This window comes from Pseudomonas tremae, from assembly GCF_023278125.1.
Classification (GTDB): Bacteria; Pseudomonadota; Gammaproteobacteria; order Pseudomonadales; family Pseudomonadaceae; genus Aquipseudomonas; species Aquipseudomonas tremae.
Map to the genome: position 1 here is coordinate 3,423,119 of NZ_CP066270.1, position 461,373 is coordinate 3,884,491.

The 461,373-nt window shown below is 58.4% G+C and carries 369 protein-coding genes, 11 tRNA genes and 11 pseudogenes (2 of these 391 only partly in view); 156 read left to right on the plus strand and 235 right to left on the minus strand.

Annotated features, from left to right (window positions below; genetic code table 11):
• On the plus strand, positions 1-173 hold the 3' end of the coding sequence (fabA, locus tag I9H09_RS15600) for a 3-hydroxyacyl-[acyl-carrier-protein] dehydratase FabA (protein ID WP_005897017.1). 343 nt of this gene lie to the left of the window's left edge; only the last 173 of its 516 coding nucleotides appear in the window; the start codon falls outside the window, past its left edge; its stop codon occupies positions 171-173.
• A 10-nt stretch (positions 174-183) separates the two neighbouring features.
• Positions 184-1,407: a beta-ketoacyl-ACP synthase I gene (fabB, locus tag I9H09_RS15605; protein ID WP_005897014.1), complete on the plus strand. Its 1,224-nt coding sequence runs from the start codon at positions 184-186 to the stop codon at positions 1,405-1,407.
• 254 nt (positions 1,408-1,661) lie between these two features.
• Here fabB and I9H09_RS15610 read toward each other — a convergent pair whose 3' ends face one another.
• Positions 1,662-2,390: a dienelactone hydrolase family protein gene (locus I9H09_RS15610; protein ID WP_054998420.1), complete on the minus strand. Its 729-nt coding sequence runs from the start codon at positions 2,388-2,390 to the stop codon at positions 1,662-1,664.
• Between the two features lie 89 nt (positions 2,391-2,479).
• Positions 2,480-4,387, minus strand: a complete 1,908-nt coding sequence (gene htpG / locus I9H09_RS15615; RefSeq protein WP_005897009.1) for a molecular chaperone HtpG — start codon at positions 4,385-4,387, stop codon at positions 2,480-2,482.
• A 313-nt stretch (positions 4,388-4,700) separates the two neighbouring features.
• Between htpG and I9H09_RS15620 the strand changes: the two genes are divergently transcribed.
• Entirely contained in the window at positions 4,701-4,961 is a 261-nt protein-coding gene (locus tag I9H09_RS15620) for a lipoprotein (RefSeq protein ID WP_005738079.1), read from the plus strand.
• Between the two features lie 97 nt (positions 4,962-5,058).
• Here I9H09_RS15620 and brnQ read toward each other — a convergent pair whose 3' ends face one another.
• Positions 5,059-6,372, minus strand: coding sequence for a branched-chain amino acid transport system II carrier protein (gene brnQ, locus I9H09_RS15625; protein ID WP_122311826.1), 1,314 nt, complete (start codon positions 6,370-6,372; stop codon positions 5,059-5,061).
• A gap of 301 nt (positions 6,373-6,673) precedes the next feature.
• Between brnQ and I9H09_RS15630 the strand changes: the two genes are divergently transcribed.
• Positions 6,674-7,249 carry a GNAT family N-acetyltransferase gene (locus I9H09_RS15630; RefSeq protein WP_024669579.1) on the plus strand — a complete coding sequence of 192 codons (576 nt, stop codon included), beginning with the start codon at positions 6,674-6,676 and terminating at the stop codon, positions 7,247-7,249.
• Between the two features lie 99 nt (positions 7,250-7,348).
• Here I9H09_RS15630 and sucD read toward each other — a convergent pair whose 3' ends face one another.
• From sucD to sdhC, 9 genes are all read right to left on the minus strand, one after another.
• Positions 7,349-8,230, minus strand: a complete 882-nt coding sequence (gene sucD, locus I9H09_RS15635) for a succinate--CoA ligase subunit alpha (RefSeq protein WP_024669578.1) — start codon at positions 8,228-8,230, stop codon at positions 7,349-7,351.
• The gene (gene sucC, locus I9H09_RS15640; protein WP_002552981.1) at positions 8,230-9,396 is read right to left on the minus strand and encodes an ADP-forming succinate--CoA ligase subunit beta; all 1,167 of its coding nucleotides are present in this window, start codon (positions 9,394-9,396) and stop codon (positions 8,230-8,232) included. Before sucC ends, sucD begins: the two co-directional genes overlap by 1 nt.
• A 208-nt stretch (positions 9,397-9,604) precedes the next feature.
• Positions 9,605-11,041 carry a dihydrolipoyl dehydrogenase gene (gene lpdA, locus I9H09_RS15645; RefSeq protein ID WP_024669577.1) on the minus strand — a complete coding sequence of 479 codons (1,437 nt, stop codon included), beginning with the start codon at positions 11,039-11,041 and terminating at the stop codon, positions 9,605-9,607.
• 172 nt (positions 11,042-11,213) lie between these two features.
• Positions 11,214-12,437 carry a 2-oxoglutarate dehydrogenase complex dihydrolipoyllysine-residue succinyltransferase gene (gene odhB, locus I9H09_RS15650; protein ID WP_055002389.1) on the minus strand — a complete coding sequence of 408 codons (1,224 nt, stop codon included), beginning with the start codon at positions 12,435-12,437 and terminating at the stop codon, positions 11,214-11,216.
• A gap of 41 nt (positions 12,438-12,478) precedes the next feature.
• Positions 12,479-15,310, minus strand: a complete 2,832-nt coding sequence (locus I9H09_RS15655; RefSeq protein WP_005896976.1) for a 2-oxoglutarate dehydrogenase E1 component — start codon at positions 15,308-15,310, stop codon at positions 12,479-12,481.
• Between the two features lie 259 nt (positions 15,311-15,569).
• Positions 15,570-16,274, minus strand: coding sequence for a succinate dehydrogenase iron-sulfur subunit (locus I9H09_RS15660; protein ID WP_003316554.1), 705 nt, complete (start codon positions 16,272-16,274; stop codon positions 15,570-15,572).
• Between the two features lie 12 nt (positions 16,275-16,286).
• Positions 16,287-18,059 carry a succinate dehydrogenase flavoprotein subunit gene (sdhA, locus tag I9H09_RS15665; protein WP_005896972.1) on the minus strand — a complete coding sequence of 591 codons (1,773 nt, stop codon included), beginning with the start codon at positions 18,057-18,059 and terminating at the stop codon, positions 16,287-16,289.
• A 3-nt stretch (positions 18,060-18,062) separates the two neighbouring features.
• Positions 18,063-18,431: a succinate dehydrogenase, hydrophobic membrane anchor protein gene (sdhD, locus tag I9H09_RS15670; RefSeq protein WP_003382006.1), complete on the minus strand. Its 369-nt coding sequence runs from the start codon at positions 18,429-18,431 to the stop codon at positions 18,063-18,065.
• Positions 18,425-18,799, minus strand: a complete 375-nt coding sequence (sdhC, locus tag I9H09_RS15675; RefSeq protein ID WP_024669574.1) for a succinate dehydrogenase, cytochrome b556 subunit — start codon at positions 18,797-18,799, stop codon at positions 18,425-18,427. Before sdhC ends, sdhD begins: the two co-directional genes overlap by 7 nt.
• A gap of 363 nt (positions 18,800-19,162) precedes the next feature.
• Between sdhC and gltA the strand changes: the two genes are divergently transcribed.
• A complete protein-coding gene (gltA, locus tag I9H09_RS15680) occupies positions 19,163-20,452 on the plus strand; it encodes a citrate synthase (RefSeq protein ID WP_005896966.1) in 1,290 nt (429 codons plus the stop codon).
• A 78-nt stretch (positions 20,453-20,530) separates the two neighbouring features.
• On the opposite strand, the gene I9H09_RS15685 is transcribed toward gltA, so the two are convergent.
• From I9H09_RS15685 to I9H09_RS15725, 9 genes are all read right to left on the minus strand, one after another.
• The gene (locus tag I9H09_RS15685) at positions 20,531-21,136 is read right to left on the minus strand and encodes an START domain-containing protein (protein ID WP_005896963.1); all 606 of its coding nucleotides are present in this window, start codon (positions 21,134-21,136) and stop codon (positions 20,531-20,533) included.
• Between the two features lie 56 nt (positions 21,137-21,192).
• Positions 21,193-21,450 (minus strand): YkgJ family cysteine cluster protein, encoded by a 258-nt coding sequence (locus tag I9H09_RS15690; RefSeq protein WP_024669573.1) that lies wholly within the window; start codon positions 21,448-21,450, stop codon positions 21,193-21,195.
• A 95-nt stretch (positions 21,451-21,545) separates the two neighbouring features.
• Positions 21,546-22,205 carry a translation initiation factor 2 gene (locus tag I9H09_RS15695; protein ID WP_122323466.1) on the minus strand — a complete coding sequence of 220 codons (660 nt, stop codon included), beginning with the start codon at positions 22,203-22,205 and terminating at the stop codon, positions 21,546-21,548.
• A gap of 113 nt (positions 22,206-22,318) precedes the next feature.
• Positions 22,319-23,758 carry an aminotransferase-like domain-containing protein gene (locus I9H09_RS15700; RefSeq protein ID WP_122347795.1) on the minus strand — a complete coding sequence of 480 codons (1,440 nt, stop codon included), beginning with the start codon at positions 23,756-23,758 and terminating at the stop codon, positions 22,319-22,321.
• Positions 23,759-23,974: 216 nt separating this feature from the next.
• Positions 23,975-24,790 carry an OmpA family protein gene (locus I9H09_RS15705; protein WP_005896954.1) on the minus strand — a complete coding sequence of 272 codons (816 nt, stop codon included), beginning with the start codon at positions 24,788-24,790 and terminating at the stop codon, positions 23,975-23,977.
• Positions 24,787-25,140, minus strand: a complete 354-nt coding sequence (locus I9H09_RS15710) for a DUF4398 domain-containing protein (RefSeq protein ID WP_005896952.1) — start codon at positions 25,138-25,140, stop codon at positions 24,787-24,789. The genes I9H09_RS15705 and I9H09_RS15710 overlap by 4 nt, the downstream gene beginning before the upstream one ends.
• Positions 25,141-25,150: 10 nt before the next feature.
• The gene (locus tag I9H09_RS15715; RefSeq protein ID WP_122347796.1) at positions 25,151-25,978 is read right to left on the minus strand and encodes a substrate-binding periplasmic protein; all 828 of its coding nucleotides are present in this window, start codon (positions 25,976-25,978) and stop codon (positions 25,151-25,153) included.
• 119 nt (positions 25,979-26,097) lie between these two features.
• Positions 26,098-27,027, minus strand: coding sequence for an electron transfer flavoprotein subunit alpha/FixB family protein (locus tag I9H09_RS15720; protein WP_005896948.1), 930 nt, complete (start codon positions 27,025-27,027; stop codon positions 26,098-26,100).
• The gene (locus I9H09_RS15725) at positions 27,028-27,777 is read right to left on the minus strand and encodes an electron transfer flavoprotein subunit beta/FixA family protein (RefSeq protein ID WP_005896946.1); all 750 of its coding nucleotides are present in this window, start codon (positions 27,775-27,777) and stop codon (positions 27,028-27,030) included.
• A gap of 56 nt (positions 27,778-27,833) precedes the next feature.
• Between I9H09_RS15725 and I9H09_RS15730 the strand changes: the two genes are divergently transcribed.
• The gene (locus I9H09_RS15730) at positions 27,834-28,265 is read left to right on the plus strand and encodes a hypothetical protein (protein WP_122347797.1); all 432 of its coding nucleotides are present in this window, start codon (positions 27,834-27,836) and stop codon (positions 28,263-28,265) included.
• Positions 28,266-28,288: 23 nt separating this feature from the next.
• Complete coding sequence (locus I9H09_RS15735) at positions 28,289-29,944, plus strand: electron transfer flavoprotein-ubiquinone oxidoreductase (RefSeq protein ID WP_122311831.1); 1,656 nt, start codon at positions 28,289-28,291, stop codon at positions 29,942-29,944.
• 49 nt (positions 29,945-29,993) lie between these two features.
• Here the strand turns inward: I9H09_RS15735 and I9H09_RS15740 are convergent, their stop codons facing one another.
• Positions 29,994-30,899 carry an AraC family transcriptional regulator gene (locus I9H09_RS15740; RefSeq protein ID WP_122347798.1) on the minus strand — a complete coding sequence of 302 codons (906 nt, stop codon included), beginning with the start codon at positions 30,897-30,899 and terminating at the stop codon, positions 29,994-29,996.
• A gap of 180 nt (positions 30,900-31,079) precedes the next feature.
• Here I9H09_RS15740 and I9H09_RS15745 point away from each other — a divergent pair, with 180 nt between their 5' ends.
• Positions 31,080-32,132 carry an NAD(P)-dependent alcohol dehydrogenase gene (locus tag I9H09_RS15745; protein ID WP_005896937.1) on the plus strand — a complete coding sequence of 351 codons (1,053 nt, stop codon included), beginning with the start codon at positions 31,080-31,082 and terminating at the stop codon, positions 32,130-32,132.
• Between the two features lie 11 nt (positions 32,133-32,143).
• Here I9H09_RS15745 and I9H09_RS15750 read toward each other — a convergent pair whose 3' ends face one another.
• The 9 genes from I9H09_RS15750 to leuC form a co-directional block, all read right to left on the minus strand.
• Positions 32,144-32,953, minus strand: coding sequence for an IclR family transcriptional regulator (locus I9H09_RS15750; protein ID WP_122347799.1), 810 nt, complete (start codon positions 32,951-32,953; stop codon positions 32,144-32,146).
• A 79-nt stretch (positions 32,954-33,032) separates the two neighbouring features.
• Positions 33,033-34,343 (minus strand): MFS transporter, encoded by a 1,311-nt coding sequence (locus tag I9H09_RS15755; RefSeq protein ID WP_122347800.1) that lies wholly within the window; start codon positions 34,341-34,343, stop codon positions 33,033-33,035.
• A gap of 178 nt (positions 34,344-34,521) precedes the next feature.
• Positions 34,522-35,670 (minus strand): galactonate dehydratase, encoded by a 1,149-nt coding sequence (dgoD, locus tag I9H09_RS15760; protein ID WP_005617237.1) that lies wholly within the window; start codon positions 35,668-35,670, stop codon positions 34,522-34,524.
• A 55-nt stretch (positions 35,671-35,725) separates the two neighbouring features.
• The gene (locus I9H09_RS15765) at positions 35,726-36,361 is read right to left on the minus strand and encodes a 2-dehydro-3-deoxy-6-phosphogalactonate aldolase (RefSeq protein WP_122347801.1); all 636 of its coding nucleotides are present in this window, start codon (positions 36,359-36,361) and stop codon (positions 35,726-35,728) included.
• Between the two features lies 1 nt (position 36,362).
• Positions 36,363-37,367, minus strand: a complete 1,005-nt coding sequence (locus I9H09_RS15770; protein WP_122311834.1) for a 2-dehydro-3-deoxygalactonokinase — start codon at positions 37,365-37,367, stop codon at positions 36,363-36,365.
• A gap of 174 nt (positions 37,368-37,541) precedes the next feature.
• Entirely contained in the window at positions 37,542-38,654 is a 1,113-nt protein-coding gene (asd, locus tag I9H09_RS15775; protein ID WP_005893731.1) for an aspartate-semialdehyde dehydrogenase, read from the minus strand.
• A gap of 70 nt (positions 38,655-38,724) precedes the next feature.
• Positions 38,725-39,807: a 3-isopropylmalate dehydrogenase gene (gene leuB / locus I9H09_RS15780; protein WP_122347809.1), complete on the minus strand. Its 1,083-nt coding sequence runs from the start codon at positions 39,805-39,807 to the stop codon at positions 38,725-38,727.
• Positions 39,808-39,954: 147 nt separating this feature from the next.
• Positions 39,955-40,596: a 3-isopropylmalate dehydratase small subunit gene (gene leuD, locus I9H09_RS15785; RefSeq protein WP_005893728.1), complete on the minus strand. Its 642-nt coding sequence runs from the start codon at positions 40,594-40,596 to the stop codon at positions 39,955-39,957.
• Positions 40,597-40,606: 10 nt separating this feature from the next.
• Positions 40,607-42,031, minus strand: coding sequence for a 3-isopropylmalate dehydratase large subunit (gene leuC / locus I9H09_RS15790; RefSeq protein ID WP_005893727.1), 1,425 nt, complete (start codon positions 42,029-42,031; stop codon positions 40,607-40,609).
• Between the two features lie 146 nt (positions 42,032-42,177).
• Here leuC and I9H09_RS15795 point away from each other — a divergent pair, with 146 nt between their 5' ends.
• Positions 42,178-43,050, plus strand: a complete 873-nt coding sequence (locus tag I9H09_RS15795; RefSeq protein WP_005893725.1) for a LysR family transcriptional regulator — start codon at positions 42,178-42,180, stop codon at positions 43,048-43,050.
• Positions 43,051-43,117: 67 nt separating this feature from the next.
• Positions 43,118-45,277 (plus strand): putative bifunctional diguanylate cyclase/phosphodiesterase, encoded by a 2,160-nt coding sequence (locus tag I9H09_RS15800; protein WP_122311836.1) that lies wholly within the window; start codon positions 43,118-43,120, stop codon positions 45,275-45,277.
• 66 nt (positions 45,278-45,343) lie between these two features.
• Here the strand turns inward: I9H09_RS15800 and I9H09_RS15805 are convergent, their stop codons facing one another.
• From I9H09_RS15805 to uvrB, 9 genes are all read right to left on the minus strand, one after another.
• Entirely contained in the window at positions 45,344-45,787 is a 444-nt protein-coding gene (locus I9H09_RS15805) for an Hsp20 family protein (RefSeq protein ID WP_005893722.1), read from the minus strand.
• A gap of 101 nt (positions 45,788-45,888) precedes the next feature.
• Entirely contained in the window at positions 45,889-46,869 is a 981-nt protein-coding gene (locus tag I9H09_RS15810) for a tRNA dihydrouridine synthase (RefSeq protein WP_122311837.1), read from the minus strand.
• 29 nt (positions 46,870-46,898) lie between these two features.
• Positions 46,899-47,360 (minus strand): acyl-CoA thioesterase, encoded by a 462-nt coding sequence (locus tag I9H09_RS15815; protein WP_005893720.1) that lies wholly within the window; start codon positions 47,358-47,360, stop codon positions 46,899-46,901.
• A 284-nt stretch (positions 47,361-47,644) separates the two neighbouring features.
• Positions 47,645-47,720 (minus strand) — tRNA-Glu (locus I9H09_RS15820).
• Positions 47,721-47,764: 44 nt separating this feature from the next.
• Positions 47,765-47,840 (minus strand) — tRNA-Ala (locus tag I9H09_RS15825).
• A gap of 52 nt (positions 47,841-47,892) precedes the next feature.
• Positions 47,893-47,968: transfer RNA gene (locus I9H09_RS15830), tRNA-Glu, on the minus strand.
• Positions 47,969-48,057: 89 nt separating this feature from the next.
• Positions 48,058-48,133, minus strand: a tRNA-Ala gene (locus I9H09_RS15835).
• 148 nt (positions 48,134-48,281) lie between these two features.
• On the minus strand, positions 48,282-49,763 hold the full coding sequence (gene gltX, locus I9H09_RS15840; protein ID WP_024671147.1) for a glutamate--tRNA ligase: 1,482 nt from the start codon (positions 49,761-49,763) through the stop codon (positions 48,282-48,284).
• Positions 49,764-50,053: 290 nt separating this feature from the next.
• A complete protein-coding gene (gene uvrB / locus I9H09_RS15845) occupies positions 50,054-52,069 on the minus strand; it encodes an excinuclease ABC subunit UvrB (RefSeq protein WP_024671146.1) in 2,016 nt (671 codons plus the stop codon).
• Between the two features lie 388 nt (positions 52,070-52,457).
• Between uvrB and I9H09_RS15850 the strand changes: the two genes are divergently transcribed.
• Entirely contained in the window at positions 52,458-53,654 is a 1,197-nt protein-coding gene (locus I9H09_RS15850; protein ID WP_122347803.1) for an amino acid aminotransferase, read from the plus strand.
• 246 nt (positions 53,655-53,900) lie between these two features.
• The gene (locus I9H09_RS15855; RefSeq protein WP_024690999.1) at positions 53,901-54,215 is read left to right on the plus strand and encodes a hypothetical protein; all 315 of its coding nucleotides are present in this window, start codon (positions 53,901-53,903) and stop codon (positions 54,213-54,215) included.
• A gap of 62 nt (positions 54,216-54,277) precedes the next feature.
• Here I9H09_RS15855 and pvdQ read toward each other — a convergent pair whose 3' ends face one another.
• Positions 54,278-56,599, minus strand: coding sequence for a bifunctional acylase PvdQ (gene pvdQ / locus I9H09_RS15860; protein ID WP_122347804.1), 2,322 nt, complete (start codon positions 56,597-56,599; stop codon positions 54,278-54,280).
• Between the two features lie 203 nt (positions 56,600-56,802).
• Here pvdQ and I9H09_RS15865 point away from each other — a divergent pair, with 203 nt between their 5' ends.
• The 3 genes from I9H09_RS15865 to I9H09_RS15875 are packed head-to-tail and all read left to right on the plus strand — an operon-like array spanning position 56,803 to position 61,342.
• Positions 56,803-57,975, plus strand: a complete 1,173-nt coding sequence (locus tag I9H09_RS15865; protein ID WP_122347805.1) for an efflux RND transporter periplasmic adaptor subunit — start codon at positions 56,803-56,805, stop codon at positions 57,973-57,975.
• Positions 57,976-59,946: a MacB family efflux pump subunit gene (locus I9H09_RS15870; RefSeq protein ID WP_122347806.1), complete on the plus strand. Its 1,971-nt coding sequence runs from the start codon at positions 57,976-57,978 to the stop codon at positions 59,944-59,946.
• Positions 59,947-59,953: 7 nt separating this feature from the next.
• Positions 59,954-61,342 (plus strand): efflux transporter outer membrane subunit, encoded by a 1,389-nt coding sequence (locus I9H09_RS15875; RefSeq protein WP_122347807.1) that lies wholly within the window; start codon positions 59,954-59,956, stop codon positions 61,340-61,342.
• 204 nt (positions 61,343-61,546) lie between these two features.
• On the opposite strand, the gene pvdP is transcribed toward I9H09_RS15875, so the two are convergent.
• Positions 61,547-63,181 (minus strand): pyoverdine maturation tyrosinase PvdP, encoded by a 1,635-nt coding sequence (pvdP, locus tag I9H09_RS15880; protein WP_122347808.1) that lies wholly within the window; start codon positions 63,179-63,181, stop codon positions 61,547-61,549.
• A gap of 182 nt (positions 63,182-63,363) precedes the next feature.
• Here pvdP and pvdM point away from each other — a divergent pair, with 182 nt between their 5' ends.
• From pvdM to I9H09_RS15910, 6 genes are all read left to right on the plus strand, one after another.
• The gene (gene pvdM / locus I9H09_RS15885) at positions 63,364-64,758 is read left to right on the plus strand and encodes a pyoverdine-tailoring dipeptidase-like protein PvdM (RefSeq protein WP_122324176.1); all 1,395 of its coding nucleotides are present in this window, start codon (positions 63,364-63,366) and stop codon (positions 64,756-64,758) included.
• Entirely contained in the window at positions 64,751-66,034 is a 1,284-nt protein-coding gene (pvdN, locus tag I9H09_RS15890; protein ID WP_122324174.1) for a pyoverdine-tailoring periplasmic protein PvdN, read from the plus strand. The genes pvdM and pvdN overlap by 8 nt, the downstream gene beginning before the upstream one ends.
• 48 nt (positions 66,035-66,082) lie before the next feature.
• On the plus strand, positions 66,083-66,949 hold the full coding sequence (pvdO, locus tag I9H09_RS15895; protein WP_122324172.1) for a dihydropyoverdine dehydrogenase: 867 nt from the start codon (positions 66,083-66,085) through the stop codon (positions 66,947-66,949).
• A 68-nt stretch (positions 66,950-67,017) separates the two neighbouring features.
• Positions 67,018-68,682: a cyclic peptide export ABC transporter gene (locus I9H09_RS15900; RefSeq protein ID WP_122324170.1), complete on the plus strand. Its 1,665-nt coding sequence runs from the start codon at positions 67,018-67,020 to the stop codon at positions 68,680-68,682.
• Between the two features lie 305 nt (positions 68,683-68,987).
• Entirely contained in the window at positions 68,988-71,228 is a 2,241-nt protein-coding gene (locus tag I9H09_RS15905; protein WP_236502236.1) for a TonB-dependent siderophore receptor, read from the plus strand.
• 206 nt (positions 71,229-71,434) lie between these two features.
• Positions 71,435-73,846: a TonB-dependent siderophore receptor gene (locus I9H09_RS15910; protein WP_122324166.1), complete on the plus strand. Its 2,412-nt coding sequence runs from the start codon at positions 71,435-71,437 to the stop codon at positions 73,844-73,846.
• Between the two features lie 206 nt (positions 73,847-74,052).
• On the opposite strand, the gene I9H09_RS15915 is transcribed toward I9H09_RS15910, so the two are convergent.
• From I9H09_RS15915 to I9H09_RS15935, 5 genes and pseudogenes are all read right to left on the minus strand, one after another.
• Positions 74,053-82,680, minus strand: a complete 8,628-nt coding sequence (locus I9H09_RS15915; protein WP_236502237.1) for an amino acid adenylation domain-containing protein — start codon at positions 82,678-82,680, stop codon at positions 74,053-74,055.
• 1 nt (position 82,681) lies between these two features.
• Positions 82,682-89,137 (minus strand): non-ribosomal peptide synthetase, encoded by a 6,456-nt coding sequence (locus tag I9H09_RS15920; protein WP_248972578.1) that lies wholly within the window; start codon positions 89,135-89,137, stop codon positions 82,682-82,684.
• A 14-nt stretch (positions 89,138-89,151) separates the two neighbouring features.
• Positions 89,152-97,008, minus strand: coding sequence for a non-ribosomal peptide synthetase (locus I9H09_RS15925; protein ID WP_236502239.1), 7,857 nt, complete (start codon positions 97,006-97,008; stop codon positions 89,152-89,154).
• A pseudogene (locus I9H09_RS15930) lies at positions 97,005-100,416 on the minus strand (amino acid adenylation domain-containing protein). Before I9H09_RS15930 ends, I9H09_RS15925 begins: the two are co-directional and overlap by 4 nt.
• A gap of 377 nt (positions 100,417-100,793) precedes the next feature.
• On the minus strand, positions 100,794-101,771 hold the full coding sequence (locus tag I9H09_RS15935; RefSeq protein WP_122324839.1) for a TauD/TfdA family dioxygenase: 978 nt from the start codon (positions 101,769-101,771) through the stop codon (positions 100,794-100,796).
• Positions 101,772-102,067: 296 nt separating this feature from the next.
• Between I9H09_RS15935 and I9H09_RS15940 the strand changes: the two genes are divergently transcribed.
• Genes I9H09_RS15940 through I9H09_RS15975 form a run of 8 tightly spaced genes read left to right on the plus strand, consistent with a single transcriptional unit; the run spans position 102,068 to position 108,265 of the window.
• Positions 102,068-103,282 carry a PepSY-associated TM helix domain-containing protein gene (locus I9H09_RS15940; RefSeq protein WP_122347305.1) on the plus strand — a complete coding sequence of 405 codons (1,215 nt, stop codon included), beginning with the start codon at positions 102,068-102,070 and terminating at the stop codon, positions 103,280-103,282.
• Complete coding sequence (locus tag I9H09_RS15945; protein ID WP_005887631.1) at positions 103,279-103,821, plus strand: hypothetical protein; 543 nt, start codon at positions 103,279-103,281, stop codon at positions 103,819-103,821. The genes I9H09_RS15940 and I9H09_RS15945 overlap by 4 nt, the downstream gene beginning before the upstream one ends.
• On the plus strand, positions 103,818-104,150 hold the full coding sequence (locus I9H09_RS15950) for a hypothetical protein (protein WP_005887629.1): 333 nt from the start codon (positions 103,818-103,820) through the stop codon (positions 104,148-104,150). Before I9H09_RS15945 ends, I9H09_RS15950 begins: the two co-directional genes overlap by 4 nt.
• Entirely contained in the window at positions 104,147-104,719 is a 573-nt protein-coding gene (locus I9H09_RS15955; RefSeq protein ID WP_122324841.1) for a DUF6162 family protein, read from the plus strand. Before I9H09_RS15950 ends, I9H09_RS15955 begins: the two co-directional genes overlap by 4 nt.
• Before the next feature lie 35 nt (positions 104,720-104,754).
• Positions 104,755-105,687, plus strand: coding sequence for a metal ABC transporter substrate-binding protein (locus tag I9H09_RS15960; RefSeq protein ID WP_024671212.1), 933 nt, complete (start codon positions 104,755-104,757; stop codon positions 105,685-105,687).
• Positions 105,684-106,448 (plus strand): metal ABC transporter ATP-binding protein, encoded by a 765-nt coding sequence (locus tag I9H09_RS15965; RefSeq protein ID WP_122324842.1) that lies wholly within the window; start codon positions 105,684-105,686, stop codon positions 106,446-106,448. Before I9H09_RS15960 ends, I9H09_RS15965 begins: the two co-directional genes overlap by 4 nt.
• Positions 106,448-107,347, plus strand: coding sequence for a metal ABC transporter permease (locus I9H09_RS15970; RefSeq protein ID WP_005887624.1), 900 nt, complete (start codon positions 106,448-106,450; stop codon positions 107,345-107,347). The genes I9H09_RS15965 and I9H09_RS15970 overlap by 1 nt, the downstream gene beginning before the upstream one ends.
• Positions 107,348-108,265: a metal ABC transporter substrate-binding protein gene (locus I9H09_RS15975; protein WP_122313097.1), complete on the plus strand. Its 918-nt coding sequence runs from the start codon at positions 107,348-107,350 to the stop codon at positions 108,263-108,265. It abuts the gene before it with no gap.
• A 154-nt stretch (positions 108,266-108,419) separates the two neighbouring features.
• Here I9H09_RS15975 and I9H09_RS15980 read toward each other — a convergent pair whose 3' ends face one another.
• The 4 genes from I9H09_RS15980 to I9H09_RS15995 all read right to left on the minus strand — a co-directional run bounded on the left by I9H09_RS15980 (position 108,420) and on the right by I9H09_RS15995 (position 124,169).
• A complete protein-coding gene (locus I9H09_RS15980) occupies positions 108,420-108,638 on the minus strand; it encodes an MbtH family protein (protein WP_003304661.1) in 219 nt (72 codons plus the stop codon).
• Between the two features lie 81 nt (positions 108,639-108,719).
• Positions 108,720-110,132, minus strand: a complete 1,413-nt coding sequence (locus I9H09_RS15985) for an aspartate aminotransferase family protein (RefSeq protein WP_122347304.1) — start codon at positions 110,130-110,132, stop codon at positions 108,720-108,722.
• 163 nt (positions 110,133-110,295) lie between these two features.
• Entirely contained in the window at positions 110,296-123,306 is a 13,011-nt protein-coding gene (locus tag I9H09_RS15990; RefSeq protein WP_268948898.1) for a non-ribosomal peptide synthetase, read from the minus strand.
• A gap of 104 nt (positions 123,307-123,410) precedes the next feature.
• Positions 123,411-124,169: a thioesterase II family protein gene (locus tag I9H09_RS15995; RefSeq protein ID WP_122324845.1), complete on the minus strand. Its 759-nt coding sequence runs from the start codon at positions 124,167-124,169 to the stop codon at positions 123,411-123,413.
• Between the two features lie 315 nt (positions 124,170-124,484).
• On the opposite strand from I9H09_RS15995, the gene I9H09_RS16000 reads away from it, so the two are divergent.
• Positions 124,485-125,021, plus strand: a complete 537-nt coding sequence (locus tag I9H09_RS16000; protein ID WP_084920283.1) for an RNA polymerase factor sigma-70 — start codon at positions 124,485-124,487, stop codon at positions 125,019-125,021.
• Between the two features lie 80 nt (positions 125,022-125,101).
• Here I9H09_RS16000 and I9H09_RS16005 read toward each other — a convergent pair whose 3' ends face one another.
• A complete protein-coding gene (locus tag I9H09_RS16005) occupies positions 125,102-125,626 on the minus strand; it encodes an SgcJ/EcaC family oxidoreductase (protein ID WP_005887606.1) in 525 nt (174 codons plus the stop codon).
• 223 nt (positions 125,627-125,849) lie between these two features.
• Here I9H09_RS16005 and I9H09_RS16010 point away from each other — a divergent pair, with 223 nt between their 5' ends.
• From I9H09_RS16010 to I9H09_RS16025, 4 genes are read left to right on the plus strand one after another with little or no spacing between them, the layout of a single operon-like run.
• Positions 125,850-127,034 carry a sensor histidine kinase gene (locus tag I9H09_RS16010; RefSeq protein WP_024670889.1) on the plus strand — a complete coding sequence of 395 codons (1,185 nt, stop codon included), beginning with the start codon at positions 125,850-125,852 and terminating at the stop codon, positions 127,032-127,034.
• Complete coding sequence (locus I9H09_RS16015; RefSeq protein ID WP_122313093.1) at positions 127,031-127,699, plus strand: response regulator; 669 nt, start codon at positions 127,031-127,033, stop codon at positions 127,697-127,699. Before I9H09_RS16010 ends, I9H09_RS16015 begins: the two co-directional genes overlap by 4 nt.
• Complete coding sequence (locus tag I9H09_RS16020) at positions 127,696-130,023, plus strand: ATP-binding protein (protein WP_122313092.1); 2,328 nt, start codon at positions 127,696-127,698, stop codon at positions 130,021-130,023. The genes I9H09_RS16015 and I9H09_RS16020 overlap by 4 nt, the downstream gene beginning before the upstream one ends.
• On the plus strand, positions 130,020-130,484 hold the full coding sequence (locus I9H09_RS16025; protein ID WP_054076447.1) for a response regulator: 465 nt from the start codon (positions 130,020-130,022) through the stop codon (positions 130,482-130,484). Before I9H09_RS16020 ends, I9H09_RS16025 begins: the two co-directional genes overlap by 4 nt.
• A 16-nt stretch (positions 130,485-130,500) precedes the next feature.
• Here the strand turns inward: I9H09_RS16025 and I9H09_RS16030 are convergent, their stop codons facing one another.
• From I9H09_RS16030 to I9H09_RS16060, 6 genes are all read right to left on the minus strand, one after another.
• Complete coding sequence (locus tag I9H09_RS16030; protein ID WP_122313091.1) at positions 130,501-130,932, minus strand: universal stress protein; 432 nt, start codon at positions 130,930-130,932, stop codon at positions 130,501-130,503.
• 125 nt (positions 130,933-131,057) lie between these two features.
• Positions 131,058-132,548 (minus strand): OpgD/OpgG family glucan biosynthesis protein, encoded by a 1,491-nt coding sequence (locus I9H09_RS16035; protein WP_221036039.1) that lies wholly within the window; start codon positions 132,546-132,548, stop codon positions 131,058-131,060.
• A 172-nt stretch (positions 132,549-132,720) separates the two neighbouring features.
• A complete protein-coding gene (dusA, locus tag I9H09_RS16040) occupies positions 132,721-133,740 on the minus strand; it encodes a tRNA dihydrouridine(20/20a) synthase DusA (RefSeq protein ID WP_055002408.1) in 1,020 nt (339 codons plus the stop codon).
• A 774-nt stretch (positions 133,741-134,514) separates the two neighbouring features.
• A complete protein-coding gene (locus I9H09_RS16050; protein ID WP_122325340.1) occupies positions 134,515-135,648 on the minus strand; it encodes an MFS transporter in 1,134 nt (377 codons plus the stop codon).
• 45 nt (positions 135,649-135,693) lie between these two features.
• Positions 135,694-136,332, minus strand: a complete 639-nt coding sequence (locus tag I9H09_RS16055; RefSeq protein WP_005887592.1) for an N-acyl amino acid synthase FeeM domain-containing protein — start codon at positions 136,330-136,332, stop codon at positions 135,694-135,696.
• An 817-nt stretch (positions 136,333-137,149) separates the two neighbouring features.
• Positions 137,150-138,700, minus strand: a complete 1,551-nt coding sequence (locus tag I9H09_RS16060) for a sensor domain-containing diguanylate cyclase (protein WP_055002451.1) — start codon at positions 138,698-138,700, stop codon at positions 137,150-137,152.
• A 206-nt stretch (positions 138,701-138,906) separates the two neighbouring features.
• On the opposite strand from I9H09_RS16060, the gene I9H09_RS16065 reads away from it, so the two are divergent.
• Complete coding sequence (locus I9H09_RS16065) at positions 138,907-139,449, plus strand: GNAT family N-acetyltransferase (RefSeq protein ID WP_055002410.1); 543 nt, start codon at positions 138,907-138,909, stop codon at positions 139,447-139,449.
• A gap of 120 nt (positions 139,450-139,569) precedes the next feature.
• Here I9H09_RS16065 and I9H09_RS16070 read toward each other — a convergent pair whose 3' ends face one another.
• From I9H09_RS16070 to I9H09_RS16105, 8 genes are all read right to left on the minus strand, one after another.
• Positions 139,570-140,493 carry a LysR family transcriptional regulator gene (locus tag I9H09_RS16070; protein WP_055002411.1) on the minus strand — a complete coding sequence of 308 codons (924 nt, stop codon included), beginning with the start codon at positions 140,491-140,493 and terminating at the stop codon, positions 139,570-139,572.
• Between the two features lie 277 nt (positions 140,494-140,770).
• Positions 140,771-141,217: a cupin domain-containing protein gene (locus I9H09_RS16075; protein ID WP_122346934.1), complete on the minus strand. Its 447-nt coding sequence runs from the start codon at positions 141,215-141,217 to the stop codon at positions 140,771-140,773.
• 7 nt (positions 141,218-141,224) lie between these two features.
• Positions 141,225-141,935 (minus strand): iron-containing redox enzyme family protein, encoded by a 711-nt coding sequence (locus I9H09_RS16080; RefSeq protein WP_122346925.1) that lies wholly within the window; start codon positions 141,933-141,935, stop codon positions 141,225-141,227.
• A complete protein-coding gene (gene ectB, locus I9H09_RS16085; protein ID WP_122313087.1) occupies positions 141,935-143,215 on the minus strand; it encodes a diaminobutyrate--2-oxoglutarate transaminase in 1,281 nt (426 codons plus the stop codon). Before ectB ends, I9H09_RS16080 begins: the two co-directional genes overlap by 1 nt.
• A 29-nt stretch (positions 143,216-143,244) precedes the next feature.
• Positions 143,245-143,904 (minus strand): N-acyl amino acid synthase FeeM domain-containing protein, encoded by a 660-nt coding sequence (locus I9H09_RS16090; RefSeq protein ID WP_005887577.1) that lies wholly within the window; start codon positions 143,902-143,904, stop codon positions 143,245-143,247.
• Positions 143,855-145,102, minus strand: coding sequence for an MFS transporter (locus I9H09_RS16095; protein ID WP_081021947.1), 1,248 nt, complete (start codon positions 145,100-145,102; stop codon positions 143,855-143,857). The genes I9H09_RS16090 and I9H09_RS16095 overlap by 50 nt, the downstream gene beginning before the upstream one ends.
• Positions 145,103-145,145: 43 nt before the next feature.
• Positions 145,146-146,075 carry a ThiF family adenylyltransferase gene (locus I9H09_RS16100; protein ID WP_054991537.1) on the minus strand — a complete coding sequence of 310 codons (930 nt, stop codon included), beginning with the start codon at positions 146,073-146,075 and terminating at the stop codon, positions 145,146-145,148.
• Positions 146,076-146,089: 14 nt separating this feature from the next.
• Positions 146,090-147,199, minus strand: coding sequence for an alpha/beta hydrolase (locus tag I9H09_RS16105; protein ID WP_080267882.1), 1,110 nt, complete (start codon positions 147,197-147,199; stop codon positions 146,090-146,092).
• A 143-nt stretch (positions 147,200-147,342) separates the two neighbouring features.
• Here I9H09_RS16105 and I9H09_RS16110 point away from each other — a divergent pair, with 143 nt between their 5' ends.
• Entirely contained in the window at positions 147,343-148,158 is an 816-nt protein-coding gene (locus tag I9H09_RS16110; RefSeq protein ID WP_054997940.1) for an isocitrate lyase/PEP mutase family protein, read from the plus strand.
• An 85-nt stretch (positions 148,159-148,243) separates the two neighbouring features.
• On the opposite strand, the gene I9H09_RS16115 is transcribed toward I9H09_RS16110, so the two are convergent.
• The 4 genes from I9H09_RS16115 to I9H09_RS16130 all read right to left on the minus strand — a co-directional run bounded on the left by I9H09_RS16115 (position 148,244) and on the right by I9H09_RS16130 (position 151,656).
• Entirely contained in the window at positions 148,244-149,371 is a 1,128-nt protein-coding gene (locus I9H09_RS16115) for a sensor histidine kinase (protein WP_122313085.1), read from the minus strand.
• Between the two features lie 137 nt (positions 149,372-149,508).
• A complete protein-coding gene (locus I9H09_RS16120; RefSeq protein WP_005887563.1) occupies positions 149,509-149,748 on the minus strand; it encodes a hypothetical protein in 240 nt (79 codons plus the stop codon).
• 76 nt (positions 149,749-149,824) lie between these two features.
• On the minus strand, positions 149,825-150,265 hold the full coding sequence (locus I9H09_RS16125) for a LexA family protein (RefSeq protein WP_122313084.1): 441 nt from the start codon (positions 150,263-150,265) through the stop codon (positions 149,825-149,827).
• 140 nt (positions 150,266-150,405) lie between these two features.
• A complete protein-coding gene (locus I9H09_RS16130) occupies positions 150,406-151,656 on the minus strand; it encodes a M20/M25/M40 family metallo-hydrolase (RefSeq protein WP_236502240.1) in 1,251 nt (416 codons plus the stop codon).
• Between the two features lie 282 nt (positions 151,657-151,938).
• On the opposite strand from I9H09_RS16130, the gene tal reads away from it, so the two are divergent.
• Positions 151,939-152,865, plus strand: a complete 927-nt coding sequence (gene tal, locus I9H09_RS16135; protein WP_005887557.1) for a transaldolase — start codon at positions 151,939-151,941, stop codon at positions 152,863-152,865.
• 78 nt (positions 152,866-152,943) lie between these two features.
• Here tal and rssC read toward each other — a convergent pair whose 3' ends face one another.
• Positions 152,944-153,429, minus strand: coding sequence for an anti-sigma factor antagonist RssC (rssC, locus tag I9H09_RS16140; RefSeq protein ID WP_005887556.1), 486 nt, complete (start codon positions 153,427-153,429; stop codon positions 152,944-152,946).
• Complete coding sequence (gene rssB, locus I9H09_RS16145) at positions 153,426-154,610, minus strand: two-component system response regulator RssB (RefSeq protein WP_024670676.1); 1,185 nt, start codon at positions 154,608-154,610, stop codon at positions 153,426-153,428. Before rssB ends, rssC begins: the two co-directional genes overlap by 4 nt.
• A 268-nt stretch (positions 154,611-154,878) precedes the next feature.
• Between rssB and I9H09_RS16150 the strand changes: the two genes are divergently transcribed.
• Positions 154,879-155,178 carry a PilZ domain-containing protein gene (locus I9H09_RS16150; RefSeq protein WP_005887554.1) on the plus strand — a complete coding sequence of 100 codons (300 nt, stop codon included), beginning with the start codon at positions 154,879-154,881 and terminating at the stop codon, positions 155,176-155,178.
• 88 nt (positions 155,179-155,266) lie between these two features.
• Here the strand turns inward: I9H09_RS16150 and I9H09_RS16155 are convergent, their stop codons facing one another.
• Positions 155,267-155,968: an MlaA family lipoprotein gene (locus tag I9H09_RS16155; protein WP_005887552.1), complete on the minus strand. Its 702-nt coding sequence runs from the start codon at positions 155,966-155,968 to the stop codon at positions 155,267-155,269.
• 202 nt (positions 155,969-156,170) lie between these two features.
• Between I9H09_RS16155 and pcrP the strand changes: the two genes are divergently transcribed.
• Together pcrP and I9H09_RS16165 are read left to right on the plus strand one after the other, a co-directional pair.
• Complete coding sequence (gene pcrP / locus I9H09_RS16160; RefSeq protein WP_005887550.1) at positions 156,171-156,779, plus strand: HAD superfamily inactivated hydrolase PcrP; 609 nt, start codon at positions 156,171-156,173, stop codon at positions 156,777-156,779.
• Positions 156,780-156,882: 103 nt separating this feature from the next.
• Entirely contained in the window at positions 156,883-157,152 is a 270-nt protein-coding gene (locus I9H09_RS16165; protein WP_005887549.1) for a DUF4404 family protein, read from the plus strand.
• A gap of 257 nt (positions 157,153-157,409) precedes the next feature.
• Here I9H09_RS16165 and queF read toward each other — a convergent pair whose 3' ends face one another.
• The 4 genes from queF to I9H09_RS16185 all read right to left on the minus strand — a co-directional run bounded on the left by queF (position 157,410) and on the right by I9H09_RS16185 (position 161,647).
• Positions 157,410-158,240 carry an NADPH-dependent 7-cyano-7-deazaguanine reductase QueF gene (gene queF / locus I9H09_RS16170; protein WP_122325336.1) on the minus strand — a complete coding sequence of 277 codons (831 nt, stop codon included), beginning with the start codon at positions 158,238-158,240 and terminating at the stop codon, positions 157,410-157,412.
• A 148-nt stretch (positions 158,241-158,388) separates the two neighbouring features.
• Positions 158,389-159,633, minus strand: coding sequence for a lipoprotein-releasing ABC transporter permease subunit (locus tag I9H09_RS16175; RefSeq protein WP_005887547.1), 1,245 nt, complete (start codon positions 159,631-159,633; stop codon positions 158,389-158,391).
• Between the two features lie 72 nt (positions 159,634-159,705).
• Positions 159,706-160,389: a lipoprotein-releasing ABC transporter ATP-binding protein LolD gene (gene lolD, locus I9H09_RS16180; RefSeq protein ID WP_173402282.1), complete on the minus strand. Its 684-nt coding sequence runs from the start codon at positions 160,387-160,389 to the stop codon at positions 159,706-159,708.
• Between the two features lie 7 nt (positions 160,390-160,396).
• The gene (locus I9H09_RS16185) at positions 160,397-161,647 is read right to left on the minus strand and encodes a lipoprotein-releasing ABC transporter permease subunit (protein WP_005887544.1); all 1,251 of its coding nucleotides are present in this window, start codon (positions 161,645-161,647) and stop codon (positions 160,397-160,399) included.
• Positions 161,648-161,749: 102 nt separating this feature from the next.
• On the opposite strand from I9H09_RS16185, the gene I9H09_RS16190 reads away from it, so the two are divergent.
• Both I9H09_RS16190 and I9H09_RS16195 read left to right on the plus strand, forming a co-directional pair.
• A complete protein-coding gene (locus I9H09_RS16190) occupies positions 161,750-162,337 on the plus strand; it encodes a PilZ domain-containing protein (RefSeq protein WP_024670679.1) in 588 nt (195 codons plus the stop codon).
• 57 nt (positions 162,338-162,394) lie between these two features.
• Complete coding sequence (locus I9H09_RS16195; protein WP_024670680.1) at positions 162,395-163,117, plus strand: glycerophosphodiester phosphodiesterase; 723 nt, start codon at positions 162,395-162,397, stop codon at positions 163,115-163,117.
• 42 nt (positions 163,118-163,159) lie between these two features.
• Here the strand turns inward: I9H09_RS16195 and sthA are convergent, their stop codons facing one another.
• The gene (gene sthA, locus I9H09_RS16200; RefSeq protein ID WP_122346927.1) at positions 163,160-164,554 is read right to left on the minus strand and encodes a Si-specific NAD(P)(+) transhydrogenase; all 1,395 of its coding nucleotides are present in this window, start codon (positions 164,552-164,554) and stop codon (positions 163,160-163,162) included.
• A gap of 162 nt (positions 164,555-164,716) precedes the next feature.
• Positions 164,717-165,760 carry an FAD:protein FMN transferase gene (locus tag I9H09_RS16205; RefSeq protein ID WP_183142434.1) on the minus strand — a complete coding sequence of 348 codons (1,044 nt, stop codon included), beginning with the start codon at positions 165,758-165,760 and terminating at the stop codon, positions 164,717-164,719.
• 376 nt (positions 165,761-166,136) lie between these two features.
• On the opposite strand from I9H09_RS16205, the gene tcuC reads away from it, so the two are divergent.
• Positions 166,137-167,429: an MFS transporter gene (tcuC, locus tag I9H09_RS16210; RefSeq protein ID WP_005887534.1), complete on the plus strand. Its 1,293-nt coding sequence runs from the start codon at positions 166,137-166,139 to the stop codon at positions 167,427-167,429.
• A 66-nt stretch (positions 167,430-167,495) separates the two neighbouring features.
• Here tcuC and I9H09_RS16215 read toward each other — a convergent pair whose 3' ends face one another.
• Both I9H09_RS16215 and I9H09_RS16220 read right to left on the minus strand, forming a co-directional pair.
• Positions 167,496-168,758: an MFS transporter gene (locus tag I9H09_RS16215; RefSeq protein ID WP_122325334.1), complete on the minus strand. Its 1,263-nt coding sequence runs from the start codon at positions 168,756-168,758 to the stop codon at positions 167,496-167,498.
• Between the two features lie 146 nt (positions 168,759-168,904).
• Positions 168,905-170,368 carry a glyceraldehyde-3-phosphate dehydrogenase gene (locus I9H09_RS16220; RefSeq protein ID WP_122346928.1) on the minus strand — a complete coding sequence of 488 codons (1,464 nt, stop codon included), beginning with the start codon at positions 170,366-170,368 and terminating at the stop codon, positions 168,905-168,907.
• Between the two features lie 189 nt (positions 170,369-170,557).
• Between I9H09_RS16220 and mfd the strand changes: the two genes are divergently transcribed.
• The 3 genes from mfd (at position 170,558) to I9H09_RS16235 (ending at position 177,378) form a co-directional block, all read left to right on the plus strand.
• Complete coding sequence (mfd, locus tag I9H09_RS16225) at positions 170,558-174,010, plus strand: transcription-repair coupling factor (protein WP_122325332.1); 3,453 nt, start codon at positions 170,558-170,560, stop codon at positions 174,008-174,010.
• 11 nt (positions 174,011-174,021) lie between these two features.
• On the plus strand, positions 174,022-174,546 hold the full coding sequence (locus I9H09_RS16230; protein ID WP_122346929.1) for a CsiV family protein: 525 nt from the start codon (positions 174,022-174,024) through the stop codon (positions 174,544-174,546).
• A 75-nt stretch (positions 174,547-174,621) separates the two neighbouring features.
• Positions 174,622-177,378: a DEAD/DEAH box helicase gene (locus I9H09_RS16235; protein WP_005887524.1), complete on the plus strand. Its 2,757-nt coding sequence runs from the start codon at positions 174,622-174,624 to the stop codon at positions 177,376-177,378.
• 15 nt (positions 177,379-177,393) lie between these two features.
• Here the strand turns inward: I9H09_RS16235 and I9H09_RS16240 are convergent, their stop codons facing one another.
• Complete coding sequence (locus tag I9H09_RS16240) at positions 177,394-177,960, minus strand: cysteine hydrolase family protein (protein WP_005887523.1); 567 nt, start codon at positions 177,958-177,960, stop codon at positions 177,394-177,396.
• Between the two features lie 113 nt (positions 177,961-178,073).
• Between I9H09_RS16240 and I9H09_RS16245 the strand changes: the two genes are divergently transcribed.
• The gene (locus I9H09_RS16245; RefSeq protein ID WP_005887522.1) at positions 178,074-178,823 is read left to right on the plus strand and encodes a 3-oxoacyl-ACP reductase family protein; all 750 of its coding nucleotides are present in this window, start codon (positions 178,074-178,076) and stop codon (positions 178,821-178,823) included.
• A gap of 178 nt (positions 178,824-179,001) precedes the next feature.
• Positions 179,002-179,091, plus strand: a tRNA-Ser gene (locus I9H09_RS16250).
• Between the two features lie 287 nt (positions 179,092-179,378).
• Here the strand turns inward: I9H09_RS16250 and I9H09_RS16255 are convergent.
• Both I9H09_RS16255 and I9H09_RS16260 read right to left on the minus strand, forming a co-directional pair.
• The gene (locus I9H09_RS16255) at positions 179,379-179,843 is read right to left on the minus strand and encodes a DUF3429 domain-containing protein (RefSeq protein WP_122312723.1); all 465 of its coding nucleotides are present in this window, start codon (positions 179,841-179,843) and stop codon (positions 179,379-179,381) included.
• 527 nt (positions 179,844-180,370) lie between these two features.
• Positions 180,371-180,628 (minus strand): DUF1652 domain-containing protein, encoded by a 258-nt coding sequence (locus tag I9H09_RS16260; protein ID WP_005887520.1) that lies wholly within the window; start codon positions 180,626-180,628, stop codon positions 180,371-180,373.
• Positions 180,629-180,806: 178 nt separating this feature from the next.
• Between I9H09_RS16260 and I9H09_RS16265 the strand changes: the two are divergent.
• The 3 genes and pseudogenes from I9H09_RS16265 to I9H09_RS16275 all read left to right on the plus strand — a co-directional run bounded on the left by I9H09_RS16265 (position 180,807) and on the right by I9H09_RS16275 (position 182,547).
• Positions 180,807-181,309 (plus strand): annotated as a pseudogene (locus I9H09_RS16265) (cupin domain-containing protein).
• A gap of 272 nt (positions 181,310-181,581) precedes the next feature.
• The gene (locus I9H09_RS16270) at positions 181,582-182,112 is read left to right on the plus strand and encodes a hypothetical protein (protein WP_053931334.1); all 531 of its coding nucleotides are present in this window, start codon (positions 181,582-181,584) and stop codon (positions 182,110-182,112) included.
• A gap of 66 nt (positions 182,113-182,178) precedes the next feature.
• Positions 182,179-182,547: a c-type cytochrome gene (locus tag I9H09_RS16275; RefSeq protein ID WP_005887516.1), complete on the plus strand. Its 369-nt coding sequence runs from the start codon at positions 182,179-182,181 to the stop codon at positions 182,545-182,547.
• Between the two features lie 52 nt (positions 182,548-182,599).
• On the opposite strand, the gene I9H09_RS16280 is transcribed toward I9H09_RS16275, so the two are convergent.
• On the minus strand, positions 182,600-182,767 hold the full coding sequence (locus I9H09_RS16280) for a DUF6021 family protein (RefSeq protein WP_005887515.1): 168 nt from the start codon (positions 182,765-182,767) through the stop codon (positions 182,600-182,602).
• 150 nt (positions 182,768-182,917) lie between these two features.
• Between I9H09_RS16280 and I9H09_RS16285 the strand changes: the two genes are divergently transcribed.
• Positions 182,918-183,337 carry a DUF4124 domain-containing protein gene (locus tag I9H09_RS16285; RefSeq protein WP_122346930.1) on the plus strand — a complete coding sequence of 140 codons (420 nt, stop codon included), beginning with the start codon at positions 182,918-182,920 and terminating at the stop codon, positions 183,335-183,337.
• 1 nt (position 183,338) lies between these two features.
• On the opposite strand, the gene I9H09_RS16290 is transcribed toward I9H09_RS16285, so the two are convergent.
• Positions 183,339-183,668, minus strand: coding sequence for an EthD family reductase (locus I9H09_RS16290; RefSeq protein WP_005887512.1), 330 nt, complete (start codon positions 183,666-183,668; stop codon positions 183,339-183,341).
• A gap of 158 nt (positions 183,669-183,826) precedes the next feature.
• On the opposite strand from I9H09_RS16290, the gene I9H09_RS16295 reads away from it, so the two are divergent.
• The 3 genes from I9H09_RS16295 to I9H09_RS16305 all read left to right on the plus strand — a co-directional run bounded on the left by I9H09_RS16295 (position 183,827) and on the right by I9H09_RS16305 (position 186,006).
• Positions 183,827-184,120 carry a DUF6388 family protein gene (locus tag I9H09_RS16295; protein ID WP_005887510.1) on the plus strand — a complete coding sequence of 98 codons (294 nt, stop codon included), beginning with the start codon at positions 183,827-183,829 and terminating at the stop codon, positions 184,118-184,120.
• A 100-nt stretch (positions 184,121-184,220) separates the two neighbouring features.
• A complete protein-coding gene (locus tag I9H09_RS16300; protein WP_024690336.1) occupies positions 184,221-184,910 on the plus strand; it encodes a crotonase/enoyl-CoA hydratase family protein in 690 nt (229 codons plus the stop codon).
• A 124-nt stretch (positions 184,911-185,034) separates the two neighbouring features.
• Positions 185,035-186,006, plus strand: coding sequence for a magnesium and cobalt transport protein CorA (locus tag I9H09_RS16305; RefSeq protein ID WP_005887508.1), 972 nt, complete (start codon positions 185,035-185,037; stop codon positions 186,004-186,006).
• A gap of 35 nt (positions 186,007-186,041) precedes the next feature.
• Here I9H09_RS16305 and I9H09_RS16310 read toward each other — a convergent pair.
• A pseudogene (locus I9H09_RS16310) lies at positions 186,042-186,659 on the minus strand (amidotransferase); the annotation flags it as partial.
• Between the two features lie 67 nt (positions 186,660-186,726).
• Between I9H09_RS16310 and I9H09_RS16315 the strand changes: the two are divergent.
• A protein-coding gene (locus tag I9H09_RS16315) for an IS3 family transposase (RefSeq protein ID WP_122346372.1) occupies positions 186,727-187,889 on the plus strand; the annotation gives its coding sequence in 2 pieces (ribosomal slippage) (positions 186,727-186,982 and positions 186,982-187,889; 1,164 coding nt in all).
• A gap of 152 nt (positions 187,890-188,041) precedes the next feature.
• Here I9H09_RS16315 and I9H09_RS16320 read toward each other — a convergent pair.
• Positions 188,042-192,898, minus strand: coding sequence for an NAD-glutamate dehydrogenase (locus tag I9H09_RS16320; protein ID WP_122347598.1), 4,857 nt, complete (start codon positions 192,896-192,898; stop codon positions 188,042-188,044).
• Positions 192,899-193,262: 364 nt separating this feature from the next.
• On the opposite strand from I9H09_RS16320, the gene I9H09_RS16325 reads away from it, so the two are divergent.
• The 14 genes and pseudogenes from I9H09_RS16325 (at position 193,263) to I9H09_RS27235 (ending at position 211,622) form a co-directional block, all read left to right on the plus strand.
• Entirely contained in the window at positions 193,263-193,622 is a 360-nt protein-coding gene (locus tag I9H09_RS16325; RefSeq protein ID WP_122347597.1) for a hypothetical protein, read from the plus strand.
• A 41-nt stretch (positions 193,623-193,663) separates the two neighbouring features.
• Positions 193,664-194,413 (plus strand): amidohydrolase family protein, encoded by a 750-nt coding sequence (locus I9H09_RS16330; RefSeq protein WP_122347596.1) that lies wholly within the window; start codon positions 193,664-193,666, stop codon positions 194,411-194,413.
• 190 nt (positions 194,414-194,603) lie between these two features.
• Complete coding sequence (locus tag I9H09_RS16335) at positions 194,604-195,563, plus strand: AAA family ATPase (RefSeq protein WP_002554476.1); 960 nt, start codon at positions 194,604-194,606, stop codon at positions 195,561-195,563.
• Positions 195,564-195,567: 4 nt separating this feature from the next.
• Positions 195,568-196,512: a DUF58 domain-containing protein gene (locus tag I9H09_RS16340; protein WP_005892391.1), complete on the plus strand. Its 945-nt coding sequence runs from the start codon at positions 195,568-195,570 to the stop codon at positions 196,510-196,512.
• A complete protein-coding gene (locus I9H09_RS16345; protein ID WP_005892389.1) occupies positions 196,509-197,003 on the plus strand; it encodes a DUF4381 domain-containing protein in 495 nt (164 codons plus the stop codon). Before I9H09_RS16340 ends, I9H09_RS16345 begins: the two co-directional genes overlap by 4 nt.
• Positions 196,996-198,054 (plus strand): vWA domain-containing protein, encoded by a 1,059-nt coding sequence (locus tag I9H09_RS16350; RefSeq protein WP_024669746.1) that lies wholly within the window; start codon positions 196,996-196,998, stop codon positions 198,052-198,054. The genes I9H09_RS16345 and I9H09_RS16350 overlap by 8 nt, the downstream gene beginning before the upstream one ends.
• Entirely contained in the window at positions 198,051-199,769 is a 1,719-nt protein-coding gene (locus tag I9H09_RS16355; RefSeq protein ID WP_054997229.1) for a VWA domain-containing protein, read from the plus strand. The genes I9H09_RS16350 and I9H09_RS16355 overlap by 4 nt, the downstream gene beginning before the upstream one ends.
• Complete coding sequence (locus I9H09_RS16360; protein ID WP_024669744.1) at positions 199,766-201,424, plus strand: BatD family protein; 1,659 nt, start codon at positions 199,766-199,768, stop codon at positions 201,422-201,424. Before I9H09_RS16355 ends, I9H09_RS16360 begins: the two co-directional genes overlap by 4 nt.
• Positions 201,425-201,466: 42 nt before the next feature.
• Positions 201,467-202,711, plus strand: a complete 1,245-nt coding sequence (locus tag I9H09_RS16365; RefSeq protein ID WP_054997228.1) for an exonuclease SbcCD subunit D C-terminal domain-containing protein — start codon at positions 201,467-201,469, stop codon at positions 202,709-202,711.
• Positions 202,708-206,355, plus strand: coding sequence for an AAA family ATPase (locus tag I9H09_RS16370; protein ID WP_236502388.1), 3,648 nt, complete (start codon positions 202,708-202,710; stop codon positions 206,353-206,355). Before I9H09_RS16365 ends, I9H09_RS16370 begins: the two co-directional genes overlap by 4 nt.
• A complete protein-coding gene (locus I9H09_RS16375; RefSeq protein ID WP_122312689.1) occupies positions 206,352-206,957 on the plus strand; it encodes a glutathione S-transferase in 606 nt (201 codons plus the stop codon). The genes I9H09_RS16370 and I9H09_RS16375 overlap by 4 nt, the downstream gene beginning before the upstream one ends.
• A gap of 540 nt (positions 206,958-207,497) precedes the next feature.
• A complete protein-coding gene (locus I9H09_RS16380; protein ID WP_122323678.1) occupies positions 207,498-210,425 on the plus strand; it encodes an aldehyde dehydrogenase family protein in 2,928 nt (975 codons plus the stop codon).
• Positions 210,426-210,464: 39 nt separating this feature from the next.
• Positions 210,465-210,995 (plus strand): annotated as a pseudogene (locus I9H09_RS27230) (MFS transporter); the annotation flags it as partial.
• Positions 210,996-211,082: 87 nt separating this feature from the next.
• A complete protein-coding gene (locus I9H09_RS27235; RefSeq protein ID WP_412535492.1) occupies positions 211,083-211,622 on the plus strand; it encodes an MFS transporter in 540 nt (179 codons plus the stop codon).
• A gap of 59 nt (positions 211,623-211,681) precedes the next feature.
• Here I9H09_RS27235 and I9H09_RS16390 read toward each other — a convergent pair whose 3' ends face one another.
• From I9H09_RS16390 to I9H09_RS16410, 5 genes are all read right to left on the minus strand, one after another.
• Complete coding sequence (locus I9H09_RS16390) at positions 211,682-211,864, minus strand: hypothetical protein (protein WP_005892360.1); 183 nt, start codon at positions 211,862-211,864, stop codon at positions 211,682-211,684.
• 178 nt (positions 211,865-212,042) lie between these two features.
• A complete protein-coding gene (locus I9H09_RS16395) occupies positions 212,043-213,215 on the minus strand; it encodes a lactonase family protein (RefSeq protein ID WP_005892358.1) in 1,173 nt (390 codons plus the stop codon).
• Between the two features lie 78 nt (positions 213,216-213,293).
• Positions 213,294-213,578: a DUF5629 family protein gene (locus tag I9H09_RS16400; RefSeq protein WP_024689847.1), complete on the minus strand. Its 285-nt coding sequence runs from the start codon at positions 213,576-213,578 to the stop codon at positions 213,294-213,296.
• Between the two features lie 137 nt (positions 213,579-213,715).
• On the minus strand, positions 213,716-214,708 hold the full coding sequence (gene araD1, locus I9H09_RS16405) for an AraD1 family protein (RefSeq protein WP_122323675.1): 993 nt from the start codon (positions 214,706-214,708) through the stop codon (positions 213,716-213,718).
• A gap of 36 nt (positions 214,709-214,744) precedes the next feature.
• On the minus strand, positions 214,745-216,058 hold the full coding sequence (locus tag I9H09_RS16410) for an MFS transporter (RefSeq protein ID WP_122323674.1): 1,314 nt from the start codon (positions 216,056-216,058) through the stop codon (positions 214,745-214,747).
• 214 nt (positions 216,059-216,272) lie between these two features.
• Here I9H09_RS16410 and I9H09_RS16415 point away from each other — a divergent pair, with 214 nt between their 5' ends.
• The 7 genes and pseudogenes from I9H09_RS16415 to I9H09_RS16445 all read left to right on the plus strand — a co-directional run.
• Positions 216,273-218,015 (plus strand): IlvD/Edd family dehydratase, encoded by a 1,743-nt coding sequence (locus tag I9H09_RS16415; RefSeq protein WP_122312693.1) that lies wholly within the window; start codon positions 216,273-216,275, stop codon positions 218,013-218,015.
• Positions 218,016-218,130: 115 nt separating this feature from the next.
• Complete coding sequence (locus I9H09_RS16420) at positions 218,131-218,844, plus strand: FadR/GntR family transcriptional regulator (RefSeq protein WP_024669733.1); 714 nt, start codon at positions 218,131-218,133, stop codon at positions 218,842-218,844.
• 334 nt (positions 218,845-219,178) lie between these two features.
• The gene (locus tag I9H09_RS16425; protein ID WP_122323673.1) at positions 219,179-219,763 is read left to right on the plus strand and encodes a PAAR domain-containing protein; all 585 of its coding nucleotides are present in this window, start codon (positions 219,179-219,181) and stop codon (positions 219,761-219,763) included.
• Positions 219,764-219,768: 5 nt separating this feature from the next.
• Positions 219,769-220,695: a DUF6402 family protein gene (locus tag I9H09_RS16430; protein ID WP_236502389.1), complete on the plus strand. Its 927-nt coding sequence runs from the start codon at positions 219,769-219,771 to the stop codon at positions 220,693-220,695.
• On the plus strand, positions 220,692-221,138 hold the full coding sequence (locus tag I9H09_RS16435; RefSeq protein WP_122312696.1) for a hypothetical protein: 447 nt from the start codon (positions 220,692-220,694) through the stop codon (positions 221,136-221,138). Before I9H09_RS16430 ends, I9H09_RS16435 begins: the two co-directional genes overlap by 4 nt.
• Before the next feature lie 13 nt (positions 221,139-221,151).
• Positions 221,152-221,577: a hypothetical protein gene (locus I9H09_RS16440; RefSeq protein WP_122312704.1), complete on the plus strand. Its 426-nt coding sequence runs from the start codon at positions 221,152-221,154 to the stop codon at positions 221,575-221,577.
• Positions 221,574-222,015, plus strand: a pseudogene (locus I9H09_RS16445) (hypothetical protein); the annotation flags it as partial. The gene I9H09_RS16440 and the pseudogene I9H09_RS16445, both read left to right, overlap by 4 nt.
• Positions 222,016-222,361: 346 nt before the next feature.
• On the opposite strand, the gene I9H09_RS16450 reads toward I9H09_RS16445, so the two are convergent.
• The 17 genes and pseudogenes from I9H09_RS16450 to I9H09_RS16530 all read right to left on the minus strand — a co-directional run bounded on the left by I9H09_RS16450 (position 222,362) and on the right by I9H09_RS16530 (position 241,168).
• Entirely contained in the window at positions 222,362-224,752 is a 2,391-nt protein-coding gene (locus tag I9H09_RS16450; RefSeq protein WP_122347914.1) for an efflux RND transporter permease subunit, read from the minus strand.
• 26 nt (positions 224,753-224,778) lie between these two features.
• Positions 224,779-225,819, minus strand: coding sequence for a WD40/YVTN/BNR-like repeat-containing protein (locus I9H09_RS16455; protein WP_122347915.1), 1,041 nt, complete (start codon positions 225,817-225,819; stop codon positions 224,779-224,781).
• A gap of 238 nt (positions 225,820-226,057) precedes the next feature.
• Positions 226,058-227,413, minus strand: a pseudogene (locus I9H09_RS16460) (DUF1329 domain-containing protein).
• Positions 227,414-227,941: 528 nt separating this feature from the next.
• Entirely contained in the window at positions 227,942-229,099 is a 1,158-nt protein-coding gene (locus I9H09_RS16465) for a glutathionylspermidine synthase family protein (protein ID WP_122347916.1), read from the minus strand.
• Positions 229,100-229,110: 11 nt separating this feature from the next.
• Positions 229,111-229,851 (minus strand): DUF1190 domain-containing protein, encoded by a 741-nt coding sequence (locus tag I9H09_RS16470; RefSeq protein WP_236502390.1) that lies wholly within the window; start codon positions 229,849-229,851, stop codon positions 229,111-229,113.
• Between the two features lie 27 nt (positions 229,852-229,878).
• A complete protein-coding gene (locus I9H09_RS16475) occupies positions 229,879-230,304 on the minus strand; it encodes a DUF350 domain-containing protein (RefSeq protein ID WP_024669727.1) in 426 nt (141 codons plus the stop codon).
• Positions 230,305-230,317: 13 nt separating this feature from the next.
• Positions 230,318-230,983, minus strand: a complete 666-nt coding sequence (locus tag I9H09_RS16480; RefSeq protein ID WP_005892326.1) for a YjfK family protein — start codon at positions 230,981-230,983, stop codon at positions 230,318-230,320.
• A 79-nt stretch (positions 230,984-231,062) separates the two neighbouring features.
• The gene (locus I9H09_RS16485) at positions 231,063-231,617 is read right to left on the minus strand and encodes a rhomboid family intramembrane serine protease (RefSeq protein ID WP_122347918.1); all 555 of its coding nucleotides are present in this window, start codon (positions 231,615-231,617) and stop codon (positions 231,063-231,065) included.
• Positions 231,618-231,647: 30 nt separating this feature from the next.
• Positions 231,648-232,355, minus strand: a complete 708-nt coding sequence (locus I9H09_RS16490; RefSeq protein WP_024669724.1) for a PspA/IM30 family protein — start codon at positions 232,353-232,355, stop codon at positions 231,648-231,650.
• Between the two features lie 26 nt (positions 232,356-232,381).
• Positions 232,382-233,035, minus strand: a complete 654-nt coding sequence (locus I9H09_RS16495) for a YjfI family protein (protein WP_024689840.1) — start codon at positions 233,033-233,035, stop codon at positions 232,382-232,384.
• Between the two features lie 393 nt (positions 233,036-233,428).
• Positions 233,429-236,095, minus strand: a complete 2,667-nt coding sequence (gene pepN, locus I9H09_RS16500; RefSeq protein ID WP_122347920.1) for an aminopeptidase N — start codon at positions 236,093-236,095, stop codon at positions 233,429-233,431.
• 12 nt (positions 236,096-236,107) lie between these two features.
• Complete coding sequence (locus I9H09_RS16505) at positions 236,108-236,941, minus strand: DUF2797 domain-containing protein (protein WP_183142516.1); 834 nt, start codon at positions 236,939-236,941, stop codon at positions 236,108-236,110.
• The gene (locus tag I9H09_RS16510; RefSeq protein WP_005892310.1) at positions 236,938-237,198 is read right to left on the minus strand and encodes a YeaC family protein; all 261 of its coding nucleotides are present in this window, start codon (positions 237,196-237,198) and stop codon (positions 236,938-236,940) included. Before I9H09_RS16510 ends, I9H09_RS16505 begins: the two co-directional genes overlap by 4 nt.
• A 28-nt stretch (positions 237,199-237,226) precedes the next feature.
• Complete coding sequence (locus I9H09_RS16515; RefSeq protein WP_122312702.1) at positions 237,227-238,099, minus strand: rhomboid family intramembrane serine protease; 873 nt, start codon at positions 238,097-238,099, stop codon at positions 237,227-237,229.
• Entirely contained in the window at positions 238,096-239,067 is a 972-nt protein-coding gene (locus tag I9H09_RS16520) for a metallophosphoesterase (protein WP_005892304.1), read from the minus strand. The genes I9H09_RS16515 and I9H09_RS16520 overlap by 4 nt, the downstream gene beginning before the upstream one ends.
• Entirely contained in the window at positions 239,067-239,957 is an 891-nt protein-coding gene (locus tag I9H09_RS16525) for an NAD(+) kinase (RefSeq protein WP_002554505.1), read from the minus strand. Before I9H09_RS16525 ends, I9H09_RS16520 begins: the two co-directional genes overlap by 1 nt.
• A gap of 143 nt (positions 239,958-240,100) precedes the next feature.
• Positions 240,101-241,168 carry a GGDEF domain-containing protein gene (locus I9H09_RS16530; protein ID WP_122323665.1) on the minus strand — a complete coding sequence of 356 codons (1,068 nt, stop codon included), beginning with the start codon at positions 241,166-241,168 and terminating at the stop codon, positions 240,101-240,103.
• Positions 241,169-241,522: 354 nt separating this feature from the next.
• Between I9H09_RS16530 and I9H09_RS16535 the strand changes: the two genes are divergently transcribed.
• Positions 241,523-242,506: a DUF1853 family protein gene (locus I9H09_RS16535; RefSeq protein WP_122323664.1), complete on the plus strand. Its 984-nt coding sequence runs from the start codon at positions 241,523-241,525 to the stop codon at positions 242,504-242,506.
• On the opposite strand, the gene I9H09_RS16540 is transcribed toward I9H09_RS16535, so the two are convergent.
• From I9H09_RS16540 to I9H09_RS16560, 5 genes are all read right to left on the minus strand, one after another.
• Entirely contained in the window at positions 242,472-243,752 is a 1,281-nt protein-coding gene (locus I9H09_RS16540; RefSeq protein WP_122323663.1) for an arsenic transporter, read from the minus strand. The genes I9H09_RS16535 and I9H09_RS16540 overlap by 35 nt on opposite strands.
• Entirely contained in the window at positions 243,752-244,960 is a 1,209-nt protein-coding gene (locus I9H09_RS16545) for an MFS transporter (RefSeq protein ID WP_053480835.1), read from the minus strand. The genes I9H09_RS16540 and I9H09_RS16545 overlap by 1 nt, the downstream gene beginning before the upstream one ends.
• Positions 244,961-245,240: 280 nt before the next feature.
• Positions 245,241-246,578: an MFS transporter gene (locus I9H09_RS16550; RefSeq protein ID WP_122312399.1), complete on the minus strand. Its 1,338-nt coding sequence runs from the start codon at positions 246,576-246,578 to the stop codon at positions 245,241-245,243.
• Between the two features lie 147 nt (positions 246,579-246,725).
• Entirely contained in the window at positions 246,726-247,670 is a 945-nt protein-coding gene (locus tag I9H09_RS16555; RefSeq protein WP_053932516.1) for a 1-aminocyclopropane-1-carboxylate deaminase/D-cysteine desulfhydrase, read from the minus strand.
• A gap of 25 nt (positions 247,671-247,695) precedes the next feature.
• The gene (locus tag I9H09_RS16560) at positions 247,696-249,735 is read right to left on the minus strand and encodes an NADPH-dependent 2,4-dienoyl-CoA reductase (protein WP_122347921.1); all 2,040 of its coding nucleotides are present in this window, start codon (positions 249,733-249,735) and stop codon (positions 247,696-247,698) included.
• A 206-nt stretch (positions 249,736-249,941) separates the two neighbouring features.
• Here I9H09_RS16560 and I9H09_RS16565 point away from each other — a divergent pair, with 206 nt between their 5' ends.
• The 3 genes from I9H09_RS16565 (at position 249,942) to ilvA (ending at position 254,191) form a co-directional block, all read left to right on the plus strand.
• Positions 249,942-251,072 carry a carbon-nitrogen hydrolase family protein gene (locus tag I9H09_RS16565; protein WP_024689833.1) on the plus strand — a complete coding sequence of 377 codons (1,131 nt, stop codon included), beginning with the start codon at positions 249,942-249,944 and terminating at the stop codon, positions 251,070-251,072.
• A gap of 2 nt (positions 251,073-251,074) precedes the next feature.
• Positions 251,075-252,115 (plus strand): AraC family transcriptional regulator, encoded by a 1,041-nt coding sequence (locus tag I9H09_RS16570; RefSeq protein WP_122323662.1) that lies wholly within the window; start codon positions 251,075-251,077, stop codon positions 252,113-252,115.
• Between the two features lie 540 nt (positions 252,116-252,655).
• Positions 252,656-254,191 (plus strand): threonine ammonia-lyase, biosynthetic, encoded by a 1,536-nt coding sequence (gene ilvA, locus I9H09_RS16575; RefSeq protein WP_191867804.1) that lies wholly within the window; start codon positions 252,656-252,658, stop codon positions 254,189-254,191.
• A gap of 80 nt (positions 254,192-254,271) precedes the next feature.
• On the opposite strand, the gene I9H09_RS16580 is transcribed toward ilvA, so the two are convergent.
• The 32 genes and pseudogenes from I9H09_RS16580 to I9H09_RS16735 all read right to left on the minus strand — a co-directional run bounded on the left by I9H09_RS16580 (position 254,272) and on the right by I9H09_RS16735 (position 282,184).
• Positions 254,272-255,099 (minus strand): DUF2242 domain-containing protein, encoded by an 828-nt coding sequence (locus I9H09_RS16580; protein WP_122347888.1) that lies wholly within the window; start codon positions 255,097-255,099, stop codon positions 254,272-254,274.
• A gap of 222 nt (positions 255,100-255,321) precedes the next feature.
• Positions 255,322-255,398 (minus strand) — tRNA-Asp (locus I9H09_RS16585).
• Positions 255,399-255,513: 115 nt separating this feature from the next.
• Positions 255,514-255,590, minus strand: a tRNA-Asp gene (locus I9H09_RS16590).
• 95 nt (positions 255,591-255,685) lie between these two features.
• A tRNA-Val gene (locus tag I9H09_RS16595) sits at positions 255,686-255,761 on the minus strand.
• Positions 255,762-255,910: 149 nt separating this feature from the next.
• Positions 255,911-256,717, minus strand: coding sequence for an SDR family oxidoreductase (locus I9H09_RS16600; protein ID WP_122323602.1), 807 nt, complete (start codon positions 256,715-256,717; stop codon positions 255,911-255,913).
• The gene (locus tag I9H09_RS16605; RefSeq protein WP_122323603.1) at positions 256,714-257,925 is read right to left on the minus strand and encodes an O-succinylhomoserine sulfhydrylase; all 1,212 of its coding nucleotides are present in this window, start codon (positions 257,923-257,925) and stop codon (positions 256,714-256,716) included. Before I9H09_RS16605 ends, I9H09_RS16600 begins: the two co-directional genes overlap by 4 nt.
• 20 nt (positions 257,926-257,945) lie before the next feature.
• Positions 257,946-259,454 (minus strand): amidophosphoribosyltransferase, encoded by a 1,509-nt coding sequence (gene purF / locus I9H09_RS16610; protein WP_005892270.1) that lies wholly within the window; start codon positions 259,452-259,454, stop codon positions 257,946-257,948.
• A gap of 12 nt (positions 259,455-259,466) precedes the next feature.
• Complete coding sequence (locus I9H09_RS16615) at positions 259,467-260,054, minus strand: CvpA family protein (protein WP_024670215.1); 588 nt, start codon at positions 260,052-260,054, stop codon at positions 259,467-259,469.
• A gap of 118 nt (positions 260,055-260,172) precedes the next feature.
• Positions 260,173-260,832 (minus strand): SPOR domain-containing protein, encoded by a 660-nt coding sequence (locus tag I9H09_RS16620; protein WP_122347889.1) that lies wholly within the window; start codon positions 260,830-260,832, stop codon positions 260,173-260,175.
• Entirely contained in the window at positions 260,816-262,120 is a 1,305-nt protein-coding gene (folC, locus tag I9H09_RS16625) for a bifunctional tetrahydrofolate synthase/dihydrofolate synthase (protein ID WP_122312506.1), read from the minus strand. Before folC ends, I9H09_RS16620 begins: the two co-directional genes overlap by 17 nt.
• Complete coding sequence (accD, locus tag I9H09_RS16630) at positions 262,117-263,037, minus strand: acetyl-CoA carboxylase, carboxyltransferase subunit beta (RefSeq protein ID WP_024670212.1); 921 nt, start codon at positions 263,035-263,037, stop codon at positions 262,117-262,119. The genes folC and accD overlap by 4 nt, the downstream gene beginning before the upstream one ends.
• 246 nt (positions 263,038-263,283) lie before the next feature.
• The gene (locus I9H09_RS16635) at positions 263,284-263,904 is read right to left on the minus strand and encodes a phosphoribosylanthranilate isomerase (RefSeq protein WP_122347890.1); all 621 of its coding nucleotides are present in this window, start codon (positions 263,902-263,904) and stop codon (positions 263,284-263,286) included.
• 60 nt (positions 263,905-263,964) lie between these two features.
• Positions 263,965-264,789 (minus strand): tRNA pseudouridine(38-40) synthase TruA, encoded by an 825-nt coding sequence (gene truA / locus I9H09_RS16640; protein ID WP_032618904.1) that lies wholly within the window; start codon positions 264,787-264,789, stop codon positions 263,965-263,967.
• Positions 264,790-264,948: 159 nt separating this feature from the next.
• Positions 264,949-267,780: a FimV/HubP family polar landmark protein gene (locus I9H09_RS16645; protein ID WP_236502392.1), complete on the minus strand. Its 2,832-nt coding sequence runs from the start codon at positions 267,778-267,780 to the stop codon at positions 264,949-264,951.
• Positions 267,781-267,889: 109 nt separating this feature from the next.
• Positions 267,890-268,904 (minus strand): annotated as a pseudogene (locus tag I9H09_RS16650) (aspartate-semialdehyde dehydrogenase).
• Between the two features lie 84 nt (positions 268,905-268,988).
• Positions 268,989-269,549 carry a DUF1285 domain-containing protein gene (locus I9H09_RS16655; RefSeq protein ID WP_005892255.1) on the minus strand — a complete coding sequence of 187 codons (561 nt, stop codon included), beginning with the start codon at positions 269,547-269,549 and terminating at the stop codon, positions 268,989-268,991.
• A 21-nt stretch (positions 269,550-269,570) separates the two neighbouring features.
• The gene (locus tag I9H09_RS16660) at positions 269,571-270,173 is read right to left on the minus strand and encodes a DUF4823 domain-containing protein (RefSeq protein WP_024670207.1); all 603 of its coding nucleotides are present in this window, start codon (positions 270,171-270,173) and stop codon (positions 269,571-269,573) included.
• A 103-nt stretch (positions 270,174-270,276) separates the two neighbouring features.
• Positions 270,277-270,936 carry a TetR/AcrR family transcriptional regulator gene (locus I9H09_RS16665; protein ID WP_005892252.1) on the minus strand — a complete coding sequence of 220 codons (660 nt, stop codon included), beginning with the start codon at positions 270,934-270,936 and terminating at the stop codon, positions 270,277-270,279.
• Positions 270,937-271,087: 151 nt separating this feature from the next.
• Positions 271,088-271,741, minus strand: coding sequence for a LysE family translocator (locus I9H09_RS16670; RefSeq protein WP_054997422.1), 654 nt, complete (start codon positions 271,739-271,741; stop codon positions 271,088-271,090).
• A 292-nt stretch (positions 271,742-272,033) separates the two neighbouring features.
• A complete protein-coding gene (locus I9H09_RS16675; protein ID WP_005892246.1) occupies positions 272,034-272,819 on the minus strand; it encodes a TatD family hydrolase in 786 nt (261 codons plus the stop codon).
• Positions 272,820-272,834: 15 nt separating this feature from the next.
• Positions 272,835-273,191, minus strand: coding sequence for a PilZ domain-containing protein (locus tag I9H09_RS16680; RefSeq protein ID WP_005892245.1), 357 nt, complete (start codon positions 273,189-273,191; stop codon positions 272,835-272,837).
• 34 nt (positions 273,192-273,225) lie between these two features.
• Positions 273,226-274,212, minus strand: coding sequence for a DNA polymerase III subunit delta' (locus I9H09_RS16685; protein ID WP_005892243.1), 987 nt, complete (start codon positions 274,210-274,212; stop codon positions 273,226-273,228).
• On the minus strand, positions 274,205-274,837 hold the full coding sequence (tmk, locus tag I9H09_RS16690; protein ID WP_024690479.1) for a dTMP kinase: 633 nt from the start codon (positions 274,835-274,837) through the stop codon (positions 274,205-274,207). Before tmk ends, I9H09_RS16685 begins: the two co-directional genes overlap by 8 nt.
• Before the next feature lie 19 nt (positions 274,838-274,856).
• Positions 274,857-276,014, minus strand: coding sequence for an endolytic transglycosylase MltG (gene mltG, locus I9H09_RS16695; RefSeq protein ID WP_122347892.1), 1,158 nt, complete (start codon positions 276,012-276,014; stop codon positions 274,857-274,859).
• Between the two features lie 3 nt (positions 276,015-276,017).
• Entirely contained in the window at positions 276,018-276,833 is an 816-nt protein-coding gene (gene pabC, locus I9H09_RS16700) for an aminodeoxychorismate lyase (RefSeq protein WP_122347893.1), read from the minus strand.
• Positions 276,833-278,077: a beta-ketoacyl-ACP synthase II gene (gene fabF / locus I9H09_RS16705; protein WP_005892239.1), complete on the minus strand. Its 1,245-nt coding sequence runs from the start codon at positions 278,075-278,077 to the stop codon at positions 276,833-276,835. Before fabF ends, pabC begins: the two co-directional genes overlap by 1 nt.
• 114 nt (positions 278,078-278,191) lie before the next feature.
• Positions 278,192-278,428, minus strand: a complete 237-nt coding sequence (gene acpP / locus I9H09_RS16710) for an acyl carrier protein (protein WP_005892238.1) — start codon at positions 278,426-278,428, stop codon at positions 278,192-278,194.
• A 191-nt stretch (positions 278,429-278,619) separates the two neighbouring features.
• Complete coding sequence (gene fabG / locus I9H09_RS16715; RefSeq protein WP_005892237.1) at positions 278,620-279,363, minus strand: 3-oxoacyl-ACP reductase FabG; 744 nt, start codon at positions 279,361-279,363, stop codon at positions 278,620-278,622.
• Positions 279,364-279,378: 15 nt separating this feature from the next.
• Positions 279,379-280,317 carry an ACP S-malonyltransferase gene (gene fabD, locus I9H09_RS16720; protein ID WP_042932400.1) on the minus strand — a complete coding sequence of 313 codons (939 nt, stop codon included), beginning with the start codon at positions 280,315-280,317 and terminating at the stop codon, positions 279,379-279,381.
• A 116-nt stretch (positions 280,318-280,433) separates the two neighbouring features.
• The gene (plsX, locus tag I9H09_RS16725) at positions 280,434-281,456 is read right to left on the minus strand and encodes a phosphate acyltransferase PlsX (protein ID WP_122347894.1); all 1,023 of its coding nucleotides are present in this window, start codon (positions 281,454-281,456) and stop codon (positions 280,434-280,436) included.
• Between the two features lie 4 nt (positions 281,457-281,460).
• Entirely contained in the window at positions 281,461-281,643 is a 183-nt protein-coding gene (rpmF, locus tag I9H09_RS16730; RefSeq protein ID WP_002552688.1) for a 50S ribosomal protein L32, read from the minus strand.
• A gap of 13 nt (positions 281,644-281,656) precedes the next feature.
• Positions 281,657-282,184 (minus strand): YceD family protein, encoded by a 528-nt coding sequence (locus I9H09_RS16735; RefSeq protein WP_236502393.1) that lies wholly within the window; start codon positions 282,182-282,184, stop codon positions 281,657-281,659.
• A 106-nt stretch (positions 282,185-282,290) separates the two neighbouring features.
• On the opposite strand from I9H09_RS16735, the gene I9H09_RS16740 reads away from it, so the two are divergent.
• On the plus strand, positions 282,291-282,869 hold the full coding sequence (locus I9H09_RS16740; protein ID WP_122347895.1) for a Maf family protein: 579 nt from the start codon (positions 282,291-282,293) through the stop codon (positions 282,867-282,869).
• Between the two features lie 78 nt (positions 282,870-282,947).
• On the opposite strand, the gene sppA is transcribed toward I9H09_RS16740, so the two are convergent.
• The 3 genes from sppA to rluC are packed head-to-tail and all read right to left on the minus strand — an operon-like array spanning position 282,948 to position 285,579.
• Positions 282,948-283,946 (minus strand): signal peptide peptidase SppA, encoded by a 999-nt coding sequence (gene sppA, locus I9H09_RS16745; RefSeq protein WP_054990555.1) that lies wholly within the window; start codon positions 283,944-283,946, stop codon positions 282,948-282,950.
• A gap of 24 nt (positions 283,947-283,970) precedes the next feature.
• Positions 283,971-284,633 (minus strand): HAD-IA family hydrolase, encoded by a 663-nt coding sequence (locus I9H09_RS16750; protein ID WP_024670201.1) that lies wholly within the window; start codon positions 284,631-284,633, stop codon positions 283,971-283,973.
• Positions 284,623-285,579: a 23S rRNA pseudouridine(955/2504/2580) synthase RluC gene (rluC, locus tag I9H09_RS16755; protein WP_005892226.1), complete on the minus strand. Its 957-nt coding sequence runs from the start codon at positions 285,577-285,579 to the stop codon at positions 284,623-284,625. The genes I9H09_RS16750 and rluC overlap by 11 nt, the downstream gene beginning before the upstream one ends.
• Positions 285,580-286,303: 724 nt before the next feature.
• Here rluC and rne point away from each other — a divergent pair.
• Positions 286,304-289,567, plus strand: coding sequence for a ribonuclease E (gene rne, locus I9H09_RS16760; RefSeq protein ID WP_183142514.1), 3,264 nt, complete (start codon positions 286,304-286,306; stop codon positions 289,565-289,567).
• A gap of 151 nt (positions 289,568-289,718) precedes the next feature.
• Here rne and murB read toward each other — a convergent pair whose 3' ends face one another.
• The 10 genes and pseudogenes from murB to I9H09_RS16810 form a co-directional block, all read right to left on the minus strand.
• Entirely contained in the window at positions 289,719-290,738 is a 1,020-nt protein-coding gene (gene murB / locus I9H09_RS16765) for a UDP-N-acetylmuramate dehydrogenase (RefSeq protein ID WP_122347898.1), read from the minus strand.
• 34 nt (positions 290,739-290,772) lie between these two features.
• Positions 290,773-291,537 carry a 3-deoxy-manno-octulosonate cytidylyltransferase gene (kdsB, locus tag I9H09_RS16770; protein WP_005892221.1) on the minus strand — a complete coding sequence of 255 codons (765 nt, stop codon included), beginning with the start codon at positions 291,535-291,537 and terminating at the stop codon, positions 290,773-290,775.
• Entirely contained in the window at positions 291,534-291,719 is a 186-nt protein-coding gene (locus I9H09_RS16775; protein ID WP_004884599.1) for a Trm112 family protein, read from the minus strand. Before I9H09_RS16775 ends, kdsB begins: the two co-directional genes overlap by 4 nt.
• A gap of 17 nt (positions 291,720-291,736) precedes the next feature.
• Complete coding sequence (gene lpxK, locus I9H09_RS16780; RefSeq protein WP_122323418.1) at positions 291,737-292,732, minus strand: tetraacyldisaccharide 4'-kinase; 996 nt, start codon at positions 292,730-292,732, stop codon at positions 291,737-291,739.
• Positions 292,732-293,163 carry an ExbD/TolR family protein gene (locus tag I9H09_RS16785; RefSeq protein WP_005892218.1) on the minus strand — a complete coding sequence of 144 codons (432 nt, stop codon included), beginning with the start codon at positions 293,161-293,163 and terminating at the stop codon, positions 292,732-292,734. The genes lpxK and I9H09_RS16785 overlap by 1 nt, the downstream gene beginning before the upstream one ends.
• Positions 293,160-293,876 carry a MotA/TolQ/ExbB proton channel family protein gene (locus I9H09_RS16790; protein ID WP_080267902.1) on the minus strand — a complete coding sequence of 239 codons (717 nt, stop codon included), beginning with the start codon at positions 293,874-293,876 and terminating at the stop codon, positions 293,160-293,162. The genes I9H09_RS16785 and I9H09_RS16790 overlap by 4 nt, the downstream gene beginning before the upstream one ends.
• A gap of 42 nt (positions 293,877-293,918) precedes the next feature.
• A pseudogene (locus tag I9H09_RS16795) lies at positions 293,919-296,134 on the minus strand (DNA internalization-related competence protein ComEC/Rec2).
• Between the two features lie 136 nt (positions 296,135-296,270).
• Positions 296,271-297,059 carry an ABC transporter permease gene (locus tag I9H09_RS16800; protein WP_005892215.1) on the minus strand — a complete coding sequence of 263 codons (789 nt, stop codon included), beginning with the start codon at positions 297,057-297,059 and terminating at the stop codon, positions 296,271-296,273.
• Positions 297,056-297,988 carry an ABC transporter ATP-binding protein gene (locus I9H09_RS16805; protein WP_005892214.1) on the minus strand — a complete coding sequence of 311 codons (933 nt, stop codon included), beginning with the start codon at positions 297,986-297,988 and terminating at the stop codon, positions 297,056-297,058. The genes I9H09_RS16800 and I9H09_RS16805 overlap by 4 nt, the downstream gene beginning before the upstream one ends.
• Positions 297,989-298,167: 179 nt before the next feature.
• Positions 298,168-298,791: a glutathione S-transferase gene (locus tag I9H09_RS16810; RefSeq protein ID WP_024670196.1), complete on the minus strand. Its 624-nt coding sequence runs from the start codon at positions 298,789-298,791 to the stop codon at positions 298,168-298,170.
• Between the two features lie 162 nt (positions 298,792-298,953).
• Between I9H09_RS16810 and I9H09_RS16815 the strand changes: the two genes are divergently transcribed.
• The 3 genes from I9H09_RS16815 (at position 298,954) to I9H09_RS16825 (ending at position 302,875) form a co-directional block, all read left to right on the plus strand.
• Positions 298,954-301,401: an acyl-CoA dehydrogenase gene (locus tag I9H09_RS16815; protein ID WP_122346314.1), complete on the plus strand. Its 2,448-nt coding sequence runs from the start codon at positions 298,954-298,956 to the stop codon at positions 301,399-301,401.
• Between the two features lie 78 nt (positions 301,402-301,479).
• A complete protein-coding gene (locus I9H09_RS16820; RefSeq protein WP_005892209.1) occupies positions 301,480-301,890 on the plus strand; it encodes a PA2817 family protein in 411 nt (136 codons plus the stop codon).
• A 130-nt stretch (positions 301,891-302,020) separates the two neighbouring features.
• The gene (locus tag I9H09_RS16825; RefSeq protein WP_122346315.1) at positions 302,021-302,875 is read left to right on the plus strand and encodes a pirin family protein; all 855 of its coding nucleotides are present in this window, start codon (positions 302,021-302,023) and stop codon (positions 302,873-302,875) included.
• Positions 302,876-302,987: 112 nt separating this feature from the next.
• Here I9H09_RS16825 and I9H09_RS16830 read toward each other — a convergent pair whose 3' ends face one another.
• Both I9H09_RS16830 and I9H09_RS16835 read right to left on the minus strand, forming a co-directional pair.
• Positions 302,988-304,172, minus strand: a complete 1,185-nt coding sequence (locus tag I9H09_RS16830; protein ID WP_122346316.1) for a patatin-like phospholipase family protein — start codon at positions 304,170-304,172, stop codon at positions 302,988-302,990.
• Positions 304,173-304,202: 30 nt separating this feature from the next.
• Positions 304,203-305,135, minus strand: a complete 933-nt coding sequence (locus tag I9H09_RS16835; protein ID WP_005892203.1) for a lipid A biosynthesis lauroyl acyltransferase — start codon at positions 305,133-305,135, stop codon at positions 304,203-304,205.
• Positions 305,136-305,255: 120 nt separating this feature from the next.
• Here I9H09_RS16835 and minC point away from each other — a divergent pair, with 120 nt between their 5' ends.
• The 5 genes from minC to I9H09_RS16860 all read left to right on the plus strand — a co-directional run bounded on the left by minC (position 305,256) and on the right by I9H09_RS16860 (position 309,482).
• On the plus strand, positions 305,256-305,996 hold the full coding sequence (gene minC / locus I9H09_RS16840) for a septum site-determining protein MinC (RefSeq protein WP_005892201.1): 741 nt from the start codon (positions 305,256-305,258) through the stop codon (positions 305,994-305,996).
• Positions 305,997-306,227: 231 nt separating this feature from the next.
• On the plus strand, positions 306,228-307,040 hold the full coding sequence (minD, locus tag I9H09_RS16845) for a septum site-determining protein MinD (RefSeq protein ID WP_005892199.1): 813 nt from the start codon (positions 306,228-306,230) through the stop codon (positions 307,038-307,040).
• The gene (minE, locus tag I9H09_RS16850) at positions 307,040-307,294 is read left to right on the plus strand and encodes a cell division topological specificity factor MinE (protein ID WP_005892197.1); all 255 of its coding nucleotides are present in this window, start codon (positions 307,040-307,042) and stop codon (positions 307,292-307,294) included. Before minD ends, minE begins: the two co-directional genes overlap by 1 nt.
• 90 nt (positions 307,295-307,384) lie before the next feature.
• Positions 307,385-308,020, plus strand: coding sequence for an RluA family pseudouridine synthase (locus I9H09_RS16855; RefSeq protein ID WP_024670193.1), 636 nt, complete (start codon positions 307,385-307,387; stop codon positions 308,018-308,020).
• Positions 308,021-308,192: 172 nt separating this feature from the next.
• Positions 308,193-309,482 carry a M18 family aminopeptidase gene (locus I9H09_RS16860; protein ID WP_024690494.1) on the plus strand — a complete coding sequence of 430 codons (1,290 nt, stop codon included), beginning with the start codon at positions 308,193-308,195 and terminating at the stop codon, positions 309,480-309,482.
• Positions 309,483-309,708: 226 nt separating this feature from the next.
• Here I9H09_RS16860 and I9H09_RS16865 read toward each other — a convergent pair whose 3' ends face one another.
• Positions 309,709-313,278 carry a beta strand repeat-containing protein gene (locus tag I9H09_RS16865; protein ID WP_122346728.1) on the minus strand — a complete coding sequence of 1,190 codons (3,570 nt, stop codon included), beginning with the start codon at positions 313,276-313,278 and terminating at the stop codon, positions 309,709-309,711.
• A gap of 455 nt (positions 313,279-313,733) precedes the next feature.
• Positions 313,734-314,453 (minus strand): UTRA domain-containing protein, encoded by a 720-nt coding sequence (locus tag I9H09_RS16870; RefSeq protein WP_005892185.1) that lies wholly within the window; start codon positions 314,451-314,453, stop codon positions 313,734-313,736.
• Positions 314,454-314,807: 354 nt separating this feature from the next.
• Between I9H09_RS16870 and I9H09_RS16875 the strand changes: the two genes are divergently transcribed.
• The 6 genes from I9H09_RS16875 to I9H09_RS16900 all read left to right on the plus strand — a co-directional run bounded on the left by I9H09_RS16875 (position 314,808) and on the right by I9H09_RS16900 (position 320,113).
• Positions 314,808-315,875: an ABC transporter substrate-binding protein gene (locus tag I9H09_RS16875; protein WP_005892184.1), complete on the plus strand. Its 1,068-nt coding sequence runs from the start codon at positions 314,808-314,810 to the stop codon at positions 315,873-315,875.
• A gap of 82 nt (positions 315,876-315,957) precedes the next feature.
• On the plus strand, positions 315,958-316,764 hold the full coding sequence (locus I9H09_RS16880; protein ID WP_122346727.1) for an alkaline phosphatase family protein: 807 nt from the start codon (positions 315,958-315,960) through the stop codon (positions 316,762-316,764).
• Complete coding sequence (locus tag I9H09_RS16885) at positions 316,761-317,603, plus strand: ABC transporter permease (RefSeq protein WP_054991074.1); 843 nt, start codon at positions 316,761-316,763, stop codon at positions 317,601-317,603. Before I9H09_RS16880 ends, I9H09_RS16885 begins: the two co-directional genes overlap by 4 nt.
• Entirely contained in the window at positions 317,590-318,387 is a 798-nt protein-coding gene (locus I9H09_RS16890; protein ID WP_005892181.1) for an ABC transporter permease, read from the plus strand. The genes I9H09_RS16885 and I9H09_RS16890 overlap by 14 nt, the downstream gene beginning before the upstream one ends.
• A gap of 1 nt (position 318,388) precedes the next feature.
• Entirely contained in the window at positions 318,389-319,378 is a 990-nt protein-coding gene (locus tag I9H09_RS16895) for an ABC transporter ATP-binding protein (RefSeq protein WP_005892180.1), read from the plus strand.
• An 81-nt stretch (positions 319,379-319,459) separates the two neighbouring features.
• Entirely contained in the window at positions 319,460-320,113 is a 654-nt protein-coding gene (locus I9H09_RS16900; protein ID WP_024669507.1) for an HAD family hydrolase, read from the plus strand.
• A 19-nt stretch (positions 320,114-320,132) separates the two neighbouring features.
• Here I9H09_RS16900 and I9H09_RS16905 read toward each other — a convergent pair whose 3' ends face one another.
• On the minus strand, positions 320,133-321,095 hold the full coding sequence (locus I9H09_RS16905; protein ID WP_122325234.1) for an NAD(P)H-quinone oxidoreductase: 963 nt from the start codon (positions 321,093-321,095) through the stop codon (positions 320,133-320,135).
• A gap of 137 nt (positions 321,096-321,232) precedes the next feature.
• Here I9H09_RS16905 and I9H09_RS16910 point away from each other — a divergent pair, with 137 nt between their 5' ends.
• On the plus strand, positions 321,233-323,314 hold the full coding sequence (locus I9H09_RS16910; protein WP_183142472.1) for a carboxy terminal-processing peptidase: 2,082 nt from the start codon (positions 321,233-321,235) through the stop codon (positions 323,312-323,314).
• 132 nt (positions 323,315-323,446) lie between these two features.
• Positions 323,447-325,219, plus strand: coding sequence for a bifunctional diguanylate cyclase/phosphodiesterase (locus tag I9H09_RS16915; RefSeq protein ID WP_122347434.1), 1,773 nt, complete (start codon positions 323,447-323,449; stop codon positions 325,217-325,219).
• A gap of 68 nt (positions 325,220-325,287) precedes the next feature.
• Here I9H09_RS16915 and I9H09_RS16920 read toward each other — a convergent pair whose 3' ends face one another.
• The 8 genes from I9H09_RS16920 to I9H09_RS16955 form a co-directional block, all read right to left on the minus strand.
• Positions 325,288-325,659: a hypothetical protein gene (locus I9H09_RS16920; RefSeq protein WP_005892169.1), complete on the minus strand. Its 372-nt coding sequence runs from the start codon at positions 325,657-325,659 to the stop codon at positions 325,288-325,290.
• On the minus strand, positions 325,656-326,000 hold the full coding sequence (locus tag I9H09_RS16925) for a helix-turn-helix domain-containing protein (RefSeq protein ID WP_055002184.1): 345 nt from the start codon (positions 325,998-326,000) through the stop codon (positions 325,656-325,658). The genes I9H09_RS16920 and I9H09_RS16925 overlap by 4 nt, the downstream gene beginning before the upstream one ends.
• Positions 326,001-326,100: 100 nt before the next feature.
• Positions 326,101-326,550: a YkvA family protein gene (locus I9H09_RS16930; protein WP_005892166.1), complete on the minus strand. Its 450-nt coding sequence runs from the start codon at positions 326,548-326,550 to the stop codon at positions 326,101-326,103.
• A 365-nt stretch (positions 326,551-326,915) separates the two neighbouring features.
• Positions 326,916-327,692, minus strand: coding sequence for a BamJ family beta-barrel-assembly machinery protein (gene bamJ / locus I9H09_RS16935; protein ID WP_122347435.1), 777 nt, complete (start codon positions 327,690-327,692; stop codon positions 326,916-326,918).
• A 206-nt stretch (positions 327,693-327,898) separates the two neighbouring features.
• On the minus strand, positions 327,899-329,311 hold the full coding sequence (locus I9H09_RS16940) for a DUF4329 domain-containing protein (RefSeq protein WP_053932359.1): 1,413 nt from the start codon (positions 329,309-329,311) through the stop codon (positions 327,899-327,901).
• 168 nt (positions 329,312-329,479) lie between these two features.
• Positions 329,480-329,869: a VOC family protein gene (locus I9H09_RS16945; protein ID WP_005892163.1), complete on the minus strand. Its 390-nt coding sequence runs from the start codon at positions 329,867-329,869 to the stop codon at positions 329,480-329,482.
• 57 nt (positions 329,870-329,926) lie between these two features.
• A complete protein-coding gene (locus I9H09_RS16950; RefSeq protein ID WP_122325230.1) occupies positions 329,927-331,117 on the minus strand; it encodes a CaiB/BaiF CoA transferase family protein in 1,191 nt (396 codons plus the stop codon).
• A 281-nt stretch (positions 331,118-331,398) separates the two neighbouring features.
• Positions 331,399-331,794 carry a hypothetical protein gene (locus I9H09_RS16955; RefSeq protein ID WP_005892161.1) on the minus strand — a complete coding sequence of 132 codons (396 nt, stop codon included), beginning with the start codon at positions 331,792-331,794 and terminating at the stop codon, positions 331,399-331,401.
• A 337-nt stretch (positions 331,795-332,131) separates the two neighbouring features.
• On the opposite strand from I9H09_RS16955, the gene I9H09_RS16960 reads away from it, so the two are divergent.
• Complete coding sequence (locus I9H09_RS16960) at positions 332,132-332,941, plus strand: isocitrate lyase/PEP mutase family protein (protein ID WP_122347436.1); 810 nt, start codon at positions 332,132-332,134, stop codon at positions 332,939-332,941.
• Positions 332,942-333,142: 201 nt separating this feature from the next.
• Here the strand turns inward: I9H09_RS16960 and I9H09_RS16965 are convergent.
• Both I9H09_RS16965 and I9H09_RS16970 read right to left on the minus strand, forming a co-directional pair.
• Positions 333,143-333,219 (minus strand) — tRNA-Asp (locus tag I9H09_RS16965).
• Positions 333,220-333,240: 21 nt separating this feature from the next.
• A tRNA-Val gene (locus tag I9H09_RS16970) sits at positions 333,241-333,316 on the minus strand.
• 171 nt (positions 333,317-333,487) lie between these two features.
• Between I9H09_RS16970 and rdgC the strand changes: the two genes are divergently transcribed.
• A complete protein-coding gene (gene rdgC / locus I9H09_RS16975; protein ID WP_236502424.1) occupies positions 333,488-334,408 on the plus strand; it encodes a recombination-associated protein RdgC in 921 nt (306 codons plus the stop codon).
• Between the two features lie 105 nt (positions 334,409-334,513).
• Positions 334,514-335,461, plus strand: a complete 948-nt coding sequence (locus I9H09_RS16980) for a bile acid:sodium symporter family protein (protein ID WP_024669497.1) — start codon at positions 334,514-334,516, stop codon at positions 335,459-335,461.
• Positions 335,462-335,520: 59 nt separating this feature from the next.
• On the opposite strand, the gene I9H09_RS16985 is transcribed toward I9H09_RS16980, so the two are convergent.
• A complete protein-coding gene (locus I9H09_RS16985; protein WP_024689936.1) occupies positions 335,521-337,395 on the minus strand; it encodes an MFS transporter in 1,875 nt (624 codons plus the stop codon).
• Positions 337,396-337,638: 243 nt separating this feature from the next.
• Between I9H09_RS16985 and I9H09_RS16990 the strand changes: the two genes are divergently transcribed.
• On the plus strand, positions 337,639-341,112 hold the full coding sequence (locus I9H09_RS16990; protein ID WP_122347437.1) for a hybrid sensor histidine kinase/response regulator: 3,474 nt from the start codon (positions 337,639-337,641) through the stop codon (positions 341,110-341,112).
• Positions 341,113-341,166: 54 nt separating this feature from the next.
• On the opposite strand, the gene I9H09_RS16995 is transcribed toward I9H09_RS16990, so the two are convergent.
• Together I9H09_RS16995 and cysK are read right to left on the minus strand one after the other, a co-directional pair.
• Positions 341,167-342,105 carry an aspartyl/asparaginyl beta-hydroxylase domain-containing protein gene (locus tag I9H09_RS16995; RefSeq protein WP_054991083.1) on the minus strand — a complete coding sequence of 313 codons (939 nt, stop codon included), beginning with the start codon at positions 342,103-342,105 and terminating at the stop codon, positions 341,167-341,169.
• Between the two features lie 176 nt (positions 342,106-342,281).
• Entirely contained in the window at positions 342,282-343,256 is a 975-nt protein-coding gene (gene cysK, locus I9H09_RS17000) for a cysteine synthase A (protein ID WP_122347438.1), read from the minus strand.
• 127 nt (positions 343,257-343,383) lie between these two features.
• On the opposite strand from cysK, the gene I9H09_RS17005 reads away from it, so the two are divergent.
• The 4 genes from I9H09_RS17005 to I9H09_RS17020 all read left to right on the plus strand — a co-directional run bounded on the left by I9H09_RS17005 (position 343,384) and on the right by I9H09_RS17020 (position 347,609).
• Positions 343,384-344,454 (plus strand): DUF748 domain-containing protein, encoded by a 1,071-nt coding sequence (locus I9H09_RS17005; RefSeq protein WP_236502425.1) that lies wholly within the window; start codon positions 343,384-343,386, stop codon positions 344,452-344,454.
• Between the two features lie 177 nt (positions 344,455-344,631).
• Complete coding sequence (locus tag I9H09_RS17010; RefSeq protein WP_005892136.1) at positions 344,632-345,477, plus strand: AAA family ATPase; 846 nt, start codon at positions 344,632-344,634, stop codon at positions 345,475-345,477.
• 39 nt (positions 345,478-345,516) lie between these two features.
• Positions 345,517-346,695: a vWA domain-containing protein gene (locus I9H09_RS17015; RefSeq protein ID WP_122323793.1), complete on the plus strand. Its 1,179-nt coding sequence runs from the start codon at positions 345,517-345,519 to the stop codon at positions 346,693-346,695.
• A gap of 197 nt (positions 346,696-346,892) precedes the next feature.
• The gene (locus tag I9H09_RS17020; RefSeq protein ID WP_005892133.1) at positions 346,893-347,609 is read left to right on the plus strand and encodes a WbqC family protein; all 717 of its coding nucleotides are present in this window, start codon (positions 346,893-346,895) and stop codon (positions 347,607-347,609) included.
• A gap of 33 nt (positions 347,610-347,642) precedes the next feature.
• On the opposite strand, the gene I9H09_RS17025 is transcribed toward I9H09_RS17020, so the two are convergent.
• From I9H09_RS17025 to I9H09_RS17035, 3 genes are all read right to left on the minus strand, one after another.
• Positions 347,643-348,167 carry a DUF2937 family protein gene (locus I9H09_RS17025; protein ID WP_054991085.1) on the minus strand — a complete coding sequence of 175 codons (525 nt, stop codon included), beginning with the start codon at positions 348,165-348,167 and terminating at the stop codon, positions 347,643-347,645.
• 46 nt (positions 348,168-348,213) lie between these two features.
• Positions 348,214-349,002, minus strand: coding sequence for a class II glutamine amidotransferase (locus tag I9H09_RS17030; protein WP_024669492.1), 789 nt, complete (start codon positions 349,000-349,002; stop codon positions 348,214-348,216).
• Positions 349,003-349,076: 74 nt separating this feature from the next.
• Positions 349,077-349,553: a hypothetical protein gene (locus I9H09_RS17035; RefSeq protein WP_005892128.1), complete on the minus strand. Its 477-nt coding sequence runs from the start codon at positions 349,551-349,553 to the stop codon at positions 349,077-349,079.
• Positions 349,554-349,685: 132 nt separating this feature from the next.
• On the opposite strand from I9H09_RS17035, the gene I9H09_RS17040 reads away from it, so the two are divergent.
• From I9H09_RS17040 to I9H09_RS17070, 7 genes are all read left to right on the plus strand, one after another.
• On the plus strand, positions 349,686-351,746 hold the full coding sequence (locus I9H09_RS17040) for a S9 family peptidase (RefSeq protein ID WP_122346356.1): 2,061 nt from the start codon (positions 349,686-349,688) through the stop codon (positions 351,744-351,746).
• A gap of 76 nt (positions 351,747-351,822) precedes the next feature.
• Positions 351,823-352,299, plus strand: coding sequence for a cyclic nucleotide-binding domain-containing protein (locus I9H09_RS17045; protein WP_005892125.1), 477 nt, complete (start codon positions 351,823-351,825; stop codon positions 352,297-352,299).
• Positions 352,300-352,366: 67 nt separating this feature from the next.
• Positions 352,367-352,741 carry a YajD family HNH nuclease gene (locus I9H09_RS17050; RefSeq protein ID WP_002552611.1) on the plus strand — a complete coding sequence of 125 codons (375 nt, stop codon included), beginning with the start codon at positions 352,367-352,369 and terminating at the stop codon, positions 352,739-352,741.
• Between the two features lie 225 nt (positions 352,742-352,966).
• Positions 352,967-354,688 carry a copper resistance system multicopper oxidase gene (locus I9H09_RS17055; protein WP_122323805.1) on the plus strand — a complete coding sequence of 574 codons (1,722 nt, stop codon included), beginning with the start codon at positions 352,967-352,969 and terminating at the stop codon, positions 354,686-354,688.
• Between the two features lie 11 nt (positions 354,689-354,699).
• Positions 354,700-355,581 carry a copper resistance protein B gene (locus tag I9H09_RS17060; RefSeq protein ID WP_183136855.1) on the plus strand — a complete coding sequence of 294 codons (882 nt, stop codon included), beginning with the start codon at positions 354,700-354,702 and terminating at the stop codon, positions 355,579-355,581.
• A gap of 72 nt (positions 355,582-355,653) precedes the next feature.
• On the plus strand, positions 355,654-356,154 hold the full coding sequence (locus tag I9H09_RS17065; protein ID WP_024689924.1) for an RNA methyltransferase: 501 nt from the start codon (positions 355,654-355,656) through the stop codon (positions 356,152-356,154).
• A gap of 98 nt (positions 356,155-356,252) precedes the next feature.
• Positions 356,253-356,633: a YgaP family membrane protein gene (locus I9H09_RS17070; RefSeq protein WP_122346357.1), complete on the plus strand. Its 381-nt coding sequence runs from the start codon at positions 356,253-356,255 to the stop codon at positions 356,631-356,633.
• 9 nt (positions 356,634-356,642) lie between these two features.
• On the opposite strand, the gene I9H09_RS17075 is transcribed toward I9H09_RS17070, so the two are convergent.
• On the minus strand, positions 356,643-357,092 hold the full coding sequence (locus I9H09_RS17075) for a YcgN family cysteine cluster protein (RefSeq protein WP_122346358.1): 450 nt from the start codon (positions 357,090-357,092) through the stop codon (positions 356,643-356,645).
• 214 nt (positions 357,093-357,306) lie between these two features.
• Here I9H09_RS17075 and I9H09_RS17080 point away from each other — a divergent pair, with 214 nt between their 5' ends.
• The gene (locus tag I9H09_RS17080; protein ID WP_024669486.1) at positions 357,307-357,900 is read left to right on the plus strand and encodes a nitroreductase family protein; all 594 of its coding nucleotides are present in this window, start codon (positions 357,307-357,309) and stop codon (positions 357,898-357,900) included.
• 66 nt (positions 357,901-357,966) lie between these two features.
• Here I9H09_RS17080 and I9H09_RS17085 read toward each other — a convergent pair whose 3' ends face one another.
• The 8 genes from I9H09_RS17085 to I9H09_RS17120 form a co-directional block, all read right to left on the minus strand.
• Positions 357,967-358,899 carry a D-2-hydroxyacid dehydrogenase gene (locus I9H09_RS17085; protein WP_024669485.1) on the minus strand — a complete coding sequence of 311 codons (933 nt, stop codon included), beginning with the start codon at positions 358,897-358,899 and terminating at the stop codon, positions 357,967-357,969.
• A gap of 84 nt (positions 358,900-358,983) precedes the next feature.
• The gene (locus I9H09_RS17090; RefSeq protein WP_005892105.1) at positions 358,984-359,277 is read right to left on the minus strand and encodes a YcgL domain-containing protein; all 294 of its coding nucleotides are present in this window, start codon (positions 359,275-359,277) and stop codon (positions 358,984-358,986) included.
• On the minus strand, positions 359,274-360,407 hold the full coding sequence (rnd, locus tag I9H09_RS17095) for a ribonuclease D (RefSeq protein ID WP_236502426.1): 1,134 nt from the start codon (positions 360,405-360,407) through the stop codon (positions 359,274-359,276). The genes I9H09_RS17090 and rnd overlap by 4 nt, the downstream gene beginning before the upstream one ends.
• Before the next feature lie 150 nt (positions 360,408-360,557).
• A complete protein-coding gene (locus tag I9H09_RS17100) occupies positions 360,558-362,225 on the minus strand; it encodes a phosphoethanolamine transferase (protein ID WP_122346359.1) in 1,668 nt (555 codons plus the stop codon).
• Positions 362,226-362,459: 234 nt separating this feature from the next.
• Entirely contained in the window at positions 362,460-364,151 is a 1,692-nt protein-coding gene (locus tag I9H09_RS17105; protein ID WP_122346360.1) for an NAD-dependent malic enzyme, read from the minus strand.
• Positions 364,152-364,461: 310 nt separating this feature from the next.
• Positions 364,462-364,944, minus strand: a complete 483-nt coding sequence (gene gvpU / locus I9H09_RS17110; protein ID WP_122346361.1) for a gas vesicle accessory protein GvpU — start codon at positions 364,942-364,944, stop codon at positions 364,462-364,464.
• Between the two features lie 288 nt (positions 364,945-365,232).
• Positions 365,233-366,033 (minus strand): indole-3-glycerol phosphate synthase TrpC, encoded by an 801-nt coding sequence (gene trpC / locus I9H09_RS17115; RefSeq protein WP_122313387.1) that lies wholly within the window; start codon positions 366,031-366,033, stop codon positions 365,233-365,235.
• 1,291 nt (positions 366,034-367,324) lie between these two features.
• Positions 367,325-367,531, minus strand: a complete 207-nt coding sequence (locus I9H09_RS17120) for a hypothetical protein (protein WP_122325966.1) — start codon at positions 367,529-367,531, stop codon at positions 367,325-367,327.
• Positions 367,532-367,730: 199 nt separating this feature from the next.
• On the opposite strand from I9H09_RS17120, the gene I9H09_RS17125 reads away from it, so the two are divergent.
• Positions 367,731-368,474, plus strand: a complete 744-nt coding sequence (locus tag I9H09_RS17125; RefSeq protein WP_235662440.1) for a hypothetical protein — start codon at positions 367,731-367,733, stop codon at positions 368,472-368,474.
• A 159-nt stretch (positions 368,475-368,633) separates the two neighbouring features.
• Here I9H09_RS17125 and I9H09_RS17130 read toward each other — a convergent pair whose 3' ends face one another.
• From I9H09_RS17130 to I9H09_RS17190, 13 genes are all read right to left on the minus strand, one after another.
• On the minus strand, positions 368,634-369,011 hold the full coding sequence (locus I9H09_RS17130) for a hypothetical protein (protein ID WP_122325967.1): 378 nt from the start codon (positions 369,009-369,011) through the stop codon (positions 368,634-368,636).
• Positions 369,012-369,538: 527 nt separating this feature from the next.
• Positions 369,539-370,513, minus strand: coding sequence for a hypothetical protein (locus I9H09_RS17135; protein ID WP_122325969.1), 975 nt, complete (start codon positions 370,511-370,513; stop codon positions 369,539-369,541).
• Positions 370,514-370,522: 9 nt separating this feature from the next.
• Positions 370,523-371,011, minus strand: coding sequence for an Hcp family type VI secretion system effector (locus tag I9H09_RS17140; protein WP_024668828.1), 489 nt, complete (start codon positions 371,009-371,011; stop codon positions 370,523-370,525).
• 193 nt (positions 371,012-371,204) lie between these two features.
• On the minus strand, positions 371,205-372,449 hold the full coding sequence (locus I9H09_RS17145; RefSeq protein ID WP_236502620.1) for an SGNH/GDSL hydrolase family protein: 1,245 nt from the start codon (positions 372,447-372,449) through the stop codon (positions 371,205-371,207).
• On the minus strand, positions 372,446-372,664 hold the full coding sequence (locus I9H09_RS17150) for a hypothetical protein (protein ID WP_191892656.1): 219 nt from the start codon (positions 372,662-372,664) through the stop codon (positions 372,446-372,448). Before I9H09_RS17150 ends, I9H09_RS17145 begins: the two co-directional genes overlap by 4 nt.
• Positions 372,665-372,700: 36 nt before the next feature.
• Positions 372,701-373,495 carry a DNA adenine methylase gene (locus I9H09_RS17155; RefSeq protein WP_236502621.1) on the minus strand — a complete coding sequence of 265 codons (795 nt, stop codon included), beginning with the start codon at positions 373,493-373,495 and terminating at the stop codon, positions 372,701-372,703.
• A gap of 185 nt (positions 373,496-373,680) precedes the next feature.
• Positions 373,681-374,214, minus strand: a complete 534-nt coding sequence (locus I9H09_RS17160; protein ID WP_191892658.1) for a glycoside hydrolase family 19 protein — start codon at positions 374,212-374,214, stop codon at positions 373,681-373,683.
• Positions 374,215-374,278: 64 nt separating this feature from the next.
• Entirely contained in the window at positions 374,279-375,688 is a 1,410-nt protein-coding gene (locus tag I9H09_RS17165) for a tail fiber domain-containing protein (RefSeq protein WP_191892659.1), read from the minus strand.
• Positions 375,689-375,710: 22 nt separating this feature from the next.
• Positions 375,711-376,439, minus strand: a complete 729-nt coding sequence (locus I9H09_RS17170) for a hypothetical protein (protein WP_236502577.1) — start codon at positions 376,437-376,439, stop codon at positions 375,711-375,713.
• Positions 376,440-376,862: 423 nt separating this feature from the next.
• The gene (locus I9H09_RS17175) at positions 376,863-380,699 is read right to left on the minus strand and encodes a TipJ family phage tail tip protein (RefSeq protein ID WP_236502578.1); all 3,837 of its coding nucleotides are present in this window, start codon (positions 380,697-380,699) and stop codon (positions 376,863-376,865) included.
• Between the two features lie 54 nt (positions 380,700-380,753).
• Positions 380,754-381,341 carry a tail assembly protein gene (locus I9H09_RS17180; RefSeq protein ID WP_054989980.1) on the minus strand — a complete coding sequence of 196 codons (588 nt, stop codon included), beginning with the start codon at positions 381,339-381,341 and terminating at the stop codon, positions 380,754-380,756.
• Positions 381,338-382,120: a C40 family peptidase gene (locus I9H09_RS17185; RefSeq protein WP_236502579.1), complete on the minus strand. Its 783-nt coding sequence runs from the start codon at positions 382,118-382,120 to the stop codon at positions 381,338-381,340. The genes I9H09_RS17180 and I9H09_RS17185 overlap by 4 nt, the downstream gene beginning before the upstream one ends.
• Before the next feature lie 2 nt (positions 382,121-382,122).
• Complete coding sequence (locus tag I9H09_RS17190) at positions 382,123-382,821, minus strand: phage minor tail protein L (protein WP_236502580.1); 699 nt, start codon at positions 382,819-382,821, stop codon at positions 382,123-382,125.
• Positions 382,822-382,969: 148 nt separating this feature from the next.
• Here I9H09_RS17190 and I9H09_RS17195 point away from each other — a divergent pair, with 148 nt between their 5' ends.
• On the plus strand, positions 382,970-383,230 hold the full coding sequence (locus I9H09_RS17195) for a protein L (RefSeq protein WP_236502581.1): 261 nt from the start codon (positions 382,970-382,972) through the stop codon (positions 383,228-383,230).
• 63 nt (positions 383,231-383,293) lie between these two features.
• On the plus strand, positions 383,294-383,548 hold the full coding sequence (locus I9H09_RS17200) for a hypothetical protein (RefSeq protein WP_236502582.1): 255 nt from the start codon (positions 383,294-383,296) through the stop codon (positions 383,546-383,548).
• Between the two features lie 157 nt (positions 383,549-383,705).
• Here the strand turns inward: I9H09_RS17200 and I9H09_RS17205 are convergent, their stop codons facing one another.
• The 3 genes from I9H09_RS17205 to I9H09_RS17215 all read right to left on the minus strand — a co-directional run bounded on the left by I9H09_RS17205 (position 383,706) and on the right by I9H09_RS17215 (position 388,069).
• Positions 383,706-384,050, minus strand: a complete 345-nt coding sequence (locus I9H09_RS17205) for a phage tail protein (protein ID WP_057405749.1) — start codon at positions 384,048-384,050, stop codon at positions 383,706-383,708.
• Positions 384,050-386,620 (minus strand): phage tail tape measure protein, encoded by a 2,571-nt coding sequence (locus I9H09_RS17210; protein ID WP_236502583.1) that lies wholly within the window; start codon positions 386,618-386,620, stop codon positions 384,050-384,052. Before I9H09_RS17210 ends, I9H09_RS17205 begins: the two co-directional genes overlap by 1 nt.
• 286 nt (positions 386,621-386,906) lie before the next feature.
• Positions 386,907-388,069, minus strand: a protein-coding gene (locus tag I9H09_RS17215; protein ID WP_122346372.1) for an IS3 family transposase whose coding sequence is annotated in 2 segments (ribosomal slippage) — positions 386,907-387,814 and positions 387,814-388,069 — 1,164 coding nt in all. Because the reading frame shifts where the segments join, the coding sequence is not laid out codon by codon here.
• Positions 388,070-388,108: 39 nt separating this feature from the next.
• On the opposite strand from I9H09_RS17215, the gene I9H09_RS17220 reads away from it, so the two are divergent.
• A complete protein-coding gene (locus I9H09_RS17220) occupies positions 388,109-388,672 on the plus strand; it encodes a hypothetical protein (protein WP_413469784.1) in 564 nt (187 codons plus the stop codon).
• A gap of 2 nt (positions 388,673-388,674) precedes the next feature.
• On the opposite strand, the gene I9H09_RS17225 is transcribed toward I9H09_RS17220, so the two are convergent.
• The gene (locus tag I9H09_RS17225) at positions 388,675-388,887 is read right to left on the minus strand and encodes a hypothetical protein (protein WP_236502520.1); all 213 of its coding nucleotides are present in this window, start codon (positions 388,885-388,887) and stop codon (positions 388,675-388,677) included.
• A gap of 166 nt (positions 388,888-389,053) precedes the next feature.
• Here I9H09_RS17225 and I9H09_RS17230 point away from each other — a divergent pair, with 166 nt between their 5' ends.
• Positions 389,054-389,551, plus strand: coding sequence for a hypothetical protein (locus I9H09_RS17230; RefSeq protein WP_191892697.1), 498 nt, complete (start codon positions 389,054-389,056; stop codon positions 389,549-389,551).
• 34 nt (positions 389,552-389,585) lie between these two features.
• Positions 389,586-389,834, plus strand: coding sequence for a hypothetical protein (locus I9H09_RS17235; RefSeq protein WP_122325990.1), 249 nt, complete (start codon positions 389,586-389,588; stop codon positions 389,832-389,834).
• A gap of 13 nt (positions 389,835-389,847) precedes the next feature.
• Here I9H09_RS17235 and I9H09_RS17240 read toward each other — a convergent pair whose 3' ends face one another.
• From I9H09_RS17240 to dapA, 8 genes are all read right to left on the minus strand, one after another.
• The gene (locus I9H09_RS17240; RefSeq protein WP_191892698.1) at positions 389,848-390,786 is read right to left on the minus strand and encodes a DUF6414 family protein; all 939 of its coding nucleotides are present in this window, start codon (positions 390,784-390,786) and stop codon (positions 389,848-389,850) included.
• 138 nt (positions 390,787-390,924) lie between these two features.
• Positions 390,925-391,350: a hypothetical protein gene (locus I9H09_RS17245; protein WP_147467251.1), complete on the minus strand. Its 426-nt coding sequence runs from the start codon at positions 391,348-391,350 to the stop codon at positions 390,925-390,927.
• Between the two features lie 53 nt (positions 391,351-391,403).
• Complete coding sequence (locus tag I9H09_RS17250) at positions 391,404-392,381, minus strand: tyrosine-type recombinase/integrase (RefSeq protein WP_191892699.1); 978 nt, start codon at positions 392,379-392,381, stop codon at positions 391,404-391,406.
• 110 nt (positions 392,382-392,491) lie between these two features.
• Positions 392,492-392,581: transfer RNA gene (locus I9H09_RS17255), tRNA-Ser, on the minus strand.
• A 91-nt stretch (positions 392,582-392,672) separates the two neighbouring features.
• On the minus strand, positions 392,673-393,383 hold the full coding sequence (gene purC, locus I9H09_RS17260) for a phosphoribosylaminoimidazolesuccinocarboxamide synthase (protein WP_024669480.1): 711 nt from the start codon (positions 393,381-393,383) through the stop codon (positions 392,673-392,675).
• 28 nt (positions 393,384-393,411) lie between these two features.
• On the minus strand, positions 393,412-394,170 hold the full coding sequence (locus I9H09_RS17265) for an MBL fold metallo-hydrolase (RefSeq protein WP_122313386.1): 759 nt from the start codon (positions 394,168-394,170) through the stop codon (positions 393,412-393,414).
• The gene (gene bamC, locus I9H09_RS17270; protein ID WP_005892080.1) at positions 394,171-395,289 is read right to left on the minus strand and encodes an NlpB/DapX family lipoprotein; all 1,119 of its coding nucleotides are present in this window, start codon (positions 395,287-395,289) and stop codon (positions 394,171-394,173) included. It lies immediately after the preceding gene.
• 18 nt (positions 395,290-395,307) lie between these two features.
• Positions 395,308-396,186: a 4-hydroxy-tetrahydrodipicolinate synthase gene (gene dapA, locus I9H09_RS17275; RefSeq protein WP_005892078.1), complete on the minus strand. Its 879-nt coding sequence runs from the start codon at positions 396,184-396,186 to the stop codon at positions 395,308-395,310.
• Positions 396,187-396,511: 325 nt separating this feature from the next.
• Between dapA and I9H09_RS17280 the strand changes: the two genes are divergently transcribed.
• Complete coding sequence (locus I9H09_RS17280; RefSeq protein WP_005892076.1) at positions 396,512-397,075, plus strand: glycine cleavage system transcriptional repressor; 564 nt, start codon at positions 396,512-396,514, stop codon at positions 397,073-397,075.
• Between the two features lie 10 nt (positions 397,076-397,085).
• Positions 397,086-397,559, plus strand: coding sequence for a peroxiredoxin (locus I9H09_RS17285; protein ID WP_122346362.1), 474 nt, complete (start codon positions 397,086-397,088; stop codon positions 397,557-397,559).
• Positions 397,560-397,619: 60 nt separating this feature from the next.
• On the opposite strand, the gene I9H09_RS17290 is transcribed toward I9H09_RS17285, so the two are convergent.
• Both I9H09_RS17290 and I9H09_RS17295 read right to left on the minus strand, forming a co-directional pair.
• Positions 397,620-398,690 (minus strand): AI-2E family transporter, encoded by a 1,071-nt coding sequence (locus tag I9H09_RS17290; RefSeq protein ID WP_024669477.1) that lies wholly within the window; start codon positions 398,688-398,690, stop codon positions 397,620-397,622.
• Between the two features lie 33 nt (positions 398,691-398,723).
• Positions 398,724-398,975 (minus strand): sulfurtransferase TusA family protein, encoded by a 252-nt coding sequence (locus tag I9H09_RS17295; RefSeq protein WP_053932369.1) that lies wholly within the window; start codon positions 398,973-398,975, stop codon positions 398,724-398,726.
• Between the two features lie 140 nt (positions 398,976-399,115).
• Here I9H09_RS17295 and I9H09_RS17300 point away from each other — a divergent pair, with 140 nt between their 5' ends.
• Positions 399,116-400,549 carry a M48 family metalloprotease gene (locus I9H09_RS17300; RefSeq protein ID WP_053479556.1) on the plus strand — a complete coding sequence of 478 codons (1,434 nt, stop codon included), beginning with the start codon at positions 399,116-399,118 and terminating at the stop codon, positions 400,547-400,549.
• Positions 400,550-400,629: 80 nt separating this feature from the next.
• Here the strand turns inward: I9H09_RS17300 and nadA are convergent, their stop codons facing one another.
• Together nadA and I9H09_RS17310 are read right to left on the minus strand one after the other, a co-directional pair.
• Entirely contained in the window at positions 400,630-401,688 is a 1,059-nt protein-coding gene (gene nadA / locus I9H09_RS17305; RefSeq protein WP_122346363.1) for a quinolinate synthase NadA, read from the minus strand.
• 338 nt (positions 401,689-402,026) lie between these two features.
• Complete coding sequence (locus I9H09_RS17310; RefSeq protein ID WP_024669474.1) at positions 402,027-402,482, minus strand: winged helix-turn-helix transcriptional regulator; 456 nt, start codon at positions 402,480-402,482, stop codon at positions 402,027-402,029.
• Between the two features lie 149 nt (positions 402,483-402,631).
• Between I9H09_RS17310 and I9H09_RS17315 the strand changes: the two genes are divergently transcribed.
• From I9H09_RS17315 to I9H09_RS17370, 13 genes and pseudogenes are all read left to right on the plus strand, one after another.
• The gene (locus I9H09_RS17315; RefSeq protein WP_053479557.1) at positions 402,632-403,888 is read left to right on the plus strand and encodes an MFS transporter; all 1,257 of its coding nucleotides are present in this window, start codon (positions 402,632-402,634) and stop codon (positions 403,886-403,888) included.
• 98 nt (positions 403,889-403,986) lie between these two features.
• Complete coding sequence (locus tag I9H09_RS17320) at positions 403,987-404,289, plus strand: 2Fe-2S iron-sulfur cluster-binding protein (protein WP_122346364.1); 303 nt, start codon at positions 403,987-403,989, stop codon at positions 404,287-404,289.
• A gap of 63 nt (positions 404,290-404,352) precedes the next feature.
• Positions 404,353-405,105, plus strand: coding sequence for a hypothetical protein (locus I9H09_RS17325; RefSeq protein WP_122324906.1), 753 nt, complete (start codon positions 404,353-404,355; stop codon positions 405,103-405,105).
• Positions 405,106-405,120: 15 nt separating this feature from the next.
• Entirely contained in the window at positions 405,121-406,461 is a 1,341-nt protein-coding gene (locus I9H09_RS17330) for an ATP-grasp domain-containing protein (protein ID WP_122366967.1), read from the plus strand.
• A gap of 68 nt (positions 406,462-406,529) precedes the next feature.
• Positions 406,530-407,861: an ATP-grasp domain-containing protein gene (locus tag I9H09_RS17335; protein WP_122324905.1), complete on the plus strand. Its 1,332-nt coding sequence runs from the start codon at positions 406,530-406,532 to the stop codon at positions 407,859-407,861.
• Between the two features lie 31 nt (positions 407,862-407,892).
• Entirely contained in the window at positions 407,893-409,122 is a 1,230-nt protein-coding gene (locus I9H09_RS17340; protein WP_122346367.1) for an ATP-grasp domain-containing protein, read from the plus strand.
• Positions 409,123-409,147: 25 nt separating this feature from the next.
• A complete protein-coding gene (locus tag I9H09_RS17345; protein ID WP_122324903.1) occupies positions 409,148-410,044 on the plus strand; it encodes an EamA family transporter in 897 nt (298 codons plus the stop codon).
• Positions 410,045-410,083: 39 nt separating this feature from the next.
• Positions 410,084-411,409 (plus strand): aminotransferase class V-fold PLP-dependent enzyme, encoded by a 1,326-nt coding sequence (locus I9H09_RS17350; RefSeq protein WP_005892036.1) that lies wholly within the window; start codon positions 410,084-410,086, stop codon positions 411,407-411,409.
• 321 nt (positions 411,410-411,730) lie between these two features.
• Positions 411,731-411,961: pseudogene (locus tag I9H09_RS17355) on the plus strand (hypothetical protein); the annotation flags it as partial.
• Positions 411,962-412,077: 116 nt separating this feature from the next.
• Positions 412,078-413,580, plus strand: a complete 1,503-nt coding sequence (gene proP / locus I9H09_RS17360; protein ID WP_024668762.1) for a glycine betaine/L-proline transporter ProP — start codon at positions 412,078-412,080, stop codon at positions 413,578-413,580.
• 85 nt (positions 413,581-413,665) lie between these two features.
• Positions 413,666-414,362, plus strand: a pseudogene (locus tag I9H09_RS17365) (SNF2-related protein); the annotation flags it as partial.
• Positions 414,348-414,494 (plus strand): hypothetical protein, encoded by a 147-nt coding sequence (locus I9H09_RS27240; RefSeq protein WP_428847137.1) that lies wholly within the window; start codon positions 414,348-414,350, stop codon positions 414,492-414,494. The pseudogene I9H09_RS17365 and the gene I9H09_RS27240, both read left to right, overlap by 15 nt.
• Positions 414,495-414,593: 99 nt before the next feature.
• On the plus strand, positions 414,594-414,842 hold the full coding sequence (locus tag I9H09_RS17370; RefSeq protein WP_122346368.1) for a hypothetical protein: 249 nt from the start codon (positions 414,594-414,596) through the stop codon (positions 414,840-414,842).
• Between the two features lie 197 nt (positions 414,843-415,039).
• Here the strand turns inward: I9H09_RS17370 and I9H09_RS17375 are convergent.
• Positions 415,040-416,202 (minus strand): IS3 family transposase gene (locus I9H09_RS17375; protein WP_122346372.1). Its coding sequence is split into 2 segments (ribosomal slippage): positions 415,040-415,947 and positions 415,947-416,202, totalling 1,164 coding nucleotides; the frame shifts between segments, so codons are not numbered across the junction.
• A gap of 222 nt (positions 416,203-416,424) precedes the next feature.
• Between I9H09_RS17375 and I9H09_RS17380 the strand changes: the two genes are divergently transcribed.
• The 8 genes and pseudogenes from I9H09_RS17380 (at position 416,425) to I9H09_RS17415 (ending at position 426,259) form a co-directional block, all read left to right on the plus strand.
• Entirely contained in the window at positions 416,425-416,622 is a 198-nt protein-coding gene (locus tag I9H09_RS17380; protein WP_057415013.1) for a hypothetical protein, read from the plus strand.
• A gap of 30 nt (positions 416,623-416,652) precedes the next feature.
• Complete coding sequence (gene gmtY / locus I9H09_RS17385) at positions 416,653-418,050, plus strand: gamma-mobile-trio recombinase GmtY (protein WP_122347757.1); 1,398 nt, start codon at positions 416,653-416,655, stop codon at positions 418,048-418,050.
• A gap of 9 nt (positions 418,051-418,059) precedes the next feature.
• The gene (gmtZ, locus tag I9H09_RS17390; protein WP_122347756.1) at positions 418,060-420,648 is read left to right on the plus strand and encodes a gamma-mobile-trio integrase GmtZ; all 2,589 of its coding nucleotides are present in this window, start codon (positions 418,060-418,062) and stop codon (positions 420,646-420,648) included.
• Between the two features lie 3 nt (positions 420,649-420,651).
• Entirely contained in the window at positions 420,652-421,314 is a 663-nt protein-coding gene (gene gmtX, locus I9H09_RS17395) for a gamma-mobile-trio protein GmtX (RefSeq protein ID WP_057415015.1), read from the plus strand.
• Positions 421,315-421,614: 300 nt separating this feature from the next.
• On the plus strand, positions 421,615-421,968 hold the full coding sequence (locus I9H09_RS17400; protein WP_227443816.1) for a recombinase family protein: 354 nt from the start codon (positions 421,615-421,617) through the stop codon (positions 421,966-421,968).
• Positions 421,969-422,143: 175 nt separating this feature from the next.
• Positions 422,144-424,414 carry a type III effector gene (locus tag I9H09_RS17405; RefSeq protein WP_122347755.1) on the plus strand — a complete coding sequence of 757 codons (2,271 nt, stop codon included), beginning with the start codon at positions 422,144-422,146 and terminating at the stop codon, positions 424,412-424,414.
• Between the two features lie 81 nt (positions 424,415-424,495).
• Positions 424,496-425,657, plus strand: a protein-coding gene (locus I9H09_RS17410; protein WP_248943741.1) for an IS3 family transposase whose coding sequence is annotated in 2 segments (ribosomal slippage) — positions 424,496-424,755 and positions 424,754-425,657 — 1,164 coding nt in all. Because the reading frame shifts where the segments join, the coding sequence is not laid out codon by codon here.
• A 116-nt stretch (positions 425,658-425,773) separates the two neighbouring features.
• Positions 425,774-426,259 (plus strand): annotated as a pseudogene (locus I9H09_RS17415) (BRO-N domain-containing protein).
• 51 nt (positions 426,260-426,310) lie between these two features.
• Here I9H09_RS17415 and I9H09_RS17420 read toward each other — a convergent pair.
• From I9H09_RS17420 to eprS, 7 genes are all read right to left on the minus strand, one after another.
• Positions 426,311-426,601 carry a hypothetical protein gene (locus tag I9H09_RS17420; protein WP_122346757.1) on the minus strand — a complete coding sequence of 97 codons (291 nt, stop codon included), beginning with the start codon at positions 426,599-426,601 and terminating at the stop codon, positions 426,311-426,313.
• Positions 426,602-427,370: 769 nt separating this feature from the next.
• Complete coding sequence (locus tag I9H09_RS17425) at positions 427,371-427,727, minus strand: hypothetical protein (protein ID WP_236502373.1); 357 nt, start codon at positions 427,725-427,727, stop codon at positions 427,371-427,373.
• 160 nt (positions 427,728-427,887) lie between these two features.
• Entirely contained in the window at positions 427,888-428,496 is a 609-nt protein-coding gene (locus I9H09_RS17430) for a GAD-like domain-containing protein (protein ID WP_024690195.1), read from the minus strand.
• A 26-nt stretch (positions 428,497-428,522) separates the two neighbouring features.
• Positions 428,523-428,828: a hypothetical protein gene (locus tag I9H09_RS17435; protein WP_024690194.1), complete on the minus strand. Its 306-nt coding sequence runs from the start codon at positions 428,826-428,828 to the stop codon at positions 428,523-428,525.
• On the minus strand, positions 428,825-430,000 hold the full coding sequence (locus I9H09_RS17440) for a DUF6861 domain-containing protein (protein WP_122346755.1): 1,176 nt from the start codon (positions 429,998-430,000) through the stop codon (positions 428,825-428,827). The genes I9H09_RS17435 and I9H09_RS17440 overlap by 4 nt, the downstream gene beginning before the upstream one ends.
• Before the next feature lie 566 nt (positions 430,001-430,566).
• Positions 430,567-433,683 (minus strand): autotransporter serine protease, encoded by a 3,117-nt coding sequence (locus I9H09_RS17445; RefSeq protein ID WP_122346754.1) that lies wholly within the window; start codon positions 433,681-433,683, stop codon positions 430,567-430,569.
• Positions 433,684-433,774: 91 nt separating this feature from the next.
• A complete protein-coding gene (eprS, locus tag I9H09_RS17450; protein WP_122346753.1) occupies positions 433,775-436,780 on the minus strand; it encodes an autotransporter serine peptidase EprS in 3,006 nt (1,001 codons plus the stop codon).
• 455 nt (positions 436,781-437,235) lie between these two features.
• On the opposite strand from eprS, the gene I9H09_RS17455 reads away from it, so the two are divergent.
• Entirely contained in the window at positions 437,236-437,577 is a 342-nt protein-coding gene (locus I9H09_RS17455; RefSeq protein ID WP_122311571.1) for a topoisomerase DNA-binding C4 zinc finger domain-containing protein, read from the plus strand.
• A 37-nt stretch (positions 437,578-437,614) separates the two neighbouring features.
• Here I9H09_RS17455 and I9H09_RS17460 read toward each other — a convergent pair whose 3' ends face one another.
• From I9H09_RS17460 to recQ, 3 genes are all read right to left on the minus strand, one after another.
• On the minus strand, positions 437,615-439,813 hold the full coding sequence (locus I9H09_RS17460; RefSeq protein WP_236502374.1) for a motility hub landmark protein FimV: 2,199 nt from the start codon (positions 439,811-439,813) through the stop codon (positions 437,615-437,617).
• Positions 439,814-439,908: 95 nt separating this feature from the next.
• Positions 439,909-440,343: a MarR family transcriptional regulator gene (locus tag I9H09_RS17465; protein WP_005889599.1), complete on the minus strand. Its 435-nt coding sequence runs from the start codon at positions 440,341-440,343 to the stop codon at positions 439,909-439,911.
• 93 nt (positions 440,344-440,436) lie between these two features.
• Positions 440,437-442,566 (minus strand): DNA helicase RecQ, encoded by a 2,130-nt coding sequence (gene recQ, locus I9H09_RS17470; protein ID WP_005889596.1) that lies wholly within the window; start codon positions 442,564-442,566, stop codon positions 440,437-440,439.
• A 176-nt stretch (positions 442,567-442,742) separates the two neighbouring features.
• On the opposite strand from recQ, the gene I9H09_RS17475 reads away from it, so the two are divergent.
• A complete protein-coding gene (locus I9H09_RS17475) occupies positions 442,743-443,330 on the plus strand; it encodes a UPF0149 family protein (protein ID WP_024690187.1) in 588 nt (195 codons plus the stop codon).
• Between the two features lie 10 nt (positions 443,331-443,340).
• Positions 443,341-443,742 (plus strand): YbaN family protein, encoded by a 402-nt coding sequence (locus tag I9H09_RS17480; protein ID WP_024690186.1) that lies wholly within the window; start codon positions 443,341-443,343, stop codon positions 443,740-443,742.
• 477 nt (positions 443,743-444,219) lie between these two features.
• On the opposite strand, the gene pap is transcribed toward I9H09_RS17480, so the two are convergent.
• Complete coding sequence (gene pap / locus I9H09_RS17485; RefSeq protein ID WP_005889586.1) at positions 444,220-445,716, minus strand: polyphosphate:AMP phosphotransferase; 1,497 nt, start codon at positions 445,714-445,716, stop codon at positions 444,220-444,222.
• Positions 445,717-445,865: 149 nt separating this feature from the next.
• On the opposite strand from pap, the gene mnmC reads away from it, so the two are divergent.
• The 4 genes from mnmC (at position 445,866) to I9H09_RS17505 (ending at position 452,342) form a co-directional block, all read left to right on the plus strand.
• Positions 445,866-447,848, plus strand: a complete 1,983-nt coding sequence (gene mnmC, locus I9H09_RS17490; RefSeq protein ID WP_122346751.1) for a bifunctional tRNA (5-methylaminomethyl-2-thiouridine)(34)-methyltransferase MnmC2/FAD-dependent 5-carboxymethylaminomethyl-2-thiouridine(34) oxidoreductase MnmC1 — start codon at positions 445,866-445,868, stop codon at positions 447,846-447,848.
• 274 nt (positions 447,849-448,122) lie between these two features.
• Entirely contained in the window at positions 448,123-448,791 is a 669-nt protein-coding gene (locus I9H09_RS17495; protein WP_122325130.1) for an ABC transporter ATP-binding protein, read from the plus strand.
• A gap of 1 nt (position 448,792) precedes the next feature.
• Positions 448,793-451,273 carry an ABC transporter permease gene (locus tag I9H09_RS17500; protein ID WP_122346758.1) on the plus strand — a complete coding sequence of 827 codons (2,481 nt, stop codon included), beginning with the start codon at positions 448,793-448,795 and terminating at the stop codon, positions 451,271-451,273.
• Entirely contained in the window at positions 451,263-452,342 is a 1,080-nt protein-coding gene (locus I9H09_RS17505) for a lipocalin-like domain-containing protein (RefSeq protein ID WP_122346750.1), read from the plus strand. Before I9H09_RS17500 ends, I9H09_RS17505 begins: the two co-directional genes overlap by 11 nt.
• A gap of 29 nt (positions 452,343-452,371) precedes the next feature.
• Here the strand turns inward: I9H09_RS17505 and I9H09_RS17510 are convergent, their stop codons facing one another.
• A complete protein-coding gene (locus I9H09_RS17510; RefSeq protein WP_183142418.1) occupies positions 452,372-455,140 on the minus strand; it encodes a polysaccharide lyase family 8 super-sandwich domain-containing protein in 2,769 nt (922 codons plus the stop codon).
• Between the two features lie 236 nt (positions 455,141-455,376).
• Between I9H09_RS17510 and I9H09_RS17515 the strand changes: the two genes are divergently transcribed.
• The 4 genes from I9H09_RS17515 to I9H09_RS17530 all read left to right on the plus strand — a co-directional run bounded on the left by I9H09_RS17515 (position 455,377) and on the right by I9H09_RS17530 (position 460,480).
• Positions 455,377-457,149 carry an N-acetylglutaminylglutamine amidotransferase gene (locus I9H09_RS17515; RefSeq protein ID WP_122346749.1) on the plus strand — a complete coding sequence of 591 codons (1,773 nt, stop codon included), beginning with the start codon at positions 455,377-455,379 and terminating at the stop codon, positions 457,147-457,149.
• 3 nt (positions 457,150-457,152) lie between these two features.
• A complete protein-coding gene (ngg, locus tag I9H09_RS17520; RefSeq protein ID WP_054997404.1) occupies positions 457,153-458,901 on the plus strand; it encodes an N-acetylglutaminylglutamine synthetase in 1,749 nt (582 codons plus the stop codon).
• 82 nt (positions 458,902-458,983) lie between these two features.
• A complete protein-coding gene (locus tag I9H09_RS17525) occupies positions 458,984-460,180 on the plus strand; it encodes an osmoprotectant NAGGN system M42 family peptidase (protein ID WP_005889575.1) in 1,197 nt (398 codons plus the stop codon).
• 72 nt (positions 460,181-460,252) lie between these two features.
• Positions 460,253-460,480 carry a YheU family protein gene (locus tag I9H09_RS17530; RefSeq protein WP_003314533.1) on the plus strand — a complete coding sequence of 76 codons (228 nt, stop codon included), beginning with the start codon at positions 460,253-460,255 and terminating at the stop codon, positions 460,478-460,480.
• Positions 460,481-460,495: 15 nt separating this feature from the next.
• Here I9H09_RS17530 and csrA read toward each other — a convergent pair whose 3' ends face one another.
• The 3 genes from csrA to I9H09_RS17545 all read right to left on the minus strand — a co-directional run.
• Positions 460,496-460,690 (minus strand): carbon storage regulator CsrA, encoded by a 195-nt coding sequence (gene csrA, locus I9H09_RS17535; protein WP_024669951.1) that lies wholly within the window; start codon positions 460,688-460,690, stop codon positions 460,496-460,498.
• Between the two features lie 168 nt (positions 460,691-460,858).
• Positions 460,859-461,191, minus strand: a complete 333-nt coding sequence (locus tag I9H09_RS17540; RefSeq protein ID WP_054989023.1) for a YnfA family protein — start codon at positions 461,189-461,191, stop codon at positions 460,859-460,861.
• Positions 461,192-461,299: 108 nt separating this feature from the next.
• Positions 461,300-461,373, minus strand: partial view of an SDR family oxidoreductase gene (locus I9H09_RS17545; protein ID WP_024669952.1) — the 3' end only. Its footprint extends 742 nt past the window's final position; only the last 74 of its 816 coding nucleotides appear in the window; its start codon lies off the right edge, out of view; it ends in the stop codon at positions 461,300-461,302.

A 461,373-nucleotide genomic window follows, 5' to 3' on the forward strand; every position in this document is an offset into this window, starting at 1 on the left:
GTCAGGTGCTGCCTACCGCCAAAAAAGTCACTTACAACATTCATATCAAGCGCGTCCTGAAAGGCAAACTGAACCTGGCCATTGCCGACGGTTCAGTAAGTGTCGACGGTCGTGAAATCTATACCGCCGAAGGCCTTCGGGTCGGCGTGTTTACTTCCACTGAAAATTTCTAAGGGTACTCGCATGCGCCGCGTCGTTATCACTGGTCTGGGTATTGTTTCCTGCTTGGGCAATGACAAAGAGACCGTCACCGCTAACCTGCGTGCTAACCGCCCTGGCATCCGCTTCAACCCGGAATATGCCGAAATGGGTCTGCGCAGCCAGGTTTCCGGCTCCATCGACCTGAATCTGGAAGAGCTGATCGATCGCAAGATCTATCGCTTCGTCGGCCATGCGGCTGCCTACGCCTACCTGGCGATGAAAGACGCGATTGTCGACTCTGGCTTGAGTGATGATCAGGTGTCCAACGTTCGCACCGGCCTGATTGCCGGCAGCGGCGGCGCCTCGACGCTGAACCAGATGGAAGCGCTGGACACCCTGCGTGAGAAAGGCGTCAAGCGCGTGGGCCCATATCGCGTAACGCGGACCATGGGTAGCACCGTTTCGGCCTGCCTGGCCACGCCATTCAAGATCAAGGGCGTCAACTATTCCATCTCGTCCGCCTGCGCCACCAGCGCTCACTGCATCGGCAACGCTGTCGAGCAGATCCAGCTGGGCAAGCAGGACATCGTCTTTGCTGGCGGTGGTGAAGAAGAGCACTGGAGCCAGTCGTTCCTGTTCGACGCGATGGGCGCGCTGTCCACCCAGTACAACGAAACACCGGAAAAAGCCTCCCGCGCCTACGACGCCAAGCGTGACGGTTTCGTGATTGCCGGCGGTGGCGGCATGGTCGTCGTCGAAGAGCTCGAGCATGCACTGGCTCGTGGCGCAAAAATCTACGCAGAAATCGTGGGTTACGGCGCTACATCCGACGGCTACGACATGGTTGCGCCGAGCGGTGAAGGTGCAATTCGCTGCATGCAGATGGCGCTGGCCGACGTCGACAAGAACGACATCGACTACCTCAACACCCACGGCACTTCGACGCCAGTCGGTGACGCCAAGGAAATGGAAGGTGTGCGCGAAGTTTTCGGCGCCAACGCTCCTGCCATCAGCTCCACTAAAAGTCTGTCAGGCCACTCATTGGGCGCCGCCGGCGTTCACGAAGCGATCTACTGCCTGCTGATGATGGAGAACAACTTCATCGCCGGCTCCGCAAACATCGACGAGCTGGACCCTGCAATTGCCGACATGCCTATCCTGCTCAAAACCCGTGAAGATGCAAAAATCGACCTGGTCATGAGCAACAGCTTCGGTTTTGGCGGCACCAACGCCACGCTGGTATTGAAGCGCTGGCAGGGCAAGTAACACGGCCCTCGCAACACAAAAAAAGGCGCCTTTCAAAGGCGCCTTTTTTTATGCCTGAAGGGTTGGGAGATTGGGCCTCGGCCCGAAGGGCGTGGGAGCGAACGTGTTCGCGATCTGCCGGGAGCCGGCAGCAAAACCGGTAGATACGGCAAATCAGGCACAAGTCTTCAACCAGCTCTGGGGCCGCGCCCTTCAGGTAGAGGCCACGTTTCCGAGGGCCTCAAGACATAGGTATAACGCCGAGCGAAAGCACCTTAACCGAACACTTCACCCAGCAGGTCATGCATCGATTTGAAGGCGCGTCCAGCCACTTTGGCGTCGTACATCATCATGCCCGGCACGTTGGCGTGCGGGTCGGTGAATGAGTGGAAGGCACCGCCGTAGCTATGCAATTGCCAGTCAACACCGGCAGCGTTCATTTCATCTTCAAAAGCAGGCAACTGCTCTTTCGGCACCAGTGGGTCGGAAGCACCATGCAGGACCAGCACCGAACCCTTGATATTGTTGGCGTCAGCAGGGTTGGGCGTGTCCAGCGTGCCATGAAACGAAATGGCAGCTTTCAGATCGGCACCGGTGCGCGCCAGTTCCAGTGAACAGCAGCCACCGAAGCAGAAACCGAAGGTCGCAATCTGCTTGGTATCCAGCGACACATCAGCCTGACTCAGCAGCTGATCAAGACCTGCCTGCATGCGCTTGCGCAACAAGGCGCGGTCGTTCTTGAGAGGCGTCATGGCAGCGCCCGCCTCGTCATTGTTACCAGGGCGCACCTGCTGACCATAAAGGTCAGCCAGCAGAACCACATAGCCTTTCGCGGCGACCGCCCTGGCAATCTCCTCGGCACCCTGACTGACGCCCATCCAGTTGGGCGCCATCAGCAGGCCCGGTTGTGGCGCAACAGCGTCAACGTCATACACCAGACGACTTTCATAAGGCTGGCCATCAATCTGATAGACCACAGAACGTACATTGATATTGCTGCTCATTGCTGACTCCTGATCACTGGAAACACAAAAGACGTGTTAAGGGACTGAAACAAAAAACCCGCCGAAGCGGGTTTCTTGTCAATCGGCTATCAAACCGACAGTTCTACCAACAGCTTGTTCAAACGGCGTACATAAGCGGCCGGATCTTTCAGGCTGTCGCCAGCAGCCAGAGCCGCCTGATCGAACAGGATGTGCGACAGATCGCCAAAACGCTCTTCACTCTGCTCGGCATCAAGCTTGTCGATCAGCGGGTGAGCCGGGTTGAACTCGAAGATCGGCTTGGAATCCGGAACCTTCTGCCCACTGGCTTCCAGAATCTGACGCATCTGCAGACCCATATCCTGCTCGCCGATGGCCAGAATTGCCGGGGAATCAGTCAGGCGGTGGGAGACACGAACTTCACTCACCGACTCACCAAGCGCAGCCTTCAGACGCTCGATCAGGCCTTCCTTGTCCTTGGCGCTCTCTTCCTGGGCTTTCTTGTCCTCTTCGGAATCGAGGTTGCCCAGATCAAGGTCGCCACGCGCAACATCAACGAAGCTCTTGCCATCGAACTCGTTCAGGTAGCTCATCAGCCACTCGTCGATACGATCGGTCAGCAGAAGGACTTCAATGCCCTTCTTGCGGAACACTTCGAGGTGCGGGCTGTTCTTGACCTGCGCGTAGGATTCACCAGTGAGGTAGTAGATCTTGTCCTGACCTTCCTTGGCGCGCGCCAGGTATTCGGCCAGACCTACGCTCTGCTCGCCACCGTCGACAGACGTCGAGGCGAAACGCAGCAGACCGGCGATCTTCTCTTTGTTGGCGAAGTCTTCCGCCGGGCCTTCCTTGAGGACCTGACCGAAATTCTTCCAGAAACCCTTGTACTGCTCGGGCTCGTTCTTCGCCAGCTTCTCCAGCATATCCAGCACGCGCTTGGTCAGCGCAGACTTCATCGAATCGATGATCGGGTCTTTTTGCAGGATTTCGCGGGAAACGTTCAGCGACAGGTCGTTGGAGTCGACCACACCCTTGACGAAGCGCATGTACAGGGGCAGGAACGACTCGGCCTGATCCATGACGAATACGCGCTGTACATAAAGCTTAAGGCCACGCGGCGCTTCACGCTGATACAGATCAAACGGGGCACGTGCCGGCACGTACAGCAGCGAGGTGTATTCCAGCTTGCCTTCGACCTTGTTGTGGCTCCAGCTCAGCGGGTTCTCGAAATCATGGGCAACGTGCTTGTAGAATTCCTGATACTCCTCGTCCTTAACCTCGGCGCGAGGGCGGGTCCAGAGTGCGCTGGCGCGGTTGACGGTCTCCCACTCCAGCGCTGGTGTCTCTTCGCCTTCGGCTGCCGGAGCCTGCTCTTTGGGCAGCTCGATTGGCAGAGCAATGTGGTCGGAGTATTTCTTGATGATATTGCGCAAACGGTAACCGTCTGCGAACTCATCTTCGCCGTTTTTCAGGTGCAGCACGATACGCGTACCACGTTCGGCCTTCTCGACGTTGGCAACTTCAAACTCGCCCTCGCCTTTGGAGGACCAGTGAACGCCTTCGCTGGATGGTGTACCGGCGCGACGGCTGAACACTTCTACCTGATCGGCAACGATGAATGCCGAGTAGAAACCCACACCGAACTGACCGATCAGGTGCGAATCCTTCTTCTGGTCGCCCGACAGGTTTTTCATGAAATCGGCGGTACCGGACTTCGCGATGGTGCCCAGATGGGTAATCACATCTTCACGGCTCATACCGATGCCGTTGTCTTCAAGGGTAACGGTCTTCGCGTCCTTGTCGAAACTCACGCGAATCTTGAGCTCGGCACCGCCTTCCAGCAGCTCGGGCTTCGACAACGCTTCAAAACGCAATTTGTCGACCGCGTCAGACGCGTTCGAGATCAATTCGCGAAGGAAAATTTCCTTGTTGGAATACAGCGAATGGATCATGAGGTGCAGCAGTTGCTTTACCTCGGTCTGGAAGCCCAGGGTTTCCTTTTGAGTTTCCACACTCATAATCATCAAACTCCGATCTGGATGGTATAAGCCGTCACAATCAGGCGTAAGCCCCGTGACAGCGGGTAGTCTTCAAGGTGGGGGCTGGCGTGGGGATTTCAAGAGCAGGAAATGTCAGAGCTCTGTTCAATGCGCCCGAATGCGACGCAAAACGAGTGGCTGAGTGGCGCCTCGCAACCTTCCCGATCCTGTCCACCTCACGGCGCTGTAACGCCCGCGGAACAACCGCTTCGGATATTCTGCTCGCGTCTGGAACTTAAAGGGTTGGTGCACGCTCTTAGCCACGTGAATAATCAATAAGGAGAAACACCCCATGCGTAAATCTTTAGCCTATGCCCTGATGCTTTCTGCCACCCTGGGCCTTGCTGCCTGTGACAAAAAGTCCGAAAACACCCAGCAAGATGCCAACAAGGCAGCTCAGCAGTCCCAGGAGTCGATGGAAAAGGCTCAGGACAAAGTGAATGACGCCGCCAAGGAAAGCCAGGAAGCTGCTCAGAAAAACGCAGAAGCCGCACAGCAGCGCGCCGCAGAAAACGCCAACAAGGCGCCGGAAGCAGCACCAGCCACCAAGTAAGGCTGGCATGCTCGCAAAACAAGAAAGGCCCGCTTTGAGCGGGCCTTTTCATTGAGCACGATTTAGCCGGTAATCCTTTACCGCAACGCCTGAGCGTTCAGGCTAGCGCCTCGCTGCGCTTGCCCATGACCCGGTCGACAACCACAGCACCCGCCAGGGTGATGACCGAAGGCACCAGCCACGCCAGCCCCTGATCACTCAGCGGCATGCTGGTCAGCGCGCTCGGCAGGTATTCACCGAATCCTGCGCCCTTCAGCGCGTCGATGAGGCCGAAAACGAAAGAAACCAGCATGACAGGCGCAACCACCCTGCCCTGACTCTGCCAGAGCCCTTTGCAGAAGCTCAGCGCGACCAGCACGATGCACGGTGGATAAATAGCCGTCAGCACCGGAATCGAAAACTGGATCAGCCTGGTCAGCCCCAGATTGGAGACCAGCAGAGAGAACACCGCCAGAATGATCACCAGCGTTCGGTAGGACAACGGCAACACTTTGGCAAAGTATTCGGCGCAAGCGCAGGTCAGGCCCACTGCCGTGACCAGACAAGCCAGTGAAATCAGCACGGCAAGAAACCCACTGCCCAGCGAACCGAAGGTGTGCTGCACGTAAGCATGCAGGACCGCGGCGCCGTTGCTGGCGCCAGACGCAACCGCATGACTGCCGGAGCCCAGACGAAACAGGCTGACATACACCAGCGCCAGCCCGACCCCGGCAATCAGCCCCGCGATGATCGCGTAGCGGGTGATCAGACGCGGCGACTCGACACCGCGCGAGCGGATGGCATTGACGATGACGATCCCGAAAACCAGCGCACCCAAAGTGTCCATCGTCAAGTAGCCATTGATGAAGCCCTGAGAAAACGGTGCAGCGGCATAAGCCGGCTCAGCCTCCCCGGTTACACCCGCAGGCAAGGCAAATGCCGCGATGCCCAGCACCGCCAGCGCAATGATCTTGAGCGGGGCCAGAAAGCGTCCGACCGTGTCCAGCAACCGGCCCGGATACAGAGAAACCCAGAACACCACCAGAAAATACACCAGGCTGTAGAGGAACAGCGCCAATGGGCTGTCGCCCGTCAACGGCGCAAGACCGACTTCAAACGACACGGTCGCCGTGCGTGGGGTCGCAAACAAAGGACCGACCGCCAGATAGCAGACCGCCGCGAGCGCACCACCTGCAATCTTGCCGATCGGGCTGCTCAACGCATCCATCGCGCCGCCGACCTTGGCCAGAGCGATCACCGTGATGACCGGCAAGCCGACCGCCGTGACCAGAAAACCCAACGCTGCTATCCATACGTGCGGCCCGGCCTGCAGGCCCACGATGGGCGGAAAGATAATGTTGCCTGCCCCGACAAACAGGGCAAATGTCATGAAACCGAGTGCCAGGATGTCCTGACCTTTCAAAACTTTCATTACGAGGGACCACACGAAGTCGAAATAAGGGATGGGACGTCACCCATGGATGGGGCAGACGCAGCCCGTCGGCGTAAGACGTGGCAGTACCTTGCGAAACGCCCCTCGTGAGGGCCCCGCAAAAACGTCGCACAGGGTAGCCAACTTCGACCGAAAATGCACTGTCTCAGGGCGCATCGCCCGACGACGCACCCTTAAACGGCAGTCGAACAAACTGCTGGTTATTCGGAAATGTCCGACAGACCAAGCGTTGATAGGTCGGTAGATTGACTGGCATCTCTGCTGTCGATGAATCATCTCCATGCCCGAAGCGAAAACCCGGCCTGCGGTTCTCACCCCTGCCCTGTATACGCCACGCCTTGCACTGCTGCCGTTGCAGATCGAAGACGCACCTGCCATGCAGATCCTGTTCAATCACTGGGAGGTCGTGCGCTATCTGACTCATCACGTGCCCTGGCCCTACCCTGAGGGCGAAGCTCTGCGCTATCTGCGCGAGGACGCCCTGCCTGCGATGCAGGAGGGGGAAGAATGGCACTGGTCGATTCGACTGCGCAGTAATCAGCAGCAGCTGATCGGCAGCGCATGCATGATGGACGAAGAGGATAACAACCGGGGCTTCTGGCTTTCGCCGGCCTATCAGGGGCTAGGCCTTATGTCTGAAGTCTGCGTTGCGATTGACCGCTTCTGGTTTGAAACATTGAGCCGCCCGGTTCTGCGCGTGGCCAAATCAGCCTTGAATGAGGCTTCATGTCGCCTGTCGCAGCGCGAGGGCATGCGCCTTGTAACCGTTCAGGAATCGCAATTTGTCTGCGGCATGACGAAAGAGCAAATATGGGAACTGACGCAGGACGAATGGCTGGAAAAAAACAGCGGGTAGCCAGGCTGGCCTGAACACCCCCGATGAGGCTTATCACACGCCCAAACAAAAGCCACCCGAAGGTGGCTTTTGTCGATTGCTCGAATCAGTAAGCGAAGCTTACTTGGTCGGCCAACCAGTCAGCTCGGCCAGGGCCTTGCCGATGTCTGCCAGGGAGCGCACGGTTTTCACACCAGCGTCCTGCAGTGCAGCGAATTTCTCGTCTGCAGTACCTTTGCCACCGGAGATGATTGCACCGGCATGGCCCATGCGCTTGCCCGGAGGAGCAGTCACACCAGCGATGTAGGAAACAACCGGCTTGGTCACGTGAGCCTTGATGTAGGCAGCCGCTTCTTCTTCAGCCGAACCGCCGATCTCGCCGATCATGACGATCGCTTCGGTCTGCGGGTCTTCCTGGAACAGCTTCAGGATGTCGATGAAGTTCGAACCCGGGATCGGGTCACCACCGATACCGACGCAGGTGGACTGACCGAAACCGGCGTCAGTGGTCTGCTTCACAGCTTCGTAAGTCAGGGTGCCGGAACGCGACACGATGCCTACTTTGCCTGGCAAGTGGATGTGACCTGGCATTATGCCAATCTTGCACTCGCCTGGAGTGATGACGCCTGGGCAGTTTGGACCGATCAGGACCACACCCAGTTCGTCACACTTGACCTTGGCTTCGAGCATGTCGATGGTCGGGATGCCTTCGGTGATGCAGACGATCAGCTTGATGCCGCCGAACGCTGCTTCAAGGATGGAATCCTTGCAGAAAGGAGCTGGAACGTAGATAACGCTGGCAGTTGCGCCAGTGGTGTCTACCGCTTCTTTCACAGTGTTGAACACTGGCAGGTTCAGGTGCGTGGTGCCGCCTTTGCCTGGAGTCACGCCGCCGACCATTTTGGTGCCGTAGGCAATGGCTTGTTCGGAGTGGAAAGTACCTTGCGAACCAGTGAAGCCCTGGCAGATAACCTTGGTGTCTTTATTGATCAGGACGCTCATTACTTGCCCTCCGCGGCTTTGACAACTTGTTGAGCAGCGTCGGTCAGGCTGGTAGCAGCGATGATGTTCAAACCGCTTTCTGCCAGTACTTTAGCGCCCAGTTCAGCGTTGTTGCCTTCAAGGCGAACAACAACCGGGATTTTCACGCCGACTTCTTTCACTGCACCGATGATGCCTTCGGCAATCATGTCGCAACGAACGATGCCGCCGAAGATGTTGACCAGTACTGCGGCGACATTGGTGTCGGACAGGATGATCTTGAACGCTTCGGTAACGCGTTCCTTGGTGGCGCCGCCGCCAACGTCAAGGAAGTTCGCAGGCTTGCCGCCATGCAGGTTGACGATGTCCATGGTACCCATGGCCAGGCCAGCACCGTTGACCATGCAACCGATGTTGCCTTCCAACGCTACGTAGTTCAGTTCGAACTTGGCAGCGTGAGCTTCGCGAGGATCGTCCTGCGAAGGATCGTGGAAGCCCTTCAGCTTTGGCTGACGGTACATGGCGTTGGCATCGATGTTGATCTTGGCGTCAAGGCAGTGCAGATCGCCGTCAGCCTTGATCACCAGCGGGTTCACTTCCAGCAGAGCCAGATCGTGGTCCTGGAACAGCTTGGCCAGACCGGTGAAGATCTTGGCGAACTGAGTGACCTGCTTGCCTTCCAGGCCAAGCTGGAAAGCCAGATCGCGGCCCTGGAATGGCTGTGCGCCAACCAGTGGATCGATAGTAGCCTTGAGAATCTTTTCAGGAGTGTCGTGAGCGATCTTCTCGATGTCCACGCCACCTTCGGTGGAGGCCATGAACACGATACGACGGCTGGAACGGTCGACTACTGCGCCCAGATACAGCTCTTTGGCGATATCGGTGCAGGACTCGACCAGGATCTTGGTCACTGGCTGACCATTGGCGTCAGTCTGGTAAGTCACCAGACGCTTGCCCAGCCACTGTTGAGCGAAGGCTGCTGCATCTTCCTTGCTGCGAACCAGCTTTACGCCGCCCGCTTTACCACGACCACCCGCGTGAACCTGGGCTTTGACAACCCATTCGGTCCCGCCGATCTTGTCGCAGGCTTCCGCTGCTGCTTCCGGGGTGTCTACCGCGTAACCTTTGGATACTGGCAGGCCGTACTCAGCGAACAGCTGCTTACCCTGATACTCGTGAAGATTCATGCTTATTACCGTCTTCGTTTAGGTACTGCGCATTCGGTGCTGCACGTCAGCGTGCCGCACCACCTGTGACCGCTACTCCGGGTGGACTCCACAAGTGCCACTGGACACTCGATGAGCCGCCTGAGAGGTCGAGTCCGGCGCAGATTCCGCGGTAAGCCCTGCTGGCAAGGCTCACGACGGGCACTGCGTCGTGGTTTCTCTTGTTGTCTTAGCGTTTCTTGCGATTCTGAATATGGATGGCACCGCCATTCACAGCCAGTGCAGCTTCGTGCAGCGCTTCGGACAACGTCGGGTGCGAGAAGACCATCATGCCGATATCTTCTGCACTGGTGCCGAACTCCATAGCGATTGCGCCTTGCTGTACCAGCTCTGCAGCACTCGGGCCAATAACGTGAACACCCAATACGCGATCGGTCTTGGCGTCGGCAATGATCTTGACGAAGCCACCGGTGTCGTTGGCAGCCATGGCACGGCCACTGGCTGCGAACGGGAACGTACCGACATTGACTTCAACGCCTTCGGCCTTGAGAGTCTGTTCGGTCTTGCCGACCCAGGCGATTTCCGGGTGGGTGTAGATAACCGATGGGACCAGGTTGTAGTTCATCTGAGCCTTGTGGCCCTTGATGCGCTCGACAACCATGATGCCTTCTTCCGAAGCCTTGTGGGCCAGCATCAGGCCACGTACCACGTCACCGATGGCGTAAACGCCGGGAACGCTGGTGGTGCAGTAGTCATCGACGTAGATGAAACCGCGTTCGTCCAGATCGACGCCGCTGTCCGAAGCCAGCAAGTCGGTGGTAACAGGGCGACGGCCTACCGCTACGATCAGACGATCAAAGGTGATCGACTGCTCGCCTGCGGCGTCGGTGTAGCTGACAACCACTTCTTCGCCATTGACCTTGGAGCCGGTCACGCGAGCGCCCAGCTTGATATCCAGACCCTGCTTGGTGAAGGTTTTCAGTGCTTCCTTGGAAACAGCTTCGTCGGCGGCAGGGATGAACTTGTCCAGTGCTTCCAAGACAGTGACCTGAGCGCCGAGGCGAGCCCAGACCGAACCCAGTTCCAGACCGATCACGCCCGCGCCGATAACGCCCAGACGCTGCGGAACCTGTTGAAACTCCAGTGCGCCGGTCGAATCGACGATGACTTTCTGGTCAACCGGAGCTGGCGGAATGTCGATAGGACGCGAGCCCGAAGCGAGGATCACGTGGTCCGCTTCGATGATTTCAACAGTGCCGTCGGCAGCTGTCAGTTCGACTTTCTTGCCGGCCAGCAATTTGCCATGACCTTGCAGGGTGGTCACACCGTTGGCTTTGAACAGGCTGGCAACGCCGCCGGTCAGGCCTTTTACGATGGTCGACTTGCGACCGATCATGGCCGGCACGTCGATGGCCACTTCGGATGTGGAAATGCCGTGTACCGCGAAGCCATTCTTGGCTTCGTAGAATTTCCAGGAGCTGTCGAGCAGCGCCTTGGATGGAATGCAACCAACGTTCAGGCAGGTACCACCGAGGGCCAGTTTGCCCTCCTTGTCCTGATATTTCTCGATGCAGGCAGTCTTGAGACCAAGTTGCGCTGCCTTGATGGCGGCAACATAGCCGCCAGGGCCTGCGCCAATCACTACCACGTCGAATTTCTGGGACATAACAAAGAGTTCCTCTTTAGCTGCAAGCTTTTAGCTGCAAGCTGCAAGTCAGTCCGCGTTTTAACGCGAGGCCGACTTGCGACCTATTGATTAGGTAAAACACATCGGCCCCGAGTGCACGTCCTTTTGCTTCTGGCTTGAAGCATAAAACCTGCGACTCGAGGCTGCCTCATCAGATATCCAGCAACAGACGAGCTGGATCTTCCAGCAGGTTCTTGATGGTAACGAGGAAAGTTACTGCTTCTTTACCATCGATCAAACGGTGATCGTAAGACAGCGCCAGATACATCATCGGGCGAATCACAACCTGACCATTGACTGCCATCGGGCGCTGAAGGATGTTGTGCATACCCAGAATGGCGGCCTGTGGCGGGTTGACAATCGGCGTCGACATCATCGAACCGAAAGTACCACCGTTGGTGATCGTGAAGGTACCGCCGGTCATCTCGTCGATGGAAAGCTTACCGTCACGGGCTTTTTTACCGAAGGTAGCGATGCCGCCTTCGATTTCAGCCAGGCTCATGTGCTCTGCGTTACGCAGAACCGGCACGACCAGACCGCGATCGCTGGAAACCGCTACGCCGACGTCGGCATAACCGTGGTAGACGATGTCGGAACCGTCGATCGAAGCGTTGACAGCCGGGAAGCGTTTCAGCGCTTCGGTAGCCGCCTTGACGAAGAAGGACATAAAGCCCAGACGTACGCCATTGTGCGACTTCTCGAACAGGTCCTTGTACTTCGAGCGCAGTGCCATGACTTCTGTCATGTCGACTTCGTTGAAGGTAGTCAGCATTGCCATGTTCGACTGGGCTTCGACCAGACGCTTGGCAACCGTTGCACGCACGCGAGTCATCGGCACGCGCTTCTCGGTGCGATCGCCAGCGGCGACGACAGGAGCAGCAGCTGCAGCAGGCTTGGCGGCTGGAGCAGCGGCTGGAGCGGATTTCTTCGCTTCAACGGCAGCAACGACGTCTTCCTTGGTGATACGACCGTCTTTACCGGTGCCTTTGACGCTGGCCAGGTTGATGCCGTTTTCTTCAGCCAGTTGACGCGCAGCAGGCGCAGCAATCGGGTCTTCTTCGCCAGCAGATGCAGCCGGTGCAGCGGCTGGTGCCGAAGCAGGCGCAGCAGCAGGTGCCGGAGCAGCAGATGCTGTAGCGCCGTCATTCAATGTCCCGAGCACTTCGTTGGACAGTACGATGGCACCCTCTTCCTTGGTGATCGCGCCCATCACGCCGTCAGCTTCGGCCAGCACTTCGAGGACAACCTTGTCAGTCTCGATATCGACCAGCATCTCGTCGCGCTTTACCGCATCACCCTCTTTTTTGTACCACTTGGAAATGGTGCCGTCGGCAACTGATTCCGGGAAAGAGGGGGCTTTGATCTCGATAGCCATTATCTGTAATTCCTTAATTCGGTTTCTAATGCTCGAAGGCGTTAAACAGTGAAGGCATCGCGCAGGAGTTTTTCCTGCTGCTCGGCGTGCATCGAAGCGTAGCCACAGGCTGGCGCAGCGGAGGCATCACGACCGGCGTACTCGAGAACGAGCTCGCGTTTGTGATTGCCCATGCTGCGACGCAGATGATGCTGGCTGCTGTACCAGGCGCCCTGGTTCATCGGTTCTTCCTGACACCAGACCACGTGCTGCAGATTGGTGTAAGGCGCGATGGTTTCCATCAGGTCATCTTCAGGGAACGGATACAGCTGCTCGAGGCGAACGATAGCGATGTCTTCACGACCTTCGGCACGGCGTTTTTCCAGCAGGTCGTAGTAGACCTTGCCGCTGCACAGCACCAGACGTGTGACCTTCGCAGGATCGAGGGTATCGATTTCCGGAATGACGGTCTGGAACGAGCCTTCGGCCAGATCCTCGAGGGTCGAGACAGCAAGCTTGTGACGCAGCAGCGATTTCGGTGTCAGCACGATCAGCGGCTTGCGCAGCGGACGGATGACCTGACGACGCAGCAGGTGGTAGATCTGCGCCGGAGTCGTCGGTACGCATACCTGAATGTTGTGCTCGGCACACAATTGCAGGTAACGCTCGAGACGTGCCGAAGAGTGCTCTGGCCCCTGCCCTTCATAGCCATGAGGCAAGAGCATGGTCAGGCCGCACAGACGGCCCCACTTGTGCTCGCCGCTGGTAATGAACTGATCGACAACCACCTGGGCACCGTTGGCGAAGTCGCCGAACTGGGCTTCCCAGATAACCAGCGCATCAGGCTGGGTGGTCGAATAACCGTATTCGAATGCCAGCACAGCCTCTTCCGAAAGGAACGAGTCGTACAGGTCGAAGCGCGGCTGGCCGACATACAGATTCTGCAGCGGAATGTACGTCCCGGCGTCTTTCTGGTTGTGCAGCACAGCGTGACGGTGCGAGAACGTACCGCGACCGATATCCTGACCCGTCATGCGGATCGGGTGACCTTCAAACGCCAGCGTGGCGTATGCCATGGTCTCCGCGTAGCCCCAGTTGATCGGCAAGCCACCGGCCTGCATCTTCTGGCGATCTTCGTAGATCTTCTGTACCTGACGCTGCACGACGAAGCCTTCCGGAAGCTCCATCAGCTTGGCCGACAGTTCCTGCAAAGTCTTCAGATCGAAGCGGGTGTCGTGACGCGCAGTCCAGGCGTGGCCCAGATACGGACGCCAGTCGACGAACAATTCCTTGTTCGGCTCCTTGACCAGGCTTTTCACCACGTGCAGGCCGTTGTCCAGAGCGCTGCGGTAGTCATCGACCTTGGCTTGGACACGGGCCTCGTCGAGAACGCCGGTCTTGATCAGATGCTCGGCATACAGCTCACGGGTGGTGCGCTGCTTGGTGATCTGCTGATACATCAGAGGCTGGGTGCCGCTAGGCTCGTCAGCTTCGTTGTGACCGCGACGGCGGTAGCAGACCAGATCGATGACGATGTCCCGCTTGAACTGCATGCGGTAGTCGATCGCCAACTGGGTGACGAACATCACGGCTTCCGGATCATCACCATTTACATGGAGGATCGGCGCCTGAATCATCTTGGCAACGTCGGTGGCGTACTCGGTGGAACGCGAGTCCAGCGGGTTGCTGATGGTGAAACCCACCTGGTTGTTGATAACGATGTGGATCGTGCCGCCCGTCTTGAAGCCGCGAGTCTGCGACATCTGGAAGGTTTCCATGACCACGCCCTGACCGGCAAAAGCCGCGTCGCCGTGGAGGGAAATCGGCAGCACCTTGTCGCCATTCGGATCGTTACGACGATCCTGACGCGCACGCACTGACCCTTCGACCACCGGAGAAACGATCTCCAGGTGAGACGGGTTGAATGCCATCGCAAGGTGAACTTCACCGCCTGCGGTCATGACATTGGAAGAAAAGCCTTGGTGATATTTGACGTCACCGGAACCCAGCTCCACTTTCTTTTTGCCTTCGAACTCGTCGAACAGGTCGCGCGGGTTCTTGCCGAAGGTGTTGACCAGCACGTTGAGACGACCACGGTGGGCCATGCCGATGACAACTTCCTTGGTACCGTAGGACCCGGAACGCTGGATAAGCTCGTCGAGCATCGGAATCAGGCTTTCACCGCCTTCCAGACCGAAGCGCTTGGTGCCTGGGTATTTGGTGCCCAGATACTTCTCGAGACCTTCCGCCGCGGTAACGCGCTCAAGCAGATGGCTCTGGATATCGGCCGAGAAAGCCGGACGGCCACGAACACTCTCGAGTCGCTGCATGAACCAGTTGCGCTGCTCGGAATCCACGATGTGCGTGAACTCGGAGCCGATGGTGCGACAATATGTCTGCTGCAACGCTTCGTGAATTTCGCGTAGGCTCGCTTCCTCTTTGCCAATGAACAAGTCACCGGCACGGAAAGTCGTGTCCAGATCGGCATTGGTCAAGCCGTAATGATTGATCGACAGGTCAGCAGGCGCAGGACGCTGCCACAGGCCCAGCGGATCGAGCTGAGCAGCCTGATGGCCACGCATCCGATAAGCCTGGATCAGTCGCAGCACTTCAACCTGCTTCTTCTCGTGCTCGCTGCTCACACTACCGGCGGAGACCGGCTGAGCGCGGCGCTGGTTTTTGGCCAGCAACACGAAATGATCGCGAATAGTCGAATGCGATACATCGGTGGCAGAGCTGCCGTCTGCTGGCAACTTCTGAAAGTAGGTGCGCCATTCTTCTGGCACAGCGTTAGGGTCGTGCAGGTAGAGCTCATAGAGCTCTTCCACATAGGCAGCGTTACCACCGGATAGGTGGGCACTGTTCCACATGCGCTGCATCACGCTTTCTTGCATGCTTGGTCACCCTCGGTAAGGGGACACCACCGGCGAAGACACCAGAGCAATCCTGAAATAGTCGTGTGCAGCGACCGTATCAAGTCACCAGGGATCACGCAGATAGTCCGGGTACCAGCCCGGATGCCCCTGCTGGTCTCATTTCTTCAAAATAAGAGCCGCAGCTTTGCGAGCTACTGCTCAGGTTAAAACCACGGCGCCGGTTGAAGCCTGCGCCGCGGCCATTTCAGTGCAACGGTGTAACAGATAATGCGATGAATCAGACGCCGTTTTGCAACAACATGTTGCGCACGTGACCGATAGCCTTGGTTGGGTTAAGGCCTTTCGGGCAGACGTTGACGCAGTTCATGATGCCGCGGCAGCGGAATACGCTGAACGGGTCATCAAGCGAAGCCAGACGTTCACTGGTGCGTGTGTCACGGCTGTCAGCCAGAAAACGATAGGCTTGCAGCAGTGCAGCAGGGCCCAGGAACTTGTCGGGGTTCCACCAGAAGGACGGGCACGAAGTCGAGCAGCAAGCGCACAGAATACACTCGTACAGACCGTCGAGCTTCTCGCGCTCTTCCGGAGTTTGCAGACGTTCGATGGCCGGAGCCGGCGTGTCGTTCTGCAGGAACGGCTTCACCTTCTCGTACTGCTTGTAGAAGATGCTCATATCGACGACCAGGTCACGAATGACCGGCAAACCAGGCAGCGGACGTACGATCAGCTTGTTCTTGGCGACAACCGCAGACAGCGGCGTGATGCACGCCAGGCCGTTCTTGCCGTTGATGTTCATGCCATCCGAACCACACACGCCTTCACGGCATGAACGACGGTAAGAAAAGCCTTCGTCCTGTTCCTTGACCAGCGCCAGCACGTCCAGAACCATCAGGTCCTTGCCACCGGTATCGACCTGAAACTCCTGCATGAAGGGTGCAGCGTCCTGATCAGGGTTGTAACGATAAACACTGACTTGCAACATATCGGTCACCCCTTAATAAGTCCGAATCTTGGGCTCAAAAGTCGGAACAGTCTTCGGCGAGAAGTTCACGGCACGCTTGGTTACACGCTTGTCACCCGGGAAATACAGGGTGTGGCACAACCAGTTCTCGTCGTCGCGATCTTCAAAGTCTTCACGGGCGTGAGCGCCGCGGGACTCTTTACGATTCTCTGCGGCAATCGCCGTAGCTTCGGCAACTTCCAGCAGGTTTTGCAGTTCAAGCGCTTCGATACGGGCGGTGTTGAATGCCTGGCTCTTGTCGTTGATCTTGACGTTGGCGATGCGCACGCGCAGGTCAGCCAGCTGAGCAATACCCTTCTGCATGTATTCGCCGGTACGGAACACACCGAAGTAGTTCTGCATGCAGCTCTGCAGCTCTTTACGCAGGGTGGCAACGTCTTCGCCAGTGGTACGCTCGTTCAGGCCGGCAAGACGCGCGAGAGCAGCATCGATGTCGGACTGCGAAGCACGTGCGTATTCAACGCCTTCACGCAATGCCTGCTCCAGGTGGATACCTGCAGCGCGACCGAACACCACCAGGTCGAGCAGCGAGTTGCCGCCCAGGCGGTTTGCGCCGTGTACGGATACGCAAGCCACTTCACCTACGGCGAACAGGCCCGGGATGATCTGGTCGACGCCAGCCGCATCCTGAGTGATTGCCTGACCATGAATGTTGGTAGCAACACCACCCATCATGTAATGGCAGGTTGGAACCACGGGAATCGGAGCAGTTGCAGGGTCGACGTGGGCAAAGGTCTTGGACAGCTCCATGATGCCTGGCAGACGGCTGTGCAGCACTTCCTCGCCCAGGTGATCGAGCTTGAGCATCACGTGGTCGCCATCAGGACCACAGCCGTTACCGGCGATGATTTCCTTGACCATGGAACGCGCGACCACGTCACGACCTGCAAGGTCCTTGGCGTTCGGCGCATAACGCTCCATGAAACGCTCGCCGTGCTTGTTGATCAGGTAACCGCCTTCACCGCGGCAACCTTCTGTGACCAGTACACCTGCGCCGGCGATGCCGGTTGGGTGGAACTGCCACATTTCGATGTCCTGTACCGGCACGCCAGCGCGAAGCGCCATGCCGATACCGTCACCGGTGTTGATCAGGGCATTAGTGGTGGACGAGTAGATGCGACCTGCACCGCCAGTTGCCAGCACGGTAGCGTGAGCACGGATGTAAGAGGTCTCGCCTGTCTCGATGCAGATGGCGATGATGCCGACAAAGTCGCCATTCTGGTTTTTCACCAGATCCACTGCGTAGTATTCATTGAGGAATACTGTGCCAGCCTTGAGGTTGGCCTGATACAGGGTGTGCAGCAGGGCGTGACCGGTACGGTCGGCCGCAGCACAGGTACGGGCAGCCTGACCGCCTTTGCCGAAGTCCTTGGACTGACCGCCGAACGGGCGCTGATAGATGCGGCCCTGCTCGGTACGGGAGAACGGCAGGCCCATGTGCTCGAGCTCGAAGACCGCTTCCGGACCTACGGAACACATGTACTCGATAGCGTCCTGGTCACCGATGTAGTCGGAGCCTTTGACGGTATCGTACATGTGCCAGCGCCAGTCATCGTTCGGATCGGCCGAAGCGATTGCGCAGGTGATGCCACCCTGGGCGGAAACAGTGTGCGAACGGGTCGGGAAGACCTTGGTGACTACGGCAGTCTTGTGACCACCCTGAGCCAGTTGCAGTGCAGCGCGCATGCCTGCACCGCCGCCACCGATGATGATGGCGTCGAACGAAAGCGCATTAATGTTAGCCATGGATCAGATACCCCAAAGAATCTGCACGCCCCAGACGAAGTAAGCGAACATCAGAACGCCGCATACAGCCTGGAACAGGAAACGTACGGCAGTCGCGGACTTGCCCAGCGCCATCGGCGTCAGGTAGTCGGTCGCGATGGTCCACATGCCGACCCAGGCGTGAGCGCCAAGGGCAACAAGCGCCAGCAGACTGAAGATACGCATTCCGTTGTGTGCGAACAGATCATGCCATTGGGCGTAACTCAGACCCGGATGAAAGACCATGTAGCCGATCAGGAATATGAAATAAGCCGCGAGCACGACGGCGGAGACGCGTTGCGCCATCCAGTCGTAGAGACCCGAACGCGACAGGTTCGTGACGTTGGTTACCATATCCATACTCCCGCCAGAAGAATCAGCACCACGGAAACCGCGATGACGATTTTGGAGCCCAGCTTGCCGCCCTCGAGCGTCTCGCCTACCCCGGAGTCCATGATCAGGTGACGAATACCGGCCACCATGTGGTACAGCAGGGCAGAAAGAAGTCCCCAGATGACCAGCTTGGCCAGCGGACTGGTCATATACGCCTTGACTTCACCGAACCCTTCTTCGGACGCCAGCGACTTGTCCATTGCATACAGCATGATTGCAATACCGACAAAGAGGATGACACCGGAGATGCGGTGAAGGATGGACGTGTAAGCGGTGACTGGGAGCTTGATGGTCCTTAGGTCTAGATTTACAGGTCGTTGGCTATTCACGGCTTTTTTTCACACTGAAGAGCCCCTAACAATCAGGGCAAGTTGTTGGGAAGTGCACTGGTCAGGTACCCACCACCCAGGAAGTGACGACCCCCTTGAAACAGGCCAAAAAGCCTCTGGCGGTCGGACGCCGAGTATAGACAGTTAGGGCGCTAATGACAACGCGCAGACTTACCGCGAATGGCGCATTGCGTTAGCGGGACAAAAGGCGTAAACGGCAGTAAACAGCCGTGAAAAATCCCCGGCCGGGGCCTTGCGGAACATGACTTTAGGCAAATTGACTTTAGAATTTATCTCACTATAGTGATGCGGGCCCTGCGTGGGGGGCCTGTCTGATGATTTGAAGCATAAATAGGAGGCCACATGGCTGACAAAAAAGCGCAGTTGATCATCGAGGGCGCAGCCCCCGTCGAGCTGCCAATTCTGACCGGTACAGTGGGTCCGGACGTGATCGACGTACGCGGACTGACCGCCACCGGCCGCTTCACATTTGACCCTGGCTTCATGTCCACGGCATCTTGCGAGTCGAAGATCACCTACATCGATGGTGACAATGGAATCCTGCTTCACCGCGGCTACCCTATCGAACAACTGGCCGAGCAGTCCGATTACCTCGAAACCTGTTACCTGCTGCTCAACGGCGAATTGCCGACCGCCGAACAGAAAGCCCAGTTTGTGGCCGTGGTCAAGAACCACACGATGGTTCACGAGCAACTCAAGACATTTTTCAACGGTTTCCGCCGCGATGCCCACCCGATGGCCGTCATGTGCGGCGTAGTCGGCGCCCTTTCTGCGTTCTATCACGACTCGCTGGACATCAATAACCCGCAGCACCGCGAAATTTCGGCAGTGCGCCTGGTAGCCAAGATGCCGACCCTGGCAGCGATGGTCTACAAGTACTCCATGGGGCAACCCATGATGTACCCGCGTAACGACCTCAGCTACGCCGAGAATTTCCTGCACATGATGTTCAACACCCCGTGCGAGATCAAACCGATCAGCCCGGTACTGGCCAAGGCGATGGACAAGATCTTCATCCTCCACGCCGATCACGAGCAGAATGCCTCCACCTCCACCGTGCGCATGGCCGGCTCCTCTGGCGCCAACCCGTTCGCTTGCATCGCGGCCGGCATTGCCGCGCTCTGGGGCCCGGCTCACGGCGGCGCCAACGAGGCGGTACTGACCATGCTTGATGAAATTGGCGATGTATCCAACATCGACAAGTTCATTGCCAAGGCCAAGGACAAGAACGACCCGTTCAAGCTCATGGGTTTCGGCCATCGCGTCTACAAGAACCGCGACCCTCGTGCCACCGTGATGAAGCAGACCTGCGACGAAGTCCTGAAGGAACTGGGCATCAAAAACGATCCTCAGCTCGAGCTCGCCATGCGCCTCGAAGAGATCGCCCTCACCGACCCATACTTCATCGAGCGCTCGCTGTACCCGAACGTCGACTTCTACTCGGGCATCATCCTCAAGGCCATCGGCATTCCGACCAGCATGTTCACCGTGATCTTCGCTCTGGCGCGGACCGTCGGCTGGATCTCGCACTGGAAGGAAATGCTCTCCAGCCCTTACAAGATCGGTCGTCCACGCCAGCTTTATACCGGCGACGTGCAACGCGATATCGTCCCGCTGCAAGACCGCAAGTAGGCGTTACCTGCAAAAAACAAGGGGCTGCCAGTGGGCAGCCCTTTTTTTGTATGTATTCTTTTCGTACCGGGCTTTGAATTACTGCGCAGCCCTGTCTCTGAGCGCCTTGAGGGTATTGAACGGCGCATCGACAACGAACTTGTTGGCCAGCATAGATGGCACACTGCCGCCTGGCTCTGTATGCACCTGATAGGTCACTTCAGTCTGCTGAGGGCCTTTAGGGACCATCCTCCAGAAGCCCTTGACCTCCGCGACGCGAACAAAGCCTTTTTCTTCCGGAATGTATTTCGGTTGCTCTTCAAGCGTCCGCGTGACACTGCCGTCAGCGCCCTCCAGCGTCGTAACCAGCAAAACCGAATCGCGGGGCGTTACCGGCCAAGGCGTATTGAACTGGCTGTAAGTCCAGGTCTTGTCGCCTTCATGCTTGAGTATCTTCTGCAATTTGCACTCATGAATCCACGCGCAGGCACCCACCACATCCTCCTGAAGTGCACGCAACTTGCCCACACTGGCGTTGATCACCGCAACACCCCGGTAAGCCTTGTAATCAGACCCGGGCACATCACTCAGAGATATCTTGATACCGTCCTCGTCCTTGACGACCTTCCAGTCCTCAGCCTGCGCTACACCGACAAGCATTACAGTCAGACCACAAGCAACAGCCATGCGATACAGCGGACTCATTGTTTTATTCCTTGTTTTAACGTTCCGACAAAGCGCTAGCGCTCACAAAAAACTTTTCAAGCCACGGCAGTCGCTTTTTCCCACCAGCCAATAAGGCGAATGGCGTCCGCCTGATCGATACCGCAGACGTCTTCCGCCGCCTTGAACTGACTGCAGACGGCAGGACGCTCAGGCATCCCGAACAAGGCGCATAACAGCTCCACCGACAGGTGCAGACACCGCTCGCCGGCAGGCTTCCCCTGGGGCATACCCGGTATGGGTGACGTGATGGAAGGCGCGATGCAACACGCACCACAATCAGAACGGCAGTCCATGACCCGAAACCCTTATTGGAAATATGAAAAAACAGGAAGGATAGTAACCGCCGAAATGCCGGTTTGAAAACGCCGTATCGGACGATACGCAGGGCTTACTGCTTGAATTTGAAATCCAGTGCTGCGCCTTCAACGTCACGACGGTTGTCGTTACGCATCTGCAGCTGCATCTCATTGGTCAGCAACCGGCCTTCCAGTTCGAAAGGACTGGCGCCAGGAGAGTCACCGAACATCTGCGGCAACAAGGGCTTGGGCTTGCGCTTGCCGGTGATGACATTGGCTGGCGGCTCAAGCTCTTTGACCAGCTCGGGGGGCAGGCTCAGGTCAAGCCTGGGCGATTTGATTCGCACGTCCTTGGCCTTGGGCTGCTTGCTGGCCTTGCGATTACTGACGGAAGCCTCTCGTTTGGCCACCGCAGCCTTGGCAACGGCAGCTTTCGACGACGACTTGTCAGCCCCGGAGACAGGCGCTTTGTGGATCTGAGCAGCAGATGGTGCACTGGACTCTTTGCCGACCACCACTGGGACCACAGGGACGCCCGGCATAAGTTCATGCATGGAGTCCGGCACTTTAGGCAATATGGTCTCAGTCACCGACGCAGCAGGCTCAGTATCTTTTTTACTTGCGATCGCTTTGGATGCAGCAGGTGCCGGAGCGGCTGCTTCGGTCTTTGGCTTGGGCACGGGTGGGTCCTGAGCATCGCAACCGCTCAGCAGAACCAGAATGAACAACCCGATACAACGAAACGCATTCATAGGCAGAAATCAGACAAGAAGTGGCAACGCCAAAAAGAAACATATGCTGTCCTTTTGAGGCCACGGTGACAAGACAAGAGTTCCGAAGAATTGCCAAAAAAAGCGTCTGTCACTCAATAGACTGGAACAGTCTCGTGACACAACTGTTTGGCCAGCAGCCCCAACGTCATCAGCGCCCGCTCCGCTTCCTTGTTCCAAGGCATGCCGCAATTGAGGCGTATGCAGTGATTGAACTGTTCAGTGTTACTGAAGATCAGGCCGGGCGCGATGCTGATGCCCTGCTCCAGCGCCCGCACATGTAGCTCCTGAGTATTGACCCTGCCCGGCAGGCTGACCCACAGAATAAAGCCACCAGCCGGACGACTCATCTGCGTCCCTTCCGGAAAAAACTGCTGTACGGCGAGCTGGTAGGCGCTCAGGTTCTTCCGATACTCGAGACGAATGAAACGCAGGTGCCGGTCATAACCACCGTTCTCGAGGTAGGCGGCAATACCCATCTGTGTGACGCTGCACGCCGAATGGGTACTGAAGGTCTGCAGGCGTTGAATTTCTGCCTGATACTTGCCAGCAATCATCCAGCCGACGCGCACGCCTGGCGACAGTGTCTTGGAAAAGCTGCAGCAGTAGACCACCCTGCCCAGCCGATCAAACGCCTTGAGCGCCTTGGTTCGACCGACCTCGAACATCAGCTCGCCATACACATCGTCCTCGACCACCTGTATATCGAAGTCCGAGGCCAGACGCAGGAGGTTTTTCTGCCGCTCTTCGGGCATGGTGCCGCCCAAGGGGTTACTCAGGCGCGAGGTCAGCACCAGCGCCTTGATCGACCACTGATTGGCCGCCAGCTGCAAGGCCTCAAGGCTGATGCCGGTAGCCGGATCGCTGGGAATTTCGATGACTTTGAGACCCAGCAGATCGGCGAGCTGCAACAAACCGTAATACGCAGGCGATTCGGCGGCGATCAGGTCGCCGGGCCGGGTAAGTACCCGCAAAGCCATTTGCAATGCATCGACACAGCCATGAGTAATGACCACCTCGGAAGGATCAACCACCACGCCCGCGTCGCGCATGCGGATAGCCACTTGCCTGCGCAATGGCTCGAACCCTGGGCTGAACATGTAACTGAACGCGCGCGGGCTGTGAAACCGCGTGACCTTGGCCAACTGCTGGTGCAACGCACGAACCGGTAAATAGTCAACATGCGGCACCGCCGCTCCCAACGCGAAAACGCCCTCGCGGCGCGACTCTTCAAGGACCTGCTGAATGATACTGCTGCGGGTGACCAGCCCCGGCCGCTCGACACGCGCGATGTCAGGCGTCGAAGCGGTCAGCGCCGGAGTCTGGTGAACGTAGTAACCGGACTGCGGACGCGCACGTATCAAGCCTTGATCTTCAAGGTTCGCATACGCCTGCAAAACCGTCGCATGGCTGACATTGAGCTGCGAACTCATCTTGCGAACCGAAGGCACGCGCTCGCCAGGCTGGTACACGCCGCGGCGGATGTCTTCAGCCAATTGCTGAGCGATACGCTGATAGAGCAAAAGATTGGTCATACGCAGCCTCGAAAAGACCGGTGATTTATTATTTTAAAGATACAGATTGGTAAAAACCGGCACTGCCCCGAAGTGTACGGGAACAGTTTGCGATTCGGCCAGTGATCGCTTTGGCTGCGTGAAAATAAACGCGGTCGACAGCGCCTGACTCAAGAAATTTAAGGCTTAAAAAACCCGAGGCTGTTTCCAGCATCGGGTCTTTTGTTGAACGTCGTGTCAGCGAGCAGCGCCCAACTGGCCTTTCTCGTCCGAGAACACAATTTCGACGCGTCGGTTCTGCGCACGCCCGCGTTCGGAAGTGTTGGCATCTACCGGGAATTGCTGGCCGTAGCCTTCAACCTGAATACGCTTTTCATCCACTCCCAGGTCTATCAGCACGTCTGCGACAGCTTGGGCACGGTCTTTCGAGAGCTTCAGATTCTCCTGACGATCACCCGTGCTGTCGGTGTAACCCTCGATTCTGACCACGCGGCGCGGATTGATCTGTAGGAACTGCACGACTTTGAGAATGGTGCGGCTGGCCGAGTTCTTCAGCTCGGCATGGCCTGCGTCAAACAGCACATCGCCCAAGGTCATGACCAGCCCGCGATCAGTCTGGGTAGTGGCCAGACTGAGGATCTGGTCTTCCAGCCAGCGCCCTTGCTGCTGGGCGCTGGCCAGCTTGGCTTCACGCAAAGCCAATTGCATGCGCTGACGCTCCATGTCCATTTTTACCAGACGCTCCTGACTCAGCATCAGGTTGCTGTGCTCACGAGCGATTTCGCTGTAGCGACTGCTTAGATAAGCGTAATGGCTCACATCGGCACCGCTGCCCAGATAACTGGTCAGCCGCTCGGCGCGGGCCAGGGATTCCCCGGCACGAATCACATCCTTGGGAGCGCTGCGCAGCACGTCGGTGTCTTCCTTGACCTTCTGAAAATCGGCGCTGGCTTGCTGCAAAGCCTGACCACTGTCCTGATGACCGGCACACCCGTAAAGCCCGGCCGAGCCCAGCAGCAGACCCACACTCAAGACACGCGAAAAACGGTTCATTGCGCCTCTCCCAGCTGCTTGCGCAAGCGGTTGAGGCGAGTATTCAACTGAGTGACCTGCTCCTGGCTTTTGAGGGTCAGCACACGCGCTTCGGCCAGCCTTGCATCGAGCTCGGCCTGCTCGGCTTTCATTCGCGCGTCCTTGTAGGCGTGGCTCGTCATCGAAGCTCGGGCCTCGGCAAACCGTGCCAGAGCAATTGCCATCTCTGGCTGGTCGTCGCTCGCGCCAACCGCCTTGGCCTGCTCCAGCGCCTGCTCGGTCAACTTGAATTGCTCGGAGGGCACAGGATCACTGGCACATCCGGCCAGCGTGGCGATTGCCATGAAGGCAACTGAAAAACGAATACTCACAAAAACATTCCTACTTGTTTGGGGCGCTGGCATTGGCAGGTTGCAATAACTGGGCTTTCCACAGCTCCAGGTTGTGCTTGATCACTTCGCCCGCAAGGCCGGAGGCCGAAGATTCTGTCATCTTTTTCGCCAGCTGTCCGCGCAACCATGGATCATTGCAGGCCGAGTTGAACGACAACGCCAGGTAAAAACCGGGCGTATCAACCGGCTCAGGCTGAGCGATAAGGTCTGCAGACAGGCCCAGCGTCTGCACCATGACCATCCCTGCGTAGCGCCCGGCGAGCACATAATCGGTATCGCCCAACGCCAGCTTCTGAAAAGCCGCCGTCAGACCTGGCAGGCGCTCCAGCGTCAGATGCTGTCTGGCCATATCCTCAAACAACGGCGTCAACCGGGTCTTTTCCGACATGGCGCCAGGATGACCTTGCAGCGCGCCGACGGCATTGAACGGCAGGGCATGATCACGACGTGTCCAGACCATGATGTCGTTCTGCACAACCGGCGGATGAATATAGTCGAGGAATTCGAGCTGAGCGGTATTCAAGGGAGCGTCGGCCAGCATGTCCATACGCCCGGTCCGCACCTCCTCCAGCGCCTGGCTGCGCTTGCCGCCGTAGAGAAACTCGAGCTTGACGCCCAGCTCGCTCGCCGCCTGAGTCAACAGATCAGCATTGGCGCCCATCAGATGCCGCGGCTCGTCAGGATCACGCCACAGGTAGGGAGGCGCATCGGGGCTGCCAGTCACGATCAGACGCTCGCATTTGCCTGCTGCCGATGCGAGTGTCGGCAGCATGACCAGCCCGAGAACAAGCGAAGACAGCCGCCGGAAATACGCCATGAACAGTCCTTATGAAAATCAATAAAAAACCCGCTCAGGCCGGGCCGGTGTACCGCAATCACGCTGGCGATACATCGATTCCGAACGGAACGGGTTTCTTTATAGTGGATGCGTCTGGCTTAAACCAGCTTCTCCAGCTCGGGAATGGCTTCGAACAAGTCAGCTACCAGACCGTAATCGGCCACCTGGAAGATCGGCGCCTCTTCGTCCTTGTTGATCGCGACGATCACCTTCGAATCCTTCATGCCGGCCAGATGCTGGATCGCGCCGGAAATACCGACCGCAATGTAGAGCTGCGGGGCGACGATCTTGCCGGTCTGACCGACCTGCATGTCGTTGGGTACGAAACCGGCGTCGACCGCGGCACGGGAAGCACCAACTGCCGCACCGAGCTTGTCGGCAAGGGTATACAGATGCTTGAAGTTATCGCCGTTCTGCATGCCGCGACCGCCGGAAACGACGATTTTGGCTGCGGTCAGCTCAGGGCGATCGGACGTGGCCAGCTCTTCGCCAACAAAACTCGATTTGCCAGCATCGTGAGCAGCCGACACTGCTTCGACGGTGGCGGAACCACCCTCGGCAGCAACCGGATCGAAACCGGTGGCACGTACCGTGATGACCTTGACCGAAGCGGTGGATTGCACAGTGGCAATCGCGTTACCGGCGTAGATAGGACGAGTGAACGTATCAGCCGAAACCACCGAAACGATTTCGGAAATCTGGTCCACGTCCAGCTGCGCAGCAACACGAGGCAGGATGTTCTTGCCGTTCGAGGTTGCAGCGGCAAGAACGTGACTGTGGCCTGCAGCCAGCTCGACCACCAGTGGCGCTACGTTTTCCGGCAACTGATGCGCATAAACGGCGTTGTCAGCCACCAGCACTTTCGCCACACCAGCAATTTTGGCCGCGGCTTCGGCAACGGCGCTAACGCCTGACCCAGCCACCAGCAGGTGGATTTCTCCACCGATCTTCTGGGCAGCAGCCACCGTATTGAGCGTAGCCGGGGCTACGGTCGCGTTGTCATGTTCAGCGATAACCAGGATCGTCATTTAGATTACCTTCGCTTCGTTTTTCAGTTTCTCGACCAGTTCAGCCACCGATTTGACCTTGATGCCTGCGCTGCGTGCAGCCGGCGCTTCGACCTTGAGGGTCTTGTTGGTCGAAGCCGTTGAAACGCCCAGCGCGTCAGGCGTCAGCACTTCGAGCGGTTTCTTCTTGGCCTTCATGATATTGGGCAGAGAGGCGTAACGTGGCTCGTTCAGACGCAGGTCTGTGGTCACGATGGCTGGCAGGCTCAGGGAGACGGTCTGCAGACCGCCGTCGATTTCGCGGGTTACCGCAACCTTGTCGCCGGTCACTTCGACTTTCGAAGCAAATGTGCCTTGCGGATAGCCGCTCAAGGCAGCCAGCATCTGGCCAGTCTGATTGTTATCACTGTCGATAGCCTGCTTGCCGAGGATGACCAATTGCGGCTGCTCCTTGTCGACAACGGCCTTGAGCAGCTTGGCAACGGCCAGCGAGGTCAGTTCCTCGGCGGACTCGACCAGTACGGCGCGGTCTGCACCCAGCGCCAGAGCAGTGCGCAGTTGTTCCTGAGCAGTGGTCGGGCCGATGGTAACGACCACGATTTCTGTCACGACGCCCTTCTCCTTCAGGCGCACCGCTTCTTCAACAGCGATTTCGCAGAAAGGATTCATCGACATTTTGACGTTGGCCAGATCGACGCCGGAGTTGTCCGCCTTGACGCGAACCTTGACGTTGTAATCGACCACTCGTTTGACAGCTACAAGAACCTTCATGGATTCCTCACTCTCCGGTGAAAAGAAGTCGCCCGGCAACACCAGGCGATCGATATATGTGTCCTCAACAAGCAATCGTACGGGTGCAGGCCAGTGGCGCAACGCTGAAACGCGCCATAAAAGCCGGGGGCAGCCGTCAAGCAGCGGCGGTATGTGTAAAATGCGCCGTGCGACATGGAGCGGTACCTGCACCGCGCCTGCCTGATGCTTTTTTGAAGATTCGCCTGAACCTGTTTTTAGCCTACGGCAAACGCAAAACCGCCCGTATCTTGACCGCAACGCCTTTTCCGGTCAATACGCCAAATCGGCCAGTCATGGGTCTGCTGTCTTTGATTTATCAGGGCTGCGGCCGATTCAAACAAACGTTTGTATTGGACCCGCACAGTGGTGTAGATATAATGCGTGCCATTAAAAGACGGGCGGTGTCCAACACCCCATACGTCAGCGCGCAACGACTCATAAAGCAGCGCCCCATAAAAACACCGTGAGCCTTGAGAGTAGGAGATAGCCTGTGGAACGCGAATACATGGAATTCGACGTCGTTATCGTCGGAGCCGGCCCTTCCGGGCTTTCTGCCGCTTGCCGCCTTAAACAGAAGGCCGCTGAAGCCGGGAAGGAAATCAGCGTCTGCGTGGTGGAAAAAGGCTCTGAAGTGGGGGCTCACATTCTGTCCGGTGCAGTGTTCGAGCCGCGCGCGCTCAACGAACTGTTCCCTGACTGGAAGGAATTGGGGGCGCCGCTCAATACGCCGGTCAAGCGCGACGACATCTATGTACTGAACGATGCTGAAAAAGCCCGGAAAATTCCTGACTTTTTCGTTCCCAAGACCATGCACAACCATGGCAACTACATCATTTCTCTCGGCAACCTGTGCCGCTGGCTCGCCCAACAGGCCGAGAACCTGGGTGTGGAGATCTACCCGGGCTTCGCCGCCCAAGAGGCGCTGTTCGACGAAAACGGCGTGGTACGCGGTATCGTCACCGGCGATCTGGGCGTCGACCGCGAAGGCAATCCCAAAGAAGGCCTGTACACCCCCGGCATGGAACTGCGCGCCAAGTACACGCTGTTCGCCGAAGGCTGCCGTGGTCACATCGGCAAGCAACTGCTCAAGCGTTTCGACCTGGATAACGAAGTCGATGTGCAGCATTACGCCATCGGCCTCAAGGAAATCTGGGAAGTCGACCCTGCGAAACACGAACAGGGTCTGGTGGTACACACCGCAGGCTGGCCACTGGACGACGCCAACCCGGGCGGCTCTTTCCTGTACCACCTGGAGAACAATCAGGTGGTGGTCGGCCTGATCGTAGATTTGTCCTACAGCAACCCTTACCTGTCGCCGTTCGACGAATTCCAGCGCTACAAGCATCACCCGGTCGTCAAACAGTACCTCGAAGGCGGCAAGCGCATCAGCTATGGCGCACGTGCGATTACCAAGGGTGGCCTGAACTCGCTGCCGAAGATGGTCTTCCCTGGCGGCGCCTTGATCGGCTGCGATCTGGGCACACTGAACTTCGCCAAGATCAAAGGCAGCCACACGGCAATGAAATCCGGCATGCTCGCTGCCGACTCAGTGGCAGACGCCCTGTTCGCCGGCAATGAAGGCGGCGATGTGCTGACCTCCTACGTCGATGCCTTCAAGGCCAGCTGGCTGCATGCAGAGCTGTTCGCCAGCCGCAACTTCGGCGTGGCGATTCACAAATACGGCGCCATCAAGGGTGGCGCATTCAACTTCATCGATCAGAACATCTTCGGTGGCAAGCTGCCGTTCACCCTGCACGACACCAAGCCAGACTACGCCTGCCTCAAGCTGGCGGCAGACTCGAAGAAAATCGATTACCCGAAGCCCGACGGCAAACTCAGTTTCGACAAGCTGAGTTCGGTATTCCTCTCCAGCACCAACCATGAAGAGGAACAACCCTGCCACCTCAAGCTGACCGACCCGAGCATCCCGATCAGCAGGAACCTGCCACTGTACGACGAGCCCGCGCAGCGCTATTGCCCGGCAGGCGTTTACGAAGTCATCACCAAAGAGGATGGCGAGAAACGCTTTCAGATCAACGCGCAGAACTGCGTGCACTGCAAGACGTGTGACATCAAGGACCCGTCGCAGAACATCACCTGGGTCGCCCCGGAAGGCGCTGGCGGGCCGACTTACCCGAACATGTAGTCAGCAGCAAACCGATAACGGAAAAGCCCCTTTTGGGGCTTTTTTCGTTTCAGGCGGGTACACGCAGGTGGCTGCTCTCCTCACCCGGGCTGCGTTCGAAGTAGCGTTTGTATTCACGACTGAACTGCGAAGCGCTCTGATAACCGACCTTGAGTGCAGCCTGTGCCACATTCAGGCCTTCGGCGACCAGCAATTGCTGAGCCTTGAGCAGGCGCAGGCGCTTGAGGTATTGCACCGGCGACAACAGCGTGCTGCGCTTGAAGTGCTCGTGAAAGGTCGAGGTGCTCATGTTTGCGCAGCGTGCCAGGGTATCGACGTTCAGCGCATGATCATAATGCTCATGCAGGTAATTGACCGCCGAGGCAATTCGCGCGAACTGGCCCTGCTGCTCGACCAGCGCGCGCAATACACCTGACTGCGGTCCTCGCAGCGCGCTGTAAAGCACATCACGAATCCGTGATTGCCCCATCGCCTGGCACTCGAGCGGGTCGTGCAGACAGCGCAACAGACGCTCGACGCTGTCGCGCATTGCAGTGTCGATCACAACCGAGGTCATGGATTCGGGGGTCTGTAACTGGCTGTCCTGCTCGCTCGCAGGGCCCATTGCCTGCACCAGCTCACCGAGCAGCACCCGGTCGATGGCGACCGAAACGCCGTAGAGCGGTTTGTCAGGCGTGGCGAAGGTTTCACACTTGAACGGCACCGAAAGCGCCTGGATCAGGTAATGCCCGGTACCGTACTCAAAGGTGCGCGGCCCCAGGCAGGCAACCTTGCTGCCTTGCACCACAATCATAAGGCTGGGCTCGTAGATCTGCGGGCTGCTGGCCACGTAACCGAAGGCTGACAGGACACGAACCTCAGGCAGAAAGGTTGCAACAAAGCCAGGGCGTACAGCCAGAGGCTTGATCAGGGAGACGAGCGTGGCATTGCCAGCAGAGGGAAACGCAAGCGACATGGGGAGCAGGCCGACAGAGTAATAGACAGCCGTATCATCGCAGATTTAAGCCTCGTAGCTGACACGCAATTTTTAGCCCGGAGAAATAGGCATTAAACACGGAGGATTCACCATAGCCGTGACGGGCGCGCATCTGGACAATGGCTCGCCTCTATTTCGTTACACCTTGCGAGGTCATACATGTACACAGCTATCGGTTACGCCGCTCAGTCAGCTACCGCCCCCCTCGCCCCGATGACCTTCGAACGTCGCGCTCCGCGCGCTGACGACGTTGCCATCGAAATCCTCTACTGCGGCGTCTGCCACTCCGACATCCACCAGGCGCGCAACGAGTGGGGCATTGCCGTTTACCCACTGATGCCCGGCCATGAGATCGTCGGTCGCGTCACTGCTACAGGCGCCAACGCCAACCAGTACAAGGTTGGCGATCTGGTCGGTGTCGGCTGCATGGTCGACTCGTGCCGCGAGTGCTCGGCCTGTAAATCGGATCTCGAACAGTATTGCCTGGAAGGCCCGACCATGACCTACGCCACGCCAGACCGCGTGGACGGCAGCAACACCATGGGCGGCTACTCGAACAGCATCGTGGTCGCCGAGCACTTCGTCGTTCGCGTTCCAGAGAAGCTCGACCCGGCCGCTGCTGCGCCGATTCTTTGCGCAGGCATCACCACCTATTCGCCACTCAAGCACTACGGCGTCAAGGCTGGCGACAAGGTCGGCATTCTGGGCATGGGTGGCCTGGGCCACATGGGCATCAAGTTTGCCAAGGCGATGGGCGCTGAAGTCACTCTGTTTACCCGTTCCGCAGCCAAGGCTCAGGAAGCCCGCCGCCAGGGTGCCGATCATGTGATCGTGTCTACTGACGCCGAACAGATGAAAGCCGCTGCCGGGCATTTCGACTTCCTGCTTGACACCATTCCGGTGCAGCACGATCTGAACCCCTACCTGGAAACGCTGCGCTTTGATGGCGTGCATATCCTGGTCGGCCTGATCGAGCCGGTCGAGCCGCCAGTCCACGCTGCCAATCTGGTGATGAGCCGCCGCGTACTGGCCGGTTCGCTGATCGGTGGTATCGCCGAAACCCAGGAAGTACTGGATTTCTGTGCCGAGAACGACATCACTTGCGACATCGAAATGCTCGATATCCGTAACATCAACGAAGCCTACGAGCGCATGCTGGCCGGTGACGTGAAATACCGTTTCGTAATCGACATGGCCACACTAAAGGCCTGATCCGTCGCCGATCAGCCGCCGAGATCGGCCGAGAGTTCCGCTGCAATCTTCTTGATCAGCGGGACCAGCTCGGCCATCTTCTCAAGCGGCATGTAAGGCACGGTACTGGCAACACTGATGCCGGCAACGATCTGTTTGCTGGCATCACGTACCGGAGCGGCGACACACCGGATCGACGGTTCGTTGTCCTCAAGATCAAACGCATAACCTCCTTGAACGTATTCTTCCCTTCGCGCTTGCAATTGCGCCCAGGTTTGCTGCTCATGCGCAGGCCACAGCGGGTTCCTGCCTGACGCCGGCATGCTGACCTCGTACAGCCGCTGCCATTCCGATTGCGCACTGTCCAGCAACAATGCCTTGCCTATACCGGTTCGCACCAGTGGCATGCGGTGCCCGACCCTCGAGCGCATTTCCGGGCCGTTGCGGCCAGGATTCTTGTGCAGGTAAAGCACGTCGTCCCCTTCCCGCACAGCCAGATGCACGGTATCGCCCGTCAGTTCCGAGAGTTGATCGAGGTATGGGCGTGCAAGCATCGCCAATGGCACTTCCTCACGAGCCTGAAAACCCAGTTCGATCAGCTTAGGCCCAAGGAGGTAACCCACCTGCGGCACCACGCGCAGGTAGCGCTCATCGACCAGGCAACTGGCCAGCCGATGGGTAGTGCTGCGCGTAGTGCCAATCAACCGGGCTATTTCCTTCAGGTCGCGTGCGCCCCCGGCCACCGCCTGAACCACACCCAGCCCGCGTAAAAGGGTCTGGGTGCCGGTCGGGGCCAGCGCTTTGCTGGTGAGAGGTTCAGCGGGGAGTAAGTCGTTGTGCATGAAAGGCCTTGCTCGGACAGAAAGGATTCGGATCGAAAGCTGGCGGCATTATCGTCGCCAGCGTCCGCAGACGTCGACATCAGAGCTCGATACGTTCGACTTTTCCTACCAGAAGGATGTAGGACAGCGCTCCCAACAACGCCAGCATCGAGATATAGGTGATCGCTGGCGCGAACGAATCGCCCGACGCCAGAAAACCGATCACGATCGGCGTGGCGATGGCCGACAGGTTGCCGATGAAATTGAAGGTACCGCCGGTCAGGCCCAACAGGCGCGCCGGAGCCAGGGTCGAGACCAGCGACCAGGTGATCGAGGCCAGCCCGTTACCAAAGAACGCCAACGCCAGGAAGGCAATGACCAGCGGCGTCGAGTCAACGAAGTTGGCACCTATGATCGACGTGGAAATCAGCAGGCCGGCGATGATCGGCAGCTTGCGGGCGAAGCCTACCGTATGGCCACGGCGGATCAGCCAGTCGGAGAAGAAGCCTGAACACAACACACCGACAAACGCCGCCAGGAATGGCAATGATGCTAAGAGGCCGGATTTTATGAAGTCCATGCCCCGGTATTTCACCAGGTAGGTCGGGAACCAGGTAAGGAAGAACCATAAGGTGGAATTCAGACAGAACTGCCCGAGATAGATACCCCACAGCTTGCGCTTGCTCAGTACGATGTCCAGGTCCATCCAGCTGAAACCCTGCTTCTGTTTTTCGACGTCGCGCTGGATATCTACCAGACCGCCACCGTCTTTGATCAGGTCGATCTCCTGCTGATTGACCCCTTTGAAGTCACGCGGCTCGCGATACACCATGTACCAGATCAACGCCCACAGCACGCCGACCCCGCCCGTAACGACAAACACCATGTGCCAGCCGTAATGCGCCTGCAGCCAGGCCAGTATCGGCGTCAGGAACGCCAGGCCGATGAACTGGCCCGAGGTGTAGACGCCAATGGCCGTGGCGCGCTCGCGCTCTGGGAACCAGGTGGTCACCACCCGGCTATTGATTGGATAGGCTGGCGCCTCCAGCGCGCCGACGGCCATGCGCAGCACAAACAGCGCGATGAAGCTGGCGGCGAAACCGAGCATGATGGTGGCAATGGACCACAGGAGCAGCGCAGCGGTGTAAAGGATGCGCGGCGGCACACGGTCAACCAGCCAGCCGCCGGGCAGTTGCATGGCGGCATAGGTCCAGCCGAAGGCGGAAAAGATCAACCCGACATGCACCGTATCAAGACCCAGTTCGGCGGTCAGCGCTGGCGCCGCGATGGACAGATTGCTGCGATCGAGATAGTTGATCACCACGGTGATGAACAGCAGCACCATGATAAAGAAACGCTTGCGGGACGGCGTTACCAGCGATGCTGCACCTTCCATAGTTCGAGTGCGCATGGAATGTAGCCTCTTGTTGGATTTATTATTTGGCGAACTCTCGTTCCCACGCTGCGCGCTCAGCGTTATACATAAGTCCTGAGAAGCCCATAGATTGGCTTCTGGCCGAAGACCAGAATCAAAAGCCGACTTGTATAAAACGCTGAACGAAGAGCGTGTGCACGATCATGGAGTCGCCCTACCACTCCGCAAAACTGCCGTCCGCGTGGCGCCAGATCGGGTTGCGCCAGCGGTGGCCGATGGCGGCGCGCTCGATGACGTACTCTTCGTTGATTTCGATGCCAAGGCCCGGACCATTGGGAATCTTGACCATGCCTTTGTCGTAGTCGAAGACTTCCGGATGCTTGACGTAATCCAGCAGATCGTTGCTTTCGTTGTAGTGGATACCCAGACTCTGCTCCTGAATAAAGGCGTTGTAACAAACCGCGTCCAGCTGCAGGCAGGCGGCCAGCGCAATCGGTCCCAGCGGGCAATGCAGCGCCAGCGCGACGTCGTAGGCTTCGGCCATGTTGGCGATCTTGCGGGTCTCGGTGATGCCGCCCGCGTGGGACGCATCAGGCTGAATGATGTCAACGTAGCCTTCGCTCAACACGCGCTTGAAGTCCCAGCGCGAGAACAGCCGTTCGCCCAGTGCAATGGGCGTGCTGGTCAGCGGCGCCAGCTCTTTCAGTGCTTCGTAGTTCTCGCTGAGCACTGGTTCTTCGATGAACATCAGCTTGTAGGCATCCAGCTCTTTCATCAGCACCTTGGCCATCGGCTTGTGAACCCTGCCATGGAAATCCACGCCAATGCCCACATTCGGTCCCACCGCGTCACGCACAGCAGCAACGTTGGCCAATGCCAGGTCGACTTTGTCGAAAGTGTCGAGAAACTGCAGCTCTTCGGTGCCATTCATCTTCACGGCGGTAAAACCGCGCTCTACCGCCTCTTTGGCCGCCCGCGCCGTGTCGGCAGGACGATCACCGCCAATCCATGAGTAGACACGTATCTTGTCGCGCACTTGGCCACCAAGCAGGTCGCTGACCGACACTCCCAGCGCCTTGCCCTTGATGTCCCAAAGCGCCTGATCGATACCTGCCAGCGCGCTCATGTGGATTGCGCCGCCACGATAGAAGCCACCGCGGTACAGCACTGTCCAGATGTCCTCAATGTTGCGCGGGTCCTTGCCGATCAGGTAATCGGAAAGCTCTTCCACAGCGGCAGCCACGGTGTGCGCGCGACCTTCGACCACCGGCTCGCCCCAGCCGACGACGCCCTCGTCGGTCTCGACCTTGAGGAAGCACCAGCGCGGCGGAACGATGAATGTGGTGAGTTTGGTGATTTTCATGGATGCGGTTTCTCTTGTTGATTCTCTTATTGGTTTAAAGCAGCCAGAGTGCCGGTCAGTCTGAATGCGCTGCGCTGTGCTGTTTCCAGGCGGCCACATAGGCCTTGGCCCGCTCGGCGACATCAGCAGCATTCATGCCGGGTTTGAACAGCCCGGAACCGAGGCCGAAGCCTTTCACCCCTGCGTCCAGAAACACCTTCATGTTGTCGGGCGAGATACCGCCGACCGGCAGCAGGATCGTGCCCTTCGGCAAGACCGCGAGCCATGCCTTGACCACCGCAGGCGACATCTGCTCTGCAGGAAACAGCTTGAGCACATCCGCGCCTTCCGCCAGCGCAGCAAACGCCTCGGTCGGCGTCGCGACGCCTGGCGATAGAAACAGTCCGGCGGCCTTGGCGGCACGCAATACCCTGGCATCGCTGTGCGGCATGACGATGACCTGCCCGCCAGCATCCTTGACCTGGGTCACTTGCTCGGGGGTCAACACTGTTCCGGCACCGATCAGGCAATCGGCAGGCAGTTGCTGGCGCAGCAAGCGGATACTGTCGAACGGTTGCGGTGAGTTGAGCGGCACTTCGATGACCCGAAACCCGGCCTCGTACAGCACATCGCCCACTGCCGGTGCTTCTTCAGGACGCAGGCCACGCAGAATCGCGACCAGACCGTTTTCCTTCAATGCTTGCTTGAGCATGTCAAACCTCTCGAATGTGTTGGGACGAACGACGCGCGATCAGGCCAGCCTGGACAGCGACTTGCCACAGGCCGCGCTCGGTCGCCTGCTCGGCCAATGTCACCCCTGGGAACCCACAGACGACCAGCCCTCGTGCGTAACGCGCGCACAGCAGCTCATTGCCAATCAGGATCACTGCAGGCAGGTGTTCATGGTTATGCAGATGCAGCCGGGCAATGGCGCCCAGCTCATGGCCGATCAACAGGCCGGAAAGGTAATCAGGCTGGGCGCTCGCGGGCAATTGCCCGGTCAGTCCGAGCGTTCGGGTACTGAAAATGGTGGACAGCGGCCCGGCAGAGCCCGCATCCGACAGGGCAATCGACAACCCGCGATCAAAGGCCTGCTCATCGAACGCGTCGCCAGGCTGCATGGTGCGGCCCAGAATCGTATGCGCACACAGGGCGGCATAGACCTCGCCGGTCATGAAGGTGTCGAAATGGACGATGCGTCCGCGAACGACCTGCACCCATTTGGAATGGCTGCCCGGTAGCCCGATCAGCAATGGCTGGCCATCAACCTGAGTGTCTAGGCCGGCCAGCACACCCAGCACCTGAGTTTCTTCGCCACGCATGACATTGGGCAGGGTTGCACGCTGCAACACGCCGGGAATGATATGAACGGTAACGCCACTTGCGCTGCGCACGGTATGCAAGGCGGCACTCAGCTCGTTGACGCTGGCAGGCGTTTCCCGATAAGCCGCCTCTCGCCAGCCCTGTGCGCTGCCGACCATTCCGCAGGCGATCACTGGCAACTCGGGCTCGGCATCCAGCCAGTCGCCGCAGGCCTGATTGAACGCCAGATCGAAACCGTTACTGCACAGCTGCCCGGAAATAAGGCGCGGCGTAGTCGGCAACTGCATGATGCCCGCGCTTAGCGCGCGCTGTTCCAGCACCTGGCCGTGCTCGCCAAGTCGATAAGCCCGAAGGGAAGTCGTCCCCCAATCGAGTGCGATCAGTTGCGCCTGCATTGCTTCACCTGTTGTTTTATTGGAGTGAGTGCAGAACGACTATAAACCTGTTGTTACAATTATCTCAATATGTAAATTTCAATCCCATATATAGGGAATCATAGAAGTAAAAACTGTCGACCATAAAAAACCCGCTGCCCTCGCAGGCAGCGGGTTTCGTATAAAGCCGCAGTATCAACGCTCCAGCAAGATCCTCAGCATGCGACGCAGCGGTTCGGCCGCGCCCCACAACAGCTGGTCACCTACCGTGAACGCGCCCAAGTATTGCGAGCCCATGTTCAATTTGCGCAGACGGCCTACCGGCACGCTCATGGTACCGGTCACGGCCGTCGGGCTCAGCTCATGCATGCTGGCTTCACGGTTGTTCGGCACCAGCTTCACCCAAGGGTTGTGCTGGCTGATCAGGCCTTCGATATCCGCAATCGGGACATCCTTGTTCAGCTTGATGGTCAGTGCCTGGCTGTGGCAACGCATGGCACCGATGCGCACGCAGATACCATCGACCGGGATCGGACTCTTGAAACGGCCAAGAATCTTGTTGGTCTCGGCCTGGCCTTTCCACTCTTCGCGGCTCTGGCCGTTCGGCAGCGCCTTGTCGATCCACGGGATCAGGCTGCCAGCCAAGGGCACACCGAAGTTCTCGGTCGGGAACGACTCGCTACGCATGGCTTCTGCCACCTTGCGGTCGATATCCAGAATGGCGCTGGCCGGGTTGGCCAGCTCGTCAGCCACCGAGGCGTGTACCGCGCCCATCTGCCTGATCAGCTCACGCATGTTCTGCGCACCGGCACCGGAAGCCGCCTGATAGGTCATGACGTTCGTCCACTCGACCAGACCGGCATCGAACAGACCGCCCAGGCCCATCAGCATCAGGCTGACCGTGCAGTTACCGCCAATGTAGTTTTTGGTGCCCGCGTCCAGTTGCTGGTCGATGACCTTGCGGTTGACCGGGTCAAGCACGATCACGGCATCATCCTGCATGCGCAGGCTAGAGGCCGCGTCGATCCAGTAACCCTGCCAGCCTGCTTCGCGCAGCTTGGGGAACACCTCATTGGTGTAGTCGCCGCCCTGACAGGTCAGAACCACGTCGAGGGTTTTCAGCTCATCGATGCTGTAGGCATCTTTCAGCGGCGCAACATCCTTGCCCACCGAAGGCGCCTGGCCACCGACGTTGGAGGTAGTGAAGAACACCGGCTCAATGAGATCGAAGTCCTGCTCTTCCCGCATCCGCTGCATGAGCACGGAACCGACCATGCCACGCCAACCGATCAGACCTACACGTTTCATCGCAACTACACCTTGAATAAAAGTGGGACCGCCGCTCTGCGCGTGAACAGCAGGCGGCGGGCCAGAGAGATTACAGATTCCGCAGCGCGGCGACTACTGCATCGCCCATTTCCTGCGTACCGACTTTGACATGGCCCTCGGACCAGATGTCGCCGGTACGGATACCCTGGTCCAGGACCAGGCTGACGGCTTTTTCGATAGCGTCGGCGGCATCGGTCAGGTTGAAGCTGTAACGCAGCATCATCGACACCGACAAAATGGTCGCCAGCGGGTTGGCGATGCCTTTGCCGGCAATGTCCGGTGCCGAACCGTGGCAAGGCTCATACATGCCCTTGTTGGCGGTATCCAGCGAGGCCGACGGCAGCATGCCGATGGAGCCAGTGAGCATCGACGCCTGATCGGACAGGATGTCGCCAAACAGGTTGTCGGTGACGATCACATCGAACTGCTTGGGTGCTCGTACCAGTTGCATGGCGGCGTTGTCGACGTACATGTGGCTGAGTTCGACTTCCGGGTAGTCCCTGGCGACCTGCTCGACGATTTCACGCCACAACTGGCTGGAGGCCAGCACGTTGGCCTTGTCCACGGAGCAAAGCTTCTTGCCACGCACCATGGCCATGTCGAAACCGACCTTGGCAATGCGGCGGATCTCGCTTTCGCTGTACGGCAGCGTGTCATAAGCCTCACACTCGCCATTATCCAGCACGCGAGTACCGCGTGGCGCGCCAAAATAGATGCCACCGGTCAGTTCGCGAACGATCAGGATGTCCAGACCAGCAACGATTTCCGGCTTGAGGCTCGACGCGTCGGCCAGTTGCGGATAAAGGATCGCCGGACGCAGGTTGCCGAACAAGCCCAGTTGCGAACGGATTTTCAGCAGACCGCGCTCAGGACGGATGTCGCGTTCGATGGTGTCCCATTTCGGACCGCCGACTGCACCGAGCAGGACGGCATCGGCTGCACGTGCGCGGTCGAGGGTCTCGTCGGCCAGCGGCACGCCATGCTTGTCGATGGCTGCACCGCCGATCACGTCGTGGGTCAATTCAAAGCCCAGTTGGTACTTTTCATTGGCCAGTTCCAGCACCTTGACCGCTTCCGTCATGATTTCCGGACCGATACCATCACCTGGGAGAATCAGAATCTGCTTGCTCATAACATCCTCGATTTTGTGCATCGGCGTCGTGAACAACGCCTGTTTATAACGCTCGCAGCGGCGAAAAATTTATCACCTGTCTTAAACACTTTTGCCAGCAAGGCGCAGGGCACCTTGCTGGCAAACAGACAGGTTGCGATAACTGAATCAGTCGCGGAACAGCCACGGCTGGCTGGCGCGGTGCTTGCTCTCGAAACTGGCGATTGCGTCGGCATCCATCAGCGTCAGGCCGATGTCGTCCAGACCATTGAGCAGGCAGTGTTTGCGGAACGCGTCGATTTCAAAGCTCAGGACCTTGCCGTCAGGCCGGGTGACGGTCTGTGCTTGCAGGTCGATGCTCAACTGATAGCCGAGGCTTGCCTCGACCTGCTTGAACAGCTCGTCAACGTCAGCTTCGCTCAGAATGATCGGCAACAGGCCGTTCTTGAAGCTGTTATTGAAGAAGATGTCAGCGTAGCTCGGCGCGATGATTGCGCAAAAACCGTACTCTTCCAGCGCCCACGGTGCGTGCTCGCGGCTGGAGCCACAGCCGAAGTTTTCCCGAGCCAACAGAACGCTGGCCCCCTGATAACGCTCGTGGTTGAGCACGAAATCGTGGTTCAGCGGACGCTTGGAGTTGTCTTGATAAGGCTGCCCCACGTCCAGGTAACGCCATTCATCGAACAGGTTCGGACCAAAGCCCGTGCGCTTGATCGACTTGAGAAACTGCTTGGGGATGATCTGGTCAGTGTCGACGTTGGCTCGGTCCAGAGGAGCGACCAGGCCACTGTGCTGGGTAAAGGCTTTCATGCTGGATTCCTCAAAGCTGGATCAAGTCGCGGACATCGATGAAACGGCCATTGACCGCCGCCGCAGCAGCCATCGCCGGGCTTACCAGATGCGTGCGACCGCCAGCGCCCTGACGGCCTTCAAAGTTGCGGTTGGAGGTGGACGCGCAGTGCTCACCGGAACCCAGACGGTCCGGGTTCATCGCCAGGCACATCGAGCAGCCCGGCTCGCGCCATTCAAAGCCAGCTTCGATGAAGACTTTGTCCAGCCCTTCCTTCTCGGCCTGCTCCTTGATCAAACCGGAACCGGGCACCACGATGGCCTGCTTGATGGTCGCGGCCACCTTGCGCCCTTTGGCGACATCGGCAGCCGCACGCAGGTCTTCGATCCGCGAGTTGGTGCAGGAGCCGATGAACACACGATCCAGCTGGATATCGGTGATCGGCTGATTGGCTTTCAGGCCCATGTATTTGAGGGCGCGCTCAATGGAGCCACGCTTGACCAGATCCGGCTCCTGCGCAGGGTCCGGCACGTTCTGATCGACCGCCAGCACCATTTCCGGCGAAGTACCCCAGCTGACCTGCGGTTTGATCTGCGCAGCATCAAGCTTGACCACGGTATCGAACACGGCGTCCGGATCGGACACCAGGTCTTTCCAGGCCTCGACGGCGAGGTCCCATTCAGCGCCCTTCGGCGCAAACGGACGGCCTTTGACGTACTCGACGGTTTTCTCGTCGGTAGCCACCATGCCGACCCGGGCACCTGCTTCGATGGACATGTTGCAGATGGTCATGCGACCTTCGATCGACAGGTCGCGAATCGCGCTGCCGGCGAACTCGATGGCATAACCGTTACCGCCGGCGGTGCCGATCTTGCCGATCACGGCCAGCACAATGTCTTTTGCAGTCACGCCGAACGGCAGTTGCCCTTCGACCGAGACCAGCATGTTCTTCATTTTCTTGGCCACCAGACACTGGGTGGCGAGCACATGCTCGACCTCCGAAGTACCGATACCGTGCGCCAGTGCGCCAAACGCGCCGTGGGTCGAGGTGTGCGAGTCGCCACAGACCACGCTCATGCCTGGCAGGGTTGCGCCCTGCTCCGGGCAGATGACGTGAACGATGCCCTGGCGCGGGTCGTTCATCTTGAATTCGATGATGCCGTACTCGTCGCAGTTGTCGTCGAGGGTCTGCACCTGCAGACGCGACACCTGATCTTCAATGGCATTGATGCCACCCTTGCGTTCTGCGGTGGTCGGAACGTTGTGGTCAGGCGTGGCGATGATCGAGTCGATTCGCCATGGCTTGCGCTTCGCCAGCCGCAGGCCTTCGAACGCTTGCGGCGAGGTCACTTCGTGGATGATATGCCGGTCAATGTAGATCAGCGCCGAACCGTCGTCGCGCTGTTTGACCAAATGCGAATCCCAGAGCTTGTCGTAGAGCGTTTTCCCGGCCATCGGACGTACTTCCTCATCAGCTTCTTTATATGCCTTGGGCAATCGTGATGATGACCCTTTCGGCTTGTGCGTTCATCGTATGGAATATGCTTAAATAACTCAAATTCATAATTTTCATGCTTTGGATAACCAAATGGAATCCGACTATGGACCTCGCCAACCTCAATGCCTTTATCGCTATCGCCGAGACCGGAAGCTTCTCCGGCGCCGGTGAGCGGCTGCACATCACCCAACCCGCGATCAGCAAGCGCATTGCCGGCCTGGAACAGCAGCTCAATGTCCGTTTGTTCGATCGCCTGGGTCGCGAAGTCAGCCTTACCGAAGCAGGCCGCGCCCTGTTGCCCCGCGCCTATCAGATTCTCAACGTGCTGGATGACACCCGACGCGCGCTGACCAACCTGACCGGCGAAGTTACCGGCCGCCTGACCTTGGCGACCAGCCACCATATCGGCCTGCATCGCTTGCCCCCCGTGCTGCGGGCCTTCACTCGCGCCTACCCGAAGGTTGCGCTGGACATCCAGTTTCTCGATTCGGAAGTGGCATACGAAGAGATTCTGCATGGCCGCGCAGAGCTTGCAGTCATCACCCTGGCGCCCGAACCGCATACCTTGATCCGCGCAATGCCCGTCTGGGACGACCCACTGGACTTCGTTGCAGCCCCTGAACACCCGCTGGCCAACGGCGGGCCGATGAAACTTGAAGACATAGTGCGTTACCCGGCAGTGTTTCCGGGCAGCAACACCTTCACCCATCACATCGTCAGCAAGCTGTGCGAGGCTCAGGGCCTCAAGCCCAACATTGCAATGAGCACCAATTATATGGAGACCATCAAGATGATGGTTTCCATCGGCCTGGCCTGGAGCGTTCTGCCACGCACCATGCTCGATGAGCAAGTAGCGCGCATTCCATTGCCCGGCGTGCAACTCAATCGCCAGCTAGGCTACATCCTGCACACTGAACGAACGCTTTCAAATGCAGCAAGAGCATTCATGAAATTGCTTGACGCGCAGACACAGTAAATAAGCCCCGCTGCAGAACGCGGACCGCTCGCTCTAACGGTTTTATCAATCAAAGGCCAGTGATCCCATGCCCAAACCGCCACACACTGCTTCATCGCCAGGCGAGCCATCGCACGATGATGCGCTGCGCCTGCTGAAAGAGACCGGTGACCGCCTGCAACTGGCACTGGATCTGGCGCAGATGGGCACATGGGATCTGGACGTCGTCAGCAACAGAATGCAGGCCTCGACGCAAACGGCATACCTGCATGGCATGGGCGCACAGCCATTCGACGATGATGCCGAACGTTTCTTCAGCAAGCTGCCCACCGAAGAGCGCCGCCGAATACGCGAGGCTTACCAGGCAACCGTCGACAATCACGATGACTACCTGCAGATCATCTACCGCTTCCAACTCATAGATGGCTCATCGCGCCTGCTCGAAAGTCGTGCCCGGCTATACCGGGACGCTCAGGGTCAACTGTCGAGACTGGCCGGCACGCTGATGGACATCACCCAGAAACGAGCCCAGGCAGCCCTTGAGGCCAGTGAAGAGAAGTTCGCCAAGGCGTTCCACTCAAGCCCGGACTCGATCACCATCACCGAAATCGACTCGGGACGCTACGTGGAAGTCAACGACGGCTTCTGCCGGCTCACCGGCTTCAGCGCTCAGGAAGTGGTCGGCCGCACGGCGCATGAAATCGGTATCTGGACCGACACGTTGCAGCGCGAGTACATGATCGACGAGCTGCGCCTGAAAGGCCGTGTGCATCACCGGGAAATGAACGGTCGCGACAAAAATGGCGACCCGCTGGTGCTGGATATCTCGGTGGACTTCATCACCCTGAACGAAACCGCCTGCCTGCTCATGAACGCGCGCGACATTGGTCAGTTGAAAAACGCCCAGGCGCAGATCCACCACCTGGCGTATCACGACCCGCTGACCGGGCTGCCGAACAGAGCGTTGCTGATGGACCGGCTCGGTCAGCAGTTGTCACTGCTCAAGCACCAGAACCTGCGCGGCGCCCTGCTGTTTCTGGACCTGGACTATTTCAAACACATCAATGATTCGCTCGGCCACCCGGTGGGTGACAGCGTGCTTAATGTGGTCGCCGCGCGACTGGAAGCCAGCGTGCGCCAGGAAGACACCGTGGCCCGTCTGGGCGGTGACGAATTTGTGGTGCTGATCTGCGGGCTGGACGGCTCTCTGGATGAAGTCACTCGCAAGGTGCGGGTCCTGTCCGACAACCTGCGCGTGCTGCTGGCCGAACCGATGTTCCTCGATGGACATCGCCTGCAGGTGACACCGAGCATCGGTATAGTGCTGATTCCCGATGACGGCCTGACCCCGGCCGATGTGCTCAAGCGTGCCGATATCGCCCTGTATCGCGCCAAGGATGCCGGACGCAATACGTCACAGTTCTTCCACGTGTCAATGCAGCAGGCGGTCAGCAAGCGCTTGCAGCTCGAAAACGATTTGCGCATGGCACTGACCCGTAATGAATTCCATCTGCATTTTCAGGCTCAGGTCGATTGCCGAGACAACCAGATAACGGGGGCAGAAGCGCTGCTGCGCTGGCAGCACCCGGAGTATGGCCTGCTGCCTCCCGACCAGTTTGTCCAGATACTGGAAGAGAGCGGCATGATTCTGGAGGTTGGCAGCAGGATTCTTGACGATGCCTGTAAAATCGGCGGCCTGCTGTTGAGCCAGGGGCTGGTTGCGAAAGACCGCTTTCTGATGGGGGTCAATATCAGTCCTCGCCAGTTTCGTCAGAACGACTTCGTCGAGCGCGTAGAACACAGCCTGAAACAACATCAGTTGCCTGCCTCCATGCTCAAACTGGAAATAACCGAAGGCATCGTCATCCAGAATCTGGACGACACGATCCTCAAGATGCGCAGCCTGAAAAGCCTGGGCGTGAGCTTCGCCATGGATGATTTCGGTACCGGCTACTCGTCGCTCACCTACCTCAAACGGTTGCCGGTGGATACGCTGAAGATCGATCAGTCATTTGTTCAGGACGCCGCCAATGACCCTAATGATGCGGAAATCATTCGGGCCATCGTGGCAATGGCTCAGAGCCTCAAGCTGAATGTCATTGCCGAAGGCGTAGAAACTCCGGAGCAGCTGGCGTTTCTCGAAAAAGTAGGTTGTTACAACTATCAGGGGTATCTGTTCAGCGAGCCGCTGCCCGGTCCTGAGTTCGAATCGCTGCTGCAACTAAAACGGCCTGTACATCATCCTTGAAACAAACAAAGGCGCCCGAAGGCGCCTTTGCTGTTACGTGCCGCTGACTCAACGTCACCTGACGGATCAGTTTTCCAGCGCTTTCTGGCTGTTGAGCGGAATACGCTTTGGTTTTGCTTCTTCCGGCACGTTCCGCACCAGGTCAATATTCAGCAGGCCATGAGACAGATCGGCCCCTTTGACTTCGATATTGTCAGCCAGCCTGAACGACAGCTTGAATTCACGCCGGGCAATACCCTGATGCAGATAAGTAACGTTCTCGGCTTCTTGCTCACGCTTGCTGCCGATCACGGTCAGCACACCTTTCTCAACCTGCAACTCGAGATCCTGCTCTTGCATGCCTGCTGCAGCAATCACGATTCGGTAATGGTCATCGGTGTGCCGCTCCACGTTGTAGGGAGGGTAGCCGCTGGTTGTCTCATTTCGTGCCGCCGACTCGAAGAGGTCGTTGAAGCGGTCGAATCCCACTGAATTGCGAAACAGTGGAGCCAGAGAAAATGCAGTAGCCATAACAATTCTCCTGTTTATCAGCGAGTGGTTTACGCGACCCGTTTTCGGCATCGCTTGATCACCAAAATAGGGACAGCCATTCGCTTTTCAAGAGGCTTTTTTCAGGCTTTTATCGACCGTTCGTCGGGTTGGATTTCGGATGAGCAACCGAGCAACACGCTGATCCGCGCGCAGTCGGTTTCGCGACGAAGCAAATCGAACATCAGAGTGGCTTGCGGGTAGCTCTTGGTCAGCAGCACTAGCCATTGCTTCAGGCGGCCCGGCGCCTGAATGAGCGTCATCTTGACCAGGCAGTCCTGCCAGAAGGTACGCAGTATAGGCTGCAACTCCTCCCAGGTCATCGGCACAACCTCTTCGCCCTTCTGAGCCGCAGCAATCTGCCGGGCAAGGTCAGGGCGCGCCACCAGACCGCGACCAATCATGATGTCCCGCGCGCCGCAGATCTCACGGCAGCGAAGCCAGTCATCAACGGTCCAGATCTCGCCATTGGCGACTACCGGGATCTTGACCACTTCCTGAATGCGCGCAATCCACTCCCAGTGCGCCGGCGGCTTGTAGCCATCGACCTTGGTACGTGCATGAACGACGATCTGCTCTGCCCCGCCGTCGGCCAAAGCCCGGGCGCAATCCAGCGCGCCATCAGTGTTTTCGTAGCCCAGGCGCATCTTGGCAGTCACGGGGATGTGTCGGGGCACCGCACGGCGCACCTGATTGACGATGGAGTGCAGCAGTTCCGGCTCCTTGAGCAGAATGGCACCGCCACGGGAGCGGTTGACGGTCTTGGCCGGACAACCGAAGTTCAGGTCCAGTACCGGTGCGCCCAGCTCGCAGGCGAACGCAGCATTCTCGGCCAGACACCCCGGATCGGAGCCCAACAACTGGAGCCGTAAAGGCGTGCCTGCGTCAGTTTTGGCGCCCTTGTGAAACTCCGAAGCGTACTTGTAGAAGTAGTGCGCCGGCATCAAACGCTCGGACACCCGGATGAATTCAGTCACGCACCAGTCGATGCCACCCACTTTCGTCAGGGCATCGCGCAGGATGTCGTCGACCAACCCCTCCATGGGCGCCAGAGCAATTTGCATGGATCACACTCGAAAAAAAGTCCGGCAGTTTACTGCCCGGCGTGCGGATTGGAAATGTCGCTGTCGAGAATCGCCGAGCCGTAGCCTTCGATAAACTCTACCGGCATGCGTTTGGGCCGTCCGCTCGATAGCTCGATGCACACGAAAGTGGTTTGCGCGCGCAATAATGTCAGGTTGTCGGCAGGCCGCTTGAGCTGAAAGCAGCGGGTCATTTTCAGGCGGCGGTCCCAGTCAGTGATCCAGGTCGCCAGTTGCAGTTCGTCGTTCTCGTACGCACTTGCAAGGTAGTCGATCTCGTGCCTGACCACTGCCATGGCCCGGTCCAGACGCCGATACTCGGTCAGGTCAAGGCCCAGAAACTGCGAATGCCGCCAGGCGCAGCGTTCAAGCCAGGAAACGTATACCGCGTTATTGGCATGCCCCAGCCCGTCTATTTCTTCAGCGCCGACATTAAGGTCAATGACGAAAGGCGTTGCCCGATCCCAGACCATGCGTGCTCCTGCTTGAGTGAATGCGATTAGCGGGAGTGTAGCGGGTCATGGCTCTGGTTCCCACGTGCAGGTACGAGATGTGCGCTCACAGACTAGAGGATGCGGAACGTCCTGAACGGCATACCGACGCAGAGCGTCGGCACGATAGTCGGGATTTCGACACTATGCTCAACAAGATTGGTGTATGACGGAGCAAAACCGGAAAGAAGGATTTTCAAACCCTGGAAAAACAAAAGGGCCATTCAATAATCGAATGACCCTTGGTCCCGCATAGCGGGAAATCGTGGCGTCCCCTAGGGGACTCGAACCCCTGTTACCGCCGTGAAAGGGCGGTGTCCTAGGCCACTAGACGAAGGGGACGCAAACCTTCAGTCAGGATCACCGATTGGTGAACCCTGGCAAATTGGTGGAGCTTAGCGGGATCGAACCGCTGACCTCCTGCATGCCATGCAGGCGCTCTCCCAGCTGAGCTAAAGCCCCAGATTTTTCGCCTCTCGGCGGAGATCAGCCTTACAGCATCACTCGGTAAAACTGGCGTCCCCTAGGGGACTCGAACCCCTGTTACCGCCGTGAAAGGGCGGTGTCCTAGGCCACTAGACGAAGGGGACAAAACCTTCTTCTGCAGATAACCGGTCGCTGGATCCGGCTGCCTTGCATCATCCCAGAACAGTGTAGCGAAGTTCTGAAACGCTAAATTTGGTGGAGCTTAGCGGGATCGAACCGCTGACCTCCTGCATGCCATGCAGGCGCTCTCCCAGCTGAGCTAAAGCCCCACATAAGTGGACGGGGCGCATATTAAGCGTGAGTGGCAGAGCTGTCAAATTTATTTTTTACAATTTCCAAACTTTTTTGTCGGTAATACAACCACTTACCATTCACCCCCCGCAAAACCGGGAGGTAACTGGCAGCGCAGGCATTACCTCATGCGATGGCGCCAAGGAGCTTTTCCCATTCCTTGTTTTCTTTCTTCGACACGCCGCCCAGCAAATCCAGTGCCTGACGCAAGCGGAAGCGGGTCAGGTCCGGCCCGAGGATTTCCATTGCGTCAGTCACCGAGACCGAATTGGCCTGACCGGTGATCGCTGCAAACATCAGTGGCATGGCATCACGCAGCTTGAGCTGCAGATGCTCGACGACGGCCTGTATGCAACCCATGATCCGCTCCTTCTCCCACTGACGCAGCGATTCCAGTTTCCAGAGGATCAACTGCATCACCTGGCGCACCTGTTCCGGCGACAGCTTCTTGTGCTCGAACAGTTTGGCATCCGGCGTGACGCCACCCGCGAAGAAAAAGCCTGCCAGCGGCGCGACCTGGCTAAAGGTCTCCACCCTGCCCTGCACGTGCGGCGCGATCTTCATCATGTAATCGGGGTTCAGCGCCCATGTCTGCAGACGCGAAGCAAACTCCTCGACCGGCAGTTCACGCAACCACTGGCCGTTGAGCCAGGACAGCTTCTCGATATCGAAGATCGGCCCGCCCAGCGAGACACGCGACAGGTCGAAGTTGTCGACCATTTCCTGCAGCGAGAACTTCTCGCGCTCGTCCGGCATCGACCAGCCCATACGGCCCAGGTAGTTGAGCATCGCCTCGGGCATGAAGCCCATGCGCTCGTAGAAAGTCACAGAGGTCGGGTTCTTGCGCTTGGACAGCTTGCTCTTGTCCGGGTTGCGCAGCAGCGGCATGTAGCACAACTGTGGCTTGTCCCAGCCGAAATACTCGTAGAGCAGGATCAGTTTCGGCGCCGATGGCAGCCATTCTTCGCCACGCAGTACGTGAGTAATGCCCATCAGGTGGTCATCGACAACGTTGGCGAGAAAATAGGTCGGCAGACCGTCAGTCTTCATCAGGACCTGCATGTCCATGCGGTCCCAAGGGATTTCAACTTCACCACGCAGCATGTCGGGCACCACGCAGACGCCTTCGGTCGGCACTTTCATGCGGATCACATGCGGCTCGCCGGCGTCCAGACGACGCTGGACTTCCTCCTTGGAAAGCAGCAAGGCACGACCGTCGTAACGCGGGGTTTCGCCCCTGGCCTGCTGCTCGGCGCGCATCTCGTCGAGCTCTTCGGCGGTGCAGAAGCACGGAAAGGCATGGCCCAGTTCGACCAGTTGCTGCGCATACTTCTTGTAGATCTCGCCTCGCTCGCTTTGGCGGTAAGGCCCGTGCGGGCCGCCGACGTCAGGACCTTCGCTCCAGTCGATGCCCAGCCAGCGCAGAGCGTCGAAAATCTGCTGTTCGGACTCGCGGGTCGAGCGCAACTGATCGGTGTCTTCAATGCGCAGAATGAACTCGCCACCGTGCTGTTTGGCAAAGCAGTAGTTGAACAACGCGATATAGGCCGTGCCGACGTGAGGGTCGCCCGTGGGCGATGGCGCGATGCGGGTACGAACGGTGGTCATGGAAAATCCCGAAATAGGTCAATCAAGCGCGGAATGTTAACAGGCCGGGGGTATAAGGCTCCAGCGTGGGTGATGTGATCAGTTCCGTACAGCACATCTCAGGATGCCCATTGAACGTCTTCGTGGACAAGTCCACTCCTACAGTGCCCGCGATCTGTAGAAGTGGACTTGTCCACGACCTGCCGGGAACCGGCAGCAAAATAAGGGCGCGCGGTACATCATGCACAACCTGGGCAGCCCGGATCAGGGCTTGTTTATCACACTGGACACTCAGGATAACGACCTGCGGATCAAACCGTCAGCAACCGCTCTCGCAACTTGCCGATTTCGTCGCGCATCTGTGCAGCGGCTTCGAATTCCAGGTCGCGGGCCAGCTGGTACATTTTTTCTTCAAGTTGGCGAATGCGCTTGTTTATCTCGCTCGGCGAGCGCAGTTCGTTCTCATAACGGGCGTTTTCTTCGGCGGCCTTGGCCATGCCTTTGCGCTTCTTGCTGCGCGAGCCCGGCACGGTGGCGCCTTCCATGATATCGGCGACGTCCTTGAACACGCCTTTGGGCGTAATGCCGTGCTCCAGGTTGAACGCGATCTGCTTCTCTCGGCGCCGCTCGGTTTCGCCGATGGCGCGCTCCATCGAACCGGTGATCCGGTCGGCATACAGAATGGCCCGGCCATTGAGGTTACGTGCTGCACGGCCGATGGTCTGAATCAGCGAACGGTCCGAGCGCAGAAAGCCTTCCTTATCTGCATCGAGAATGGCCACCAACGACACTTCCGGCATGTCCAGGCCCTCACGCAGCAGGTTGATGCCCACCAGCACGTCAAACGTACCCAATCGCAAGTCTCGAATGATCTCGACACGCTCTACCGTGTCGATGTCCGAGTGCAGGTAACGCACGCGCACGCCGTGGTCGCTCAGGTAATCGGTCAGATCCTCGGACATGCGCTTGGTCAGCGTGGTGACCAGCACCCGCTCCTCCAGCGCCGCACGCTTGTGAATTTCCGACAGCAGGTCATCGACCTGAGTCAGCGCCGGACGAATCTCGATCTGAGGGTCCACCAGACCGGTCGGACGCACCACTTGCTCGACAACCCGGCCGGCGTGTTCCGCCTCGTAATTGCCCGGTGTCGCCGAGACAAAAATGGTCTGCGGGCTAATTGCTTCCCACTCGTCAAAGCGCATGGGTCGGTTATCCAGCGCCGATGGCAGGCGGAAACCATACTCGACGAGGGTTTCTTTGCGCGAACGGTCGCCTTTGTACATCGCACCGACCTGCGGCACGCTGACGTGAGACTCATCGATTACCAGCAGGGCATCGGCGGGCAGGTAGTCGAACAAGGTCGGCGGCGGCGCGCCGGACGGACGACCCGACAGGTAACGCGAGTAGTTTTCGATGCCGTTGCAGTAGCCCAGTTCCAGCATCATCTCCAGATCGAAGCGGGTGCGCTGCTCCAGACGCTGAGCTTCCACCAGCTTGTTCTGGCTGCGCAGGTATTCCAGGCGTTCCTGCAGCTCTACCTTGATGTTTTCCATCGCCTCCACCAGCGTCTCTCTAGGCGTGACGTAGTGGCTCTTGGGATAGAAGGTAAAGCGCGGCAGCTTGCGAATCACCTCGCCGGTCAGCGGATCGAATGCCGACAGACTCTCTACTTCGTCATCAAACAGCTCGACACGGATCGCCTCGAGATCGGACTCGGCCGGGTAGATATCGATCACGTCACCACGCACGCGAAAGGTCGCGCGAGCAAAGTCCATGTCGTTACGGGTGTACTGCAGATCAGCCAGGCGCCGCAGCAAGGCACGCTGGTCGAGTTTATCGCCGCGATCAATGTGCATGACCATGCGCAGGTAGGTTTCCGGACTGCCCAGACCGTAGATGCACGACACCGTGGTGACGATGATCGCGTCCTTGCGCTCCAGCAGCGCCTTGGTCGCAGACAGGCGCATCTGCTCGATGTGGTCGTTGATCGACGCATCCTTCTCGATGAACGTATCCGACGACGGCACATAGGCTTCAGGCTGGTAGTAATCGTAGTAGGAGACGAAATATTCGACGGCGTTGTTAGGGAAGAACGCCTTGAATTCGCCATACAACTGCGCAGCGAGAGTCTTGTTCGGTGCAAGTACCAGCGTGGGCCGTTTGATCTGGGAAATGACGTTGGCGATGCTGAACGTCTTCCCCGAACCGGTTACCCCCAGCAAGGTCTGGTGTGCGAGCCCCGCGTCGATCCCTTCGACCAGTTGGCGAATGGCCTCGGGCTGATCGCCGGCTGGCTCAAAACGGGTGACGAGCTGGAACTCGGACATAACTTACCTCTTGAATGATTCGCGTGTGCTTCGCTGGCGTGGATCCGCTGGCAACCCAAGCGCGTAAAGGGTTCGCCGATGCGTGAGTGGCGCAGGGGCAAAAACACCGCCGACGCCGATTCCCGCCAGGGAGCAGACGTGCGATGTTTTGAAGTGATGACTAATAGATGGAGTCATATATCCGCCTTTCAAGGCATCCACTTAAAGCATTGAGGTTTTAACCGAACGATCGTTCTGCAAATATGCGTAAAAACCTTGAAAAAACCCGCCCCGCCCTGTCGCTCGCAAAGGGGATGCTCTCTATACTAGCCTCTGTTTGCGCACCGCTTTGGCGCATCAAGCCGCAGCGTGTATCCCCTTCCCACTCTTCATCAAGAGCCGCCGCACAATGAGCCTGTTCTCCGCTGTCGAAATGGCACCCCGCGATCCGATTCTGGGTATCAACGAAGCATTCAACGCCGACACTCGCGCCACCAAGGTCAACCTTGGCGTGGGCGTCTACTGTGATGAAGACGGGCGTATTCCTCTGCTGCGTGCCGTGGCTGAAGCGGAAAAGATCCGCGTCGCCCAACATGCACCGCGCGGCTACCTGCCGATCGACGGTATTGCCGCCTACGATCAGGCCGTGCAAAAGCTGCTGCTGGGGGCAGAGTCGCCATTGATCGCTTCGGGCCGTGTGTTGACCACTCAATCGGTCGGCGGCACGGGTGCGCTGAAGATCGGTGCCGACTTCCTCAAGCAACTTCTGCCCAACGCCGTTGTAGCCATCAGCGACCCAAGCTGGGAAAACCACCGAGCGCTGTTTGAGACCACAGGCTTTCCGGTAAAGAACTATCGCTATTACGACGCGGCCACGCACGATGTGAACCGCGCCGGCATGCTCGAGGACCTGCACAACCTGCCGAACAACTCGGTGGTTGTCCTGCACGCCTGCTGCCACAACCCGACTGGCGTAGATCTGAGTCTGGACGACTGGAAAAAGGTCCTGGAAGTGGTCAAGGCCAAGGGCCATGTACCGTTTCTGGACATGGCGTATCAAGGCTTCGGTCAAGGCATCCAGGAAGACGCGCTGGCAGTGCGCTTGTTCGCCGAGTCAGGCCTGACCTTCTTCGCCTCCAGCTCGTTCTCGAAATCCTTGTCGCTGTACGGCGAACGTGTCGGTGCGCTGTCGATCATCACTGACTCAAGGGAAGAAACCGTTCGCGTCCTGTCACAGGTCAAACGCGTGATCCGCACCAACTATTCCAACCCGCCGACCCACGGCGCGATCATTTCTGCTGCGGTGCTCAACGACCCGGCACTGCGCACCATGTGGGAAGAAGAACTGGGCGAAATGCGCGTGCGTATTCAGGGTATGCGCAAAGCGATGGTCGAGCGTCTGGCCGACAACCCGGCCGGTCAGGACTTCAGCTTCGTCGGCCGTCAGTGCGGCATGTTCTCCTACTCCGGCCTGACCGCCGCACAAGCTCAGCGCCTGCGCAGCGAATTCGGCATCTACGCGCTGGACACCGGACGTATCTGCGTAGCGGCGCTGAATCAAAAGAACATCGATGTAGTCTGCGACGCGATCAAAAAGGTGCTTTAACCTCTCATCGCGAATTTGTATTTGTCAGAGCGAACCGCGCAACGTTTCGCTTGTTCGCGAAGACGGTGTTCCAGTCGATGTATCTTCATGGACTGGACAGCGTTCTTCGCGAACATCGCGTATCCGCTAGCCTCAGCCGCAACACTCCGTCACGCACCACCACTCAGCAAATGCATCGAACGATCCCGCCTGCAGTCCCTCGAAACTATGTCAGTACATTTTTCTGAACCAGATAGCGAGGTACTCATGTCTACTGAACCGCAACGCCAGAAAGAACCGACGCCTAATCAGGACGCGCCTGCAGAACCGGGTCCGGACCGTAACGATATAGCCATCGAGCCGCAGGTTGCGGATGTAGGGCCAGAAACCGAAAAGGGTGGTGCCCAGAAACAAGGCCAGCCCCCTGCCCCCAGCCAAAGCCAGTCGCAGAGCCAGACTCAGTCGTCAGGCGACAGCGCCTACGTGCCGGACCACGAGCTGGAGGGGAAAAAGACCCAGGAGCAGCGCAACCACCAACAAACCCAGGGTGTCGACGCTGACATCGACACTCAGGGCGGCTAAAACCGTTACAGCGCATTTGGGCCACATGGTCCAAACGCGCTGCCATTGCCTCTGGGTTCGAGCTATTCCTTGATGACCTGCACCTCATACGCGGGGTCAGCCTTTATCTGCTGCTCGGTGAACGGCAGTGTGCTCCACTGTTTTTTCGAGAAGGCTTCGGTCTGATCCGCTGAATGAGCGGACTGCGGGTTGCTCGACTCGGAAAACACCAGCAAACCCTGCGCCTTGGGGCCCTGCTCGTCGAACGTCACCACTTGCAGGTAGCTGCTGCCACTGACCACTTCGCGCTTGCCGTCCTTGCCAGCAACCGTCTGTATGGCGTTGTAGACGCCGAGCCCCGCCGGTCCCCCGTGAATCGGAATCGGTTTGCCGCTGAGACTTGAAACCTGAATGTCGCCCCATTTACTCTCGGCGGAAAGACCTGACTTGGCCACCTCATCCATCGCAGCCAGCATGGCGGCGCGCAGTGCGGTGGCGACTTCCGGGTACTCGATGGCCAGCCCGCTTGGTGTATGGACCGGGTCCTGCAGGTCGAACACCACGCGCCAGCGAGACGCAACGTTTTGCATGGACTTCATAATCTGCTGAAAGTACACAAAGCCGATGCCACTGTTCAGATTAGCGTGGCCGTCCCATGCTTTCAGCGCGGCACACAACGGCGCCAGACGCGCCGCATCGTCACCCAGCTTCGAGGCGCAGAACGTCAGCAGATCCGGCAGCACTTGCCCGGCCTGATACACCTCGTTGTCCATGACCATCGCTTGCAGGTTTTCGAGGCTGACCTTGCCTGATCTTTCAAGATTGGCCAATCGATCCAGCGCAAAACGTGCGCGCTGGCCCAGCGGCTGTCCGTCCTGACTGATCAGCGGTGAAAAGTCTTTCAACGGTGCAGCCGGGTTGACCATCCAGGCCGAGTCATTGGAGTGCTGCACGAAATCAGTCCGCAACAACTGCGGCTGGCGTGACGAAGGATAAATACCTGCTTGCGCCGCCTGCGGGGAAACGTCCCAGTTGCACTGGCTGCGTGAGCCGTCCAGCACGATCAACTCAGTACCAATACTCGGGTCGCTGCATTTGGCGAGCTTCACTGCATCAACGTTCGGCACTACCGACAGGTTCATGTACAGCGCCTGCCCATTGGCATCGACCGCCAGGGTGTTGACCCACGGGATGCCCTGAATCTTGTGTACCGAATCCTGAAACGCCTTGAGGCTGTCAGCCTTGTCCATTGCATACCACTGCTGCAGCACCCGATCGTTTTCCAGGTTGGCGTCCCGCAGGCTGAAGGCGAATTTGTTGTCCCAGTCCAGCTTGCCCGGCCACTGCACCACGGGGCCGAACGTCGATGAATAGATGATGTGCGGCACGGCCTTGAGGCTGCCGTCCGGCTGTTTCACCTCGACACTCACCTGCTGTTTGCCCATTGCGATAGATTTGCCGTCCAGCAGGTAGCGAGTCGAGTCCTTCGGATCGAGCTGCAAACGGTGCAGCGTGAAGTGCTTCGACGTATCGACGGTATGGCTCCAGGCCAGATGCTGGTTGAACCCGATGTTGATCAACGGCAGGCCGGGCAGCGCTGCGCCCATCACGTCCAGCTTACCGGGAATGGTCAGGTGCATTTGATAGAAGCGCATGCCGCCGCCCCACGGAAAGTGCGGATTGGCGAGTAGCATGCCGTGGCCGTTGGCAGAAAGATCACGCCCCACCGCCACTGCATTACTGCCGCGTTCCAAAGTAAAGCGCTCGTTGCGGACAGCAGCCATCTGCAGGGCTTGAACCTGCTGCTGATCAACCTGCAAGGGCTTTTGCACAGAAGGCGGCTTGGCCCCGGCAAAGGCTTCGGTGAACTGCCCGACTCCGCCTTCGACCAACAGGCGGCGCGTCAGACGCACCAGATCATCAGTGTTGATCGGCCGAAGCCATTCAGCCGCGCACGCTTGCGGCAGGCCCTTGGCCTTCTGCTCCTGCAGAGAACGGTTGTAACCAGCCACATAGCCTTGCATCAACTGGCGAATCTCCGGCGGCTGCGCCTTCCAGAAATCCACCAGCGCCTCAGGCGTGTTGAGCCACTTGAACAATAGATCGCTGGCCATGTTATTGCGCTGTTCAAGGGTCGCCTTGTCCGGCCCGAAATAGCGCGATCGCTCGCCGTTGACGGTAACGATTTCATTGGCCAGCAGGCAAAGGTTGTCCTGCGCATAGGCGTAACCGATGCCGAAACCCAGGCCTCGCTCGTCATCGGCGACGATGTGCGGCACGCCAAAACCGGTGCGCCGGATCTCGGCGCCAGCGGCCTTTTGTTCATGCGCAACCAGCGCCTGCGCAGGCAAAACCACAGCGACCGAAAGGCCTGCAAACAGAAAACCGGGCAATGCTCTAGACATAATCACGCTGACCTCACCTCGACAACACGACCCGAATTGGCCGCCCCCCGTTAAACGAAGCGCGGGCGAAAATTTTTAGCTGATTCGTCCAAACGGTGATCGGCGCTAAATTCCGGCCTGCATTTCTCGTTTAACTGGCAGCTCTGTTTGAAGAGCAGCCCCGAGCCGTCGACTGACTGATATCTCCCCACGCAGGACTCTGCATGAAACGCTCTCGATACCCTCGACGCGCCCTCCTCGTGGCGCTGTGCCTGTTCCCGGTCATTGCCGTGTGTGCGTGGCAGATCCTGCCCGACGCCAGAAGCAATGCATCGACCGTGACCGTGACCCGCGGCACTGTCGAAAACAGCGTGACCGCGCTGGGCACTCTGCAGCCGCGCAGCTACGTGGACGTTGGCTCGCAGGCCAGCGGGCAGATCATGAAAATCCACGCGCAGGTTGGCGACCAGGTCAACGAAGGCGATTTGCTGGTGGAAATCGACCCATCGACACAAAAAGCCAAACTCGATGCCGCGCGGTACGCCATCGATAATCTCAAGGCGCAGTTGCAGGAACAGCGTGCGCTGCACGAACTGGCCGAGCAGAAGCAACAACGGCAGAAAAGCCTTGCTGCGGGCGGCGCCACTCGCGCTGAAGACGTGCAGGCCGCGCAGTCGGAATTTCGCGCCACCCAGGCCAGAGTCGACATGTTCAAGGCGCAGATTCTCGAAGCCGGGGCGGCGCTGCGCAGTGACGAAGCGGCGCTGGGTTACACCCGCATTTACGCGCCCATGAGCGGCACCGTTGTCGCGCTGGATGCCCGCGAGGGTCAGACCCTCAATGCGCAACAACAGACCCCGTTGATTCTGCGCATCGCCCGGTTGTCGCCCATGACCGTTTGGGCCGAAGTCTCGGAAGCCGACATCGGCCACGTCAAACCGGGTATGACGGCCTACTTCACCACGCTCAGCGGCGGCCACAGGCGCTGGAGCAGTACCGTGCGGCAGATTCTGCCGGTGCCGCCCAGACCGCTGGATCAGGCCAATCAGGGCGGCGGCAGCCCGAGCAGTTCGCGTAAAAGCGGCGGCGGTCGGGTGGTGCTCTATACGGTTTTACTGGACGTCGACAACAGTGATCAGGCGCTGATGGCAGAAATGACCGCACAGATTTTTTTTGTCGCTGGCAAAGCCGAAAACACCCTCACGGCTCCCCTTGCAGCACTGCAAAACGGCTCCCGGACCGATATCAAGACTGTGCAGGTACTGGCCGCCAACGGCGAAGTCCAGAATCGTCAGGTACAAACCGGGATCAGCGACCGTCTGCGGGTGCAGATCATCAATGGGCTCAGCGAAGGTGATCGCCTGCTGGTGCCCGCTCCCGTCGGCAGCGGAGGCTGAATGCACACGCCGCTGATCGACCTGCGGGGTATCCGCAAATCCTACGGCGGTGGCGACAGCCCGCTGGTCAACGTGCTGCGCGGCATTGACCTGTCGATCCACGCCGGCGAGTTCGTGGCGATTGTCGGCGCGTCCGGCTCGGGCAAATCGACATTAATGAATATCCTCGGCTGCCTGGATCGCCCCACGTCAGGGGAGTACCTGTTTGCCGGAGAAAACGTTGCCGAGCTGGGCAGCGACGAACTGGCTTGGCTACGCCGTGAAGCATTCGGTTTTGTGTTTCAGGGCTACCACCTGATACCGTCCGGCTCGGCACAGGAAAACGTCGAGATGCCGGCCATTTACGCCGGTACACCAGCCGTCGAGCGTCACGCCCGGGCCGCCGCCCTGCTCGACCGGTTGGGCCTGGCATCACGCACCGGTAATCGCCCGTATCAGTTGTCCGGCGGCCAGCAGCAACGGGTGTCCATCGCCCGTGCCTTGATGAATGGCGGACACATCATTCTTGCCGACGAACCGACCGGTGCACTGGACAGCCACAGCGGCGCTGAGGTAATGACCCTGCTGGACGAACTGGCCAGCCAGGGCCATGTGGTGATTCTGATCACGCATGACCGGGAAGTGGCGGCGCGCGCCAATCGGGTCATCGAGATCAGCGACGGTCTGGTGGTAAGCGATACCGCCGGCGATACGACCGCGCCGCTTGCAGCCAACCCGGCGGCGTTGCAGGCCGTCGATCTGCGCAAGCGCCTGAGCGAGGGCAGCGGCAGTCGCGGCGCCTGGAAAGGCGAATTGCTCGACGCGGTTCAGGCGGCGTGGCGGGTCATGTGGATCAACCGTTTCCGTACGGCGCTGACCTTGCTGGGCATCGTCATCGGCGTCGCGTCGGTGGTGGTCATGCTCGCTGTCGGTGAAGGCAGCAAGCGCCAAGTCATGGCGCAGATGTCCTCGTTCGGCTCGAATATCATCTATCTCAACGGCAAGGCACCCAACCCGCGCGCACCGAAAGGCGTCATCACCCTGGAAGAAGTCGTCGCACTTGGCGAATTGCCCGAGGTGAAAATGATCATGCCGGTCAACGGCGGACAGGCCGGAGTGCGCTACGGCAATGTCGATCACTCCAGCTACGTCGGCGGCAATGACACGCACTTTCCGGCGATTTTCAACTGGCCTGTGGCCGAAGGCAGCTATTTCAGCGAGGCCGACGAGCAAAGCGCAGCCGCCGTGGCAGTGATTGGTTACAAGGTTCGTCAGAAGCTGTTCGGCGAGCGCATCGACCCAATCGGTCAATACATCCTGATCGAAAACGTGCCGTTTCAAGTGGTCGGCGTGCTCCAGGAAAAAGGCGCGACCTCGGGCGATCTGGACAGCGATAACCGCATCGCCATTCCTTACTCATCGGCCAGCATCCGACTGTTCGGCTCGCAGGACCCTGAGTACATCACCATCGCCACCCGCGACGCCAACAACGTCAAGCAGGCCGAAGCAGCGATTCGCAGCCTGCTGCAACGCCTGCACAACGGCAAGCAGGATTACGAACTGACCAACAACGCCGCAATGATCCAGGCCGAAGCGCGCACCCAGAACACCCTGTCACTGATGCTCGGCTCGATTGCCGCCATTTCGCTGCTGGTCGGCGGCATCGGGGTGATGAACATCATGCTGATGACCGTGCGTGAGCGGACCCGCGAGATCGGCATTCGCATGGCCACCGGAGCGCGGCAGAGCGACATTCTGCGCCAGTTCCTTACTGAAGCCGTGATGCTTTCGGTAGTCGGGGGGCTGGCCGGTATCGTGCTGGCGCTGGGGATGGGCGCGGCATTGCTCGCGAGCAAGGTGGCGGTGGCCTTCACCCTGTCTGCGGTGATCGGTGCCTTTGCCTGCGCGCTCGTCACCGGAGTGATTTTCGGCTTCATGCCTGCCCGCAAAGCTGCCCGGCTTGACCCGGTGGCGGCCCTTACCAGTGAATGATCATTCGATGAAGCCATGCCTTTCCCTGCTGACCGCCTGTCTGCTGCTGAGCGCCTGCCATGCGCCTGCCCCGCGCATTGAAAGCGGCATCCAGCCACCGGCGAGCTGGGCGTTTGCCGAGCGTGCCGCCGCGCAGCGCAGCGACGCCCGTTGGTGGCAGCAGTTCGGCAGCCCAGAGCTGAACCGCCTGATTGCCCAGGCCAGCCGCGACAGCCACGAAGTCACTGCAGCGACGGCACGCGTTCGCCAAGCCCAGGCAACGGCCATCATCGGCGGTGCGCCACTGCTGCCGGAACTCGCGTTCAACCTGCGCGGCGAGCGTAACAAGTTCGTGCGCAACAGCGACCGTAAGGCCAACCCTTCCGACGACAACAACACCAATAACTTCACCAGCAACCTGACGGCCAGCTATGAAGTGGACTTCTGGGGCGGCATAGCGGCCGGGCGCGACAGTGCAATACAAGGCCTGCGTGCCAGCGAGTTCGACCAAGCGACGGTGGAGCTGACCCTGCTCGGCAACGTTGCCGACCGTTACGCACAAACCCTGGCGGCGCGTGAACAAGGCCGGATTGCAGGACTCAACCTGGCCAATGCGCAGAGCGTTTTGAAGCTGGTGCAGACCCGTTTTGATTCGGGCTCGGCCACTGCACTGGAACTGGCACAGCAGAAGAATCTGGTGGCGGCTCAGCAGCGCGAACTGCCGCGCATTCAGCAACTGGCCAACGACCAGTTGATCACCCTCGCAGCGCTGCTCGGTCATCCGGTGCAGAACATCGAGCTCGACGATCAGACTTTCGGCAGTCTGAGCTGGCCGGACATCAACGCTGGCGTGCCCAGCGAGCTGCTGACCCGCCGTCCCGATCTGGCCAAGGCCGAAGCCGAACTGGCAGCGGCACAGGCCAACGTTACGGTAGCCAGGGCGGCGATGCTGCCGAAACTGACGCTGAGCGCCAGGCTGGGCACCGAAGCGACCCGCGCAGAGGACTGGCTGCGCGCACCGTTCAGCAGCCTGGCGGCAGGGCTGGTCGGGCCGATCTTCAATAATGGGCGCCTAGGGGCCGAGCGTGACAAGGCCACGGCACGTCAGGAAGAACTGCTGGAAACCTATCGCGGCGCGATTATCAACAGTTTCGCCGACGTGGAAAAAGCCCTGAACAGCATCAGCGGCCTTGACCAGCAACGCTATTGGCACGAAGAAGAACTCAAACAGGCGCAGGCCGCCTTCCGCATCGCCCAGAGCCGTTATGAAGCCGGTGCAGAGGGTTTGCTGACGGTGCTGGAAACCCAACGCACGCTGTACCTGGCGCAGGACGCGAGTGTGCAGTTAAGGCTCGCACGCTTGCAGGCGAGCATTGCACTGTACAAGGCGCTGGGTGGGGGTTGGCAGGTACGCTGAGCGAGTCACGATAGAAACACCACTATCATACGACGCAGAGCGTCTAGTACTGCATTCCCAAGCCAGAGCGTAGGGAACGATAATCTTAACTATCGTGCGACGCTCAGCGCTATACAAGCCCCAACGAGCCCGGAATAAGGAGCCGTCAGGCTTCTGGCCGATGAGCGCTGGAGCGTAGGGAACGATAATCTCGACTACCGTTCGCTAAAACCACCTCTCCGGCAACAGATTCCTTGCATACCAAGGCGTGCGCGGCACGCGGCGCAGCAGGTTGCTCAGTTTGTCATCCGCCGCAAAGGTAATCCGTAGCGCGAGTTTCATGACTTCCGGGTCCATTTCCATGGTTGTACCGGCGGCCTGTCCCGGCACGGTGCTGCAGCCATGGGTTTCCGGCCCCAGCCACGGGTCGCTGACTTCAACCCAGCGACCCGGCGCGAACCACGGCACGCCGTTGACTTCCAGGCGTTTCACTTCGCCCGGATGAAAACGCTCGTGGGCGCGGAACCAGTCGTCGATGCGGTCGTCGATCCAGCCGTGGAACATCCAGAACACCGGGTTCACATGGGACGAGAACGGGTCGGCGAGAAAGTCATTTTCCGGCTCGAACCAGCGCTCGGCGAAGTCATCCGAACGACGTGCCATCGGCACCGGCTGGCCATTGGCCGGGTCGCGGGCCACCGAGGCCCAGCGCATGTGTAACCAGTCATGCAGTTCCAGCTCGACCTGCGAACCGAACTGACCCAAGGTCAGCTTCGACAGAAAGCGCGGATCGCGATACTGCGATTCCCAGACCTGAAAATGAGTGTGATAGGTTTCCTGACTTTTGATGTCGCTGACCAGTTGCGTGTATTCCTCATCACCCTGCGCCAGCCAGTTGGGGGGCAAGGCGCAGCCATCGTGATTATCAAAGTAGCGAGCGAAACCCAGCCGGTCGCGCTCCAGTTCTGGTTGTGGCAGCGGAAAGCGCGGCCACGACGGCAGGTCCTGAATCTTGCGGGCCTGGATCAGCATGTGCCGGTGCATATAAAAAAAGTCTTCACCCGAACCGTTACGATCCTTGTGCGGGCCACGCGCATCGCGCTCTTTCGCGCGCGGCCCTGGCTGCCAACCGATGCCGCGCAGGGCGTCACGTTTGTCTTCAGGCAGTTTGTGCCATTTGTCCCGAGAAGCGTGCCACAGCTGATGAAACAGGCGGTGCTCCCTGGAAACCAGCCAGGCCAGAAACGGCGGACTCAACCCCACCCGCTCACGCGCTTCGGGGAAAACCTGTTTGATTGCGATCAGGCGGTTTTCCAGCTCCGGCAGGGCCAATGGCCGGTCCAGTCGCTCGATGCGCCCGCTCAATGTGCCGCTGCCCGCATTGCCGAACGCGCCCCAGACTTCATCGAGGGTCAGGCTGAACTCGTAATCCGGGTTGTCGCTGTACGGATCGTCGCCGGCATGGCGGTCAATGACCCGCAGATACAGTTTTGCGGCATTGGCCGGTTGCAGATCACCGATCACCCTGAAGCGTGGCATGCCATCGCAGCGCAATTTCTCGGCTGTGTCGATATAACCGCGCAGGCCACGACCACGCGGGGCAATGTCGAGAAACATTTCCAGGCCGTCGAGCGGCGCACCGCCAAGCCCTGCGTCGCGCCCTTCGAAACGCAGGGTCCACACGCCACGCAGCTTGTCAGCCAGGCGCTGAGTAGCGGTATCGGCGGGCCCTGCCGTGGCCTCGCCCGGCGTTACCGGCTCGTCGACGCGCGTGAGTTCACGATGCGCGTAATAGGCAGCCGGAAGCGCCGCGCCAGTCACCGCCAGCCCTGCCATGAACCCTCGTCGAGAAATCGTCATTACCCTACCTGTTCCAGCACCGAGACAGCCGTTATCCAAGCTAGAACGTAAACCCGACGATTAAATTTAGGTGGCTGACGCCATAGACAGCCATGCGCTAAATTTTTCGCCCATCCGCTCGTTCTCCACCAGATAGCAACGGCCGTCGCAGGCTGTGCCACGGTTAATCAAACGAGACGGAAATGACAAGACCGCGTTGGAAAAAGACTCTCTTCATCGGCTTGCCGCTGGCCTTGGTAATCAGTGCAGGCGCGGGTTTTATAGCCTGGAATTACTGGTCGCCAGCCGGTTACCCGGTCAAAGTGATGAAGCAGGCTGACGACCTGCAAGAGCGGATCATTTCCTTCGACGGTCACATCACCGTGCCGATGAAGTTCGGCAGCGAGGGCAACGAGGCCGACAAGGACGGTTCAGGGCAGTTCAACTTGGTGAAAAGCGCACGCGGACGCCTGTCCGGAGCAGCACTGACAGTGTTCGGCTGGCCGGAAATCTGGAATGGTGACAACGCCCCACATCGACCGACACCCGGCTTTGTCGACGAAGCGCGCCATCAACAGGAAGTGCGTTACAAAATCATCACCGGCATGGTTCGCGACTTTCCCAATCAGGTCGGCATTGCCTACACCCCTGACGACATGCGTCGCCTGCACGGCGAGGGCAAGTTTGCGATCTTCATCAGTATGCTCAACGCCTACCCGCTGGGTGATGACCTGAGCCTGCTGGACCACTGGACGGCGCGCGGCATGCGCATGTTCGGCTTCAGCTACGTCGGCAATAACAGCTGGGCCGACTCTTCGCGTCCCCTGCCCTTTCTCAACGACACACCTGACGCGCTAGGCGGCTTGTCGGAGATCGGCAAGCAAGCCGTGCAGCGCCTGAATGACCTGGGCGTGATCATCGACGTGTCGCAGATGTCGAGCAAGGCGCTGCTGCAGGTCAGCCAGTTGAGCCGCACGCCAATGGTCGCCTCGCACTCGGCACCGCGCGCACTGGTGGACATCCCGCGCAACGTCAGTGACGAGGAAATGCAGCTCATCAAACAGAGCGGCGGCGTGGTGCAGATCGTGGCGTTCCCGGCGTATTTGAAGCCACTGACCCAGAAAACCCTGGAGAAGCTCAACGCCCTGCGCAAGGATTTTGACCTGCCGCCACTGCCGAATCTGGCCATGGCGCTGATGCCCGGCGACCCGATCATCACCGTCTGGCCCGAACAGCGCTTCGGCGCCTACGCCAGCAAGCTGTACGCGATTCTTGAGGAAGAACCCAAGGCCACGGTCAAGGATTTCGTCGACGCCATCGACTACACCGTCAGGAAGATCGGTATCGACCATGTCGGCATCAGTTCCGACTTCAACGATGGCGGCGGCGTGAAAGGCTTCAACGACGTCAGCGAGGTCCGCAACGTGACCGCCGAGCTGATCGAACGCGGTTACGCCGAAGCCGACATCACCAAACTCTGGGGCGGCAACTTCCTGCGCGTCTGGGAGCAGGTTCAGGCTTCTGCGCGTGCAAATGCGCGACAAACCAACCTCTCGAACGCCGCTCCCCGACCATCAGGCGAAAACGCTCATGACTGACCGCAGAACCTTTCTCAAGCAGGCTGGCGTGCTGGCCGCAGCCCTGCCACTGGGCTCCAGCCTGGCAACGGCAGCAACAGCAACCGCCACCCCAGAGCCGATGGCGGCAGACAAGTGGGCGCGCCTGAAACAGTTGTTCGATCAGGACCCGGATTACGTCCACCTTTCCAATTTTCTGGTCACCTCGCACCCGAAACCGGTCCGGGAAGCTATCGAACAGCATCGCGCGCACATCGACCGCAACCCCGGTCTGGCGATGGATTGGGACCTGGGTGAGACTGAGCGCCGCGAACACGAGGTTCGCGTCTGGGCGGGCAAGTACCTGAACGCGCAACCCGGTCAGATCGCCCTGACCGGCAGCACCACCGAGGGGCTGGCGATCATCTACGGCGGCATTCATGTGCGCCCGGACCAAGAAATCCTGACCACCGAGCACGAGCATTCCTGCACCCGCGACATTCTCAAATTCCGTCAGCAGCGCGACGGCACGCAGGTGCGCAAGATTCGCCTGTTCAAAGACCCGGCGAGCGTGTCGGCGGACGAAATCATCGGTTCCATCGCACGCAGCATTCAGCCGAAGACGCGCGTGCTGGGCATGACCTGGGTGCAGTCCGGCAGCGGCGTCAAGCTGCCTATCGGGGCCATCGGTGACCTGGTCGAAGAACATAACCGCAACCGTGACGACAAAGACCGCATTCTATATGTGGTCGACGGTGTACACGGGTTTGGCGTCGAGAACCTGGACTTCCCGGACATGAAGTGTGACTTCTATGTCGCCGGCACTCACAAGTGGATGTTTGGCCCGCGCGGCACGGGCATTGTCTGCGCCCGCTCGGAGCAGGTGAAAGACCTAACACCGCTGATCCCGACGTTTTCGGAAGCCACAGGTTTCAGCACGATCATGACGCCCGGCGGCTATCACTCGTTTGAACACCGTTGGGCCCTGAACGAGGCGTTCAAGCTGCACCTGCAACTGGGCAAAGCCGACGTGCAGGCACGCATTCACGAGCTCAACAGCTACCTCAAGCAGCGCCTCAAGGCTCAGCCCAACGTCGAACTGGTCACACCGATGGACCCGGCGCTGTCGGCGGGCTTCAGCTTCTTCCGGCTCAAGGGTCAGGAAAGCGACGAGGTCGCTGCCTGGCTGATGAAGCAGCGCATGGTCGTCGATGCCGTGAGCCGCGACGTAGGCCCGGTGGTACGTACCGCGCCGGGACTGCTGAACAACGAAGCCGAGATCGACCGCTTCATGGCCCTGCTCGGCAAGCGCGCCTGACGCGCACGCACTGAATCACCTGTTTTCCGCTTTCAATCGAGACCCGTCATGAAAAAAACACTGCTGTCCCTTTCCGCCCTGCTCGGCCTGTTACTTGGAGGCACCGCCCTCGCCGCCACGCCCGTCTCGGTACCCGCGCCCGGTAAGACATTCAAGGACTGCAAGGATTGCCCGGAAATGGTCGTGCTGCCTGCGGGCACGTTCACCATGGGCGCGCCCGAGGAAGAAATGGGCCGCCAGCCTGACGAAGGCCCGCTGCATGACGTGACCTTCGTCAAACCGTTCGCCATCAGCCAGTTTCAGGTACTGGCCGGCGAATGGGACGCCTATATCAAAAGCTCCGGTTACAAAATGCCGGACGGCGACACCCGTCCGGGCCGCGAGTGCAAGGCCGGCAAGCCACGCTACCCGCTGAGCCCACGCCAGCCAGCGGTGTGCATGGACTGGAACGAAGCCAAAGCGTATGTCGAATGGCTGTCGAAAAAGACCGGCAAGTCCTATCACATGGTCAGCGAAGCCCAGCGCGAATACGCGGCACGCGGTGGCAGCAAGGGTTCGTTCCCGTTCCCGATGGATGAAGGCAAGCCCTACAGCATCGCCAGGCACGCCAATACCTACGGCCCGGAAGACGGTTTCAGCTACACCGCGCCGGCTGGCAGCTACAGCCCCAACGATTTCGGCATCTACGACGCCCACGGCAACGTCTACGAATGGACCGCCGATTGCGAGACCAGCAACTACAACGGCGCACCCACCGACGGCAGCGCGTGGCTGGCCGGTGACTGCACCTGGAAAATGATTCGTGGAAACGACTGGACCGAAGCGCCGATCTTCTCGCGCTCCGGCAACCGCAACAGCCGCCAGCCCGACGTACGTGGCGACTGGCTGGGCTTCCGGGTCGTCCGCGACCTCTGATGGATTCAATACGCCCCGCCACCTGCGACGTACGCGAACGGCACTCACGGACACTGACGAGACACACCATGACCCGCAAAACTGAAAGCCTCGCCAGGGAAACCCTGAGGATCCTCAAGCCGTTCTGGTGGCTGGTGGCGCTGTCGACCGTGCTGGGCATCGTCAGTGGGCTGAGCGTCACCGGCCTGCTGGCCACCATCAACAATGCGCTGAACATGCCCGGCGGCCCAAATACGCAGACCGCGCTGCTGTTCGCCGGCTTATGTGTATTGACCTTGGCATGCTCGACACTGTCCAACCTGTCGACCAACTACGTCGGCCAGCGCGTCGTTGCCAACCTACGCCGCGAGCTGGCCGCCAAGGTGCTGGTCGCACCCATCGAGCAACTGGAGCGCTATCGCTCGCACCGCCTGATCCCGGTGCTGCTCAATGACGTCAATACCATCAGTACCTTCGCCCTGTCGGTCGCGCCGATGGTCATCTCATTCACCGTCACCCTCGGCTGCCTGACCTATCTGGCGCTGTTGTCGTGGCAAATTCTGGCACTGACCGTGCTCACCGTGGTGCTCGGCACCGGCGCGCAATACCTGGCCCATGCGTTCGGCATGCGTAGCATTCTAGCCGCGCGTAACAGCGAAGACGAATTGCAGAAGCACTATCAGGCCTTGTCGGCAGGTGCCAAGGAACTGCGCATTCAGCGCAAGCGTCGCCAGCATATGCTCGACGAGAAGATTCACGGTGCCACCGAAAACATCTGCCGCTCGAACATTCGCGCCGCCAACATATTTGTCAGCGCGGAAACCTTCGGTTCGATGCTGTTTTTTGCCGTAATCGGCATCGCCATCGCTTTCCAGGCCATGTGGCCGACCACTGAAAAAACCGTGCTAGGTGGCTTCGTGCTGGTGATGCTGTACATGAAAGGCCCGCTGGAACGCCTGATTACCGCCTTGCCCGGCATCAGCCGTGCGCAGATCGCCATGCGTCGCATCGCCGAACTGTCCTGGAAGTTCTCCAGTCCCGAACCCCACCTGCTGGTCAGCGACCGCCCCAACTCGCTGGCCAATATGCAGACGCTGGAGCTGCACAACCTGCGCTACGACTACCCACCGGTCGAGGGCAGCGATGCTTTTCACCTTGGCCCGGTCGATTTGAGCATCAAACAGGGCGATATCGTGTTCATCGTCGGCGAAAACGGCTGTGGCAAGACCACCCTGATCAAGCTGCTGCTGGGCCTGTACAAGCCGCAACAGGGCGAGATCCGCCTCAATGGGCAGAGCGTCACCCCGGAAAACCTGGATGACTACCGCCAGTTGTTCACCACGATTTTTGCCGACTACTACCTGTTCGACGAGCCGTTGCAAGGCGAGGCTGCGCTGCCGCAGGACGCCGGCAAATACCTTGATCGTCTGGACATCGCGCACAAGGTCAGCATCAAGGACGGTGCGTTTACCACCACCGACCTGTCCACCGGCCAGCGCAAGCGTCTGGCGCTGATCAACGCGTGGCTGGACGAGCGCCAAGTGCTGGTTTTCGATGAATGGGCCGCCGATCAGGACCCGGCATTCAGGCGCGTGTTCTACACCGAACTGCTGCCGGAACTGAAGCAGCAGGGCAAGACCATCATCGTCATCTCTCACGACGACCGCTATTTCTACATCGCCGACCAGCTAGTGCGTATGCAGACCGGGCAGATTCAGGTCGAGCAGGTTCAGAGCGAAGCTGCGCCCGCCTGATTCCGGCGCAGTGAAACGCCCCGCCCGGTCAACCCGCGAGCGGGGCTTTTTATTGTCCAGCGCAACCCTGCCGACGACATAAGATAGCCAAGCGCCATCTTTTTCCGCGGTTTGTGAAAAAATCATTAAATAAACGTTATTCGCTTTCGTTCTCATTAACAGCGAACTGCGTGTCAGCCATTTCCCCATGCGGCGCTCTATAAAAAAGTTGCTTTCGCTTGCCCTGTCGATGGCTGAACCCGACTGCGCAGACCTGCACAACGCTTCCAATCTCCTTGCCGATACCCACTGGAAAGAGCCAATTCATGCACAACCCGTCACGTCTCACCCCGCTCAGCAAAGCGTTGATGCTCAGTCAGATGTTCTGCTCCCGGCCGTCAATAGCGGCCATGGGCCTTGCGCTCTGCATGCCGGTCACCACGCAGGCGCAGGAAAACGCTGCAGACGGATCGACCACGACGGGTACGGTCAATCTGGCCCCGACTGCGATCGACTCGCAGTACCTGGGTACGACCACTGACGGTACAGGTTCTTACACTACCGGCGCGGTCAGTATCGGCAAGGGCGCGCCGCAGTCACTGCGTGAAACACCGCAATCGGTCAGCGTGGTGACTCGGCAGGTCATGGATGACAACAACCTCAATAGCCTGAGCAAAGTGCTGGAAGATACCCCAGGCATCACGTTCCAGTACCGTAACTTCGGCGGCCATGTGTACACCTCGCGCGGCTTCTCGCTGCTGGCGGAAAGCTTCCTGGTCGATGGCATCGGCGGTCAGGGTTATCAGATCACCGGCTGGATGCAGCCGGACATGGCCATCTATGACCGCGTGGAAGTACTGCGCGGCGCGTCAGGCCTGCTGGTCGGTGCGGGCCAGCCCGGTGGTGCGGTCAATCTGGTGCGCAAGCGCCCGACCGCCGACAACAAATTCTCGATCACTACCCGCGCCGGTTCGTGGGATCAGTACCGTGTCGATCTGGACGGCAGCGGCAAGCTCAACGATTCGGGCACGCTGCGCGGGCGCATGGTGGCGGCCTACGATGACAGCGGGTCTTATCTGGACGGCCGCGACAGCCGCACGCCACTGCTGTACGGCATCGTCGAAGCCGACCTGAACGAGGACACCACCCTGACCATGAGCCTGCGTCGCCAGGAACAAGTCATCAACGGCTACTCGATCTACGGCCTGCCGCGCTACAGCAACGGCCAGTCGCTGGAGCTGTCGCGCTCGACCAATCTGGCGCAGAAGTGGAATCGTCTCGAAAGCGACATGACCGAGGTGTTTACCGAAGTCGCGCACCGTTTCAATGAGGATTGGACCAGCCGCACGTCTTTGACGTATTCGCAGGGTGGGTTTGACCAGGCTATTGCTTACGCGCGAGGAGCGGTCAACCCTACGACGCTGGCGGGCTCCAACTTTCAGGGCACTCTGTTTCGCAAGGATGAGGTCGACAGCGTCGGCCTGAACAGCCAGCTGGAAGGCAATTTCAACGCGTTCGGCCTTCAACATCAGGTGACCTTGGGTGCCGACTGGTCGAAGCAGGAGGCCAACACGCATCAGGCGACGGCGACGAGACGGACGGCGATCAACATCTTCGACGTCGACCACAACGCTTTCGCCAAACCAGCCCGTCCGGCCTGGCAAACCGACATCGACACCACCGAAGAACGTGCGGGCCTGTATGCCAACACGCGTATTCACCTGAGCGAGCCGTTGAGCGTGGTGCTGGGCACTCGACTGAGCTGGTATGACTACAAATACGACGTCAAAACCGGTGCAGCGAAGGATTACGAGTCTAAACAGACTCAGGAATTCACGCCCTTCGCGGGTGTTATCTATGACATCAACGACAGCTGGTCGTGGTACGCCAGCTATGCCGACATCTTCACCCCGCAGGCCAACTACGTCACCGCTGGCGGCTCGCCACTGGACCCGGCCATCGGCTCCAATTACGAAACCGGCTTCAAGGGAGAGCTGTTCGACAAGCGCATGAACCTGTCGATGGCGCTGTTCTATATAAAGCAGAAAGATGTCGCTGCTGTCGATCTCGCGGCCCAGGATACTCTTACAACGTGTCCTACCAGTTCCGACGGCTCCTGCTACCTGCAGGACGGCATCAGCCGCAGCAAGGGCGTCGATGTCGAGGCCAGCGGCGAAGTGCTGCCGGGGCTGCAAGTGTTCGGCGGCTATACCTTCAACATGCTGCGCAATAACGGTGATTCGGATGTAGCTTACGAAACGCCGAAACACATACTGCGCCTCAACACCAGCTACAACCTGCCTGGCGCCTGGAACCGCCTGACGCTGGGCACCGGTGTGTCGGCAGATTCAGGCTACGAAGTACCGTTCAACAAACAGCTGGGCGTAGCCGGAAAAGCCATCTGGGATGCCAGAGCGTCGTGGAAACTGGACGAAAACTGGAAGGTATCGCTCAACGCCGAAAACCTCTTCGACCGCAAGTACTACAGCACCTCGATCGCCACAGACCGCTCCAACGTCTACGGCGAACCGCGCAGCTATGTCCTGACCTTGCGGGGGGATTTCTGATCTGAGTCCGTCTGCCAGGATCGCGCCCTCGCTGGAGGGTGCGCAACGATAGGTATCCAGAGGGACACCATCGTCGTGGGCATGCCTTTGCGGACGCTCTGCGTCCTGTCGGCGCGGTCTCGACTTGTGATGCAGAGCTCTACGCACGACCAAACTGACGCAAATGCATTATCCTTCGCTATCCCTTTCAACGAGTCATCCCCGCCATGCAAACATCCTCCAGCCGTCTGCGCACAGGTCGCGTGAAAACGCTCGGCCTGCGTCTGGGCAGTGTGGGTCTGACGCTGGCGTTGAGTGTGCAGGGTGAAGCCCTGGCTGAAGAGTTCGAGTTCGATATCCCCGCGCAAGCCTTGAGCAGCGCCCTGAAAGAGCTGGGGCGACAAAGCGACCTGCAAATCCTTTACAACCCCGACGACGTGAGCGGCAAGTTCAGCAGCGCCGTACACGGCAGGCTGACGCCTGAGCAAGCGGTCACGGACCTGCTGAAAAAAGCTGATGTGGCGCATAACCTCAAGGCCAACACACTGATTCTCCGCGTCCCGGCAGCTGCGCAGCCTATGAACCTCGACCCGGTCGCGATCAAGGCCAATCAGGCCGGCATCAGCACCGGAGGCAGCGCTTCATACACCTCCACCGGGGTGAGCATCAACAAGACAACACAATCGCTGCGCGAAACCCCGCAGTCCGTCACCGTCGTGACTCGTCAGTTGATGAACGACAAGAACCTCACCGGTCTGGACGAGGTGATGGCGCAAACGCCCGGTATCACCTTTTCACAACGCAATTTTGGCTCTCACGTGTTCAGTTCGCGGGGCTTTGCATTGGAGGACGAGAGCTACACCATAGATGGCGTGGCCGGCCAGGGCTACAGCGTGACCGGCTGGATGACCCCGGACATGGAAATCTACGACCGCGTAGAAGTGCTGCGCGGTGCTGCCGGGTTGCTGATCGGTGCAGGCAACCCCGGGGGCGTGGTCAATCTGGTGCGCAAGCGACCTACCGCAATGCCACAACTCTCGATCACCACGCGTGCGGGCAGTTGGGATCAGTACCGCGTCGATATGGACGGCAGCAGCAAACTCAACGATTCAGGCACCGTGCGCGGGCGCTTTGTGACGTCCTATGAAGACCGTGGCTACTTCATCGACGGCCTGAAAAAAACTGCGCCGTTGCTGTACGGCATTCTGGAAACAGACCTCACCGAAGACACCACACTGACGCTTGGCATGCGCCACCAAAGCGCGGATACCAAGGGCTTTTCGATTTTCGGCCTGCCTCGCTACAGCAACGGCAAGGCCATCGAGCTGCAGCGCTCCACGTCCCTGGCTCAGGACTGGAATCGCCACCAGACCCGGACCGACGAGGTGTTCAGCGAGCTTCAAACCCGCTTTGACGAGAACTGGAGCGGCACGCTGTCGGCGACCCACTCCGATGGCGCGTTCGATCAGAAAGTCGCCTACGCACAGGGGGCTATCGATCCGGCGACGCAGAGCGGTTCGCGACTGGTCAGGACCCTGTTCCGTTCGGACGACATCCATAGTAACGGGCTCGACAGCCATCTGGACGGCCGTTTCGATGCGTTTGGCCTGACGCATCAGCTGACCGTCGGCGGCAACTGGTCCGAGCAAAAGCGCGATTCCCGTTACGCCACGCTCAACGCCAATCAGCCGCTGGACATCTTCAACGTCGATCACGATGCAATTGCAGAGCCTGCGCGCCCGGCCTGGCGCAGCACCGATTACAGCGACAAGCGCTATGGCGTGTACAGCAACCTGCGCCTGAGCCTGACGGAGTCGTTGAGTCTGGTCATGGGTGGCCGGCTCAGCTGGTATGACTACCAAAGCCAGTCTGCTGGCGTGACCACCCGCGCCCAGGAAGACAACCAGGTCACGCCGTTTCTGGGTGTGATCTACGACCTGAACCGCGACTGGTCGTGGTACGCCAGCTACACCGATATCTTTCTGCCGCAGAGCGGTTATCGCAGCGCATCCGGCGCATTCCTTGACCCGGCCATCGGTGCCAGCCATGAAACCGGCGTCAAAGGCGAGCTGTTCGACAAACGCCTGAACGTGTCTTTTGCGCTGTTCTATGTGAAACAGAAAGACGTGGCCATCGAGGACAACGCCAATGCGGGACAGTGCCTGAGCAATGATGCTTATGGCACCTGCTATCTGAATGGTGATATACGGCGCAGCAAGGGTATCGACATGGAAATCAGTGGCGAACCGTTACCGGGTCTGCAGACCCTGGCGGGTTACACCTTCAACCTCACTCGCGGCAGCGACGGCCAGTCGATTTCAGCAGAAACACCCCGTCACATGCTGCGCCTGTCCAGCAGCTACAACTTGCCCGGCGCGTGGCGCCGGTTGACCATTGGCGGCGGTGTGTCGGCGCAAAGCGGCTACTCCGAACATGAGTCAACCCAGCGCATCGACAACCCCGGCCGCGCCATCTGGGACGCGCGGGCCTCGTGGAAGATCGACGAACACTGGTCGGTGGCCCTCAACGGCAACAACCTGCTGGATCATAAATACTACAAGGCCACCGGCGACATCGACCGCGGCAACTACTACGGCGACCCGCGCAACTACGTCCTGACCCTGCGTGGTGACTTTTAACAGCGCCGCTTGCTTCTTGCGATCAAGAGCGGACGCAGAGCGTCCGGGAATGCATGCCCACGCGGAGCATGACCACGATGGTGTTCTCCCGGACGCCTATCGTTCATCACACAACAGCCCAGATACCTATCGTCCCGGACGCGCCAGCCCAGGCCCCTATCGTTCCTCACGCTCCAGCGTGGGAATGCCGTTCGTGACGCTCTGCGTCACACAAGTCGCTCGGCTAGCCCCAGCAGAAACGCTTCCGCGAGCACCAGGTTGTCATGCCGCTGATCAACCGTCGTCGAACTGCGCAGCCCGTTGACCGAGCACTGTTCCAGCAGCACCGTTTCAGCTTTGGCAATCTGTCCGGGCGCGCGGCTCTGCCCGGCCCACCAGCAATCGGCCTGGACGTTGAGCGTTTTCAGAGTAAACGACTGGCTCAGTTGCGCGTTGGCTTCCAGTAATTTGTAACCGGTTTCGATCTCGTCCTGCACGGCGATGTCCTGGAAGATGTTGCGCAGGCTGTCGACGTTCATTCCGGCTTGCTGTGCAACTTCGTCGACCACCCAGTCGATCACGTCGCCCTCGCTGGACACCGAATGCCGGGCCGTTTCGATCAGCCCGACAATCGCCTCTTCCTGCAAGCCCGGCACAAACGCCTGCAGACTCTTGATCAGGCTGCGGTAGTAGTTTTCGCCCTGCTTCTGCACAGTGACCTCTGGGGCCTCTTCCACCCACTGCATCCCGGCCGATGAAGGCAACTGGGTATCCACCAGCCCGAGAAAGCTCACCGTATCGCCAGCCCGCTCAAACACATGCGCCACCTCGATTGCCAGCGCACCGCCCATCGACCAGCCCAGCAGGTTATAAGGCCCGTGCGGCTGAGCCATACGGATCTGCTCGACGTAGTAATCGACCATTTCCTGCCACGAAGTATCGAACCAGCCCGGCACCACATAGGCCTTGTTGACCAGCCCGTAAACCGGTCGGCTGTCGCTCAATTGACCCGCCAGCGGGTAATACGAGTACGTGCCGCCGCCGCCCGGTGGCAGGCAGAACAACGGCGCGTTGTCCGATCGACTGGCGTTCATGGCGATGACCGCCGATTTGACCCTCGCCTCATCGGCACGCATAAAATCGGCCAGTTCACCGAGGGTCTGCATCAGCAGAAAATCATGCAGCTTGATGGAGATATCGAACGTCTCGCGAATCCTCCCCGCCAGCGAAACTGCCAGTAGCGAGTGCCCGCCCAGCGCGAAGAAGTTGTCGTTCAGACCGACCTGTTCGACCTGCAATACCTGCTGCCACAGCGCCGCCAAACGCTGCTCGAATTCCGTACGCGGCGCGACGTAACCCTGCTGCGACCGGCTGACATCCGGTTTGGGCAGTGCCCGGCGATCCAGCTTGCCGTTGGCGCTCAGCGGCATCACATCGATGAAGACAAACCAGGTCGGCACCATATAGTCCGGCACGTGAGCCTTGAGATGCGTCTTCAAGGCTTCGCGCAGAACGTCCGGGCCTTGATCAACGTCGGCCGGCACAAGGTACGCAACAAGCTGCTTGCCGGAAGGCCCGTCAATGTCGATCACATTGGCTTCGCGCACGCCTGCATGCTCATGCAGACGCGCTTCAATTTCGCCCAGCTCGATGCGCAGGCCACGAATCTTCACCTGATGGTCGATACGCCCGGCGTATTCGATCACGCCTTCGTTGCGATAACGCGCCAGATCGCCGGTGCGATAAAGCCGTCCGCCCTGCTCGTCAAACGGATCGGGCACAAAACGCTCGGCGGTCAGCGCCGCACGGTTGTGATAACCCCGCGCCAGACCCACGCCGCCCAGATACAGCTCTGCCGCAACGCCTTGCGCGGCAGGCAGCAAACCGTCATCCAGAATGTGGGTTTTCAGGTTGTCGATAGGGCGACCAATCGGCACGCTGAGCACGTCATCCGTGGTACAGGTCCAATGCGTCACGTCGATCGCGGCTTCGGTCGGGCCATAAAGGTTATACAGACTTGCCTGCGGCAGACGCTTGAGCACCTGACCGGCCAGCTCGGCAGGCAACGCCTCGCCGCTGCAGACCACACGACGCAGGCTGTTACAGCTTTCCACCTGCGGATGGGTGAGAAACGCCTGGAGCATCGACGGCACAAAGTGCAGCGTCGTGATCTGATGTTCCTGGATGGTCTGCACCAGCCGCTCGGGGTCGCGATGATCACCCGGCAGCGCCACGGCCAGACGTGCGCCGGTCAGCAGCGGCCAGAAGAATTCCCAGACCGACACGTCGAAGCTGAACGGGGTTTTCTGCAATACCGTATCGGATTCGTTCAGCCCGTAAGCCTTTTGCATCCAGTGCAAACGGTTGACCAGGGCGCGATGGCTGTTGCCTGCGCCCTTGGGCTTGCCGGTCGAGCCTGAGGTGTAAATCACGTAGGCCAGATTCTGCGGATGGCTGAGGTTGATCGGGTTGGCAGTGCTGTAGCCGGCCAGCCAGTCGCCGTCCTGATCCAGGCAAATGCTCTGCACGTGCTCAGGAACCGGCAGGCGTTCCAGCAACGAAGTCTGGGTCAGCAGCAAGCCAATCCCGCTGTCCTGCATCATGTAGGCCAAGCGATCTTCAGGGTAATCCGGGTCCAGCGGCACGTATGCGCCGCCGGCCTTGATGATCGCCAGCAAACCGATCACCAGTTCCAGGCTGCGCTCAACGCAAATGCCCACCAGTACGTCCGGGCCAACGCCCGCTTCACGCAAGCGATGCGCAAGCTGATTGGCGCGGGCATTGAGTTGCGCGTAGCTCAGTTGTTCAGCCGCAAAAATCAGCGCCGGGGCATTTGGCGTGGCCAGTACCTGGGCTTCGATCAGGCTGTGCAGGCAGTGTTCGTTCGGGAAGTCGGCAGTGGTCGTGTTCCAGCTACGCAATACCTGTTGCTGTTGGTGATCATCCAACAGCGCCAGCTCGCCAATCGCCGCCTGCGGATCACGCGCCAGCGCCTGCAAAACCTGCCGCAGATGCGCCGACAACTGCGCCATGTGCAGCTCGCTGAAAGACTGACGGGCATAGCTGAAACGCATCGACAACGTTTCGCCCAGATTGACCACCAGGGTCAGCGGGTAATGAGTCTGCTCGTGCGTGTGCAGGCCGCCGAAGACCAGCCCCTGCGGCGCGGACTGCTGTAATGCCTCGGACACCGGGTAGTTTTCGAACACCAGAATGGTGTCGAACAGCGCCTCGCCAGCGCTGCGTGCCCAACGTTGAATCTCGTACAACGGCGTGTGTTCATGCTCGCGCAACGCGATGTTCTTCGCCTGCACCTGCTGCACCCAGTCTGCCACCCGCTGCTCCGGGCGCGGGCTGGCGATCACCGGTAAGGTGTTTATGAACAGCCCCAGTTGCTCTTCGACGCCCGGCAGTTCAGCCGGACGCCCAGCCACGGTTGCGCCGAAGGTCACGCTGGATTGGCCGGTGTAGCGTTGCAACACCAGCAACCAGGCCGACTGCACCAGCGTATTGAGGGTGACGCGCTGTTCGCGGGCGAACTCGCTCAACTGGCGGGTATTCTCGGCATCAATCAGTTGCAGATAATCGCCATGCCCCGGCCCGTTTTTCGGCGCTTTGAAGGCTTGAACCAGCCGGGTCGGCTCGTCCAGCCCGGCCAGCTGGCCGATCCAGAAACGTTCGCTGAGCGCAGCATCCTGACGTTGCAGCCATTCAATGTAATCGCGATAACGGCTGACCTGCCTCGGCAGCGTCTGGCCGCTGTAGCGTTGCAGCACTTCGCCCAGCAGCCGCGAGCTGCTCCAGCCGTCCATGAGGATGTGATGGCTGGTGTAGATCAGTTGATGTGTCTGCTCGCCAGTGCGCAATACGGCCAGACGCAGCAAGGGCCCTTTAGCCAGATCGAAGCCCTGCTGGCGATCGGCGTTGGCCCAATCGTCAATCCATTCGCTTGATTGCGCACAGGCGTCCAGCTCGACAAACGGCATGCTCACATCGCGCAACACCACTTGCAGCGACTGCTCCAAGTGACTGACAAACCCGCTGCGCAGCACCTCGTGGGCATCCAGCGTTGCCTGCCAGGCGGCACGGAAACGCGGAACGTCCAGGCCGCTGACTTCGACGCGCATCTGGTTGATGTAATTACCCGCTTCCTGCTCGAACAGGGTGTGAAACAGCATGCCCTGTTGCATCGGCGCCAGCGGGTAGATGTCCTCGATCTGCGCCGCAGGCATCGGCAACCGGCTCAGCTGCGACTGGGTCAGGCGCGCCAGCGGGAAGTCCGAAGGAGTTACCCCGGCCACGCCTTCAGTGGTGCAATGCGCAATCAATTGTTGCAGTTCAACCGCGTATTCGTCGGCCAGCCGCTGCACGGTGTCACGTTCAAATACCGCACCACTGAAGGTCCAGCTCAGGCGCAATTGGCCGCCATACACCTGACCATTTATGCTGATCGGCGCAGCCAGCGGCGCATCGGCACTTTGCGACGCGCCGCTGCTGTCAGCCGAGGGCCTGAACAGCGCGCCTTGTGCATCAAAGCTGCCGTCGAACTGCCCCAGGTAATTGAACACGATGCTGCCTTGCGGCAGTACTTGCAGGGTCCGCCGTGCCGATTCGCTGCCCAGATAACGCAACGCGCCGTAACCAATGCCCTTGTCAGGCACTGCGCGCAATTGCTCCTTGATGGTCATGATCGACTCGGCCAGCGTGGCCTGCGGGGTTAGCCTGGCCGGGTACAGGTTGCTGAACCAGCCGACCGTGCGGGTGATGTCCAGCGCGTCGAACAGGTCCTCGCGGCCATGCCCTTCCAGACGAATCAACGCATGCGGCTGGCCGCTCCACCGACTGACCACCCGTGCCAGCGCGGTCAGCAGCAGGTCGTTGATCTGCGTGCGATAGGCCGCTGGTGCGTCTTGCAGCATTTGCCGGGTCAGCTCGCCATTCAGTTGCGTGACCACCGACAGCGCGTGCTTCTGTTGCTGGCCGCCGTGCGAGTAATCGCAAGGCAAGGCGTCGCTGACGTCCTGCAACTGCGCCTGCCAATAACCCAGTTCCTGCTCCAGCGCAGGGCTTTGCGCATAGGCCTGCAAATGTTCGGCCCAGCTTTTCAGCGAACTGGTTTTCGCCGGCAGCGACAATGGCCTGCCTGCCACAATGGCGACATAAGCCTGTTGCAGGTCTTCAAGCAACACGCGCCACGACACGCCGTCCACGGCCACATGGTGAATCACCAACAGCAGACGCTGCTCACCCTGCGGCAGGTCGATCAGCACTGCACGCAACAAGGGGCCGTTTTTCAAGTCCAGGCTGCGTTGCGCTTCATCAGCCAGTTCGCTCAGGCGCTCGACACTGTCAAGTGTGTGAGTCCACAGCACGTCACGCGTGTTCAGCGCGCCGAACGTGGCCTGCCACTGGCCGTTTTGTTGCGTGAAACCGAGACGCAGCGCGTCGTGCTGTTCGATCAGCGCGGTGAGTGCCGCTTGAAGAGGGATTGCATCCAGCGTTTGCAGGGGCTTGAGCATCAGCGCCTGATTCCAGTGCTGACGCTCAGGGATGTCCATTTCAAAGAAACGCGCCTGAATCGGCAGCAGCGGCAGCGAACCGCTGACCTGCTCTGCCGCCGCTGCGGGCTTTTTCTCGATCAGTCTGGCCACAGAAGCCAGTTGGCCGATGGTCTGTTTTTCGAACAATTGCTTAGGGCTGAGCTTGATGCCCTGACGCTTGGCGCGGGCAATGATTTGCAGGCTGAGGATTGAATCGCCGCCCAGTTCGAAGAAGTTGTCGGTGCTGCCGACCTGCTCCAGCTTCAGAACGTCGGCCCACACGGCGGCGAGCTTTTCTTCGATCTCGCCGACCGGTGCGGTATAGCGCTGTTTGACCACGCCCGGCTTGGGCAAGGCGCGTTTGTCGAGCTTGCCGTTGGCGGTCAGTGGCAGCTTTTCAAGCAACATGAACTGCGCGGGCACCAGGTATTTCGGCAGACGCGCCGCCAGTTGCTCGCGCAGAGAGTCAACGTTCAGGCGCGCACCCACCGCCGCAACGCAGTACGCCACCAGTTGCAGACGTGTTTCGTCGCTTTCCAGCGGCTGGGCCAGCACCACGGCTTCGGCGACGTTTTCCAGGGTTTGCAACAACTGACCGACTTCGCCCGGCTCGACCCGATAACCGCGGATTTTCACCTGATCATCCGCACGACCCAGGTACTCCAGCACGCCATCCACCCAACGCGCTCGGTCGCCAGCCCGATACAGACGCTGGCCATCGGCGTCCGGGTCCGGCACGAAGCGTTCGGCGGTCATCGCCGCACGGCCCAGATAGCCCTGCGCCAACCCTTGACCGCCCAGATACAGCTCGCCTGACACACGTTCGGCGACCGGGTTCAGATAGGCGTCCAGCACCCGCGCCTTGCCGTTAGCCAAGGGCTGACCGACCGGCACGCTGCGGCAGGCATTGAGACGCTCGGACACCTCATGGGTGAGGATGCCGACCGTGGTTTCGGTCGGGCCATAGTGATTGACGATCCGGCAGCCCGGTTTCAGCGCGCGGACTTGCTCGATCAACGCCCAGGAACTGGCCTCGCCACCCAGCATCAGCAACTGGCTCGGCAGCACGTCGGCCGGGTTTGCGGCTTGCAGCAAGCCCTGCAAATGGCTGGGCACAATCTTCAGCACTTCAACCTGATGCTCGGCCATGTAACGGGCAAAACCGTCAGGGTCGAACGCTTGCTCGTGGGACAGCAGATGCAGCGGGCGCCCAGACGCCAGCGCACCGAACAGCAGCGTATGGACCAGGTCTGCGGCGACCGTCGAGACCATCGCCATGCTCGCCCCGTCATTCAGCGACAGGCGCGCAAGCACGCCCTGTACGTAATTGGCCAGCGCGCCGTGGCTGATCACCACGCCCTTCGGCTGCCCGGTGGAGCCGGAGGTGTAGATGATATAAGCCGGTTGCTCTGCAATAACCTGGATGTCGAGCGCCAAGCTGTCGACATCGGCCCACAGCGCGGCATCGAACGCCAGCACCGGGCACACACCGAGCCGGGCAGCCTTGTCGTCATCGGTTGCATGGACCAGCAATACCGCGCCGCTGTCACGGGCCAGTTGTTGCAAACGCTCGGCGGGCTGTGCGCTGTCCAGCGGCAGGTAAACGGCACCGAGTTTGAGCACCGCCAGCAGGCTGACCACCCACTCCACAGAGCGGTCCAGGCACAGCGCAACGGCCATGCCCGGCTGGATGTCTTGCGTGTGCAGGTAGCGAGCGAATTGATTACTGCGCTGTTCAAGTTCGTCAAAGCTCAGCATTTGCTGCCCCACACGCAAGGCGGTCTTGCCGCGCCCGATGCGCAGGCCCTGTTGCCAGAGGCTGAGGAAGTCATCGCAGGCAAAATCAGCGCTCTGCTCAGCGGCGGGCAACGAAACGGTTTGCGGTTGATCGGCCAGACGCTGGTCAGTGTCCACGACCAGCGCTTGCAGCACAGCGCGCAGTGCGTCGGCCATGCGCTCGATGGTCGGTGGCTCGAACAGGTCGGTGGCGTAGGTGAAATATCCGCGAATGCCGCCCGGCGTGTCGGTGAAGTCGAACGCCAGGTCAAAGCGCGCATCGCTGCTGCCCATCGGGAATTCATCGACCGTAAGGCCTGACACACTCTGCCCGCCGTCATCTGCGGCCAGTACGTGTTGATTGATCTTGAACTGGAACAGCGGGTTGTGGCCCAGGTTACGTTCTGGGGCCAGCGCGTCCACCAGGTGTTCGAAGGGCAGCTCCTGATGCGACTGAGCGCCGGTCACGACCTGTTTCACCTGATCCAGCAATTGCGCAAAGCTCTGCCACTCGTCCACCTGCACACGCAATACTTGAGTGTTGATAAAGAAGCCGATCAGCCCTTCCAGTTCGCTGCGTGTGCGCCCGGCGTTGGGCGCGCCGATGCGAATATCAGCCTGCCCGCTGAAACGCGACAGCACCACCGACAGCGCCGCCAGCATCAGCATGAACAAAGTCTGGCCGCTGTTGCGCGCCTGAGCTTTCAGTTGTGCGGACAGGTGTTCCGGCAGATCAACACGCACAGTTGCGCCGCGCTGACTGGGCTGTAGCGGACGCTCGTGGTCCAGCGGCAGGCTCAGCAACGGATGCTCGCTGCCCAGTTGCTGTTTCCAGTACTCCAGTTGCCGCTCGCCCTCCCCGGCCTCCAGCCAGGCGCGTTGCCAGATGGCGTAGTCGGCGTACTGAATCGCCAGCGCAGGCAGTTGCGCAGACTGACCGGACACCTGCGCCTGATACGACTGCACAAACTCGCGAATCAGCACTTCGCCGGACCAGCCATCGGACACGATGTGGTGCATGCACACGGTCAGCACGCGCTCGGCTTCGCCCAACTGAAACAGTTTGACCCGCAACAAGGTGCCGCTCAGCAGGTCGAAGGGCTTGTGCAGCTCGGCACGCACTTGGCTTTCGATATCGGCTGGCGCAACCGGCGTGAACTCAAGCGCGACGTGCGCCTGCTGAAGAATCTCCTGATAGAACGCGCCGTCCTCGGAAACAAACCGCGTGCGCAGGGTTTCATGGCGCTGCACCAGTTGGTCCAGCGCTGCGCTCAACGCCTGACGGTCCAGCGGACCGTTGAGGCGCACCGCCATGGGAACATTGTAAGCAGCGGTATCCGGTTCCATCTGCCAGAGGAACAGCATGCGCTGCTGCGCGTAGGACAGCGGAATACGCGCTACTTCATGCCGGGTGACGGCGATGGGCAGCAGTTTGAAGCTTTGCCCGGTCTCGTGCATCTTGGCGAGGATCTGCCGGCGCTGTTCCACGGGCAACCCGGTAAAACGCTGGGCGATACGCTCTGCTGCAGACTTGTCCATGTCAGATACCCGCCATTTCATTCATCATTTTTTCGATATCGGACAAGCCGTCCTCGGTCAGCGACAGGCCGCTGCTGGCGAAGGCCTGAATAAATTCGTTCAACTGCGGTTTCTCGAAAATCAGGCGCAGCGGGATGTCGATCCCCAGGCCGGTGTGAATTCTGGAAATCAGTTGCGTGGCCAGCAGCGAATGGCCGCCCAGCTCGAAGAAATCGTCGCTCAGCCCGACGCGCTCGACTTTCAGCACGTCGGCCCAGATCGCAGCCATTTGCTGTTCCTGTTCAGTGGACGGCGCGACGTACTGGCGCTGCAATTGAGTGGCGTCCGGCGCGGGCAGCGCGCGGCGATCCAGCTTGCCATTGGCGGTCAGCGGCATGCTGTCCAGCACGATGAAGTGCGTCGGCACCATGTAATCCGGCAGCGACTCCTTGAGATGCGCCTTTAACAGCTCGCGCAGATGATCACTGCCCTGTTCAGCCACCAGATACGCCGCCAGTTGCTTGCCGGACGGGCCGTCAACGTCGATGACCACCGCTTCCTGAACACTATCGTGTTCCAGCAGGCAGGCTTCGATTTCGCCCAGCTCGATGCGCAGGCCGCGAATCTTCACCTGATGATCGATACGCCCGGCGTATTCGATCACGCCTTCGTCGCGATAACGCGCCAGGTCGCCGGTGCGGTAAAGCCGCCCGCCCTGCTCGTCGAACGGGTCCGGCACAAAACGCTCGGCGGTCAGCGCCGCACGGTTGTGATAACCGCGCGCCAGCCCAACGCCGCCCAGGTACAACTCTGCCGCAACACCTTGTGCGGCAGGCAGCAGGCCATCGTCCAGAATGTGGGTTTTCAGGTTGTCGATAGGGCGACCAATCGGCACGCTGAGCACGTCGTCCTTGGTGCAGGTCCAATGGGTCACGTCGATAGCCGCTTCGGTAGGGCCATATAGGTTGTACAGACCGGTCTGCGGTAGACGCTTGAGCACTTGGCCGACCAGTTCGGCAGGCAATGCTTCACCGCTGCAGACCACACGCTGCAGGCTGTTACAGCTTTCTACCTGCGGGTGAGTCAGAAACGCCTGCAGCATTGATGGCACAAAATGCAGGGTGGTGACCTGATGCTGGCGAATGGTCTGCACCAGCCGCTCGGGGTCGCGATGATCACCCGGCAGCGCCACTGCCAGACGTGCGCCGGTCAGCAACGGCCAGAAAAATTCCCAGACCGACACGTCGAAACTGAACGGGGTTTTCTGCAAAACGGTATCGGATTCATTCAGCCCGTAAGCCTTTTGCATCCAGTGCAGTCGGTTGACCAGGGCGCGATGGCTGTTGCCTGCGCCCTTGGGCTTGCCGGTCGAACCGGAGGTGTAAATGACGTAGGCCAGGTTCTGCGGATGACTGAGGCTGACCGGGTTGGCTGTGCTGTAACCTTCCAGCCAGTCGCCGTCCTGATCCAGACACATGCTCTGCACCTGAACCGGCAAGCGCTCCAGCAACGAAGTCTGGGTCAACAGCAAACCAATGCCGCTGTCCTGCATCATGTACGCCAGCCGATCCTCGGGGTAATCCGGGTCCAGCGGCACGTAAGCGCCACCGGCCTTGATGATCGCCAGCAGGCCGATGACCAGCTCCACGCTGCGATCGACACAGATGCCCACCAGCACATCCGGCCCGACGCCCGCTTCACGCAAGCGATGCGCAAGCTGATTGGCGCGGGCATTGAGTTGCGCGTAGCTCAGCTGTTCGGCTGCGAAAATCAGCGCGGGGGCGTCTGGCGTGACCAATACCTGGGCTTCGATCAGGCTGTGCAGGCAAAGCTCACGCGGGAATTGCGTAGCCGTGGCGTTCCACTCACGTACGATCTGCTGCTGTTCGGCAGCGTCAAGCATCGGCACATCAGCAATGCGCTGACCGGCATTGGCGCAAATGGCCTGCAGCAACGCGAGCCAGTGCCCGGCCATGCGTTCAATAGTGCTGCGCTCGAACAGCGCGGTGGCGTAGGTCAGGCCTGCGCTGAGGCCGCCGTCCTGTTCGGCGGTGTTCAGGGTCAGGTCGAACTGTGCCGGGTAGCTCTCCGACACCAGCGCCTCAACCTGCAAACCGGGCAACGCGCGCACTTCGCCGCTGGCCTGGCTCTGGTGATTGAACATCACCTGAAACAAAGGGCTGTGGCTGAGACTGCGTTGTGGTTGCAGGGCCTCGACCAGTTGTTCGAACGGCAGCTCCTGATGCGCCTGGGCTTGCAGCGCGGTGTGTTTGACCTGTTGCAGCAGCTCGCTGAAGGTTGTGTGCAAGTCAAATTCGGCGCGCAGCACCTGGGTGTTGACGAAAAAGCCGATCAAGCCTTCGGTTTCCGCGCGGGTGCGGTTGGCAATCGGCACACCGACACGAATGTCCGGCTGGGCGCTGTGGCGATGCAGCAAGGTCTGGAGTGACGCCAGCAACAGCATGAACAGTGTGACACCCTGTTGCCGCGCGACCTGTTTCAAGTCGTCGATCAACGCTGGCGCCAGTTCGACCGCCAGCCGCGCACCGACGTGGCTTTGCACGACCGAGCGTGGATGATCGGCAGGCAGCTCCAGAATCGGCTGCTGGTCGCCCAGTTGCTGCTTCCAGTACGCCAGTTGCCGTGCCTGCTCACCGGCGTCCATCCAGCTGCGTTGCCACAGCGCGTAGTCGGCGTATTGCATGTCCAATTCGGCGAGCAGCACTTCGCGGCCCTGGCTGTAGCCTTCGTACAGGCGCACCAGTTCATCGACCATGATCGGCATCGACCAGCCATCGGAGACGATGTGGTGCTGGGTCAGGATCAGCACGTGTTCATCGGCGGCCAGATTCAGCAGGCGAACGCGCAGCAGCGGACCCTGTTCCAGATCGAACGGGCGCTGCATTTCCTGCTCCACACAGGCCTCAAGGGTCTGCCCGGCGGGCACGGATTCAACCGTCAGGGTCAAGGCACGCGGCGCATGAATGATCTGCACTGCCTGTTCGCCCTGCTGGCGGAAGGTGGTGCGCAGGGTTTCGTGACGGGCGATCAGCGCGCTGAAACTGTGCTCCAGCGCCGCGATGTCCAGCGAGCCGCTCAGGCGCAGGGCTGCAGGAATCGTGTAAGCGGTGCTTTCAGGGTCGAGCTGCCAGAGAAACCACTGACGCTGCTGCGCGTAAGACAAGCCCAGTGGCTGGCTGCGGTCGGCCTTGATGAAGCGTGGCGCGTCATTGCCCTGCCCTGCGCCCGCCGCTTGGGCAAAGGCTGCCAGATCACGGGCTTCAAACAGGTCGCGTAACGAGAGTTCAACATCCAGTTGCTGACGAATACGCGAGATCACCTGCGTGGCCAGCAATGAATGGCCGCCGAGTTCGAAGAAATTGTCGCTGCGACCGACCTGCCCGATTTTCAGCACATCGGCCCAGATAGCTGCCAACTGCTCCTCCAATTCACCTTGCGGCGCGACGTAAGCCGGCTGCAACTGGCTGGCGTCCGGCGCTGGCAGCGCCTTGCGGTACAGCTTGCCGTTGGCGGTCAGCGGCAGCTTGTCGAGGAAGATGAAGTGGGTCGGCACCATGTATTCGGGCAGATTCGCACGGAGCTCGGCTTTCAGGGTTTCACGTAGCGCTTGTTGATCCTGGTCAGGCTGAGTCGGCAGCAGATACGCCGCCAGTTGCCCGTCCACGGCCAATACGACCACTTCGCGCACAGCCAAATGCGCTTGTAGCCGCGCTTCGATTTCGCCCAGTTCGATGCGGAAGCCACGGATCTTCACCTGATGGTCGATACGCCCGGCGTATTCGATGGTTCCTGCGGTTTTATAGCGGGCCAGATCGCCGGTGCGATACAGGCGGCCGCCTTCATTGGAGAACGGGTCTGGCACAAAGCGCTCAGCGGTCAGTGCACCACGGTTGTGATAACCCCGCGCCAGACCGGCATGGCCGATGTGCAGTTCGCCGCTGCAACCCTGGGCAACCGGGTTGAAGTCAGCGTCCAGCACGTACCACGACAGGTCCGGGATCGCTTCGCCAATCGGGCTGGCCGGATTGTGTGTATCGGCCAGGGTTATGGGCCTGTAGGTCACATGCACGGTGGTTTCGGTGATCCCGTACATGTTGATCAGTTGCGGCGTCTGCTCGCCGAAACGTGCGAACCAGGGTCTCAGGCTGGCAAAGTCCAGCGTCTCTCCGCCGAAGATGACTTTTTGTAACGACATCGGCACAGGCGAATCACAGGCCACACGCATCAGTTGCTTGAAGGCGGATGGCGTCTGGTTAAGCACCGTGACCTGCTGTCCAACCAGCAGCGCATGGAACTCTTCCGGCGAACGGGTTACCTCGCGAGGCACGATTACCAGTCGGCCACCGTGCAGCAGCGCGCCGAAGATTTCCCAGACCGAGAAGTCGAAGGCGAACGAATGGAACAGCGTCCAGACGTCTTTTTCGTTGAACTTGAACCAGTCATCGGTAGCCGCAAACAGGCGCATCAGGTTGTGATGAGCCAGCAAGGTGCCTTTCGGCTTACCGGTCGAACCCGAGGTGTAGATCACGTAGGCCAGGTTGTCCGGCGCGGTCCGGTTGATCGGGTTTTCGGTGCTGTAGCCATCTAGCGTATCCGCCAGATCCAGCGTCTGAACATGCGCAGGAATCGGCAGTTTGTCGAGCAGATGCGCCTGGGTCAGCAACAATTCGATACCGCTGTCCTGCATCAGGAAGCTCAAGCGATCCTGCGGGTAATCCGGGTCCAGCGGCACGTACGCGCCCCCGGCCTTGAGGATCGCCAGCATCCCCACAATCATCTCCAGACTGCGCTCAGCCGCAAGCCCCACGCGAACATCCGGGCCGACGCCCTGCTCACGCAGTTTGTGGGCCAGTTGGTTGGCGCGGCTGTTGAGCTGCTGATAGCTCAATTGCTCGGCACCCAAGCTCAGGGCAATGGCCTGCGGCGTGCGTTCTGCCTGGGTTTCGATGCGTTGATGGGCGCACTGCTCAGTCGGGTAAACCGCCAGATTCTGGTTCCAGTCGCGCAGAGTACTCTGCCGCTCTTCAACGCTCAACAATGGCAAGTCGGCGATGCGCTGATTGGCGTCGCGGCACATGCCGGTCAGCAGGTTGCGCCAGTGCCCGGCCATACGCTCGATGGTTGTGGCGTCGAACAGGTCGGTGGCGTAGGTCAATGCAGCAGACAGGCCGTTCTGGCGTTCGCAAGTGTCCAGGGTCAGGTCGAACTGCGCGGTGTGCTTGTCGGACACCTGATACTCCAGGCGCAGACCGGCCAGCTCGCGGGCTTCGTTGTAGCCTTCGCTCTGGTGGTTGTAGGCCACTTGAAACAGCGGGCTGCGGCTCAGGTCGCGCTGCGGCTGCAAGGCTTCGACCAGTTGCTCGAACGGCAGGTCCTGATGGGCCTGGGCCTGCACGGCAGTCTGTTTGATCTGTTGCAGCAGGTCGGCCACGGTGGTCTGCGCGCCGAACTCGGCCTTGAGCACCTGGGTATTGACGAAGAAGCCGATCAGCCCTTGGGTTTCACTGCGGGTGCGGTTGGCGACAGGCACACCAACGCGTATATCGGCCTGACCGCTGTAGCGGTGCAGCAAGGTTTGCAACGACGCCAGCAACAGCATGAACAGGGTGATGCCCTGCTGCCGCGCCAGTGCCTTGAGGGTGTTCAGCAGCGCAGCGTCCAGCTCGACGTTCAGTCGCGCGCCGTCGTAGCTGCGCAGCGCCGGGCGCGGTCGATCGGTGGGTAATTCAAGAATCGGCTGCTGATCGCCCAGTTGCTGCTTCCAGTAAGCCAGCTGGCGCTCCTGCTCACCCATTTCCAGCCAGTTGCGCTGCCAGATGGCGTAGTCGGCGTACTGGATTGGCAGTTGGGCCAGTTCGGCCTCGCGACCCAGCGAGGCGGCCTGATAGCACTGCATCAGCTCGTCAACCATGATCGGCATCGACCAGCCATCGGAGACGATGTGGTGCTGAGTCAGCACCAGCACGTGTTCCTGTTCGCTCAGTTCAAGCAGCCTGACCCGCAACAGCGGCCCATGTTGCAGATCGAAAGGCCGCTGTACTTCCAGATCAACATAGCTTTCGACCGTTTCGCCCAGCGCCAGTTGATCAACGTTGAGCGCAAACGGCGACGCGGGATGCACCACCTGCAACGCCTCGTCGCCCTGCTGTTCAAACGTGGTGCGCAGGGTTTCGTGACGCTCGATCAGCTGTTCAACGCTGCGCCGCAACGCCTCGACATCCAGCGCGCCATGCAGGCGCAGCGCCAGCGGAATGTTGTAGGCCGCGCTGTGCGGTTCCAGTTGCCAGATGATCCATTGCCGCTGCTGCGCATACGACAGCGCAGACGCTGCCGGCGTCTCTCGTCTGGCAATCGGCGTGACCCCGTAGAGATTCACCCCCTGGCGCTTGAGCAGGATCGCCAGCGCCTTGCGTTCACGGGCGGACAGCGATTTAACGGAGTCAAGCAACTGTTGCACTGGGGTCTCTCCTGCTAAGCAATCAAATTATCAATTTCCTCCGCTGATAAACGTTTGAGTGCCTCCAGTGATTTAGTCAATTCGTCCAGTGCATGATCACTTTCGCCATTTTTTTCTTGCAGCGCGGCGCAGAAGTCAGCCAGCACCGGCTGTTCGAACAGGTCCTTGAGGCCTACCTCGCGCTGTAACTGCTCGCGAACCCGCACCAGCATCTGCACCGCCAACAGCGAATGGCCACCGAGTTCGAAGAAATTATCGCTGCGCCCGATCTGATCAATCTTGAGCACATCGGCCCAGATTGCTGCCAGTTGCTGCTCCAGCTCGCCTTGCGGCGCGACGTAGGCCGCCTGCAATTGGCTGGCGTCCGGCGCTGGCAGCGCCTTGCGGTCCAGTTTGCCGTTGGCCGTCAGGGGCAGCTTGTCGAGGAAGATGAAGTGGGTCGGCACCATGTATTCGGGCAGATTCGCACGGAGCTCGGCTTTCAGGGTTTCACGCAAAGTTTGCTGATCCTGATCAGGCTGAGTCGGCAACAGGTACGCCGCCAGTTGCCCTTCGATGGCCAATACGATCACTTCACGCACAGCCGAATGCGCTTGTAGCCGCGCTTCGATTTCGCCCAGTTCGATGCGGAAGCCACGGATCTTCACCTGATGGTCGATACGCCCGGCGTATTCGATGGTTCCTGCGGTTTTATAGCGGGCCAGATCGCCGGTGCGATACAGGCGGCCGCCTTCATTGGAGAACGGGTCTGGCACAAAGCGCTCAGCGGTCAGTGCAGCACGGTTGTGATAACCCCGCGCCAGACCGGCATGGCCGATGTGCAGTTCGCCGCTGCAACCCTGGGCAACCGGGTTGAAGTCAGCGTCCAGCACGTACCACGACAGGTCCGGGATCGCTTCGCCAATCGGGCTGGCCGGATTGTGTGTATCGGCCAGGGTTATGGGCCTGTAGGTCACATGCACGGTGGTTTCGGTGATCCCGTACATGTTGATCAGTTGCGGCGTCTGATCGCCAAAACGGGTGAACCAGGGTTTCAGGCTGGCGACGTCCAGCGTCTCTCCGCCGAAGATGACTTTTTGTAACGACATCGGCACAGGCGAATCACAGGCCACACGCATCAGTTGCTTGAAGGCGGATGGCGTCTGGTTAAGCACCGTGACCTGCTGTTCAACCAGCAGCGCATGGAACTCTTCCGGCGAACGGGTTACTTCGCGAGGCACGATTACCAGTCGGCCACCGTGCAGCAGCGCGCCGAAAATCTCCCAGACCGAGAAGTCGAAGGCGAATGAATGGAACAGCGTCCAGACGTCTTTTTCGTTGAACTTGAACCAGTTATCCGTAGCCGCGAACAGGCGCATCAGGTTGTGATGAGCGAGCAAGGTGCCTTTCGGTTTGCCGGTCGAACCGGAGGTGTAAATCACGTAGGCCAGGTTGTCTGGCGAGGTCTGGTTGACCAGATTTTCCGAGCTGTAGCCATCTAGCGCATCCGCCAGATCCAGCGTCTGAACATGCGTAGGAATCGGCAACTGGCCCAGCAACTGCGTTTGGGTCAGCAACAATTCGATACCGCTGTCGTGCATCAGAAAACTCAGGCGATCCTGCGGGTAATCCGGGTCCAGCGGCACGTACGCGCCCCCGGCCTTGAGGATCGCCAGCATCCCCACAATCATCTCCAGACTGCGCTCGGCAGCCAGCCCGACGCGAACATCCGGGCCGACGCCCTGCTCACGCAGTTTATGGGCCAGTCGATTCGCGCGGCGGTTGAGCTGTTGATAGCTCAACTGCTCGCCACCGAAGCTCAGCGCAATGGCCTGCGGGGTGCGTTCAGCCTGGGTTTCGATGCGCTGATGGGCGCAGTGCTCGCTCGGGTAACGCTGCACGGTTTGCGTCCAGACGGCTGGCAGGGCCAGTTCGCCAAGACACGCCGTTGCTGATGCACTAAGGCACTGCAGCAGGTGATCGAAGTGCGCCGCCAGTTGCAGAATGCCTTCGGCACTGAAGTGTTGCCGGTCGTAACTGAAACGTACCGACAACACGTCTTTGGCCTCGACCACCAGGGTCAGCGGGTAATGCGCTTGCTCCTGATTGCGCAGGTCGCTGAAGACAAGACCGTCCGGCGCACGCTGCAATGCTTCGGACACCGGGTAGTTTTCAAACACCAGAATGTTATCGAACAACGCCTCGCCACTGTTGCGTGCCCAACGCTGGATGTCATACAGCGGCGTGTGTTCATGTTCGCGCAGGGCGATGTTTTTCGCCTGCACCTGCTGCACCCAGTCGCCGACGGTCTGTTCCGAACGCGGGCTGGCGATCACCGGCAGGGTGTTGATGAACAAGCCCAGTTGCTCTTCGACGCCCGACAATTCAGCCGGACGCCCGGCCACCGTGGCGCCAAAGGTCACGCTGGACTGGCCGGTGTAGCGTTGCAGCAGCAACAGCCAGGCAGATTGCACCAGCGTATTGAGGGTCACGTGCTGCTCGCGGGCAAACTCGTTCAAGCGGCGAGTGCCGTCGGCGTCGATCAGCTGAATGTAATCGCCATAGCCCTGCTGATCGGTTGATGTTTTGAAAGCTTGCAACAAGCGGCTCGGCTCATCCAGTTCGGCCAGCTCTGCGGTCCAGAAGCGCTCGCTGACATCAGCGTCCTGATCCTGCAACCACTGGATGTAATCGCGGTAACGCCCCGCCTGTTTCGGCGGCATCTGACCGCTGTAGCGTTGCAGCACTTCGCCCAGCAGGCGCGAGCTGCTCCAGCCGTCCATCAAGATGTGATGGCTGGTGTAGATCAGTTGCCAGCTGTCAGTGGTAGTGCGTACCACCGCCAGACGCAACAGCGGCCCCTGCGCCAGATCGAAGCCCTGTTGACGATCGGCCTGCGCCCAGTCGTCCAGCCAGTTTCCCGGGTTGCCACGCGCATCCAGCTCGACAAAAGGCAGCGTCACCTGACGCTGTACTACTTGCAGCAACTGCTCGCTCTGGCTGACAAAACAGCTGCGCAGCACCTCGTGATTATTGACCGCTGATTGCCAGGCGTTGTGGAATCGCGGCACATCCAGCCCACTGATGTTCACCCGCATCTGATTGATGTAGTTGCCCGCGCCTGCGTCGAACAACGAGTGAAACAGCATGCCCTGCTGCATCGGTGACAAGGGGTAAATGTCTTCGATCTCGCCCGCCGCAATCGGCAGCGCATCGAGTTGTGCCTGAGTGAGATGCGCCAGCGGGAAGTCAGACGGCGTGACGCCTTGATGCCCGGCGATGCAGTGTTCGATCAGCGTGGTCAGCGCCTGCTCGTAACGGCGCGCCAGGGTGTCGATGGTCGAGGCCTGATACACCCCGCGGCTGAAGGTCCAGTCCAGTTGCAACTGGCCATCGAACACCTGACCGTTGAGGCTCAGCCAGTTGCCCAGCGGGCCGTCTTCGCACAGCGCTACACCGACACTGTCGGCGCTTGGCACGAACAGCGTGCCTTGTTGCTCATTGAAGGTGCCGTCGAACTGGCCCAGGTAATTGAACGTGACCCGCGCCTGGGGCAGCGCGGCCAATGGCTGCGCAAACGTCGAGTCAGCCATATGACGCAATACGCCGTAACCAATGCCTTTGTTCGGCACGGCACGCAACTGTTCTTTGATGCCGCACAGGCTTGCACCCGGCGCGATTTGCGGCGTGAGACGCACCGGAAACAGACTGCTGAACCAGCCGACAGTGCGGCTCAGGTCAGTGTCGTCAAACAGGTCTTCGCGGCCATGCCCTTCCATCTGCACCAGCACCGACGGCTGTTGGCTCCACTCGCACAGCACTTGCGCCAGCGCGGTCAGCAGCAGGTCGTTGACCTGCGTGCGATAGGCGGCAGGCGCGACTTTCAGCAGTTTGTGGGTCAGGTCCTTGCTCAGCCATGACGAGGCATGGGCCGCATCGCGAGTGCGCATCGAGCCTTCGGGCTTGTCGCGGGGCAGCGGTTGGTCTGCGCCCTGTAAAGCGCGCAGCCAGTAATCGCGCTCGGCCGTCAGCACGGCGCCGGTCGCATACTGCTGCAATTGCTCGGCCCAACGCTGAAGCGACGTGGTTTTCGCTGCCAGCGTCAGCGGCCGACAGGCTGCCAGCGCGGCATAAGCCTGTTGCAGGTCTTCCAGCAGCACCCGCCAGGACACGCCGTCCACCACCAAATGGTGAATCACCAACAACAACCGTTGCTCACCCTGTGGCAGGTTGACCAGCACTGCGCGCAGCAACGGACCGTTTTTCAGGTCCAGGCTGCGTTGTGCTTCGTTAGCCAGTTCGGTCAATCGTTCAGGGCTGTCCAATTCGTGAACCCAAAGCAAATCCCGAGTGTTCAGCGCGCCGAACGTGGCTTGCCACTGGCCGTTCTGTTGCGTGAAACCGAGACGCAGCGCGTCGTGCTGTTCGATCAGCGCGGCCAGTGCAGCTTGAAGGTGAGTCGCATCCAGCGTTTGCAGAGGCTTGAGCATCAGCGCCTGATTCCAGTGCTGGCGCTGGGGGATGTCCAGCTCGAAGAAGCGCGCCTGAATCGGCAGCAACGGCAGTACTCCGCTGACCTGTTCCAGCACGGCGGCGGGCTTTTTCTCGATCAATTTAGCCACGGAAGCCAACTGACCGATGGTCTGTTTTTCGAACAACTGCTTGGGGCTGAGCTTGATACCCTGGCGTTTGGCGCGGGCGATGATTTGCAGGCTGAGGATTGAATCGCCGCCCAGTTCGAAGAAGTTGTCGGTGCTGCCGACCTTATCCAGTTTCAACACGTCGGCCCACACGGCGGCGAGCTTTTCCTCGATCTCGCCAACTGGCGCGGTATAGCGCTGTTTGATCACGCCCGGTTTGGGCAAGGCGCGCTTGTCGAGTTTGCCGTTTGCGGTCAGCGGCAGTTGCTCCAGCAGCAGGATCTGCGCGGGCACCATGTAGTCGGGCAAGCGCGCCGTCAGTTGCTCGCGCAGGCTGTCGACAGTCAGGCTGGCAGCGGCTGCCGCGACGCAATAGGCCACCAGTTGCAGGCGCGATTCGTCCTCATCGACAGGTAACGCCAGCACACTGACTTGCGCGACCGAAGTCAGGCTCAGCAGCACCCGCGCCACTTCAGCAGGTTCGACACGATAGCCGCGCACTTTGACCTGATCGTCGGCGCGACCGATGAATTCCAGCAAGCCCTGATGATTGCGCCGCATGCGGTCGCCGCTGCGGTAAACGCGGGAGCCATCCTGGGCAAACGGGTCCGGTACGAAGCGTTCGGCAGTCAGCGCAGGCTGGCCGATGTAGCCCGACGCAACGCTATCGCCACCGATGTACAGCTCTCCGGCCACCTGCGTGGCGGCGGGGTTGAGCACGTCATCCAGCACGTAAGCGCTGGCCCCCGGCAATGGCGCGCCGACCGGTACCTTGGCGGGTTCTTGTGGGAGCGTGTCCACGTTCAATTTTTGATCAAGGCATGATGACGCTGGCACCTCGTGGGTCAGTACGCCGACGGTGGTTTCGCTCGGTCCATAGTGATTGATGATTCGGCAACCCGGCTTGAGCTGACGGACCTGCTCGACCAGCGCAGGCGAACAGGCTTCGCCGCCGACGATCAGCGCATGCAGCGGCAGTACATCGGCAGGTCGCGCCGCCTGCAGCAGTGCGGCTAGATGACCTGGGACGATTTTCAGCACACCGACCTGATGCTCGGCCATGTACGCGGCAAAGGCGTCCGGGTCGAAACCCAGTGATTCGGTCAGTACGTGCAAGGTTCGCCCTGAACACAGCGCGCCGAACAGCACGGTATGCCCCAGGTCGGCGGCGATGGTCGAGACCAGCGCCATGCTCGCCTCGGGGGCCAGTTGCAACTGCTCAAGCACGCCACGCACGTAACTGGCCAGCGCGCCCTGGCTGACCACTACGCCTTTGGGCTGACCGGTGGAGCCGGAGGTGTGAATCACGTACGCCGCCGACTCAGCTGACAACAGAGTCTCGGGGCAACTGGTCGGCAAGTCCTGCCACTGCGTAGTTGTCCAAGCCAGACCCTGACAGCCAGCAACCTCCAGCGAAGTTTCTCGCACGTCGCCTGCGGCACACAACAGTACTTTTGCCCGGGCATTGCTCAGCATCTGTTGCAGGCGTGCATCGGGGGCTTTGACGTCCAGCGGCATGTACACGCCACCGGCCTTGAAGATCGCCAGCACCGCCGTCAGCCAGTCCAGCGAGCGCTCCATCAATACCGCGACCGGCTGGCCTTCGCGGACACCCAGTCCGATCAGGTGATGAGCCAGCTGATTGGCCGCCTGATCCAGCACCCGAGTGCTCAAGGTGCGGTCCAGGCAGCGGGCGGCCAGCGCATCGGGATGCGTCTGGACCTGCCGATCCCAGAGTTGCAACACCTGAGGCGCAGGCTCACGAACTTCGCGCGGCAGCTCGACCGCCAGCGCGCCAAGGCTGAACAGTGGCACATCCGGTGCATTGAGCAGGGTCTTGAACAGGTCGAGCAATTCGGGGAAGAAGCCCTCGACGGTTGCACGCCGATACAGGTCGCTGGCGTAGGTCATGTCACCGTGGATCAGCGTGCCGTCGTCGGTAATGTCCAGCGCCAGGTCGAAATGCGCGCCCTGCTTTTCAAAGGCATATTCACTGACCTCCAGCCCCGCCAGCTTGAGGGCGGTCTTCTGCTTGAGGACCACGTTCTGGTTGAACTTGGCCTGAAACAACGGGTTATGGCCCAGGCTGCGCTCTGGCGCGAGGTGATCGACCAGTTGCTCGAATGGCACGTCCTGATGCGCCTGCGCGCCGAACGAGGTGTCGCGAATCTGCGCTAGCAAATCGAGGTAGCTCAGGCGCTCATCTATCTGGCAGCGCAGCACCTGAGTGTTGATGAAGAAGCCGATCAACCCTTCGGTTTCCGCCCGACCACGGTTGGCGTTGGGCACGCCGATGCGGATATCGCGCTGCCCGGCCTTGCGCGACAAAAACAACGAAAAACCGGCCAGCACCAGCATGAACAGGCTCATGCCTTGGGTGCGGGCGAAGGTATTGAGTTGGTGCGACAACTCAGCGCCGAAATCGAAGCGCAGGTGCTCGCCCTGAAAGCTTTGCGTGACCGGACGCGGGAAGTCCTGCGCGGCGTCCAGCAGCGGCTGCTCGTCGCCCAACTGGCCGCGCCAGTACTCCAGTTGGCGCTCGCCCTCGCCCGCCTCCAGCCAGCGGCGCTGCCAGATGGCGTAGTCGGCGTATTGCAGCGGCAACGCCGACAGACTCGGTTCGCGACCTTCGACATACGCCTGATAACAGTGGACAAACTCCTGAATCATCACGTCCATCGACCAGCCGTCGGAGACGATGTGGTGCATGTTCACCACCAGCACATGCTCGTCGCTGGCGAGGCGGAACAGGTGCGCACGCAGCAACGGGCCTGTGCGCAGGTCGAACGGCTGGCTGGTGAGCGTGGTCACTTGCAGCGCCAGTTCAGCGTCACGCAATTCGCTATCGGCCAGAACCGACAGGTCAATGCTGTCCAGCGCGATGCTCTGGTTGTACAGCAGCACTTGCAGCGCCTGATCGCCATCGGTCTGGAACACCGTGCGCAATACTTCGTGGCGTTCGATCAAGTGATCGAACGCGCGGCGCAAGGCCGACTCGTTCAGCGGGCCTTGTAAACGCAGGCCGGTGGTCATCTTGTAGGCGTCGCTCAGCGGGTCGAGCTGCCAGAGGAACAGCAGACGTTGCTGGGCAAATGACAGTGGAATCGCGCTGAAATCATGACGACTGACCGGCACCGGCAATAGACTGAAATCCTTGCCGTCCTGACGCAGGCGGGCAAGGAACTGTTGGCGTTGTTCTAACGAAAGACCGACAAAACGTTTCGCGATACGTGCAGCTGTGGTCCCGGTCATGCGCCAAATTCCTCCAGTGAATCCATGAACTGGTCCATGTCGCTCCAGTCGTTATCCGTTGTGTTGTCAGTCAGCAGTGCCACTTCGGTGGCGAGTTCGCCCAGCAGCGGTTTCTCGAAGAGGACACGCAGCGGCAGGCTGATACCGAGCCGGGTCTTGATCCGGGCAATGACCTGTGCGGCAAGCAACGAATGGCCGCCCAGTTCGAAAAAGTGATCGTCCAGCCCGACCTGCTGCGCGTGCAGGACTTCCTGCCAGATAGCCGCCAGGCAGATTTCCACCTCGCTGTGCGGCGCGCGATAACGGGCCTGCAACTGGCTGGCGTCAGGTGCAGGCAACGCCTTGCGGTCCAGTTTGCCGCTGGGCGTGAGTGGCAATTGCGCTAGCAGCAACCAGTGTGTCGGCACCATGTAATCCGGCAGGCTGGCTTGCAGCTGACCCTTGATGCTCTGGCGCAAAGCCATTTGTTCGGTATCGCTGTTTGCCACGACACTTGGCACTACGTAGGCGACCAGTTGCGCACTGCCGGCCAGCGCAACCGCCAGTACCGCCGCTTCGCGCACGCCCGTGCACTGCTGCAGGCGCGATTCGATTTCGCCCAGTTCGATACGGAAACCGCGAATTTTCACCTGATGATCGACCCGGCCGATGTACTCGATGGCGCCATCAGCGCGCAGTCGGGCACGGTCGCCAGTGCGGTACAGGCGCTCGCCGGCAACGAACGGATCCGCCACGAAACGCTCGGCGCTCAGGCCTGGCTGGGCGTGATAACCCCGTGCCAGACCCGGCCCGCCGATGTACAGCTCGCCCAGCGCGCCTTGCGGCAGCAGGTTCAGTTGATCGTCGAGCACGTACAAACGACGCCCCGCCAGGCCTTTGCCGATCGGCACGCCGCGCCACGACACCTGCTCCGGGGTCAGCGCGCTGCAATCGTGGATGCTCGACACCACCGTGGCTTCGGTCGGGCCGTAGGTGTTGAGCAGGCGTACATGGCCCAGCCCGGCCTTGTGCCACAGGCGCAGACCTTCAACAGCCATCGCCTCACCGCCGACATGAACCTGTCGTAGCGAGCCGTAATGCGTGGGCGGGCTGGCGGCAAAATCCTGAGCCAGGGTCAGCCAGTAGGCTGCTGGCAAGTCGGCCAGGGTCACGCCGTGTTCGAAGACGGCCTGATGGAAAGTGGTGCTGTCCCATAGGCGCTCGTCACGCATTACCACGGCAGCACCGCGACACAGCGGCGGATAGAACTGCTCGACAAAACCGTCGAAACTCTGTGTGGCAAATTGCAGGACCCGGTCGCCCTCGCGCAGGTCGCTGTAGTGCGCGCCCAAGGTTACAAATTCAGCCAGTGCGCCATGACTGATCGCCACGCCTTTTGCGCCGACCGGTCGACCCCGAGGTATAGATCACGTAGGCCAGACTGGCCGGATTGATTGCGCCGTCCGGGTTGTGCGTGCTGGCTTGTGCGCTGCTCATATGATCGATACACAGGTACTGAATGCCAGCCAGCTCAGGCAGTTTCGCTCGTTGTTCACTGTGGGTCAGCAGCAGCTTCAAGCCGCTGCCTTGCAGCACGTGACGCATGCGCTCACCCGGCGCGCTCAGGTCCAGCGGTACGTAGGCACCGCCGGCTTTTAGTACAGCAAGAAGCGCGACCGGCATATCCAGCGAGCGGCCCAGCGCCACGCCGACCAGCACGTCCGGGCCAACGCCCTGCTCGCGCAATTGCCAGGCCAGACGGTTGCTGCGCTCATTCAGTTCGGCGTAAGTCAGGCTGGGTGACTGGCCTTCTTGAGCGAGGATCAATGCCGGGGCATTCGGCGTCTGCTTCACCTGAACTTCAAACTGGCGATGCGCAGGGACTGTGACGTCGGCTTTGGCAGCGCTGTCGACAGCCAGCAGGTGCGTGCGCTCATCAGCCGACAACATCGACAGCTCGGCAATGGTTTGCAGCGGATCAGCGCAGACCGACGCCAAAAGGTTACGCCAGTGATCAGCCAGACGAACGATAGTCGCCTGGTCAAAAATGTCGGTGGCGTAAGTAAAGGCGGCGTTCAGCTGTTCGCCTTCACCGCTGGTGGCGAGCATCAGGTCACTGGCAGCGGCGTGCGAGCGCTGGGCCAGTGCTTGTTGCTCGGCGGGCAGATTGGCCACGCGCAGGCCGCCGCTCAGTTGCTTGTCCAGCAAGTCGGCCACCACCGGTTGGTGATTGAACATCACCTGGAACAGCGGGTTGTGGCTTTGGCTTCGCTCGGGCTGCAAGGCGTCGATGATGGCGTCGAATGGCAGTTCCTGATGCGCCTGGGCACCGGTCGAGGCATCGCGCACGGTGTGCAGCAAATCGACAAAGCGCGTCTGCGCCGTAACTTCACTGCGCAGTACCTGGGTGTTGATGAAGCAGCCGATCAGGCCTTCGGTTTCACTGCGCGTGCGGTTGGCGATCAGGCCGCCGACGCGAATATCGGTCTGCCCGCTGTAGCGATGCAGCAGGCTTTTGAAAGTCGCCAGCAGAACCACGAACAGGGTCACACCCTGTCGTTGCGCGAGATTTTTCAGGCTGCGCAACAGTTCGGGCGCAAGCGCCAGCTCTAGGCGCGCGCCGTCGTGGCTGGGCAGTGCCGGGTACGGACGGTCTGTGGGCAATTCCAGTACAGGGTGTTCTGTGCCCAGGTGCTCGCGCCAGTAATCCAGTTGGCGCTCTTGTTCGCCAGCCTCCAGCCAGCTGCGCTGCCAGACGGCGTAATCGCGGTACTGCACAGCCAATGGTTCAAAGGGCAGCGGCTTGCCAGCCAGCAGCGCGTCGTAACCGCGCAGCCATTCGTCGATCAGCACGTTCATCGACCAGCCGTCAGTGATCATGTGGTGCAGGTTGAGCAGCAGCAGATGTTCTTGCTCGGCGAGGCGCAACACCTGCACCGTAAACAGCGGCCCACGCTGCAAGTCGAAGGTCTGCGCCGACTGTTCGGCCATCGCCTGCCGCGCACTCGCCCAGCGCTGCTCGAGCGGTAGCGGGCTCATGTCGATCAGACGAATGTTTACGGGTGATGGCGGTGCAACACGCTGAAACGCACGGTCGCCGTCCTGACCGAAGGTGGTGCGCAGGCTTTCATGACGCTCGACCAGCGCACTGAACGCCCGCTCCAGCAGCGGCAGCTCCAGCGGGCCGTTCAGGCACACCGACATCGGCAGGTTGTAGGCTGCGCTGTGCGGGTCCAGCTGCCAGAGAAACCACATGCGTTGCTGGGCATAAGACAGCCCGTCACGCTCGGCCAGCCCTGCACAGGAAGGGATCGGGAACAGCGAGAAATCCATGTTCTCCTTGCGCATGCCATCGAGAAACAGGCGACGTTTTTCAAGGGGCAACTCGACAAAACGACGAGCGAGTTTCTGGGCGTGTTCGGGGTTCATGGGTCGATCCTTGCTGAATGGGGCTGACCGTCGGGCGGGGTCGTATCAACAAGAACGAATTGGCGGGGAAATATTTAGAAAGGTTTGTAGTGGTGACAGCTGGGCACCTATCGTCCCCTGCGCTCCAGCGTGGCGATGCCTTGCATGAGGCCCCGCGTCACATATATACACCGCGCCGCAGATTCAGGACCGGACGCTGAGCGTCCAGAACTGCATACCGACGCAGAGCGTCGGCACGATAGTTGGTCAGTTAGACACCTATCGTCCCTCACGCTCCAGCGTGGGGATGCCTTGCATGACGCTCCGCGTCACAAATCTACACCGTGCTGCGTATTCAGGATCGGACGCAAAGCGTCGGCACGATAATCTGCAGGCGCTTACTTGTCAGAATGCCCCTGCGCCATCGCCACCACGACTTTTCGTTTGCCAGTGAACGGCGCACGCGAGTGGGCGGTGAGCATGTTGTCGAGCATCAGTACGTCGTTTTCCAGCCACGGGAAGCTCACGGTGCAGTCATCTAGTACGCCACGAATCTCGTCCAGCAGGCTTTCTTCGATGGGCGAGCCGTCGCCATAGTAGACATTGCGCGGCAGGTCCTCTTCATCCACTACGTCCAGCAGGGTTTCGCGAACTTCCGGTTGCAGGTTGGAAATATGGAACAGGTGCGCCTGATTGAACCAGACGGTGTCGTGGGTCACCGGATGCCGGGAAACTGTCTGGCAGATCTGCCGGGTGCGCAGTTCCCCGCCGTCTTTCCATTCGCATTCGATGTTGTGTGCACGACAGTAGGCCTCGACCACGCGCTCGTCTTCGGTATTGAACACCTGGCTCCATTCCACATCGAGGCCGTTACCGTAGTTGCGCACGTACATCAGCTTCTTTTCGATGAAGCGATCACGAATGCGCGCCGGAATGCGTCGGTAGATCTCGCGACTGTCGGCAATCGGCGTTTCGCCGCCGGTCTGCGCCGCGATCATGCTGTAGAACCAGATTTTCATCGGCCAGTCCAGCGTGTAGGCCTGCTCGTTGTGCAGCGGGATGCTCTGGTGCGCAGGGTATTCGGTGGAGGTGTACACGCCCTTGGTCACGTTGCTGCGCGGCGTGGAGCCAAACTCATAATTGAGCAGCGGATCGCCGAAACCGCCGGCGAACTCACGAAACGCTTCGGCTCCGCCCACTTCAAATCCGCGGAACAGAATGCCACCTGCGCTATACAGGTGTTCGGCTACCAGCGGCTTGAGTTCGCCCAGCGCTTCGATCAAGTCCAGACCGGGTTCGGGCGCCTGCACCAGCATGGGCAAACTGCCCGCCCCTGCCAGCAGCGGCCGGATATCCATACTCAACGCATGACTCATGATGTCTCTCCCTCGATGGCAAAAGCGCCCGAGCCCCTGCGGCCTGGCGCAACACCCATGTGCAGATTGAACGTACTTCGCCACTGAAAAATTAGCTGCCCCCCCCCCGTTTCCTGTGCCTTGCAGATATTTCCGGCAGCTCTGAAACAATTTTTTTCATTTAAACGCAAAAAATTCCTATAGGAATCTCGTTCTCATTCGTCTTTAACTGAATGCGAGGCTTTATATCGCCCGCGCGTGCATACCGAGAGCCCGTCTGACGCCAGCTCTACATCGTGAATCGAGATTGTTAATCCATGTCGAAGAAGTCCCGTTCAAAAATCTGGTTCCTCGTCCACAGCTGGCTTGCGCTGCCTATCTGGTTCTTCGTGCTGATCGTCTGCGTGACCGGCACGCTGGCGGTGATCAGCAAGGAAATCATGTGGCTTGCCAACCCGGAGATGCGTGACAACCGCCCTTCCGATGATGCCCGGCGCATGAGCTTCGAGCAGATTCGCGCGACCATCGAGCGCAATGAGCCGGACCTGATCGTCGGCACGATCATGCAGCCCGACGGTGACTATTTCGCCCTGAGCGTGTTCGTGACTTACCCGGACGGGCGCTCGGTGCCGGCTTACGTCAACCCTTATACCGGGGTGATTCAGGGCCTCACGCCGTCATTCGATTTCCGCCGCTTTACCCGCGCCCTGCACGGCTGGTGGCTGGTGCCGTTCACCAATGGCTATTCGTGGGGCTGGTATCTGGTGTCGATTCTCGGCCTGCCGCTACTGGCTTCGCTGGTGACCGGGCTGGTGGTCTACAAGAAATTCTGGCGCGGCTTTTTCAAGCCGGTTCGCCTCAGTCAGGGCCCGAGGATTTTCTGGGGCGACCTGCATCGCCTCAGTGGCGTCTGGTCAATCTGGTTCATCGCGGTGATTTCCATCACAGGCACCTGGTTTCTGATTCAGGCGATCCTCGGCGATAACCAGATCAGTATCTCGAGCAAATCCCAGGTCGCGTCGATCATCCCGCACAGCGCCGTGCCGCTGACCGCCGATGGCAGCCCGGCGCCGACCATCAGCCTGGAGCGAGCCGTGGAAATCGCCAAGGAGCGAATTCCGGGTCTTGAAGCCAGCTTTATCACACCGCCCTTCAATCCCTACAGCAACATGCAGGTCGGTGGCCGCAGTTGGTACCCGCTGATGTTCCAGACTGCCGAAATCAACCCGTACAGCGGTGAAATAGCGGCCTCGCACCTGTTGTCGGACCGTAACAAGCTGGAGTTCGTCACCGAGTCCATGCGCCCGCTGCACACCGGCGATTTCGGCGGTATCTGGATCAAGCTGATCTGGGCGTTCTTCGGCCTGCTATTGAGCATGATGGTCCTCAGCGGCCTTTTGATCTGGAGCAAACGCACCGCGCTGGCGACGCTTAACGCCCTCAAGCGTGAAGCCAAAATCAGGCCTGTCGTATACACCCCGGAACTACATACCTCGCCACTGGCGACCCGCGCCCCGGAGAACAGCCTGTGAGCAAGGTCGCTGTCGCACAACCTGCATCGTCGCTGAGCCGTTTCTGGCACAAGTGGCGCTTCCACATCAATGTATTGCTGGTGCTGATCCCACTGGGTTTCATGCCCAAATACTTCTCCGACAACGCGCTGGATCGGGGCGATCAAGGCCTGGGCCAGCGTGAGGTCGGCGAGATACAGGTCGGCCCGTGGAGCCTGCGCCTTGCAGAAGACCGAAACGAAGCCCCGCGCCTGTCCGGCCCGTCGGGCTACATGAAAAGTTTCAACGCCGCGCTGTGCAATGCCTGCATCGACCGGGTCAAGGCCACTTACCTGCGCATCGGCAAGCCGCGCAGCCTGCGCACCGCCGGGGTGATTTTCTTCGGTGGTGGCTACCGCATGAGCGCGTTCATGCAGGTTGCGGAAAACACCAGCCCCGACTCAGACCTGTGGATCACCATGGAAGGCTGGGACGGCACCATGCATCAGACTTCCATCCCTCTGCAACAGGCTTCGCCGACTACCGTGGCGTGGCTGAAAAAACAAGGAGCCAAACCATGAGTGCCCGCCCTTCCCTGCATTGGCTGAAGGCCAGCGCCCTGTGCCTGCTTGGCCTGAGCGGCAACGCCCTGGCGCACAACCCGATGTGCGAATGCAAACAGATCGACAACGAGCAGATCCGCTGCACCGGTGGTTTTTCCGACGGCAGCGGTGCGCCCGGCGTAACCCTCGACGTCATCGGCTACGACGAAACCATTCTGGTGCCCGGCAAGCTGGGTGAGGATTCGACCGTAACCTTCAAGCGCCCTGCTTCCGAATTCTACGTGTTGTTCGACGCAGGCCCCGGCCATGTGGTGGAAATCGATCAGGCGGATATCTCGACCCCATGAGTGCGCCAACCCGACAAATCGTCCGTCCGGCTGGCGCCGGGCATGAAACTCTCTACGTTTTGCTGCTGTGCCTGTTGATCCTCGGCGTTGCTGCAGGGGTCGTCAGCCTGCACCGTGACACCCAGGAAACGCATAGCCTTGCCAGCCATCAACTCGACGCACGACTTGACCTGAGCGCCGCCGAGCAAGGCATCTACGCCGATCTGCGCGTGACCCTCGACGAAATTCGCCTGCTGGCCGAAGAGCAGCAGACGCCGATCACACCGCAACAACTGGGCGAAGAAGGCTTTGCGCCATTCGCCCAAGACGTCAGCTCGGTGAGCCGTGGCGGCCATGCCTGGCAAATGGTCGAGCAGTCCTACCTGGGGCTGACTCAGGCACCCAGCGTGGCAGGCTCGTTTCTGATGCGTGTCGATTCGTCGCGTGGCGATCAGCCTGACATCTGGATCAACCGCAGCGGCTCACTGGCGTCAGTCAGCGACCTCGGTGACAAGGCCCTGACCGATGCTGGCTGGAAACGGGTCGTTGCACAATTCGATGCTGGCGTGACACGTCAGCACCCGCACTGAAACTCCGTATTCATTTGAAAGAAGATCGCTTGCCCATGCCTATTTCATTCAAACGCCGCCCTTTGCTGCGCGGCCTGCTGGTGGGCCTGTTCGCCGCCCTGCTGGCACCGTCCGGCTATGCCGCCGACCCGGCAAAACGCCTGCGCATCGGCATCACCCTGCACCCTTATTATAGCTACGTGAGCAATATCGTCGGTGACAAGGCCGAAGTCGTGCCGCTGATCCCGGCCGGTTTCAACCCGCACGCCTACGAGCCGCGCGCCGAGGACATCAAGCGTATCGGTTCGCTGGACGTGATAGTGCTCAACGGCGTCGGCCATGACGATTTCGCCGACCGCATGATCGCTGCCAGTGAAACGCCGAACATCAAGACCATTGAGGCCAACGCCGACGTGCCGTTGCTGGCTGCTACCGGCGTGGCGGCAAGAGGTGCAGGCAAAGTGGTCAACCCGCATACGTTTCTGTCGATCAGTGCGTCCATCGCTCAGGTTAACAACATTGCCCGCGAGCTTGGCAAGCTTGACCCGGACAACGCCAAAACCTACACCGCCAACGCCCGCGCCTATGGCAAGCGCCTGCGGCAGATGCGTGCCGACGCCCTCGCAAAGCTGACCAAAGCCCCCAACGCCGACCTGCGCGTGGCCACAGTGCACGCCGCCTACGACTACCTGCTGCGTGAATTCGGCCTGGAAGTGACGGCGGTGGTAGAACCTGCGCATGGCATCGAACCCAGCCCGAGCCAGTTGAAAAAGACCATCGACCAACTGCGCGAACTGGATGTGAAAGTGATCTTCTCGGAAATGGATTTCCCTTCCACCTATGTAGATACCATTCAGCGCGAATCAGGGGTCAAGCTGTACCCGCTGTCGCACATTTCCTATGGCGAATACACCGCCGACAAGTACGAGAAGGAAATGGCCGGCAACCTCGACACCGTGGTGCGGGCGATTCAGGAGTCTGGCACATGACTATTGCGCAGAACCTCGACATCGTCAGCAAAGGCCCCAGCATCGAATTCAATCAGGTGAGCCTGACGCTTGGACGCACGACGATTCTCGACCGGGTGCATTTCAACGTGCGCGCTGGCAGCGTACACGCGCTGGTCGGGCCGAACGGCGGCGGCAAAAGCTCGCTGATCAAGACCCTGCTCGGGCAGACGCCACATCAGGGCCAACTGAGCCTGCAATGGCCTGCCGCACCGGGCCTGATCGGTTACGTGCCACAGGCACTGGAGTTCGACCGCGGCCTGCCCATGACCGTGGATGATTTCATGGCAGCCATGTGTCAGCGGCGTCCGGCGTTTCTGGGTTTGTCGAAGCATTACGCGGCAGCGATTGGCGAAGCGCTGGAACGGGTCGGCCTGCAGGACAAACGCAAACGGCGCATGGGCGCGCTGTCCGGTGGCGAGCGGCAGCGGGTACTGTTGGCACAGGGGTTGATTCCTGCGCCGCAATTGCTGGTGCTTGATGAGCCGATGTCGGCACTCGATGAAGCCGGAATTCAAGTCTTCGAGCGCCTGTTGCTTGACTGGCGTCGCAGCGGCATCACCGTGCTGTGGATCGAGCATGATCTGGACGCGGTGCGGCGGCTGGCTGATCAGGTGACCGGGCTCAGTCGCCGCGTTCTGTTCGACGAGCCTGCCGCCACGGCACTGACGCCAGAGCGGCTGCTGACGTTGTTTTCTGCTCATCCTCGCGCTGCGGATACCGTTGACGGGAGCGCCGCCTAATGGATTACGAAACGTTTCGCCTGTTCATTCAGGGCCTCGCCTCATCCGGTTATCTGCCCGAGGCGCTGGCTTACGGATTTGTGGTCAATGCTCTGCTCGCCGGGCTGTTGATCGGCCCGGTGCTCGGAGGCCTGGGCACACTGGTGGTGGTCAAGCGCTTTGCGTTCTTCTCCGAAGCAGTAGGCCATGCGGCGCTGACCGGAGTAGCCATCGGCATTCTGCTTGGCGAGCCGTACACAGGGCCGTATGGCGCGCTGTTCGGTTACTGCCTGCTGTTCGGCATCGTCCTTAACTACCTGCGCAACCGTACCGGGCTGGCACCGGACACGCTGATCGGCGTGTTCCTCTCGGTATCGCTGGCTCTCGGCGCAAGCCTGCTGCTGGTGCTGGCCGGCAAGATCAATGTGCACATTCTGGAAAACGTGCTGTTCGGCTCGGTATTGACCGTCAACGGTAATGACCTGCTGGTGCTGCTGATCGTCGGTTCACTGGTGATGGGCCTGAGCCTGCCGCTTTACAACCGCATCATGCTGGCCAGTTTCAACCCGCAACTGGCCGCCGTTCGCGGTGTAGCAGTGAAGACCCTGGATTACCTGTTCGTGATTCTGGTCACTTTGATCACCGTTGCCGCCGTGAAAGTCATCGGCGCGATTCTGGTCGGTGCGTTGCTGGTGATTCCAGCGGCAGCGGCACGCCTGTTGAGCCAGTCGCTGAAAGGCTTTTTCTGGATTTCAGTGGCTATAGCGACCGTCAGTACCCTGTGCGGCATCCTGCTGCCAATCGTCTTCGACCTGCCTGTGCCGTCCGGCGCAGCGATCATTCTGGTGGCCGGCGCTGCCTTCGCCCTGGCCGCCATCGCTCGCGGCACCCTGCCGAGTCTGAAAGGGAATATTGGATAAATGCCTACTCTACGTACCTTGACCCTGGCACTGGCCATGACCGGTCTGTTCGCCAACAGTCTGTATGCCGCCGACGCCAAAACCGACAGCTCGCAGCCCGTGCGTGTGCTGGCCAGTCTGCCGATCACCTACGGGCTGGCCGAGATGCTGCTCAAGGACAGCGGCGTGGTGCTGGAGCGCGCTGCCGCCGCCAACCTGCCCGGCTCGCGTCAGACCGCATATTTCACCGGGCGTGGGGCCGATGCATTGCGCGGGCTGGCGAACAACGCCGATGCGGTGATCGGCTTGCGTTCGATCTGGGCCGACGACCCTCTTTACCCTAATGCCCGCCGCAGCAATATCCGCATTGTCGAAATTGACGCGGCGCGTCCAGTGGACGGCAGCTTGCCGGGCATTGCCGTTCAGCCGGGCCAGGGCACTGACGGTCTGAACAGTCAGCCATGGCTGGCAAGCAACAACATGGGACGGATGGCGGATGTGCTGGCCGCGGATCTGGTGCGCCTGGTACCGGCAGCCAAACCGAAGATCGAAGCCAACCTGGCGGCGTTCAAGCAACAGTTGCTCAAGCTCAGCGCCAGCAGCGAAGCAGCGCTGGCCGGTGCCGACAACTTGAGCGTGGTGAGTTTGTCGGACCGCTTTGGCTATTTGATCAGCGGGCTGAATCTGGAACTGATCGACAGCCAGGTGCTGACAGACGAACAGTGGACGCCCGAGGCATTGAACAAGCTGAGCGCGACCTTAAAGGACAAAGACGTGGCGCTGGTGCTTGATCATCGTCAACCGCCAGAGCCGGTACAGGCTGCAATCGAGGCGGCTGGCAGCAAGCTGTTGGTGCTGGGGATCGATGGCGCTGACCCGCTGGCGGAGTTGCAGGGGGATATTCAGGGGATTATCAAGGTGCTGGCTGGCAGAGAGTGATGCGGCAAAGGCGTCAGGCCTCAGCCCGAAGGACCTAGGAGCGAACTTGTTCGCGAAGTCTATATTTCAGACGATAAATCCACCGTGAATGTACCGCCGTCTTCGCGAACAAGAGCATCAGCAGGCAAGACAGCCATGCAGCTTACTCAGTGGGCTACGCCGTCTGCGCTTCCATTTTCTGGCGCAGGCTCAGGGGGCGCATGTCGGTCCAGACTTCTTCGATGTAGGCCAGGCATTCTTTCTTGAAGCCGCTTTTGCCCACTGTGCGCCAGCCGTTAGGAATGGCTTTGTAGTCGGGCCAGATCGAATACTGTTCTTCGTGGTTGACCACCACTTGAAAGACGATGTCTTCCCGATCGAATACTGAAGTCATTGCTGCTCTCCGTGTGTGTTCAGTGCTGCCGTGCCAATTCATGGCAGCTATAGGGATTGAACGTATCACTACGTCAAAAAATTAAAGCTGTGCAACAGAGGCGTTGAGTGCGCGACCGAAAATTTCAGCCACTTCGTCGACCTGCTCGGCAGTGATCACCAGCGGTGGCAGGAAGCGCACCACGCTGCCATGTCGACCACCCAGCTCTAGAATCAGCCCGCGCTTGAGGCATTCATGCTGGATCAGCGGGGCCAGACGGGCAAATACCGGCGGGTGCCCCTGCGCATCTCGCGCACCGGCCGGATCGACCAGTTCGACGCCGAGCATCAGCCCGCGACCACGAATATCGCCCAACTGCGGAAAATCGCGCTGCAACGCTCGCAAATGCCCGGACAAACGTGCGCCCATGGCTGTCGCGTGTTCGCAAATATTGTGTTCCTGAAGATAGCGCATTACTGCCGAACCGGTAGCCATTGCCATCTGATTGCCGCGGAAGGTTCCGGCATGGGCGCCCGGCAGCCAGGTGTCGAGCCATGAACGATAGACCACCACCGCCAACGGCAGGCTGCCGCCGATGGCTTTGGACATGACTACCACGTCCGGGATGATCCCGGCGTGCTCAAAGGCAAACATCTTGCCGGTGCGGGCAAAACCGCTCTGGATTTCATCGACAATCAGCGCCACACCGGCCTTCTCGGTGATCCGCCGCACGCCGCGCAACCAGTCGAGATCAGCAGGAATCACACCGCCCTCGCCCTGCACCACTTCAAGAATAACCGCTGCTGGCAGTTGCACGCCGGCTTCCGGGTCGTTCAGCAGATTCTCCAGATAATGCAGGTTGGCACGCACGCCCTGTTCGCCGCCAAGCCCGAACGGGCAGCGGTAATCGTAGGGATAGGGCAGAAACTGCACGCCCATACTGAGCAAGGCACCGAGCGGCTTTTTCGGCCCCAGGCTGCCCATCAGGCTCAATGCGCCCTGGCTCATGCCGTGATAACCGCCCTGAAACGACAGCACCGTACTGCGTCCGGTAGCTGTGCGTACCAGTTTCAGCGCAGCTTCCACCGCATCGGTACCGGTCGGGCCGCAGAACTGAATCCTCGCGTCGTCGGCCAACGCTGGCGGCAACAGGCCGAACAGGTCCTGAACGAACCGGTCCTTGACCGGCGTAGTAAGGTCAAGGGTGTGCAGCGGCAGCTCGTCGGCGATAACCTGCTGGATCGCTTCGATAATCACCGGGTGGTTATGCCCGAGCGCCAGCGTGCCCGCGCCCGCCAGACAGTCGATGAAGCGCCGGCCTTCGACGTCCTCGACGTGAATGCCCTTGGCGCGCTTGAGCGCCAGCGGAATACGCCGTGGGTAGCTGCGCGCATTGGACTCCTGGCGACTCTGCCGGGCCAGCAATGGTGATTCGTCGAACTGATAGAGTGTTTCAGCCTCTGCCGGAGTAGTCCGAGTCAACTGATCGTCGATAAACCTGGTAGCGACTGACATCTGTACAACCCTCAATACGCTGCATGAATGACCTGAGGCACGACGATTAGCCATGCTGATTCCGGTGTTTATTCCTTCCCTTGAAAACGCACCAGCGAGCTGCGGATTTACACCCGGTAACGAGTTTTTTATCCGAAGCGCCCGCGCCCCGACCAGAGGCTGATCAGAGCCCTTCCAGTTCCGCCATCAAGTCCGACAATCGGTCGAATTTCTGCTCGTCGACCTGCGCCCCACCCAAGCTTTCCAGGTGCTGCGCCAATGTCTGAACAGTGTTGAACTCGAACATCGCCCGCAATGGCACGTTACGCTGCAGCAGTTTTTGCGCGCGGGTGACCACTTGCGTAGCGAGCAGCGAATGCCCGCCCAACTCAAAGAAGTTGTCGGTAATACCCACGCGCTCGACCTTGAGCACATCAGCCCAGAGGGTCGCCAGTTGCTGCTCCATCTCGGTCTGTGGTGCGAGGTATTCCTGCTGCGCCTGGCTGACGTCCGGCGCAGGCAGGGCCTTGCGGTCGAGCTTGCCGTTCGGCGTCAGAGGCATAGTCTCCAGAATCACCAGATGCGCGGGCACCATGTAGTCCGGCAGGCTGGCCTTGAGGTGGCTTTTCAGCGTGTCTCGCAACGCATCGTGATCCTGCGTCGCAGCGCTTGGCACCAGATAGGCCGCCAGCACTCTGCCCAGCGGGCCGTCGACGTCCAGCACTACAGACTCGCGGATTGCCGGATGCTCCAGCAGACGGGTTTCGATTTCGCCCAGCTCGATGCGGTAGCCACGAATCTTCACCTGATGGTCGACCCGGCCGACGTACTCCAGCACACCATCCTTGCGCCGCCGCGCAAGATCACCGGTGCGGTACAGACGCTCGCCCGGCGCACCGAACGGATGCGGTACGAAAACCGGCACCGTACGCGATGGATCAGCGACATAACCGCGACCGACCCCAACCCCGGCGACGCACAACTCGCCCACTGCGCCCAGCGGCACAAGGTCCAGCGCGTCGTCGAGCAGGTACAGGCGATTGTTGTCGGTCGGCGAACCGATCGGCAGGTACGCGCTGCGTGCGGAGTCTGCGTCAACGCGGAAGAACGCCACGTCGTCGGAACATTCAGCCGGGCCATAGGCATTCACCAGCCCGATAGCCGGGTAGCGTTGCAGCCACTGGCTGGCCAGCTCCGGTGACATGGCTTCGCCGGTCGGCAGCATCCAGCGCAGGCTGTCGAGCGTGGTCTGCTGTTCGGCGAGCAGGCCGGTGATCAGCGACGGAACGCTTTCCAGCACGCTGATACGCTGCGCGTGCACATGCGCCAACAGTGCCTGCGGGTCGCGAGCGATGTCGTTCGGCACAATGTCTACCCGAGCGCCAAACAGCGGTGCGGCGAGGAACTGCCAGACCGAGATGTCGAAACTCTGCGAGGCGGTCTGGGCGATCACATCGCTGTCGCGCAGGTTCAGGTAGGGCACCTTGCTCAACTGGTTATTGAGCATGCCGCGCTGTTCGACCATCACGCCCTTCGGCAGCCCGGTGGAGCCGGAAGTGAAAATCACGTAAGCCAGGTTATCCGGTGCGCTGTATCGGCCGGGGTTGTGCAGCGCTGATTTGCCCTGCTGCACGTTGTCCCAGACCAGCAGATGCGGACGGTTCGCCTCGGGCAACACGTCAAGCAGCGCCATGCCCTGTTCTAGGCATTGCGTGCTGCATACCAGCACCGGCGTGCCGCTCTGAGCGATGATGCCGCTCAGACGTGAATCGGGCAGCGCCGGGTCCAGCGGCAAGTAACCGGCACCGGCCTTGAAGCTGCCGATAATCATGCCCAACAGCTCGACGCCACGCTCGGCGAGCAAGGCAACCGGCTGGTCGAATCCAACGCCGGCCCCGATCAGCGCATGGCCCAGTCGATTGCTGGCGATATTCAGCTCGGCGTAGCCAAGCTGACGATCCAGACAACTGACCGCAATACGCTCGGGATGCGCTTCAACCTGCGCTTCAAACAGTTCGACGTAGCTCTTATCCAGCGGGTAAACGTGATCGCTCTGGTTGCAGCCCTCAATCAGGAACGTGCGCTCCTGCTCGCTGACCAGCGCCAGCTCGGCCATGTCGCCATGGAAGCCTTCGATCAGCGCCAGCAGCAAGCGTTTGAACTCGCCGAGCATGTTCTGCACAGTGGTTTCGTCGAAGTAACGCTGGTCGTAAGACAGGTGCAGGCCCAGATCGTCGCCCGGATAGCAGACTGCTGTCAGCGGGTAGTTGGTGTGGGTGCGACCGGAATCCGAGGTGGCATTGAGGCTTTGCGCTCGGTCGAGTACCGAGACCTCGACCGGCGCGTTTTCAAACACGAACAGGCTGTCGAACAGCGGCTGGCCCTTGGGCAGTTCGCTGTTTTCCTGAATGGTCACCAATGGCAGGTATTCGTACTCGCGCAACTGCATGTTGCTGTCCAGCAACTGGCTCAGCCACTGGCGTACACTGCAGCGCTGTTCGTCACCCGGCATACCGACACGCAGGGCAATGGTGTTGATGAACAGGCCGACTGTGCGTTGCATCTGCGGCAGTTCCACAGGACGACCGGCTACGGTAACGCCGAACACCACGTCGCGATCACCGCTCACGCGCCGCAAGGTCAGCGCCCACGCCGCCTGGGCGAAGGTGTTGACAGTCAGTTGATGTTGTTGCGCCAGCTCGCGCAGTTTTGCGCCGTCGCGCTCATCAAGGCGGGTGTAGCAATCGCCCACCACCATGCCGCCGCTGTCACCGGCATGTTCACGCAGAAATGGCCGGTCGCTGGGGATCGGCGTCGGCCGCTCGAAGCCGCGCAGGTTGTGCTGCCACCAGTCACGCGCCTGCGCCAGACCACGGCGTTGCAGCCAGCCGATGTAGTCGCGATAACGCGGTGCAGGCGTCAGTTGTGCATCGCGGCCTTCGCCAAGCGCAGTGTAAATGTCGAAGAAGTCGTTCATCAGCAGCGAACGGCACCAGGCATCGATGAGGATGTGGTGGTTGCTCATCATGAACCAGTAGCGCGCCTCGTCGACGCGGATCAGACGCAGGTGGAACGGCGGCTGGTCGAGCAGATTGAAACCGGCCTCGCGCTCTAACTTGAGCAGGTCCTGCAAACGCGGCTCCTGCTGATCCTGCGGCACATCGCGCCAGTCAAGATAATCAATCGGCGTGCTGCCCGGTTTGTGGATGACCTGCAGCATGGTTTCGCCGATGTCCCAGCAGAACGAGGCACGCAGCGCTTCGTGACGGGCGATCACCGCCTGCCAGGCCTGGGCGAAACGTTCCGGGTCGAGCTCGCTGTTGATGCGGTAGCGATCCTGCATGTAATACAGGCCGGTGCCGGGTTCCAGCAGGGTGTGCAGCAGCATGCCCTCCTGCATCGGCGTCAGCGGGTAGACGTCCTCAATGTGCGTCGCAGGGACCGGCAACGCGTCGAGTTGCGTCTGATCCAGATCGGCCAGCGGGAAGTCCGAAGGCGTCAGACCACCGCTGCCATCGCTCAGGCAATGGGCGATCAGCGCCTGCAACCGGGCCAGGTAATCCTGCGCCAGCGCTTCGATGGCGGCGGGCTGATAACGCTCGGCGCTGAAAGTCCAGCGCAACAGCAATTCGCCGCCATACACCTGGCTGTCGATGCTCAGCTCGTTGGGCAGCGGCGCGTGCGGATCGTGGGCCGCGCCCGCCGACTCTTCCAGCGGACGGAACAGCGCATCGTCGGCGAAGCTCTGGTCGAACTGACCGAGGTAGTTGAAGGTGATCGGCGCAACCGGCAATGCATGCATGGCGGCTTTGCTGGCTTCGTCGGCCAGATAGCGCAGCACGCCATAGCCCAGGCCTTTGTGCGGCACCTGGCGTAGTTGCTCCTTGATTGCCTTGATCGAGTCGCCCGGTGCTGCATCGACAGCCAGCGCGGGGGTGAGGCGCAGCGGGTAGGCGCTGGTGAACCAGCCCACGGTGCGCGTCAGGTCGATGTCGTCAAACAAGGTTTCGCGACCGTGACCTTCCAGCTGGATCAGGGCCGATGGCTGCCCGCTCCAACGGCAGACCACTTGCGCCAGTGCCGTCAGCAGCAGGTCGTTGACCTGAGTGCGGTAGGCGCTGGGGGCCTGTTGCAGCAGTTGCCGGGTACGCTCTGCATCCAGTCGTACGCTGACCGTTTGTGCGTGACGATTCTGCTGGCCGCCCTGCGAGTTATGGCACGGCAGATTGGTCGCAGGACCGCCCAGTTGACGCTGCCAGACATGCAACTCTTCACGTAACGATTCATTACCCGCATAGGCCTGCAAGCGCGCGGCCCAGTCGCGGAACGCACTGGTCTTGGCGGCGAAACGCACTGGCGCAGCGTCGCTCAGTTGACGATAAGCACTTTGCAGGTCGTCGAGCAGCACACGCCACGAAACACCGTCGACCACCAGGTGGTGAATGACTATAAGCAAACGTTGCTGACCCTGCGGATCGTCGACCAGCAAGGCACGCAACAGTGGGCCGTTTTGCAGGTCGAGGCTGCGCTGAGTGTCGGCGTACAAGGCTGCACATTCGGCCATGTCGGCGACACGCGCCTGGATCAGCAGGGTTTCGGCGGTGACAGCGCGGTGCTCGGCCTGCCACTTGCCGTTTTGCTCGACGAAACTCAGGCGCAAGGCGTCGTGCTGTTCAAGCACGGCACGCAAGGCCTGCTCCAGAATACGTGGATCAAGGGCGCTGACCGGCTCCAGCACCAGCGACTGATTCCAGTGCTGGCGCTGCGGGATCGGCGTGTCGAAGAACCAGTGCTGAATCGGCGTCAGCGCGGACGCACCTTCAAGCAGCCCCTGTTCGGCCTGAATCAGTTCACGGGTGGTCGCCACAGCGGCGAGAGTCTGCACGGTCTGGTGCTGGAACAGGTCGCGCGGGCTGAAATGAATACCCACCTGACGCGCCCGGCTGACCACCTGAATCGACAGGATCGAATCGCCGCCCAGCTCGAAGAAGTTGTCGTTGAGGCCGACTTTTTCCACGTTCAGCACCGCACACCAGATAGCCGCCAGTTGTTGCTCCAGCTCGCTGGCAGGCGCCACATAGTGCTGACGATTGAGTTCCGGGTCCGGCGCAGGCAGCGCGCGTCGATCCAGTTTGCCGTTGGCGGTCAGCGGCATGCTGGCGAGCAGCATAAGGTGGGTCGGCACCATGTAATCGGGCAGTTGCGCCTTGAGATGCGCTTTCAGCGATTCACGCAGTTGCGCCTTCTGTTCATCGCCCTGCCCGGCCACCTCACTGACCAGATAAGCGGCCAGCTGCTTGCCCGACGGCGTATCCAGCGCAAGCACAACGGCTTCGCGAATCGACTCATGCTCAAGCAATCGGCTTTCGATTTCGCCCAGTTCGATGCGGAAACCACGAATCTTCACCTGATGATCGATACGCCCCAGGTATTCCACCAGCCCGTCGGCACGCTGGCGCACCAGGTCGCCGGTGCGATACAGACGCCCGCCGTTGCTGGCAAACGGGTCAGCCACGAAACGTTCGGCGGTCATGCCGGGGCGCTGATGATAGCCCTGCGCTAGACCCGCACCACCGATGTACAGTTCGCCGCTCGCGCCCTGCGGCACCAGCGCCAGATCGGCGTCGAGAATATAGGCCACGCGCGCGCCGACGATGCGCCCAATCGGCACGCTGGCTTCGCCTTCCTCCAGTTGCTGCGGCGCCAGGCTGGCCAGCGGCATGACCACGGTTTCGGTCGGGCCATAGGCGTTGAACAGCAGTTCTGGCTGAAACACCGCGCGAATCCGCTGCAAGTGTTCGCCGGTCAGCGCTTCGCCGCCGGTGATGCACATGCGTACTGGCAGAGTCTGGCCCTGGGTCGCCAGCCATTGCGCCAACTGGCTGCCATAGCTGGGGGTGAAACCGAGAATATTGACCTGCTGCTCACGAATCAGCGTGCAGATTTCTTCGGCGTCCCATTGGCCCTGAGCGCGCAACACCACGCGCGCGCCGCTGAGCAACGGCACCAGCAGGCGCTCGGTAGCAGCGTCGAAGTTGATCGAATAAAAATGCAGCTCACAGTCGTCAGGCTGCATGTCGAAACGACGGATTACCGCCTGGCAATGCATGGTGATTTCACCGTGCGACACCACAACGCCCTTGGGCTTGCCGGTCGAGCCGGAGGTGTAGATCAGGTACGCCTGATGCTGCGGGAGGCTGATGAACGGCAGCTCATCGGACCGGCAAGACGCCAGCAGCGGCTGATCATCTTCCAGGCACCAGCGGGCAATACCGACAGGCAACTCGCCGAGCGCTGCAAACAACGCGCGATCGCTCAGCAGCAGGCCGACGTCACTGTCTTCGATCATGTAGTGCAGGCGTTCCAGCGGGTATTCCGGGTCGAGCGGCACGTAGGCGCCACCGGCCTTGAGGATAGCCAGCAGGCCGACCACCATGTGCAGCGAGCGCGGCAGCGCCAGGCCCACGCGAACCTGAGGGCCTACACCACGTTCGCGCAGCATCCACGCCAGTTGGTTGGCGCGGGCGTCCAGCTCGGCATAGCTCAGGGTTTCGCCTGCAAAAGTCAACGCAGGCGCTTCTGCGCGCAGCCGCGCCTGTTCGGCAAACAGGCTGTGAATGCACTGATCGAGCCGTTGCTCGCCTGCTTCGACGCCGAGGCTGTCGAGCAATTGCTGCCGCTCTGCATCCTGCAACAGCGGCAGCTCACTCAAACGCTGCTGCGGATCGACGAGCAACGCCTGCAGCAGGTTCAGCCAGTGTTCGGCCATCTGCGCGATGCGCGGTTCGTCGAACAGATCGGTGCTGTAGGTCAGGCAGCAACCCAGACGGTGATCCAGCTCGGTGACTTCCAGGTTGAGGTCGAATTTGGTGGCCCGTGCATCGTTGACCAGGTAGTCGACGGTCATGCCCGCCAGCTCGCGGCTCTGCTGGAACTCCCAGCGCTGCACGTTGCACATCACCTGGAACAGCGGGTTGTAGGCCGCGCTGCGCGGCGGTTGCAGGGCTTCGACCAGATGATCGAACGGTAGGTCCTGATGCGACTGGCCTTCGATGACCGTATGCCGCACCTGCTCGAACAACTGCGCGACGCTCATTTGCCCGTCGAGCTGCACGCGCAGCACCTGAGTGTTGAGGAAAGCCCCGATCAGCCCTTCGCTTTCCGGCCGAATACGGTTGGCCACCGGCGCACCGATGCGCAGGTCGTTCTGACCGCTGTAACGGTAGAGCAGCACCGCCAGTGTGGCGGTCATGGTCATGAACAGGGTCAAACCGTTGCGAGCGTTGAACGCACGAACTTTCGCGGCCAGTTCGGGATTCAGATCGAAGCGATACAGTTCGCCTTGGTGACTTTGCACAGGCGGGCGTGGCCGGTCAGTGGGCAGTTCCAGCAGCGGGTGTTCGTTGCCCAGTTGCGCGGTCCAGTAATCCAACTGACGCTGGCGTTCGCCAGCCTCCATCCACTGGCGCTGCCACACGCTGTAATCAAGGTATTGCACCGCCAGCGGTTCCAGCGGCGACGGCTTGCCGTCCAGGAACGCCTCGTAAAGCAGACCCAATTCGCGAGCGAAGATGTCCATCGCCCAGCCTTCAGTGACGATGTGGTGCAGGGTCAGGACGAAGTAATGTTCAAGCTCCGCCGCCCTGACCAGACAGGCACGCAGCAGCGGCCCGGTTTCCAGATTAAAGGGCTTATGCGCCTCGCTGTCGGCCAGCGCCTGAATGCGCTGCTGACGAACGTCGGCAGGCAGCGCCGAATAGTCCTGCCATTGAACACTCAGGCCGGTCTGTTCGGCGACTTTCTGGCAGGCCACGCCATTGATGCTCGGGAAGGTAGTGCGCAGGGTTTCGTGGCGCATAATCAAGGCTTGCAACGCGGCCTCGAAACACTCGATATCAAACACGCCGTTCAAGCGTGCCATACCGCCGACGTTGTACGCCGGGCTGTCCGGTTCCATCTGCCAGAGGAACCACATGCGCTGTTGCGAATAGGACAGCGGCACCGACTGGCTGCGGTCGACGCGGGCAATCGGTTGCAGGCTGCTGCGTGCGCCCGACTGCTGAATGCCTTGAACCTGCTCGGCAAACGTGCCCAGCTCGCTGGCTTCGAACAGCGCGCGCAATGGCAGGTCGATGTCGCATGCCTGACGCACACGGGAAATGATCTGCGTGGCCAGCAACGAGTGCCCGCCCAGCTCGAAAAAGTCGTCGCGCAGGCCGACACGCGGCACGCCCAGCACCTGTCGCCAGACAGCGGCGATCTGCTTTTGCAGGTCGCTGTGCGGCTCGACATGTTCGCGGGTCTGCCATTGCGGCTCGGGCAAGGCGCGGCGGTCCAGCTTGCCGCTGGGGCTCAGCGGCATGCTGTCGAGGCGCACCAGTTGCGCCGGAACCATGTAATCCGGCAGTTCCAGCGCCAGTGCTGATTTGATGCGCTCGGCCTGAGCGTCCTGCCCGGCTTCGGCGGTGTAATAGCCGATCAGTTGCGGGCCAGCAGCGGTTTCGCGCACCAGCACGGCGGCATGACCGACGCCTGGCTGGGCCAGCAGTCGGGCTTCGATTTCCTGTGGTTCAACGCGGAAGCCACGCAGTTTGACCTGTTGATCAAGACGCCCCAGATATTCCAGCGCGCCATCAGCCGCCCAGCGCACAAGGTCACCGGTGCGGTACAGGCGTTCGCCCGGCAGGCCAAGCGGATCGGCGATAAAGCGCTCGGCGGTCAGGCCCGGGCGATTCAGGTAGCCACGCGCCAGGCCGATGCCGCCGATGCACAGTTCCCCGGCGACTCCGCGTGGCAGCGGATTAAGTTCGCTGTCCAGCACCCGGCACAGCACGTTGCCCAGCGGACGACCAATCGGCGAGCGCAGGCCATCGGCACGCTGGCACTGCCAATGGGTGACGTTGATCGCGGTTTCGGTCGGGCCATAGCGGTTATGCAGTTGCACACCCGGCAGTTGCTCCAGCACACGGTTACGCAGTTCACCCGGCAACGCTTCGCCACCGGAGAACAGGCGACGCAGGCTGCTGCACTGCTGCGTCAGCGGTTCGTCAATGAACAGTTGCAGCAGAGGCGGCACGAAATGCAGCGTGGTCACGCCATATTCGTTGACCAACTGCGCGATGCGGTGCGGGTCGCGGTGTTCGCCGGGGCCTGCCAGCAGCAGGCGGCTGCCAGTGATCAGCGGCCAGAAACATTCCCACACCGACACATCGAAGCTGATGGGTGCCTTTTGCATCAATACGTCACTTTCATCCAGCGCGTACGTGGCCTGCATCCATTGCAGGCGCTCGGCCAAGGCCGCGTGGGTGTTGCCGACGCCTTTGGGCTGGCCGGTCGAGCCGGAGGTGTAAATCACATACGCAAGATTGTCGCCGTGCAGGTGCAGGCCCGGTGTGCTGGCCGGCCAGTTGTCCAGGTGCAGCATGTCCATCGCCAGCGTGCAAACGCCCTCGGCACTCGGCAGGTCGCCGAGCAGATGGCTCTGGGTCAGCAGCAGTTCGACGCCGCTGTCTTGCAGCATGTAGGCCAGTCGATCCGTCGGGTAATCCGGGTCCAGCGGCACGTAAGCGCCACCGGCCTTGAGGATCGCCAACAGACCAATCAACAGCTGTGGCGAACGCTCGGCGGCAATCGCCACCTTGATGTCCGGGCCGACGCCTTTGTCACGCAGGTAATGCGCCAGACGATTGGCCTGGGCGTGCAGGCTGGCAAAATCGAGACTGCCGCTCTCCCACACCAACGCCATGCGTTCCGGGGTCTGTAGCGCCTGACGCTCCAGCAGTTCCGGCAACCACACGTGCGTAGGTATGCACGGCGCAGCGCTCCACTGCGCCTGTTCGGCCTGCTCGTCCGTGCTGAGCAATTGCACATCACCCAACGCGACCTGCGCCTGTTGGCTGACCTGTGTCAGCAGGCGAACATAGTGTTGCGCCAGACGCACGATGGTATCGCGCTCGAACAGCTCGTCGGCGTAGTCGAAGGACAGGTTCAGGCGACCATTGCGGTCTTCTTCACTGTGCAATTGCAGGTCGAACTTGGCCTCGCGGCTGTGCCACGGCAGCTCTTCGGCGAGCAGCCCCGGTAGACGGCGCAACGCGCCGAGGTCGCGTTGCTGATGGTTGAACATGACTTGAAACAAACCATGCTCGCGCGCCTGCGGAAATGCTTCGACCAGCTGCTCGAACGGCACGTCCTGATGCGCCTGGGCGTCGAGCGTGGCCTGACGGGTCCGGGCCAGCAGCGTCGAAAACGGCAGGCGCGGCTCCAGTTGCGCACGCAGCACCAGGGTATTGATGAAGAAGCCGATCAGCCCCTGGGTTTCATGGCGCGGACGATTGGCACCGGGCACGCCGATACAGATATCGGTCTGGCCGCTGTAGCGGTGCAGCAAGATCTGGAACCCTGCCAGCAGGAACATGAATGACGTCGATTGCCAGGCTTGCGCAGTGTTGCGCACCGCCGCGCTCAGCTCGGCGCTCAGGCGCAGGCTGTAACGTGAAGCGCTGTGTTGCTGGCGTAGCGAGCGCGGATGATCGGTGTTCAGCGTCAGGGTCGGCTGCTCATCGCCCAGTTGCTGTTTCCAGTAAGCCAACTGCCGCTCGGCCTCGCCCTGCGCCAGCCACTCACGCTGCCATTGGCCGTAGTCGGCGTAGCGCAACGGCAAAGGTGCCAGCTTCAGAGTCTGGCCCTGAACAGCCGACGCATAGAGACGCGAGAACTCGTCGATAAGCACATTCAGCGACCAGCCATCGGCAATGATGTGGTGCAGCGTGACCAGCAACTGATGATCTTCTTCGTCCAGTTGCAACAGCGTGACACGCAGCAACGGGCCATTTTGCAGATCGAACGGCAGGTGCGCCTGCTCTTCACGGATCGCCAGCGCACGCGCTTGACGCTCCTCGCCTGGCAGATCACTGATGTCCAGCGTATCGATATGGAACTCGTCTGGCGTATCGATACGTTGCAGGGCTGTGCCGTCGTGCTCGTAGAAGCGAGTGCGCAGCGACTCATGGCGCTCGATGAGGCGCTGGAAACTGCTGCGCAATGCGTTGATATAAAGCTCGCCGCGCAGGTGAAGCCCGCCGGGAATGTTGTAGGCGCTGCTCTGCGGATCAAGCTGCCAGAGGAACCACAGGCGGTTCTGTGCCAGCGATTGAGGCAGGTGCTCGTTGCCGGGCAGTCGGGCGATAGCGTTCTGCGCCTGACTTTTGCCTTGCGATGCAGCGATCTGAAGCGCTTCTATTTGCGCAGCGAAGGCTGCCAGCGTCGGCGCTTCGAACAGCAGGCGCAGGTTCAGGTCGATGCCGAGCGTCTCGCGCAACCTGGCCACCACCTGGGTCGCCACAATCGAGTTGCCGCCCAGCAGGAAGAAATGGTCGTCGGCGCTGACCTGTTCGCACTGCAACTGCTCGCACCAGACGCTGGCGATCTGCGCTTGCAGGTCCGAGCCGGTGCGTGAAGTACGGTGTTGCAGGGTTGTGTCGATCGCCGGGAATACGGCATAGCTGTCGAGGCTGCCATCGGCCAGACGCGTACGACACGCCGAGCGCTGCAGTTTGCCGCTGGAGGTTTTGGGCAGCGCGCCCGGATTGAGCAGCGCAACGACACTCGGCGCTTCCTGAAAGGCCTCGGCCACGGTTTGCCGGATGATCTTGATCAGCGCTTCGGGCGAGAGGGTTTTCTGCACACTGCGACTGATTTCGGCAGCGATGCCGATGCCCTCGCTGCCATCCTGATGGACTGCGAACGCGGCAATCCGGCCTTTGCGCAACACATCGACTTCGCGTTCGATAACTTTTTCAATGTCCTGTGGGTACAGGTTGTGGCCACGGACGATCAGCATGTCTTTCAAACGGCCGGTGATGTACAGCTCGCCATGCCGCTGAAAGCCCAGATCGCCGGTGCGCAGCCAGGTTTGGCCTTCATGCTGGACGAATGCCTTGGCGGAGGCTTCCGGGTTGCGCCAGTAGCCGTGGGCGATGCTCGGCCCGCAGGCCCAGACTTCACCGATACGGTTGTCTTCCAGCGCTTGCAGGGTGGCCGGATCGGCGATCAGCACGCCGTGCCCCGGCTGGCTAGCGCCACAGCTCATGACCGGTTGACCGTCGCCCGGCTCGGCCACATCGCGCGCCAGAGCCTGAGCATCCAGACGCAACGAAGGAATGCCCTTGCCACGCTTGCCACCGGCCACATACAAGGTGGCTTCAGCCAGCCCGTAGGACGCCATAAAGCTGTCCGGCGTGAAACCGCAACTCGCGAACTTCTCGGCGAACGCAGTCAGGCTGTCTTCGCGGATGGGCTCGGAGCCTGAATACGCCACACGCCAGCGGCTCAGGTCCAGCCGCTCCAGCGCCGAATCACTGACCCTTGCGCTGCACAGTTGGTAGGCGAAGTCAGGTCCGCCACTGATGGTGCCGCCGTACTCGCTGATCGCTTCCAGCCAGCGCAACGGGCGCGTGAGGAAATAGGCAGGCGCCATGAGAACGCACGGAACACCGCTGAAAATCGGCTGCAACAAGCCGCCGATCAGGCCCATGTCGTGGTACAGCGGCAGCCAACTGACGATCACGTCGTCCGGGTTGACGTCGATACCGAAACCGTGGCGGATCAACAGCTCGTTGGCAACCAGATTGCCATGGCTGACCTGCACGCCCTTGGGCAGGGCCGTGGAGCCCGAGGTGTACTGCAGGAAGGCGATGTCATCGGCCTGCAATCGCGGCCCCCGCCAGCCATCGGCAGGAGCGCTGTCCAGCGTATCGACACAGAGCTGTGGCGGCGCGCCGACAGCGGCCAGCTCATCCATATGCAACAAGGCAGGCTGCAGGTCGGAACCGGTCAGCAGCAGACGCGGCTCGGCATCGGCGATGATCGACAGCAACCGTTCCTGATGATGACGACGGTTGGATTCCGGTGGGTAAGCCGGCACCGCAATGACCCCGGCGTACAGGCAGCCGAAAAATGCAGCCACATAGTCCGGCCCGCTGTGGAACAGCAGAATCGCCCGATCACCGGGCTCTGCCTGACGTTGCAGCGCAGCAGCGATGGTCCGCGCGCGCAGGTCCAGATCACGGTAGGTCAACACCAGCCCCTGACTTTTCTCATCGGAGAGAAAACGCAGAGCCAGCCGATCAGGCGTCTGCAAGGCGCGACGCTGAAGGGCCAGAGCCAGAGTGTCGGGAAGTTCAAACGCATCCATGATGGGGTTCCTGCTAGGTTCGGCGTGCCAGATAAAATCTGAATTTCAAGAAAAGACGCGCGTCCCGTGGTGAGGTCGCGCGCTAAGCAAAAGAGCCAGAAGGCTCAACCGGCAGCCCGGCTCATCTGCCGTGATGCGCTGTTGCGCCAGCGGGTCAGGTGCAATTCGGAATAACGCCGCAGATGGCGAAGCAATTGCGCCTGCTCCTCGATCAGATAGAAGTGATGCCCTTCAAACATGTCCAGCGAGAACCCGGTGCAGGTCTCTTCCTGCCAATCCAGCAGCTCCTCGACGCTGATGCTGTCCTGTTTGCCGCCGAAGATATGAATCGGCACGCTCAACGGTTCGCGCTCGCCGTACACAAAGCTGCCGCACAACAGAAAATCGGCGCGCAGTATCGGCAGCATCAGTTGCATCAATTCGTCATTGGCGATGACGTTCTCGCTGGTGCCCTGGAGCTTGCGCAGTCGCGTAATCAGTTGCTCATCGGTCTTGGCGACGACGTATTCGCTGACATCGCGGCGCACCGGGCCGGCAGTGGCCGAGGCAAACAACGCCAGCGGCGCGGGCAGACCGCGTTCGCGCAAGGCATGTGCAAGTTCAAAGGCCAGCAACCCACCCAGACTGTGACCGAATAGCGCATAAGGCGTGTCCAGTTCTGCACTGATTTCGTCTGCCAACTCACTCGCCAGTTGCGCGATATCAGTCTGCAACGGCTCATCCATGCGCATGCCACGGCCGGGAAGCTCCAGCGGGCGTACGTTCAGCCACTCGGGTACTTTGCGCCGCCAAGGGCCGTAGAACATTGCACTGGCACCTGAGTAAGGCAGGCAGAATAGCGTCAGACTCACGGGCGTGCTCATGGCTGAACCGTCCGTCTGCTGGCGCGAATGTAAAAGCGGCGAGGCGCGTGATCGAAACGCATGAGGCTCTCCTGAAGTATTCCCTGGCTGCAACCGTGGTCGGGCCTGTCACCAATGAGAACGGATGGCGCCTGGAAATAATTAGTGAGGGTGCCCGCAGCAAGCGCGCAATGCTCAGCACTGCCCTTTTAAAGTGCGCTGATTGGCTTTCGCATTTGACAATAATTATCATTAAGGCTAATTTGCTGCCCCATGTGACGGCGCTGCTACTCCTGCAGCCCTCCCCCCCATTGGTTTTGCAGCAAGGTGAATTCCATGACGGAACACGTAATCACAAGTAAGTGCGACTCACCGTTACTCCAGGCATTCGTCGACAACTATCTGCTGCTGGTCAAGATTGCCGCGCGCATCGTGGGCTGCCGCTCGCGCGCCGAAGATGTCGTGCAGGATGCGTTCTTCAGGTTGCGCTCCGCGCCGCAGGCCACGCTGACCTTCAAGGCACAGCTCAGCTATCTGTTTCAGATCGTGCGTAACCTGGCCATCGATCATTACCGCAAACAGGCGCTGGAACAGAAATACACCGGCCCCGAGGCCGAGGGGCTGAACGTGGTGATTCAGGGTGCATCGCCAGAAACCTCACACATCAACTTCTCCAGCCTGGAGAAAATTGCCGACGCACTGGGCGAGCTGCCACCCCGTACCCGTTATGCGTTCGAAATGTATCGCCTGCACGGCGTGCCGCAAAAAGACATCGCCAAGGAACTGGGGGTTTCGCCGACGCTGGTCAACTTCATGATTCGCGACGCGCTGATTCACTGCCGCAAGGTCAACGGTGCCAGCGCCGAAGCCTGAGCGCAGGCGATTCTGCCAGACGAAAAAAATCCGGGGCCATGGCTCCGGATTTTTTGTTTCAGCTGCCTATCGGTTGTCGATCAGCGGCTGACCTGGTACTCAGGCTGTATTTCCGGCATGGCCGAAGAGTGGTGGTTGAGAATCCTCCACTCGTTGCCGACGCGATGGTATAGAAACGAATAACGTGCCTGTACCTTGGTCTTCTTGCCGTCCGCAGCTGTCAGGGTGAAGGTATAGACGCCATTGTCCGCAGCGGCATCAGGCCCCAGGCGACGGATCTCGCGGTAGTTGATCTCGCCAACCGGCTTGAGCGCCAGGAAGTGATCGAAGTAGTCCTTGATCTCCGCCGGAGTGGCACGCACCTTGTTGGAGACCGTAGGCTGCAGGACAGCGTCCGGCGTATACAGCGACGCGACAGTTTGCGAGTTGCCAGTCTGCAGGGCCTTGTTCCAGCGATCAAACAGACCCGCGATTTCCTTGTCGTTCACGTTGCTTGGCTGCTCGGCCACCATACGGTAGGTGTAGCCGGACGGTTCGGCAGCAGCCTGGACCATCGGTGCGCTCACAACCAGCAACAGGGCCAGGGCGGTCAATTTAGTTTTCATCGCTACTCTCCTACGGGGATCTGTTCAGGGATTCAGTGAGTGCCACTTTGCCCGCCCCGCCCCTTCTCGCCATCGGCCAACCGGGGTTATCTGTGTATGCCAATCGGCAGATAGGCTTTACCTCCCGATGCGGTTCTAATAGCGTCACTTCTGTATATGCCCGCGCAGGTGTAGCGCCTCGCCGATATAGCGTTCGCCGACATGGCCCCTCGCTGGAGACCTCATGCAAAGCCCACCTCACGATCCGGCAAGCGCACTGGCCATCCGCAATCAATATCGCCAGTCGCAAAGTCGCGCAGCACGCCTGCGCCTGCTGGTCGACACCGGTCAGGAACTGACCCAGTTGCCACCTGAAGCGATGCGTCTGCGCGTCTTGCAACGTGCCTGTGCGTTCGTGGCCATGGACCATGGCCTGCTGGTGGAATGGGGGGCAGGCAACGGTGTGCAAACCACCGCCAGTCATGGCAACGTCGACCGCCTGAACACCCTGGAAACGGCTGCCGACCCGCTGGTCATCGGTCCGCAATGGCTGGAGCGCCCCGGAACAGACTCCCCTTGTGTGCTGCTGCTGCCCTTGCGCGGGGCTGACGAAGGGGCTTTCGGCACGCTGCTGCTGGCCAGTAGCGTTGCCATCAGCGTGCCGGACAACGAAGACATCGAGTCCCTGCAACTGCTCGCCACCCTGCTCGCGGCGCACCTTGAGAACAACCGTCTGCTCGACGCCCTGGTGGCGCGGGAGCGAACCATGTCCGAGCTGGTGCGCCAGCTATTTACCGCCCAGGAAGACGAACGCAAACGCGTGGCCTACGACCTGCATGACGGTCTGGCGCAGACACTTGCCGGCCTGCACCAGCGCCTGCAAGGCTTCGCCGGGCGCTGTCCGGCCCTGCCTGAACCGCTGGATGCCGATCTGCAAGCCATTCTCAAGCTGGCGCAGCATTGCGTTGGCGAGGGCCGGCAGCTGATCAGCGGCCTGCGCCCGAGCGTGCTGGATGATTTCGGGCTGTTGCAGGCAATCGACAAAGAGGCCGACCGACTGCGTGACGCTGGGATCGTCGTGCAATGGGCCTCGCGCTCTCTGACCCGCCTGCCCAGTCAGCTGGAGATCGCGCTGTTTCGCATCGCTCAGGAAGGCATCAATAATGTGCTCAAACACGCTGACGCAAGCAGCGTAGACTTGGCGCTGGAGCTGAGTGACGGCAACATTTCACTCAAACTGGAAGACAACGGCCGTGGTTTCATCACCGATAAATCGCTGACTGGCACTGGCGTTCAAAAGCTGGGCCTGGTGGCCATGCAGGAACGCGCTAGCCTTCTGGATGGCCGCCTGACCTGTGTCAGCCGACCCGGACGCGGCACCCGGCTGCGGGCCGTGGTCCCTTTCAATGCAGACAAGGCAATGACATGACTGACACCGTGCGACTGGTTCTGGCAGACGATCATGAAGTAACACGCACCGGATTCGTCTCGCTGCTGGCGGGCCATCCGGAATTCGAAGTGGTTGGCCAGGCAGCCGACGGCCAGCAAGCCATCGATCTGTGCCAGGAGCTGCAACCGGACATCGCCATCCTCGATATCCGCATGCCGGTACTCAACGGCCTGGGCGCCGCGCGCATTCTTCAGCAGCGCATGCCGGGTCTGAAAGTAGTGATTTTTACCATGGACGACAGCACCGACCATCTGGAGGCCGCCATCAGCGCGGGTGCGGTGGGTTATCTGCTCAAGGACGCGAGTCGCGATGAAGTGATTGCCGGCCTGCAACGCGTGGCACGCGGCGAAGAAGCCTTGAACAGCGCCGTCAGTGCGCGCCTGCTGCGCCGCATGACCGACCGCAGCAGCAGTGGCGCGAGCGTCCCGGTAGCACTGACACCTCGCGAACGTCAGGTACTCGGGCTGGTGGCGGGCGGCTTCAGCAACCGGGAAATCGGCGAAAAGCTGGGTATCACCACCGGCACCGCAAAGGCGCACGTGGAAAAAGTGATCGGCAAGCTCGGTGCTTCGGACCGTACCCAGGCCGCAGTGCGTGGCGTTGCGCTGGGCCTGGTGAGCCAGTCGACGAGCGACTGGAAATGAATGCACCAGGCAGCAGCCGCTGGGAAGACCTTCCATTACGAGGCAAGGCGCTGGTAGCAATTTCCCTGCCGCTGGCGATGCTCATGTTTTCGCTGGTGCTCATTTATATTGCCGAACGCCAGACCGCGCAAGCCGAGGAAGATGTGCGGCGCGTGCTGCTCGTGCAAGGCGACATCCAGACACTTCATACTCAGATCGCAGAAGCCGCGGCTGGTGTGCGTGGCTATCTGCTGACTCATCAGGAGGACTTTCTGCCCGGTTACATCAATGCACAGCCGCTGATCGAGGCAGCGTTGACGCGGCTCAACAGCAATATCCGTGATGGGCAAATGCGTGAACACCTGAAAGCCATTGAACCGCTGATTCATACCAAAGTAGATGGCCTGGAAAAACTGCGCACAATGAGCACGGACGACCGCAAAACCGTTGCCGCCATTCTGGTCGAAAACAAGTACGTTCTGGACCGTTTGCGCGAACGGATCGGCATCATGCGCGAGCGCGAAGACGCTCTGCTGGCAGAACGTACAGAAGCCGCTGCGGCCACACGTGAGCGCCTGTTGCTATCCACCCTTTTGGCCGCAGCCTGCGGAATCATCGGTGCCATTCTGGCGGTACTGATGCTGTCCAAGGGCATTGTCGCCAGGGTGCATCAGGTGCAGCGTAATGCGCAGCGTCTGGCCCTCGGACACCCGCTGCTGCCCCAGCCGCCCGAAAAGGACGAGATTGGTCAGCTCGGCACGCGCCTGATCGAAGCCGGTCAGTTGCTGGCCGAGCGCGAACGGGCGTTGCGCGACAACGAGGAGCGGTTACGACTGATCATCGAAGGGGTGAAGGACTACGGCATCTTCGCGCTGGACCGCGATGGTTATGTCACCACCTGGAACGCGGGGGCCGAGCGCATCAAGGGTTACACCGAGCAGGAAATCATCGGTCAGCACTTCTCGGTCTTCTATCTGCCACAGGAATGCCCGCAACACCCCGACATGGCGCTGCACGAAGCCACCGTCAACGGGCGGTATACCGAAGAAAGCTGGCGACGGCGCAAGGACGGTAGCCGGTTCTGGGCCAGCGTGGTGATCACTGCGCAGTACGACAGTCACGACGAACTGCGCGGTTTTTCCAAGATAACCCGCGACATCAGTGATCGCCGCGTGGCTGAAATAGCCCTGAGCACCGCCCGAGAAGAGGCCGAGCGTGCCAGCCGGGCGAAAAGCGAATTCCTCTCGCGCATGAGCCATGAGCTGCGCACCCCGCTTAATTCCATCCTGGGGTTTGCACAACTGCTGGACATGGATTCGCCTGCCAGCCAGAGACCGCAAATCGGCCACATTCTGCGGGCTGGTCAGCACCTGCTGAAGCTGATCAATGAAGTGCTCGACATCGCCAGAATCGAAGCCGGTCACGTTTCACTCAACCTCGAACCTGTGCCGCTGTCGAGCGTGCTCAGGGAAGCGCTGGTGCTGGTTTCGCCGATGGCCACCGATGCCAGCATTGAACTGAGTGAACTGCCACAACTGCCTGACGAACTGGGGGTGGTCGCTGACCGCCAGCGCCTGATACAGGTGTTGCTGAACCTGCTGTCCAACGCCATCAAATACAACCGACCCGATGGCAAGGTGCGAATCGAGGTCGGCCAGTCTGCCGGGCGAGTCACTGTCAGCGTGGTGGACACCGGGTACGGGATTGCACCCGAACGTATCGGTCAGTTGTTCAAGCCATTCGAGCGGCTGGATGCCAACCCGAGTGTCGAGGGCACCGGGCTGGGCCTGGCACTGAGCAAGAGCATGCTGGAAATGATGCACGGCGGGCTGTCGGTGGACACCACACTGAACGAAGGCTGCCGCTTCACCCTTGAACTGCCTTCTGTGCTCGTACGCCCGCCCGCTGTCCAGCTGCTGCGTCCACCTGATACAGCACCGGCGTCCAGCCCCGCTACCCGCCCGGCGTATCATGGCAAGCTGCTGTGCATTGAAGACAACCTGTCGAGTATGGCCTTGATCGAGACGCTGCTGCAGCGCAGGCCGGGCATTCAGTTGCTGTCGAGCATGCAGGGCCAGCTTGGTCTGGACCTGGCCCGCCAGCACGCGCCGCAACTGATCCTTCTCGACCTCAACCTGCCCGACCTCAAGGGCCTGGAAGTATTGCAGCGGTTGCGGCGCTTGCCGGCGACCGCTCACACCCCGGTGCTGATGATCACCGCCGATGTCAGTGACAGCACCCAGCGCGAGCTGAAGAATGCCGGGGCAACGGCCATCCTGATCAAACCCATTCAAGTGCCGGTATTCCTGGCGCTTCTCGATCAATACCTACCGGAGCCCACATGACCGGAGACTTCCGCATTCTGATCATCGACGACCAGCGGCCCAATCTGGATTTGATGGAGCAACTGCTCGCCCGCGAAGGGCTGACCAATGTGCTGAGCAGCACCGAGCCGCTGCGCACGCTGGACCTGTTCAACAGCTTCGAACCCGACCTTGTGGTGCTGGATCTGCACATGCCCGAGTTCGATGGCTTCGCGGTTCTGGAACAGCTCAACCGGCGCATCCCGGCCAATGACTACCTGCCGATCATGGTCCTGACCGCCGATGCGACTCGCGACACTCGCCTGCGCGCGCTAGCCTTGGGCGCACGGGATTTCATCAGCAAGCCTCTGGATGCACTGGAAACCATGTTGAGAATCTGGAACCTGCTGGAGACTCGCGCGCTGTACAAATCCCTGCGCAAGCTGGTGCCGCCGGAAAACATCGAGTTGCTGCGCCAGCCACGAACGCTGACGCAGCAATAAGGCCTGGTCTACTTGATTACTTGACGAGCGTCACCGGCACCGACACTTCGTGGATCACCCGCGTGGCCACCGACCCCAGCAGCAAGCCACCAAAGTTGCCAAGCCCGCGAGTCCCCATGACAACCGCCTCGCAACCGAGCCGCTGAACTGCGGCCTCGACCTGCTCGGCAACGTTGCCCAGATCGACATGGGCCTGGAACGGCAAGCCAGCGGCAGCCAGCAGCGCCACCGCTTCGTCCAGCACACGCTTGCCTTCATTGGTCAACCCGGTTTTAACGCCTTCAATCATGTCAGGCGCCAGATAGAGGCTGTAATCGATAGGACTGGCCTGCACATTCAGAACATGCACTTCAAGTGACTTCTTGAGATCGGCAGACAGTTCGATGACATATCCCAGGGCACGCATGGCGTGCTCCGAGCCGTCGAAAGGGACCAGGACTTTGTGCATGTGGTTTTTCCTTGTTGGTTTAGGCAGTCAATATAATGCGTTGACCGACAGGCAACCACTGCTGAACGACGGCTTTTTGAGCGGCCGATGATTGCCTTGGCGAACAAGGTCTTTTGTAACCTGCGTCAGAAAGGATGGTACTGGTATAACCAGGTTTCAGATAACGTCTGATCACCCAGACGCAGATAAAGACGCATCTCCACCGGCTCTAGACCCTCGACAGCAAGATCGAACTGCGCTCGCCAATGTCCCGCGATGCCATCTGGCACAGGATGCGTGAAGACATAGGAATAACTGCCTCTTGAGCAGGACAGTACGGCTTCGGGAAAGACGTCAACGGGAATCTTTTCGAGTGAATGGCCCTGAAACTCGACCATGAATTTGCGCACCCCGACAGGCCGAGGTTGTCCGGGCTGCCCGCCATTGCCAAGGCGTGTTGCAACACACCGCGCCAGCTCGCTATCGGGATAAGGTTCGTCATCCAGCCAGTGCATGCGATAACTGAGCCGATACTCGGTCCCCGGCACCGCTGGTTTTTCAGGCACCCACATGGCAACGATATTGTCGTGGATCTCGTCGTCTGTCGGGATTTCAACCAGTTGCACTGTACCCTTCCCCCAATTGCCCTGGGGCTCAATCCACAGACTCGGTCGCCGTCCGTACTGCACGCCGTCCAAGTAGTGGTTGAAGTCGCGATCTCGCTGCAGCAGACCAAAACCTTTCGGGTTATTGTCGCTAAACGCAGATGTCATCGTCCGCGAAGGATTGTTCAGCGGTCTCCAGATACGCTCTCCGGTACCTGTCCAGATCGCCAGACCATCGGAGTCGTGCACCTCGGGCCGCCAGTCAACGGCAGTCTTCTTGGCCTGCTCACTGAACCAGTACATTGAACTGGCAGGTGCGATGCCGAATCTCTGAACTTCGCTACGCATGAACAGTGCTGCTTCGACATCCATCACCACGCCTTTGCCTCGCTGCATGACAAACCGATAGGCGCCGCAGACACTAGGTCCATTCAACAGCGCGTATAAAACCACTGACCTGGATTTAGTATCGGCAGAAGTTTCAAACCAGAAGTCGGTGAAATCGGGAAACTCTTCCAGAACCCCCGCCTGGGCAACGTCCAGCGCGATACCTCGCGCTGAAAGACCGTATTGATACTGCTCACCAATGGCCCGAAAGTAGGCTGCACCCAGAAAGGAAGCCCAGTCATTGCTGCGGCTTTCAAGCTTTCCTTGTTTATGCCGGCGACTTTCCTGAATACGAAACCCCGCAAAACCTGCCTGGTGTCGCAATTGACGAGCGGGACTGTCTTCGGGGATATCGAAATATGTCTGATCGTAAACGATTTCTTTCGCCACGCCCTTATCGACAACATGAAGCCGCACCGGCTTGGGAAAGAATTTGCCAGGGTGAAAGAAGGTGATCGGAAACTGCCCCTGACCATCAGCGAACAACGTGTACTCAGGCTTGAAGCGGATTTTGTTATGGGCATCGTAATCCAGCTTCTCCATCAGATTCGCACTGGGACTGGAAGAAGCAATGTATGGCTGCATCGCCATGTCATGCGCTCGCTGCATCAGCAAGTCAAAAGAAAAGGGCTCGTCTGCGCCCATTTTTAATCGTTTATTAGCGTGTGCGGAACTAGGGATACCTGATGCAAGCAACAACGCAGATATCGAAGAAAACTCCAAAAAGTTTCGTCGATTCAACATGGTGGGGAAGACGCCTGGTGGAATTGGTCTGAGCTTAGATCAGTACACCAAAGCCACCAGCCCGCTGGTCCGCTTAATGCCCGCGAAGAAACTCTGCGGCTTTGTCCAGCAACAGCATGGGGTCATCCGCCTTGTGAATATCAACCGACAGCAACTGACGAAAACGCCGTGCGCCCGGAAACCCCAGACCGAGGCCAAGCATATGGCGAGTCACATGGTGCATGTTGCCACCGCTGGCAATATGCGCCGCAATGTAAGGCCGCATTGCCTCCAATGCAGCATGACGGCTGATGACCGGCGCCATGCTGCCGAACAACTGCTGATCCACCTGCGCCAACAGATACGGGTTGTGATAGGCCTCGCGACCCAACATCACACCATCGAAGACCTGCAGATGCTCGCTGCACTGCTCCAGCGTCTTGATGCCGCCGTTGAGCACAATTTCCAGATCGGGAAAATCAGATTTCAACTGCGCAACCACGTCATAGCGCAGCGGCGGAATATCGCGGTTCTCCTTGGGTGACAGCCCCTCAAGAATCGCAATACGCGCATGAACCGTAAAACTCTGGCAACCCGCCTCCTGCACCGTGCCGACGAAATCACACAGCTCGGCATAACTGTCGCGGCCATTGATGCCGATGCGATGCTTGACCGTGACCGGAATAACCACCGCGTCGCGCATGGCCTTCACGCAATCAGCCACCAGTTGCGGATGCGCCATCAGGCACGCACCAATCATGTTGTTCTGCACCCGATCGCTCGGACAACCGACGTTCAGATTGACCTCGTCGTAGCCCGCCTCTTCAGCCAGCCGCGCACACGCAGCCAGATCCGCAGCTGTGCTACCACCCAGTTGCAATGCCAACGGGTGCTCGGTCTCGTCATGACGCAAGAACCGATCACGGTCGCCATGCAACAAAGCGCCGGTGGTGACCATTTCGGTGTACAGCAACGCGTGCCTGGACAGCAGACGCATGAAGTAGCGGCAATGGTGATCGGTCCAGTCCATCATCGGCGCAACGGAGAAGCGCCGGGACAGCACAGCCCTTGATTCACCAATGTTTACTGGGCTTTCTGTTTTCTCGATGCTCATCAATATTGATCTTTCATACGGCGATTTTTGGCCATTTTTACCTGTCTTTTCAGAGCAGTGGGTACCACGTACCAACCCACATCAGAAATGTACCAACTCAAAAATGGGCACGATCGACATACGCGAGCACGAGGGCAGCTATCGCCTGTCGTGCGCAGGCAAGTATCAATCGCGACGGTCGGCGAGTTTATCAGGAAACCCGAACCTTCGACCGCAATCGGGTAGTTCAAGCATGGATGAAACGACGCGATGGCTGAGTTGGCCATGGCTGGTGCGATAAACGCATGGATCGCAAGCAGGTCAGCATCAATCAGATAATTGATCGATACCTTGACGAGTAAGAGAAGGTTCGGCCTATGGGCACTGATTTGTCGCATCTGGGAGCAGTATTGTCCGTAGCAAAGCCAGCATGGGGATATGACGTTGCTCCTCATGCAATACCTGATGCCCGAATCGTTCTGCGTAAGCTGGAATGGTCAGCAAACGCGAAGAGCGTACTCGGAAACCTACGAAAGACGAGCTCTGTCGAATCGACTATCCCTATGTATAGAAACTTTGAAATTCCTTTACATAAACCCCTGGTTCTCCAGGCGTGAACGAAACAGTTCCTCGGCGGGTCATTATTCGGCAGCAGGGCGGCGTGTACGTATGGACGAAAATCACCAGAAGCCAGCCTCAAGCCTAGCAAAAACTGACAACTCTGGAACGCCTGTGCTGCCGGTGAAGCCTTGCTGTGACTAAGTTGATGAATTTCTTCAAAGGCGAATGAATGATTCAGCCGCCTTCAAACAGACGAAACTTTATCGACGCAAACGACACCAAACAAGCTATACCTGCCAACACAAAAGAGAGTCGATAACCAAAGCTTGAAATAATCAAACCAAAGAGCACCTGACCGAAGAAGAAAGAAAAATCGTACACTGAGCTGAAAATAGAAAGTTGAGTTGAGCTTGCATTGGGATTTTGTTCCGCATTCAATCCTATTAATGAGGGGAAAACCAGCCCCCACCCGAAGCCCATGAAAGACGAAGCCGCAAGCATCATAGATTTCGAGTTGGATGCTGCGAGCACCGTCAGCGCCAGCGTGCATAACAGAGCGCCTGCCTGAGCGAGCCAAGTGAAACTTCGCCAACAGCTCAGCTTCGACATATTCACCCTGATAGCAAGTGTGGCACAAGCAAATATGAGGAAGAAGGCGCTCACAGACCCATAACCCTCCTGCCGCGAAAAAATCGGAACAAATGCTTCTGCCATACCTAGGGGGGCAGCGACCAGCATCAGTTGGATGCATGTCGAGCGCAGTGGCGGAGGTTTCTTGCTCTTCGTACTAATGGTCGGCTCTGATGGGGAGTTCAAGAGAGGCTCGCGACCTGCGCAAATAAATGCCGCAGCCAAAAAACACATGGCAGAAGCCATCTCAAAAGTACGTGCGTAACCTAAACACTGAATAACAAATTCGCCTAATGCAGGGCCGAGCGCATAACCAAGAAAGCTAAATATACTGTTGATTGAAAACTGGCTGGCGCGCTCACGAGCCTGCGCAGAATTAACAGCAAAGGCCAGTATTCCAATAATTGAAATCGTGTAGCCTATACCCTGAACGAAGCGCACTGACACCAACTGAAAAATCCCTTCAACTTCATTTGTGATGAGATATGCAAACGCCGTCGTCACGAGCCCAAAAACAATCAGTATTTTCTTTTTTTTATATTCTAGCAGGCGGGAAATGTAAACTCTAAAAAATATCGGAGCAAGCCAAAAAGCCCCGCTAACAATTCCAATCCTGGCTTGGGTGAAGCCTGAATCCTCCAAAGATCTTGATAACAAAGGGATGGTGCAGCCGATACTGCCCAAAAGCAGGAACGTTGCTATGTTCGGCAGCCACACCCTAACACCCGAGTAATCCATTTTTCAGCCCTGTATTGGCTTCGGCAACCGCAATATATATTGAGTTCACCAAGAAATTGAGGCGACTTGCTTCCAAGAGTCGATATCAGCTCGAGTCGGCACCATCCAAGGTTTGCGTTGTTGGAGCTTTCCGATTCCTGATTTTGGATAGCCAGTCAGAAGACTGTAGTCAACTTGAAGGATGCGGTCAGTCCGAACTTCTTCAGAAACAGCCATGCCTAAGAATTTTTGATAGAAGCCAGCATGATCAGCACGCACTTCCCCGGTGATAAAATCAATATTGTCAATGGCTTGTATGGCCATTGCTGCCTTAAGAAGTGCGCAGGCAGCAATTGGGAAATTTCCACCCTCCGTGATGGCGAATCTATTGAACTCCAGAATGTTTGGGCTGGAATTCGAGAGGCATTGGTCTATATGATCTTTCCAGAGCTCATAGCTCAACAGCCTATCAATCGTGTCCCTGTTCGCTCGAATGATCCGCATCGTGCCAATCGGCTCATTCTTTTGGAATGCAATGAGCGAGTCCACCCAAGGATTTTCGTCCGTGGCATCGAACCCCATGCGCTTGCCATTGTTGCTCCACTCATATTTTGCATATGCATTGATTCTCAACTCATGGACAGCTTGCTTGTCTTGATGTGATTCAGAGAGCCGTACGGTTATGCCAGAGAATATGTTTTTCATAAATTTCGATTGAACATTCGTTGTGGACGTTGTAAGCCGGAACCCCAGATGTTTCCATCACCCTATCTTGAGGGTTGGCAAGGATTCATGTAAAAAACTGCCAACCCGACTAGGGGCTCGCACTACTGGAGTTGCGCGCGCTGGTTCAGACTCGGTGTGCCCACTAGATTAAGCGCCATGTGAACCCGTTCTGTTGATACCCACCACCGCGTACTGGCCTGCAGGGCAACTGAGTGGTAACTGGGCAAGAAAAAGTTCCATCTTGATGCACAGTCATTTTTAAAATCCTGTGTATTGAGAGACCGGTTAGAAAAAGCAGATGTTCCGTCACCGGCTCAACTGACAGACATGACAGAGTGACCACCAAGCAATGGTCTTCACTCTGCCGAGCCATGGTCGCAACGAAACAAGGGGACTATTACCTGCAGGAATGCTCCTGCACCCTAAATCCTTTGGGAAAGAGGATTCCCAACGAATAGCATTCCAACCAGTTCAGTAAATTCCAGCTTCAATTACACGGCCCCTGCGGAAGAAGCACAAAACCGCTTCGCCTCAGCGCCCGACAACGTCCCTCTACTTGCTACCACAATCTCTATCGCCCAAGCGTCGGAAAGGCAACAAAGACCGGGGGCTGTACCGAACGACTTTCAGTGTGGCCTCCAAAAGAGGCCCTATTATTCGAAATGCTATGAATAGGTGCGAAGGGACATCATTCGGTAGCTCCGATACATCCATGAGAAATTATAATAAGTAGAAATACCCATTGCGACGCACGCAGTAGTGACGAGTGCATCGCTTACGAATCCACCAGCACCGGCTAACAGATGAGCTGCTGCTTTGTGGCATGGGCGATTGATCGACCCTCGACGCGGTTGCGGCCTTTGGTTTTGGCGCTGTAGAGAAGTCGGTCTGCTTCCTCAAGAGCAGCTTTGTGATCTTCCTTCTCGGGTGCGCTGATCGCCACCACACCAGAACTGATTGTTAAATTGCCTACCGGGCTGGCTGAATGCTCTATAAAAGCATTCTCAATGGCTGACCTGACTTTTTCCGCCACGCTAAGAGCGCCCGCCAGATCTGTTTCGGCTAAAAGGATCACAAATTCTTCACCGCCGTACCGTGCTGCTAAATCGCCGGATCGGTTGATGCAGCTGCCGAGGATCTCCGCCACTTGCATCAGGCAGTCGTCACCTTTCAAATGGCCGTAGCGGTCGTTGTATTGCTTGAACCAGTCAATATCCAACAAAATGATGGCGAGTACTGAGTTATTCCGTGAGGCTCTTCCCCACTCCTTTTGCAAGCTAGCGTCGAAGCAACGTCGATTGGCCAGATTCGTTAAACTGTCGGTCTGAGCGATGATCTCCAACTCATGCCTCGTATTGTTCAATTCACCTTCCGCACTGATCAACTGCTGGATTTGCCGATACAACAGGACACCCAGTAAAGCCAGCGTAAAAATGATCATGCCGCTCAAAGCCATGGACCTGTATGCATAGGCCCACCAGGGCGCGAAAATATGCTGGCAGGAGACACCCGCAGCAGCGACGATAGGCAGCCCGGTGACCCGGCGATAGGCGTAGATTCTATCCACGCCATCCACCACAGACTTGATTACCGCGGTTCCGCTATCGTGGTATGGCAGATAGCGAGTGAAGATGTCTCCCTTGGCCACATTGGTCGTCATCAGTGCGGTCACTACAGGCCTACGAGCCAGCAAGTCGCCGTTATTCAGCGCAAGGAAAATAACGCCCTTATCGTCTACGCCCATACGTTTGAAGAACGCTTCAAAATAGGCAACGGGTACTGTCGCTAAAGCTATTCCAGCAAACGTCCCGTCAGCAGCATTGATACGGCGGCTGATAGGGATAAGCATATCTCCTGTGCTGCGGCTTTTAACGACTGAACCTATGTGGATGGACTCGTCAGCGTTATCGCGGTGATACACAAAGTAGTCACGGTCACTGTTGTCCCTCACCTGAGCACTTCGGGAAAAGGAATTGGCAACCCGGTTGCCCAGGGCGTCGTAGATGAAGAGCCCTTGAATCCCTTCTACATGCTCGACGTCCTTGGCCATGAGCGTTGTCAGTCGACTCTGCTGCTGACTTCCCACACCATCGTGTTCCACCCGCTCGACGAGATCGCGCAACACGTTATCCGCTTGGCGGAAAGTGTCCTGAGCCTGTTGTTCAGCGGCAAGAACGATATTGGAGACCGCAACTTTGGCATTGGCCACACGCTCGAGTTTGGACTGGTTCATTTGCCAGGCAGTGGCCAGAATCAACGATAGGCAGACCAGACCAATGAAGCCAACCAAAGCTTTGGTGAGCGTCGAGGGGGAAAGTCGCTTTGAGTTAAGATAATGAGGCTTCATGAGGTCGTCATCAAATTGGCGGCCGGACGCCCCATGCAGTTTCCATACCTCAGTTGGATTGGCTAGCGCAAATGTCCTGCTGGCCAAATCCGATAGTTGTCATCTTTCCACGCCAGACTGCTTTGCGCTTGCCGGACGGATCAAGCATGTGCGCTATAACACGGCAAGTGGTGGCCGCATTCAGCATTACAAGAAAGAGTACATTGATGATTCGCAGAGCGTTACCCTCCGATGCAAATGCCATTGCGCGGGTGCATGTCGGCAGTTGGCAAGACGCTTATCGTGACCTCATGCCTGCTGAATACTTGAGTTCGCTGGAAACAACTCTGGCGCAGCGTGAATCATTTTGGGCTCGCTCTATTGAATCGGGCGAGCCTTGTGTGCTGGTTGCGGAGTTGCATGAGCAGGTGGTCGGCTGGATATCAGTCGGCGCCAGCCGTGACGAAGATGCCACAACGGATACTGCTGGTGAGGTTATGGCCATCTACGTTTTAGCCAGGCATTGGCAAACCGGCGTCGGGCTGGCGTTGTGGAAGGCAGGCCTGCAGTGGTTGATGGAGCAAGGGTATCAGCGGTTGACCCTTTGGGTATTGGCCCGTAACGAGCGGGCTATCCGCTTTTATCGCAGGGCAGGATGTGTTGAGGAAACAGGGAGTGAGCGTACTCTCGAGAGGGGTGGTGTGACTCTGGCAGAGGTGAGGTACGGTTTGGCTTTACCCGATCAAGTCAGGCTTGATCGCCTGCCGTGAGCGTGGGGCCACACAACGACCTCCACGCACAGACGCGGTCAACAGGGAGCAGCTAACCGTCAGGACTGCGCTAGCGTTGATCGCGTGTGCATTCGGCGCCCAGGCGCCGGTAGTGATGCATCAACAAGCACCGATAGCAAAGGCATTTTTTAAGTGCGTATGCCCAGAGACGTTTTTATCGCAGACATCGTTAATGCTGATAACGATGCGTTGGCTTATTCTGGAAAGGACCGATCTGGCAATACGATCGTTACTGAAGAGCACACACATTTTTATTGCGGGTAACGGCGGAAGCAGCGAACTCTTGATAATAGGTGTATCGCCCGGAATAAGTGACAACTCGCCCACGCCTATGCCCACACCGGCGCCGATAGCATTGAAAACAGCAAAGTTGGACTCGGACGTGAATCGTATCTCAGACGCCATGCGGGCGTGCTGCAAGGCGTTCATCGAGACTTCCCTGCAGATACAACCTTCCGGAAAATGCACCAGAGGTATGGGCTGCCCTGGCATAACCAGCCTGGCATCGCCGATCCAGTGGAGTTCCTCATGCCTTATGTGCTCGGAGTGCTCCATGACCCGGGAGTCAGGCACCGCGACAACAGCAAGGTCCAGTCGCCCGTGTTCGACGTCATCCAGCAATAATGACGACGTCTTGCAGACCAGTTTTATTTTCAGATCGGGGTCTGATCGAGTCAGGGTCTGGACAATGCCGTGCAGAAAAAACAGTGCGTAATCATCCGGCATACCCAGACGCAATTCGCTATCAGGATTCTTGTTCTTCAAGCGAAACAGGTTGTCATGCATGGCAAGAATTTTTTCGGCCGCGGCCAATACTTCTTCGCCTATCGTTGTCAGCCGAAAACCGTCGTCGCCCCTGACGAACAGTTTTACCTCCATGAGCGTTTCCAGCTTTTTTATTTGCATGCTGATGGCAGGCGGAGTTTTGCACAGAATGTCAGCAGACCGAGTGATACTCCGAGTTTCGCTCACCGATTTGAACGTGCGCCAAAGGTTTGTATCTACATCAAAAATTCGAGGCATCCGTTTTCCCTGATGACCCGGTGCCTAATGGGTGATGACATTGGCAACCGAATGATTTCCTGCTCCGGGATTTTCCAACTGCACCCCGGCTTTCCATATGCCCCTCTATAGTTAGGCCATTCTGCGAGTGTGCGCAAAGTATTCCGTATACGCAGGGGAAATATATGGATAAAACGGACGCTGAATCGATTTTTGCTGCTTCAGATGACACTTGCATAGGTTATTGCCGGACGGAAAGTCTGATCCATTCAGGTCCTCGTCCGGTGGCTGCATTCGTTCAGGAAGCTTCTTCCCTCAATGCCACGCCGAGCGCCTGGAGCAGAGGCGTATTTTCACATGCGATATACGTGGCCTCTGCGTCCTCTGACGTATTGACGTGCTTGTGCCAACGCCAAACGGGAATATAAATAGCATCCCCTGCAGTCCATGAAACGAGGGTCTCCCCTACCATCGAAAAACCCGCACCTGAAATGATGTAGATGACGCTCTCATAGTTATGCCGGTGCAGCCCCGAACCTTGCAAGGGCCGCAGCGCTCCGAACGTCATGCTGATTGATCGGAACGGTAAGTCGACGACATGAACTTCGTGTTTTCTTGCATCGCTGAATGCGTCGAGCGTGGGCTTTCTGACCCTTTCGTGCAGGAGTGTACCGGTAACCTCTCCTGCGGCAAGGCTGGCGGGAACATGCACAAAATCACGCGAAGAAAATGAGTGGTTGTTCATGCTCACCTCAAAGGTTATCCAGAAATTCAAGTCGCGCTTTGATCATCATGAAGGCCGCGTGCCGGACTACTTCAAAACGAGATGGTTTTTCAACCACAAGACGCGAAAGAATCGCCAACAGGGTGTCAGCGTGACCGTCGTCACAGTCAATGTGTAATGAGAAGAACCTCAGTTTATCTACCGCGACGCCCTGACCGATGAAGCCGTTGAGAATGTCGCTGTACAAATGAGGAACAATCGCCTCAGCCCCCAGACAAAGTGCCGAGAGACCATATACCCCATCGGGTTGCTTGCAAAAGCTCATCATGGTGTCGATGAGGTGCTGGGTCGAAGGGAGGGTGGCGTGTGCTTCAAGTGTCAGGTCGAAGGAGCGCAGCATGTCTCGATAGAGAGCCGAATGTGTCGGTTCGGCGACTTCACCAAACCCCAGTTCCTCGAAAAGATTTTCGAACACCGCGAGAATATCTTCATCCCTTTCCAGATGGCTCATCAGTTGGCAGATATACCGGGTGAAATGACGGCTGTATTTTCCCTGCTGGACCAGAAAGTCTTTCAGCCGCGCTATAGGCATGGTCGCCGCACGGTACTGAACCAGAAAGGGATGACCGGAAATCTGCTGGATCATTTCATCTTTTAATTGTGCGAGTTCCTGCAATATGAAGTCATTGCCCAACGGGCGGGCAGTCAATACACGGGTATGTTCAACAACTGAATTCATCAGGCAATCCCTCGCGATGTTTGATTGTGCAGGGTAGACAGGTACGCGCGCTTCAGCCTGTCCAACCCACGTTCTAGCGTCGGCAGATCAATGGTCAGCGGCGGCATCAGTTTGAGGACTTCGTTTGACGGACCACAGGTCTCTACAAGCAGACCTTGCAACAAGCACTCGGCAGACATCTTGCTTGCGCGCCGTGAATCGCCAAACTTCAACCCCATGAACAAACCCCGCCCTACAATGCTGACGGCTTCAGAGGGTGTTTGAGCAATCAACTTTTCCAGTGCAGTGCGAAGAATATCGGACCGCTCAGCTATCGAACGTTCAAACGCATTATCTTGCCAATAGCTCAGGGCCGCCGCCGCTGTTATAAAAGCGGTGTTGTTCCCGCGAAAGGTGCCGTTGTGTTCACCCGGTGCCCACTTGTCATGTTCCGGCTTTATCAGTACCAGTGACATCGGCAAACCATAACCGCTGATGGACTTTGACAGGCAGATGATATCCGGGGAGATATCGGCGGATTCAAAGCTGAAAAATGTCCCGGTACGACCACACCCTGCCTGGATGTCGTCAATGATCAGCAGTGCACCTGATGCCTTGCACAATCGCTGGACGCGCTGCAGCCATTGCGGCCGCGCGCAATTCAAACCGCCCTCGCCCTGCACAACTTCGAGAATAACGGCAGCGGGCGGCTCGACACCTGCTCCGGCTGTCGTGAATAGCGTTTCAATGATCGCCGCACTGTCGATGTCAGGCCCCAGAAAACCGTCGTACGGGAGCCGGATGACGTTTGAAAGCTCCACGCCAGCCACGGCTCTTTTGTCAGCGTTGGCGGTAACTGCCAGGGAGCCCAGCGTGACGCCGTGAAATGCATGGGTAAATGCTGCAACGGAGGCGCGCCCGGTTATTTTTCGAGCCAGCTTCAAGGCAGCCTCGACAGCATTGGTTCCGGTAGGGCCCGTGAACTGCAGTTTGTAGTCCATACCTCGCGGCGCGAGGATGATCCGGTCGAACTGCTCGATAAACCGGGACTTTGCAGCACTGTGAAAGTCGAGGGTTGTCGTGATGCCGTCCTGCTGAATGTAGTCCAGCAACGCTGTTTTCAAACGAGGGTTGTTATGGCCATAGTTCAATGATCCGGCGCCGGCGAAAAAGTCGATAAACTCGCGCCCTTCGATATCCCTGATCACTGCACCTTCGGCCGTTGCGAACACCACGTCACAGTCGCGACAATAAGAACGCACTTCCGACTCACGCGTGTAGATAGACAGTAATGAGTTCATGCCTGCAATCCTTGCCTGGGGAAATTAAGTTACGCGCGCGTCATGATGTAATGACCCAGGCTTTTTTCCGGCCCGTAAAAGATTGACAGCATGTCCCTGATGTCCAGATGCAAGACCGTGCATTCTGACGACTCGTGCAATTCGTCCTTAAAGCGAATGTTCAAGTCATTGAACCCCATGTGCGCCAATGCATTGATCGGTGTGTGGGGTGTGTCGAGAAAACAATTGGCGAGGACGTTGTAGTTTTTCTCTCTCAGGCAATACTGCAATGCCGCTTTTACCAAGGCGGCAAAAATGCCGTAGGGGTAAGCGGCGAATATCCGGTCACGGTATCTGGCCGGCACCATGAGCCGCGCGCATTCGATCAACGCACCCTGAGCCCTTTCTCGCACTGCAGAAATATCGGCAAACTTGTCGATGGGCAACCCCTGGTCCCCATCGATGATCATGCGCATCACACCCACTGGCTCGCCCCCGTCGTCAGTGGCCAGCAAGTAAACCGAACTGGTGTGGTAGCGATCATTGCGAGGGTCCGTGGCATCACGGTCCAGCCAACCTAACTCCTCACTGTAAACTTCTTGCCAGACAGCCTTGACACTGGCGAGTTCGAGATCAGACTGTGCCAGTTGTACCCGGCCTTTAAAGTCTGTCGATGTGGCGTCGTAAAAGGGCAGTGTCGATCCGTTCATGGTGTGCATTCCATAGCGCGTATAGATAGGTTACTGCCGTTATTGAAACAATCATTGCAACTGCACTGATGAGGCCCACGACCGGCGCTTCGACAAACTCAAGCAGTGCGCCCAGCAGGAACGACCCTATCGGGCAGCCCCCCATGAAGAACAACATCAGTAGCGCTAATACTTGAGCCTTATTAGAGGCCGGTGCGTTTTCCTGAATCAGGGTCTGGCCCATGCTAAGTGCAATCCCCCCCAGAAACCCCCAACCAAAAACCAGTAAAAATAAAACCCACTCTGTCAGTACTGACGGGATGACGGCCAGCAGAACTGAGGCAAGCAGGCAGGAGCTGATCAGCGCGCGCAGGGTGTGATGGACTCCCCCTTTAACGACCAGGGTAACGACAGAGGCAATCAACCCGCCCATGAACACGGTATTGAACAATGCCAACAAAGAGGCGCTGTACCCCGGTAACCCGGAAACATGGAGGGGCATCATGACGAAAAACGAGCCCAGGAAGAAAACACCGATCAGGCCATTCAACAACAACACCGGAAAGATGACCGGGTGCCGAATGGAAAATCGCAGTGCGGTAAGTGTCTCGGCGATCAGGCCCGAATGACGCTTGCTCGGCGTGGTCACTGAAATACGAGAAGCGGCCAGAGACGACATCACGAACAGCAGCGACAACGACAAGAACATCAGGCTGATGCCCACCTGCTGCGCAATACCACCGATGGCAAACCCTACAGTCTGAATCCCGAACTCAATCCCTATATTGATCGTGACGATCTTCTGCAGTTGCTTCTTGCCCAGTACGTTGAGGTACAACTCTCTGGCAGGGGCGCAGAACGCCGACAGCACCCCGAATGACAACGCATAGATCAGGACCTTGGTGTACGTGATTGCAGACTGGTAACTCCACACGGCGAACACAAGTGCGGTCAGGGCGCTGGCGAGGTACACGCAGACCAGCAACTTGCGTAACGGCTTGCGATCAGCAACATAACCTCCGTAGATCACAAGAATCAGCACCGGCAACATCAGGCACATCTGGGCAACGCCAAATTGAAAGGCAGATGCATGGACAACGCTGATCAGCACCCAAGGCAAGAATACGCTGTGTATTCCCACGCAGATGAACCAGAGACTGGAGGCCAGGAAGAACCTGGAGACATTGTGCCGTTCCTGAGTATCGAGCACTTCGTTCACGGCGCACACCTCAAAAGCCTGGCCCCGGTCGGGGCCACGGCGGTCAATCGACATTGAAATGTTTGCGATGCTCTTTAGGATTTGCCCACGTGCCGTTGAACTCATAAATGCCGTTATCGAATGTAGAGCCGTCAAACCAGTAATACTTGGGCATGGGGGGAAGTTCGGTGCTGTATGGTGCGCCTTCAAGGTCGCATAGCATCAGCGCTGAGCGACAGAGAATCAGGTAATGCGAGGCTGTCGGTGCCACGGAAAGAATGGGGACGTTTCCTGTTTCTTTCATCCAGTTGAAAATGTCGGGAATGCTCGGGAACCGGGGCTGATAAGACGCCTGAAGCATCACCAGCTTTTCCACCAGTTCAGGCGTCATATCGGCGTCTTCCGGAATATTATAAAAATCTTCCAGCGTCAGGCCGGCCTTGTCGAACTTGTAGACGTTGGCGCCCCAACCGACCACCGAGGATGCCAACAGGCCTTTGCACTTGGCGGAGTTGCGATACGCCCGATGCAGCGCATAGCGCTCGGCAATGCTGTAGAAGTCCATTTGATCCAGTACCAGATCACAGCCCTCCACGAACGCTTCAGCCGTGTGCTTCTGTATGCCCTCAGGGAACACGTCGACACTCACGTCACCTGCCAACCGGTGAACCAACTCGGCAACCACCAACGCTTTATTGCGGCCAATGGTTTCCAGTGAAGCGCCCATTTGCCGGTTGATGTTGCTGATTTCAAACGAGTCGGGGTCGGCAATTTTGATGTGCCTTACACCTAAGCGTGCCAACCCCAGGGCCACGGCCCCACCAATACCTCCCGCGCCGGCGACGCCGACCACCGCACCGGAGAGTTTGCGCTGACTGGCAAGTTGTTGCAGTTTCGTATTACCCAGAAAACAACCGCTGCGTGAGACCCGTTCGTTGTACACCTGCTCGATAAAAACGCCGGGGAATTTAACAATGCGTGCTTTCTTCAACATGGTCTGATCCTTGATTAGTTGCGGCCGCCACAAAAACTGCAGGTCAGTGACAATCGGGGGGATGAACCGTCCAGAAAAACCTGAACTTCGCGGTATAGTTCGAAGCGCTTCTTTTCAAACAGCATGGCGTGGGTGCCTTTATCAATCAGCACGTAGCGTTTACTGGGGGCGTTGCTCAAGTGTGCGTACAGCCATTCAATGTCTGCTGCGGTGGTCAGCACGTGGTCGTAATCTCCACGTGTTATTAAAACGGGCACCTTGATGTTCGCGGGGTCCCAGTACACACCCTGCCAGGCGTCATAGATATCCTGAGCAAAGCCTCCGGGCACTTTGATCATGTTGTTTTGATGGGCTCTCTCCAACGCAGCGTCACGGGGCCAGTTGTTTACAAACCCGTGTTCGAGTTGCGTCTCGGTGCCAGGTGGGCGATCGTCTTCTATCATGGACAACCGTGTGGCCACCGGGATTTCATAAAAGCTCTTGTCGGGTCTTTCGGCACTACCGAACACGCCCTGCACAATACTGGAGTCTGTGTGGTCACGCCGGACAATGGGAGAGTTAAACACGACTTTGTCTACCTTATCGCCGTGCGCACTCAGGTAATACCCTACCGGTATGGCGCCCCTGGACGTGGCGATAAGGGTCAGTTTTTTAGCGCCGGTGACGTTCAATACATAGTCGACGGCCGCATCAATGACAGGCACCAGACTCTTGGCATTGCCCACTGATTCAGCGCTGGCATCCGGAGTGGCCTTGCGCATTTCCGGATAATCATCAGAACGACCATAACCCGGCAGGTCGACGACCCAGGCATCGCGCCCTGAATAGGCAACATCCTGCGCCCACGAATAACCCTCTATGGCATACCCGGCCGAGAGTTTGCCCGAGATAGTGGCGCCATGAATAAACAGGACAACGTTTGATTCTTTCAGAGTGCGCGCGTTAACCCCTTTTGGCGATTCACGCCAGAGTGCCACTTTCAACGCGTCTTTCTTTAGCATGACAGTATGAACTTCCGCTTCCTTTACAGCCACCGCCTTGTCGGTAGCCATTGGGGAGGCGGACACTAACAGTACGGTGGTACAGGAAGCAAAAAACAAGGCAGCGGAAGCGGTCCTTTTCATCAGTTGACGTCCATGCGATAAGTTGAATAAAAGCATTCCACAAGCGACCTTTATTGTCTGTTCAATCTTTTTTAATACCCTTCACGTTTTTTTAATCCTCCTCCTCGTAAAGAGAACTAACATAGTGCTTTCAGGGAGCCACCATGAACACATGCCAGGCATTCAGAGCATTGCATGAGCGCAATGAGTTATTCGTCATGCCCAACGCATGGTGCGAGGGAAGCGCGCGGCTTATACAGCAGATGGGCTACGCCAGTATCGGCACCACCAGCGCCGGAATTGCCTATGCAAAGGGTTACCGCGACTCATCACCCTCGATGGATAACGAGGATCGATTTGCGGCAATTGATCGTATCGTGCGGGCGGTGGACATACCTGTGACCGCAGACTTGGAGAATGGGCTGGCAAAAACGCTGGAGCAGGTAGAGGAGCACTTCAGGCGGGCCTTGAGCATAGGCTGCGCAGGTGCGTCCATTGAAGATATATCCGACTACAGTGACCCGAACACTCCGCTGTACTTCCCTATCGCAGAAGCATGCGATCGGGTGCGTGCTGCCAGTGGGGCAGTCCATGCGCTTGATGCCGACTTTATCGTCACGGCCAGGACAGACTATCTGCTCGGGGCAAACGAGTATTCGCTGAATGAGGTCGTAGCGCGGCTGGTCGCGTTTGAAGAAGCTGGAGCTGATTGCCTGTTCGCGCCCGGCGTGAGGTCAATCGAGGATCTTGAAGTGATTCGCCGCTCACTCACCAAGCCGCTCAGTGTCATCCCGGTTTCCGGCATGACAATCGACAGGCTCAGAACAATCGGCATTCGCCGAATCAGCTTGGGCAGCTCGCTGTTTCGTGCCGCCTACCGGCAGATTTCGACTGTGCTGTTGCAGCTGGAAAACCCGGATGGGCTGGATTTTCTAAAATCGGGGCTGAGCCTGAGTCAGCTTGACGATGTCATGCGGTAGCCAGCAAAAACAGGTCTGGCGACCGCACTCAACCTGGCATCCGTTTTTGATGGGGGTGCGGATATGGAGCAATGACAGCGAAGGCTCACTCTGCATTCAGGGGGATGAACACCGCAAATGTGGTTCCTTTGTCAGCTTTCGATGTCACCTCGATACGCCCACCATGTGCATCGACAATTCTGGCGACAATGAACAAACCAAGCCCCAGGCTCGAGTAGGGCCCGTTATCGGTCATTTTCTCGGGCGAGTAGCGGTCCATCGGGTTGAAAATGAACGGAAGCACGTCTTCGGGAATGGGACTGCCCGAGTTGTGTACGGTGAACAGGAGGATCCCGTCAGCGGCATTCAGTGTCACTTCAACAGGATCACGGCTGCTGCCATGCTGTATCGCGTTGCCAATCAGGTTCGAAAAGACCTGTTCCAGCCGATCACCATCAAAATTGCCAATGACCGGATCATTTGAGATCAGGCGAATATCCGCTTCGGGATTGACCGTACTGGACTCGTCGACAATCCGCGCGCAGATAGGCTGGATATCTATATTGGTCTTTTTCAACGGAATGCCGGGGCCGATCTGTGAACGGGTGAAGTCCAGCAGATCGCCGACGATCTGGCTCGCCCGCTTGACGCTCGAGTAGATCCTCGAGGCGACCTTGGTAGGTCGCGCGCCCAGATCGCTAGTACGCAATAACACGTCAGCGCCGAGCAATATCGCGCTTAAAGGGGTGCGCAAATCGTGACCGAGAATACCGAGAAAAATATTGCGTGAAACCTGAACCGCGCTCGTGTAACTGGATATGGATTCAGCCAGAGCCTGATCGATTGCTTCGTTGAACCGGATCATGTCCTCCATCTGCAACTGCGGGTCAGCGGTCTGATGGGTCATCCATTGCTTGATAACGCTCGCTCGCAGCGCACGAAACTCGGAAACCACCTGATCGATGGTAAACCCTGACATCAATCGGGTGATGGCGTGAGTCTTTGCCGCAGTCTGGTCATCCGACAGCACCTGACCTTGTGATTTTTCGACCTGTTCCTGAGACGACTGATCAGTTCGCAGGTCTGTAGCGATGGCCCGGAGCATCTGCTCGGCATGGTCCTTGAGCTCTCTGGAGTCCAATGGCTCACCAGGTGTTCCCAATGTGCGTGCGAAATCGGTCCACTCGCGCACAATAGGTTCGATGTTTTCAAGAATGAAGCCCGATAACCGCATAGCAAATCAAACCTGAAAAAGAACCATGCGAGCCGCAGGTTCGAGCTTTAAGTCAGACACCCTGACTGAATGAAGAAAGGGTGCATATTTGTCGAAAAAATTTTCGGGTTGCCAATGCCGCAACCTGTTGACCAAACCTAGTCGGACAGCGCCTGAAGGCGAGCCTGAACGGCATCGTCAAAAATGATGTATAGCTTCTCGGCGTCGGCAGGACGCAGTTTTCTGGACGCCTCCAAGCCGTGAATGTATTCGATCTGCAACGCGGCCTCGGCTTCGAGATCGGCGCGGGTACTGGCGGCGTCGAGCGCTCTTACCAGATCGCTGATCTCCCCCTGGACGGGTTTGGATAGTCGAAGTTGATCAAGTTGTTCCTGCATGCGTTCAATTCCCGGTCAAAACCTTAGGGGCGGCAGCAGATCACGGCGCGTTATGCATTGCAAGACAATAGGCAGATCATCCAGCCCTGGAAGGCTCGGCGTGTTCCTCGATAAGGCTTTTAAGGCTGTAGGTAACGACACCCAGGATGATCAGATCATCGTTGTCGGTAACGCGAAGCGGCGGATAGTCCTTGTTCTCCGACTCCAGGATTACCACCTCGCCACGCATGTGCAAACGACGGCATATCTGCCTGGCATTGAGTGAGGCGACAACGATATCACCGTGTTCGGCGTATTGGCTGCGATCAACCACCAGCATGTCTCCGCTGCACATGGCAGCGTCTCGCATGCCCTCGTCTTCAACCCTGGCCAGATAGACGTGAGGCTCGCGTACTTCGCAGAGCTCCACGATCGAGACATGACGCTCCCCACGCGCTTGCGAACCGACGGATGACAGAGAGACGAACGGCAGGCCTATGCTCCGCGCGGATAGCGGGCCGAGAAAGGTGACACTCATGAACGCAAGCCTTTTATGATTAACTGTATACATATACAGTTAATCGGTTATCCGGCGCCAGGTCAATCCCGGATACCTCAGCATCGACCGGTGGCAATCATCTGCGCGAAGCGCATGGCTTGCATGTGCCTCGCGCAGGCTCACTGCGGTGCCGCTTCGGACTGCGACAATTGCTCGATCATTGCCACGGTCAGATAAAGCCTGGGCGCAATGCTCGACAGCTCTATGTACTCATCGTCTGCGTGCAGCCCCGCGCCAACCACACCCATCGTTTCCAGTACCGCCGGTTTGGTGCTGCCAGGCACATAGGCATAGCCTGCGTCAGTGCCGAAACGCATGGCAATAGGTTCGATGTTGCGACCGATTTTCTTGTAAAGCGTCTGCGCAGTTCTGGCCAGTTGTTCGGAACCTGTGTTTTTCGCCAATGGTGGGCGGCCCTTTTCCATGCGCAGTGTCACTTGGGTATCATCGATCAGTGTGTTCTTCACGATACGCTGACCGTCGGTAAGCACCCGGTCGCTTTCGCTCAGATCCGAATAGCGCATGTCCGCTTCGGCCGAGGCGCTGGCTGGAATGATGTTGCGCTTCTCTCCTGCCTTGCTGAGCGTCCAGTTGACCGTCGTGCCTTTGGCCGGATCGCCGAGGTCCTTGAGCTGCAGCATCTGGTGTGCAAGCTCCAGGGCAGCATTGCGCCCGGCCTCAGGAGCCGAACCTGCGTGCGAAGACTTGCCTTTGACGTCGAGAATCAGCCCGTTGATGCCGTTGGTCGCGACAGTGACAGCGTCTTTGTCAGGGGACTCGTACGAGAAGACGTAATCGTGCTGGCGAGCCAGTTCGGCAATGGCTTTTTTTGATCCGCTGGAGCCGGTTTCTTCATCTGGATTGAACAACACAGTGAGCGTGCCGAAGCCCTTGAAGTTTTGATCCTGCAACAATTGCAGCGAATGCAGAATCATCGCTACGCCGCCCTTGGCGTCCGCCACACCGGGGCCGTAGGCGCGCTCGCTGTCGATATTGAAAGGTCGTCTGGCGGCAGTGCCCGGCCCGAATACCGTGTCGTAGTGGACCATCAGCAAAAAGGACCGAGTACCGTTGCCCTTGAACGTACCGACGATGTTGTCACCCGCAGAGGGCTCGGCCGGGGTCGTCGCGACTTCAGCCCCCAATGCCTTGAGGCGGTCGACCAGCATGGCGCTGACGGTTTTCAGGCCCGGTGCCTGGCCTGTACCGGTGTCGATGTCTACCAGCTCCTTGACAGTTGCAAGGTAAGGTTTCTGTTCGGCCTGGGCTTTTTTCAAGAGTTCGTCAGGTGACAGGCCTTCGGCAAAAGCGCTTATAGACAGCAGTGAGAAGCCGATCGCGGCAGCGATGGATGAGCGCCCTGGTTGCATGCGGGTTCCCTCGGATCAATGCAGATTGAAGTTACATCTTTATCCAACGCTGCTGCGAGCACCAGCGTGTTATAGATCAGAGACCTTGCACGCAGAGGCTGAGCGGTTAAATTCACTCCGAGGGAACAAGCAGTCCGCGATGGGCTCAAAAACAGTCTCTACAAGGTTTTCACGACAATGCCGACCTTGAAGCCCTTCATCTGCATGCGTTATGCGCTGCGGCCTTGAGTGGGCGGCAGCGCTCGGGTAATGTCATCCAACCGCACAGGACAGAGCACGCTCATGACTTCCAAGCTGGAACAACTCAAGCAATTCACCACCGTCGTCGCTGATACAGGCGACTTTGGCGCTATCGAAAAGCTCAAGCCGCAGGACGCTACTACCAACCCCTCCCTGCTGCTTAAAGCGGCATCGAGCGAAAGCAACAAGCCGATGCTCAAAGAGGCATTCGGTGGCAGCAATGGCGACATCGGTCTGGCCTGCGACCGCTTCGCAGTTGCCATCGGCCAGGAGATTCTCAAAGTCGTACCCGGTCGCGTATCCACCGAGGTGGACGCTCGACTGTCTTTTGACAAGGACGCGCTGATCCACCGCAGCGAGCGTCTGATGGATCTTTACGACAAGGCAGGCATCAGCCGCGATCGCGTGCTGGTCAAACTTGCTGCCACGTGGGAAGGCATCCGCGCCGCCGAACATCTCGAGAAGCAAGGCATTCAGACCAACCTGACCCTGCTGTTCTCCTTCGCGCAAGCCGTTGCATGTGCCGAAGCCGGCGTATTCCTGATTTCGCCGTTCGTGGGCCGCATCTACGACTGGTACAAGAAAGCGGAAGGCACCGACTACACCGGCGCAGAAGATCCAGGCGTACAGTCGGTAACTCGCATTTACAACTACTACAAGGCCAACGATTTCAAAACCGTGGTCATGGGTGCAAGCTTCCGCAACCTGAACCAGATCGAACAACTGGCTGGTTGTGACCGCCTGACCATCAGCACCGAGTTGCTCAACAAGCTGGCCGAGGATACCGGCACGCTGGAGCGCAAACTTGCTCCTGGCAATGCAGGCGAGGCGCGTCAGAGCCTGACCGAAAGTCAGTTCCGCTGGGCCTCGAACGAAGATGCCATGGCCACTGAAAAACTGGCTGAAGGTATTCGTCAGTTCGCTCGCGACCAGGAAAAGCTGGAAGCGCTGCTGTCCGCCAAGCTCTGAAAACGTTAAAGGGCGGCACCCTCGCGGGTGTCGCCCTTTTTGCTGTCTGCGATTCGGTACGTTATGAGAAAGGCTCGCCTAGCGCTGCCCTTCAAGTGCATTGACCAGGTCGTGGAACGCTTCGCGATTCGAGTCATTGAGGCCCATGAGGATCTTGTGCGCTTCAAGCACCTTGGCCTTGACCACCTCTTCGCATTGGTCCTGCGATGGCAGGTCAGTCAGGCACTCAGGCCGCGGCAAGGGCCGGTCGACGATATTGAAGACCTGATCGAAGCCCATCGATTGCAGCAGACGCGTGATGTCTTCGTGGGTAGTGACCAGGGTCGGCAACAAGCCCACCTTTTGCCGTGACAGGATCGACAGTTTGGCCAGCAACCCCAAGGTGGTGCTGTCAATGCTGCGAGTCTCGGTCAGATCGATCACCACCGTCGAGAAATTCAACGCAGTGAAGATGCGCTCTATCGTCGCATCCAGGGCCGAACACAGCGTCAACCGTACTTCACCCACGAACTTGAGAACGAAGGTGCCTTCCTGCTCGGCGAACTGGATTCTACCGGTACTCATTCAAGATTCCTGCTTAACACTAACAAGGCGATATCATCCGGCATCTCCCCTAGCGTTGCCAATTCAAAAACCCGCTGCAAGCCATCCAGGCTGCCGCCAGCTGTCTTCACCAATTCGGGGAGCACAGCTTCTTTCTCCTTGAGTGTATCACCGGGTAGCAAGTCCAGTATGCCATCAGACAGCATGGTCAGACTGAAGGACGCCGGCAGGTCGATCTCGTGATCCTGATAGGTCGCTTCGTTGAACAGGCCTACTGGCAAGCCACGGCCTTCCAGATAATGCGCCTGCCCTTCGGAATACAACACAGGAAGCGGCAGATGCCCACCGACGGCGTAAGTCAGTTTACCCGACTCCTCGTCAATGACACCCCCGACCATGGTGACATGCTTGCCCAGCTTGCAACTGATCAGCCCGCGGTTGATGTGCCCGAGCACATCCGACGGTTTGAACTCCGGCAAAGTCCCGCCGCGCTTGGACTCGAACAACAGGCGCGTGGTCATGAACTTCAGCAGCACGGTAATGAAGGCTGATGAAGCGCCATGTCCCGAAACATCCGCCAGATAGAAAGCAACGCGCCGCTCGTCGACGCGGAAGTAATCGACGAAGTCGCCAGACAGGTACAACGAAGGAATGATCTGGTGCGCGAACTTGAATGCGTCAATCGACCACGGCGTGATAGGCAGCATGTTCATCTGAACTTGCCGACCGGCGTCCTGATCTTCCTGCAACAGGTGAAGGCTGGCTTCAAGTTCGCGATTGGCTTTTTCCAGTTTTTCGCGATAAACCTGATTTTCGGTCAGCAGGCGCGCCCGATCAAGCGCACGACGTACGGAATGCTCGAGGACGGCAAGGTCTTCGAGGGGCTTGATCAGATAGTCGGCAGCGCCAAGGCGCAAGGCCTCGACCGCATCGCTCATCACGCCCGCGCCGGACACCACAATAACAGGCGTCTGCGGAGCGACCGCAGTGACTTGGCGAATAAGCTCGAGGCCACCCATTTGCGGCATGCGCAGGTCGCAGACCACAAGATCGGGGGTTTCCTGCTCGAACGTCTGAATTCCCTGCAAGCCATTGCTGGCCTGCAGAACGCTGAAGCCGCTGTCTTCCAGGTAGGCTGCGAGGCTCGCGCGCACTACGTCGTCGTCATCGATAATCAGCAGCTTGGCACTGGTTTTTGGCATGGGGGCAAACGGCGCCAGATCAGGTTGGCGTAGGCGACCCGGTTCAACCGGAAATCGCTTACTGGATTCGCTTCTAGCCTCTCCGCAATAACACGAGCACAACTGATTGTGCATGTCGTGTTTCAGAGCTGCCCTTCAAGGCGCAGACGGTACTCCCATCCGAGTGGCGTTTCAAGCATGCGCCGGCCTTCACGTTGCGCTCTTTACATCACAAATCACCGGGAGTTATAAGAACAGACAAATCAGCAACTAAAACGAAGGACTGAACATGAGTCGAAATGATCGCGACTACGAGGAGAAGCGGGATTACATCCGCATGCGTGTTGATGCTGACGTCAACCTGATTCACGCAGGCCAGGTCATTCCTGCCGTGTGCATTGATCTTTCCAGCTCGGGCATGCAGGTCCAGGCGCCCCGCTCATTTCAGGTGGGCGATCGACTCAGCGTGAGTATCGACTCCGACCATCCGGCGCTCAAGGGTCTTGAGGCGGAAACAGAAGTAGTCTGGGTCAATGATGTAGAAGGCGGCGGACAGAAACTGGGCCTCTCGATCATCTCGATGAGCTGACCGCAGGCGGAACGGGTTCACATATTCGAAAAATAATAAAGGCGACCTAAGGTCGCCTTTATTGATTCAGACAAGTGCCGCGTGATGATTAAAAATCATCCTCGACCTTGCCGTCCTTGACCTTGAACTCGCGGTTCTGCAAGTAAGCATTGCGGATGAACGTGTAACGGTCGCCGCTGACCATACGTTCGGCCGACAGCAGACTGGCCCGCGTGTCGACCAGATTGACGCCCAGCGCCGTGTTACGGGTAGGCACATGGTCGATGTAACGGTATGGCGAAGTGTAGGTGTCGGGGTACTTGGCGAACGCGTCACGCACGGTGCTCGGCCCCAGCAGCGGGATGACCACGAACGGCCCGCTCGGTACGCCCCAATAGCCCAGTGTCTGGCCGAAGTCTTCATCGTTGCGCTGCAGGCCCATGCGGGTACCCACATCGATAAAGCCCAGCAGCCCGAAGGTGGTGTTGAAGATCATGCGCGCGGTGTCGACACCGGCAGCTGCAGGCTTGGCCTGGAGTACATTGTTCGCCAGGTTGCCGACATCACCGATGTTGTTGAAGAAGTTGTGGATACCGTCTTCGACGAACTGCGGTGCGATGTATTGATAACCTTTCGCCAGTGGCTTGAGCGTGTAGGTATCAAGGGTATCGTTGAAGGTGAAAATGGAGCGGTTGATGCCTTCCCATGGATCGTCCTCGGCAGCCTGTACGGCCACTGGAACAAGCGCAATGCCAGCGCAGAGGGACATTTGCATCAAACGTTTGATAAAGCCTGCACCGGTCACGGGCATAGCTGACACTCCTGATCGAGATATCGAAATAATGACGCGGGTGCTACGCCCCACACGCTAAGTAAGAAGGTGAGTATAAAGCCTTCTGTCGCGAATAAGGCATATCTGTCAGCAAAGGGAGGCGGATAAACCTCGTCATCGCACGTTCATTGAAGTGTCACACAAGACCGGTAGCGTCTCTGGTTATTTCAGAGACATCCTCATGCTCGCGCCTGTGCTCACCCCTCTGCCAACTTTCCCCGCCCTGCTCTTCGGCCTCAGCGGCTGCCTGGTGGACTTTGGCGCACAGGCAGGCGATGCCCGCAAACTCGACCGCGAACACGCGCAACTCACACCAGGTGCCGAGCAGGCCCTCAAAGCGTTGCGTGCCAAAGGCATGCCGTGCGCCTGGATTGATGAACTTCCCGATGCGCTGAGCGAAACGCTTGCCGCCCCGGTGAATGAATGGGTCATCCCTGCGCCGCGGCCAAGCGCCGCCTGGCCTGCCCCCGACGCCTGCTGGATGGCTCTGATGGCGTTGAACGTCAGTCATCTTGAGGGCTGCGTATTGATCAGCGGCGATCCGCGCCTGTTGCAGTCCGGCCTGAACGCCGGGTTGTGGACCATCGGTCTGGCCTCATGCGGCCCCCTGTGCGGGCTTTCTCCAACGCAATGGCAAGCCCTCAGTGATGCCGAGCGCGAACAGCGACGAGCCAGGGCCACACTCAAGCTTTACGCGCTGGGTGTGCATTCTGTGATTGACCATCTGGGCGAACTGGAATCCTGTCTGGCGGACATCGCGTTGCGACGCAGCAAGGGCGAAAAACCCTGATACACATGCAGAGGCGTGCTTACTGGATTAGTCTTGCGTCATGGTGGACCTTTAGCCTTTCGGCGAAGTCCATGAGACAGACTTATCAATCAAGGAGCACGTCATGCCCGCCCGCGAACTTCAAGAACAACTCAATACCCTGCGCGAGCAGCTTGAACATAACCCGCCGCTTTCAGAAGCCGAGCGGGAAAACCTGCATGACCTCATGCAACAAATTGAAACTAAAATTCAGCTCGAACAGGCAACCCATGAACAGGACAGCAGCCTGGCAGATGGCGTGAACCTTGCGGTCGAGCGGTTCGAACTGGAACATCCGACTATCGCCGGAACACTGCGAAACATTGTGCAGACGTTGGGTAACATCGGGGTTTGATAGGGTTGCGTTGCTTAAACGCTATATAAAAGTTCTCTGAAGCCTGAAAACCGGAGCTTACGCAGGAGCGGACCGAGCGAAGCTTCGCTTGTCCGCGAACCGACGGTGAAACCGGTGGGTACGGTACATCAGGTGCAGTCAGAGAAGCGGATTCTTCTGCCGGTCCCCGGCAGTTCGCTCCCACGCCCTCCGGGCGGAGGCATACTTCATAGGCATCTCAGGACTTGCTTACGACGCTGAGCACTAGCGTTACTAAATTACTGCCGTGCCAGCCTGCGATTGTCCACGTCGAGCACTTCAGTGCTGCGATACGGGTTGATGTCCAGGCCACCGCGGCGTACGTAGCGTGCGTAAACCGTCAGCTTTTCCGGCTTGAGCAGGCGCTGCAGGTCGAGGAAGATTCTTTCTACACACTGCTCATGAAAGTCGGAGTGCTGGCGAAAGCTGACGATGTAGGCCAGCAGGCTCGAGTGATCCAGAGCTGCGCCGCGGTACTCGACGACCACGCTGCCCCAATCGGGCTGGCTGGTCACCGGGCAATTGGATTTGAGCAAGTGGCTGTGTACGTTTTCTTCGACAATCCGGGAATCATCGCAACGCAGCAACTCGGGCTGCGGGCGGTCATAGCTGCTGACCGCTATGTCCAGGTCATCGATGCAAACACCCGGCAGCGCCGCAACACCCTCTCTCTCGATCTCGGACAGGCTGCGAATACGTACGCCAACCGGCTTGCCTGCAGCAGCTGAAAGGTCCTGCTCAAGAGTGGTTTGCACGTTTGCAACACTGTCGAAGGCAGTCTGGTTCAACGAGTTGAGGTACAGCTTGAACGACTTCGACTCGATGATGTTCGGCGAATCAGCCGGAATGCTGAACTCGGCAATCGCGACCACCGGCTTGCCAGACGGCAGCAGCCAGGAGAGCTCGTAGCAGTTCCAGAAATCCACACCCTGGTACGGCAGCGTCTGCGCCGTCAGCCCCAGCTCGGCCCATTTTGCGGCACGAGGGATCGGGAATAACAGGGACGGCGTATAGGTGGCGATGTACTCACTGGACTTGCCCAGAGGCGAGTGTTCGGCTGCGGGATGCATGGCGATACCTGGATCGTGGATTAACGCGGCGAGTTTATAGGGTTTGCGGCGGGCTTTCAGCGAAAATCCGCGTCTGTCTGTGCGCCGTCGCGGACCGGGTTACGGTGCCGCGAGGCATTTAGCGGGGCGTCAGATGGCTTGCAGCGCGTCATTCATAGCGCAGCGCGTGCGCCGGCTGGATTTGCGCAGCGCGCCACGCCGGGTAAACCGTAGCGAGAAAACTCAGAATGAAGCCAGCGCTGCAGATCAGCAGCACATCGCCGCCTTGCAGCTCGGAAGGCAGGTTGCTGATGAAGTACACGTCGGAACTGAAAATATGTTGCCCGCTGACCCGCTCGATCCAGCCCACCAGACTGCTGACGTTCAACGCGGCAATGATACCGAGAACACCACCGATCAGTGTGCCGACGATACCTATCACCGTGCCCTGAACCATAAAGATCGCCATGATCTGCCGGGGTGTGGCACCGATGGTGCGCAGAATGGCGATGTCCGCGCCCTTGTCATTGACCACCATGATCAGCGTGGCAATGATGTTGAACGCTGCTACAGCGACGATCATCAGCAACAACAGGCCGATCATGGTCTTTTCCATTTTCATGGCGCTGAACAGGCTTCCCTGCGTATGGGTCCAGTCGTCGGCGTGATAGCCGTCACCCAACCCCGCCGCAATGGCAGTCGACACTTGAGGCGCCTTGTACAGGTCCTTCAGCGCCAGCCGCACACCTTGCACCTGATCAGGCTGCCAGCGCTGCATCTGCGCAGCGTCGGCAATGTTTATAAGCCCCATGGAGCCGTCAAGTTCTGCGCCGACCTTGAAGATACCGACCACGGTCAAGCGTTGCATACGCGGTGTGATGCCACCCGGCGCGCTGCTGACTTCAGGCACGATCAAGGTCAGTTTGTCGCCAATGGTCAGGCGAAAGCGACGTGCGGTGAGATCACCCAGCACCACGCCGAACTCGCCAGGCTTCAGGTCTTCGATACTGCCACGGGTAATGTGCTGCGTAACGATCGAAACCTCATGCTCCAGCGCGGGATCGACGCCACTGATCTGGATAGGCTGCATAGAACCCTTGTAGGACAGCATGCCCTCCATGTCGGTAAACGGCACGGCGGCGGTGACCTCGGGGTTTTTCAACGCAGCGGCAGCAAGCGGCTTCCAGTCACCCACCGGCGTATTACCGGCGATGACAGCGTGCGGCACCATGCCCAGAATCCGGGAGCTCATTTCGCGCTGAAAACCGTTCATGACTGACAACACCACGATCATTGCCAGCACACCCAGTGCCAGACCGATCATCGAGGTCATCGAAATGAACGAGATGAAGCTTTTGCGGCGTTTGGCGCGGGTATAGCGCATGCCGATGAAGATGGGTAACGGTCTGAACATTCGCGAAGCACCGTGGAAAATAGCGTCGTAAAAATATGAAACCCGACGCGATGGATTGCGCCGGGCCGGTGATCAAGCCTCGACCAGGTGACCGTTTTCAAGGCGCAGCACGCGGTCCATCTGCCTGGCAAGACCCATGTCATGGGTGACGACCAGAAACGCGGTGCGCGATGACGTGCTCAGTTCGCGCATCAAGTCCTGAATACCCTGCGCGGTGTGGTGGTCGAGGTTGCCGGTGGGCTCGTCGAGCATGACCAGACCTGGCTGATTGACCAATGCGCGGGCAATGGCCACGCGCTGACGCTCGCCACCCGAAAGCTCCGAAGGCTTGTGCGCCAGACGATGACCGAGACCGACGCGCTCCAGCAACGCCGTGGCACGCTGACGTGCTTCGGGAATTGCCGTGCGGCCGATCAACAACGGCATGCAGACGTTTTCCAGCGCAGTGAATTCGGGCAGCAGATGGTGAAACTGGTAGACGAAGCCCAATGCACGGTTACGCAACAGCCCGCGGGCCTTTTCGCCGAGCGCCGATAACTCTTCACCTGCCAGCCAGACGCTGCCTTGCGAAGGCGTGTCCAGCCCGCCCAGCAGGTTCAGCAAGGTACTTTTACCCGAACCCGAGGTACCGACAATCGCCACGCGTTCGCCAGGGTGCAATTCAAGTTGCAGACCGGACAACACCACCACCGACTCCGGGCCTTCCTCGTAGGACTTACCCAGGTTCCGGCAACTCAATACTGCTTTATCAGACATGCCCGACTCACTCATAACGTAACGCCTCCGCCGGCTGGGTGCGCGCAGCACGCCAGGCGGGATACAGGGTGGCGAGGAAACTCAGGACCAACGCTGCACCGCAGACCTGGAACACGTCCTGGGCCATCAGCTGCGAAGGCAGGTAATCAATGAAATACACGTCGGCGTTCAAGAATTTGTGGCCGATCAACCCTTCAAGCAGCGAAATCGCGGCGCTGACATTGAGCGCAGCCAGAATGCCCAGCCCCGCGCCGATCAGCGTACCGACCACACCGATCACCGTGCCTTGCACCATGAAGATCGCCATGATCTGCCGGGGCGTGGCGCCCAGTGTGCGCAGAATCGCGATGTCGCCTTTCTTGTCATTGACCACCATCACCAGCGTGGAAATGATGTTGAACGCCGCGACGGCCACAATCAGCAACAGCAACAGCCCGATCATGGCTTTTTCCATGCGGATGGCCTGATAGAGGTTGCCGTGAGTGCGCGTCCAGTCACGGGAATAGAAATTGTTTTCGCCCAGTTTCTGGGCGATTTCCCACGAAGTGCGCGGCGCTGCGAACAAGTCATCGAACTTCAGACGCAGGCCCTGCACCTGATGAGGCTTCCAGCGATGCAGACGGGCCAGGTCGTCCAGGTTGGTCAGCCCCAAAAAGCCGTCGATTTCGCCAGCACCCACATGAAAAATGCCGGTAACCTCGAAACGCTTCATGCGCGGAAACATGCCGGCTGGCGTGACAGTGACTTCCGGTGCAACGAAGGTCAGTTTATCGCCTACCACCACACCCAGCTTGGCCGCAGCCTTGTCGCCGATCATGATCCCGAAGCTACCGGGCGACAGGCTGTCGAGCCGACCTTGCTTGATGAAGTTATCGATGATCGAGACCTTGCGCTCTTCAACCGGGTCGATGCCGTTGAGCAAGACCTTCTGCACCTTACCGTCATGGGTCAGCAAACCCTGCATCTGGGTGAAAGGCGCAACCGCCAGCACCTGGGGGTTTTCCTGCACCTTGGCCGCTAGGCCACGCCAGTCGGTGATCGGGTCAGCGGATTCGATGGTTGCGTGTGGCACCATGCCAAGCACGCGGGTACGCATTTCGTGATCGAAACCGTTCATCACCGATAACACGACTATCATCACCACAACACCGAGGGCGAGGCCGATCATGGACGTCAGGGAAATGAAGGAAACGAAGTGGTTGCGTCGCTTCGCACGGGTGTAGCGCGTGCCGATGAATACAAAAAGAGGTCTGAACATGTAGGAATTTGTTCGCAGGAATGAGGACGTCCATGTGGCGGGCCTTGCTGTGCAGCTTTACACTCGGAAATCTCTGACCACCGCCGTTAGCTTGGGTTCGCCATGTCGACATTAGATGAAGCAGGACGCCGCGAATACTACCGTATCGACGACAGCGTCGCACTGGAAATTAACCCCCTGTCTTCCGCCGATCAGGCAAGCCAGGATGCCATGCAGGACACTTCGACGCTGTTCGACCTGCTCAGCGAACTGCACGTCAGCGAGTTCGAATCGCAGCACCTGATGCGCCAGCTCGACGAACGCGACCGGGTGTTGAACAGCTTTCTCAAATCCCTGAGCAAGCGCATCGACCTGCTGGGCGAGGTGGTTGCGCACACCGCACTGGGCAAACTGGGGGCTCCTCAGCCGGTAAAACTGTCCGAAGGCGGCATTCAATTCAATTCGCAACAAGGTTTTGCAACAGGCGAACAACTGTCGATCAAGATGGTGCTGATGCCTCAGGCAGCGGGCCTTATGCTGCGCGCCAGAGTGTCTCAGTGCGATGCACTGGCCGACGGTAATTTCGACGTCAGCACTGAATTCGTCAACCTGCCGGACGCGCAACGCCAATTGCTCGCGCGCCATGTATTGCAGCGTCAGGCCCAGCATCGACGTCAGGCACTGGAACAAGGTCAGCCTTCCGGGAACTGACTGCCCGCCATCTTTATTTCACATCAGCAATCGGCGCCTTAACGGCCAGGAGTAAACGTGACCCTTATCTACGGCCACCGCGGCGCCAAGGGCGAAGCACCGGAAAACACCTTGGTCAGCTTCCAGCAGTGCCTCAAGCACGGCGTACGTCGCTGTGAACTGGATCTGCACATGTCACTGGACGGAGAGTTGATGGTCATCCATGACACGACTCTCAAGCGCACCACCGATCGGCGCGGCAAGGTCAACGAGCATCTTGCCGCCGACCTGGTGAACTACGACGCGCGCAAAGGTGGTCCGGGCTGGGTATCGCCCTGCCCCATCCCGCGTCTGGAGGAGCTGTTCGAACAGTGCGATTTCGACCACTGGCAGCTCGAGGTCAAAAGCGCCTCACGCACCCGCGCGGCCAATACCGTGCTGGCAATCCGGGAAATGGTGCAGCGTCACGGGTTGCTGGACAAGGTGACCATCACCTCCAGCTCACGTGAAGTTCTGCGCGCAGCCCTTGAGCTGACGCCTGATATATCGCGCGGGCTGGTAGCCGAATACGCCTGGCTCGACCCGTTGAAGGTTGCGCAGAACTATGGCTGTGAAATGCTCGCATTGAACTGGACACTGTGTACCCCGGAGCGCCTGCAGAAAGCACAACGTCAGGGCCTGCATGTGTCGGTATGGACGGTCAACGAACCTGCACTGATGCGCAGGCTCGCTGATTTCGGCGTCGACAGCCTGATTACAGACTTTCCCGGTTTGGCCACCGCCACGCTCGGGAATCACTGAAATCGGTCTCCCCGGCCGGCTCAGGCCACCGGCCGGAGTCGCTTAAAAAAGCCGGTTGAGGCCGTCGTAAGCAGCTACCCGGTAGGCTTCGGCCATGGTCGGGTAGTTGAACGTGGTGTTGACGAAGTACTTGATCGTGTTCGCATCACCCGGCTGGCTCATGATGGCCTGACCGATGTGTACGATTTCGGACGCCTGGTCGCCGAAGCAGTGCACGCCCAGCACTTCAAGCGTTTCACGGTGGAACAGGATCTTCAGCATCCCGACCCGCTCACCGGAGATCTGCGCACGGGCCATGCCCTTGAAGAACGCCTTGCCGACTTCGTAAGGCACCTTGGCCTGAGTGAGTTCGTGCTCGTTCTTGCCGATCGAACTGATCTCGGGGATGGTGTAGATCCCGGTCGGCACGTCGTTGACGTAGCGCCAGCTGCCGTTGTCGACCACGCTGCCCGCCGCTGAACGACCCTGGTCATAGGCGGCACTGGCCAGACTGGGCCAGCCGATCACATCACCGGCGCCGAAGACGTTGGAAACGCTGGTGCTGTAGGTCTCGTCCACTTCGATCTGGCCGCGACCGTTGGCCTTCAGGCCGATATTCTCCAGCCCCAGCTTGTCGGTGTTGCCGGTACGTCCGTTGCACCACAGCAAGGCGTCCGCCTTGATTTTCTTGCCGGACTTAAGGTGCAGAACAACACCGTTATCCAGGCCTTCGACCTTTTCGTATTCTTCGTTGTGGCGAACCATCACGTTGTTGTTGCTGAAGTGATAGCTCAGCGCCTGAGAGATTTCCGAATCCAGGAAGCTCAGCAACTGATCACGGTTGTCCACCAGCTCGACCAGAACACCCAGACCGCTGAAGATCGACGCGTACTCACAGCCGATTACGCCAGCACCGTAGATGATCAGTTTGCGTGGGGTGTGGCCCAGGCTGAGGATGGTGTCGCTGTCGTAGATACGCTTGTGGCTGAAATCGATATCCGCAGGGCGATAAGGCCGCGAACCGGTGGCGATGATGATCTGATTGGCAACCAGTTTTTCCACGACGCCGTTGGAGCAGACCACGTTGATGCTGGTCTCGTCGGCGAAACTGCCGGTGCCGAAGAACACATCGACGCGGTTGCGAGCGTAGTAGGAGGTGCGCGAAGCCACTTGCTTGGAGATGACCATTTCGGCGTTTTTCAACACATCCGGAAACGAAAACCAGCGTGGCTCGCCGATGGCCCGAAACATGGGGTTGGTGTTGAACTGGATGATCTGCTTGACCGAGTGACGCAGAGCCTTGGACGGTATAGTGCCCAAATGGGTGCAGTTGCCGCCCACCTGCCGACGGCTGTCGACCATGGCGACCTTGCGCCCCGCCTTGGCGGCATTCATTGCCGCGCCTTCTCCGGCAGGGCCGGAACCCAGTACTACTACGTCGTAGTTGTAGACAGCCATGCGTACTCCTTAAACAGACCGAGGCGCCACTTTGGCATCTCTGGCTAAATAACGCGGCGCAGTTTAGCGCTTCAACGAGGCGGGGAACATTAACCCTTGGTCGCGTCGAAGGCCAATTTTTGTCTGCGCAGGGTGCGTTATCGGCTGTTCCGTGCTCTCGCCTTATCGCGGTTGCTCCACAGCCAGGCGATCAAACGACGCGTTGCTACGGATGATAAAGTGCTTATCGGCATGAATCACAAAAAAAGCAGGGATTTTGTGTTCCTGCGCATAATTCCAGCCTCGCTCCGGACCGAGCATCAGTAACAGGGAAGACAGCCCATCAGCCATCAGTGCAGAGGGGTGAATAACGGTGACAGAGGCCAGCGCGTGCTGGATGGGTCTGCCGGTCCGCGCGTCGAGCGTGTCGGAAATACGCAGGCCATCGGTTTCGGTGTAACGATGGTAGTCGCCCGAGGTAGAAACGGCGTAACCGTTCAGGGGAAACACTTTTTGCGTGGCGTAACCCTCACTGCCTGGCACATCGAGGGTCACCCGCCAGGGCGAGCCGTCGGGCTTGAAACCGCTGACTTTCATTTCGCCTGTGGCCTGCACCAGGTAATCGTGCAACCCCAACGTGCTCATCAGTTGGCTGATACGGTCGACCGCGTGACCGGCGGCGATACTGTTGAGGTCTACCTGCACAGCAGCGCTCTTGCACAGTTGCTGGCCGACGATACGCAAGTTGCGATAGCCGACGATCTTGCGGGTCACGTCCAGTTGTCGTGCCGACGGCCTTTGTTCGAGAGGCCCATGAGCACCCAGCCCCCACAAGTCCGCCAGCGGTTTGACTGTTAAGTCAAAGGCGCCGTCGCTGTCTCGGGAGAGCTGTTCGCCGACACCGATAAGCTTGAGGATTGATTCGGGCACGATCTGACAGCTGTTGGCAGGCAGCGCATTGAAGCGTTCGATATCCGAGTCGCTACGCCAAAGCGACATCTGGTGATCGACCTCGTCAAGAATCGCCTCTACCTCTGGCCGCAACGCTGCTGCCTCGGGCTGGCCGGCAGCGCGCACATACACCACAGAGTAGTGACTGCCCATGGTCGGCCCGCCGAAGCTTTCCAGCGTTCGCTCGCGACCACAACCGCCGCACACAAGTAACACCAGGCACCCTGCAATTCTGCCAAACCCGCGCAAATCCGTGCCCCGCAGCTTAAAAACCATTCAAAGCAACTTGCATGCGATGGCGGGCAAGTCAGAAAGATGTTCATCGCAGCATAGCGGGGCGCGCCATAAACAACGCCCAGGCGAGGATGAACGGAGCAGTGAGTGGTCTCTGACAGTCAGAGGGTTCCCATACGAGCGTTCAGCCCATTCATTCTTCATTGGATACGCCACCACCACGCCTGACGACGCTGTCTTATTTTTCCCATCTGTCAAGTGCTCGTCAGTTGATAGCAAATCGCCGAAACGGTTGTTTTTGAGCCTCTTTACACATACTGTTACAAGTGTGCATCGCCATTCGCACACACGTAGCGGCGATGTAAACGGATAACAACGACAACGGACTCCAAGCCGACGAGCCTGAGCGAGTAACTAAATGGCCTCCAGCACCAGTAAGGGCAAAGCGATCTTTCGCGTTGTCAGCGGTAACTTCCTCGAGATGTTCGATTTCATGGTCTACGGCTTTTATGCCACGGCCATTGCCAAGACCTTCTTCCCTTCCGACAGCGCTTTTGCATCGTTGATGCTATCGCTGGCGACCTTCGGCGCAGGCTTCCTGATGCGCCCGTTGGGAGCAATCTTTCTCGGCGCCTACATTGACCGTCACGGACGGCGCAAGGGACTGATTATCACCCTTGCAATGATGGCAATGGGCACTCTGCTGATTGCTTGCGTGCCAGGTTATGCCACGCTGGGCGTGATTGCGCCGTTGCTCGTACTGCTGGGTCGCCTGCTGCAGGGCTTTTCGGCGGGCGTGGAACTGGGCGGTGTTTCGGTCTATCTGGCTGAAATCTCGACCCCGGGCCGCAAAGGCTTCTTCGTCAGCTGGCAGTCCGCCAGTCAACAGGCTGCCGTGGTGTTCGCCGGCCTGCTGGGCGTTGGCCTGAACCACTGGCTGAGCCCGGAGCAAATGGGTGAATGGGGCTGGCGCGTGCCGTTCCTGATCGGCTGCCTGATCGTGCCAGCAATCTTCATCATCCGCCGCTCGCTGGAAGAGTCTCCTGAGTTCGAAGCCCGCACGCATCGTCCAACCCTGCGTGAAGTCGTGCGCTCGATCGGCCAGAACTTCGGCCTGGTGCTGGGTGGCATGGCGCTGGTGGTCATGACCACTGTGACCTTCTACCTGATCACAGCCTATACCCCAACGTTCGGCAAGAACGAGCTGAACCTGACTGACCTCGAAAGCCTGCTGGTGACGGTCTGTGTCGGCGTGTCGAACTTCATCTGGTTGCCGATCATGGGTTCGTTCTCGGACCGTATCGGCCGCAAGCCGCTGCTGATTGCGGCGACAGTGCTGGCCATTGCTACCGCCTACCCTGCGCTGTCCTGGCTGGTTGCGCACCCGAGCTTCGGCAACCTGCTGATGGTCGAGCTGTGGCTGTCGTTCCTGTATGGCTCTTACAACGGCGCGATGGTCGTGGCCCTGACCGAGATCATGCCGGTCGATGTGCGCACCACCGGCTTCTCGCTGGCCTACAGCCTGGCAACGGCGACCTTCGGTGGTTTTACGCCTGCAGCCTGCACCTACCTGATCCACGAGCTGGGCAACAAGGCAGCGCCAGGCATCTGGCTGACCGGCGCAGCCGTGCTGGGTCTGATCGCGACGCTGGTACTGTTCCGCAAGAACGGGCAAAAGCTTGAAGCACCAGTCGCAGCTTCTGCCAGCTGATTCATCGCTGGACCTGTAGACAAACAAAACCCCGGCCCGGGTATCTCGGACCGGGGTTTTGTGTTTTCAGGCAATACGCTTCCAGGGCCGGAAGCTGAGCCAAAGCAGCACGCCAGGCAATTGCAACGCAATCATCAGACCCAGCGACCACTGATAGGCCTCAAGTGGATGCCCACCTCCCTGCCCGACTGGCCACAAGCTCAGCAACGCCCCTATCAGCCATTGCAGACAAAACGCGAGCACGAACACCACCAGATTGAAGGAAGAGCTGACCCTTCCCGCAAGCTCCGGTGATACCGATTGCGCCACGATGGCGTAGTTCATGGTGGTCGAGGTCCCGAAGAAGCTGAAACCCATGGCAATCAGGTATGGAGATACTGGCAAGCCGCTGGCCATCAGCATCTGGAAGACGATAAAGATCACCATTCCGGTGCCGCAGATCATGATCGGCTGCACGCCGAACCTGCGCAGATAATCGGTGATCGTGCCGAACGTCAGGGACCCCGCCACCATCGCGATAGCGCCGAACAACAGCACATTGGCCATCCCCGAATCACTCAAGCCCGCCATATCGCGTAACCACGGCCCCATCCACAGCGACAGGACCGACATGTAGATGGCGTGGGAGAACACCGAGTACAACGCCAGACGCCAGAACGTCCATGACGAGTACAGTTTGCCGACCGCAGCAAACATATCGCTGTAGTGGGTACTTTTGCTCTCGTAGGCCTTGGGAACACTGAGGTGTATGACCACCGCCACGCAAAAGGTCAGCAGCGCCAGAATCAGAAACGCTTCCCGCCAGGTCAACCAGCTCAGCAGTACATGCAGGGGCGTGGTCGACGCCATCGCACCCAGTCCGCCAATCGACAGCAGGCAGGCGGTACTCAGCGGCAAACGCTCGACCGGCAACCAGATGGCGCACGCCTTGATCGCACTCATCAGCGAGCCCGCTACCCCAAGCCCGATCAGACCACGCCCTATCAGCAGCCCCGTCTCGGTACTGGAGACACTAAAAATGACCGAACCGGCGACCGCAAACAACAGCATCGGCGCCTGTACGCTGCGCGGGCCATAACGATCAAGCATTACGCCGAGGGGAATCTGCGCGGCTGCGAAGGTGAGGAAATACACGCCCGTCAGCAGCCCGAGGCTGCTCGCAGGCAAGCTGAGGTCGGTTTGCAGGTCAACGTAGATCACTGCGTTGACAGTACGAAACAGGTAGGAAACGAAATGCCCTAGACCAAAGGGGATGAAAATCGTCAGAAACAGCAGGAAGAAGCTGCTTCTTAGTGGTTGCTGCAAATCGTCCATGGCCGAACTGCTCATCCTTTACCGCTCTGTCATTGTTATGGGCTGCGCCTGACAGATTCTCACGACACACCACAAAACGAAACGGGCCGAAACCTGCTGGCGCAAGGTTCGGCCCGTTTTTATCGCTGCCCGGTCAGGCCCGGCAACTCAAGCGTTCATGCTTATTGCGGGAAAGCTGGCGGATTGACGTCTGCCATGTCTTCCATCACGCGCACAACCTGGTGGCTGTAACCGAATTCGTTGTCGTACCAGACGTACAGCACAACGCGGTTGTCGTCGACGATGGTGGCTTCGGCATCCACGACGCCGGCGTGGCGCGAGCCCACGAAGTCGGTGGATACCACTTCCTGCGAGTTCACGAAATCGATCTGCTTGTGCAGGTCCGAGTGCAGCGCCATGTAGCGCAGGTACTCGTTCATTTCTTCGCGGGAGGTTGGCTTCTCAAGGTTGAGGTTGAGAATGGCCATCGAAACGTTCGGCGTCGGAACGCGAATCGCGTTACCGGTCAGCTTGCCGGCCAGTTCAGGCAATGCCTTGGCAGCAGCAGTGGCGGCACCGGTCTCGGTGATTACCATGTTCAGTGCAGCGCTACGGCCACGGCGATCGCCTTTGTGGAAGTTGTCGATCAGGTTCTGGTCGTTGGTGTACGAGTGAACTGTTTCGACGTGACCGTTGGTGATGCCGAACTTGTCGTTGACAGCCTTCAGCACCGGCACAATGGCGTTGGTGGTGCAGGATGCCGCAGAAACGATCTTGTCGTCAGCGGTGATTTCACCGTGGTTGATGCCGTGCACGATGTTCTTCAGCTTGCCTTTGCCAGGCGCGGTCAACACGACGCGGTCGATACCCGGGCACGCCAGATGCTGGCCCAGACCTTCGGCGTCACGCCACACACCGGTGTTGTCGACCAGCAAGGCGTCCTTGATACCGTACTGGGTGTAATCCACCTCGGTAGGGTTCTTGGCGTAGATCACCTGAATCAGGTTGCCGTTGGCAGTGATGGTGCTGTTGGCTTCGTCGATGGTGATGGTGCCGTCGAACGGGCCGTGTACCGAATCACGGCGCAGCAGGCTGGCACGCTTGACCAGATCGTTCTCAGCACCTTTGCGAACCACGATGGCGCGCAGACGCAAGCCATCGCCGCCGCCGGTCTTCTCGATCAGGATTCGCGCCAGCAGACGACCGATACGGCCGAAACCGTACAGCACGACGTCGGTGCCTTTACGCGGGCTGGTGCCCTGCTGACCCACTACACTGGCGAGTTCTTCGCGCACGAACTGCTCAGGCGTGCGACCGTTGCCTTCAGTCTTGAATTTCACGGCCAGCTTGCCGAGGTCCACCGAAGCGGCACCCAGCTTGAGCTCGCTCATCGCCTTTATAAGCGGGAACGTCTCATGTACGGACAACTCGACCGCATCGGACTGACGATGACGCGCGAAGCGGTGAGCTTTGAGAATCGCGATGACTGAACGGTTGATCAGGCTGCGGCCATAGATCGAACTTACCACGTTGTTATTGCGGTAGAGCTGACCGATGAGAGGGATCATCGCTTCGGCGAGGGCTTCACGATCAATCCATTCACCAAGACACTGGTCGGGCTTCTGAGTCACGGGAACCTTCCACATGTAGGGGCTGAAAAAAGGGGCTACATTATGACCGCGCCAGTGTTTATGAGCAATGCGCGGCTGTCAGATCAGCCGGCACTACATAATTTCTAACCGTAAATATCAGGTAACACGCTGGAAAACTGACAGCCACCACCTTCCCCCGTTACAATCGCCGCCCCTGTCGCAACGCCTGGAGCCTGACCTTCCGTGCCCGTTCTGCGTCTACCGCATCTTTCTGCCGCTGCAGGCAAACAACACTGGGGCAACCTTCCCGGTGCTGCACTGAGCCTGGCCATTGCCGAGGCCGCCAGCGCAGCCAAGCGCTTCACCCTGCTTTTGACCGCCGACAGCCAAAGCGCCGAGCGTCTTGAGCAAGAGCTGAAGTTTTTCGCCCCCACGCTGCCGGTGCTGCACTTCCCGGACTGGGAAACCCTGCCCTACGACTTGTTTTCGCCGCATCAGGACATCATCTCCCAGCGTATCGCCAGCCTTTACCGCTTGCCGGAGCTGGAGCATGGCGTTTTGGTAGTACCTATTACCACGGCCCTACACAGACTCGCGCCGACCAAATTCCTGCTTGGCAGCAGCCTGGTGCTGGATGTCGGTCAGAAGCTCGACGTGGACGCCATGCGCACCCGTCTGGAAGCCAGCGGCTACCGCTATGTGGACACGGTTTACGAGCACGGCGAGTTCACTGTTCGTGGGGCGCTGATCGATCTGTTCCCGATGGGCAGCAAGCTGCCGTTTCGCATCGACCTGTTCGATGACGAGATCGAAACCCTGCGCACCTTTGACCCGGACACCCAGCGCTCCATCGACAAGGTCGAATCGGTGCGTCTGTTGCCGGCCCGCGAATTTCCGCTGCAGAAAGAGGAAGTCACGCGCTTCAAGGCGCGCTTTCGCGAGCGCTTCGATGTCGACTTCCGACGCAGCCCGATCTTTCAGGACTTGAGCAGCGGCATTACCCCGGCCGGCATCGAGTACTACATACCGCTGTTCTTCGAAGAAACCTCGACCTTGTTCGATTACCTGCCGCAGGACACCCAAGTGTTCTCGCTGCCAGGCATCGAGCAGGCAGCAGAGAACTTCTGGAACGACGTGCGCAATCGTTACGAAGAGCGTCGCGTCGATCCGGCCCGCCCGCTGCTGCCTCCGGCCGAGTTGTTCCTGCCGGTGGAAGACTGCTTCGCGCGCCTGAAGAACTGGCCGCGCGTGGTGGCGAGCCAGCAGGACGTAGACGCCGGTGCCGGACGCGAACGCTTTCCTGCGCAGGTTCTGCCAGACCTGTCCATCGAAGCCAAGGCCACCCAGCCATTGGCGGCATTGTCGAAATTCCTCGACGAGTTCCCCGGTCGCGTGCTGTTCACCGCCGAATCCGCCGGACGTCGTGAAGTGCTGCTGGAACTGCTCGAGCGCCTGAAGCTGCGCCCGAAAACGGTCGACAGCTGGCTCGATTTTGTCGACGGCAAAGACCGCCTGGCAATCACCATCGCACCGCTGGACGACGGCCTGCTGCTTGAACAGCCTGCGCTGGCGCTGGTTGCTGAAAGCCCGCTGTTCGGTCAACGCGTGATGCAGCGTCGGCGCCGTGAAAAACGCACCGACGGCGGCAACAACGATGCCGTGATCAAGAACCTGACCGAGCTGCGCGAAGGCGCGCCGGTGGTGCATATCGATCATGGCGTCGGTCGTTATCTGGGACTCGCGACGCTGGAAGTCGAGAACCAGATCGCTGAATTTCTGATGCTGGCCTACGCCGAGGACGCCAAGCTTTACGTACCGGTCGCCAACCTGCACCTGATCGCACGCTATACAGGCAGCGATGACGAGATGGCGCCGTTACACCGGCTGGGCTCGGAAACCTGGCAGAAGGCCAAACGCAAGGCAGCCGAACAGGTCCGCGACGTGGCGGCCGAATTGCTCGATATCTATGCGCGCCGCGCCGCCCGCGAAGGCTATGCGTTCGCCGACCCGAAAGCCGATTACGCAACGTTCAGTGCCGGTTTTCCGTTCGAGGAAACTCCGGACCAGCAGACCACCATCGAAGCCGTGCGCGCCGACATGCTGGCGCCCAAACCGATGGACCGACTGGTGTGCGGCGACGTGGGCTTCGGCAAGACCGAAGTGGCCATGCGTGCCGCATTCATTGCCGTTCACGGCGGGCGTCAGGTCGCAATCCTGGTGCCCACCACACTTCTCGCCCAGCAGCACTACAACAGTTTTCGCGACCGTTTTGCCGACTGGCCGGTAACTGTCGAGGTGATGAGCCGCTTCAAATCCGCCAAGGAAGTCAGTGCTGCCGTTGCCGATCTGGCAGAAGGCAAGATCGACATCGTCATCGGCACGCACAAGCTGCTGCAGGACGACGTGAAGATCAAAAACCTCGGTCTGGTGATCATCGACGAAGAACACCGCTTCGGCGTGCGCCAGAAAGAACAGCTCAAGGCGCTGCGCAGCGAAGTCGACATTCTGACCCTGACCGCAACACCGATCCCGCGCACCCTGAACATGGCCGTGTCGGGCATGCGTGATCTGTCGATCATCGCCACGCCACCGGCGCGCAGGCTGTCGGTCCGCACCTTCGTCATGGAGCAGAACAAACCGACGATCAAGGAAGCCCTGCTGCGCGAGTTACTGCGCGGCGGGCAAGTCTATTACCTGCACAACGACGTCAAGACCATCGAGAAATGCGCGGCAGACCTGGCCGAACTGGTGCCGGAAGCGCGTATCGGCATCGGCCACGGGCAGATGCGCGAACGTGATCTCGAGCAGGTCATGAGCGACTTCTACCACAAGCGCTTCAATGTGCTGATCGCCTCGACCATCATCGAAACCGGTATCGACGTGCCGAGCGCCAACACCATCATCATCGAGCGCGCGGACAAGTTTGGCCTGGCTCAGTTGCACCAGTTGCGCGGTCGCGTCGGGCGCAGTCACCACCAGGCCTATGCCTACCTGCTGACCCCACCGCGCAAGCAGATCACCCACGACGCCGAAAAGCGCCTGGAAGCAATCGCCAATACTCAGGACCTCGGCGCAGGCTTCGTGCTTGCCACCAATGACCTGGAAATCCGCGGCGCAGGTGAGCTGCTGGGTGATGGCCAGAGCGGGCAGATCCAGGCAGTGGGCTTTACGCTGTACATGGAGATGCTCGAGCGTGCGGTCAAGGCCATCCGCAAGGGCGAACAGCCTAACCTTGATCAACCGCTGGGCGGCGGTCCGGAAATAAACCTGCGCGTGCCGGCCCTGATCCCGGAAGCCTACCTGCCAGACGTACACACCCGCCTGATTCTCTACAAGCGCATTGCCAACGCGGCAGACGAAGATGCGCTGAAGGACCTGCAAGTCGAAATGATCGACCGATTCGGTCTGCTGCCAGAGCCGACCAAGCATCTGGTCCGGATCACGCTGCTCAAGTTGCAGGCCGAACAATTGGGTATCAAGAAAGTCGACGCGGGTCCCCAGGGTGGCCGTATCGAGTTCGCGGCCGATACCCCGGTTGACCCGCTGACGCTGATCAAGCTGATCCAGAGCCAGCCCAACCGCTACAAGTTCGAGGGTGCCACACTGTTCAAATTCATGGTGCCAATGGAGCGTCCGGAAGAGCGCTTCAATACGATCGAAGCGCTGTTTGAGCGCCTGACCCCGAAAACTGCTTGAAGGATTCACGCATGCTTTTGTTCCGTTCATTGATCCTGCTGCTGACGCTGGTCGCCCCGACAGCGTTCGCGGACGGCCTGTATCAGGTCGAGGTCCTGCTGTTTCGCCAACATGGCGAACCCGCCTCGACCCGCCAGCGCGTGCCGGAAAACTGGGACAATGGCGCGCAGAGAATCGACTCGGGCAATGAACGAAGCCCCACGCTGATGGATCTGGCGGGTAAACTTCAAGGCAGCGGCAGCTATGACGTGCTGATGCAGCGCGCCTGGCAGCAGAACATCGGCACCGAGCCCGGCAAAATGGCGGTGACCAGCGGTGAAGAGAAACTCGGGCATTTCCCTATCGAGGGCACCGTGACTCTCGCCTTGGCGCGCTTCACTGATATCGATGCGCAATTCTGGGTCAATCAGCTGGACCCGCACGGCGTGGTCATCAGCAGCGAACGGCTGAAGCAGACCGCCAGGGTGAAAAATGGCGAGCTGACCTATCTGGATAATGGCAACCTCGCGTTGCTGATCAAGGTTTCTCCTCTTTGATTTTTTACGTACGCAAGGGACGCTGCGGCGCTCCCTTTCTTTTGAGTATCGCTGCGGCGTAGGGCTTTTTAAAACTTGTCGTCCATCCTTGAAAAAGTCCTGGCCGCGGCCTGGACAGACTTATTCCACGATCGAACGCTTGAGCGAGGGCGTGACTATGCCCGGCAAAAACGCATCGTGCTGGAAGACTCCAGCCCGCAGATCATCCGTACCGCATGCCGGGGCTCTGGCCTGCAGATATATACCCAGACCCTGCTGTTCAAAGACCCTGATCGCTACAAGAACTTCCTGACCTGCAAATGCACCTGCCCGGTTCGCAACGACTGCAAACATTGCGTGGCAGCGATGCTCTTTCTTCAGGACCCGGAAAACCGGCCACTGTTACAGGCCGCTCTGAGTTCGCACCAGCGGGAGATAGAGCAACAGGTCGAACAGCAGGCAGTGCAACGACTCAAACTGCCGGAGCGCTTGATCGATGACCTGCAACCTCGCCCCAGACTGATACTGGCGAGCATCGAGTTCAGTGCCTACGAGCCACGTAACGGCCGCATGCAGCGACACATCCAGCATCGCGCCGCACTGGCATTTGCCTACGGCAAGCACTACGCGGTCGGCACCACCAACGTGAGCATTCTGGTCAGTTCGCTGGGCAGTGATCTGGTCAATCAGAAAAGCGACATCATCGAACACACCGAAACCGAAACGCTGCGCATACGTCGTCAGGGCGAGAAGGAACGGCAGCTGCGTCAGGAACTCGCCGATCTGGGCTTCAAGGTCGCAACCCGGCAGAGCAAGGCGTTGCCTGACAGCGCTGGTGACATGTACGAACTGCCCAACGACAAGGCATGGCTGCATTTCGTACTCGACGACCTGCCCCGGCTGCGTGAGCAAGGCTGGGAAATCGAGATTCAGGAAGAGTTCGGCTTCGATGTCACGCCAGTGGAAGACTGGTACGCGGTAATCGACGAAGAAAACGAGCGCGACTGGTTCGACCTGGAACTGGGCATTATCGTCAACGGCGAGCGCCTGAGCCTGCTGCCGATCCTGATCAACCTGATTCGCAGCCATCCCGAACTGATGAGCCCTACCGCCGTGGCCAAACGCGGCGACGAAGAACAATTGCTGGTGCAGCTCAACCATTTCACCCAGAGCGGCGGCAGCCCGGTGCAGATCGCCCTGCCCTACGGCCGGCTCAAGCCGGTGCTGGCGACGCTGGGTGATTTCTACTGGCGTCAGGACGGCAACAACGCGCTGCGCATGAGCAAGGCCGATGCTGCACGCCTGACCCAGCTTGAAGACCTGCCGCTGACCTGGCAGGGCGGCGACCGTCTGCGCCATTTTGCCGAGCGCCTGATCAACATCAAGGACGCACCGGTCAGCCTGCCCGATGGCCTGAACGCCACGTTGCGGCCCTATCAGCTGGAAGGTCTCAGCTGGATGCAGTCGTTGCGCGAGCTGGAAGTGGGCGGCGTACTGGCGGATGACATGGGCCTGGGCAAAACGCTGCAGACCCTGGCGCATCTGTTGATGGAGAAACAGGCCGGACGCCTCGACCGACCTGCGCTAGCGGTCATGCCGACCAGCCTGATCCCCAACTGGCTGGACGAAGCCGAGCACTTTACGCCAGACCTCAAGGTGCTGGCGCTGTACGGTGCCAATCGTCATCAGGACGCAGGCAACCTGCAGGATTACGACCTGATTCTGACCACCTATGCGCTGCTGCCAAGGGACCTTGAGCTGCTTGAAAAGCAGCCCTTCCACGTGCTGATTCTCGATGAAGCGCAGTACATCAAGAACCCCAACAGCAAGGCTGCCCAGGCTGCACGCAACCTCAATGCACGTCAGCGCCTGTGCCTGAGCGGCACGCCGCTGGAAAACCACCTGGGCGAGCTGTGGTCACTGTTTCACTTCCTCATGCCCGGCTGGCTGGGCAACAGCAAGGAATTCAACAGCAACTACCGTACGGCCATTGAAAAACACGGCAACCAGGATCGCCTGCATCACCTGAATGCGCGCATCAAGCCGTTCCTGCTGCGCCGCACCAAAGAGCAGGTGGCGACCGAGCTGCCACCCAAGACCGAGATCATTCACTGGGTAGACCTTAACGACGCACAGCGCGACGTATATGAAACCGTGCGTCTGGCGATGGACAAAAAGGTCAGAGACGAGATCACCCGCAAGGGCGTGGCGCGCAGCCAGATCATCATTCTCGAGGCGCTGCTCAAGCTGCGTCAGGTGTGCTGCGACCTGCGACTGGTCAATCAGGACATGCCGGCCAACAGCAAGCAAGGCACCTCGGGCAAGCTCAACAGCCTGATGGAGATGTTCGAGGAATTGTTGGCCGAAGGTCGCAAGATTCTGCTGTTCTCCCAGTTCACCTCGATGCTCAGCCTGATCGAAGAAGAGCTGAAACAGCGCGGCATTGCCTACGCATTGCTGACCGGCTCGACGCGTGACCGACGCACACCGATTCACGACTTCCAGAGCGGCAAGCTGCCCATCTTCCTGATCAGCCTGAAAGCCGGCGGTACCGGCCTCAACCTGACCGCCGCCGACACCGTGATCCATTACGACCCCTGGTGGAACCCGGCAGCAGAAAACCAGGCCACTGACCGCGCTTATCGCATTGGCCAGGACAAGCCGGTATTCGTTTACAAAATGATCGCGCGCGGCACCGTGGAAGAGAAAATCCAGCGCCTGCAACGGGAAAAATCGGCACTGGCAGCCGGCGTGCTGGACGGCCGAACCAGCGGCGACTGGAAACTGCGCGACGAAGACCTGCAGGCTCTTTTCGCACCGCTGCCCGCAGCGCCGAAAAAGACCCGAAAGTGACCTGACCCGAAGCGCTTATTCTCCAGTGACGGACTGAAGAATCTGCGCCGTGGACAAGACCGTGGCGTATTCGCCGTGCAGATTGGCCAGAGACATCGCATGCACCTCTTCGGCACTGCGCGGCGTGCCGAAGAAGTCCTTTTGGTCGAAGGTGAAACAGGCGTCATGCGCCACCACCACCTCAAAGCCCAGATTGCCACCGCTGCGCGCAGTAGATTCGACGGAGTTGTTGGTCACCACGCCCGCGATCACCACCTGCCTGATCCCGTCAGAACGCAGCCACATCTCCAGAAACGACCCGCAAAATGCGTCAGGCACCTGCTTGCTCAGCTCACGCTCATCGGCGTTTGGCAGAAATGCCGATTGATACTCGACGCCAGACTGCTCAGGCCAGAACACCGACTCAGGCGATGTCGAAAAATGTCGCACGTGGATCACCGGACGTCCGCAATGCCGCCAAGCGTCAAGCAGCGCGCTGATATGCGTCTCTGCCTGCGGGTTATTGCGCCGCCCGAGCTTGGGGTGATTGATGCCCTGTTGCAGGTCGATCAGGATCAACGCGCAGTTGCCTTGAATATCCATGATGAATCAGTCCGAACTTTTGGTTCAGCAAGACTATCGCAATCAGGGTCTATTCTGGTCGCAATCGTCGACAAGCCAAGGCTTGCCCGAGACCGGCCCAACAGGAGAACACCATGATCGAACACCTCAAACTCGCTGGCAAAGTAGCGCTGGTGCAAGGCGGCTCACGTGGCATCGGTGCAGCCATCGTGCGGCGACTGGCCAAAGACGGCGCCGCAGTGGCATTTACCTATGCCAACTCCGAAGTCAATGCGCTGGAAATTCAAGACAGCATCAATGCCAACGGCGGAAGAGCACTGGCTATTCATGCCGACAGCGCTGACGAGAAAGCTCTGCGCCAGGCGGTGCAGACCACCGCCGAAACCCTTGGCAGGCTGGACATCCTGGTTAATAACGCAGGCGTGCTGGCGATTGCCCCGCTCAACGAATTCAGCATGGAGGATTTTGACAGGACGCTGGCCATCAACGTGCGCAGCGTGTTCATCGCCAGTCAGGAAGCCGCCCGGCATATGGAGGAAGGCAGCCGTATCATCAACATCGGCAGCACCAACGCCGACCGCATGCCCTTTGCCGGCGGCGCGACCTATGCCATGAGCAAATCGGCCCTGATCGGTCTCACCAAAGGCATGGCCCGCGACCTCGGTCCGCAAGGCATCACCGTCAACAACGTACAGCCCGGCCCGGTCGACACCGACATGAACCCGGCGCAAGGCGAATTCGCCGAAAGCCTGAAAGCGCTGATGGCGCTCCCCCGCTACGGCACAAGCGAAGAAATCGCCAGCTTTGTTGCCTACCTCGCCGGCCCTGAAGCTGGCTTCATCACAGGCGCCAGCCTGACCATCGACGGCGGCTTCAGCGCCTGATCGCCCCGAGACAGGCGGCCCCATGAAACGGGGCCGCATCGCCTGCCTGAGCCATTTACTGGCGAATAAGCATTTATTTGCTTAACCACATGAAAAATCTGAAAAAAAGTTTTGCGTTAAGAAAAGCTTTCGACTACATTAGCGCGCCTCGGCAGACACAACGTTGTCGTCGGGATACGGTGAGGTGTCCGAGTGGCTTAAGGAGCACGCCTGGAAAGTGTGTATACAAGAAATTGTATCGAGGGTTCGAATCCCTCCTTCACCGCCATATTTGAAACACACAAAACCCCTGAATTCATTGAAGAATTTCAGGGGTTTTGTGGTTTCTGGGGTCTGAAAGATTCAATCAAACTGCTGAAGTGCTCAGGATTGGGGGCGACCCTGTATGTTTCAGCAGTCGCTTTTGCATCGCGAGACTGCAGTGAGATCCCGAGAAACTCGCCGCCTTTGACGCTCCATTTCAAGCACCTCAGCCGATGCACATTCCCCGACGCTGACAGTAATTCGCCAAGCACCTGAAGCTTGCCCTGGCCCCACTGCCAGGCACAGGAGACTTCACGAGTGAAGCGCCTCAACTATCGCGGCAAGCAATAAGCAGGCGCTAGCCACTAGGGTAAGCCGCAACCGCATCGGCAGGTACCAGGCGGGCAAGCTAATAATCCGCAACAGCCGTCTGTCCTGCCGGAGGTGGGCAACTAAGCCGATGACCAACAGCAAGCAACCCAATGGCATTGGCAATAACGTGGCAATCCAGGCAATAAGCGCAGGAATGATACTCCAGACGAACCGGGCGCTTCTCTGCTCGGCACTCATGTCTTGCGCGGTCATGGCGAAACCCCAGTGCAAGGCTCCGACGAAGCTCAGGATAACTGCACCATAGTTAACTAGCGCAATCGCAATCAACGGCCGATAGTCGAGAGAGAACGGGATCAGCAGCGCTAGAAAAATAAACGGCAACAGACCGCCATAACCCAGCAGTCTGACGTGCTTTGGCAGAGAGGTTGAAGGTAACGCGTTCATTTGTATTCCTTGCAGTGAGCGAAACTCAGGGCTGAAGATCCAAAAAAAGGCTTCAGACCCGCTCCAAAATCTTCCAACTGGTTAGTTGATGGTGATGATGATATCAGGGCTGATTGCTTTCTCGGTTTACAGTTTCTCTGAAGCCTTCTGGCGCAGAATCAACATAGCGGTGCCGAGAGTACCAAGACCGTACGATGCCGGTAATGACATCTAGCAGGGTATGCGGGATAAAGAAACTCTATGAGAGTGGCGAGTTTTACTGGCGCCAGTGTCCCCAAGTCAGTGAGTTATCAACGATGTCGATTGAGGCACTGAACTCGTCCTGCATGTGCTCGAGAACCCTATCAAGGCTCGGGTAGGCTTTAGAGCCTCGCAACGTGGTAACCCGCTGGAGTAGTTCTCTTCCTTCGGCCACCGGCATCTGGATGTCGCAGTACACGGTGTCATCTGACTACTACAACTGTCTCAGCACACTCGCCTGTTTCCAGGCATACCTCAAGCTCGGTGCTGGAATGTCCGCTCCCGCCCTACGCCAGTCGGCGCATGGACAATTCCATCTGCCCCATGAGGTCTCTCTGCTCTCTCAGGGACAGCACCAGCCGCGCGATGGATCTGCTGCTTTCTACCTCGGAAAAAGACAGCCCCATCACGTATAACTGGATATCGCCTGATTGAGGGTGCAGAAGCTTCACTGAGAAGGTTTCATTCGACGCTACGACGCACTCGCACCGGGAAGGCAGAAAAGCTGTTTCAAGAACTCGCTGAATATCGGTTTTTGAAAACATGGTGCGTCCTCTGAAAAGGGCCAAATCGTGATGTGAAGTGTAGACGAGTTTTATGCCAATAGGTTTCCGAACTGCGCAACTACAGCAGGCTGTTTTGGCTGATCAAGGCACTGGCTTGTAACGCATCACCCTCTCTGGTCTAAAGTACTCTCTCCTGAACTCTCAGAGCCTCGACGACATGAATGAACGCGCACGTGACTTGGCGTCTCGTCTGATCCGCAACTTCAATGAGGCGCCACTCGCACAGGAAATTCGCGAGCCGCTGTATGAAAGCGCAGCTGCCCGCCTCGGCACGGGAACCGCTGCGCAAAAGCTTGGGGCCTCGATTGACGTTGTCGCGCCAGGCAAACGCTCGTGCCCTTATCACTTTCATCATGCGCAGGAGGAAATGTTCGTGATCATCGAGGGCGAAGGCAGTTTGCGTGTCGCAGGCGAGCTGCTGCCAATCAAGACGGGCGACATCGTGTTCATCCCGCCAGGCGCTGAATACCCTCACCAGATCATCAATACTTCGCAGGCACCGCTGAAATACCTGTCATCAGCACGCGGGAGACGCCGGAGGTGTGTGAATACCCGGACTCAGGCAAGTATCAGGCGATGGTTTCAGCCAACGGAACCCGAGTGTTCAGCGCCAACCAGCGGACCTCTGAAAACCTTGATTACTGGGACGGCGAACCCTGATTTCAATTGTTTTAAATTTGTATCAGGCAGTTCACGCTTTTTTCACGTTCGCGGGTTTATTGTTAACTCAATTCCCAGCAAGACCTTAAGCCCGCTACCCCCCATCGCGGGCTTTTCTTTGTCCGCAATTTGAGCACGACCTCTTTGCCATGCGCCTCACAGGTTTTGGTATACACCGCACACGACGGCTCTCGCATGCGTCGGGCAGATAGGGAACATCCAGCAGAAAACGATTTCCAAGCCCTGTCCATTCAGATGAAAACCCTGCAAACATGAAAAAAACCCTGAAAATGCTGGCCCTCACCGTTGCGTGCATGGCAGGTGCTCCGGCCTATGCCGCGTGTCAAATGGCCCCTGTCGCCTACGACATGCCATCGCAACGCCTGGACGAGGCGCTGCAGCAACTGGCTCATCGCTCCGGATGCCCGATCAACGTCAATCTCGGCGCGGACAGCAGCAAAAAAGTGAAAAAATTCAAAGGCACATTCACTCCGGATCAGGCTCTTTGGCTGGTGTTGAAAAAGACCGGGCTGGAAGGCTACCTCGAGAACAATGGCCTGACGGTTGATCGACGCGGGCAGGAATTTGTCCACACCCGTGCGCAAGAGCTTCGCCAGTCAATCGACGCGGCGGGCGTACGAATGGAAGCCAGAAAAAAGAAACGTTTTCTCCATCAACTGGACAGTCTCGAGGCCGGAGCGAAAAAGCTGGTGCTCGAACAGAGTTTCGTCAGTGCAGCCGAGATGGCGAGTTACAAGCGTGACTTCGATGAACTGGCGAGTCAGGTGCCTGCCAGCAAGTGAGCGGAAGAAAACTGCGTTAAGATTCGCCGCTTTTGACCAAATGGCCGGATGCGCGAGGGGGTATGGATGAAAAAGACGGCGTTATTGGTGTTGGCCTTGATGCTGCACTCGCCTGCACAAGGTGCAGGGGATGCGGAAGCCGGCAAAGCGGTCTTTACGCGGCTGTGCTCCGGCTGCCACAAGATAGGCCCTTCAGCACGCAGCGCTTTTGGCCCGCCACTGAACGGCATCATTGGTCGGCAGGCGGGGCAGCAGGAAGGCTATGTCTATACCGACGCAATGAAAAATTCCGGGGTGGTCTGGAATCGAGAAGAATTGCGCACCTACATCAAGGACCCCAGCGAGGTCGTGCCTGGTACGCGGATGAAACTATGGTGGATGGGCAGCGATGAAAAAATGGAAGATCTGCTCGAATACCTGGATGCAAACAAGTAGCAAAAGCCGGAAAACGAATTGCCCTCGGTGCTCACCAAGGGCAATCGGTCAATTACTTGTCGGGCGTGTATGGAGGGTAGTCATCCTTGCTGCCCTTATCACTGGCCGGAGTCTTTGCAGGCTCGGTCGGGTCGATTTGCGGGTCTTTGGTCTTCGGTGACTCTTCATCAAAGCCCGGATGATTCTTGTCTTCGTTGTTGCCTGGCGGTGTGCCGGTCATATGCGCCTCCACTGTTGAAATTCAGAACCTGATGTTCAGAAAGCAAATCGGTATAACCGTGCGACGCGACTGACGAACGGCCCCTTGCAGCAAGAGGGTCTGGCGACACCTGGAAGCAACTGGTAGCCTTGCGCCATATAGGGAGAAACCATGAAAAGGCTTTCAATCACACTTGCCTTGGCAGCCTTGGTGGCTGCGAACACTGCGCACAGCGAGATATTCAAATGCACGTCGCCGCAGGGCAAGGTGAGCTATGCGTCGATCCCCTGCGATGAAACTGCACAAAGCGCGCTGCAGCGTCAGGGGCCGCCGAACATACGGCGCGAGGGCGAGCCGCTGGATTACGTGCACAAGACCAACCTCAAGGCCACTGAATACCTGAAGGTCGGCGGTCGCACTCGTGTGACAGTGTACGAAACGGAGCGCTACAAGGCCTATCAGCGAAACCGCCCTCCAGCACCGAACGTGCCTTCGCAATGTCAGAGCCCGCTCTACAACAGTCAGTGCTTCGATCCTTCGGGCGGCATGTCCTCAAAAAAACAAACGGCTCGCCAGGATGGCGCCCGGTAACTTACTGAGCGTTTTTGACCTCTGCACGCACTTCACTTATCTGTATCTCGGGGATCAGGTCGGTGTAGTTGATAATGTCGCCATTAATCCGCTTTGAGTGCGGCCCCATCCCGGCTTCGAAGTCTTCGATGGAATCGCAATAGATATGGCACATGGCGATGTACGCTGGGTCCGAACCTGGCGTAGCACCACCGATACCTCTGTCGACACTGTAGCCCTTGCAGTAGTCACCCATCAGTTCCTGCACCAGTGGCAAGTGGTTGTCGCGATAGTAATCATGGTTGAAACGGGCGCCCTCTTCATACGCATACAGCACGCTGACTTTGATCATATCGATGTCCTCTTGATTGATTGGTCACAAATGCTCGGACCCTCTGGCGATTGTCGCGTTCAGCTGCTGACATCAATGAGCGGCTCGCGCACAATCACGCCGTCTTGTCGGGTCGCCCATCACCACGGCCCGGCCATCAAACAGTATGAGGAACAGGCATGAATACACTTGAGTGGAACGAGGCTGCGCTGGCGAAATACCTCGCGGCCCATCCGACCCTGAAAGATGAAATAAGCGTGCTGAGCCCCAAGGAGCAAAAGCAGCAATTGCAATGGGCATTCGAGGACGAGGCCGAGACGCAGGGCATCGAGCCGTGGGAGCTGGCACTGGAATTGATTGCCGAATCACCTGAACAGCTGAAAAGCATGCGTCTGGAGGCCCATGCCCAAGTGGCAGAAGCACTGGGCATGGAATGGGACGAGTATTGCGGCCTGAATGATATCCAGCCGTGAGCACATAAGCGCACGCGTTGTTTCGTGACCCGGCAGTCAGCGCTTTACCTCGTCTTTGTGGATGAGTAACGTCTGCTCACTTCAATAAAGGAATCACACCATGAGTGATCTGGTCTCGTACTCTCTGGACGACGGTGTCGCCACGCTGACCCTGAACAATGGCAAGGTCAATGCCATTTCTCCAGACATGATTGTTGCGTTCAATGCGGCCCTGGATCAGGCGGAGAAGGACCGGGCAATCGTTATCCTGACCGGTCAGCCCGGTATTCTCTCGGGTGGCTACGACCTCAAGGTCATGACATCGAGTCCCGAAGCTGCCATCAACTTGGTCACTCAAGGCTCGACGCTCGCGCGGCGCATGCTGTCGCACCCCTTTCCGATCATCGTCGCGTGCCCCGGCCATGCCGTTGCCAAGGGCGCGTTTCTGCTGCTGTCCGCCGACTACCGGATAGGCGTTGCAGGCCCGTTCAGCATAGGGCTCAACGAAGTGCAGATCGGCATGACCATGCACCACGCCGGTATCGAACTGGCCCGCGATCGACTGCGTAAATCGGCTTTCAACCGCTCCGTGATCAATGCAGAGATGTTCGATCCGGAAGGCGCGATGGCCGCAGGCTTTCTGGACAAGGTAGTCAGCGTCGAAGAACTGCGGGACGCCGCTCTGGCGGTTGCTGGGCAAATGAAGAAAATCAATATGAGCGCGCACAGGAAGACCAAGCTAAAGGTCAGAAAAGCGCTGCTCGACACGCTTGAGACAGCCATTGAGCAGGACCGCCAGAACATGCTTTGATGCTCGACGCTGGCCCGCATGTGCGGGATTTTGCTTAACGGCGAACTCATCCGCATTTGATCAATCTGATCAGCACCGCGCATGAACCTTTGCGCCACTGACATATTGAAGAAGTGATAGCACCATGGGTCGAGTTGTTGCAGCAGCGGTATACAGCAAAGGCAAGAAAGTCCGCGATATCAGTCTGGAAGAAGGTGCTGCCTGGGCCGCCAAGCCTGAACACTTCGTATGGATCGGCCTGGAACAACCCAGCGCAGACGAACTGACCAGTCTGAAAGAGCAGTTCAACCTGCATGAACTGGCCCTTGAAGATGCGATGGAAGTTCACAGTCGCCCGAAGCTTGAAACCTTCGGCGACGCGCTGTTCATCGTGACCTACGCACCCGTTCGCGATAACGGCAAGCTGCTGTTCATCGAGACCCACATATTTGCCGGCAAGGGCTACATCATCACGTCGCGCAATGGCCACTCCAAGTCCTATGGGCTGGTGCGTCAGCGTTGCGAAGCCCGACCGCTGCTGCTGGAGCACGGCGAAGATTTCGTGCTCTACGCCCTGCTGGATTTTGTGACCGAGAACTATCAACCGGTAACCGAAGCCATCCACGCCGAGCTCGAGATGCTCGAGCAAAGCGTGATCGGCGGTTCATTGCGTGAGTCTGACATCCAGCACATTCATGCCCTGCGCCGCGACCTGCTGCGGATGCGTCGCTACGTGGCGCCGATGGTTGAAGTGGGCGAAGAACTGCAGCGCCTCAGTTTCCCTTTCATCGACAAGAACATGCGCCCCTACTTCCGCGATGTAGAGATTCACGTCAAGCGGCAGATGGAAGACCTGGGCAATTTGTGCGACATCGCCAGCCAGACCATAGAAATCGGCTTGCTGCTGGAGTCCTCGCGACAAAGCATCGTGCAGCGCAAGTTCGCTGGCTGGGCTGCGATTCTGGCCTTCCCGACGGCGATTGCCGGGATCTATGGCATGAACTTCGAGAACATGCCCGAGCTCACCTGGCACTACGGCTACTTCATCGTGCTGGGCGTGATCTTCGGTGGCTGCGCAGCGCTGTTCGCCAGTTTCAAACGGTCGGGATGGCTGTAGCGTGGAGCATCCATCGCTCGCAGATAAAGCTTGAATCAGGCCCGATCCTCGGGCCTGTGTGCCACAAAGCGCATCATCCATTCAGCCACAATCGCCCCGTGGTGGTCATGATCCAGGCTGGCAACACCCTGCCGATAGAGCTGCTCGCCCAGCGCCTCCTAGCGAAGCTCCAGCAAGCTGCGTGAAAAGTCGTGAATGAATTCAGGGTGTCCCTGGAAGCACAGCACTTGATCATTGATGTGATAGGCCGCAAACGGACAGAAATCACTGGACGCAATGACCGTCGCCTGCGCTGGCAGAGCCGTGACCTGATCCTGATGACTGATCAGCAGCGTAAGCCTGTCCATGCCCGGGGTCATCCACGGCCTGGCCGACGCCAGCTGATAGTGATGGATACCCACACCCCAGCCCTGCGCAGCCCGCTCGGTTCTGCCGCCCAGCAGCAAAGCCAGCAACTGGTGGCCGAAACAGATGCCCAGAAGTTTTTCGCCACGCTGATACAAGCCCAGCAAATAACCTTTCAAGACTTGAATCCAGGGGTCGGTGCCAAACGAATCGGCTTTGCTGCCAGTCACCAGGTAGGCGTCAAAGCGCTCGTTCTCAGCCGGATAGACACCCTGGACGACGTTGTATACCGACAACTCTGCAGCAATAGTGTAGTGGTCTAATGATTCCGGACACTCATTTAGGCGAGAATATCGCCAGATATAGAGGTGTCTGATGACCAAGCAACGCCGTACCTTCTCCGCTGAATTCAAACGTGAGGCCGCAGGCCTCGTGCTCGATCAAGGTTATAGCCATGTCGAAGCTTCTCGCTCGCTTGGAGTGGTCGAGTCTGCGCTGCGTCGCTGGGTTAGCCAGCTCCAGCAGGAGCGCAATGGCGTGACGCCTCAGAGCAAAGCCCTGACGCCCGAGCAGCAGAAAATTCAGGAGCTGGAAGCGCGCATCGCTCGTCTTGAGCGGGAGAAATCCATTTTAAAAAAGGCTACCGCGCTCTTGATGTCGGAAGAACACGAGCGCTTGCGCTGATCGATCAGCTAGGTGCCCATGAGCCGATCGAATTGCTGTGCGAGATGTTCGAGACACCTCGCTCGTGCTACTACGACCATTGCCAGCGGCGTCGGGCTCCAGACACCGAGCGGGTTCGTTTACTCAGTCGAGTCAATGAGCTGTTCGGGCAAAGTCGAAGCGCTGCTGGCAGCCGCAGTATCGTTTCGGTATTGCAGGAAGATGGCGAGCAAATTGGCCGGTTCAAGGTACGTGGCCTGATGCGGGAACTGGGATTAATCAGCAAGCAACCTGGCTCTCATGCTTATAAAAAAGCAACAGTGGAGAGGCCTGACATTCCGAACATTTTGAATCGGCAGTTCGATGTACCCGCGCCCAATCAGGTTTGGTGTGGCGACATCACCTACATCTGGGCGCAAGGAAAATGGCATTACCTGGCGGTGGTTATGGATCTTTATGCGCGTCGGGTGGTGGGCTGGGCGTTTTCAAACAAACCGGACACGGACTTGGTCATCAAGGCGCTGGACATGGCTTATGAGCAACGCGGCAAGCCTCAGGGCCTGCTGTTTCACTCAGATCAGGGCTCCCAATATGGGAGCCGACAGTTTCGCCAGCGGCTTTGGCGATACCGCATGCGCCAGAGCATGAGTCGCCGAGGTAATTGCTACGACAACTCGCCGATGGAGCGTGTATTCCGCAGCTTGAAAACCGAGTGGATACCCGCCGTGGGCTACATGACGGCCCAAGAGGCACAGCGGGATATCAGTCATTATCTGATGCATCGCTACAACTGGGTTCGGCCACACCAGTTCAATAATGGACTGGCACCCGCTCAGTACGAGAAAAAACTTAACGTCGTGTCCGGGATCAGTTGACCACTACATCCCCTTGCCGGGTGCGTAGAGGACTTGCGTGGCCACCACAGCCAAGCTGGTTGCGCTCAGGGCAACGCGCCATGCTTGGCGCACCACAAAAAAACCGCATCTCTCGATGCGGTTTTTTTAGGGACCTACCTGTTACAAGCGGATCAGACCGTGAGGCTCTGCCCGCTCATGGCCAGGTCCAGCAGTTCGCGGTTAGCGACAGCATACATGGCGTAGTCCGTGCCACTCGCGGCACGGAGCTCGACCAGCATGGCACGCCAGCGGTCGACCATCAGCGAATGCTGTTCCAGCCACAGGGCCAGACGCGCATCGATTTCCGATGGACCTTCCGCCATTTGCAGAACCGAAACAGTGATCGCCCGTTGCTGCCAGTCGACATCGTCGCGGAACGCTTCACGCGCCAGTGCCTGCCAGTTGTTTTCCACGGGCAGGCTGCTGATCTGCTGCAAGTACCAGGTAATGTCCAGCGCGCTGCCTACGGCGAAGTAAGCCTTGGCCACATCGGCAGCGTTCTGCCCGGTGACGTCGGAGGCTTCGATGATCGGCAACAGCGTGTACAGGTGAGTCGTACCGGCAACCATGCGCGCCAGCAATTCCGGCACACCGGCCTCGACATAAGCCTGATAACGCGCCTGCCAGACCTCACGTGTCGGCCCCTCCAACAGTTCGTCAAGCTTGAGACCCAGCGCGGCGAGGTGCGGACCGAAGTGCGCGACGTCACGTCCGGCATCCAGTTCGTTGCGACGGCTGCGCAAGAACCAGCGAGTGGCACGACGCCCCAGACGCATCAGCTCGTCCATCAGCGCCAGCTGGATTTCAGCCGGAACCTTGTAGTCCAGCGCCTCGATCTGACGGAACCAGTGCGGCAGGTGGAAGATGTCCCGCACGATCACGTAAGCACCCGCCACAGACGCCGCGCTCATGCCGGTCGACTCTTTGAGCCGCTGCACGAAGGTGATGCCCATGTGGTTGACCAGATCGTTGGCAATCTGGGTGCTGACGATTTCGCGCTTCAGGCGATGCCCACGCATGGCAGTGGAAAACCTGGCGCCCAGTGACGGCGGGAACGCGGTTTCCATGTCACGCGTCAGATAGTCATCATCCGGCACGCGGGATTCCAGCAACGCTTCCTTGAGATCGATCTTGCTGTAGGAAATCAGCACCGACAGCTCGGCGCGGCTCAGCCCCTGACCGGCCGCAATGCGCTCGGCGATCTGGTCTTCGGCGGGCAGAAACTCGATGGCACGGTCCAGCTTGCCACGCGCTTCAAGGTCATTCATCAGACGCTTGTATTCGGCAATCCGCTCATAGGCCCGGCGTGCAGCCAGCGACAACGCCTGCGTCTGCTTGTAGTTGTTGCCAAGTACCAGGTGGCCCACTTCGTCGGTCATGCTTTCGAGCAGTTGGTTACGCTGCTTCTCGGTCATGTCACCAGCCTGCACCACTTCGTTGAGCAGGATCTTGATGTTCACTTCGTGGTCGGAGCAGTCCACACCACCGGCGTTATCGATGAAGTCGGTGTTGGTCGCGCCGCCGTTCAGACCGAACTCGACACGGCCCAGTTGGGTCATGCCCAGGTTGCCGCCCTCACCCACTACCTTGCAGCGCAGCTCGTTGCCGTCGACACGCAGCGCGTCGTTGGCCTTGTCGCCCACATCGGCATGCGACTCTTCGCTGGACTTGACGTAAGTACCGATACCGCCGTTCCACAACAGATCGACTGGCGCCTTGAGCAGCGCGTGCAGCAGTTCGGTCGGGGTCAGCTTGTCAGCCTTGATGTCAAAACGCGCCTTCATCTGCTCGGTGATGGCGATGCTCTTGAGGCTGCGCGGGAAGATCCCGCCGCCGGCAGACATGATGCTGGTGTCGTAATCGGTCCAGGACGAACGCGGCAGATTGAACAGGCGCTCGCGCTCGGCGAAGCTGGTGACCGGGTCCGGGTTCGGGTCGATGAAGATGTGCAGATGGTTGAACGCTGCAACCAGTTGCAGCTTGTCGGACATCAGCAAGCCGTTGCCGAATACGTCACCGGCCATGTCGCCGATGCCGATCACACTGATGCTGTCCTGCTGGACATTGATGTCGCGTTCACGGAAGTGACGCTGCACACCGACCCACGCGCCCTTGGCAGTGATGCCCATCTTCTTGTGGTCGTAACCCGCCGAACCGCCGGACGCGAATGCATCACCCAGCCAGAATCCGTAATCGATGGCAATGCCATTGGCAATGTCCGAGAAGGTCGCGGTGCCCTTGTCGGCAGCCACCACCAGATACGGATCGTCGTCATCGTGGCGCACCACGTTGACCGGCGGTACCAGCACGCCTTCCTTGAGGTTGTCGGTGATGTCCAGCAAACCGGAAATGAAGATGCGGTAGCAGGCGATCGCTTCGGCCTGAATTTCATCACGGTTGCCAGTGGTCGGCAGGCGACGCGGCACGAAACCGCCCTTGGCGCCGACCGGCACGATGACCGAGTTTTTCACCTGCTGGGCTTTCACGAGACCAAGCACCTCGGTGCGGAAGTCTTCCTCGCGGTCCGACCAGCGCAGGCCGCCACGGGCCACATTACCGAAGCGCAGATGCACGCCCTCGACGCGCGGCGAATAGACGAAAATCTCGAACTTGGGTACAGGCTTTGGCAGCTCGGGGATCAGGCGCGGGTTGAACTTGAAGCTGAAATAGCTCTTGCTCTGCCCGTTTGCGTCCGCTTGATAGAAGTTGGTCCGCAGCGTTGCCTTGATCAGGTCCAGATAGCGACGCAGTATGCGGTCTTCGTTGAGCACCTGAACATCGTCCAGAGCGGTCAGAATGGCTTGTTCCAGACGCAATTGCTTGTCGTCCAGATCGTCCGAACCCAGCTTGCGGGCCAGGTAGAAACGGGTCTTGAACAGACGCGTCAGCTCGCGGGCGATGTCAGTGTGGTTATTGAGCGTGGTCGCAATGTAGCCCAAGTCGAAGCCCAGGCGAATCTGCTTCAGGTAGCGCGCATAGGCGCGCAGCAGAGCCACATCACGCCATGGCAGGCCGGCAGTCAGAACCAGTCGGTTGAACGCATCGTTTTCGGCGTCGCCGCTCACGATGTGCACAAATGCGTCCTGCAGGGTGTCATTAAGCTGCTGGATATCGAGGCTCAAACCTTCGCCGTAGGTGAAGGCGAAGTCGTGAATCCAGAACTCACGACCGTTGGCATGGTGCAGACGGTAAGGAAACTCGCCCAGCACGCGCAGGCCGAGGTTTTCAAGAATCGGCAACACGTCGGACAGCGCTAGCGGCGTGTCGGCGTGATACAGCTTGCAATGCAGCTGCTGACGACCACCGGCCAGCGGCTGGTAGAAACTCATCACCAGCGGGTTGGTTTCGCTGAGGCTAAGCACATGCTGCATGTCGACCACCGCCGAATGCGCCGCAAAGCGCTCGCGGTAGCCGGCGGGGAAGCCTTTCGGAAAATCAGCCAGTACGTTGGTGCCGTGGGCTTCGCCGAAGCTCTCTATGACCAGGCTGGCGTAGTCGTCTTTCCACGAACGGCAGGCCTGGATGACTTCGTTTTCCAGCTGGGCAACGTCGATTTCCAGATTGATCTTCGGGTCTACACGCAGGATCAACTGCACCCGCGCCAGCACCGACTCGGAGAAGAACGTCCAGAACTCGCAGTCGCTGGCCTTCAGACGATCCATCAATACCTGCTGGATCTTCTGACGCACTTCGGTGGAATAGACGTCGCGCGGTACATAGGCAAGGCAGTAGCAGAAACGACCGTACGGGTCTTTGCGCAGGAACACGCGGATCTTGTTGCGCTCCTGAATCTGCACGATGGACATGACCGTGGTGAACAGCTCGTCCACAGGTGTCTGGAACAGGTCGTCGCGTGGCAACACTTCGACCACCTGCGCCAGCTCCTTGCCCAAATGCGCCTTGGCATCGAAGCCGGAGCGGCGCTCGACCTCGGCAACCTTGCGGCGGATATACGGGATCTGCCGCACGCTTTCGCCGTACACCGACGAGGTGTAGAGGCCCATGAAGCGACATTCCTTGACGACTTTGCCAGAGGTGTCGATCTGCCGGATCGAGACGAAGTCAGGGTATGCCGGACGATGAACACGGCTCGGGTGCGCAGCCTTGGCAAACGACAGCAACACCGGCTCCTGCAGGTATTTCACCGCGTAGTCTTCGATGTGCAGCTCTTCTTGACTCAGCCCGGGACGCAGCAGCTTGGTGAGGCCCAGGAAAGAGGATTCTTCATACACCAGCTGGCCGCCATTGGCGTCGGTGCGCACTTCGAACTCTTCGTAACCCAGAAAGGTGAAGTGGTTGTCCACCAGCCAATCCAGGAAAACCTTGATCTCGGCCTTCTCTTCGACGTCGGTATTCGACTCATTGGCATCGATACTTGCCAGCAAATCGTGCAAACGCGCCTTCATCGGGCCGAAGTCTTCAACGGCAGCACGCACCTCGCCCAGCACCTGCTCAAGCTCGCGAGCCAGCACGTTCAACTCGCTGGCGTTGGAGCAGCGGTCGATCTCCAGATACATCAGAGACTCCTGCAGCACGTCCTCGCCTGTAGTGCCTTTGGGCAGCAGCTCGATCAGCTCGCCGCCAGCACCACGGCGCACGCTCAGCACAGTTGTCTGCAGGGTATGAATGCTGTAGCCGCGACGGTTCAGCTCGGTGCGGACGGAGTCGACCAGAAACGGCAGGTCATGATGCAGCACTTCGACGGCGGTGTGAGTCGATTGCCAGCCATGGCGCTCGTAATCAGGGTTGTAGACGCGTACCTGCGGATGAGCATGTTCGAAACGCTCGAGCAGACGCCAAGCAGACAAGGTGCAGCCTGCCAGGTCGGACAAGCGCCGCTGGGTGAGCTCGTCAAGGGAAATGATGCCGAAGAATTGCTCGGCAAACAGCGCCACTTGTGGCAGTGCCTGTTCGCTGATGTGCTGAGCCAGTGCCGCTTGCAGTTGATGCTGGAAGTCGGCCTTGCTGGCTGCGGTGAAGAACGCCATCTGTGGTACTCCGCTTTGGCTTTTATTGGGGAGGCTTGAAGAAGGTGTTGAGACCGGGGGTTTCTGCGCACTCAATTGCGTGGACCCTCCTGGTCGAGTGTAAGGCTAAAGTACTAACGCCCGCTGTGTCAGGGTAGTCACATTTGAATGCGGGGATAAAAAAACGTACACATGGCGGACACCGTACACCACTCGTCTGCCATGCAGCTTAACGAGAGCTGACCGCACACTGCTTACGAAGCTGCGACATATTCGGTCATCGACCCACGCTAAGATACGCGCAGCAGTGCCAACACAGGCCGACAATTCGGGGCCGGTGCTGGCAAAACCCACCTTACGCCCGCTCAACAGCACTGGAAAACACATGCAAATCAAGACGGTCACCCTCATCGCCAACGCCTGCGACGACGAATACGACAACATGGCACTGCTGTGCTGCCACGGAGAAGGCGGCGATCTGTTCTCCCTGACCCGTTTCCCGGATGAAAATGAAGTGGAAATAACCGTCGGCGATGACACATCGCACAACGTCTCCAACCTGAAAGTCACCTTCGGCGCCCAGCGTCTGCTGGTGGAAATCGCACCCGCAGACGCCAGGCAACTGAAGGGCCACGAACAATTCGAAATCATCCACGGTACAGACGCGGACGAACTGGCAGAGGTTCACAGAACGTTACACATCATCATGACCAACGTGGGTGAATACGTCAGCGCAGTCGATTGACGAGAAAAAGCCGCTAGAGTGAGGACTTCTACATCAAGGAGCTGACCATGATCTTCGATGCCCACTGCCACATCATCGACCCGCGCTTCTCCTTGATCGCCAATAACGGTTATCTACCGGACCCGTTCGGGGTCAGCGACTACCTGGCGAGCGTCAAACCGCTGGGTGTTCAGGGTGGCGCGGTGGTGTCCGGCTCCTTTCAAGGCTTCGATCAAGGCTATCTGCTCGCCGCGCTGAACAGCCTCGGCCCAGCCTTCGTAGGCGTTACCCAGTTGCCGGCCAGCGTGACCGATACCGAACTGGATACCCTGAATGCGGCCGGGGTGCGTGCGCTGCGCTTCAACCTGAAACGTGGCGGTTCTGAACAACTCGACCAGCTTGAAGCCCTCGCCCTGCGCGCTCATGAGCGCGTTGGCTGGCATTCGGAACTGTACATAGACTCTCGTGAGCTGGCTGAAATAGAAGCGCGTTTGCTTAGATTGCCGGCAATCAGCATTGATCATCTTGGATTGAGCGCCGAAGGACTGTCCGTCGTGCTGCGATTGGCCGAACGCGGCGTGCGGGTCAAAGCCTGCGGCTTCGGTCGCGTGGACTTCCCTGTTCGAGACGCGCTCAGAGACATTCATGCCGCCAACCCCTGCGCCCTGATGTTTGGCACCGACCTGCCATCGACCCGGGCGCTGCGTCCTTTCCAGGCCGACGATATCGAGTTGCTGACAGATGCATTAGGCGAAAATGGCGCCCGGCAGGCTCTTTGGGAAAACGCGACAAACTTCTATCGTCTGGGATGAAAGCGCTGCCAGCCCTACGCGATGTCGACAAAACACGTAGGACAATTCTTAAATAAGTGACGTACCAGTCTCTAAATGCGATAAAAAACGCTGGAGCCGTTAGTCGATACCTGCCTGGATGGATTAAAGTATCGCCCCCAGCTCAGCGGTCACCCGACACAGCTGATAATCCTGCCAGGAACCGTCACCGATGGAGCATCGTGAAGCGCTGATAGCGCTGCGAACATTTCTTTCAACGCAGATCCTGGGCCAGGAAAAGCTGATCGAACGCCTGCTCATTGCCCTGCTCGCGGACGGCCACATGCTGGTCGAAGGCGCCCCTGGTCTGGCCAAGACCAAGGCCATCAAGGAACTGGCGGAAGGCATCGAAGCGCAGTTCCACCGCATCCAGTTCACCCCCGACCTGCTGCCCGCCGACATCACCGGCACGGAAATCTACCGTCCCGAAACCGGCAGTTTCGTGTTCCAGCAAGGGCCTATCTTCCACAACCTGGTGCTGGCGGACGAAATCAACCGTGCCCCGGCCAAGGTCCAGTCGGCGCTGCTTGAAGCCATGGCCGAGCGGCAGGTCAGCGTCGGTCGCAGCACCTATGACCTGTCTCCCCTGTTTCTGGTTATGGCGACCCAGAACCCTATCGAGCAGGAAGGCACTTACCCACTGCCCGAAGCCCAGCTCGACCGCTTTCTGATGCACGTCAAGATCGGCTTCCCGGATGCGGCCGTCGAACGCAAGATCCTTCAGCAGGCCCGTGGGGAAGCCCTCAATGGCGAAACCAAACCTGAACGCCGGGTCAGCCAGCAGGCGATCTTTGCCGCACGCAAGGAAATCCTCGGGCTTTACATGGCCGATGCGGTCGAGGAATACCTGGTGCAGCTGGTCATGGCTACCCGCACGCCCGCCAAATTCGACCCAGAACTCGCCGAATGGATTGCCTACGGGGCTAGCCCGCGCGGCTCCATTTCGCTGGACCGCTGTGCCCGCGCCCATGCCTGGCTGGCCGGACGCGACTTCGTCAGCCCCGAGGACATTCAGGCGGTGCTGTTCGATGTGCTGCGCCACAGGATCATCCTGTCGTTCGAAGCCGAAGCCGCAGGTATCGATCAGGATCGTGTGATTCAGCGCATCCTCGACGTCGTGGCCGTCGCCTGACCCCATGCAACCCTATCTGATCCCCCAACCGGGCATCCGCGTCAGCCTCAGCGATCTGATCGAGATGCGTCATCGGGTGCGGGAAGTGCAGCTGTTTTCAACACCCGGCAGGCGCAGCCCGTTGATCGGCCTGCACCACTCCAAGCTGCGCGGTCGTGGCGTGGATTTCGATCAGGTGCGGGTCTATCAGGCGGGTGACGACGTGCGCAGCATCGACTGGCGCGTGACCGCACGCACTCAGGAGCCGCACACCAAACTGTTCCATGAAGAACGTGAGCGGCCCATTTTCATTCTGGTGGAACAAAGCCGGCGATTATTTTTCGGCTCGGGCCTGATGTTCAAATCGGTGCTGGCCGCCCAGGCTGCTGCGCTGATCGGCTGGGCCGCGCTCGAACACAACGACCGGGTCGGCGGGCTGGTTTTCGGCGATGACGAGCACTACGAAATCAAACCACGGCGCAGCAAACAGAGCCTGCTGCAACTGCTCAACCGGCTGGTGCGGGTCAATCAGTCACTGCACACCGAAACCCCGCCGAACCGCGATGCCTTCGGTACTGCGCTACGCCGCGCCAGGGAAGTGCTGCGGCCCGGCAGCCTGGTGATCGTGCTATGCGACGAGCGCGCCTTGTCCGAGGCAGCCGAACAACAGCTGAGCCTCTTGTCCCGCCATAGCGACCTGCTGTTGCTGCCGCTCTCCGACCCGCTGGATCGCGCCCTGCCCGCTGCCGGCCTGCTGCGTTTTGCCGAACGCGGCGCGCAACTGGAGCTCGACACCCTCAACCCCGAACTGCGTCGAGCTTACCGGCAACAGGGCGAGGACCGTTCCGCACGCTGGGAACTGCTGGCGCAGAAGCTGCGGGTATTGCTCATGCCATTGAGCACCCAGGCCGAGCTTGTTGAGCAATTGCGCGAATACCTCAATGCGCAGCGCCCGGTGAAACGTAAATGAACCCGCTGGATCAGCTACAGCCGTTGATTGCCCCAGAGGCCGTTGGCTTCTGGCCGCCCGCGCCGGGCTGGTGGTTGCTGTTGCTGCTGATCCCTGCTGCGGGATGGGGCCTGTGGCGGTTGCGCAGGCTGCTGCCGATCAAGACAGGCAACGTGCGCAGCGAGCAACCGCTGGACCCGGTTCGTGTCGCGGCCCTCGCGGAGCTGGCCAACCTGCCCAAACCCTACGACGGCGCCCCGGCTGGCGCGTGGTTGCAACAGATCAACGGGCTGCTCAAACGCCTGTGCCGCAACCACTACCCGCACAGCCAGAGCCACACCCTCAATGGCCGCAAATGGCTGGCTTTTCTCGACAACCGCTGTCCGGCGGCGGGCCTGACACGCTGGATGATTCTGGTCGAAGGCGCTTACAAGCCGGAATGCAAACTGGACGACAAGGCCATCACCGGCCTGACCCAGGCGGTCGATACCTGGATTCGCAAACATGTTTGAGTTCGCCTGGCTCTGGGTCTTTGCCCTGCTGCCGCTGCCGTGGCTGATGCGTGCCGTGCTGCCGGCCGCCGACAGCGGCGAACCCGCACTCAACGTCAGCTTTCTCAACGAACTCGAAGGGCTCAGCGGACGTCGCGCCAAGGCCAATCTGCCTGTATGGCGCCAACGTGCGCCATTCCTGCTCATCTGGCTGTTGTTGTTGATCGCGGCGGCACGGCCCCAATGGCTGGGCGAACCGCTGCCAGTGGCTGCAAGCGGACGCGACCTGTTGGTGGCGGTCGACGTGTCAGGTTCCATGGACTACCCCGACATGCAGTGGAAAAACGACGAGGTCAGCCGACTGGTGCTGGTTCAGCAACTGCTCGGTGACTTTCTCGAAAGCCGCAAGGGTGACCGGGTCGGGCTGATTCTGTTTGGCACTCAGGCGTTTCTTCAAGCCCCGCTGACCTACGACCGACAGACCGTAAGGGTCTGGCTCGATGAGGCAAAAATAGGCATCGCCGGCAAGAATACCGCTGTTGGCGACGCCATAGGCCTGGCCCTGAAACGCCTGCGCATGCGGCCTGCCAACAGCCGCGTATTGGTGCTGGTCACCGATGGCGCCAACAATGCCGGTCAGATCGACCCGCTCACCGCCGCACGACTGGCAGCCGACGAAGGCGTGAAAATCTACACAATCGGCATCGGCTCGGACCCTGAAAAAAACGCGTTGCAGAGTGCGCTCGGCTTGAGCGCCAGCCTTGATCTGGATGAGCCGACCCTCAAGGAGATTGCCCGGCTGAGCGGTGGTCAGTATTTCCGTGCTCGCGACGGCGACCAGTTGGAAAAGATCCGCGTCACCCTCGACTCACTGGAACCTGTCGCTCAACAGCCGACCCAGGCGCGTCCCGCGCTGGCGCTTTATCAATGGCCGCTGGCGGCCGCAGTGCTGCTGAGCGTGCTGTTGGTATTGCGGGCACTGTGGCCAAACAATGCACTGCAACGTCTGCTGACAATTGCCCGCTCCATTGACTGGCGTGAACGCTTCAGACGCCTTTGGAGACCGCAATGACTGCCGCTCTCTGGCCACACTGGCTTCGTCCCGAATGGCTGCTGCTCATGCCATTGCTGGCGCTGCTGATATGGCGCCTGTGGCATCGGCAGAAGCGCGCAGGACGCTGGCAGATGCTCCTGCCAACCCAGTTTCATGCCGTGCTGCTCAGCGGCGGGCGCGGCAGCAACAGCAAATTACCGTGGATCGCACTGGGGCTGGCGTGGCTGCTGGCGCTGTTTGCCCTGCTCGGCCCTGGCTGGCAGCGTGTCGAGCAAATCAGCCAGAAACCGGTGGACCCGCTGGTGGTGATACTGGAACTGACCCCACAGATGCTCGCCACCGATACATCGCCGACCCGCCTGGAACAGGCGCGACGCAAACTGCTGGACCTGCTGCAAAAACGCAGCGATGCGCAGACTGCAATCGTCGTCTATGCAGGCAGCGCGCATACGCTGGTGCCACTGTCCGATGACCTGGTCACAAGTCATAACCTGCTGGAAGCCATCAGACCGTCGATCATGCCCGTCACCGGCCAGCGTGCCGACCTGGCGGTACACAAGGCGCTGCACTTGCTCAAACAGGGCGCGCTGGGTCAGGGCCGTATCCTGTTGATCACCTCTTCGTTGAGCGAAACGGAACGTCAGGGCATACGTGAAGCGCTACGCGGGCGCTCGCCGCCGCTACTGATTCTTGGCGTCGGCACCGCTGAAGGCGCGCCGGTGACTCAGGAAAACGGCAGCCTGCTCAAGGACGATCAAGGCGCAATCATGGTGCCGCGTCTGGACAGCAAGAGCCTTGGCGAATTCGCCGATCAGGTCGATGGCAGCTATCATCAGGCACGAAATGATGAAGAGGACCTGCGCAGCCTAGGGCTGTTGACCAGCCCGCAACATGTACGCAGCGATGGTCAGGTCGTCCAGCTTGATACCTGGGCTGATCAGGGGCACTGGTTTGTGCTGGCGCTGCTGCTGATTGCAGCACTGGCTGGTCGGCGCGGCTGGCTATTCTGCCTGCCATTGATGTTCGTGTTTCCGCAAAACAGCCAGGCGTTCGAGTTTCAGGACCTGTGGCTGCGTCCGGATCAACAGGGCCAGCGACTGCTGGAGCAGCATCGACCGGCCGAGGCCGCGCAGCGCTTTGAGGACCCGCGCTGGAAAGGCGTGGCGCTCTACGAAGCGCAAGACTACGCCAGTGCCGCCCAGCAGTTCGCCCAGGGCACACTTGCACAGGATCATTACAATCGCGGCAACGCCTTGGCTCACAGTGGCGAGCTGGAAGCGGCATTGGACGCCTACGAACAGGCGCTGGATCGCCAGCCGGATTTCCCCGCTGCACAAAGCAATCGCGCACTGGTGCAAAACCTGCTTGATCAGGCAAATGTGCAAAAACCTGCGCAGGACGAACAGAACAAGGCCGATCAGGGCGAAGAAGGCCAGCAGGCGTCACAAGATCCGAACAGCAGCGCGGCGCCCGCCGACCAGACCCCGTCCCGCTCGGATCAACCCGGCACCAGCGAGAGCCTGCCGCCGGATACCAGCGGTCAGGCGACCGCTGGCGATACGACGGATGATGAGCCAGCTACCCGCCCGCCGAACCAAAGCGCCGACAGCCCCATGACAGGCGAGCGGCGTCAGGAGCTGGAGCAGTGGCTGAGGCAGATTCCGGACGATCCGGGCGAACTGCTACGGCGCAAATTTCGCTACGAACAGCAACATCAGGAAAAGACCCGATGAGTCGCGTGTACACCTTACTGACCGGTCTGTTGCTGAGCCTGGTCGCCTTGTCGCTGCAGGCCGCGCAATTGACAGCCAGCGTTGATCGCACGCGCCTGAACGCCGGAGAAACTGTCGAGCTGACGCTGGAAACCGACGACGTCACGCAGTTTGGCAAACCCGACATGAGCCCGCTCAACGACAGCTTCGAGGTGCGCGACACTCGTCAGCTCAACAGCCTGAGAACCCTGGACGGCAGCAGTCAGGCAACGACGCGCTGGCTTGTCACTCTGTTGCCGCGCGCAACCGGCAGCGTGGTCATACCCGCGCTGCAACTGGGGGAGTTGAAAAGCCAGCCTCTGACGCTGCAAGTCATGCAGAGCGCCCCCACTGAGTCGAGTAACAAGCTGGCCCCTATCTTCATCGAAGCGAGCCTGGACCAGGACAGCGTCTATGTTCAGGCGCAGGCCGTTCTGACCGTACGGGTCTACCACTCGGTGTCTCTGTTTGACGACAGCAGCCTGAGCCCCCTGCAAGTACCGGACGCGCGGGTCGAGAAACTGGGTGATTCACGCACCTACGAAAAGCTGATCAATGGGGTCCGCCACGGCGTGATCGAAACACGCTACGCGATCTATCCACAGCAGAGCGGTCTGCTGAACATCCCCGCGCAGGTCTTCAGCGCCACGCTGGTGCAGGCGCCTGCTGAAGGTTCCCAGGGCCAGGATGCCAATCCGTTCGGTCCACAGCCGGGCAAGCTGATGCGGGTCAAATCCGCCGAGGTGCCGCTGACGGTCAAACCCAAGCCTGCCAGCTATCCCGCCGACACCCCCTGGCTGCCGGCACGCAGCATCAGCCTCGAAGAGAACTGGAGCCCGGAGCCCGGCACTTCTCAGGTCGGCGACTCGCTGACCCGGACCCTGACCCTCAAGGCGGAAGGGCTGGCCGGCGCGCAACTGCCTCCACTGCCGCCCACCGAAGTGCCTGGCCTGCGGCGCTATCCGGACCAGCCGCAACTGCGCAACCTGCCCAGCGAGCGCGGCCTGATCGGCACCCGTGAAGAACGCGAAGCGCTGGTGCCCGGTCGGGCCGGTGCGATTGACCTGCCGGCAGTCGAAGTCACCTGGTGGAACACCCGCGAAGATTATCTGGAACACACCAGCCTGCCGGCGCGAACGCTGCAGATCAGCGCCAACCCCGGTCTGGCCGTAGACACACCCGTGAGCAGCGACATGGGCGGCGTAACAGTAATCGGCCCGCCGGTCTGGCCGTGGCAACTGAGCACGCTGCTGCTCGCCTGCACCACACTGCTGGGCTTTGCGTTGTGGTGGCGGGCCCGTGGCCAGCCGGCGATCGCCAGGACCGTGCAGACCGGGCCCAGCCCACGTAGCGTACTGGATGATCTCAAGCGCGCCTGCATGGCCAACGACCCGCAGGGCACTCGCCAGGCGCTCGATGCATGGGCGCGTCAACAGCCGGAAACCCTGGCCGAAATGGCCGCGCGCTTTGTGCCGCTCTCCGATGCGCTGGACGGTCTGAACGGTGCGCTGTACAGCGAGACCGGCAAACTGTGGCTGGGCGAAGACCTCTGGCGTGCTGTGCGCAAGCTGCCCGCCGCCGAACATATTCAGGACCCGGCAGGCGATGCCGGGTTGCCGCCGCTGTATCCCAAGTGAGGATGCAACGCAGGCAACACCTCTACATCACAAGGTAAACCAATGCGTCTGTTTCACACTTCCGACTGGCATCTGGGCCAGAACCTGCACGGTCAGGAGCGGGATTTCGAACACGCCTGCTTTCTGACCTGGCTGCTGGCCCGACTGGCCGAACGACAACCTGATGTGCTGCTGATCGCGGGCGATATTTTCGACACAGTCAACCCGCCGGTCAAAGCCCAGGAGCGCCTCTACGACTTCATCGTCAACGCCCACGAGCAACAGCCACTGCTGACTATCGTGATGATCGCGGGCAACCACGACTCCGGGTCGCGCATCGAACTGCCCGCACCGCTGATGCGCAGCCTGCGCACGCACGCGCTGGGCAGGGTGATGTGGCTGAACGATGGCGTGCTGGATGCCGAGCGCCTGCTCCTGCCGTTGCCTGACGCCAAGGGCGACATCAAGGCCTGGTGCCTGGCGCTGCCCTTCCTGCGCCCTGCCGAAGTCACCGGCCCGACGCTGGGCGATGATTACCTGCGTGGCATCGGCCGGGTTCATGAGTTGCTCATCGAGGCAGCCAATCTCAAGCGCCAGCCAGGGCAGGCGCTGATCGCCATCAGCCACGCGCACATGGCGGGCGGGTCGGTTTCGGAAGACTCCGAGCGCAGCCTGATCATCGGCAACGCCGAAGCCCTTCCCGCCAGCCTCTTCGGGTCAAGTATCACCTACGTCGCGCTGGGGCATCTGCACAAGCCTCAGCGTGTCAATGGCGAAGAACGTATCCGCTACAGCGGCTCGCCGATCCCGTTGTCATTTTCGGAAATCGGTTACCAGCATCAGATTCTCGAGATTAACTGCGACGGCGAAACCCTGACCAGCGTCGAGCCCTTTCTGATCCCGCGAGCCGTCAACCTGCAACGTCTTGGGCCTTCGCAACTGGCCGAACTGCTGGTGCAGCTCAAGGCACTGCCGGACGTCGACCTGCTCGCTGATCCGGATCGTCAGCCGTGGCTGGAAGTGCGCGTGCGCCTGGACGAACCGCAGCCGGACCTGCGCAACCAGATCGAAACCGCGCTGCAGGGCAAAGCCGTGCGACTGGTGCGCATCGGTGCCGAGTACGCTGGCAAAGGCAGTGTCGACGGCAGCGAAAACGACGCGGCACTGATCGAGCTTGACCAGCTCACTCCTCAGGAATTGTTCAGCCGTGCCTGGCAGGACAACTATGGCAGCGAGGTGGACGAACAGACCCTCACCGATTTCGCCACATTGCTGCGTGAAGTCCAGCAAGAGAGCGAACAGTCATGAAAATTCTTGCCATTCGCCTGAAAAACCTCGCGTCGCTGGCGGGTCCGTTCGAACTGGATTTCACCGCAGAACCGTTGGCCAGTGCCGGATTGTTCGCCATCACCGGCCCTACCGGCGCGGGTAAAAGTACCCTGCTCGACGCTTTGTGCCTGGCGCTGTTCGGGGCCATTCCGCGGCTGAGCAATATCGGCCAGTCCAAGGTCCCGGACATCGACGGAGACATCACCACCAGCGACCCGCGCACCTTGCTGCGCCGTGGCACCGGCAGCGGGTATGCCGAGGTGGATTTCATCGGCATCGATCAGCGCCGCTACCGCGCCCGCTGGGAAACCAACCGCGCACGCGACAACGCGACCAAGAAGCTGCAGGCCAGCCGCCAGATACTGACCGATCTGGACAGCGAGCAGGTCCTCAGCAACCAGAGCAAGCGTGAGTTCGAACAACTCATCGAAAACCGCCTGGGCTTGAACTTCGAACAGTTCACGCGTGCCGTCATGCTTGCCCAGAGTGAGTTCAGCGCGTTCCTGAAAGCAGATGACAAGGAACGCAGCGAACTGCTGGAAAAGCTCACCAACACTGTAATCTACAGCCAGCTCGGCCGGCGTGCCTACAGCAAAAGCAAGGAAGCAGAAGAAGCGCTGAAAACCCTGACCGCCCAGGCCAGCAACATTATCCCGCTGGCCCCGGAGCAACTGGTCGAGCTTGAACAGCGCCTTGCCAATGCACAGCAGCAGCTCAAGGCCCATCAAGCACAACAACGCCAGTTGGAACTCAAGCAGCAGTGGCTGATCGAGCTGCACCGCCTGCGTGACGAACAACTCGCGGCTCAGGAAAGCCTGACCCGTACGCAACAGTCCTGGGACGAGCGCAGCGCTGAGCGTCAGACTCTCGGCCAGCTGGAACGCCTGGACCCACAGCGACACCGTTTTGCCCGACGCTTGACCCTGAACGCCCTACTCACCCCGTTAGCTGAACAAATTCGACAGTTTCAGGCACAGCAAACTGCTCTGCAAAGCCAGCAACAGCAGCTGGAAACCCGGCGCACCGAGGCCCAGGCCAGCCTGCTGGCCGCCCAGCAGGCGCACGGTTTGGCAAAACCGCTGCTGCAACAGGCCTTTGACGCGCAGAACACCCTGAACCATCTGGCTCAGGAACTGGCCAAGGCTGCCGATTTACATCAGCAAACCGGACAACTGTGCGCTGAAGGTCAGGCCAGCCTGCAAACCTTGCTTGATAAGCAGCAACAGGTGGCACAGCGCCTCGAGCGTATCGCCACGCAGCTGGAGCAGAGCAGCGAACTGGCCCCGCTGGCGCAGGCGTGGAGCGCGTGGCGTGACCGTTTGAAGTCCCTGACCCTGATCGCCAATCGGCTAAGGCATGGGCAAAGCGAACTGCCTGCCCTGCAACAACGTGCCAGCGACGCCGACCAACAGTTGACCGAACAGCGCCAGACGCTGGAATTGCTGTACCGCGAAGCCGACTGTGAAGTCGATGCGGTGACCGAGCAGGTGCAGATCCTCGGCAGCCTGTTGCAGGACAATCGCAAACAACAACGCGCATTCGAAGACCTTGCGCGTTTGTGGGCCAGTCAACAGGAAGTGGACCATCAGTTTGCCGAGCTGGCTCAGCAACAGCTGGGTGCCCAGCAGCAACGCGAGCAGCTCAACACCGAGGGCATTCGCGTTCGCGACGAATTGACCGTCGCCGAACAGACCCTCAGCGTCACCCGGCAACTGCTGGAGCGTCAGCGTCTGGCCCGTAGCGCCAGTGTCGAAGAGTTGCGCGTGCAATTGCAGGACGACCAGCCCTGCCCGGTCTGCGGCAGCGTCGAACATCCCTGGCATCAGCCCGAGGCGCTGCTGCAAAGCCTTACCCACCATGACGACAACGAACAAGCCGGCGCGCAGAAAGCCGTCGACCTGCTGACCGAGCAACGTAATCATCTGCGCGAACAGGTCGGCGGCGTGATCGCCCGACAGAAAGAGCTGCTGCGCCAGCACGAGCAACTGACCCTGCGTCATCAGGCCCTGATGCCAGACCTTGAAGCGCATCCGCTTGCCGCTCAATTGCTGGATCGCGACCCGGACAAACGAGACGATTGGCTGAGCCAGCAACTGAGACAGTTGAACGACGTCATCGCGCGTGATGAGCAGCGTCAGGAGGCCTTGCTGACCTTGCAGAAAGACGCTGCGCGTTTGCAGCAGCAGCTCCAGACTGCGGCAGAAGCCAGCCAGACAGCTGCGCATCATGTCGCCGAACAACTCAAGCAACTGGACGTCGACCAACAGCGTCTGGAAGAAGAACTGACTGCGTTCACGCCACTGGTGTCGCCGCAGGTACTCGAAGGCCTGCGCAACGATGCCTCGGCAACGGTCATGCAGCTTGAACAGCAAGTGACTCAGCGGCTGGACCAGTTGGAGCAGCAGAACGAAGAGCAGCAGGAACAGCGCGAACGTCAGCAGAAGATCGAGAAAGAACAGATCGAGCAACAGGCCCGTCTGCAACGCCAGACCGAGCTGGCGCTGGACGTCACCCGGCTCGGCGAACAGCGCCAGGCCCGTCAGCAGACACTTGCCGATTTACTGGGCGACCATGCCACCGCCGAGCAATGGCAGCAGACCCTGGAAAACAGCATCGAGCAGGCACGTCAAGCCGAAGCATCGGCCGCCCAGACGCTTCAGGATCTGCACGGTAAGCTGATTCAACTGGCCGCCGAACTCAAATCGGGAATGCATCAGCAGCAGACTTTGCAGGATGAACTGGCGCAGCTCGACGTTCAGATCGGTGAATGGCGTGCTCAGCATCCGCAACTGGACGACGCGGCTCTCGACACTCTGCTGACTTACGATGACGCACATGTCGAACAACTGCGTCAGCAATTGCAGAGCATCGAAAAGAACCTGGAACAGGATAAGGTCTTACTCCAGGAGCGGGATCAGCGCCTGCAACAGCATCAGGCCCAGCACAGCGACTTGAGCGACGCCGGGCAACTGACCGCCGAGCTGCAAGGGGCTCAGGAGCAACTGGCACAAAGTGAACAGCATTGTGCGGACCTGCGCGCCGAACTCAGTGAAGACCAGCGCCGGAGAAACGCCAACAGCGAGCTTCAGGCGCGCATCACCGAAGCCAACGACGAATACCTGCGCTGGGCACGACTGGCGGCACTGATCGGCTCTGCCGAAGGCGACCGATTTCGCAAGATCGCTCAGGCCTACAACCTTGATCTGCTGGTCCATCATGCCAATGCACAGCTCAAGCAACTGGTGCGGCGCTACCGCCTGAAACGCGGCGGCAGCATGCTTGGCCTGCTGGTCATGGACACCGAGATGGGCGACGAACTGCGCTCGGTCCACTCGCTCTCGGGTGGGGAAACCTTCCTCGTCTCGCTGGCGCTGGCACTGGGCCTGGCGTCGATGGCCTCCAGCACCTTGCGCATCGAATCCCTGTTCATCGACGAAGGCTTCGGCAGCCTGGATCCGGAATCACTGCAATTGGCGATGGACGCGCTGGACGGCTTGCAGGCACAGGGCCGCAAAGTCGGCGTGATCTCCCATGTGCAGGAAATGCACGAACGTATTCCGGTGCAGATCAAGGTACGTCGTCAGGGCAATGGGTTGAGCACGATTGAGGTAGGCAGTACATGACGCCGGTGCTGTACTCCTTCCGCCGTTGCCCCTATGCCATGCGTGCACGCATGGCATTGCATTACGCAGACTGCGTGGTGGATGTCCATGAAGTCAGCCTGAAAGCCAAGCCCGCCGAGATGCTGGAGCGATCGCCGAAGGGCACCGTCCCGGTTCTGGTGCTTGAAGACTGGGTGATCGAGCAGAGCCTGGACATTATGCGCTGGGCACTTGCCCAACAAGACCCTGATGACTGGCTATTGGCGAATGATCCCCAAGGGCCAACGCAAATCGCAGCTTTGATCACAGAGAATGATGAGGTCTTCAAGCTGCATCTGGACCGCTATAAATATTCGGTGCGCTACCCCGAGCACTCACCGCAACATTATCGCGAGCAGGGTGAAGTGTTCCTGCAAATCCTGGAACACCGACTGCAATCGCAAAGGTTTCTGGTCAGCGAACACCTGACACTGGCCGACGTCGCCATCGCCCCTTTCATACGACAGTTTTGCTTTGTTGATCCGGAGTGGTTCGAACAAAGTCTGTACCCTGCCCTGCGAGCCTGGTTGCAGCGGTTATTGCGGTCTGAGTTATTTGCAGTCGTGATGAGCATCAAGGTGTGATGAGAACGACAACTTATTAATTCATACATCGTCATTAGCGCGAGACAATGCGGAATTTGACAGATGGCAGCAGGTGACCTATTTTATTTCCGTGAAATGCATCGATCGACGAAAGACGCTCATGCAATTCCAAGCAGGCTCAGGGAGCCATATGCTTACAAGGAGCGGTGGGTACAGAGTGTTCACTATCTGTTACCTATCAGTAATAGAGGAAAGCAAATTTATTTAGAATAGATTTGCCAGTGTTTGGTTGTGACCTTTCTATGCCTTTGACACGCACCTGCGCACGCTTCAATAAACATGCCCACCCAGGCAACGCCCCGGCTGATGGCCGCGCTGCGAGCAGCCTTCTCCGCTGTATTTTATTTGCATTTACATTCTCCCCTCATCCTTAAAAGTCTGATCCGTTATCAGAGAGCTGCTGCGGTGCCAACAATCGATTGGGTAGTTTGCCTTGCCTGATGTCTTTGAGCACCCCTCTCAAACTGGGCGTCATCGCACCGAACATATTTACTGATTGGTTACACAGGAGTCCGCATCATGTGGTGGAAGCATATTGCCCAAAAAATTCAGGAAAGAACTGCCGACGATAACAGTATCGTTGCAATGGGCGCAGGTTTCGGGCCCTCAGGGTTCCCCCACATAGGCACGTTATGTGAAGTGCTGCGGGTAAGCATTGTGAAGACAGCATTTGAAAGACTTTCGGGTAAAGAAACTCGCCTGTTTATTATCTCCGACGACATGGATGCATTAAGGAAGATACCTGCGACTTTCCCAAAGACTGTGTCCCTTGAAAATTACCTGGGTGTACCTTTATGCGACATAGCCGATCCCTTTCAGCAAGCGTCCAGCCTATCAGCAGGTATCAATAAGCGCCTCGACAGCGCATTAGCGCCTTACACACTCGATTATCAATTAATTGAGAACAGCTCACTTTATCGGTCGGGCTACTACAACACGACGATCAGAAAATTCCTGCTGCAGATGGACACGCTCAATCAGGTCATTGCCTCACGCCTCGGAGTGAACCGTAGAAAAAGCTACAGCCTATTTATGCCCATCTCGCGTCATTCTGGCCGTGTCATTGAACACCTTGTCATCCAGAGCGTGGATCTGAGCCGTGGAGAGATTGTCTATACCATTCCACCTGACTTACTGATCAATCGCCCTGGCGAAGAATACAGCATCACATCTCAGGAATACTATGCAGACGAACCGATTGGCGAGAACATCACCGTTTCTGTACTGGACGGTCACTGTAAACTGCAGTGGAAAGCCGATTGGGCTATGCGATTGATCCACCGTAATACCGCTTTTGAAATGCATGGCGAGGACCTGACAGACTCAGCCAATACGGTGCGTGATATCTGCAAGGTCTTAGGTGTACAACCTCCACTTCTGATGAGGTACGGCCTGTTCACAGATATGACTGGGCATAAAATATCCAAGAGCAAAGGTAACGGTTTCTCGCTGAATCAGGTCAGCCGCTACATGCCAGAAGAAGCGCTGCAACATTTCATGTTCAACAACCCTTATCGGACCACTCGATTCCACCCTGAGGTTTCTGTAAAGGCATATGACAGCTACCGTGCTGACCATGCACGCCTAGACAAGGATCAGCCTGACAACCCGATTAACTATTTTCATCGTATTCCGGCCCATGCTAAACGCTTAACCACCTACCGAACGATGATGAATATTTTCACCGCCTGCCACCCTGAAGACCTTGATACCGCCTACCACTACTTGCTCAAGCACGAAAAAACCAGGCACGACATTATTAATGATGACACCTTTGCGACAGTGATAGAAAAAGCATTTGCATATTATAAAGACGTCATCGCGCCTGCGTATCGTCCGCGTCTGTTGGATACACAGTCAGCCGCCTTACTGCACTCGTTTTCAGCGCAATTAAAGCGCCTTGATGTAAAAAACAAGTTCATCACCTGCCTGCTGCTCAAACCGATAGTTGACAGTGTTGGATTTCGCTGTCAACGGGATGCCTACAAAACGATATATGCGTGCCTGTTTGGAGACGAACATGGTCCCCGACTTGCTGAATATATCAACTTTCTGGGGGTGCAGGCTTTTTGTAAAAAACTTGACTCAAGGATCCAACAAGCTGCTCATGATAGGGAGTATGACCCGATGAAAGAAGACACACACGCGAGCCAGGAAGCCTTGCAAATGTCCGATGCAGCGAACCATACGGCCAAATCCGAAACGTTAAACACATCGGATCAAGCGCCGGAAGCTATCGATTTTGACGAGATTAAGGCACGCGCAGAAGCGTATGCACTACACTTAAGAAGCCATAGCGAGTCTATCGCAGAAAGCCTTTCCGGCTTTGAATGCTACAACGTGGCAGTGGATGAAATAGAACGCTGTATCGAGTTCCTGGAAAATATTGAGTTGAACAGATCATTCTTTGAGCGCCGGGTGAACTGTGTCACAAGCTACCTGCCACTCAATCAGCCAATTTACGCAACGACGTGCTTTGGCATTATTCCTTCGCTACTGGCCCGCTCAGCATGGCTTCGGCCTCCAACGGCCATGCACCCGCATTATAAAAAATTGCTGAATCCGTTAAAACTCGACCACTTCTTTCCCAACTTACATGTCTCTTTTGCCGACAAAGATACGTTTGTTAGTCAAACCGCAGCGATCTCGGACGCGGTGATTTTTACCGGCACCCCGGAAAATGCAGCCAAGGTCAGAAAATCTTACTTGAAACGGACGCTCTTCATTCTTAACGGCGCAGGTCATAACCCCTTGGTAGTGGCAGCCGATGCCTGCATCACGACGGCCGTGGAAAGCGCTTTGAGAGTCGTATTATATAACCAAGGCCAGGATTGCGCTGGGCCTAATAGTATTATGGTGCACGTTGAGGCCTACCCTGAATTCATTCGACAGCTGCGCAAAGAACTGACCCGGTGTGAAGGCCTTGTAGGCGATTACAAGCGCAAGAAAAATATTGTCGGACCCAACAGTGATCCCGACCATACGCTGAAAGTCATGAAAATGTTCAGAGACTGTCGTGAACACTGCACCTATGGTGGCGAAATAAACCCTGTCAGCGGGTTGATCAGACCGACAATGTTCGAGCGACCCTTATCTTTAGGCGGCAACTACAAAGAGTTTTTTGCACCCGTATTTTTTGTACAACGTTATAGCGACGATGCTGAACTGGCGTCCTATTTTGAACACCCACTTTACTCACCAAACTCTATGTACATCTCCCTGTTTGGCAGCAGCGATTATATCAGCGGCCTCATTGAGCAAGGAAAACACGACCCCTGCACAGTGCTAAGTAATACCGACCTGCACATTGTCGAAAAGGGTTACGCCCCTTATGGTGGACAGGGTGTCGCGGCCTCGTGTCTTTATGTAAACGGCGTGCGCATCGCCAAACCGACCTTACCGCAACGTGATATCCACGAACATCTGGTTGCGCACCCACACCACTAACGTGGCTTTCAATGACCCAGTCAGTCAGAGGCATGAGTGATGAACAGAGTGTTGTTGGCGGCGCTTATCCTCGGCGTCTCCATTGTCGGTTTGAGCATTGGTTCGACCGTACCGGTGGTGGCGTTGCGCCTTTACCAGGCAGGGGCATCAAATGTACACATAGGCATCATGTCTGCGCTGCCGGCGGCGGGGATGATGTTATCAGCATTTATTGTGGAACGGCTCTGCAAACACTTGAGCCGCCGCCATATCTACCTGTATTGCTTCAGCCTTTCCACACTGAGTATTGCTGCACTGGAAGTGCTTCCCTCATCGCTGGAAATTCTGGCAGTCGCCAGGCTGACGATGGGGCTGGCAGCGGGGACCATCATTATTCTGGGAGAGTCATGGGTCAATGAAATTGCCATGGACTCGTACCGGGGGAGGATTGTCGCGATCTACACGACATGCTTCACGGTCTTTCAGCTGCTTGGGCCAGCGATGGTGTCAGTGTTTGGCACTGCCGGAGCGCAGGTGAACGGCGTAGTCATCGCCGGACACTTTGTAGCGCTGGCGGTTATCTGGTTCATTCTACCCAGCCACATGACCGGGCCGGGTGACAGCAAAGACAAAACATTCTCGGTACTTGGCTTTATTCAAGTCGCACCCGCCTTGTGCATGGGAATCATTTTTTTCTCGTTTTTCGACAGCGTCATTCTATCGCTGTTCCCGGTTTATGCTGCTGACCATGGCTATACGATCAAACTCGCGGCATTGATGGTGACCGTTATCCTGCTGGGAGACGCGATGTTTCAGTTTCCACTGGGCTGGCTGTCGGACAAAGTTTCAAGGCCTGCGGTTTATCTTGGATGTGGCGTACTGTCTCTGGTCATCGGAATGAGCATGTCCTGGTTGATGAATTACCCGTTGCTCATATGGCCATGTCTAGCAGTGCTGGGTGCAGTGGCAGGCGGTGTTTATACCTTGGCAATCATTCTCATCGGCGAGAAGTTCACGGGCCGAGACCTGATAACCGCCAATGCAAGTGCGGGCCTCCTATGGGGAGTAGGTAGCTTACTCGGCCCTTTGGTCAGCGGAGTAGTAATGACAGGCAACGCAAATGGCCTGCCATTGACACTATCAGCAGCAGCACTACTGTTCGTCTTCTTTGCGCTGCAGTTGCTGAGGAAAACCGCTCGGGTCAAGGCATTGCTATAAGTGTAAGTACAATGGAGGCCTAACACTCACTGAGGCAATGCACCTGACTCACAATCAACTCACTGGGCGGTTTTGTGATCCAGAGCGGCGTAAAAGTTGGCGCTTTGCTGCAGGTATTTAGTGGTGTAGGTCTGGGTGGCGTGAGCTTTCTTGTCGCTTACTTCCACACTTGCGCTGGCGGGCAACACGACGCTTGCCGAAATGGCTGATGCAGCGATGATGGAGAAAAGATTGAAGTTCATGTCGGTCACCCCTCGTTGTCTGTCTGTGCATGGGTTTGAAGCGTTGGCCGTCTTTGGCCGTGACTCAAACTTACGCCCGAGGGGTGGCTCAGCAGAAATCTTTTGTAGCACTAACCCATATCACCAAGAATGATAACGGCTCCAGCCCCTGACTCTGGAGGGCTGAAGCCGACGGGGCTTACTTGTCAGTCAGAAAATACAGATACGACGGTGTATCCACATCGAGTTTCTGCACCGTGTCGCCGAGCATCCCGCTTTGCGGATCGCGGCGTACGGTCACGATCTGGTTGCTCTTCTGATTGGCAAACAGCATGAACTTGCCGGTCGGGTCAAAGGCAAATTCGCGAGGCTCCTTGCCTTCGAGGGAACGACGCTGAATTTCTTCAAGCTTGCCGCTGGCCTGATCGATCCGGAACACCACGACCTGATTGGCTTCACCACGATTGGTCACATACAGAAACTTGCCATCCGGCGAGGTGTGCAAGGCGCCTCCACCGTTTTTCTGCTCAACACCTTTGTTCTTCAAATCGACCAGTTGGGTCTGCTTGAAGACACCGTCATGGTAGTCAAACACGGCGACCTGGGCGGTCATCTCCAGCACCAGCCAGGCATGTTTGCCATCAGCACTGAACAGGGTATGGCGTGGTCCTGTACCGCCTGGCAACTGCACGAAAGGCTCTTTGGCTGGCTGCAGCGGCTTGGTCTGGCTGGCGTCGTAGCGGTACACGAACAGCTTGTCGGCGCCCAGGTCGGCAGTCACCACATACTTGTCATCCGGGGTCGGCACGGCCAGATGCACATGCGACGACATCTGCCGCTCACTGTCGACCTTGCTTCCAGGCCCCAGCGGCAGGACCTGAACGGCCTCGCTCAACTTGCCGTCCTTGCCCACTGGCACCACTGTCAGCGCGCCACCGGGGTCAGGGTTTACTGCGTAGTTGGCAACGAACAGGTAGCGACCGTCGCGGCTCAGACTGGAGTGCGTGGGTTCTTCGCCACGGCTTTGGACCTGATTGACGGGCGTTATCTGACGGGTTTTCGGGTCGATGGCAAAGCTGCTGACCTTGCCGATCACATCCTTCTGGCCCGGTCCGTTCTCGTTGACCGCGAACAGATAACGCTGGTCTCGAGATAACGTCAGCCAGGAAGGGTTATCGGATTTGACGACCTGCAGCGGCTTGGCGTCGATCATCCCGGTTTCGCTATTGAAGCCAAAACGGTAGATCCCTTCACTCTTTCCTTGTGTGTAGGAACCCATCAGCAACTCAGTGTCGGGCATAGGCTGGGCCTGCAGGGAAAATGCGCTCATGGCACTGGCAATCGCCAGCCATGGCAGAAGTTTATGGGGCATGGGGGCATCCATCTTGTTATCGAATGTAGTGCCTGTTACGGCACTGTCGGGTCTATGACAGCGCCAGCCCGCATTTAATCAATCCTGCGCAGAATCATCTTCGTCCGAAGGGGTGAAAGCGTCGAGGCAGATGATCCGGTGATCGGCATTGCCATCGTTGACGACCCAGCTTTGCAGGGATTCATCGAATGTTGCAGCTTCGACCTGGGCTTTGCTGAAACGCCATACCTTGCGCTCGCGGCCGTCCATGCATTCAACGTTCAGTTCATCACCCAAGGAGAAGTCCCAGGCGTGCAGACCGTCGATTTCCAGCATGGTGGTGGCTTCGAGGGCGGCGAGCAGCGTGGTTGGCGAAGTGGTCATGATGGTTATCCTGCCTGCAAAAGCGCGAATGATAGGGCAAAGGCAGGGGGAGATACACCGCTGATCGCCTTGCTACTCGGTCAAGAGCGCACAGAACGGCATGCCAGCGCGGGACGCCGGCATGCCGAAGACCAGCATCACAATTTACCGATACCGCCGGGCTGAAACACCACTTCGCTCGGTGCCAGGCCGTTGATCAGCGGCTGACCGAATTCGGCCTGGCTGACCTCGAAGCGATCCCCCGGCTGAGTGCGCACGCCATCGGCAAACGACAGGGTCGCGGTGCCGAAAAAATGCACATGGACGTCGCCGGGCCTGAGGAACTGGGCGTATTTGAAATGGTGGTATTCGAGGTTTTCCAGGCTGTGGCACATGTTCGCTTCGCCGCTGAGAAATTCCTTTTCCCACAGCACCTTGCCGTCACGCCAGATGCGGCTGGTGCCCGTCAGGCTTTGTGGCAAATCGCCCACACGCAACTCCGGCCCGAACGAACAGGCGCGCAGCTTCGAATGCGCCAGATACAGGTAGTTGCGACGTTCCATGACGTGGTCGGAGTACTCGTTGCCAATGGCGAAACCCAGACGATAAGGCTTGCGATCATGGCCGATCACATACAACCCACTCAGCTCCGGTTCCTCGCCGCCATCTTCGGCAAACGGAGGCAGTGAAAACGAGTGGCCCGGACGCACGACAATGCTGCCATCGCCCTTGTAGAACCACTCCGGTTGCACACCGGCCTGCCCCGCCGCTGGCTTGCCGCCTTCAACGCCCCATTTGAAGATGCGCATGGTGTCAGTCATCGACGCCTCATCACCGGCCTGCTGGTGCATCTTGTCGCGCGCCGACGCGCTGCCGAGGTGAGTCAGCCCGGTGCCACTGACCAACACGTGCGCCGGATCAGGATGGTCTAGCGGCGGCAGGATGCGCAGGTCACTCAGCAGTTGCGAATAATCATGAGTTTCGCCAACGCCACGCTGTTCGACCTGATGCGCCAGCACAGAGCCCGCCTCGATAGCCGCCAATGCCAACTCGCGGACACTCTCGACCCCCTGCACTTCACGCACCTGATCACCGTCGACCAGCCCGACACGGCGCTGACCATTGCTCAATTCAAACTGTACTAACCGCATGAAAATCTCCTTCCAGAATAGTGGGAAGCTGAAAACCTATTTCGCCTTGGCACTGGCCGCGAAGTCGGATACCGGCAGCACATGTTTGCGCTCCAGAACGTGATACACGATGCCGGTCAGCAGCAGCCCGAACACCATAACGCCGGACAGGAAATACAGACCGGACGCCAGGCTGCCGGTCATTTCCTTCAATGCACCGATCACGAACGGCCCGATGTACCCCCCAAGGTTGCCGACCGAGTTGATCAGCGCTATACCGGCTGCCGCACTGGCACCGGCAAAGAAGCGTCCCGGCAAGGTCCAGAACACAGCCGTACAGGAAAACAACGCGAACGCCACGACACACAGTGCGGCCAGTTGCGCCACAGGTAAAGTCAGCCATGCACTGCAGAACAGGCCGATGGCACCCAGCACATACAGCACCGCCAGATGCCCGTAACGGTCATTGAGCCTGTCCGAACTGCGCGGCACGATCAGCAGGCCGATGATGCCGAAGATGTAGGGCACCGAGGACACGAAGCCAGTGGTCAGGTCACTGCCGCCGAACTGTTTGATCAGCGTCGGCAGCCACAACCCCAGACCGTAGATGCTCAGAGTCACCGGCAAATAGAACAGCGCCAGCAGCAGAACGCGCTTGTCTTTCAAGGCGTGCAACGGGTTGCCGTGACGGGTCTGGCCGTATTCTTCCAGGTCTTTTTTCAGTTCTCCGGTGAGCCAGTCTTTCTCGGCCTGGTCCATCCACTTGACCTGTTGCGGACCGTCCGGCAGCCAGCGCAGCACCGGCCAGGTCAGCAGAATCGCTGGCGTGCCGATCACGATGAACAACCACTGCCAACCGTGCAGGCCAAGCACGCCGTCCATGCCCAACAGACCGCCGGAGACAGGTCCGGTGATCATCATGGCGATGGGTTGCGAGAGGATGAACAAGCCGAGGATCTTGCCGCGATGGCCAACCGGAAACCATTGGGTGATGTAGTAAAGCACGCCAGGAAAAAAGCCTCCTTCAGCGGCGCCGAGCAGAAAACGCATCACATAGAAACTGTGAGGCCCCTGCACAAACGCCATGCCAATGGTGATTGCGCCCCAGGTGATCATGATCCGCGCAAACCAGCGACGTGCACCGAAGCGCTCAAGCATCAGGTTGCTGGGAATTTCCAGCAGAAAGTAGCCGATGAAAAACAGCCCGGCGCCCAACCCATAGGCCGCGTCGCCAATACCGATGTCCGCGCCCATGTGCAGCTTGGCGAAACCCACGGCAGAACGGTCCACATAAGCGATCAGGTACAGCAGGATGAGGAATGGAATCAGTTTGAACGTGATGCGGCGTATAAGCCGCAATTCCTGGCTCATGTAGGCGGTCTCCCTTTGTTTTTGTTATGGAACCTGCGGGGATGACCTCTGTGCCTGGGTGCTGAATGACACCGCACGTGCGCCAGGATAATCCCTCGTCTACGAATGACTATATAGTAATACTATTTAAACTGACAACTCTTCCAATACGCGTTTTTTAGGCTTACCTTAGCCAACAGTATCGCCATTAAGTCTTACAATAAGAGAGCCGATCATGTCTGACTCCGATAAAAAACCGACCCTCCGTTCTGCCCAGTGGTTTGGCACTGCCGACAAGAATGGCTTCATGTACCGCAGCTGGATGAAGAATCAGGGCATTGCCGACCATCAGTTTCAGGGCAAGCCGATCATCGGCATCTGCAACACCTGGTCGGAGCTGACCCCCTGTAACGCACACTTTCGGCAGATCGCCGAGCACGTCAAGCGTGGCGTGATCGAAGCAGGTGGCTGGCCGGTCGAGTTTCCGGTGTTTTCCAATGGCGAATCCAACCTGCGCCCCACTGCGATGTTTACCCGCAACCTGGCAAGCATGGACGTCGAAGAAGCGATTCGCGGCAACCCCATTGATGGCGTCGTGCTGCTGACCGGTTGCGACAAGACCACCCCTGCCCTGTTGATGGGTGCCGCCAGCTGCGACATACCCGCCATCGTCGTGACCGGTGGGCCGATGCTAAACGGTAAGCACGAAGGCAAGGACATCGGTGCTGGCACCATCGTCTGGCAGATGCACGAATCCTACAAGGCCGGTACTATAAGCCTGGACGAATTTCTCTCCGCCGAAGCTGGCATGTCGCGCTCGGCGGGCACTTGCAACACGATGGGCACGGCCTCGACCATGGCCTGCATGGCCGAAGCACTGGGCACCTCATTGCCACACAACGCCGCCATCCCTGCTGTGGATTCGCGACGTTACGTGCTGGCACACATGTCCGGCATGCGCGCAGTCGACATGGTCCGTGAAGACCTGCGTCTGTCGAAGATCCTCACCAAGGCCGCGTTCGAAAACGCCATCCGGGTCAATGCCGCCATTGGCGGGTCGACCAACGCTGTCATCCACTTGAAAGCCATCGCCGGACGCATTGGCGTCGATCTGGATCTGGACGACTGGACCCGCATGGGCCGGGGCATGCCGACCATTGTCGACCTGCAGCCTTCCGGGCGCTTTCTGATGGAAGAGTTCTACTACGCGGGCGGCCTGCCCGCCGTGCTGCGACGCATGAACGAAGCCAAACTGCTGCCTAACCCCGACGCACTCACCGTGAACGGCAAGAGCATCGGCGAGAACACCTGCAATTCGCCAATCTACGGCGATGACCAGGTGATTCGAGCACTCGAAAACCCGATCCGCGCCGACGGCGGTATCTGTGTACTGCGCGGCAATCTCGCGCCGCTGGGCGCAGTGCTCAAGCCATCGGCTGCAACACCGGCATTGATGCAGCATCGAGGCCGTGCGGTGGTGTTCGAGAACTTCGAGATGTACAAATCGCGGATCAATGATCCGGATCTGGACATCGACGCCTCCTCGGTCATGGTGCTGAAGAACTGCGGCCCCAAAGGCTACCCGGGCATGGCAGAGGTCGGCAATATGGGCCTGCCAGCCAAACTGCTGGCCCAGGGCGTGACTGACATGGTGCGTATCTCCGACGCACGCATGAGCGGCACGGCTTATGGCACCGTAGTGCTACACGTCGCGCCGGAAGCGGCCGCCGGCGGACCGCTTGCCGTGGTCAAGGAAGGCGACTGGATAGAGCTTGATTGCGCCAGCGGGCGTCTGCATCTGGACATCCCGGAAGCCGAACTGGCTGCGCGTCTGGCCGACTGGCAAGCACCACCGCAACTGCTGCTTGGCGGCTATCGCCAGTTGTATATCGATAAAGTGATGCAGGCCGATCAAGGCTGCGACTTTGACTTCCTGGTCGGTTGCCGGGGTTCAGAAGTGCCTCGTCACTCGCACTAGTCACCCGCATTACTTGCACTAAAAGAAGCGGCGGTCCCTTGTTCTGGCGACCGCCGCAAACCTTGTGCGATGGTATGATGCCCAGCAATCACTGCCAGGACAGACTTGCGTTCCCATGGATTATCGAAAGCCTTCCGACCGAAAAAGCATGCACGCCCGCATCGTCCAGGAACTGGGCATGCAGATCGTATCCGGGCGTTTCAAGCCTGACGAAAAGCTGCCTGCCGAAGCGCTGCTCTGCGAAGAGTATGCCGTCAGCCGACCTGTGTTGCGCGAAGCCACTCGGGTACTGGTCGCCAAAGGGCTGGTCTACTCGCGGCCTCGTGTCGGCACGGTGGTCAAGGCTCGCCGTGAGTGGCACCTGTTGGACCCCGACGTACTGCACTGGGTAATGCAGAGCTCGCCGCAGAATGAATTCTTCCACCTGCTGACCAGCGTGCGCGCAGTCATCGAACCGGCTGTTGCAGCACTGGCTGCGCAATACGCCACGGACGCAGAAATCGAATCGATCCACGAAGCATACCTGCGTATGGAGGCGGCACCGACTCCGGAAGACCTGCTGCAACCGGACCTCGACTTCCACAGCCGCATCGCCGACGCTACGCACAACGACCTGCTCGCGCACTTGTGCAACATGCTGTCACTGGCACTGCGCGAAGCGCTCAAATACTCCAACAAACGCCCCAACCTGCACGAACTGGCCATGCCGCGCCACAAAGCCATCCTCACTGCCATCCAGAACCGCGACGCCCTTGGCGCGCGGCATGCCTCACTGGTACAACTGGACGATGCGCGCAATGCGCTGAGCGTGGTGCTGAGTGGCGGTTGATCGACTCGACTGAATCGATAACTTCCTTGAACTGTCCATTCGCCGTGTTTATTAATCAGGCACGGCGAACACTGCTGTTCTCTGATACCAGTCTCTATATCTTTTATTTACGTAAGAAACATCTACTTCAGTAGTACGACATTTATCAACCCAGCGTAAGCCCTGTCTTGAATTAGCGCAAACGGCGATCCGCCCTTTCCGAAAATATAAACTAATGCTATCTCTCCCTGCACGTTAATTAAGACATTACGCCTTTCCATATACGTCGATTAAACACATCAGACGTCAGGAAGCTGTGCAGCCTGCAGAAAAAACACCACTCAGGAAGAGTTGCATGAAACTTCTAGCCATTGTCCAGGGTGATACTACAGACCACGGAGGGGTTGTTATAAACGGTGACCAGACAAAGCGCATCAATGGTTTCCCGGTGGCGCATAGAGGCTGTGACGTCATCTGCCCATTGCATGGCGCCAGCAAAATCATTGGTGAAGAAAACAACCTCCATATCGAAGGGAACACCATCGCCTTGGAGGGCGACCTGACCAGCTGCGGGGCTAAATTGATATCTACACAACAAAGCTTCTTCAGGGTTGGAAGACGGTCGAGTGCTGTTGAGTCTACGCCGGCTATTTCAGTCGGTAATGATCAGAGTGTAACCAGCGAGTGTGCAGTGGATGAGGTGGAGCAGTCAGCTGATTCATGGGTGGGTCAGCGGGCGTCGCTCGCATGCGATGAGCGTTTTCGTCTATTCGATCAGAAGCGTTCCAGCCTTGGTCATCTCGGCTATGTGGTTATGCAAGACCAACGTTGCACTGCAGTCGGAGTGCTTGACCTGCAAGGCTACAGCCGCAGCCACACAAGTCCTGCGGTCATCGCTCTACAACTCGCAACCACTGCCCCTTGGCCGGTCATTGAGTAACCCCGATGTCCCTGAACGATTTCCAACGCACCAACGCTTTGGGCCCAGACACCTACTACGCTCTGCCGCAAGGAGCCTCACATACCTACGCCCCGACAGACACCCCAGCCAAAGAAGTCATTATCCAGAGCCTGGCCCTCTCCCGCCTACCCGGAGCCATGCGCAACATGGGGTGGGACACGGCAGCGGCGCTGATGCAGCGCTGGTTTGACAGTCCTGCATGGGAGATGCCGGAGGAATGGAAGGAAGAAAAAACCAAGCCTGACCCGTCAACACTGCTATCAGCGCAATGCGATGAAAACATTGTAAAGATGGACTGGGCGATGCAGTTTGAACGCTGTAGATACGCAGTTAAGCTTGCAGAATCCAGGGTGACTACTGTCAATGGTATTGAGCGTTTGAGATTGCTACTGAAAAATGCTGGCTGGGCAGGTGAGGAAACATTCAACTTAGATACTACGATGATGAAAGCGTCGCAGATAGACACTATATCTCAAATAAACTTCGCTGAATTCGGTTCTGCCTGGAACAGGCTGGATGATATGTATGGCTCTCTTGGACGCGCAACGCTGAAAGTCGGAGTTTCGGGAAAAACCTTCATCAAAGAAAGTCCTATCACTCACGAGGCTCATAATTTTTTTCAGGTTAAAAATCTAGGATTCTACATACGCGATCATTACGACTTCAACGGCCTACAATATCTTGGCACTTGGACAGAGGACCGAATTCTTACCAAAACTGAAAGCATCGTAACATTGACACCGCAAGGAAATTTAATAGTACGGTTGAAGGACGGCCCATTCGCTGCCATAACGAACACTCACTTTCGTAAATATCGAAAAAAAACAGGTAGCGGAGGCGATTTTATTATTTATTCAGATGTACACTGGAAAATATCTCAAAAAATTATTGATCTTGGTTCAATACTTTGAATACCCCCACACAAAGCTTAAAATTTATAATTACTTATATTTTAATCTCAGGCAGCCTCTGGATGGCCTCAGAATGGTGGGAAAAGGGTTTGGCTAAACAGCTAGGCCACGCCGATATTAGCCCAAACGGATGTTATAGAGTTGAAACCTTCAGGCCATTCTGGATGTTACCCATGATATTTCATAGAAAGCCTGATCCAAATAACGATATATCACCGAAAATTTTACCATCGTGGAGCTACCCAGGCTTTTATCGTTTGTATGATCAGCGTCGTGGCAAATTAATCGGGGAGAGTCATATTTATGACCTTGAATCCGCAAGTGGAACTTTATACTGGGGCGATAAAATCATGCCTAAGGTCATGGCTGGATTTATTTATATCGGCCCTAACCTTCAAGATTGCATTGGTGACCAACTTGACAACCCGATACCAAAAAAATAATAGTCGAGCGAAAATTTCAATATTCCTGCTGGTCGGCATCGCGACGTTTAGCACTCTATGGACCGCCTCTGGCTGGTGGGAAAAAGGCTTGGCAGAAAATCTAGGAGACCCCGTCATTAGCCCAAACGGGTGTTATAGAGTGGAAGCATTTAAACCTTTTTGGATTTTGCCAGACATCTTTCACCCAGAACCCGACGTCAATGAGATTAATGCGCCCAAATGGTTTCCGTGGTGGGGATATCCGGCTTTTTTTAAACTTTATGACAATCGCAACGGGCAGTTAATATCCGAGACTACTATTTATGACCTGGAAGTAGCCGGTGGAGAAATAACATGGGGATCCGGGTCCAAAACTGTTTTTATAGGGATGATCCCCGTTGGACCCAACACACCTGATTGTATTGGTGATCAGCCAGACGTGTCGGGATATGATCGATGACGCCAGCGAAGCGACGCGTAACTGTTTTCCTCGCTTACATTACTATCGCAGGCGTTCTCTGGACCGCACCGGAGGGAGTGGTGGGAAAAAGGATTGGCTGAAAAATCAAGCGGCCCGCACATAAGTCCGGGCGGATGTTATCGGGTAGATATACTCCAACCATTTTGGGTCTTACCGATGATATTTCATCGAGAACCCGATCCCAACGAAGATCAACCACCCACGTGGTTTCCCTGGTGGGGTTACCCAGCCTTTTTTCGACTTTATGATCACCGCACTGGCGTATTGATTTCAGAGACGAAAATTTACGATCTGGAGTCATCGGGCGGAAAACTGTCATGGGGAAGTGGATCGGGAGATGTGATGTCCGGTTTGATCTCCATAGGACCCAATGCTCCTGATTGCATGGGTGATCGCCCTACTCGCGTGAAGCCTCAACGACGGGAACACCAAGACGCTGACTGTTTCAATGATCGTTACCACGCGACGCGCTCAGCGTCGTATACAAGCCCGGAACAGCCAGGCAAGCATTGCCTTTCAGGAAGTTAAGACGGCTGCGAAGCGACCCTCAAAAAACTGGCTGCCGGTTCCCGGCAGATCGTGGACGAGTCCACTCCTATGTAGCGAGGGATCGCGGACAAGCGAAGCGTCATCCGTTCCGCTTCATAGGTACCCTTTCTCGGGCTGTTCAGGACTGTGTATGACGCTGAGCGCTCCAGCATGGAAACGCACTTTTCGACACTCTGCGCCGCAAAAGGACGCAGAGTGACAGGCCGCCACGGGCTCAATGCGAAAACAGCGAGTTGCCCACCTTCCCCGCCATCTTCTCCGGTTTGATCAGGAACCGCGCCAGCGCTGGCAGCAGCCACAGGGCGCCGAACATGTTCCACAGCAGCATGAAGGTCAGCATCAGGCCCATGTCGGCCTGGAACTTGATCGCCGAGAAAATCCAGGTGCATACGCCGATAGCCAGGCACAGGCCGGTGAACAGCACCGCCTTGCCGGTGGACTTGAGGGTTTGGTAATAGGCCTCTTGCAACGGCAAACCGGCGCGCAGAAAGCTTTCCAGGCGGCTGTAGATATAGATGCCGTAATCGACGCCGATGCCTACGCCCAAGGCCACCACCGGCAGGGTCGCGACTTTGACGCCGATGCCCATGAACGCCATCAGTGCGTTGCCCAGCACAGACGTGAGCACCAGCGGCAGGACGATGCACAGGGTGGCGGCCCAGGAACGGAAGGTGATCATGCACATGCCGGCCACGCAGATGTATACCAGTATCAGAATGACCAGCTCGGACTGTTTGATGACCTCGTTGGTCGCCGCTTCGATACCGGCGTTGCCGGCAGCCAGCAGGAACTGCAGGTCCGGTTTGTCGTTCTGTCTGGCGAAGTCCTGCACGGCGTGTACGGCACGGTCGAGGGTTTCGGCCTTGTGGTCGTTGAGGAAGACCAACAGCGGGGCCAGCGAACAGTCAGTGTTGTACAGGCCATCAGCACGGGCGATGGAGTTGTTCAGCACGTCCTTGTTACGCGACAGGCTTTCCCACTTCAGGTTGCCCTCGTTCATGCCCTTGATGACCTGTTTGGAAACAGTCACCAGCGAAATGGCCGACTGCACGCCCTGAGTGTTTTCCATTTTCCAGGCCAGTTCGTTGATCGCTGACAGGGTCGAATACGCCGAGCAGCCCTCGGGCGGTGTCTTGACCATGACCACTAGCACGTCGGAACTGGTCGAGTAATGATTGATAATGAACGCGTTGTCCTGGTTGTAGCGCGAGTCTGGGCGCAGCTCGGGCGCACCCTGGTCAAGGTCGCCGATCTTCAGGTTCTGGCTGTACCAGAGGCCCCCGCCGAAGGCGAGCACTGCCAGTGCAATCGAGACCGGCGCGACTTTGACGCTGGCAAAGTTCGACAGCAATCGCCAGAAAGGATGCTCGGAGACGGCATCCTGCTTGCTGCGACTGACTGCCCTTTTGCTGATGCCCACGTAGGAAATGGCCACTGGCAGCAGGATCAGGTTGGTGAAAACGATCACCGCCACACCAATGGACGCGCCAATCGCCAGTTCGCGGATCACACCGATGTCGATAATCAGCAAGGTAATGAACCCAACCGCATCCGCCAGAATCGCGATCATGCCTGGCAAAAACAGCTGGCGAAAGGTACGACGTGCAGCGGTCAGGGCATTGTCTGCCGCGCCGGATTGCAGGGCGATGCCGTTGATTTTTTGTACGCCGTGGGAAATACCGATGGCGAAGATCAGAAACGGCACAAGCATGGAGTACGGATCGATACCGAATCCCACCACATGCATCAAACCTAGCTGCCAGATGACCGCGATCAGTGTGGTGCTCAGTACCGCAACAGTGCTGCGAATGCAGCGTGTAAACCAGATCAGCAGCACCAGCGTGATCAGGAAGGCGATGCCGAAGAACATCACCACCATGAACAGACCATCGATCAGGTCGCCGACCTTCTTCGCGAAGCCGACGATGTGAATCTTGATGGTGGGATTCTGCGCCTGATATTTATCACGAATCTTGTCTTCAAGCTGGTGCGAGAACTGCTGATAGTCCAGCGCCAGTAACTTGCCCTGATCGGCAGGGTCCGGGTAAGACTCCTGCAACGGCACGTCAATGATGCTCGACCTGAAATCATTGGCGACCAGGCGCCCCACCTGCCCGGACTTGAGCACGTTGTTGCGCAGTTGATCCAGACTCGCGTCCGAACCGTCGTAGCTCTGAGGAATGACTTCACCGCCGGCAAATCCCTCCTCTGTCACCTCGGTCCAGCGTACGCTGGGGCTCCACAGCGATTTGAGCCCGGAGCGGTCCACTCCCGGAATGTAAAATACTTCGTCACTGATCTGGCGCAAGGTCTCCATGTAAGCCTTGGAGAAGATGTCCCCATCCACCGCTTCGACGGAAATGCGTACCGTGTTGCCCAGGTTCCCCAGGTCATTGCGGTGCTTCATCATGTTCTGGACGAACGGATGCGACAGCGGGATCATTTTCTCGAAACTGGTGGAAGGCCGAACCTGCAACGCCTGCCAGAACAGAAAGACACTGGTCAGCAGGCAAAGGAAGATCACCGCAGGGCGATGATTGAAAATCAGGCGTTCGAGAAAGGTGGCCTTGTCGTCTGAGTCTGCTGGCTGTCGAAGAGTGCTCATGCCTGAATATTCCCGCCCTGAGGTTCTTATTGTGGGGTCGTCTCGGCGCCTGTTGGCGAGGCGACGCGCACGCCCCCCTGCCCTACGAGAATCAGATTGCCCTGAAGGTTGGCGGCGACACCTGCCAGCGAAATACGGTCGGGGCGATTGAAAACCTCGAATGTTTCGCCATCGTCGTGGCTGCGCATGACGCTGCCACCGTTGCCGACCAGCACCAGCGAACCATCGGTCAGCAGAGTGGCGCTGGCCAGGCCGAATTCGACAGGCCCTCGCGCGCCTTTGAGCTCGATGGGTTGCCAGCTATCGCCAAAGTCGGTGGAGCGAAACAGGTTGCCGCGCAACCCATAAGCCAGCAGCGTCGAGGGCTGTGCCGTGCCGGTCACACCAAACAATGACCCTTGATAAGGACCTTCGATCTTTTCCCAGGTCTGCCCCTCGTCACCCGAGCGAAACATGCTGCCTGCTTCACCCACGATGAACAGCCCCGCCTCTTTCACCTGAGCAATGGCGTTCAGGTGGTATTGATCTTCGTTGTCCAGACGATCGCTGATGTCCTGCCAATGCTTGCCGCCGTCACCGGTGCTCAGCAAAACGCCGTAAGCACCCACGGCCAAGCCGTTGTTGAGGTCCTTGAACCAGACATCCAGCAACGGTGCTTCGCGTTTCAGGTCCTCGAACTGCTTGCTCCAGCTTTTGCCGCCATCGTTGCTCGCCAGTATCTGGGCGTCGTGCCCCACAGCCCAGCCATGCTGCTCATCGACGAAAAAAACCGCCGTCAACAGCTGGCGGGTAGGCACGCTGGCCTGCGTCCAGGTTGCGCCCTGATCATCGGAAAACAGAATATGCCCATGGTCACCGACGACCACAATGCGTGCCCCGGCATGGACGACATCCAGTAGCAGGCCGCGAGAGGCTTTGGCTGATTCGATCGCGTAAACGGCGTTATTTTCAGTGGATGCTGCAATCGGCACAGAACCGGACTCAGCCGAGGCAAACGCGCATGAAACAAGCGTCATCAGCAACAGGCCGGCGCATAGCCGGGTGCGCCGATAGAAAGGCTCACGCATGGACTTCTCCCTTTTCTTATTATCATAGGGTCGCTAAAACAGCACCGACCAGCCCTTGCTGCCCCACGCCCGTAGCCGTCAGGCCATGCCTTTGCGCAAGCTCGGCCATCCTAGGCAGCTTTGCAAATGCCTGACAATCGCCATGTCGTTATCTTTTGTTAAGCGCTGTGGATGTGATTGATCGAACATCACGAGCAATGATCGGCCCGCACCGTCGAAAGACTCGACAGGTGCTCGGTTATCGAACGCCGCTGCGGCGCAAGGCAACCGGTTTGAATGCATTTGCAGAGGGCACGGGTTGTGAAAAATCACTGGTGCCAGACTCTTGATTGTCCAGATTCTGGACGTGATAGCGCCGGGCCTGAAGGTCATGAAAGACGTCCAGCGCAGACCAGGTGGTCGGGAGTTCGTAGTAGTTTTTCAAGTAGGCCATGGAGACACGCCACAACTGACCGCGACCGTCATATTGATCAACGATTGCAGCCTGCCAGCTATCTTCGTCCAGATACAGCGTGCGCCGCGAGTACACATGCCGCGCCGAAGGTTTGAGCGTGCCCTCCACCACCCAGACGCGATGCAGCTCATGCCGCGTGTACGCCGGATTGAGGTGTCCGACCTGCAACAATTGACGATAGGAGATGTCCGGGCTGGATATCCGGTAATTGTTGTAGGGAATATAGGTTTCGCGTTTGCCCAGCAGCTCCCAGTCGTAACGGTCCGGCGAGCCATTGAACATGTCGGTGTCATCCGCCGTACGCAGCCCCTCAGAGGCCGGTATCGGCAGGTCATAGGCCAGGCTCGGCGCCCGCCGTACCCTGCGTTGACCGGTACTGTAGGCCCAGGCCTGACGCGGCTCCTGTACCTGATCGAGCGTTTCGTGAACCAGTACTGCGGAGTCGGTCATCCGTGCCTAGCACTGAGTGAACGACAAGTAGTAGAACAATACGTTATCGAGACTGGCGAAGCTGCCGTGCGGGTCATAGAAGCGAAACAGGATTTCCTGTCGCGAGGTGACCGGCTTGAAACTGCCGTCGCGCTGGACGGCGACTTCAGAGGCACGGCGCACCACGTAATGGCCTCGATACCGGGCTATGTGGTTCCACACCGCTTGAATGCCTTTCTTCGGAATGGGAAAAGGAATAGCACCATAGGCATCGGCAAAACCGTTGCCGCCATCGATTAGACGGGCTTTTTTCGCGTTGCGCCGAGCGTTGTCGTATACCCATTGGGGTGCCGACCCGGAGCGCCGGGTCGGGTAGATAGGCATCTGATAACTCTCGGGGTAGGCCTCGAACATCGCCACTTGGCCTGGTGTCAGCCGCGCACGATAAAGATTCAGGTTGGCACGGGTGATGGTGAACAACGGCCTGTCACTGGCATAGGGATCGATGTGCCGCGTGCCGGCCCCTTGATACTCCGGCGGGGGGCGAGTGATTCCGCCGCTCCAGGCCGGTATGCTTCCGGCTGCATTGCCAGCCATTTCGCCTCCAAGTGGCGTCAGCCCCTTGCCCAGCGTCAAGCCATCGCTGGCCGTGCTGATGTTGATCGTAAGCAGCAGCGCCAGCGCGAGCCCTATCCATTGTTTAACGAGCACAGTGGCTCTCCTTGTTTGACTGGCCGGAAAAGCGTGCCTGGCAGTGCGCCCCCAGGGTGGCAGCATGAACGGGTTCAATATGCTTGAGGCATGAGCAACTGTCCGATACACGCCGCCTGTGCAAGCGGCGTATCGGACAACTACACAGTGATCAACTGAACAAATAGAACATGCCGATCTTTTAGGTCGGACACAGACTTACAAAGCACTTGCCTGACTCACCCTGCGCGTGACGGAATAAGCAATCCGGTAGCGGCGAGCAGGCAGAACGGTGCATCCCGATGCAACCTGAATGCCAGAACACCCAAGGCAAACAGATCAGGAACACTATCAAGTACAGTTCAGATCATTCAGTGAATGTTCTTTATCAGCGAGTCTGCAAGTTCAAGAAAGACGGTTTGATTGTCTGACAGCTATTGAAGTCAGCCCGACAACTTTTGCCGGCTGTTATCAGAAACGTACACCGTCCGTAACAGTGAAGTGTTACGCATTCGCGCAAGTAACACGCGAACGGAATATGCAAAGGGATCAATCAATGACCGCATGCGGCAGAAAACGGCTGGTGTCTTTGGTGATCAGGCTGTCGTCCTCGCGTATCCCGATGCCTGAAGCCAGGTCACCGATGACCCAGGAACCGATCAACGTGTAGCTGTCACCGAATTTCGGTAGCGGCGAATATGCCTGGAGAATATAAGGCGCATCCGTGTAGGGGCCGTCGACCGCAATGACCTGATCGCCTGGCGTGCGCATCTCGATGTTGGCGCCTTCGCGGGAAAAGTAGGGTTTGCGCACCCAGCCCTTGGGCACCGGTTTAGTTGAGTCCAGATCGACAGACGACGGCAGCAGGTTCGGATGTCCCTCATTGAATTGCCACAATAATGGCAATATGCCTTTGTTACTGAGAATCGCCTTCCACGCAGGCTCGACGAATTGGGTGCCGCTGGCGGGCACATGTCTGCCAAATTCCTCGTGAAATATGTGTTCCCACGCATGCAGCTTGAACAGGCGTTCGATCCAGCCCCCTTGCAGATCGACAAAACGCCCGTCGGCATCGAGCCCGATGTCTTCGATGTCGATATGCCGGGCGTCAATGCCAACGTGCGCCGCCATGCGCCTCAGGAAATCAGTCGTGCCACGGTCCTCGACAGAGCCGGACATGGCCGAAAAATAGAATGGGGTCTGTGCCGAAAATTCTGCGAAAGCCCGCACCAGGTCTTCTGCAATCGAATTGAACTGGGTGGCACGCACGGGCAGGATCCCGCGCGCCATCTGTTCTTCGAGCCAGAGCAACTGAAATGCTCCGGCCTCCATCAGGCTGGTCGGGGTATCCGCATTGATCTCGTACATCTTTGCCGGCCCTGTACCGTCGTAGGCAAAGTCGAACCGTGCATAGAGATGCGGGTGCCCTTGTTTCCAGGACGTCTGGATCACATCGAAAAACGCTTCCGGAATTGCCAGTTGGCGCAGCAGCTCTTCGCTGTCGACCACCCGTGCCACTGCATCCAGACACATCTGGTGAAGTTGCTGGGTGGGCTCTTCCAGGTCGCGGGTAATCTGCTGTTCGGTGAACAGGTAGTACCCGCGCTCGTCCCAATACCGCTCGCCGTCGATGGTGTGAAAGTTGAAACCTTCACGCTCCGCCGTCTGGCGCCAGTCCGGGCGTTCCTCGATGCTTATCTTCTTCATGGCCCGTTCCGTCAGCCTCCGAAGCTGCTGCCGCCGCTGCTTTTACCGCCCCAGCCGCTGCGTGCCGAAGCCTGGCTGCCGAAGCCACCACGCGAAATGGTCGATGACACCGACGACGAGCCAGAACCCGAGCTGCCCAGATTACGCCCCAGGGTACTCTTGCCGTAGCTGCGGTCCGGGCTGGATTGAGCCTGGGTCGAACGGCTGAACGTCTTGCCGCGGTCGATCTGGCTGGGCAGAGAAGAGCTGTAATACACACCCCGATCATCACGCGTCTGATAGATGGGTTGCGAGTAACTGTTGCTGCCAAAGCCGTTGCTGAGCAAGTTGCCGATCAGCAGACCCGCCATCAGCCCGGTGGTGCCACTCATGCCGGCGGGAGCGGACTGCGTGACTTCCTGATTGGCTCTGTCCAGCGCTTCCTTGGGCACCTGCCCGGAGAAGCCCAGCTCGAAACCGCCCATCTTTGGTACGTATTTGCCGTCGGACGTTACCTGGCAGTAATCCGGCACGAAGTCCGCGTCGCAGGACGCCTTGTCATCATAAGTCGGGGCAATGCGCCGATGGTCGGACAGCGCCTGCATGTAGGCGTCCGAACACACGTCCACCGGCACCTTGGCCTCGACGCATTCCTGCACCGACTTGAAATTGGCCTTGGCTTCGAAATTCTGTTTGCTTTCAGACGGGCCACACCCGGCCAGAGCCAGAGGAAGCGTGCTGGCAAGTACCAGTTTTACTGAACTACGTCTCATCATGAGTCTCCTTGTTCAAGGCTGCCGTCAGACCGATGGGGTCATGCAGGCGGCGTTGAGAAGACCGACGCTGATCGCGACGCTGGCCGAATAGATGGCGGCTGCCAGCTCGCCCCTGGCAATGCGGGCAGACAGGCCCTTGAGCACCAGGCTGGTGACGCCGAACGCCAACAGTTGCACCACGGCAGCAATTACCACCCAGACGATCACGTCCAGAATGCTGATGCTGTAGGTGATGATGTTGCTGGCCGGCAACGCGAAACCGATCAACGAGCCACCCAGTGCCAGTGCAGCGGCGCTGTTGTTCTCGCGGATCAGCGCGAACTCCTTGTGCGGCGTGATCCTGCTGTAGATGAACTGGAACAGCGCGAACAGAATCGCCGCCACCAGGATGTACATGATAAAGCCGAACACGGCAGTGGCATTGAGCGACATACGCAGCGCGTCGATCATGAGGATTTCCTTGTCAAAGAACATTGATATCAGTGGATTGCAGCGTGATGCCTACCGCCGTGGTCAGTGTGATGCTGCCCTCTTCGTCTTCCTCCACGGAAAACAGCAGAAACTCACGGCGATTGATCAGGCCCGTTTCGCGCGCGTACAGCATGCTCAAGTGTTTGACGCGATAGGCCGCGTCAGGGCTGACGATGTCTTCGTCCAACGGTGTCAGCTCGGTCTGGCCTGGCGAAGTACCCCACTGGCGTTCGAATACTTCGCCGTCGTGCTCGTAGGTCGGCAGGCCGATCTTCGACGACGGGCCGGTCAGGCGCAGCAATTCGTCCTTGCTGGTGATCGGCTCGGCGCTGTAGTAGCCGAACAGAATGATGTCCTGCACGTCTTCCGGATTGGGTCCGTTGCTGACCACTTGCAGGAAGTAGTCCTCGTTATCCAGATAGAAACGATGAATGGCCATAGACTGGCCCAGGTCGACACGCCCCACGGCCCAGACTTTTTCGTCACCGGGGACGACCACCTCTGAATGGCCTTCGAGCAACAGCTTCAATGAGCTGTCCAGGCACAGCATTCGTCCGGACGCCAGCCCGAGCGGGCTGAGCGTGCCGACTGATCGTTCGCCATCACCACCAGATGCCTTGGGTGCTTCCAGCCCCATGGCACGTTTGAACCAACTCATAATCCATTTCCTTGCAGTCGACGGGAGACGATATATAAATCTCTTTAACCGGAACAGGCGCACGGCTCGCGAGACGGGTTCATTTCGGCGCGAGTAATGTTCTGGAATGCATCAGCCACGCCACACAAACACCCGCCAGCGCACCGGCAATGTGTGATTCGAATGACACACCGGCCACCGGCACGAAGCCGAAAACCAGCCCGCTATAAGCGGCCACTACCAGCAGCGCGATCAGCACGCTGGCGATACTGCGCTGGTACCAGCCTCGCGCCAGCAGATAAGCCCACAAACCGAAAATCAGGCCGCTTGCGCCGACATGAATATTGCTGCGTCCAAAGCACCAGACCAGCAGCCCGCCCAGCAGGCAAACCAGCCCGGCGACCCACGCATAGCGCCTGACCCCCTCGGTAGCCACCAGCCAGCTCAGCACAATGAACGGCAACAGATTGCTGATCAAGTGCTGAATCGAGCCATGCATGAAGGGAGCGAAAACAATTCCGCGCAGCCCGGTAAGGCTGCGCGGAATGATACCGAAATGAACCAAAGCGTTGCCGGTGATCGAGTTTATTGCCTGAACCGCAAGCAACACTGCCGACAGTACGAGGATGACCTTGAGCCGTTTGGAGTACTCCATTGACCGTCCCCGCCTGCCTCGTCGCTACGCTTACTGAGCCGGCGTCTGGCTTTTGGCTTTCAAACGCGCGAGCACGTCTTCCGCACCACCGCTCTTCGCACCGATCCCGGCATCCTGCAGGCGGCGCTCAAGATCACTGCCGCTGGACTGGCTGGCCAGTTCCTCGGCGGCTTCGAGCTTGGCATCCTGTTCGTCCTGACGCTGCTTGAGGCGCGCCAGCGAACCCACGGCGGTTTCCACTGCGCCACTGGCGCCACCGGTTGCCGTGGCGGTCGCAACCCGGGCGCGCTGCACGGTTTCGCGGGCCTTGGCCATCTCGACCTGTTGCTTGAGGCTCTTGATGCGCGACTCGGCCTTGATCACCTGCTCCTGCAGCAGACTGACCTGCTTGCTGAACTGGTCAGCCAGTTCCTGTTCCTGATCACGCAGGGCCTCGATCTCGGCAATCTTGTTGGCGCATTCAACAGCCAGAGCTTCTTCACCCTTGTTCAGCGCCTGCATGGCGCGGCCTTCCCAGTTCGCGATGCTGGTGGCATGTTCTTCAAGGCGCTGTGCCGACAACTTGTGCTTGGCCTTGATGGTGATCAGGCCGTCACGCGCCTTGACCAACGCGTTCTCTGCGTCGCGGATCTCCTGATCCAGAATGCGGATGGCGTTGGCATCGGCGATCGATTCGCCCACTTCGGAAGCGCCACCACGAACGGCAGTCACCAGTTTTTTCCAGATACTCGTAGTCATGAATGTTCTCCGCCTGACAGCGCTGTTCAGTAGATGAAATGATCTTCAAAAGCGTCGGCCGCACGCATCACGTTATCCGCGAGGGTGAGGATTTCCTGCACGATCACGGTAAGCGACGATGCCGCGCTCAGTGCTCCGAACAGGCAGTAGACTTCCTGATCGCTGCCCAGCTTTTCGATGCCGATCGAGGACAGCGGAAACAGATCGCGACTGCGTAGCACAACGTCGTTGAATGCCTGCACATTCTTGACCTTGTTCACTTCAATCAGCGTCGCGTCGGCCAGAATCTGCTCGCCTTCCACCGCAATGTAGATGGGCAAATCGCCATGGTCGGCCATCGTTAACTTGATACCCGATCCATCAGCCTCGGTCACGTCGAGCTCGATCTTTCCGTTCGTCACCAGCTCCAACTCGCTAAGGGCCTTTTGCAGTGAGCTGATGGTCCAGTGGGTATTCTCGGTCATGAAATCCTCCAATTTGATCCTCTCGCCCAGAAAGGGCTGTCTTAATGCTTTTTCGATGCCTCGCAAGGCATCGACATTCTCGGGCCGGATCCAGAATTCCCGCTTGACCAGACCGGCGTCCTTGAGTCGCAGACGCATTTCACGCATGTAATCGGTAGAGCTCTTGGAAACTTTGGCCGGGACGGGTGCCTTGTCGCCTTGGGTTTTACGAGGCATTGACGCTCCCCTCTGGCTGTTGACCATGAATCAGGTGAGCAACGTATCAGATGTTTTCAAAGATAGATATGTATCACATGTGAGATTTTTTTAGCGACGGGAGTAGTCGCGCTAGCGCAAGCGTGTTGGCTCGAGATCCAGCCGCTGACAGCTCTGAAGTCTTCGCGGACAAGTCCGCTCCCACAATATTGTGTCGCTGTGCCTCTGTTCACCTATTCCTCTGTACCCCTGTTGACCTGTGCCCTTAACCCTGTGGGAGTGGACTTGTCCACGAAGGCGGGTCATCAGGCACTGAGTAAGTCAGTACTAAAAACACAAAAAAGGCGCTACCCACATCAGCAGGTAGCGCCTTTCTTCGGGGTGCCAATCACTCACCCGTCACAGCATAAGCTTTCATTCAGCCAGGCTTTTGCTCACCACTTCATAGACATCCGCCGACAGTTTGCCGGAGGCCAGAATGCGTTCCAATTCTGCCTTCATCAGCGCCTGACGGGCGCTGTCGTATTTGCGCCAGCGGGTCAGCGGCGCCAGTTGGCGGGAAGCAATCTGCGGGTTCAACGCGTTCAGTTCTATGACCAGATCCGCCAGGAAGCGGTAGCCGGAGCCATCCGCTGCATGGAAGTTGATCAGGTTCTGCCCGGCGAAGGCGCCGATCAAGGCGCGGACCTTGTTCGGGTTCTTGATGCTGAAGGCAGGATGCTTCATCAGTTCCTGAACGCGTTGCAGCCCGCCCGGCTGGGTGCTGGCGGCCTGCACACTGAACCACTGATCCATGACCAGCGCGTTGTTCTTGAAGTTCTCGGCGAACACGGCAAGTGCCTTGTCGCGCTCTTCAGTGAATGGCGAGTTTACCAGCACGGCCAGCGCAGTCAGGCGCTCGGTCATGTTGTCGCTGGTGTCGAACTGGTCGATGGTCGCCGCCAGCACTTCAGGTTTGCCGCTGAGCATCAGGTACGACAGCGCGATGTTCTGCAGCGCGCGACGGGCGAAATGCACAGATTCGGCAACGTATGGCGTGGCCTTGGAAAGCTCGCGGTTGGCTTTGTAGCGCGCCAGCAGGCTGTCAAACAGGCCATCGGCCAGTTGTTGGCGAGCAAATTCGCGAGCGGCGTGAATGGCATCGACATCGGCCACGTCGCTGATCTCGGCCAGATAAGCCTCGCCCGGCAGCGACAGCATCTCCGCAACCATCGCCTGATCCAGTTGTTCATCCGCCAGTACGGTACCCAGCGCAGTGATCAGCCGCTGGTCCATGACCAATGGCTGACCCTGCTGGTGCTGACCGATCAGTTCCTGCAACACCTGAACCGACAGTTGCTGACCCGCATCCCAGCGATTGAAGCCATCGCTGTCGTGCTGCATCAGAAACATCAGCTGATCGCGGTCGTACGGGAAGCTCAGCTTCACGGGTGCAGAGAAGCCGCGCAACAATGAAGGCAGCGGCTTGTCGGCAATATCAGCGAAGGTGAAGGTCTGTTCGGCTTCGGTCACCGCCAGCACGCGAGTGGTGCCGGCAGCAGCGCCTTCATCCGCAAGTCGCAAGGCAATCTCGCCGCCGTTGCTGTCCAGCAGGCCCAGCTCGACCGGGATCACGAATGGTTGCTTCTGATCGCCAGGCTGGCCCGGTGTGGTCGGGCAGCTCTGGCGGAAAGTAAGGCTGTAGGTTTTTGCAGCGGCATCATACGACTCGCTGACCACCAGACGCGGCGTTCCGGCCTGGCTGTACCAGCGCTTGAACTGGGTCAGATCGACGCCATTGGCGTCTTCCATGGCCTTGATGAAATCGTCGCAGGTCACGGCCTGGCCATCGTGGCGCTCGAAATACAGATCGCTACCCTTGCGGAAGCCCTGGGCGCCCAGCAAGGTATGCAGCATGCCGACCACTTCCGAACCCTTTTCGTAAACGGTCAGGGTGTAGAAGTTGGAGATCTCGATAAAGCTGTCCGGGCGTACGGCATGGGCCATAGGGCCTGCATCTTCGGCGAACTGGTGGGTGCGCAGGTAGGCAACGTCCTGAATACGCTTGACCGTGGCCGAGTTCATGTCAGCCGAGAAACCAGCGTCGCGGTACACCGTGAAGCCTTCCTTGAGCGACAACTGGAACCAGTCACGGCAGGTCACGCGGTTGCCCGACCAGTTGTGGAAGTATTCGTGGGCGACGATCGCTTCGACACGCTGGTGCGCCGCGTCGGTGGCGGTTTCAGCGCGGGCCAGCACAGCACTGGAATTGAAGATGTTGAGGCCCTTGTTCTCCATTGCCCCCATGTTGAAGTCGTTGACCGCAACGATCATGAAGATGTCCAGGTCGTATTCGCGGCCGTAGGTTTCTTCGTCCCAGCGCATGGACTTCTTCAGGCTGGTCATGGCGTGCTGGCATTTGTCGACGTTTTCCGGCTCGACGTAAATGCGCAGGGTCACTTCGCGCTGGCTCATGGTGGTGAATGTGTCTTCGATGCACCACAAATCACCGGCCACCAGCGCAAACAGGTAAGCCGGTTTCATGAACGGGTCTTCCCACGTCGCCCAGTGTCGTCCGCCCTCTTCTTCACCGCTGGCGACCGGGTTGCCGTTGGACAGCAGAATCGGGAAGCCTTGCTTGTCGGCGCTGAGCGTGGTGGTGAACTTGCTCATGACGTCGGGGCGGTCAAGGTAGTACGTGATCTTGCGGAAGCCTTCGGCCTCGCATTGGGTGCAAAACATGCCGCTGGATTTGTAAAGGCCTTCCAGCGCGGTATTGGTTTCAGGATGGATGCGCACGGTGCTGTCGACCGTAAAGCTGGCAGCCTGTGGATGCAAAGTCAGGTGATCTTCCGTCAACTGATAATCCGCAGCACCCAGCTCGACGTCACTCAGTTTTACCGACAGCAATTCCAGATGCTGACCGTCCAGCACCAGCGGCGGCAGGCCTGCGCCGCGCTCGGGGTTACGACGCATGACCAGTTGGGCGTGGACCAGCGAGTGATCGTCGAACAGCTCGAAGGTCAGGTTCGTCTCATCGATGAGGTACTCGGGAGCCTGGTAATCCTTCAGGTAGATCATTTTCGGTTGTTCGGTTCGCATGCGGGGATCCTTTTACTGATGCACGGCCAGCTGATAAGCCGTGTATTTGCGAATATTGATCACGCCGGTATCGAAAATCAGGTATTGGCCCTTGATCCCCAGCAGCGTGCCCTCGGCAATCGGGTTCTTGTCCAGATTGAAGCTGACAATCTTGGTCGGATACGCCTCGACCGGATAACGAAACTCGACTGGGTCGGCATCGTGTAGCAGTTGGATGGCCTGCAGACCGAATCGTTCTTGCAATCCGAGCAACCCTGCGCCACAGCTGTCGAACAGTTCCTGGCGAATAGCCTTGAGATCGACGGGTTGGGCGTCTCCTTTGAGCAAGGCACGCCAGTTGGTGCGGTCCGCCACCTGACTGCGCAACAGGTCTTCGACAAAGCCCGACTGCTGGCGAGTTGCGACGCGGATAATCGGCAGTGCCTGACTGGCACCCTGATCCAGCCAGCGAGTCGGCAACTGCGTCGCACGAGTGATACCGACCTTGACGCCAGAAGAGTTAGCCAGGTACACAATGTGGTCAGTCATGCAGAACTGCTCGCCCCATGACGGGTCGCGACAGGTGCCCTGATCGTGATGGCATCTTTCCGGGCTCATGATGCACAGATCGCACTGCGCCAGCTTGAGCATGCACGGGTAGCAGTAGCCCTGACTGTAGCTGGACTTGGTCTTGCGCCCGCAATGACTGCAGTGAATCGCCCCCAGAAACTCGAGACGCACGGTCTTGCCGATCAGTGGGTTGACCGCAATCTCGGTCTCACCAAGGCGAAAAGCATATTGCACGAACGGCGTGTCATCCTGACGCGCCGACATTTTGTTGACAGCTCCGCGACCAATTTCGATCAATGAATAGCATCCGATTTGAACAGGATATTGGGCACCGGCGCAGACTTGGAGGCGCATTCCTGCGGCCCCATGTAGCCAGTGCGCTGGTCTTCGGGCAGGTGCTGCGCTTCCCAGGCGATCAACGCCTGCAATGACAGTTCACGCTGCTCCTGGGTCAGTTTGCGACCATCGGACCATTTGCCGATCTCTACGGCCAGTTTCAGGCTTTCGTAGATGTCCGGGGTGATGTTTTCGATCATTTCTATAAAAGACGACATGGGGCACTCCAGAAAGTAGCCAGTGATTCTAGGCTTTGCGGCGTGCAACCACACCACCAAGCAAGCCGGTAACACAACCGATGATCAACCCGCCGACATGAGCTCCGTTGGCGATTTCGCCGAAGCCGAGCATGCTCACGAAACCTGACAGGCACAGCGCCAGCCAGACCAGCATCATGATCAATACACCACGCGGCAGGCGGTAGACCGGGTTGGGCGCCAGCATTTGAAAGATCCAGCAGTGGCCGAGCAGCCCGTACAGCACGCCAGACAACCCGCCAAACAGGCTCGGACCGCTGAACAGGTATTGCACATAATTTGAAACCGCTGAAAACAGCAGGGTGAGCAGCAATAACGGAAAACTGCCCTGGCGAATTTCGATGCGTCGACCTAACTCCCAGAACCACATGCCATTCATGGCCAGGTGCAGAATGCCGAAGTGGATCAACATCGGCGAGACGATTCGCCACCATTGCCCTGAAGCCAGGGTTTCGGACAATGGCAGAAACATCGCGTATTCACCATTGATGCGGAAATCCTGAAAAGTCAGCCAGCGGATGGCTTCCAGGTTGTCGCCCAACAGTGTCAGCCCTGCAACCAGCAAGGTGACCAGCAGCACCAAAGCTGTCACCGGACTGTTGCGCAACTGTTCGATCAGGCCAGCCGCCTTGGACCTGGGCGCCTGAGACGCGTCTGCCAGTTGAACATGCTCATCGCCCTCGGGGTAGCGCGTGTACAGCTCGCGCACCTCATCGGCCAGGCGCTCGGCATCAGGCACCCACAGCACCTGTTCTCCGACCTCTTCGCTGACCCGATGAGGGATCTGCAAGCGCTGCAGCAAACGAACGAACCCGCTCAAATCGGTCGTCAAAGGCAAGCGCAGAACGGCAACGGGACTCATTGTGAAACCTCGGGACGCTGAACATCGACCCAGACGAATTTATCCGGATCGATCTGTGTTTCGTGATCAAGCCGGTAGGCGACCAGTTTACCGTAGAGCACAGCGCTGTAATCCAGACAGGCCAGATTCGGCCGTATGGGTGCCGGCGGCCCGCTGCGCCAGTAATGACCGACGAACAGCAGCGGCTCGTTGATGCCATAGCGCAGCAATGCATTTTTTTCGGACGTGGACAACGGCGTCTTGGCCACACCTTCCGGCAATGCGTCGGGCTGAAAAACCACGTCGCCGTAAGTCTGTGGGTCATCTTCCCAGAACTTGGTCCTGAAGAACTCGCGGGTCAGTCCATCGCCGCCAGTCAGGGTAAGGCCGTGAGGAAGACGCATGTCGGTGCCGCGCAGCAGGCGGTTGAAGACATTGCTGGCGAAACTGCCGGGGACTGCCGAGGCCTGAACAAATGGCCTGTCGATGCAACCGTTGCCATACAGGCTGCGCAACGGGTCGATGAGGGTCGAATCCCAGCAGGCATGCACCACCCGGAAACGTCCGGCATCAATGTACAACGGCAGCTCATAGAACCAGTTGACGAACTCGCTCCACTCATCAGGATAATTTTCGAACTGAGCCAGTGTTTCGCCGATCAGCCGGGAATGACGCGTGGTGTGTTCACGCACAAACTGATGTCCGCTTTCGGGTAGCGCCGGTGTCACCCAGCCCAGCGCGTTGAATTCATGGTTGCCCATGATGCAGTGAGCCTGACCCGCCTGAACCATATCGCGCACGATATGCAGCGACTCGCGAATCAGCGGACCACGGTCGATGATATCGCCGAGAAATATGACGATGCGTTCAGGGTGGCGCCAAACGCCAGCCTGCAGACGATAACCGAGAAGCTCCAGCAAGTGCTCGAGGGTATGGGCACACCCGTGCACGTCACCGATCAGATCGTAGCCACGCGCAGGATCGAGCATTAATCTCCCCCGCCGCCGAGCTTGCTGCCCCAGCCGAGCTTGGTGCGACAGACCTCGTAATAATTATGGTCCAGCGGATGGATCAAGCGCAGTTTCTGCGGCTTCTTGCTGACGGTGATGGTGTCGCCGGGGGCGCAGGTAAAGTGATTCTGACCGTCGCAGGACACCTGCGGGTAAATGGTCATGTCCTTGGACACCACGATTTTCAGCTCGCTGTTGCCATCAACCACGATGGGCCGACCGGACAGCGTGTGCGGGTACATTGGCACGATGACAATGGCATCGAGCTTGGGGTGCATGATCGGCCCGCCGGCCGACAGCGCATAGGCGGTGGATCCGGTTGGCGTGGCAACGATCAGGCCGTCGGCCTTCTGGCTGCACACGAACTGGCCGTCGATGTATATCTCGAACTCGATCATTCGCGTGGACTTACCAGGGTGCAGCACCACATCGTTGAGCGCATCGCCCTGGCCAATGGCCTCGCCATGACGGCGTACTTCGGCCTGCAGCAGAAAGCGGTTTTCGACCAGGTAATGCCCGTCGAGCACTTCGGCGCATTTGACCTCAAGCTCGTCCGGCCGGATGTCAGTCAGAAAGCCCAGGCTGCCACGGTTGATACCCAGCACCGGCACATTGTGCCGGGCCAGCGCACGCGCGGCGCCCAGCAGACTGCCATCGCCACCGACCACAATAACCATGTCACAGACTTCGCCGAGCATCTTGCGCGACGAGGTCTGCAGACCGTGACCGGGCAAAACCTCGGCGATGGTCTCTTCTAGAATGACGTGCAGATGCCGGTCCAGCAGGAATCTCTTGAGCCGGCGAACAGTATCGAGCACCTGAACACTGCCCAGGCGACCGATGATGCCGATATTTCGAAATTGCTCCATGAGGCTCCTGCTGCGGTTCGAGACGACTTAAAACGCGATTATGGGCGAAACGGCCCGGCAGCAGCAAACCGAGTGTAAAAAGGATGACCAGCGCGCAAGCGTGCGGTACCTGCGCACTGCGAGAAAATTCCTTTCCGGCGAGGCTACGGCGTCAGCGGCCGAACCTTCTCACAACCATTTGCAGAACCTTGCACGGCCCCTTCGGCAATCGGCGCACCCTTCCAGAACGCCTGGTCCTTACCACCTCGCTTGGCCTGATAAAGATTGACGTCGGCCGTCTTGAGCACTTGCAGGCTGCTTGAGCCCGCGTCGATATTCGCCAGGCCTGCGCTGCAGGTCAACTTGCTGACGGCCTGCGTGGCTCTGATGGTGTCCAGCAGGCGCATCACGTAATCACTGGCGGCTTCTTCACTGGAGGCAGGCAGGATCACACCGAACTCCTCGCCCCCCATACGACCGAACGCAAGGCTGCCCCGAGTCTGTTGCAGGCAGGTAGCCATGAGGCGCAGGACATCATCGCCGGCATCGTGTCCGAACCGGTCATTGATATGTTTGAAGTTATCAATGTCGAGCATCAGAAAATAACCGGCACTGTTATGTGCCACGTGTTCATCCAGTGCCTGCATCAATGCACGACGGTTCAGTATATCGGTCAGGTCATCGGTCAACGACAGTTCGCGAAAACGGCTTTCCAGGGACAATACCTTGCGCAGGGTTCGGGTATAGGTGTGATTGAGTAATACCCCCAGGCTGATCGATGAAATAAAGAAAAGTATCATGAACACGTACGTCACACTGTCCTTGTCGACACCCTGCGCCGGAGACAGAATGACCCAGGAGAGTATCGACACCAGCAGATAGTCGCGGGTATACACCACCAATAATGTCGAGCACAGGATAATCATGATTGCGATCGGCAATGACCAATTGATTCCCAGGTCATTATTCAACCGAGTGACCTGCGAAAAGCACAGGGCCACGGTGACCACCGACGCCATGCCTGCGCCGCGCCAGACTCTGAAATCGGCAGCGCGATACTGCCATACGCACGTCACCATCATGGCGGCGGTCAGCAGCACCTCACGAACACCGCATTCGACATCGGGCGTCACAGTTAAAACAGCCAGCCAACAGACCAGTGCAATACATTGCACACGCGCTATCGCCGGTGAGAGCAGATGTTTTATACGTGTCTGCATTTCACCATTCATGGACCACTCCAGGCATTCCGTTTCCCGAGCACAATCGCTTTAAAAAGACTGCGTATGAACGCCGTCACCCTGTCCAGATGACGATATATAAACAGCGGCCCGATTTGAACACACTTGAAACAGTACGGGTGAATAAACATGATTGCACAGGCGACCGGTCTTTCATGCGAAAACATACAAAACCTGTTTGCCGCCTCGCGAATATCATTTATATCAGACATTGCCCCACCGGCAGGCGTGCATAATAAACACTCTCCGGCCCAGGGTAATATCTGTTTTCTTTCTTCAGTGCCGACCGCCTGAAACCTTTCATTCAGACTGTCTGTCGGCAGCGACTCACGCTATCCTCGGCACATGACTCTATTCCCCACGCTCATCGATCTGCCCCGCCAGTTGCGACACTCAGAAGTGCGCGACCTTGCCTGGGTGATCCTTGCGCCGCCCATGCTCGAAGCCACACCCTGGCCGCAGCGTCATCCACTGGCAGGTAGCGACTGGGTACAGGCCCCCGAGCAACTGGCGGCCTTTCTCTGGCAACTCGATCGGGACAGTGGCCCGCTGGAGAACTGGCTGGCACAGGCGACCACGCGGCGCTTGGGGCGCTATTACGAGCGGCTTTGGCAATTTGCGGTACAGCACGCGCCGGGGGTGGAGATCATTGCCGCCAACCTGCCGATCAGGCTGGGCAGCCAGACGCTGGGCGAACTGGACATGCTGTTACGTGATCGCGACGGTGTGCATCACGTCGAGCTGGCAATCAAGCTTTACCTCGGGCCACAGGATGGAGACGGATGCCCGCCGGAGCACTGGCTGGGGCCTGGCTGCAATGACCGGCTGGATCGCAAGCTTGCCCACCTGAGCCAGCATCAGTTGCCCATGTCTGCGCGCCCGGAAAGCCGCGCGACGCTGGCCGCGCTGGGTGTCGAAGCGTTCAATGCGGAGTTGTGGCTGGGCGGCTATCTGCTGTATCCGTGGCCGGGACCGTGTGAATCCCCGGAAGGTGCTCACCCCCAGCACCTCAAGGGACACTGGCTGCATCAGCGAGACTGGAGAGCATTTCATGTGCAAAGCCGGCCAGGCCGCTGGCAGCCTTTGCCTCGTCAAGCCTGGCTGGCGCCAGCGCTATATACCGAGGCCTGGACTGAACAACAACTTGAAGACTGGCTGACTGAGCTCGACCCGATGGCCCCGGCGCAATTGCTGGTCCGACTGAGCCAGGATGCGGCGGGCCATTGGCAGGAAGCCGAGCGGCTGTTTCTGGTGTCGGACATGTGGCCCAACCTGGCCGACACCAGTCATGCACTCAACCCAGTCGCAGTGCCAGCGCCGCCAGCGTGATGAGCAGCACGGGCACCGTCAGCACTATGCCGACCTTGAAGTAATAGCCCCAACTGATGGTAATACCCTTGCGCTCCAGGACGTGCAGCCAGAGCAGCGTCGCCAGGCTGCCAATCGGCGTGATCTTCGGCCCCAGATCGCTGCCGATCACGTTGGCGTAGATCATCGCTTCCTGGATCGCGCCGCTGGCATGGCTAGCGTCGATGGACAACAGCCCGATCAGCACCGTCGGCATGTTGTTCATGATCGACGACAGAAACGCCGTCATCACCCCAGTGCCCATTGCCGCGCCCCAGATACCATAGCCCGCGAACCAGTCCAGCAGACGGGCCAGATAATCTGTCAGACCGGCATTGCGCAGCCCGTAGACCACCAAGTACATGCCCAGCGAAAACACCACGATGTGCCACGGCGCTTCCTTCATCACTTTGCGCGTTTTGATGGTGTGGCCTTTGGCAGCGATGGCCAGCAACAGCAAGGCACACACCGACGAGATCGCGCTGATCGGAATGCCCAGCGGTTCAAGCGCAAAACAGCCCACCAGCAAAATCACCAGCACGGCCCAGCCAGCCATGAACGTGGCCCGGTCGTGGATGACAGTCTCGGGCTTGTCCAACTGCTCTGGCTCGAACTCGCGAGGAATATCGCGGCGGAAATACCACATCAGCACTGCGAGGGTGGCGGCGACGCTGGCCAGGTTGACCGGGACCATCACTGCAGCGTAACGATTGAAGCCGATCTTGAAATAGTCAGCCGAAACGATATTGACCAGGTTCGACACTACCAGCGGCAAGCTCGCCGTATCGGCAATGAAGCCGGCAGCCATTACAAATGCCAGGGTCGATGCCGCCGAAAAGCGCAGCGCCAGCATCATCGCGATGACGATGGGCGTCAGGATCAACACCGCGCCGTCGTTGGCGAACAACGCCGACACCAATGCACCAAAAAGCACGAACAGGGCGAACAGGCGTCGCCCGTTCCCCTTGCCCCAGCGCGCCACATGCAGCGCTGCCCATGCAAAGAAGCCCGCTTCGTCCAGCAACAGCGTGATGATGATCAGTGAAATGAACGTCGCGGTGGCGTTCCAGATGATGTCCCACACCACGGCGATATCACTGACTTGCACAACCCCGGTCAGCAACGCCAGAACGGCCCCCAGCACCGCACTCCAACCTACACCTAGCCCTTTGGGCTGCCAGATAACCAGTGTGATGGTGAACAGAAAGATCAGCGTTGCGATCAGCATTATTTGGTCCGTGGCAGAAGAATGGCGAGGATGCCGAGCAGCGGCAGGTAAGAACACAGCGTGTAGACGAACAGAATGCCCTGGCTGTCAGCCAGATAACCGAGCAAGGCGGCGCCGATGCCGCCAAAGCCGAACATCAGGCCGAAAAAGATTCCGGCGATCATGCCGACATTGCCGGGCACCAGTTCCTGGGCGTAGACCACGATGGCGGAGAACGCCGAGGCCAGCACGAAGCCGATAATCACGCTGAGCACGCTAGTCCAGAACAGGTCTGCGTAAGGCAGTGCCAGGGTGAACGGCGCAGCGCCGAGGATCGAAAACCAGATGACCGCCTTACGCCCGATTCGGTCGCCGATCGGACCGCCAAAAAAGGTCCCCGCCGCTACTGCTCCCAGAAACAGGAACAGGTGAAGCTGGGAACTTGCGACGGACAGGTCGAACTTCTCGATCAGGTAGAACGTGAAGTAGCTGGTCAGGCTGGTCATGTAGAAAAACTTGGAGAACACCAGAAACGCCAGCACGGCCAGCGAGGCAATCACCCGGTTTCTCGACAGACCGTGGGTGGCTGTCTGACCGGCCTTGAGCTTGAACAGATCAAGGTGGGCGCGATACCAGCGGCTGATGGCATACAGCAAGCCGAGCGAGAACAGGGCAAACAGCCCGATCCAGGCCACATTGCCTTGCCCGAACGGGATGATGATCGCCGCCGCCAGCAATGGACCGAACGCAGTGCCTGTGTTGCCCCCAACCTGAAAGGTCGACTGCGCAAGGCCGAAGCGCCCACCGGAGGCCAGCCGCGCAATACGCGAGGCTTCCGGGTGAAAGGTCGAAGAGCCGATGCCTATCAACGCCGCCGCCAGCAGAATCAAGGGAAAGCTGCCCACCAGCGACATCATGACAATGCCGATCAGGGTGCAGATCGAGCCGACCGGCAATACCAGCGGGTTGGGATGGCGGTCTGTGTAATAACCGACCCAAGGCTGCAGCAGCGATGCGGTGATCTGAAATGTGAGCGTAATCAGGCCGATCTGGGTAAAGCTCAGGTCGTAGCTTTCCTTCAGCATCGGGTAGATGGAAGGAAGGATGGCCTGGATCAGGTCGTTGATCAGGTGCGCCAGTGCAACGGCGCCGATAATGCGCATTACCAGCGGACTGGACTGAGAAGTTGTCGAGGCCTTCGCCGTCGTCGGCTGAGCACTGGTGGCCATGAGTTTCATCCGTAAAAAGGTTTTCGAGTCTCCCCGGACGGATGATTACAAAATGTGTCACGCGTACCCGGGCGCGCCAATGTGCCATTTTTCGGGGCGACTGTGCCACGTTTTGTTGCGTTTTTGCAGACGGGCCGAGAAGTGCTTCAGGAAGCCTCTTGTCTGCAACGCAGGAATACAGATGACTCTCGCGCCAGCTTCGCTGGGCATATGGTTCTGCACACCGCGCGGTGCAGATGTGTAACGCGGGGCGGCACAGGATGCATGCCAGCCGCGGCCCTCAAACAATCGAACCCAGCGCCGCTCCCTTGCCTGCAACCGGCACGTCGTGCAGCGAAATCTTCGAGGTCTCCGGCAGTGCCAGACCGCCCGCCAGTGCCAGCACTGCCACGGCCATCAGGTAAAACGCCGGCGACAGGTTGCTGCCGGTGATGCTGATCAGCCAGGTTGCCATCAGGGGCGCGGTGCCACCGAACAGGGTGTAGGCCATGTTGTAGGTGATAGCAGAAGCGGTATAGCGGGTACGGGTCGGGAAGGTTTCCGACAGCAACGCCGCCGTCACCACGCCGCACAGTACGGCGCCCACGGCCAGTAGCATTACGCCGATGATAGAAGCCACGAAGGAGCCGGAGCTGGCCATCAGGAATGACGGATAGACCACCACCATCAACAGAATGCAGGCAGTCGCCATCGTGGCACGACGCCCCACCCGATCCGAATACGCGCCGGCCACTGGACACAGCACAGCCGCGAAAGCCAGCGCGATCAGCGATACCAGCAACGCCATTGCCCTGCTCAAACCTCCAGCCACTTGCAGATAAGTCGCAAAATAGGTGGTGAACATGTAGAACGACAGCGCCGTGAGCGACACGAACGCCCCCAGACAGCATATGGCCCCCGCATGATGACGAAGGGTTTCGCTAAGCGGCGAGTGAGCCACCGCGTGCTCTTGAGTCACCGCCTGAAAAGCCGGGGTTTCGTCGAGCTTCCAGCGCAGGTAAAGCCCCACGAGCCCCAAAGGCGCAGCAATCAGAAACGGCAAACGCCAGCCCCAACTGCCCATGGCCTCAGCCGACAACGAAAACTCCAGTGCATAGGCCACAACGGCAGCAGCAGCGAAGGCGGAAAAGGTCGAGACCGGGACGAAGCTGCCATACCAGGCTCGCTGTGTGCGCGGCGCATGTTCCATGAGGTAGGCGCAGGCACCGGCGTATTCCCCTCCGGCTGAAAAGCCCTGCGCACAACGAATGAGGGTCAGCAGCACCGGCGCCATCACCCCTATTGCCGCATACGTCGGCAACAGGCCGATCAGTGTCGTCGCGCCAGCCATCAGCAGGATGGTCATAGCGAGGGTCTTCTTGCGCCCTATCCGGTCACCCAACATGCCAAAGAAAATCCCGCCCAGTGGACGAAACGCGAAGGCAACGGCAAACACGGCGAAGGTTTTCAGCAGTGCGGCGCTGCTGTCGCCACTGGGGAAGAATTGCAGGGCGATGGTGGTGGCCAGAAAGCCGTAGACGGCGAAATCGAACCACTCGACAAAATTACCAATGGCTGCGGCAACAATGACTTTCTTCAGCGTGGCAGGATCGACGTGCTCTGGAATGGTAGTTGTCATGCTGACCTCGGCGTCTTGATCTGGAAGGGGTCGATTATCGAGACAGTACCCCGTACGCCTTACTCCAGATGTGTCATCCACGTAGTCAGGGCCGACCTCTTGCCACCTATTCGGGCATGATCCATGCCAAAGGCTCTGGAACGACGCCTACAGCCGCATCGCCCGCCGCCCCTGCAGGCCTCCGGTATGAACGAAGATCAGACGCGCGCCTGGCTCGAAACGACCGGCCAGCACCTCGTTACGCAACGCCAGCAACGCCTTGCCGGTGTACAGCGGCTCGAGAGGCACGCCGCTCTGCGCTTCACTGCTGGCGATGAAGTCGAGCAACACCGCATCGGTTTTGGCGAACCCGCCCCGGCTGGCATCCAGCAGAACGCAGCCTGGTGGCGGGTCCGAAAAGGCTTTTGCCTGCGGCCCTGCCGCTTCGTTCAGCACAGCCACAATATTTTCAGCGACTCCGTGATCGTCAGGTACCGCCATCGCACCATAAACCGGGTGAGCGCCCGCCTCGGCCAGCAGCAGGCCGGCCACGGTCGTGCCAGTCCCGGCCGCAAGCCACCAGCTGTGGTAATCGGCCCAGCCCAGTTGCCCAAGCTGGCTTTTGACCATTTTCTGCAGCGCTGCACAGCCCAGAGCCCCGGCAAGCCCGCTGCCGCCTTCCGGAATCGGGTAGAACTCGGGATAGCGTTCCTGCCAAGGCTGCCAGAAATCTGCAGCATGCCGCTGTCGATAGCCGGCGTAACCCAGCCAGTGCAACTGCATGCCGAAGGCTTGCAGGTCCTGCACCGTCGGCGTCTGCCCGGCATGTCCACGCAACAGGCCAACCGTTGGAAAACCGAAGCGCTTGCCCGCTGCAGCCAAGGCATGCAGATGATTGGAGTGCGCCCCGCCGAGGCTGATCACGCCTTGCGCCCCGACCTTGGCGGCTTGCGTCAGGTGCTTGCTGAGCTTGAACCATTTGTTGCCGCTGATCAGCGGGTCGATCCGGTCCAGGCGCAGTATCGCCACCTCGACCCCGGCGTCTTGCAGCCAAGGCAGGTCGAGGCGTTGCAGCGGAGCAGTGGGTTGCCAGCCGAGAGCGTCAAAAATCATCCGCGCAGTTTACAGACAAGCTTTGTCAGAGCGCAGCAGCCAGACGTGATCCCTGGTCGATGGCGCGCTTGGCGTCCAGCTCGGCGGCCACATCCGCGCCGCCGATCAGATGCACGCTCTGGCCGCCCGCGGCGAGGTCGTCATACAGCTCGCGCAACGGGTCCTGGCCCGCGCAGATGACGATGTTGTCCACCGCCAGGAGTTTTTCTTCACCGTCTTCGCCAATACGGATGTGCAGCCCGGCGTCATCGATTTTCAGGTACTCGACACTGTTGAGCATCTGCACCTGTTTGTTTTTCAGCCCGGTGCGATGAATCCAGCCGGTGGTCTTGCCAAGGCCATCTCCGACCTTGGAGCTCTTGCGTTGCAACAGGAACACCTGGCGGGCCGGGGCGTGTACCTCGGGTTTGATCCCGGCGACACCGCCACGTGCCTCAAGCGTCGTATCGATGCCCCATTCTTTCCAGAACGCCTCACGATCCAGGCTGGTGGCCACGCCCTGTTGCACGAGAAATTCCGACACATCAAAACCGATACCACCTGCACCGATCACCGCGACGCTGTGACCGACCGGCTTGCGCTGCAGGATCACGTCCAGATAACTCAACACCTTCGGGTGCTCGATACCGGGAATGGCCGGAGTGCGCGGCGCAATGCCAGTGGCCAGAATCACCTCATCAAAGCCCGCGCCCAGCAGGTCCTGAGCCTTGACCCGCATGCCCAGGCGCAACCGCACGCTGGTGTCCTGAAGCTTGTTGCGGAAATAACGGAGGGTTTCGGAAAATTCCTCCTTGCCCGGTACACGCTTGGCAATGTTGAACTGGCCGCCTATTTCACTGGCCGAGTCGAACAGGGTCACCTCATGGCCACGCTGCGCAGCGACCGTCGCAGCGGCCAGACCGGCAGGACCGGCACCCACTACGGCAATTTTCTTGATCTGCAAAGCTGGCAAGTAGTTGAGTTCAGTTTCGTGACAGGCACGCGGGTTGACCAGACAACTGGTCAACTTGCCGCCGAAGGTATGGTCCAGACAGGCCTGATTGCAGCCGATGCACGTATTGATGCGGTCACCCTGGCCTGCCGCGGCCTTGTTGACGAATTCGGGGTCGGCCAGAAACGGGCGCGCCATCGAAACCATATCGGCATCGCCCTCGCTGAGGATGCGTTCGGCGACCTCCGGTGTGTTGATCCGGTTGGTGGTGATCAACGGAATACTCACCGAGCCCCGTAACCTGGCGGTAACCTTGCTGAATGCAGCGCGCGGCACCTTGGTGGCGATGGTCGGAATACGGGCTTCGTGCCAACCGATGCCGGTATTGATCAGCGTTGCGCCCGCCCGCTCGATCGCCTTGGCCAACTGGACGATTTCTTCCCAAGTACTGCCGCCCTCGACCAGATCCAGCATCGACAGACGAAAGATAATGATGAAATCGGCCCCGACCGCCTCACGCACGCGCGTCACGATCTCGACCGCCAGACGCATGCGGTTTTCATAGCTGCCCCCCCAGCGATCGGTCCGGTGGTTGGTGTGGGCGGCGAGGAACTGGTTGATGAAATAGCCTTCCGACCCCATGATTTCGACGCCGTCGTACCCGGCACTACGGGCCAGGGTCGCACAGTTCACAAAATCGCTGATCTGCTTTTCAATGCCTTCTTCGTCCAGTTCACGGGGTGTGAACGGGTTGATCGGTGCCTGAATGGCACTCGGCGCGACCTGCTTGCGGCTATAGGCGTAGCGACCGGCATGCAGGATCTGCAGGCAGATCTTGCCACCGGCATCGTGAACTGCCCGGGTGACCGTGCGATGCTGCTCCGCCTCTTCGGCATTGGTGAGCCTGGCTGCGCCATCGTAGACCCCGCCCTCTTCGTTTGGCGCTATGCCGCCCGTTACCATCAGACCGACCCCGCCACGTGCGCGCTCGGCAAAATACACGGCCATACGCTCGAAGCCACCCGGACGCTCTTCAAGACCGGTGTGCATCGAACCCATCAGGGTGCGGTTGCGCAACGTCGTGAACCCCAGGTCCAGCGGGGCCAGCAGGTGGGGATAAGGGGCAGCAGTCATGGCAAAGCTCCATCGAGTCAATCACGGAAAAACAGAAACCTCTGCGGGTTCTCTGATGTATCAGGCCACAGTAAACAGCCCGTCAACGCCACTCAATGACCGAAAGTGACAAGTTATTGATCCAAACGCGCAGCGGCACTTGGCAAGCGCTCAACGTAGCCCTACCCTAGTCGACACTTTCCCGATGGCAGCCATCCGGCCTATTTATGCGCAAACTTTTCGCCATCTGTCTGATCCTCCTGGGCGCAATCAGTCTGGGCAGCTACCTGATCTGGACCGAACAACGCCCGGCGGGTCACTACCTGTCCGACCTGCGCATTCGACTGGCAGTCAATGAAGGCGATCCGAGCGAACGCGGAAACCTTCTGGGCATCGAGCCAGAGCTGTTCCCCACGGACTATCAAAACATCGACCATTTGCATCGCAAGCTGGCCGCCTACCTGCAACAGGCTCGTGATTACGGGCTGATCAATGCCAGAACGGTAGTGGTCATGCCGGAACATATTGGCACTTGGCTGTTTGCCAGCGGCGAAAAGGATCAGCTCTATCAGGCCGCCACGGTAGACGATGCAATGGAATGGCTGGCCTGGAGTAACCCGCTGCAATTCATCACGGCCCTGCTCGGCGCCGAAGGCAATAACCGTCTGGACGACGCGCACCTGCGCACTAAAGCCAGCGATATGGCCCGCGACTACCAGACACTGTTCGGCGGTCTGGCAAAAGAGTTCGGCGTGACGCTGGTGGCAGGCTCGATTGTGCTGCCGGACCCAAGCGTCGAAGGTGGTCAGCTGAAGATCGGCCAAGGCGCCCTGTATAACAGCAGCGTGACTTTCGACAGTGACGGCCACCCACTCGGGCAGCCGCAGCGTCAGCTTTACCCGGAGCGGCACCAGAAACGATATGTGCGCGCAGCGAGCGAGGCGCCGCTGAACGTGATCGATACGCCCGCTGGGCGCCTGGGTGTTCTGATTGGCAGCGACAGCTGGTATCCGGACAACTACGCCCGCCTCAACCAGAGCGGTGCTGAACTGATCGCCGTGCCGGCCTTCGTGATCGGCAAGGCTAGTTGGTCGCAACCGTGGCGCAAGCCTGCACATTCAGGCATCGAAATGGCCACCGATCATCCGAGTACGGGCGAAGCGTGGCGTCGGCTGACACTAATCAGTCGCCCTCCGCAAAGCTCGGCAAAGGCTGGAATAAGCGTGTTCATGCGCGGGCAGTTCTGGAATCAGGGAGTTGCCGGGCAGAGCTTTGCCAGCCACGACGGCCAGACCATTGCCGAACCCCAGCCTGACAGCAGCGCAGGCGGCGCTCGCCTGATCAACCTCTGGCTTTGACAATGCCGACATCGCCCCTGCGCCTCGGCGACCTGTCGGTGGGGTTCATCCAGAGCCTCACCGATGCCGTCCACAGCTTCGACAAGGACCCCGCCCCGCTGCTGGAACAGTACGGCCTTGACCCTGCGCGCCTGAGCCAGGCCGGCGCTCGCCTGTCGATCCCGCGCTACATGCGCCTGGGCCATGCCGCGATCCAGCTCACCGGCCAGCCCGATCTGGGCTTGCGCATGGGAGAACTCAGCCGCTTCGCTCAGGCAGGCCTGGCGGGAGTGACCGCAGCGCAGGCCCCTACCGTGCGAGAAGCGGCACGCACCCTGACCCGTTTCGAACCGCTGTACGGCTCCAACTACCGTGGCCAGTCAAGCCTTCATGAGGATGCCGACGGTGCCTGGATGCGTTTTTATTCGATAAGCCCCTATAACGCCTACAACCGTTTCGTGGTGGACTCCATCCTTGGCGGCTGGCTCGCTCAACTCTCGGCGCTGGCGGGCACCGAGCTGCGCGCGCAACGGGTCGAAATCGAATTCGACGCGCCTGGGTACGCACACCGATACGTCAGCCTTAGCGATCATCCGGTGATATTCAGCGCGGCCACCAATCAGTTGCGTCTGGATCAGGCCAGCCTGGCGTTACGTAACCCGGAGCATTGCCCGAGTACCTGGCGACACCTGCTGCAGCTATGCGAAAGAGAACTGGAGCAACAGACCCGCACGCGCAGCCTGCGTGAGCGCATCATTCAGTTGCTCGGGCCATTGTTGAGCGGCGGTAGAGAACCAGATCTGGAAGAAGTGGCGGCAAGACTCAAGCTGCCGACATGGACGCTGCGCCGCAAACTGGCCGAGGAAGGCACACGCTTTCGCGCCGTGCTCAATGACACGCGGCGTGACTTGGCAATGACGTACATTCGAGACACTGAACTGGCGTTCGGGGAGATAGCGTATCTGCTGGGGTTTGCTTCGGCAGAAGCCTTTCAACGCGCCTTTAAACGCTGGAACGGACAGACCCCGGGAGAGTTCCGCCGCAGCCAGCGCCAAAGCGCCTGAAGCCCTTCATAACTCGGTAGCGTCGTCGGCAGGTTCTACAGGGTCCAGTTCCGATGCACGGTATTCGAGTAGTTCTTCCTGGTATTCGTCCATTTCTTCGCCCTCTTGGCTGATTGAGTGTGCTTGACCATCAAGCTGAAATAACTGACCGCAAGATCAACATTAAAGTGCCAATGTGAAATAAAAATGTTGATTCCCGTCAAACAGACGAAAAACACCCAGACAGATTCACCAGCCGTACTGATACGTTTGCTGCAAGCTCGCTATTGACTTGCCGGCCTGTGTCGACCTAACCTCCAGCCCATGAACCGCATAAAGCAAAACGTCTGCCAGATTATTATTACCGTCATGGCGGGTTAGCCGACGTTTGCAAAAAACCCCGCCCTGGAGGCGGGTTTCTTCTGTCTCCCGGGCCACATCATTCAGCCAGGAGTCAGACATGATCGCCACCCTTCGCTCTATCACCTCTATCGCAACCTTGAACCTGATGATCGGTTTGCCGCCTTCTGTCGCACTGCGCACGCCTGAAGGATCGACACGATGAGCCAAGGCCAAGCCGATCTGCTCAACTATTACGCTCGCAAGATCCTCACCTCCCGCGTCTACGACGTTGCCATCGAAACGCCGCTGCAAGGCGCTCGCCAGCTGTCCGAGCGGCTGAACAATCAGGTGCTGCTCAAGCGCGAGGACCTGCAGCCAGTGTTCTCTTTCAAGATTCGTGGCGCGTACAACAAGCTGGCGCAACTGAGCGCAGAAGAAACGGCACGCGGCGTAGTCACGGCCTCGGCGGGCAACCATGCGCAAGGCCTGGCGCTGGCGGCGAAAGAGCTGGGCATTCTGGCCACCATCGTCATGCCGCGCACCACGCCGGAGATCAAGGTGGAAGGCGTGCGCTCGCGCGGGGCCACGGTGGTGTTGCACGGCGATTCCTTCCCTGAAGCGCTGGCCTATTCGCTGAAACTGGTCGATGAACAGGGTTTTGTGTACATCCACCCGTACGACGACCCCGACACCATTGCCGGGCAAGGCACAGTGGCGATGGAGATTCTTCGCCAGCAACCGGGCCAGCTGGACGCGATTTTCGTGCCGGTGGGCGGCGGCGGTCTGATCGCAGGAATCGCGGCTTACGTGAAGTACCTGCGCCCGGAAATCAGGGTGATCGGCGTCGAGCCGGACGACTCCAACTGCCTGCAGGCGGCGATGGCGGCTGGCGAGCGCGTAGTGCTGAGCCAGGTCGGCTTGTTTGCCGATGGCGTGGCAGTGGCGCAGATCGGTTATCACACCTTTGAAGTGTGTCGTCATTATGTCGATGAAGTGATCACCGTCAGCACCGATGAAATCTGCGCTGCGATCAAGGACATCTACGACGACACCCGCTCCATCACCGAGCCGTCCGGCGCGCTGGGCGTGGCGGGGATCAAGAAGTACGTCGAACAACGCGGCGTGAAAGGGCAGACGCTGGTAGCGATCGATTCAGGTGCCAACGTCAACTTCGACCGCTTGCGCCATGTGGCCGAACGCGCCGAACTGGGCGAAGGCCGCGAGGCAATCATCGCCGTGACCATCCCCGAACAGCCAGGCAGCTTCAAGGCCTTCTGCGAAGCGATCGGCAAACGACAGATCACCGAATTCAACTACCGCTACCACACTGCCCGCGAAGCACACATCTTCGTCGGCGTGCAAACTCATCCGGAAAACGATCCGCGCAGCGCATTGATCGCCAGCCTCACCGGGCAGGGCTTTCCGGTGCTTGACCTGACTGACAACGAACTGGCCAAACTGCACATTCGGCATATGGTCGGCGGGCATGCCGAGCGCGTCGACGATGAAGTGGTGCTGCGCTTCGAATTCCCGGAACGGCCGGGCGCGCTGTTCAACTTCCTCAACCGCCTGGGCGGCCGCTGGACCATTTCGATGTTCCACTACCGCAACCACGGCGCGGCGGATGGCCGGGTGGTGGCTGGTTTGGTGGTGCCAGAAGAAGAACGGCATCTGGTAGGCGCGGCGCTGGACGAGATCGGCTACCCGTACTGGGACGAGAGCGAGAACCCGGCGTATCGATTGTTTTTGGGCTGATGCCGAAACGCGGAGCGTCCTGAAATGCATGCCGACGCGGAGCATCGGCACCATGGTTACCTGACGTTCTGAATCAAACCTTACTGTATAGGGGCGTGCTCAAGCGGCGCAGGGTTAGCTTTTTCTGTCGGCTCGGCGGCTGGCGCCTCGATGGTTTCTGCCTTGAAGGATGCAGGTTCGGCGGGGGCTGGCACAGGCTCGCTTGCCGCAGGCGGCGTGGCAGACTCCACAGCAGGTTCTACTGCCTTGGGTTTCGATTCCCGGGACTCCGGGGCCAGCCTGGACGGCTCGGCTGCCTTGGCCGGTTCAGCGGCGGCAGGTGCCACATCCGGAACGCCCAGGTCCGCCTTCGGCTTTTCTACAATATGCGCGGCCTTTTTCACTTCAGGTGGCAGGAAGTTTTCCACCAGACCGAAAAAGCGCTCATAGAACTTCGCCGACGAAACCGTCTCGCTGGCAACTTTGACCATCGAATCATCGGTAGAACCAATTGGCATCGAGACAGAACCCAATACTCCGACCCCGAGGCTGGCGGAGTTATTGGTCTTCTTCAGGGCATAACGGTCCTGCAACGCATTGGCGAACATGGTGGAGTTGCCATCTTTCATGTCAGCCGCACACACCAGATTGAAGCTGATCTCGATGTGAGTATCACCGGTTTGCTGAAAGCTCTTGCGACCGGCGACCATCTTCGGATCGTTGCTGGTGATGATGTAGCCCTGACTCAGCAAGGCACGTCGCCCCGCTTCGCAATATGCCAGGTCGGTCGCAGGATAGCTGCGTGAGAAGGTTCCGGCGTCGTCGAAGTGCTCGTGATCATAAATCGCCTGTTTGGGCGATGAACAGCCCGCTGCCATCAACAGGACAGAGGCCCACAATGCGGTGCGAAGGTTCAATAGCTTAAACATCGAGAATCCTGAGGAAGGAAGAGTCTGCCAGCAAGACTGCGAACTGGGAAATGGCGGTAAGTCTGCAACAAGGGAGACGTTGTATCAACGTACAGTTCAAAAAGGATCTGAAAGCATTGCCCAGCCTCTATCTGCGCCGCATAAAACGCAGGCAACAAAAAAGCGACCCTTAGGTCGCTTTTCTATTTGCTTCAAGGAGTTCAAGGGCCTTGAAGCGGTGTATGGCGCAGCGGACGGGACTCGAACCCGCGACCCCCGGCGTGACAGGCCGGTATTCTAACCGACTGAACTACCGCTGCGTATCGCTTTGAAACTGTTTGAAACAACCCTTAACAGGCTTGCTTCCTGTACATCTGACTGAAACGCCCTTTGGCTTGTCAATCGCAGACCCGGCGAACCCGATCTGTACAAATATGGCGCAGCGGACGGGACTCGAACCCGCGACCCCCGGCGTGACAGGCCGGTATTCTAACCGACTGAACTACCGCTGCGCATTGTGGACTTGCGTCCGTATAACCGTTTTTGAAACAATTTTGAAAGCTCTCATACTTCAGCCTTCAAACTCAACGATGCGCCAATCTTACGATGGTGGGTGATGACGGGATCGAACCGCCGACCCGCTGCTTGTAAGGCAGCTGCTCTCCCAGCTGAGCTAATCACCCTTTGCTTCGTTGAGGCCGCGAAATTTACGCACCTAACGAACCTAAGTCAATACCCTGATTGAAGTTTTTTGAAAAACCGCTTCAATCGCTGACCCTTTACCACACATCAAAAGAACAGCAAAGCACCAATCCCGCAACGCTGCGCAAAACTATTCGGCGTAGACCATTTTCCGGGTCATGCCGCCGTCTACGACAAACTCCTGACCGGTCACAAACCCGGCGTTTCGCGACAACAACCAGGCAACCATCGCCGCCACATCCTCGACTGTCCCTACCCTGCCCGCCGGATGCTGGGCATGATCGGTCTCGGACAAGGGTTCGGCGCGGCGCAACGACGGATCGCGCGCGTCAATCCAGCCAGGGCTGACCGCATTGACCCTGATTTCAGGCCCCAGACTGATTGCTAGCGCATGCGTCAACGCCGTCAGACCGCCCTTGCTGGCCGCATAAGCCTCAGTGTCGGGTTCCGACTGCCTGGCGCGCGTTGAAGTCAGATTGACGATACTGCCGCAGTGCGCACGCAAATAAGGCGCGCAGTGCTTGGCCAATAACATCGGCCCACCGAGATTGACCGCCAGTACCCGGTTCCAGTGAGACAAATCCAGGCTTTCGAGAGTGGTGTTATGTGGATCAGCGACCGCTGCGTTGCATACCAGTGCGTCCAGACGGCCGAACTTCCTGAGCACTTCAGCCACACCTTGGGCGACCTGCTCTTCACTCGCGACGTCCATGGCTATGAACAAAGCGTTGTCACCCAGCACGCGGGTTACTTTCGCACCGCGTGCACGGTCCAGATCGGTCAACACCACCTGCCAGCCTTCGGCAATCAGCCACGCCGCAATGCCCAGCCCGATGCCGCGCGCAGCCCCGGTCACCAGCGCGACGCGACCGTTGTGGGTACCTGCAAACTTCAGCGCCCACTCCTGACCTATCTCAGCGCTCACCGTATCACTCACAACGCCGCCAGACCGCGTGCCAGGTCGGCCTGGAGGTCAGCAACGTCCTCAAGACCTACCGCCACCCGGATAAGACTGTCGCGAATGCCAGCCGCTTCACGCTCCTGCGGGGCCAGACGGCCATGCGAGGTTGTGCTCGGGTGGGTAATCGTGGTTTTGCTGTCGCCCAGGTTCGCGGTGATCGAGATCAGACGCGTGGCGTCGATAAAGCGCCATGCGCCATCCTTGCCACCTTTGACCTCGAAGCTCACGACCGCACCGAAGCCCTTTTGCTGACGCTGGGCCAGCTCATGCTGCGGATGGCTCTTGAGCCCGGCGTAGTGGACCTTCTCGATACCGTCCTGCTGCTCGAGCCATTCGGCCAGCGCCTGAGCGTTGGCACAATGAGCACGCATCCGCAGGTTGAGGGTTTCGAGGCCCTTGAGGAAGATCCATGCGTTGAACGGGCTGAGTGTCGGCCCGGCCGTACGCAGAAAACCGACCACTTCCTTCATCTGCTCGCTGCGACCTGCAACCACACCGCCCATGCAACGGCCCTGGCCATCGATGAACTTGGTGGCCGAATGCACAACGATGTCGGCCCCCAGCAGCAACGGCTGTTGCAAGGCTGGCGTACAGAAGCAATTGTCGACGATCAGCATCGTGCTTTTGGCATGAGCGATCTCGGCCAGACCGGCGATGTCGACCAGCTCGGCCAATGGATTGGAGGGCGACTCGACGAACAGCATTTTGGTGTTGGTCTTGATTGCCGCTTCCCAACCACTAAGATCAGCCAGCGGAACGTAATCCACCTCGATACCGAAGCGCTTGAAATACTTGTCGAATAGGCTGATCGTGGAGCCAAACACGCTGCGCGACACCAGAACATGGTCACCGGCACTGCACAGGCTCATCACCACCGCGAGGGTTGCGGCCATGCCGGTGGCCGTGGCGACGGCCTGCTCGGCGCCCTCAAGCGCGGCAATGCGCTCTTCGAAAGAGCGCACGGTCGGGTTGGTGTAACGCGAGTAGACGTTGCCAGGCACCTCGCCGGCAAAACGCGCAGCCGCATCGGCGGCCGTGCGAAATACGTAGCTGGAGGTAAAGAACATGGGGTCGCCATGTTCGCCTTCCGGTGTGCGATGTTGCCCGGCACGTACGGCGAGGGTATCGAAACCCACGCCTTCAAGGTCGCTGTCCAGCCGCCCTGCATCCCATTCCTGAGTCATGCCGCCCACTCCTTGTCCGATTAGTTGTTGTACAGATCGATGATCGCACTCACGGCCTGAGTCTTGATCTTGGAAGCGTCGTTGCGCGCGCTCTCGATCCTGTTCAGATAATGTTCGTCGATGTCGCCGGTCACGTACTTGCCATCGAATACCGAGCAATCGAAGTTATCGATCTTGATCTTCTTGCTGCCGCTGACCGCTTCGATCAGGTCGTTCAGATCCTGATAGACCAGCCAGTCGGCACCGATGAGGTCGGCCACGTCCTGAGTCGTACGGTTGTGGGCAATCAGCTCGTGAGCACTCGGCATGTCGATGCCGTAGACGTTGGGGTAACGCACAGCCGGGGCCGCCGAGCAGAAGTAGACATTCTTGGCACCAGCTTCGCGGGCCATTTGAATGATCTGCTTGCAGGTGGTGCCACGCACGATGGAATCATCCACCAGCATCACGTTCTTGCCGCGAAACTCCAGTTCGATCGCGTTGAGCTTCTGGCGCACGGATTTCTTGCGTGCGGCCTGACCCGGCATGATGAAGGTCCGACCGATGTAGCGGTTCTTGACGAAGCCTTCGCGAAACTTGACACCCAAGTGGTTGGCCAGCTCCAGTGCCGCCGTACGGCTGGTGTCCGGAATCGGAATGACCACGTCGATGTCGTGATCCGGACGCTCGCGCAGGATCTTGTCGGCCAGCTTCTCGCCCATGCGCAGACGCGCCTTGTAGACCGAGATACCGTCAATGATCGAATCCGGGCGCGCCAGATAGACGTGTTCGAAAATGCACGGCGCGTACTTTGGGTTGGCGGCGCACTGACGGGTATGCAGCTTGCCGTCTTCGGTGATGTAGACCGCTTCGCCCGGTGCCAGATCACGAATCAGAGTAAAGCCCAGCACGTCCAGCGATACGCTTTCGGACGCGATCATGTACTCGACGCCTTCATCGGTGTGACGCTGACCGAACACGATAGGACGAATGGCATCCGGGTCACGGAAACCGACGATGCCGTAACCGGTGATCATCGCCACGACCGCGTAGCCCCCACGGCAGCGATGATGCACGTCGGTAACTGCGGCAAAGATGTCCTCTTCAGTGGGCTGCAACTTGCCACGCACGGCCAGCTCATGGGCGAATACGTTAAGCAGCACTTCCGAATCGGAGTTGGTGTTCACATGGCGCAGGTCGGATTCGTAAATCTCCTTGGCCAGTTGCTCGACGTTGGTGAGATTGCCGTTGTGCGCCAACGTGATGCCGTAAGGCGAGTTGACGTAGAACGGCTGGGCTTCGGCCGAAGTCGAGCTGCCCGCCGTTGGATAACGCACATGACCGATGCCCATATGCCCGACCAGACGCTGCATATGTCGCTGATGGAACACATCACGCACCAATCCATTGTCCTTGCGCAGGAATAACCGGCCATCGTGGCTGGTTACGATACCGGCAGCGTCCTGGCCGCGGTGCTGGAGGACGGTAAGCGCGTCATACAGCGCCTGATTGACGTTCGACTTGCCGACGATACCGACGATGCCACACATGCGACACAACCCCTACTTAGTGGAACTGGATTTACCGAGCACATCCTGCTGTGGTGTAGACGGCAGGATCTGTTCCTTGAACGGCAGATCAGCGGGTATGCTGATGCCGCTTGCAAGCCACTTGCTGGACATCCCGAGAATCAGGTTTTTCGACCAGTCAGCAACCATGAGAAATTGCGGCACCAGCCTGGACTGCTGCCACCATTGATCCTGTTGTACCGGCCCCAGGCTTAACAGCCCCACCGCCACAACGACAAGCAGGCCTCCGCGCGCTGCGCCGAAGACCATACCAAGAAAACGATCGGTCCCGGAGAGCCCGGTGACGCGAATCAGTTCGCCTATCAGAAAGTTGACCATGGCGCCTACCAGCAGGGTGGCGACGAAGAGGATGGTACAGCTCGCAATGACACGGGCCGAAGGTGTTTCTATGTAATTGACCAAGTACTGCGACAGCCCTGCGCCAAACATCCAGGCCACTACACCTGCAATGATCCACGTCGTCAACGACAGTGCTTCTTTTACGAAGCCGCGTTTCAGACTGATCAGGGCGGAGATGGCGACAATTCCCAGAATTGCCCAGTCAACCGGAGTAAATGGCACGTTGCAGCCTGCAGACAGATAAGGCGGCGCATTTTAGCAGAGCGCCTGCCTGCCGGTAAGCAGCGATTACCCGCAAGAGGCATTTTCCTGTACGGCGACGCCATCAGGCGCCGGACGGTCAGCCCCGCTCAGGCTGAAAGCGCACCACGATACCTTTGAGCTTTTGCTGTTTGTCGAGCTGATCGCGCAGACGATCGGCCTCTGCGCGCTCTATCAGCGGGCCGACAAACACCCGATTAACGCCATCGGACGTGCGAATGTAAGCGTTATACCCTTGGGTACGCAGGGTCTTTTGCAGGTTATCGGCATTGGCACGGTTGGACATGCTCGCCAACTGCACGGACCAGCTGACTGACAAACCGTTGGCATCGACCCCAGCCGGTGCTGCAGGCTTGGCGGGAGCCGCTGGCGCGGGTGCGGGCGCAGTCACGGGTGCAGGTTTGCTGGCTGGCTTTGGCGCCGGCGCCTGTGCCGCAGGCGGTGCGCTCTGGGTGGCAGGAGCTGGTGCAATAGGCATCGACGGCGGCTGATTGCTGCTGCCGCTGTCATCCTCGCCCGGCACAGGCTCCTGAGGCAGAGCTTGAGGTTCCGGAACAGGTACTGGATCGACCTTTACTTGCGAGACTGCAGGGGCCTGAGGCGCAGAAGGCACCTCAACCTGTACCTGACGTGTCTCATCTTCACGCGTGAAGAGCATGGGCAGAAAAATGACCGCTACAGCGATCAGCACCAGTGCTCCAACCATTCGCTGCTTGAATACGTTATCCAGCAAAGCCATTTGCAGCGTCCTCATCGGTATGCCGGGCCAGCCATTCCAGAGCCTCGGCAACACAGTAAAATGAACCGAACAGCAGAATCTCGTCATCGGTCGTGGCGTGCGCGCACTGAGCCTCGAGTGCCAGCGCAACACTCTGATAGGACGTCACCCGAGCACCAAGGTTCTCCAGTGCCGAATGTAACTCTTCTGCGCTGCGGCTGCGCGACGTGGGAAGAGGCGCAACCGCCCACTCATCGATCACCGCCGCCAAGGGCGTAATAACGCCGTCGAGGTCTTTATCACTCAAAAGCCCGAACACAGCTAGACGCCTGCCGGAAACCGGACGACGGGCCATACGCTGCGCCAGAAAATGCGCGGCATGGGGGTTGTGGCCCACATCCAGAAGCAGATTGAGCCGCTTGCCTTGCCAGCGGACTGTCCGGCGGTCGAGACGACCGGCCAGCCGGGTTTCGGCAAGCACCCGCCCTACTGCTTCCGGTTGCAGCGGATAACCCAGCAATGCAAACGCCTGAAGCGCCAGCGCGGCGTTCTGCATAGGCAGGTCGAGCAGCGGGAGATTATGCAGTTCGACCTGCTCACCACCTGCCAGACCACGCCAGTTCCAGCTGTCATGCCCTGTCGACAGGTCGAAGTCCCGCCCTCGTAACAACAACGGGCAACCAAGCTCGCGAGCCTTAGCCAACAGGGGCTCCGGTGGCGCAGGATCACCACACAGGGCAGGACGGCCGGAACGGAAGATACCGGCCTTCTCGAACGCGACTGACTCGCGGGTATTGCCCAGGTACTCGGCATGATCAACACCGATACTGGTAACCAGCGCGATATCCGGATCAACCAGATTTACCGCATCCAGACGTCCGCCCAGACCGACTTCCAGAACAGCCACATCGAGCTGTGCCTGTTCGAATAGCCAGAACGCCGCCAGCGTGCCCATTTCAAAGTAAGTCAGGGTGACATCGCCGCGCGCTGCTTCAACCGCGGCGAAGGCATTGCATAATTCAAGATCGGTGGCTTCGACGCCCTGCACCTTGACTCGCTCGTTGTAGCGAATCAGATGCGGCGAGCTATAGATACCGACTTTAAGGCCCTGGGACTGCAACAGGGCGGCCACAAACGCACAGGTCGAGCCTTTGCCATTGGTACCCGTCACCGTGATTACCCGGCGCGCCGGACGCAGCAGGCCCAACTGCTGCGCCACCTGTCGGGAGCGTTCCAGCCCCATATCGATGGCGCTGGGGTGCAGTTGCTCCAGATAAGCGAGCCAATCGCCCAGTGACCCTAGGGTCATATCGAGGCAGGTGCCGGCGGAACAACGATAGGCTCGATGACCGGCGCGACGAAACGTGGCGTCGGCAGATTCATCATTTGCGCCAGCAGATTACCCAGGCGCGGACGAAGTTCGCTACGCGCGATGATCATGTCGATCGCGCCGTGATCCAGCAGGAACTCGCTGCGCTGGAAACCTTCCGGCAGCTTTTCGCGAACGGTCTGTTCGATAACGCGAGGACCGGCGAAACCGATCAGCGCCTTTGGCTCTGCGACAATGACATCGCCCAGCATGGCCAGGCTCGCCGAAACACCGCCGTAGACAGGGTCGGTCAACACCGAGATGAATGGCAGCCCCTCTTCGCGAAGGCGCGCCAGAACAGCCGAGGTCTTGGCCATTTGCATGAGAGAGATCAGTGCTTCCTGCATGCGCGCACCGCCGGAAGCGGCGAAGCAGATCATCGGGCAACGATTTTCGAGGGCGTAGTTGGCAGCGCGAACAAAGCGCTCGCCGACGATGGCACCCATCGAACCGCCCATGAAGGAAAATTCGAATGCCGACGCAACCACGGGCATGCCCAACAGGGTGCCGCTCATGGAAATCAGCGCATCTTTTTCGCCGGTCTGCTTCTGGGCAGCCGTCAGGCGGTCCTTGTACTTCTTGCCGTCACGAAACTTCAGACGGTCGACCGGTTCCAGATCAACGCCCAGCTCTTCGCGACCCTCGGCATCCAGAAAAATGTCCAGGCGCGCGCGCGCACCGATACGCATGTGGTGGTTGCACTTGGGGCAGACGTCCAGGGTCTTTTCCAGCTCCGGGCGATAGAGCACCGCCTCACAGGAAGGACACTTGTGCCAGAGGCCCTCGGGAACCGAGCTCTTCTTGACCTCGGAACGCATGATCGATGGGATCAGTTTGTCTACCAACCAGTTGCTCATGCTTTATATCTCCAGTACCGGTGTGGCTTGAACGGCTAGCCATGACACGCCAGCCGCACGCCCTCAGCTAAATTCGTATGGACGATGGTGACGGAACGGCGATCGACCCCTGGCCAGACCTGCACACCCCCTCACTCCGCTTCTTCACAACGACGACGGCGCACACAGGCACCCTCGCTTACTTGATTCGACCCGCATCTCTGGCGGAACAGGCTTATGGACGGCGGCCGAAGCGCAACCGTCACATCAGGAGCCCTGGACCGCACTCATGAACGCAAGGATCTTTTCGCGATCCTTGATGCCTTTGCTCTTTTCGACGCCGCCACTGACATCCACTGCATAAGGCCTGACCTGAGCGATGGCCTGCGCCACATTGGCCGAGGTCAGGCCGCCTGCGAGAATGACCGGTTTGTCGAGATAATCCGGAATCAGTGCCCAGTCGAAGGTTTCGCCAGTGCCGCCGGGCACACCTTCTACGTACGTGTCGAGCAGCACGCCACGGGCATTACGATAGGCACGACAGGCACTGGCGATGTCATCACCCGCCTTGACCCGCAGCGCCTTGATGTAGGGGCGATGATAGCCGTCACACTCTTCCGGCGTTTCATCGCCGTGAAACTGCAGCATGTCCAGCGCAACCGCATCCAGCGTCTCGTTGAGCTCACAGCGACTGGCATTGACGAACAGCCCCACCGTGGTCACGAAAGGCGGCAACGCGGCGATGATCGCGCGGGCCTGAAGCACGGTCACAGCCCGCGGGCTTTTTGGGTAAAACACCAGACCAATGGCATCCGCCCCAGCCTCGACAGCGGCCAATGCATCCTCTATGCGGGTAATCCCGCAGATCTTGCTGCGAACGGCTGACATATGTTGAAAACCTCAGACCTTTCGGAAAGTCCCGGATGTTAACAAATGCTTTCCGGATCGTCAGCCGTCCAATTCGGCAAACCCCGTAAGAAAATGCGGACCGACGTAGCGTTCAGGTAACGGGAACTCGTCGCGGTACTCGACCTGCACCAGATAAAGGCCGTAAGGATGGGCCGTCACGCCACCGGTACGCCGAACCCGGCTTTCCAGAACATCACGCGCCCATTCGACCGGACGCTCGCCGGCGCCGATCGTCATCAGCACGCCGGCGATATTGCGCACCATGTGGTGCAAAAACGCGTTGGCGCGCACATCGATCACGATCATCTTGCCATGACGGGTCACACGCAGATGGTGCAGCTGTTTGACGGGCGATTTGGCCTGACACTGCCCGGCACGGAAGGCACTGAAATCGTGAGTGCCCACCAGAAATTCGGCGGCTTGAGCCATGCGCTCGACATCCAGCGGACGATGATTCCAGGTAATTTCCTGATTCAGGTGCGCAGGACGGATCTGATCGTTGTAGATCACGTAGCGATAACGACGCGCAATGGCCTTGAAGCGTGCATGGAAGTTGGCGGGCATGACTCTGGCCCAGGTAACGCTGACATCATGAGGCAGGTTGATGTTGGCGCCCATCACCCAGGCTTTCAAGGAACGCTCGGCAAGGGTATCGAAATGCACCACCTGCCCGCAGGCGTGTACGCCAGCGTCAGTGCGCCCGGCACACATCAGCGATACCGGTGACGCAGCAACCTTGGACAGTGCGTTCTCGAGTGTTTCCTGCACGGTGAGCACGCCGGACGCCTGACGCTGCCAGCCGCAGTAGCGCGAGCCTTTGTACTCAACGCCCAGCGCGATTCGGGAAAAGCCCTCGGCCGCCATCTCGGCAGCCGGGTTATCTATGTTCGCCAATGTGGTACAGCCTGTCGGTTCGCGAAAAGTCGGCCATTATAGGGCCGCAGAAAAAACACGCTACTCACGCCGACGGCTGAAAAACAAACGGCCGCGTAAGCGGCCGTTCGAGTGGGGGGCAGGTTTGAATCAGACCAACCGCGAAAGCATCTCGCGCGCTTCACTTTTCTGCCCGTCATCACCTTCGGTCACAACCTCGTCAAGGATGTCACGCGCTCCGTCTGCATCGCCCATGTCGATATAGGCACGCGCCAGGTCCAGCTTGGTCGCCGCCTCGTCAGTACCGGCCATGAAGTCGAAGTCCGGCTCATCGTCCAGCGCTGCCGCGTCTTCGGCGGTAAACCTTGGCTCGTCGAGCGGCGGATGCTCAAGGTTCTGAGAAAGACGGTCCAGCTCGGCATTGACGTCATCAATTTCGGTCGCAAACGCCTGACTGGCCTGATCGGTTTCGATTTCGTCAGCCAGCGACAGATCAAAGTCTTCAGGCAGCTCTAGATCGTCGCTGATCGGCGGCACCGGCTTTGTCTCGACAGGATCGAGCGGATCGGTGCCGAGGCCCAGCAGGAAGTCATCTTCGTTCTTGAGCGCCGGGTCTTCCTCGGACAGGTCCAGGTCGAAATCGGCAAGTTCTTCAGGAACTGCTGCTGCGCGCGCTTCTTCCTGCTCGCGCATGATCGACTCAAAGCTCAGCTCGTCGTCGTCAGCCACCGCTGATATTTTCGGCTCGTCCAGCATCAGGTCATCGATGTCATCCACCGTGGAAACATCTGACGCAGGTGTTTCTTCGAACTCGTCGAGGCTCAGATCGAAATCGTTATCGAACGGATCCGCTTCCTCGGCAGGCGCAGTTGCCACCGGTGCTATCACCTCCGGCTCGACCGCTACGACGGGCTCAGGCTCGAGCGCCGGTTCAGTTGCCTCGTCTGCCGAATTATCAGCCAGCAACTCTTCGACATATTTGGCGTCGAGTTCAGCGGCCAATGCAGCAGCACTGGCTGCTGCAGCTGCCGCAGCAATGGCAGGAGCTGCCGAAGCCGGTGCAGGTTCAGAAGCCAGCGGCGTAGCGGACTTCAGGGTCGAGTGACGTTCTTCAAGCTGCTCGACCTCAGCTTCAGGCTTTCCCGCAGCCACCAGTTTACGCTCGTGGGCGGCGTAGGCTTTGTTGTTGCCCTGTTCGGCGTAGATTTCCATCAGCTTGAGGCGGATATCATCACGCTGCGGATCTTCCTTGATAGCCTCCTCCAGCAACTCGATGGCCTGATTCATGCGGCCATAAGCAATATGAATCTCGGCCTGGACCAGCGCATCGGCTGGACGCTCGCGAGTCGCAGCTGTAGCGGCTGCCGCAGCACCGGCGCCCATACGGACATTGGGCGGTGGCACATCAAGCCCGTCGAAACTGGCCTGCGGCGAATCCATGTCCATGTCTGAAACGAACTCGGACTCTTCAGCCAGCGCCCGCGCCATGCGCTTGTGCTTCTCGGCTTCGGCTTTTGCCGCACGACGGCGTGCCAGGAACAGCAGCAACAGCGCCAGGATCAGCAGCACAGCGCCCCCGACCAGGCCGAGCAGCACCGGATTATCGAGGATCTTCTGCAGCGTACTCTCATCATCTTCAGGAACGGCCACAGGCTCCACAGCCAGCGGTTGATCCGCAGCCGGTGTCGCCACCTCAGCCGCGCCTGCCGGCAACGCATCTTCAGGAGCAATCTCGCCAGCCGGCTTGACCGGGGCGCCATTGGCATCAACCAGAGAGGCCGGCACCGCTGCGTTGGCTGGGGTCGCAGCGTCAGGAGTGGCCGCAGGAGGCGGCACCGCAGCGCCAGCCGCTTGCATCTTGGCCAACTGACCGTTTTTCAGCTCGATGAGACGCTGAAGCTTGTCCAGCTGGCTTTGCAGATCGTTCATCCGGCTTTTCAGCTCGGCATTATCCCGGCGCGTGGTATCGAGCGCTTCCTGAGCGACCGCCAGCTTGTTGCCCAGATCACTGTCACCCGCTGCGCCTTTGGCGGCTGGCTTGCCGCTCGCAGACACCAGGCTGAGGTTGTCAGAAGCATCCACTTTGGAGGGCGCCGCACCGGCGCGATCACGCCGGGTGGCATCTACCTGACGCGGGCCTGCGGGTAGGCGACGGCCTTCGCGCCAAGCACTGTACTGTCGGGAAACTTCGGCAATCGCTTGAGGCTGTGGCAGTGCAGCGGTTTGCTGAGGTGTCGGCAGACGCAGCACCTGACCCTTTTTCAAACGGTTGATGTTGCCACCGATGAATGCGTCGGGGTTCAGCGCCTGAATCGCCAGCATGGTCTGCTGAACCGTACCGCCCTTACGTACCTTCGCGGCGATTTCCCACAAGGTGTCGTTATTGGCGGTGACGTATTGCGACTGTTTATCTGCGGCTGGCGGTGGCAATGCTGCCGGAACGGCTGCAAGCGTCGGGGCAGGTGCTTCGGGCGCCGGAGCTTCTGCCGACGGCTCCACTGTGGCCAGTTGCGCAGGTGCTGCGGGAGCCGCCGCAGGGGCCGGTGCCGGAGCAGCTGCAGCAGCGGCCGCCTCCGGAGAGTACTTCGGCGGGTCCAGCAGAAGACTGTAATCACGCACCAGTCGACCGTTCGGCCAAAGCACCTGAACCAGAAACTTCACATAAGGTACGCGCACCGGCTTGCTGGAGGTGATGCGCAGGACGCTTTTGCCATTAGCATTGATGACGGGGGTAAACGAAAGATCGTTCAGCAACTCCTGACGGGAGACACCCAACTGAGCGAAGTCAGCCGTGGTTGCCAGGCTGGGGACAATTTGCGCAGCATTGAGCCCCTGCGCATCAGTCAACTCGATTTCCGCTACCAATGGCTGATTCAGGGTCGACTTGACCGACAATTCCCCGAGCCCCAGCGCCTGCGCCATTCCCGATGACAGCGCTGAAGCCGCAGCGATTGCTAATACCAGTTTACGAACCTGAACCATAGCCCATCCCTTGTTTAAAGATTCTCCGATATCCGGAGAGGTAGTCCTGCATTTGGGTGTAAGGCGTCTCGCCGCTAAAATAATTGTTCAATGTGTTGCCAAGTATCTTTTACACATAATCTTTTATCAACAATTCGCCAACCTGCACAGCATTGAGCGCGGCACCCTTGCGCACGTTATCCGAGGTAAGCCACAGATTAAGCTGTTCCGCATCGTCCGTTCCGGCTCGAACCCGGCCTACATAGACCACATCCTGCCCCACTGCGTCACCGACCGGGGTCGGGTAATCACCGGCATCCACCAGTTCGACTCCGGCAGCGGCCTCAAGTGCGGTATTGACCGCAGTCAGATCAACCGGCCCGGCCGCGCGCAGCGAGACGGTAAAGCTGTCACCAAAGAACACCGGCACCTGGATGCAAGTGGCCGATATCTTAAGTGACGGCAGGGCCAGCAGTTCGCGCAACTCGGTGACCAGACGCTTTTCCAGCGGAAGGTGACCCGACTCGTCGGGTTTACCCACCTGAGCCAGCACATTGAACGCCATCTGGCGGTCAAAAAAAACGGGTTTCCAGAGGGCGGACATTGAGCAATTCAGTGGTCTGACGCGCCAGCTCACTGACGCCCTCGCGCCCCAGTGCGGAAACAGCCAGGCACGCCGTCACGCTCACGGACTGAATATCGACCAGCGCACGCAACGGGGCCAAGGCAAGCGCAACCGCTGTGGCCGCAGCACTCGGGCTGGCCACCAAGCATGGCGCGACGCCACAAATATCCAAAAGCGTAGCATTGATTTCAGGCACCACATTGGGCGCCTGTGCAAACGGGAAGGCGCCTGACAGATCGACAACCGAGCACCCCGCCGCTACCGCCTTTTCGGCGTAGCTGCGACTGATCGCCGGGCCAGCGGCAAAGAACGCCAGCCGGACTGTGCTGAAGTCGAACTCGTCGACTTTACGCACGCGCACATTCTTGCCCCTGAAAGGCACCGAATGACCGGCAGACTCGATGCTTGCCAGCAAGTGCAGACTGCCTACCGGGAAATTGCGCTCTTCCAGAACCTGGACAATGGTTTCGCCGACAGTACCGGTTGCGCCGACTACGGCGATATCAAAGGACTGGCTCATGCAAAAACCTCAGGAAAATCGGGGAGCGGCACTTTAACCGTCGTACTGCAAGCAAGCAATTCAAGCGACCAAATAGACTATTTTTCAAGGCTCGAGGCCAATCGGAAAGAACGTACCGTGACTCCAGACGCCCAGCCACTGCTGCCCGTCGATCTCGCGGGAAACCGCCAGATCGACCAGCTGATAGAACACATTTCGATGAATCAGTGCTTCCAGATTGCTGCGCACCAGTACATAAGGAGCTGGCTCGCCGGTATGCGGATCTGTCACTACCCGTAGAGGATGCTCAGGACCGGCCTCTGCTTCGTCATCGACATGAGTCCGAAAGCGCAACACCTGCGCCTCGCCCTCTCCCACCACCTCAAGGCTGACCGCGATAAAAGGCGCGTCGTCCACCTTGATACCGACCTTTTCCACAGGGGTGACCAGAAAATAATCATCCCCATCGCGCCGCATGATGGTCGAGAACAGCCGGACCATAGGCTTGCGACCGATCGGTGTCCCTTGGTAATACCAGGTTCCGTCGCGGGCAATGCGCATGTCGATGTCGCCACAAAAATCCGGATTCCACAGATGAACAGGTGGCAACCCTTTGGTTTTGGGGATCTGCGCAAACAGATCGCCCGCCTTGCTTGAATCGGTCACTCAACTCTCCTGCAGCCAGCCCTAGCGCTCAACGCCCAAGAGTGTACGAGCGTAGTCCTCAAGTGGCGGGCCGAGCAAATCTTCAGGACTTGTATCGTAAAGCGTCAGCAATCCGCCACGACTGCGTATGCGTGCGCTGTCGATCAGGTAACGGGTGCTGGTTTCGATCAGCATGAGCTGAATGACGCCACTGTCCACACCCAGCCGATCTACCGCCTCCTGATCAGACCACTGATCAACATTGCCGATGCGGTCATCTGCCTTGGCAAAGCGGGTGTAGAGCAAATAATGTGCGCCGGCACTGCGCGCTTCGGTCAGCGCTTCGTCCAGGCCTAACGGGGCACGGGCACGGCGGACCATCGGAAAGTATTCGACGAAACCCTTGAAGGCCTCCTCGGCCACCACATTGGGACGCGGATAGGCATTGCCTGGCGGCACGAAGGCGCCTTGAGCAATGTAGATGAACGAGTCTGGCTGCACACGCCAGTTGGCCGTGCGGCGGGTATTGCTGTGGTCGAGCAGACCTGCGTCGCTGAACTGCTCGCGAACACCCTCGCCCATGTCACTGACTTTCATGCAGCCGCTCAGCGCCATAAGCGCGAGCAGCAGAACCAGGCTACGCATCATCCCCTCCCAGATGCCGGTGACGGAAAACCGGCGAATGGTCGTCGGATGCAGCTTCCGCGCCATCTCTGGGCCAGAGGCTCAAAACCGCGACGCAGCGTTATTAAGCAGCGGGGTCGGGCTTGGGCTCTGCTGAAAGATCGATGTCGCGCTTGCGCTTGTTGCCCATGCGTACACCGATATCCATGAGGAAATTGAAGAAGCCCTCCTGATCCTCCAGCACGTTGCTCCAGAACGGCGAGTGGTACAGCGCAACAGCACCATGCACCAATGCCCAAGCAGCACAGTAGTGGTAGTAAGGAGGCACATCTTCAAGCTTGCCTTCAGTGATGCGGCCTTTGATCAGCAGCGTCAGGCGTTCGAAGTTGGAAGCGCGGATCTTGTGTAGCTCTTCGACCAGCTCGGGCACCTGATTGCCCTTTACCACTTTTTCTTCCAGACGGTCGAACAAGCGATAGCGCTGTGGATCACGCATGCGGAATTCGAAGTAGGCACGCGAGAGCGCCTCCTTGTCCTTGTCGACGTCGGCAGAATGCAACAGCTCGTTCAAGTCACGCTCATAGTCGAGCATCAGGCGAAGGTAGATTTCCGCCTTGGACTTGAAGTGCTTGTAGATGGTCCCTTTGCCAATGCCAACGGCGTCCGCGATCATTTCGACGGTGACGCTGTCTTCGCCCTGCTCCAGGAAAAGCTTTAGTGCGGTGTCGAGAATTTCCTGCTCACGGCGGCGAAATTCACGGACCTTACGAGGTTCTTTCTGCATGAGGAGGTCTGTCAGGATCGAAATCGAAGCCGGGTATTATGCCCAATCGGCGCTAAATTGCACGGATCATCGGTCCTTCCGGGTTATATCCATCCACTGGCAAATAACCTGCAGCAATTGATCATTATTCGGCCCCGCACTGACCAAAACGCTAAAGCGCTGGCAGTGAAGGCGTTGCTGCGACAAATTCCATGTACCCGGTGATGACAACGTACAGCGTGAAATAGGCAAAGATCAGCGCTGACGCAATGTAAGACCAGCGTAGCATTCGCTCCCCCATGAAACGCCCACCCTGATGAGCCAGCGCGCACAGGGAAATCGACCAGACCACACCAGCCGCGACAAACCCGGCCAGAAACGTCGAGGCACTGGTCAGATCAGAACCTTGCCGCGCGATGAGTGCGCCACCTACTGCCGCGAACCAGAGAATGGCGCTGGGCGATGACATGGCCAGAAAAATCCCGCGCAGGAACAGTGTCAGGTCGGACGTTTCTGGCTCGACATCAGCGCTCGCAAGGCCCTCGCTGACAGTGGTTGCGCTCATGATCATCCTGAAACAGAACCAGGCCAGAACCGCGGTTCCGCCCAGCCACAGCACATAACGCACGGCCTCGTACTGAAGAAGCACCGCCATGCCAAGCATGGCCAGAATCGCGTAAGTCAGATCGCCGACGCAGGTGCCCAGGCCAAGCCAAAGCCCCTTGGTAAAGCCACGCTGCATGGACAGGGTTATCATGGCGATGTTTGCCAGGCCAATATCCAGGCACAACGAAAGACTCAATAGAAACCCGTTGGAAAACTCCACTGACAACCTCGACCAGACCCGCAATGTTCGTTTTGGCGCACCGCTGCCCTCATCTGTTCAATAAGGACTCAACAAGCGCTTTGGTATTCCAAAACTGTTTAAAAAACGACCAGAAGGCGCTGGAAGACTGACCATTCTGGTCAATACTCAAGGCGCTGGTGCCTCATTCCCCCAAATGATGCACCTGCAAAGGTGCCAACGGACCGAGTGCCTTTGTTTTACTCCTAATGGTCTTGACCCGGTTTCACCCCCCCAGAATCCGGGTTTTTTTTGCCTGCAATTCGAGGCTTGCTCAGCGCTGAAGATGGGCCAGCGGGAACAGGCGAGAGAAATTGGCAGTGGTCTGCTCGGCGAATCGCTCGTAAGGCTCACCGCGAAGCATTGCCAGAAATTCGGCCACCTCACGCACATACTGCGGCAGATTTGGCTTGCCCCGATAAGGAATCGGGGCGAGATAAGGCGAGTCGGTTTCGACCAGCAGACGATCGGCAGGCACCTGCCTGGCCACATCACGCAGGGCATCGGCGTTGCGAAAGGTCACGATACCGGACAGCGAGATGTAGTACCCCATATCCAGCGCGGCCTTGGCCATTTCCCAGTCTTCAGTGAAACAATGCAGCACGCCGGCCTGAGGCAAGGCCGCTTCACGCAACAGGCTCAAGGTGTCGGCACGGGCACCGCGGGTATGGATGATGACCGGCTTTTCAGTGGCTCTGGCCGCCTCAAGGTGTATTCGGAAGGACGCCTGTTGCAGCTCGGCGGCTTCAGGTTCGTAGTGGTAATCCAGACCGGTTTCACCAATCGCTACCACACGTGGGTGGTCCAGCTCTTTGAGCAGCCAGTCCAGCGGCGGCATTTCACCCGGTTTGACGTCCAGCGGATGAATGCCAACCGAGCAGTCGACATCGGCATAGCGTTCGGCAAGAGCCTTGACCGCACCGGCATTGTCGGCGCTGACGCCGATACACAGAAAGTGTCCGACACCCCGGCCCCGGGCGGCCTCAAGGGCCGCGTCCAGGGAGCCATCGTGCTGGGCGAGGTCAAGGCGATCAAGGTGACAATGAGAATCTACAAGCATGGGCAAGGAACACAACTACATCGTATGGGTGGGACGATCGGACTTGAGAGCACCGACCAAGTGGGTTTCGATCAGATTGCGAGCAGTATTGTCGCCATCATTGAATTGCACGCCGACCCCGGCAGTACGGTTGCCCTGAGCACCTTTGGGTGTGATCCAGGTGACCCGGCCCGCTACCGGAACCTTCTCCGGCTCATCCATCAGATTGAGCAGCATGAACACTTCATCGCCCAGCTTGTAGCTCTTGCTGGTCGGAATGAACAGGCCGCCATTCTTGATGAACGGCATGTAAGCGGCGTACAGCACGGACTTGTCCTTGATGGTCAGGGACAGAATGCCGTTACGTGGACCCGTATTAAGCGGCAGACTCATGACAATACCTCTACGATTCCGAATAACACCGAGTCTACGCCTGTCCCGGTAGCCCTGCCCACTGCACCAGTAGCGCTTCGAGCAGCAATACCCGGTTGAGGTTGGCCTTAGACATGACTTTCTGGCGCTGCGCAAGTATCCAGTCCTGAATATCCAGCACCTTGCCACGTGTCGACTTTTGCGCCAGGTACTGAACAACCTTGCGCATATCACCCAAGCCCAGGCCCTCTTCGTCCTGAGTCATCTGATAGCGCAGGATAAGGTGAGACCAATCGCAGAACCAGTCGAACAGCAGCAATAACGGGATGTCTTTCCAGCCCTCGGCGAGCTGGGTAGCCGATTGCTGTTGCTTGAGCAGTTTTTTTACGCCATCCACCACCAGTGCGCGCTGTTCGCGAACGCCCTGAGCGTGAAGCGACACGGCCGCCAGTGGGGAGCCGGCAGCCAGTGTCAGCAGTTCAAAGCGCTCGTCCGGAGTGCAATCAGGCAACGCGCCGCTCAGCCAGTCCAGGCTCATCTGCTCGCCGGGCAGCGGGCAGGCCTGCTGCACGCAACGGCTTTTGACCGTCGGCAGCAGTCGACTCGGCTGGTGACTGACCAGCAACAGCACGGTGTTGCCCGAGGGTTCTTCGAGGCTTTTCAGTAAAGCGTTGGCCGCATTGATATTCATCGCCTCGACAGGCTCGACCAAGACCACTTTGCGTCCGCCCATCTGGGCGGTCTGGACCACAAAACTGACCAGATCACGCACCTGATCGACCTTGATCGGCTTGTCGGCCTCTTCTGGCTCAAGCACGTAATTGTCCGGGTGACTGCCAGCCAGCAGCAACAGGCACGACTTGCACTGCCCGCAAGCGTCAAGCCCGTCAGGTGCCTTGCACAACAGGCTGGCCATCAGGCGCTCGGCCAGTGCCCGCTTGCCGATACCGGCAGGACCGTGCAACAGGTAGGCGTGCGCGTGCTGAGCACGGCCTGCCATCTGTCGCCAGAGCGATTCCTGCCAGGGGTAGGCTTCAGCCACGTTGCAGCTCCAGCAATTGGGGCAGCAACGTGTCGAGAGAGGCCTGGACTTCAGCGAGGGTCTGCGCGGCATCCACCAGGCGATAACGCGCAGGCTCGGCTTTTGCCCGCTGCAGATAGGTGCTGCGTACCGCGTCGAAGAAGGCCCGGCCTTCCTGCTCGAAGCGATCCAGCCGGCCGCGTGCCGCAGCGCGCGCCAGACCGACTTCCACCGGCAGATCGAAGACCAGCGTCAGGTCAGGGCGCAGGTCGCCCTGAACAAACTGCTCCAGCGTTGCAATGCGCTGGTGAGACAGGCCACGCCCGCCCCCCTGATAGGCGTAGGTTGCATCGGTGAACCGATCACAAAGCACCACTTCACCACGCGCCAGCGCAGGACGGATGACCTCGGCCAGGTGTTGCGCACGCGCTGCAAACACCAGCAGCAGCTCCGTGTCAGCGCTCATGCTTTCTTCGCTGGGCGCCAGCAACAGCTCGCGCACGCGCTCGGCCAGAGGCGTGCCGCCAGGCTCACGTGTCAGCAGCACCTGCACGCCCTGGGCCTGCAATTGCGCCGCCAGGTAATCACGATTGGTGCTCTTGCCTGCACCTTCCGGACCTTCAAGAGTGATAAACAAACCAGTCACAGATAATCCTTAGTCTTTGTCATTGCGCATCAGTCCCGGATTGCGGTGCATCCGGCTGGGTCGTGACATCCGGCTCTGCAGGGGAAGGCACTGATTCAGGCGTCCCTGACTCAGGCGTTTCAGCTGGCGTTACGGGCGGAGCAACAGGTGCCGGGCTGGAGCGGTAATCTGCACGGCGCTTGAGCTGATAGTCACGCACGGCTGCGTTGTGAGCGTCCAGATCGTCCGAAAAGACATGGCTGCCATCACCCTTGGCCACGAAATACAGGCTGCTGCCGGGCACAGGATTGAGCGCAGCATGAATGGCTTCGCGCCCTACCAGCGAAATAGGTGTCGGTGGCATTCCGGCGATCATATAGGTGTTGTAAGGCGTTGCTTCTTTCAGGTCAGCACGGGTCAGCTTGCCGTTGTAGCGTTCGCCCATCCCGTAGATAACGGTCGGATCGGTCTGCAACTGCATACCCAGCTTCAAGCGACGTACGAAAACACCGGCAATCTGGCCGCGCTCCTGCGGCACACCGGTTTCCTTCTCGACCAGCGATGCCATGATCAACGCCTGATAGGGCGTGGAATAAGGTGCTTCCGGCGACTTGGCACGCCACTCCTCATCCAGCACTTCTTCCAGACGACTGTAAGCCTGCTTGAGCAATTCGGCATCGGTCATGCCGCGTACATAGCGGTAGGTGTCGGGGAAGAAACGGCCTTCGGGGAACACATCAGGATGACCGATCTTCGCCATCAGCTCGCTATCGGACAAACCTGCAAGGGTCTGATCGAGCTTGGCCTGCTTGGCCAACGCAGCACGTACCTGCCTGAAATTCCAGCCTTCGACCAGAGTCAGGCTGTATTGCACGACCTCTTTGCGCTTCCAGACATCAAACAACCCTTTGACGTTCATGCCCGGCACCATGCGGTATTCGCCGCTGTGCAACGACTGCCCCGACAGGTTGAAGCGCCAGTAGAGGCGCAGCCAGAACGCGTCGCTGATCACGCCATCGGCCTGCAAGCGATTGAGAACACCAGTGGGCGTCGAGCCCGCCGGCACATCCAGCAATTGCTCTTGAGCCACCTTGAGTGGTTGTTCCAGGGCTTTGTTCTGCTGCCAGAACGCGAAGCCAAGCAGTAGGCCGGCCAGGACAACGGCAGTTTCCAGCAACACCAGTAATTTTCGGATCACAGATCAGATATCCAGAAGGGTGCGAGCAATAACTTGCAGTTTACGGGTGAGCGGACCAACCGCCCAGTCCAGCGCTGCAAAACCGCAGACAGGCCAGACGCCATAGACGCTATTGCACAGGAACACTTCGTCTGCCGTTTCAAGGTCAGGCAAGTGCAGATCACGGATTTCGACAGCCAGCCCCAGATTTCGTGCCTGATCGAGCAATGCGGCACGCATCACGCCTGCGACCCCACACCGACTCAGGTCGGCGGTCAGCAAACGCCCGCCACAGACCAGAAACAGATTGCTGTATACCCCCTCGATCAACCGCCCCGAGGTGTCGCGCATCAGCCCCTCGGCATGTTCACTGTCGCTCCATTCGGAGCGGGCCATGACCTGCTCCAGGCGATTAAGATGCTTGAGCCCGGCCAGCAGCGGCTGTTCGGCCAGCCGGGTCTGACAGGCAAACAGGCGTACGCCCTGTTCGGCATGGGCAGCGGGATAGGCTGGTGCGGCACTGCCTTGCAGAATTCGACGTGAACACGCGTTGGCGGCAGGAGCATAACCGCGCTGACCATCGCCTCGGGTAAGAATCAGCTTCATGACCCCGTCGCCAAGCTCGGCGGCGAAACGGGTCATTTCAGAGTGAACCAGCGCAAGGTCGACCGATATCGCCAGACGCTGGCAGCCAGTTTCAAGACGCTGCAGATGACGATCAAGCAGCAATGGCCGGCCAGCCTTGACAGCCATGGTCTCGAAAACTCCATCGCCGTAGGCCAGCCCTCTGTCCTTGACAGACAGGCTGCCGGCAGGAAGGCCATCAACCCAATCGGGCATTACTCGGCAAACCGGCGGAATACCAGCGAACCATTGGTGCCACCGAAACCGAAGGAGTTCGACAGAACGACGTCGATCGGCATGCGGCGTGCTTCGTGAGGCACAAAGTTCAGGTCACAACCTTCGCTTGGCTCGTCGAGGTTGATGGTCGGCGGAGCCACCTGATCAACCATCGCCAGCACGCTGAAAATGGCCTCGACTGCGCCAGCAGCACCCAGCAAATGGCCCGTCATCGACTTGGTCGAGCTGACTGCCAGCTGATAGGCATGATCGCCGAAGACCGACTTGATGGCCGACGCTTCGGCGAGATCGCCTGCCGGCGTCGATGTGCCGTGTGCGTTTATGTATTGCACCTGATCAGGGTTGACCTTGGCATCTCGCAACGCATTGACGATGCAGCGAGCGGCACCGGCGCCGTCGTCAGGTGGCGAGGTCATGTGGTACGCATCGCCACTCATGCCAAACCCGACCAGCTCGGCATAAATGGTCGCACCACGCGCCTTGGCGTGTTCGAGTTCTTCAAGCACCATCGCACCGGCACCGTCGGAAAGGACAAACCCATCACGGCCCTTGTCCCAGGGACGGCTGGCACGCGCCGGGTCGTCGTTTCGCGTTGACAGCGCACGCGCCGCGCCGAAACCGCCCAGCCCAAGGCCACAGGCCGCCATTTCAGCGCCACCGGCAATCATCACGTCCGCTTCGTCATAGGCGATGTTGCGTGCAGCCATGCCAATGCAGTGAGTGGCCGTGGTACATGCCGTCGCGATGGCATAGTTAGGCCCCTGTGCGCCCAAATGGATCGACAGGAAACCGGAAATCATGTTGATGATGGAGCCCGGTACAAAAAACGGTGAAATCCGTCCCGGCCCTTGCTCATGCAGCAAACGACTGCTGTTTTCGATGTTGGTCAGACCACCGATGCCCGAACCCATGGCGACGCCAATGCGTTCACGGTTTGCATCAGTGACTTCAAGGCCTGCGTTACGCACCGCCTGGAAGCTGGCCGCCAGGCCATACTGAATAAAGAGATCGAGCCGACGCGCTTCTTTGGGCGCCAGGTATTCCTCGACGTTGAAACCCTTGACCGAACCGCCGAAGCGGGTGGTGAAGGCTGACAAGTCCGTGTGCTCGATAAGGCCAATGCCACTGCGGCCCGCCAGAATGCCTTGCCAACTGCTGGGCACGTCATTGCCCAGTGGCGAAAGCATACCCATCCCGGTGACCACGACGCGTCTACGCGACACAGGACTCTCCTTCTCTCTTGTTTACGGAACAATCACAGCGTTTTTTAAAGAAAAAACCGCACGCCGGTTAAAGCAGTGCGGTTTTCCCGTGACAGCAGTCAGCGATTACAAATCTTAAGCCTGATGGCTAGTGACGTAATCGATTGCTGCTTGAACGGTAGTGATCTTTTCCGCTTCTTCGTCAGGGATTTCGGTCTCGAATTCCTCTTCCAGAGCCATTACCAGCTCGACGGTGTCCAGGGAGTCAGCGCCCAGGTCTTCAACGAAAGAAGCAGTGTTGACAACCTCGTCTTCTTTGACGCCAAGTTGCTCGGCAACGATTTTCTTGACGCGCTCTTCGATGGTGCTCATACCTAGTTTTAACTCCTAGTGGAAATGTTCAGGCATCTGGCCAGTGGGTAAGTGTATAGAAGAGGTTTTGCGTATTTCAAGCTAAACGCTCTTCCCTTGTCCCCAACCGTACCTTTGCCCATTCATAGATTGCAGCTTTATAACGGATTTTAGACAGCTCGTATGACATTTTTTTGAAACAGAGCGTCACATCAGCTCATGTACATGCCGCCGTTGACCGGGATTGTAGCCCCGGTAACGTAGCCTGCGCCTTCAGACGCAAGAAAAGCGACTACATGCGCGATCTCTTCAGCTTGCCCCAGGCGAGCCAGGGGGATCTGGGTAATCAGTGACTGACGTTGCGCCTCTGGCAGCTCGCGCGTCATGTCGGTGTCGATAAAGCCTGGCGCAACCGAGTTGACGGTAACCGCACGCGACCCCACTTCACGGGCCAGGGCACGGCTGAAACCTTCCAGACCGGCCTTGGCGGCAGCATAGTTTACTTGACCGGCGTTGCCCATGGCACCCACAACCGAACCGATGCTGATAATACGCCCCCAACGAGCTTTGGTCATACCACGCAAAACGCCCTTGGACAGACGGAAAAGGCTGTTCAGGTTGGTGTCGACAACGTCATGCCATTCGTCATCTTTCATGCGCATCATCAGGTTATCACGGGTGATACCGGCATTATTGACCAGAATCAACGGCGCGCCAACACGTTCCTGAATGGTCGACAAGACCGAATTTACAGACTCGGCATCACAGACATTCAGCATCAGACCGAAGCCTTCGATGCCGTTTTCCTTGAACGTCGCACTGATACGCTCGGCGCCGGACTCGGAAGTCGCAGTGCCTACAACGACCGCACCCTTGCGTCCCAATTCAAGAGCAATGGCTTGACCAATACCGCGACTGGCACCGGTGACCAGTGCCACTTTACCTTGAAGGCTCATGCAGGCTTCTCCTAATCAGGCCAGTGCCGCGCGTGCGGCGGCAAAGGCTTCGGGGGTATCAAGGTTGTAAGTCGTCACGCCTTCGGCGCAACGCTTGTTAAGACCGGCCAGGACTTTACCCGGCCCACATTCCACCAACTGGGTCGCACCGCGACTTGCCAGGCACTGGATGGACTCGACCCAGCGTACCGGCTTGTACAGTTGCTCCAGAAGATCGCGTTTGAGGGTCGCCAGATCACTGACTGCGCTCGCGCTGACGTTCTGCACCAAAGCGATCCCTGGCGCCTGCCATTCGATGGCCTCGACGGCCTCGGCAAAACGCTCGGCAGCAGGACGCATAAGCTCGCAGTGCGAAGGCACGCTGACCGGCAGCGGCAAGGCACGCTTCGCCCCACGGGCCTTGCACAGTTCCATGGCACGCTTGACCGCTTCGGCGGAACCGGCGATGACCACCTGGCCCGGCGAGTTGAAGTTAACTGCGCTGACGACTTCGCCCTGCGCCGCTTCGGCGCAGGCGGCAATGACGTCGGCATCATCAAGACCCAGAATGGCTGCCATGCCACCCTGACCGGCCGGCACGGCTTCCTGCATCAACTGACCACGACGCTCCACCAGCTTGACGGCATCCGCCAGGCTCAGGCTTTGCGCAGCGACCAGCGCACTGTATTCACCCAGGCTATGACCGGCAACAAAAGCCGGAACGGCACCGCCTTCCGCCAACCACACGTGCCACAGGGCGATGGAAGCGGTCAGAATGGCCGGTTGGGTCTTGTCGGTCTGATTGAGCAACTCGGCAGGACCGCTCTGGGTCAATGCCCACAGGTCATAACCAAGCGCTTCGGAAGCCTGCTCGAAAGTGTCCAGGATCAACGGATGCTGCTCGCCCATTCCGGCAAGCATGCCGAGCGATTGCGATCCTTGACCCGGAAAGACGAATGCGAGGGATGCAGACATATGACAGGCCTCTGAATGATTGTCGTCAAAATAAGCGTCCGGACGAGCCGAACGCGAGAATTCAAGTTTACATGACTGATCGGTTGGATGACTGACCAGTCTGATGCGTCACATTTTCAGGTCTGGTCGTCTCGAAGCACTGCTTCAAGGCGCCCCCTGAGGCGTTGCGGCAAGTTTTCGCAAGCCTCGGTCTGCGCTCGCTGAATAGCACTCTGAAACCCTGCAACGCTGGCAGCCCCGTGGCTTTTCACCACAACACCCTGCAACCCCAACAGGCTGGCACCATTGTGACGGGCCGGGGCCAGATCGGTCCGCAAGCGCTTCAGCAACGGCAACGCCATCGCGCCGACAGCCTTGGTCAGCAGGTTACGGCTGAACAGCGCATCGATCCGCTCGGCAATCATTGTAGCCAGCCCTTCACTAGACTTGAGCAGCACGTTGCCGACAAAACCGTCACACACCACCACGTCGGCCTCCCCCCGGTACACACCATCGCCCTCGACGTAGCCGATGTAGTTGAGCCCCGCAGTCTGCTGCAACAGTGCAGCAGCTTGCTTGACCTGCTGATTACCCTTGATGTCTTCAGTGCCCACGTTGAGCAAGGCGACTCTGGGCTTTACAACCCCAAGCGTCTCGGCAAGAACAGACCCCATCACCGCAAACTGATAAAGCGCCTCGGCGCTGCAATCGACATTTGCGCCCAGATCCAGCAACTGGCAATGACCTGCGCGGGTGGGCACAGCAGCGATCATCGCGGGCCGGTCGATACCAGGCAACGTCTTGAGCACGTAACGAGACAGCGCCATCAACGCACCGGTGTTGCCGGCACTGACACAGGCCTGAGCCTGCCCGCTTGCTACAAGCTCGAGTGCAACACGCATGGAGGAATCAGGTTTGCCACGCAGAGCCTGAGAAGGACGCTCATCCATGGCAATGACTTCGCTAGCATTTACAACGCGCAGGCGCGAACGTTCCACACCTTGATGGTGGGCAATCAGTTCTTCAATAAGAGTGGCTTGGCCGACGAGGGCCAGATGAAGCGAGGGTGTAGCTGTCAGGCACGCGAGGCTTGCCTGAACAATGTTGCGGGGACCGAAGTCCCCGCCCATTGCGTCGATCGCGATGATCGGAGCGGACAAGAAATTACTCGTCAGCGCCCTTGTCGATCACTTTACGACCACGGTATACGCCTTCTGGCGATACGTGGTGACGCAGGTGAATTTCACCAGTGGTCTTTTCTACCGACAGAGTGCTTGCCTCAAGAGCGTCGTGCGAACGACGCATGTCACGGGCAGAGCGGGATTTTTTGTTCTGCTGAACAGCCATAATTGATTAACTCCTAAACGTTTGGGTCACGCTTTAACTGCGCCAATACACTGAACGGGTTGGACCGCGTTACCTCGTCCACGCTCGGTTCGGGCTCATCGAGACCCGCCGGTTGCTGGCATTCTTCAGGATGATGAGCAGGCACAATGGGCAAGGCGAGCAGTAGCTCCTCCTCGATCAATGCCAGCAGATCCAATGGATCTTCGCCCAGTTCCAGCACGTCATAACCTTTCGATAACGACTGGGTATTCGCACCCTCCTTCACCACGACATAACTGCATTCGCTGTGGATCGGCAGGGTCACCAGCTCAAGACAACGCTGGCAAACCATCTTGACCGGGACGTCTATCGAACTGTGGATAACCACAGAACGGCGTTCGTCACGATCGAAAATGAACTTCGCCTGCACCGTACCGACAGTGTCGGCAAGCGGGTCGCAGAGTCTCTTCAAATCGCCCAGCAGCACTTCACCCTGAAGGGTAGTGCCGCGATCAGACAATTTGCGCGGGTCAACGTGAGATGGAATCGGGTCATTCAACATAGGCGCAGCATTCTAGGGATGCCCCCCTGGCATGTCAAAGGAAATTCAGGCCTGTTCGTCACTCGGGCCACTCTTTAGAATCAACGCTCAGCCTACGGAGAACCGCATGCCTTCCCTGCTCCTTGCCTCCAGCTCCACTTATCGCCGCGAACTGCTTGCCCGCCTGCGCATGCCGTTCACCTGCAAGTCTCCGGATATCGATGAAAGCCATCACCCGAACGAGGCGGCACACGACCTGGTGCAGCGCCTCGCCCGCGAAAAAGCCGAGGCGCTGGCGGGTGAATATTCGCAGCACCTGATAATCGGCTCGGATCAGGTCGCTGTGCTCAATGGCCGCATACTGGGCAAACCGCACACCTTCGAGCGCGCCCTGCAACAACTGACGGCCGCCAGCGGCAACCGCGTAACCTTTCTGACCGGCCTCGCGCTGCTTAACAGCACGACCGGAGAATGCCAGATCGACTGCGTGCCCTTTACCGTACACATGCGCGAGCTCGATCAGGCCCGCATCGAGCGATACCTGCACGCAGAACAGCCTTACGACTGCGCAGGCAGCTTCAAGGCCGAAGGCCTGGGTGTCAGCCTGTTTCGCAGCACGGAAGGCAGCGACGCCACCAGCCTGATAGGGCTGCCACTGATTCGCCTGGTAGACATGCTTATAAAGGAAGGCGTCAGCATCCCCTGAGCGCCTGCAACACGGCCTGCAATAAAAAGCCCTGACCAGCAATGATCAGGGCTCAGACACCAAGGCTTTGAATGCCTGTCAGCGTAACGTCGGACCACTGAAGCCGACCAGCGTGGCAATACGCTCAGCCATGCTGGTGCCGATTTTTTTCGAGAAACGATCAAAAGGCGACTCTTCGACCGTGTATTCGACAATGTCCTTTTCCTTGATCAGCTCACGCGCCACGTAGCTCGCATTGCCAAGACCATCCACCAGACCAAGCCCGACCGCCTGCTCACCGGTCCAGACCAACCCGGAAAACAGCTCTGGGTGATCCTTGTCTTTCAAGCGATCGCCACGCCCCTGCTTGACGCTGGCAATGAACTGACGATGGGTAGTATCCAGCACACCCTGCCAGAACTGGGTTTCATCAGCTTTTTGCGGCTGGAACGGATCAAGGAAAGCCTTGTGCTCACCCGACGTGTAGGTACGACGATCGACACCCAGCTTTTCCATGGTGCCGACAAACCCGAAACCGGCCGCAGTGACCCCGATGGAGCCTACAAGGCTGGCCTTGTCAGCGTAAATCTCATCAGCCGCACTGGCGATGTAGTAAGCACCCGAGGCACCTAGATCGGTAATGACCGCATATACCTTGATATCGGGCTTGGTTGCGCGCAGACGACGAATCTCGTCATAGACGTAGCCTGACTGCACAGGACTGCCACCCGGGCTGTTGATGCGCAGAATGACACCCTTGGTCTTTTCATCCTCAAAGGCTTTTTGCAACGCGGTAACGATATTTTCCGCACTGGCCGCTTCTTTGTCGGCGATCACACCCTGCACGTCGATCAGCGCGGTATGACTTGAACGTCGCGAAGCACCACCCTCAAGATCAAGCATTGGCAACACCACAGCCACAAACAGAAACGCGAACGTCAGCAGCTTGAAGAAAATCCCCCAGCGCCGTGCCCTGCGTTGCTCCTGAACACTGGCGAGGAGCGTTTTTTCAAGAAGCTTCCAGCTTTTAGCCTCTTCCCTGCCATTGACACCATCGTCCGCGCTCTGCGAAACGGGTGCTTTCCATTCATCAGACATGCTTCTTCTACCCTCACCGGAAATCTAGACGCTGCGCCTGTTTAACCAGGTGCGCAGCTCGGAAAAATGCTCAATGGCCATTATGGGCTCGAACTGCCGCAGGGACTCAAGCGGTTGCGCACCATAGCCAACCGCCACTGAATCCATACCGGCATTGCGCGCCATCAGCAGGTCGAACGAGGCGTCACCAATCATCAATGAACGGCCCGGCAAGACACCGCAGTGCGCCATGATCTCGTTCAGCATAAGCGGATCAGGCTTGCTGGCGGTCTCGTCGGCAGCACGAGTGACGTCGAAATAATCCGCCCAGCCATTGGCTTTCAGCACCCGATCAAGCCCGCGTCGCGCTTTGCCGGTCGCCACAGCCAGACGATAGCCGTCTTCGCGAAACGCCTGCATCGACTCCACGACACCCTCGAACAACGGCGAAGGCACCTTGTCCATCTCCATGTACGCGTCAGCGTAGTGCTGGCGGATTTCGACAAGAATGGTTTCGCTGGTCTGCGGGTACAGCGTGCGGATCGCCTCGGGCAGGCCAAGGCCGATAATGTTCTTGATTGCAGAATCGTCACGCACCTCGACACCACTTTCGATGGCCGCGGTGCGCATTGAATGGATAATGCGCCCGACCGAGTCGGCCAGCGTGCCATCCCAGTCAAATATCAACAGATCGTAATCACGACGCACTAAGACGCTCCACTGTCCTGGCCCACATCTCGTCGACAGGCGCCTGCACATTCAATTTGCTGCCATCAGGCATCGGCACGGTCAGCATGTAGGCATGCAGGAAGAGGCGCTTGCCACCCAGATCACGAATTTCCCGACTGAAGTTCTCGTCACCATATTTGGTATCACCGGCAATGGCATGACCTGCATGCAGGGTATGCACCCTGATCTGGTGAGTACGACCGGTGACCGGCTTGGCTTCGACCATGGTGGCGAAGTCACCGAAACGGCGCAGCACCTTGAAGATTGTCAGCGCCTCCTTGCCCTCCTCGTTTACTTCGACCATGCGCTCGCCCGAACGCAGATTGCTCTTGAGCAACGGGGCGCGAACCTGCTTCTGGGCAGCCGCCCAATTGCCGCGAACCAGCGCCATGTAGCGCTTGTCGACGCCATCGCCACGCAGGGCCTCATGCAGATGGCGCAACATGCTGCGCTTTTTGGCAATCATCAGCAGGCCGGAGGTGTCTCGATCAAGGCGATGCACCAGCTCGAGCTCCTTGGCGTCCGGGCGCAGCTGGCGGAAGGCTTCGATGACACCGAAGCTCAGACCGCTGCCGCCATGCACGGCAATACCCGCAGGCTTGTTGAGGACTATCAGCGCCTTGTCTTCGTAGACAATCGCAGCCTCAAGGCGCTGCAAGAGTGCCTGCGCAACCGGCACAGGCTCGTCGCGCTCGGGCACGCGCACAGGAGGAATGCGCACAATATCGCCTGCCTGCAGCTTATATTCAGGCTTGGTCCGGCCCTTGTTCACACGCACTTCGCCTTTACGCACGATGCGGTAGATCAAGGTCTTGGGCACGCCCTTGAGATAAGTGATCAGAAAATTATCGATGCGTTGACCGGCAAGTTCCGGCGCAACCTCAACCAGCTGGACGCCGGGGGTTGGAGGGGCAATATTCGTCATGAGGCAAATCATAACAATTTTTATGGATTTGAAGCACTTAATGATTGCTGCTATAGTCGCGAACGCCGCCAAAAGCGGCCGGGCAGCGGATCAACGGTTGACAACCGGCCCTGACCAACGCAATTCACAAGGACGGGAGGCCGTCCTACGCAGTGTTCGGTGACAACGGAGCACGCTGGAAACGTAACAAGCGCAGGTGACATGAGGCCGGAAACACGCCTGACAGCAGAGCAGACAGCTCGCGGTCAGTGCGGACAGTTCATGGCCAGTTCACAAAGTGCAGTCGCTTCCAGACGCTACGAGCGGATGCTTCGGGAACAACGCCTCAAGCCATGATGCGCAACCTTCCCAATCGAAGGCTGCGGTAAATGCCAACCCGCTGCGGATTCTGCGCGCGGCAGCACCCGAATTATCAGGGATACGTGTAGGGTGGAGACGCACAACCATCGGAATGTGTAGCACAAGGCTTGTTCTAGACGCTTCATCTCGTCCGCTACCGATGGTCGATTCCTCCTCCTGACAAAGCTTTTGCTGAAAGGGTGTCTTATGCCACCACAGCAAGCAGGAAACGTAGTCGCGACCCTCCGCCCCTTCTGGGCGAGGACCTCGCTAGACACTGGAGTGTCCAACCACTCCTGACGTGCCCTGACACCGACCGTGAGAAGTCGTGTGTGCCGAACGCCGTTTCCGGCAGCCCGGAAACCGACGGTACTACATGAAAAGAATGCTGATTAACGCAACTCAACCCGAAGAGTTGCGTGTTGCACTGGTAGACGGCCAGCGCCTCTACGACCTGGACATCGAGTCAGGTGCACGCGAGCAGAAGAAGGCCAACATCTATAAAGGCCGAATCACTCGCATCGAACCCAGCCTTGAGGCTGCCTTTGTCGATTTCGGCTCTGAGCGCCACGGTTTTCTGCCCCTCAAGGAAATCTCCCGCGAGTACTTCAAGAAAGCCCCTGAAGGCCGCGTCAACATCAAGGACGTCCTGAGCGAAGGCCAGGAAGTCATCGTTCAGGTCGAGAAAGAAGAGCGTGGCAACAAGGGCGCAGCCCTGACCACCTTCATCAGCCTGGCAGGCCGTTATCTGGTCCTGATGCCGAACAACCCTCGCGCCGGTGGCATCTCGCGCCGTATCGAAGGCGAAGAGCGCAACGAACTGCGTGAAGCCCTCAACGGCCTGATCGCCCCCGCCGACATGGGTCTGATCGTTCGCACTGCAGGCCTTGGCCGCAGCAGCGAAGAAATGCAGTGGGACCTCGATTACCTGCTGCAACTGTGGACCGCCATCAAGGAAGCGTCCCTTGATCGTTCGGCTCCTTTCCTGATCTACCAGGAAAGCAACGTCATCATCCGCGCCATCCGCGACTACCTGCGCCAGGACATCGGTGAAGTCTTGATCGACAGCGTCGAAGCCCAGGAAGAAGCCCTGACCTTCATCCGCCAGGTGATGCCGCAGTACGCCAGCAAGATCAAGCTCTACGAAGACAGCGTTCCGCTGTTCAACCGCTTCCAGATCGAAAGCCAGATCGAAACCGCCTTCCAGCGCGTGGTCGAATTGCCTTCCGGCGGCTCCATCGTCATCGATCCTACCGAAGCCCTGGTGTCCATCGACATCAACTCGGCACGCGCCACCAAAGGCAGCGACATCGAAGAAACCGCCCTGCAGACCAACCTTGAAGCGGCTGAGGAAATCGCCCGTCAATTGCGTCTGCGCGACATCGGCGGCCTGATCGTCATCGACTTCATCGACATGACGCCGGCCAAGAACCAGCGCGCCGTGGAAGAAAAAGTCCGCGAAAGCCTGGAAGCCGACCGCGCCCGCGTTCAGGTCGGTCGCATCTCGCGCTTCGGCCTGCTGGAAATGTCCCGTCAGCGCCTGCGTCCATCGTTGGGCGAAAGCAGCGGCATCGTTTGCCCACGCTGCAACGGCACCGGCATCATCCGCGACGTCGAATCGCTGTCGCTGGCCATCCTGCGCCTGATCGAAGAAGAAGCCCTGAAAGACCGTACTGCCGAAGTACGTGCCCAAGTGCCGATCCCGGTTGCTGCGTTCCTGCTCAATGAAAAACGCAACTCGATCACCAAGATCGAATTGCGCACTCGCGCACGCATCATCATCCTGCCGAATGACCAGCTCGAAACCCCGCACTTCGAGGTTCAGCGTCTGCGTGATGACAGCCCGGAAGCGCACAACAGCCAGACCAGCTACGAAATCGCCGCTGCCGCCGCCGAAGTGGAAGAGATTGCCCCGCTGGCTGCCGCAACCCGCACCCTGGTTCGTCAGGAGGCAGCCGTCAAGACTGCTCCAGCGCGCGCCAATGCGCCGGTTCCGGTAGAAGCCGTTGCACCTGCTCCGACGCCTGCACCTGTCGCTCACGAGCCAAGCCTGTTCAAGGGCCTGGTGAAATCCCTGGTCAGCCTGTTCGCGACCAAGGAAGAGCCTGTTGCACCGGTAGTAGTTGAAAAACCGGCTGCAGAACAGCGTCCAGCTCGCAACGAAGAACGTCGCAACGGTCGTCAACAGAGCCGTGGCCGCAACAATCGTCGTGATGAAGAACGCAAACCTCGTGAAGAACGTGCTCCCCGCGAGGAGCGTGCCGAACGCGCCCCGCGTGAAGAGCGTGCGCCTCGCGAAGAACGCGCACCGCGTGAAGAACGTGCCGTCCGCGAACCTCGTGAAGCCCGTGAAGACTCGGCACCTCGCGAAGAGCGTCCGGCCCGTACTTCCCGTGAGCGCAAGCCGCGTGAAGCTCGTGAAGACCGCCCGGTTCGTGAACTGCGCGAGCCTCTGGACGCAGCCCCGGCTGTTGATCTGGCCCGCGAAGAACGTCCTGAACGCGCTCCGCGTGAAGAGCGTCAACCACGCCAGCCTCGTGAAGAACGTCAACCACGCGCCGAACAGGCCGCGGCGGCTGCATCCGAAGAAGAGCAAGTACTGCTCAACGACGAACAGGCCAACGACGAGAATCAGGACAGCAACGACGGCAGTGAAGGCGACCGCCCTCGCCGCCGCTCCCGTGGTCAGCGTCGTCGCAGCAACCGTCGCGAGCGTCAACGTGATGCAAACGGCAATGTGATCGAAGGCTCCGACGAAAACGGTAACGAAGAAGGCAGCGCCGATCTGTCGGCCGGTCTTGGCTTCACAGCCGCCGCCTCTGCCGCCAGTAGCGTGATCAGCGCTCCAGCCGAAGCCGATGCGCATCAGCAGGCCGAGCGCGCCAACAGCACGGACGCATCGACTGCAGAGCCTGCACAGCAGACGCCGGCTGTTGAAACACCTGCATTTGAACAGCCAGCCGCCCAGACAACAGCCACTGAAGCACCGGTCGCAGATGCGCCGGCAGCAGCAGAGCCTGTCGTTGAAGCCCCGGCCGTTGAAGCGCCTGCGGTGATCGACACTCCGGTTGCGCAACCTGCTCCTGAAGTAGAAGTTCTGCCAGCAGCGACCGAAGCACCGGCTTTTGCAGCACAGACCGAGCAGTTCGAGGCACCGCATGCAGAGCGTGTAGTGCCGTTCAAGCCAACGCCAGAGCCTGCGCCACAAGCGCCGGTCGAAGCAGCGGCTCATGAGGAAGTGCCAGCCACTGAATCATCCGAACTGCCAACACCTGTCGAAGCACCTGCTGCCGAGCCTGCATTCGCGAAAGAAGAACCTGTACCTTATGCCGCGCCTCAGGCCGCTGCCGAGGAACAGGTGTCTGCACCCGCAGAGCAGGAACCGGCGATCGAGGAACAACCAGCAGCTCCGGTCAGCAGCACTGGTCGTGCCCCCAACGATCCGCGTGAAGTTCGTCGCCGCAAACGCGAAGAAGAAGCGCGTCGTGCGGCGGCTGCAAGCGCTCCGGTTGCTGAGGCAGCACCTGTTGCTGCAGACCCAGAATCGGTCCAGCCTTCAGCGGCAACCGAAGAGGCTGCAACCAGCCACCAAACCGCTCAGTCTCACCATGAAGCCAATAAGGAAGACGAGACTAAACCTCTCATCTAACTCCGGCCCATGAAAAAGCCCCGCTTGTGCAGACAGGCGGGGCTTTTTTACATCTGCGATTCAGGATAACTCTTTGGTCTGGCCGCAAACGCTGTGTCCGTTTCTGAGTTTGCGTAGGCCGAGACGCAGATATAAATGTGCGGAGCCTTGCTTAGTAGAGGTTCGGCTCCATTTCCAGCTCGACACCGAAACGCTCGGCGATATCGGCCTGAATTCGGCGCGCGAGGTTGAGCAATTGCAGGCCACTGGCCTGTCCGTAATTGACCAGCACCAGTGACTGGAGCGTATGCACCCCGGCGTCGCCTTCACGGAAGCCCTTCCAGCCAGCCTGCTCGATCAACCATCCCGCCGCCAACTTCACCCGGCCATCAGGCTGCGGGTAGCCGACCACACCTGGATGCTCGGACTGGAGCCTGATGTAAAGCTCAGCCGAAATCACCGGATTCTTGAAAAAACTGCCTGCGTTGCCCAATACCGCAGGGTCAGGCAGTTTTTCGCTACGAATGGCGCAGATTGCGCGACTGACATCGAACGGCGTCGGTTTTTCGATGCCCAGTTCATTAAGACGCTGACGGACCGGGCCGTACTCAAGATGCAATCTGGCGTCGCGAGTCAGCCTGAAACGCACACGCAGAATCAACCAGCGTGCCACCTGGTGTTTGAAAACGCTGTCCCGGTAACCAAACGCACAGTCGTCAAGAGAAAACTCTCGCAGCTCGCCCGTTTCGCGGTCCAGCGCAGTCAGGCTATGAAAGACATCCTTGATCTCGACGCCATACGCCCCGATGTTCTGCATCGGAGCGGCGCCTACAGTACCTGGAATCAGGCTAAGATTTTCGAGCCCTGCCAGCCCAAGCTCCAGACAGGATTGAACAAACGGATGCCAGGGCTCGCCGGCCTCGGCTTCTACAATCGATTCCGCACAGTCTTCACGCACGATACGAATGCCGCGGCTCACCATGCGCAGCACCAGCGCCTGCACATCACTGCTCAGCAGCAGATTGCTGCCGCCGCCGATGACCAGCAGCGGCACATCGTGTTCGGCGGAATACGCCAGCGCCTCGAGAACATCGTCGTCGCTGTGCGCTTCGGCAAACAGTTGCGCCTGTACATTCACACCAAAGGTATTGAACGGCTTCAGGGAAACATCGAAGTGAACCTGCAAGGTCATGCCCTCACCTTTCCAGCTGGCTGGATAAACCGCATCAAGCCTCCAGAAGGCGTCTTACGCGCTCAAGGTCTTCAGGTGTGTCGACACCGCCGGGCGGCGCTTCAAGCGCGTCAGCCACATGAATGCGCACGCCATTCCACAGCGCACGCAATTGCTCGAGGCTTTCGGTGTTTTCCAGCCAGCACGGCCCCCAGCTGACGAAGTCATGCAGAAAACCCGCACGGTAGGCATAGATACCGATATGTCGGCGGTAAGGCACACCCGCAGGCAACCGGTCTTTATCACTGGCCAGCGCATCCCGCGCCCACGGAAGCGGAGCGCGGCTGAAGGTCAGGGCCAGACCGTTGATGTCGGTCGAGACCTTGACGATGTTCGGATTGAACAACGCCGCCACATCATCGATAGGCTCGGCCAGGGTAGCCATGCCGGCTTCCGGATGCGCAGCCAGGTTGGCTGCCACCTGGTCAATCACCGCAGGCGGGATCATCGGTTCGTCGCCCTGGACATTGACCACAATCGCATCGGCCGCCAGCCCCAGTTGCGTGGCCACCTCGGCCAGGCGATCGGTGCCGGAGTTGTGGTCTTCGCGGGTCAGCAGCACTTCAGCGCCAAATGCGCGGCACGCCTCGACGATGCGTGCATCGTCAGTCGCCACCACTACACGCTCGGCACTGCTCTTGCGTGCCTGTTCCCAGACAAGCTGAACCATGGGTTTGCCAGCAATGGTTTGCAACGGCTTGCCGGGAAACCGGCTGGAGCCGTAACGCGCCGGAATGACGACAGTAAAGGCTGCTGTCATTTTTCCAGTCGCTCATCGGCGGTCAGGGTGCGCGCTTCGCTTTCCAGCATCACCGGAATACCGTCACGAACCGGGTAGGCAAGGCCTGCGCCCTTGCTGATCAGCTCGGTCTTGTCGGCGCTGAGCTTCAATGGCCCCTTGCAGATGGGGCAGGCAAGGATGTCGAGTAGTTTGGTGTCCATAGGAGATCCTGAAGCAATCATGAAGAAAGACGGAGGAGTTGCTCATCGAACCAGCCGACGAAGGCGTCGGACGGCACTGCATCGACCGCCAGATACCACCAATCGTCGCCTGCAAAGGCACGACACTTCACCGCATCCTTCTCGGTCATGACCAAGGGTAGAGCCGGGGTGAAGGTCAGCGCCTGAGCACTGTAGACCGCATGGTCGGCGAAAGCGTGAGCCACCGGTCGCCAGTGTAGTCCTTCGAGGGTATTGAAGAAACGTTGCGGATTGCCGATTCCGGCAACCGCGTGCAGCGCCTGCCCGGCCGGGAAATAGTCAACTGGCCGGCGCTCGCCGCTGCGCAGGTTGATCAGCGCAGACGGCTTGAGCGAGAACGCGTAGCCATCGTCGCGATCCGCAGCAGCGCCGTTGTAGAGCAAGGCATCGACACTCTTAAGCCGTTCGACCGGCTCGCGCAACGGGCCGGCCGGCAGGCAGCGGCGATTGCCCAGACCTCGGGCGGCATCGATCAGCACCAGTTCAAGGTCACGCGCCAGACGGTAATGCTGCAAGCCATCGTCGGAAAGAATCAGGTCCAGCGGCTCGGCAGCGAGCAACGCCTGAACGGCGCGACTGCGATCAGGGTCGATCATCAGCGGCACACCGCAGCGCTTGACGATGAGCAAAGGCTCGTCACCTGCCTCGGCGGCGCTCTGGTCAGGCTGTACACGCCAGGGCAGGCTTGGCGGTTTGGCGCCATAACCTCGGCTGACAACGCCTACGCGCAGCCCGCGGAGGCGGCAGTGTTCGATCATCCAGAGGATCAGAGGCGTTTTGCCTGTGCCACCGATGGTGATGTTGCCAACCACGATAACCGGCACCGGGGCCCGATAGATATCGCCCTCGCCAGCCATAAAACGCGCCCGTTTGCTGTCCACCACGCGTCGGTAAAGGCTTTCCAGCGGACGCAACAACATCAGCGCCGGGTGGCCCTTGTACCAGGCATCAAGCAAACGGTCGGTAAATGCCATCAGTTAGCCGTTGTGGCCTCGACAGTGGTCATGCGCAAATGACTGAAGCCCAGTTTCCCTGCTGCATCCATGGCCGTGATGACCGACTGATGAGGGGTCTTGCCATCCGCGCTGATCGACAGCGGCAAGCTGGTATCGCCCGCCGACTCGCGCTGCAGTGCTTCGATCAGCGTTGCCAGGTCGTTCTTCGGCAACAGCTGATTGTTCAGGGAAAATATCCCGTCGGCATTGATGGCGATGTCCAGGTGCTTCGCGGCGGCGTCCACCTCCGGCGTGCCGGTGACTGCCTGTGGCAAGTCCACACGCAGTTGGGTTTCACGGGTAAACGTGGTCGTCACGATGAAAAACAGCAGCAGGATGAACACCACGTCAATCAGAGAGACCAGATTGATGTCGATGTTTTCGCGAGGTCTGCGGCGGCGAAATTTCACTTCTTCTTGCCCCCGCCTGCCCTGGCTAGCGATTTGAGGTCTATTTTGGCGTCGATCAGATCGACATCACGGTCGCCCTGAACCACTTCGACCAGACGAATCGCTTGCTGCTCCATACCGACCACCAGTTCATCGACACGGCTTTGCAGAAAGCGGTGAAAGAAGATCGCAGGGATCGCAACGATAAGGCCAGACGCAGTACAGATAAGCGCCTTGGAAATACCACTCGCCAGCACACCGGCATTGGCCGTGGCACCGGTGCTGTTGAACGAGCCGAAAATGTCGATCATGCCCAATACTGTGCCCAGCAGACCGAGCAGAGGCGCCATCGCGGCGATCGAGCCCAGTGCGCTCAGGTAGCGTTCCAGGTCATGAATGACGCGAGCGGCGGCCTCCTCGATGCACTCCTTCATGATCTCGCGACCGTGCCTGGAGTTGGTCAGACCGGCAGCCAGGATCTCGCCCAGCGGCGAATCTGCGCGCAGTTGCTTGAGTTTTTCGTTGTCCAGCTTCTTTTCCTGAATCCACTGCCAGGCCTGCCCCAACAGATGCGGTGGCGCAATCCGGCTGGCGCGCAGCGTCCACAGGCGTTCGATAATGATGCCGACAGCGGCGATGGAGCTTAAAATGATCGGCAGCATCATCCAGCCGCCCGATTTGACCAGTTCCCACACAGTGATCACTCCCTCGAAAAATTGCCGCCACTCTAGCATAGGGTCGCCAAGTGCCGAACGTCGAGATCGATATCCCTTCATTCAATCACGCCAGAAGCGCCGTTGCGCACGCTCCGCTTGTGGTGTACCGAATGCACCCAGTTGCAGGCTGACAGCGCCCAGTTCGGCGCTGTCATAACTGGCGATACCCAGCCACCGATAGCGCGCCATGACCAGTGGATGAGGATGGCCAAAGGCATTGTTGTGGCCGCGCGAAATCAGTACACCAACCGGCGCGACTGCCTGCAAAAACCGCTTGGAGGAAGAACTGCGGCTGCCGTGGTGCGGCGCCTGCAGCCAGTGGGCGCGCAGGTCGAAGCCGCTGTCCATCGCCGCACGCTCGGCGTGTACATCAATGTCACCCGTTAACAACAGGCGCTCGCCATTGGCCTCGACGCTGAGGATGCAGGAGCCCGCGTTGCCGTCGGGGGCCTCCTCCCAGCGCCATGTCGTGAACACGACGCCGTCCCATTCCCAGCGTTCGCCGTTTTCGCACAGCCCGGCGTCGAGCTGCGGGGCCAGCCTGGCCACCTCTCGGCCCGACACTCGGTTCACCGGGAAGGCCCGATGAACCGCCAGGGCGCCGCCAGCATGATCCGCGTCGGCATGGCTGATCAGCATCAGATCAAGATGACGAACACCACTCTTGCGAATGGCGGGCACCACCACACGCTCGCCGATATCGAATTCACCAAAGCGTGGCCCTGCGTCATACAAAAGGGTGTGATTGCGCGTGCGCAGCAGAATCGCCAGGCCCTGCCCGACATCGAGCTGCAGCACCTCGACCCGCCCCATCGGTACCGGTGTGATGGGCGGAAAAACGCATAGCAGCAACAAAGGCCAGCCCAGGGGCGCATCGGCACACCTCTGGGCAGCAATAAAACAAAGGCTCCGAGCAGGCTTATCAGCCATGCCCAAACGGGCACCGCACTGGGCAGCCAGGCGGGCAGGACGTCGGCCACCCAGCCGAGAAACACGAACAGCCACTCCAGAGCGCCGCCCGCCAGCCACAGCAGGCCTTCACCCACCACCGGAACCGGCAGCAGCAAGGTGCCGATCAGTGCCAGCGGCAAGACGATGACGCTCACCCAGGGCACAGCGAGCAAATTGGCAAACGGACCACTCAGGCTGATCGGCAGGTTCAGTGCCAGCAGTATTGGCAGCAGGCCAATGGCGATCAACCATTGCGCGCGCGTCCAGCTTTGCCACCACTGCCAGGCGCCGAGACGACCACTGAAGATCAGGATCAGAATGCCCACTGCCGCGAATGACAGCCAAAAACCAGGCTGCAGGGTTACCAACGGCTCAAAGATCAGCACCGCGCAGAATGACAACAGGAGTGGCCAGACAACGCCCAGGTGCCGAAAGCGCAAGCGCCACAGCAACACCATGCCCACCATCACGCAAGCACGTCGGACCGGGACTTCGAAGCCAGCAAGCAGCCCGTAGCCCAGCGCCGCGACAAACGCCAATGCACACGCCGTCGGCAGCCAGGGCAACGCCCGTGGCCATAGCCCCCAACGTGCCAGACCTGCAATCAACGCATAGACCACCCCTGCCAGCAGACCGATATGCTGACCGGAAATGACCAGCAGGTGGACCGTGCCGGTGTTTTGCAGCACTTGCCAGTCAGTGCGCGAAAGGCCCGAGCCGTCGCCCAGCACCAGCGCCGCCAGACCGCCTTCCCTGCGCTGCGCATCGACCGCCAGCAACCGCTGACGAATGCCATCGCGCCAGGCCCCGCGCGCTGGCGTCAGCAATTGACCGTCTGCCACAGTACCGGTCGCGCCGATGCGCCGGGCCAGTAGCCAGGCCTGATAATCGAAGGCATCCGGGTTGACCAGCCCGCCCGGACGCTTGAGTTTGAGGGCCAGACGCCAGCGCTCGCCGCTTTTGACATCGGGGCCGCCGTACCAGGCCACGCGAATACGCGCAGGCAGCTTCGCGCGCCGCGAGCGCGCATCCTCCAGTTCGAAACGCACCACGCCTTCTGCAACACTCGGCAACCCGACGACGTTGCCCTGCACCCACAGCGTCTGGCCGTCAAACCGATGCAGCAGGCGATCATTCAGCGCCCACTGCGCCGACACGCACGCCCACGTGAAGCCGACCAGAAAAAACGCCATTGGATAAGTACGAAACGGCAGCAGCATCAACGCCAGTATCGGCATCAGCAGCAATAGCCAGATCGGCGGCAATACCGGCAGAAAACGCAGGGCAACAAGCCCCAGCGCAAGCGCGATCATCCCTGTGCGCATGATGATTCCCTGAAGCAGAAAGCTCTAAGGATTAACGCACCGGGGGACAATCAGCAGGAATGGTGTATTGCAGAATTTGAGCAACAGCGCTCTACAACCAGCCGACCCGCCAGCCTGGCGGGTCGAAGCCGATGTGTTACTGGCGCATACCGCGCCCGCTGACCAGCAGCCGTGCGCAGCCAAGGTACAGCACGATGGTCGCAACGATCATGAACGCCAGAGCGATGCTGATCTTGATGTCGGACACGCCCAGAATGCCGTAGCGAAATGCGTTGACCATGTGCAGGACCGGGTTGGCCAGCGACACGGTCTGCCAGAACGGCGGCAGCAGGTTGATTGAATAGAACACACCGCCCAGATACGTCAACGGGGTCAGAACGAACGTCGGGATAATCGAAATATCATCGAAATTGCGCGCGAACACTGCGTTGATGAAACCCAGCAGGGAGAAGATCGTTGCGGTCAGCACGACCACAATAATAGTCACGCCGAGGTGATGCACTTGCAGGTCGGTGAAAAACATCGACAACATGGTGACGATGAACCCCACCATCAGGCCGCGCAACACACCGCCCAGGGTGTAGCCGACCAGAATGGTGTGCGGCGACACCGGCGAGACCATCAGCTCTTCGATGGAGTGCTGAAACTTTGCACCGAAGAAGCTTGAAACCACATTGCCGTAGGAGTTGGTGATCACCGACATCATGATCAGGCCAGGCACGATGTATTGCATGTAGGTGAAACCACCCATGTCACCGATCTGCCGACCGATCAGATTCCCGAAAATCACGAAGTACAGGACCATGGTGATCGCTGGTGGCAGCAAGGTCTGTGGCCAGATCCTCATGAAGCGGTGGACTTCGCGATAGACGATGGTTTTCAGGGCAACCAGATTGGGACGCAGTTCGCCGTTTTGCTCAATCATACCGCCACCTTCGCCAGGTTTTTCTCAACCAGAGACACAAACAACTCCTCAAGGCGATTGGATTTATTGCGCAGGCTCAACACTTCAATGTTCTGGAACGCCAACTGGCTGAACAGCGCAGTGATGCCGACATTCTTGTCGACCTGAACTTCCAGCGTATGGCTGTCCAGCAGCCGGCAGGGAAAGCCCGGCAACTGAGGAGCGTTCTGCCAGGATTCCTTGAGGTCGAGCACAAACGTCTCGACGGTGAGCGTGGCGAGCAGCTGTTTCATTCCGGTGTTCTGCACTATCACTCCATGGTCGATGATGCCGATGTTGCGGCACAGCTGCTCGGCCTCTTCCAGGTAGTGAGTGGTCAGAATGATGGTGATTCCTTTTCTGTTCAGCTCGGTGAGGAAGGTCCACATCGAGCGGCGCAGTTCGATATCCACACCGGCCGTTGGCTCATCGAGGATCAGCAGACGCGGTTCGTGAATCAGCGCGCGGGCAATCATCAGGCGCCGTTTCATGCCGCCGGACAACGAACGCGAAGGCACGTCGCGTTTGTCCCACAGACCCAGCTGGGTCAGGTACTGCTCGGCGCGTTCCTTGGCAATTTTCGCCGGGATGCCGTAATAGCCGGCCTGAGTCACGACTATATCGAAGGTCTTCTCGAACTGGTTGAAGTTGAATTCTTGCGGCACGACGCCGATGCAACGCTTGAGCGCAGCAGGTTCACGGTCCAGGTCGTGACCGAAGATATTCACTGTTCCGCCGGTTTTGTTGACCAGCGTCGAGATGACGCCAATGGTGGTGGATTTGCCAGCGCCGTTAGGGCCGAGCAAGGCGAAAAAATCACCTTCGGCCACGTCCAGATCGATGCCACTCAAGGCCTGGAACCCGTTGCCGTAGGTTTTGGTGAGCTGCCGAATGGACAGAGCGGAAGACATATCTTGAGAAATACCCATCAGGAAAAAGGAAATGAATCAGGCTGGAAGCAGCGGCCAGTCGTCGACCCGCTCAGCCTCAATCGAACAATGGTGCTTGGCTGAGCCGGTCAAGTACAGACACATCTGTTAATAGTAAATATCGAGCGCCGGGCATGATCCATCTGGCCCCGTTTGCAGCATCAGGTCAGCGGGCTCATGACAGCCTTGCGATAGGCCGGACGTGCTTTCAGACGTTCATACCAGGCTTGGAGGTGAGGCAGCGGCGGACGTTCAATCGGCATTTCAAACCAGCCGTAGGCAAAGCAGCCCAGCGGAATGTCGCCCATACCGAAAACCTCGCCAGACAGATAAGGCTGTCGGGACAACGCCTCATCGGCGATCAGCAGCAGACCGTGCAGGTTCTTTATGCCTTGCTCGATGGCAGGCCAGTCCTGCTTGTCAGCCGGCGTGCGCACCACGCCCCAGAATACCGGACTGAAGGCAGCAGCAATGGTCGAAGTAGCCCAGTCCATCCATTTGTCTGCACTGGCGCGAGCCTGCACATCAGCGGGGTACAGCTCGGAATCAGGGGCGTGACGCGCCGCCAGATAGCGCACGATGGCATTGGACTCCCAAAGCACGAAATCGCCGTCTTCGATCATGGGGATGCGCCCATTGGGGTTTTTCGCACGATAAGCCGCTTCGTCGACCAGGCCGAACGCGCCACCGGCATCCTGGGTTTGATAAGGAACCCCGACTTCTTCGGCAACCCAGAGCGCCTTGCGCACATTGCTGGAATTCTTCCGTCCCCAGATTTTAAGCATTGCGTTCCCCTCGCCTACGCTGGTAAATGAATACCATCAGTCTACGCCGATCCTGCGGCAACTTCCTTGTTAGCCAGGGGTCACTATCGATGTCGCCTCACCACTGCCTGGCGACCAGTTACTGGTAGCTGCCAGGGCGGCTGTCATCACGGAGGAACACCTATGCTGTTGTTGTGGATTGTAGTGCTGGTCGTCGGCATTGCCTGGCTGGCTCACCGACGTATCGACCCGCTCCCGGCGCTTGGCGTAGTGGCTGTCTATTTGTTGGCCATGGGTATTTTCAGCCGCGCGCCAGGATGGCTGCTGACAGTGTTCTGGTTGTTGTGGCTGGCGCTATTCATACCGCTGATACTGCCTGATCTGCGCCGTAAACATTTCACTACCCCGATGTTCAGCTGGTTCCAAAAGGTCTTGCCGCCCATGTCGGAAACCGAGCGCGATGCCATCGACGCCGGGACGGTCTGGTGGGATGGCGAACTGTTCAGCGGGCGTCCGGACTGGGACAAATTGCTGGCCTATCCGAAAGTCCGCCTGACCGAAGAAGAACAGGCGTTTATCGATGGCCCGACCGAAGAACTCTGTGCGATGGTCAGCGATTGGGAGATCGGCCAGGCGATGGACCTGCCACCCCAAGCCTGGGCGCACATGAAAGCGCACGGCTTTTTCGCTCTGATTATTCCCAAAGAGTTCGGCGGCAAGGGCTTCTCGGCCTACGCTCACTCTCAGGTTGCGATGAAACTGGCCACCCGCAGCGGTGACTTGGCGTCCACCGTGATGGTCCCCAATTCCCTCGGCCCGGCTGAATTGCTGCTGCATTACGGCACTGACGAACAGCGCAATCACTACTTGCCGCGTCTGGCACGTGGTGAAGACATTCCCTGCTTTGCGTTGACCGGTCCGCTGGCAGGCTCCGATGCAGGCGCGATGCCCGACACCGGCATCATCTGCAAAGGCCAGTGGCAGGGCGAAGAAGTCATCGGCCTGCGTCTGACCTGGGAGAAGCGCTACATCACCCTCGGCCCGGTGGCCACCCTGCTCGGCCTGGCCTTCAAGGCTTACGACCCCGAGCACCTGCTGGGTGAAGAGGAAGACCTGGGCATCAGCCTGGCGCTGATCCCTACCGAAACCCAGGGTGTGGAGATCGGCCGTCGCCATCTGCCGCTGGGCGCCGCGTTCATGAATGGCCCGAACTCGGGCAAGGACGTGTTCGTGCCCCTGAGCTACCTGATCGGTGGTCAGCCGATGCTCGGCAAAGGCTGGATGATGCTGATGAACTGCCTGTCGGTGGGTCGCTCGATTTCGCTGCCTGCGGTCGGCACTGGCGCGGCCAAATACACCAGCCTGGTTACAGGGCAGTACGCCAAGGTTCGAGAGCAATTCAATGTGCCGCTGTCGGCTTTTGAAGGTATTCAGGAGGCACTGGCGCGCATAGGCGGCAACGCCTGGCTGATGGACAGCGCCCGCATGCTGACGGCCAACGCAGTCGATCTGGGCGAGAAACCTTCGGTACTGTCGGCGATCCTCAAGTACCACCTGACCGAGCGTGGCCGCGAGTGCATCGGCCATGCGATGGATGTGCACGGTGGCAAGGGCATCATCATGGGGCCGAACAACTATCTGGGCCGTAACTGGCAAGGCGCGCCGATCTTCATTACCGTCGAAGGCGCCAACATCCTCTCGCGCAACCTGATGATCTTCGGCCAGGGTGCCATTCGCTGCCATCCGTTCGTGCTCAAGGAAATGGCGTTGGCCGGACGCGAAGACAAGCAACAAGCCCTGCTCGAGTTTGACAGTCTTCTGCTCAAGCACATCGGGTTTGCGGTAAGCAACGCGGCCAGCACCCTGATCCTCAATCTCGGCTTCGGGCATTTCGAACGAGCGCCGGGCAACAGCCTGAGTCAGGGCTATTTCCGCGCGCTCAATCGGCAGGCAGCAGCGTTTGCGATGCTGGCCGACCTGAGCATGATGCTGCTGGGTGGCGAGCTGAAGCGCCGTGAACGCCTGTCCGCACGGCTGGGTGACGTACTCAGTCACATGTACCTCGCCTCGGCCGCGCTCAAGCGTTATCACGATCTGGGTTCGCCCGACCACATGAGCCCGTTGTTTCGTTGGGCGATGGAAGAAAGCCTCGGGCATTCGGAACGTGCGATGGACGAAATCCTCAGCAATTTTCCTAACCGGTTGCTGGGCGGCGTACTGCGCGCTTTGGTCTTCCCGTTTGGCCGTCGTCACAAGGGGCCGTCGGACAAGCTGGACGGCGAGGTTGCACAGGTGCTGGGCCGAGCCAAAGGCGATCCGACCCTTGAAGAGCTGCTGGCAGGCTGCTACCGCCCGCAATCGGCAGAAGACCCGGTGGGCGCCCTGCAACATGCAGTGGACCTGCTGAGCGCCGCCTATCCGCTGCACAAAAAATTGCAAGTGGCGCTCAAAAGCGGTCAGGTCAAACCCGACGCCGGCGAACATGCCATCGACGCTGCATTTCGTCTTGGCGTGCTGCAGGCAGATGAAGTGCAGACATTGCGCACGGCGGAAGCGGCTCGTCGCGTGGTGATCGATGTGGACGACTTCGACAAGGAAGAGCTGACACTGACGGAAGGCAAGATTCGCTGATCCGTCAGGTAGCACCACACAGCAGGCGCGTAGAGCTTTATACTCTCGCGCCTGTTTTTGCATTTGAGGATTACCCCGATGGCCGACGCCACTCTCGACTACCAACTTGGCCTGCTGGCACACCTGCGCAGCATTCTGGTCGCGCTGGGCGAGGCCGAGCAGGTTCCTGAAGAAAGCCATGCCTTGTTCATGGAACGCTTCGATGAACTGGTCGAACAACTGCCGCTTGACCCGATCGAGAGCCAGTACCTGGGACAAGACATTCTGTGCCAGGTGATTCAGCGCTACCCGCAAATCGCCCATCTGGTGCCTCGCGACCTGCTGTGGTTCTTCGCCGGCGACTGCCTGCACTTCATGCCTGATGACGAAATCGAGCTGTATCAAGCGCTTGAAGAGCGTCGTTACGAAGCAGAGCAGAACGATGAGCCGTTTGACTGGAATCAGGAAAAGCAACTGCTGTCGATTCCCGCCCAAGGCAGCAAGCACTGAGTAGCCACCTACCCGCTCTCTGAAAACATCGATAAATACGATCATTCCATACCGGGATTTGATTCTGTTTATCGATCAGGCGGGCCTACCATGACACTCATTATCACCTGATGAGGAGTGCCTTTTTTTCATGACTCAATTTCGTAAAGTGCTGTCTGTTCAGGCTGGCCAACCTGCCTCTGACGGCGCTGGCGTGAAACTGACGCGGGTGTTCGGTGGCCGCGGCGTAGAGCAGTTCGATCCTTTTCTGATGCTGGACGAGTTTGGCTCGGACAAACCGGACGATTACATCGCAGGTTTCCCGCCCCATCCGCACCGTGGTTTCGAAACAGTGACCTACATGCTCGAAGGTCGCATGCGCCACGAAGACCACATGGGCAACGTCGGCCTGCTGCAGGGCGGCGGCGTGCAATGGATGACCGCCGCTCGCGGGATTATCCACAGCGAAATGCCCGAGCTTGAACAAGGCACCATGCGCGGCTTTCAGTTGTGGCTGAATCTGCCTGGCAAGAACAAGCTGAACGACGCCAGCTATCAGGACATCCAGCCGGAAAACGTTCCCCGCCTTACCACCGAGCAAGGCGTACACGTTGTGGTTCTGGCCGGTCGTTTCGATGACGGCAAGGTTCAGCAGCTCGGGGCCGTGCAACGCCCAGACACCGAACCGCTGTATTTTGATTTCCACATGCCTGCAGGCAGTCGCATCAGCCCGCAATTGCCCGCTGGTCACCTTGCGCTGCTGTACGTGTATGAGGGCAGCGTCGAGCTTGAGGGCAGCAGCCAACCGATTGGCGTGCGCCAGATAGCGCGGCTGTCCGACGAAGGCGAGCTGTTGATCAGCAGCACCAACGGCGCTCGAGTGCTGTTGATTGCAGGTAAACCCTTGCGCGAGCCGATTGTGCAATACGGGCCATTCGTGATGAACACGCGTGAAGAGATCGAGCAGGCGTTGCGCGACTTCCGGGAAGATCGCCTGACCGCGTGATACCCGCCCTGCCCCCTGTACCACCGGGAATCGGTCATTCAACCCGGTTTCCCGGTCGTCAACGGCAGCCTGACACGGCAGCACCCTCGCAAGATCCACCACTCGTGGCTGGTTAAGCCAGCCGCAGGAACCGTTTCAATTCTGCGCCTTGGGCAATCGCGTCGTGGCGACCCAGCTCAATCAGCTCACTGCAATAACCCGACTCGAACAACAGATAGCTGAGGACACTGGCGCCGCTGCTCTTGGTCGCCCCCGGGCCGCGCAGAAAAGTGCGCAGTGCAGGCGGCAATTCGCGGCGGTGACGTGCAGCAATTTCGTCCAGCGGTCGGCTGGGAGAGATCACCAGCACTTCTACCAGCTCCATGCCCGGTTGCCTTATCTGCTCGTCGGGCAGCAGCGCACTGGCCATGTTCAACCGCTCCAGCAGTTCGATATCGCTTTCGAGGTTGTCGATGAACGTGCTGTTGAGCATGTGCCCGCTGATTTGCGCCAGGCTCGGTTGAATGCCGCTTGGCGGACGCGGCGCAGGCCTTTCGCTCTTGAGCCCGCGCGGATTGCCGCTGACCCCCACCACCAGCACACGATTTGCCCCCAGGTGCAGCGCCGGGCTGATCGGTGCCGACTGCCGCACGGCGCCATCCCCGAAGTATTCCTGATCGAGCATCACCGGGGCGAACAGCAGGGGAATGGCAGAACTGGCAAGCAAGTGGTCCACCGTCAGTTGCGTTGGCCGACCGGTACGCCGATGACGCAGCCAGGGTTCGATAGTGCCGCGACCTTGATAGAACGTGACTGCATGCCCTGACTCGTAGCCGAAGGCTGTCACCGCCACTGCACGCAGATGATGGGCGTCAATGGCGGCTTCGATCCCGGAAAGGTCCAGCCGCTCGTTGAGCAGATCACGCAAGGGTGAACTGTTGAGCAAGGCAACCGGAATATTGCGACCGAACCCCATCAGGCTGCGTCCAAAAAACCGGCTGGCCTGATGAATCACCCCTGACCAGTCACTGCGCAGCACTTGGTGACTGCGAAATGACTGCCAGAACTCGGTCAACTGGTGAATGGCGATGCGAAAATGCAGCGCGCCGCTGGCCAGCTTCACTGCGTTGATCGCACCTGCCGACGTGCCGACAATGACCGGGAAAGGATTGGGTGAACCGGCAGGCAGCAGGTCGGCAATGCCAGCAAGCACCCCTACCTGATAGGCGGCACGGGCACCGCCTCCTGACAGAATGAGCCCGGTCACGGGCTCGACATTGCTTGTCACAGTACTGCTCGAAACGACGGGTTCTGGCATCTGCAACTGACCTCGGTGATCGAAGACACTTTATCTATGCTTGTTATATAGCTTCGGTTCACCTGCCGGTCGACTTTTGAAACGTCGATGGGCCCACAGATATTGTTCCGGGCATTCGGTAATGGCTTTTTCTACCCACTGATTGATGCGCAGACAGTCGACTTCGTCGCTTTCACCCGGAAAATCTTCCAGGGCAGGATGAATGACCAACCGATAACCGCTGCCATCGGCCAGCCGCTGCTGGGTGAACGGAACCACCCGCGCACGCCCCAAGCGGGCAAATTTGCTGGTGGCGGTCACGGTGGCCGCCTGAATGCCGAACAGCGGCACGAACACACTTTGTTTGGCGCCATAGTCTTGGTCGGGCGCATACCAGATGGCACGTCCGGCGCGCAGCAGCTTGAGCATGCCGCGCACATCGTCGCGTTCGACGGCCAGCGAGTCGAGATTGTGACGCTCGCGGCCACGACGCTGGATGAAATCGAACACCGGGCTTTTGTGTTCACGGTACATGCCGTCGATGGTGTGCTGCTGGCCCAGTAGCGCGGCGCCGATCTCCAGCGTGGTGAAATGCAGTGCCATCAGGATCACGCCTTCGCCCTGTTGATGAGCCTGCTGCAGGTGTTCAAGCCCTTCGACCCGAGCCAGCTTCGCCAGTCGCTGCCTGGACCACCACCAGCTCATGGCCATTTCAAAAAAAGCGATGCCCGTGGAGGCGAAGTTTTCCTTCAGCAGACGCTTGCGCTCGGCAGCGGACAAATGCGGAAAACACAGCTCGAGGTTGCGCGATGCAATATTTTTTCGATCAGTGGCCACCCGATACATGACTGCGCCCAGAGCCCGACCAATGACCAGCAAGACCCGAAAAGGCAACTGGACGATCAGCCACAAAAGCCCCAGCCCCAGCCACAACGGCCAGAAACGGGGATGAAGGAAACTGGATTTAAAGCGCGGGCGATCCATTTGGGCTTCCGTCAGAACAAAGGCCGCGCATTCTACAACGGTTCGACCCGCTTGCGGCTCGCGGGCGTTCTCGCTATAAGTCTCGGCACTTTTAGCGACAAGCTGTTGTGTATATCAACCATGAGCCAGATTGAATCGCAAAACCCGGAACCCGTATTTCAACTCAAGGGCAGCATGCTCGCCATCACTGTGATGGAGCTGACCCGAGCCAACCTCGAAGCGCTCGACAGGCAACTGGCGGCGAAAGTGGCGCAGGCTCCCAACTTCTTCAGCAACACGCCGTTGATCCTGGCTCTGGACAAACTGGCGCCCCACGAAGGCGCGGTGGACCTGCCGGGGCTGATGCGCATCTGTCGTCAGCACGGCCTGCGCACCCTGGCCATTCGGGCCAATCGCATTGAAGACATCGCTGCAGCCATCGCCGTCGATATCCCGGTGCTTCCGCCATCCGGTGCTCGTGAACGCGTACTGGACCCGGTCGAAGCCGAGGCGCCAAAGAAGGTTCCGGAAAAACCGCCCGAACCCGTTATCAAGCCGACCCGTGTGATCACGTCGCCAGTCCGCGGCGGTCAGCAAATCTACGCCCAGGGCGGCGATCTGGTCGTGGTCGCGCCTGTCAGTCCCGGCGCGGAACTTCTGGCCGATGGAAACATCCATGTGTACGGCCCGATGCGCGGCAGAGCACTGGCAGGTATCAAGGGTGACACTCGGGCAAGGATCTTCTGTCAGCAACTCAGCGCCGAGCTGATTTCGATTGCCGGGCAATACAAGGTCTCCGAAGACTTGCGCAGAGACCCTTTGTGGGGCTCGCCGGTCCAGATAAGCCTTTCCGGTGATGTGTTGAACATCATTCGTCTTTAACGGATACTGCCGCAATTTTCAAAGTATCTCTGATTCGCCGCGAAAAGGTCGCAAAGGCTGTAGGAAATCCTGAAAGGCGTCGCTTTTCAGTCGGCATATGAGTTGAAAGTAATAGCCCGGTGCTAGCTTTCCAGGATCATGCCATTTGATTTCCAGAACTCTTCGACCCCTGCTGCGTCACGAGATGCTCTTCAGGGACTCAACGTCCTTTTCATCTAGGGGTGATTCACCTTGGCCAAGATTCTAGTTGTTACATCCGGCAAGGGTGGTGTGGGCAAGACCACTACCAGCGCCGCCATCGGTACAGGCCTCGCATTGCGCGGCCACAAGACTGTCATCGTCGACTTCGACGTCGGCCTGCGTAATCTCGACCTGATCATGGGCTGCGAGCGTCGCGTCGTTTATGACTTCGTCAACGTGGTCACAGGCGAAGCCAACCTGCAACAAGCGCTCATCAAGGACAAGAAGATCGAAAACCTGTTCGTGCTGGCCGCCAGCCAGACACGTGACAAGGATGCACTGACCAAGGAGGGCGTTGAAAAAGTCCTCATGGAACTGAAAAAGACCTTTGAATACATCGTCTGCGATTCGCCAGCAGGTATCGAAACCGGTGCTCATCTGGCGATGTACTTCGCCGACGAAGCCATCGTCGTGACCAACCCTGAAGTCTCCTCGGTACGTGACTCTGACCGCATGCTCGGCCTGCTGGCCAGCAAATCGCGTCGCGCAGAGCTCGGTGAAGACCCGATCAAGGAACACTTGCTGCTGACCCGCTACAACCCCGAGCGCGTCAGCAAGGGCGAAATGCTTGGCGTGGAAGACGTGAAGGAAATTCTCGCCGTCACCCTGCTGGGCGTGATCCCGGAATCCCAGGCTGTACTCAAGGCATCCAACTCCGGCGTGCCGGTCATTCTGGATGACCAGAGCGACGCCGGTCAGGCGTACAGCGATGCAGTCGACCGCTTGCTGGGCAAAACACTTGAGCACCGTTTTCTGGATGTGCATAAGAAAGGATTCTTTGAACGTCTGTTCGGGGGTAACTGATGAATATTTTTGACTTCTTTCGTGACCGCAAAAAAGAAAGCACGGCCTCGGTAGCGAAAGAGCGTCTGCAGATCATCGTTGCGCACGAACGTGGCCAGCGAACGACCCCTGACTACCTTCCTGCCCTGCAGAAAGAGCTGGTGGAAGTGATCCGCAAATACGTCAATATCGAGTCCGATCAGGTTCAGGTCGCTCTGGAAAGCCAGGGCAGCTGCTCGATTCTGGAACTCAATATCACCCTGCCAGATCGCTGATCAGGCAGTCGTCCACGGCGGCATCGGCGCACTTCTCAAGAAGCTGCGCCTTTGCCGCTGTCGGCGTTTCTAGCGTTTCGAGGCCGTTGCATGCCGCTGTCCAACATCCGCATCATTTATCAGGACGCTGCCGTTCTGGTGATTGACAAGCCTACCCTGCTGCTTTCCGTCCCCGGCCGCGCCGATGACAACAAGGATTGCCTGATTACCCGTCTGCAGGAAAACGGTTACCCCGAAGCCCGCATCGTTCATCGTCTGGATTGGGAAACGTCCGGCATCATTTTGCTGGCTCGCGATCCCGATACGCATCGCGAACTGTCGCGGCAGTTTCACGATCGTGAAACCGAAAAAGCCTACACCGCGCTGTGCTGGGGCCAGCCGTCGCTGGACAGCGGCAGCATCGACCTGCCCTTGCGCTACGATCCGCCGACCAAGCCGCGCCATGTCGTGGATCACGAGGCTGGCAAGCACGCGCTAACGTACTGGAAAGTTCTCGAACGGCATGCCAGCCATTGCCGGGTCGAACTCACGCCTGTCACCGGCCGCTCTCACCAGTTGCGCGTGCACATGCTGTCCATCGGGCATCCGCTGCTGGGCGATGGCCTTTACGCCCATTCCGAGGCACTGGCGGCGTACCCGCGCCTGTGCCTGCACGCCAGCATGCTGAGTTTCACGCATCCCGGCAGCGGCGAACGAATGACCTTCGAGTGCCCTGCACCTTTCTGACCTGCATCACACAGCGGTTCTGAGCCATGACTATAGTGTCCACGCCTCGCGTGGTCATGCCGTTCGTGACGCTTTGCGTCACACAGCAGTTCCGTGATGTCAGGTGAGTGCAACCCAAGGCAACGTTTGAGCCAATGCGGTAAACTCGCGCCATTGCTGTCTGGAGCTATTTATGCGCGACGAGTTGAACAAAGGCCTCATCGATTTTCTCAAGGCCTCGCCTACCCCCTTTCACGCCACCGCCACTCTTGTGCAACACTTTGAGGCCGCGGGTTTTCAACGTTTGGACGAACGTGACACCTGGAGCATCGAAACCGGTGGCCGGTACTACGTCACACGCAATGATTCTTCCATTGTCGCGTTCAGAATGGGCCGCCAGTCGCCGCTTACCGGCGGCATCCGCATGGTCGGCGCGCACACCGACAGCCCATGCCTGCGGGTCAAGCCGCAACCGGAACTGCAACGTCAGGGCTTCTGGCAATTGGGTGTCGAAGTCTACGGCGGTGCGCTGCTGGCACCCTGGTTCGACCGCGACCTGTCGCTGGCGGGCCGGGTCACCTTCCGCCGTGACGGCAAGGTCGAAAGCCAGCTCATCGACTTCAGACTGCCGATCGCTGTCATCCCCAACCTGGCTATTCACCTGAACCGCACAGCCAATGAAGGCTGGGCGATCAATGCGCAAAACGAGCTGCCGCCGATTCTGGCGCAAGTCGCCGGTGACGAGCGCGCAGACTTCCGCGCGCTACTGACTGATCAGTTGGCACGCGAACATGGCCTGAACGCCGACGTAGTGCTTGATTACGAGCTGAGTTTCTACGACACCCAGAGCGCAGCAGTCGTTGGCCTCAATGGTGACTTCCTGGCGGGCGCACGTCTGGACAACCTACTGTCATGCTTCGCCGGCATGCAGGCGCTGCTCAACACCAGCAGTGATGAAACCGCCCTGCTGGTGTGTACCGATCACGAGGAAGTGGGCTCATCCTCGACGTGCGGCGCAGACGGCGCGATGCTGGAACAGATCGTCCAGCGCCTGCTGCCAAGCAGCGAAGACTATGTACGCACCATTCAGAAATCGCTGATGATTTCCGCCGACAACGCTCATGGCATACACCCCAACTACGCCGAGAAGCATGATGCCAATCACGGGCCCAAGCTCAACGCAGGGCCAGTAATCAAGGTCAACAGCAATCAGCGCTACGCCACCAACAGCGAAACCGCAGGTTTCTTCCGCCATCTGTGCATGGCTGAAGAAGTGCCCGTGCAAAGCTTCGTGGTGCGCAGCGACATGGCCTGTGGCTCCACCATCGGGCCGATCACCGCCAGCCACCTGGGCATACGTACGGTCGACATCGGCTTACCGACATTCGCCATGCACTCGATTCGGGAGCTTGCCGGCAGCCACGATCTGGCGCATCTGGTCAAGGTATTGGGCGCGTTCTATGCCAGCCATGAGCTGCCGTAGCAGTCACCAAGGACACAAACTGTATCGCGGGGCAGCCTGCTGTCCCGCACCTCAGCCGCTGCCGCTCGATAGATGCCTGGTCAGAATAAAATTCAATGTTCGCTGAGAATGAAAGAAATAAGTACAGCATGGGTGTTTCGAAAAAGGGACTTCATGTCCCGCAATCCATTGACGTACCCTGTCAATGCTTGACACCGGCGTTTTCGAATAAACCGGTGGACGTGGTTCAGGCATCATCGTCTTCGGGTTTACTGACGATATCGTCATCTTCGTTCACGTAATACGGCATGTCGGCCTCAACGCCTTTCTCTCCTGTTTTGGCAACCAGTTGCCTGTATTTTTTGCCATCCCAGAGCCGGAAAATAAGCGTGGAGTCCTCGCCACCCGAGAGCGTTGAGCCCTCGCTGCCAATAAGCTTGCTGCGAGCGCCCGCGACCAGAACGCTGTTCTTTCCGGCGGTCAACTTGCATTGGTCTCCAGCCATCAACGTACAGTCATTCCCGCCTGTAAGTTTGCTTCGATCACCCGCAGTCAGGTAACTGTTGTTTCCGGCCAGCAACTTGCTGCGATCACCGGCTGTCTGATTGCTGTCTGCGCCGGCGATCAGCCTGCTTCGATCACCTGCCAATTGCACGCTGAACGCACCGGCAATAAGCGTGCTGCGAAACCCCGCTGTCTGCGAACTGCCCTTGCCGGCAATAAGCATGCTTTTATGCCCGGCAACTTGAATACTCTCATGGCCCGCAATCAACGAACTGCCATAACTTGCAATCTGGTTACTGCCGTAGCCCGCAGTCAATGTACTGCGCATACCAGAGGTAAGACTGCTGCCGTAACCCGCAATCAGCACACTGCGCAGCCCGGCTATCAGCGTACTGCCATAACCTGCGGTCAACAGACTTCTGATCCCACTGGTCAGCGTACTGCCATACCCGGCTATCAACGAGCTGTCTTCCCCGGCCGTTGCGGTACTGCCATAGCCCGCAGTCAATGAACTACCACGCTCTGCGGTTTGCGTACTGCCGTAGCCAGCCGTGAGGGTACTTTCATAGCCTGCTGTCTGCGTGCTGCCATAGCCTGCAATCAGGGAACTGGAAAAGCCAGCGGTGGAAGTACTCCCGTAGCCGGTAGTAAGCGAGCTGTTTTCCTGTGCCGTCTGCGTGCTGCCGTAACCGGCAGTCAGCGTACTCTCGTAGCCTGCGGTCTGAGTACTGCCGTAACCCGCAATCAACGAGCTGGAATAACCGGCGGTGGAGGTACTTCCATAGCCGGTAACGAGATCACTGTGCTCCTGTGCCGTCTGCGTGCTGCCATAGCCAGAGGTTAGCGTGCTCTCGTAGCCCGCGGTCTGAGTACTGCCGTAACCCGCAATCAACGAGCTGGAATAACCGGCGGTGGAGGTGCTTCCGTAGCCCGTGGTGAGCGAGCTGCTTTCCTGTGCGGTTTGCGTACTGCCGTAACCGGCAGTCAATGTGCTCTCGTATCCTGCAGTTTGCGTGCTGCCATATCCGGCAATCAAAGAACTGGAATAGCCGGCGGTGGAGGTACTTCCATAGCCAGTGACAAGGTCACTGCGCTCCTGAGCTGTTTGCGTACTGCCGTAGCCTGCAGTCAGGATACTTTTGAAGCCCGCCGTCTGAGTGCTGCCGTACCCGGCTATCAGCGAACTGTTCGATCCCGCAGTTGAAGTGCTGCCGTAGCCTGCGACCAGATCACTGCGTTCCCGAGCGGTCTGAGTACTGCCGTAACCGGCGGTCAGCATACTTCTGTAACTGGCTGTCTGAGTACTGCCATAACCCGCAATCAGTGAACTGCCAGAGCCTGCCGTACCCGTACTCCCGTAACCCGCTATCAGGTCGCTACCGTCTCTGGCCGTCTGAGTACTTCCATAACCCGCCGTCAGGATGCTCTTGTGACCTGCTGTCTGCGTGCTGCCGTAACCCGCCACGATGAAGCTTTCATGCCCCGCAGTGCCTGTACTCCCATAACCTGAAGTCAGGTTACTGTCGGCCCCGGCTGTTTGTGTACTGCCGTAGCCCGCTGTCAGAATGCTACCTTCCCGAGCAGTCTGGGTACTGCCGTAGCCTGCCGTGAGCGAGCTGTCACTGCCAGAGGTCTGGGTACTGCCATAACCGGCGATCAGAGAACTGTCGGCTCCTGCTGTTCCAGTGCTGCCATAACCCGCCGTCAGGTTACTGCCCTCCTGCGCGGTCTGTGTACTGCCATAACCTGCTGTCATTGCACTGTCTGCGCCCGAGGTCTGCGTGCTGCCGTAGCCTGCTATCAACGAGCTATCGGAGCCAGCCGTCCCGGTGCTGCCATACCCGGCCGTCAGGTTGCTGCCCTGCTGAGCGGTCTGGGTACTGCCGTAGCCTGCTGTCAGTGCGCTATCACTTCCTGACGTCTGTGTGCTGCCATAACCGGCGATCAGCGAACTGTCAGAGCCAGCGGTGCCTGTACTGCCGTAACCAGAAGTAAGATTGCTTCCCTCTTGAGCGGTCTGAGTGCTGCCGTAGCCCGCCGTCAGGGAACTGTCACTTCCTGACGTCTGTGTGCTGCCATAACCCGCGATCAGCGAGCTGTCGGAACCTGCTGTGCCAGTGCTGCCGTAACCGGCGGTAAGATTGCTGCCTTCCTGGGCCGTCTGAGTGCTGCCATAGCCTGCGGTCAAGGCGCTGTCCCCGCCCGAGGTCTGAGTACTGCCATAACCCGCGATCAGCGAGCTGTCGGAACCTGCAGTGCCGGTGCTGCCATACCCGGCGGTGAGATTGCTGCCTTCCTGAGCCGTTTGCGTGCTGCCGTAACCTGCTGTGAGCGAGCTGTCTTCTCCGGAGGTCTGAGTACTGCCGTAACCCGCGATCAGCGAGCTGTCGGAACCTGCAGTGCCGGTGCTGCCATACCCGGCGGTGAGATTGCTGCCTTCCCGGGCCGTTTGCGTGCTGCCGTATCCCGCCGTCAGCGAGCTGTCCCCACCAGAAGTCTGTGTACTGCCGTAACCTGCGATGAGCGAGCTATCGGAACCCGCCGTGCCGGTGCTGCCATACCCTGCCGTCAGGTTGCTGCCTTCGCGGGCGGTCTGGGTGCTGCCATAACCCGCAGTCAGCGCGCTATCCCCTCCGGCAGTCTGGGTGCTGCCATAGCCTGCTACCAAAGCGCTGTCGGAGCCGGCGGTTCCTGTACTTCCATAACCGGCAATAAGATCACTGTGGTTGCCAGCGGTTTCGGTACTGCCATAACCGGCAATGAGCCGACTGTGGTTATCGCCACTCAACGTGCCGCCGTAAGTGGCGGTCTGCAAAGTCTGCGGCACCGTCACCGGCAAGTTGTTTGCCAAGGGGGCTGTCGCGCTGACCAACGCCACATCGAACACTTCATGACTGACCTGTTCGGCCACAGGTAACGTGACACTTGCCGCCGCAGGCGTGGTCAAGAGCATAGGCGTAGGCGCGGGCATTGATGCCTGGTCGGCCTGACGTGCCGAAATGAAGTATGACGCACTAATTTTGTCGCCGACATGAACCACCTCGCCTCGCGGAAACTTGACCATCCCCGGTTCTTCCAGGCTGATGATGTCTGTAACGGCGACCTCACAGACAATCCATCGTGCGTCGGCATGCAAGCTTAGAAAAGCGCTGGTTCCAGCGCCCCACAGCAGACCGACCAAGCCATTCTCATGCCGCCTGGTTGACTGCCAGTATTTGGATTCAACTGTTCCGGAAGCGGGCCATATAAGGCCGCAATGATCGGCCATGTTATTTGCACAGGTACGCAGCACTAACGCCTTGTCGAGATTCATTACAGCATCCTCATAGTTCCTTTAAATAAAAGCAGCTGCACTTATCAAGCATTGCTTTACAGGACAACCGCCATGTCAGCCTTAATCCCACAGCGGAACGGCGCACAGGAAAACCACTGGCCTGCGCACTTCGCTTCGCACTAAAAAACTAACACAGCGCATTAGGAAATATTAATTAATTCTAAAACTTTTTCTTATAAACCCCTTAAAAATTAGAATAATCACTCTGGAAAATCCTGAAGAAAAACCAACTAATTTACGCCACACCCTTCCGAGAGAATAGAAATATTTTCAATGATTTTTTTATTAGCTGACCACGGACACTATATAAAACCTACTAACCAGGCCGTACACTTCGCAAGCACTAGAACAATAAAACAACTATTAACTTATATAAAACAGTCAACTAACAAAGTTGCGGGCCGCACCCGGCAAGTGGGTTTGCAATACAAGCGTCAGTTGCTATGCACCTTAGCGCGCACATGAATAGCATCATGACGCCAGTATTCGAGGTCGCAGTCGATCAGCCGGTCGTTGCGATCATAGTTGACCCGCGCAATGCGCAAACCCGGGCTGCCGAGTGAAACCTTCAGGGCGGCGGCTGCCTCGACGTGCAGTGCCGTGGGTACCATGTCGAAATGCACCTGACCGTAGTGAATGTCGTAGCACCGGGCGTAAAGCTCGGTGAGCGACTCGCTCAGGTCGTGTTCGAGAATACCTGGGAACAACTCAGGCCTCAGGTAATGCTCAACGTACAGCACCAGACGCTGGTCGATACGCCGCGCGCGGCAGATCTGGATCACGCTTGACAGTGCCGGCAGCTCCAGCATTTCGCAGATTTTCGCTGACGCCGGCTGCAGACGCGCCGAAAGCAAGCGGGTGTGAGCCACCCTTCCCTGCGCGCAGACCATCGCGTGAAAATGACTGCGTCGAATCAGGTCATAGGCGAGGCGCGGCGGCGATATGAACCAGCCACGTCGCTCTTCGCGGTAGATCAGCCCTTGAGCCTCCAGTTGCAGGAGTGCCTCGCGCAGGGTGATGCGCGTGGTAGCGAATACTTCACTGAGCTTGCGCTCGGCGGGCAGTTGGCTGCCGTGCGGCAACAGACCGTGTTCTATTTGCTCCTGCAAAGCGTTGCAGATAGTGGTGACTGCTCGTGGTACATCTTCGCGCATTTGCGTACCTGTCTGGACTAGACCAGCCCTCTCGCGGGGCACGCATGCGTGCTGCAACCGCTGTTAACTCCATCGGTGCAAGCCTAGGCCGGCCAGATGACCATCCCGTGACACAGCACTTCACAATCCATGCCAGACGCCGCTCCAAAAGCCCTGAAACCCCATTGATTCAGACGCTTTGCAATGGTCTACGCTTAGCCCGAAGCCCTGTCAGGCAGCGGGAACAACGGAATTCTTCGCCCTCCCCGACACGAAAATGTCATGCAACACGCCTAACTTGGCTCAGGTATTGCTGATCTAGACCAAACCATCCGCGATGAAGACTTCTGCTAAAGAAGTGCACAGGAGCTCCGAATGAAACATCTTTTGTTGGCATCACTCCTCGGTTCAGCCATGGCAATGAGTTCCCTGGCCATGGCTGCGGACACGGATCTGAAAACCCTTGAGGCCGCGGCCAAGGCTGAAGGCGCTGTGAATAGCGCTGGCATGCCGGATGACTGGGCTAACTGGGGCGGCATCTGGAAGGACCTGGAAGCCAAGTACGGCCTCAAGCACATGGACACCGACATGAGCTCGGCCCAAGAGATCGCCAAGTTCGATGCGGAGAAAGATAACGCCAGCGCCGACATCGGTGACGTGGGCGCAGCGTTCGGCCCCATCGCCGTGTCGAAGGGCGTGACCCAGCCTTACAAGCCAACCACTTGGGATCAGATCCCGGCCTGGGCCAAGGACAAAGAAGGCCACTGGGCGCTGGCCTACACCGGCACCATCGCCTTTATCGTCAACAAGAACCTGCTGCACGGTTCGGAAATACCAAAAAGCTGGGCTGACCTGAAAACCGGTAAATATAAGGTTTCGGTCGGCGACGTGAGTACTGCTGCCCAGGCCGCAAACGGTGTACTGGCAGCTTCCATCGCCATGAAAGGCGACGAAGCCAACATCGAACCGGGCCTGCAACTGTTCACCGAACTGGCTAAGCAAAAGCGTCTGTCGCTCGCCAACCCGACTATCCAGACTATGGAGAAAGGCGAAATCGAAGTGGGTGTGGTCTGGGACTTCAACGGGCTGAGCTACAAGGCCAAGATGACCAAGCCTGACGACTACGTAGTGCTGATCCCGTCGGATGGCTCGGTGATTTCCGGGTACACCACCATTATCAACAAATACGCCAAACACCCGAACGCCGCCAAGCTGGCGCGTGAGTACACGTTCAGCGATGCCGGTCAGATCCGGCTGGCCGAAGGCAATGCGCGTCCGATCCGCGTAGAGCACCTCAAGCTGCCTGAGACCGTTCAAGCCAAATTGCTGCCGCAAGACCAGTACAAGAATGCCAAGCCGATCGTCAACGCGGATGCGTGGGAGAAGACGTCCAAGGCCCTGCCTCAAAAGTGGAACGAACAGGTCATCATCGAGATGAACTGATCGCCACTGCGACCCAGGGATGGAGTCGTGTGAAACGGGCGAGACAGTCTCGCCCGTACTTCTTCGCCCAAGCGAGTCGCCCATGAAACATAACGTCATCCTGATCGTGCTCGATGGACTCAATTACGAAGTAGCCCGCCATGCAATGGGCCATCTTCAGGCCTGGCACAACGCAGGCCGTGCAGCGCTCTACAAGCTGGAGTGCGAGCTGCCCGCCCTTTCCCGCCCCTTGTACGAATGCATATTGACCGGCGTCGCACCCATCGACAGCGGCATCGTGCACAACAACGTTTCCCGCCTGTCCAGCCAGCGCAGCGTATTCCACTACGCCCGCGACGCCGGACTGAGCACTGCAGCGGCGGCCTATCATTGGGTCAGCGAACTGTACAACCGCACACCGTTCGACCCGGCACGCGATCGCTACACCGAAGCAGCCGACCTGCCGATCCAGCACGGGCTGTTCTACTGGGCCGACCACTATCCGGACTCGCACCTGTTCGCCGACGCCGAAAGCCTGCGTCTCAGGCACGCCCCTAATTTTCTCCTGATACACCCCATGAACATTGACGACGCCGGGCACAAGCACGGCCTCGACACCGCGCAATATCGCAACACCGCCCGCAGCGCCGACATCATCCTGGCGGATTACCTGCAGCGCTGGCTGGACGCGGATTATCAGGTGGTGGTGACCGCCGACCACGGCATGAACAATGACCGCTCGCACAATGGCCTGCTGCCCGAAGAGCGCGAAGTGCCGCTGTTTGTCATCGGTGAGGCATTCAGCATGAATGTCGATGCAGCGCCGCGCCAGACCGACCTGTGTGGCACGATCTGCGAGCTGCTTGGCGTGCCCCACGACAAACCGCTCTGCCGGGAGATACTCAAGTGACGCGCTTTACCCGAGGCAAGTGGCTGGCGCTGTTGTGCCTGGTGCCGTTCGCCCTGTTTTTCATCGTATTCCAGATTGCGCCACTGCTGTGGGTAGTCATCAACAGCCTGCAAAGCGACGCCGGCTGGGGCCTCGACAACTTCGTCAGGGCGTTTGGCTCGAAGTTCTATCGCCAGGCCATCCAGTACAGCCTGGAGATCAGCTTCTGGTCGAGCCTGTTCGGCATCATCATCTCGGTGCTCGGGGCTTACTCGCTGCGCAAGGTGGATTCGCGGCTGAGAGACTTCGTGAACTCGTTCGCCAATATGACCAGCAACTTCGCCGGTGTCCCGCTGGCATTTGCTTTCATCATCCTGCTGGGCTTTAACGGAGCATTGACGCTGATCCTCAAGCAGGCCGGGATCATCGACGACTTCAACCTGTATTCCAAAGCTGGTCTGATCATTCTGTACACCTACTTCCAGATCCCTCTTGGTGTGCTGCTGCTTTATCCGGCATTCGATGCGGTGCGCGAAGACTGGAACGAGTCAGCGGCTCTGTTGGGCGCCAGCAGCTATCAGTTCTGGCGCTACATAGGCCTGCCTGTTCTGACTCCGGCCCTGCTCGGCACCTTCGTTATCCTGCTAGCCAACGCGCTGGGGGCCTATGCCACGGTTTACGCGCTGACCACCGGCAACTTCAACGTGTTGCCGATCCGCATTGCGGCGATGGTGGCAGGTGACATCACGCTGGACCCGAACATGGCCAGCGCGCTGGCCATGATTCTGGTCGGCCTCATGACGCTGGTCACCGTGATCCATCAGTGGCTGTTGAAAAGGAGCTACCATGTCGCGCGCTGAACGAGCACCAGCAGCCCTCTACCACAAGACCGTGGTCTACCTGCTGTTTCTGATCCTGCTGCTGCCGCTTGCCGGCACTTTTCTGTACTCGATCGCGACCAGTTGGTCGGCAACCATTCTGCCCAGCGGGTTGACCTTCAAATGGTACGTGGCACTCTGGAGCGACCCACGATTTCTGGCGGCTTTCGGCCAGTCGCTGCTAGTGTGCTTCGGCGCGCTGATTCTGTCGGTAGTGCTGATTTTGCCGCTGCTGTTTGTGGTGCATTACCACTTCCCGCGCCTCGACGGGCTGATGAACATCCTGATCCTGATGCCTTTCGCTGTCCCGCCGGTGGTGTCGTCGGTGGGCCTGCTGCAACTCTATGGTTCGGGACCGATGGCGATGGTCGGCACGCCGTGGATTCTGATCGGCTGCTACTTCACCATCGCCCTGCCCTTCATGTACCGGGCAATCACCAACAACCTTCAGGCCATAAACCTGACAGACCTGATGGATGCCGCCCAACTGCTCGGGGCCAGCACCTGGCAGGCGGCATTCATGGTGGTGCTGCCCAATCTGCGCAAGGGCCTGATGATCGCCCTGCTGCTGTCTTTTTCCTTCCTGTTCGGCGAATTCGTGTTCGCCAACCTGCTGGTCGGCACCCGCTATGAAACGCTGCAGGTGTACCTGAACAACATGCGTAACAGCAGCGGTCATTTCAACAGCGCGCTGGTGATCTCGTATTTCCTCTTCGTGCTGGTGCTGACCTGGGCCGCCAATCGACTGAACAAGGACAAAGACTGAAATGAGTTTTGTCAGCATTGAAAATCTGCAAAAAAGCTACGCCAGCACGTCGGTGTTCAGCGATATCAATTGCAACATCAAAAAAGGCGAGTTCGTCACCCTGCTCGGCCCGTCCGGCTGCGGCAAATCCACCCTGCTGCGCTGCGTCGCCGGGCTGACCCCGGTCAACAGCGGACGCATCCTGCTGGACGGCAGCGATCTGGTACCGCTCACGCCGCAAAAGCGCAACATCGGCATGGTGTTCCAGAGCTACGCGCTGTTTCCCAACATGAACGTGGAGCAGAACGTCGCCTTTGGCCTGCGCATGCAGAAAGTCAGCGCAGACGACAGCGAAAAACGCGTCGCCGAAATACTGCAGATGGTCGAACTGCACGACTTTGCCAAGCGTTATCCGCATCAGCTGTCCGGCGGTCAGTGCCAGCGCGTAGCCCTGGCCCGCTCGCTGGTCACTCGCCCGCGTCTGCTATTGCTCGACGAGCCGCTGTCGGCGCTGGATGCGCGAATCCGCAAGCACTTGCGCGAGCAAATCCGCGCCATCCAGCGCGAATTGGGCCTGACCACGATTTTTGTGACCCACGATCAGGAAGAAGCGCTGACCATGTCAGACCGTATTTTCCTGATGAATCAAGGCCGGATCGTACAGAGCGGTGACGCAGAAACGCTTTACACGGCGCCAGTGGATGTCTTCGCCGCCGGTTTTATCGGCAACTACAATCTGCTGGAAGCCGACGTCGCCACACGCCTGATGCAACGCCCGATTGCCAGCCGTGTGGCTATTCGCCCCGAAGCGATCCAATTGAGCCTGACAGGCGAACTGGAAGGCGAAGTTCGCAGTCACAGTCTGCTCGGCAACGTGATCCGCTATCGCATACAGGCCCGCGGTGTGGAGCTGGTAGTCGACGTGCTGAACCGCAGCGCCGACGATCTGCACCCGGACGGGCGGCGGGTAACACTGAACATCGAACCATCGGCACTCTGCGCACTGGAATGAGAACGCCAGAGCGCCATGCTTTCACTGGAGGCTTGAAGCGCCAAGCTTGAAGCTGATTCAACGAATATTTAGGAGACGCACATGCCCCTGGCAATTTTCGACCTCGACGAAACCCTGATCGGTGGCGATTGCGCCACGCTCTGGAGCGAGCAGATGGGTCGCTTGGGCTGGGTCGATTCCAAGTCGTTCATGCAACGCAACAATGAGCTGATGGACGCCTATAGTGCGGGCAAACTGGCGATGGAAGAGTTCATGGCATTCAGCCTGGAACCTATGGCCGGACGCACGCCTGAGGAAGTCGATCATCTGGTCGGCCCGTGGGTCGAGGATGTGATCGAGCCCATCATCTACAGCGACGCCTGCAAATGCATCGCACAGCATCGCGCCAAGGGGGACCGGATTCTGGTGATCTCGGCGTCGGGCGTGCATCTGGTCAAGCCGATTGCCGACCGCCTGGGGATCGATGAAGTGCTGGGGATCGAGCTGGACGTGCAGCATGGCGTCTACAGCGGCGGCACCGTTGGTGTGCTGACCTACCGGGAAGGCAAGATCACTCGCCTGATGGAGTGGCTGGACGCAGAGGGAGAAAACCTCGAGGGTGCGAGCTTCTATTCGGATTCGCGCAATGATCTGCCGCTGCTGCTCAAGGTTGACCACCCTAACGTGGTCAACCCTGATGCAGTGCTACTGGATCACGCGCAGAAAGCTGGCTGGCCGGTGCATCGCTGGAGTTGAATCCGGCAGCACCGACGCTTCAGACCAGGCTTTCGTCGATCACCAGCACGATCTTGCCGGACACCTTGTTGGTCGCCAGTTCTTCGAATGCCGCTTCGGCATCCTTGACCGCAAAGGATTTTGCCAGTTGCGGCTTGAGGCGGCCTTCGGTGAACAGCGGCCAGACATGCTGCCCCAGGTCACGAATCAGATCGGCCTTGAACGTTTCGTCACGGCTGCGCAACGTCGAGCCCATCAACTGGATGCGCTTGCCCAGCACATGCGCCAGATCCACCTGCGCCTCACGCCCGCTCATCACACCAATCAGCACCCAGCGACCATCCAGAGCCAACAGTTTTACGTTGAGCTCGGCGTAACTGGCGCCAACCGGATCGAGGATGACGTTGAACGGCGCAAAGTCGTTCAGGCCTTCCAGGCTCTCACTGCGCACCACCCCGCCCTGTGCGCCCAGTTCGACGCAATAAGCCAGTCGTTCAGTCGAGCCGACGCTGACCCAAACCGGGTTGCCAAACGCTTTGCAAAGCTGAATACCGGCTGAACCAACGCCACTTGCACCGGCGTGCAGCAGGACTTTTTCACCTGGCTTCAGACCTGCCAGTTGAAACAGGTTCAGCCAGGCCGTGGCATACACCTCAGGAATGGCTGCAGCCTCGTGCAGCGACAGCCCTTCTGGTACCGGCAAAACGTGTCGGGCATCGACCACTACGTCTTCGGCCATCGCCCCGCCCGCCAACAGCGCGCAGACGCGGTCTCCCACCTGCCAGGAGGTTCCCGGCCCCACCTCGGCGATGACGCCAGAGCACTCCAGACCCAGCGTTTCGGTGACGCCAGGCGGCGGCGGATACTTCCCGGCGCGTTGTAACAGATCGGCGCGATTCAAACCCGCCGCAGCAACTTTGATACGTACTTGTCCCACATCGAGGGCCAGACTTGGCGCCTCGACCCATTCCACATGACCTTCAACGCCTTGCAATGCTTTCACGGTGCCTCCATAGTGAGTCCAGACTGAGCCCGCGGCTGTTTGCCCGGGCTTTTGCATTATGCGGCCGGCTCCAAGGGAACCGGCGACCTCACAGACGGCCTAATATGCGTTATCAATTGTCCTCGCGTCGAATCAGCATGAAGCAACTATTCCCAAGTACAGCCCTTGCACTGTTTGTCGGCCTTAGCGTTTTGCCGATGTCCGCCAGCACCTTTGCCGCCAACAGCTGGGATAATCTTCAGCCTGACCGCGACGAAGTGATTGCCAGTCTCAACGTGGTTGAGCTGCTCAAGCGACATCACTACAGCAAGCCGCCCCTGGACGACAAGCGTTCAGCGATTATTTATCAGAGCTATATCAAGCAGCTTGACCCCTCGCGCAGCTATTTCATGGCCAGCGATATTGCCGAATTCGACAAGTGGCAGTTCGACTTCGACGACTTCCTCAAGAGCGGCGACCTGAACCTCGGCTTCACCATCTACAAGCGTTATCTGGACCGCATCAAGGCGCGTCTGGACTTCGCTCTGGCAGAACTGGCCAAAGGCGTCGACAAGCTCGACTTCACGACCAAGGAAACCCTGTTGGTGGACCGCAAGGACGCCGCATGGCCAAAGGATACCGCCGAGCTGGACGAGCTGTGGCGCAAGCGCATCAAGGACGAAGTCCTGCGCCTGAAGATCGCAGGCAAAGACCCGGCGAAGATCCAGGAAACCCTGACCAAGCGTTACAAGAATCAGCAGGCGCGTCTGAACCAGACCCGCGCCGAAGATATCTTCCAGGCTTACATCAACACTTTTGCCATGTCTTACGATCCGCATACCAACTACCTGTCACCTGACAGCGCGGAAAACTTCGACATCAACATGAGCCTGTCGCTGGAAGGCATCGGCGCCGTGTTGCAGAGCGACAACGACAACGTGAAGATCGTGCGCCTGGTGCCAGCAGGTCCGGCGGCCAAGACCAAGCAGGTCGCCCCCGCCGACAAGATCGTTGCTGTGGCCCAAGGTGACAAGGAAATGGTCGACGTGATCGGCTGGCGTCTGGATGAAGTGGTCAAGCTGATCCGTGGCCCGAAAGGCTCCGTGGTTCGCCTGGAGATCATCCCGGCCAGCAATGCGCCGAATGACCAGACCAACAAAATCGTCTCGATCACGCGTGAAGCAGTGAAGCTCGAAGAGCAGGCGGCCAAGAAGTCGATCCTGCATATCAAGCAGGACGGCAAGGATTACAAGCTCGGGGTCATCGACATTCCGGCTTTCTATCTGGACTTCAAGGCCTACCGTGCTGGCGATCCGCAATACAAGAGCACAACCCGTGACGTGAAGAAACTGCTCACCGAGCTGCAGGCCGAGAAAGTCGACGGCGTGGTGCTGGACCTTCGCAACAACGGTGGCGGTTCCTTGCAGGAAGCTACCGAGCTGACCAGCCTGTTCATCGACAAGGGCCCGACAGTGCTGGTGCGTAATGCAGATGGCAAGGTCGACGTGCTGGAAGACGAAGCCAAAGGCGCCTTCTACAAAGGCCCAATGGCTCTGCTGGTCAACCGTTTGTCGGCTTCGGCGTCCGAGATTTTTGCCGGTGCCATGCAGGACTACCACCGCGCGCTGGTGATCGGTGGCCAGACCTTCGGCAAAGGCACCGTGCAGACCATCCAGCCGCTTAACCACGGCGAACTGAAACTGACCTTGGCGAAGTTCTACCGGGTCTCCGGCCAGAGCACCCAGCATCAGGGCGTGGTGCCGGACATCACTTACCCGTCGCTGATCGATACCAAGGAAATCGGCGAGAGCGCGCTACCCGAGGCCATGCCTTGGGATAGCATCAAGCCGGCGATCAAGCCGGCAATCGATCCGTTCAAACCTTTCCTGGCGCAGTTGCAGACCCGTCATGACGCGCGCTCGGCCAAAGATGCCGAATTCGTGTTCATCGAGGATCGTCTCGCGCTGGCCAAGAAGCTGATGAACGAGAAGACGGTCAGCCTCAATGAAGCAGACCGTCGCGCCGAACACGCGTCTATCGAAAGCAAGCAGCTCGCGCTGGAAAACACCCGCCGCAAGGCCAAGGGTGAAGAGCCGCTCAAAGAGCTGAAGAAAGAGGACGAAGACGCTCTGCCGGTTGAAGACGAGAAGACCAAACCCGAGGACGACGCCTATCTGGCCGAGACCGGGCGCATCCTCATCGACTACCTGGGGCTTAGTGCTGCGGTGGCAAAAAAATAAGGCGGATTCATTGATGGCCATTTAGTTCCAACGTCATCAAACAGTCATGAAGCTGTCGTGAAATACAGGGCTGAACGTGCAAGCGTTCAGCCCTTTTCATTGCAACACTCTTTATTCCCCCTCGAGACGACCATGACCGTAGCCGAACAGTTGAGCGCACTGAGTTCCATTCTGGCTCGTGGTGATTTGCACAGCTTGTTCCAGCCTATTATTTCGCTGTCGGAGCGCAGGATTCTGGGTTACGAAGCCCTGACACGCGGCCCCTCCAACAGCCCGCTGCACTCTCCCCTCAACCTGTTTGCCATTGCCCGCCAAGCCGGGCGACTGAGTGAGCTGGAGCTAAGCTGCCGGGAAAGCGCCTGCCGTCGCTTCAGTCAGCAGAAATTGCCGGGCAAATTGTTCCTCAATGTCTCACCGGAATCACTGCTAGAAACGTCACACCCGCCGGGACGCACCCTGGAGATGCTGAGCCGCTACCAGATCGCCCCCAAGGACGTGGTCATCGAGCTGACCGAGCAAATGCCGACCGATGATTTCAACCTGCTGTACAAAGCGCTGCATCACTATCGTGACATGGGGTTTTCGATTGCACTGGACGATCTGGGGGCGGGCTATTCAAGCCTGCGGCTGTGGTCGGAGCTGCGCCCGGACTACGTGAAGATCGATCGACACTTCATCGACGGGATCCACCAGGACGCGGTCAAACGCGAGTTCGTGGGCTCCATGCTGCAAATGGCCAAAGCGTCCAGAGCAACGGTCATCGCTGAAGGTATAGAGTTGCCGGAGGAACTGGCGATACTGAAGGAAATGGGCGTGGACCTGGTTCAGGGCTATCTGCTGGCTCGCCCGCAGGAGCGACCGCCCCGCGACACCCGCGCCATGCTGCCCAAGGCAGAAGCCGTAGCTGCGCCACTGAACGAAGAGGCTGCCGATCTTTCCGCCCTCCTCAACCCGCAACCCTCAGTGAGCCAGAACACACCCACCGCAGAAGTGCTTGAAGCGTTTCGCAAGCAGGCAAACCTCAACTCGCTGGCCGTGCTGGATGAAGAAGCCAGGCCCTGCGGCATTGTGCATCGGCATTCGCTTTCCGAAGCGCTGCTCAAGCCGTTTGGTACCGAACTGTTTGCCCGCAAGCCGATCAGCCGCCTGATGAGCGACGACTTTCTGGCTGTGGAAGTCGGCCAGTCGCTGCAGCAGGTCAGCCGGCTGCTGACCAGCCGCGCCCGGCAGCGCATCGAAGAGGATTTCATCATTACGCTGAACGGCACTTATCTGGGCTTGGGCCGCGTAATCGATGTTCTGAAACTGATCACTGAAATGAAGATCCAGCAGGCCCGTTATGCCAACCCGCTGACCCTGCTGCCCGGAAATGTCCCGATCCAGCAATGCCTGACACGCCTGCTGCAACAGGGCCGCGAATCGATGATCTGTTACGTCGACATCGACAGCTTCAAACCCTTCAATGATATATACGGCTATGCCCGCGGCGACGAAGTGCTGCTGTGCCTGGCGCAGTGCCTGAACGACCGCATCGATCCGAGCCGGGACTTTGTCGGGCACATCGGCGGGGACGACTTTCTGATGGTGCTGGGTTTTGATGACTGGGAACGACGCCTGAAAACCCTGCTGGATGATTTCCAGAACCAATGCCGTCGTTTCTACCGTGCCGAACACCTGGAAGCCGGCTGCTTCATAGCCCTCAATCGTCAGGGGCAGCGTCAGGATTTTCCTCTGCTGTCGTTGTCGATTGGCGTGGTGCATCTGCATGAAGAGAGCTGCACCCACGTCGACGCCAGCCAACTGGCCGACCTGGCATCTCAAGCCAAACACTTCGCCAAGGACATCGCGGGCGCGAGCATCCATGTGATCGACTCGACGCGGATGGATTTGTTGATGCAGGCGTGAGTGAAGCCCGAACCATCGTCGCTACAGTTACTGGAGGCTCCGCACCGAAGTCATGACAGTTGGCGAAACTACTCTACTTGCGCTTCCGGATAGCTGTATTCGAACACCCTGACCACCTCCGAGGCATGCCATGAGGCTGCGGCAACGCCGTCCGATGGGCCGGAAAAGCGCCCGAGGCGTTCGGCGCACTCGAAAAAGCCCGGGCGCGGCAGGCGGCTGGCACCTTGGCTTATTACCAGCGAACTGCGCAAAGGCTGTTCAGCGCGGGCGTCCATTGCGGCCAGGTGCTCAAGGGCAGCGGTCAGCGTCTGCATGGCAGGACTGGGCAGTTGCAGGCGCTCGACCAACGCACGGTAGGTCAGCAGATGACGCTGTCGGCGAGCACCGTCCAGCTCACTGAGAAGCCCTTCCCAGTGCTGGCGGCTGATGCGTACACTCATGACTCACCTCGCCAGCCCGCTACTCCAAGTTCCCATGCAAGGCTGCGCTTGATGGCTGCATCCGGTTGGCGAGTGCCATTTTCGATCAGTTCCAGGTAAGACGGGCTGATGCCGACGGCCCGGGCCAGGGTAGCCACTTCGAGCCCCTTGGCCGCACGCAATGCGCCCAGCCGGTCAAAACCTGGAAGTTGTTCATCGGAGCCTGTCTCGACAGAAGACGCTGCTGCCAGCGTAGCCGGTTTGCTTATCAGGCCGGCGGCCTTGAGCAGCGCTTGGTACTGAGCCCACGGAAGTACCGCGTATTCCGGCTCACCGTCACGAGATATCACTTGAAGATCCATAGACTCCTCTTGTACTACAAGACCGCCTACTGAACAGGCTTACGTCGGATGCTGGCATCTTAACAGCGGAACGCCAGGTCTTGTGTTCAATCCGCGAGACTCACACCTTGCGCTCTTTCTCCAGCAGCGCCTGAGTCTTGGGCAACTGCTCGACCACGATCAGCTTTTCGGGAGACTGCTGCGCTCGCCATGCGCGAAAAGCGTCGAGCTCGTCGCTCAAATGCTTGGTGACCCAGGCCAGGACCGCGATGTCATCCAGCATCCCGAGGCCCGGAATCCAGTCTGGTATCGCGTCCAGCGGGCTGAGGAAGTACATCAACCCGGCAACGATCGACAGGATTGCCTTGGGGCTGATACTCCGGTATTCGCCACGCCAGTAGGCCAGACACAATGCCTGAAGCAGACGCAGGTCCTCCTTGAGCTTGCCCAGACGATTGCCTTCGCTATTGCCCTTGCGCGCAACCGCAAACAACAGTCCCGGCAGCCGCCCTGCGGCCAGCAGACGACGAGCGCCGGGCAGATAACGGATCAGATTCCACGGTGCTTTCATACCCACTCCCATTCAGCAAATTGTGTCTGGATAAACAGCGGTCGTGAGAACCGGCCTGTCTGGCGCTCAAGGTTATCCACAATAATTGTGGATAACCTTGTGAACAGCCGCTTTTTTAATGCCTGAACCCCCCGTTTCCGTGGGGCCGCAGTTAGATCGGGCGTTTTTTACTCACAAAAAAACTGCAAAAAATGTTGACTCTGCGGGTCTTCTGGAAAGACGCAATGAACCTGCCCGACTGTCGAACAATCCTCATCGCTGCAGCCATGATAGTGGGACTGTAAGGACGGCCAAGCGTTCGAGAAATAAAATGCACAAAAAAACGCCCTGTCGAGACAGGGCGTTTTTCGTAGCCAGGTGTTGCGTTACTTCTTGGCCGGAGCCGGAGCCGGAGCCGAAGCAGCTGGAGCTGATTCTTCTTCGTCAGCATCAGGTGCCGGTGCAGCCGCCGGATCCTTGATGCCAAGCAATTCCAGATCGAAGACCAGAACCGAGTTGGCAGGGATCGCCGGGCTCGGGCTCTGGGCACCGTAGGCCAGATCGCTAGGGATAAAGAGTTTGATCTTCTCGCCTACATGCATCAGCTGCAGACCTTCGACCCAACCCGGGATCACGCCACCTACCGGCAGGTCAATCGGGCTACCGCGATCTACAGAGCTGTCGAAGACCTTGCCGTCGATCAACTTGCCTTCGTAGTGAACAGTCACAACATCAGTCGGCTTAGGCTGTGGGCCATCGGCTTTCTTGATGATCTGATACTGCAAACCGGAGGCAGTGGTGACCACGCCGTCCTTCTTGCCGTTTTCTTCGAGGAATTTCTTGCCCGCTGCCGATGCTTCTTCGCTCATCTTGGCCAGACGCTCTTCGGAACGCTTCTGCAGAGCAGAGAACGCTTCAACCAGCTCTTCGTCTTTGAGCTTCTGATCTTTCTTGCCGACAGCGTCTTCGATACCCAGAGCCACAGCTTTGGAATCCAGATCGTCCATACCTTCCTGAGCCAGGCTTTTGCCCATGTTCAGACCGATGCCATAGGACGCTTTTTGTGCTGGGGTTTTCAGCTCTACGGTGCTGGCCTGCTTATCACAACCTGCGAGTACCAGACCGACCAGGGCAATCGCCGCTGCCAACCGATGCTGTTTCATGCTAATTCCTTGTTCATGCGCCAAAAGGGCAAACGAGTAAAGCCGCGAGCTTATCAGGCCGCCGCGATCAATGGCTACCGGCATGAGAGGGAGAAAAAGCCGATAAGTTCAGGTATCCAAAGGTTTTCCCGGCTCGACACCGCATTGTTCAGTTGCAGTTCAGTTTGCGAGTCCCTCGCGTAAAGCGCAGTCAGGCTGCAAAAAGTTCAGGGCATATGGCTGATCACCCCTGCGACAGGCCAGCTCTTGCTGGTCTGCAAGACCCGGAGGTGACCGGCTCGCGCGACATGACGAACGAATTCGTCCGCACTGATCGTGCCGGCCGCGAGCTGCGCTTGTATGGATTGAGCCCCCGAATAGACCCGTGACACACCTTGCGCCAATTGATTTTCCTGAACGGACTTGCTGGGTGTGTAACAGAGTAATGCACCGTCGCCAGCCAGGAAATAAATCGCCGACATCTCGAACCCGTAGCGAATCGGTAAGCCCTTTGGCCGTTTTGCGGGGATGTGTCGATACGTGAACACCCTGTGCAGGTCGTCCGGCTCGAAGAACGGACGCTGCGTTTCATGCCCGCCCTCCGCTGCCAGGTTGGCGGATGAAAAATACATCCCGTCGACGCGGTAACCGGCAGGCAACGCGGGTCGGTAAAAGGCATCCGGATGAAACACCGAACACGGCGCATAAACCGGATAGCCGTCCTCCAGAATCGGCTCGGCGACAAGGTAGGTTCGCAACACCGGATTGAACAGCAGAAACCCGATGATCGGCGAATGAATACGAGCGCCGATCTGGCCGTGCACGTAACGGGCGCCATCATCGGCACTGGAGAATTGAGGGCTCAGGCTCAACGGTACGGGCGGCAAAACCGCTTCACAGGTGGCGGGCGCAGAGACTCTTGGTTCATCAGAGGCAAGCTGGCCGGGAAAAGGTCGCCAGTCGGCTGAGACCTTTCCAGCACGCCCCCACAACAGGCTTGGTACCACGACTTGCAAGTCCCCTGCAGCTGCCAGCAGGCGTACTACGTCGCTGGGCATAAGCGTGAGGTTCTGTAATGACCGTTGCACCTCGCTAAGCCTGCTGAGGTGAGGTATGCCTGAGGGGCCGGCCACACGCGCGAACAACGCTGTCTCGGCGGCGGAATGGGACAGTGTGTATTTGATCAACGAGCCGTCGGGTCCGGACAGATAAAACGCCGGACAGATTTCGTCAGAGATCACCGCATAAATGTCGCCTGCTGAAAAACTGTTCGGGTACGTGACCTTTTCGGGCTCCGGCCACTCTTCAAGCCCAGCCTGCAATGAAGGGTGGGAATGGTAGATCGCATAGTCGTCATGCCCTTCCGGATAAAGCACATAACCTTCCTCGTCGTTTCGAGGGAACACTTCATTCGGGTCGAAACTGAACTGACTGCCATTCATGGGCTCGGTCGCGACGTACTTGCCGTCGTCCCGAACCAGAATGAAGCCGCCGTATTCACGGTCACGCCGATTGCCTATCCGCTCGTGGGCGTAGCGCGCCGCCTCGTCAGGATGATCGAACGGTGCGCTGAGCGTCGGCATGGCCGGATGCCCCCGATCACCTGCGGATCGCTTGGGACGTTTTGTTCTGAGGTACATGTTTGCAGCTCCTTGAGCTTGACTGATCGAGTCAGGAGCGTAAGCAAACTGAAGGGGCGAGATGACATAGCGGGATATGACACCGCGAACCGGGGCTTATGATTCGCGACGTGCCTGGTCCTGGCGGTGAAACCGCTCAGGACCAGCAAAACGCTCCAAGCTGCAGGGTCAGATACCGGGACCAACGAGCTCGGAGATTTCGATCAGGTTCAGGTCCGGGTCACGCACGTACACCGAGCGGATAGGGCCTGTCGCCCCGGTGCGATCAACCGGCCCTTCTTCAATCGGCCATTCCTGCTCGCTCAGGTGCACGATCACCTGTTCAAGCGGAACGCTGGCGATAAAACACAGGTCCAGCGCACCCGGTACGGGCAGATGAGCCTTGGGTTCGAATTCTCTGCCGCGTTCATGCACATTGATTTTCTGATTGCCGAAGCGGAACGCCAGACGGCCCTGACGAAAGCGTTCAGGGGTCATGCCCATCACGCGCACGTAAAAATCCTTGCATGCGTCAATGTCAGCGGTGGTCAATACCAGATGGTCCAGATGATCAATCACGGGATCAGCTCCGTTTGAAAAATAGAGTTTTGTTTACGTCAGCAGCGAGATTATGGATCAGATGATGCCCAACCGACGCCACTCTGCGCGGGTGTCGGCATCGATACCGTGTGCTTCCAGCACCACATCGGTGTGCTGCCCAAGTGTCGGTGCGGGCGACCGGACCTGTCCTGGCGTGTCCAGCAGCTTGGGCACAATGCCCGGCACGGTGACTGGGGTGCCGTCATCCAGTGTGGTCTGCAGCAGCATATCTCGCGCCTGATAATGCGGATCGCTGGCGATGTCCGCTGCGTCGTAGATCTTGCCCGCTGGAATGCGCGCCTCTGTAAGGGCCGCCAGCACATCGTCAAGCGAGCGCTCGGCGGTCCAGGTCGAGATGGCCGCATCAATGCGCGCCACGTGCCTGACCCGGCCCTCGTTGTGCGCAAGCTCAGGATCGTTGGCAAGGTCCATGCGACCTATCTTCTCCATCAGACGACGATAGATGCTGTCGCCATTACCCGCGATCAGGGCGTACTTGCCGTCATTGCAGCGGTAAGCATTGGTCGGGGCGATACCTGGCAGGCTGCTGCCAGCCGGCTCACGAACCGTATTGAATACTGAGTACTCTGGAATCAGGCTCTCCATCATATTGAACACCGACTCGTACAGCGCGACGTCGATCTGCTGACCGTCGCCACCTCTTTGCTCGCGGTGACGCAAAGCCAGCAGGATGCCAATAACGCCGTGCAGCGCAGACAGCGAATCACCGATCGACACACCGACACGCACCGGCGTGCGCCCCACCTCACCCGATAAATGCCGCAACCCCCCCATTGCCTCGCCTATCACACCGAAACCAGGCCGGTCCCGATAAGGGCCGGTCTGCCCGTAGCCGGAAACCCGCAACATGATCAGCTTCGGGTTGAGTGCATGCAGCTCCTCCCAGCTCAAGCCCCAGCTTTCAAGCGTACCGGGGCGGAAGTTCTCGATCAGCACATCGGCATCACGGATCAGCCGCCGAGCCATTTCCTGCGCCTTGGGCTGACGCAGATCGAGGGTTACCGATTGCTTGTTTCGCGACTGCACCGCCCACCAGACGGAAGTACCGTTATGCAGCAGACGCCACTTGCGTAATGGGTCACCCGTCAGCGGCGGCTCGACCTTGATGACTTCGGCACCGAACTCGGCAAGGATCTTCGCCGCAAAAGGCCCGGCAATAAGCTGGCCCAGCTCCACCACTTTGATACCTTGCAAAGGTAGATTCATGACACGTCCATTCTTGTGAGGGAATGGACGAATGATCGGCGCAAACGCGCTGAATGGAAAGCCGGGGGATTAGTCGTTTACAAAACAGTCAGCGCAGAGACGATCTATCAAAGCGCCAATATTAAGGACGACCACTTAACTCTAGCTTGCCATCACAGCTCAGCTTTGTCAGATAACCAGTGGCAGGCAAGCAATTGCATGATGAGTGGCCCTGGAAATCAACAGTGCTAATCGGCGCCACTCCAAGTTATGAAGCCTCACATAAAGCGAGGCCCACTCATTCAGTTACTGCACGCCAACTGGAAACTCATCGAGGAATCCCCCGAAGCGCCGCGTTTGCCTACCATGAGGCCCAATACATTGACTTCTTTTGTTGTAGCAGCGCCGCCCAACTTGGCGTGGCCGTAGAACAGGCGCTCATAATCACTGGTGTCAATGGACGACACGGCGCAGAAACCAGGGGACTTTTCAAACTGTCCCTCTTTGAAGAATACTTTATACGTCGCAAAGTAATCACTCTGACTGTTGTAGCTAACGGATTTGATCCATGGGGAAGACTGAGCAACGACAGTGCCGTGCTGATCTATAGTTGCAGTGTGCAGCGCAGCCGAGGCCAGGGCGCTGACGGAGGCTGCCATGACCGAAACGGCCAATAACAGTTTTAGACACGTGTTCATATAACTTCCTTATTTGAATAGGCAGTGTTCAACCGCCCTGACCGGGCGATTATATAAAATCAGGTAATCAAGCACTCGGCCAGCACCACTTAGGGTGCCAACTCGTAAAACCAGCTAATACCAGCAAAGAAGAGAAATCAAGGGCTGGATCAGTCCAAACGGAGAGCGAGCCACCAATTTCAATAAATAAGGAAATGACTGACATTGTAAAAGACAACGTCTTACCTGATGATGTGCTGAAACAACCGATACTGCGCTGTATGAGAAGCCGTGCCGCGCTGTAACAGTCAACCGGACCTTGCCATATAAAGCCGCGTCTCGAAGGAGTTGAATTGTAATGACTGCACTGGATACTGTTTTTCACAACTTGCATCAAAATGGACTGCTGATCCTCGCCAACGTAGCCGATGCGGGCGGCGCGCGCATGGTCGAAAGCCTGGGCGCCAAGGCGGTGGCGACGAGCAGCGCGGCAGTGGCCTGGTCGCATGGTTATCCGGATGGCAACAAGCTGCCACTCGACCTGCTGAGCACTACCGTCAGGTCAATGGCACGCGTGCTCAGCGTCCCGCTCACCGTAGATATAGTGGGCGGCTACTCGGATGATCCGGCACAGGTCGAAAAAGTAATCCATGCCGTGATTGCCGCAGGGGCGGTAGGCATTAATATCGAAGACGGCACAAACTCTCCAGAGTTGCTTGTGCGCAAGATCGACGTTGCTAAAAAGGTGGCAGACCTGACCGGCGTCAGGCTGTTTATCAATGTAAGAACCGATGTTTATTTAAAGAATCTGTTCCCCGTCGAACAACGTCTGGAAGAACTTCTGAAACGCGCAGCACTGTATGCCGATGCCGGGGCGAACGGGCTATTTGCGGCAGGCGTTGTAACGTCGAGCGACATCAGCACTGTTTGCCTTGAAAGCACGTTACCGGTCAACCTGCTGTCGCGGGAAGGTCTGCCATCGGTAGAAGAGTTGAAGCGTCTGGGCGTCAGACGATTGAGCGCCGGCTCGAGCATCGCCGAGTTTCTGCAGGGTGCAATGGCCGGGTTGGCGCGCAGCTTTCTCGACAGAGGCCAACTCGACACCCATGCGCTTAAAGCACACACCTACGGTGAGGTGAACGCCTTGATGGCGACGAAAACCGAATAACGAATGTCTGCACGGGCTGGCGATACAAGACGCCAGCCTGGAAAAACGACATAAACCGGGACAGGCATCAACACAATTGGCAGTTGCCTGTACGCCAAAATAATCGGAGATGTGCTTTTTCAAAGCATCAGAAAGCAGAAAACCCGCACAAGGCGGGCTTTCTGTTTGCTTCAAGGAGTTCAAGGGCCTTGAAGCTGAATATGGCGCAGCGGACGGGACTCGAACCCGCGACCCCCGGCGTGACAGGCCGGTATTCTAACCGACTGAACTACCGCTGCGCGTAACACTAAAAGTGAGTTTGGTGGGTGATGACGGGATCGAACCGCCGACCCGCTGCTTGTAAGGCAGCTGCTCTCCCAGCTGAGCTAATCACCCTTCACTCTCGGTGTGGCGCGCATTCTACGGAGCGACCTGTGCTCTGGCAAGCGATTTTTTAAATAATTTTTATAATCCTTCCAAAGGCTTACAAACGCGCTGTGCAGGGTTGGCCGAAGCAGCTTAGGAGCGAATAATGCCCGCCTTTGTATAGAAAGAGAGATTCACCTCATGTGGTTCAAAAACCTGCTTGTCTATCGCCTGACCCAAGACGTGCCTTTTGATGCCGAAGCGCTGGAGACAGCACTGGCGACCAAACCGGCCCGTGCTTGCGCCAGCCAGGAGGTGGCCACCTATGGTTTCGTCGCTCCGTTCGGCAAAGGCGAAGACGCTCCATTGGTACACATCAGCCAGGACTTCATGCTGATCGCCGCACGCAAGGAAGAGCGCATTCTGCCGGGCAGCGTCGTACGCGACGCGCTCAAGGAAAAGGTCGACGAGATCGAAGCCGAGCAGATGCGCAAGGTCTATAAAAAGGAACGCGATCAGCTCAAGGATGAAATCATCCAGGCCTTCCTGCCGCGTGCTTTTATACGCCGCTCCGCGACCTTTGCCGCCATTGCGCCGAAACAGGGTCTGATCCTGGTCAACGCGTCCAGCCCGAAACGCGCGGAAGACCTGCTGTCGACCCTGCGTGAAGTCATCGGCTCACTGCCGGTACGTCCGCTGACCGTCAAGGTTTCGCCAAGCGCGACCATGACCGACTGGGTCAAGACCCAGAAAGCGGCGGACAACTTCTTTGTGCTGGACGAATGCGAACTGCGCGACACCCATGAAGATGGCGGCATTGTGCGTTGCAAGCGTCAGGACCTGACCAGCGACGAGATCCAGTTGCACCTGAACACCGGCAAGGTCGTCACCCAGCTGTCGCTGGCCTGGCAGGACAAGCTGTCGTTCGTGATGGACGACAAACTGGTGGTCAAGCGCCTGAAGTTCGAAGACCTGCTGCAAGATCAGGCTGAACAGGACGGCGGCGATGAGGCGCTGGGCCAGCTCGACGCCAGTTTCACCTTGATGATGCTGACCTTCGGCGAGTTTCTGCCGGAGTTGTTCGAAGCACTGGGCGGCGAAGAAATTCCGCAAGGGATCTGATACCCGCTCGCGGTTGCTTCGAACCTTGATGCCTGAAACACCGCGCCGTCTTTTCAGACGGCGCATTCATTTCACACCAACTATTCAAACAGGAAGGAACGAGCCATGCGTGCGTTGGCAGCCTTGAGTCGGTTTGTCGGTAATACCTTTGCTTATTGGGTGCTGCTGTTCGCCATCCTGGCGTTTCTGTTCCCGCAGGTCTTCATCGGCCTGAAAAGCTGGATTGTGCCGCTGCTGGGGCTAGTCATGTTCGGCATGGGCCTGACCCTGAAACTCGAAGATTTCTCTGAAGTTGCGCGTAACCCCTGGCGCGTGGCACTGGGCGTGATCGCGCATTTTGTGATCATGCCCGGCGTGGCGTGGTTGCTGTGTCAGGTGTTTCAACTGCCGCCGGAAATCGCCGTGGGTGTGATTCTGGTCGGTTGCTGCCCGAGCGGCACTTCATCCAACGTCATGGCCTGGCTGGCAAAGGGTGATCTGGCGCTGGCGGTGGCAATCGCTGCAGTCACCACCCTGCTCGCCCCGCTGCTGACCCCGACCCTGATCTGGTTGCTGGCGTCGGCGTGGCTGCCGGTGTCCTTCCTCGATATGTTCTGGTCGATCCTGCAACTGGTCATGCTGCCGATTGTATTGGGCGTGGTCGCCCAGCGATTGCTGGGCGCGCGGGTCCGTTACGCCGTGGACGTTCTGCCACTGGTGTCGGTAGTGAGCATCGTGATGATCGTCTGCGCCGTAGTCGCGGTCAGTCAGGCGAAAATCGCCGAATCCGGCCTGCTGATCATGGCCGTGGTAATCCTGCACAATACCTTCGGCTTTCTGCTGGGTTACTTCACCGGCAAGGTGTTCAAACTGCCACTGCCGCAACGCAAGTCACTGGCACTGGAAGTCGGCATGCAGAACTCAGGCCTGGGGGCAGCACTGGCCAGCGCACACTTCTCGCCACTGGCGGCAGTGCCAAGCGCGCTGTTCAGCGTCTGGCACAATATTTCCGGTGCATTGCTGTCGACGTATTTCAGGAAGATGCCGGAAGAAGACGACAAGCCGGGCCTTTGATACGTGTGCGTCGCCCGAGGGCGACGCACAGCGTTACAACATTCAGGCCAGTGCAGCTACTACTGCACTGCCCCTCTCAGCGCTTTGACCGCTTCGCGCACATCCACCGGCGTTGCAACATCTGCGGCAATAGGCGAACCGGCGACCAGCACCACGCGCGACCACAGGCGTCGAAACAACGTCTTGCTGGGGTCGCGGCTGAAGAAGCTGCCCCATAACCCCTGCAGCGCCATCGGGATCACCGGCACCGGGGTTTCCTCGATGATACGGCTCATGCCGCTTTTGAAACCGTTGATTTCGCCATCGGTGGTCAGCTTGCCTTCCGGGAAGATGCACACCAGCTCACCCTCAGCGAGGTACTGGGCGATCCGCTTGAACGATTGCTCGTAGATTTCCATGTCTTCGTTGCGCCCGGCAATCGGAATGGTCCCCGCGGTGCGGAAGATGAAGTTGAGCACCGGCAACTGGTAGATCTTGTAATACATGACAAACCGGATTGGCCGCCTCACCGCCCCGGCAATCAACAGCGCGTCGACGAAGGAAACATGGTTGCAGACCAGCAGCGCCGCACCTTCGTCTGGAATCCGGTTCAGGTCACGGTGTTCGACGCGGTACATGGAATGGCCAAGCAGCCAGATCATGAAGCGCATGGTGAACTCGGGGACAATTTTGAAGATGTAGATGTTCACCGCGATATTCATCAGCGAGACCGCCAGGAACAGCTGCGGAATCGACAGCTTGGCAAAGCTCAGCAGCAGGATCGAGACGATCGCCGAGATCACCATGAACAGCGCATTGAGAATATTGTTGGCCGCAATGACTCGTGACCGCTCCTTGACCGGGGTTCTTGACTGGATCAGTGCGTACAGCGGCACGATATAAAAGCCGCCGAACACGCCGATGCCCAGAATGTCGAACAGCACCAGCCAGCCCTGCCCGTAGGAAAGTATTGCCAGCCAGTCGTTGGCCTGCACGTTTTGCGGGAAACCGCCCGAATGCCACCACAACAATAGACCGAAAATCGTCAGGCCCATCGAGCCGAACGGCACCAGACCGATCTCGACCTTGTGCCCGGACAAGCGCTCGCAGAGCAACGAGCCCAATGCAATACCGATGGAAAACACAGTAAGGATCAGGGTGACGACTGTTTCATCCCCGTACATCCACTCTTTGGCATAGGCCGGGATCTGCGTCAGGTAAATAGCACCGACGAACCAGAACCACGAGTTACCGACAATCGAACGCGATACGGCAGGAGTTTGCTTCAAACCCATCCGCAAGGTCGCCCAGGACTGGGTAAAGATGTTCCAGTTGAGCTTCATCTCGGGCGAAGCGGCAGAGGCGCTCGGGATGCCGAAACTGGCAATGAACCCAAGGCATGCCACCAGCACAATCGCCGCCGAGACGATCCAGCCGTAGTGCAAGGAAGACATCATCACCCCCGCACTGATGGTGCCGGCAAGGATCGCCAGGAACGTCCCCATCTCGACCAGCGCGTTGCCGCCAACCAGCTCACTCTCACGCAGGTGCTGCGGCAGAATCGAATACTTGACCGGCCCGAACAGCGCAGAATGCGTGCCCATCGCAAACAGTGCCGCCAGCATCAGCTCAAGATGATTGAACAGAAAACCTGCAGCGCCGACCGTCATGATGACGATCTCGCCGAACTTGATGATGCGGATCAGCTTGTCTTTGGGGTACTTCTCGCCGAACTGCCCGGCCAGTGCCGAAAACAGGAAGAACGGCAGAATGAACAGCAAGGCACACAGGTTGACGTAGATCGAGCGATCCCCGTCGATGCTCAGCTTGTAAAGGATGGCGAGAATCAATGACTGCTTGAAGATATTGTCATTGAACGCGCCGAGGGACTGCGTGATGAAAAATGGCAGGAAACGACGTTTCCCGAGCAAGCTGAATTGCGACTGTTGGCTCATCGTCCATGGTCCTGAGAGGCTGGGGCGAACTGACGCAACCGCCAATCCGAGGCACATTGAAGACGTAACTTCAGTGAATGTCGATAGGACATTTCCTTTTACACATCACCTGGCGCCCTTCCCCTTCACAGCAGGCGTTCGAGAGACCGCTGCGACACCCTGCCACGCTCGACCTTGGTCGACAAAGACGAACCGTGTGCATCGTGCGAGACTGCGTGCTGTCGATACGGTGTGGAATTTGAAATGTCGCTGTCCAGCGGGCTGATTGCGGCCGTCGCCTTGTCCTATATGGCCATCATGTTCGCCATTGCCTTTTATGGTGATCGGTACAGCGCTTCACTGCGCCCGACGATGCGCGCCTGGGTATACAGCCTGTCGCTGGCGGTCTACTGCACCAGCTGGACGTTCTTTGGCGCAGTCGGTCAGGCCGCCGAGCAGCTATGGTCGTTCCTGCCGATTTATCTGGGGCCGATCGTGCTGATGGTCCTGGCGCCCTGGGTGCTGCAAAAAATGGTCCTGATCAGCAAGCAGGAAAACATCACCTCAATTGCCGACTTCATCGCCGCGCGCTATGGCAAATCGCAGTCACTGGCAGTGATGGTGGCTCTGATCTGCCTGATCGGCATGCTGCCGTACATTGCGCTGCAACTGAAAGGCATCGTACTTGGCGTGAATATCCTGATCGGCGCAGTCGCCGACTCGACCGGCACGCGCGCTCAGGATACGGCGCTGGTGGTGTCGCTGATTCTGGCACTGTTCACCATTGTCTTTGGCGCACGCAACCTGGATGTCACCGAACACCACCGTGGCATGGTGCTGGCAATCGCCTTTGAAGCACTGGTCAAGCTGTTCGCGTTCATGGCGGTCGGTGTGTTCGTGACGTTCGGCCTGTATGACGGTTTCGATGACCTGTTCAATCAGGCCAAGCTCGCGCCGCGCCTTGAGGAATACTGGCAGGATACGATCAACTGGCCGTCGATGTTCGTGCAGACCGGCGTTGCGATGATGGCGATTGTCTGCCTGCCCCGGCAGTTTCACGTGACCGTGGTAGAGAACATCGAGCCTCAAGACCTCAATCTCGCCAAATGGGTGTTCCCGGCCTATCTGGCGCTGGCGGCCCTGTTTGTAGTGCCGATTGCGCTGGCCGGACAGATGCTGCTGCCTGACTCCATGCTGCCGGACTCGTTCGTGATCAGCCTGCCGCTGGCGCACGCGCACCCGTCACTGGCTCTGCTGGCCTTCATCGGCGGTGCTTCGGCGGCCACCGGCATGGTGATCGTGGCCTGCGTGGCTCTGTCGACGATGATCTCCAATGACATGCTGCTGCCGTGGCTGCTGCGGCGCAAAAACACCGAGCGGCCGTTCGAAGCGTTTCGTCACTGGATGCTCTCGGTCAGACGCATCAGCATCGTGATGATACTGCTGCTGGCCTATGTCAGTTACCGGATGCTGGGGTCGACCGCCAGCCTGGCGACCATCGGCCAGATCGCCTTTGCGGCAATTACACAGTTGGCGCCGGCCATGTTCGGCGCGCTGTACTGGAAGCAGGCCAATCGCCGAGGCGTGTTCGCGGGTCTGGCAGCCGGGATTTTCATCTGGTTCTACACCCTGGTGCTGCCAGTCGCCGCGCACGGCATGGGCTGGTCACTGAGCAGTTTTCCGCTGCTGGATTGGCTGCACAATAACCCGCTGAATCTGCCCATCTCGCCCATGACCCAAGGCGTTGTGCTGTCGATGGCGGGCAACTGCACACTGTTCGCCTGGGTCTCGATGCTGTCACGCACGCGGGTAACCGAGCACTGGCAGGCGGGCCGCTTCATCGGCCAGGAAACTCAGGGGCGAGATTACAGCCGGCCGCTGCTGGCGGTGCAGATCGAGGACCTGCTCAGTCTTTCAGCACGTTTTGTCGGCGAGGACCGGGCACGACAGAGCTTCGTCCGTTTTGCCGACCGGCAAGGCAAGCGCTTCAACCCCAGCCAGAACGCCGACGGCGACTGGATCGCCCATACCGAACGGCTGCTGGCAGGCGTACTGGGCACCTCTTCGACACGCGCAGTGGTAAAAGCGGCTATCGAAGGCCGCGAGATGCAACTTGAAGACGTGGTGCGCATCGCCGACGAGGCCTCCGAGGTGCTGCAATTCAACCGCGCGCTGCTGCAAGGTGCCATCGAGAACATCACCCAGGGCATCAGCGTGGTCGATCAGTCGTTGAGACTGGTAGCGTGGAATCGTCGCTACCTTGAGCTGTTTAATTACCCGGAAGGCTTGATCGGCGTGGGCAGGCCGATTGCCGACATCATCCGCTACAACGCCGAACGTGGACTGTGCGGGCGAGGCGAAGCGGAAGTCCACGTCGCACGACGCCTGCACTGGATGCGCCAGGGCCGTGCCCACACCTCGGAGCGGCTGTTCCCCAACGGTCAGGTGATCGAGCTGATCGGCAACCCGATGCCGGGCGGCGGCTTCGTCATGAGCTTTACCGACATTACCGAGTTTCGCGCCGCAGAGCAGGCGCTCAAGGGCGTCAACGAAAGCCTAGAGCAGCGCGTCGCAGCGCGCACCCACGAGCTGTCGCAACTCAATCAGGCATTGACCGACGCCAAGGGCACGGCTGAAGCCGCCAACGAATCGAAAACCCGTTTTCTGGCGGCGGTCAGCCACGATCTGATGCAACCCTTGAACGCTGCACGGCTGTTTTCCGCAGCGCTGTCCCATCAACAGGACGGTCTCGCCAAAGACGCTCAGCAGTTGGTCCAGCATCTGGACAGTTCATTGCGCTCCGCCGAAGACTTGATCAGCGACCTGCTGGACATTTCCCGCCTTGAAAACGGCAAGATCACGCCGGATCGCCAGCCGTTCCCGCTGAATGCGCTGTTCGACACGCTGGGCGCCGAGTTCAAGGCGCTGGCCGGCGAGCAAGGTTTGGCGTTCCGTGTCAGGGGCAGTTCACTGCGCGTCGACAGTGATATCAAGCTGCTGCGTCGCGTTCTGCAGAACTTCCTGACCAATGCGTTTCGCTACGCCAAAGGCCCTGTCCTGCTGGGCGTCAGGCGCCATGGTGACAGCCTGAGCCTTGAAGTATGGGATCGCGGTCCGGGCATACCCGAGGACAAGCGCACTGTGATATTCGAGGAATTCAAACGCCTCGACAGCCACAAGACCCACGCAGCCAAGGGGTTGGGCCTGGGGCTGGCGATTGCGGATGGTTTGTGCCGCATTCTCGAGCACCCTTTGCAGGTGCGTTCGTGGACCGGTAAAGGCAGCGTGTTCAGCGTAAGCGTGCCACTGGCCATCGCTCAGGCACCGATCCCTGCCACTCAGGCAGACATCAGCCGGCCTGCGCTGAACGGTACGCAAGTGCTGTGCATCGATAATGAAGACAGCATCCTGATCGGCATGAACAGCCTGCTGTCGCGCTGGGGCTGTCAGGTCTGGACTGCTCGTAACCGCCAGGAATGCAAGGTGCTGTTGAACAACGGCATGAGGCCGCAGATTGCGCTGGTGGATTACCACCTGGATGAGGGTGAAACCGGCACTGAACTGATGGCCTGGTTACGCACCCGTCTGGGTCAGCCAGTACCCGGCGTACTCATCAGCGCCGACGGTCGACCGGAGCTGATCGCCCAGGTGCATGCCGCCGGGCTCGATTATCTGCCCAAGCCGGTCAAGCCTGCCGCATTGCGAGCGCTGTTGAGTCGGCATGTGAATCTGGATTAAGGAAGGGATAAGGGTTGCCCGCCCAAGCGGCAAGCAACCCGATACATCAGAAGATCAACCGAACAGCCAGTAACCCAGCAATGTCAGTACGAGGACCGCCAACACCGGGCGCAGCACGCGATATGCCTTGGGGTTGGCGCGCTTGAACTGCTTGACCTTGCCACTGAAGCCGTCGCTGAAACGCTTGCTGAACGCATACGCCTGATTGATCCCGCCGACACGCTCGTCATCGAGGTTCTGAGGTGCTGTTGCACGCCCCAGAAACGCACTGACGCCGCGGTTGACGCGCGTCATGAAACGGTTGGTCAGTGGGCGTTCGATATCGCAGAACAGAATCACCCGGGTCTGAGTGGTTTCATTCTTGACCCAATGCACGTAAGTCTCGTCGAACATCACGTCCTGGCCGTCGCGCCACGCGTACTCCTTGCCGTCGACGAAAATCCGGCAGGCATCCGAGTTGGGCGTGGACAGGCCCAGGTGATAACGCAACGAACCGGCAAACGGGTCGCGGTGCGGGTTAAGGTGGCTGTCACCCGGCAACAGCGCAAACATCGCGCCTTTGACGTTGGGAATGCTGTTGACCAGCTCGACAGTCTTCGGGCACAGCGCTTCGGCAGACGGCAACGCCTTGTCGTACCATTTCAGGTAGAAACGCTTCCAGCCCTTCTTGAAGAACGAGCCGAAACCGGCATCGTTGTTCTTCTCGGCCGCACGTATGTAGCCTTCGTCGAACAAGTGCATGGCTTCGTCGCGAATGGTTTCCCAGTTGTCCTTGAGAATGTCGAGTTCAGGAAACTTGCTGCGGTCCAGATACGGTTCGGACGGCACTCTGGAAAACAGGTACATAAGCGCGTTGTAAGGCGCAAACAGTGCCGAATGATTGACGAACTGCCGCAACAAAGGCAGCCGCGCGCGCCCACGCAGGTGAACATATAGCGTGCTGCCGAGAAACAGCATCAGGATCGATGCCTTGGCAACAAATGAAAGGGTCATGAAGCTCTCCTTGAAGCGGGCGAGTAACGCCGAACGTCACGCAGGCAGCAGTGATGCATGATATTGAACAAAGGACCGCAGGCGCCGTGCAGGCAGAGACCCCACCCGGCGACTGGCAAGCTGGCCATCATAAACCCTTGCGTTGCCCGCATGAAGCACACACCTTCGAAGAAGTGTTACTGCGACAACTCCTGCTCGGTGAACAGGTCGCTGAACAGCATGCTTGACAGGTAACGCTCGCCGGAGTCCGGCAAGATCACGACAATCGTTTTGCCCTGCATTTCCGGCTTCTCGGCCAGACGGACGGCAGCCGCCATCGCAGCGCCGCAGGATATACCGCAGAGAATTCCCTCCTCCTGCATCAGACGCCGGGCCATCGCCTTGGACTCCTCGTCGGTCACACGCTCGACCCGATCGACAATCGACAGGTCGAGGTTTTTCGGGATGAAGCCCGCGCCAATCCCCTGAATCTTGTGGGGGCTGGGCGTGATCGCTTCGCCGGCCATCGCCTGGGTGATGATCGGTGAACTGTCCGGTTCGACCGCAACCGAAAGGATCGGCTTGCCTGCGGTGTGTTTGATGTACCGGGAAATGCCAGTGATAGTGCCGCCGGTGCCAACCCCGGCCACCAACACGTCAATGGTGCCGTCGGTGTCGGACCAGATTTCCGGACCGGTGGTTTTCTCATGAATGGCCGGGTTGGCCGGGTTCTCGAATTGCGCAGGCATGAAATACTTTTCGGGACCGCCCGCCAGCAACTCCTCGGCCCTGGCAATTGCACCTTTCATCCCTTTGGCAGCTTCGGTCAGCACCAGCTCAGCGCCCAGCGCCTTGAGCACCTTGCGACGCTCTATACTCATGGAGGCCGGCATGGTCAGCATCAGTTTGTAACCACGGGCGGCAGCTACAAACGCCAGACCGATCCCGGTATTGCCCGACGTGGGTTCGACAATGGTCATGCCGGGCTTGAGCTTGCCGCTGCTTTCGGCGTCCCAGATCATGTTGGCGCCGATACGGCACTTGACGGAATAACCTGGATTACGCCCTTCTATCTTGGCCAGAATCGTGACACCACGCGGCGCGAGACGGTTGATCTGCACCAGTGGCGTATTGCCGATGGAATGGGCGTTATCCGCGTAGATACGACTCATGATGGTGTCCTTGTGCACATCGGTTAAAGACCCAAAGCCTATGCCCCCATCCAATGGGCGTCCAGTCCGACCGAACGTATGACTGCGCGCGCAGTCAATCCTCTCATTGAAACAGGAGACGCATGTCATGAAACGTCGCTACAGCTGGCCGCTATGGACAATGGCCGCCTTGGTCGTCTTGCTGATCGCCATCAATATCGCCCTGCCGTACCTGGTGCGCGACTATCTCAACGACAAGCTCGCCGACATGGGTGATTACCGGGGGCAGATCAGCGACGTGGACCTGGCACTGTGGCGCGGCGCCTACCGGATCAAAGGGCTGAAGATCGTCAAGACCGATGGCAAGGTTCCAGTGCCATTTGTCGATGCGCCCATGATCGAACTGGCTGTCAGCTGGAACTCGCTCTGGAACGATCATGCAGTGGTGGCGAAAGCCTTGTTCACAGACCCGCAGATCAACTTCGTCGACGGCGGCAACAACAAGCAAGCGTCCCAGACCGGTCAGGGCACCGACTGGCGTACCCAACTGGATAAGCTGTTGCCGATCACCCTCAACGAATTGCGAATCAACAATGGACGCGTCACATTCAACAACTTCAATTCGACGCCCAAAGTGAAAATCGACGCTGACCAGGTCAATGCCAGTTTTTACAACCTCACCAACGTGGTGGACGTCGAAGGCAATCGCGATGCCGAGTTCAAGGGCAAGGCGCGCCTGCTGGGCCACGCCGATCTGGAAAGTACGGCCAGGTTCGACCCGTTCAGCAACTTCGAGGATTTCGACTTCCGCCTGCGCGCCACCGGCATCCAGCTCAAGAAGCTCAATGACTTTTCATCGGCCTACGGCAAGTTCGACTTCAACGCCGGTGATGGCGATATTGTGATTGAAGCACAGGCCGATAAAGGCCAGTTGACGGGTTACATCAAGCCCTTGCTGCGCAACGTTGATGTCTTCAACTGGCACCAGGATGTTGAAAACAAGGACAAAGGCATTTTCCGCTCGGTCTGGGAAGCACTTGTCGGCACCAGCGAAACCGTGCTGAAAAACCAGCGCGAGAACCAGTTCGCCACCCGTGTCGACCTCAGCGGCAGCGTCCATCAGCAAGACATCAGCGGCTTCCAGGCCTTTTTGCAGATCCTGCGCAACGCATTTGTCCAGGCGTTTAATGCGCGGTATGAAAATAGCAAGGGCTCCTGAGCAGCGATACAGCGGCGCCATCCAGGCCCGGTCACAGCGTGACGCCCCATTCAAAAACTGAATGAGGCGTCAACGTTCACAGCCATCGGGCAGCCAAGTTATAGTCCTGGCATTGCTTGCTTCTATTACGGTACGCGTGCCAACAGGCCAAGCGCGACCACGCGAAAAGGATGGATCATGAAGTTCGAAGGTACTCCGGCCTACGTTGCCACTGACGATCTCAAGCTGGCGGTCAACGCGGCGATCACGCTGGAGCGTCCGTTGCTGGTCAAGGGTGAGCCTGGCACCGGCAAGACCATGCTGGCCGAACAACTGGCAGAGTCTTTCGGCGCACGGTTGATCACCTGGCACATCAAGTCCACCACCAAGGCGCATCAGGGCCTTTACGAATACGATGCCGTGAGCCGTCTGCGCGACTCGCAGCTGGGCGTCGACAAGGTTCACGATGTGCGCAATTATCTGAAAAAGGGCAAGCTCTGGGAAGCCTTCGAGTCCGAAGAACGGGTAATTCTGCTGATCGACGAGATCGACAAGGCCGATATCGAGTTCCCCAACGACCTGCTGCAGGAACTCGACAAGATGGAGTTCTACGTTTACGAGACCAATGAGACGATCAAGGCAAAGCAGCGCCCGATCATCATCATTACCTCCAACAACGAAAAGGAACTGCCGGACGCTTTCCTGCGCCGCTGCTTCTTCCACTACATCGCCTTCCCGGACCGCGCCACCCTGCAACGCATCGTCGATGTCCATTATCCGGACATCAAGAAAGACCTGGTCAGCGAAGCCCTGGACGTGTTCTTCGATGTGCGCAAAGTGCCAGGTCTGAAGAAGAAACCTTCGACGTCCGAACTGGTGGACTGGCTGAAGTTGTTGATGGCCGACAACATCGGCGAAGCTGTATTGCGCGAGCGCGACCCGACCAAAGCAATTCCGCCACTGGCCGGTGCGCTGGTCAAGAACGAGCAGGATGTGCACCTGTTGGAGCGTCTGGCGTTCATGAGCCGTCGCGGCAATCGTTGATCGCCTTTATCCATCCTGTTACCAAAAAGGGCGACAGCCATGCTGCTCAACCTGTTCAACGAAATGCGTGCGGCCAAGGTGCCAGTGTCCCTGCGCGAGCTTCTGGACCTGATCAACGCCCTGAAACAGCGGGTAATCTTTGCCGACATAGATGAGTTCTACTTTTTGGCGCGCACGATTCTGGTCAAGGACGAGCGTCATTTCGACAAGTTCGATCGCGCCTTCGGTGCGTATTTCAACGGTCTGGAAAAACTCGACGATCATTTGCAGGCGCTTATTCCGGAAGACTGGCTGCGCAAGGAGTTCGAGCGCTCACTGAGCGACGAAGAACGCGCACAGATCCAGTCGCTCGGCGGTCTCGACAAACTCATCGAGGAGTTCAAGAAACGTCTGGAAGAACAGAAAGAACGTCACGCCGGCGGCAACAAATGGATCGGCACCGGTGGCACCAGCCCTTTTGGTTCGGGCGGTTACAATCCGGAAGGCATCCGGGTGGGCGATGCCGGTGAACGCAAGGGCAAGGCTGTCAAGGTCTGGGATCAGCGTGAGTACAAGAACCTCGATGATCAGGTTGAACTGGGCACCCGCAACATCAAGGTCGCGCTGCGTCGTCTGCGCAAATTCGCCCGCCAGGGCGCCGCAGACGAGCTGGATATCGATGGCACCATCGACCACACCGCACGCGACGCAGGCCTTCTGAACATCCAGATGCGCCCCGAGCGACGTAACACCATCAAACTGTTGCTGCTGTTCGACATCGGTGGCTCGATGGACGCACACATCAAGGTATGCGAGGAACTGTTTTCGGCATGCAAGACCGAGTTCAAGCACATGGAGTATTTCTACTTCCATAACTTCATCTATGAATCGGTGTGGAAGAACAACTTGCGCCGCGGCTCTGAGCGGACCTCCACGCAGGACCTGCTGCATAAATATGGCGCAGACTACAAAGTCATTTTCATCGGCGACGCCTCGATGGCGCCCTACGAGATTACCCAGCCTGGGGGCAGTGTCGAACACTGGAACGAAGAGCCGGGTTACGTGTGGATGCAGCGCTTCATGGCCAAGTTCAAGAAGATCATCTGGATTAACCCGTACCCCAAGGATGCTTGGGAGTACACCACTTCCACCCATGTCGTGCGCGATCTGGTTGAAGGTCAGATGTACCCGTTGACCCTGCGCGGGCTGGAAGAAGGCATGCGTTACCTGGCGAAATAACGGCGCATTGACGGTTGTACGGGCCTGGCGGCCAAAGTCCGTACAACCTGTGCATCGGTTCGGCCATTTGCAGAGTCATGAGCTACGCTCACACATTCCAGACACCCCATCAGACGGACATGCGCTGATCGAGTAGACAGTTTTGCAGTAACTCCATCGTTTTGCCTGACCCGCCGTCGCCACGCAGCGGACGACTCATGAACGAAACGCTTGGCATCATGCAGCCTTATTTTTTCCCCTACATCGGCTATTTCCAGCTGATTGCGGCCGTCCAGCGCGGCATTGTCTTTGACATCGTCAAATACAAACGCAAGAGCTGGATGAACCGCAATCGGGTGCTGGACGGCAAAGGTGGCTGGCAACACATCACTGTGCCGGTGTGCGCCAGCGAGGGAACGCTGATCAAGGACGCCACGCTGACCGACCTTGCCATGACGCATCATAAAATCAGGCATCAGCTTGAGCATTACCGGCACAAAGCGCCCTACTTTCAGGAAACCCTGAACCTGATTGACCTGACTCTCGGCACACCGGCCACACACCTGTGCGATATAAATACACGCTCCCTGAAAGTGGTCTGCGATTATCTGGGCATGAATTTCGACTGGGAACGCTGTTCTACGCTGCAGCTTGATCTGCCACCGATAAAGCATGCCGGCCAATGGGCGCTGGAAATCAGCACGCTGCTGGAGGCGCGCCAGTACATCAACGCAGCCGGGGGACGCGACATATTCATCCCTGAAGAATGGCAGGAACGCGGCGTGGAACTGAGGTTTCTCGAACATGCGTCATTCAGTTATTCCACCGGGCCATACACCTTCTTCGAAAACCTCTCGATAGTCGATGTGCTGATGTGGAACGCTCCCGAAACAGTGCTCGCCTATCTGCGTAACGAAACACGGGCAGTCATATGAGCTGCCCGGCAGTGTTGTAACACCTGTCAGCGGTCAGTGACGGTCTCTCGCGAGTTGCGGCTTGCGTCGTCCGCCACTGACCACCCAGCCGAGCAGCAGAACGACGCTTTCAATCGCCAGCGCCAGTAGCAATGCAGTGATGATGCCCCAGGCGATCACTTCCGGAGCCAGCAGGACTTGCCACGTGTAACCGTTGAAGGTTTCGCGACGAATATCCGGATCGGCAGAAGTTGCCACGAAGATGGCCTTGGAGTACCAGGCCCCCTGCAGCCCAAGCCATTGGCGTTCAAGAATGTGAGTACGGGTCATCAAGGTATCGATGTTGTCTGCATCAGCACGAAAAACAGGGTCTTCACTGCTGCGATAGTGCTGAATCAGCGCCTGTATATCACCCTTGAAGAACTGCTGCGCAGTGGCGCTGTAGCCTTTGACCGCCTGTTGCGCCTCGATCAGATGCGCTTCGACACGCTTGCTGTAATCACTGATAAAGCCGGGGATCTGTACCCCGAACAGCAGGCCCGTTGTGAACAGGACCAATCGCAGATAACTTCGCAGCATCAATATCCCTCTTTTCCATTTATCCGGTGTGCCTGGGTAGACACCGTTAAAGCGCTGTTGTCTCGACAGTTCCCTGAACCACGCACTCGCCTTTGCGCCAGAGACTCCACTGACCCGGCTCGTAGCGGTTCCAGTTTTCGTTCTCGGTCAACGGCTCGGTTGCGATGACGGTTACAACATCGTGTGGCGTAGTCTCTGCCTGAAAGTCGACGATCACATCGACGTCCTTCAGCCTGGCAGGACCGAACGGTGCGCGTCGTGTGATATGCGCCAGTTTGGTACTGCAAAAGCAGAACAGCCAGTCGCCGTCGCTCAACAGGCAATTGAACACGCCTTTACGACGGTATTCAGTGCAGGCCTGGATCAGCGATGGCAGTAATTCTTCGATGTCGACCGGCTCCGGAAACGCTTCACGGACACGATTGAGCAAATCACAGAATGCTGCCTCGCTGTCTGTGTCGCCGACCGGCCGATAAAACGTAACGCCAGGCCTGAAGTCCGCCAACTGGCCGTTGTGCGCAAAGCACCAGTTGCGGCCCCAGAGTTCGCGCACGAAAGGATGAGTGTTGGACAGGCTGACCTTGCCGACGTTGGCCTGACGAATATGGCCAATCACGACTTCGCTTTTGATGGGATAACGCTGCACCAGCTGCGCGACTTCGGATTCGCTGCTGGCGGCGGGGTCCTGAAACAGGCGCAGGCCACGTCCTTCGTAGAACGCAATGCCCCAGCCATCGCGATGCGGGCCGGTGCGGCCGCCACGTTGCATCAGCCCGGTAAAGCTGAAAACGATATCGGTCGGGACATTGGCACTCATGCCCAGTAGTTCACACATGCTCAGGTTCTCGCTTCAAGACGTTTGCGGCGGGTCATGCGCCGCACACAGCGGCGCTGCCGGCGAAGCGGGATCTACAACCGCGGCTCTACCCGCGAGCCTCTGGCCGGAGGAAGGGGCGCAGAGGTTCTGCGGGCAAACGAGTCGTCCTCGGCAAACGGTTCGTCAGCGGGGTCTGTTTCGACCGGCTGAGCAACCGGCTGCGGTTGACGCGCCTTGCGGCTGCGTTCGATCGGCCAGCGGATCAGCACAAACAGCAGGTACGCACAGAACGCGAACATGCCATACATGGCCAGATCCGACACGGCGGCCCAGACGTTGCTGCCAACCTTGAACATAAGGTCGAGCGCGGTGATTGCGATGGCCGGAGCCATCGCATCCTTGACAGGGTCGACCATGGTCGGCGTGAACAGCAGCACCGCGACGGCCACCAGCAGCGGCTCCTTGAGATACCGCCACATCCAGCGGGTCATCAGGAACCACACCAGCAGGCAACCCAATGCGGCGAAGGCGTAGACGCTCCAGGCGATCAGATAGTCGTTTTCGGTCATGACGTCCGTGGTAAGGCAGGTAGAGAGGCGCTTATGATAACGGCTTTTGCCTGACGCGGCTTGCCTCGCTTCAGTAATCAGTTCAGCGTGTACCGATATTTTCGTTATCGATGCCTTTACAGAGAGACCAGCATGTCCTTTTCGAATGCAACCTCCAGCGCCCCGATTGCTCGCAAGGCCGACGGCTCCGATCCCTACGCCTGGCTGCAGAATCGCGACACCGACGAGGTGCTCGACTACCTCAAGGCCGAAAACGCCTGGCAGGAACAACAATTGGCGGACCAGGCCGCGCTGCGCGAAAACCTGTTTCAGGAGATCAAGGGCCGTATTCTGGAAACCGATCTGTCGCTGCCCTCCCCTTGGGGGCCGTACCTGTATTACACGCGTACCACCGAAGGCGACGAGTACGCCCGCCACTATCGCTGCCCGCGCCCGGCCGACGATTCCAACACCGTGGATGAAAGTCGCGAAGAGCTGCTGCTGGACCCTAACGCAATGGCCAATGGCGGCTTCTTCTCGCTAGGCGCGTTCAGCATCAGCCCTGACCACCAGCGCCTGGCCTATAGCCTGGACACCAGCGGCGATGAGGTCTATCAGCTGTTCGTCAAGGAACTGAGCACAGGCGAGATCAGCAGCCTGCCATTTGAAAACTGCGACGGCAGCATGACTTGGGCCAACGACAGCCAGACACTGTTTTTCGGCGAACTGGACGACACCCATCGCCCGGGCAAGCTGCATCGCTACACACTTGGCCACGCGTCGGCAGAGTTGGTCTTCGACGAACCGGACGGCCGATTCTTCCTGCACTGCTTCCGTACCAGCTCCGAACGCCAACTGGTCATCCTGCTCAACAGCAAGACCACCAGCGAAGCCTGGGTGCTCGATGCCGACCATCCCGAGCAGGACTTCATTTGTCTCGCGCCACGCGAGGAAGGTCACGAATATTATCCTGATCACGGCCTGCTCGATGGTGTCTGGGGCTGGTTCATCCGCAGCAATCAGAGCGGCATCAACTTCGCGCTGTATCACGCGGCAGAAAAAGCCGATGGCGTACCGGTACGCGATGACTGGCAAACGCTGGTTGCTCACGACGAGCAGGTGATGCTCGAAGGTGTCAGTCTCAACGCGAACGGCATCAGCCTCAGCCTGCGTGAAGGCGGCTTGCCGGTCATCGAGGTGCGCCCGCAGGACCTGCCGGCTTATCGCGTGCAGCTGCCGGACGCTGCCTACAGCCTCTACGTGCAGGACACGCTCGAGTTTGACAGCGACAGAATTCGCCTTCGCTATCAGTCACTGAACCGTCCGGCACAGGTGCGCCAGCTGGCACTGGCGACCGGCGACCAAGTGGTGCTCAAGGAAACCCCGGTGTTGGGCACTTTTGACGCCGACGCCTACGTCAGCCAGCGTTTGTGGGCCACGGCCAGTGACGGTACTCAGGTGCCGATCAGCCTGGTGGTCAAGCGCGAACTGGTCGGCAAGACAACCCCGCTGTACCTGTATGGCTACGGCGCCTACGGCGAAAGCCTCGACCCGTGGTTTTCCCATGCACGCCTGAGCCTGCTGGACCGTGGCGTGGCGTTTGCCATCGCCCATGTGCGCGGCGGCGGCGAACTGGGCGAGGCCTGGTATCGCAACGGCAAGCAGGAACACAAGCAGAACACCTTCGGCGACTTCATTGCCTGCGCCGAACACTTGATCGCTGCAGGGCTCACCAACGCCGAACAGTTGGTGATCAGCGGTGGCAGTGCCGGTGGCCTGCTGATCGGCGCCGTGCTCAATCAGCGCCCCGAGTTGTTCAAGGCGGCCATTGCCGACGTGCCGTTCGTGGATGTACTGAACACCATGCTCGACCCTGAACTGCCCCTGACCGTCACCGAATACGATGAATGGGGCAACCCTCAGGAACCCGACGTTTATGCGCGGATAAAGGCTTACGCGCCGTATGAAAATGTCAGCGCTCAGGCCTACCCGGCCATGCTGGTGATTGCCGGTTACAACGACAGCCGTGTGCAGTACTGGGAGGCCGCCAAATGGGTCGCTCGTTTGCGCGAGCGCAAGACTGACGACAATCTGCTGCTGCTCAAGACCGAACTGGGCGCCGGGCATGGCGGCATGAGCGGTCGCTACCAGGGCCTGCGCGACGTGGCACTGGAGTATGGTTTTATCTTCAAGGTATTGCAGATTTTCGAATGAACTTGGTGTGAAACGCCTGTCTTACTAGGATCGGGGGCAGCGGAGTTGCCCCTTTGTCAGGATTACAAGACCGAACATGTCAGAACCACTGTCCAACCTGAACAACGCCATTCGCGACATGCTGCTGGATTGCGGCCTGTTCGACACACTGCTGCCAGGCGACTTCTTCACCATCGCCGGGTACTTCAGCATCACCGACATCGAGAAAGGCGAAACCATCTTTGCCGAAGGCGATGCCGGGACGTTCATGTGCATCATCCATCAGGGCGCCGTGTCCGTGCAGAAGCTTGCCAGTGATGGCCAGCAGGTGGAAATCGCAGTCTTGCGTCGCGGCCGGGCCTTTGGCGAAATGGCGGTGCTGGATGGCGAACGCCGCTCGGCCAGTTGCATTGCGTCGACCCATTGCCAATTGTTGAATCTGGGGCGCGACTCGCTGGACAAGATGCTCGACGAAGCGCCGAAGATCGCCGCCAAGATCATTCGAGCCCTGGCTATCTCATTGTCCAAGCGTTTGCGCATGGTCGACGGTCAATTACTCTCCCAGCAGGTGTGAGTTTGCCCATGTGGCGCTAAACTTGCCGATATTCCGCTTTCAATGCGCACAACGCACAGGTGACACCATGAGCACGGCCAACCCTCCTTCCCATACTGCCAAGCTGGACCGCATCCTGGCCGACGCCCAGCGCGACCGTGAAATGGGTTATCGCGACAAGGCGCTGCGCATGTACCCCCACGTCTGCGGCCGATGCGCACGTGAATTCGCCGGCAAACGCCTCAGCGAACTGACCGTGCATCACCGTGACCATAATCACGACAACAACCCGCAGGACGGCTCCAACTGGGAGCTGTTGTGCCTGTATTGCCACGATAACGAACATTCGCGTTACACCGACCAGCAATACTTCGCCGACGGCTCGCTGAGCACACCGAAAACCGCCAAGGCCACCCACAACCCGTTCGCCGCACTGGCCGGGCTGATGAAAAAAGACGAATGAATGAGGGGGCAAGCCCAACGCACCCGTCACCGGGCTGACATATATCGAAGTTGCAGCTGACTTGTCAGCGAAGGCAATGGTCTGCACTCGGATACGTTCATGACTGTCCTGCCACGATAGCTCCTGCACCAGCTTCCCTCCTGACTGACCAACATCATCAGAACTCCCCCGAGCAAGCAGCCCGCATGCGGGCCTGCAATGAACAGACTGACCGGATACCCCACCATGCCCACCCGAACTTCAAGACGAACCTTTGTGAAAGGGCTTGCCGCCAGCGGCGTCCTCGGCGGCCTGGGGCTCTGGCGCAGCCCGGCATGGGCGCTCCCGAATCCTGGGCAGCCTGACGGGCTCTCCGGCACCGAGTTCGACCTGACCATCGGCGAAACCCCGGTCAATATCACCGGCAAGGCCAGAACTGCACTGACCATCAATGGCGGCATTCCGGGCCCTCTGTTGCGCTGGCGTGAAGGCGACACTGTCACCCTGAGAGTAAAAAACCGTCTCGACGAAAGCACCTCTATTCACTGGCACGGCATCATCCTGCCCGCCAACATGGATGGCGTTCCGGGGCTGAGTTTTGACGGTATCGCGCCTGATGGCCTGTACGTCTACCGCTTCAAGGTCAGACAAAACGGTACTTATTGGTATCACAGCCACTCGGGCTTTCAGGAGCAATCCGGTGTTTACGGGCCGCTGGTGATCGACGCCAAAGAACCGGAGCCGTTCAGCTACGAGCGCGAACACGTGGTCATGCTCAGTGACTGGACCGATGAAGACCCGGCCCAGGTGATGAAAAAGCTCAAGAAGCAATCGGACTACTACAACAATAACAAGCGCACCGTCGGCGACTTCATCCACGACGTCAGCGAGAAAGGCTGGAGCGCGACCACGTCCGAAAGCACGATGTGGGCAAAGATGGGAATGGACCCGACCGATCTGGCAGACGTCAGCGGCGCGACCTACAGCTACCTGATGAATGGCCAGGCGCCCGACATGAACTGGACCGGGCTGTTCAAAGCCGGCGAACGCATTCGCTTGCGGCTTATCAACGGCTCGTCGATGACTTATTTCGACGTACGTATCCCGGGCCTGAAAATGACCGTGGTCGCCAGCGACGGCCTTTACGTCGAGCCAGTCGTCGTCGACGAATTGCGCATCGCGGTGGCAGAAACCTTCGACGTCATCGTCGAACCGGCTGAAGGCGCTTACACGCTGTTCGCCCAGTCAATGGACCGCACAGGCTATGCCCGCGGCACGCTGACCAGTCAGCCTGGCCTGCAAGCCATCGTCCCGCCCCTGGACCCACGCCCGCTGTTGAGCATGAACGACATCGGCATGGTGGCGATGGATCACAGCAACATGAGCCATGACTCAATGCCGGGCATAGACCATGGCAACATGCCGATGCAGGCAACTCCTGCCCTGCAATCGCACCCGGACAGTGAAAGCGGCAACCCGCTGGTCGATATGCAAGCCGTGACCACCTCGCCGAAGCTTGACGATCCGGGTATCGGTCTCAGGGACAACGGGCGCAAAGTCCTGACCTATGCAGACCTGCGCAGCACGTTCCAGGACCCTGACGGCCGCGAGCCAGGCCGCACTATCGAGCTGCACCTGACCGGACACATGGAGAAATTCGCTTGGTCGTTCAACGGCGTGAAGTTTTCCGACGCTGAACCCATTGCGCTCAAATATGGCGAACGGGTGCGCATCGTGCTGGTCAACGACACGATGATGAACCACCCGATACACCTGCATGGCATGTGGAGCGATCTGGAAGACGAGCACGGGCAGTTCAAGGTGCGCAAACACACCATCGACATGCCGCCCGGCTCACGTCGCACTTATCGCGTCACCGCTGATGTTCTCGGCCGTTGGGCCTATCACTGTCACATGCTGTATCACATGGAAATGGGTATGTTCCGCGAAGTGCGGGTGGAAGAATGAGGATTTCAAGGTTGAATGGATCGCGCAATTTGCTTCGCCTGCCAGCCCTGCTGTTGACCGCAGGTCTGGTCATGGCCCCTTGGGCGCCAGCACTGGCGGCCGAGATGGAAGGTATGGATCACGGCAGCCACTCGATGCCGATGGACGCCGCAGACAGCGATAACGGCAACGCTGCAACGCAAAGCAGAACGCCGATCCCGCCCGTCACCGATGCCGATCGTGCTGCTGTCTACACCAGCCATGCAGGCCATCAGATTCACGACAACACCATCAACAGTTACTTTCTGGCCGACAAGCTGGAGTGGCAGGACGCCAACGATGGCAGTGCGCTGGCCTGGGACCTGTCCGGCTGGATCGGCGGCGATATCAACCGTCTGCTGTTGCGCTCCGAAGGCGAGCGAACCAACGGCAAGACCGAAGAGGCGGAAGTCCAGGCGCTCTGGGGCCACTCGGTCAGTTCGTCGTGGGACGTAGTGGCTGGCGCACGTCAGGACTTCAAACCTGGCGCCCCGCAAACCTGGGCAGCCTTCGGCCTGCAAGGCCAGGCGATTTCGGATCTTGACGTCGAAGCGACTGCCTTTATAGGCGAGGCCGGGCAGACCTCCGCGCGTCTGGAAGCCGACTACGACCTGTTGCTGACCAATAATCTGGTGCTGCAACCCACTGCTGAACTGAATTTCTTCGGCAAGAACGATCCGCAACGCGGCAACGGCTCAGGCCTCTCGACAAGCGAATTGGGCCTGAGGCTGCGCTATGAAGTCACCCCGCAATTCGCTCCGTATGTGGGCGTGACCTGGGAACGGTCCTACGGCAATACCGCCGACTACGCCCGCGAAGAAGGCGACGATGTTGCCGAAGCACGGCTGGTGGCGGGCCTGCGCGTATGGTTCTGAGCCGCGGAAATGCAAATGGCATTGCCGCAACCCTGCCGTATAATCCCCGGTTTTCTACAGAGCACCCTCCCCGTGGCCAACAAACGGTATGCCTGCATCGGTCTTTACAACCCCAAGTCCCCGGAAAACGTCGGTTCGGTCATGCGGGCGGCGGGCTGTTACGGCGTCGCGTCGGTGTTCTATACCGGCAAGCGCTATGAGCGCGCCCGGGACTTCATCACCGACACCAAGAAGGTCCATCAGGACATTCCACTGATCGGTATCGAAGACCTCAAGAGCATCCTGCCACTGGGCTGTATTCCGGTTGCTGTCGAATTGGTGGAAGGCGCCCGTGCGTTGCCCGAATACACGCATCCTGATCGGGCGCTGTATATCTTCGGCCCGGAAGACGGCTCGCTGGATCAGGACATACGAGACTGGTGCGAAGACGTGGTCTACATCCCGACCGAGGGCTGCATGAACCTGGCGGCCACCGTCAACGTCGTGCTCTACGATCGCATGGCCAAAGGCATCAACACGCGCTCGGGTCCGCAATTTGGTCGGGAAAAAATTGATCCGTCGAGCGACCACTGACACAAAAGCATTGAACCTGTGTTGTCAGCGGGCAGTCAGTTTCTCTGAACCAAGCTCCAACAGACTACCTCCGCACCACAACCTCATGGAGAGCCATCATGCGCGACACCCCGAGCATCGAACGCATTGACACACCTGAATTGCTCAAGCAAAAACCCGCTCAGAACGTTAACGGCTGGGAACGTATCGGCTCGCTGGCCGGCGGCGTGCTGATCATGGGCAAAGGCATCCGCCGTGGCGGTTTTCTGGGCCTCATCCAGCTGGCCATCGGTGGCGCAGCGCTGGCTCGCGGCATCAGCGGTCATTGCGCCGCCAAGACGCTGATGGAAAAAGGCCGTAGCGATCTGCAAAGCGCCCGTTCGAGCATCGAACGTGCTGGCGCCGAGTTGAACAACCTGAAAGACGACGCTGAAAATGCCGTCAAGGATGCCGCGGCCAAAAGCGTTGATGCGCTGACCGAGCCAAAGCCGGTCGTTTAAGCTAAGCGTTCAACCTGCGCGAAATATCAGGTAATCCTCCCAGTCGTCTTCGGCCACCGTGCTCTCACTGAGCATGCGGCCGGACTGGGAGATACGCTCATGATGCACTGCAGTGCGATCACCGCACACCAGATGGTGCCAAAGCGGCAAATCCTTCCCCTCGCTGACCAGACGATAGCCACAGGTCGGCGGCAGCCATTTGAACTCGTCAGCCTGACCCGGCGTCAGCTGAATGCAGTCCGGCACCGACGCCTTTCGGTTCGGATAGTCGGAACACTGACAGGTCTTGAGGTCCAACAGCTTGCAGGCAATCCGCGTGTAATAAACGCTGTTGTCCTCTTCATCTTCGAGTTTTTGCAGGCAGCACAAACCGCAGCCGTCACAGAGTGATTCCCACTCTTGCATATTGAGCTGGTCGAGGGTCTTGCGAATCCAGAACGGTTCAACTTTAGCGGCCATGAGTCGAGCAACGGTATCGATAATGAAAAGGCCGCCAGTCTAGAGGTACACGGGGTGCGGGCCAAGCACTTGCGACTGTCGGTAGCCGGGACTTGTCAGCCAGAAAGCAAAACAGTAGCGTTAGCGCGTTTTCAGCGCGTTCGGACGATGCCTGCCGACCACGGCCCATCCAGCCACGCTCGTTTCCCAACCTTTAGTGTTATCAAGGATTCTCATGAGCACAAACCCTCGCATCGCTGACCACCCTATCGCCCCTCAATTCACCGAACGCTGGTCGCCCCGCGCGTTCAGCGGTGAAGGCATTGAGCAGGAAACGCTGCTGAGCTTTTTCGAAGCCGCGCGCTGGGCGCCTTCTGCCTACAACTCGCAACCCTGGCGTTTTCTGTATGCGCGCCGTGACACACCGAACTGGGAGCGCTACCTGGGTCTGCTGAACGAGTTCAACCGCAGCTGGGCGCAACATGCTGCTGCCTTGGTGATCGTGATTTCCAAAACCACCTTCACCGCGCCCGGCGCAACGGAAGAAAGCCCGGCCCTGTGGCACACATTCGATACCGGTTCGGCGTGGGGTTACCTGGCGCTTCAAGCCAGTCTTGACGGCTGGCACACCCACGGCATGGCCGGTTTCGATCAGGACCTGACGCGCAAGACGCTGAATATTCCCGAAGGCTACGCGGTGCATGCTGCCATCGCGATCGGCAAGCTGGGTGATAAGTCGACACTGCCGGAATACCTGCAAGGTCGCGAAGTACCCAGCCCGCGCAAACCGTTGGCAGAACTCGCAGCTGAAGGTGATTTTTCGCTGTAACCGTTTTTTTGCCCGGACTGAAACAGAAAGGCCGACGCCTTGGGCGTCGGCCCTCCAGCGGTCAACTCAATAGCCGCGCGAGAAATCCACTTCCCCGCGCAAGGCTTCCCCGGCCTGAAAGGCTTTCAGGTTATGCACGAACAGCTCGGTCATGGCTACCGGCGATGTCGGCGCCGAGCTGTGCCCGGTCAACAGCAGACCGTAGGCGGTCCAGAACGGATGGCGCTGCGGCAGCGGCTCCTGACGACAGACGTCAATCACTGCGCCCGCCAGATGCCCCACCCTCAATGCCTCGACCAGATCTGCGTCAACCACCGAAATGCCACGCCCGACGTTGATGAACAACGCCGTGGGCTTGAAGCTGGCAAACAGCTTCGCGTCGTAAAGATCATGAGTCTCGGGCGTGTTGGGCAGCAGATTGATGACGTAATCCACCTCGCCGACCAGACGTCCGATGTCCGCCAGAGCGGCCACCTCAACGAACGGCTCCTGGGTGCGCGCAGTAGATGCCACGCCATAGACCTGTACGCCGAAGGGCAGCAGGAACTCCGCGACGCGCTGGCCGATATCACCGGCCCCGACGATCAACGCCTTGCGGCCCGCCAGACTTTGCCCGGTGCGGTTGTCCCACTTGCGCTCGACCTGGCTCATCAATCGCGCCAGCACTTCTCGTTCGTGGCCAAGCATGTAGGTCAACACGAATTCGGCCATGACCTGACCGAAAATGCCCACCGCGCGGGTAAGGCGATAATCCCGCGACAGGCCGCCCATCAACAGCGGGTTAATGCCCGCCCAGGTAGATTGCAGCCACTGAGGCTTGTGGCCTTGACGCAACAGGTTGGCCATCAGGTCCGGCTGCCCCAGCCAGACCGGGCAATCGCTGGCCATCCGCGACAGCTCGGCAGAGTCACCGCTGCTCAAGACGTCCAGCTCAGGCACAGCCTTGCGCAACAATTGGGTATAAACGGGGTAGTCGTGCTCGGCAATCAGAACGCGCATGTTTCAAAAACCTTAAAAACAGGACAGGCAACCCACAACCGATGTGGACCGCTTTTACGACACGATTTACAACCGCAGCAAAAATCACATGGGATCGTTGCGGCGCAGCAGCTCTTCGGGTAAATGCTCGATGTACTCGTCTTCAGCCGGCGGCATCTGCAGGTGATAGCCCTGACTGTCGAGGTTCGACAACACCAGATTGATGTCTTCACGCGCCAGCGCTCGCTCCGGGCTCAACACCAGATCAAAGGCATGCACCGGCTTGCCGAACGCCACCAGCAATTCTGGCGGCACACGCTTGAGGACATCGCTCTTGAGCACGTAAAGGTACATTTCGTTCTTTTTCGGGCTGCGATAAATCGAGCAGATACGCTTCAAGACTGTTCTCCAGGGGTTGCCAGGCTGTCGAGCAGCGCCTGACCCATCAATTCGCGACGCCAGCCACGCAACGAATCGGGCAATTGGCAAGGACCGTCGGGGTAACCGCTCTTGAGCAGGGCTTCGAGGGTCTTCTTGCGCAGCATCAGCTCGGGCGCCATGTCCATTTTCTCGGCGTACTGCTGACCGATCGCACGCAGGCGTTTGATCGAACCGGCAGCGTCTACCGGAAGCGGCTCGGGCAGCGCAGGCGGCCATTGTTCCGGCGGCAGGCTACTCGCCGTCTTGATCAGTTCGAGAAGGAACTCGCCATCATGACGAACAGTGCGCGGGTGCATGTCTTCGATACGGGCCAGCGCGCCGAGGTTGTCCGGCTGCGTTTTTGCCAGCGGCCAGAGCGAGTGCTCGCGCACGATGCGATTACGCGGCAGGTTGCGCGCGCGCGCCTCACGCTCACGCCAGGCACACAATTCGCGCAGCACCGCCAGTTGGGCACGCGACAGTTTCCAGGCCAGTTTGGCATCCCTGTAGACCTCGTAAGGGTCAACTTCACGGCGCAGATTGGCGACCAGTTCGGCACCGTCGTCCAGCAACCAGGCGTATTTGTCATCGGACAAACGCGGGCGCAGGATGGCAAACAGCTCGGCAAGGTGTACCGCATCTTCGGCGGCATAGCTGATCTGCGTCTCCGACAGCGGGCGTTGCAGCCAGTCAGAGCGGGTTTCGCCCTTGGGCAGGTCGATGTCGAGCACCTCCTGCACCAGTCGCGAATAGCCCATGGAAAAACCGAGGTTCAGGTAAGCAGCTGCCAACTGAGTATCGAACAGCGGAACCGGCAGGCTGCCGGTCAGGCGCAGCAAGACTTCGAGGTCTTCGCTGCACGCATGAACGACTTTGATCACGTCGGGATTTTCAAGCAACGCAGACAGGGGCCGCCAGTCATTGATCAGCAGCGGATCAATCAACCACGCGCTTTTTCCGTCGCCTATCTGCAGCAGCGCGGCTATCGGGTAAAACGTATCGACCCGCATGAACTCGGTGTCGAGCGCTACAAACGGCAGCGACTGCCATTGTGCGCAATACAGGGCGAGGCTGTCGTCGTCGCGAATCCAGTGAATATCGATGGCCACATGGCTCTCCCTTCAACAATGGCGCGCAGTATATATCGTCATCGAAGAATATCGCGCGTCTGTCGTCCGAGTCTGGCCGTTCTTCATGCAAATGACTGACAGGAACGGCGACGCGTGTCCCGAATACCGACTGCCCCTGGCGCCCACGCTTCACTCGGCGGCACCAGGCACACTGGACGCCTGGTCAGTTGCTCTAGCCTCACTCCGGCAGCTGGCAAACATATCCAGCGCCGGGTTATAGACCTTGGTGTCCACTTTCAGCAAACCCAGCATCGAGTGAAACAGATTGTCCTGGCTCAACGGGGAATTGCGCTCTTTTGCCAGGCATTCAGGGCTTACCGCAAAGGACTTCTGATACGCATCGGACAACCAGATCAGCAAAGGCACATGTTTTTGCTGGTCAGGGGCCAATACATAGGGTGTGCCGTGCAAGAACAGGTTGTATTCACCGAGTGATTCACCATGGTCCGACAGATACACCATGGCGGTATCGACCTTGTTCTGATTCTTGCGCAACAGATCGATCAGGCTGGACAGCACGTGATCGGTATACAGCAGCGTGTTGTCATAGGCATTCACGATCGTGTCGCGGCTGCAGTTGTTCAGCGCATTGCTTTCACACACAGGGGTGAAGGTTTCAAACTCTTTTGGGTAGCGCTTGTAGTATTCAGGGCCGTGACTGCCCATCTGGTGCAGAACCAGAACCGTGTCCTTGTCGAGGTTGTCGATAAAGCCCTGCAGGCCTTGCAGCAGAATTTCATCGCGGCACTCGTGGGACGTACACAACTGCGGGTCTTTGAGGTTGCTGACATCCTGGAATGTCACGCGATCACACGTGCCTTTGCAGCCTGCCTGATTGTCGCGCCACACGACGTTAATGCCCGCGCGCTTAAGCACATCCAGCAAGCCTTCCTGATTGCGCGCCACGGTGGCGTTGTAATCCTTGCGGCCCATGTTGGAAAACATGCATGGCACCGAAACTGCAGTTTCAGTACCGCAGGAATAAACATCGGTGAACGCCACCAAACCACTCTCTTTGTTCAGGTTCGGTGTGGTGTTGCGACCATAGCCCAGTATGCCGAAGTTCTCGGCCCGGGCACTTTCGCCGACCACCAGCACGGTCAGGGATTTACGGCTATGCGTCGCCCAGTCCGACGAGCGCTTGGCGTCCTCGCCGATCGTGACGAACGGGCGCTGGGCAGAGACGACCTGCTCACGCAGATAACCCACCGAAGCACCGATGTAATTGCTCGGCACGACCATCAGACGCAGTTCGTGATGGTTGCGAAACAACGAAGACAGGCCTTGATAGTTAGCCAGCGCCGCTGCGCCGATGACAACGCTGCAGACCACAGCCACCACCAGCTTGCTGAACAGCTCGCGGTGCCAGGGACGATAGCCAACAGGCGTTTTCCACAGTATCAGCGAAGGCAGTACGCCTAATAACGCGATGTACAACACCAGCTTCAGGGACAGCAACCCTTGCACTTCCGTCACGTTGGTTTCGGCAAAGTTGCGGAACATGCCTGCGTCGATCATGACCCCGTATTCGGTCATGAAATAGACCACACCGGCACTGACCATAAACAGAAAGATCAACACCGGTTTAAACACTGCACGGAATGCAATCAGCGTCAGTGCGATATTGAACACACAGAAAATCATCAATCCAAATGCAACGCGCATGGCAATGCCTTTGGCATCGGAACTCGTAATCGCAAACAGGTGTTGCCAAAGATTGAGATTGAAACCGAATAAAAGAAAGCCACTGGCAAGCAAGGTTACAAACTCTGGACGAACAGTTCTGGGTGTCGGCATTGTGGTCTGCTTATCTAATTAATGTGCATCGGGCATAGCAGGAACCAGGCAACTCCCCGATGGCGCGGACTGTAGGCAGCGCCTCATCAATTTTATGTGAAAAAGGTGAGACGATTGGGTTGAATGAAGGTTATTTCACAGGAAAGCATCACGGCGCACGCTTTGCCCCTCGTATTCACAAGAACGCCCCTGCAAGCAGGCTTGCAGAGGCGTCACGGTTCAAGCGGCGCCCGGTCAGACCGAACGGCGTCGATAGGCGCGATAACCCGGCAGCCAGAAATTGCGTTCAATGGCTTCCAGCAACGCTTCCTCCGAGGTATCCAGTGCCAGCCCTTCAGCCTGGGCCTCTCTGGCGACTGCCAGCGCGATCTTGCGGCTGACCTGCTGGATTTCCTTGAGCGGTGGCAAGACCGCATCGCCCTGCCCCGTGACCATCGGCGAACACTCGGCCAGCGCATTTGACGCGGCCATCAGCATGCGGTCGGTAATGCGCGATGCCTTGCAAGCGACCACGCCAAGGCCGATGCCCGGAAAGATATAAGAGTTGTTGCACTGCGCGATGTGAACGGTACGGCCGTTTATCTCGACCGGCGCAAACGGACTGCCAGTCGCAACCAGCGCGTTGCCGTCAGTCCAGCGCAGAATCTCTTCCGGCGTAGCCTCGACTTTAGAGGTCGGGTTCGACAGCGGCATCACCAGTGGTATGGCGCAGTGCTTGTGCAGCTCACGCACTACCTGCTCGGTGAACAGGCCGCGCTGCCCGGACACGCCGATCAATACGGTGGCACCGGCGTGCGTCACCACGTCGAGCAGCTGAGGAAAGTCTTCCGTACCTGCCGTCCAGCCAGCGACATCAGCGGTTTTTTGCGCCAGACGTTGCTGGAAGTCCAGCAAGTTACCCATGCCTTCAGTCAGCAGACCGAAGCGGTCAACCATGAATATTCGCTTGCGCGCCTCGCTTTCGCTGAGGCCTTCGATGCGCATCGCAGCGATGATGTGCTCGGCAATCCCGCAACCCGCAGACCCTGCGCCGACAAAGACCACTTTCTGCTGGCCAAGGGTTTCATTCTTGGCCTTGCAGGCCGCCAGCAACGTGCCCACAGCAACCGAGGCAGTGCCCTGAATGTCGTCGTTGAAGCAACACAGCTCGTCCCGGTACTTCTCAAGCAGCGGCATGGCGTTGGACTGGGCGAAATCCTCGAACTGCAACAGCACGTCCGGCCAGCGACGTTGAACCGCATCGATGAACAGCGCAATGAAGTCTTCGTATTCCTTGCCCGACACCCGCTCGTGACGCCAGCCCATGTACATCGGGTCGTCCAGCAGCTCGCGGTTGTTAGTCCCGACGTCCAGCACGATCGGCAGCGTATAGGCCGGGCTGATCCCGCCACAGGCTGTGTACAGTGACAGCTTGCCGATCGGAATCCCCATGCCGCCGATACCCTGGTCGCCAAGGCCGAGAATTCGCTCGCTGTCGGTCACCACAATGATCTTGATACGGTCCTTGGTGGCACTGCGCAGGATGTCATCGATGCGGTCGCGCTCAGGATAGGAAATGAACAGGCCGCGATGCGTGCGGTAAATCTTGGAGAACTCCTGACACGCCTGCCCCACTGTCGGCGTGTAGATGATCGGCAGCATCTCGTCCAGATGCGAATCCAGCAGGCGGAAAAACAGGGTCTCGTTATTGTCCTGAATCGAACGCAGGTAAATATGCTTGTCCAGGTCGCTAGCGCACTGTTTGTACTGGCTGTAAACCCGGGTGACCTGCTCTTCGATGGTTTCGACGTTCTGCGGCAGCAGCCCGATCAAATTGAATTCAACCCGCTCTTGCGGGGTAAAGGCGCTGCCTTTGTTCAGCAGCGGCATCTCCAGCAGCGAGGGACCTGCGTAGGAAATGTATAAAGGTCGCGAAGTCTTGGTCATTTTCTCTAGTCGCCTTTTTCGTCTACTCATTAATTCTGTACGTCGACCGAGGCGGGCAGCCTGGCTCATTTCTTGTTATTTTTTCTTGTCGCCAGTTCTCATCAGGCCATGCCGAAAACATTCGGCGCGTGGGTCAGGTGGCACATATTACTCGCCCACAGAACGGTTGCGGCATTTTGTCGCGCACAGAGCAGCCCAATGAAGCCATTCGCCGCGCAGCGCTCTGCTGCCAATCAGCGCCAAAAGCGCTCTGGCAAAGTGTGCCGAAAGGGGGGTGAGAAGCCCCGACGATTGTCGGGGCCTGTAGACGTCAGGACACTTCAGTTTTCTCGGCAATCAGCCCGATGGTAAACCCGTCGACCGCTGAAATCCGGCCACGCCACAGAACACCAGCCTCACAGATCGGGTTACCGTCAGTGGAAAAAGTCTGGCAATCCTTCAGGTGGATGAAATGGAAAGCCGGCGTGTCTTCCGACGATTCGCCCGGCTTGAAAGACAGGATCATTTCTTTCATCGACGCATCAGTGCCATTGGCAAACTGAGAGAACGGCGCCGAAATATCCTCAGCCAGCTGCTCAAAATAGGTGTCGTGAGAAATCAGATGCCCGGAAACCAGATTTCCGCCTACCGATAGCGTCACGCCCATCTCCACCTTGGTGTTCGCCACGAACTTGACCAGCCACTGCAACAACCAGTCAATCTGTTTGCCCTGCCACTTGAACTGGGCGATCACGTCATCGTGACTTTGGTCGGGGGAAGGCTGCGCCCTTTGTACCTGATCTGCGTCCGACATCTGATAGCTCCTCGCCTCACAAAACGTTGAACCCAAGGTATAGATCAGATCGGGCGAAAGGGAAACCGGGGACAGGTGATTAGTGGATATTGGCAGCTTGAAAGGTTCGATCCGGGTAACCACTGACTTCGGCTCACTACCGAATGTAACGCGCCCAAGCGGACAGGCAAGGACAGGGCAAGTACGAACAGCATCGTCCTGGTACGTGACCTGATCAGACAGAAAGGCGTGCTTCGTGAACCGTCAGAGGAGCATGGTCGCCCCTCTGAGTAAAAATTGACTAAATGCTCAGTCGGCACTGCCTGTAAGCAATGTTTTTGTCGCCGCCACAACATCTTCTTTGCGCATCAGGCTTTCACCAACCAGATAGGTAGTGATGCCGGCCTTTTTAAGGCGAAGGCAGTCGTTATGGTTGGCAATCCCGCTTTCACCGACCAGAAGCTTGCCTGCGGGAACCATCGATGCCAGGCGCTCGCTCACGCCAAGGTCTACTTCGAAGGTATGCAGGTTGCGATTATTGACGCCCACCAGTGGCGAAGACAACTTGAGCGCACGCTCCATTTCACTTTCATCATGCACTTCTACCAGCACGTCCATCCCGAGCGTCATGGCCACGGCTTCAAGTTCAGCAGCCATGTCGTCAGTCAATGAAGCCATGATCAGCAATATGCAATCCGCGCCCCACGCACGCGCTTCATAGACCTGATAAGTGTCGAACATGAAGTCTTTGCGCAACACAGGGAGGCTGCAGGCGTTTCGCGCATCAATGAGAAACTGTGGGGCCCCCTGAAAGCTTGGGGTGTCTGTCAGAACGGATAGACAGGCTGCACCACCCGTTTCATAGGCCTGAGCCAGCGCAGGGGGATTGAAGTCTTCACGAATCAGACCTTTTGACGGGCTGGCCTTTTTGATTTCTGCGATTAACCCCAACAAGCCCTGCTGCTCTTTCGCTTTCAGTGCATTATAAAAGCCCCGAGGACCTGGCTGGTCGGCGGCATGTTGCTTGATGACGCTCAACGGCAACTTGGCTTTTGCCGCCTCAATCTCTTGAAGTTTATAATGTTTTATCTTGTTCAGAATATCACTCATTGCAGCTCCTCATATTTTAGCGGGGTATCTATCAGATCAAGCCCTGTAGTGCCACTGGGCCATCGCTTTCACGTTTGGCGCTTCAGCCGTTAGAGCACGAGTGTAATCACCGACTGACAGGAAAAAATTAAAATTAATTAATTAAACTCCACCTGTCAACGCTACTGATTATGTTATGTGCGTCGGGCATGGTCGATAGGTAGCTTATAAAGTGACATCATCGCTACCCATAGAAAAAAGTCTGTTTTTTCATGTTTTTTTTCAGTCTGCAAGCGAAAATTTAACGTCCTGAGTGGTCAGCATGAGCAGATCGGTTCCATAGGGAGAGCCTGCGGAAATCAACATCCCCGTGAGCAGGGCTACCGATAGATCACGCCAGGCACTGCTTGAGGTCGCCCCGGATTCGGGGTACGTAAGCAAAATGCAGATCGTCGTGCGGCAATGGGCAAGGCGTCACAACAGGAAAGTACCTACACGGCTGGCAGATTGGTCTTACATAAAACGGGCTGGATATAATCAGGTATTTGCCACAGCTTTCAGTCGACAAGTCACCATGACATCTAAAGAGCATTCGGTTAGCCAAACGGCTGACTGCAAAAATCTGGAGGGGACAGACTCTACGAATCAGAGCTGAAATACGCTGGCAGTTTAGATGCGACAGACCCGAGATAAATCAAATGACAGGCATCATTAAAAATTCATAAAATCTGTTGCTGTGTTATCAATAGCATCGCTCATCGCCTCTTTGGTATTGACCACTGTACCCCGGCTGGCTGACATCAATGATCTTTTAAAAATCACATCAAGGAAATCTTAAAAAACAGGTCAGATTAAACTGACTCTAAATAGCTGGATGGCAAACGTGCCACAACGGTTTTACCGGTTCGCACGAGCACTGTGTAAATAAAAGTTATCAATGACAGCCCTCGGACTCATAGGAATCGGCATTCACACGGATCGACCTTCAAAGAGACTGATGCCAGCAATGCCTACGAAGAGGGCTTGCCAGCATGAGAAAAACAGTAAGACCGGAAACAAAAAAACCCCGTAACTCGCCGAGTTACGGGGTTTTCAAATAATGGCGGAGAGATAGGGATTCGAACCCTAGGTACCGGTGAAGGTACAACGGATTTCGAATCCGTTTTCTCCGCCAATAAAATATATCATGCATTCCCGAAGACCTTAAAAACAGTGGCTTTCAGCTAAGCATGACACCACAACACTCCACATAATTCGGGGGACTTATTCCCCCAAATTTCCCCCAAGACTGTCATTCTCATTTTGAGACTCATTACTGACCAGTGACACCCTTTATCAGCTTCTTTCTCTGCTCGTTTTCCCGCTCTAGGTCTTTGAAGCACTGATCCTGCTGGTCCTCTGGAAGATTAAAGCAGTAATCAACTTTCTTAGGCACATCCGACTGCTGCAGGTAAACTCTGAACGCCACTCCCAGCATTGCTAATACGACGATCACTAATATCCAATACAGTCCCTTCATAACAACTCCTTTTTTAGAAGGACTCAAATTACATCAAAGCACCAGTGAAAAGAAGGCGTAATGCCTGCCCCCCCCTTTTGATCGGGAGGGGTACCAATCACACCAACCTTCTCCCGGCGTCCTGCCGACGAACACCACTCCCCAAACCTGAACGACTCGACTACTGTATACCCATACAGCAATTGAGAATCCCCCCCCCATGAACGAGTGCAACAGCTCAGAAGCCTTGGCCGAATGGCACAAAAGGCTCAACGACAGGAGGCAGTGGACGAACCCCGCGGTCACTTACCGGTTTCTGGCACGCATGGCCGAAGACATGCAGGCTGGCGGGTTGGTCGATCCGTTGGCGCGCTTTGAGCTCTTCGAGCTGGCCAGCGCCGCTTTTTGCCACTTCACCGAGGAAGGCAACCACGAATGGCGGCATCAGGCATCGGACTATCTGGCCTACAACAAGGGCGGCGTAATAGTCGGCAGCCTGCTCAACTCCCGATACGTGCTTCATGAGGCCGACCAGTCGCCCTACCATGCTGCCCACTTCGCCTTTCTCGACGAGAAAAACGACCTCATCATGAGGGATTACAAGAAGTACGGCGTGCTCGAGGGTCGCTACATCTACACCGAAACCGGCCAGACGCTGACGCTGGTTGAGCAATCCAGGCAGATCAACGGTGTGAGCTATCAACGCCTGAGCGATGAAGATCAATATCGAGCGCTCGTCGACGCCTCAGCGGTAGCCCTCGAACAAGGCGACTTCAAGGCCTACGTTTCGCTGTGGGAGCGTCATAGCCACTCGATATTTATCAGATGCCTTCACTGCCTGGACGGATTCGCAGTGCGCGACGATTGTACGCACTGCGATGGCCTAGGCTTTATCGAAGACCCGCAGTGCCCGAACAAGCTGCCGCAGTCACTCAGCCGCCAACGGGGCGTTCCGACAGAGTAGCGGAGCGCCGCCTCGACCATCTACACCTTGCGTATCCCGAACTGCGCGGCCTTGACCGTCGAGTCCTGCGGCACGCCTGCAGCCAGGTATAGGCCAACCTGCAACAGAGAGGACCCTCTAAGTTAATCAAACGAACACCTGCTTTACTTCATAAAATAATCACTGTTCAATATATTTCGATGCGACATCAAGAGCAAAAAGACAAAAAATCAACACCCCTCCGATAACGATAGGAGTTACGAGAAGCCTTTTATAAAAGCGAGGAAGACCTTCTACCTCACCAACGTCAACAAGACCTCGTTTAGCATAAATTTTCGGCATCATTATTATTGTGGCAATAAGCCCACATCTCATAACCTCCCCAAGCAAACCAGCGCTCCCCCAAACGTTTCTAATATCGCTCACATAAGAACACCCCGACAGACACCCCTCAATCGTGTCAATGTATCTATGAGCAATAAATGCTATAGCAAAACAGACGAAAAATAGAAGTACGAGAATGAATCCACTAGCCAGCCCTATTTGAATGTTGTTCATTTAGTCATTTTACCGTACAGAATTTCATCACAAGCCTCACCTCCCGATAACTATAAGTGCTTTAGGTGCAATGATAGCGACACTTACTAGCACACGCTTGGCGCATCTTGATTTATCACTTATTAATGCGAACCCTGAAGACCATTCCCATGACACTTAGGCACGAGGTATTGCAAACTGGGTAAACCAGATCAATGCTATAAATATCACGATCTGGGCCGTCCACGGAATAAATAGCAAGCACCTCATTTTTCTAGGAAAGTTTTTTGCCTCTTTTATATCCATAATTCCACGTTTTTTGCCCAAGCTCGGAATTAATAGAAATATATATATCATGCCGCACCGCACGATTTTTCCGGGTAATCCTGCTTCACGATAAGTCGCTTGGTTGTCTGTTATGAGCTTGCAGTTCGATAGGTATGATTCAAAAATATGCGTATACTTATGTGCTACATAAAGTGACGCGATAATGATGATTATCATGACTGCGTATAAAATCACTCCTATCAGGCCTAGCTCTATGCCCATCATTGGGTCGTCTTCCCATAAATATATTCTCCGACAAACTCACCGCCACTGCCTATTAAAGCACCGCCTACGGCTCCTCCGGCAGCAGCCCCAACTACAACGCAGGCTAGCGTACCCAATCCCGCCGATGGAAGACCCACCGCCATGCATACAGCGCCAGCAGCATAACTCCCGAGAGATCCACCCACAGCACTGCCGCCTAGACTTCCAACTAAAGATGCGCCTTCAACGTACTTTGCTTTTCTACACTGTTCTTCGCGACCTGCAGCGCAAGCTTTGTGAATGGAAAGTCCGGTAGCGCTTACGTCAAGCGCAATACCTATATATGTACCTCCTTTTATCCACTTCGCCGCTCTTGCAACGCCTGATACTTTTTCGGCATAGCCTACTATTTCTCCAGCGTGTAGATAGTTCGTTGTTGAGAGCCCTAACAGCCTTTCGATTGAACCCTCATTACGTAATCCAGAACCAAGCGACGCTATATTATCGAGCTGCTGTTCTAGTTTGATAAAAAGTGAGGTTCGTTTAGCGTAGAATGCGTCGCGGTCTGTCATCGTGCCGGAGCCCAAGTATTCCCGATACAGTCTTTCGATATCCTGGAGTGTCTCTTTGATAGCTTCGAGGTGCTTGCCCCAGCTCTCACTGATCGCGCCTACCCCCATTGAACTATGACTAATCAATTGCTTGAGCAACTCAAAATTCTCAAGAAAAAAGTCATCCCCTCCCACGCCATTTACTAGCAGCGCCGTATGCACCTCTGCGGCCTTCGCCATCAAGAAAGCTTCCTGGGCTGTAGACGAAGGAGTGGAGGCGTCACCGACGATGACCATTTCCCCCGCAAGGACGACGCCGCCCGAGATGTGTGAGTTGAGGGCGAGGAACTTGGACTTGGTATTCTTCGGCAGTGCTAGGTTGGCTTTCAGAGAGTCAAAGGTCTGTGTTCTGGCATTTATAAAGGATCGTGCTTCGCCCATGGTCCTGCCTCACGAGTACTTTTTATTATTGATACGGTCCCAGCCGCCAGCAACGTTACCGCCCGCCATGCCATCAACACGTTTCTGCATCGTGTAGGTTGTTTTGATGCGACCATAGTTGAGTTGTACGATTTCGACCGGAACGCCAGAGCTCGCGCTTTGTGTGTAGTCGGCGATGATGACTTCCTCAAGCACCACTTCGTAGTATTTGAGCTTGTCAGTGCCAGCGCGGCAGAGTACCAGTTTCACTTCCTTCAGGTGCTGGCCTGCGCAGCTGGCTTCCATGAGCTTGCAGCTGGCACTATCGAGGTACTTGGTGAAAGTGAAGTTGGTCATAGTGGTGCGGCCGGAGGAAGCGCCGCCCGAGGAACTGGCGGTTGCGGAGGTGCTTTGACTTACACCGAAGTTGTAACCGGTAATTTCGATCCACTTGCTATATTTCTCGTCCAGCGCCTCGCCAGGGATGTCCGCGATCTGAATAAACGCGTCGAAAGCCATCTTTTACCTCTCCTTGGTAGCAAATTTGCTACTGAAATTTGCGTTAAAAGTAGCGATTCGACATTAGACCGCAATGGTAGTTCCGGAAAAAATCTATCTCGGCAACTATGGTGAACGCGGTAGCCCTGCCCTTATCGAGTGTACGTTTGCTGAGGCTAATGCGGTCAGCAGTGCGCGGGGATTTACGCTTCACCTACACTTTGCGAATCCCAAACTGTGAGACCTTGACTATCGAGTTCTGCGGCACGCCAGCGGCCAGGTACAGCCCCATCCGTGAGGTGATCACCGTTTCAGTCAGATCAACCGTCCCTCGCTGCGTCTCCAACTGTCCGGAGAAGCTGGCCGGCATGGTGAACGGCTCTTGATACTTGTCCATCGAGCGAAAGTAGAACGTAGTCGAGGCCCCGCCGACAGGCTTGGTGATGGTCAACTCAGCCTCCCACCCCAGTATCCCGCGTGACGCCCCCGCTAGCTCCACCGCCGACACCATTTCGATAACGTCACCTGCGGCCAGATTGGTATTGGTGACGTTCGCTGTTGGCTGCACGTAGATGTAGCCGCCCGCCGCGGCCATGTTGCCGCCCAGCTCGATGCACTGTGCTTCGCCATAAGCAGCAGGCTCCTTGAACCAGCGCGTGGTGATCCCGGTCAAGGCAGAGCCCACGGCTTTGTAGCCGTCAGCCAGCACCGAACCGGCCACGGCGTTGACACCAGCCGGGAGAGTGCCGCCAGTGCCCAACATCATAGGGTTTGCATTGAGGCAGCCGAACGGGCGAATGGCCGAGTAGATATCGCCAGCGTCCGTGGGCAGCGGGATACCGGGAAATTCGAAGTTGGCGGTGATGATTGGCACCACTCGCGAACTGATGAAGTCGGCACCGAGAATGTTCGGATGCAGGCCTTCAACCGTCATAGCCTCGGTGAAGCCGTCCCAAATGTTCACCACAGGTACGAACTGGCTAACGTAGCTCAGCACCCAGTCTTTGTAGGCGATCGCATCGGCCAGCGCCTGACCGGTCAGCGCCCTGCTACCGAAACGCGGCGTACCAGTGCCGACGATCAGGTACTTGCCAGGCGTGTCCAGGAACGCGGTGACGATCTTCATCACGTTGGCTTTCGTATCGGCGAGGCTCATACCCGCCGTGGTGCTGTCGTTGGTGCGTGACAGCAGCAGCCACAGGTCGGCCGTAGACGAGGCAATGCAGGCCGGTAGCCTGGCCAGGAACTGCCCGGTGTGGTCGCCGAGCTTGCCTTGATTGTCCAGGTAGCTGGGAAACAGGCCGGTGCGCGCCGCGATCATGCCGGCATAGCCATAGGCCTCAGTGCCGAACGCGGTCGCCGCGATGGTGTGGCAATTGCCCGAGAAGCTATCTCCGAGCAGGCCCAGGCCGCGTCGGATCGGCTGGCGCCGGGGGATGGGATTGACCAGAAGGCTCATGCGTATACCTCAAATGCAGCGCTACCAGCTGGCACGATGCGGATCGTCGCGGGTGGAAAGCTCAATTGATAGGCACCGTCTTTCCAGAACGTGTCGGTATTGATCCAGCTGTCCCCAGCCTGGATCTGGACTGACACCGAACCACCGTTCGCCTTCACTGCCAGCGTTACCTTTATGGTGCGGTCGTAGTTTTCTTGCTTAATCGATGTCTGCATTTTGCCTCCAAAGTACATAAAAAAAGGCGCGAAGCCTCAGAACAAGCCCCCAAGCGCAGACGCCTCCCAATTCATTATCACGAGCTCTCCACTGACCTCGCTCTTGCCTTGTCGCTGATTCGAAGTGGTGTAGCGAATATCCACCTGCTCAAAATGGAAGCCGTCGAAAACCTTCCTGATGTCAGGGTGATCGTTGATGCTCACCATCACCTTTCCTTTACATCTCCGCATGAAGTCGGCGATTCGCTCGTAGTTTTCGAACGGGAAATCCACGCCATAGCCAGCGGTTTTCCAATACGGGGGATCCATGTAGTGAAAGGTGTGGGCACGGTCGTAACGCTCGGCGCAGTCCAGCCAAGGAAGGTTTTCGACATACGTGCCAGAAAGCCTCTGCCAAGCGGCGGACAGGTTTTCCTCGATCCTCAGCAGATTTATGGCAGGACCAGTGGTCGCGGTCCCGAACGTCTGCCCAGTAACCTTGCCTGCGAATGCGTGGTGCTGGAGATAGAAAAATCGGGCGGCTCGCTGAATATCGGTGAGAGTTTCAGGGCGGGTCGTTTTTTGCCACTCGAACACCTGCCTGGAGCTAAGCGCCCATTTGAACTGGCGTACAAATTCTTCGAGATGGTTTTGCACCACCCGATACAAACTAACCAGCTCGCCATTGATGTCGTTTAGAACTTCAACAGGGGCGGCCTGAGGTCGCATGAAGTACAGCGCGGCTCCACCAGCGAAAACTTCGACATAGCATTCATGTGGAGGGAAAAGGGGGATAAGTCGGTCGGCGAGGCGGCGCTTGCCGCCCATCCAGGGAACAATCGGGTTAGTCATGTGCAAGCCTTTACTGTATGGATAAACAGGTGCTAGGCTCGCCGCGCTTTGTGCACAGAGCGAGGGGCCTTGGCTGGACTTGCAGGAATAGTCTGCGGTTCGGTGGCTGGAACGGATGTTGACGCATCCTTACCAGCCGCTCCTTTTGTGCGTGAAGCACGAATTCTAATAATGCTTTCAGCGTTTCACGCCAGCACTTCAAGCGCTCGAGCGTAAAGCGCCTGCCGATCAGCAAGACCGTTCGTGCCGCCATTGATGCGCTTGGTGATGGTCACGAACTCGCCCTTGTCGGCCAGCGTGTTGAGAGCGGCCCGGTGCCAGAACCACGCCGCCGACATAGCGGCGTGCTGCGGCAGTTCGAGCAATTCGGGATGGTTGATCAGGTCGAGGCCCAGTGCTTCGCCGCATTCCTCGTAATTGGCCCTGCCTGTCACCTGGATCAGGCCACGGCCCCGAAATTTCGAGCCGTCACCCGCAACGGTGTTGCCAAGATCCTTTCGCCCCTCGTACCCCAGCTGCTGCTTGGTTGGGCCCCAAATCTCGCGGACGTAGCGCAGCTGACCGGACTCATGGCCGACCTGGGCGATGAACGCCGCTATACGTAGCGGGGTCACGATCTGGTACTTGCTCATCGCTGTGTTGAGGACAGGTGCAAAAACGCCGGCTTTCTGGCTGGCGTTCGGGAGGATCTGCAGTAGTTGCTGCGTGGTGATCGGCATTTCGGTTTCTCCAGGCAAAAAAATACCCGCTCAATGGCGGGGTGCGGGTGTTGCTGTGCAGGTGTTACGCGGCGGCAGGTTCTGGGGCTGGCTGAATCGATGCCTTGAGCGCGGCCAGCTCGGCGCGCAGCTCTTTAACAGCGCCCATCAGATCGGTGATCAAGGCCATCGGGTCGAGCTGCTGGATGCGTGCGTTGCCGCTTTCGTCGACGCCGTCCTTCTCGCCGGTCACGGCCAAGGGGTTTACCGCCTGCGCCTCATGCGCAATCAAGCCTTGATAGGTGGTTCCATCGCCTCGGAATACTGCGCCGAACACCTTGCGCTGGTAGTTGACGATTCTGTAGGCATCGATGCGATCGAGGTACGACGGCACTTTCGCATCGGCGATGTACTTCTTGAACCGGTAGTCAGACCCGAACAGCGTCATGGTCCCGACATAGGTGTTGTCGATCCACACGTCGACGTTTGAGCCGGTCCAATTGTAGTTATAAACCGTACCGCCACGCCCTGCGCTCAGACCCGCCCGGCACCAAGTGCCCGCCGATGCCAGTCGCCCGGTGACTTCATAAGCCCCCTGCAGGGTCAATATGCCTGCAGCTGAGTTTATAAGCCTGACGTCGTAGTCGGCGGCTGTTTTGCCGTAGTGGAAGTCGATGTAAGGACTGGTGTTGTTGAGTTCAAGCCCGGCAAAGGTCGGGGCTGAATCTGGCCCTACGCCCAATGAATTCCGGGCTGTTGCCTGAGAGTTACCCCCGGTTCCGCCTGATGCAATGCTGATCGGGGCAGCAGTTACAGACAGCGACGGCACAGTCAGCAAACCGTCGTAGCCGTAGCTCATGCTTGGCCCGGTGGCTGTATTACCGGCATTCACTGATCGCCAAGTGAAACCACCAGCACCACCGCCACGGTTTACAACGAAATGGCCCTCGCCCTGCGAGCCAGAGTTCCAGCCCATATACATGCCTTGCACGTTGTAAAGCGCGCTTGCCTGCTGCACCCCCACCTCAGAGAACAGCACCCGCCCGTCAGTGCGGCCCGTACCACCCTTCACTACCGGGACGGTATTCTCAACGGCAACCGTGCCAAGCTCCAGACCTTTACGCGCATCAGCCGCTGATGCTGCGCCAGTCCCGCCCTTGTCCACCGGCAGAATGTCGTAATTGCCGGTGCTGCGCAGCGCAGCAAGCTTAGAACCGAACTGGTTCACCAGCGCCCGGAGCGCATCGGCTGAATCTTTGACGTAGCCTTGCAGCGGCGCGAGCGCGTAACCGCCAGCGCCATTGCTGGGGCCCTGGTAGTTTGGCGATATCGACATGGCGGTATCACTGGCGATGTTCGTCACCTCGTACCAGCCGCCGTCTGGGCCACGAAAGCCGTCACCAACGCGGCTATTTGCAATGAAGGCCGTACCACTACCGATAACGGCGTTCGAATTTTGGGTGACGGAAACCGTCCCGGTTTTATACCAAGGCATGAGGGCAACTCCAAAAAAGTGCTTAGTTATAATATCTAGAGGCAGGAAACTTACAGACCGGTATAGCGAAGCAGGTTTCGTTCATCCCTTGGTAATACCAATAGCCACCGCCCGCGATTTGAGCGTTTATTTGTAAAACTGGCACGCTGTTACTCAGCAAGGTAAGGCCCGCAAACTGGACGCCGTCTGCAAACCACATGACACCCCGGTCTATGCTGGAAATGCAAACAAAGTCGTCAGCATCAATGGTTAGGTTGCTATTATAAATATCAACCATATCGCCTTTTTGTAGTGTCCAGTTTTTGGCGAACTTACTGTATCTCACAATCTTGTCGGCCGACGAAAATACTATGCGCCAAGCATCGTCCCGAATATTCATACCGTAGACCTCGGGGCTTGGCTGATCAGCGAACTTGCAAGCGACGTACTCCATCGAGTAATTCTGCACCGCCCCGCCAAACCTAACTGCCGAGGTCACCAAAAATCCAGTCCAGTTACCGGGTCCTCCCGACATGGTGGTATAAATCCCCAAGTCAGGATGACTACCGGTTATATGCCTGACGAAAATCTGTGGCGGCTCTTGGGTCAGAATTGGCCGGGCGAACACAACAGAACCAAACCCTTCCTTGTCGGTATACCGGGAAGTAATAGCGAACTGGCCCCGCTCGGAAAAGACCAGCACCTTGTACTTGCTACCGATAATAACCGAGCTCGCCCCATTAACTGCGGAGAAACCATAGTCCACCATCATCCCACCCTCACAACTTCCACTACAGACTCAACAGCATGTTCTATCCATTCATCCCTGAATCGCCCACCTACCCCGGTAGGGCGTCTTCTATTGACGTAAGTAAATATTCCGATGCTCGTTCCTCCCAAATCCTTATAAGTGGGAACATACCCCCACGCATCAGGATTGCCAGGCTGTCCATAGGAGGCATACTGCCTTGGGGTAATCAGCACGAAACACTTCGCAGGATCATAGTTCGGTACATCCATCAGGATATAATCACTACGAATGCCCTCACCGCTCGTGCGAGAAGCTGGTATCACCATCGAAGCCAGCTTTCTGATAGTGAAATCTTCCATCCCTAACGTCTGGACGTTGCTGGCGTCTCGCACTCGCACTCCATAAATATCCATCGTTTCTCCGAAATGCTTTATCAGTACGAGGTTAAGACGCCGTCAATCGACCTACAGCCGTGCGCTCTACCAAGTTGGCGTCATAAACATAAAGACCCCGGTTGTTTAGAAGCACCGAGCCTTCCGCGTCCTGACTGCGAATATTCACCGCACCCGTTACGAAGTTGAGTTCTAACAAAGGCTCACCGCGTGAGTTCTTGGCCTGAGACGTGATCGACATTCCCGCAATGATTTCTCTGATAAAGGCCGTGTTGATGATTGCGGTGTTGATGAACACCTGCCCGCCTTGCACCACAAACGGCGCAATCATCGTTCCGCTGGCCTCGTCCAGAATTGCGAAGCGTTGCGCAAACGCAAGTATCTGCGACTCCTGCTCCTGACCCTCGACGCCCACCGCCAACCCGGCCATCACCGTGCGCCCGCCAACCGTGGTGGACGTTTTTATGGTTGTAAGTGAGGAGACCTTGCCGCCGAGCGCCGAAACGGTTTTTGTAGCCGTTTCAGCATTGGCCGACGCCCCATTTGCCGTCGATTGCGCGGTGCTTATCTGTCGGGTCAGGGCACCGTCCGCATCCGCTCTCGCTGCTGCTTCGTCCCTTACGGCAGAAGTTGCACCGCTGGCGGTGGCTTGTACCTGCTCGATTCTGGCGGCGAGCGCGCTGTCTGCATCTGCTCTGGCGGTTGCTTCGCTCCGGGTGGCGGCCTGATTCGAATCGACCGCCGCACTCAATGTTGTCAGCTGCTGGGCGGTAGTCTGCCTGTCCGTAGCAATTGTCGTTTCGACGATGCTGATTTTCGACTCGTTGCCACCGACACGTGCATCCAGCAACGTGGTGCGTTGGGCCTGGGCGAAATCCTGCTCAGTCCTGACTTTCACTTCCTGTGCGTAGCTGGCTGTGCTGTCCCAGCCCTTGAGCGCATCCAGCAGATCGCCCTCCCCGCTGTCTGACCGATACTGGGCCTGAACCGCCTGCAGTTGGCTGGCTGTCGCGCTGGTCTTGCCGTCGACCGTTGCGATGTTGGCTGTGTTTTTGGAAACCTGATCCGCCTGGGCGTTGGCCGAGCGAATCGACTGGCCGGTGTTGACCCAGTACGTAGGGTTCGGCGGGCCGTTGGCGCCGTTCGCAGCCGCAGGCACTGCCGCGATGGCCGTCCAGAGGTTGTCACCCACGCGCACGGTGTTGTCCCGCACGTAGGTATCGGTGGGCACGTAGACGAGCGCATCGGTAATTGCACCGATTTCGCTTTTCAGCTGCGCGATCCGCTTATTTACCGAGTCGTCCCCATTCCCTGAAATCTTCCCGATTTCGGTGAACAGCTCTTCGCCCAGCGCTGAAGCCTTGATCTTGCCGAGGAAATACTGCTCGTAAGCGAGCTGGTTGACACTGACCTGTCCGAGCACACCTTTATCTGCTGGGAACCAGGGCCCTACGTTGCCAGACCTGTCGACAATGCGCGCCCAAAAGAACAGGTTCGTCCCCGGCGTGATGTTCTGCATTTCATGGCTGGCTTGCGGATAGGCAAAGTCTGCAAGCTTCGTCGCAGTAGCGCGATCATTGATCTTGCTGTTCCATATTTCAGTACGTTGAGCATCTTCTGCGCCTGGCGGGAAAGTCCATTTAAGGCCAATCCCGTATATCAGAGGCGTGGTAGTCAGCGACGTAACAGCCGGCGGCAAGCTTGTCTTGCCCTTCAGGTTTGTCAGCAGGGATGTAGTCGGGAGCGATGACACGTTCAAAGCGCTGACAGCGCGCACCCTTGCCATGTACTGGCCGGAGTAGATGCCGGGCACGTCAACCAGCAGCTCACCGGTACGCGGCACCTTGACCCACTCACGCGAGCCCCAGCGCCATTCCACGTCATACGCTACCGCGCCTGGCGCAGCGTCCCAGCTGATGGTCATGTTGGTGACAGCGATGCCTTGATCGATGACAACATGCTGCGTCACGAACACCGCGCTTGGCGCAGACTGCACGCCCACCGGTACGCCGCTGATTGGGCGGATATCCACCACAGCGCCGAAGTCGATGGCGTCGAACTTGCTCGGTTCGTGCTGGATGCACTCGAACTGGTACTGGTGCCATTCCGGGCGCGTGATGTTGCGCACCAGAAACTGCATGGTTTTCAGGTCGTCGTATTCGAGTATCCAGCCGCATTCCGCTTCCGGCACTTCGCTGAAGCTGGCTGCGATCGTCACACGCCGCCCACTGATCGAAGTGATCACACGGGCTTCGGACTTGCCGCTGGGCAGGTTCACCCGCAGCTTGGCACCGGCCGAAATATCGATATCACGATCCACAGTGATAACCCGCCCCGACACTGCGCTGATGCGCCCACCGTTCGCTCGGCCAGCCAGCATCGGGTCGGCCACGGCGATGATCTGACCAGGCTTCGGTATCTGCCCGTCGAGGCCAACACGAAAGGTCGCTGGCCGCGTCTGAGTCTGCTCAGTGATAAGCGCGTATTGCCCTGCCCGCTGCGCCTGCCCGAGCGAGGTACAGCCGTAAGCGTCCACCGCCAGTTCGTTGACCGATCCAGATTCGGCCATCGCCACGTCATCAAAGACGGGCTCTTTGTCTGTCTTGAAATCCTGAGCCGGGTTATCCCAGGTCACCATCGCCAGGTTGTGACGGTCGCGCGCACGGGTGCCCGAATACTGAATTTCGCCGTTGTTGAGGATTTGCGAAGGGTTGTAGGTGTAAACGGGATCGCCAGGCATATCGGCGGTGAACGTGATGTGGCTGCCATCCCAAGTACTCATGCCGTGAAAGATGGCCGACAGGTCTTGCAACACCGCGTAGGCATCCGCCTGCTTCTGCAGGTAAATGTTGCAGGTCAATCGCGGGTGCGTGCCGCCCATACCGTCCGGCACCATCTGATCGCAATACTGCGCGATGCGGTACAGGTTCCAGCGATCCACCATTGTGGCATCGATTCGGTGACCCAGACCGTAATACGGGTTTAGCGAGATGTCGTAGCAGACCCAGGCCGGGTTGTTGGTGTACGCGAGCTTGAACGTCCCGTCCCAAATGCCGTTGCTCGTCCCGGCGCCTGATGTGGCATAGGTCCGCGTTTCAGGATCGTAGTTGGTCGGCACGCGCACGATCATGCCGCGCATGTGAACCGCGATCTTGGCAATGTCGCCGCCGAACTGTTGAGCGTCATATTCGACGCAGCCCACCGCGGTGAGCGGAAACTCTTGGTCGCTGTCTACCACCTCGGCGACCGCATCAATGAACATGGCGTCCTGAACCAGAGAGCTGTTCGCCTCTGCCGTGATCCGTCGCACGCGCATGGTCCAACGGCTGCCCGCAGGCAGATTGATGCGGTGGCTGCGCTCGTACTTCGTGACGTTCTTGCGGTCCACAAAGTCTTTGAGCACCTGGACGAAAGGGCCGCCGTCGGTGGCCAGGTCGATCGCATATTCAATCCGCACGCCATTCACGTTGCCACTTGCATCCTGCGACTGGAGCTGTGGCCAGCTGAAGCGAACGCGCACCGCGTCCAGCACCGGGTTGGTAATGGTGCGCAGGTACGGCGTGGTACTGAGCAACTGTTGGTTTACATCGACTTCATTGCTCGACTCGGCAATGCCCTCCAGTCGCGGCTGATTCAGCTCACCGTTGCGGAACTGCCATTTCACGCCTGGGAAGTTAACAGTGCCGTCCTCGGCCACGAGCGGTGTGCCGTCCAGTTTCACCGAGCGCAGGCCGTTCACCGGTCCAACAATCGGCCCCCAGCTCCACAGATAAACGATGCGTGCGGTGGCAATAGAAGCTGTGCCGTTCGTGGCAATCGTCGGCTGCTTCTGTTTTGCCTCGCCGCCCTTGCTCCCGCGAATGCTTCGCGCTGCTGCCGCACTTCCCATACCGCCCCCAGAAAAAGAAAAACCCGCCGAAGCGGGTCTGTTGTTACCTGATGATCAAATCTGATCTTGTGTGTAGATGCCGCCCGACTCGACAGCGCCGCCAATCTCGCGCTCGCCGTAAAGCACCGGGTAGGGATTGCCCTGAGCAACCGTGGTGACGGCCCCGCCGAACCCATAGCTAGGGTTGTTGCCGTCGTCGTTCTTGTTGCCGGTAGTAGCGGTGGTCGTGGGGGAAAGCATCTGCACAACCCCGCCAAGCCCGACAGCCGCGCCAGCAGCGAGCAGGCCCACGCCAAGCGCTGTAGTTGTGCCGCCGGTGAACAAGCCGCCTACAACCAACGCGACACCCAGCACGACCTGGAACAGGCCAGCCTGCTTGCTGCCTTGGATCAAGGGCACGATACGAATATCGGTGTTATCGCTGCCCTGCATGTCGAATTCGGCCTCGCCGGCGTTGCGCTTACCGCAGAAGACGCTGAACACCAGTCCGCGCTCTTCGCCCGTCCGCAGGAATTTCTCGAAACCTGGTTTCATTGCGCACAGGGCGTTCACCGCATCCCGCACGCTATGTACGTCGATGCGGTACTCACGCCCGAAGTGCTTGCGCAGCACGCCGTACAGCTTGATGGTGCGCATGGTCATGGGGTGTATTCCTTGTGGCGCAGGATCAGTTTCACGCGGTTGGCCATCGACCAGCCGTAAACCTCACGGGCAGCCAGGCGACCGGGCATGTGGTGGTAGATGAACGGACCAACGCCGCCCAGCGCCGGAGCGTCCTCGCTGTGCAGGCTGGCATCGGCGCCGAGGTAGATCGCGGCATGATTCGGGAAGTGGCAGGGACGACCTACAGTTGGTATCTGAAAAATTAGCATGTCGCCTCGCTGGGGCTGCTCAACCCGGACGAAGCCACATGCTTCATAGTTGTCTTCGTAATGGCTCGGGCTGTCCGGATCTTCCCACCACAGTTCCTTGCGTTCGAAGTTCGGCAGTGGCAGTGAGGCCTCGCGGGCGTACCAGTCGCGGCAGGCCGCCCAGCAATCGAGCAGGCCATGCGAGAAGTCCCGGCCCAGCAAGGGGGCCTGGAAACCGCTCGGCTTGAACCACTGAATGTCACCGCCAGGCCAGCTCACAATCGCCCAGGGCAATTCATGCAGCTCACAGCTGACCAGATCGGTCATGCTCGGCGTTGCGGCTCGGTCGGGGTGGCTGTGCACGATGGCCAGCACCTCGCCCCTGTCTTCTGCCGCCGCAGCGTCGTGCTTGTCGATCAGGAAGTGCTGCAGCGGGTTGGTGGCCACATTGCCGCACGGCACGTATTCACGCCCGGCCTCGGTCTTGATCAGCAGCCCGCAGGCCTCGGCCGGGTGTGACTGCTCGGCGTGCGCCCTCATGTCGTCCTGAAGCTTTTGATTGATTCGCATGGTTACCCCTTGGCGATCAGGCTCGCGCCCATTGATCCGCCGAACCGGCGGGTATTGCCGCGCAACTTGCAGCTGCTCCACCAGCCGCCGCAGCGGTCAAGCGCAGGGTTGTCGGTGGGTTCGTTCTTCTTGTCGAAATACGCGGTGCCTGTGTAGGCGCAGGCCTCCTGCCGGTACTGGCCGCGCATCGCCCAGCGGCACAACTTGGTGATCTGCTGGGACGGCAGCTGCTGGCCTTCCATGTCGATGGGGCTGGAAAGCTCGAAGCCGACCGCTGAAAAGTTCTCTTCGGTCTTCTGCTCGATTCGCCACAGGCTGATGCGGCACTGATCTGCAGCATCCGGGTTGCCGCCGTCGAAGTTCGCGGCATCCAGGAAGTGCTTAAACGTTTCGATCACCTTGAAGCTCGCGCCGGCCAGGTCCTTGAACTGAAGGCAAAGCGCTGACACTGCTCGCGGAATGCCCGACAGTTCATTGGCCAGCCTGAGCTTTGGCGTAGCGGGTCGACCGTCACCGCGAATATCGAAGCCGGTGGCCTCGATCTGGATCGGGGAATAAAGCTGCCCCTGCCAGCTAATGTCACCCTCATGCTCATGCCCGTGGAAGCGCCAGAGCGTGGCACCGAGCCGGGTAGCATCCAGTTCGTACAGACGAATCTGGTTGCCGGGCTCCAGTTTCTGGATGTCCGCGCTGTAAATCATGGTGGTTACCTACGAAAAACCCCGCACTCGGCGGGGTCAGGTTTGAAAGGAGCTGATTGGTTGTACAGCGTGGACAAAAGGCCAGTAACGCGGGCGGCTGATCACGTAGTAGCTTTGCGCCTCCAGCACAGCCAGACACGGATTGAATATGGCTCAGATAATTGCAAATACCGCCCACTACATCAGGAAAATTGAACCGACGATCTTCGATTCAACTGATGAATGGAAGTACGTCTACGGAATTGGTTCTCAAGTACCAGCCTCAGGAATCTATCGATGTACCGGTTGCGGTGATGAAATCACGTCGAACAAAGGCACCAAGTTCCCTCCGCAAAACCATCACCAACACGAAGATCCAACGGTTGATGTGCTCTGGCAACTGATCGTCAAGACTCAAACAAAAGCGTAAAGGAAACCTCTCCCCTTTTTCTTCAATACCAAGTAAAGGGGCAATGCGACCTAGGAGGTCATTTTGACAGACAGCACCGATTTCAAGCCGTACGATCGCCACGACGCCGTGATTTTAGGCCTATCGGAGGTTATTAAAAATCTAACCGCCGTGGTGTACGCCGGTAGCGCTCAAGGGCATTTACTGGAAGAGAGCCTTCTTGCGGCTTTGAAGGTGGAAAATCCGAAAGCAGTGCCGCCCGAGAAGATCGAGCTGTACAGATCCGCCATCAGTGGGGCTTTAACTGCAATCGAAACGGTAAAGGCGAATTCACGCTGATCAACGCTGATGCAAGCTGGACTTCACTTTCGCTGAGTACGCTTGCATCAGCACCTGCCATAACGGCCCCCTCCACAGCAAGCCTTACGTCCGCTTTCAATTTGTCAATCAAAACAGCTGCTTTTAACTGCATATTGTCTCCTACGGCTTTGCCGCATCATGGTTTGAAGGTTTGTTTGAAACTCGTGGACAACGAGTGAAGGCCCGCGCCGAGGGTCGACAGTTTGTAGCCGTTGGCGGTATACCGCCCTTGCCCGCTGCCAGGCGGCGTCCAGAGGAATGACTTGAACCCCTCATGTCGGTCCAGAAAGTCCTGGACCTGCTGGAGCTTTTGGCCCACGCCGAACCGTCCGGTTACCGTCACGTCCCACGCCTGCGACTTGGTGTTGATACCGACGCCGCCAGCCTGGGTGTAACCGTCGCCGAAGTCGTTCGACCAGGTGCGCTGTTTCACGTCACCGGAAGCGCCGACCTGCACATCAAAATCGAATGTCTCAGCCATTACACGCGTCTCCAGAGCAGGCCGCCCTGCCTCATTTCTTGCTGGAGCACTTGGCGGATCTGCGCCGCAGCACTGTCGCCTATTGCCTTGCCCTGACTTGCAGCTTCAGCAGCGCTCATGCCGGGCTGTGCCTCGACCGTGACAGGCGCGTTGATGGTGATCGACGGCGCGCCACCACCACCGACAGACTTGTCAGCCAGGTACTTGGTCAGGTCGCGGTTCTGGTTAGGGTTGAGCACGCGCTCACCGCCATCGAGCAGCCAGGTGCCTTCCTTCGGGATGTTGTCCATACCGTTGTGGGCCATACCGGCGAGTGCGGATGCGGATACGGCGGCGACCATTGGCGCAGTTGCAGCAGCAGCGGCGAGTGCGGCGGCCGGCGCAGCAGCTGGACCGATCAGCGGAATACCGGCGGTCGATGCGTAAGCGTTCAGCGCTGCCTGCGCAGACGCTGCCTGCGCATTGGCGATCAAGCCGGTGGCCGCCGCCGATTGCCCGCTTTTACCAACGAGCAGTTGAATCCCCTGATAGATCAACCATTGAGCGGCCATGTCGCTCAATGCGTTGACAACCGACTTGGACATGTTCCCAGCGAAGTCAGCGATAGCGTCTCCAGCGTCCTCTGCACCGGTGACCACATCCGAGAACACGTTGCCCAGGCCGCCGGTCAAATCATTCAGGCTGCCAGACACGAAATCGGCCGCGATCGCCGAGTAGTCTTCGGCCGCATCAACGTAGTTCTGCCAAGCATCACTCACGCCCGCCATCCAGTTGGACTGGGCCTCGTCAATCCGATTGTAATAATCCTGCTGGATGACCATTCGTTCGGCCAGCGCCTCGGAGAGCATGCCAGTCTCTTTAGCGTACAGCTCGGCGCTGATATCGCCGGAGTTGCGCTGCGCCTGGAGGTCCGCAGCCTTGCGCGCGTAATCCTCCTGAATGGCCATGTCCTGCTTCAGGCGGTCACGAGCCTTGTCGCCCATACCTGCGCCAGCGAGCTCCATATCGAAGCCGCCGCGAGTGGCAGCGTTATCATCCTTGAGGGTCGCAAGGAAGCTGACGGCCTTGGCCTCTTCCTCGTTCGCGATCTTGAGTTTTTGGAGAGCATCCAGCTCCGATGCCAGGCCCTCGAGGCGCTTCTGCTGAACAGCGTTGATCCCGACCAGCTTGCCCGATGCAACTTCGAAGCGGATTTTGTCCACTTCCGTGGCGTTTTTCTGCGCATCCGCGCTGGTATTGATCAGCGCGATCTGGCGCTGCAGGTCGGTCTCTGAACCCTTGAAGGTATCGCTCAGTTTCTTCGCCGCCGACGCAGCGTCTTTTGCAGCCTGCTTGGCTGCTTCCAACGCTTTGGGGTCGACTCCGCTACCTGCTCCGCCCTGATCACTGAAGCCAGCGCCGCCAAACAGTCGCTGGTACTCGCCCGCCGCAGCACGCGCATCGGTGATGTATTTCTGAATCGTATCGCCCGCGAGTGGAGTTTCGAGACTTGCTTTAATCCCTGCTGCTGCCTCAGCGGCAGCGCCAAAGTTCACTTTAGCCTCATCGCGCAGGCGGGCACTGTCGGCTATGAACTGTTTGGACACATCACCTATGGTGAACTTTGCCAAACCCGCCGCGACATCCGCCATCATCGAAGATGTATAGCCGACTGCCGTCGCATACATACCTACAAGGGTATCCGAAACGATCTTGAATACTCTCGTAACGCCATCGCCAGCACTGACGATAAATGCAGTTGCGGTAACGAGCTTGTCGCTCATTTCCCCCACGACCTTTGTTACACCGCCACCCGCTTTGACGCTGTCGTTTAGGTCCTTTGTCAGTTGTTGGACCACAGGCATGAAATCATTAGCGATCTTGTTTTTTGTTCCCTGCAAGTTCTGCATGAGCCCCACAAGCTCACTCGAAAATTGTTTCGAGACGGCTATTGTTTCGACGCTGAGAATAGCGCCGGCTGACTCAGCAGCCTCGCCCAGCGCTTTGAACTCCTTGCCCCCTGCGCGCAAAAGCGGTACCAACGCGCTCGCCTCGTCAGCAATGCCTTCCATGTAGAAAGTCATTTCAGCCTGAGAGACATTTGCTTTCTCAAGGGTCGATACATACAACTGAAGAGCTTCGGCGCTGTTGAGCTTTTTGAAACTCTCCGCTGTTACGCCGACCTTTGGCGCAATGACCTCAAAAAAATCCTTCAACTCACCGCCGCCGGTATTGAAGAAGTCGCCCAGCTTGTCGTTGGTATCCTTGAAAATGTCCGCGAGCTTGTCCTGCTCAACGCCAACGGTTTTCGCGCCCGCCGCGTACTTTTGGAATTCGGTTGTTCCAAGACCAGCCAGCGCTGCAAGGTTGGAGATTTCCTTGGCGCTGCCTGCCGTATAGGTGACCAGCCCTGTCAGAGCGGCTGGAACGGCTGCGATGGCAACGCCCACACCCTTGGCCAGGTTTTCAAAAGACTTGGCGATTTCCGCGTTGCGTTTCTTTGCCTCCTGGCTTGCCCTATCAAGAGGGCCAGTAAACGAACCAATCCTGGCCACCAAATCAAGCGTGAGCGTGCCCAGTGACTTGCTCATTCATGTTTCTCCTGGCAAAAAAAAACCCGCCGAGGCGGGTCAGTGTGAGGTTAGCTTATCTGTCTGGATATCCTGACAGGTCAAAATCAAATGTCTGTTTTCCAGCGTGATAGAAGTCGATCCCAACCCTTAGGGAGCCGCCGCCTTTTACAATCTTTTCAAACGCCTTGGCATCCCGAATAAACATCAGATCAGCGTTTCCTGTAGAGCTGGTTAGCCCTGTCCATGTCTGAGGCTTCCCGCCGTTTACCCTTATTACAAAACCGCAGTCGGAGTAGTGTAGTGGTCAACTGATCCCGGACACGACGTTAAGTTTTTTCTCGTACTGAGCGGGTGCCAGTCCATTATTGAACTGGTGTGGCCGAACCCAGTTGTAGCGATGCATCAGATAATGACTGATATCCCGCTGTGCCTCTTGGGCCGTCATGTAGCCCACGGCGGGTATCCACTCGGTTTTCAAGCTGCGGAATACACGCTCCATCGGCGAGTTGTCGTAGCAATTACCTCGGCGACTCATGCTCTGGCGCATGCGGTATCGCCAAAGCCGCTGGCGAAACTGTCGGCTCCCATATTGGGAGCCCTGATCTGAGTGAAACAGCAGGCCCTGAGGCTTGCCGCGTTGCTCATAAGCCATGTCCAGCGCCTTGATGACCAAGTCCGTGTCCGGTTTGTTTGAAAACGCCCAGCCCACCACCCGACGCGCATAAAGATCCATAACCACCGCCAGGTAATGCCATTTTCCTTGCGCCCAGATGTAGGTGATGTCGCCACACCAAACCTGATTGGGCGCGGGTACATCGAACTGCCGATTCAAAATGTTCGGAATGTCAGGCCTCTCCACTGTTGCTTTTTTATAAGCATGAGAGCCAGGTTGCTTGCTGATTAATCCCAGTTCCCGCATCAGGCCACGTACCTTGAACCGGCCAATTTGCTCGCCATCTTCCTGCAATACCGAAACGATACTGCGGCTGCCAGCAGCGCTTCGACTTTGCCCGAACAGCTCATTGACTCGACTGAGTAAACGAACCCGCTCGGTGTCTGGAGCCCGACGCCGCTGGCAATGGTCGTAGTAGCACGAGCGAGGTGTCTCGAACATCTCGCACAGCAATTCGATCGGCTCATGGGCACCTAGCTGATCGATCAGCGCAAGCGCTCGTGTTCTTCCGACATCAAGAGCGCGGTAGCCTTTTTTAAAATGGATTTCTCCCGCTCAAGACGAGCGATGCGCGCTTCCAGCTCCTGAATTTTCTGCTGCTCGGGCGTCAGGGCTTTGCTCTGAGGCGTCACGCCATTGCGCTCCTGCTGGAGCTGGCTAACCCAGCGACGCAGCGCAGACTCGACCACTCCAAGCGAGCGAGAAGCTTCGACATGGCTATAACCTTGATCGAGCACGAGGCCTGCGGCCTCACGTTTGAATTCAGCGGAGAAGGTACGGCGTTGCTTGGTCATCAGACACCTCTATATCTGGCGATATTCTCGCCTAAATGAGTGTCCGGAATCATTAGACCACTACACATTGATCCGAGCGGCAATTTCTGTGTAGGGCGTTCCAACTACGGGCAAGACATTTACGGCAAACCTGTGACAAAACACTTTGTCAGCAGTGACTGCCCTTACGGCCAACCCGGCGACCGTCTATGGGTGCGAGAGGCCTGGCAGGCTGATGCGCAGGTTAATGAGGTAGCGCCGCGAGAGCTGAGCCATGGTGAGCCGATCCGCTACCCGGCAGATGGTGCCTCAAGGCAAACGGGATGCTCGATGATCACGCCGGGGAAAACTCGGCCATCCATCCACATGCCGCGCTGGGCAAGCCGCATTCTTCTGGAAATCACCGACGTGCGGGTCGAGCGCCTGCAAGAAATTTCCCGCAGCGACATCCGGGCGGAAGGATTGGAATGCCCGCCAGAACTGGCGAGCGACGACGTATCGCCGAATTATCGCGACTGGTATCCCGCTGCGTGGCGGGAACTGTGGGAATCAATCAACGGTGCCGACTCTTGGAATAGCAACCCTTGGGTCTGGGTCGTCGAGTTCAAGCGCGTGAGGACCTGAGCCTACCGCACCATAAATATCAGCTCTCCCCTGTCAGTCATCGCCTTGCCGTACTTGAGCCTGCCCAGGTACTGCTCGTGCATTGAGTAGACCCAGTCGTCGATGATTCTGAATATCAGTGTCCTGCCCAGCCAGATGTTGCCATCGACTTCACGCCGACCCAGCCTGGCGTTGTTCCGCCCGTGGACCTCGTTCGTGCCTGTGGTGCATTGCATGACGCTACCCCTATTAGGCGCTGCGCGGCTGAATCCTAAAAGCCATTTGCGTCATACAACCGAACGTCCGCTGACGGTCATTGAAGCGTAGCAGTCAATGGCTGTACCCGAGCGATATCCCCTTTTTATTTACAGCCTGCCGGTGATCGGCGGGCGAGGTATTTCTATGGCTAATCCAAAGCACCACCTGCGCGAAGCAATCATCAACGCCCTACCTGACATTGCTCAGCAACTCCCGCTCGACTGCGAGCTGTTCGTGATCGCTGTCCGCCCAGGCAGTGACGACTTCGACCTGGTTCTGCCTTCGCCGGAAGCGAAGCTGAACAACGCTCTCGATGCACTCCGCCGAAACGGCCTGAGCATTGACGGAGACAACGCATACAAACGCGATCTTTTGGATGCGGCAGTCGGCGCGATGGGGTTTGGCTTTCAAGGCACGAATCCACCGCCTTCCGGTCACTGGGGCCAGCGCTTCTATGACCTTGGCCGCGCAGAGGCTGAGCTGCGTGAGGAGCTAGTCGCCGCACTCAAGCTCACTCGCGAAAATCTCCGGGCATGCCAGGCGACTATCCACCTTTGCGGCGGCTTCGATCCCGCCTACGTCAACGATGCGCAGGCGGCCATGAAAGTGGCTGACGCAGTGCTGAGCAAGACACCTCAATAACCCCTTCCGCCGCCCAGCGCGGCCCGGAGCACTTATGTCTGAAGAAACAGAGGTTGTACATGTTGAGGGCTTGGCCAAGATGCTTGGCCGCACTGAGGCGTCGATAAGGGAAGGGATTCGCCGAGGCGTAGAGTGGCTGCCGAAGAGCTTCAAGATGGGCGGCAGGCACTGCTGGCTTAAAGATGACGTGCGCAAGTTTCTGCGTGAATTTAGAGACGGCGAGCACGAAAAGGTAAAGGTCGGTAGGAGGAGGAATACGCCACCATCCTTTAGAGTGGCGTAACCATACACACCATTTATATTTCTAGATAAACAGCTATAGGATCTAAGACGATCTGATTCTCGTCAACTTCCGTAAAGATTGACTCTAGGCTATGAAGCGCCTTTGAAGCTCGGCTCAAGGATTCGCTCATCGAAATCTGCTCAGGGTCCCGCTCATCCGAACCGGACTCAGGCCCTACATCAGAAGAGGCTTTAGGGCGAACACGAGTAACAATGCCTAAAATCACAAGATTAACGTCAGATTCTCTAGAGTAAGTTTTGACGATAAAATCTTCTTCATCCTTCAGGCACGCACGTTTCAAATCCGCAGTCAAACTACAGTCAGAAAGCTGCATACTTATATCTAAACGACCTTTGTAGCCATAGGAGAGAACAGCAGACATGTGCCTATAGTAAAGTTTATCGTTATCTACTTTTTCTTTCCTAATAAGCGGTTTAGACAATCTATCTAATTCCTTTATCGCAACTCTGTTAGGCTTAGAAATAGCTTCACCGGCAATAATTTCTTCAAGAAGAGCCTCTCTAGCTTCATTCGCTGACATCATAGCTATCGCTTGCTGCATATCAACAAGACCTTCAAGAGCCTTAACGGTTTCAGCTGAGTCCACAAGCCTGGCCTTTGCCTTGACTCGCACAATTCGCGAATCCCCGTTGACAGGCGCAATATCGTTAAACGAAGAAGTGGAGTCGAAATTAGAAACGAGCTTAGCCTCTACCAGCTTGTCCTCGAATATTGCGTATGCATAATCATGAAGAAATCGTTTTTCAACATCAGAAGAGACTGTCTCAATAATTTCTGCCAGCTCTCTACCACTATCTTCCGGTCCAGCCTGCTCCGTAACATCTGACTCAGCTCGACGTGATTCTTTTACAATAAAATCCGTAACGCCTTTCATCAACTGAGACGAAAGAGAATACATTTTGTATTCATCTAGGTAAACGAAGCTTTTCACGCTCAGACTTCCTTTTCGTAAAATCATCATAATATTCTTTTCGGGTGTTTCGCTTTCTCGTATCTTTAAACGACATAACAACGAAACTCGATACAACCGAGAAGAAAACGGCAACCATTACAATTATGGATATATTTATCATGCGACCACCTCTTTTGGAAGAGCAGGCATATAAGTCAACCGATCGTACACGGCCCAAGACATCGCAAAAGAACAAACTGCCATTACAACAGGAGCCCAAAAAACAAATGACATATTGATATTATCGTATATGTCAGACAGCATAGAAAAAATATAAAGAACCGCATAGAACAGCACAGCTAAAACAGATATGCCTACTATTGACTTTTTCCAATCAGACTCCTGAGAGTCGTTATATCTCGTCTCCGCCATCAAGGACACATGTAGCACAATACCTAGCGATATAAAGTCAGATGCACTAAACATAGGTATCTTGCTATCATTAACTAACATATAGGCAATGATCCTCATAAAAATAGGTACCATGCCAAATAGAACTGTATATATCAGCCATGAAATCTTTCTTCCGCTGAACGTCACCATCGCACCCTCCATGAGAAACATAGCTCAGTCAAGGCAAAAAGCCATTCGCAACTCTATCCTAATTTTTCAGCTAGGTCATGCGGACTCAGATGAGTGTATCGTTTTAGCATGGCCAACGTCTTATGCCCCGTGATGCTGGCCACTTCCATCATGGTGAAGCCGCGCTCGAACAGGCGGCTTGTGGCCTCATGCCGCAGGTCATGAAGGCGAAGCCCTTGGATATTCGCCTTCTCGCAAGCGAGCGGGAAGTAATTACTGACTGTATCAGCCTTTAGCCGGAACAAAGGCCCGCCCTTGATGGGCGCAGGCAACCCCTCTATTAGCTCACGCGCCCTGGATGACAAGGGCACAGAGCGGCGCTCGCCGTTCTTCGTGTCTTCAAGGAAGGCTACCTTTCCCCGAATTTGATCCTTGCGCAATGAGACCAGTTCGGATCGGCGCATCGCCGTCTCAACCGCCAGCTCGATGATAACGGGCAACTCCGGGCTGATTTCAGCGGCTGCCTTGTATAGCGCCTTCAATTCATCGGCGCTCGGCCGGCGCTCTCGCTGCTTGCTGCCTTTAGGCATGCGCAAAGCTCGGCATGGATTTGTCAGCCCTTCAATACCCCAGTCTTTTGTCGCGACGGTGTACAGATGACTGATAACGGCAAGGTCCAGACGGACCGTAGCTGTGGATCGGCCGGCCTTGATCTCGGCATCACGATATGACGCCATGTCGCTCGATCGCAAAGAGGCCAATGATTTACTCGCGAACTTGGACTCAGTCCACTTCTTGATGCGAACTCTTTCCTGTTTGGCTCCCTTCTTGCTCTCTGTTACTTCTGACTCGTACCGCTCAAGAGCTGTAGCCAGGGTCGTGGCTTCAGCCTCACGGACGTCCACAAATCTCGCGCGCGACATATCACCTTCGAGTTCAGCAGCCCAGCGCTGGGCTTCTGCTTTGGTGTCGAAGGTTGCGGATAACGTCGGATATCCTTTGCGTCGTATCTGGGCGCGCCAGGCGTCGCCACGCTTTTCGAAATAGGCCATAAACGGAATCATAACCGGTGGTACGGGGGAATAACATCCTCCCCCATTCCCCCAAGATTCCCCCAAACGAAAAAAGCCCCGAGCGCTATTAACGCTCGGGGCCTCGTGTATGGCGGAGAGATAGGGATTCGAACCCTAGGTACCGGTGAAGGTACAACGGATTTCGAATCCGTCCCATTCGGCCACTCTGGCATCTCTCCAACGGCGCGAATAATAACAGCATCGGCGCGGAAGGCGAAGCCCTTCCGCTGATTTTTTTCGTGCTATCAAGCGCTTGCGTGCTTTTTTGGGTTACAGCGGCACGCCCAGGCGGTTTGCGACTTCTTCGTACGCTTCGATCACGTCGCCCAGACCCTGGCGGAAGCGGTCCTTGTCCATTTTCTTGCCGGTGTCCTTGTCCCAGAGGCGGCAGCCATCCGGGCTGAATTCGTCGCCCAGAACGATTTCGCCATGGAACACGCCGAACTCAAGCTTGAAGTCGACCAGCAGCAGGCCAGCGTCGTCGAACAGCCTGGTCAGGACTTCATTGACCTTGATCGACAGTTCTTTCATGCGCACCAGTTGCTCGGCAGTGCCCCAGCCGAATGCCACAACATGGGATTCGTTGATGAACGGGTCGCCTTTGGCGTCGTCCTTGAGGAACAGTTCGAAGGTGTACGGATTAAGTTTCGTACCCTCTTCGATGCCCAGACGCTTCACCAGGCTGCCAGCTGCGTAGTTACGCACTACGCATTCGACAGGAATCATTTCCAGCTTCTTGACCAGGCACTCGTTGTCGCCCAGCAGCCTGTCTAGCTGTGTCGGGACGCCAGCTTGTTCAAGCTTCTGCATGATGAAGGCGTTGAACTTGTTGTTCACCATGCCTTTGCGGTCCAGCTGTTCGATGCGCTTGCCGTCGAACGCCGAAGTGTCGTTGCGGAACTGCAGGATCAAGCGGTCGGCGTCGTCGGTCTTGTAAACCGATTTGGCTTTGCCGCGGTAGAGTTCTTCACGTTTTTCCATGATGGGCTCCGCTTGCTAAGTAGTTGGGCTAGGCGATATGTCGCCAGTCGAGCCCTGAATCTTGATCGGCCAGTTGCAGCCAGTCCGGGTCGCACCCGAGGGTGTCGACAAAACATTGCCGGGCCAGGTGCGGCAGGTTGTTCTTGCTGCTGAGATGCGCCAGCACCAGGTGCTGAAGGTCCTGCCATCCCAGTTCGCTCACCAGGCTGGCGGCCTGATGATTATTCAAATGCCCTGTTTCACAACCGACGCGCTGCTTGAGAAAGACCGGGTACTGGCCTCGGGCAAGCATGTCGCGGCAGTGATTGGCTTCGATCATCAGGGCATCCAGGCCCTGATAACGCTGCAATACATTGGAACAGTAAGACCCCAGATCAGTCAGCAGGCCAAAACGACGTTCGCCGTTACTGAAGACAAACTGAGTCGGTTCGAGCGCATCATGGGCAACGGACACCACATCGATATCCAGCGCGCCAATCCGCAAGCTCTCCCCGCCTGCCAGCAACCCCGCCACTTCCACCGGCTTGCGCATCCCGCGCAAGGTGCCGCCGCTTAGGTAGACCGGCACGTTATGGCGCCGGGAAAGCAAACCCACGCCATGCACATGATCGGCATGTTCGTGGGTCACCAGAATTGCACTCAGCTGACTGGCTGCGACACCCAGGCGAGCCAGGCGTCGCTCGGTTTCTTTCAGCGAAAAACCGCAATCGACCAGGATGTACGTATCGTTGCTTGCGACCAGCGTGCCGTTGCCACGACTGCCGCTGCCGAGAACCGCGAAACGCACTTAACCCAGGTTGTCTTGAACAACGCTCAACACCCGGCGAGCGACATCCGCAGGCGCAACGGTGTTGATGTTTTTCTCGACAGTCACTTGGACGTTGTCACCCACCTTGCTCAGGCGAACCTGATAGCGCTCGGCGCGGGCATCGATTTCTTCTTTGGTGGACTTGCTGCCGAACATCCGCCCAAAGAAGCCAGGCTCGTTTTCAGGCGTTTTAGCCTTCTCGGCCAGGTTGATGTAATACAGACCCAGGCTGCGGTTGACGTCCTCGACGCGCCAGTCGCCCTGGTCCAGGGCACGGCCAACGCTCGACCATGCACGATCCAGATCGGCACCGAGGTTCAACACCGGGTTGCCGCTGCCGTCTTCGCTGAGCGCAACGCGGCTCGGGGTATCGTAATCACGCGCAGCCAACAGGGAGATCGAACCGCCCTTTTCAGCATTGCGACCCATGCTGGCAAGCAGGTCATCGGTCAGGGCTGCATCCAGACCGAGGTTGGTGGTGCGGTTCGGGAACGCCACGTCGGCGGCGCTGCCGGCCGGACGTTCGACGCTGACTACATAGACTTCACTGGTATTGCGCTGCACGCCCGGCTCGATACGAACCCGCACGCGGGTCTCTGCATCGGCGGCGACGCCAGCGGCACTCAGGCGCTTGGCAACCGAGGCGGAAAGTTCATCAAGACGCTGCCACGAGGAGCTGAATTCGCCGGTCTGCGGGCGCTCTTCAGCGATGCGGAAACCGTTGTCTTCAAAATACTGATGAGCCACCGGCCAGACTTCGGCAGGCTGGCGCTGAGCAAGAATCCAGTGCGCATCGCCGCTCTTCTGCAAGCTGAAGTCGCTCGACTCGGAAGTCGTGGCCAATGGCTGAGGACGAGGGACCGTGTATTCGCCCTCCTTCTGAGTGCTGTCAGCCACGTTGCGCGGGATCGGCAACAATGGGTCCAGGCGTTTGACGCCCGACACATCGGCTGGCAACTGCATGGGTGCAGTCTGGGTCGCCTGGAGGTAATCGCTACCGCGATCACGGAAGTAACCATCTTCGCCCCAGAGCCAACCGCAACCGCTGGTGCTGGAGATGATAAGAGCAAGTGCGGAAAGTCCGGCCAATCGCTTCATTGCGTGATACTTCCTCAATTAAACCAGGACGCCGGACTGGCGCAGGGCCTGACGCAGCGGTTCGTGACAGGCTTCGCTGAGCCAGGTAAGCGGCAGACGGATACCGTCTGGCATCAAACCCATTTCATGCAAGGCCCACTTCACAGGGATAGGGTTGGATTCTATGAACAGGGTGTTATTGAGCGGCATGAGTTTTTCATGGATCGCTCGTGCCGTCTCGGCATCACCACGCATGGCGGCTACGCAAAGGTCACTCATGGCGCGCGGCGCCACGTTGGCAGTGACAGAAATATTGCCCTTGCCGCCCAGCAGCATCAATTCGACAGCCGTTGCGTCATCACCGGAGTACAACAGAAAATCGCTGCCGACGCTGGCCAGAATGTCCTTGGCGCGCTGCAGGTTGCCGGTGGCTTCCTTGATGCCGATGATGTTTTTCACTTTCGACAGACGCGCAACGGTTTCTGGCAGCATATCGCAGGCCGTACGGCCCGGCACGTTGTAGAGAATCTGCGGAATGTCGACAGCATTGGCGATGTGGCTGAAATGCTGGAACAGGCCTTCTTGCGTCGGCTTGTTGTAATAAGGGGTCACCAGCAGGCACGCATCGGCGCCAGCAGTCTTGGCGTTGGTGGTCAGTTCGACGGCTTCGCGCGTCGAATTGGCACCTGTGCCGGCGATGACCGGAATACGACCTGCAACCTGAGCGACCACTCGACGGATGACTTCGATGTGTTCGTTCACATCCAGCGTCGCCGACTCACCGGTGGTGCCGACGGCAACAATGGCGTGGGTGCCCTCTTGCAAGTGGAAGTCAACCAGTTTGCTCAGGCTGTCCCAGTCCAGACGACCTTGTGCATCCATTGGTGTGACCAGTGCCACCATACTGCCCGCAATCATGCAACCGCTCCTGCCGGAAAAAGAGAGCCGTAATGGTACTGGCGCTATCAGCCTTGTACAAGCGAAGTACCGCGCTCTGAGCATTCCCCTGAGCGTTGGTTTTCGCTACCCTTTGTCCTTTGATCGGTACTGGTCACCTGCGTACCTCGCTCAATCGGTCGAATTTTTCGCCAGAAGCCCTGCCCCAGCGCCCTCCAGCCCAGTCATGGCTCGTTCATGCAAGCCAGGCGCTCCGGGGACCGGGAAGGTCTCTCGCGCCATCGATTGTCGAAACAGCCCCGCAAGTCCGAAAAAGTACCGACCGCTCATCGTCTAGGAATGCTGCATGTCGTCCACCCCCACAGTTCGCGAACAATTCCTTGTCATCAGTGCCCTTGGCGCCAACCCAATGGAGCTGACCAACGTCCTGTGCCGCGCCAGCCATGAAAACCGTTGCTCGGTCGTCACCTCTCGCCTCACTCGCCACGGTGAGTGCAGCGCGCTGATTCTGCAGATATCCGGCACATGGGACGCTCTGGCGCGTCTTGAGACAGGTCTTCCTGGGCTCTCCAAGAAGCATGCATTCACGACCAGTGTCGTGCGCAGCGCAACGCTTGAAAACCGTCCCGAAGCCCTGCCCTACGTGGCTTACGTCAGTTCAGCCTATCGTCCGGACATCATCAACGAGTTGTGCCAGTTCTTCATCGATCACAACGTCGAGCTGGAAAACCTGATCTGCGATACCTATCAGGCACCGCAGACCGGCGGCACCATGCTCAATGCCACCTTCACGGTGACGCTGCCTGCCGGCACGCAAATAAGCTGGTTGCGTGATCAGTTCCTTGACTTTGCCGACGCACTGAACCTTGATGCGCTGATCGAACCCTGGCGCCCACAAGCCCCCATGTAAGGAGTCATCCATGGCCGTTACAGTAGATCAACCGGTTCCCGATTTTCAGGCACCTGCGACCAGCGGGCAGACCATAGAGCTGTCTGCACTCAAGGGTCAGCAGGTCGTGATTTATTTCTACCCGAAAGACAACACGCCCGGCTGCACGACCCAGGGCCAGGACTTCCGTGATCACATCGCCAGTTTTCAGGCCGCCAATACCGTCGTCCTGGGTGTGTCTCGGGACAGCCTGAAGACCCACGAAAACTTCAAGGCCAAGCAGTCCTTCCCGTTCGAGCTGATTTCGGACAAGGAAGAAGCGCTATGCCAGCTGTTTGACGTCATCAAGCTGAAAAAGCTGTATGGCAAGGAATACCTGGGCGTTGATCGCAGCACATTCCTGATCGACAAGGATGGCGTCCTGCGCAACGAGTGGCGCGGCGTGAAGGTGCCAGGCCATGTGGCCGAGGTGCTGGCCACCGCTGAAGCCCTGAACAAAGTCTGATTAGCGGTATCGGCTGCGGCACTCGACGTGCCGCAGCAATTCACTCTTAACTCTCGCCCGCTAAAGCAGAGGCGCTACCGTTGGCTCGTTGCGCGGCCAGGCGTCGAGTACGGCCTTGAACAGGGTCGCCAGCGGAATAGCGAAGAAGATCCCCCAAAATCCCCACAGGCCGCCAAACAGCAGCACCGCGCAGATGATCGCGACCGGGTGCAGGTTGACGGCTTCTGAAAACAGCAATGGGACCAGCACGTTGCCGTCCAGCGCCTGAATGATGCCGTGCGCGATCATCAGGTAGATGAACTGGTCGCCCCAACCCCATTGAAACAGGCCGATCAGCGCTACAGGCACCGTTACCACCACTGCGCCGACGTAAGGCACAACGACCGATATCCCGACCAGCATGGCCAGAAGAGCGGCGTAATTGAGCCCCAGCGCGACAAAAGCGATATAAGTCACGCCGCCACAGATGAAGATTTCGATGACCTTGCCACGAATGTAGTTGGCGATCTGACGCTTCATTTCATCGGCGACACGGTTGAGCAATGCCCGCTCACGCGGCAGGTAGCCCCGCGCCCAGCGGCCGATCATGTGCCGGTCCTTGAGGAAGAAGAACACCAGAATCGGCACCAGCACCAGGTAGATCATCAGATTGACCAGCAGCGGCAGACTGGAAATCGAGAACGTCAGCGCCAGTTGGCCGATCTTGCCCACTTCCCCACGAGCGACTTCGATCGCCAGCAGCACCTGCTCGTCAGAAACCAGATGCGGATAGCGCTCAGGCAACAACAGCAGCACCGACTGCCATTTGGCAAGCATCCCCGGCGCCTCGTTGAACAGCGTGATCATCTGGTGCCAGAGCAACGGCACCAGCACCAGCAGAAACACCAGCAACACGCCGATGAACAATGTGAACACCAGACCGACCGCAGCCATCTCCGGCATGCGCAAGCGCTCAAGCGCGCTGACCAGGCCATGCATCAGAAACGCGAGCACCAACCCGGCCAGTACCGGGGCCAGCATCCCGCCCAGTGTCAGGACAAGCGTGAACGCCAGAAACAGCAAGACCGCCAGCACCACCGCTTCCTCGTCAGAGAAGTAGCGTTGTACCCAGTTGCGAATCACATTGAACATCAAACATCCTTTTCGGAAAAAAACGGCGACGGATCAGGCTTTGCGAAGCCAATAACGATAAACGCCTGCGTCGGCTTCTTCGTGCAAAAGCGCGTGCCCGGCAAGTCTGGCAAAGGTTCGGAAATCACGCTGTGATCCAGCATCGGTGGCGATCACTTTCAGCACCGCCCCGCTGGCCAGACGATTGAGCTCCATCTTGGCTTTCAACAGGGGGAGCGGGCAATTGAGCCCGCTGGCATCCAGCTCAGCGTCACAGGCGTCAGGGGGCGCTACAGCGTCAGACATCTTTTATCTCCAGGCGGACACATCGAATTACAAAGCAGGTCCGAAAAGGCATGGCGGACAAGGCGTCAAGAATACCTCACTCTGGTCAGCACGCCATTCGGCCAGCTACAGTACAGGTTCTTCTGACCAGAGCTTCGTGCATGAATTTTTTGCGTCCTACACTGCTCACCCTCGCCTGCCTGTTTTCGACCCACGGCATGGCGGATGATCTGCCTTCTCTGGGCGATGCCAGCTCTTCGATTGTGTCTCCCGAGCAGGAACATCGCCTTGGCCGCGCCTGGCTAGGCCTTCTGCGCGGCCAGGTGGGTCAGTTGTCGGACCCGCAGCTCAAGGATTACGTCGAGACCACAGTCTATCGCTTGGCCGAGACCAGTCAGGTTCAGGACCGACGCCTGGAATTCATCCTGATCAACAGCCCGCAGCTCAATGCCTTTGCCGCACCTGGCGGGATCATCGGCGTCAACGGCGGCCTGTTTCTGAATGCCAAGACCGAAGGCGAATACGCGTCGGTGCTGGCCCACGAGCTGGCTCACTTGTCTCAGCGCCACTTCGCGAGAGGCATCGAAGCACAGCAACGCATGCAAGTGCCGGTGATGGCCGCGATGCTGGCGGGTATTGTGATGGCGGCGGCCGGTGCCGGTGATGCCGGTATCGCAACCATCGCCGGCTCGCAGGCGGCAGCCATTCAGGAGCAGCGTCGGTTTTCGCGCCAGAACGAACAGGAAGCCGATCGTATCGGCATCCTCAATCTGGAAAAGGCAGGTTACGACCCACGGAACATGCCGACCATGTTCGAGCGGCTCATGCGCCAGTATCGATTCGACGCCAAGCCTCCAGAGTTCCTGCTGACTCACCCGGTCAGCGAGTCGCGGATCGCCGACACACGCAACCGCGCCGAACAGGCCAAGCCTGGCGGCAAGGAAGACAGCACGCTGTATCAACTGATGCGCGCACGCGTTGCACTTATCTACGAGGAAACACCGGGGATAGCCGCCAAGCGTTTCCGCGCCCAACTGGTTGAAAACCCCGACTCGGATGCCGCTCGCTATGGCCTGGCCATCGCCCAGATCAAGGGTGGACAGCTCAACGAAGCTCGCGAAAGCCTCAAGCCACTGCTGGATAAGGCGCCGAACGACATTACGTACAACCTGACGCAGATTGATCTGGACATCACCAACAACCGTCTGGCCGATGCACAGAAGCGCGTCGATCGCATGCTGACGCTGTACCCTGGCAGCTACCCGCTCAATGATGTGCGCATTGATGTGTTGCTCAAGCAGAATCGCACCGCAGAAGCCGAAAAGGCCCTGGAAGCGCTGCTCAAGACACGTCCGGACGACCCGGACATCTGGTATGTCGTAGCAGAAACCCGCGGCCTGAACGGCAATACGATCGGCCTGCACCAGGCGCGTGCTGAATATTTTGCCCTGGTCGGTGACTTCCCTCAGGCTATTCAGCAACTCGATTTTGCCAAACGCCGAGCCGCCAACAACTTCCAGCTGGCCTCGCGCATCGACGCACGCCAGAAGGATCTGGTCGAACAGGAAAGAATGGTCAAGGACATGATGAACTGATCGCGACAAGCCGCCCGACGCGCGCTGCGGCAAGCCTTCACGAAATCAAAAGCCCGACTTTGCAGTCGGGCTTTTTACTGTCAGGCGTTACCCGCCTGCCTTATACGAGCCGCATGGGTGAAATCCAGCATGCGTTGCAATGGGCGAACTGCGCCAGGGATCAGTGCAGGATCAACGACTATCTCATTGGTGCCTTCACGCAGGCACTGCAAGGTGCGCTCAAGCGTGTTCATCGCCATCCACGGGCAGTGTGCGCAGCTGCGGCATGCAGCGCCATTACCGGCTGTAGGTGCCTCAATGAAGATCTTGTCGGGACACAATTGCTGCATTTTGTAGAAGATGCCCCGATCGGTCGCAACGATGAACATCGTGTTGGGCAAGCGCTGTGCGGCGGCAATCATCTGGCTGGTGGAGCCAACTACATCAGCCAGCTCGATCACTGACTCCGGCGACTCCGGGTGAACCAGAATAGCGGCATCGGGATACAAGGCTTTCATGTCTTCGAGCTGCTTGGACTTGAACTCCTCGTGAACAATGCAGGCGCCGTCCCACAGCAGCATGTCGGCACCGGTTTCGCGCTGGATATAACGCCCGAGATGCTTGTCCGGCGCCCAGATGATCTTCTCGCCGTTGTCCATCAGGCTTTCAACGATCTCCAGCGCGCAACCAGAGGTCACTACCCAGTCTGCACGGGCTTTGACTGCGGCAGAGGTGTTGGCATACACCACCACAGTGCGTTCGGGATACTGATCGCAAAATGCGGAAAATTCGTCGACCGGGCAGCCGACGTCAAGCGAGCAAGTGGCTTCGAGCGTCGGCATGAACACGCGTTTTTCGGGGTTGAGAATCTTCGCGGTTTCACCCATGAACCGCACACCGGCCACCAACACGGTGCTGGCTGAGTGGCTGTTGCTGAAACGCGCCATCTCCAGAGAGTCCGCCACGCAGCCACCAGTTTCTTCGGCCAGCGCCTGAATTTCAGGGTCGCAATAATAGTGAGCGACCATGACCGCGTCCTGCTTCTTCAGCTCGGCTGCGATCTCGGCACGGTAATGCGCCTGCTCATCAAAGCTCAACGCTTTGGGCTGCTTGGCATCAAGGTGCGCCTGCACCAGAAAGCGTTCGGAAATCTGTGTCATGTTCGCGATACCTGATGGCGCTTGAGCGCGAAAGGCAAGTCTACACCTGAAAAAACAGGCAATAAAAAAGCCGGAAACCTCATCCGCAACGGGTCGTCCGGCCTTACGCATACATCGCCCGAAAGAGGCTGCGCCATGTGCAATCGCCGATGGCTGATGCCCGAAAAATATCGGCCCGACCTCTGAAGGCGCGGCGATTCTAACGCCAAAAACCTGATCTGGCAGAAGTTTCTGGCTCGATAAGCGACTCCGAACGTTAACTGCACATCGTGGATGGCGTGAAGAAATTCAACCAGCGCCTACTGGTTTACCAGGCCCAACGCCGATGCACTACACGTTCAGGAGTCTTTAGTGATTACCTGCCGGTGACAGTCTTCCGGGGCAAGCACCCTGCCCGATCTGGAACGCACGGCGATGGTTTCGACCGGCTCCGATAATTCATTGTCGAGCAAAATAGAGTAATGCTCACCTTCGCTGAACAGAAACTGCCCTCCCCACTGCCGCATGCTGATAAGGATAGGAAACACTGCGCGGCCCATTTCGCTTAACACATATTCCTTATAGGCACTGCCATCTGAGGCGGGCTGAATATGAAACACGCCCAGCTCAACCAACATTTTAAGCTTCACCGCGAGAATGTTTTTAGCAAGGCCAAGACGTTTCTGGAACTCACTAAATCGACGAACGTCGTCGAAAGCATCACGAATGATCATCAAAACCCATCGGTCACCGATCGCCTCAAGCGTACGAGCCACCGGACATTCGCTTTGAGCCAATATTTGCTGTCTGGCCATAGTTCTCCAAGGGGTGCGAAAAAATCAATTGATCTCGAAATCCAAGGTAATACAAAAATGCTTTTGCATAAGTGGTTGCATTTTAAAACCTGACTTGGTAAAAATCAACACGCCGGTTTTCTTTCGAAACCAATTTCAAGGATGAAGTGATGCCTTACAAATCCCTTGCACCGGTCAAAATGGATGTTGAAACCGAGAAGGCTGCTGGCGGATATGCCAACTCATCTCAGAAAGCTACGCTCCCCAGACTGAGCCGTTACCAGACATTTCTCTTCTCGATTACCTGCGCAATTGCCGTGGCGAACATCTATTTCGCACAGCCTCTACTAGAATCGATGGCTGCCAGTTTGGCTGTTTCCTCTGGAATAATAGGTATCGTCGTCACGGCCACACAGGCAGGTTATGCCGTTGGGTTGCTGTTCATTGTCCCGTTGGGCGACCTTCTAAATCGCAAAAAAATCATCCTCACACAAATGCTTCTTTCGGCTTTGGCCTTGTGCGCTGTAGGAATGGCTCAGAACTGGATCATGCTGCTAGGTGCGATGGTGCTAGTGGGCCTGATGGCAGTCGTGGTCCAGGTGGTGGTCGCCTATGCCGCCACCCTGGCGAGCCCCGAACAGCGCGGTGAAGCAGTTGGCACTGTAACCAGCGGGATCGTGCTGGGAATTCTCCTCGCGCGTTTCGTATCAGGAGCGGTAGCGGACCTTGCAGGCTGGCGCGGTGTTTATTTCGTGTCGGCCGCACTGATGGTCTGCATGGCGCTGGTGTTGTTCCGGACAATGCCTGCCTCAACGCCCCCGCCAGCGAAAGATGGTTACTGGAAGTTATTGCGATCAATGTTCCAGCTGTACCTGACTGAGCGCAGTCTGCGTGTCAGGGGCACTTTTGCCCTGCTTATCTTTGCTGCCTTCAGTGTGTTGTGGACATCAATGGTACTGCCGCTCAGCGCGCCTCCACTGTCATTGTCACATACCCAGATCGGGCTTTTCGGGCTGGCCGGCGTGGCTGGTGTACTTGCCGCAGCACGAGCCGGGCGGCTTGCCGACAAAGGGTTTGGCAATCGCACCACCGGCGTGGCGCTGGCACTACTGACTTTATCCTGGCTGCCCATCGCGTTTGTCGAAAGCTCGTTGCTGGCAATGGTAGTTGGCGTGGTTTTGCTGGACTTTGCCGTGCAGGCGGTCCATGTCACCAATCAAAGCCTGATTTTTGCCTCGCGACCCGACGCGCAGAGCCGTCTCGTTGGCGCATATATGTGCTTCTACTCGATAGGCAGCGGTCTGGGCGCGGTGGCGGCTACTTATACCTACGCGCACTTTGGCTGGGGAGCGGTGTGTGCATTGGGGGCCGCCATCAGTGCAATTGCCATGGTGTACTGGATCTTCCTGGAACTCACACCCCCCTAAACGACTGACACGTTAACCCTGCGCTCGTGATTATTTTAGGCGGGGCGTCAAACTGCGCGTCCAACTCACACTATTTTTAATGTAAGCCCGAGGCAAGTATGGCATTGCACACCCTCACCCTCACCATCACTTCGCATCAGCTCGAATTTCTCCTGCCGGTCAATACCCCTATTACCGATATCGAATGGGAAGTCGGGGGAAAGAATGTAATCCCGCTGGGCTGCCGTGTAGGAGCCTGCGGGGCCTGCTTGATAAAGGTTAAATCAGGTCTCGATGCATTGAATCCTCGGGACGATGATGAAGAGGCTTTTATCGAAGTACTGGGTTATAGCGGAGCAGAGTACCGCTTGGCGTGTCAGTGCCAGATAAGAGGAAACGTCGCCATTGAAATTATTGGCTGACCCCGCTGTTTAAGTTTGCCCGTTATTTAAAGCGTTATACACAAACCCAAAAGAGGCTTGATTATGCTTAACCGTGTAAAGAATGCTGGCTATGGTAATCGCACTCCATTTCTCAACGCCGCCGCTTCGCTAAACCTGAGGGGTGAGATTGACCGGATCATCGACGTCCAGGTTGAGCAGTGGTATCAAACTGTCTCTCAGGCTGCACACCTGGAAGGAAAAGATGTCAACAGCGCGTATTACAAGCGTCACCTGATCGAAACGGCATGGCGCATCCGTCTGCTGCGTGTGGCCGAAGCAAAAGCACTGGTGGATATCGCCAAGATCAGCCCGGAGGCGGCCCAAATATGGGCCCACTATGAACAGGAAGAGATGCTTCACGACGACCTGTTCATTCAGGACCTTGAGCGTGTAGGCGTCAGCCGCGAGGAATTTCTTGAAACCGAACCCTACCTGTCCACGAAACTGTTAACCGGTTTCTTCTCCTACCTGCTCGACCATGAGGGGCCACTTGGCGTAGTCGCCTATTCCTACCTGGTCGAGTATGTGAACGTTAAGCTCGAACCCCGCAAGCTTGAAGCACTCAAGGCATCGATTGGCGAGACCAAGATCATCGGTCAGGTCTCCCACTCTCACACAGACATCAATGATGACCACCCCGGCGAAGTGTGGGCGGCACTGCGCTTTTTGCTTAAAAGCGAGCAAGACATCGCTGCGTTGAAGCGCTATCTGGCAGAGCATCAAAAGATTCTCGCCATGTACTTCAGTGAGCTGTACATCGACACATTGGCCACGCCGCAAGACAAGGCAGCTTAGACCATGGAACGGGCAATGAAGGCAAATCGTCCCGGTGTTCTGATCCTGAGCCATTGTGGCTTTTCATTCCTTGAGGACTTGAAAGAGGAGCTGCATCGACGTCGGCTTCAGTGTTTCGTATTGTCTTCATTGCCGCTTCCTGAGCATTTGCCAGCTCGTCTGGACCAGATTCAGGCTTGGGCGGATCAGCTTCATGTTTCCGATTCGCATCAGTTAAAAACAGAAGATGTGAACAACGCACTCCAGACCCTGCGCACATCGGGAGAGCAGGTCACCTGCTGCATCAGCGTGTGGGAAGGTTATCGGCACCTGATGGCCGCGGCCAACGCGTCGCTCGGCACTTATGACATTGACGCCGAACAGGCGCTGGCACTGCGCAACAAGCTTGAGGTGCGCAATCAACTTTTAGAGGCGGGCCTGTCGCAAGCAAGAGCCCACGTACTGAATGCGCCGGTATTGGAATCATTGCAGGCGCATGACCAGCGCTATTTCATCAAACCCGTTTACGGGATTGCGTCATATGCAACATTTCCCATGCGCAAATGCACCACATGGAATGAGCTCGAAGCGCTGCGCCTGGCCTCGGCAGACGACACGGTGTATGCGTCAGCGTTCAACGACGGGCTGCAGTTTATGGCGGAGGATTACATAGACGGTCAGGAATTCAGTTTCGAGACTCTGCTGGTAGATGGTCAGGTTCACGTCGTGGCCATCCACGAAAAATACGAAGTGACTGAAACCGCCGAAACGGTCTTGGAAGACAGTTGTACCACTCCGCCGGCGAGTATCGATCAGGAGCAAATAGCCGCCGGTATCGATTGGCTGGAAAAAGTGCTGAGACACATGAAACTCAAGTGGGGCTGCTATCACGTTGAAGCACGCTTTACCGGGCAATACTGGGACCTGATAGAAATCAATCCGCGTGTTGGCGGCAGCCTGATTTCCCACAGTGTCGAGGCTGTCACCGAAGGCCACAGCATGCTGTCCCTTTGGCTGGATCTGCTATTGGCCAGCCAGGACGATGCTTTACCACGCGAGTTACTGGTGGCGAAGTTGTCCAGGTACGGCTGGCGTGCAGACGGTTCGAGTGCACAGTCCATTGCAACTTTTTTTCGAGTCTACTTCGCCAGACCGGGAAGGCTTAGTTCAGTGACACTGAATGACTTGCCTCTTGCCCCTGTGGTGAAACACATCCTGTTGAAAGCTGGCGACGTTATACCCGCGCATGCCCGCGAAGTATTCCTTGGCCAATTGCTATGGAAGTTCGACCGGGCACGTCAGACGACGGAGCTCGCGAGCCTGGCGACCCTGAGCGCTACCGCACTGGACATCCGCTACGAGGCCGACAGCTTATAAGCTCACCATGAAAGCGTCTGGAACATTACCCCTGCCTATGATCCGCCCTAGCATTGGAGATGATTAACATGCCTCAACAATCGCCGGTATTGCTATTAGTGGACTACAATCTGAGCCGAATCGGTGATGTCCTGCATATACGCAACTACGCGCGCAAACGATGGAATGCCGAAACGTGGCTGGTACGGGGCTCTCCGCAGGAACATGACTTGCACATGAGCGACCGGGTAATCGACGCCGATCCCCTGGCCCCCGATTTCATCCATAGGGCGCTCGGTATATTGGGTGACGACGCTATAAGAATCTCCGCAGGCATGGTCTTTTCCGATAACGCTGTGGTCAGCGGCGCAGTCTTGCTGGAACAGCTCGGCCTGCAGGTTGATGACTCGGGGCTGGCACTTGGCGCGTTTGACAAACTGGCGTACCGCATCGCCGAGAGGCGTATGCACCTCCAGCTCAAAAAGTTGGGTGTCCTGTTGCCAGATTTTCAGCAGATTAAGTGCGTCAATGATGTACGCAATTTTGCCCTGCGCCAGGATAGCGGGTTCGTGCTCAAGCCTGCGTGCGAAGGTAACAATCGTGGCGTGGTAATAGTAATGCCGGGAGGCGATTGCGAGCAGGCATTCGCGGAAGTTGCGCCCTACCTGGACATGGGCGTGCTGGCTGAAGCCTTCATCACATTCACCCGTGAGTATTCCTACGATGGGCTGGGTGACCTGTGGTTTATCACAGAAAAAATCAGCGCCAGCGGGCGATATCCCGTAGAGGTGGCGCAGATACTGCCCGCTCGCCTGAGTGAGCAGGAGCGCCAGGCCATACGTCAGGCCGGCGAGCAGGTCAATCGTCTGGTGGGCCAGCAAACAGGCCCATTTCACAATGAAATAAAGCTCAGCGATAACGACTTCAGCACTGCGGTGATCGAGCCAAACCGCCGCCCAGGCGGCATGAAAATCTGGACACTTGCACACGCAGTTCACGGACTTGATATGTATGCAGCCTGGGTCGACTCGGTGTTCGCAGTACCCGTTCCGACAGCGATGCCCGCCGCCACTTGCAGCGCCGCAACAGTGATGCTTGGCGTGCCTCATGACATGACGTTCGAGGTAGCCGAGCTGGGCGAGGTCCAGACAATGGTCAACGACACATTGATCCTCGCCGCGCAGACACTCGGCATGGAAAAGAAGGATATTGCCCTGATCGAATGTGCATGGATATCCGGCCAGGCACGCCTGATTAACGCAGTCCCCAGAGACAACAGCGACTTCGTTGCCCACGCCTGTATAGCGCTGCATGACGCGAGGGTGGATATACGCGATCTGGTGGCGACAATGCGGGAGCAGTGGCTGGAAGTTCTGAATCGCAAACTTGCATCCGGGCAGCAGTTCAAGGTCGCTTCCTGATTCGATTCTCTAAAGCATCGAGACCATTGGCATGAAAATTCTTATCCTTCACCGCGTTCCTTATACGCGTATCGAATATCACCGTGGCGTCGACCATCAACAGCATGATGTTACTTACCTGGGAACACAGTCGGCGATAAATACACTGCCAGCGACGTTGCGCTGTGAACGTGTCGTTCGACCTGGCTTGACCAGCGCCTGCGAGGAAGTGCTGGATTGGCTGACACGCTTTCCCCAACGCTTTGAACGAATCATTTCGATGTCCGAGTATGAACTGCTTGACGCTGCACGCCTGCGTGAAATGCTTGATGTCGAAGGGGCTTCCCTGACAGCCGTGACGCTGTCACGCAACAAGCTGGAAATGAAGACGGCTGTCCAGGCGCGACATTTGCGAGTGCCGCGTTTCATGGCACTTGACCGCTACCTCGAACTGCAAGGGCATGTGCCGTGGCCTGGAGCAACCGTACTTAAGCCACACAGCGGCGCATCAAGCGCCGATGTGAGTATTTACCAGCAACCGTCACATGCCTTCGATGAAATCAGGCGCAAAATCAGCGACCTGTCGCTGCGCATCGAAGACTTTCAGGTCGAGGAATATATCGCAGGCCCCATCCGGCATTTTGACGGCCTGGTGTTGAGAGGTCAGATAATCACTCTGATATCCAGTGAATATGTTGGAACGTGCCTGGACTACATGGAGCGCGGAGCTCCGCTTGGTTCCTGGCATCTGGAGACCACAACACAGATGCAGGACTGGGTCAGTGAAGCACTGCAAGCGGTGCAGATCTACAACGGCGCGTTCCATCTGGAAGCGATCATGGATGCCGATGAGCCGGTATTCCTTGAAGTGGGCAACCGGGTCGGTGGTGCAGACGTCGTAGCGACCTATGAGCTGGCCACCGGCATACACTTGCCGTCAGCAGAACTGCGAATTCACATTGAAGGCGAACTGGACATCCCGTCTTTGATCGGGCAACAACCAGACCTGGGCTTCGGCTGGTTTGTTTTCCCCGGCCATGCCCACCCGCAAAGAACATTCCAAGGCCTGGACGGCGCGGATGAACTGCGTACGAGCCCATATGTCGTGCAGTGGAACGAGCTTCATATGGGTGCGCTACTGCCCAATCACGTCACGTATTCAGCTTTCGAGGTGCCACTGGCTGGCATCGTCAAGACCGCTCGCCCACAGAAGACCCGCGACTGGATGCGAACACTGTTTTCGCGGGTGAACCTCACCCAGGACCTGACATCCGTCGCGTGATCTCTCTCATCAAGGCAACTCAACCATGAAACCACTGCACGTAGTGTTGGCTGTACTGATAACAGCAATCTGGGGCGTGAATTTCTCAGTAATCAAACTGGGACTGGCCACCGTCGACCCTTTCATTCTCGCGGGTATCCGCTTCAGTCTCTGTGCGTTACCGGCAATCTTTTTCATCCGTAAACCGGACGTGCCATGGCGCTACATAATCGGTTATGGCCTGGTATTCGGCATTGGCCTGTGGGGGATGGTCAATCTTGGCATCAAGGCGGGCCTGTCGGCGGGTATCGCCTCGCTGGTTCTGCAATTCAGCGCATTTTTCACCATACTGCTCGGCGGCTGGGTATTCAAGGAGGCGTTGACCCGTTTTCAGGTGCTGGGGATGTTGATCGCGCTTGCCGGACTCTTGTGCATCATCGGGATCAGCGATGGCTCAGTAAGCCTGCCTGGCGTGCTACTGGTACTGGTTGGCGCGGTATCTTGGAGCATTGCCAATATCATCAATAAAAAGGCCAGCACCAAGGATGTATTCGGCTTTCTGGTGTGGTCCAGTGCCTTCGCGCCTATCCCTCTATTTGCTCTCGATTATGCTGTCAATGGCAGTGCTGGTTATGCCGCTTTCGTCAATCAGGTAGACACAACTGCCTTACTGTCGATCGTGTTTCAGGTTTATCCCAATACGCTGTTCGCCTACTGGATCTGGAACTCACTGCTCAAAACATACCCGGTTTCGACCGTTGCCCCCCTCTCGTTGCTGGTACCGATCTTCGGCATGCTCGGGTCGGTCGTTTTATTCAACGAAAGCGTACCGATCAGCAAAGTACTGGCAATAGTGCTGATTGTGCTTGGCCTGGCCGTCGGCCTGTATGGGCAGCGTATTTTCAATGCTTTATTCGCGCGTTCTGCGCGCACGCCAATATGACCGGCAGGGAATAATATGAGTTTGGGAAGACGCGATTTTATGGGTGCCACTGTTGGAGCAACCCTGATAGCAGGCAGCATGTTTGCAGGCGTGGCAAGTGCGAAAGCGGCACAGCCTTCTGAACAGGATAAAGCGGTGATGGCGCTTGATCCAGACAACTGGGCATCGGTGCGTGCGCAGTTCAACCTGTCATCGGAGTTCGTGCACATTTCGAACTTCTTTCTGGCCTCCAACCCCAAGGCCGTGCGCGACGCAATGGCCCATCATCGAAAAGCCTTCGACGAAAACCCCTACACCTACCTGGAAGACAATATGTTCGCCAAGCCAGAAGACATGGTCTGGCGCAAGGTCTGTGCAGCAGCGGCAAACTACACTGGGGGACGCGCCGAGGACATCGCATTGACCACCAGTACCACGCAGGGGCTGGCGATGATCTACAACGGTCTGAAACTGACAGCTGACCAGGAAATCCTGACGACCAGCCACGAGTGGTACACCCACGACGAGGCAATGCGTCTGGCAGTGCTTAAATGGGGTGGAAGCATCAGGCGCATCGACCTTTACCAAGGCCCCGAGGACGTTAGTATCGATGCCATCATCGCTCGCATCGAAGCCGCTATCCGACCCTCAACTCGCATACTCGCCATGACCTGGGTGCACTCGGGCACAGGCGTGCGCTTGCCGGTCAAGGAAATAGGCCTAATCGTCACACGGATCAATCGTGATCGCTCCGAAGCAGACCGGATCATCTATGTGATCGACGGCGTCCATGGCTTTGGCTGCTCCGAGGCGCAGGTCGCCAGCCTGGGTTGCGACTTCTTCAGTGCCGGCACGCACAAGTGGATGCTCGGCCCACACGGAACGGGGCTGGTCTGGGGCCGCGAAGGTCAGTGGGCACAGATCACGCCGACCATCCCCACTATCATGGCAGCCGAGCCTGCAAATGCCTGGCGGCAAGAGCGCGAACCGCAAGGAGAAACTCAAGCAGCATGGGTAAGCCCCGGCGGCTTTCTGGCATTCGAGAACCAATGGGGAGTGATCGAAGCGTTCGAGTTTGCCAGAAAGGTCGGCCGCAAACGTATTGCCGATCGTGTTTCCGAACTTAACGGGCAACTGAAGGAAGGCCTGGAAAAACTGCCGAATGTGCATCTGCACACTCCACGCTCCGCGCAATTTTCGGCTGGAATCGTGTGCTGCGACGTCAAAGGCTGGACGCCCAGAGATGTGGTGGCGAAGTTGAAAGCACAGAAGATCATCGCCAGCGCTACTCCCTACCGTCATTCAACAGTGCGTTTCTCCGCCGGGATTATCAATACGCCTGAGGACATCGAAAAGACTCTCAAGGTCATGCGCACTTTCACATGACGCCCAGCTCTTAACTCATGCAGCCTCTGACACTTGAATCATGCAAGTGCAGCGGCTGTCTCGTCGGCCACTCAATCGATAAGCGCGCATATTCAAAAGCCTCAGCTTTGGTGCTCGACCTTCAAGCCATTTACGGAAGCTCAAGGCAGCTATACGGCAAATCACAATCCGCAACGCAAAAAAACCTGCAAATCCGCATTTTCATGGGCCTTCCAGATTTTCGAAATGGTGGGTCGTGTGGGCTTCGAACCTAAGACCAATTGGTTAAAAGAAAAATGGCATTACCTGACGGTGGCTATGGGTCTGTCTGCGCGTCGGATGGTATTGCGCAGCTTGAAAACTGAGTGGATACCGACCGTAGACTACATGGCGGCCCAAGAGGCTCAGCGGGGTATCAGTCATGATCTGATGCATCGTTACAACTGGATTCGGCCATACCAGCTCAATGATGGACTGCCGCCCGCTCAGGACGGAAAAAATCTTAACTTCGTGTCCGGGATCAGATCACCACTACACCGGGGCGACGGTCCGGCACAGCTGTTCGTAAGGTGAAATCTTTCAGCATTGAATTATTTGCGTACCATAGGTATCTGATCCACAAGTGTCCTGTCTGACAACTGTATTTAAAGTCGCCTTCCTCACCAAATGATTTGTTATAGAGTAATGGTATGAAACCACGTAAAGAAAAAGTCAGTCCGATTGGATTGAGCGACATCACTATCGTTGACGACGTCAAGGTGCGCAAGGCGATCACGGCTGCGGCGCTCGGTAATGCCATGGAGTGGTTCGATTTCGGCGTGTACGGATTCGTCGCCTACGCTCTGGGTAAGGTGTTCTTTCCCAACGCGTCCCCTAGCGTGCAGATGATCGCTGCCCTGGCCACTTTTTCCGTTCCTTTCTTGATCCGCCCGCTGGGTGGGTTGTTCTTTGGCGCATTGGGCGATAAATACGGTCGGCAAAAGATTCTCGCGGCGACCATTGTCATCATGTCGCTCAGCACCTTCGCCATTGGGTTGATCCCCTCTTATGCGACCATCGGTATATGGGCACCTATTCTGCTGCTGTTGGCAAAGATGGCTCAGGGTTTCTCAGTGGGCGGCGAGTATACCGGTGCCTCGATCTTCGTCGCTGAGTACGCGCCGGACCGCAAGCGGGGCTTCCTTGGAAGTTGGCTTGACTTCGGCTCGATCGCTGGCTTCGTGCTCGGCGCAGGTGTAGTTGTGATGATTTCCTCGATCGTCGGCGAAGAGAGGTTTCTCGAGTGGGGCTGGCGCCTGCCGTTCTTCCTGGCATTGCCGCTGGGCATGATCGGCCTGTACCTGCGTCACCACCTGGAAGAAACCCCGGCGTTCCAGCAGCACATGGACAAGCTCGAACAGGGCGACCGTGAAGGTCTTTCCGATGGGCCAAAGGTGTCGTTCAAGGAGGTCGCAACCAAGCACTGGCGCAGTTTGCTGACCTGTATTGGCGTCGTTGCGGTTACTAACGTCACCTATTACATGCTGCTCACTTACATGCCGAGCTACCTGACGCATAACCTGCACTACAGTGAAAACCGCGGTGTGCTGATCATTGTCGCAATCATGGTCGGCATGCTGTTCGTGCAGCCGCTGATAGGCTTCCTCAGTGACAAGGTCGGGCGCCGGCCTTTCATTCTTGTGGGCAGCATTGGCCTATTCCTGCTGGCCATTCCAGCTTTCATGTTGATTAACAGTGGCAAAATCGGCCTGATCTTCGCCGGCCTGTTGATGATAGCGGTGCTGTTGAATTTTTTCATCGGAGTGATGGCCTCGACCCTGCCGGCCATGTTTCCCACGCACATCCGTTACAGCGCGCTGGCCAGTGCTTTCAACGTCTCGGTATTGCTCGCTGGTCTAACACCGACAGCGGTGGCCTGGCTGGTAGAAACCACCAATAACCTGTACATGCCGGCCTATTACCTCATGGTCATAGCCGTCGTTGGTTTCGTGACCGCCATCACCATGAAGGAAACCGCCAACAAGCCCCTACGCGGTGCGGCGCCCGCTGCTTCCGACATGGAAGAAGCTCGTGAGCTGCTGAAAGAGCATCACGATAACATCGAACACAAGATCGAAGACCTCGACACGCAAATCGCCGAACTGCAAGCCAAGCGTGAAGCACTGGTGCAACAGCATCCACGGATCGATTGATAGGCAAGTACCTGCTTGAAAAAGTTGGCGATCTAGCACTTCTGGTCCGCAAAACGGACCTTCGCCTGATCGCCTCTTCATGCCTGCCGACGACATGGGGCTGGACAAAAAACGCCAGGCGGTGATTGCCGCTGGTATACGTGCCCAAGGTAAACCGGTTCTGGTAATTTTACTCAACAGCCTGATCATCAACTGGCAGCGTGAGATCCTGATGGTGTTTCCTCAGGCTCAGATTGCCATGCAAACCGTTGATGCGAACGCTGGCTGGATCATCGTCAACTACGAGCGACTGGGCGATTTTGTCATGCACGCAAACCGTTTCGCGGTGATGGTCATTGATAAGGCGCACCGACTCAAGGAACCCACTGCTGCATGGACACGCCACGGCTTCGACATCGCTGCCCAAGTATAAAACCGCTACCTGTTGACGGGAATGCCTGTACTCAATCGCGAAGCGGAGCTGCACACACTGCTCAGGCTCTCAGGCCACCCAATCGGTCAGCTGCCCCTCGATGAGTTCTGCGAGCGACTCGCCGGCAGTTCTGAGTTTCGCAAGACGCTTAGAGATGAGATATCTGACTGGATGCTTCGTCGCCGCAAGGATGTGCTGCCCAACCTGAAGGGGAAGCAGCGGCAGACTCTGCCGGTGATACTCAGCCAGGTAGAACGAGACGAGTACAATCTATGTCTTTTTTCTGGGGCTTTCATGGACACCGGGGCTGCAGGACCAAGCTGAGGATCGGGCCTATCGCAACGAGCAGTTGCGCATGGTTGTCGTCAAAATCCCTTTGGCCGAGGACACCATCGACCAACAGCTGTGGCGAATGCTCATGGACAAGCGCGCTCTGGCCAGCGATCTGATCAATCCTGAAGCGGAGGAGTCCAGCAAGAAGGCTCTTGCCGAAATCCTGTGAGTGATTCGGGCGGCACTACGACGGGCAATTCCAAAGCAGCTAAGATTGCTTTAATCTTCGCCATCAAGCCTATAGGTCAAGCTACCGTGGGAGCTCCTCATGCTCAAATCGATTGTTTCAAATCTGGAACCTGTACTGCTCAGAATCTCTAAAGTTGGTAATGGATGCGGCTTTCTGCTCATCGTTGGTTACGTCCTGCTTTCCATGGTTTCTCTGATGCAGGACCCGAACTTCGTCCAACTGCGCTTGGTTCAAGAGTTCGGGCAGCTCATTTTTTCTGCATTTTTTGTCAGTGCAGTGTGTATGATTCTGCAGATGATGATCAGAACCAACGCTCGTTCAAACTGAAGTCTGTACCTCGTTGAAAAGCGTTATGCTCTGATCAACTGACAGACTGGCTGATAAGGAGGGTTGCTACTACTGCGCTCCTCCTTGCCCTCATTCTCACCTGCTCGGTATCTATTCAGACAAACCATCGAACTGACAAGTCTGATAAGAGCCCTTCAATCTTAGCCGTCGCCGCCATTACCGCCAGCCTGTAGTGGTCAACTGATCCCGGACACGACGTTAAGTTTTTTCTCGTACTGAGCGGGTGCCAGTCCATTATTGAACTGGTGTGGCCGAACCCAGTTGTAGCGATGCATCAGATAATGACTGATATCCCGCTGTGCCTCTTGGGCCGTCATGTAGCCCACGGCGGGTATCCACTCGGTTTTCAAGCTGCGGAATACACGCTCCATCGGCGAGTTGTCGTAGCAATTACCTCGGCGACTCATGCTCTGGCGCATGCGGTATCGCCAAAGCCGCTGGCGAAACTGTCGGCTCCCATATTGGGAGCCCTGATCTGAGTGAAACAGCAGGCCCTGAGGCTTGCCGCGTTGCTCATAAGCCATGTCCAGCGCCTTGATGACCAAGTCCGTGTCCGGTTTGTTTGAAAACGCCCAGCCCACCACCCGACGCGCATAAAGATCCATAACCACCGCCAGGTAATGCCATTTTCCTTGCGCCCAGATGTAGGTGATGTCGCCACACCAAACCTGATTGGGCGCGGGTACATCGAACTGCCGATTCAAAATGTTCGGAATGTCAGGCCTCTCCACTGTTGCTTTTTTATAAGCATGAGAGCCAGGTTGCTTGCTGATTAATCCCAGTTCCCGCATCAGGCCACGTACCTTGAACCGGCCAATTTGCTCGCCATCTTCCTGCAATACCGAAACGATACTGCGGCTGCCAGCAGCGCTTCGACTTTGCCCGAACAGCTCATTGACTCGACTGAGTAAACGAACCCGCTCGGTGTCTGGAGCCCGACGCCGCTGGCAATGGTCGTAGTAGCACGAGCGAGGTGTCTCGAACATCTCGCACAGCAATTCGATCGGCTCATGGGCACCTAGCTGATCGATCAGCGCAAGCGCTCGTGTTCTTCCGACATCAAGAGCGCGGTAGCCTTTTTTAAAATGGATTTCTCCCGCTCAAGACGAGCGATGCGCGCTTCCAGCTCCTGAATTTTCTGCTGCTCGGGCGTCAGGGCTTTGCTCTGAGGCGTCACGCCATTGCGCTCCTGCTGGAGCTGGCTAACCCAGCGACGCAGCGCAGACTCGACCACTCCAAGCGAGCGAGAAGCTTCGACATGGCTATAACCTTGATCGAGCACGAGGCCTGCGGCCTCACGTTTGAATTCAGCGGAGAAGGTACGGCGTTGCTTGGTCATCAGACACCTCTATATCTGGCGATATTCTCGCCTAAATGAGTGTCCGGAATCATTAGACCACTACATATGCATCTGTCGATTTGCGTGCCATCGTTAGAACGGCCTCACCCAAACTGATTGCTCTTCTGCCCGGCGCCGAGTCAATGTTGCTCAGTCTCCACATGTCTTCTATGTCGTCAGCGCGTTTGCCGCCTTGCAATTGCATCGAATGGAACATTGCATATGCCTACCGGCTATTACCTGGTGTGCCTCGAAACTCACCGGTACATCTGGATCGGCGCACTTGGCGATACACGATGTGCTGCCGGTGTCGATACTGGCCTCGTATCCAGTTTTTGCTTGGCGCATCGCGGCAAGGCGCTCGTCGTGGTCAGCGAGTCGCATCAGGTCGTTGAAGAAGGCCACGAATGGACGCTTTGACCTGCACACCCCACAGATGGAGCACGCATCATGTTTGTGACCGTAAAGACTCGCGTCTACTCAGATGCCACCGGTGCCTACGCAGAGCTTCCAGCTTTGTTGACGTCCTGCGGTGTGCTGGAACCACTGCTCGATTACTGCCTTCACCGCAGTCACGACCGAAGTCTGACGTGGATGACAAAGGTCGCACGCTCGGTGCGAATGTTTCTCGAATACCTGCAAAGCAACCCCGCCGAGCGCGACACTTATCACCTGTTTCAGAACTTTGCTCAGCGCCTCTACACAGGGACGTTCGACCGCGAAACCGGAATCGATCCTAGCGGGTTATGCTGGGCTCCGCGGTCGCCACAGGATGCCTCGCACATAATCACCCACCTGACCGACTTCTTCGAATGGCTCGGCGAGATGCGCCCCGAGGCGCCCAAGGTGAATCGCCGCTACGCGGGTGGCGCCTTCGACCGACAGACCGACGAGGCTGCGTACCAGTATCGGCGCAGCAAGGCATTTCTTGGGCATACGTGGGCCGCGAACGTATCGCTGGAAACCGGACACCGAGTGCGGGGTCGACGTCTCCCCAAAGTTGAAAAAGGCGAACCGCCGGCATTTCCAGAGGAGCGTTTCGAGGAGCTTCTGATGAAGGGATTTCGTACAGCCGGTCGCTACGATTACCGTGGCATGCTCATCACATTGCTGCAGCACGGCGCCGGCTTCCGCGAATCCGAGCCTTTCCACCTATATATACCCGACGTGTTCCCCGATCCCGCGAACCTAGGTCAAGCCAGGGTCCTCATTCACCATCCAAGCCACGGTGCAGCCCCCAGTGATTGGTATGACGAACGTGGAAAATCCCGAAAAGGTAATCGAGCGGAATACCTTGCCAATGAGTTCGGCTTGGCACCGCGTACTGATTTACTTGATCGCCGTCATGCCGGGTGGAAAGGCGGTATACACGACGCCCCCTATTACAAGCAGGCCTATTGGTTCCTACCGGAGTATGGCGAATGGTTTCAGCACCTCTGGCGACGCTACCTCGACCAAGTCGTGCGCTTTGAGCGTGATCACCCTTTCGCTTTCATCAATCTGTACCGGGCTCCCGTCGGCGCGATGTATACGCTGACACAATACAACAAGGCTCATGCTGCGGCATGCGAGCGCATAGGCCTTACAGTGGGCAAGGCACTGGGAACAACACCGCATGGGCATCGGCACGCCTATGGCCGGCGACTGCGTTCCGCAGGCGTGGATAAAACATTGATTCGGCGCTTTATGCATCACGCCTCATTAGAAAGTCAGGAGGTTTATACGCAAGCTACGGCCCGAGAGGTCTTGGCGGAACTCGCAGCGGCCGCGCACCGACTGCGTGAGAAACACATTGAAAATGGCCCTGCGACGACTGATTTGATGAGCGCGATGAACTTCTGTGAATAAGGAAGGCCAATGTCTCAAGAAAAGAAAGCGATCGAGCCATCTGTATCCGAAATCACGGCACCAAAGAAGAAGGGACTGACTCGCAAGAGTGACACGTCCCTTGGCTGGGTAGGGCGTGAATACCCCCAGCTTGCTCCGTGGCAACGCTTGGCTGTGAAGTGGTTGAAGGGCGAGGTGCGGGGGATGGCACCTCGGCTTACAGCGATGGCTATTTTCCTCGAACGTTACATTATTAGGCAGCGGCTGCCACTCGACCCCGCCGCATTCTTGAGTCGAGATACGATTCTGCCCGATTTTTATCGCACGGTATGCTCTGATTCGGTCGAGGGTATCAACTACAACAACACTATCCATGCGTTCCTAAATTTCGTTTTGCTGCTCGACTTTAGCGAAACCTCTGATTACGGGCAGTTGGTGGTCTCACCGGCGTTCTACAATCCGGTGCCCCGTCTTTCCAGGTGTGCGATCCCCAAGCGGGACGAGAGCGTCCATTCGCCACTCCCCTACGGCTATATTGATGAACTGCGACAGGTATTGGCGGCCGGTCCGCATTTTAAAGACTGGCATTGGGCGCAGAGCGCGATAGGTAGCGGGATCGGCAAATCCGGGATTTGTGCTCCCGACTGGTTTGAAGTTACAGAAGACCAGATCGACAAAAACGACCCTGATTGCATATGGCGTGTACGCCCGATACGAACTGACACTCGCTTGGAAATATGGAGCCCCGTCCGTTGGGTGGCCCTGTTAGTGAAGCTCATCTTGCCTCTGCGCACGTTCCAGGTTCGCATGCTCGATTCTGGAGAAGCGGACACCTGGAGATTCTCCGCAGAGGGTTGGGCCTTAAATTCGAGCCCGCTCGCGCAGGGCAGCGAACGAAGGCCCTTGCAGCAGGGTGTGTTCCGAAAAAGCAATCCACTAGCCGATGGTGAGGCTGTTTCAACGATTTTGTACATCAGCACAAACAAGACCACCGACACCTTAAAGTTCGGCCCTGACAAAGGCTACAACCTGCCTTGGCTCGTCGGCGGGCCGGTACATCAAGACGTCTTCTATTGGCTGGAGAAACTGCGTAACTGGCAAGAGAAGTACAACCCCATCTCACGGCGTACGCCTTGGGCAGAACTTGACGGTCGCCATTTAAAGGTAAAGACCGACGTGCAGCTCGCCAGTTATGCTGACGCCTGCTTTCTCTTTCGGATGCCTGAAACAGCTGAGGGTGAGCACCATCTTCCGCTTAAAGAAATGACATTGGCACCTAGCTGGTACCGCCTGCTTGAAACCCTTCAACAGCGACTTGCTGCTAGGGGCGAAACCCATCGCAACGGTACTCCAATTCTTTTTATTCCCCCGGTGGAGCCCGGTGTCTATGCGTTGAAGACTTTATTCCCCCTACACAGCTTGCGTGTCTCCCTCATCACCGCTCTTGCCTTGGATGGGAAAGTACCTTTCCCCATACTCCAAAAGCTGGTCGGCCACAGCCGCCTACTGATGACCGTTTACTACACAAAGCCAGGTGCGACGCACATTCGCGACGTGCTGCTCGGTGCGGCAGATCGCCTGGAGGCGAACAAGGAAGCGAGCATTCAGACGTTTTTGCTCGACACCGAGCACGGTGAGCTTCTACAGAATATTATCTGTAACAGCGTATCGAATGTCGCGGCCGCCATCCCAGAGCATCCTGCCGCCCGCACCCCGACGGGCTGGATGCCCATGCATCACGGCCTCTGCCTTGTTGGTGGGAACACGAGCGCATTAGAAGAAAACAGTGCGGTCGATGGCTGCCACAACGGCGGGGTGAATATCGGGTCACCATCGGTCCCAAAATTCACGCCCGTTCCAGGAGGCATTCGCAACTGCATACGTTGTCGCTGGTTCGTAACGGAACCACACCACCTGCCTGCACTCACTGCCCACTTCAACACACTCGCTTACCATTTCGACGAAGCGCGAAACACCTGCCTCGCGTCGGAAAACGAGCTCCAACATCTGAAAAAGCAAAAGATAGATGCTGAGGAAATCGGCCATCCCTTCACCCGAATGAACGACTATCGGCAAGCTGAGCGTGTATGGGAAAAGTCCATGAAACGCTTCAGTGATCTCGCCGAAGACCTTGTCTCCTGCTGGCGACTCATTGAGCGTTGTAAAGCGGCGCTTGAAACCTCCCATGATGAGTGTACGCAACTGATTGCTGTCGGCACGGTAGCGGACGTCCATGTCACCTTCGAGGAAACAGAGTCCGAATTGCTCCAGCTCGCGGGCGTGTGTGAAGACGTTGAGGTCTATCCCGACCTCGAACCGGGCAAGGCTGTGTTTCGCCGTAGTCAATTGCTTGATGCAGTTCTTTATCGAGACGATATGGCGCCGGTATTCATGCTGTTAAGCGAAGATGAGCAGCTCAAAGTGGGTAACGCCTTTCTGCGCCACCTGGCTCGGCAAATGAACCCGAAAAATCCGGCCCTGGGGAAACGAGAAGTCATTCACCTGATAGATGCGGGTGTCAGTCTCAGCCAGCACTTCAACTTGGATCTCACTTCGTTGTTACCCACGGCAAACTTTACCAGGCACTCCCGCGGGGAAGCACTTATTCAAGAGAGATGAAGCATGAACGGAATAACCGACATCCATCCGGACGCGGTCCTAGAGTCGCTACTCGCGAAAGGCGGACGCGCGAACCGGAGGGCAAACCTAACAAAGATGCATGAGGTGTGCGGCAAGCAGAACGAGAGCGGCTCGCGGGAGTTTTCGTTGCCAGCAATCGGCCGCCTGATCGAAGCCGAGGGCATTATGAAAGGTCGCGCGCTCTACAATGCCCAATCCGCAGACTACCGGATCCTCATTGAAGCTTGGGCGGCCTATGCCGGACCGCCTGCTCCCAAACCAAAAAAGATGCTGGCAAGCCATGAGTATTTGATGCGCATCGGGGACCCAGCTATCCGCTCCATCATGCAGGCCATTATCTCAGAACGTGACACGCTCAAGGCGCAACTCAACGTCCTGAAGTCCACGACACATTTAACCGTGGACCGGCGCCCCTTGGGTGCGACCATTTCGGTTGCGTCTGGAAAGCAGCCTGTGGCTGTGCTCTCCCTGTCCGCACACCTGACCCCATCAGAACGCGATGCCTTGCAGAAGGCAGTGTCGGCCGATTACCTGAAAGAACGTGACCTGCATGAAGGCAGCCACGGAGAGATCCTGAGCGAGCGCGGCCGGACGGTGTTCGAGGTGGGCTTTGCCCGTGCAATCCGAAAGGTACTGGGCGATTGACCCTCGACGGCCTGGGTAATTGCACAGACTTGCCCACCCATATGCATTCGGCCTGACCAGTCATTTGCATCGTATTTGACCAGCACGTTTCGCGAACATAACCGGCAGAGAACGACCCTAAGTGTATCGGCCTGCAATCGAAATGGCTTCGACCTGCAATCATCGCGTTTTTCGACCGGGATTGTTTGCGTCTATCCGAGCCAGCAAACCGGAATATTTGCGAATGAACCTGCATTCATCTGGTTAGACCTGCAATTGATCGTCATGAACCGGAATTATTTGCGAATGCCATTGGCAGCCATGCCGACCCGCCCGGAATTGATCCGACTGCTCAAGGATGCTCGCAGAGGTGACGTGCTGCTAGTGGAAAGCATCAATCGGTTGTCGCGGATGGATGACCAGGCTTGTCGATCTCTCAAGAAGGCAATCGATAACCGAGGCATACGGATCGTCTCTGTGGATCCGCCCACCAGCCATCAAGGCATGACAGCTCAGTCGGGTGATGAGTTCACCGACCGCATGTCCCATTCGTTGCATAAGATGTTCACCCTTCTAGCATTTGTGATCAGGGTTCCTGTGTGCCCTCCCCGGGAAATCAATTGGACTGAATCATCTCACTGTCGCTCGAATTCGTTCCGAACCAGAATGGGATAGTCATACATTGTCTTTGGCCTGAAGCGGCTCTGTACACGACACGTTATGAACCCCGTGACAGGGGTAGGAATCTCGTTCATAAAATGTCCCTCAGCGCCTTGGCTGTGCAGCGGCCCAGCAATCCTGCCAAGTCTATTATCAGACTCTGTTTCGAAGCTGTCTTTGGAACCCTCCTGTGATTTTCGAACACTCATTGGCGGGGCGTCGGCTCTTGCCGGCTGGTCAAATAAACAACAATGTCGAGGCAGCGATGAAGCCCGTTCAATCAATTAGTGCAACACAACACTACAATCCTCTAACCAATATTGGGCAAGAAGCGTCATGCTCTCATGAAATAAGTGGCATCACGCAAACAGAGGGAACGCAGGCCACCGCTGCAACGACGCAGACCGCAGAGCAACTTACCACGGCGCGCGTTAGAGACATCACGGCGGCGGCCAAGGCCATACCGGACGGGACGACTGTGATGTCGCGCAAGCCGGAAGACCTCAGCCAATTGCAGACTGCCTATCTGGCCGCCAAAAATGCGCCCACGCACCCTGACCTCTACCTTAAGCTCTGCGAAACTTTTCGGGTACACGACGAGCGCCACGCCAGCGAAGGCCATGAGAACATCTGCGCGAAGACCATGACTGCTCGGATAGACGACGATGCGATCCGTGTAATGGCATATGCCTCTAGGGGCATGCATGGCGGTGACGTGAACAATTTCCTAAAGTTCAGCTTCAACTCTGGCCTGCCAAACCCTATCAGCAGCGCGTTACCCAGTATGCTTACGTTTGGTGCGTCAAGCTTCATCGGCGCCGTCCACGGACCGTGGTCTGGTTTCGGCAGCGCGCTTGCGTTCGCGGCCGCCAAGCCGTTCATGGCCGGCGGCATTCAGCCTGCCATTGTTTCGTTGTGCGACAACATCCGCGGACGTAATGCGCCAACCGTGCTGGCCAAAGGCGAAGTCAATGACGAGATCTGGTTGGATGCCGCAGCCCAGACTCTGGAGGGCCTGAACGAAGACACGCGTCGTGCTCTGACTTCTTTCGATGATGCTGTGCAGGCCGCGATTACGTCGGTGGGGATAAGGGATCCAAAGTTTCTCGAAACGGACGAAGGACTTGAATTGTTTTTCGATCATTTGAGCGATACCCACTTCAATGGTCTGCGCGAGGCCCTGGAGGGCGTCAATAATGCGCTGCAGAACACCGCTCCGCAGACTCGGGAATCACTTAGAGCCTTGGAAGAGGCAAGCCGCCCGAACATGCTTGAGCAACGCGAGACTACGCTGAAAGCCGAGTTTTCAAACCTTCGCCAGAAGGAAGGAAATGATTGGCAGCGCATCCCGCGCAGTCTCCGCGCGTCGGGCGGTACGTTGACCTCCGGACTGTCAGGTCTGAAGAAAGACGAGATACCGACACGCATGAATCCTGCTCTTGACCGGAAAAGCCATTTTGAGGGGCTCAACGCGCTCGCAAGTCCGGCTGTCGGTACCTCCTATGCGGCAGCGATCTCGCTATTACAGTCGCCTATGGCTGGCTTGGACGAGCGGAACAAGCAGAAATTCAATGTCAAGGCAGCTATCGTGTTCTACGACGCCTTCACGCCCGAAGGTAAGCAGCGCTATTTGGCCGGTGAGGAAATGGACCCGGACCGCGACGTCGACCGAGCGAAGCTGCGCGGGGTCTTCACTTCGGTGTCGGAGTACATGGTCAAGTCGACCCAAGAGAACCTGAAACAGCGACAAAAAGTGCTTGGCGTCGAAATCAGCGACGCGGGGCATGCGCTCAATGCCTTGCCTGAAAACACTTCGAGCATCACTCCTCCCGAGATCCGCGCAAAAGTCGAACGCTATAAGGCGCTGTCGGCCGACATGTCTGCGGTGACTCAAGCCATCCGCGAAGGGAATCCGAACTTCTTGACCGATTTGCCGGACGGAGAAGTAAAGAAGGCTTTCGACGACTGCGTAAATAGCGGCGGCATGCACGTATTGGAAAACATGACCAAGGTGAAGTACGCAAAGCAGGGCGAACTCAAGGCCCAGTGGACGCAGAAGGTCTCCACGGACGTATCCATGTTCGGCCTGGCCGGCCAGTTCACACCTTCGATCGTCAATAAACTCGCTGCAGCGATCTGCGGCGGCGCAGGCCATATCCCCAATGCGGTTGTCGGATTTCTCGGTGCCTACAGCCTTGCGGCCTCATTCATCGGTGCTCAGACGCAGTTTGCGGCAATCAACGCAAAGAATAACTTCCGCGAAGGTAACCCTAAGCCAACGAGCCTGGAGACATTCATGCGCGGCAACCTTGCGCCGGTTATGCAAGCGAGTGCCAATCGCCATAGTCAGCATGCGTTGCAGGGTGCGGAGCAAGCGATCAGCACTGCTCGACAGGCTTTAAACAGCAGTCTCGGCCAGAATTTGCGCCGTCGCCCTAGTGCCCGCACGCAGCAGGAATAAGGGGGGCAGCACAGAGTGTAGTGGTCTAATGATTCCGGACACTCATTTAGGCGAGAATATCGCCAGATATAGAGGTGTCTGATGACCAAGCAACGCCGTACCTTCTCCGCTGAATTCAAACGTGAGGCCGCAGGCCTCGTGCTCGATCAAGGTTATAGCCATGTCGAAGCTTCTCGCTCGCTTGGAGTGGTCGAGTCTGCGCTGCGTCGCTGGGTTAGCCAGCTCCAGCAGGAGCGCAATGGCGTGACGCCTCAGAGCAAAGCCCTGACGCCCGAGCAGCAGAAAATTCAGGAGCTGGAAGCGCGCATCGCTCGTCTTGAGCGGGAGAAATCCATTTTAAAAAGGCTACCGCGCTCTTGATGTCGGAAGAACACGAGCGCTTGCGCTGATCGATCAGCTAGGTGCCCATGAGCCGATCGAATTGCTGTGCGAGATGTTCGAGACACCTCGCTCGTGCTACTACGACCATTGCCAGCGGCGTCGGGCTCCAGACACCGAGCGGGTTCGTTTACTCAGTCGAGTCAATGAGCTGTTCGGGCAAAGTCGAAGCGCTGCTGGCAGCCGCAGTATCGTTTCGGTATTGCAGGAAGATGGCGAGCAAATTGGCCGGTTCAAGGTACGTGGCCTGATGCGGGAACTGGGATTAATCAGCAAGCAACCTGGCTCTCATGCTTATAAAAAAGCAACAGTGGAGAGGCCTGACATTCCGAACATTTTGAATCGGCAGTTCGATGTACCCGCGCCCAATCAGGTTTGGTGTGGCGACATCACCTACATCTGGGCGCAAGGAAAATGGCATTACCTGGCGGTGGTTATGGATCTTTATGCGCGTCGGGTGGTGGGCTGGGCGTTTTCAAACAAACCGGACACGGACTTGGTCATCAAGGCGCTGGACATGGCTTATGAGCAACGCGGCAAGCCTCAGGGCCTGCTGTTTCACTCAGATCAGGGCTCCCAATATGGGAGCCGACAGTTTCGCCAGCGGCTTTGGCGATACCGCATGCGCCAGAGCATGAGTCGCCGAGGTAATTGCTACGACAACTCGCCGATGGAGCGTGTATTCCGCAGCTTGAAAACCGAGTGGATACCCGCCGTGGGCTACATGACGGCCCAAGAGGCACAGCGGGATATCAGTCATTATCTGATGCATCGCTACAACTGGGTTCGGCCACACCAGTTCAATAATGGACTGGCACCCGCTCAGTACGAGAAAAAACTTAACGTCGTGTCCGGGATCAGTTGACCACTACAGACCAATACAAGACCCGCAAGGGGAATACGTCCGGCCTTTTCTACATTGGGGTTTCTTAGCTCCCGACGCCTAGCTCTCAAAAAGCTAAAAATGTAGAGATTACCTAGATGCCTCACATCGCAAGCCTAAATCAGACAACGCCCCACACCCCAACCCCCTTCCACCGCCACAACCGCCAGCTCCTCGCCCTCCTCCTCGAAAACCAACCCTGGTTCAGCGCCCGCGATCTCGGTCGCATGATCGGCTGGCCGTTGAACTAGCGGACGCTGCGCAAGCTCGACGCAGACCAGCACCGAATGATCACGCTCGACCTGCGCGGCGAAGCCGAGCCAGAGCTGATGGTCAGTGAGTCGGGGACGTACGCGATGATGGTGCATCACTATCACGCGGAGAATCGCGGGTTGCGGCAGTGGCCGGGGTTGTCGGTGAGTATGTTGCACTGGCACAGCGAGCCGTGGATACGGTTGCGGGATATGCCGAAGGTGTTGGCGCATCCGCAGATGCAGGCTGATGCGCGGCCGCATCGCTTGGCGAAGTCGTGGTGGCGGGCTGTGTTGCCTGTCTCTAGATTGGGTTGCTCTCGGCTGGGTTAAATGTCGCGTGATGGTCGTGGCGGCGGGTGACGACCATCGTGTTTTGCTGGATCAGTCTTTCAGGCGGCGTCGATAGTCGTTGATCATTTCTTTGGTGACGTCTTCCTTGTAGCAGGTGGGCGCCTCCCCTCCTTCACGGCTATACGCGCTGCGCTTGCCGCATCGGCTGCCGTTGCGGGCAGCGTTGTAGGGGCAAGGGCAGTTGCCGGAATAGCTGTCGATGGATTCCTGGATGATGGCGTTGACGATTGAGGCGTCTGTGATCTGCGTTTCTCTGGCGTGTGCGGAGAAGGCGCAGAGCAATGCGAGTATGGCGACGAAGCCTGTCCCTGTCTTTTTCATGGCTATTCCTTAGCGAGTGCAGACGGATGTCTGTTGCAAGGTTTTACCATGATGACAATGAGCCATCAATTTTTTGTTTGCAAACGTCCGCCGAGGTCATCTACCAAGTCAATTTGTACGAAACCGACATTAGTTTAAGGTGGGCAGATGAAAGCGCGGAAAGCTTCACCATGATGAAATCTATAGTTTTTCTCCAGCGCTATGCTTGGTGAACCTGCATCCCTTGATGCATGTAAAAAAACTAAAAACAGTAGAGCATTTAATCCAGTTGCCGCATCTGTGGCAGCAATGGCAACACATCGGCAGCATCATCTTTAGAAATCAGGAAATCACGTCTAGACGCCCACAGCTGAAACTGATCATATCCCCGAGGCTTATGTCTCTAGGCAAAGCATCATCCAACTCAATAATGAATGTACCCGCAACCACTAGAGATTTTTCTAGATTAGTTACCTCAGCCAAAAACTCATGTGCCAGACCATCTCTAAGACATCGTATGTATGGTTGAGAGTCCGACTTCATCTTGGCTATGTTTTGATTGATACGGCGAGTAGAGGTTCAAGCAGCACATCTCCAGTACTTCTATAACATGGATGAGAAAAAGCTGCGCACTGCATTTTACCGTCACTAATTGTCAGCATTGCCTCTTTAGCATCTTTTGAGATCCACTCACACTGCTTGACTATCATTTAGAAGTCTCCGCACCTCAGTATTTATATCTCTATTCAACCAAGGCATTTAGCGTCTTATCAGCCTTCAACCGAAGCGGTCAGGCAGTTCCTTTTGAAGACTCTTGCTTTTCAGGTATAAAGATTTCTGCATAACAAGTAACCTCTTCACTTTTGCAGGCTTCAGGAAGTAAAGCCAGACCGTTATCAAAAGCCTGGAAATAAATATTCTCTACTTCATTAGCGCTGTCAAAAAAAATCGACATGTTTATCTGATTACTTACATACCTTCTGATGCCCGTATACTCCTCCATAAACTCAAGATTTAGACGCTCAGCTAAATATCCTCCCGTACTTTCAGGAAGTCGTTCAAAGCTATCAAACTCCCACCCATCATCACTTAAAACCTTGGATGCCCCAATAGGGATTATGAAAGCAGCTTGGTAATTTCTCTTCATAAGGCCACGCCCAAATTTTTATCGTAAGCTTGAAGCACTGACTTAGATCTTTTCATCCAAGGATTCCCAGAGCACTCTCCTTATGCAAGCCTTGGCTTCCTGCTCGACTTCGGGATTTAACACTTCATATTCATCATTCATAAGCAGGCCCCGCTTTGCATTAAAAATCGTATGTTTCAAGATCAGAAAGCTGAGATAGAAAAACAAGATGCTCTACTGAACTTACTTTCTCCAAATTATCTAGCGCGTCACTCCCACCCAATATAATAGCAGGAACAAATCCGTACATCTCATCGTGACTCAAAGTGCCCAGCTTCTTCTTCGCAGGCTGAAACAGATCATCAAAATCGTTATACTCCACTTCCGCCGACAATAAAAAATTTTGAAACCGTTTATCCATTTGATCTTTGGGCAGACTGGATATAAATGTCGTGCAGCGGGAAACAATGCTAGTTATTTTAAACGACGCTCCTGTCTCTTCTCCCCAAAAATAAAGTTCACCAAACGCGCTTCGAGCGATTAAATGATAAGTGTCTTGGTTTTCAAGCTCGGTGTCTTGAATCCATGACGCTGTCACACCCTCATATTCCTGCGGGTTCACCATCCAGAAAATCCCCTCGCCGTAGCCGCACCAGCCATGCTCACTCCAGTAATGCAACAGCAGGTCAGGTAATTTCCCCTTATAGCGCTCGATGCTAGACATTGGCACTTCTTGTCGACCAAAAGGCTCGCCGAATATTTTTAGGGAAATTGAAAATACTTCATCCATAATGCAAGCCTCTCACACCTACTACACTAACGCCTATCAAAAGCAGAATCAATCTCCATCTCTGTTTTGAAGCCAAAAATCAAACCAACCTCCAATAGTTTTATCGATGCAATGCCAGACAACTTAAATGGGAACTTCTCAAGCAGACAAACAATACTTTCATAAACCAACCCATACTCTCCAGCGTCGTGCAGCCACTCATCCAACTGATTAACCTGATCATCATAGGATAGTGATTCGACCGGAAAGTAAGATGCTACTTCCGACTGACTTTTGATTTCAACAAGTAAAAAATCAAGATTATTTTCGATAAGCTCGTAATCAAATTTCATAATTTAGGATTCTTGGGAGTATTAGTAGGGTACCCGGTTACAACCCGGCCTTTTACTTTATCATAAACAACTTTTATATTAATTCCATCGCGATTTCCAGAACCAGTTTGGTAGCCACGACCATCTGGACTGGACCACTGCGTTTTTGGATCAGTAGCAATATCTGAGATAGTACTTAGAATTTTCTCATCGCTCCAACTTTTTGGAAACTCAGACTTGCTTGGAACGCCGGTTCCAAAACGATGTCCTCCGGACGTAGGGCCATCTCCGTCCAGAATATGTTTTTCCGCTTTTTTATCGACGAGGGATGGGTTGTCTGAGATGATTTTCGGGTTAGGTGGATCTGGTTGCGGCGACTTGGGGGCAGGATGATTTGCAGACTCTTGAGCTTCCAGCGCCCCCCTACCCGGCTCAGGCCTCTGCAAATCAGGTCGCTTCTTCAGCTCATCTTCATGCTCAAGCATCCACTGGCCCAATCGCTCGCCTTTGGCGCTGGCTCGCATTTCATTCGCCAGGGCACGAGCATTACCGCGACCGCGTGTGATGTACTGAACCATCGCGCCCAGAAGCAGAATCACAACCTCAACGTGCCCTTGTGCGATTTCCTGAACCGCACTGTTCTGTGCGACCTGGTCGTCTCCCATGAAGGAGCTCCACCCTTGTTCGCGGGGGCCTTGCCATGCTGTTCTGATACCGCGAGTGTAGTAATGAATGATGCGCGGAAAGCCGTCGATGACGGATTCAGCGATAGACTCCAGACCAAGAATCCCCAATATGAAAGTACTGGCCTGCGCACCCAATGCAGCGCCCATTAAACCACCGGGAGCAGCACCCACCCCGAAAAAGAGTGCGCCCGCGCTTGCGCCGGCGACCCCTCCGACAAAAGCACTGCCCACGACGATCATGGCCATCTGGGTGACTACGTCGATCAAGTCCTTGATGATGCTGGAGATGTCGAGGTCAACGAAACGTTGTCCCAGTATGCGACAAGCCTCCCATTCGGCGCGGTCGAACGCGGACCGGACACAATTGAAGCGGCGAATGATCAGCGCGGGCGATGGGACGGGTTCATTTCGATGCGTGCGAAAATGGCCCCCTCTGTAGGGCGCGATATCACGGTCAAGCTTTCGCCGTATGTCATCCCATGAGGGCAGCATGTGAAAAAAGAACATTCAGTGTCTCCCTGACAATTCTTAATACAGCTCTGCCTGAGCAACTTAACAGAAGAAGTGCAAAAAATTTCAAGAGCCGCATAGCACCTGCAAAAAAATCGGAAATTCGTACATCTGCTTTGGCAACTCAAAAGCAGCCTTTGCTTGGCTGCTATCCGGGTCTGAGACGCAGGTCTGAAGCTGATCTTGAATCATTGGCTCCGCGTGGAGGAATGAAATCTATATACGAGTCCTGACGAACCCGGAGAACAAGCTTCTACTCGGAGGGCGTAGGAGTTTCAGGAGGTTACGACGGCTACGATGGGCTGCGAAACGGCCCTGAAATGGGTGACCTCGGTTGTGTCTGACGTACCGCATTCAAAGGTTTTGCTGCCGGTTCCCGGCAGATCGCGAGCAAGCTTGCTCCCACGCCCTAAGGCCAGAAGCCTGGATTTATGAGTAGCCAGGCATTTGCCTGATGGCTTGAATGTGACGCCGAGCGTCACGAAATGCATGCCCACGCGGAGCTATGGACGCGATAGGTGGCGATAGCCTGCGGGGCTACTGTACCCCGCAGGCGTTATGCATCAGAACTGCCAATCCAGCGACAAGCCCACGCCGTGGGTTTTATCCCGCGCACCCAGCAACCCGTTGTAGTCCAGGTTGATGCGCGCGTCCTTGCCCAGCGCCAGGCTGGCGCGGGCGCCGACTACGGCGGCGTCGCGGTCCATGGAGACGCTTTGGGTGTTGAAGCTGTTGCCTGCGCTGGCGAAAGCCAGGTGTTGTTCGGCCGAGGTGTCGCTCAGGTTGTGCTGCCAGCCGAGGGTGGCGGAGACGTCGAGTTTTTGTGTGTCGTTGAGGTTGAAGCGGTTACCGGCGCGCATGCCCAGGGTCGAGAGCACGGTGTCGCGGGTGTCGTCGCTACCTTTGAGGGCAGTGGCGCCGCCTTTTTCGGTGAAGCTGTCGCTGTCGAAGTGGACGTAAGCCAGGTTGGCGAATGGCTCCAGTGCCAGCGGTTGCAGGTTGAGGCGGTAGGCGGCTTCGGTGAACACCTGGCTCGACTGGGCGTCGCGCTTGACCTTCTGGCGGTCGGAGAACACCCCGAATTGCAGGTCGCGTTTCACGTCGATGCGGTGCCAGCTGTGCGATGCGCCTGCGGTCAGGCGCAGTGCACCCTGTTCGTGGCCGATGTAGGCGCCCAGGTGGTAGCTGTCCGCCGAGGCACGCGAGTGGGTGTCGTCACCCAGGCTCAGTGAAGTGTCGCTGTAACCTGCCATCGCACCCAAACGGGTGTGCTCGCTGATCAGGCCGTCGACACCGGCGAGCAGGCCGCCCAAGGATGAGGTCGAGCTGGCGCTGTCGCTGCTGCCGCTGTTTTTGCCCCAGGCACCTAGCGCCTTGACCCACACCGAGTTGTCTTCGCTGCCCGGTGCTGGCTGGTCGTACAAGCCTTCTACACGCAGGCGATCACCTACGGCATCGCGCAGTTGGCGGCTGTCGTTGATCAATTGCGTGGCGATGGCCGGGTGCACCTCGCCCGACAGTTGGGTGAATGCGCGGCGTGCGCTGGCGGTGTCCTGGCTGAGGATGATGCTCTCGTAGACTGAGTTGCCCGCATTCATTTGCTCGATGGACTGGGCCACGCTGCGCTGGTTGTCGGTTTGTGCGGCGCTGGCAAAGCTGTCGCCGTTGCGCTCGAGCGCCAGTGTCACGCCGGTGCCGCTGTAGGCCAGGTTGCCGTCAAGGAACGCGTAGTTATCTGTCACCGAGCCGAACTGGCCCTGAACGCCGCCAGCGGCTTGCAGTACGTTGAACTGTTGGCTGAGTACGCTGCTGGTCTGATTGCTGTCGAGCAGTGCGGCGTTGTCGTTTTCCGGCGTCAGGGCCATGTTGGCGCCGCTGACGGTCGCGATACCGCCGACCACAATGCGGTCGCTGGCAGTGGGGGAGAACTCGACCGCGTAGGTCGAACCCGGTGCCAGATTTAGGTTGCCCGCCACTTGCAAGGTGCCGATGGAGTTGCCCGGCGCAACGGTACCGCCGCGGTTGGCGGTCAGCGACGCGACGCTGCCATTGCCGCCCAGTATGCCGCCATTGTTGACGGTGACGGCCGAGGCCAGCGAACCGTTGATGGCCAAACGGCCCTGATTGACCAGTGTCGGGCCGCTGTAGCTGTTGGCGCCGGTCAACACGAGGGTGCCGATGCCTTGTTTGGTCAGGCCGCCGTGGCCGGCGATGTTGTTGCTCCATACGTCCAGTCCGCATTGCGGCCCGCTGCAGGTGCGCTGGGTCGGTTTGCTGGCATCGACAATTGCACCGACACCAGGCAGGTCAGCCACAAACTGGCTGTCGCCGTATGCGCCTTCGATGCGGAACTCGGCAGGAATGTCGGCCTCAGTCACGAACATGCTTGGGCCGTTGACCGCTTTGCCGAGGTTGATCATGCCCCAGCCGTACAGCGCATCGACACCGGGTGCGCCGAGGTCGGTGGCAGTGGTTTTCAGCACGTCGGCAACCTGCGCACCGGTCATGTACGGAAAGCGCTCCATCAGCACGGCCATGCTGCCGGCCACGTGCGGTGCGGCCATCGACGTGCCGTTCTTGTTGGCCCAGCCGACGGTCAGGTCTGCAAGGCTGGTGCCGTTGAGCACCGAACTGTAGATGCGCGTGCCCGGTGCCGAGACGCAGAAGCTGGCGGTGTAGCCGCAACGCGACGAGAAGGTGCTGAGCGTATACGGCGTGGTGGCCGCTGCGGCTGCGTTGGGGTTTTGTTGCAAGGCGGCGACCGTCAGCCAGTTGGGGGCGATTTCCGGCACAAAGTAGCCGAGCCCGGCCATCGCGTCGGGGTTGTTGAGGTTGTAGTCGTTACCTGCGGCGAAGATGGTGACAACACCACTGTGCGCCGCGTCGATAGCGCCTTGATACGCGCCGCCCGGACGGCTGCCGAGGATCTGGCGGATCTGGTCGAACTGCAATTGCGCGTCCTGCACGGTGAAGTGCGGAAATGCCGGATCGCGACCGCCTTTGTCGAAGCGATCAGTGATGCCGATGCCCCAGCTGTTGTTGATGACTCTTGCGCCGCTGTTGACCAATGCGTTCCAGCCAGCCTGATACACCGCGCCGTCGTTGCCCAGTACGATGCCATCTTCCGGGCCCGGGTCGCCGTTGTCGGCGCTGATGATTTGCGCGTTGTAGGCCACGCCATGCATCGGTCCGCCATCACGATCGCCCCCCGCGATGCCGCCCACGTGAGTGCCGTGGTTGCCGAGTTTGCCGCCGGAGTCCAGGCTTGGCGCGCCGTCGTAGCGGAACGCGTCGCCCGCCTTCACCGGGATATACGGGTCGGTGTACTCGCGGATGCCGCTGGTGACCAGGTTGACCACTTTGTTGGCGCTGGAAAACTCCGGGTGCGCGGCGTAGACCGGCTGATCGAAGATGCCCAGTTTGATGCCCTTGCCGGAGTAACCAGCAGCATAGGCCTGGTCGGCATTGATCGCGCCAACACCCCAGTCGGCATTGAATTCGGCACTGCGCCAGCTGGCGGTGTTGCCTGCCTGACCGGATTCCACGTAGGGCGCAGCATGTGCCACTCCAATGCTGGCGAGGTAGCAGGCCAACGCACCACAGGAGGCGCGATTGATCGCCCGAATGGCTTGGTGCAGGGGTTTTACAGCGGTGTGGCGGGTGTTGGATGCATCTTTCATGAAAACCACCGTCCTTAGTTAACGCGCACGAATCTCCGCGCGCATGCATCTGCATGCGCGTCGTTCTTTTGGGTTTAGGGTTGAGTGCTGCTTAGAACTGCCAGTTGAGGCTCAGGCCCACTCCGTGGCTTTTTTCACGGCTGGCCAGCTGCCCGCTGTAATCGAGGCTGACCCTCGCGTCCCTGCTCAACGCGATGCTGGCATGCGCACCGACCAGCGCGGCGTCGCGGACCAGAGGCGAGCTTTCGATGCCGAAGCTGCCACCACCCGAGGCGAATGCCAGGTGTTGTTCGGCGTCGGTGTTGCTCAGGTTGTGCTGCCAGCCTAGGCTGCCGGACAGGTCGACTTTCTGCCGCTCGGTGATCGCGATGGTTTTCAATGCACGCACGCCGAGGGTGCTGAGTACCGCATCACGGTTGTCACTGCCCGCAGACAACGCCGCTGCATCACCCTTCTCGGTGAAACCTTCAGTGTTGAGGTGGACGTAAGCCAGATTGGCGAACGGCTCGACGGTCGCGGGTTGCAGGTGAATGCGGTAAGCCGCTTCGGTGAAGACTTGCGTACTCTGGGCATCGTGCCTGGTTTTCTCTTTGCCTGCTGCACCGCCAACCTGCACGTCGCGTTGCGCGTCAATGCGATGCCAGCTGTGCGTGCCACCCAGGGTCAGGCGCAGCGCGCCGATTTCGTGACCGACGTAAGCGCCCAGATGGTAGCTGTCTATCGAGGCTCGGGAATGCGTGCCAGAGCCCATGTTCAGCGAGCTGTCGCTGTAACCTGCGACGACGCCCAAGCGCGTGTCGTCGGCAACGTTGCCATCGACGCCAGCCAGCAGGCCGCCAATCGAGGAGGTGTAACCGGCAGTGTCATCACCTGAGTCGGTTTTGCCCCAGGCACCCAGAGCTTTGATCCAGACATTGTCCTGTGCCGTGGTGTTGCCATCGGTACCGAACACGCTGGCGCCGAGGCGCTCCCCGACGGCATCACGGACCTGACGACTGTCGTTGATCAGCACGCTGCCAATCGCCGGGTAAATCTCGCCGGACAATTGCTGAAAGCTGTCGAGGGCAGCGGCGGCGCTTTGAGTCAGCAACAGGTTTTCGTACACCGCGTTGCCTGCGCCGAGTTGTTCGGCAGCGGTGGCTACGGCAGCTTGATTAGGGGTTTGTGCGACGCTACTGAAGGCGTTTGTCTGCTCGACGTTCAGGACAACGCCGGTGGCTGTGTAATCGAGACGGCCACCGAGAAAAGCGTAATTGGAGGACACGCTGCCGAACTGTCCGTTGACGCCGTTGGCGGCCTGTAACACATCGTACTGACGACCCACGACGCTTTGACCCGGCGCCGCGCTCAAGGCAATCGGCGTGTTGTCTTGAAGCGCCAGCGCCATGTTTGCGCCTGCTACAGTCGCGCTGCCGGTGGCGACGATGCGATCACTCGCAGTCGGAGAAAGCTCCACGGCGTAGGTCGAACCTGGATCGAGGGTGACATTGCCATTGACCTGCAAGGTGCCGATGGAATTGCCCGGCGCGACAACGCCGCCGTTGCGCGCAGTCAGTCCACCGACCTGCCCATTACCGCCCAACGTACCTCCGGCATTGACCTGCACGGCCGAGACCAGCGAGCCGTTCACCGACAGCAAGCCGCCGTTAACCAGTGTGTCGCCACGGTAGGTGTTGGCGCCCTCCAGAATCAGTCGACCCGCGCCGGATTTGATCAGGCTGCCTTGGTACTGACGTTGTGCCGCTGCTGCGGCGCGCGCGGTACCTGTTGCGTAATCAGCCTGATCCTGCTGGCTGGCGCTGCTGGCGACGCCGTTTTGCCAACCTTTGCTGACCAGCGTCTGCTGCCAGGTGGCCTGCTCGGCGGTGTCTTCGGCCTGACGCTGGATCAGCGCCTGATCGGAAATATTGTTGCTCCACACGTCGGTCAAACCCGAGCCGAGATTGGCGTCGAAAGTACCAAGCAACTGACCAGGGCCGCGCATCGCCCGCTCCAGATTCGCCACGCCCCAACCGACGCTGTTGGTCGGTGCCTGAGTGACCGAGCCGTCAAGCTGGGTGGCGGTGGTCAGCAGCACTTGCAGCGCCTGCTCGTTGGTCATGTACGGGAAACGTTCCATCACCAGTGCCAGTGCGCCGGTCGCATGCGGTGCAGACATCGAAGTACCGGATTTGATGCCGTAACCGCCACCCGGCACGGTGCTGTTGACCAGCCGACCGGGCATGGTGATGCACCAGTATTTGGACAGCCCGCACTGGTTGTAGCGTTGACCGTTGCTGCTGTCGAGGCCCGACACGGCCAGCCAGTGGCCTTCGAGGTCCGGTTCGAAATACGGCAAAGAGGCGCGCACGCTGGCGTTGGCGTAACCGCTGTTGCCAGCACTGAACACATTGATCACGCCCTTGCGCGATACATTTGCCGCTTCGTCCAGCCAGGTGCCGCGGTTGTAGTGCTGAGCGTAGGCTGCGCGCACGCCGGCTTCGGTGGCGTAGGTCACGTCGGCCGGTTGGCTGCCCCAACTGTTGTTGATGGCACGTACGCCAGCATCGGCCAATCCGCCGTACACCGCCTTGAAATACCGCGGGTCGGGGTTGGGGCCGAACAGGAAACTGTCATTCTGATTGGTGTTGCCGACGAAGACTTGCGCGTTGTAAGCCACGCCGTGCATGCCTACGCCATCGCGCGCTGCGCCCATGGTGCCGGTAACGTGTGTGCCGTGAGTATCGTTGTTCGGGTTGATTGCGCCGGTGATGCTGAACGGCGAGCCGTCAACGTAGGTGCCGCTGGCGGTAACCGCGTGGTAGCGGGACGGTGTGGCTTCCGGGTGGGAAGGGTCGAACCCCGAGTCCAGCGCACCGATCTTGATGCCTGCACCTGTAATGCCAGCGGCATAGGCTTGATCAGCCTGAATGCGGCCAAGCCCCCAGTCGCTCTGGAATTCTGCCGAGCGCCAGCTGGCAGCGTCACCTGACTTACCTAGCTCGGTGTAGTCGGCGTAGGCCGAACAGCCAAATGAAAAAGACAGGACGCAAAGTGCGCCAGTTGCTACAGGTTTGAACGAATAACGGACAGCACTTACGTACTTCGACTTTTGCATCCCTGCGCACCTGTTAATGGTCGGCTCATGATTGAGCGATTCCAGAACATAGTCCGCAGCTTGAAACTTGGCAACCTATTTGTGCCAAATCTTGCACTAATATTAAAGCCATAAGGAAAACGCATCGCAGGACATATATGTCGCTAATAGGCACTTGAATGCATTGAGTTTTTATATTTCATTGTTAATGACTAGCGATCTTAGTAGTGGCTATTTAATTGCACGCAACTTGTTTTTCCAGCCATTACACTCACTGTTTACAGTAACAGTTCACCAAGCGTGTTACTTGCCTGAGCGCACCAAAAGTTGGCAGACGTGCGCCCCATAAAAGAGATGACGCTCCGCGTCCTATCCAAGGAGTGGCCTGTGCTTAAGCGGGCAAGTCTGGCGTTTGCATCGCCGCGGAGATGTCTGCACCATGCCAGGCTGGACAGCATTCGACCTCAGGCATTTTCATGAAACGCGATACGACGTCCGCGCTGGCGGGACTCATCAGGAAGTTACGCGACCTCTTGCGCGGCCCGGAGACACCCGCAACTCGCGAACCTCATCACCAGCCGGACACGCCTGATGTAGAGCCGACGCGATCTGCAAAGCCTGTCGATGCCGCACCTGCGCAGCGTATCCACAAGAAGCCGCGTGCGCCCGACGCAGCAAAGCCTGCGTCGGCGCCTTCATGCCCGCATTGCAAAAAAATCATGGTGATCAAGGTGGCCCGCACGGGCAAGAATGCCGGTGAGTTCTGGGGCTGTGTGGCGTATCCGAAGTGTCGAGGTATTCGGCCGATCTTTCGCTGAGCGCAAGATCGGCTCCACAGTCAGATACAGGTCGAAGTCAGCTGATCCTGCCCAGCAACTCGCGCGCCATACGCCGATGCTCATCGTCTGACTCGGCAATGACCCGTTGCAGAATTTCCCGGGCGGACTCGATCTCGCCCTCCTCGATCAGCACCTGAGCCTGATTGATCTGGCTGAGCGGCGGCTCTTCAAGGTCCAGCAGGTCAAAGTCGGCATCGTCACTCATGAAACTGTCGAGGAACTCATCGCTCAGCTCGCCTGCATCGGCGGGCATGACCACCTCGACAGGCTCGATGATTTCAGGCTCCGAGAAGTCGCTGAGGAATTGTTCATCCGAGAGTTCGAAGACTTCCGGCAACTGAGTCAGGTCAGAGGAGAAGCCGGGGTCGACCTCGGCAGGCGCGCTAGTGGCACTTGCCTTGTTGCGCGGCGGCGGGGTGTCGAACGGGTCGACCAGATCCCAGTCGGCATCCATCGACAGGTCGTCGAGGTTCAACTGGAATTCGTCGGCAGGCAGAGGGTTCAAGGCCGCAGCGGTGGTTTCATCCAGTTGCGCTGTCGGCTCGGGCTGCAGGTCGGCCTGAGCACGTTGTGTCGACGCCGGCTCGACCTTGTCGAAGGACAGCCCGGTGGCGGCACCGGCGGCAACCGGCATGAAGGCTGCTGCAATGGGGGTTTCGGCGGCTTTGATTTGCGGGAAACGGTCGCGGATGTCCTGGATGGTCTGCGGGTCTACGCCGTGCTCGAGCGCCGCTTGCTCTTCGCGGACAAACCCGCTGCCGTCGCCTTGCTCTGCCAGCAGTTCCAGCAACCTGATGCGAATATCGCCACGTTGCGGCTGGGTCTCGAGCGCGCTGCGCAGAATCCCCATAGCTTCGCTGAAACGCCCGTAGGCGATGTAGATACTGACACCGTCCAGCGCATCGGGCGCCGCGCCCGCCTGGCGTTGCGACGCCGCCGGCCTTACCGGCGCAGGCGTTGTATCAGGGTTGGGTTGCGGTGCAACGGCGGGCACCTCAAAGACCGGCAGCATCGAGGCCTGAGCAGGCTTGATCAAAGGATCATCTGGCGTCAGCGGCGCTGCCGCAGCCAGAGTGCGTCGCTGGCGTCGTTTCGAATAGGCAAATGCCAGCAGCAGAAGCACGATCAGAACAGCAGCAAGCAGTGTCGGCAGGCTGACGAACGAGTCACTGCCTGGTGCTACTACCGCCGCAGGCTGAAACGGGGCAGCGGGCGGTACGGCAGGCGATGTCGCAGGTGCGGCGGGCGTGACAGGCGTAAGCGGCTGAGCGGCGGACTGCGCCAGAGCCAGATCACTGCGCAAGGCAGTGATTTGCTTGTCCTTGCCGCTCATCTGCTCTTGAAGTTCCTGAGTCTGCGCCTTGAGGGCTTCCAGCGATTGCGCCAGCTGCTGGTTTTCGATGGCTGCAGCCGAGAGCTGTTCGGCGGTACGCTGCAATTCGGCTGGCTTCGCTTGTGGTGCGGCTGCGGCTGCGGCAGTAGGAAGCGACGCTGAATCCGGCAGCAACAGGTCCTGGCCGGCTTTAAGTGCAGACCCGGCGCCGCCAGCAAACACTTGCGGGTTGAGCAAGCGGATACCATCCGCCAACTGGCTCGCCGACACCTTGCTGCCCTGCCCTTGCAGGCGGCTGGCGATACCGTTCAGCGTGTCGCCACTAGCCACTGTGTAACGCTTGCCCTGCACCGCAGCAGGCGGCGCAACGGGCATGCGGTTTTCCTGTGCTGTATCCGTCGAGCGCTGATTGCGGCTGCGGGTAGCCGCGAGGCCCTGGGGGGACGTGGAAGGGTCAAGCAGCAGGGTGTATTCGTGCAACAGGTCGCCGTTGGGCCGCGCCAGTTGCACCAGAAAACTCATGTAAGGTTCAGTGACCGGCTTGCTGGACACAACCCGGATAACCCCGCGATTGCCCCGCAGCACTGGGGTGAAGCGCAGGTCATTGAGGAAGAACACCCGTTCGATCCCAGCCCTGGCGAAGGCCTCAGGGGAAGCGAGCCTGGCAACCACGTCCTCGTTGCTCAGCCCGCCTGTTTCCAGCAACTCGATCTCGGCATTCAGCGGCTGATTGAGCGCCGAATGCAGGGTTATCTCACCCAGCCCCAGTGCTGACGCCAAGGTGGAACAGGCCAGCAGCGAGACCGCCATGACGCTCTTGCAAAACACTGCGCGCGCCGTGCGACCCGCACCTTCGACAGCAGCCAGGGAATTCTTCAGCATGCGAACCCTTATGGAAACCACAGCAGGCTTCTCTCGTAATCAGATGGACGTCAGTATCCGTCACAAGAGTATGGTTGAGAACTCGCTGCTTCGTCTCAGGATCTTTCCAGATTGGCCAGAATCTGTGAGTGAACCTGCATGCTGACGCGCAGATCGTCTTCGCTCACGCCTTTTAACAGTTCGATACGCAAGACATTGGCGATGGTCTCAATCTTCTCGATCAGGGGCAATGCAGTATCACAGAGCAGTATCTTCTTCGCCCGGCGATCTTCAGCGACCGCCACTCGTTGAACCAGCCCCTGTTTTTCGAGGCTGTCGAGCAGTCGGGCCAGGGTCGGACCTTCCACACCAACGCTCTGCGCCAGCTCGCGCTGGGTAGGCGGTTGGTTGAAACGGGCAAGGTGTAGAAGAACCAGCCAGCGAGCCTGTGACAGGCCAAGATCGACCAACCTGCGGTCCAGCTCAGCGCGCCAGCCTCGGGTCAGGTGGCCCAGTTGCATCCCGAAACGGTGTTCATCAGTCAATGGCATAAGGGAACTCATGATTCAAACTAATTATTAGCGAGCTAAGCATGGTCCCTATGATCAGGCAAGCAAGTGGCGGTGACGCTACGTTGCACGTCGTTATACCTCAAATTCCGATTGCAGCGCCGCACGCACGCAATACAGCACCCCCTCCGGGACCCGCCCAGCAAACTGTTCGGCAATCGCCGACACCGGCGGCAACTCGCCTTCGCCGTCGAGAAAAGCGTCCTGGACTTCACCCAGCAAATCTTCCGGCAGATCCAGCGCCTGCTCGATAGACAACTGCTGCTTGCCGATGGCCTCGGCCAGCAGGGTGTAGACGTTCTTTTCCGAGCACTGCAACTGGCCTGCGATCTGCGCTGGCGTCATACCGGCACGCGCCAGGCTGATCAACTCGTGGCGAATGTCGGCCACCACCCTGGGCGCCTCGGCTTTGCCGCTGAGCACTTCGAGAAACGCCTCACCGTAACGCTCCAGCTTGCGCGCACCCACGCCACTGACGCGCGCCATCTCGGCCATCGAACCCGGCTTGCTACGCAGCATTTCCAGCAGCGTCGAGTCGGGAAAAATGACGTAAGGTGGCACGCCGTGTTCTTCGGCCAGTTTGCGCCGCAGGGTCCGCAAGGCTTCCCACTGCTCACGCTCCTCGCCTCGCACCAGTTGGCTGGCCGGGCTGCCAGAACTGCTTTTCGAAGTGGTTTGTGGTTTGAGATCGCGACGCAGTTCCAAAGAAACTTCACCACGCAACAACGGCCGACAGGTGTCGCTCAGACGCAGACCGCCGTAGCCTTCAAGATCGATGTCGGCCAGACCGCGCGCGACCAGCTGACGGAACAGCGAACGCCATTCGGCTTCGGTGCGCGCCTTGCCTACACCGAATACCGACAAGTGCTGATGACCGAAGCTTTCCACCTTGTCATTGGATTTGCCGAGCAGGACATCCACCAGATGCCCCACGCCATAACGCTGACCGGTTCGGTAAATGGCGGATAGCGCCTGACGCGCAGGCTCGGTGGCATCCCAGGTCTGCACACCGTCGACACAGTTGTCGCAGTGGCCGCACGGGTTGGGCATGTCTTCATCGAAATAGGCCAGCAAGGTCTGCCGGCGGCAGCGGGTTTCTTCACACAGGGCCAACATGGCATCGAGCTTGTGCTGCTCCAGCCGCTTGTGGCGCTCGTCGCCTTCGGAGTTCTGCAGCATCTGCTTGAGCATCAGCACGTCCTGCAGGCCGTAGGCCATCCAGGCATCGGCAGGCAGACCATCGCGCCCTGCCCGGCCAGTTTCCTGGTAGTAAGCCTCAAGGGATTTCGGCAGGTCCATGTGCGCGACGAAACGCACGTTGGGTTTGTCGATACCCATGCCGAACGCGATGGTCGCGACCATGATCAGCCCCTCCTCGTTGAGGAAGCGCTTCTGGTTGGCCGCGCGGGTTTCCGACGGCAAACCTGCGTGATAGGGCAGCGCGGGATAACCGTTCTCGCTGAGAAAAACCGCCACTTCATCGACTTTCTTGCGTGACAGGCAATAGACGATGCCAGCGTCGCTGCGCCGCTCGGACAGGAACGCCAGCAACTGCTTGCGCGGCTGTTCCTTGGGCACGATGCGGTAAAAGATGTTGGGACGGTCGAAGCTGGAGAGGAAGCGCTCGGCGTTCTGCAAGTGCAGACGCGTGACGATTTCTTCTCGGGTGCGCTTGTCGGCTGTGGCGGTCAACGCGATACGCGGCACATCCGGAAACAGCTCGGCCAGTTGCCCCAGTTGCAGGTATTCAGGACGGAAATCATGACCCCATTGCGATACACAATGCGCTTCGTCGATAGCGAACAGGGCGATTTTCAGGTTTTGCAGGAATGACAGCATGCGCGGCTGGACCAGTCGCTCCGGGGCGAGGTACAGCATTTTGACTTCGCCCAAACGGACGCGATTGGCCAGGTCGCGCTGCTGCTCTGCGCTGAGGGTAGAGTTGAGCGCTGCAGCCGAAACACCCAGCTCGTCCAGCGTGGCAACCTGATCGTCCATCAGCGCGATCAGCGGCGATACGACCACACACAGGCCATCACGCAACAGCCCCGGCACCTGGAAACACAGGGACTTGCCGCCCCCGGTAGGCATCAGCACCAGTGCATCGCCGCCGTTGGCCACACGCTCAATAATGGCACCCTGGCGACCACGAAAACTGTCGTAACCAAAGATGTCTTTAAGTACGCGTTGTGCCTGCTCAAGCATAAAAACCCCGGAATATCCTGCTGCACTGCAAAACGCAGGAGTATACCCGAGCACTCGCGGGCAATGGATGACTGGGACATCAGCGGTCAAAATTAACTGCAATTGGCCTGCGCGCTGGCGCCACGGGCGCTCAGGGCCTAGAATCCAGCATCGTTTATTTTCAAGGTAGTGCCTCCATGTCCTTCGCTGAGCAACTCACCCGCCTGCAAGTCTTCCTCGATGCAGATGAACTGCACGATGAAGCGCTGGACTACGTGGCCGCGCATGGCTACCTGACGGCCCTGTCCATCTGTGCCGAAGAGGTGCCAGAGCGCGAATGGATCGACGCATTGTTCTCCGAGCCGCCGCAATACGCCAGTGAAGCGCAGCAGACGGAAGTCGAGGCAACACTGATTGCACTGAAGGCGCACATTGCTCGCCTGCTGGCGTCGGACGAAGAGTTCGAGCTGCCCTGCGATCTGGACCTGGGCGACGACCCTGATGACTCCGACCTTCGCGGCTGGTGCATCGGCTTCATGGAAGGCGTGTTCCTGCGTGAAAACGCCTGGTTCGAAAGTGCCGAGGAAGAAGTCAGCGAAATGCTCTTGCCGATCATGGTGGGTTCGGGCCTGTTCGACGAGCAACCGGAATTCTCCGACATCGCTCAGGACGCCAACCTGATGGACGACATGATCGTGCAGATCCCGGAAGCACTGACAGCGCTCTACCTGTTGTGTCAGGCCCCGGACGAGAAGCCGGCGATCCTCAAACCCCGCCACCACTGAGTCGGCGCCTATGGCGCAAGGCTCACTGCGCACCAGCCGTCATTGGTGGGTGCGCTATCTGCTTGTAGCGGTCGGCTGGTTGAGCGTCGCACTGGGCGTCATCGGTATTTTCCTGCCGGTGCTGCCCACTACGCCCTTTCTGCTGTTGGCCGCCGCCTGTTTCGCCCGTAGCTCCCCGCGCTTCTACCAATGGCTGATCAACCATCGGCAGCTTGGCCCGTGGATTCGCGACTACCTCGAAGGCAACGGCATTCCCCTCAAGGGCAAAGTGTGGGCAATCGGCACGATGTGGTTCAGCATCGGCCTGTCGTGCTACCTGGTGCCATCATTCTGGGCGCGCGCGTTCATGCTCACCAGTGCAGTACTGGTCACGATTTATATCCTCCGGCAAAAGACGCGGCAAAAGCGCTGATCCAATAGCGCTATCAGCGCCACCGTGTATCACTCATGAAACAGCTGCTTTTCGAGCATGGTGCCTATTCGAAAAGCGTCTGAGGGCGCGTTCAAACTCGCATAGGCTTCAGGGCAAGCCTTGAACGGATCGAGGCTGATAAACCGACAGAAACCAGTCGGGCAGCCCGCTTTCAAGGAGAACACCATGCGCGACCTGAACCCTCTTTACGCTGCGGTCCTGCAGCTGTGGAGGCAATGGCCCCAAATGCTCAGACTCCGCAGCCCGAGCTTGAGCCTCAACCACGTGCTCCATTGCCAAAAAGACGCACAACTGCCCACACGCACCTGACTCGACTCCTGAACGGCGACTTCCAGCAAGCGGACGATGTGACGGCCCCGCAACCGATCGCCTTGCAGGTGGCGAATGCGCCTCAGTGACCGCCACCCGCCACGTAGTCGGGCATTTATTCAGCCGATCAATAGACGCAACGCGTGATCATTTCTTCTTGTCTCTGGCGAACGCTGCTTCCAGCGCTTCGTTGATCGTGCGCAGTACCTTGACTCTTGCCCAGCGCTTGTCGTTGGCCTCGATCAGTGTCCAGGGCGCGATTTCGGTGCTGGTGCGATCCACCATGTCACCCACTGCCTGGCGGTAATCAGGCCATTTCTTGCGGTTGCGCCAGTCGTCTTCGGTGATCTTGTAGCGCTTGAAAGGGATCTTTTCACGCTCCTGAAAGCGCTCCAGCTGGGTCTGTTGATCGATGGCCAGCCAGAACTTGACGACCACCACACCCGCTTCCGTGAGTTGTTCTTCGAAATCGTTGATTTCGGCGTAAGCGCGCTTCCAGTCCGAGTCGCTGCAAAAACCCTCGACCCGCTCGACCAGCACGCGGCCATACCAAGAGCGGTCGAAGATGGTGAATTTGCCGCGCGCCGGTATCTGGCGCCAGAACCGCCACAGATACGGTTGCGCTCGCTCGTCCTGAGTCGGCGCAGCGATAGGCACGATGGCGTACTGACGCGGGTCCAGTGCAGCGGCAACCCGTCGGATAGCGCCGCCTTTACCTGCTGCGTCATTGCCTTCGAACACGGCCAGCAATGCATGGCTCTTCATGCGTTTGTCGCGCATGTTGCCGGACAGCCGCGCCTGCTCGGTGATCAGTTGTTCCTGATAGTCGTCCTTGCTCAGTTGCAGGCTCAGGTCGAGGCTGTCGAGCAGCGTGCGTTCATCACTGTGGATCGCCAGCGGCCCTACCGTGAGCGCGCTGGGCTCGGGTTCGACCTTGTTGAGCGCAGCCTGCATGCCCTCCAGCAACAGGCGTCCCACCGTCAGGCTGCGGTAGTTGGCGTCCACGCCTTCGATCACGTGCCAGGGCGCGTACTCGCGGCTGGTGCGGCGCAACACTCGCTCGCCGAAGCGCACGAACTTGCCGTAGGTCCGGGATTGCTGCCAGTCCAACGGGCTGATGCGCCAGCTGTGCAGCGGGTCATCCTTGAGGGTCTTGAGGCGCAGCTTCATCTGTTTTTTGGACAGGTGAAACCAGAACTTGAAGATCAGCGCGCCTTCGTCACAGAGCATCTTTTCAAGGCGTTCGGCACCGCTAATGGCCTGATCGAGTACCGCATCCTTGTAGCGGCCATGCACACGATCCTGAAGCATCTGGCTGTACCAGTTGCCAAAGAAAATGCCCATGCGCCCCTTGGCCGGCAGCTGTCGCCAGTACCGCCAGGCCGGCGGGTGCGCCAGTTCTTCGTCGGTTTGCTGGTCGAAGGTGCGCACCTCTATCAAGCGCGGGTCCATCCATTCGTTGAGCAATTTGACGGTCTCGCCCTTGCCAGCGCCTTCTATGCCATTGATCAGCACAATGATCTGCCGCCCGGCCTGCTCGTGAAGGTCTATTTGCGCTTCCAGCAACGCCTCGCGCAACTCGGGCAGGGCCGCCTCGTAGGTTTCATCGTCAATGGCATGACCGATTTCAGCAGATTCAAACATGCACAACTCCTGATGGGTGGTGGCTCAATGAACGCCCCAATGGTGATTGTGACCACTGATCAGGGGCATCGGTCAATCCGCGCAGCCTTGATAGCACTTTTATCCGCGCAGACGGCTAAAATACAGCCACTGCCTCCGCTGAGCCCGACATGACTATTACCCGCCACGCCCAGATCGACTGGGACGAACACGGCAACCCGCGTTCCCGCGACTTTTCCGACGTGTATTTTTCCACCGAATCCGGCCTGGACGAGACACGCCATGTGTTTCTGGTGCAAAACGACCTGCGGCGGCGTTTCGCCGAGTTACCGGCTGGCGGGCGAATGGTGATTGGTGAGACCGGCTTTGGCACGGGCCTGAATTTTCTCTGTACCTGGCAGTTGTTCGACGAGTGCGCGCCAGCCGATGCACGGCTGCATTTTGTCAGCGTCGAGAAGTACCCGCTGAGCCGCGCCGACCTGCAACGGGCGCTTGCGCTATGGCCGGAACTGTCGAGCGTCGCCCAGCCGTTGCTTGAGCAATATGTTGCGATACATGAGGGTTTTCAGCGCCTGGTCTTCGATGGCGGACGTGTCACCCTGACGCTGCTGATCGGTGATGCCTTGCAGATGCTGCCGCAACTGGACGGGCAGATCGATGCTTGGTTTCTCGATGGCTTCGCCCCGGCGAAAAACCCTGAAATGTGGACCCCGGAACTGTTTGCCGAACTGGCCCAGCTGTCTGCACCTGCCACCACCATCGGCACGTTCACCAGTACCGGCTGGGTGCGGCGCTCGCTGAACGCGGCAGGTTTCAAGATGAAGCGCGTGCCGGGAATCGGCCACAAGTGGGAAGTGCTGCGCGGTGCGTTCATTGCCACGCCAGAAGACGTCACGCCGCCCCCCGCCGCCAAACCCTGGTTCGCCCGCCCTGCGTTGATTGCACGGGAGCGCAAAGCGCTGGTGATCGGCGCCGGGCTGGCTGGGTGCGCAACTGCGCAGAGTCTTGCGCAACGCGGCTGGCAGGTCAGCCTGCTGGAACGCCATGCTGCACCGGCTCAGGAGGCCTCCGGCAACCCGCAAGGCGTGCTGTACCTGAAGCTGTCGGCGCACGGCACGGCGCTGTCACAGCTTATCCTGAGTGGTTTTGGTCACACGCGCAGGCTGCTTGAACTCCTGCAACGAGGTGTGGACTGGGACGCTTGCGGCGTGCTGCAGCTGACCTTCGACGACAAGGAGGCGCTGCGCCAGAAGCAACTGGCCGAAGCCTTCCCGGAATCGCTGTTGCACTTGCTTGATCGCCCCGCAGCCGAAGCGCAAAGCGGCATTGCGCTCGACAGCGGTGGACTGTTTTATCCCGAGGGCGGCTGGGTCCACCCGCCTGCGTTGTGTCAGGCACAGGTACAACACCTGAATATCCGTCTGATCGCCCATCATCAGGCGCTGGCGTTAAAGCGTGTCGATGATCAATGGCAGGTTTGGGGTGACGAGCAACTGATCGACAGCGCACCCGTTGTGGTGTTGGCCGGGGCGGCTGACATCAAGCAGTTTTCGCAGAGCGCCGACTTGCCGCTCAAGCGCATTCGCGGTCAGATCACGAGCTTGGCGCAAACCGACGCAAGTGCTGCATTGCGCAGCGTGGTGTGCGCCGAAGGTTATGTCGCGCCGGCACGGCTGGGCGAACACACGTTAGGGGCCAGTTTTGATTTCAACAGCATTGATCTCACCCCCAATCTGGCGGATCACGCAGGCAACCTGACACTGCTGCAGGAAATTTCCGCAGACCTGGCGTCTCGCCTTGAGACAGCGGACATGCCTGCGCAGCAATTGCGCGGTCGGGCTGCGTTTCGTTGCACCAGCCCCGATTACCTGCCCATCGTCGGCCCGCTGGCCGATCGCGAAGCATTTATGCAGGCGTACGCGGCGCTGGGCAAGGATGCACGGCAAGTACCTGATATAGATTGCCCGTGGCTGGACGGCCTGTACGTCAACAGCGGCCACGGCTCACGCGGTTTGATTACGGCACCGCTGTCGGCCGAACTGATCGCCGCCTGGGTCGACAACGAGCCCCTGCCCTTGCCACGCAGCGTAGCCGAGGCGTGTCACCCCAACCGCTTCGCCCTGCGCGGGATTATTCGCGGTGGCGGGAAGTAGCTTCATGGTGCCCATGCCAATGCGAAGCGTTATACACAAGCCCTGATAGGCCTGAAAAGCAGGACTAACGTGGAGCATCCGCGCAATGGTTGAGATTATCGTTCCCTGCGCTTCAGCGCGGGAATGCAGCTCTCCAGGCTCTACGTCGAAAGCAGGACGCAGAGTGTTCTGAACGGCATGACGATGCGGGGCGTCGCACGATATTCTCATCTGCCGCGACGCGCACGCGCTCAGGCGCTACTCTTTGAACTCAGTCAGAACAGTTGAGCCACACATGCTGCAAGTGCGAAACGTAACCAAGCGCTACACCACGGCACAAGGACCACTGAATGTCTTGCGGGGTGTTGATCTGTATCTTGAGAAGGGCGAGAGCCTCGCGTTGATGGGTGAGTCCGGTAGTGGCAAAAGCACGCTATTGCATCTGGTGGCGGGGCTGGATCAGGTCGATGGCGGCACTATCGAGGTCGCAGGCCAGCGTCTGGACCTGATGAGCGAAAGCCAGCTGGCCAACTGGCGACGTACAGAAATCGGCCTGGTGTTTCAGCAGTTCAACCTGATCGGCAGCCTGAAAATAGCTGACAATCTGGCGTTCCAGGCACGACTGGCAGGGCGCCACGACCCCGTCTGGCAGGCACAATTGACCGAGCGACTCGGGCTCGGCGAGCTCCTTGACCGTTACCCTGAACAGTTGTCCGGCGGCCAGCAGCAGCGTGTCGCCATCGGTCGCGCCCTCGCTTCACGGCCAGGCCTGTTGCTGGCCGACGAACCCACCGGCAATCTTGATGAGGCCACCAGTGACGAAGTGCTGCAACTGCTGCTGGACCTGCTCGGTGACAGCACCACCAGCCTGCTGATGGTCACCCACAGCCCGCGAGTCGCCGAACGCCTGGCGCGACAGGTGGTGTTGCATCATGGTCGCCTGGCAACCGAAGGCGAGCGCTGAGATGCGGGTTTTCTACTGGACCCTGCGTGCGTTACTGAGCCATTGGCGAAGGCATCCAGTGCAGTTTTTCAGCGTGTTGACGGGCCTTTGGCTGGCCACCGCGTTGCTGACCGGCGTACAGGCGCTCAACAGTCAGGCGCGAGAAAGCTACCAGCGAGCCAGCCAATTGATCGGCGGCGAACCGCAGACCAGCATTACAGCGACCGGCGGCGGACTGTTTGCTCAGGACCTGTTCATCCAGTTGCGCCGTGAAGGTTGGCCGGTGTCGCCCGCGCTGCAAGGGCGAATCGTGCTCAAGGACGCGCAATACAGTCGTCTGCAACTGATGGGCATCGAGCCGGTGACGTTGCCCCAAGGCTCGGCACTGGCCGGGCAAACACTGGATTCGAACCAAATCGTCGACTTCCTCACGCCACCGGGCATGACCTGGATCGCGCCGCAGACGCTGCAGGCATTGGGGCTGCAGGAAGGCCAGCAGCCGCTTACCGAAAACGGCACCGCGCTGCCTCCGCTGCGCGCCAAGCCAGACATGGCGCCGGGCGTGTTACTCACCGATATCGGCTTTGCACAAGCATTGCTGGGCCAGCCCGGACAGTTGTCGCGCATGCTGCTGGCCAAGGACTTTGCAGCCCGCAGCCCCACGCTTCCTTCCGCCCTGAGCAACCTGCTGGTGATCAGGAAAAGCGGTGAGGAGAACAACCTCGAGCGTCTGACCGAAAGCTTTCACCTGAATCTGAATGCGCTGGGTGTGCTGTCATTCATCGTCGGGCTGTTCATCGTCCATGCCGCCATTGGCCTGGCACTGGAACAGCGTCGGGGCCTGCTGCGCAACCTGCGCGCCTGCGGGGTCAGCGCTCGTTTGCTGATTACCGCGCTGAGCGTTGAGCTGGGCGCATTGGCTTTGCTGGGCGGCATTTTTGGCGTGGTCAGCGGCTATTTGCTGGCCAGTATGCTGCTGCCGGATGTCGCGGCCAGCCTGAGAGGCCTGTACGGGGCTGAAGTCGCCGGTCAATTGAACCTGAGCCTATGGTGGTGGCTGAGCGGAATAGGCCTGAGCCTGCTTGGCGCGTTGCTGGCCGGTGCCAACAGCCTGCTGCGCGCCGCACGGCTGCCGCTATTGGCGCTCGCCAATGCCCAAGCCTGGCAACAGGCCCATGCGCGCTGGCTGCGCAGGCAAGCCTGGGTGGCGGCAATAGGAGCAGCAGTTGCCTTGGCGGCCTTGCTGTTCGGCAACACGCTGATGCTGGGTTTTGTGATGATGTCCGCGCTGTTGCTCAGTGCTGCGCTGGGCCTTCCCGTGCTGCTGGATGCCATGCTCGGCAGCCTGCTACGGCGCAGTCGCTCGGCGCTGGGACAATGGTTTCTCGCCGACTGCCGTCAGCAATTGCCAGCGTTGAGCCTGGCGCTGATGGCGCTGTTGCTGGCAATGGCTGCCAATATCGGCGCAGGCAGCATGACATCGGGCTTTAGGGAGACCTTCAACAGCTGGCTGGAGCAACGCCTGACTGCCGAGTTGTACGTCAGCCCACAAGATCCGGCGCAGGCCAAACCCTTGCAAGCCTGGCTGAACCAGCAAGCGGATATCAGCGCAGTGCTGCCTAACTGGCAGGTGCCGGTACAGGTCCAGGGCTGGCCCGCCGATCTGTTTGGCGTGATCGATCACAGTACTTATCGCCAGCACTGGAAACTGCTCGAATCCGTCGCGGGCGATCCGTGGGATCTGTTGCGCGACGAGGACAGCGTAATGCTCAGCGAACAGCTCGCGCGCCGTCTCGGTGCGCGGCTGGACGATACGCTGAACATCCCGATACCCAACGGTCAGTGGCCTGTGCGTATCGTCGGGATCTACGCCGACTACGGCAATCCCAAGGGCCACTTGCTGGTGAACTCAAAACACCTGCTCACTCATTGGCCGCAACTGACGCCGGTTCGCTTCAACCTGAGGATCGACCGGGCGGCGACGCCTCCACTGATCAGCAGATTGCAGGACAACTTCACGCTGGACGACAACCACATCATTGATCAGAGCCAGCTCAAAGGCTGGTCCAGTCAGGTGTTCGAGCGCACGTTTGCGGCCACCGCTGCGCTCAACAGTCTGACACTCGGCGTGGCCGGAATAGCATTGTTCATCAGCCTGCTGACCCAGAGCCAGAGCCGCCTCGGACAGCTCGCACCGTTGTGGGCTCTGGGCGTGACGCGGCGGCAATTGATGCTGCTCAATCTGGGGCAGACCTGGCTGCTGGCGGTACTGACCCTGGTGCTCGCGCTGCCGTTGGGCCTGATGCTGGCATGGTGTCTGGACGCGGTCATCAACGTTCGGGCCTTTGGCTGGCGCCTGCCGTTGCAGGTGTTTCCGATGCAACTGCTGCAACTCATGGCGCTGGCGATGCTGGCGACTTTACTGGCCTCAGCCTGGCCGCTGCTGAAGCTGTACCGCAGCCGACCTGCGGATTTACTGCGGACATTCGCCAATGAACATTAAGTGGATGATGCCACTGGCGGTCGCGGTGCTGCTCGCGGCCTGCGATGACAAACAGCAACCCGAAAGCGGCTTCGCCGGACTGGGCAATGAAGCCGACGCATACACGCAGGTCACGCCGGGCAAGGTCTTTTCATTCCCCGAGGACCACGGCCAGCACCCCGGCTTTCGCATCGAATGGTGGTACATCACAGCCACCTTGAAGGACGATGCAGGCCGCCAATTCGGTGTGCAGTGGACCTTGTTCCGCAGCGCCCTGCGACCCGGCACACACACCGGCAGTGGCTGGAATGAAGGCACGATATGGCTGGGCCACGCAGCAGCCACATCGAGCAGCGGCCATTACGTGGCAGAGCGTTACGCACGGGGTGGAGTCGGCCAGGCAAACGTGACGTCGGCGCCCTTCTCGGCGTGGATCGACGATTGGGCATTCACCAGCAATGCTCAAACCGCAGACCCGCTCGCCTCGATGCAACTCAAGGCCAGCGGCAAGGACTTCCGCTACGACCTGCACCTGACCTCCAGTAAGCCGCTGGTGTTACAGGGCGAAAAGGGCTACAGCCAGAAATCCGAAGCAGGCCAGGCTTCCTACTATTACAGCCAGCCTTTCTTCGACGCCAAAGGTAGTGTGGCAATTGAAGGAAAAACCTATCAGGTCACCGGTAACGCCTGGCTGGACCGGGAATGGAGCAGTCAGCCATTGACCGCCAACCAGAGCGGCTGGGACTGGTTCTCCCTGCAACTGGCCAATGGCGACCGCTTGATGCTCTACCGCATCCGCCACAAGGATGGCACGCCCTACCTGACCGGCAACTGGATCAGCGCCGATGGCACGACAACGTTGCTGCACGCCAATGAAATCAGCCTTGAACCACTCGACACCACCTCGATCGGTGACCATCAGGTACCCACTCGCTGGGCGATCAGCATACCTGGCAAAAACCTGAGCATTACCACCGAAGCGCTGAACCCCAAGGCCTGGATGGGCACAAGTATTCCCTACTGGGAAGGGCCGGTGAGGTTCAGCGGTAGTCAGGAGGGAGTCGGGTATCTGGAGATGACGGGCTATTGATTCCCGTCACGTCTCCTCGCGGATACCAACTAATCAATCAGGAAGTTAACCGTCACAGAGCGCCCTCGTTCATCACCTTGCGGCAGGCTGACTACCAGCCGCACCAATGGCGTGCCCTGTTCATCTGCCTTGACGACAAATGACAAGTTTTCCAAGGTTTGCGTGGGGTCGGCGCAAGTCAATTTAACCTGCGTGTCCTGTAGTTCTGCAATATAGACGCAAGGTTGTTCCGGATAGAGGCCATGGCTGGCTTCCTGCACACCTCTGCGCGTTGACTCCACATCGAAACAACTCACCATTACAGCCTCGCCATCGGCCCCGATGTGCACATCGGCAATGCCGGCTTCGAGTACGCTAGCTGTTGCCAGGAGCGCCTTGCCCGAGAGATCTTCTGAAGGACTGACGCTATAGTGGTAAAAGCCGTTTTCACCTTTTTCATGATTGATACAAAGCGAAAAAACCGGCAGTGTCACGGTATCGGGGGAGCCGTTGATATTAATGTCAGACCACGCACCACTTCGGTTTTTCACCTCGATAGTCACGCTGGGGCGAGACCAGAAAAAACCAAGCGTATAGACGAAACCATCGTGGTAAACCGCTCGGATATTGTCAGCCGTCAGCGAACCCTGTTCAAGTGTATGCTCATGATCGTCGATCGTCAGGTACCTCACCGGACCGCGCGCAATGCACTGATTAACACAGGTAACCACCGGGAACACGGCAGAGCGAGTATCAATTCCAGTCCCCAGGCAGGTCACACGATCATCGGTCGCCATGACTGTCTTATAGGCATGAGTCACGTTTTTTCTGGACAACTCCATGGACAGAACGGTTCTCTTTCCATCACTCACGCCTCCTGCAAAGTCGTGAGATCCCCACATGTTTACCCCCCAATCAGTATTGGGCCATTTGAAATCCGCAACTTGCTCGACCGTCGTCCCCGGCAGACGTTGCCAGTCCCAGACAGGCTGGATTCCCTCATATTCCTTGCCGTGATGACTCAGAAAATAAGTGCCAGCGCCCATGTAATAACCTTTCGGATTCTCGCCATTGCCACTTTCTCCACCCACTGTACGAGTGGAAATCGCCTTGGCCCACACACAGTATTGCGAGCCTATATGGGCCAAATAGTCATTGACCCAAAAAAGACGTCCACCTCTGTAGTGCTGATTTTTCGATTCATCGCCACTCGTGCGTCGAATCAGTTCATCAAGTGCTTCTTTGTTGGCAGTATCAGCTACGGGCAACAGTGCTTCAGCCCATTTCGCAATGTGAGCATTGAAAGCAATACCGCGACTGATCGCCCTACCATTGACGTGAAAATCCATATGGCTGGCGTAACCCATCCAGCCCATGCCCTCCACCACAACATTTACCAACTCAGACAGTGCAGTCGTTGTAAGTGAAAACTCGTTGACCAGCACCGCAGAACCTTCAACTATTCTGTTCAACAACTCAGCTCCATAGGATCCTGAATAGAGCTGCATGCAGTACTGACTGCCATTACGGGCATTGTGTTGATTGATAGCGTAATCCACGCTTACCCCTTCTCCATGCTCCTTGCCCTCGCGTTCGACTGGCAGGCACAGCCCGGACAGCACATCTGCCGCAGCACGCAGATACAGTAAATAGTTGCCCTGCCCGGAGTTCTTCCACGCGCTGACACTCCACAGAATCTGAACGGACGCAAAGTCAGCCAGATTGGCGCCAGTCTGGGTGTAGGCATACGTGTTTGTAGTCTTCATGGCGTAGGGAATGAACTGCTCAATCAGCTCTGAGCCGGTCAAATGCTTGGCGAGCAGTACAGCCGCGCGGCCAGCCTTTTTGGCAAGGCCAATCTGTCGATTCCACCAGCTGATGTTGTAGCCCTGCCGGGCGTAAAAGTTCAGTGCTGCCAGCGCATGAGACAGATAATGCGCAGGCGATGCAGCTGCCTGACTGAAAAGATAGCAGGCGATTCTGAAGGCCCTGTCCAGATGCAGATTGAGCCCACTGATATCACCGACTTCCGAACCTGGCGCGGGGTAGGTGATGTCTCGAAACTTACCGTCAGAAAAACCAGTCAACCAGGCGTCTATGTCCTTCTGAGACGGAATAGACTTCGGTATCTGATCACTAAGACGCTTGAATACCTGCGCGGCACTTGCCAATGCGGCTGGCGAGAAGCCGAAATCGAATTCAAGCGTCAGCGGTGATCCGGCCGGAGCCCAAAGGTGGTTACGAAAACTGCTGCCAATTGGAACGAACGTTTTCTGGGCGTTATCCTTTTCTCCGGCACGTAATAACTCTCCTCTGCTGTTTATCGTCTCGCTCAAATAGGCAGGCCACCAATATTTTCCCAAACGCTCAATCGGGATATGGCATTGGACGGTCTGGTAGACGTCGCCTGTCGACTTGTTGAGAAGACGGCAGGTGATCGTTGTGCCTTCAGGCAACGCGCCTACCGAATTGACGGTATAAAGATCCGACCACTGACTGAAACGGCACGCACTGGTAAGCGCAACTCGTGCACTCGCTGAGTCTGTCCATATTTTATTCAAATAACTGCTGTGCTCGGTCTCGAATGTCCCGTCGGTCTGCTGGACGCCTGCACGCAGGTGCGTAGCCGTGGCATTGATGTAATCTGCGAAAGCTTTCGTCCAGTTGTACTGCCCCACCGCAGGCGTCGGGGAGAACCGCACGGTTTCTACCGGCTCCCCCGTCGCGGTATCGACAAGAGTGACCTGCAGGTTCTCCCCTGCGACCAAGTCCCGCTCAGAGTTGATTTCTCTCATCGAAACCCAAGTGTTTGCGTCCATTGCACATCTCCCTTCCTGGTAGCTGTGGGTGTCGTTGGCTGAATCATGCGCTGCCCGGCCATCGACCCATCACTGGCAATTCTGATAGGTCCAGTCGCACACGCCGGGCTACAGCAAGAGACCAATCCCAAAGGCTTATAACTTTTTGATCTAAAACTACCCCGCCCTTGCTAGGTCAGTTTCTGGGTGACTGCACTTCCTCAGTCACCTCCCCAACGGAAACCCGGTAAGGACTTATGTGCGGATTAGCAGGTGAGCTACGTTTTGACCATCAACCAGCGGACCTCGCCGCGGTTGAACGAATTACCCATGAGCTGGCGCCTCGCGGCCCGGATGCGTGGGGGTTTCACAGCCAGGGGCCAGTTGCCCTTGGTCATCGCCGACTGAAGATCATGGACCTGTCGGACGGCTCGGCGCAGCCGATGATCGACGGCAACCTTGGCCTGTCGATGGCTTTCAATGGCGCTATTTATAACTTCCCGGAATTGCGCGCCGAGCTGGAAAACCTTGGCTATCAGTTTCATTCCGGTGGCGACACCGAGGTACTGCTCAAGGGTTATCACGCGTGGGGCGCAGACATGCTGCCCAAGCTCAATGGCATGTTTGCCTTTGCCATCTGGGAGCGCGACAGCAAGCAGCTGTTCATCGCCCGTGACCGCCTCGGCGTCAAGCCGTTGTACCTGTCCAAGACCGACAAGCGCCTGCGCTTCGCGTCCTCGCTGCCAGCCCTGCTCAAGGGCGGCGACATCAGCGGGATGCTTGATCCGGTGGCGCTCAATCATTACCTCAACTTCCATGCTGTGGTGCCTGCACCGCGCACGTTGCTGGCCGGTGTCGAAAAACTTCCGCCAGCCAGCTGGATGCGCATCGACGCCAGCGGCAAGGTCGAGCAGAAAGTCTGGTGGACCCTGCCTTACGGCCCACATGAAGACGAAAAAAACCTGACCCTCGAAGACTGGCGCGATCGCGTGCTGGACAGCACGCGCGAAGCGGTGGCTATCCGTCAGCGTGCAGCGGTGGATGTGGGCGTGCTGCTTTCAGGTGGTGTGGACTCCAGCATGCTGGTCGGTCTGCTGCGCGAAGTGGGCGTCGAGGACCTGTCGACCTTCTCTATCGGCTTTCAGGATGCCGGTGGCGAGCGTGGCGACGAATTTCAGTATTCCGACCTGATCGCCAAGCATTACGGCACGCGTCACCATCAGTTGCGCATCCAGGAAAGCGAGATCATCGAGCAGTTGCCAGCGGCGTTCCGCGCCATGAGCGAACCGATGGTCAGCCATGACTGCATCGCTTTCTACCTGCTGTCGCGTGAAGTGGCCAAGCATTGCAAGGTGGTACAGAGCGGCCAGGGCGCCGACGAACTGTTTGCCGGTTACCACTGGTACCCGCAAGTGGATGGTGCAAGTGACCCGGTACCGGCCTATCGCGATGCATTCGTTGACCGCAGCTACGCCGAATACGCCGAAACCGTACAGCCGAAATGGCGCACGGCTAACGACGCTGCCGGTGATTTCGTTCGCGATCATTTCGCACAGGCGGGAGCCAGCGCAGCGGTCGACAAGGCCTTGCGCCTGGACAGCACAGTGATGTTGGTCGACGACCCGGTCAAACGTGTCGACAACATGACCATGGCCTGGGGCCTGGAAGCGCGTACGCCGTTTCTCGACTATCGCCTGGTTGAGCTGTCTGCGCGCATCCCCGGCAAGTTCAAGCTGCCGGACGGTGGCAAACAAGTGCTGAAAGAAGCGGCGCGCATGGTTATTCCCTCGGAAGTGATCGACCGCAAGAAGGGTTACTTCCCGGTGCCCGGCCTCAAGCATTTGCAAGGCGATACCCTTGATTGGGTGCGTCAGCTGTTAACCGATCCGAGTCAAGACCGCGGCCTGTTCAACCCGGCCATGGTCGACAAACTGCTGAGCAACCCGGAAGGCCAGCTGACGCCGCTACGCGGCTCCAAGTTGTGGCAGCTGGCTGCGCTGAACCTGTGGCTCAGCGAACAAGGACTGTGATTAATGAAACAGAACGCGACGACTTATAGCCAACGCCTGTTGCGCGGACAGTCGCCCTCGTATGAACGCCTGCAAGCGCGCCTCGCCGAAGATGGCAGCCAGATCGATGCAGAGCCTCTGGCGCTGCATTGTGGCTGGGGGCGCTTGCTGATCGGTCACACTTACCCTGATCCGGCAGCGCTGGCGCAGGACCTGCTCAACGAGAAAGCTGGCGAACGCGACATTGCCTTGTACGTGGCCGCGCCACAGCAGGTACTGGCGCAAGCGCCGCAGCAGCTGTTTCTCGACCCCTCGGACACGTTGCGCCTGTGGTTCAGCGACTATCGTCCGGCGCAGCGGGTGTTCCGTGGTTATCGAATTCGTCGGGCGCACAACGAAGCGGACTGGCAGGCCATCAACAATCTGTATCTGGCGCGCGGCATGTTGCCTATCGACCCTGCCCTGCTGACCCCGCGTCACCAGGGCGGCCCGGTGTACTGGGTGGCTGAGGACGAAGGCAGCAACACGATCATCGGCAGCGTCATGGGCCTCAACCATCAAAAAGCGTTCAACGACCCGGAAAAAGGCAGCAGCCTGTGGTGCCTAGCCGTTGACCCGCAATGCACACGCCCAGGCGTCGGCGAAGTGCTGGTTCGTCACTTGATCGAGCATTTCATGAGTCGCGGCCTGAGCTATCTCGATCTGTCGGTGTTGCACGACAACGAGCAGGCCAAGGCGCTGTACGCCAAGCTGAATTTTCGCAACCTGCCGACCTTCGCCATCAAGCGCAAGAACGGCATCAATGAATCGCTGTTCCTCGGCCCGGGCCCGCAGGCGGAATTCAATCCGTATGCGCGAATCATCGTCGAGGAAGCCCATCGCCGCGGCATTGATGTGCAGGTGGACGATGCGGATGCCGGTCTGTTCACGCTCTGCTACGGCGGTCGGCGAATTCGTTGCCGGGAGTCGCTGAGCGATCTGACGAGCGCTGTCAGCATGACCCTTTGCCAGGACAAGAGCCTGACACACCGGGCATTGAAGGCCGCCGGGCTGCGCTTGCCGGCACAACAACGCGCGGGCGACGAGGCAGACAACCATGCGTTTCTTGACCAGCACAAGCAAGTGGTGGTCAAACCGCTGGATGGCGAGCAAGGCCAGGGCGTTGCGGTTGACCTGCGCACGATCGAAGACGTGCAGAGCGCCATCGAGCAGGCGCGCCAGTTTGACAGCCGGGTGATTCTGGAAAGCTTCCACGAAGGCCTGGACCTGCGCATCGTCGTGATCGGTTTTCAGGTGGTGGCCGCGGCGATACGTCGCCCGGCAGAGATCATCGGTGATGGTCGTCACACCATCAAGCAACTGATCGAAGCACAAAGTCGCCGCCGTGCCGCTGCAACCGATGGCGAGAGCCGTATTCCTATGGACCAGGAAACCGAGCGCACGGTGCGCGAAGCCGGTTACGACTATGCCGATATCTTGCCGATGGACCAACGCCTTGCCGTACGCCGCGCTGCCAACCTGCACACCGGCGGCTGCCTCGAAGACGTCACGGCCATTCTGCACCCGGTGCTCAGCGACGCCGCTGTGCGTGCAGCGCGGGCGCTGGACATTCCGGTAGTCGGCCTGGACCTGATGGTGCCTGCCGCCGATCAGCCCGAGTACGTGTTCATTGAAGCCAATGAGCGTGTCGGGCTGGCTAACCATGAACCGCAACCCACTGCCGAACGCTTCGTCGATCTGCTGTTTCCGCACAGTTTGCCTGTGCATATCTGATCGCAGCTGCGAGCAACAGGCTGCAATACAGGGTTTCAACCCTCGCAGCCTGTGACTTGCAACTGCTCCATAAGGAGCATTCATGACCACTGCAACCATTCCCGATCCGGATCTGAAGTACCTGCAGAAAGTTCTGTTGGAAATGCTCGCGATTCCTAGCCCTACGGGCTTTACCGACACCATCGTGCGTTACGTGGCCGAGCGTCTGGAAGAACTCGGCATCCCGTTCGAGCTGACCCGGCGCGGCACGATTCGCGCGACGCTGAAGGGCAAACAGAACAGCCCTGACCGCGCAGTATCGGCGCACCTGGACACCATTGGCGCCAGCGTTCGCGAGGTCAAGGAAAATGGTCGTCTGGCACTGGCCGCAGTCGGCTGCTGGTCGAGCCGCTTTGCCGAGGGCAGTCGTGTCAGCGTGTTCACCGACACAGGCGTCATCCGTGGCAGCGTTCTGCCGCTGATGGCCTCCGGTCATGCATTCAATACCGCCGTGGATGAAATGCCGATCAGCTGGGACCACGTCGAATTGCGTCTGGATGCTTATTGCACCACGCGCGCCGACTGTGAATCGCTGGGTATCGGCATCGGCGACTTCGTGGCCTTTGATCCACTGCCAGAGTTCACCGAAAGCGGCCACATCAGTGCGCGCCATCTGGACGACAAGGCTGGCGTCGCGGCGTTGCTGGCGGCGCTCAAATCGATCGTCGAAAGTGGCGCCGAGCCGTTGATCGACTGCCACCCGCTGTTCACCATCACCGAAGAGACCGGCACAGGTGCGGCGGGCGTACTGCCTTGGGACGTGAGCGAATTTGTCGGTATCGACATCGCTCCGGTTGCGCCGGGCCAGCACTCCAGCGAACACGCGGTCAGCGTGGCCATGCAGGACTCGGGCGGTCCTTACGACTATCACTTGTCCCGCCATCTGTTGCGTCTGGGCGTGGAAAACGAGCTGCCGGTCCGTCGCGACCTGTTCCGTTATTACTACAGCGACGCACATTCGGCAGTCACTTCAGGCCATGACATTCGCACCGCTTTGCTGGCCTTCGGCTGCGACGCGACGCACGGCTACGAGCGCACCCACATCGACAGTCTGGCGGCGCTCAGCAAGCTGCTTGGCGCGTACATTCTCAGCCCGCCGGTATTTGCCAGCGATGCCAAACCGGCCCAGTCCTCGCTGGAGCGGTTCAGCCATCAGATCGAACATGACGCGCAGATGGAATCCGATACCCGCGTGCCACCTGTCGACAGCCTGATCGGACAGAACCGCGAAGAGATTTGAGGTCTGCTGAATTGAATTGCGGTGCCTGGCACCGCAGTTCTATCATCGCCGCTCATCGACAAGAGAAACGCCATGCTCATCCCCTACGATCAACTGGAACCTGACACCCTCACCCGCCTGATCGAAGACTTTGTCACCCGCGAGGGCACTGACAACGGCGACGAGACACCCCTGCAAACCCGCGTGCTGCGCGTGCGACATGCGCTCACCAAAGGTCAGGCGGTGATCTTTTTCGATCTCGAGAGCCAGCAATGTCAGTTGATGCTCAAGCACGATGTGCCCAAGGAGTTTTTTGAATAACCCCCAGGACGGCGGCTATTGTTGTGGCTGCAAGCCTTGCTGGGAAAGCTTGTTGGCGATTCGCTTGTAAACTTCTGCGCGATGAACCTTGATGTCCTTGGGTGCACTTATCCCCAGCCTGACCTGATTGCCGTTGATCCCCAGAATCTGCACGGTGATGTCATCACCAATTGAAAACTTCTCGCCGATTTCCCGCGTCAATACCAGCATCGTCCTGCCCTCTCATGCACAAAAGAGGCAGGTTGCACGGCACGCAGGCGGGCTTCAATGCGATGATGGCAAATCAGTAACGTCCTGCAATGTCGCCGGAATCTACTGAAGGAAATGTCTTACTTTCATGCCAAATCTGTAGGAAAAGTCCTTGGCAGCGGCAGTTTTTCAGGACGCGGACCATCGCGGCCCCAATAAAATGATCGTTGCACCCACAACACAAAACGCCAGCCCGAGCCAGTCAGTGCCGAGCGGCCTGATTCGCTCGACCAGCCCCAGCCACGCAATCGACGCCACGATATAGATCCCGCCATACGCCGCATAGGCACGTCCGGCGTATGCAGCTTCCACTCGTGTCAGCAGCAGCGCAAACACCGTCAGGCTGATCAATGCCGGGATGACCCACAAGGCACTCTTGCCCTGCCGCAGCCACAGCCAGAAGGCGTAGCAGCCGAATATCTCGAACAAGGCGGCGAGGAAGAACCACAGATAGTTGAGCATGAGAGGTTCTCGGAACAGGGCTGATAGACGCGTGCAACCCTAGCAGAAAACAACACGTTCAGGAGTTGCACACAACGCTGTGCGCTTGAGTGTAGGGAATGATCTCAGTCAGGACTTGCCCTTCTGGGCCTTGGCGCGCATCTTCGCGCACATGATGGTCATTTCTTCGTACATCGCCTGTG

Coding starts and splice junctions, on each gene's coding strand:
- fabB (WP_005897014.1), top strand. CDS start 184: ATGCGCCGCGTCGTTATCACTGGTCTGGGTATTGTTTCCTGCTTGGGC.
- I9H09_RS15610 (WP_054998420.1), bottom strand. CDS start 2,390: ATGAGCAGCAATATCAATGTACGTTCTGTGGTCTATCAGATTGATGGC.
- htpG (WP_005897009.1), bottom strand. CDS start 4,387: ATGAGTGTGGAAACTCAAAAGGAAACCCTGGGCTTCCAGACCGAGGTA.
- I9H09_RS15620 (WP_005738079.1), top strand. CDS start 4,701: ATGCGTAAATCTTTAGCCTATGCCCTGATGCTTTCTGCCACCCTGGGC.
- brnQ (WP_122311826.1), bottom strand. CDS start 6,372: ATGAAAGTTTTGAAAGGTCAGGACATCCTGGCACTCGGTTTCATGACA.
- I9H09_RS15630 (WP_024669579.1), top strand. CDS start 6,674: ATGCCCGAAGCGAAAACCCGGCCTGCGGTTCTCACCCCTGCCCTGTAT.
- sucD (WP_024669578.1), bottom strand. CDS start 8,230: ATGAGCGTCCTGATCAATAAAGACACCAAGGTTATCTGCCAGGGCTTC.
- sucC (WP_002552981.1), bottom strand. CDS start 9,396: ATGAATCTTCACGAGTATCAGGGTAAGCAGCTGTTCGCTGAGTACGGC.
- lpdA (WP_024669577.1), bottom strand. CDS start 11,041: ATGTCCCAGAAATTCGACGTGGTAGTGATTGGCGCAGGCCCTGGCGGC.
- odhB (WP_055002389.1), bottom strand. CDS start 12,437: ATGGCTATCGAGATCAAAGCCCCCTCTTTCCCGGAATCAGTTGCCGAC.
- I9H09_RS15655 (WP_005896976.1), bottom strand. CDS start 15,310: ATGCAAGAAAGCGTGATGCAGCGCATGTGGAACAGTGCCCACCTATCC.
- I9H09_RS15660 (WP_003316554.1), bottom strand. CDS start 16,274: ATGTTGCAAGTCAGTGTTTATCGTTACAACCCTGATCAGGACGCTGCA.
- sdhA (WP_005896972.1), bottom strand. CDS start 18,059: ATGGCTAACATTAATGCGCTTTCGTTCGACGCCATCATCATCGGTGGC.
- sdhD (WP_003382006.1), bottom strand. CDS start 18,431: ATGGTAACCAACGTCACGAACCTGTCGCGTTCGGGTCTCTACGACTGG.
- gltA (WP_005896966.1), top strand. CDS start 19,163: ATGGCTGACAAAAAAGCGCAGTTGATCATCGAGGGCGCAGCCCCCGTC.
- I9H09_RS15685 (WP_005896963.1), bottom strand. CDS start 21,136: ATGAGTCCGCTGTATCGCATGGCTGTTGCTTGTGGTCTGACTGTAATG.
- I9H09_RS15690 (WP_024669573.1), bottom strand. CDS start 21,450: ATGGACTGCCGTTCTGATTGTGGTGCGTGTTGCATCGCGCCTTCCATC.
- I9H09_RS15695 (WP_122323466.1), bottom strand. CDS start 22,205: ATGAATGCGTTTCGTTGTATCGGGTTGTTCATTCTGGTTCTGCTGAGC.
- I9H09_RS15700 (WP_122347795.1), bottom strand. CDS start 23,758: ATGACCAATCTTTTGCTCTATCAGCGTATCGCTCAGCAATTGGCTGAA.
- I9H09_RS15705 (WP_005896954.1), bottom strand. CDS start 24,790: ATGAACCGTTTTTCGCGTGTCTTGAGTGTGGGTCTGCTGCTGGGCTCG.
- I9H09_RS15715 (WP_122347796.1), bottom strand. CDS start 25,978: ATGGCGTATTTCCGGCGGCTGTCTTCGCTTGTTCTCGGGCTGGTCATG.
- I9H09_RS15720 (WP_005896948.1), bottom strand. CDS start 27,027: ATGACGATCCTGGTTATCGCTGAACATGACAACGCGACCGTAGCCCCG.
- I9H09_RS15725 (WP_005896946.1), bottom strand. CDS start 27,777: ATGAAGGTTCTTGTAGCTGTCAAACGAGTGGTCGATTACAACGTCAAG.
- I9H09_RS15730 (WP_122347797.1), top strand. CDS start 27,834: ATGTGTCCTCAACAAGCAATCGTACGGGTGCAGGCCAGTGGCGCAACG.
- I9H09_RS15740 (WP_122347798.1), bottom strand. CDS start 30,899: ATGTCGCTTGCGTTTCCCTCTGCTGGCAATGCCACGCTCGTCTCCCTG.
- I9H09_RS15745 (WP_005896937.1), top strand. CDS start 31,080: ATGTACACAGCTATCGGTTACGCCGCTCAGTCAGCTACCGCCCCCCTC.
- I9H09_RS15750 (WP_122347799.1), bottom strand. CDS start 32,953: ATGCACAACGACTTACTCCCCGCTGAACCTCTCACCAGCAAAGCGCTG.
- I9H09_RS15755 (WP_122347800.1), bottom strand. CDS start 34,343: ATGCGCACTCGAACTATGGAAGGTGCAGCATCGCTGGTAACGCCGTCC.
- dgoD (WP_005617237.1), bottom strand. CDS start 35,670: ATGAAAATCACCAAACTCACCACATTCATCGTTCCGCCGCGCTGGTGC.
- I9H09_RS15765 (WP_122347801.1), bottom strand. CDS start 36,361: ATGCTCAAGCAAGCATTGAAGGAAAACGGTCTGGTCGCGATTCTGCGT.
- I9H09_RS15770 (WP_122311834.1), bottom strand. CDS start 37,367: ATGCAGGCGCAACTGATCGCACTCGATTGGGGGACGACTTCCCTTCGG.
- asd (WP_005893731.1), bottom strand. CDS start 38,654: ATGAAACGTGTAGGTCTGATCGGTTGGCGTGGCATGGTCGGTTCCGTG.
- leuB (WP_122347809.1), bottom strand. CDS start 39,807: ATGAGCAAGCAGATTCTGATTCTCCCAGGTGATGGTATCGGTCCGGAA.
- leuD (WP_005893728.1), bottom strand. CDS start 40,596: ATGAAAGCCTTTACCCAGCACAGTGGCCTGGTCGCTCCTCTGGACCGA.
- leuC (WP_005893727.1), bottom strand. CDS start 42,031: ATGGCCGGGAAAACGCTCTACGACAAGCTCTGGGATTCGCATTTGGTC.
- I9H09_RS15795 (WP_005893725.1), top strand. CDS start 42,178: ATGGACCTCGCCAACCTCAATGCCTTTATCGCTATCGCCGAGACCGGA.
- I9H09_RS15800 (WP_122311836.1), top strand. CDS start 43,118: ATGCCCAAACCGCCACACACTGCTTCATCGCCAGGCGAGCCATCGCAC.
- I9H09_RS15805 (WP_005893722.1), bottom strand. CDS start 45,787: ATGGCTACTGCATTTTCTCTGGCTCCACTGTTTCGCAATTCAGTGGGA.
- I9H09_RS15810 (WP_122311837.1), bottom strand. CDS start 46,869: ATGCAAATTGCTCTGGCGCCCATGGAGGGGTTGGTCGACGACATCCTG.
- I9H09_RS15815 (WP_005893720.1), bottom strand. CDS start 47,360: ATGGTCTGGGATCGGGCAACGCCTTTCGTCATTGACCTTAATGTCGGC.
- gltX (WP_024671147.1), bottom strand. CDS start 49,763: ATGACCACCGTTCGTACCCGCATCGCGCCATCGCCCACGGGCGACCCT.
- uvrB (WP_024671146.1), bottom strand. CDS start 52,069: ATGTCCGAGTTCCAGCTCGTCACCCGTTTTGAGCCAGCCGGCGATCAG.
- I9H09_RS15850 (WP_122347803.1), top strand. CDS start 52,458: ATGAGCCTGTTCTCCGCTGTCGAAATGGCACCCCGCGATCCGATTCTG.
- I9H09_RS15855 (WP_024690999.1), top strand. CDS start 53,901: ATGTCTACTGAACCGCAACGCCAGAAAGAACCGACGCCTAATCAGGAC.
- pvdQ (WP_122347804.1), bottom strand. CDS start 56,599: ATGTCTAGAGCATTGCCCGGTTTTCTGTTTGCAGGCCTTTCGGTCGCT.
- I9H09_RS15865 (WP_122347805.1), top strand. CDS start 56,803: ATGAAACGCTCTCGATACCCTCGACGCGCCCTCCTCGTGGCGCTGTGC.
- I9H09_RS15870 (WP_122347806.1), top strand. CDS start 57,976: ATGCACACGCCGCTGATCGACCTGCGGGGTATCCGCAAATCCTACGGC.
- I9H09_RS15875 (WP_122347807.1), top strand. CDS start 59,954: ATGAAGCCATGCCTTTCCCTGCTGACCGCCTGTCTGCTGCTGAGCGCC.
- pvdP (WP_122347808.1), bottom strand. CDS start 63,181: ATGACGATTTCTCGACGAGGGTTCATGGCAGGGCTGGCGGTGACTGGC.
- pvdM (WP_122324176.1), top strand. CDS start 63,364: ATGACAAGACCGCGTTGGAAAAAGACTCTCTTCATCGGCTTGCCGCTG.
- pvdN (WP_122324174.1), top strand. CDS start 64,751: ATGACTGACCGCAGAACCTTTCTCAAGCAGGCTGGCGTGCTGGCCGCA.
- pvdO (WP_122324172.1), top strand. CDS start 66,083: ATGAAAAAAACACTGCTGTCCCTTTCCGCCCTGCTCGGCCTGTTACTT.
- I9H09_RS15900 (WP_122324170.1), top strand. CDS start 67,018: ATGACCCGCAAAACTGAAAGCCTCGCCAGGGAAACCCTGAGGATCCTC.
- I9H09_RS15905 (WP_236502236.1), top strand. CDS start 68,988: ATGCACAACCCGTCACGTCTCACCCCGCTCAGCAAAGCGTTGATGCTC.
- I9H09_RS15910 (WP_122324166.1), top strand. CDS start 71,435: ATGCAAACATCCTCCAGCCGTCTGCGCACAGGTCGCGTGAAAACGCTC.
- I9H09_RS15915 (WP_236502237.1), bottom strand. CDS start 82,680: ATGGACAAGTCTGCAGCAGAGCGTATCGCCCAGCGTTTTACCGGGTTG.
- I9H09_RS15925 (WP_236502239.1), bottom strand. CDS start 97,008: ATGACCGGGACCACAGCTGCACGTATCGCGAAACGTTTTGTCGGTCTT.
- I9H09_RS15935 (WP_122324839.1), bottom strand. CDS start 101,771: ATGAGTCATGCGTTGAGTATGGATATCCGGCCGCTGCTGGCAGGGGCG.
- I9H09_RS15940 (WP_122347305.1), top strand. CDS start 102,068: ATGTCGAAGAAGTCCCGTTCAAAAATCTGGTTCCTCGTCCACAGCTGG.
- I9H09_RS15950 (WP_005887629.1), top strand. CDS start 103,818: ATGAGTGCCCGCCCTTCCCTGCATTGGCTGAAGGCCAGCGCCCTGTGC.
- I9H09_RS15955 (WP_122324841.1), top strand. CDS start 104,147: ATGAGTGCGCCAACCCGACAAATCGTCCGTCCGGCTGGCGCCGGGCAT.
- I9H09_RS15960 (WP_024671212.1), top strand. CDS start 104,755: ATGCCTATTTCATTCAAACGCCGCCCTTTGCTGCGCGGCCTGCTGGTG.
- I9H09_RS15965 (WP_122324842.1), top strand. CDS start 105,684: ATGACTATTGCGCAGAACCTCGACATCGTCAGCAAAGGCCCCAGCATC.
- I9H09_RS15970 (WP_005887624.1), top strand. CDS start 106,448: ATGGATTACGAAACGTTTCGCCTGTTCATTCAGGGCCTCGCCTCATCC.
- I9H09_RS15975 (WP_122313097.1), top strand. CDS start 107,348: ATGCCTACTCTACGTACCTTGACCCTGGCACTGGCCATGACCGGTCTG.
- I9H09_RS15980 (WP_003304661.1), bottom strand. CDS start 108,638: ATGACTTCAGTATTCGATCGGGAAGACATCGTCTTTCAAGTGGTGGTC.
- I9H09_RS15985 (WP_122347304.1), bottom strand. CDS start 110,132: ATGTCAGTCGCTACCAGGTTTATCGACGATCAGTTGACTCGGACTACT.
- I9H09_RS15990 (WP_268948898.1), bottom strand. CDS start 123,306: ATGGATGCGTTTGAACTTCCCGACACTCTGGCTCTGGCCCTTCAGCGT.
- I9H09_RS15995 (WP_122324845.1), bottom strand. CDS start 124,169: ATGAGCACGCCCGTGAGTCTGACGCTATTCTGCCTGCCTTACTCAGGT.
- I9H09_RS16000 (WP_084920283.1), top strand. CDS start 124,485: ATGACGGAACACGTAATCACAAGTAAGTGCGACTCACCGTTACTCCAG.
- I9H09_RS16005 (WP_005887606.1), bottom strand. CDS start 125,626: ATGAAAACTAAATTGACCGCCCTGGCCCTGTTGCTGGTTGTGAGCGCA.
- I9H09_RS16010 (WP_024670889.1), top strand. CDS start 125,850: ATGCAAAGCCCACCTCACGATCCGGCAAGCGCACTGGCCATCCGCAAT.
- I9H09_RS16015 (WP_122313093.1), top strand. CDS start 127,031: ATGACTGACACCGTGCGACTGGTTCTGGCAGACGATCATGAAGTAACA.
- I9H09_RS16020 (WP_122313092.1), top strand. CDS start 127,696: ATGAATGCACCAGGCAGCAGCCGCTGGGAAGACCTTCCATTACGAGGC.
- I9H09_RS16025 (WP_054076447.1), top strand. CDS start 130,020: ATGACCGGAGACTTCCGCATTCTGATCATCGACGACCAGCGGCCCAAT.
- I9H09_RS16030 (WP_122313091.1), bottom strand. CDS start 130,932: ATGCACAAAGTCCTGGTCCCTTTCGACGGCTCGGAGCACGCCATGCGT.
- I9H09_RS16035 (WP_221036039.1), bottom strand. CDS start 132,548: ATGGGCGCAGACGAGCCCTTTTCTTTTGACTTGCTGATGCAGCGAGCG.
- dusA (WP_055002408.1), bottom strand. CDS start 133,740: ATGAGCATCGAGAAAACAGAAAGCCCAGTAAACATTGGTGAATCAAGG.
- I9H09_RS16050 (WP_122325340.1), bottom strand. CDS start 135,648: ATGGATTACTCGGGTGTTAGGGTGTGGCTGCCGAACATAGCAACGTTC.
- I9H09_RS16055 (WP_005887592.1), bottom strand. CDS start 136,332: ATGAAAAACATATTCTCTGGCATAACCGTACGGCTCTCTGAATCACAT.
- I9H09_RS16060 (WP_055002451.1), bottom strand. CDS start 138,700: ATGAAGCCTCATTATCTTAACTCAAAGCGACTTTCCCCCTCGACGCTC.
- I9H09_RS16065 (WP_055002410.1), top strand. CDS start 138,907: ATGATTCGCAGAGCGTTACCCTCCGATGCAAATGCCATTGCGCGGGTG.
- I9H09_RS16070 (WP_055002411.1), bottom strand. CDS start 140,493: ATGCCTCGAATTTTTGATGTAGATACAAACCTTTGGCGCACGTTCAAA.
- I9H09_RS16075 (WP_122346934.1), bottom strand. CDS start 141,217: ATGAACAACCACTCATTTTCTTCGCGTGATTTTGTGCATGTTCCCGCC.
- I9H09_RS16080 (WP_122346925.1), bottom strand. CDS start 141,935: ATGAATTCAGTTGTTGAACATACCCGTGTATTGACTGCCCGCCCGTTG.
- ectB (WP_122313087.1), bottom strand. CDS start 143,215: ATGAACTCATTACTGTCTATCTACACGCGTGAGTCGGAAGTGCGTTCT.
- I9H09_RS16090 (WP_005887577.1), bottom strand. CDS start 143,904: ATGAACGGATCGACACTGCCCTTTTACGACGCCACATCGACAGACTTT.
- I9H09_RS16100 (WP_054991537.1), bottom strand. CDS start 146,075: ATGTTGAAGAAAGCACGCATTGTTAAATTCCCCGGCGTTTTTATCGAG.
- I9H09_RS16105 (WP_080267882.1), bottom strand. CDS start 147,199: ATGAAAAGGACCGCTTCCGCTGCCTTGTTTTTTGCTTCCTGTACCACC.
- I9H09_RS16110 (WP_054997940.1), top strand. CDS start 147,343: ATGAACACATGCCAGGCATTCAGAGCATTGCATGAGCGCAATGAGTTA.
- I9H09_RS16115 (WP_122313085.1), bottom strand. CDS start 149,371: ATGCGGTTATCGGGCTTCATTCTTGAAAACATCGAACCTATTGTGCGC.
- I9H09_RS16120 (WP_005887563.1), bottom strand. CDS start 149,748: ATGCAGGAACAACTTGATCAACTTCGACTATCCAAACCCGTCCAGGGG.
- I9H09_RS16125 (WP_122313084.1), bottom strand. CDS start 150,265: ATGAGTGTCACCTTTCTCGGCCCGCTATCCGCGCGGAGCATAGGCCTG.
- I9H09_RS16130 (WP_236502240.1), bottom strand. CDS start 151,656: ATGCAACCAGGGCGCTCATCCATCGCTGCCGCGATCGGCTTCTCACTG.
- tal (WP_005887557.1), top strand. CDS start 151,939: ATGACTTCCAAGCTGGAACAACTCAAGCAATTCACCACCGTCGTCGCT.
- rssC (WP_005887556.1), bottom strand. CDS start 153,429: ATGAGTACCGGTAGAATCCAGTTCGCCGAGCAGGAAGGCACCTTCGTT.
- rssB (WP_024670676.1), bottom strand. CDS start 154,610: ATGCCAAAAACCAGTGCCAAGCTGCTGATTATCGATGACGACGACGTA.
- I9H09_RS16150 (WP_005887554.1), top strand. CDS start 154,879: ATGAGTCGAAATGATCGCGACTACGAGGAGAAGCGGGATTACATCCGC.
- I9H09_RS16155 (WP_005887552.1), bottom strand. CDS start 155,968: ATGCCCGTGACCGGTGCAGGCTTTATCAAACGTTTGATGCAAATGTCC.
- pcrP (WP_005887550.1), top strand. CDS start 156,171: ATGCTCGCGCCTGTGCTCACCCCTCTGCCAACTTTCCCCGCCCTGCTC.
- I9H09_RS16165 (WP_005887549.1), top strand. CDS start 156,883: ATGCCCGCCCGCGAACTTCAAGAACAACTCAATACCCTGCGCGAGCAG.
- queF (WP_122325336.1), bottom strand. CDS start 158,240: ATGCATCCCGCAGCCGAACACTCGCCTCTGGGCAAGTCCAGTGAGTAC.
- I9H09_RS16175 (WP_005887547.1), bottom strand. CDS start 159,633: ATGTTCAGACCGTTACCCATCTTCATCGGCATGCGCTATACCCGCGCC.
- lolD (WP_173402282.1), bottom strand. CDS start 160,389: ATGTCTGATAAAGCAGTATTGAGTTGCCGGAACCTGGGTAAGTCCTAC.
- I9H09_RS16185 (WP_005887544.1), bottom strand. CDS start 161,647: ATGTTCAGACCTCTTTTTGTATTCATCGGCACGCGCTACACCCGTGCG.
- I9H09_RS16190 (WP_024670679.1), top strand. CDS start 161,750: ATGTCGACATTAGATGAAGCAGGACGCCGCGAATACTACCGTATCGAC.
- sthA (WP_122346927.1), bottom strand. CDS start 164,554: ATGGCTGTCTACAACTACGACGTAGTAGTACTGGGTTCCGGCCCTGCC.
- I9H09_RS16205 (WP_183142434.1), bottom strand. CDS start 165,760: ATGGTTTTTAAGCTGCGGGGCACGGATTTGCGCGGGTTTGGCAGAATT.
- tcuC (WP_005887534.1), top strand. CDS start 166,137: ATGGCCTCCAGCACCAGTAAGGGCAAAGCGATCTTTCGCGTTGTCAGC.
- I9H09_RS16215 (WP_122325334.1), bottom strand. CDS start 168,758: ATGAGCAGTTCGGCCATGGACGATTTGCAGCAACCACTAAGAAGCAGC.
- I9H09_RS16220 (WP_122346928.1), bottom strand. CDS start 170,368: ATGTGGAAGGTTCCCGTGACTCAGAAGCCCGACCAGTGTCTTGGTGAA.
- I9H09_RS16230 (WP_122346929.1), top strand. CDS start 174,022: ATGCTTTTGTTCCGTTCATTGATCCTGCTGCTGACGCTGGTCGCCCCG.
- I9H09_RS16240 (WP_005887523.1), bottom strand. CDS start 177,960: ATGGATATTCAAGGCAACTGCGCGTTGATCCTGATCGACCTGCAACAG.
- I9H09_RS16245 (WP_005887522.1), top strand. CDS start 178,074: ATGATCGAACACCTCAAACTCGCTGGCAAAGTAGCGCTGGTGCAAGGC.
- I9H09_RS16255 (WP_122312723.1), bottom strand. CDS start 179,843: ATGAACGCGTTACCTTCAACCTCTCTGCCAAAGCACGTCAGACTGCTG.
- I9H09_RS16260 (WP_005887520.1), bottom strand. CDS start 180,628: ATGTTTTCAAAAACCGATATTCAGCGAGTTCTTGAAACAGCTTTTCTG.
- I9H09_RS16270 (WP_053931334.1), top strand. CDS start 181,582: ATGAAAAAAACCCTGAAAATGCTGGCCCTCACCGTTGCGTGCATGGCA.
- I9H09_RS16275 (WP_005887516.1), top strand. CDS start 182,179: ATGAAAAAGACGGCGTTATTGGTGTTGGCCTTGATGCTGCACTCGCCT.
- I9H09_RS16280 (WP_005887515.1), bottom strand. CDS start 182,767: ATGACCGGCACACCGCCAGGCAACAACGAAGACAAGAATCATCCGGGC.
- I9H09_RS16285 (WP_122346930.1), top strand. CDS start 182,918: ATGAAAAGGCTTTCAATCACACTTGCCTTGGCAGCCTTGGTGGCTGCG.
- I9H09_RS16290 (WP_005887512.1), bottom strand. CDS start 183,668: ATGATCAAAGTCAGCGTGCTGTATGCGTATGAAGAGGGCGCCCGTTTC.
- I9H09_RS16295 (WP_005887510.1), top strand. CDS start 183,827: ATGAATACACTTGAGTGGAACGAGGCTGCGCTGGCGAAATACCTCGCG.
- I9H09_RS16300 (WP_024690336.1), top strand. CDS start 184,221: ATGAGTGATCTGGTCTCGTACTCTCTGGACGACGGTGTCGCCACGCTG.
- I9H09_RS16305 (WP_005887508.1), top strand. CDS start 185,035: ATGGGTCGAGTTGTTGCAGCAGCGGTATACAGCAAAGGCAAGAAAGTC.
- I9H09_RS16320 (WP_122347598.1), bottom strand. CDS start 192,898: ATGGCGTTCTTCACCGCAGCCAGCAAGGCCGACTTCCAGCATCAACTG.
- I9H09_RS16325 (WP_122347597.1), top strand. CDS start 193,263: ATGCAAATCAAGACGGTCACCCTCATCGCCAACGCCTGCGACGACGAA.
- I9H09_RS16335 (WP_002554476.1), top strand. CDS start 194,604: ATGGAGCATCGTGAAGCGCTGATAGCGCTGCGAACATTTCTTTCAACG.
- I9H09_RS16340 (WP_005892391.1), top strand. CDS start 195,568: ATGCAACCCTATCTGATCCCCCAACCGGGCATCCGCGTCAGCCTCAGC.
- I9H09_RS16345 (WP_005892389.1), top strand. CDS start 196,509: ATGAACCCGCTGGATCAGCTACAGCCGTTGATTGCCCCAGAGGCCGTT.
- I9H09_RS16350 (WP_024669746.1), top strand. CDS start 196,996: ATGTTTGAGTTCGCCTGGCTCTGGGTCTTTGCCCTGCTGCCGCTGCCG.
- I9H09_RS16355 (WP_054997229.1), top strand. CDS start 198,051: ATGACTGCCGCTCTCTGGCCACACTGGCTTCGTCCCGAATGGCTGCTG.
- I9H09_RS16360 (WP_024669744.1), top strand. CDS start 199,766: ATGAGTCGCGTGTACACCTTACTGACCGGTCTGTTGCTGAGCCTGGTC.
- I9H09_RS16365 (WP_054997228.1), top strand. CDS start 201,467: ATGCGTCTGTTTCACACTTCCGACTGGCATCTGGGCCAGAACCTGCAC.
- I9H09_RS16370 (WP_236502388.1), top strand. CDS start 202,708: ATGAAAATTCTTGCCATTCGCCTGAAAAACCTCGCGTCGCTGGCGGGT.
- I9H09_RS16375 (WP_122312689.1), top strand. CDS start 206,352: ATGACGCCGGTGCTGTACTCCTTCCGCCGTTGCCCCTATGCCATGCGT.
- I9H09_RS16380 (WP_122323678.1), top strand. CDS start 207,498: ATGTGGTGGAAGCATATTGCCCAAAAAATTCAGGAAAGAACTGCCGAC.
- I9H09_RS27235 (WP_412535492.1), top strand. CDS start 211,083: ATGGGAATCATTTTTTTCTCGTTTTTCGACAGCGTCATTCTATCGCTG.
- I9H09_RS16390 (WP_005892360.1), bottom strand. CDS start 211,864: ATGAACTTCAATCTTTTCTCCATCATCGCTGCATCAGCCATTTCGGCA.
- I9H09_RS16395 (WP_005892358.1), bottom strand. CDS start 213,215: ATGCCCCATAAACTTCTGCCATGGCTGGCGATTGCCAGTGCCATGAGC.
- I9H09_RS16400 (WP_024689847.1), bottom strand. CDS start 213,578: ATGACCACTTCGCCAACCACGCTGCTCGCCGCCCTCGAAGCCACCACC.
- araD1 (WP_122323675.1), bottom strand. CDS start 214,708: ATGCGGTTAGTACAGTTTGAATTGAGCAATGGTCAGCGCCGTGTCGGG.
- I9H09_RS16410 (WP_122323674.1), bottom strand. CDS start 216,058: ATGAGCCAGGAATTGCGGCTTATACGCCGCATCACGTTCAAACTGATT.
- I9H09_RS16415 (WP_122312693.1), top strand. CDS start 216,273: ATGTCTGACTCCGATAAAAAACCGACCCTCCGTTCTGCCCAGTGGTTT.
- I9H09_RS16420 (WP_024669733.1), top strand. CDS start 218,131: ATGGATTATCGAAAGCCTTCCGACCGAAAAAGCATGCACGCCCGCATC.
- I9H09_RS16425 (WP_122323673.1), top strand. CDS start 219,179: ATGAAACTTCTAGCCATTGTCCAGGGTGATACTACAGACCACGGAGGG.
- I9H09_RS16430 (WP_236502389.1), top strand. CDS start 219,769: ATGTCCCTGAACGATTTCCAACGCACCAACGCTTTGGGCCCAGACACC.
- I9H09_RS16450 (WP_122347914.1), bottom strand. CDS start 224,752: ATGAGCACTCTTCGACAGCCAGCAGACTCAGACGACAAGGCCACCTTT.
- I9H09_RS16455 (WP_122347915.1), bottom strand. CDS start 225,819: ATGCGTGAGCCTTTCTATCGGCGCACCCGGCTATGCGCCGGCCTGTTG.
- I9H09_RS16465 (WP_122347916.1), bottom strand. CDS start 229,099: ATGAAGAAGATAAGCATCGAGGAACGCCCGGACTGGCGCCAGACGGCG.
- I9H09_RS16470 (WP_236502390.1), bottom strand. CDS start 229,851: ATGAGACGTAGTTCAGTAAAACTGGTACTTGCCAGCACGCTTCCTCTG.
- I9H09_RS16475 (WP_024669727.1), bottom strand. CDS start 230,304: ATGATCGACGCGCTGCGTATGTCGCTCAATGCCACTGCCGTGTTCGGC.
- I9H09_RS16480 (WP_005892326.1), bottom strand. CDS start 230,983: ATGAGTTGGTTCAAACGTGCCATGGGGCTGGAAGCACCCAAGGCATCT.
- I9H09_RS16485 (WP_122347918.1), bottom strand. CDS start 231,617: ATGGAGTACTCCAAACGGCTCAAGGTCATCCTCGTACTGTCGGCAGTG.
- I9H09_RS16490 (WP_024669724.1), bottom strand. CDS start 232,355: ATGACTACGAGTATCTGGAAAAAACTGGTGACTGCCGTTCGTGGTGGC.
- I9H09_RS16495 (WP_024689840.1), bottom strand. CDS start 233,035: ATGCCTCGTAAAACCCAAGGCGACAAGGCACCCGTCCCGGCCAAAGTT.
- pepN (WP_122347920.1), bottom strand. CDS start 236,095: ATGCGAACCGAACAACCGAAAATGATCTACCTGAAGGATTACCAGGCT.
- I9H09_RS16510 (WP_005892310.1), bottom strand. CDS start 237,198: ATGTCGTCTTTTATAGAAATGATCGAAAACATCACCCCGGACATCTAC.
- I9H09_RS16515 (WP_122312702.1), bottom strand. CDS start 238,099: ATGAGTCCCGTTGCCGTTCTGCGCTTGCCTTTGACGACCGATTTGAGC.
- I9H09_RS16520 (WP_005892304.1), bottom strand. CDS start 239,067: ATGCTCGATCCTGCGCGTGGCTACGATCTGATCGGTGACGTGCACGGG.
- I9H09_RS16525 (WP_002554505.1), bottom strand. CDS start 239,957: ATGGAGCAATTTCGAAATATCGGCATCATCGGTCGCCTGGGCAGTGTT.
- I9H09_RS16530 (WP_122323665.1), bottom strand. CDS start 241,168: ATGAATGGTGAAATGCAGACACGTATAAAACATCTGCTCTCACCGGCG.
- I9H09_RS16535 (WP_122323664.1), top strand. CDS start 241,523: ATGACTCTATTCCCCACGCTCATCGATCTGCCCCGCCAGTTGCGACAC.
- I9H09_RS16540 (WP_122323663.1), bottom strand. CDS start 243,752: ATGCTGATCGCAACGCTGATCTTTCTGTTCACCATCACACTGGTTATC.
- I9H09_RS16545 (WP_053480835.1), bottom strand. CDS start 244,960: ATGGCCACCAGTGCTCAGCCGACGACGGCGAAGGCCTCGACAACTTCT.
- I9H09_RS16550 (WP_122312399.1), bottom strand. CDS start 246,578: ATGACAACTACCATTCCAGAGCACGTCGATCCTGCCACGCTGAAGAAA.
- I9H09_RS16555 (WP_053932516.1), bottom strand. CDS start 247,670: ATGATTTTTGACGCTCTCGGCTGGCAACCCACTGCTCCGCTGCAACGC.
- I9H09_RS16560 (WP_122347921.1), bottom strand. CDS start 249,735: ATGACTGCTGCCCCTTATCCCCACCTGCTGGCCCCGCTGGACCTGGGG.
- I9H09_RS16565 (WP_024689833.1), top strand. CDS start 249,942: ATGCGCAAACTTTTCGCCATCTGTCTGATCCTCCTGGGCGCAATCAGT.
- I9H09_RS16570 (WP_122323662.1), top strand. CDS start 251,075: ATGCCGACATCGCCCCTGCGCCTCGGCGACCTGTCGGTGGGGTTCATC.
- ilvA (WP_191867804.1), top strand. CDS start 252,656: ATGAGCCAAGGCCAAGCCGATCTGCTCAACTATTACGCTCGCAAGATC.
- I9H09_RS16580 (WP_122347888.1), bottom strand. CDS start 255,099: ATGTTTAAGCTATTGAACCTTCGCACCGCATTGTGGGCCTCTGTCCTG.
- I9H09_RS16605 (WP_122323603.1), bottom strand. CDS start 257,925: ATGACTCAGGAATGGGATGCAGGGCGGCTGGACAGCGACCTTGAAGGC.
- purF (WP_005892270.1), bottom strand. CDS start 259,454: ATGTGTGGCATCGTCGGTATCGTCGGCAAGTCGAACGTCAATCAGGCG.
- I9H09_RS16620 (WP_122347889.1), bottom strand. CDS start 260,832: ATGGCTTTGCTGGATAACGTATTCAAGCAGCGAATGGTTGGAGCACTG.
- folC (WP_122312506.1), bottom strand. CDS start 262,120: ATGACCCTAGGGTCACTGGGCGATTGGCTCGCTTATCTGGAGCAACTG.
- accD (WP_024670212.1), bottom strand. CDS start 263,037: ATGAGCAACTGGTTGGTAGACAAACTGATCCCATCGATCATGCGTTCC.
- I9H09_RS16635 (WP_122347890.1), bottom strand. CDS start 263,904: ATGTCAGCCGTTCGCAGCAAGATCTGCGGGATTACCCGCATAGAGGAT.
- truA (WP_032618904.1), bottom strand. CDS start 264,789: ATGGCGGCCGAGGGCTTTTCCCGAATCGCGCTGGGCGTTGAGTACAAA.
- I9H09_RS16645 (WP_236502392.1), bottom strand. CDS start 267,780: ATGGTTCAGGTTCGTAAACTGGTATTAGCAATCGCTGCGGCTTCAGCG.
- I9H09_RS16660 (WP_024670207.1), bottom strand. CDS start 270,173: ATGCGTAGCCTGGTTCTGCTGCTCGCGCTTATGGCGCTGAGCGGCTGC.
- I9H09_RS16665 (WP_005892252.1), bottom strand. CDS start 270,936: ATGCAGAAAGAACCTCGTAAGGTCCGTGAATTTCGCCGCCGTGAGCAG.
- I9H09_RS16675 (WP_005892246.1), bottom strand. CDS start 272,819: ATGCTTGTAGATTCTCATTGTCACCTTGATCGCCTTGACCTCGCCCAG.
- I9H09_RS16680 (WP_005892245.1), bottom strand. CDS start 273,191: ATGAGTCTGCCGCTTAATACGGGTCCACGTAACGGCATTCTGTCCCTG.
- pabC (WP_122347893.1), bottom strand. CDS start 276,833: ATGCCCGATTGGGTTGATGGCCTTCCTGCCGGCAGCCTGTCTGTCAAG.
- acpP (WP_005892238.1), bottom strand. CDS start 278,428: ATGAGCACCATCGAAGAGCGCGTCAAGAAAATCGTTGCCGAGCAACTT.
- fabG (WP_005892237.1), bottom strand. CDS start 279,363: ATGAGCCTTCAAGGTAAAGTGGCACTGGTCACCGGTGCCAGTCGCGGT.
- fabD (WP_042932400.1), bottom strand. CDS start 280,317: ATGTCTGCATCCCTCGCATTCGTCTTTCCGGGTCAAGGATCGCAATCG.
- rpmF (WP_002552688.1), bottom strand. CDS start 281,643: ATGGCTGTTCAGCAGAACAAAAAATCCCGCTCTGCCCGTGACATGCGT.
- I9H09_RS16735 (WP_236502393.1), bottom strand. CDS start 282,184: ATGTTGAATGACCCGATTCCATCTCACGTTGACCCGCGCAAATTGTCT.
- I9H09_RS16740 (WP_122347895.1), top strand. CDS start 282,291: ATGCCTTCCCTGCTCCTTGCCTCCAGCTCCACTTATCGCCGCGAACTG.
- sppA (WP_054990555.1), bottom strand. CDS start 283,946: ATGTCTGATGAATGGAAAGCACCCGTTTCGCAGAGCGCGGACGATGGT.
- rluC (WP_005892226.1), bottom strand. CDS start 285,579: ATGACGAATATTGCCCCTCCAACCCCCGGCGTCCAGCTGGTTGAGGTT.
- rne (WP_183142514.1), top strand. CDS start 286,304: ATGCTGATTAACGCAACTCAACCCGAAGAGTTGCGTGTTGCACTGGTA.
- murB (WP_122347898.1), bottom strand. CDS start 290,738: ATGACCTTGCAGGTTCACTTCGATGTTTCCCTGAAGCCGTTCAATACC.
- kdsB (WP_005892221.1), bottom strand. CDS start 291,537: ATGACAGCAGCCTTTACTGTCGTCATTCCGGCGCGTTACGGCTCCAGC.
- I9H09_RS16775 (WP_004884599.1), bottom strand. CDS start 291,719: ATGGACACCAAACTACTCGACATCCTTGCCTGCCCCATCTGCAAGGGG.
- lpxK (WP_122323418.1), bottom strand. CDS start 292,732: ATGGCATTTACCGACCGTTTGCTTGATGCCTGGTACAAGGGCCACCCG.
- I9H09_RS16790 (WP_080267902.1), bottom strand. CDS start 293,876: ATGCTAGAGTGGCGGCAATTTTTCGAGGGAGTGATCACTGTGTGGGAA.
- I9H09_RS16800 (WP_005892215.1), bottom strand. CDS start 297,059: ATGATTGAGCAAAACGGCGAACTGCGTCCCAATCTGGTTGCCCTGAAA.
- I9H09_RS16805 (WP_005892214.1), bottom strand. CDS start 297,988: ATGTCTTCCGCTCTGTCCATTCGGCAGCTCACCAAAACCTACGGCAAC.
- I9H09_RS16810 (WP_024670196.1), bottom strand. CDS start 298,791: ATGCTTAAAATCTGGGGACGGAAGAATTCCAGCAATGTGCGCAAGGCG.
- I9H09_RS16815 (WP_122346314.1), top strand. CDS start 298,954: ATGCTGTTGTTGTGGATTGTAGTGCTGGTCGTCGGCATTGCCTGGCTG.
- I9H09_RS16820 (WP_005892209.1), top strand. CDS start 301,480: ATGGCCGACGCCACTCTCGACTACCAACTTGGCCTGCTGGCACACCTG.
- I9H09_RS16825 (WP_122346315.1), top strand. CDS start 302,021: ATGACTCAATTTCGTAAAGTGCTGTCTGTTCAGGCTGGCCAACCTGCC.
- I9H09_RS16830 (WP_122346316.1), bottom strand. CDS start 304,172: ATGCCAGAACCCGTCGTTTCGAGCAGTACTGTGACAAGCAATGTCGAG.
- I9H09_RS16835 (WP_005892203.1), bottom strand. CDS start 305,135: ATGGATCGCCCGCGCTTTAAATCCAGTTTCCTTCATCCCCGTTTCTGG.
- minC (WP_005892201.1), top strand. CDS start 305,256: ATGAGCCAGATTGAATCGCAAAACCCGGAACCCGTATTTCAACTCAAG.
- minE (WP_005892197.1), top strand. CDS start 307,040: ATGAATATTTTTGACTTCTTTCGTGACCGCAAAAAAGAAAGCACGGCC.
- I9H09_RS16855 (WP_024670193.1), top strand. CDS start 307,385: ATGCCGCTGTCCAACATCCGCATCATTTATCAGGACGCTGCCGTTCTG.
- I9H09_RS16860 (WP_024690494.1), top strand. CDS start 308,193: ATGCGCGACGAGTTGAACAAAGGCCTCATCGATTTTCTCAAGGCCTCG.
- I9H09_RS16865 (WP_122346728.1), bottom strand. CDS start 313,278: ATGAATCTCGACAAGGCGTTAGTGCTGCGTACCTGTGCAAATAACATG.
- I9H09_RS16870 (WP_005892185.1), bottom strand. CDS start 314,453: ATGCGCGAAGATGTACCACGAGCAGTCACCACTATCTGCAACGCTTTG.
- I9H09_RS16875 (WP_005892184.1), top strand. CDS start 314,808: ATGAAACATCTTTTGTTGGCATCACTCCTCGGTTCAGCCATGGCAATG.
- I9H09_RS16880 (WP_122346727.1), top strand. CDS start 315,958: ATGAAACATAACGTCATCCTGATCGTGCTCGATGGACTCAATTACGAA.
- I9H09_RS16890 (WP_005892181.1), top strand. CDS start 317,590: ATGTCGCGCGCTGAACGAGCACCAGCAGCCCTCTACCACAAGACCGTG.
- I9H09_RS16895 (WP_005892180.1), top strand. CDS start 318,389: ATGAGTTTTGTCAGCATTGAAAATCTGCAAAAAAGCTACGCCAGCACG.
- I9H09_RS16900 (WP_024669507.1), top strand. CDS start 319,460: ATGCCCCTGGCAATTTTCGACCTCGACGAAACCCTGATCGGTGGCGAT.
- I9H09_RS16910 (WP_183142472.1), top strand. CDS start 321,233: ATGAAGCAACTATTCCCAAGTACAGCCCTTGCACTGTTTGTCGGCCTT.
- I9H09_RS16915 (WP_122347434.1), top strand. CDS start 323,447: ATGACCGTAGCCGAACAGTTGAGCGCACTGAGTTCCATTCTGGCTCGT.
- I9H09_RS16920 (WP_005892169.1), bottom strand. CDS start 325,659: ATGAGTGTACGCATCAGCCGCCAGCACTGGGAAGGGCTTCTCAGTGAG.
- I9H09_RS16925 (WP_055002184.1), bottom strand. CDS start 326,000: ATGGATCTTCAAGTGATATCTCGTGACGGTGAGCCGGAATACGCGGTA.
- I9H09_RS16930 (WP_005892166.1), bottom strand. CDS start 326,550: ATGAAAGCACCGTGGAATCTGATCCGTTATCTGCCCGGCGCTCGTCGT.
- bamJ (WP_122347435.1), bottom strand. CDS start 327,692: ATGAAACAGCATCGGTTGGCAGCGGCGATTGCCCTGGTCGGTCTGGTA.
- I9H09_RS16940 (WP_053932359.1), bottom strand. CDS start 329,311: ATGTACCTCAGAACAAAACGTCCCAAGCGATCCGCAGGTGATCGGGGG.
- I9H09_RS16950 (WP_122325230.1), bottom strand. CDS start 331,117: ATGAATCTACCTTTGCAAGGTATCAAAGTGGTGGAGCTGGGCCAGCTT.
- I9H09_RS16955 (WP_005892161.1), bottom strand. CDS start 331,794: ATGAACACGTGTCTAAAACTGTTATTGGCCGTTTCGGTCATGGCAGCC.
- I9H09_RS16960 (WP_122347436.1), top strand. CDS start 332,132: ATGACTGCACTGGATACTGTTTTTCACAACTTGCATCAAAATGGACTG.
- rdgC (WP_236502424.1), top strand. CDS start 333,488: ATGTGGTTCAAAAACCTGCTTGTCTATCGCCTGACCCAAGACGTGCCT.
- I9H09_RS16980 (WP_024669497.1), top strand. CDS start 334,514: ATGCGTGCGTTGGCAGCCTTGAGTCGGTTTGTCGGTAATACCTTTGCT.
- I9H09_RS16985 (WP_024689936.1), bottom strand. CDS start 337,395: ATGAGCCAACAGTCGCAATTCAGCTTGCTCGGGAAACGTCGTTTCCTG.
- I9H09_RS16990 (WP_122347437.1), top strand. CDS start 337,639: ATGTCGCTGTCCAGCGGGCTGATTGCGGCCGTCGCCTTGTCCTATATG.
- I9H09_RS16995 (WP_054991083.1), bottom strand. CDS start 342,105: ATGACCCTTTCATTTGTTGCCAAGGCATCGATCCTGATGCTGTTTCTC.
- cysK (WP_122347438.1), bottom strand. CDS start 343,256: ATGAGTCGTATCTACGCGGATAACGCCCATTCCATCGGCAATACGCCA.
- I9H09_RS17005 (WP_236502425.1), top strand. CDS start 343,384: ATGAAACGTCGCTACAGCTGGCCGCTATGGACAATGGCCGCCTTGGTC.
- I9H09_RS17010 (WP_005892136.1), top strand. CDS start 344,632: ATGAAGTTCGAAGGTACTCCGGCCTACGTTGCCACTGACGATCTCAAG.
- I9H09_RS17015 (WP_122323793.1), top strand. CDS start 345,517: ATGCTGCTCAACCTGTTCAACGAAATGCGTGCGGCCAAGGTGCCAGTG.
- I9H09_RS17020 (WP_005892133.1), top strand. CDS start 346,893: ATGAACGAAACGCTTGGCATCATGCAGCCTTATTTTTTCCCCTACATC.
- I9H09_RS17025 (WP_054991085.1), bottom strand. CDS start 348,167: ATGCTGCGAAGTTATCTGCGATTGGTCCTGTTCACAACGGGCCTGCTG.
- I9H09_RS17030 (WP_024669492.1), bottom strand. CDS start 349,002: ATGTGTGAACTACTGGGCATGAGTGCCAATGTCCCGACCGATATCGTT.
- I9H09_RS17035 (WP_005892128.1), bottom strand. CDS start 349,553: ATGACCGAAAACGACTATCTGATCGCCTGGAGCGTCTACGCCTTCGCC.
- I9H09_RS17040 (WP_122346356.1), top strand. CDS start 349,686: ATGTCCTTTTCGAATGCAACCTCCAGCGCCCCGATTGCTCGCAAGGCC.
- I9H09_RS17045 (WP_005892125.1), top strand. CDS start 351,823: ATGTCAGAACCACTGTCCAACCTGAACAACGCCATTCGCGACATGCTG.
- I9H09_RS17050 (WP_002552611.1), top strand. CDS start 352,367: ATGAGCACGGCCAACCCTCCTTCCCATACTGCCAAGCTGGACCGCATC.
- I9H09_RS17055 (WP_122323805.1), top strand. CDS start 352,967: ATGCCCACCCGAACTTCAAGACGAACCTTTGTGAAAGGGCTTGCCGCC.
- I9H09_RS17070 (WP_122346357.1), top strand. CDS start 356,253: ATGCGCGACACCCCGAGCATCGAACGCATTGACACACCTGAATTGCTC.
- I9H09_RS17075 (WP_122346358.1), bottom strand. CDS start 357,092: ATGGCCGCTAAAGTTGAACCGTTCTGGATTCGCAAGACCCTCGACCAG.
- I9H09_RS17080 (WP_024669486.1), top strand. CDS start 357,307: ATGAGCACAAACCCTCGCATCGCTGACCACCCTATCGCCCCTCAATTC.
- I9H09_RS17085 (WP_024669485.1), bottom strand. CDS start 358,899: ATGCGCGTTCTGATTGCCGAGCACGACTACCCCGTTTATACCCAATTG.
- I9H09_RS17100 (WP_122346359.1), bottom strand. CDS start 362,225: ATGCCGACACCCAGAACTGTTCGTCCAGAGTTTGTAACCTTGCTTGCC.
- I9H09_RS17105 (WP_122346360.1), bottom strand. CDS start 364,151: ATGACCAAGACTTCGCGACCTTTATACATTTCCTACGCAGGTCCCTCG.
- gvpU (WP_122346361.1), bottom strand. CDS start 364,944: ATGTCGGACGCAGATCAGGTACAAAGGGCGCAGCCTTCCCCCGACCAA.
- trpC (WP_122313387.1), bottom strand. CDS start 366,033: ATGAGTGATATTCTGAACAAGATAAAACATTATAAACTTCAAGAGATT.
- I9H09_RS17120 (WP_122325966.1), bottom strand. CDS start 367,531: ATGAAGGGACTGTATTGGATATTAGTGATCGTCGTATTAGCAATGCTG.
- I9H09_RS17125 (WP_235662440.1), top strand. CDS start 367,731: ATGAACGAGTGCAACAGCTCAGAAGCCTTGGCCGAATGGCACAAAAGG.
- I9H09_RS17130 (WP_122325967.1), bottom strand. CDS start 369,011: ATGAACAACATTCAAATAGGGCTGGCTAGTGGATTCATTCTCGTACTT.
- I9H09_RS17135 (WP_122325969.1), bottom strand. CDS start 370,513: ATGGGCGAAGCACGATCCTTTATAAATGCCAGAACACAGACCTTTGAC.
- I9H09_RS17140 (WP_024668828.1), bottom strand. CDS start 371,011: ATGGCTTTCGACGCGTTTATTCAGATCGCGGACATCCCTGGCGAGGCG.
- I9H09_RS17145 (WP_236502620.1), bottom strand. CDS start 372,449: ATGAGCCTTCTGGTCAATCCCATCCCCCGGCGCCAGCCGATCCGACGC.
- I9H09_RS17150 (WP_191892656.1), bottom strand. CDS start 372,664: ATGCAGACATCGATTAAGCAAGAAAACTACGACCGCACCATAAAGGTA.
- I9H09_RS17155 (WP_236502621.1), bottom strand. CDS start 373,495: ATGACTAACCCGATTGTTCCCTGGATGGGCGGCAAGCGCCGCCTCGCC.
- I9H09_RS17160 (WP_191892658.1), bottom strand. CDS start 374,214: ATGCCGATCACCACGCAGCAACTACTGCAGATCCTCCCGAACGCCAGC.
- I9H09_RS17165 (WP_191892659.1), bottom strand. CDS start 375,688: ATGCCTTGGTATAAAACCGGGACGGTTTCCGTCACCCAAAATTCGAAC.
- I9H09_RS17170 (WP_236502577.1), bottom strand. CDS start 376,439: ATGATGGTGGACTATGGTTTCTCCGCAGTTAATGGGGCGAGCTCGGTT.
- I9H09_RS17175 (WP_236502578.1), bottom strand. CDS start 380,699: ATGGGAAGTGCGGCAGCAGCGCGAAGCATTCGCGGGAGCAAGGGCGGC.
- I9H09_RS17180 (WP_054989980.1), bottom strand. CDS start 381,341: ATGACCATGCGCACCATCAAGCTGTACGGCGTGCTGCGCAAGCACTTC.
- I9H09_RS17185 (WP_236502579.1), bottom strand. CDS start 382,120: ATGCGAATCAATCAAAAGCTTCAGGACGACATGAGGGCGCACGCCGAG.
- I9H09_RS17190 (WP_236502580.1), bottom strand. CDS start 382,821: ATGATTTACAGCGCGGACATCCAGAAACTGGAGCCCGGCAACCAGATT.
- I9H09_RS17195 (WP_236502581.1), top strand. CDS start 382,970: ATGGCTCAGATAATTGCAAATACCGCCCACTACATCAGGAAAATTGAA.
- I9H09_RS17205 (WP_057405749.1), bottom strand. CDS start 384,050: ATGGCTGAGACATTCGATTTTGATGTGCAGGTCGGCGCTTCCGGTGAC.
- I9H09_RS17210 (WP_236502583.1), bottom strand. CDS start 386,620: ATGAGCAAGTCACTGGGCACGCTCACGCTTGATTTGGTGGCCAGGATT.
- I9H09_RS17225 (WP_236502520.1), bottom strand. CDS start 388,887: ATGCAATGCACCACAGGCACGAACGAGGTCCACGGGCGGAACAACGCC.
- I9H09_RS17230 (WP_191892697.1), top strand. CDS start 389,054: ATGGCTAATCCAAAGCACCACCTGCGCGAAGCAATCATCAACGCCCTA.
- I9H09_RS17235 (WP_122325990.1), top strand. CDS start 389,586: ATGTCTGAAGAAACAGAGGTTGTACATGTTGAGGGCTTGGCCAAGATG.
- I9H09_RS17245 (WP_147467251.1), bottom strand. CDS start 391,350: ATGGTGACGTTCAGCGGAAGAAAGATTTCATGGCTGATATATACAGTT.
- I9H09_RS17250 (WP_191892699.1), bottom strand. CDS start 392,381: ATGGCCTATTTCGAAAAGCGTGGCGACGCCTGGCGCGCCCAGATACGA.
- purC (WP_024669480.1), bottom strand. CDS start 393,383: ATGGAAAAACGTGAAGAACTCTACCGCGGCAAAGCCAAATCGGTTTAC.
- bamC (WP_005892080.1), bottom strand. CDS start 395,289: ATGAAGCGATTGGCCGGACTTTCCGCACTTGCTCTTATCATCTCCAGC.
- dapA (WP_005892078.1), bottom strand. CDS start 396,186: ATGATTGCGGGCAGTATGGTGGCACTGGTCACACCAATGGATGCACAA.
- I9H09_RS17280 (WP_005892076.1), top strand. CDS start 396,512: ATGTCGTCCACCCCCACAGTTCGCGAACAATTCCTTGTCATCAGTGCC.
- I9H09_RS17285 (WP_122346362.1), top strand. CDS start 397,086: ATGGCCGTTACAGTAGATCAACCGGTTCCCGATTTTCAGGCACCTGCG.
- I9H09_RS17290 (WP_024669477.1), bottom strand. CDS start 398,690: ATGTTCAATGTGATTCGCAACTGGGTACAACGCTACTTCTCTGACGAG.
- I9H09_RS17295 (WP_053932369.1), bottom strand. CDS start 398,975: ATGTCTGACGCTGTAGCGCCCCCTGACGCCTGTGACGCTGAGCTGGAT.
- I9H09_RS17300 (WP_053479556.1), top strand. CDS start 399,116: ATGAATTTTTTGCGTCCTACACTGCTCACCCTCGCCTGCCTGTTTTCG.
- nadA (WP_122346363.1), bottom strand. CDS start 401,688: ATGACACAGATTTCCGAACGCTTTCTGGTGCAGGCGCACCTTGATGCC.
- I9H09_RS17310 (WP_024669474.1), bottom strand. CDS start 402,482: ATGGCCAGACAGCAAATATTGGCTCAAAGCGAATGTCCGGTGGCTCGT.
- I9H09_RS17315 (WP_053479557.1), top strand. CDS start 402,632: ATGCCTTACAAATCCCTTGCACCGGTCAAAATGGATGTTGAAACCGAG.
- I9H09_RS17320 (WP_122346364.1), top strand. CDS start 403,987: ATGGCATTGCACACCCTCACCCTCACCATCACTTCGCATCAGCTCGAA.
- I9H09_RS17325 (WP_122324906.1), top strand. CDS start 404,353: ATGCTTAACCGTGTAAAGAATGCTGGCTATGGTAATCGCACTCCATTT.
- I9H09_RS17330 (WP_122366967.1), top strand. CDS start 405,121: ATGAAGGCAAATCGTCCCGGTGTTCTGATCCTGAGCCATTGTGGCTTT.
- I9H09_RS17335 (WP_122324905.1), top strand. CDS start 406,530: ATGCCTCAACAATCGCCGGTATTGCTATTAGTGGACTACAATCTGAGC.
- I9H09_RS17340 (WP_122346367.1), top strand. CDS start 407,893: ATGAAAATTCTTATCCTTCACCGCGTTCCTTATACGCGTATCGAATAT.
- I9H09_RS17345 (WP_122324903.1), top strand. CDS start 409,148: ATGAAACCACTGCACGTAGTGTTGGCTGTACTGATAACAGCAATCTGG.
- I9H09_RS17350 (WP_005892036.1), top strand. CDS start 410,084: ATGGGTGCCACTGTTGGAGCAACCCTGATAGCAGGCAGCATGTTTGCA.
- proP (WP_024668762.1), top strand. CDS start 412,078: ATGAAACCACGTAAAGAAAAAGTCAGTCCGATTGGATTGAGCGACATC.
- I9H09_RS27240 (WP_428847137.1), top strand. CDS start 414,348: ATGGTTGTCGTCAAAATCCCTTTGGCCGAGGACACCATCGACCAACAG.
- I9H09_RS17370 (WP_122346368.1), top strand. CDS start 414,594: ATGCTCAAATCGATTGTTTCAAATCTGGAACCTGTACTGCTCAGAATC.
- I9H09_RS17380 (WP_057415013.1), top strand. CDS start 416,425: ATGCCTACCGGCTATTACCTGGTGTGCCTCGAAACTCACCGGTACATC.
- gmtY (WP_122347757.1), top strand. CDS start 416,653: ATGTTTGTGACCGTAAAGACTCGCGTCTACTCAGATGCCACCGGTGCC.
- gmtZ (WP_122347756.1), top strand. CDS start 418,060: ATGTCTCAAGAAAAGAAAGCGATCGAGCCATCTGTATCCGAAATCACG.
- gmtX (WP_057415015.1), top strand. CDS start 420,652: ATGAACGGAATAACCGACATCCATCCGGACGCGGTCCTAGAGTCGCTA.
- I9H09_RS17400 (WP_227443816.1), top strand. CDS start 421,615: ATGCCGACCCGCCCGGAATTGATCCGACTGCTCAAGGATGCTCGCAGA.
- I9H09_RS17420 (WP_122346757.1), bottom strand. CDS start 426,601: ATGAAAAAGACAGGGACAGGCTTCGTCGCCATACTCGCATTGCTCTGC.
- I9H09_RS17425 (WP_236502373.1), bottom strand. CDS start 427,727: ATGAAGAGAAATTACCAAGCTGCTTTCATAATCCCTATTGGGGCATCC.
- I9H09_RS17430 (WP_024690195.1), bottom strand. CDS start 428,496: ATGGATGAAGTATTTTCAATTTCCCTAAAAATATTCGGCGAGCCTTTT.
- I9H09_RS17435 (WP_024690194.1), bottom strand. CDS start 428,828: ATGAAATTTGATTACGAGCTTATCGAAAATAATCTTGATTTTTTACTT.
- I9H09_RS17440 (WP_122346755.1), bottom strand. CDS start 430,000: ATGTTCTTTTTTCACATGCTGCCCTCATGGGATGACATACGGCGAAAG.
- I9H09_RS17445 (WP_122346754.1), bottom strand. CDS start 433,683: ATGAAAGATGCATCCAACACCCGCCACACCGCTGTAAAACCCCTGCAC.
- eprS (WP_122346753.1), bottom strand. CDS start 436,780: ATGCAAAAGTCGAAGTACGTAAGTGCTGTCCGTTATTCGTTCAAACCT.
- I9H09_RS17455 (WP_122311571.1), top strand. CDS start 437,236: ATGAAACGCGATACGACGTCCGCGCTGGCGGGACTCATCAGGAAGTTA.
- I9H09_RS17460 (WP_236502374.1), bottom strand. CDS start 439,813: ATGCTGAAGAATTCCCTGGCTGCTGTCGAAGGTGCGGGTCGCACGGCG.
- I9H09_RS17465 (WP_005889599.1), bottom strand. CDS start 440,343: ATGCCATTGACTGATGAACACCGTTTCGGGATGCAACTGGGCCACCTG.
- recQ (WP_005889596.1), bottom strand. CDS start 442,566: ATGCTTGAGCAGGCACAACGCGTACTTAAAGACATCTTTGGTTACGAC.
- I9H09_RS17475 (WP_024690187.1), top strand. CDS start 442,743: ATGTCCTTCGCTGAGCAACTCACCCGCCTGCAAGTCTTCCTCGATGCA.
- I9H09_RS17480 (WP_024690186.1), top strand. CDS start 443,341: ATGGCGCAAGGCTCACTGCGCACCAGCCGTCATTGGTGGGTGCGCTAT.
- pap (WP_005889586.1), bottom strand. CDS start 445,716: ATGTTTGAATCTGCTGAAATCGGTCATGCCATTGACGATGAAACCTAC.
- mnmC (WP_122346751.1), top strand. CDS start 445,866: ATGACTATTACCCGCCACGCCCAGATCGACTGGGACGAACACGGCAAC.
- I9H09_RS17495 (WP_122325130.1), top strand. CDS start 448,123: ATGCTGCAAGTGCGAAACGTAACCAAGCGCTACACCACGGCACAAGGA.
- I9H09_RS17500 (WP_122346758.1), top strand. CDS start 448,793: ATGCGGGTTTTCTACTGGACCCTGCGTGCGTTACTGAGCCATTGGCGA.
- I9H09_RS17505 (WP_122346750.1), top strand. CDS start 451,263: ATGAACATTAAGTGGATGATGCCACTGGCGGTCGCGGTGCTGCTCGCG.
- I9H09_RS17510 (WP_183142418.1), bottom strand. CDS start 455,140: ATGGACGCAAACACTTGGGTTTCGATGAGAGAAATCAACTCTGAGCGG.
- I9H09_RS17515 (WP_122346749.1), top strand. CDS start 455,377: ATGTGCGGATTAGCAGGTGAGCTACGTTTTGACCATCAACCAGCGGAC.
- ngg (WP_054997404.1), top strand. CDS start 457,153: ATGAAACAGAACGCGACGACTTATAGCCAACGCCTGTTGCGCGGACAG.
- I9H09_RS17525 (WP_005889575.1), top strand. CDS start 458,984: ATGACCACTGCAACCATTCCCGATCCGGATCTGAAGTACCTGCAGAAA.
- I9H09_RS17530 (WP_003314533.1), top strand. CDS start 460,253: ATGCTCATCCCCTACGATCAACTGGAACCTGACACCCTCACCCGCCTG.
- csrA (WP_024669951.1), bottom strand. CDS start 460,690: ATGCTGGTATTGACGCGGGAAATCGGCGAGAAGTTTTCAATTGGTGAT.
- I9H09_RS17540 (WP_054989023.1), bottom strand. CDS start 461,191: ATGCTCAACTATCTGTGGTTCTTCCTCGCCGCCTTGTTCGAGATATTC.